393 protein-coding genes, 8 tRNA genes, 1 other RNA gene and 1 pseudogene are annotated in these 399,281 nt (G+C 37.2%); 213 read left to right on the top strand and 190 right to left on the bottom strand.

Features of this window, described 5'->3' with window-relative positions; genetic code table 11:
• Positions 1-1,021: 1,021 nt before the first annotated feature.
• The 4 genes from LW137_RS07220 to LW137_RS01995 all read right to left on the bottom strand — a co-directional run bounded on the left by LW137_RS07220 (position 1,022) and on the right by LW137_RS01995 (position 4,138).
• Positions 1,022-2,551, bottom strand: a complete 1,530-nt coding sequence (locus tag LW137_RS07220) for a BspA family leucine-rich repeat surface protein (RefSeq protein WP_346344781.1) — start codon at positions 2,549-2,551, stop codon at positions 1,022-1,024.
• A gap of 12 nt (positions 2,552-2,563) precedes the next feature.
• Positions 2,564-2,956 carry a DUF285 domain-containing protein gene (locus LW137_RS02005; protein WP_233032748.1) on the bottom strand — a complete coding sequence of 131 codons (393 nt, stop codon included), beginning with the start codon at positions 2,954-2,956 and terminating at the stop codon, positions 2,564-2,566.
• 16 nt (positions 2,957-2,972) lie between these two features.
• Entirely contained in the window at positions 2,973-3,416 is a 444-nt protein-coding gene (locus LW137_RS02000) for a hypothetical protein (RefSeq protein WP_233032747.1), read from the bottom strand.
• A gap of 320 nt (positions 3,417-3,736) precedes the next feature.
• Positions 3,737-4,138 carry a BspA family leucine-rich repeat surface protein gene (locus LW137_RS01995; protein ID WP_233032746.1) on the bottom strand — a complete coding sequence of 134 codons (402 nt, stop codon included), beginning with the start codon at positions 4,136-4,138 and terminating at the stop codon, positions 3,737-3,739.
• A gap of 589 nt (positions 4,139-4,727) precedes the next feature.
• Between LW137_RS01995 and LW137_RS01990 the strand changes: the two genes are divergently transcribed.
• On the top strand, positions 4,728-4,892 hold the full coding sequence (locus LW137_RS01990; RefSeq protein ID WP_233032745.1) for a hypothetical protein: 165 nt from the start codon (positions 4,728-4,730) through the stop codon (positions 4,890-4,892).
• A 67-nt stretch (positions 4,893-4,959) separates the two neighbouring features.
• Here the strand turns inward: LW137_RS01990 and LW137_RS01985 are convergent, their stop codons facing one another.
• Positions 4,960-6,021 (bottom strand): hypothetical protein, encoded by a 1,062-nt coding sequence (locus tag LW137_RS01985; RefSeq protein WP_233032744.1) that lies wholly within the window; start codon positions 6,019-6,021, stop codon positions 4,960-4,962.
• Positions 6,022-6,068: 47 nt separating this feature from the next.
• On the bottom strand, positions 6,069-7,295 hold the full coding sequence (locus tag LW137_RS01980; protein ID WP_233032743.1) for a DNA recombination protein RmuC: 1,227 nt from the start codon (positions 7,293-7,295) through the stop codon (positions 6,069-6,071).
• Positions 7,296-7,499: 204 nt separating this feature from the next.
• Here LW137_RS01980 and ppsA point away from each other — a divergent pair, with 204 nt between their 5' ends.
• The 6 genes from ppsA to LW137_RS01950 all read left to right on the top strand — a co-directional run bounded on the left by ppsA (position 7,500) and on the right by LW137_RS01950 (position 13,543).
• The gene (gene ppsA / locus LW137_RS01975; RefSeq protein WP_233032742.1) at positions 7,500-9,917 is read left to right on the top strand and encodes a pyruvate, water dikinase; all 2,418 of its coding nucleotides are present in this window, start codon (positions 7,500-7,502) and stop codon (positions 9,915-9,917) included.
• 11 nt (positions 9,918-9,928) lie between these two features.
• Entirely contained in the window at positions 9,929-10,948 is a 1,020-nt protein-coding gene (locus tag LW137_RS01970; RefSeq protein ID WP_233032741.1) for an aspartate-semialdehyde dehydrogenase, read from the top strand.
• Complete coding sequence (locus LW137_RS01965) at positions 10,945-11,460, top strand: YqhA family protein (RefSeq protein WP_233032740.1); 516 nt, start codon at positions 10,945-10,947, stop codon at positions 11,458-11,460. Before LW137_RS01970 ends, LW137_RS01965 begins: the two co-directional genes overlap by 4 nt.
• An 11-nt stretch (positions 11,461-11,471) precedes the next feature.
• Positions 11,472-12,494: a uroporphyrinogen decarboxylase gene (gene hemE / locus LW137_RS01960; protein ID WP_233032739.1), complete on the top strand. Its 1,023-nt coding sequence runs from the start codon at positions 11,472-11,474 to the stop codon at positions 12,492-12,494.
• Entirely contained in the window at positions 12,494-13,417 is a 924-nt protein-coding gene (locus LW137_RS01955) for a radical SAM protein (protein WP_233032738.1), read from the top strand. The genes hemE and LW137_RS01955 overlap by 1 nt, the downstream gene beginning before the upstream one ends.
• Before the next feature lie 51 nt (positions 13,418-13,468).
• A tRNA-Asn gene (locus LW137_RS01950) sits at positions 13,469-13,543 on the top strand.
• A 48-nt stretch (positions 13,544-13,591) separates the two neighbouring features.
• Here the strand turns inward: LW137_RS01950 and LW137_RS01945 are convergent.
• From LW137_RS01945 to LW137_RS01915, 7 genes are read right to left on the bottom strand one after another with little or no spacing between them, the layout of a single operon-like run.
• Positions 13,592-14,995, bottom strand: coding sequence for an aldehyde dehydrogenase family protein (locus tag LW137_RS01945; RefSeq protein ID WP_233032737.1), 1,404 nt, complete (start codon positions 14,993-14,995; stop codon positions 13,592-13,594).
• Complete coding sequence (locus LW137_RS01940; protein ID WP_233032736.1) at positions 14,989-15,855, bottom strand: polyprenyl synthetase family protein; 867 nt, start codon at positions 15,853-15,855, stop codon at positions 14,989-14,991. The genes LW137_RS01945 and LW137_RS01940 overlap by 7 nt, the downstream gene beginning before the upstream one ends.
• Positions 15,815-16,888, bottom strand: a complete 1,074-nt coding sequence (locus LW137_RS01935; RefSeq protein WP_233032735.1) for a DUF7488 domain-containing protein — start codon at positions 16,886-16,888, stop codon at positions 15,815-15,817. The genes LW137_RS01940 and LW137_RS01935 overlap by 41 nt, the downstream gene beginning before the upstream one ends.
• Before the next feature lie 38 nt (positions 16,889-16,926).
• Entirely contained in the window at positions 16,927-17,232 is a 306-nt protein-coding gene (locus LW137_RS01930) for a YbaB/EbfC family nucleoid-associated protein (protein WP_233032766.1), read from the bottom strand.
• A gap of 19 nt (positions 17,233-17,251) precedes the next feature.
• Positions 17,252-18,556, bottom strand: coding sequence for a UDP-N-acetylmuramoyl-L-alanyl-D-glutamate--2,6-diaminopimelate ligase (locus tag LW137_RS01925; protein WP_233032734.1), 1,305 nt, complete (start codon positions 18,554-18,556; stop codon positions 17,252-17,254).
• Complete coding sequence (locus tag LW137_RS01920) at positions 18,553-19,113, bottom strand: hypothetical protein (protein WP_233032733.1); 561 nt, start codon at positions 19,111-19,113, stop codon at positions 18,553-18,555. Before LW137_RS01920 ends, LW137_RS01925 begins: the two co-directional genes overlap by 4 nt.
• Position 19,114: 1 nt before the next feature.
• Positions 19,115-19,363: a NifU family protein gene (locus LW137_RS01915; protein WP_233032732.1), complete on the bottom strand. Its 249-nt coding sequence runs from the start codon at positions 19,361-19,363 to the stop codon at positions 19,115-19,117.
• Positions 19,364-19,493: 130 nt separating this feature from the next.
• On the opposite strand from LW137_RS01915, the gene LW137_RS01910 reads away from it, so the two are divergent.
• Positions 19,494-21,056 (top strand): inorganic phosphate transporter, encoded by a 1,563-nt coding sequence (locus tag LW137_RS01910; RefSeq protein WP_233032731.1) that lies wholly within the window; start codon positions 19,494-19,496, stop codon positions 21,054-21,056.
• Positions 21,057-21,126: 70 nt separating this feature from the next.
• On the top strand, positions 21,127-22,455 hold the full coding sequence (locus tag LW137_RS01905; protein WP_233032730.1) for a hemolysin family protein: 1,329 nt from the start codon (positions 21,127-21,129) through the stop codon (positions 22,453-22,455).
• A gap of 7 nt (positions 22,456-22,462) precedes the next feature.
• Here the strand turns inward: LW137_RS01905 and LW137_RS01900 are convergent, their stop codons facing one another.
• Positions 22,463-22,786 carry a c-type cytochrome gene (locus tag LW137_RS01900; RefSeq protein ID WP_233032729.1) on the bottom strand — a complete coding sequence of 108 codons (324 nt, stop codon included), beginning with the start codon at positions 22,784-22,786 and terminating at the stop codon, positions 22,463-22,465.
• Between the two features lie 63 nt (positions 22,787-22,849).
• Here LW137_RS01900 and folD point away from each other — a divergent pair, with 63 nt between their 5' ends.
• The 14 genes from folD to glnA all read left to right on the top strand — a co-directional run bounded on the left by folD (position 22,850) and on the right by glnA (position 35,581).
• Entirely contained in the window at positions 22,850-23,704 is an 855-nt protein-coding gene (gene folD / locus LW137_RS01895) for a bifunctional methylenetetrahydrofolate dehydrogenase/methenyltetrahydrofolate cyclohydrolase FolD (protein ID WP_233032728.1), read from the top strand.
• Positions 23,701-24,678 carry a signal peptidase I gene (gene lepB, locus LW137_RS01890; protein ID WP_233032727.1) on the top strand — a complete coding sequence of 326 codons (978 nt, stop codon included), beginning with the start codon at positions 23,701-23,703 and terminating at the stop codon, positions 24,676-24,678. Before folD ends, lepB begins: the two co-directional genes overlap by 4 nt.
• Positions 24,665-25,315 (top strand): zinc metalloprotease, encoded by a 651-nt coding sequence (locus tag LW137_RS01885; protein ID WP_233032726.1) that lies wholly within the window; start codon positions 24,665-24,667, stop codon positions 25,313-25,315. Before lepB ends, LW137_RS01885 begins: the two co-directional genes overlap by 14 nt.
• Positions 25,316-25,325: 10 nt before the next feature.
• Positions 25,326-25,772 (top strand): ribose 5-phosphate isomerase B, encoded by a 447-nt coding sequence (gene rpiB, locus LW137_RS01880; protein ID WP_233032725.1) that lies wholly within the window; start codon positions 25,326-25,328, stop codon positions 25,770-25,772.
• Positions 25,773-26,114, top strand: a complete 342-nt coding sequence (locus LW137_RS01875) for a hypothetical protein (protein ID WP_233032724.1) — start codon at positions 25,773-25,775, stop codon at positions 26,112-26,114.
• A gap of 11 nt (positions 26,115-26,125) precedes the next feature.
• Positions 26,126-26,653: an adenine phosphoribosyltransferase gene (locus tag LW137_RS01870; RefSeq protein WP_233032723.1), complete on the top strand. Its 528-nt coding sequence runs from the start codon at positions 26,126-26,128 to the stop codon at positions 26,651-26,653.
• A 10-nt stretch (positions 26,654-26,663) separates the two neighbouring features.
• On the top strand, positions 26,664-27,248 hold the full coding sequence (locus LW137_RS01865; protein ID WP_233032722.1) for a DedA family protein: 585 nt from the start codon (positions 26,664-26,666) through the stop codon (positions 27,246-27,248).
• The gene (locus LW137_RS01860) at positions 27,248-28,633 is read left to right on the top strand and encodes a leucyl aminopeptidase (RefSeq protein WP_233032721.1); all 1,386 of its coding nucleotides are present in this window, start codon (positions 27,248-27,250) and stop codon (positions 28,631-28,633) included. The genes LW137_RS01865 and LW137_RS01860 overlap by 1 nt, the downstream gene beginning before the upstream one ends.
• The gene (gene ychF, locus LW137_RS01855; protein ID WP_233032720.1) at positions 28,633-29,733 is read left to right on the top strand and encodes a redox-regulated ATPase YchF; all 1,101 of its coding nucleotides are present in this window, start codon (positions 28,633-28,635) and stop codon (positions 29,731-29,733) included. The genes LW137_RS01860 and ychF overlap by 1 nt, the downstream gene beginning before the upstream one ends.
• 88 nt (positions 29,734-29,821) lie before the next feature.
• Complete coding sequence (locus LW137_RS01850; protein WP_233032719.1) at positions 29,822-30,556, top strand: radical SAM/SPASM domain-containing protein; 735 nt, start codon at positions 29,822-29,824, stop codon at positions 30,554-30,556.
• Between the two features lie 58 nt (positions 30,557-30,614).
• On the top strand, positions 30,615-31,715 hold the full coding sequence (locus LW137_RS01845; protein ID WP_233032718.1) for a hypothetical protein: 1,101 nt from the start codon (positions 30,615-30,617) through the stop codon (positions 31,713-31,715).
• A gap of 66 nt (positions 31,716-31,781) precedes the next feature.
• Positions 31,782-32,975 carry an outer membrane family protein gene (locus LW137_RS01840; protein WP_233032717.1) on the top strand — a complete coding sequence of 398 codons (1,194 nt, stop codon included), beginning with the start codon at positions 31,782-31,784 and terminating at the stop codon, positions 32,973-32,975.
• Positions 32,976-33,012: 37 nt separating this feature from the next.
• Complete coding sequence (locus LW137_RS01835) at positions 33,013-34,107, top strand: DegT/DnrJ/EryC1/StrS family aminotransferase (protein WP_233032716.1); 1,095 nt, start codon at positions 33,013-33,015, stop codon at positions 34,105-34,107.
• 46 nt (positions 34,108-34,153) lie between these two features.
• Positions 34,154-35,581, top strand: coding sequence for a type I glutamate--ammonia ligase (glnA, locus tag LW137_RS01830; protein WP_233032715.1), 1,428 nt, complete (start codon positions 34,154-34,156; stop codon positions 35,579-35,581).
• Here glnA and LW137_RS01825 read toward each other — a convergent pair.
• Genes LW137_RS01825 through flhA form a run of 4 tightly spaced genes read right to left on the bottom strand, consistent with a single transcriptional unit; the run spans position 35,571 to position 40,238 of the window.
• Positions 35,571-36,755, bottom strand: coding sequence for a cation:proton antiporter (locus LW137_RS01825; protein WP_233032714.1), 1,185 nt, complete (start codon positions 36,753-36,755; stop codon positions 35,571-35,573). The genes glnA and LW137_RS01825 overlap by 11 nt on opposite strands.
• Positions 36,752-36,988: a hypothetical protein gene (locus LW137_RS01820; protein ID WP_233032713.1), complete on the bottom strand. Its 237-nt coding sequence runs from the start codon at positions 36,986-36,988 to the stop codon at positions 36,752-36,754. Before LW137_RS01820 ends, LW137_RS01825 begins: the two co-directional genes overlap by 4 nt.
• Positions 36,981-38,039, bottom strand: coding sequence for a DHH family phosphoesterase (locus LW137_RS01815; RefSeq protein WP_233032712.1), 1,059 nt, complete (start codon positions 38,037-38,039; stop codon positions 36,981-36,983). The genes LW137_RS01820 and LW137_RS01815 overlap by 8 nt, the downstream gene beginning before the upstream one ends.
• A gap of 9 nt (positions 38,040-38,048) precedes the next feature.
• Complete coding sequence (gene flhA / locus LW137_RS01810) at positions 38,049-40,238, bottom strand: flagellar biosynthesis protein FlhA (RefSeq protein ID WP_233032765.1); 2,190 nt, start codon at positions 40,236-40,238, stop codon at positions 38,049-38,051.
• 144 nt (positions 40,239-40,382) lie between these two features.
• Between flhA and rpsO the strand changes: the two genes are divergently transcribed.
• Complete coding sequence (rpsO, locus tag LW137_RS01805) at positions 40,383-40,655, top strand: 30S ribosomal protein S15 (RefSeq protein WP_233032711.1); 273 nt, start codon at positions 40,383-40,385, stop codon at positions 40,653-40,655.
• A 56-nt stretch (positions 40,656-40,711) separates the two neighbouring features.
• On the opposite strand, the gene accA is transcribed toward rpsO, so the two are convergent.
• The 5 genes from accA to rpsU form a co-directional block, all read right to left on the bottom strand.
• The gene (gene accA / locus LW137_RS01800; RefSeq protein ID WP_233032710.1) at positions 40,712-41,641 is read right to left on the bottom strand and encodes an acetyl-CoA carboxylase carboxyl transferase subunit alpha; all 930 of its coding nucleotides are present in this window, start codon (positions 41,639-41,641) and stop codon (positions 40,712-40,714) included.
• A gap of 3 nt (positions 41,642-41,644) precedes the next feature.
• Positions 41,645-42,883, bottom strand: coding sequence for a beta-ketoacyl-ACP synthase II (locus tag LW137_RS01795; RefSeq protein WP_233032709.1), 1,239 nt, complete (start codon positions 42,881-42,883; stop codon positions 41,645-41,647).
• A 42-nt stretch (positions 42,884-42,925) separates the two neighbouring features.
• Positions 42,926-43,156 carry an acyl carrier protein gene (gene acpP / locus LW137_RS01790; RefSeq protein ID WP_233032708.1) on the bottom strand — a complete coding sequence of 77 codons (231 nt, stop codon included), beginning with the start codon at positions 43,154-43,156 and terminating at the stop codon, positions 42,926-42,928.
• Positions 43,157-43,258: 102 nt separating this feature from the next.
• Positions 43,259-44,002 carry a 3-oxoacyl-ACP reductase FabG gene (gene fabG, locus LW137_RS01785; protein WP_233032707.1) on the bottom strand — a complete coding sequence of 248 codons (744 nt, stop codon included), beginning with the start codon at positions 44,000-44,002 and terminating at the stop codon, positions 43,259-43,261.
• A 120-nt stretch (positions 44,003-44,122) separates the two neighbouring features.
• The gene (gene rpsU, locus LW137_RS01780; RefSeq protein ID WP_027327403.1) at positions 44,123-44,335 is read right to left on the bottom strand and encodes a 30S ribosomal protein S21; all 213 of its coding nucleotides are present in this window, start codon (positions 44,333-44,335) and stop codon (positions 44,123-44,125) included.
• A gap of 214 nt (positions 44,336-44,549) precedes the next feature.
• On the opposite strand from rpsU, the gene LW137_RS01775 reads away from it, so the two are divergent.
• Together LW137_RS01775 and LW137_RS01770 are read left to right on the top strand one after the other, a co-directional pair.
• A tRNA-Arg gene (locus LW137_RS01775) sits at positions 44,550-44,626 on the top strand.
• 217 nt (positions 44,627-44,843) lie between these two features.
• Positions 44,844-45,329, top strand: coding sequence for a phosphatase PAP2 family protein (locus LW137_RS01770; protein WP_233032706.1), 486 nt, complete (start codon positions 44,844-44,846; stop codon positions 45,327-45,329).
• A 68-nt stretch (positions 45,330-45,397) separates the two neighbouring features.
• Here the strand turns inward: LW137_RS01770 and dcd are convergent, their stop codons facing one another.
• Positions 45,398-45,955, bottom strand: a complete 558-nt coding sequence (gene dcd, locus LW137_RS01765; protein WP_233032705.1) for a dCTP deaminase — start codon at positions 45,953-45,955, stop codon at positions 45,398-45,400.
• 150 nt (positions 45,956-46,105) lie between these two features.
• On the opposite strand from dcd, the gene accB reads away from it, so the two are divergent.
• The 5 genes from accB to LW137_RS01740 are packed head-to-tail and all read left to right on the top strand — an operon-like array spanning position 46,106 to position 50,004.
• Positions 46,106-46,552 (top strand): acetyl-CoA carboxylase biotin carboxyl carrier protein, encoded by a 447-nt coding sequence (accB, locus tag LW137_RS01760; RefSeq protein ID WP_233032704.1) that lies wholly within the window; start codon positions 46,106-46,108, stop codon positions 46,550-46,552.
• Positions 46,552-47,904 carry an acetyl-CoA carboxylase biotin carboxylase subunit gene (locus tag LW137_RS01755; RefSeq protein WP_233032703.1) on the top strand — a complete coding sequence of 451 codons (1,353 nt, stop codon included), beginning with the start codon at positions 46,552-46,554 and terminating at the stop codon, positions 47,902-47,904. The genes accB and LW137_RS01755 overlap by 1 nt, the downstream gene beginning before the upstream one ends.
• Entirely contained in the window at positions 47,901-48,458 is a 558-nt protein-coding gene (locus LW137_RS01750; protein WP_233032702.1) for a hypothetical protein, read from the top strand. Before LW137_RS01755 ends, LW137_RS01750 begins: the two co-directional genes overlap by 4 nt.
• The gene (pseC, locus tag LW137_RS01745) at positions 48,455-49,555 is read left to right on the top strand and encodes a UDP-4-amino-4,6-dideoxy-N-acetyl-beta-L-altrosamine transaminase (protein ID WP_233032701.1); all 1,101 of its coding nucleotides are present in this window, start codon (positions 48,455-48,457) and stop codon (positions 49,553-49,555) included. Before LW137_RS01750 ends, pseC begins: the two co-directional genes overlap by 4 nt.
• A 44-nt stretch (positions 49,556-49,599) precedes the next feature.
• A complete protein-coding gene (locus LW137_RS01740; RefSeq protein ID WP_233032767.1) occupies positions 49,600-50,004 on the top strand; it encodes an HP1233 family protein in 405 nt (134 codons plus the stop codon).
• On the opposite strand, the gene LW137_RS01735 is transcribed toward LW137_RS01740, so the two are convergent.
• The 4 genes from LW137_RS01735 to LW137_RS01720 all read right to left on the bottom strand — a co-directional run bounded on the left by LW137_RS01735 (position 50,001) and on the right by LW137_RS01720 (position 55,872).
• Positions 50,001-50,570: an anthranilate synthase component II gene (locus LW137_RS01735; RefSeq protein WP_233032700.1), complete on the bottom strand. Its 570-nt coding sequence runs from the start codon at positions 50,568-50,570 to the stop codon at positions 50,001-50,003. The two genes, LW137_RS01740 and LW137_RS01735, sit on opposite strands and share 4 nt — an antisense overlap.
• Complete coding sequence (locus LW137_RS01730; RefSeq protein WP_233032699.1) at positions 50,567-51,949, bottom strand: 3-deoxy-7-phosphoheptulonate synthase class II; 1,383 nt, start codon at positions 51,947-51,949, stop codon at positions 50,567-50,569. The genes LW137_RS01735 and LW137_RS01730 overlap by 4 nt, the downstream gene beginning before the upstream one ends.
• Positions 51,888-52,307: an acyl-CoA thioesterase gene (locus LW137_RS01725; RefSeq protein WP_233032698.1), complete on the bottom strand. Its 420-nt coding sequence runs from the start codon at positions 52,305-52,307 to the stop codon at positions 51,888-51,890. Before LW137_RS01725 ends, LW137_RS01730 begins: the two co-directional genes overlap by 62 nt.
• A 103-nt stretch (positions 52,308-52,410) precedes the next feature.
• Complete coding sequence (locus LW137_RS01720) at positions 52,411-55,872, bottom strand: MFS transporter (protein WP_233032697.1); 3,462 nt, start codon at positions 55,870-55,872, stop codon at positions 52,411-52,413.
• 157 nt (positions 55,873-56,029) lie between these two features.
• Here LW137_RS01720 and LW137_RS01715 point away from each other — a divergent pair, with 157 nt between their 5' ends.
• Positions 56,030-56,506 carry a DUF2147 domain-containing protein gene (locus LW137_RS01715; protein WP_233032696.1) on the top strand — a complete coding sequence of 159 codons (477 nt, stop codon included), beginning with the start codon at positions 56,030-56,032 and terminating at the stop codon, positions 56,504-56,506.
• 32 nt (positions 56,507-56,538) lie between these two features.
• Here LW137_RS01715 and LW137_RS01710 read toward each other — a convergent pair whose 3' ends face one another.
• Positions 56,539-57,039 (bottom strand): peptidylprolyl isomerase, encoded by a 501-nt coding sequence (locus LW137_RS01710; RefSeq protein ID WP_233032695.1) that lies wholly within the window; start codon positions 57,037-57,039, stop codon positions 56,539-56,541.
• Between the two features lie 109 nt (positions 57,040-57,148).
• Between LW137_RS01710 and LW137_RS01705 the strand changes: the two genes are divergently transcribed.
• The gene (locus LW137_RS01705; protein WP_233032694.1) at positions 57,149-58,120 is read left to right on the top strand and encodes a hypothetical protein; all 972 of its coding nucleotides are present in this window, start codon (positions 57,149-57,151) and stop codon (positions 58,118-58,120) included.
• 13 nt (positions 58,121-58,133) lie between these two features.
• Here LW137_RS01705 and LW137_RS01700 read toward each other — a convergent pair whose 3' ends face one another.
• The 5 genes from LW137_RS01700 to gap are packed head-to-tail and all read right to left on the bottom strand — an operon-like array spanning position 58,134 to position 63,402.
• Positions 58,134-58,853, bottom strand: coding sequence for a TerC family protein (locus LW137_RS01700; RefSeq protein ID WP_233032693.1), 720 nt, complete (start codon positions 58,851-58,853; stop codon positions 58,134-58,136).
• Positions 58,854-58,904: 51 nt separating this feature from the next.
• Entirely contained in the window at positions 58,905-59,849 is a 945-nt protein-coding gene (gene corA / locus LW137_RS01695; protein WP_233032692.1) for a magnesium/cobalt transporter CorA, read from the bottom strand.
• Positions 59,850-59,857: 8 nt separating this feature from the next.
• Positions 59,858-61,072 (bottom strand): phosphoglycerate kinase, encoded by a 1,215-nt coding sequence (locus LW137_RS01690; protein WP_233032691.1) that lies wholly within the window; start codon positions 61,070-61,072, stop codon positions 59,858-59,860.
• Between the two features lie 51 nt (positions 61,073-61,123).
• Entirely contained in the window at positions 61,124-62,404 is a 1,281-nt protein-coding gene (locus tag LW137_RS01685; RefSeq protein ID WP_233032690.1) for a glucose-6-phosphate isomerase, read from the bottom strand.
• Between the two features lie 8 nt (positions 62,405-62,412).
• The gene (gene gap / locus LW137_RS01680; protein WP_233032689.1) at positions 62,413-63,402 is read right to left on the bottom strand and encodes a type I glyceraldehyde-3-phosphate dehydrogenase; all 990 of its coding nucleotides are present in this window, start codon (positions 63,400-63,402) and stop codon (positions 62,413-62,415) included.
• 209 nt (positions 63,403-63,611) lie between these two features.
• Between gap and LW137_RS01675 the strand changes: the two genes are divergently transcribed.
• The 17 genes from LW137_RS01675 to LW137_RS01595 all read left to right on the top strand — a co-directional run bounded on the left by LW137_RS01675 (position 63,612) and on the right by LW137_RS01595 (position 82,424).
• On the top strand, positions 63,612-63,896 hold the full coding sequence (locus LW137_RS01675; RefSeq protein ID WP_233032688.1) for an HU family DNA-binding protein: 285 nt from the start codon (positions 63,612-63,614) through the stop codon (positions 63,894-63,896).
• A 26-nt stretch (positions 63,897-63,922) separates the two neighbouring features.
• Positions 63,923-63,999: transfer RNA gene (locus LW137_RS01670), tRNA-Arg, on the top strand.
• Between the two features lie 241 nt (positions 64,000-64,240).
• The gene (locus LW137_RS01665; protein WP_233032687.1) at positions 64,241-65,065 is read left to right on the top strand and encodes a fumarate reductase cytochrome b subunit; all 825 of its coding nucleotides are present in this window, start codon (positions 64,241-64,243) and stop codon (positions 65,063-65,065) included.
• Positions 65,065-67,044, top strand: coding sequence for a fumarate reductase flavoprotein subunit (locus LW137_RS01660; protein WP_233032686.1), 1,980 nt, complete (start codon positions 65,065-65,067; stop codon positions 67,042-67,044). The genes LW137_RS01665 and LW137_RS01660 overlap by 1 nt, the downstream gene beginning before the upstream one ends.
• On the top strand, positions 67,041-67,769 hold the full coding sequence (locus LW137_RS01655; protein WP_233032685.1) for a fumarate reductase iron-sulfur subunit: 729 nt from the start codon (positions 67,041-67,043) through the stop codon (positions 67,767-67,769). The genes LW137_RS01660 and LW137_RS01655 overlap by 4 nt, the downstream gene beginning before the upstream one ends.
• Positions 67,770-67,859: 90 nt before the next feature.
• Positions 67,860-68,444: a restriction endonuclease subunit S gene (locus tag LW137_RS01650; RefSeq protein WP_233032684.1), complete on the top strand. Its 585-nt coding sequence runs from the start codon at positions 67,860-67,862 to the stop codon at positions 68,442-68,444.
• A 2-nt stretch (positions 68,445-68,446) separates the two neighbouring features.
• Complete coding sequence (locus LW137_RS01645) at positions 68,447-69,937, top strand: type I restriction-modification system subunit M (RefSeq protein ID WP_233032683.1); 1,491 nt, start codon at positions 68,447-68,449, stop codon at positions 69,935-69,937.
• A 100-nt stretch (positions 69,938-70,037) separates the two neighbouring features.
• A complete protein-coding gene (locus tag LW137_RS01640) occupies positions 70,038-70,943 on the top strand; it encodes an Abi family protein (protein ID WP_233032682.1) in 906 nt (301 codons plus the stop codon).
• A 70-nt stretch (positions 70,944-71,013) separates the two neighbouring features.
• Positions 71,014-72,234, top strand: coding sequence for a restriction endonuclease subunit S (locus LW137_RS01635; protein ID WP_233032681.1), 1,221 nt, complete (start codon positions 71,014-71,016; stop codon positions 72,232-72,234).
• Positions 72,225-74,054: an AAA family ATPase gene (locus LW137_RS01630; protein WP_233032680.1), complete on the top strand. Its 1,830-nt coding sequence runs from the start codon at positions 72,225-72,227 to the stop codon at positions 74,052-74,054. Before LW137_RS01635 ends, LW137_RS01630 begins: the two co-directional genes overlap by 10 nt.
• Positions 74,051-77,077, top strand: coding sequence for a type I restriction endonuclease subunit R (locus LW137_RS01625; RefSeq protein ID WP_233032679.1), 3,027 nt, complete (start codon positions 74,051-74,053; stop codon positions 77,075-77,077). Before LW137_RS01630 ends, LW137_RS01625 begins: the two co-directional genes overlap by 4 nt.
• Complete coding sequence (locus LW137_RS01620; RefSeq protein WP_233032678.1) at positions 77,067-77,726, top strand: M48 family metallopeptidase; 660 nt, start codon at positions 77,067-77,069, stop codon at positions 77,724-77,726. Before LW137_RS01625 ends, LW137_RS01620 begins: the two co-directional genes overlap by 11 nt.
• Before the next feature lie 44 nt (positions 77,727-77,770).
• Positions 77,771-78,739, top strand: a complete 969-nt coding sequence (locus LW137_RS01615; protein WP_233032677.1) for a YeeE/YedE family protein — start codon at positions 77,771-77,773, stop codon at positions 78,737-78,739.
• Positions 78,736-80,112, top strand: coding sequence for a rhodanese-like domain-containing protein (locus tag LW137_RS01610; RefSeq protein WP_233032676.1), 1,377 nt, complete (start codon positions 78,736-78,738; stop codon positions 80,110-80,112). The genes LW137_RS01615 and LW137_RS01610 overlap by 4 nt, the downstream gene beginning before the upstream one ends.
• Positions 80,100-80,648, top strand: coding sequence for a uracil-DNA glycosylase family protein (locus LW137_RS01605; protein ID WP_233032675.1), 549 nt, complete (start codon positions 80,100-80,102; stop codon positions 80,646-80,648). Before LW137_RS01610 ends, LW137_RS01605 begins: the two co-directional genes overlap by 13 nt.
• 26 nt (positions 80,649-80,674) lie before the next feature.
• Positions 80,675-82,153 carry a DUF2779 domain-containing protein gene (locus tag LW137_RS01600; protein ID WP_233032674.1) on the top strand — a complete coding sequence of 493 codons (1,479 nt, stop codon included), beginning with the start codon at positions 80,675-80,677 and terminating at the stop codon, positions 82,151-82,153.
• Positions 82,146-82,424, top strand: a complete 279-nt coding sequence (locus LW137_RS01595) for a hypothetical protein (protein WP_233032673.1) — start codon at positions 82,146-82,148, stop codon at positions 82,422-82,424. The genes LW137_RS01600 and LW137_RS01595 overlap by 8 nt, the downstream gene beginning before the upstream one ends.
• On the opposite strand, the gene LW137_RS01590 is transcribed toward LW137_RS01595, so the two are convergent.
• From LW137_RS01590 to recR, 4 genes are all read right to left on the bottom strand, one after another.
• Positions 82,421-82,864 carry a YqaA family protein gene (locus LW137_RS01590; RefSeq protein ID WP_233032672.1) on the bottom strand — a complete coding sequence of 148 codons (444 nt, stop codon included), beginning with the start codon at positions 82,862-82,864 and terminating at the stop codon, positions 82,421-82,423. The genes LW137_RS01595 and LW137_RS01590 overlap by 4 nt on opposite strands.
• A 2-nt stretch (positions 82,865-82,866) precedes the next feature.
• Positions 82,867-83,889 carry an alanine racemase gene (locus LW137_RS01585; RefSeq protein ID WP_233032671.1) on the bottom strand — a complete coding sequence of 341 codons (1,023 nt, stop codon included), beginning with the start codon at positions 83,887-83,889 and terminating at the stop codon, positions 82,867-82,869.
• 59 nt (positions 83,890-83,948) lie between these two features.
• On the bottom strand, positions 83,949-84,239 hold the full coding sequence (locus LW137_RS01580; protein WP_233032670.1) for a c-type cytochrome: 291 nt from the start codon (positions 84,237-84,239) through the stop codon (positions 83,949-83,951).
• A 64-nt stretch (positions 84,240-84,303) separates the two neighbouring features.
• The gene (gene recR / locus LW137_RS01575; RefSeq protein WP_233032669.1) at positions 84,304-84,879 is read right to left on the bottom strand and encodes a recombination mediator RecR; all 576 of its coding nucleotides are present in this window, start codon (positions 84,877-84,879) and stop codon (positions 84,304-84,306) included.
• A gap of 123 nt (positions 84,880-85,002) precedes the next feature.
• Between recR and dnaJ the strand changes: the two genes are divergently transcribed.
• Both dnaJ and LW137_RS01565 read left to right on the top strand, forming a co-directional pair.
• Positions 85,003-86,118, top strand: coding sequence for a molecular chaperone DnaJ (gene dnaJ / locus LW137_RS01570; protein ID WP_233032668.1), 1,116 nt, complete (start codon positions 85,003-85,005; stop codon positions 86,116-86,118).
• 112 nt (positions 86,119-86,230) lie between these two features.
• A complete protein-coding gene (locus LW137_RS01565) occupies positions 86,231-86,680 on the top strand; it encodes a tetratricopeptide repeat protein (protein ID WP_233032667.1) in 450 nt (149 codons plus the stop codon).
• Here LW137_RS01565 and dxr read toward each other — a convergent pair.
• Together dxr and LW137_RS01555 are read right to left on the bottom strand one after the other, a co-directional pair.
• Complete coding sequence (gene dxr / locus LW137_RS01560; RefSeq protein ID WP_233032764.1) at positions 86,670-87,770, bottom strand: 1-deoxy-D-xylulose-5-phosphate reductoisomerase; 1,101 nt, start codon at positions 87,768-87,770, stop codon at positions 86,670-86,672. The genes LW137_RS01565 and dxr overlap by 11 nt on opposite strands.
• Positions 87,771-87,778: 8 nt before the next feature.
• Positions 87,779-88,609, bottom strand: coding sequence for a phosphatidate cytidylyltransferase (locus tag LW137_RS01555; protein ID WP_233032666.1), 831 nt, complete (start codon positions 88,607-88,609; stop codon positions 87,779-87,781).
• A gap of 130 nt (positions 88,610-88,739) precedes the next feature.
• Between LW137_RS01555 and mnmG the strand changes: the two genes are divergently transcribed.
• Positions 88,740-90,659, top strand: coding sequence for a tRNA uridine-5-carboxymethylaminomethyl(34) synthesis enzyme MnmG (gene mnmG / locus LW137_RS01550; protein WP_233032665.1), 1,920 nt, complete (start codon positions 88,740-88,742; stop codon positions 90,657-90,659).
• 1 nt (position 90,660) lies between these two features.
• Here the strand turns inward: mnmG and LW137_RS01545 are convergent, their stop codons facing one another.
• Positions 90,661-90,969 carry a hypothetical protein gene (locus LW137_RS01545; RefSeq protein ID WP_233032664.1) on the bottom strand — a complete coding sequence of 103 codons (309 nt, stop codon included), beginning with the start codon at positions 90,967-90,969 and terminating at the stop codon, positions 90,661-90,663.
• Positions 90,970-91,066: 97 nt separating this feature from the next.
• On the opposite strand from LW137_RS01545, the gene LW137_RS01540 reads away from it, so the two are divergent.
• Entirely contained in the window at positions 91,067-91,447 is a 381-nt protein-coding gene (locus LW137_RS01540) for a diacylglycerol kinase (protein WP_233032663.1), read from the top strand.
• A gap of 15 nt (positions 91,448-91,462) precedes the next feature.
• Here LW137_RS01540 and pstB read toward each other — a convergent pair whose 3' ends face one another.
• The 4 genes from pstB to LW137_RS01520 are packed head-to-tail and all read right to left on the bottom strand — an operon-like array spanning position 91,463 to position 95,188.
• Positions 91,463-92,203 carry a phosphate ABC transporter ATP-binding protein PstB gene (pstB, locus tag LW137_RS01535; protein WP_233032662.1) on the bottom strand — a complete coding sequence of 247 codons (741 nt, stop codon included), beginning with the start codon at positions 92,201-92,203 and terminating at the stop codon, positions 91,463-91,465.
• Positions 92,197-93,291 (bottom strand): phosphate ABC transporter permease PstA, encoded by a 1,095-nt coding sequence (gene pstA / locus LW137_RS01530; protein ID WP_233032661.1) that lies wholly within the window; start codon positions 93,289-93,291, stop codon positions 92,197-92,199. The genes pstB and pstA overlap by 7 nt, the downstream gene beginning before the upstream one ends.
• Positions 93,288-94,199 (bottom strand): phosphate ABC transporter permease subunit PstC, encoded by a 912-nt coding sequence (pstC, locus tag LW137_RS01525; protein WP_233032660.1) that lies wholly within the window; start codon positions 94,197-94,199, stop codon positions 93,288-93,290. Before pstC ends, pstA begins: the two co-directional genes overlap by 4 nt.
• The gene (locus tag LW137_RS01520) at positions 94,196-95,188 is read right to left on the bottom strand and encodes a substrate-binding domain-containing protein (RefSeq protein WP_233032659.1); all 993 of its coding nucleotides are present in this window, start codon (positions 95,186-95,188) and stop codon (positions 94,196-94,198) included. The genes pstC and LW137_RS01520 overlap by 4 nt, the downstream gene beginning before the upstream one ends.
• A 97-nt stretch (positions 95,189-95,285) precedes the next feature.
• Here LW137_RS01520 and LW137_RS01515 point away from each other — a divergent pair, with 97 nt between their 5' ends.
• Both LW137_RS01515 and LW137_RS01510 read left to right on the top strand, forming a co-directional pair.
• Complete coding sequence (locus tag LW137_RS01515) at positions 95,286-95,942, top strand: response regulator transcription factor (RefSeq protein ID WP_428845612.1); 657 nt, start codon at positions 95,286-95,288, stop codon at positions 95,940-95,942.
• Positions 95,936-97,183 (top strand): sensor histidine kinase, encoded by a 1,248-nt coding sequence (locus LW137_RS01510; RefSeq protein WP_233032658.1) that lies wholly within the window; start codon positions 95,936-95,938, stop codon positions 97,181-97,183. The genes LW137_RS01515 and LW137_RS01510 overlap by 7 nt, the downstream gene beginning before the upstream one ends.
• On the opposite strand, the gene radA is transcribed toward LW137_RS01510, so the two are convergent.
• Genes radA through LW137_RS01495 form a run of 3 tightly spaced genes read right to left on the bottom strand, consistent with a single transcriptional unit; the run spans position 97,184 to position 99,943 of the window.
• Positions 97,184-98,524 carry a DNA repair protein RadA gene (radA, locus tag LW137_RS01505; RefSeq protein WP_233032657.1) on the bottom strand — a complete coding sequence of 447 codons (1,341 nt, stop codon included), beginning with the start codon at positions 98,522-98,524 and terminating at the stop codon, positions 97,184-97,186.
• Positions 98,517-99,398: a signal recognition particle-docking protein FtsY gene (gene ftsY, locus LW137_RS01500; protein WP_233032656.1), complete on the bottom strand. Its 882-nt coding sequence runs from the start codon at positions 99,396-99,398 to the stop codon at positions 98,517-98,519. Before ftsY ends, radA begins: the two co-directional genes overlap by 8 nt.
• Entirely contained in the window at positions 99,398-99,943 is a 546-nt protein-coding gene (locus LW137_RS01495; protein WP_233032655.1) for a hypothetical protein, read from the bottom strand. The genes ftsY and LW137_RS01495 overlap by 1 nt, the downstream gene beginning before the upstream one ends.
• A gap of 30 nt (positions 99,944-99,973) precedes the next feature.
• Between LW137_RS01495 and LW137_RS01490 the strand changes: the two genes are divergently transcribed.
• A complete protein-coding gene (locus tag LW137_RS01490; protein WP_233032654.1) occupies positions 99,974-100,597 on the top strand; it encodes a 5-formyltetrahydrofolate cyclo-ligase in 624 nt (207 codons plus the stop codon).
• Positions 100,527-101,990, top strand: a complete 1,464-nt coding sequence (gene rny / locus LW137_RS01485) for a ribonuclease Y (protein ID WP_233032653.1) — start codon at positions 100,527-100,529, stop codon at positions 101,988-101,990. Before LW137_RS01490 ends, rny begins: the two co-directional genes overlap by 71 nt.
• Here the strand turns inward: rny and LW137_RS01480 are convergent.
• Genes LW137_RS01480 through LW137_RS01465 form a run of 4 tightly spaced genes read right to left on the bottom strand, consistent with a single transcriptional unit; the run spans position 101,987 to position 107,110 of the window.
• A complete protein-coding gene (locus LW137_RS01480) occupies positions 101,987-102,442 on the bottom strand; it encodes a tRNA (cytidine(34)-2'-O)-methyltransferase (protein WP_233032652.1) in 456 nt (151 codons plus the stop codon). The genes rny and LW137_RS01480 overlap by 4 nt on opposite strands.
• 30 nt (positions 102,443-102,472) lie before the next feature.
• Positions 102,473-104,674 carry an endonuclease MutS2 gene (locus tag LW137_RS01475; protein WP_233032651.1) on the bottom strand — a complete coding sequence of 734 codons (2,202 nt, stop codon included), beginning with the start codon at positions 104,672-104,674 and terminating at the stop codon, positions 102,473-102,475.
• On the bottom strand, positions 104,667-105,974 hold the full coding sequence (murC, locus tag LW137_RS01470) for a UDP-N-acetylmuramate--L-alanine ligase (RefSeq protein ID WP_233032650.1): 1,308 nt from the start codon (positions 105,972-105,974) through the stop codon (positions 104,667-104,669). The genes LW137_RS01475 and murC overlap by 8 nt, the downstream gene beginning before the upstream one ends.
• Complete coding sequence (locus LW137_RS01465; RefSeq protein ID WP_233032649.1) at positions 105,971-107,110, bottom strand: succinyldiaminopimelate transaminase; 1,140 nt, start codon at positions 107,108-107,110, stop codon at positions 105,971-105,973. The genes murC and LW137_RS01465 overlap by 4 nt, the downstream gene beginning before the upstream one ends.
• Before the next feature lie 104 nt (positions 107,111-107,214).
• Here LW137_RS01465 and LW137_RS01460 point away from each other — a divergent pair.
• From LW137_RS01460 to LW137_RS01380, 17 genes are all read left to right on the top strand, one after another.
• Positions 107,215-107,289, top strand: a tRNA-Gly gene (locus tag LW137_RS01460).
• Between the two features lie 69 nt (positions 107,290-107,358).
• Positions 107,359-107,445: transfer RNA gene (locus LW137_RS01455), tRNA-Leu, on the top strand.
• Positions 107,446-107,453: 8 nt separating this feature from the next.
• Positions 107,454-107,528 (top strand) — tRNA-Cys (locus LW137_RS01450).
• A 26-nt stretch (positions 107,529-107,554) separates the two neighbouring features.
• Positions 107,555-107,642: transfer RNA gene (locus LW137_RS01445), tRNA-Ser, on the top strand.
• A 144-nt stretch (positions 107,643-107,786) separates the two neighbouring features.
• Positions 107,787-109,328: a flagellin B gene (locus tag LW137_RS01440; RefSeq protein WP_233032648.1), complete on the top strand. Its 1,542-nt coding sequence runs from the start codon at positions 107,787-107,789 to the stop codon at positions 109,326-109,328.
• Between the two features lie 57 nt (positions 109,329-109,385).
• The gene (locus LW137_RS01435; RefSeq protein ID WP_233032762.1) at positions 109,386-111,281 is read left to right on the top strand and encodes a motility associated factor glycosyltransferase family protein; all 1,896 of its coding nucleotides are present in this window, start codon (positions 109,386-109,388) and stop codon (positions 111,279-111,281) included.
• Positions 111,269-112,021: a TSUP family transporter gene (locus tag LW137_RS01430; RefSeq protein WP_233032647.1), complete on the top strand. Its 753-nt coding sequence runs from the start codon at positions 111,269-111,271 to the stop codon at positions 112,019-112,021. Before LW137_RS01435 ends, LW137_RS01430 begins: the two co-directional genes overlap by 13 nt.
• Before the next feature lie 65 nt (positions 112,022-112,086).
• The gene (modA, locus tag LW137_RS01425) at positions 112,087-112,815 is read left to right on the top strand and encodes a molybdate ABC transporter substrate-binding protein (RefSeq protein WP_233032646.1); all 729 of its coding nucleotides are present in this window, start codon (positions 112,087-112,089) and stop codon (positions 112,813-112,815) included.
• Positions 112,808-113,188: a TOBE domain-containing protein gene (locus LW137_RS01420; RefSeq protein ID WP_233032645.1), complete on the top strand. Its 381-nt coding sequence runs from the start codon at positions 112,808-112,810 to the stop codon at positions 113,186-113,188. The genes modA and LW137_RS01420 overlap by 8 nt, the downstream gene beginning before the upstream one ends.
• Before the next feature lie 19 nt (positions 113,189-113,207).
• Positions 113,208-113,858, top strand: coding sequence for a molybdate ABC transporter permease subunit (gene modB, locus LW137_RS01415; RefSeq protein WP_233032761.1), 651 nt, complete (start codon positions 113,208-113,210; stop codon positions 113,856-113,858).
• Positions 113,855-114,706, top strand: coding sequence for an ABC transporter ATP-binding protein (locus LW137_RS01410; RefSeq protein ID WP_233032644.1), 852 nt, complete (start codon positions 113,855-113,857; stop codon positions 114,704-114,706). The genes modB and LW137_RS01410 overlap by 4 nt, the downstream gene beginning before the upstream one ends.
• Positions 114,707-115,213: 507 nt before the next feature.
• Entirely contained in the window at positions 115,214-115,996 is a 783-nt protein-coding gene (gene rpsB / locus LW137_RS01405) for a 30S ribosomal protein S2 (RefSeq protein ID WP_233032643.1), read from the top strand.
• A complete protein-coding gene (gene tsf, locus LW137_RS01400) occupies positions 115,996-117,057 on the top strand; it encodes a translation elongation factor Ts (RefSeq protein ID WP_233032642.1) in 1,062 nt (353 codons plus the stop codon). Before rpsB ends, tsf begins: the two co-directional genes overlap by 1 nt.
• Positions 117,057-117,701, top strand: coding sequence for an ABC transporter ATP-binding protein (locus LW137_RS01395; protein ID WP_233032641.1), 645 nt, complete (start codon positions 117,057-117,059; stop codon positions 117,699-117,701). Before tsf ends, LW137_RS01395 begins: the two co-directional genes overlap by 1 nt.
• Positions 117,702-117,715: 14 nt before the next feature.
• A complete protein-coding gene (hemL, locus tag LW137_RS01390; RefSeq protein WP_233032640.1) occupies positions 117,716-119,005 on the top strand; it encodes a glutamate-1-semialdehyde 2,1-aminomutase in 1,290 nt (429 codons plus the stop codon).
• Positions 118,998-119,300, top strand: coding sequence for an AtpZ/AtpI family protein (locus tag LW137_RS01385; protein ID WP_233032639.1), 303 nt, complete (start codon positions 118,998-119,000; stop codon positions 119,298-119,300). The genes hemL and LW137_RS01385 overlap by 8 nt, the downstream gene beginning before the upstream one ends.
• Positions 119,248-119,673 (top strand): hypothetical protein, encoded by a 426-nt coding sequence (locus LW137_RS01380; protein ID WP_233032638.1) that lies wholly within the window; start codon positions 119,248-119,250, stop codon positions 119,671-119,673. Before LW137_RS01385 ends, LW137_RS01380 begins: the two co-directional genes overlap by 53 nt.
• Positions 119,674-119,688: 15 nt before the next feature.
• Here the strand turns inward: LW137_RS01380 and LW137_RS01375 are convergent, their stop codons facing one another.
• Together LW137_RS01375 and LW137_RS01370 are read right to left on the bottom strand one after the other, a co-directional pair.
• On the bottom strand, positions 119,689-120,330 hold the full coding sequence (locus LW137_RS01375) for a DUF305 domain-containing protein (RefSeq protein ID WP_233032637.1): 642 nt from the start codon (positions 120,328-120,330) through the stop codon (positions 119,689-119,691).
• Between the two features lie 270 nt (positions 120,331-120,600).
• A tRNA-Ser gene (locus LW137_RS01370) sits at positions 120,601-120,688 on the bottom strand.
• An 87-nt stretch (positions 120,689-120,775) separates the two neighbouring features.
• Here LW137_RS01370 and LW137_RS01365 point away from each other — a divergent pair.
• The 3 genes from LW137_RS01365 to LW137_RS01355 all read left to right on the top strand — a co-directional run bounded on the left by LW137_RS01365 (position 120,776) and on the right by LW137_RS01355 (position 124,644).
• Entirely contained in the window at positions 120,776-121,765 is a 990-nt protein-coding gene (locus LW137_RS01365) for an adenosine deaminase (protein ID WP_233032636.1), read from the top strand.
• 262 nt (positions 121,766-122,027) lie between these two features.
• A complete protein-coding gene (locus tag LW137_RS01360; protein WP_233032635.1) occupies positions 122,028-123,269 on the top strand; it encodes an aromatic amino acid transport family protein in 1,242 nt (413 codons plus the stop codon).
• Between the two features lie 10 nt (positions 123,270-123,279).
• Positions 123,280-124,644: an L-serine ammonia-lyase gene (locus LW137_RS01355; RefSeq protein WP_233032634.1), complete on the top strand. Its 1,365-nt coding sequence runs from the start codon at positions 123,280-123,282 to the stop codon at positions 124,642-124,644.
• A gap of 184 nt (positions 124,645-124,828) precedes the next feature.
• Here the strand turns inward: LW137_RS01355 and LW137_RS01350 are convergent, their stop codons facing one another.
• Complete coding sequence (locus LW137_RS01350) at positions 124,829-127,513, bottom strand: autotransporter outer membrane beta-barrel domain-containing protein (protein ID WP_233032633.1); 2,685 nt, start codon at positions 127,511-127,513, stop codon at positions 124,829-124,831.
• Positions 127,514-127,636: 123 nt separating this feature from the next.
• Here LW137_RS01350 and LW137_RS01345 point away from each other — a divergent pair, with 123 nt between their 5' ends.
• Positions 127,637-128,080: a copper resistance protein CopD gene (locus LW137_RS01345; protein ID WP_233032632.1), complete on the top strand. Its 444-nt coding sequence runs from the start codon at positions 127,637-127,639 to the stop codon at positions 128,078-128,080.
• Between the two features lie 38 nt (positions 128,081-128,118).
• On the opposite strand, the gene carA is transcribed toward LW137_RS01345, so the two are convergent.
• From carA to LW137_RS01325, 4 genes are all read right to left on the bottom strand, one after another.
• Complete coding sequence (gene carA, locus LW137_RS01340; RefSeq protein ID WP_233032631.1) at positions 128,119-129,237, bottom strand: glutamine-hydrolyzing carbamoyl-phosphate synthase small subunit; 1,119 nt, start codon at positions 129,235-129,237, stop codon at positions 128,119-128,121.
• Positions 129,234-129,785 carry a DUF507 family protein gene (locus tag LW137_RS01335; RefSeq protein WP_233032630.1) on the bottom strand — a complete coding sequence of 184 codons (552 nt, stop codon included), beginning with the start codon at positions 129,783-129,785 and terminating at the stop codon, positions 129,234-129,236. The genes carA and LW137_RS01335 overlap by 4 nt, the downstream gene beginning before the upstream one ends.
• A 70-nt stretch (positions 129,786-129,855) precedes the next feature.
• Positions 129,856-131,883 (bottom strand): penicillin-binding protein 1A, encoded by a 2,028-nt coding sequence (locus LW137_RS01330; protein WP_233032629.1) that lies wholly within the window; start codon positions 131,881-131,883, stop codon positions 129,856-129,858.
• A 14-nt stretch (positions 131,884-131,897) separates the two neighbouring features.
• Positions 131,898-132,992, bottom strand: coding sequence for an aminotransferase class I/II-fold pyridoxal phosphate-dependent enzyme (locus tag LW137_RS01325; RefSeq protein ID WP_233032628.1), 1,095 nt, complete (start codon positions 132,990-132,992; stop codon positions 131,898-131,900).
• 95 nt (positions 132,993-133,087) lie between these two features.
• On the opposite strand from LW137_RS01325, the gene fur reads away from it, so the two are divergent.
• Positions 133,088-133,534: a ferric iron uptake transcriptional regulator gene (gene fur, locus LW137_RS01320; RefSeq protein WP_233032627.1), complete on the top strand. Its 447-nt coding sequence runs from the start codon at positions 133,088-133,090 to the stop codon at positions 133,532-133,534.
• On the opposite strand, the gene pseI is transcribed toward fur, so the two are convergent.
• The 4 genes from pseI to flgH form a co-directional block, all read right to left on the bottom strand.
• The gene (gene pseI / locus LW137_RS01315; RefSeq protein WP_233032626.1) at positions 133,515-134,531 is read right to left on the bottom strand and encodes a pseudaminic acid synthase; all 1,017 of its coding nucleotides are present in this window, start codon (positions 134,529-134,531) and stop codon (positions 133,515-133,517) included. The two genes, fur and pseI, sit on opposite strands and share 20 nt — an antisense overlap.
• Positions 134,532-134,629: 98 nt before the next feature.
• Positions 134,630-135,895: a GNAT family N-acetyltransferase gene (locus LW137_RS01310; protein WP_233032625.1), complete on the bottom strand. Its 1,266-nt coding sequence runs from the start codon at positions 135,893-135,895 to the stop codon at positions 134,630-134,632.
• On the bottom strand, positions 135,885-136,583 hold the full coding sequence (gene pseF / locus LW137_RS01305) for a pseudaminic acid cytidylyltransferase (protein WP_233032624.1): 699 nt from the start codon (positions 136,581-136,583) through the stop codon (positions 135,885-135,887). Before pseF ends, LW137_RS01310 begins: the two co-directional genes overlap by 11 nt.
• Positions 136,571-137,260 carry a flagellar basal body L-ring protein FlgH gene (flgH, locus tag LW137_RS01300; RefSeq protein WP_233032760.1) on the bottom strand — a complete coding sequence of 230 codons (690 nt, stop codon included), beginning with the start codon at positions 137,258-137,260 and terminating at the stop codon, positions 136,571-136,573. Before flgH ends, pseF begins: the two co-directional genes overlap by 13 nt.
• 77 nt (positions 137,261-137,337) lie before the next feature.
• Between flgH and LW137_RS01295 the strand changes: the two genes are divergently transcribed.
• The 6 genes from LW137_RS01295 to LW137_RS01270 all read left to right on the top strand — a co-directional run bounded on the left by LW137_RS01295 (position 137,338) and on the right by LW137_RS01270 (position 147,798).
• Complete coding sequence (locus LW137_RS01295; protein WP_233032623.1) at positions 137,338-137,781, top strand: GatB/YqeY domain-containing protein; 444 nt, start codon at positions 137,338-137,340, stop codon at positions 137,779-137,781.
• Positions 137,782-137,791: 10 nt separating this feature from the next.
• Entirely contained in the window at positions 137,792-139,282 is a 1,491-nt protein-coding gene (locus LW137_RS01290; protein WP_233032622.1) for an OmpP1/FadL family transporter, read from the top strand.
• A gap of 426 nt (positions 139,283-139,708) precedes the next feature.
• Complete coding sequence (locus LW137_RS01285; protein WP_233032621.1) at positions 139,709-143,089, top strand: helicase-related protein; 3,381 nt, start codon at positions 139,709-139,711, stop codon at positions 143,087-143,089.
• Between the two features lie 3 nt (positions 143,090-143,092).
• The gene (locus tag LW137_RS01280; protein WP_233032620.1) at positions 143,093-145,627 is read left to right on the top strand and encodes an Eco57I restriction-modification methylase domain-containing protein; all 2,535 of its coding nucleotides are present in this window, start codon (positions 143,093-143,095) and stop codon (positions 145,625-145,627) included.
• Positions 145,628-145,846: 219 nt separating this feature from the next.
• Positions 145,847-146,530 (top strand): TaqI-like C-terminal specificity domain-containing protein, encoded by a 684-nt coding sequence (locus LW137_RS01275; RefSeq protein ID WP_233032619.1) that lies wholly within the window; start codon positions 145,847-145,849, stop codon positions 146,528-146,530.
• A 2-nt stretch (positions 146,531-146,532) separates the two neighbouring features.
• A complete protein-coding gene (locus tag LW137_RS01270; RefSeq protein WP_233032618.1) occupies positions 146,533-147,798 on the top strand; it encodes a pentapeptide repeat-containing protein in 1,266 nt (421 codons plus the stop codon).
• A gap of 285 nt (positions 147,799-148,083) precedes the next feature.
• Here LW137_RS01270 and prfA read toward each other — a convergent pair whose 3' ends face one another.
• Together prfA and rpsT are read right to left on the bottom strand one after the other, a co-directional pair.
• Positions 148,084-149,157 carry a peptide chain release factor 1 gene (gene prfA / locus LW137_RS01265; protein WP_233032759.1) on the bottom strand — a complete coding sequence of 358 codons (1,074 nt, stop codon included), beginning with the start codon at positions 149,155-149,157 and terminating at the stop codon, positions 148,084-148,086.
• A gap of 68 nt (positions 149,158-149,225) precedes the next feature.
• The gene (gene rpsT / locus LW137_RS01260) at positions 149,226-149,501 is read right to left on the bottom strand and encodes a 30S ribosomal protein S20 (protein WP_233032617.1); all 276 of its coding nucleotides are present in this window, start codon (positions 149,499-149,501) and stop codon (positions 149,226-149,228) included.
• 102 nt (positions 149,502-149,603) lie between these two features.
• On the opposite strand from rpsT, the gene glmM reads away from it, so the two are divergent.
• The 13 genes from glmM to LW137_RS07215 all read left to right on the top strand — a co-directional run bounded on the left by glmM (position 149,604) and on the right by LW137_RS07215 (position 160,517).
• Complete coding sequence (gene glmM, locus LW137_RS01255; protein ID WP_233032616.1) at positions 149,604-150,947, top strand: phosphoglucosamine mutase; 1,344 nt, start codon at positions 149,604-149,606, stop codon at positions 150,945-150,947.
• Between the two features lie 39 nt (positions 150,948-150,986).
• The gene (gene lspA / locus LW137_RS01250) at positions 150,987-151,493 is read left to right on the top strand and encodes a signal peptidase II (protein ID WP_233032615.1); all 507 of its coding nucleotides are present in this window, start codon (positions 150,987-150,989) and stop codon (positions 151,491-151,493) included.
• Between the two features lie 34 nt (positions 151,494-151,527).
• Complete coding sequence (gene thrS, locus LW137_RS01245; protein ID WP_233032614.1) at positions 151,528-153,339, top strand: threonine--tRNA ligase; 1,812 nt, start codon at positions 151,528-151,530, stop codon at positions 153,337-153,339.
• Positions 153,336-153,851, top strand: coding sequence for a translation initiation factor IF-3 (infC, locus tag LW137_RS01240; protein ID WP_233032613.1), 516 nt, complete (start codon positions 153,336-153,338; stop codon positions 153,849-153,851). Before thrS ends, infC begins: the two co-directional genes overlap by 4 nt.
• Positions 153,852-153,872: 21 nt before the next feature.
• Positions 153,873-154,067, top strand: a complete 195-nt coding sequence (rpmI, locus tag LW137_RS01235; RefSeq protein WP_233032612.1) for a 50S ribosomal protein L35 — start codon at positions 153,873-153,875, stop codon at positions 154,065-154,067.
• Positions 154,068-154,141: 74 nt separating this feature from the next.
• Positions 154,142-154,495: a 50S ribosomal protein L20 gene (rplT, locus tag LW137_RS01230; protein WP_233032611.1), complete on the top strand. Its 354-nt coding sequence runs from the start codon at positions 154,142-154,144 to the stop codon at positions 154,493-154,495.
• 108 nt (positions 154,496-154,603) lie between these two features.
• Positions 154,604-155,083 carry an META domain-containing protein gene (locus tag LW137_RS01225; RefSeq protein WP_233032610.1) on the top strand — a complete coding sequence of 160 codons (480 nt, stop codon included), beginning with the start codon at positions 154,604-154,606 and terminating at the stop codon, positions 155,081-155,083.
• Between the two features lie 27 nt (positions 155,084-155,110).
• Positions 155,111-155,689 (top strand): YigZ family protein, encoded by a 579-nt coding sequence (locus tag LW137_RS01220; RefSeq protein ID WP_233032609.1) that lies wholly within the window; start codon positions 155,111-155,113, stop codon positions 155,687-155,689.
• A 52-nt stretch (positions 155,690-155,741) separates the two neighbouring features.
• Positions 155,742-156,194 (top strand): protoporphyrinogen oxidase HemJ, encoded by a 453-nt coding sequence (gene hemJ, locus LW137_RS01215; RefSeq protein WP_233032608.1) that lies wholly within the window; start codon positions 155,742-155,744, stop codon positions 156,192-156,194.
• A gap of 1 nt (position 156,195) precedes the next feature.
• Positions 156,196-157,593, top strand: a complete 1,398-nt coding sequence (gene argH, locus LW137_RS01210; protein ID WP_233032607.1) for an argininosuccinate lyase — start codon at positions 156,196-156,198, stop codon at positions 157,591-157,593.
• Positions 157,586-158,284: a bifunctional demethylmenaquinone methyltransferase/2-methoxy-6-polyprenyl-1,4-benzoquinol methylase UbiE gene (gene ubiE / locus LW137_RS01205; protein WP_233032606.1), complete on the top strand. Its 699-nt coding sequence runs from the start codon at positions 157,586-157,588 to the stop codon at positions 158,282-158,284. Before argH ends, ubiE begins: the two co-directional genes overlap by 8 nt.
• The gene (locus LW137_RS01200; RefSeq protein WP_233032605.1) at positions 158,284-158,895 is read left to right on the top strand and encodes an outer membrane beta-barrel protein; all 612 of its coding nucleotides are present in this window, start codon (positions 158,284-158,286) and stop codon (positions 158,893-158,895) included. The genes ubiE and LW137_RS01200 overlap by 1 nt, the downstream gene beginning before the upstream one ends.
• Positions 158,896-158,957: 62 nt before the next feature.
• Positions 158,958-160,517: an AAA domain-containing protein gene (locus LW137_RS07215; protein ID WP_233032604.1), complete on the top strand. Its 1,560-nt coding sequence runs from the start codon at positions 158,958-158,960 to the stop codon at positions 160,515-160,517.
• A 22-nt stretch (positions 160,518-160,539) separates the two neighbouring features.
• Here the strand turns inward: LW137_RS07215 and ffs are convergent.
• Positions 160,540-160,637, bottom strand: an RNA gene (gene ffs / locus LW137_RS01190) — signal recognition particle sRNA small type.
• Positions 160,638-160,748: 111 nt separating this feature from the next.
• Here ffs and carB point away from each other — a divergent pair.
• The 15 genes from carB to LW137_RS01115 all read left to right on the top strand — a co-directional run bounded on the left by carB (position 160,749) and on the right by LW137_RS01115 (position 177,944).
• On the top strand, positions 160,749-164,021 hold the full coding sequence (carB, locus tag LW137_RS01185; protein ID WP_233032603.1) for a carbamoyl-phosphate synthase large subunit: 3,273 nt from the start codon (positions 160,749-160,751) through the stop codon (positions 164,019-164,021).
• The gene (locus LW137_RS01180) at positions 164,018-164,449 is read left to right on the top strand and encodes a Sua5 YciO YrdC YwlC family protein (protein WP_233032602.1); all 432 of its coding nucleotides are present in this window, start codon (positions 164,018-164,020) and stop codon (positions 164,447-164,449) included. Before carB ends, LW137_RS01180 begins: the two co-directional genes overlap by 4 nt.
• Entirely contained in the window at positions 164,449-164,697 is a 249-nt protein-coding gene (locus LW137_RS01175) for an RNA-binding S4 domain-containing protein (protein ID WP_233032601.1), read from the top strand. The genes LW137_RS01180 and LW137_RS01175 overlap by 1 nt, the downstream gene beginning before the upstream one ends.
• 14 nt (positions 164,698-164,711) lie before the next feature.
• Positions 164,712-165,518 (top strand): diaminopimelate epimerase, encoded by an 807-nt coding sequence (gene dapF, locus LW137_RS01170; protein ID WP_233032600.1) that lies wholly within the window; start codon positions 164,712-164,714, stop codon positions 165,516-165,518.
• On the top strand, positions 165,515-168,325 hold the full coding sequence (gene uvrA, locus LW137_RS01165) for an excinuclease ABC subunit UvrA (protein WP_233032599.1): 2,811 nt from the start codon (positions 165,515-165,517) through the stop codon (positions 168,323-168,325). The genes dapF and uvrA overlap by 4 nt, the downstream gene beginning before the upstream one ends.
• Entirely contained in the window at positions 168,322-168,930 is a 609-nt protein-coding gene (locus LW137_RS01160; protein WP_233032598.1) for a tetratricopeptide repeat protein, read from the top strand. Before uvrA ends, LW137_RS01160 begins: the two co-directional genes overlap by 4 nt.
• A 111-nt stretch (positions 168,931-169,041) precedes the next feature.
• Entirely contained in the window at positions 169,042-170,010 is a 969-nt protein-coding gene (locus LW137_RS01155; protein WP_233032597.1) for a catalase family peroxidase, read from the top strand.
• Between the two features lie 75 nt (positions 170,011-170,085).
• Positions 170,086-171,876, top strand: a complete 1,791-nt coding sequence (lepA, locus tag LW137_RS01150; protein WP_233032596.1) for a translation elongation factor 4 — start codon at positions 170,086-170,088, stop codon at positions 171,874-171,876.
• A gap of 263 nt (positions 171,877-172,139) precedes the next feature.
• A complete protein-coding gene (locus LW137_RS01145; RefSeq protein ID WP_233032595.1) occupies positions 172,140-172,295 on the top strand; it encodes a hypothetical protein in 156 nt (51 codons plus the stop codon).
• Positions 172,292-172,567 carry a CiaD-like domain-containing protein gene (locus tag LW137_RS01140; protein WP_233032594.1) on the top strand — a complete coding sequence of 92 codons (276 nt, stop codon included), beginning with the start codon at positions 172,292-172,294 and terminating at the stop codon, positions 172,565-172,567. The genes LW137_RS01145 and LW137_RS01140 overlap by 4 nt, the downstream gene beginning before the upstream one ends.
• A 230-nt stretch (positions 172,568-172,797) precedes the next feature.
• Positions 172,798-173,487, top strand: a complete 690-nt coding sequence (locus LW137_RS01135) for a response regulator transcription factor (RefSeq protein ID WP_233032593.1) — start codon at positions 172,798-172,800, stop codon at positions 173,485-173,487.
• A complete protein-coding gene (locus tag LW137_RS01130) occupies positions 173,487-174,764 on the top strand; it encodes an ArsS family sensor histidine kinase (RefSeq protein ID WP_233032592.1) in 1,278 nt (425 codons plus the stop codon). Before LW137_RS01135 ends, LW137_RS01130 begins: the two co-directional genes overlap by 1 nt.
• The gene (gene hemB, locus LW137_RS01125) at positions 174,761-175,720 is read left to right on the top strand and encodes a porphobilinogen synthase (RefSeq protein ID WP_233032591.1); all 960 of its coding nucleotides are present in this window, start codon (positions 174,761-174,763) and stop codon (positions 175,718-175,720) included. The genes LW137_RS01130 and hemB overlap by 4 nt, the downstream gene beginning before the upstream one ends.
• Before the next feature lie 112 nt (positions 175,721-175,832).
• The gene (locus tag LW137_RS01120) at positions 175,833-176,750 is read left to right on the top strand and encodes a bifunctional enoyl-CoA hydratase/phosphate acetyltransferase (protein ID WP_233032590.1); all 918 of its coding nucleotides are present in this window, start codon (positions 175,833-175,835) and stop codon (positions 176,748-176,750) included.
• A 15-nt stretch (positions 176,751-176,765) separates the two neighbouring features.
• The gene (locus LW137_RS01115) at positions 176,766-177,944 is read left to right on the top strand and encodes an acetate/propionate family kinase (RefSeq protein WP_233032589.1); all 1,179 of its coding nucleotides are present in this window, start codon (positions 176,766-176,768) and stop codon (positions 177,942-177,944) included.
• A 56-nt stretch (positions 177,945-178,000) separates the two neighbouring features.
• Here the strand turns inward: LW137_RS01115 and LW137_RS01110 are convergent, their stop codons facing one another.
• The 6 genes from LW137_RS01110 to LW137_RS01090 form a co-directional block, all read right to left on the bottom strand.
• Positions 178,001-179,173 carry a glutathionylspermidine synthase family protein gene (locus tag LW137_RS01110; RefSeq protein ID WP_233032588.1) on the bottom strand — a complete coding sequence of 391 codons (1,173 nt, stop codon included), beginning with the start codon at positions 179,171-179,173 and terminating at the stop codon, positions 178,001-178,003.
• A gap of 2 nt (positions 179,174-179,175) precedes the next feature.
• Positions 179,176-179,793: a UPF0323 family lipoprotein gene (locus tag LW137_RS01105; protein WP_233032587.1), complete on the bottom strand. Its 618-nt coding sequence runs from the start codon at positions 179,791-179,793 to the stop codon at positions 179,176-179,178.
• A 99-nt stretch (positions 179,794-179,892) separates the two neighbouring features.
• Positions 179,893-181,053 carry a hypothetical protein gene (locus LW137_RS01100; protein WP_233032586.1) on the bottom strand — a complete coding sequence of 387 codons (1,161 nt, stop codon included), beginning with the start codon at positions 181,051-181,053 and terminating at the stop codon, positions 179,893-179,895.
• Between the two features lie 9 nt (positions 181,054-181,062).
• Positions 181,063-182,070, bottom strand: a complete 1,008-nt coding sequence (locus LW137_RS01095; RefSeq protein WP_346344784.1) for an MBOAT family O-acyltransferase — start codon at positions 182,068-182,070, stop codon at positions 181,063-181,065.
• A 3-nt stretch (positions 182,071-182,073) separates the two neighbouring features.
• Positions 182,074-182,565, bottom strand: coding sequence for an MBOAT family O-acyltransferase (locus LW137_RS07210; RefSeq protein WP_346344780.1), 492 nt, complete (start codon positions 182,563-182,565; stop codon positions 182,074-182,076).
• 11 nt (positions 182,566-182,576) lie between these two features.
• Positions 182,577-183,836, bottom strand: a complete 1,260-nt coding sequence (locus LW137_RS01090) for a nucleotide sugar dehydrogenase (protein WP_233032585.1) — start codon at positions 183,834-183,836, stop codon at positions 182,577-182,579.
• A gap of 113 nt (positions 183,837-183,949) precedes the next feature.
• On the opposite strand from LW137_RS01090, the gene LW137_RS01085 reads away from it, so the two are divergent.
• Positions 183,950-184,480: a hypothetical protein gene (locus LW137_RS01085; RefSeq protein WP_233032584.1), complete on the top strand. Its 531-nt coding sequence runs from the start codon at positions 183,950-183,952 to the stop codon at positions 184,478-184,480.
• The gene (locus LW137_RS01080) at positions 184,413-185,543 is read left to right on the top strand and encodes a sulfatase-like hydrolase/transferase (RefSeq protein WP_233032583.1); all 1,131 of its coding nucleotides are present in this window, start codon (positions 184,413-184,415) and stop codon (positions 185,541-185,543) included. Before LW137_RS01085 ends, LW137_RS01080 begins: the two co-directional genes overlap by 68 nt.
• Here LW137_RS01080 and LW137_RS01075 read toward each other — a convergent pair.
• The 39 genes and pseudogenes from LW137_RS01075 to LW137_RS00885 form a co-directional block, all read right to left on the bottom strand.
• A complete protein-coding gene (locus LW137_RS01075; protein WP_233032582.1) occupies positions 185,527-186,735 on the bottom strand; it encodes a glycosyltransferase in 1,209 nt (402 codons plus the stop codon). The two genes, LW137_RS01080 and LW137_RS01075, sit on opposite strands and share 17 nt — an antisense overlap.
• Positions 186,675-187,691 (bottom strand): glycosyltransferase family 2 protein, encoded by a 1,017-nt coding sequence (locus tag LW137_RS01070; RefSeq protein WP_233032581.1) that lies wholly within the window; start codon positions 187,689-187,691, stop codon positions 186,675-186,677. Before LW137_RS01070 ends, LW137_RS01075 begins: the two co-directional genes overlap by 61 nt.
• Before the next feature lie 63 nt (positions 187,692-187,754).
• The gene (locus LW137_RS01065) at positions 187,755-188,597 is read right to left on the bottom strand and encodes a glycosyltransferase (protein WP_233032580.1); all 843 of its coding nucleotides are present in this window, start codon (positions 188,595-188,597) and stop codon (positions 187,755-187,757) included.
• Entirely contained in the window at positions 188,590-189,915 is a 1,326-nt protein-coding gene (locus tag LW137_RS01060) for a UDP-glucose dehydrogenase family protein (RefSeq protein WP_233032579.1), read from the bottom strand. Before LW137_RS01060 ends, LW137_RS01065 begins: the two co-directional genes overlap by 8 nt.
• A gap of 42 nt (positions 189,916-189,957) precedes the next feature.
• On the bottom strand, positions 189,958-190,965 hold the full coding sequence (gene rfbB, locus LW137_RS01055) for a dTDP-glucose 4,6-dehydratase (RefSeq protein ID WP_233032578.1): 1,008 nt from the start codon (positions 190,963-190,965) through the stop codon (positions 189,958-189,960).
• Complete coding sequence (rfbA, locus tag LW137_RS01050; protein ID WP_233032577.1) at positions 190,962-191,837, bottom strand: glucose-1-phosphate thymidylyltransferase RfbA; 876 nt, start codon at positions 191,835-191,837, stop codon at positions 190,962-190,964. Before rfbA ends, rfbB begins: the two co-directional genes overlap by 4 nt.
• Entirely contained in the window at positions 191,834-192,922 is a 1,089-nt protein-coding gene (locus LW137_RS01045) for a DegT/DnrJ/EryC1/StrS family aminotransferase (protein ID WP_233032576.1), read from the bottom strand. Before LW137_RS01045 ends, rfbA begins: the two co-directional genes overlap by 4 nt.
• Positions 192,915-193,286 carry a sugar 3,4-ketoisomerase gene (locus LW137_RS01040; protein ID WP_233032575.1) on the bottom strand — a complete coding sequence of 124 codons (372 nt, stop codon included), beginning with the start codon at positions 193,284-193,286 and terminating at the stop codon, positions 192,915-192,917. Before LW137_RS01040 ends, LW137_RS01045 begins: the two co-directional genes overlap by 8 nt.
• Before the next feature lie 7 nt (positions 193,287-193,293).
• Complete coding sequence (locus tag LW137_RS01035) at positions 193,294-194,208, bottom strand: hypothetical protein (protein WP_233032574.1); 915 nt, start codon at positions 194,206-194,208, stop codon at positions 193,294-193,296.
• An 82-nt stretch (positions 194,209-194,290) separates the two neighbouring features.
• Complete coding sequence (locus LW137_RS01030) at positions 194,291-195,127, bottom strand: methyltransferase, TIGR04325 family (RefSeq protein WP_233032573.1); 837 nt, start codon at positions 195,125-195,127, stop codon at positions 194,291-194,293.
• On the bottom strand, positions 195,124-196,032 hold the full coding sequence (locus LW137_RS01025) for a glycosyltransferase (protein WP_233032572.1): 909 nt from the start codon (positions 196,030-196,032) through the stop codon (positions 195,124-195,126). Before LW137_RS01025 ends, LW137_RS01030 begins: the two co-directional genes overlap by 4 nt.
• On the bottom strand, positions 196,029-197,429 hold the full coding sequence (locus LW137_RS01020; protein WP_233032571.1) for a hypothetical protein: 1,401 nt from the start codon (positions 197,427-197,429) through the stop codon (positions 196,029-196,031). The genes LW137_RS01025 and LW137_RS01020 overlap by 4 nt, the downstream gene beginning before the upstream one ends.
• Positions 197,426-198,205, bottom strand: coding sequence for an oxidoreductase (locus LW137_RS01015; protein ID WP_233032570.1), 780 nt, complete (start codon positions 198,203-198,205; stop codon positions 197,426-197,428). The genes LW137_RS01020 and LW137_RS01015 overlap by 4 nt, the downstream gene beginning before the upstream one ends.
• Positions 198,206-198,315: 110 nt before the next feature.
• On the bottom strand, positions 198,316-198,903 hold the full coding sequence (locus LW137_RS01010) for a GNAT family N-acetyltransferase (protein WP_233032569.1): 588 nt from the start codon (positions 198,901-198,903) through the stop codon (positions 198,316-198,318).
• Positions 198,903-199,589, bottom strand: coding sequence for a hypothetical protein (locus LW137_RS01005; protein ID WP_233032568.1), 687 nt, complete (start codon positions 199,587-199,589; stop codon positions 198,903-198,905). Before LW137_RS01005 ends, LW137_RS01010 begins: the two co-directional genes overlap by 1 nt.
• Positions 199,589-199,978: a hypothetical protein gene (locus LW137_RS01000; RefSeq protein ID WP_233032567.1), complete on the bottom strand. Its 390-nt coding sequence runs from the start codon at positions 199,976-199,978 to the stop codon at positions 199,589-199,591. The genes LW137_RS01005 and LW137_RS01000 overlap by 1 nt, the downstream gene beginning before the upstream one ends.
• On the bottom strand, positions 199,978-201,294 hold the full coding sequence (locus LW137_RS00995; RefSeq protein WP_233032566.1) for a glutamate-1-semialdehyde 2,1-aminomutase: 1,317 nt from the start codon (positions 201,292-201,294) through the stop codon (positions 199,978-199,980). Before LW137_RS00995 ends, LW137_RS01000 begins: the two co-directional genes overlap by 1 nt.
• A gap of 2 nt (positions 201,295-201,296) precedes the next feature.
• Positions 201,297-202,352, bottom strand: coding sequence for a nucleotidyltransferase family protein (locus LW137_RS00990; RefSeq protein WP_233032565.1), 1,056 nt, complete (start codon positions 202,350-202,352; stop codon positions 201,297-201,299).
• Positions 202,349-203,002, bottom strand: coding sequence for a glycosyltransferase family protein (locus tag LW137_RS00985; RefSeq protein WP_233032564.1), 654 nt, complete (start codon positions 203,000-203,002; stop codon positions 202,349-202,351). The genes LW137_RS00990 and LW137_RS00985 overlap by 4 nt, the downstream gene beginning before the upstream one ends.
• Positions 202,999-203,880 carry a Gfo/Idh/MocA family oxidoreductase gene (locus LW137_RS00980; RefSeq protein WP_233032563.1) on the bottom strand — a complete coding sequence of 294 codons (882 nt, stop codon included), beginning with the start codon at positions 203,878-203,880 and terminating at the stop codon, positions 202,999-203,001. The genes LW137_RS00985 and LW137_RS00980 overlap by 4 nt, the downstream gene beginning before the upstream one ends.
• A complete protein-coding gene (locus LW137_RS00975) occupies positions 203,877-204,560 on the bottom strand; it encodes a PIG-L deacetylase family protein (protein WP_233032562.1) in 684 nt (227 codons plus the stop codon). Before LW137_RS00975 ends, LW137_RS00980 begins: the two co-directional genes overlap by 4 nt.
• Positions 204,553-205,608, bottom strand: coding sequence for an N-acetylneuraminate synthase family protein (locus LW137_RS00970; protein WP_233032561.1), 1,056 nt, complete (start codon positions 205,606-205,608; stop codon positions 204,553-204,555). Before LW137_RS00970 ends, LW137_RS00975 begins: the two co-directional genes overlap by 8 nt.
• Positions 205,599-206,477: a hypothetical protein gene (locus tag LW137_RS00965; RefSeq protein ID WP_233032560.1), complete on the bottom strand. Its 879-nt coding sequence runs from the start codon at positions 206,475-206,477 to the stop codon at positions 205,599-205,601. Before LW137_RS00965 ends, LW137_RS00970 begins: the two co-directional genes overlap by 10 nt.
• Positions 206,478-206,512: 35 nt before the next feature.
• A complete protein-coding gene (locus tag LW137_RS00960) occupies positions 206,513-207,160 on the bottom strand; it encodes an HAD family hydrolase (RefSeq protein WP_233032559.1) in 648 nt (215 codons plus the stop codon).
• Positions 207,161-207,167: 7 nt separating this feature from the next.
• Positions 207,168-208,205, bottom strand: a complete 1,038-nt coding sequence (locus LW137_RS00955; protein ID WP_233032558.1) for an ATP-grasp domain-containing protein — start codon at positions 208,203-208,205, stop codon at positions 207,168-207,170.
• A 26-nt stretch (positions 208,206-208,231) separates the two neighbouring features.
• The gene (locus tag LW137_RS00950; protein ID WP_233032557.1) at positions 208,232-208,939 is read right to left on the bottom strand and encodes a GNAT family N-acetyltransferase; all 708 of its coding nucleotides are present in this window, start codon (positions 208,937-208,939) and stop codon (positions 208,232-208,234) included.
• Positions 208,923-209,825 (bottom strand): methionyl-tRNA formyltransferase, encoded by a 903-nt coding sequence (locus LW137_RS07205; protein WP_233032556.1) that lies wholly within the window; start codon positions 209,823-209,825, stop codon positions 208,923-208,925. The genes LW137_RS00950 and LW137_RS07205 overlap by 17 nt, the downstream gene beginning before the upstream one ends.
• Positions 209,826-209,852: 27 nt before the next feature.
• Positions 209,853-210,467, bottom strand: a complete 615-nt coding sequence (locus tag LW137_RS00940; RefSeq protein ID WP_233032555.1) for an acyltransferase — start codon at positions 210,465-210,467, stop codon at positions 209,853-209,855.
• The gene (locus tag LW137_RS00935) at positions 210,464-211,132 is read right to left on the bottom strand and encodes an acyltransferase (RefSeq protein ID WP_233032554.1); all 669 of its coding nucleotides are present in this window, start codon (positions 211,130-211,132) and stop codon (positions 210,464-210,466) included. The genes LW137_RS00940 and LW137_RS00935 overlap by 4 nt, the downstream gene beginning before the upstream one ends.
• The gene (locus tag LW137_RS00930; protein ID WP_233032553.1) at positions 211,119-212,705 is read right to left on the bottom strand and encodes an HAD-IIIC family phosphatase; all 1,587 of its coding nucleotides are present in this window, start codon (positions 212,703-212,705) and stop codon (positions 211,119-211,121) included. The genes LW137_RS00935 and LW137_RS00930 overlap by 14 nt, the downstream gene beginning before the upstream one ends.
• A pseudogene (locus LW137_RS00925) lies at positions 212,698-213,112 on the bottom strand (VOC family protein). Before LW137_RS00925 ends, LW137_RS00930 begins: the two are co-directional and overlap by 8 nt.
• Positions 213,096-213,326: an acyl carrier protein gene (locus LW137_RS00920; protein WP_233032552.1), complete on the bottom strand. Its 231-nt coding sequence runs from the start codon at positions 213,324-213,326 to the stop codon at positions 213,096-213,098. Before LW137_RS00920 ends, LW137_RS00925 begins: the two are co-directional and overlap by 17 nt.
• Before the next feature lie 61 nt (positions 213,327-213,387).
• Positions 213,388-213,705 carry an SDR family oxidoreductase gene (locus tag LW137_RS00915; protein ID WP_233032551.1) on the bottom strand — a complete coding sequence of 106 codons (318 nt, stop codon included), beginning with the start codon at positions 213,703-213,705 and terminating at the stop codon, positions 213,388-213,390.
• A gap of 84 nt (positions 213,706-213,789) precedes the next feature.
• The gene (locus LW137_RS00910) at positions 213,790-215,136 is read right to left on the bottom strand and encodes an ANL family adenylate-forming protein (RefSeq protein ID WP_233032550.1); all 1,347 of its coding nucleotides are present in this window, start codon (positions 215,134-215,136) and stop codon (positions 213,790-213,792) included.
• Positions 215,129-215,857, bottom strand: a complete 729-nt coding sequence (locus tag LW137_RS00905) for an SDR family NAD(P)-dependent oxidoreductase (RefSeq protein ID WP_233032549.1) — start codon at positions 215,855-215,857, stop codon at positions 215,129-215,131. Before LW137_RS00905 ends, LW137_RS00910 begins: the two co-directional genes overlap by 8 nt.
• A gap of 4 nt (positions 215,858-215,861) precedes the next feature.
• Positions 215,862-216,152, bottom strand: coding sequence for a hypothetical protein (locus LW137_RS00900; RefSeq protein ID WP_233032548.1), 291 nt, complete (start codon positions 216,150-216,152; stop codon positions 215,862-215,864).
• Between the two features lie 8 nt (positions 216,153-216,160).
• Positions 216,161-217,348: a LegC family aminotransferase gene (locus LW137_RS00895; protein WP_233032547.1), complete on the bottom strand. Its 1,188-nt coding sequence runs from the start codon at positions 217,346-217,348 to the stop codon at positions 216,161-216,163.
• Entirely contained in the window at positions 217,345-217,932 is a 588-nt protein-coding gene (locus tag LW137_RS00890) for a TylF/MycF family methyltransferase (protein WP_233032546.1), read from the bottom strand. Before LW137_RS00890 ends, LW137_RS00895 begins: the two co-directional genes overlap by 4 nt.
• A gap of 166 nt (positions 217,933-218,098) precedes the next feature.
• A complete protein-coding gene (locus LW137_RS00885; protein WP_233032545.1) occupies positions 218,099-219,112 on the bottom strand; it encodes an NAD-dependent 4,6-dehydratase LegB in 1,014 nt (337 codons plus the stop codon).
• 77 nt (positions 219,113-219,189) lie between these two features.
• On the opposite strand from LW137_RS00885, the gene LW137_RS00880 reads away from it, so the two are divergent.
• The 6 genes from LW137_RS00880 (at position 219,190) to LW137_RS00855 (ending at position 223,855) form a co-directional block, all read left to right on the top strand.
• A complete protein-coding gene (locus tag LW137_RS00880; protein WP_233032544.1) occupies positions 219,190-219,474 on the top strand; it encodes a glycosyltransferase family 2 protein in 285 nt (94 codons plus the stop codon).
• Positions 219,475-219,590: 116 nt separating this feature from the next.
• Positions 219,591-220,301 carry a hypothetical protein gene (locus tag LW137_RS00875; protein WP_233032543.1) on the top strand — a complete coding sequence of 237 codons (711 nt, stop codon included), beginning with the start codon at positions 219,591-219,593 and terminating at the stop codon, positions 220,299-220,301.
• Between the two features lie 179 nt (positions 220,302-220,480).
• Complete coding sequence (locus LW137_RS00870; RefSeq protein WP_233032542.1) at positions 220,481-221,209, top strand: hypothetical protein; 729 nt, start codon at positions 220,481-220,483, stop codon at positions 221,207-221,209.
• A 126-nt stretch (positions 221,210-221,335) separates the two neighbouring features.
• Entirely contained in the window at positions 221,336-222,313 is a 978-nt protein-coding gene (locus tag LW137_RS00865; protein WP_233032541.1) for a cytidylyltransferase domain-containing protein, read from the top strand.
• A 5-nt stretch (positions 222,314-222,318) separates the two neighbouring features.
• Positions 222,319-223,020, top strand: a complete 702-nt coding sequence (locus LW137_RS00860; protein ID WP_233032540.1) for an acylneuraminate cytidylyltransferase family protein — start codon at positions 222,319-222,321, stop codon at positions 223,018-223,020.
• Positions 222,971-223,855, top strand: coding sequence for a beta/alpha barrel domain-containing protein (locus LW137_RS00855; protein WP_233032539.1), 885 nt, complete (start codon positions 222,971-222,973; stop codon positions 223,853-223,855). The genes LW137_RS00860 and LW137_RS00855 overlap by 50 nt, the downstream gene beginning before the upstream one ends.
• Positions 223,856-223,884: 29 nt before the next feature.
• On the opposite strand, the gene LW137_RS00850 is transcribed toward LW137_RS00855, so the two are convergent.
• Complete coding sequence (locus tag LW137_RS00850) at positions 223,885-226,449, bottom strand: ATP-dependent Clp protease ATP-binding subunit (protein WP_233032538.1); 2,565 nt, start codon at positions 226,447-226,449, stop codon at positions 223,885-223,887.
• Positions 226,450-226,663: 214 nt separating this feature from the next.
• On the opposite strand from LW137_RS00850, the gene LW137_RS00845 reads away from it, so the two are divergent.
• The 14 genes from LW137_RS00845 to LW137_RS00780 are packed head-to-tail and all read left to right on the top strand — an operon-like array spanning position 226,664 to position 241,627.
• A complete protein-coding gene (locus tag LW137_RS00845) occupies positions 226,664-227,791 on the top strand; it encodes a glycosyltransferase family 2 protein (RefSeq protein WP_233032537.1) in 1,128 nt (375 codons plus the stop codon).
• 53 nt (positions 227,792-227,844) lie between these two features.
• Positions 227,845-229,191, top strand: coding sequence for a S41 family peptidase (locus LW137_RS00840; RefSeq protein WP_428845610.1), 1,347 nt, complete (start codon positions 227,845-227,847; stop codon positions 229,189-229,191).
• A 14-nt stretch (positions 229,192-229,205) separates the two neighbouring features.
• A complete protein-coding gene (locus LW137_RS00835; protein ID WP_233032536.1) occupies positions 229,206-230,297 on the top strand; it encodes an SH3 domain-containing protein in 1,092 nt (363 codons plus the stop codon).
• A complete protein-coding gene (locus LW137_RS00830) occupies positions 230,284-230,985 on the top strand; it encodes a lysophospholipid acyltransferase family protein (RefSeq protein ID WP_233032535.1) in 702 nt (233 codons plus the stop codon). Before LW137_RS00835 ends, LW137_RS00830 begins: the two co-directional genes overlap by 14 nt.
• Positions 230,985-232,925 carry a ribosomal protection-like ABC-F family protein gene (abc-f, locus tag LW137_RS00825; protein ID WP_233032534.1) on the top strand — a complete coding sequence of 647 codons (1,941 nt, stop codon included), beginning with the start codon at positions 230,985-230,987 and terminating at the stop codon, positions 232,923-232,925. Before LW137_RS00830 ends, abc-f begins: the two co-directional genes overlap by 1 nt.
• A 47-nt stretch (positions 232,926-232,972) precedes the next feature.
• Entirely contained in the window at positions 232,973-234,052 is a 1,080-nt protein-coding gene (locus tag LW137_RS00820; protein WP_233032533.1) for a prohibitin family protein, read from the top strand.
• A gap of 3 nt (positions 234,053-234,055) precedes the next feature.
• On the top strand, positions 234,056-234,604 hold the full coding sequence (locus LW137_RS00815) for a DUF2393 family protein (RefSeq protein ID WP_233032532.1): 549 nt from the start codon (positions 234,056-234,058) through the stop codon (positions 234,602-234,604).
• A complete protein-coding gene (locus LW137_RS00810) occupies positions 234,605-235,297 on the top strand; it encodes a YaaA family protein (protein WP_233032531.1) in 693 nt (230 codons plus the stop codon).
• Between the two features lie 53 nt (positions 235,298-235,350).
• Positions 235,351-237,069, top strand: coding sequence for a pyruvate carboxylase subunit B (locus tag LW137_RS00805; RefSeq protein ID WP_233032530.1), 1,719 nt, complete (start codon positions 235,351-235,353; stop codon positions 237,067-237,069).
• Positions 237,066-238,100 carry a D-alanine--D-alanine ligase gene (locus LW137_RS00800; RefSeq protein ID WP_233032529.1) on the top strand — a complete coding sequence of 345 codons (1,035 nt, stop codon included), beginning with the start codon at positions 237,066-237,068 and terminating at the stop codon, positions 238,098-238,100. Before LW137_RS00805 ends, LW137_RS00800 begins: the two co-directional genes overlap by 4 nt.
• A 2-nt stretch (positions 238,101-238,102) precedes the next feature.
• On the top strand, positions 238,103-238,825 hold the full coding sequence (locus LW137_RS00795; RefSeq protein WP_233032528.1) for an alpha/beta fold hydrolase: 723 nt from the start codon (positions 238,103-238,105) through the stop codon (positions 238,823-238,825).
• On the top strand, positions 238,818-240,272 hold the full coding sequence (locus LW137_RS00790; RefSeq protein ID WP_233032527.1) for a Mur ligase family protein: 1,455 nt from the start codon (positions 238,818-238,820) through the stop codon (positions 240,270-240,272). The genes LW137_RS00795 and LW137_RS00790 overlap by 8 nt, the downstream gene beginning before the upstream one ends.
• A gap of 10 nt (positions 240,273-240,282) precedes the next feature.
• A complete protein-coding gene (locus LW137_RS00785; RefSeq protein ID WP_233032526.1) occupies positions 240,283-240,774 on the top strand; it encodes an HIT family protein in 492 nt (163 codons plus the stop codon).
• Between the two features lie 10 nt (positions 240,775-240,784).
• On the top strand, positions 240,785-241,627 hold the full coding sequence (locus tag LW137_RS00780; protein ID WP_233032525.1) for an ankyrin repeat domain-containing protein: 843 nt from the start codon (positions 240,785-240,787) through the stop codon (positions 241,625-241,627).
• On the opposite strand, the gene xseA is transcribed toward LW137_RS00780, so the two are convergent.
• Entirely contained in the window at positions 241,613-242,851 is a 1,239-nt protein-coding gene (gene xseA, locus LW137_RS00775; protein ID WP_233032524.1) for an exodeoxyribonuclease VII large subunit, read from the bottom strand. The two genes, LW137_RS00780 and xseA, sit on opposite strands and share 15 nt — an antisense overlap.
• Before the next feature lie 93 nt (positions 242,852-242,944).
• Here xseA and LW137_RS00770 point away from each other — a divergent pair, with 93 nt between their 5' ends.
• The 8 genes from LW137_RS00770 to LW137_RS00735 are packed head-to-tail and all read left to right on the top strand — an operon-like array spanning position 242,945 to position 255,461.
• Positions 242,945-245,875 carry a restriction endonuclease gene (locus LW137_RS00770; RefSeq protein WP_233032523.1) on the top strand — a complete coding sequence of 977 codons (2,931 nt, stop codon included), beginning with the start codon at positions 242,945-242,947 and terminating at the stop codon, positions 245,873-245,875.
• Positions 245,872-247,722, top strand: coding sequence for a site-specific DNA-methyltransferase (locus tag LW137_RS00765; RefSeq protein ID WP_233032522.1), 1,851 nt, complete (start codon positions 245,872-245,874; stop codon positions 247,720-247,722). Before LW137_RS00770 ends, LW137_RS00765 begins: the two co-directional genes overlap by 4 nt.
• Positions 247,709-248,887 (top strand): three-Cys-motif partner protein TcmP, encoded by a 1,179-nt coding sequence (tcmP, locus tag LW137_RS00760; protein ID WP_233032521.1) that lies wholly within the window; start codon positions 247,709-247,711, stop codon positions 248,885-248,887. Before LW137_RS00765 ends, tcmP begins: the two co-directional genes overlap by 14 nt.
• On the top strand, positions 248,868-249,614 hold the full coding sequence (locus LW137_RS00755; RefSeq protein WP_233032520.1) for a phage Gp37/Gp68 family protein: 747 nt from the start codon (positions 248,868-248,870) through the stop codon (positions 249,612-249,614). The genes tcmP and LW137_RS00755 overlap by 20 nt, the downstream gene beginning before the upstream one ends.
• Positions 249,614-250,507, top strand: a complete 894-nt coding sequence (locus LW137_RS00750; RefSeq protein ID WP_233032519.1) for a biotin synthase — start codon at positions 249,614-249,616, stop codon at positions 250,505-250,507. The genes LW137_RS00755 and LW137_RS00750 overlap by 1 nt, the downstream gene beginning before the upstream one ends.
• A 34-nt stretch (positions 250,508-250,541) precedes the next feature.
• Entirely contained in the window at positions 250,542-251,333 is a 792-nt protein-coding gene (locus LW137_RS00745; protein WP_233032518.1) for a YihY family inner membrane protein, read from the top strand.
• 52 nt (positions 251,334-251,385) lie between these two features.
• Positions 251,386-253,284, top strand: coding sequence for a transketolase (gene tkt / locus LW137_RS00740; protein ID WP_233032517.1), 1,899 nt, complete (start codon positions 251,386-251,388; stop codon positions 253,282-253,284).
• Complete coding sequence (locus LW137_RS00735) at positions 253,281-255,461, top strand: PD-(D/E)XK nuclease family protein (protein ID WP_233032516.1); 2,181 nt, start codon at positions 253,281-253,283, stop codon at positions 255,459-255,461. Before tkt ends, LW137_RS00735 begins: the two co-directional genes overlap by 4 nt.
• Positions 255,462-255,474: 13 nt before the next feature.
• Here the strand turns inward: LW137_RS00735 and LW137_RS00730 are convergent, their stop codons facing one another.
• Together LW137_RS00730 and ribE are read right to left on the bottom strand one after the other, a co-directional pair.
• Entirely contained in the window at positions 255,475-255,738 is a 264-nt protein-coding gene (locus LW137_RS00730; RefSeq protein ID WP_233032515.1) for an EscU/YscU/HrcU family type III secretion system export apparatus switch protein, read from the bottom strand.
• Positions 255,735-256,346 (bottom strand): riboflavin synthase, encoded by a 612-nt coding sequence (gene ribE / locus LW137_RS00725; RefSeq protein WP_233032514.1) that lies wholly within the window; start codon positions 256,344-256,346, stop codon positions 255,735-255,737. Before ribE ends, LW137_RS00730 begins: the two co-directional genes overlap by 4 nt.
• A 78-nt stretch (positions 256,347-256,424) precedes the next feature.
• On the opposite strand from ribE, the gene LW137_RS00720 reads away from it, so the two are divergent.
• The 14 genes from LW137_RS00720 to LW137_RS00655 are packed head-to-tail and all read left to right on the top strand — an operon-like array spanning position 256,425 to position 267,591.
• A complete protein-coding gene (locus tag LW137_RS00720) occupies positions 256,425-257,186 on the top strand; it encodes a TatD family hydrolase (RefSeq protein WP_233032513.1) in 762 nt (253 codons plus the stop codon).
• Positions 257,187-257,231: 45 nt separating this feature from the next.
• The gene (locus tag LW137_RS00715; protein WP_233032512.1) at positions 257,232-258,353 is read left to right on the top strand and encodes a lytic transglycosylase domain-containing protein; all 1,122 of its coding nucleotides are present in this window, start codon (positions 257,232-257,234) and stop codon (positions 258,351-258,353) included.
• Positions 258,350-259,255, top strand: coding sequence for a septal ring lytic transglycosylase RlpA family protein (locus tag LW137_RS00710; protein ID WP_233032511.1), 906 nt, complete (start codon positions 258,350-258,352; stop codon positions 259,253-259,255). Before LW137_RS00715 ends, LW137_RS00710 begins: the two co-directional genes overlap by 4 nt.
• On the top strand, positions 259,252-259,746 hold the full coding sequence (locus LW137_RS00705; protein ID WP_233032510.1) for a KdsC family phosphatase: 495 nt from the start codon (positions 259,252-259,254) through the stop codon (positions 259,744-259,746). Before LW137_RS00710 ends, LW137_RS00705 begins: the two co-directional genes overlap by 4 nt.
• Positions 259,730-260,293 (top strand): hypothetical protein, encoded by a 564-nt coding sequence (locus LW137_RS00700; protein WP_233032509.1) that lies wholly within the window; start codon positions 259,730-259,732, stop codon positions 260,291-260,293. The genes LW137_RS00705 and LW137_RS00700 overlap by 17 nt, the downstream gene beginning before the upstream one ends.
• A complete protein-coding gene (gene lptA, locus LW137_RS00695) occupies positions 260,275-260,748 on the top strand; it encodes a lipopolysaccharide transport periplasmic protein LptA (RefSeq protein WP_233032508.1) in 474 nt (157 codons plus the stop codon). The genes LW137_RS00700 and lptA overlap by 19 nt, the downstream gene beginning before the upstream one ends.
• Positions 260,745-261,353, top strand: a complete 609-nt coding sequence (gene yihA, locus LW137_RS00690; RefSeq protein WP_233032507.1) for a ribosome biogenesis GTP-binding protein YihA/YsxC — start codon at positions 260,745-260,747, stop codon at positions 261,351-261,353. Before lptA ends, yihA begins: the two co-directional genes overlap by 4 nt.
• Before the next feature lie 28 nt (positions 261,354-261,381).
• Positions 261,382-261,798 carry an N-acetyltransferase gene (locus tag LW137_RS00685; RefSeq protein WP_233032758.1) on the top strand — a complete coding sequence of 139 codons (417 nt, stop codon included), beginning with the start codon at positions 261,382-261,384 and terminating at the stop codon, positions 261,796-261,798.
• A complete protein-coding gene (locus LW137_RS00680; RefSeq protein WP_233032506.1) occupies positions 261,765-262,226 on the top strand; it encodes a hypothetical protein in 462 nt (153 codons plus the stop codon). The genes LW137_RS00685 and LW137_RS00680 overlap by 34 nt, the downstream gene beginning before the upstream one ends.
• Before the next feature lie 31 nt (positions 262,227-262,257).
• Positions 262,258-264,003, top strand: a complete 1,746-nt coding sequence (gene mrdA, locus LW137_RS00675) for a penicillin-binding protein 2 (RefSeq protein ID WP_346344779.1) — start codon at positions 262,258-262,260, stop codon at positions 264,001-264,003.
• Positions 264,003-265,001 (top strand): UDP-N-acetylglucosamine 4,6-dehydratase (inverting), encoded by a 999-nt coding sequence (gene pseB / locus LW137_RS00670; protein ID WP_233032504.1) that lies wholly within the window; start codon positions 264,003-264,005, stop codon positions 264,999-265,001. Before mrdA ends, pseB begins: the two co-directional genes overlap by 1 nt.
• The gene (gene coaBC, locus LW137_RS00665; protein WP_233032503.1) at positions 264,998-266,173 is read left to right on the top strand and encodes a bifunctional phosphopantothenoylcysteine decarboxylase/phosphopantothenate--cysteine ligase CoaBC; all 1,176 of its coding nucleotides are present in this window, start codon (positions 264,998-265,000) and stop codon (positions 266,171-266,173) included. The genes pseB and coaBC overlap by 4 nt, the downstream gene beginning before the upstream one ends.
• A complete protein-coding gene (locus tag LW137_RS00660; protein ID WP_233032502.1) occupies positions 266,170-266,889 on the top strand; it encodes a hypothetical protein in 720 nt (239 codons plus the stop codon). Before coaBC ends, LW137_RS00660 begins: the two co-directional genes overlap by 4 nt.
• Before the next feature lie 9 nt (positions 266,890-266,898).
• On the top strand, positions 266,899-267,591 hold the full coding sequence (locus LW137_RS00655; protein WP_283092218.1) for a di-trans,poly-cis-decaprenylcistransferase: 693 nt from the start codon (positions 266,899-266,901) through the stop codon (positions 267,589-267,591).
• 4 nt (positions 267,592-267,595) lie between these two features.
• Here LW137_RS00655 and LW137_RS00650 read toward each other — a convergent pair whose 3' ends face one another.
• From LW137_RS00650 to ccoG, 9 genes are read right to left on the bottom strand one after another with little or no spacing between them, the layout of a single operon-like run.
• Positions 267,596-269,290: an ABC transporter ATP-binding protein/permease gene (locus LW137_RS00650; RefSeq protein ID WP_233032501.1), complete on the bottom strand. Its 1,695-nt coding sequence runs from the start codon at positions 269,288-269,290 to the stop codon at positions 267,596-267,598.
• A complete protein-coding gene (locus LW137_RS00645; RefSeq protein WP_233032500.1) occupies positions 269,287-269,856 on the bottom strand; it encodes an acyltransferase in 570 nt (189 codons plus the stop codon). Before LW137_RS00645 ends, LW137_RS00650 begins: the two co-directional genes overlap by 4 nt.
• The gene (locus tag LW137_RS00640; protein WP_233032499.1) at positions 269,834-270,802 is read right to left on the bottom strand and encodes a Gfo/Idh/MocA family oxidoreductase; all 969 of its coding nucleotides are present in this window, start codon (positions 270,800-270,802) and stop codon (positions 269,834-269,836) included. Before LW137_RS00640 ends, LW137_RS00645 begins: the two co-directional genes overlap by 23 nt.
• Positions 270,803-270,812: 10 nt before the next feature.
• Positions 270,813-271,853: a GDP-L-fucose synthase family protein gene (locus LW137_RS00635; RefSeq protein WP_233032498.1), complete on the bottom strand. Its 1,041-nt coding sequence runs from the start codon at positions 271,851-271,853 to the stop codon at positions 270,813-270,815.
• A 10-nt stretch (positions 271,854-271,863) separates the two neighbouring features.
• Positions 271,864-272,976: a GDP-mannose 4,6-dehydratase gene (gene gmd / locus LW137_RS00630; protein ID WP_233032497.1), complete on the bottom strand. Its 1,113-nt coding sequence runs from the start codon at positions 272,974-272,976 to the stop codon at positions 271,864-271,866.
• Complete coding sequence (locus LW137_RS00625; RefSeq protein ID WP_233032496.1) at positions 272,973-273,821, bottom strand: DNA ligase; 849 nt, start codon at positions 273,819-273,821, stop codon at positions 272,973-272,975. Before LW137_RS00625 ends, gmd begins: the two co-directional genes overlap by 4 nt.
• The gene (locus tag LW137_RS00620; protein WP_233032495.1) at positions 273,802-275,193 is read right to left on the bottom strand and encodes a mannose-1-phosphate guanylyltransferase/mannose-6-phosphate isomerase; all 1,392 of its coding nucleotides are present in this window, start codon (positions 275,191-275,193) and stop codon (positions 273,802-273,804) included. The genes LW137_RS00625 and LW137_RS00620 overlap by 20 nt, the downstream gene beginning before the upstream one ends.
• 2 nt (positions 275,194-275,195) lie before the next feature.
• Positions 275,196-275,903: an FkbM family methyltransferase gene (locus LW137_RS00615; protein WP_233032494.1), complete on the bottom strand. Its 708-nt coding sequence runs from the start codon at positions 275,901-275,903 to the stop codon at positions 275,196-275,198.
• Positions 275,903-277,237 carry a cytochrome c oxidase accessory protein CcoG gene (gene ccoG / locus LW137_RS00610; protein WP_233032493.1) on the bottom strand — a complete coding sequence of 445 codons (1,335 nt, stop codon included), beginning with the start codon at positions 277,235-277,237 and terminating at the stop codon, positions 275,903-275,905. Before ccoG ends, LW137_RS00615 begins: the two co-directional genes overlap by 1 nt.
• Positions 277,238-277,302: 65 nt before the next feature.
• Between ccoG and LW137_RS00605 the strand changes: the two genes are divergently transcribed.
• Both LW137_RS00605 and LW137_RS00600 read left to right on the top strand, forming a co-directional pair.
• Positions 277,303-278,364: an autotransporter outer membrane beta-barrel domain-containing protein gene (locus LW137_RS00605; RefSeq protein ID WP_233032492.1), complete on the top strand. Its 1,062-nt coding sequence runs from the start codon at positions 277,303-277,305 to the stop codon at positions 278,362-278,364.
• Positions 278,361-279,332 carry a hypothetical protein gene (locus tag LW137_RS00600; protein ID WP_233032491.1) on the top strand — a complete coding sequence of 324 codons (972 nt, stop codon included), beginning with the start codon at positions 278,361-278,363 and terminating at the stop codon, positions 279,330-279,332. The genes LW137_RS00605 and LW137_RS00600 overlap by 4 nt, the downstream gene beginning before the upstream one ends.
• 39 nt (positions 279,333-279,371) lie before the next feature.
• Here the strand turns inward: LW137_RS00600 and LW137_RS00595 are convergent, their stop codons facing one another.
• Positions 279,372-281,123, bottom strand: coding sequence for a sodium:solute symporter family transporter (locus tag LW137_RS00595; protein WP_233032490.1), 1,752 nt, complete (start codon positions 281,121-281,123; stop codon positions 279,372-279,374).
• Between the two features lie 233 nt (positions 281,124-281,356).
• Here LW137_RS00595 and LW137_RS00590 point away from each other — a divergent pair, with 233 nt between their 5' ends.
• From LW137_RS00590 to traF, 3 genes are all read left to right on the top strand, one after another.
• Positions 281,357-282,967, top strand: coding sequence for an ABC-F family ATP-binding cassette domain-containing protein (locus LW137_RS00590; RefSeq protein WP_233032489.1), 1,611 nt, complete (start codon positions 281,357-281,359; stop codon positions 282,965-282,967).
• A 93-nt stretch (positions 282,968-283,060) separates the two neighbouring features.
• On the top strand, positions 283,061-284,374 hold the full coding sequence (locus LW137_RS00585) for an aminotransferase class V-fold PLP-dependent enzyme (RefSeq protein WP_233032488.1): 1,314 nt from the start codon (positions 283,061-283,063) through the stop codon (positions 284,372-284,374).
• On the top strand, positions 284,367-285,509 hold the full coding sequence (gene traF, locus LW137_RS07200; RefSeq protein WP_233032487.1) for a conjugal transfer protein TraF: 1,143 nt from the start codon (positions 284,367-284,369) through the stop codon (positions 285,507-285,509). The genes LW137_RS00585 and traF overlap by 8 nt, the downstream gene beginning before the upstream one ends.
• Here traF and LW137_RS00575 read toward each other — a convergent pair.
• A complete protein-coding gene (locus LW137_RS00575) occupies positions 285,506-286,393 on the bottom strand; it encodes an aspartate carbamoyltransferase catalytic subunit (RefSeq protein WP_233032486.1) in 888 nt (295 codons plus the stop codon). The two genes, traF and LW137_RS00575, sit on opposite strands and share 4 nt — an antisense overlap.
• 82 nt (positions 286,394-286,475) lie before the next feature.
• On the opposite strand from LW137_RS00575, the gene LW137_RS00570 reads away from it, so the two are divergent.
• The 3 genes from LW137_RS00570 to LW137_RS00560 are packed head-to-tail and all read left to right on the top strand — an operon-like array spanning position 286,476 to position 288,458.
• On the top strand, positions 286,476-286,961 hold the full coding sequence (locus LW137_RS00570; protein ID WP_233032485.1) for a hypothetical protein: 486 nt from the start codon (positions 286,476-286,478) through the stop codon (positions 286,959-286,961).
• Positions 286,958-287,662, top strand: a complete 705-nt coding sequence (gene tlyA / locus LW137_RS00565; protein ID WP_233032484.1) for a 23S rRNA (cytidine-2'-O)-methyltransferase TlyA — start codon at positions 286,958-286,960, stop codon at positions 287,660-287,662. The genes LW137_RS00570 and tlyA overlap by 4 nt, the downstream gene beginning before the upstream one ends.
• Positions 287,631-288,458, top strand: coding sequence for a bifunctional riboflavin kinase/FAD synthetase (locus tag LW137_RS00560; RefSeq protein WP_233032483.1), 828 nt, complete (start codon positions 287,631-287,633; stop codon positions 288,456-288,458). The genes tlyA and LW137_RS00560 overlap by 32 nt, the downstream gene beginning before the upstream one ends.
• On the opposite strand, the gene LW137_RS00555 is transcribed toward LW137_RS00560, so the two are convergent.
• The 3 genes from LW137_RS00555 to tsaD form a co-directional block, all read right to left on the bottom strand.
• The gene (locus LW137_RS00555) at positions 288,447-289,613 is read right to left on the bottom strand and encodes a pyridoxal phosphate-dependent aminotransferase (RefSeq protein ID WP_233032482.1); all 1,167 of its coding nucleotides are present in this window, start codon (positions 289,611-289,613) and stop codon (positions 288,447-288,449) included. The two genes, LW137_RS00560 and LW137_RS00555, sit on opposite strands and share 12 nt — an antisense overlap.
• An 81-nt stretch (positions 289,614-289,694) precedes the next feature.
• On the bottom strand, positions 289,695-292,661 hold the full coding sequence (locus LW137_RS00550) for a S8 family serine peptidase (RefSeq protein WP_233032481.1): 2,967 nt from the start codon (positions 292,659-292,661) through the stop codon (positions 289,695-289,697).
• Between the two features lie 61 nt (positions 292,662-292,722).
• Entirely contained in the window at positions 292,723-293,733 is a 1,011-nt protein-coding gene (gene tsaD, locus LW137_RS00545) for a tRNA (adenosine(37)-N6)-threonylcarbamoyltransferase complex transferase subunit TsaD (protein WP_233032480.1), read from the bottom strand.
• 74 nt (positions 293,734-293,807) lie between these two features.
• Between tsaD and LW137_RS00540 the strand changes: the two genes are divergently transcribed.
• From LW137_RS00540 to LW137_RS00510, 7 genes are all read left to right on the top strand, one after another.
• Complete coding sequence (locus tag LW137_RS00540) at positions 293,808-294,824, top strand: agmatine deiminase family protein (protein ID WP_233032479.1); 1,017 nt, start codon at positions 293,808-293,810, stop codon at positions 294,822-294,824.
• Positions 294,800-295,432 (top strand): dephospho-CoA kinase, encoded by a 633-nt coding sequence (gene coaE, locus LW137_RS00535; RefSeq protein ID WP_233032478.1) that lies wholly within the window; start codon positions 294,800-294,802, stop codon positions 295,430-295,432. Before LW137_RS00540 ends, coaE begins: the two co-directional genes overlap by 25 nt.
• A gap of 126 nt (positions 295,433-295,558) precedes the next feature.
• Entirely contained in the window at positions 295,559-296,881 is a 1,323-nt protein-coding gene (locus LW137_RS00530) for an NCS2 family permease (protein ID WP_428845611.1), read from the top strand.
• Positions 296,882-296,884: 3 nt separating this feature from the next.
• Complete coding sequence (fliQ, locus tag LW137_RS00525; protein WP_233032477.1) at positions 296,885-297,151, top strand: flagellar biosynthesis protein FliQ; 267 nt, start codon at positions 296,885-296,887, stop codon at positions 297,149-297,151.
• Positions 297,151-297,927 carry a UDP-N-acetylmuramate dehydrogenase gene (locus LW137_RS00520; RefSeq protein ID WP_233032755.1) on the top strand — a complete coding sequence of 259 codons (777 nt, stop codon included), beginning with the start codon at positions 297,151-297,153 and terminating at the stop codon, positions 297,925-297,927. The genes fliQ and LW137_RS00520 overlap by 1 nt, the downstream gene beginning before the upstream one ends.
• A gap of 92 nt (positions 297,928-298,019) precedes the next feature.
• Complete coding sequence (locus tag LW137_RS00515; RefSeq protein ID WP_233032476.1) at positions 298,020-299,459, top strand: catalase; 1,440 nt, start codon at positions 298,020-298,022, stop codon at positions 299,457-299,459.
• Complete coding sequence (locus tag LW137_RS00510; RefSeq protein ID WP_233032475.1) at positions 299,449-299,946, top strand: ankyrin repeat domain-containing protein; 498 nt, start codon at positions 299,449-299,451, stop codon at positions 299,944-299,946. Before LW137_RS00515 ends, LW137_RS00510 begins: the two co-directional genes overlap by 11 nt.
• Here the strand turns inward: LW137_RS00510 and LW137_RS00505 are convergent.
• From LW137_RS00505 to ispG, 5 genes are read right to left on the bottom strand one after another with little or no spacing between them, the layout of a single operon-like run.
• Positions 299,941-300,966 carry a glycosyltransferase family 9 protein gene (locus tag LW137_RS00505; protein WP_233032474.1) on the bottom strand — a complete coding sequence of 342 codons (1,026 nt, stop codon included), beginning with the start codon at positions 300,964-300,966 and terminating at the stop codon, positions 299,941-299,943. The genes LW137_RS00510 and LW137_RS00505 overlap by 6 nt on opposite strands.
• Complete coding sequence (locus LW137_RS00500) at positions 300,959-301,657, bottom strand: DUF4276 family protein (RefSeq protein ID WP_233032473.1); 699 nt, start codon at positions 301,655-301,657, stop codon at positions 300,959-300,961. Before LW137_RS00500 ends, LW137_RS00505 begins: the two co-directional genes overlap by 8 nt.
• The gene (locus LW137_RS00495; RefSeq protein WP_233032472.1) at positions 301,657-302,736 is read right to left on the bottom strand and encodes an AAA family ATPase; all 1,080 of its coding nucleotides are present in this window, start codon (positions 302,734-302,736) and stop codon (positions 301,657-301,659) included. The genes LW137_RS00500 and LW137_RS00495 overlap by 1 nt, the downstream gene beginning before the upstream one ends.
• A gap of 1 nt (position 302,737) precedes the next feature.
• Positions 302,738-303,985, bottom strand: coding sequence for a glutamate-5-semialdehyde dehydrogenase (locus tag LW137_RS00490; protein WP_233032471.1), 1,248 nt, complete (start codon positions 303,983-303,985; stop codon positions 302,738-302,740).
• The gene (gene ispG / locus LW137_RS00485) at positions 303,986-305,050 is read right to left on the bottom strand and encodes a flavodoxin-dependent (E)-4-hydroxy-3-methylbut-2-enyl-diphosphate synthase (protein ID WP_233032754.1); all 1,065 of its coding nucleotides are present in this window, start codon (positions 305,048-305,050) and stop codon (positions 303,986-303,988) included. It abuts the gene before it with no gap.
• A 122-nt stretch (positions 305,051-305,172) separates the two neighbouring features.
• Between ispG and lpxB the strand changes: the two genes are divergently transcribed.
• From lpxB to efp, 20 genes are all read left to right on the top strand, one after another.
• Entirely contained in the window at positions 305,173-306,210 is a 1,038-nt protein-coding gene (gene lpxB / locus LW137_RS00480) for a lipid-A-disaccharide synthase (protein ID WP_233032470.1), read from the top strand.
• Between the two features lie 49 nt (positions 306,211-306,259).
• Complete coding sequence (gene greA, locus LW137_RS00475) at positions 306,260-306,751, top strand: transcription elongation factor GreA (RefSeq protein ID WP_233032469.1); 492 nt, start codon at positions 306,260-306,262, stop codon at positions 306,749-306,751.
• A gap of 3 nt (positions 306,752-306,754) precedes the next feature.
• On the top strand, positions 306,755-307,183 hold the full coding sequence (gene dut, locus LW137_RS00470; RefSeq protein WP_233032468.1) for a dUTP diphosphatase: 429 nt from the start codon (positions 306,755-306,757) through the stop codon (positions 307,181-307,183).
• Between the two features lie 14 nt (positions 307,184-307,197).
• The gene (locus tag LW137_RS00465; RefSeq protein ID WP_233032467.1) at positions 307,198-307,782 is read left to right on the top strand and encodes a hypothetical protein; all 585 of its coding nucleotides are present in this window, start codon (positions 307,198-307,200) and stop codon (positions 307,780-307,782) included.
• Positions 307,766-308,767, top strand: a complete 1,002-nt coding sequence (locus LW137_RS00460) for a hypothetical protein (protein ID WP_233032466.1) — start codon at positions 307,766-307,768, stop codon at positions 308,765-308,767. The genes LW137_RS00465 and LW137_RS00460 overlap by 17 nt, the downstream gene beginning before the upstream one ends.
• 6 nt (positions 308,768-308,773) lie before the next feature.
• A complete protein-coding gene (locus tag LW137_RS00455; protein WP_283092214.1) occupies positions 308,774-309,406 on the top strand; it encodes a type III pantothenate kinase in 633 nt (210 codons plus the stop codon).
• On the top strand, positions 309,403-309,708 hold the full coding sequence (locus tag LW137_RS00450) for a hypothetical protein (RefSeq protein WP_233032464.1): 306 nt from the start codon (positions 309,403-309,405) through the stop codon (positions 309,706-309,708). The genes LW137_RS00455 and LW137_RS00450 overlap by 4 nt, the downstream gene beginning before the upstream one ends.
• A 2-nt stretch (positions 309,709-309,710) precedes the next feature.
• The gene (locus tag LW137_RS00445) at positions 309,711-310,358 is read left to right on the top strand and encodes a sulfite exporter TauE/SafE family protein (protein WP_233032463.1); all 648 of its coding nucleotides are present in this window, start codon (positions 309,711-309,713) and stop codon (positions 310,356-310,358) included.
• 33 nt (positions 310,359-310,391) lie between these two features.
• Complete coding sequence (locus LW137_RS00440; protein ID WP_233032462.1) at positions 310,392-310,919, top strand: D-glycero-alpha-D-manno-heptose-1,7-bisphosphate 7-phosphatase; 528 nt, start codon at positions 310,392-310,394, stop codon at positions 310,917-310,919.
• A 4-nt stretch (positions 310,920-310,923) separates the two neighbouring features.
• Positions 310,924-311,928 carry an ADP-glyceromanno-heptose 6-epimerase gene (rfaD, locus tag LW137_RS00435; protein ID WP_233032461.1) on the top strand — a complete coding sequence of 335 codons (1,005 nt, stop codon included), beginning with the start codon at positions 310,924-310,926 and terminating at the stop codon, positions 311,926-311,928.
• On the top strand, positions 311,919-313,325 hold the full coding sequence (rfaE1, locus tag LW137_RS00430) for a D-glycero-beta-D-manno-heptose-7-phosphate kinase (RefSeq protein ID WP_346344778.1): 1,407 nt from the start codon (positions 311,919-311,921) through the stop codon (positions 313,323-313,325). Before rfaD ends, rfaE1 begins: the two co-directional genes overlap by 10 nt.
• Positions 313,309-313,875, top strand: coding sequence for a D-sedoheptulose 7-phosphate isomerase (gmhA, locus tag LW137_RS00425; RefSeq protein WP_233032460.1), 567 nt, complete (start codon positions 313,309-313,311; stop codon positions 313,873-313,875). Before rfaE1 ends, gmhA begins: the two co-directional genes overlap by 17 nt.
• Positions 313,875-315,071 carry an HD domain-containing protein gene (locus LW137_RS00420; RefSeq protein ID WP_233032459.1) on the top strand — a complete coding sequence of 399 codons (1,197 nt, stop codon included), beginning with the start codon at positions 313,875-313,877 and terminating at the stop codon, positions 315,069-315,071. The genes gmhA and LW137_RS00420 overlap by 1 nt, the downstream gene beginning before the upstream one ends.
• Before the next feature lie 12 nt (positions 315,072-315,083).
• Complete coding sequence (locus LW137_RS00415; protein ID WP_233032458.1) at positions 315,084-316,118, top strand: lipid A deacylase LpxR family protein; 1,035 nt, start codon at positions 315,084-315,086, stop codon at positions 316,116-316,118.
• Positions 316,119-317,087 carry a lipid A deacylase LpxR family protein gene (locus LW137_RS00410; protein ID WP_233032457.1) on the top strand — a complete coding sequence of 323 codons (969 nt, stop codon included), beginning with the start codon at positions 316,119-316,121 and terminating at the stop codon, positions 317,085-317,087.
• Positions 317,088-317,121: 34 nt separating this feature from the next.
• Complete coding sequence (locus LW137_RS00405; protein WP_233032456.1) at positions 317,122-317,334, top strand: alkylphosphonate utilization protein; 213 nt, start codon at positions 317,122-317,124, stop codon at positions 317,332-317,334.
• Between the two features lie 11 nt (positions 317,335-317,345).
• The gene (locus LW137_RS00400) at positions 317,346-317,999 is read left to right on the top strand and encodes a uroporphyrinogen-III synthase (RefSeq protein ID WP_233032455.1); all 654 of its coding nucleotides are present in this window, start codon (positions 317,346-317,348) and stop codon (positions 317,997-317,999) included.
• Between the two features lie 95 nt (positions 318,000-318,094).
• Positions 318,095-318,937, top strand: a complete 843-nt coding sequence (locus tag LW137_RS00395) for a peptidylprolyl isomerase (RefSeq protein WP_233032454.1) — start codon at positions 318,095-318,097, stop codon at positions 318,935-318,937.
• Between the two features lie 20 nt (positions 318,938-318,957).
• On the top strand, positions 318,958-319,881 hold the full coding sequence (locus LW137_RS00390) for a class II fructose-bisphosphate aldolase (protein ID WP_233032453.1): 924 nt from the start codon (positions 318,958-318,960) through the stop codon (positions 319,879-319,881).
• 9 nt (positions 319,882-319,890) lie between these two features.
• Positions 319,891-320,454 carry an elongation factor P gene (gene efp, locus LW137_RS00385; protein ID WP_233032452.1) on the top strand — a complete coding sequence of 188 codons (564 nt, stop codon included), beginning with the start codon at positions 319,891-319,893 and terminating at the stop codon, positions 320,452-320,454.
• Between the two features lie 746 nt (positions 320,455-321,200).
• Here efp and folE read toward each other — a convergent pair.
• Both folE and truD read right to left on the bottom strand, forming a co-directional pair.
• The gene (folE, locus tag LW137_RS00380; RefSeq protein ID WP_233032451.1) at positions 321,201-321,749 is read right to left on the bottom strand and encodes a GTP cyclohydrolase I FolE; all 549 of its coding nucleotides are present in this window, start codon (positions 321,747-321,749) and stop codon (positions 321,201-321,203) included.
• A complete protein-coding gene (gene truD / locus LW137_RS00375) occupies positions 321,742-322,863 on the bottom strand; it encodes a tRNA pseudouridine(13) synthase TruD (RefSeq protein WP_233032450.1) in 1,122 nt (373 codons plus the stop codon). Before truD ends, folE begins: the two co-directional genes overlap by 8 nt.
• A gap of 106 nt (positions 322,864-322,969) precedes the next feature.
• On the opposite strand from truD, the gene LW137_RS00370 reads away from it, so the two are divergent.
• Positions 322,970-323,596: a superoxide dismutase gene (locus LW137_RS00370; protein ID WP_233032449.1), complete on the top strand. Its 627-nt coding sequence runs from the start codon at positions 322,970-322,972 to the stop codon at positions 323,594-323,596.
• A gap of 115 nt (positions 323,597-323,711) precedes the next feature.
• Here LW137_RS00370 and LW137_RS00365 read toward each other — a convergent pair whose 3' ends face one another.
• From LW137_RS00365 to LW137_RS00340, 6 genes are read right to left on the bottom strand one after another with little or no spacing between them, the layout of a single operon-like run.
• Positions 323,712-324,725 carry a L,D-transpeptidase Cds6 family protein gene (locus LW137_RS00365; RefSeq protein WP_233032448.1) on the bottom strand — a complete coding sequence of 338 codons (1,014 nt, stop codon included), beginning with the start codon at positions 324,723-324,725 and terminating at the stop codon, positions 323,712-323,714.
• Positions 324,726-324,755: 30 nt separating this feature from the next.
• Entirely contained in the window at positions 324,756-325,655 is a 900-nt protein-coding gene (era, locus tag LW137_RS00360) for a GTPase Era (RefSeq protein ID WP_233032447.1), read from the bottom strand.
• On the bottom strand, positions 325,652-326,989 hold the full coding sequence (hslU, locus tag LW137_RS00355) for an ATP-dependent protease ATPase subunit HslU (protein WP_233032446.1): 1,338 nt from the start codon (positions 326,987-326,989) through the stop codon (positions 325,652-325,654). Before hslU ends, era begins: the two co-directional genes overlap by 4 nt.
• Complete coding sequence (gene hslV, locus LW137_RS00350; RefSeq protein WP_233032445.1) at positions 326,989-327,534, bottom strand: ATP-dependent protease subunit HslV; 546 nt, start codon at positions 327,532-327,534, stop codon at positions 326,989-326,991. The genes hslU and hslV overlap by 1 nt, the downstream gene beginning before the upstream one ends.
• 5 nt (positions 327,535-327,539) lie before the next feature.
• The gene (gene rplI / locus LW137_RS00345; RefSeq protein WP_233032444.1) at positions 327,540-327,986 is read right to left on the bottom strand and encodes a 50S ribosomal protein L9; all 447 of its coding nucleotides are present in this window, start codon (positions 327,984-327,986) and stop codon (positions 327,540-327,542) included.
• Between the two features lie 42 nt (positions 327,987-328,028).
• Positions 328,029-328,595 carry a hypothetical protein gene (locus tag LW137_RS00340; RefSeq protein ID WP_233032443.1) on the bottom strand — a complete coding sequence of 189 codons (567 nt, stop codon included), beginning with the start codon at positions 328,593-328,595 and terminating at the stop codon, positions 328,029-328,031.
• A gap of 92 nt (positions 328,596-328,687) precedes the next feature.
• Between LW137_RS00340 and LW137_RS00335 the strand changes: the two genes are divergently transcribed.
• From LW137_RS00335 to moaC, 3 genes are read left to right on the top strand one after another with little or no spacing between them, the layout of a single operon-like run.
• The gene (locus LW137_RS00335) at positions 328,688-329,134 is read left to right on the top strand and encodes a molybdopterin synthase catalytic subunit (RefSeq protein WP_233032442.1); all 447 of its coding nucleotides are present in this window, start codon (positions 328,688-328,690) and stop codon (positions 329,132-329,134) included.
• A gap of 21 nt (positions 329,135-329,155) precedes the next feature.
• Positions 329,156-329,683, top strand: a complete 528-nt coding sequence (gene mog, locus LW137_RS00330) for a molybdopterin adenylyltransferase (RefSeq protein WP_233032441.1) — start codon at positions 329,156-329,158, stop codon at positions 329,681-329,683.
• Positions 329,684-329,701: 18 nt separating this feature from the next.
• Positions 329,702-330,181 (top strand): cyclic pyranopterin monophosphate synthase MoaC, encoded by a 480-nt coding sequence (moaC, locus tag LW137_RS00325; RefSeq protein WP_233032440.1) that lies wholly within the window; start codon positions 329,702-329,704, stop codon positions 330,179-330,181.
• Between the two features lie 18 nt (positions 330,182-330,199).
• On the opposite strand, the gene LW137_RS00320 is transcribed toward moaC, so the two are convergent.
• The gene (locus tag LW137_RS00320; RefSeq protein WP_233032439.1) at positions 330,200-331,276 is read right to left on the bottom strand and encodes a tyrosine-type recombinase/integrase; all 1,077 of its coding nucleotides are present in this window, start codon (positions 331,274-331,276) and stop codon (positions 330,200-330,202) included.
• Positions 331,277-331,336: 60 nt separating this feature from the next.
• On the opposite strand from LW137_RS00320, the gene LW137_RS00315 reads away from it, so the two are divergent.
• The 3 genes from LW137_RS00315 (at position 331,337) to LW137_RS00305 (ending at position 333,269) form a co-directional block, all read left to right on the top strand.
• Positions 331,337-331,891: a class I SAM-dependent methyltransferase gene (locus LW137_RS00315; protein WP_233032438.1), complete on the top strand. Its 555-nt coding sequence runs from the start codon at positions 331,337-331,339 to the stop codon at positions 331,889-331,891.
• Between the two features lie 387 nt (positions 331,892-332,278).
• The gene (locus LW137_RS00310; RefSeq protein WP_233032437.1) at positions 332,279-332,494 is read left to right on the top strand and encodes a hypothetical protein; all 216 of its coding nucleotides are present in this window, start codon (positions 332,279-332,281) and stop codon (positions 332,492-332,494) included.
• Positions 332,442-333,269 carry a rolling circle replication-associated protein gene (locus LW137_RS00305; protein ID WP_233032436.1) on the top strand — a complete coding sequence of 276 codons (828 nt, stop codon included), beginning with the start codon at positions 332,442-332,444 and terminating at the stop codon, positions 333,267-333,269. The genes LW137_RS00310 and LW137_RS00305 overlap by 53 nt, the downstream gene beginning before the upstream one ends.
• 205 nt (positions 333,270-333,474) lie before the next feature.
• Here the strand turns inward: LW137_RS00305 and LW137_RS00300 are convergent, their stop codons facing one another.
• From LW137_RS00300 to LW137_RS00285, 4 genes are read right to left on the bottom strand one after another with little or no spacing between them, the layout of a single operon-like run.
• A complete protein-coding gene (locus LW137_RS00300) occupies positions 333,475-333,702 on the bottom strand; it encodes a MoaD/ThiS family protein (protein WP_233032435.1) in 228 nt (75 codons plus the stop codon).
• Positions 333,703-333,714: 12 nt separating this feature from the next.
• Complete coding sequence (locus LW137_RS00295; protein ID WP_233032434.1) at positions 333,715-334,959, bottom strand: molybdopterin molybdotransferase MoeA; 1,245 nt, start codon at positions 334,957-334,959, stop codon at positions 333,715-333,717.
• Positions 334,960-334,977: 18 nt separating this feature from the next.
• A complete protein-coding gene (gene ribA, locus LW137_RS00290; RefSeq protein WP_233032433.1) occupies positions 334,978-335,571 on the bottom strand; it encodes a GTP cyclohydrolase II in 594 nt (197 codons plus the stop codon).
• A 36-nt stretch (positions 335,572-335,607) separates the two neighbouring features.
• The gene (locus tag LW137_RS00285; RefSeq protein ID WP_233032432.1) at positions 335,608-336,186 is read right to left on the bottom strand and encodes a DUF3943 domain-containing protein; all 579 of its coding nucleotides are present in this window, start codon (positions 336,184-336,186) and stop codon (positions 335,608-335,610) included.
• 241 nt (positions 336,187-336,427) lie between these two features.
• Between LW137_RS00285 and LW137_RS00280 the strand changes: the two genes are divergently transcribed.
• On the top strand, positions 336,428-337,546 hold the full coding sequence (locus LW137_RS00280; RefSeq protein ID WP_233032431.1) for a hypothetical protein: 1,119 nt from the start codon (positions 336,428-336,430) through the stop codon (positions 337,544-337,546).
• Here the strand turns inward: LW137_RS00280 and LW137_RS00275 are convergent.
• The 5 genes from LW137_RS00275 to LW137_RS00255 all read right to left on the bottom strand — a co-directional run bounded on the left by LW137_RS00275 (position 337,538) and on the right by LW137_RS00255 (position 342,573).
• A complete protein-coding gene (locus LW137_RS00275; protein ID WP_233032430.1) occupies positions 337,538-338,320 on the bottom strand; it encodes a TerB family tellurite resistance protein in 783 nt (260 codons plus the stop codon). The genes LW137_RS00280 and LW137_RS00275 overlap by 9 nt on opposite strands.
• Entirely contained in the window at positions 338,320-338,589 is a 270-nt protein-coding gene (locus tag LW137_RS00270; RefSeq protein WP_233032429.1) for a coiled-coil domain-containing protein, read from the bottom strand. Before LW137_RS00270 ends, LW137_RS00275 begins: the two co-directional genes overlap by 1 nt.
• A 1-nt stretch (position 338,590) precedes the next feature.
• Complete coding sequence (locus tag LW137_RS00265) at positions 338,591-339,043, bottom strand: hypothetical protein (RefSeq protein ID WP_233032428.1); 453 nt, start codon at positions 339,041-339,043, stop codon at positions 338,591-338,593.
• Positions 339,044-339,048: 5 nt separating this feature from the next.
• Positions 339,049-340,800 (bottom strand): M3 family oligoendopeptidase, encoded by a 1,752-nt coding sequence (locus LW137_RS00260; protein ID WP_233032427.1) that lies wholly within the window; start codon positions 340,798-340,800, stop codon positions 339,049-339,051.
• Positions 340,801-340,869: 69 nt separating this feature from the next.
• A complete protein-coding gene (locus tag LW137_RS00255; protein ID WP_233032426.1) occupies positions 340,870-342,573 on the bottom strand; it encodes a cation:proton antiporter in 1,704 nt (567 codons plus the stop codon).
• 92 nt (positions 342,574-342,665) lie between these two features.
• On the opposite strand from LW137_RS00255, the gene LW137_RS00250 reads away from it, so the two are divergent.
• From LW137_RS00250 to murI, 4 genes are all read left to right on the top strand, one after another.
• Positions 342,666-344,189 carry a sensor histidine kinase gene (locus LW137_RS00250; protein ID WP_233032425.1) on the top strand — a complete coding sequence of 508 codons (1,524 nt, stop codon included), beginning with the start codon at positions 342,666-342,668 and terminating at the stop codon, positions 344,187-344,189.
• Positions 344,190-344,209: 20 nt separating this feature from the next.
• Positions 344,210-344,860: a response regulator gene (locus LW137_RS00245; protein WP_233032424.1), complete on the top strand. Its 651-nt coding sequence runs from the start codon at positions 344,210-344,212 to the stop codon at positions 344,858-344,860.
• A 115-nt stretch (positions 344,861-344,975) separates the two neighbouring features.
• Positions 344,976-346,280: a transcription termination factor Rho gene (gene rho / locus LW137_RS00240; protein ID WP_233032423.1), complete on the top strand. Its 1,305-nt coding sequence runs from the start codon at positions 344,976-344,978 to the stop codon at positions 346,278-346,280.
• Positions 346,280-347,032 (top strand): glutamate racemase, encoded by a 753-nt coding sequence (gene murI / locus LW137_RS00235; protein ID WP_233032422.1) that lies wholly within the window; start codon positions 346,280-346,282, stop codon positions 347,030-347,032. Before rho ends, murI begins: the two co-directional genes overlap by 1 nt.
• A 25-nt stretch (positions 347,033-347,057) precedes the next feature.
• On the opposite strand, the gene LW137_RS00230 is transcribed toward murI, so the two are convergent.
• Positions 347,058-347,456 (bottom strand): tetratricopeptide repeat protein, encoded by a 399-nt coding sequence (locus LW137_RS00230; protein WP_233032421.1) that lies wholly within the window; start codon positions 347,454-347,456, stop codon positions 347,058-347,060.
• A 311-nt stretch (positions 347,457-347,767) separates the two neighbouring features.
• Between LW137_RS00230 and LW137_RS00225 the strand changes: the two genes are divergently transcribed.
• Both LW137_RS00225 and LW137_RS00220 read left to right on the top strand, forming a co-directional pair.
• Positions 347,768-348,898: a hypothetical protein gene (locus LW137_RS00225; RefSeq protein ID WP_233032420.1), complete on the top strand. Its 1,131-nt coding sequence runs from the start codon at positions 347,768-347,770 to the stop codon at positions 348,896-348,898.
• A gap of 68 nt (positions 348,899-348,966) precedes the next feature.
• Entirely contained in the window at positions 348,967-351,633 is a 2,667-nt protein-coding gene (locus LW137_RS00220; protein WP_233032419.1) for an Eco57I restriction-modification methylase domain-containing protein, read from the top strand.
• Here LW137_RS00220 and LW137_RS00215 read toward each other — a convergent pair.
• The 11 genes from LW137_RS00215 to LW137_RS00165 form a co-directional block, all read right to left on the bottom strand.
• On the bottom strand, positions 351,623-353,347 hold the full coding sequence (locus tag LW137_RS00215) for a DUF262 domain-containing protein (RefSeq protein ID WP_233032418.1): 1,725 nt from the start codon (positions 353,345-353,347) through the stop codon (positions 351,623-351,625). The genes LW137_RS00220 and LW137_RS00215 overlap by 11 nt on opposite strands.
• 102 nt (positions 353,348-353,449) lie before the next feature.
• On the bottom strand, positions 353,450-353,740 hold the full coding sequence (locus tag LW137_RS00210; protein WP_233032417.1) for a thiamine-binding protein: 291 nt from the start codon (positions 353,738-353,740) through the stop codon (positions 353,450-353,452).
• A 10-nt stretch (positions 353,741-353,750) separates the two neighbouring features.
• Positions 353,751-354,686: a hydroxymethylbilane synthase gene (gene hemC / locus LW137_RS00205; protein WP_233032416.1), complete on the bottom strand. Its 936-nt coding sequence runs from the start codon at positions 354,684-354,686 to the stop codon at positions 353,751-353,753.
• Entirely contained in the window at positions 354,661-355,107 is a 447-nt protein-coding gene (locus tag LW137_RS00200) for an FxsA family protein (protein ID WP_233032415.1), read from the bottom strand. The genes hemC and LW137_RS00200 overlap by 26 nt, the downstream gene beginning before the upstream one ends.
• A gap of 1 nt (position 355,108) precedes the next feature.
• Positions 355,109-356,782, bottom strand: a complete 1,674-nt coding sequence (locus tag LW137_RS00195) for a proline--tRNA ligase (RefSeq protein ID WP_233032414.1) — start codon at positions 356,780-356,782, stop codon at positions 355,109-355,111.
• Position 356,783: 1 nt separating this feature from the next.
• A complete protein-coding gene (gene hemA / locus LW137_RS00190) occupies positions 356,784-358,082 on the bottom strand; it encodes a glutamyl-tRNA reductase (protein ID WP_233032413.1) in 1,299 nt (432 codons plus the stop codon).
• Positions 358,082-358,975, bottom strand: a complete 894-nt coding sequence (locus LW137_RS00185) for a polyprenyl synthetase family protein (RefSeq protein ID WP_233032412.1) — start codon at positions 358,973-358,975, stop codon at positions 358,082-358,084. The genes hemA and LW137_RS00185 overlap by 1 nt, the downstream gene beginning before the upstream one ends.
• 10 nt (positions 358,976-358,985) lie before the next feature.
• Positions 358,986-359,348 carry a hypothetical protein gene (locus LW137_RS00180; protein WP_233032411.1) on the bottom strand — a complete coding sequence of 121 codons (363 nt, stop codon included), beginning with the start codon at positions 359,346-359,348 and terminating at the stop codon, positions 358,986-358,988.
• 16 nt (positions 359,349-359,364) lie between these two features.
• The gene (locus LW137_RS00175) at positions 359,365-359,589 is read right to left on the bottom strand and encodes a DUF2018 family protein (protein WP_233032410.1); all 225 of its coding nucleotides are present in this window, start codon (positions 359,587-359,589) and stop codon (positions 359,365-359,367) included.
• A gap of 10 nt (positions 359,590-359,599) precedes the next feature.
• Complete coding sequence (locus tag LW137_RS00170; protein ID WP_233032409.1) at positions 359,600-363,871, bottom strand: autotransporter outer membrane beta-barrel domain-containing protein; 4,272 nt, start codon at positions 363,869-363,871, stop codon at positions 359,600-359,602.
• A gap of 14 nt (positions 363,872-363,885) precedes the next feature.
• The gene (locus LW137_RS00165) at positions 363,886-365,337 is read right to left on the bottom strand and encodes a replicative DNA helicase (protein WP_233032408.1); all 1,452 of its coding nucleotides are present in this window, start codon (positions 365,335-365,337) and stop codon (positions 363,886-363,888) included.
• 153 nt (positions 365,338-365,490) lie between these two features.
• On the opposite strand from LW137_RS00165, the gene pyrC reads away from it, so the two are divergent.
• Positions 365,491-366,507 (top strand): dihydroorotase, encoded by a 1,017-nt coding sequence (gene pyrC / locus LW137_RS00160; protein ID WP_283092212.1) that lies wholly within the window; start codon positions 365,491-365,493, stop codon positions 366,505-366,507.
• Here the strand turns inward: pyrC and LW137_RS00155 are convergent, their stop codons facing one another.
• The 24 genes from LW137_RS00155 to fliF all read right to left on the bottom strand — a co-directional run bounded on the left by LW137_RS00155 (position 366,508) and on the right by fliF (position 390,888).
• Complete coding sequence (locus LW137_RS00155; RefSeq protein WP_233032407.1) at positions 366,508-366,843, bottom strand: hydrogenase maturation nickel metallochaperone HypA/HybF; 336 nt, start codon at positions 366,841-366,843, stop codon at positions 366,508-366,510.
• Positions 366,844-367,842, bottom strand: coding sequence for a hydrogenase expression/formation protein HypE (gene hypE / locus LW137_RS00150; RefSeq protein WP_233032406.1), 999 nt, complete (start codon positions 367,840-367,842; stop codon positions 366,844-366,846).
• 9 nt (positions 367,843-367,851) lie between these two features.
• Positions 367,852-368,970 carry a hydrogenase formation protein HypD gene (hypD, locus tag LW137_RS00145; protein WP_233032751.1) on the bottom strand — a complete coding sequence of 373 codons (1,119 nt, stop codon included), beginning with the start codon at positions 368,968-368,970 and terminating at the stop codon, positions 367,852-367,854.
• A complete protein-coding gene (locus tag LW137_RS00140) occupies positions 368,957-369,205 on the bottom strand; it encodes a HypC/HybG/HupF family hydrogenase formation chaperone (protein WP_233032405.1) in 249 nt (82 codons plus the stop codon). The genes hypD and LW137_RS00140 overlap by 14 nt, the downstream gene beginning before the upstream one ends.
• Positions 369,205-369,873 carry a hydrogenase nickel incorporation protein HypB gene (gene hypB / locus LW137_RS00135; protein ID WP_233032404.1) on the bottom strand — a complete coding sequence of 223 codons (669 nt, stop codon included), beginning with the start codon at positions 369,871-369,873 and terminating at the stop codon, positions 369,205-369,207. Before hypB ends, LW137_RS00140 begins: the two co-directional genes overlap by 1 nt.
• Positions 369,863-372,067, bottom strand: coding sequence for a carbamoyltransferase HypF (hypF, locus tag LW137_RS00130; RefSeq protein ID WP_233032403.1), 2,205 nt, complete (start codon positions 372,065-372,067; stop codon positions 369,863-369,865). The genes hypB and hypF overlap by 11 nt, the downstream gene beginning before the upstream one ends.
• Complete coding sequence (locus LW137_RS00125; RefSeq protein WP_233032402.1) at positions 372,064-373,512, bottom strand: hypothetical protein; 1,449 nt, start codon at positions 373,510-373,512, stop codon at positions 372,064-372,066. Before LW137_RS00125 ends, hypF begins: the two co-directional genes overlap by 4 nt.
• A 76-nt stretch (positions 373,513-373,588) precedes the next feature.
• Positions 373,589-374,149: a HyaD/HybD family hydrogenase maturation endopeptidase gene (locus LW137_RS00120; RefSeq protein ID WP_233032401.1), complete on the bottom strand. Its 561-nt coding sequence runs from the start codon at positions 374,147-374,149 to the stop codon at positions 373,589-373,591.
• On the bottom strand, positions 374,146-374,775 hold the full coding sequence (gene cybH / locus LW137_RS00115; RefSeq protein WP_233032400.1) for a Ni/Fe-hydrogenase, b-type cytochrome subunit: 630 nt from the start codon (positions 374,773-374,775) through the stop codon (positions 374,146-374,148). Before cybH ends, LW137_RS00120 begins: the two co-directional genes overlap by 4 nt.
• A gap of 10 nt (positions 374,776-374,785) precedes the next feature.
• Positions 374,786-376,510 carry a nickel-dependent hydrogenase large subunit gene (locus tag LW137_RS00110; RefSeq protein WP_233032399.1) on the bottom strand — a complete coding sequence of 575 codons (1,725 nt, stop codon included), beginning with the start codon at positions 376,508-376,510 and terminating at the stop codon, positions 374,786-374,788.
• Positions 376,511-376,512: 2 nt separating this feature from the next.
• Complete coding sequence (locus tag LW137_RS00105) at positions 376,513-377,664, bottom strand: hydrogenase small subunit (RefSeq protein ID WP_233032398.1); 1,152 nt, start codon at positions 377,662-377,664, stop codon at positions 376,513-376,515.
• A 123-nt stretch (positions 377,665-377,787) separates the two neighbouring features.
• Positions 377,788-379,401: a phosphoenolpyruvate--protein phosphotransferase gene (gene ptsP, locus LW137_RS00100; RefSeq protein ID WP_233032397.1), complete on the bottom strand. Its 1,614-nt coding sequence runs from the start codon at positions 379,399-379,401 to the stop codon at positions 377,788-377,790.
• Positions 379,402-379,411: 10 nt separating this feature from the next.
• Positions 379,412-379,669 (bottom strand): HPr family phosphocarrier protein, encoded by a 258-nt coding sequence (locus tag LW137_RS00095; protein ID WP_233032396.1) that lies wholly within the window; start codon positions 379,667-379,669, stop codon positions 379,412-379,414.
• Positions 379,656-381,554 (bottom strand): PTS fructose transporter subunit IIABC, encoded by a 1,899-nt coding sequence (locus LW137_RS00090; RefSeq protein ID WP_233032395.1) that lies wholly within the window; start codon positions 381,552-381,554, stop codon positions 379,656-379,658. The genes LW137_RS00095 and LW137_RS00090 overlap by 14 nt, the downstream gene beginning before the upstream one ends.
• Positions 381,551-382,462, bottom strand: coding sequence for a 1-phosphofructokinase (gene pfkB / locus LW137_RS00085; protein WP_233032394.1), 912 nt, complete (start codon positions 382,460-382,462; stop codon positions 381,551-381,553). Before pfkB ends, LW137_RS00090 begins: the two co-directional genes overlap by 4 nt.
• A 46-nt stretch (positions 382,463-382,508) precedes the next feature.
• Positions 382,509-382,691, bottom strand: a complete 183-nt coding sequence (locus tag LW137_RS00080; protein ID WP_233032393.1) for a DUF5408 family protein — start codon at positions 382,689-382,691, stop codon at positions 382,509-382,511.
• On the bottom strand, positions 382,681-383,445 hold the full coding sequence (locus LW137_RS00075; protein ID WP_233032392.1) for a metal ABC transporter solute-binding protein, Zn/Mn family: 765 nt from the start codon (positions 383,443-383,445) through the stop codon (positions 382,681-382,683). Before LW137_RS00075 ends, LW137_RS00080 begins: the two co-directional genes overlap by 11 nt.
• Positions 383,442-384,755, bottom strand: a complete 1,314-nt coding sequence (locus LW137_RS00070) for a C40 family peptidase (protein WP_233032391.1) — start codon at positions 384,753-384,755, stop codon at positions 383,442-383,444. The genes LW137_RS00075 and LW137_RS00070 overlap by 4 nt, the downstream gene beginning before the upstream one ends.
• Positions 384,739-385,080 carry an arsenate reductase family protein gene (locus LW137_RS00065; RefSeq protein ID WP_233032390.1) on the bottom strand — a complete coding sequence of 114 codons (342 nt, stop codon included), beginning with the start codon at positions 385,078-385,080 and terminating at the stop codon, positions 384,739-384,741. Before LW137_RS00065 ends, LW137_RS00070 begins: the two co-directional genes overlap by 17 nt.
• Positions 385,058-385,507, bottom strand: coding sequence for a low molecular weight protein-tyrosine-phosphatase (locus LW137_RS00060; RefSeq protein WP_233032389.1), 450 nt, complete (start codon positions 385,505-385,507; stop codon positions 385,058-385,060). The genes LW137_RS00065 and LW137_RS00060 overlap by 23 nt, the downstream gene beginning before the upstream one ends.
• Complete coding sequence (gene dxs, locus LW137_RS00055) at positions 385,504-387,342, bottom strand: 1-deoxy-D-xylulose-5-phosphate synthase (protein WP_233032388.1); 1,839 nt, start codon at positions 387,340-387,342, stop codon at positions 385,504-385,506. The genes LW137_RS00060 and dxs overlap by 4 nt, the downstream gene beginning before the upstream one ends.
• Positions 387,342-388,145: a FliH/SctL family protein gene (locus LW137_RS00050; protein ID WP_233032387.1), complete on the bottom strand. Its 804-nt coding sequence runs from the start codon at positions 388,143-388,145 to the stop codon at positions 387,342-387,344. The genes dxs and LW137_RS00050 overlap by 1 nt, the downstream gene beginning before the upstream one ends.
• Positions 388,129-389,160, bottom strand: coding sequence for a flagellar motor switch protein FliG (gene fliG, locus LW137_RS00045; RefSeq protein ID WP_233032386.1), 1,032 nt, complete (start codon positions 389,158-389,160; stop codon positions 388,129-388,131). Before fliG ends, LW137_RS00050 begins: the two co-directional genes overlap by 17 nt.
• 3 nt (positions 389,161-389,163) lie before the next feature.
• Positions 389,164-390,888 carry a flagellar basal-body MS-ring/collar protein FliF gene (gene fliF / locus LW137_RS00040; protein WP_233032385.1) on the bottom strand — a complete coding sequence of 575 codons (1,725 nt, stop codon included), beginning with the start codon at positions 390,886-390,888 and terminating at the stop codon, positions 389,164-389,166.
• Positions 390,889-391,012: 124 nt separating this feature from the next.
• On the opposite strand from fliF, the gene LW137_RS00035 reads away from it, so the two are divergent.
• Positions 391,013-392,395, top strand: a complete 1,383-nt coding sequence (locus LW137_RS00035) for a phosphomannomutase/phosphoglucomutase (RefSeq protein ID WP_233032384.1) — start codon at positions 391,013-391,015, stop codon at positions 392,393-392,395.
• A gap of 147 nt (positions 392,396-392,542) precedes the next feature.
• On the opposite strand, the gene LW137_RS00030 is transcribed toward LW137_RS00035, so the two are convergent.
• Together LW137_RS00030 and hisS are read right to left on the bottom strand one after the other, a co-directional pair.
• A complete protein-coding gene (locus LW137_RS00030) occupies positions 392,543-393,277 on the bottom strand; it encodes an NYN domain-containing protein (RefSeq protein ID WP_233032383.1) in 735 nt (244 codons plus the stop codon).
• Positions 393,278-393,279: 2 nt separating this feature from the next.
• The gene (hisS, locus tag LW137_RS00025; protein WP_233032750.1) at positions 393,280-394,590 is read right to left on the bottom strand and encodes a histidine--tRNA ligase; all 1,311 of its coding nucleotides are present in this window, start codon (positions 394,588-394,590) and stop codon (positions 393,280-393,282) included.
• A gap of 92 nt (positions 394,591-394,682) precedes the next feature.
• Between hisS and waaF the strand changes: the two genes are divergently transcribed.
• The 4 genes from waaF to LW137_RS00005 form a co-directional block, all read left to right on the top strand.
• On the top strand, positions 394,683-395,687 hold the full coding sequence (gene waaF, locus LW137_RS00020) for a lipopolysaccharide heptosyltransferase II (RefSeq protein ID WP_233032382.1): 1,005 nt from the start codon (positions 394,683-394,685) through the stop codon (positions 395,685-395,687).
• An 89-nt stretch (positions 395,688-395,776) separates the two neighbouring features.
• Positions 395,777-396,574, top strand: a complete 798-nt coding sequence (locus LW137_RS00015) for a ferritin-like domain-containing protein (RefSeq protein WP_233032381.1) — start codon at positions 395,777-395,779, stop codon at positions 396,572-396,574.
• Between the two features lie 47 nt (positions 396,575-396,621).
• Positions 396,622-397,134: a NanQ anomerase/TabA/YiaL family protein gene (locus tag LW137_RS00010; RefSeq protein WP_233032380.1), complete on the top strand. Its 513-nt coding sequence runs from the start codon at positions 396,622-396,624 to the stop codon at positions 397,132-397,134.
• Positions 397,135-397,526: 392 nt separating this feature from the next.
• On the top strand, positions 397,527-399,281 hold a 1,755-nt coding region (locus LW137_RS00005; RefSeq protein ID WP_233032379.1), incomplete at its 3' end, for a hypothetical protein.

Raw genomic sequence — 399,281 nt, 5'->3', positions numbered from 1 at the left:
AATCCATCATTCCACAACCACAACATCCCAATCGCTAAAACAAAGATTCCAAATAGTTTCATTGTCTTCCTTACTTTTTATTCCCAACTCACCTTTTCTTGAGAAAAAGTTTTATCAGCGAATAATATAATTCCTTGCAAAAAATTGATTTTTGGTAGTTAATATATAGAGCCAAAAACTCTAAAAATAACTTGAAAAAGTCTATCTATGTATTAAAACCATTTGTCCTAAAAATCAAATCAAAAGTTATCAAATAAGGATAGTGTTGTCCCTGAGAATTGATATTTTTAGATGATCAAATCGATAACAATAATAACCAAGTGATGAAAAAATATCAAAATATAGATAAGCTTTAGAAGGATTTAAAAGGTGGGCGCCAATCTGCCCTTGAATATAATATATTTGATCATAAAATCTTTGAGATCGATATGATAAAAGCTTCATAGCAATGGTTGGAGATTGGAACAAGAAAAATCTCCTATAAATTTTAATTATAAACCCTATATGGAATTTCAAAAGATCTAGGACGCTTAGAATCAATTAAGACGTCCTAGACTTAAAAGATTTCAAAACCTATGCTCCAAAGGTATTCAAATCTAAGATCTAGAAAGCTTTCTTGGCAATGTTAGAGTGTCATAGGGTGTCGTTTGGCGGAGATTTTTATGAGAGGGAATTAAAGAGGCATTTTCTACAAAAGGGCTCTCAAAGTTCTCGCTACATTTGAAGCCATCGTATAAGCTACTTGAATATTTTTCAAATGCAGAAAATCAAATATGATCCTTATTTTCATCTTGCTTGATATGGGGATGTAGCTTTATGAACAAATCAAACATTTGCAATCTTGATTGTGTCGATCTGATAGGGATTGATATTCTCATCTTTGGCAAGGCTTGGGAGTTGTGTCTTGTTTTTGAAAATATTTTTTATGTTTCCCTATTCTGTTTCTTGAGGGGTATCTGCAATCTTGTCATGCCAATTTTGTCAAGCTTGATATTTTAAAAGCAAGGAGCGATGGAGGCTCTCATTTTTGTCCTTTGATTTGAAATTGTTTGTTTTTGTTATTTTCTAGCGGGCTTCTTGTGAAAATATCCTGCCATTTTTCAAGGTTTGGGGTTTTCCGAGAGCTGAGGTCTTGATCAAAAAATACTGCGCGAAAAAACATAAAGCTCATATCTTTGACATTGCTTACATCCCAAGTGCTTAAATCTTGATCAAATGAGACTGCACCATAAAACATTTCTCGCATATTTTTGACATTACTCACATCCCATTCTCTAATAGATTGATTGAAGATTCGATTTTCAAAAAACATTCCCTCCATATTTTCCACATTGCTTACATCCCAAGATTCAATTCCTGCAAAATTTTCTCTAAATGAAGCATTATTTTTGCATTTTTGCATGTTTGCTTTGCAAAAGAGAAAGCTCATGTCTGTAATTTTGCTGACATCGATTTCGTAAAATTTGATTTGTGGATTGTTAAGAAGCGCTATAAGTTCGGCTTTGTTATTGGGGAGATACTTTGTTTTTTGGGTAGGTTTTTCCTTTTCTTTGAGAGCTTGGATTTTTTCTTGAGTATTAAACATTTTGTAGGTATAGATTTTAGAATCTAGCTTCCAATCAATCAAATCTAAGTCTAGGTTTTTCGCATCATAAAACATCAGGCTCATGTTTTTGACCTTGGCGATATCCCAAGAATTCAAAGTTTGATTAAAGGATTTCGCATCATAAAACATTCCTTGCATATTCTCCACATTGCTCACATCCCATTTGTTTAAGGGTTGATTAAATGTAAGAGCTTTGGCAAACATCCCATTCATTTTCTTGACTTTCCCTACATTCCAAGAGTTTAGAGGTTGATTGAAAGATGCAGCTTCTTTAAACATCCAGCTCATTGTCTCCACATTTGAAACATCCCAATTGGAGAGATCGATCTCGCCAGGATTATTGCGAAGAGAAAAGCTGAAGTAAAAATTGGTATAGCAATCAGCAAATATCCAACTCATATTTTTGACATTGCTTACATCCCATTTTTCAATCCCCTTAAGAGAATGTGAAGTTCCCTGAAACATTCCTCGCATATTTTTGACATTACTCACATCCCAGGTTTCAAGTCCTTGGAGATTTTTGTATTCTTTTGCTCCATAAGTAGGAGGAGTAATTTTGTCCAAACCTATCACGTTTGCAAAATCCGATGGAATGGGAACTTCACAAAAGAGATAGCTCATGTCTTTGATTGCACTAACGTCAATTTGTTCAAGTGGTTTAAGGTTTTTGATGAGATCTTGAAGCTCCTCTTTTGTTTTGGGCTTAACTCTGCTAAAAGGATTTTTTGTCCTCCACGAAGCAAGGTTTTGCTTGAATGAAGTTGCTTGCTTAAACATATTTTTTCGATTTTTAACTGATTTTACATCCCAAGAATTTAAAGGCTGATTGAAAGAGGTAGCATTGAAAAACATTAGATTCATATCTTTAACCTTAGCAACATTCCACTTGTCTAAAGGCTGATTGAAAGAGGTGGCATTTTGAAACATTCCTTGCATGCTTTCCACATTACTCACATCTCAAGAATTTAAAGGCTGATTGAAAGAGGTAGCATTGAAAAACATTAGATTCATATCTTTAACCTTAGCAACATTCCACTTGTCTAAAGGCTGATTGAAGGAGGTAACATTTTGAAACATTCCTTCCATATTCTCCACATTGCTCACATCCCAAGATTCAATTCCACTAAAATTCTTCCTATTCTTAGCTGAATTTTGGCACTTCCATTCTGAATTGCAAAATAATTCGCTCATATCTGTAATTTTGCTGACATCAATTTCATCGAGCTTGATCTTTTCATTTTTGAGAAGCTCTAAAAGCTCATTTTTGTCTTTAGGGAAGTATTGATGCTCTGCAAAAAGCATAAAAAATAAGAGGGGAAAAAGGACAAAGATTAGGTTTTGTTTTTTCATTTTTTTCTCCTTTAGTTTAGTAGCCATAGACTGCATCAAGAATGCGAAACTCTGCACGCATTCTCCCAAAGTCATGAGCAGTTTGCTCATCCACTCCCAAAATCTCTTTGTAGTATTCTTGATCCGCAATCACCATATCTTCATAAGCTTGCTTCAAGTCAGAATTTTGGAGGATGATAGGGTAAATCCAGTCAAAATAAACGCGGATAGTATCCCCACTAATGCTGAAACTCACATAGGTTCGTCCATCGATAAATCCATCATCACAAAACAAATCAAGCCATTCGTGATTAGAATGGAAGTTTGCAAAAAACTCTCTAGGATGAATATCTAGTGGCCAAAACATATTTTTTGCCCCCATTTTTCCGTGGTTATGTAAGTCAGCACCATATCCTCGTAAGCCATGTAATTTATAGGAGTTGGGAAGGGTTAATATATGGAGATGAGAGGCCTTGGTCACAAAATAATCTTTTTGTGCTGTCTTTGTATTGTAATTTTCAATGGATTTTGGGGGAAGGATTCCCCAAAGGTCTCTATGTGCAAAAATTCTCGTAAACAAATATGAAGCATCGTTGCTAGAGAAGTCTTGCCGAATAAACTCATCGCCCTTTTGACTTGTTTCTCCTTCATATTTGTCTTGCGCATATTCTTTGAGGGTAGTAAGAATTTCGGGGGAGTTTGGGTTTTTGAAAAATAGGAGATAGGCTAGATAAACTTTTGCATCAGCTCTTAGGTTGTAGATTTTGGATTTTGAGATCGCAAGATTAAAGTATTGCTCTGCTACTTTTTTGTCAAGACCAATCCATTTGATTGCTTCAAAAAATCCATAATATCCGTATGAAAATCCTTCTTTTTTGGGGCTTTATCTCCCCAAGTATTGAGAGATTGAGAAAATGAGGAGGCCTCAAAAAACATATATCGATTTTCCTTGAGATGTGTGGGCCTCCAATTTTGCAATGGCTGATTGAATGCACTTGCCCCAAAAAACATCCCATTCATATTCTCTACTTTTTCTACATTCCAAGAATCTAGAGGTTGATTAAAGGTAGTTGCTTTTGCAAACATTGCGTGCATATTTTCCACATTTGAAACATCCCAAGATTCAATGCCGTTAAAATCTTTTCTCTCTTTGGCTGAGTTTTCGCATTTTTCCCAATCCGCTTGACAAAATAAATAGCTCAATCTTTGATATTGCTGACGTCAATCTCGTTGAGTTTAATGCTCTCATTAGACACAAGAGCAATTAGCTTATCTTTATCTTTAGGGAAATGCTTAAATTCCGCTAGGAGAGGCAATGCTCCTAGAGTGAGGGAGAGTAGAGGGAGCAGGAGTTTGGTTTTTATGAGATTCCTTTTTTGAATGGTTTTTTGAGTTTAGGCATTGTTGCTTCCTTTTAGTGTTTAAATCTCTTTTTATCTTACTCTAATGGATTGTCTCACATGACTTTGTTTAATTCCCTCATATTATCTTAGCTTCACTATTTTTTATATACTCAAATCTTAATTGAAAGGCTTTATGCTATAGAAGATTTATGTCATATTTTCCACAGCTTACATCCCAAGTTTCAATCCTACTAAAATCTTTTCTTGCATGTGCTGAATTTTGACTAGATCAGAAAAAGAAAGCTCATATCTTTGATGATAGAAACATTAATTTTTTTGAATTTGATTCTTTTGTTTGAGAGGAGTTTGATAAGCTCTTAGTATGCTTGGAGGTAATACCTGTCTTGTTTTATTGGGAGATTTGTGTGAAATCAAAGTGAGATAAGTTTTTGGCTTTAATTTCAAGTGTAAAATCTCAAACAATTTTATTAATCGCTCCACCAGATATTCAAGAGCTTGCTCAGCGATATCAGATCAAAAACCAAAAACTTATTGAAAAAATCAAGCAAATGATGCAAGCTATCCTTAGGGATTCAACTCAAAAATCTCAATAGCATTTAAGTGTGAAAAGGGGGGATGATCAAGAAGTTTTGTATTTTGAAGTAATTGCTTCCCGATTTTTCAGAATCGGAAAGCAAGTTCAGCATTAATTCCTTTAGTATCTGGACTTCCAACATACTCAATCGCAACCCCCAAATCTCGTGCAAACATAAATTGTAATCCCGCTAAGAAATTGACAGGAAATTTTTCAATCTCAACAGAATACCCTGATACAAGTCCTCCTGTAGATTGGCTCAAATCTTTTCCTTTTGTTGCGCCAAAAAGCTCGATGCGTTGCACTCCTACATGAGCGGTGATGATTCCATGATAGCTATAGCCAATGCGTGGAGCTAGATACATAAAGGGTTTTTGCACAAAGCCTGTGACATTATTGGCATGATCATCAAGCTGAACATATCCTCCTGAGATCATAAAAGAGGCAAAAAACCCCTTATATCCAATAGCAAGATTTGTCCCAGCCATCACAAGCCATCCATCAAGAGAGTTTTGAATGGGCGCTATGGGAACGGTCATATTATTTTTGGTAGCATTTCCCCCCATAGGTTTAAGGAAAAGATTAAGAAGTCCTTGTTGTACTTTATTTGCATCTTTTGCAAAAGGAATAGTTGCGCTTCCCACTGTTGTTTTTTGCTCCATATGTAGATAGGCTCCTGAGACAAAAATCTGCATAAAAGGAAAGAGAAACATATCGGCCTTGATTCCAATTGCTGAGGTTGTTGTCTCAACCCTTCCTTCAGAGAGTTTCCATTCTTGTTCATTTGGACTAAAAAGTGTTCCGATTCCTGGTATTTTGGAGAGCGTCGGACCAGTTTGAGCATTGAACTTCTTAACGCTATAGTTTTCATTTACATGGCTTCCTATGAATGAAATGCCTATAGGATTGGGGAGAGTTCCTGGTTGGATACTTAGTAAAGTTTGCAAAAAAGGAAGATGATGGGCTGTTTTTGGAATCGGGCGATCCATGAGAAATTTGCTTTCTTCAACTGGGACAGTTTCCCTTGGAACAGCTATTTTCTTTTCTTTGTCTTTGATTATCTCAATTAAGCTTTTTTTGTCTTGCTCAATCTTGTCGATAGCAAAAGCATTAAGACTTAAAATCGTTAACAAAAGATATTTTTTCATTTTTGAATCCTTACTTAGGTATTTTCCAAGCGTTAATTTTATCTAACTTAACTCATTTTAAGTTGCTTCTCAGGGGATTTTTTGCTTTTTGCTCCCAGCTCTTGGAGTTTCTCAAACCTTGAGGAGAGATTGCCCTGACCACTAATAAGCTTATTGTTTAAAAGGTCTTTGGTTTGGTTGAGGCGTTCAATGATTTTTTGTAGATTTTCAAAATCTTGCAAAACTCCCAAGAACTTGTCATAAAACTTTCCAATCTCTTCAAAGGCTTTTTGAGCATTTTCATTGCGTTTGATGTCAATCCAAGTAATATGAATTGTTTTAAGAGCCATAAAAAGTGTGTGTGGGGTGGTTAGATAGATTTTTTTATTGTAGGCATATTGATAGAGAAAGGGATCAGATTCTAAGGCTAAATCAAGAAGATTTTGATAGGGAATAAAAAGCAAAACAAAATCATAAGTGTTGGAATCAAATTCTTTGTAAGGTTTTTTAGAGAGCTCATCGATGCGGTTTTTGAGATTGGAAGCAAGTTGAGCACATAGAAGAGGGGTGTTGTTTTGCAGATCAAAATCACTTGGAAGAGAAAATTTAGAATCAATAATGATATTTTTGTTTTTCTCAAGATAAATAATGGCATCAGGGATGTAGCGTGAGCCATCAATCCTGAGATTTTCTTGAAGTTTATATTGCTCTCCTTCTATTAAACCACTATTTTGCAGAAGTGTTTTGAGTTGGATTTCTCCAAAGTTTCCTCTGATTTTTTTATCTCCTTTTAGGATTTGGGTGAGTTTTTCGGCATTATTTTCTACGCTTTGTGTGTATTCAAACATATATTTAAGGCTTGTTTGGATTCTTTCTTCGTTTTTGACTAAGCGCTCTGAATATCCCTTGACTTGTTCTTTGAGTGGAGAAAAGATCTCATCTAAAAGTTTTTTAGAATCTTCGTTGATGAGATTTTTGTTTTGGACAAGAAGCGTTTCTGTATGAAGCTTGATTTGGGAATTAAATCTTTGTTCAAGAGAAGAGAGGTTGAGTGCATATTTCTCCTCTAATTTTTGCAAATTGTGATTGTAATCATTTTTGAGCTGTTCTTTTTGGAGGGCGAAGTCCTGCTTGGCTTCCAAAAGAGCTTGTGTTTTTTGTGAAAGCTCAAGTGAGAGGAGATTGATTTTCTCTTGAAGAGCTTGAAGGGATTGGAGGTGTTTTTGTTTTTTCCATAGTAAAAGAAAGATAATGCTTGATAAAAAGATCATGCTTATAATCAAAATAAGATTCATTGGTTTCTCTCCTAGGGTTTAGATTTTCAATTATGATGGGCTTGGAGTTTGAGATTATAGAATTAATTTTTGCTTTAAAACTTGGGGCTTATAAAAATAATGAAGTGAAATTATCGCAGAGCAAAAGTTTTTAATGATAGATTTTCTAGATTAAGTATTGTATGATTTTGAATTTTAACTCTAAGCCAAAAAATGGGAGAAAAAATGCGATACATCAAGTTTTTCAAAGAGCTCAATAATAAAGATGTTCCAATTGTTGGGGGAAAAAATGCAAGTATTGGAGAAATGTTTCAAGAGTTGCTTCCTGTGGGGATTAAGGTCCCCAATGGTTTTGCAATTACAAGTGAGGCGTATTGGTATTTGCTAGATAGTGCGGGGATTAGAGAAAAGATTGTTGCATTGCTTGATGGTGTGGATCCAGCAGAAATTGATGTGTTGAAGGTGCGAGCTAAAGAAATTAGAGACTTGATTTTTACAACACCATTGCCTTTGGATTTGAGAGATGAGATCTTGGAGGCATATGCAATTCTCTCAAAGGAATATGGAATGAATGAGGCTGATGTTGCTGTTCGAAGCTCAGCGACGGCTGAAGATTTGCCTGATGCCTCTTTTGCAGGACAACAAGATACCTATTTGAGTGTAAAGGGTCAAAGCGAATTAATTCATTATGTTAAGTCCTGTTTTGCTTCACTTTTTACAGACCGTGCAATTAGTTATCGTGCCTCAAGAGGGTTTGACCATTTTAAGGTTGCTTTGAGTGTAGGTGTGCAGAAAATGGTAAGGGCTGATAAGGGGAGTGCAGGGGTGATGTTTTCTATTGATACAGAGACTGGGTTTAAGGATGCGGTATTGATTACCTCAAGTTGGGGGTTGGGTGAGAATGTTGTCGGGGGAACTGTGAATCCTGATGAATTCTATGTCTTTAAGCCCACCCTTTTAGAGGGAAAGCGTCCAATTATCAAACGACAGCTTGGACATAAGCATCAAAAGATGGTTTATGCTCCCAAAGGAAGTAGTCATCCTACTAAAAATATTCCCACTACAGAGAAAGAATATCATTCCTTCTCTATTGATGATGAGGATATTTTAAAGCTTGCAAGATATGCTGTTTTGATTGAGGAGCACTATAGTAAAGAGGCTGGAGAGTATCGCCCAATGGATATGGAGTGGGCAAAAGATGGCGAGAGCGGAGAGATCTTTATTGTTCAAGCACGTCCTGAAACTGTTCAATCACAAGTGATGAAAAAAGGAGGAGGGCAAAAGCTTGAAAAATATCGCTTCAAGAATCCTGTGCCTAAATCCGAAGTGATTCTTAAAGGTATTGCCATTGGTGGAAAGATTGGAAGTGGTAAGGTGAGAATTATTAATGACATAGAGCATATGGGGTCTTTTAAGGAAGGTGAAATCCTTGTAACAGATAACACAGATCCTGATTGGGAGCCTGCAATGAAAAAAGCTGCAGCTGTGATTACCAATCGTGGAGGAAGGACTTGTCATGCTGCAATTGTTGCAAGAGAAATTGGGGTGCCAACGATTGTGGGAGCATTGGGCGCTACAGAGAGGCTTTATAATGGAATGGAAGTAACAATCTCTTGTGCCGAGGGAGAAGAGGGATATATTTATAATGGGATTCATCCTTATGAGGTGGATGTGATTGAGCTTGCACATTTTGATCAGCCTAAAACAAAAATTTATCTTAATATCGGGAATCCAGAGAAGGCTTTTGACTTTTCGCGATTTCCAAACAATGGCGTTGGTTTAGCAAGAATGGAAATGATTATCCTTAATCAAATCAAAGCTCATCCATTGGCACTTGTAGATATGCAAAACCAAAAAGAGGTCCGATGTGCTGATGAGATCAAAAAACTTATCAGTGGCTATGATAGTCCAAAAGATTTCTTTATCCAAAAAATTGCAGAAGGAATGGGAATGATTGCTGCAGCCTTCTATCCCAATCCTGTTATTGTGCGCACTAGTGATTTTAAATCTAATGAATACCGCGGAATGCTCAATGGAGAAGAATACGAGCCCAAAGAAGAAAATCCGATGCTTGGTTATAGAGGAGCAAGTCGATATTATTCTGAGGAGTATAGAAGTGCTTTTGAGTGGGAATGTCAGGCATTGGCTATGGTGCGTGATGAAATGGGACTAACAAATCTCAAAGTAATGATTCCTTTCTTAAGAACTCCAGAAGAGGGAAAAAGAGTTTTGGAAATTATGCGTCGCAATGGCTTGGAACAAGGAAAGGATGGGCTAGAGGTCTATGTCATGTGCGAGTTGCCTGTCAATGTAATTTTGGCAGATGAATTTTTGAATCTATTTGATGGATTTTCTATCGGATCAAATGATTTGACCCAATTAACTTTAGGAGTGGATCGTGATGGTGAGCTTGTAAGTCATATTTTTGATGAGCGAAATCCAGCTATGTTTGAAATGTTTAGACGTGCGATTGAGGCTTGTAAGAAGCGTGGTAAATATTGTGGAATTTGTGGTCAAGCTCCAAGTGATTATCCTGAAGTTGCTGAATTTTTAGTCAAAGAAGGAATCACTTCAATTTCTCTCAATCCAGATTCTGTTTTGGATACTTGGGAGAGAGTTCTTAAGCTTGAAAAAACACTTTAAGGAAAATAGGGATGAAGAAATATAATGTCGCTGTTGTTGGTGCAAGTGGAGCAGTGGGTGAAGAGATCTTTAGGGTACTTGAAGAGGAAGATTTTCCTATTGCAAACCTTGTTCCTCTAGCAAGTGCAAAGAGTGCAGGAAATATGGTAGAGGCCTTTGGAGATGAGTGGAAAATTCTGGAATTGACACATAATATTTTTAAAAAAGAAAAAATAGAGATTGCCTTTTTTTCAGCTGGAGGAAGTGTGAGCGCAGAATTTGCTCCTAGTGCTGTTGAAGCTGGAGCGTTGGTGGTTGATAATACAAGCCATTTTCGTATGCAAGAAGGGATTCCATTGGTTGTGCCTGAAGTGAATCCGCAAAAAATTAAACAGGGTTCAGGGATTATTGCTAACCCAAATTGCTCAACAATCCAAATGGTGCAAGTTTTGGCTCCATTGCATCAAGAGTTTGGAATCAAACGCGTAGATGTTAGCACCTATCAGGCTGTAAGTGGAGCAGGCAAAAAGGGGATGGAAGAGCTCATTATGCAGATGCAAAAATTCTTTGCTTTTGAATTAGAAGATTCTGAAGTGAATGCTTTCCCTCATAGAATCGCACTTAATCTAATCCCTCAAATTGATATTTTTATGGATAATAATTACACAAAAGAAGAGATGAAGATGATTAATGAAACGCACAAGATTATGGAAGAAGATTTTCCAATTAGTGCAACTTGTGTGCGTGTGCCAGTGCTTCGTAGCCATAGCGAATCTATTAGTATTCATTTTAATAAAAAAGTTGAGGCAAAAAGAGCAAGGGAGGTTTTGGAAAAGGCAGAAAATATTATTGTGCTTGATGAATTGGAAAATCACATTTACCCTATGCCCTCTATCGCTACAGATACCAATCAAACCTATGTTGGGCGTATTAGAAGAGATCTTTATGATGAATGTGTATTGCATTTGTGGTGTGTGGCTGATCAATTGCGTGTAGGAGCAGCGACAAATGCAGTTCGCATTGCTCAAAAGTGGATTGAGGGAAAGATATGAAATTTTTTCATTCTATTTTTGCTCGTATCTTGTGGAACTCTCGGTTGTTTATCATTTTTGCTGTTGTTTTATCAATGGTGGGATCTATTTTACTTTTCTTGGTTGCAAGTATTGATATTGTGAAGGCTGTCGGAGCAACTTATCAATATTATGTGGGGGAATTGGGCGGAGATATAGATATTCACAATATTCTTTTAAATGCCATTATTATGGCTATTGATTTGTATTTGATTGCCGTTGTGTTGCTTATTTTTGCTTTTGGGTTGTATGAACTATTTATTGCAAAAATTGAGATAAAAGATGAGCATAGCTCAAAAGTTCTTGAGATACATACTCTTGATCAGCTAAAAGATAAGCTTGCAAAAGTGATTGTGATGGCCTTAATTGTGGCTTTTTTCTCAAAAGTCCTTAATATGGGAATGAAAGATTCTTTAGATATGTTGTATTTTGCAATTTCAATTCTAGGTCTTTCTCTTGGACTTTATTTTCTGCATAAGGATTCAAAGCATTAAAGGAGGAAGAAATGATCTTTATTGATGCAGCTTTTAGAAAAGAAACACCCTATACTCCTATTTGGATGATGCGTCAAGCTGGACGATACCTTGATGAATATAAAGAGGTTAGAGCAAAAGCTGGGAGCTTCTTGGATTTATGTCAGAATGTTGAGCTTGCCACAGAAGTTACTCTTCAGCCTGTTGATATTTTGGATGTGGATGCAGCAATTTTGTTTAGTGATATTTTGGTTGTTCCTTATGAGATGGGATTGGGATTGGAATTCTTATCTGGAGAGGGCCCCAAATTTAAAGACACTATTTGCAATGAAAGTGATCTTTTGAAGCTCAAATGCGGAGCTTCAAATCGCTTAGAATATGTTTATGATAGTATTTCTTTAATACGCTCAAAACTTGCAAAAGACAAGGCTTTGATTGGTTTTTGTGGTTCACCATGGACTTTGGCGACTTATATGATTGAGGGTGAGGGGAGCAAGACTTATACTCAGAGTAAAAAAATGCTTTATACTCATCCAAAGCTTTTGCATACCCTTTTGCAAAAAATTACACAAGAATTAAAGGCCTATCTTGTTTCTCAGATTAAGGCAGGAGCAAATGCTGTGATGATTTTTGATTCTTGGGCAAGTGCCTTAGAGCTTCAAAAATATTTAGAGTTTAGCTGGAATTATATGAAAGAGATTGCTAGAGAGCTTAAGCAGCAATATCCACATATTCCTATCTTACTTTTTCCAAAAGGTGTAGGGGCTTATTTGGACTATATTGATGGAGAATTTGATGTGTTTGGGGTTGATTGGGGTACACCCATAGAGCTTGCAAAGCAAAAACTTGGATCAAAATATGTTTTACAGGGGAATCTTGAGCCTGCAAGATTGTATAACTATGAAGAGATGAAAAGTGGGGTGGATCAAATTTTGGCAGTTATGGGAAATCAAGCGGGCCATATTTTCAATTTGGGGCATGGAATGATTCCAGATCTTCCGCGAGAAAATGCGATTGCTTTGGTGCAAATGGTGAGAGAAAAAACAAAACGCTAATGCAAAAGATTGTTTTTGGTCCAATTTTTTCTCGTCGATTTGGACTTTCTTTGGGGGTTGATTTATCTCCAGCTTTAAAACAGTGTAATTTCGATTGTTTGTATTGTGAGCTTGGAAGAGCAAAAACAAGTCAAAAAATGCAAGAAATTGTTTCGCTAGAAGATGTGCTTTATGAAATTCAACAGGGATTAAAGCAGCATCCCCAAATTGATGTATTGAGCATTACGGCAAATGGAGAGCCAACACTTTATCCTTTTTTACTCGAACTTTCTTGTGCGCTCGGAGAACTTGTAGGGAATCAATGCAAAACATTGATTTTGAGTAATGGTTCGCGTTTTGGAGACCAAAAAGTCAAAGAGGCATTAAAGCATTTTGATATTGTTAAATTTTCTCTTGATTGTGTGAGTGAAAAGTGTTTTAAGAAGTTGGATCGTCCGCACAAGAATCTTTTTATAGATGAAGTATTGCTGGGGATTGAAGAATTTGCAAAAGAATTTGATGGGGAATTGGTTGCTGAAGTTTTGGTCCTTAAGGATATTAATGATTCTCTAGAAGAGATGATGAAAATTGCAGAGTTTTTGAGAAAGATTGGTGTTTCAAGGGTAGATTTAGGAAGCGTTGATCGTCCACCTGCTTATAAGGTCGAAGGTGTTGATCAAAGTGTTTTGGAACAATTGTGTGGGGCTTTTAATGGGTTATATGTCAGTATCCCTCAAAGAAAGGAAGTGCATTCTCTTCCTGTAAAAAAACTTAAACATAAAGAAGAGCTATTAGAAATCTTAGCAAGACGCCCTATAGCCGAAAATGAATTGCCAATGCTTTTTTCTAAGGAGAGTTTTGTATATATTGAGGAATTGTTACATGAGGAAAGAATTTCTATTAAAACAGTTGCAAATATGAAATTTTTTGCTCTAAAGTCTTGACAAAATATCTAAAAAAGTCTAAAATCCCACTTTCTTTTTGAGTTAATTTATTCCGGATTAGCTCAGCGGTAGAGTAGGCGGCTGTTAACCGCTTGGTCGTAGGTTCGAATCCTACATCCGGAGCCATTCAATTCTTGAAAAATTCCCCTATTTTTTAATTTTTATTCATAAAAATCAGAGCTTTAAATATCTTGTTAAGAAATATAGCCATTTCAATTTTGATATACCTAAAAAGTGTGTATATGGACGATATCGCAAGGGTAACTCCCATTTTGGAGATTTGTAGATTGATTTTTTATGACAAAAAGTCTCAATGCTGTATTTTCCATGATAACTTCCAATTCCACTATTCCCAACTCCTCCAAAGGGTAGATGAGGATTTGTAATATGCATAATGCAATCATTGATGCATCCTCCCCCAAAAGATAGAGAAGAGAGTATCTGATCTTGTATTGGCTTATTTTGACTAAAGAGATAGAGTGCAAGAGGTTTTTCAAAAGCGAGTATAAATTGGATACATTGTTGGATTTCTTCATAGGTAAAAATAGGTAAAATCGGAGCAAAAATCTCTTCTTGCATCAAGGGAAGCTGAAGGGCTTGTGTATGAGATAGAGATCCAAAATCAATTAGAGTAGGTTCAATTTTTTGGTTTTTATTTTGACCTCCATAAACTTTTCCTAAAGAATGGGGGGATTCTAAAAATTTGATGGCTCGCTGAAAATGCGTTGGAGAAATAATGGTACCAATTGTTTCAAGCGGAGTTGCAGAGAAGGCTCTATTGATTTCTTCTTGAATCAGTTTGAGAAATTTGTCTTTAATGGAACAATGAATCAGTATAAAATCTGGGGCTACACAAGTTTGTCCAGCATTGAAAAACTTCCCCCATACAATTCTTCTTGCACTTAATGCTAAATCTGCACTTTTATCAATAATGCAAGGATTTTTCCCACCCAGTTCAAGAGTGTAGGGAATAAGATTTGGAGCACAAGCAGAAGCAATGATTTTGCCTACCTGTGTGCTTCCTGTAAAAAAGACATAATCAGGCTTTTCTTGTAAAAGTTGTTGTGTGATTTCCCCATCTCCACATACAACACAGACAAAGGATGGATCAAAGATTTCTTGGATGATTTTTGTAATGATTGCTTGCGTATGGGGTGCGTATTCTGAGGGCTTTAAAATAACACAATTTCCAGCAGCAATTGCTCCAATAAGGGGAGAAAGACAAAGAGAAAAGGGATAATTCCATGGAGAAATAATCAATACTACACCATATGGATCATAATAAATCTGACTTTTTCCCATAAAATGTGTGAAGGGCGTCTTAACTGTTTGAGGCTTTGTATAATGTGCAAGTATTTTGAGGGTATGGTTGAGTTCTTGTAAAACTCGCATAATCTCACTCATATATCCCTCTGTGGGATCTTTCCCTAAATCTTTATGTAGGGCATCTAAAATTTCTTGTTCGTATTTGTAAATTGCAGATTGGAGATTTAAGAGTGCTTTTTTTCTGTATTGAGTGCTTGTGCCTAGATTTTGAAGAAAAAATTTTTTTTGAGAAGCAACAAGCTCTTTTACCATTGCAGATATTCTTCTAAGAGTGTATTTAGATTGATTTGAAATTGTGTGTGTTGAATGCATTGGATGCATCGATGGATATGTTCAAGATAAACTGCAAGCTCATCTTTTGCACCCTGAATCCCTAAAAGATTAACATAGTTGTTTTTGTGAATATCTTGTCCTATAGGTTTCCCAGCTTTTTCTTGCGATGAGGTTGTATCAATCAAATCATCGCGAATCTGAAAAAAGATCCCTAGCAAGATTCCAAGATCCCAAAGGGAACCAAGCTTTTGCTTTGAGAGATTGGCGATAATTCCACCCATTTTGAGGCTTGAGGCAATTAGTTTGGCTGTTTTGAGGGTGTGAATATTTTGAAGTTGGTTGAGATTAAGAAGTTGATCTTCAAAATAGCAATCTAATGCCTCTCCAATAATCATTTGACATGTACCCAAAGCAAGGGTAGAGATGAGTGAAATTTGGGTCGTGGGCTCTAGTGGAGATTGTGTAATCAGATCAAATGCATAGCTATTGAGAAAATCTCCACTTAAAATTGCTGTGACTTCATTGTATTTTGTATGAAGGGTGGGGTGTCCTCTTCGTAGTGATGCATTATCGATGCTGGGTAGGTCATCGTGAATAAGAGAAAATGTATGGATGGCCTCCATTGCAAGTGCTGGAAAAAAAGCTTTAGAGATATGTTCTGGAGAGAAAGCATCTACGACACAAAATATAAGGGCAGGACGGAATCTCTTTCCGCCATTTTTCATCATTTCCCAAACCGCCTCTTGAAAATGTGGATGAAAACTTTGAGCTTGAGGAGTGTGAGATTGGAGAAAGGATTCAAAATCCAAAAGGATTGTATCGAGCTTTGATGTAATCATTTTGTATTCCATTGATGAGATTAATTGTAAATTGAAAGCCATCACGAGAAATCAGTACTTCAAGTTTCCCAAGACTTACCGCTTGTGTTAAAATCTCTCTTAATCGCGCTTGGACATCTTTGGGGTTTTGTTTGGTGTAACTAAAAATCCTTTCCCCATTAATCCATAAGATAATATCTCCCTTGAGTAGGCCTTGCTGAAGGTTATATTTTGCTGGATCAGTAGAGATGACTTTTAGTTCATTGTCAAGTTTGATGCCAATGCGATCAAAAAAGATATCAGGGAGAAGAAAACCACCATATCGGGGTTGAACAACAACATCAAAAGTGAGCGTTTCTGTTTTTTTCTTATTGATGCGTTTAATGGTTACTTGAGCAATAGAGTCTTTTTTGAGATTGGAAACAAACCATTCAAATTCATTGTAGTCTTTAATAGGTTTTTGATTGATAGAGAGAATTTCATCATCTTTAAGAAATGGGACATTGGGAAAGAAGGGATCAACATATTGAACCTTAAGTGTTTTGTTTTTAGAATCTGTGGGATAGATTCTGATGCCAAGATCTCCATAATAAGGAGTATCTTGCTCTAAAAAACGACTTAGATATTTATGATCAATAAATTGATCTTTTTGAGTGCCCAACCCATAGATTTGATAACAGATATTTGAGATAACGCCATTGCGTGGAACTTCTCCGCTAAAGCGAGCATAATCAAGAAAACCCTGTTGGGATTGAAGGATGATTCCCTTTTGGATTGTTTTGGAGCTAATGCTTGCCATATTGAGAGTTTGTGCTTTGGAATCAATGGGCATTAATACATAGCTAGGTTTATCTTTTATGGGAAGATTGAGAATATAAAGCCCGATAAAGGGATCAGCTTTGAGAATTTGCTGATTTTTGGGAGGAGTTGGAAAAAAGGCAACAAAAAATTTTTGTTTTTCATGTTCGATTAGAACAGCGCGTGTCTGCTCAACAGGAACAGAGGCATCGCGATAATATTTTTGACAAAAGCTAAAATCATAAGAAAAGCTCAAGCATATACAGAGTGCAAAAAAAGCAAGAAAACGCATTGTCAGGATTGTCCGAAGAGATTGAGCCCTCCTAGCATATTAAGAGCTTCATTTTTTTTGTCTTGATTGATATTGTGATAAGCGTCATTAATAGCGCTAATGAGGAGAATTTGAAGCGATTCTTTGTCTTCAAGAAGAGAAGAATCAATATTGAGATCTATCATTTCTCCAGAACCATTCATGCTAACACTAACCAATCCACCTCCACTTTTGCTTGTGTAAATTTTATTTTTGTTTTTTTCTTCAAGTTCTTTGGCTTTTTCCTGAAAATTTCCTAGCATTTCTGTGAGTTTGTTAGGGTCAAACATATTTGTCATTAAATTCCTTTTATTGTGAAATATTAAGGGATTTTAGCACAGAGCGAATAACTTCCCTGTCATCAAAAGGAATGTATTGGTCCTGAATAATTTGGTAGGGTTCATCTCCTTTTCCTAAAACAAAGAGTATTTCATCATCCTGAAGATGAGTGATAGCGTGCTGAATGCTTGCAAATCTATCAGGGTTGAAAGAGATGATTTTTTGGTGATTTTGAATTCCTGATGCAATTTCTTGAATAATGCATTCTGGGTTTTCGCTGCGTGGATTGTCGCTTGTAAGGTAGATTTTTGAAGCATATTTTTCTGCTATGGCTCCCATCTTAGGTCTTTTTTCTTTATCTCTATCCCCTCCTGCACCAAACACAACAACAATTTTTTGATTTTGAAAATTTTCTAAGATTTTTTCCATTCCATCGTGAGTGTGGGCAAAATCAACAACAATAAGAGGTGAAGAAGAAACAATTTCCATTCTTCCCTCAACCCCTTGAAAGTTTGCCAAAGACATACAAATTTCTTGAAGAGAAAGAGGAGTGGTTTGCACAAGCGAGGAAATACAAGCAAGGGCATTATACAAGTTGTGCAAACCGCACATTTGGAGTTTGAGATGGGCTTGATGACTTGGAGAATGGATTTGGGCAGAAATAAAAGGGAAACTTATGATGTTTGTAGCTTTAAAGTCTGCTGGGCAATGCAGGCCGTATGTTATGGCTTTTTGAATGTGAGCGTTCTTTTCATCAGCATTGATTACTTCAGGACAGCTATGGTCAAAAAAGCTATTTTTGACACGAATGTATTCTTCATGTGTTTTGTGAAAATCAAGATGATCGCTTGTGATGTTGGTGAGGATTTTGCAAGCAAATTGCAAGGATGCAATGCGATTTTGGACGATTGCGTGAGAGGAAACCTCCATGACAAAAAAATCACATTCTTTTGCTTCTTCAAGAAGTGTATAGAGTTCCAAAACGGTAGGTGTCGTCAGCCCCTTTGGTCGCTTTTGCACTCCATTGATAAAAAATCCTCTTGTACCAAGAAGGGCGACTTTGTGGTGATTTTGTTTGAGTGTATGAGCAATCAATGCAGCTGTAGTTGTTTTGCCATTTGTACCTGTGATACCGATAATGTGTTTGGGAAGAGAAAAATAATCTTTGAGCTGATCTTCTTTGATGCTTTGAATGTGTGAAACATCTTGATGAAAGCGTTCATTGAGCGTTGTTTTGACAAAAAGACATTGTGGATCTTTTAGCGCATCAGATGAATGATCGCTTAGGGAGTAAAACTGGCGATTATGAGCAAAAATAGTTTTTTGAATTTTCATTTGAGATGCTTGATTGCTTTTTGTAAAATTTGATTAAGATTAAGATCAAAGCCCATTGTTTCACTGATATTTTCTGCATATTGCATTGAAAGATCAGCATATCCTCTATCTATGAGAAAATTCAGAAATTCATACACTTCTTCTTTGTGGGAAAAAATGATTTTTGTGCTTAGAGAAAAATCTTCAAAGGCTTCCTTGAAGTTTGGTTTTGTAAAAACAAATTTTTTGAAATCCTCATAGGAAATACAGGAAAAAGATTCTGCATTTTGCAATAAAGATTGGGAGAAGTTTTCAGAATCTTTGCTTTCTTTGCTATCCATAGAATCGATAATGTGAATAACTTTCTGCTGTGCTGTTTGAGAAGATTCTTCAGAAAGTAGAGCATAATAAAATTCCAATAATCCCAATGCTTTTTGTGGATCAAATTGGGCGATATCACACAATAAGATTCCCATTTTTGCTTCAAGATTTAAAGGATCTGCTTCTAGTTCTTGGGCAAAAAGAGAAAATGCTTTTTGATACTCTTCTTTTGAGAGAAAGTCAAAAGCATGTTGCATTTTAGTCTTCTTCAACTTTAACCACCTGAATGTCTGGATGAATATCAATTTGTAATTGTCGCTGGATTCGATTCTTTAGAGTTACTGTGCTACTTGGGCATCCCTTGCATGCCCCCTCAAGTTTAATATATACACATCCTTTTTCAATTTTGATCAATTTAAGATCTCCTCGATCTTTGATTAAAAAAGGGCGCACTTTTTCTAGGCTAATTTCAACAGGTTTTTGTAGTTCAGAATCTGAAAAAATCAATTTTATTTTCCCTTAATCATGGATTATTTTTTAGGCAAGCACTATATACATCATTGGTAAAAAAGTCAAATGTTTTTCAATAAAATCGGTATGATTTTGTCTCTTAAATTTCTGCACAAGGGAGTTTTTAGTGGATATTAGAGACTATAAAAAGCTAGATAAAGCAAGTCAATCTATTCAAAAAGATAGTGTTAGAGTTGGCATTGTGATGCTTTTTGTAATTTTTACTGGATTATATGCTTTTGGTTTGTCCAATATCTCCAACCCTACAATGCTTGCATTTGCAGCAATTATTGGTGGATATATGGCGATGAATATCGGAGCAAATGATGTGGCCAACAATGTTGGTCCAGCCGTTGGCTCAAAAGCAATGACGCTTTTGAGTGCGATTTTGATTGCTGGGATTTGTGAGGCAATGGGGGCAATTATTGCTGGGGGAGATGTTGTGGATACGATTAAATCAGGAATCATTAACAAAGATGCAATTGCTGATTCTCATATTTTTCTTCTTTTGATGTTTTCGGCTCTGCTTTCTGGTGCTTTATGGTTGAATTTAGCCACTTTTGTGGGGGCTCCTGTTTCAACCACACATTCTTTGGTTGGTGGAATTTTGGGTGCTGGTGTTGCTGCAAGTGGTTTTAGTGTTGTCAATTGGGGAGTTTTAAAAAATATTGCTTTAAGTTGGATTATTTCTCCGGTGATGGGAGGAGTCATTGCTGTTGTTTTCCTGATGGTGATTAAAAAAACAATCTTGTATAAAACCAAAAAAAGAGAAGCAGCAAAAAAAGTCGTGCCAATTTTGATTGCATTGATGACTTTTTCCTTTTCATTGTATTTAATCACTAAGGGTCTGAAGAAGATTTTGCCTATGGGAATAGGGGTGGCTGTTTTGATTAGTGTAGTTTTGGCTTTCGTGGGGTATCTGCTTGTGCGTCCTTGGGTGGCTAAAAAATCTCAAGAAATTGATCAAACAAAAGAAGCGATCAATGATCTTTTTACAATCCCTTTGATTTTTGCTGCTGCATTATTGAGTTTTGCACATGGTGCCAATGATGTTGCCAATGCAATTGGCCCACTTGCTGCAATCAATCAGGTGCTATCAAGTGGGGCTGGAGTAGCGGGCAAGGCTTCTGTTCCGCTTTGGATTATGATTGTTGGGGCCTTTGGAATCTCGCTTGGGTTGATGTTATATGGGCCTAAATTGATTAAAACTGTGGGGAATGAAATCACGGATTTGGATAAAAAAAGGGCGTTTTGTGTGGCAATGAGTGCGGCTATTACAGTGCTTGTGGCTTCCCAATTGGGTCTTCCTGTAAGCTCGACACATATTGCAATTGGAGGAATTTTTGGGGTGGGATTTCTAAGAGAATATCTTGAGAAAAAACAAATGCAAGCACAAGAATTAATCTTGCAAGCACATAGAGGAAAAGACCAAAAAGAGGTTGAAGAGTTCTTGCATAAATATAATCTTGCAAGCATGAAGCGTAAGGGCCTAATGCTTAGTGCTCTTAAGAGGCGTGAAATTCAGATTTTAGATAAAAAAGAAACCAAAAAGCTTAAAAAAGCATATAAAAATGAGCTCGTCAAAAGAGGAGCATTTAAAAAAATTATTGCTTCATGGCTTATTACAGTTCCTGCATCTGCCTTTGTTGGAGCGGGGATTTATTATTTATTGATTTGGCTGGGTTTGTAGAATTTTAATTCCAAAAAAGGATAAAATCCCTTGACTTAATAAAGAAATATAAACACAAGGAGTTATTATTTTGGATCCTTACCAGTCGGTGTTGATGGTTATTTTGGCATTGGTTCTTGTTCTTTTAAATGGTTTTTTTGTACTCTCTGAGTTTGCGATTGTTAAGGTGCGTCGATCTAAGCTTGAGGAGCTTGTAAAAAATGGTAGTGGGGGTTCAGCCAAATTGGCTCTAAAAATTTCTAACTCTCTTGATAGTTATCTTAGTGCAACTCAGCTTGGTATCACTCTTTCCTCTTTGGCATTAGGTTGGATTGGTGAGCCTGCGATTGCCACTCTTTTTAACTCCTTGTTTATTGTATTTGTGGGGGAGGAGAATTTGATTTTGGCTCATACTTTCAGTTTTGTTGTGGCATTTACTTTGATTACCTTGCTTCATGTAGTTTTAGGAGAGCTTGTTCCTAAATCAATTGCGATTGCCAAGGCTGAACATATGGCATTGTTTATTGCGCGACCATTGCATTATTTTTGGATTTTGCTTTATCCTTTTATTCGGCTTTTTGAAATGCTTTCGGGTTTTGTTTTGTCGCTTATTGGTGTGCGTCCAGCCACGGAACATGAAATTGCGCATTCTGATGAGGAACTTAAAATTATTGTGGGGGAGAGTTTAAAGGGGGGATTTATTGATTCTGTTGAGGGGGAGATTATCAAAAATGCAGTGGATTTTTCCGACACAGTGGCTAAAGAAATTATGACACCAAGAAAAGACATGATTTGTCTTGATGCAGATGAGAGCTATGAAGAGAATTTAAAGGTTGTTATGGAGACTAATCATACGCGTTATCCTTATTATAAAGAGAGCAAAGATAATATTTTGGGAATGATTCATATTCGTGATTTATTGCAAGATACGCTCAAGGAGACACATGATCTGAGCTTACTTGTGAGACAGCCATTGATTGTCCCTGAAAATACTTCAATTTCAGAGATTTTGAAAAAGATGAATAAAGAACAGATCCATACTGCTCTTGTTGTGGATGAATATGGTGGGACATCAGGACTTCTAACGATGGAAGATATTATCGAAGAAATTGTTGGGGAAATTAGCGATGAGTACGATTGTAAGAATGAGGAGATTGTCCAGATTGATGAAAAGACTTATAGAGTCAATGGAATGCTTGGACTTGAAGAGATTGAAGAGAAAATAGGGGTTAAGTTAAGTGATGAATATGAGCATGTGACTTTAGGTGGTTATGTGTTTAATTTGCTAGGAAGCTTACCTGTTGTGGGTGAAGCAATTGAAGATGAAATGTGTCTATATGAAGTCTTGGAAGTAGATGGTGCTCGGATTAAAGAATTGAAAGTCACCAAAAAAGAACAACAAAGTCAAGAAGAAGATTGATTTGCAATCATTGACTTTGTAAGAAATTAAAAATAGCTTGAATTTCTTTATCTGTGAGATAATATTTGGGCATTAGCCCTTCGCTTGCATTGACTTTTTCTATAAAGGTTTGCAAAGAGAGATGATTGATTTGAGGAGCGATAAGTTTTTTATCTTTCCCCCTTGATTTGTAGGTGGCAATGAGTATTCCTTCACCTTTGGCGCCATGGCACTTTTGACAACTGATGCCCCGAGGATTTTCATAAAGTTTTCTTCCATATTCTAATTCGTCAATAAAATCTTCTCTTCCCCATGCAAAAACAAGAAAGAGCAAAAATATTTGCTTTTTCATACAATGCCTCAAGTGTAATTTATCTATAATTATATGAAAAAATCCAAATTTAAGGACGATTGCGTGAAGCTTTTAGATGGAAAGACTTTGGGAAGTACTATAGAAGAACAAATTAAGCAAGAAATAAGAGAATTGAATCAAAATTTTATTTATCCCACATTGGCAGTGATTTTGGTAGGAAATGATGCCCCAAGTGCTTCTTATGTCAAGATGAAGTCTAAAGCATGTGAGCGCGTAGGAATCAACTCTTTAATTTTTGGAATGCCTGAAAATACTAGTGAAGAGTTTCTGCTTCAAAAGATCGAGGAGCTCAATAAGGATTTGAAGGTTCATGGTATTTTGGTGCAACTTCCACTGCCTCAACATATCAATACGCAAAAAATTTTAGAAACAATTGATCCTCAAAAAGATGTTGATGGATTTCATCCGCTAAATATGGGGAAGTTAATGGTGGGGCTTGATGGATTTATACCGGCAACCCCATTGGGTGTGATGCAACTCTTAGAGGCATATCATTTGAGCGTGAGAGGCAAGAACTGCGTTGTGATTGGTGCAAGCAATATTGTAGGAAAACCTCTAGCTTCTTTGTTGCTTAATGCTGGCGCAACAGTGAGTGTATGTCATATTTTGACAAAAGATGTGAGCTTATTTACAAAAGAGGCAGATTTTGTTTTTGTTGCTGTGGGTAAGATAGGGCTATTGACAGCAGAAATGATTAAAGAGGGTGCAGTTATTGTGGATATTGGTATTAATCGCACAAATGAAGGAGCGATTGTGGGAGATGTGGAATTTGATTTTGTTGCTCCTAAGTGCAGTTTCATTACTCCTGTTCCTGGAGGAGTGGGCCCAATGACAATTGCGACACTGCTTCAAAATACACTTAAAAGTGCCCGAAACTTTGCAAAGGATATGAAATGAAATTTCTTTCTAAGCTCTATCGCTTTTCCTCATCTTGGACAGGAACGATCATCATTGTTGCTTTTGTGATTTTTTTTGTTGCTCAAGCCTTTGTGATTCCGACAAGATCAATGGTTGGAACGCTTTATGAGGGAGATATGCTTTTTGTTAAAAAGTTCTCTTATGGGATTCCTATTCCAAGAATTCCTTGGATTGAGATACCTGTTTTTCCTGATTTGAAGGGGAATGGGCATTTATTTGAAGGCAAAAGACCACAAAGGGGGGAGGTTGTTGTGTTTATTCCTCCTCATGAAGAAAAAACATATTATGTAAAGAGAAATTTTGCCATAGGCGGAGATGAGGTCATTTGGAGTCAGGAAGGCTTCTTTTTGCGCCCCAAAGAGGGGGATGAGGGGATTAAGAAATTTTTCCCAGAAGCAAAAATTCAGGAATTTTTTGGGAAAAAGTTTGTAAAAAATCCATATGCACAGAATCACTTAGGGATTGCTTATCGTGCAAATAATGCAAGATTCCAAGAAGCTGTTAATGCTTTAAGTTTTGATGGGGAAAAATGGGCAATACTTGGGGCATGTCAAAATGAAAAAACAAAAGAAATTTATGAGTGTAAGCAAGATTTTTCTATGATCCCTATCAAAAAGGATGGCAGGGCGATTGATGCTTATACTCTTTATAATCAAGGCGATGTTGTGTTTTATAAAAAAATCGCTCAAGATGAGTTTTTTATGATTGGAGACAATCGCGACAATAGTCTTGATTCTCGATATTGGGGAAGTGTGCCATATGCACAAATTATTGGAACACCTTGGCTTGTATATTTTTCAATTAATCTTAACAATTCCCAAGAAGCTCAGGAGTATGCTAGAAAGCTTGGAAAAGATGAGGGGTGGTGGAAATATACAGTTCGATGGAATCGTGTTTTTAGAACAACAGAAGGTTTGGAAGAGGATTTGAGGAGAGGAAATGCTAACCAGTAGTTTTGACTTGCAGGGCATTATTTTCTCTTATCTTGCCCTATTGGTAACGATTATTGGATGTGAGTTGAGTTTGAGTTATTTGACAAAAAGTTATGCCCTAGATTGTATTGAAGCTAACGATTTGGTGAATTCTGAGGGGAGAGTGACTTTTAATCCTCTGCGCTATTTTGATTTGTTTGGAACAATCATCTTCCCTCTCATTATGCTGTTATTGCAATCTCCTATTTTGTTTGGCTGGTCTAAAACTTTATGGCTAAATATGCAAAAGGTTGTAAATCGACATGGTATCAATCTCGCAATTCTTCTTGCTTCAAGCGGGGTGTTTTTTCACTTTTTTATTGCTTTTTTGGCAAGTTGTTTGATTACTTGGAATCCTCTTGTGCAGTTAGAAGGTTTTTGGCAAACACTTGTGCTTTTCAATGTGTTTTTTGTGGTCATTAAGCTATGTCCAATTTTGCCATATGATGGATTGAAAATTTTGAGTTATATTGGCCTAAAATTTGGAACAGATGCGTTGATGAGATTTTATTGGATGCTTATTCCTTATGGAATGATTATTTTGATTATTTTGATTCTAACGCCATTGAAGGGGATGCTTTTGGTGCCTGCAAATTTAATGTTGAATTTTTTGTTATAAAGGATGTGAGATGATCAAGTATTTTTTGGCCACAGACCATGCAGGCATTAGGGTTAGAGATTTTATTCTTTCTTATTTTGAAAAGCAAAATTTAGAAATTGTTGATTTTTCTCCCAAAAGCGAGGAGAGAGTTGATTATCCTGATTATGCTAAAAAGGTTTGCATAGAGGTTTTAAAAAGCGAGTTTCATCGTGGAATTTTGGTGTGTGGAAGTGGGATTGGGATGAGTATTGCTGCCAATCGTTTCTCTGGCATTAGGGCTGGACTTTGCACTGATGCCTATATGGCAAAGATGACAAGAGCACATAATGATGCCAATGTGTTGTGCTTGGGAGAAAGAGTGAGTGGTTTGGGCGAAATTGAGTCGATTTTGGAAGCTTTTATACAAACACAATTTGAGGGTGATCGACATTTGATGAGGATTAAAAAAATTGAGGAACTGATAAAGGAGCTTTAAATGTGGGGATTATTTGGTCAATGGTTCTTGGTTACAAGCTTTATTATTTTTGTATTGTATATGGGAATCCGGACTTTCTATTATCGTTCTGTAGCTCAAAGAGAAGAGAAAAATTCTGCCAAGATGAAATTAACACTTCAGGATGCAGAAATCTTAATACGCAAACATCAGGTTCAACTTCAGAGAGCTTTGGGAGATATTGAGATTCTTACACAAGAACTAACTGCATTAAAGGGCGATATTAGAAGTTTGAAGCAAAAAAATTCTCAGTACAAAATTGAGGCAGATCGCTACAAGACGCGTATTAAAGAGCTTGAACAAAAGATTGAAGCACTTTTATAGAGGAAGAGAAGATGAGAAATGAGTTATTGAGCAATATTCGTTGTGTTCAAGATTATCCAAAAGAGGGTGTATTGTTTCGGGATATAACAACACTGTTGCATGAAGGAAAGGTTTTTAGAGATTTGATTAACTATCTCAAAGAGCGATATGAAAATGAGCAGATTGACTTTGTTGTGGGGTTAGAATCAAGAGGATTTATGCTGAGCGCTCCTTTGGCCTATGCGTTAGGAGCGGGGTTTGTTCCTATTCGCAAAAAAGGTAAGCTTCCCTATGCAAAAGTAAGTAAAACTTATACTTTGGAATATGGGGAAGATGCAATTGAGATCCATTTAGATGCGTTTAAGAAGAAAGAGGGGGCTAGAGTAGTGTTGGTAGATGACTTGATTGCTACAGGAGGAACGGCTTGGGCTGGGGTTGAGCTTATTGAGGAAATTGGAGGGAAATGTATAGAAGCTTGTTTTCTTTTAGATTTGGTAGATTTTGGTGGATCATCAAAGCTAAAAACAAAGACAAAGGTGCATAGTATTTTGGAGCTTTAAAGGAGAGAAAATGGGTCTTGAAGAGTGGATTGTAGAGCTTTGGAATACGCATGCGGGGACTTGGGGGTATTTGATTTTATTTTGTTGGAGTGTTTTGGAGGGGGAGCTGGGACTGATCTTTGCGGGACTTGCGACACATGATGGTCATATGAATCTTTTTTTGGCGATTTTTGTTGCTGGACTTGGGGGATTTGTCGGAGATCAGATTTATTTTTATATTGGGCGATTAAATAAGAAAAACTTAAGAAATGTTTTGTCCTCACAAAGACGAAAATTTGCCCTTGCTCATATTTTGTTGAAAAAATATGGCTGGCCTATTATTTTTATCCAGCGTTATATGTATGGGATGAGAACGATTATCCCTATGAGTATAGGTCTAACCCGTTATAGTGCTTTAAAGTTTGCAATTATTAATCTTTTGAGCGCGTGGGTATGGGCTGCCATTACAATTGTATTTGTATGGTATTTTGGAGAAGTAATTTGGGAGATTGTGGGGTGGTTGAAATCTCATCCTTATCTTTTGATTCCGCTTGCGATTGTCTTAGGAGGGGGAATCTTGTATTATTTTCAATATAAAACAAAAAGGAGGTCATAATGTTGGAAGTAAAAATTACTGATATGAAAGCAGAGTGTGAAGTTTTTTTTATTGCATCTGTTGAAGAAGCAAAAGACAAAGAACTCTTACAAGAGATGAATTTTAAAGATGCGTTGTTTGTGCAAGCTTCTAAGGCACTGTATATCAAAATTGATTCTCAAGAAAAAGATGTCTTACGAGAAGCTGCTTCAAAAGCTATAAAAGCGATCAAAAAACTCCCCTATCGCAGTGCAAAAGTGCATTTGTGTGGAGGGAAAGAAGAGGTTCAGGCGATACTTATGGGACTGTATTGCGGAGATTATGCTTTTGAGCAATATAAAACCCAAAAAGAAGAAAAAGTTTTAAGAGAAATTTATATTGATTGTCAGTGTGAAAAGATTGAAGATATTGTTTATGAATGTGAGATTATTGCTTCATCTGTATGCTTTGTGCGTGATTTGGTTAATACTGCTCCAAATGAGGCGACACCAGAATTTTTGGCAGAAGTTGCACAAAAAGAGGCACAGCGATTAAAGATTGAGTGCAAAATTTTTGATGTAGAAATGATGAAAAAAGAAAAGATGCATTCTCTTTTGGCTGTAGCACGCGCTTCTAGTCAAGAGCCAAGATTGATCCATTTGACTTATAAGCCACAAAATGCAAAAGCCAAAGTTGTGTTTGTAGGAAAAGGTTTGACTTATGATAGCGGTGGGTTAAGTTTGAAGCCTTCAGATTATATGGTGACAATGAAGGCTGATAAATCTGGAGGTTGTGCTGTAATAGGGATTATCTCCGCTATTGCTCAGCTTGGACTTCCTTTGGAGGTGCATGGAGTTATTGGGGCTGTTGAGAATATGATTGGAGGAAATGCTTATAAGCCTGATGATATTCTTCACTCAAGAGAGGGTAAAAGTATTGAAGTGAGAAATACTGATGCAGAAGGAAGACTTGTTCTTGCGGACTGCTTGAGCTATGCACAAGATTTAAATCCTGATTATTTGATTGATTTGGCAACCTTAACTGGTGCTTGCGTTGTGGGGCTTGGAGAATATACCTATGCAATTATGGGCTTTAATGAAAAATTGAAAGATCAATTTGAAAAGAGTGCAGTGCAAAGCGGGGAGCTTGTCGCGCAATTGCCTTTTAATACTCATCTTAAAAAACTCATTGATTCTAAGATTGCTGATGTGTGCAATGTATCTTCATCTCGTTATGGTGGAGCTATTACTGCAGGATTGTTCTTAGCAGAATTTGTCCGCAAAGAATATCAACATAAATGGTTGCATCTTGATATTGCTGGTCCGGCATATATTGAGAAAGAATGGGATATTAACCCTTATGGTGCAAGCGGAATTGGCGTGAGAGGTTGTGTAGAATTTGCAAAATTTTTGAGTGAGGAAAAATAATGGGGTTGTCAATCGGAATTGTTGGTCTTCCCAATGTGGGAAAATCAACGACCTTTAACGCATTAAGTCAAACTCAAAATGCACAAGCTGCTAACTATCCCTTTTGTACAATTGAGCCTAATAAGGCTATTGTGCCTGTTCCCGATGAAAGACTAAAAGAGCTTGCAAAAATTGTCAATCCTGAGCGGATTCAACATTCTGTTGTTGAGTTTGTAGATATAGCTGGTTTGGTGAGAGGAGCAAGTAAGGGAGAGGGGCTTGGGAATCAGTTTCTTGGAAATATTAAAGAGACAGATGTGATTTTGCATATTGTGCGATGTTTTGAAGATGAAAATGTTACTCATGTTGAGGGAGGCGTGGATCCCATAAGAGATGTGGAGATTATCGAGCTTGAGTTATTGTTGGCTGACTTGCAAACGCTTCAAAAGCGTATCGAAAAGCTTGAGCGTCAAAGTAGGGCAGATAAACATGCAAAAGAAGTGCTTGAAATAGCCTTAAAACTTCACAATCATCTTCAGGAAGGGAAAAGTGTAAGGACTTTTGAGAATCGAGAGGATGAAAGATTTTTTGAGCTAGATAAGGAATTGCGTTTTTTAACCAATAAAGAGGTTATTTTTGGGGCAAATGTAGGTGAAGAGGATTTGATTGAAGATAATTCTTATGTTTTAGCTCTCAAAGAATTTGCTCAAAAAAGTGGGTGTGAGGTGATTAAGCTCTGTTCAAAACTTGAAGAAGAAATGGTGGGGATGAGCGATGAGGAGCGACAAGAGTTTCTTTCATCGTTGGGATGCGAAATGAGCGGTTTGGAGCAGATTATCAAAAAAGGATTTGAAAAGCTGGGATTGATTAATTATTTTACCGCAGGGGTAAAGGAGGTGCGATCTTGGACAATCAAAAAAGGAGATAGTGCTCCTGTGGCTGCGGGTGTAATTCATAAGGATTTTGAAAAAGGCTTTATTCGAGCAGAAACGATTGCTTATGATGATTTTGTTCGATATGGTGGAGAAACCAAAGCCAAAGAAGCTGGAGCAATGCGAGTGGAGGGAAAAGAGTATATTGTCCAAGATGGAGATGTGATGCATTTTAGATTCAATGTCTAGATATTTTAAAAAAGCTTATATTGAGATCAGTGATATTTGTGGATTGAAATGTAGCTTCTGTCCTTCCATTAAGGGTAGAAGAGGGAAGATGGATCTTGGGGTATTTGAAAAAATTTGCCTCCAACTTCAAGGGAAGTGCGATGTGATTGATTTGCATCTTTTGGGTGATCCTTTAAAGAATCAAGATTTATTTGATTATTTGAGGATTGCATCTGCCTTTAATCATCGCGTTGAAATCGTAACAAGTGGGTATTATCTTAAGAAATGGGACTTTAAAAAACTTTTATCACCTCCTATTAGACAATTTAATATTTCTTTGAGTGCTTTTGGCGATATCAATAATCCCAAATCAAGTGAGTATCTTCATCATTGCTTGGAATTTGCGACATTTCACCAAGAACGCAATATGACTTGCTTTGTCAATCTAAGAATGCACAAAAGTCGTCTTAATGAAGAAATAGCTCGGTTTTTTTGCCATGCCTTTAATGTGAAGTATCAATTTGAGCGTGATAGGATCAAGCTTGGCGAGTATTTATTCTTGACATTGAGCAAGGATTTTGAATGGATTGATTCTGCAAACTTTCACTTCAAGAAAGAAAAGTTTTGTTATGGATTAAGTGCTCAGATTGGATTTTTGGCAGATGGGCGAGTTGTGCCATGTTGTATTGATTGTGATGGAAAAATTGAGCTTGGTAATATCAAAAAACAAAGCTTGGAGGAAATTCTTTCTTCTTCTTTGTCGCAACAGATTCTTTTGGGATTTCAAAAAGGAGAGGCGTATCATATAGAGTGTCAGAGATGCACTTATCCTGCCCAAAAATAAAATGGACTATTTTTTGCTTGTATGTCAAAAGGATTAGAATTTATTGCTAAGGATTGCAGTGCGTCAGAGGATTTTTCTCTTATTGTTATTATGTTCTTCCTTTTTGCTTTCTTCAGAGATTGCTCTTGCATTTCAGCAAGGAAAAGCAAAAGGACATGTGGGGACTTTTGCTCATATTGACTTTGTCGGTGATTCGACTTTTTTTGATCTTAGTTCTTCCTTTTCATATCAAACTGCAAGTTTTTATGGTTATAAATTCTTCGTATCTGCTTGGTTTAATCCTCCAATTTATGAAGTGAATCGCGGATTTAAGGACCATAAATCTTGGTTTGAGATTACCGAGCTTGGAATTAATTTTTTTAATTCAAGATTAAATTTTGGTTTTGATGCAGGTCGATTTGCATATAAGGCAGATTGGGTATATAACTATGTTCAAGGAGTGAGCTTTTTTCATACTTATTCTCCGCTGATTAGTTATAGCATCACTTGGATCAATCAAAGTGCGTGGGTTAATTACTATAAGATGACAAATTTTAGGGAAGCTGATAATTGGTTTGGAGGGGTGCTTGCTGATGCTGTCTTTAAGATTCCCAATACAAATGTGGAAATCAATCCTTATATTTATAGTGTTGCAAATATGTTTTGGGCTCCAGCAGTTGGAGCAAAAGCGACTTTTGAATTTTTGAGATGGAATTCAGATTTGATTTGGCAGGGAAAACTATTGTCTTATATTGCCTATCACAATAAAGATTATAGGGGAAGTGGAATTCTCTTCTGGTCGGATTTAATCTATAAGGATCGGTTGAGGGATTATGATGTAGGAGGGGGGATAATGGTTACTGATCGTAATGGTGTGAAAGATTTAGCTGTGTTTGGCCAAAATACTGAGTTTGATAATATTGATGGAATGCTTGAGGGGGGATCAACAAGTCTATATGCATTTAGTAAATTTCACTTTAAATATGATATTTCTCTCAAGGTAGCAACAAGACTAACATTTGTAGGGGGTAATAATCTCTTTGGATTGGAAACAAAATTGGGATATTTTCCGATTAAAAAGCTTGAGTTGGGAACAGATTTTTTGATGCTTTCTGGGTATCAAACTCAAAACAAGGAGGATAATTACACATTGCGCATGTTTTTGCAATATCATTTTTAAAGTTTTTTATTTTTGACGATTTAAGTGAAGATAAAAATAAATTCATCTACAAATAAAGGAGAGACGATGAAGAAAAGTTTTTTTGGTTCTTTAGTGTTGATGGGATTGGCAATTTCAAATGCAAGTGCTGTAGATTTCAGTACTTTTGGCCATGTTGGAACAGCATATAGTTTTGGAACAAATCAAAGCATTGATGGTCAAAAGCCATGGTTTGGTGGATTTACAGGGCGCGTTGGTTTTGAGCTTGGAATGGGGCCAGTAAGTGTTGGTCTTGGTGTTGCAGGAGCTCTTCCATATGGAATCAAGCCTGATGGGAATTATAGAAATCATATTCAACATGGAGTATTTACAGACCCTAGAGATGTCAAATGGTATAACTGGCTAAGCGATGCTTATTTGCGAGTTGATACAAGAATCTTTTCAATTGTAGGTGGGCGCTATGATTTAACGAAATTTTTCTCAGGCAAAGATGGAAAGGCTCACACGGGGGTAGATTGGATTTCTGGACAAAATGAAGGGGTAAGCTTTAAACTTGATACGAGATATTTTGCATGGTGGGGAATTTATTCATTTGAAACAATGGATTTTGGAGCCAAAACACCTAATCGCTTGGGTAGTGATTTGATGGGATTCCATCAATATGAAAAGAGCGGACATTTGATTTCAACAGGATTTGATATCAATATTAAAGAAATGATCTATATCGATCCTTTTGTGACCTATAACATTGATCAAAAGTATTTGCAAGCTGGTGGAAAGGTTCAAGCAGAATTTGGAAAAGGAGCCTTTAAATCCAAAACAACTTTAAGAGGAATGTATCAACATAGAGATTATCACAACTCTAATACATTTTTAGGTTGGGGAGATCAGGAGTTTTTGATTTCTAATCTCTTTAAGTTTGGTGGGGGAGGATACTATGTGGGCAAAGAAGATGGAATCATGTACTTCAGTGACAACACACGCTTCTATGGAAAAACCTTTGGCGGAGGAATTAATTACTTTGCTGGAGGCAGTGGGGTTTGGTATGTGTTTGCAGGAATTGAACATAAGTTTTTTAATTTTGATTTTATTTATGCTGATGGAGATTACAAAGAAATTTCAGCTATTGCTCAAGTTAATCTTTTCAAAAATCAATGGGTTGACTTGGGTGTTGGTGGGGGATGGATTAGATCAAGTTCGTATTATGGACAGAAAGAGGATGGAAGCTATCATATCGGAACGCAAGATCGCGGTGTCGCTTTTGTAAAACTTTCATTCTAATTGTATTCTCCCCTTGGGGGGAGGGAAGAGGGGAATTATGAAAATCGAATTTGTCAATCTTTCAAGACAATATCAAGCTTATCATCAATATATTGATCTACAAATCCAAAAAACATTAACTCAATCTTCTTTTATTATGGGTGAGCAAGTTAAGGCTCTAGAAAAAGAACTTCAAGTCTATACAAAATCTCCCTATGTAGTTGCCTGTTCGAGCGGGACAGATGCCTTGCTTTTGTCGCTAATGACCTTGGGAGTACAAAAAGGGGATGAGGTAATCACAACACCCTTTAGTTTCTTTGCAAGTAGCGAGGTGATCGCTTTCCTTGGGGCCAGGCCTGTTTTTGTGGATATTGATGAAAAAACTTACAACATTGATCCTCTTTTGATTGAAGAGAAGATTACTCCACGCACAAAGGCGATTTTACCCGTAAGTTTATTTGGACAAGTGTGTGATATGGATGAAATTAATGCTTTAGCGCTTTCTTATGGCTTAAGTGTGATTGAGGATGCTTCACAAAGTTTTGGTGCGCTTTATAAGCAGAGGAAATCTTGTTCTTTAAGTGAATTGGCTACAACAAGTTTTTTCCCTAGCAAACCTTTGGGATGTTATGGAGATGGAGGAGCTGTCTTTTGTCAAAAAGAAGAACACGCTCAAAAAATTTCCTCTCTTATTAAGCATGGACAAACAAAACGTTATGAACATCGCTACATTGGGCTTAATGCAAGACTTGATACGATTCAAGCTGGAGTTTTGCTAGCAAAGCTTCCTTTTTTGGATGATGAATTAAAGAGGAGACAAGAAATTGCCCAATATTATTCTCAGAATCTCAAAAATTGTGTTGTGCCTATGGTTTCTCAGGATAGAGAGAGTGTATTTGCGCAGTATTCAATCCGAGTTCAAAATCGAGATCAATTAATTTCTAAACTTCAAGAGTTGGGTATCCCCACAGCTGTGCATTATCCAATTCCCTTGCATCTACAAGAGGCATTTTCGTATTTGGGTTATAGGCTTGGTGATTTTCCTGTAAGTGAGAGAGTTTCTAAAGAGATCTTATCTTTGCCAATGAGTGCATTCTTGTTGCAAGAAGAGCAAGAATATATTATTGATCATTTTAATTTTTTAAACTCTTAAAGAGAGATAGTAAAATATTAAATATCTTAAAAAAGAGGATTGTGTTATGGACAAAAAGAAAAGAGTTTCTGATTTCTTTGAATTCTGCAAGGAAAATGAAGTTGAGTTTGTCGATTTTAGATTCACAGATATTAAGGGAACTTGGCATCATGTGAGTTTTTCTATTTCTGCTGTTGATGCTGAGGCTTTCGATAAGGGAATTGCATTTGATGCAAGTTCTTTGCCAAAGTGGCAGCCTATCAACAAATCAGATATGATTCTAATTCCTGATCCTGTGCGTTATTTTATTGATCCTTTTTGTGCAGATGTGACTGTTGTGGTTTTTTGTGATGTGTGGGATATTTATAAAAATCAACCCTATGAAAAATGCCCAAGAAGCATTGTCAAAAGAGCAATGCAATACTTGCAAGAGAGTGGAATAGGGGATCAAGCTTATTTTGGTCCAGAAAATGAGTTTTTTGTCTTTGATAGCATTAAGATTCGCGATCAAATCAATGCTCAAGCTTATGAAATTGATACGCAAGAGGGAGAATGGAATCGGGATCGTGAATTTGAAGGGGTTAATATGGGACATCGCCCTGGGACAAAAGGGGGATATTTTCCTGTTCCACCTATTGATAGTATGGTGGATATTCGTGCTGAAATGGTTAAGGTTCTTAATCAGGTGGGAATTGAAACATTTGTTGTGCATCATGAAGTGGGACAGGCTCAGGGCGAAATAGGGATTAAATTTGGCGATATGCTTGAGGCTGCAGATAATGTACAAAAGCTCAAATATGTTGTGAAGATGGTTGCTCACCTTAATGGAAAAACCGCTACTTTTATGCCTAAGCCCCTTTATGGTGATAATGGGAGTGGGATGCATACACATATCAGTATTTGGAAAGATGGCCAAAATCTTTTTGCTGGAGATAAATATCAGGGGTTGAGTGCGATAGCACTATCTTTTTTAGGCGGTGTTTTGCATCATGCAAGAAGCGTTGCAGCCTTTACAAATGCTTCAACAAATTCATATAAGCGTTTGATTCCAGGCTTTGAGGCTCCATCAATTTTGGCATATTCTGCACAAAATCGTAGCGCTAGTATCAGAATCCCTTTTTCTCATGGAGATAAAGCCAAGCGTCTTGAGTTTAGATTCCCAGATAGTTCAAGCAATCCCTATCTTGCATTTTCTGCACTTTTGATGGCCGGACTTGATGGTATTCAAAACAATATTCAAGCTGGTGAGCCAATGGATATTGATTTATTTGAGCTAACTCTTGATGAGATAAGAGAAAAGGGAATCAAACAGCTTCCCCATACGCTAAGAAGTGCAGTAGAAGAGATGCTTGCTGATAGGGAATATCTCAAGGTGGGGGATGTGTTTAGCGAAGAGTTTATCCAAACTTATAAAGCTTATAAATTTGAAGCTGAGATTTGGCCTTGGGAAGCACGTCCTCACCCATTTGAATTTATTAGCACTTTTAGTTGTTAGAGGTGGGGGAGGGGGTGGATTTTGTTTTCCAAAATGTCAGAATGATTTTGATCATAATCATAAACACAATTCCCTCAATCATTGCACCCACTATAAAAGAATAATATCCCTGCATTGTGATGATTTTGAGCTGTAGTGCAAGTGTTGCAGCAGCAATTAGGAAAGTCAAAGGCATCGCATCGCTTAGAGCATATAAAATCGTGTTTTTGGGAGTTTGAAGAAAACTCCTAAAGGTTACAAAAGAGCTAATGAGACGAATACTGAGCATTCCTACAATAATCATAAGGGCATTTTTCAAAATCTGATCATCAGAAAAAAGACTTCTTAAATCAAGAGTGGTTCCAACATGAACAAAGAAAAAAGGAATAAAAAATCCAAACCCAATATGATTAAGCTTTTGATGAAGTTTGTGATGGGTGCTAAAGAATGTGGCTAAAATCATTCCGGCAATAAATGCTCCAAGTGCGACTTCAAGCCCCAAAAATACAACAATTGCAACAAAAAGAAAGAAAAGCATCGCCCCAAAGCGTAGATCTTGGTTGTTAGAATCATTATGTGGAGCAATGAGTGTTTTGAGCGATGGGAACCACCAAAAAAGAATTTTAAAGCCTTGAAAAATAAATGCAATAACAAGCAAAAAAGAGAGCAAAACGCCAAAAGTTTTGAGGAGTTCAATGCTCATCCCGTGATTATAGAGTCCATTGATTGTAACAAGTGCACAAATGCTTAAAAGTTCACCAATCACTCCAACTTTGAGGGCAAGATTGAGCCAAATATGATTTTTCCCATACTCTTTGATGAGCGCCATAATCATCCCAACTCCCATAATGGGAAATGTTGCAATATAAATAAGAGGAAGCTTTTGCGTTAGAACGATTAGGACAGAAAGAGTGTAAAGAATCAGAAAATAAAGGAAGATTTTTTGAAGCATCCCTTCTTGTTTGAGCTGAATGAAGGACTTAAGATTGACTTCTGTTCCGCACAAAAACATTAAAATCAAAAATCCTGTTTCTGCTACGCTATGAGCGGCTTCATTTTTTTCAAAGATTCCTAGATAAGTTGCTAGGGCTCCAAGAAGCATTTCAACAACAACGATGGGGAATCTAGAGAGATTACTTAAAAAGGGAGCAATGGCAATGAGCCCCACAATGACAGCAAGAGAAGTAATGGTCATTGTTTGTCCATAAAATGTTGAGGGTATTTTTTCTGAAGTGTGTGAATGAGTTTGATCATCTGTTCTTGATTGTAAGGAAGATTTTCATCGACGCAATCTAATTCATCCATATAGAGTTCAATTAGAGTTTGAATTTTATCTTTTTTTGCCCTAGCAAAATATAGGGCAACTCCAAGCATATCTATCACCTCAAGAGCTAATTCGCTGATTTCTAACTCTTTTTCTTTATGCATCTCTTCCTCCTTGTTCTAAGATTTGGTCAATTTGTTCTTTAATGTGGGGATAAAAGAAACTTTCTTTAAACCCATCAATCTTCCCTCCTGAGGCATTCTTATGTCCGCCTCCACCAAAAAGTTTAGAGGCCATAAGACTTACATCAATCCCATTGTTTGCTCTTAAGCTCACATTTCCTCGCATATTGACATCAAGAAAAAAGGAAAAATCTGGATTTTGAATCAAGAATTGATTGCCCACAACACTTACATTACCTAGGGTGTAGGTCAAGATTCCTTTATATCCTTGATAAAGGATGCTCATAGAATCTTTTTTTTGTTCTAAAAGTTTTACGATATAGCAAGAGAAGATATTATCCATTGTTTGGATGTCAGGGTTACCTCCAAAGGCTAATTTTTTTAATCTAAACAAATCATTATCAAATTGAACTTCGGCATTTTGCCTATAAAGATAATGCTTGATTTGATCGAGCATAAAAAACTTAATTCCTCGATTCTCTTCTTCAAACATCACACGATTGGGATCTTTGAGAGAAGCGATCATCCCCATAGCAACTTTACCAAATTCAAATTGATACCCATCATTTTTCCAAATATCAACAGAATTAACCATATTTGAAAAATCTTCAAGCCATTGAGAGAGTGATGGGTCAAGAAGAGGGTAGTGTTGGATGAGTGTGTTAAATGTGATCTTGCATGCACTGCGTGAGGTATCTAAAAAATACCAATGGAATTTTTCTGCACTTTCGCTCCCGCTAATGTGGTGATCCAAAAGCATTAGTGTGATTTTGAAGCCTTGCATTTTGAGTTCAGTGATTTGGTCTTGGAGAAATCCTGATTCGCTTAAAGAAAGATTGAGGTCTGTGATCAAAAAAAGAATATTTTTTTGTTTGTCCTGTGTTTTGATTGCTCCAAGAATTTCTTCAAGACGCACAGAGATCTCTTTGCCATAATTGGCGTTGAAAAAATCAATATCTGAAAAAAAATGCTTTGCAATAAATTGTGCTCCATATCCATCTAGATCAATATGTGAGAGATGAAAAACTTTCATTAGCGATCCTTAAAAGTTGATTTCAATTGGTTTGTCAAGAATTTCAAAATTGACATTTGGGTCAAGTTCAGTATGGCTTAAAACAACAATTTCAATTTTAAACTGCTCCATTTTGTCATAAAGCGGTCTTCTAAGCTTGCTATCAACCAGAAAAATGACAGGAGAGATTCCGTTTTGCATCACCTTAATCATTGATTCCTCAATAGCTTCTTTTAGTTTTTGTGTTTCATTGATTGTAAGAAGAAGCATTGGAGCGGAGCCTTGATCTTTGATTTTGCTAATGAGTGCAGCTTCTGTTTCATTGCTAAAAATAAGGAGTTTTAGATTGCCATCATCAGATTTAAAGAGATTACTAATACTGCGACTTAGGCGAGATCTAACTTGTTCGACAAGAATGGAGACATTGTTTTGCACAGCATTTGCAAGATCAGTGATTGTCTCAAGAATGGTAAGCATATCGCGGATAGGGATCTTTTCTTTAAGAAGTTCTTGTAGGACTTGGCGAATTGTCCCTGTTGGAATCTTGTTGGCCTCTTCAATAATTGCAGGATAATGATCATTAAGACGCGCAAGGAGTTTTTTGACTTCGTCTTTAGTGATAAACTCTGGAGCATATTGCTTAATGAGTTCTGAGATATGTGTGGAGATAACTGTCGAGGGATCAATGATGGTGTAGCCCTGAATAATGGCTTCTTCTTTGTCTTTTGCTTCAATCCATAGGGCATCCATTCCAAATGCAGGCTCTTTTGTTGGAATCCCTTCAATAGGTGTTCCAACATAGCCTGTATCCATTGCAAGAAAATGATCTGGCATTACCTCGCCCTCACCAATCTTAACGCCTTTAAGAAGGAATTCATAATGTGTTGGAGCCAATTGAAGATTGTCTTTGATTCTAATTTTTGGCACCAAAAATCCAAAATCCCCTGCAATTTTTTTGCGAATCCCGCGAATGCGCTCAATCAAATCCCCATTTTGCTTGATATCGGCAAGCTTGATGAGTTGATAGCCCAAATAGAGTTCTAAAACTTCCACCTTTAGGACATCATTAATGATAACTTCTTCTTCTTTTTCAATTTCTTCCTCTGTTTTTTGGGGTTTTGGGGGAGCTATATGTGAAGCAAAATCTTGGGGATTTTTTGTTTCATTGATTTGATCGGTTTTGTTGAAAAAATGTTTCAGTGAGCTAAAAATACTTTTTTTCTCACCTTCTCCCATAAGGTAGGCGATTCCAAAAAAAACGAAGCTAATAAAAAAGAGAGATAGCTTTGGGAATCCTGGAATTAATGCTCCAAGGAAGAGAATGGCGCCAAGGAGAGTAACAATTTTTTGGTTATTAATGAGTTGTGTGACAAGATCTTTTGCAAAAATCTCTCCCTCAGTTTGCGTTGTTCGTGTGATGATGATACCTGTAGCTGTTGAGATAATGAGGGCAGGAATTTGCCCTACAAGACCATCCCCAATGGTTAGGATCGTAAAAGTTGATGCACTCTCAGAAACGCTCATTCCATGTTGAAAAACTCCAATCAAAAAACCACCCACAATATTAACAAGGGTAATGATAATTCCTGCGATTGCATCTCCCTTGACAAATTTGCTTGCTCCATCCATTGCGCCATAAAAATCTGCTTCTTGTGCTAAAACTTCTCTACGTTTTTTTGCTTCTTGTTCATTGATAAGTCCTGCATTCATATCTGCATCAATTGCCATTTGTTTTCCAGGCATTGCATCAAGTGTAAATCTTGCCCGCACTTCTGTGACGCGCGTTGAACCATTGGTGACGACCATCAAATTGACAAGCACCAAGATACAAAAGATAATGATTCCTATCACATAGTTGCCACCCACAACAAAGTTTCCAAATGCTGTAATGATACTACTAACAGATTCTGCACCATTGTGCCCCTCGCTTAGAATCATTCTAGTTGTAGCAACATTGAGGGCTAGGCGATAGAGAGTTACAATCAATAAAAGAGTGGGGAAGGCCGAGAAATCTGTGGGCTTTTGAATATAAAGGCCAATGAGGATAATTAAGATTGATAAAGCCATTGAGATGCTTAGCATAAAATCCAAAATACCACTAGGGAGTGGAACGATAATAATAGTTAAGATTGCGATGACAAAAAATACAACGCTGAGATCTTTTGAGGCCAAAATACGCCCAAGGCCTTGTTGCAAATTATTTTGAAGCTTTTTAAAAATCTCTGTGTTGCCCGAAGCCAAAACATCCTCTTTTTGATTGATTTTTCCTCTAAAGGAGGGAATTTTACATTCTTTTTGAGGCCTTTATTGTAAAATTATCTCTTCTCATAATAGTTTGAGAAAATACCAATCTAGGAGGTCAAAATGGCTCAAGATATGGCGAAAAAGAAAGAAATTATTTCTAAATTTGCTAGAGATTCAAAAGATACAGGATCAACAGAGGTGCAAGTTGCGCTTTTAAGTGATCGTATTGCAAATCTAACTGAGCATTTGAAAGTTAATCCAAAAGATCATTCAAGTCGTTTGGGACTTTTGAAACTTGTAGGACAACGAAGAGGTTTGCTTAAGTATCTTAAAAGAACACAATATGATCGCTATGCAAAGCTTATTGCTGAGCTAGGAATCAAAGATCGATAGTTCTTAAAAGATTAAAATGGGGGAAGGGGGAGAGCAAGAGTATAAGAGAGATGATCTTATGCTTTAAAATCCCCATAGTTCATAAGTTTTTCATATCTTTTTGAGAGAAAGTCTCCCTCTTTTTTGATTGTTTCAAGAGAGTGAAGAAAATATTCTTTGATTGATTTGGCTGCAGTAACCTTATCTCGATGTGCTCCAGATAGAGGCTCTTCAATAATATCATCAATCAATTTGTAGTCCTTAAGATCTTGTGCTGTGATCTTCATCGCTTTCATTGCTGATTCTATTTTGCTTGGATCGTTCCACAAGATAGCCGAACAGCCTTCTGGAGAAATGACACTAAAAACAGAGTAGCTCATCATTGCAAGTTTGTCGGCAACAGCAATTGCAAGAGCCCCTCCGCTTCCACCCTCACCAATAATAATTGAAACAGTGGGGACTTTTAAATTTGCAAATTCTTGTAAGTTTTTAGCAATAGCTTCACTTTGCCCCCTTTCTTCAGCGCCAATTCCTGGATATGCTCCAGCGGTATCAACAAGCATCAAAATAGGAATATTAAATTTTTCTGCCATTTTTGCAGCTCTTAGAGCTTTTCTATATCCTTCTGGATTTGGCATCCCAAAGTTTCTTTCTAATTTATTTTTTGTTCCTCTTCCTTTTTCCTCTCCAATAATTAATGCTTTTTGCCCATCAATATAGCCCAAAAAACACACGATTGCCTTATCATCTCTAAAATGTCTATCCCCATGTATCTCGCATTTCTGATCCAAGATGAGATTGATATAATCCATCGCATATGGACGATCAGGGTGCCGAGCAAGTTGCATTTTTTGGTATTCGCTCATTTGAGAATAGACTTTTTGTGTTTCTTTCTGCAAAGATGCCTCTAAAATTTCTTGGGCATGGAAATCACCTTTGATTTTGGCAGATTCAATTTCATCTTGAATTGATTTAAGTTTTTCTTCAAAATCGAGATAAATAGCCATGAGTTATATCTTTTTGAAGATAATGACACCGTTGGTGCCACCAAACCCAAATGAATTGCTCATTACAGCATTGAGTTTTGCTTCTCGTGCATGATTTGGAACATAGTCTAGATCGCAATTTTCATCTTGAATTTCTTGATTGATTGTGGGTGGAACAACTCCTTCTTCCATTGCCATGATTGCAATTACTGCCTCAATCGCTCCGGCTGCCCCTAAGCAATGTCCAATCTGTCCTTTTGTTGAGCTAACCATAGGTACTTTTTCTTTGCCTCCAAAAACATTTTTGAGAGCCAATGTTTCATAAAAGTCATTGTAGTAAGTGCTTGTCCCATGAGCATTGACATAATCAATCTGTGTATTAGCCATTTTGAGAGCTGATTTCATCGCACGATAAGCACCTTCACCATTAGGGGCAGGAGTAGTGATGTGATTAGCATCTCCACTTTCACCAAATCCAACAACTTCAGCATAAATTTTTGCCCCTCGTTTTTTTGCGCTTTCGTATTCTTCTAAAATTAGAGCACCAGCCCCTTCTCCCATAACAAAACCATTGCGCTCTTTGTCAAATGGGCGACTGGCTTTTTGTGGGTGATCATTGCGATCACTGAGGGCTTTCATTGCTGCAAATCCTCCAATTCCAACGGGACAAATAGAAGATTCTGACCCGATGACAAGCATCTGATCAGCTCCTCCGGTCATAATGGTTTTTGTTGCTTCGCTAATAGCATGAGTTCCGGCTGCGCAAGCTGTTACGCTTGCAAGATTTGGACCTTTGAGACTAAATTCAATGGAAGTGAAACCACCAAGCATATTAACAAGAGCAGAAGGAATGAAAAAAGGAGAAATGCGTTTGGGACCTTTTTCGTGACAGGTAATTGAGTTTGTTTCAATATTTGCCAATCCTCCAATTCCTGCAGCAGAGCTAACTCCAAAACTTTCCGAGATTGATTCGGGACATTTTCCTTCATTGTCAAGCAAACCACTATCTAACATTGCTTCTTTTGAAGCCTTAAGAGCAATTTGAATAAAACGTGCTGCTTTTTTGACTTCCTTTGGTTCCATAACTTCTTCTGGATTAAAATCAAGAATTTCTCCGGCAATTTGAACTGGAAAAAGACTTGCATCAAAAGAGGAAATTCTTTTAATCCCACATTTTCCTTCAATAATGGATTTAAAAGAACTTTTTTTATCTAGTCCTAAAGAGTTAATCATACCAAGACCAGTGACAACAACACGACGCATTTTTTTGCTCCTTTAATTGTTTTCCCTCATAAAAGAGGGATTTTATTTTTTTTCTTCAATATAAGTTACAACATCACCAACTGTTGTCATTTTTTCTGCCACTTCATCAGGAATTTCAATTCCTAATTTTTCTTCTAATGCCATGACAAGCTCAACAACATCTAGTGAGTCAGCGTTCAAATCATCAACAAACTTTGATTCAAGCTTAACTTCATCAGCGCTTACACCAAGTTGTTCTACTACAATTGCTTTTACATCATCAAAAGTTGCCATTTTGCACTCCTTAAATTGCATTATTTAATGTTTTTAATCTCAACGATAGGATCAAAGCGGTGATTCTAACAAAAAATATTTATGTTTGATGTGAGTTTTGTATCACATGTATAGCCCGCCATTGACTTTCAACGTTTCTCCTGTAATATAAGAAGCTCCATCGCTAAGCAAAAAAGCAACAGATTCTGCGATTTCTCGAGGGTTTCCTAATCGCCCAAGAGGAATGCTTTGTAAATAATAATCCTTAACCTCGGGCTTAAGGTGTTCTGTCATTTCTGTTTGAATAAAGCCTGGAGTGACAGAGTTGAAGCGCACATTGCGACTTGCCCCTTCATATGCAAAGGATTTTGTCATTGCAATCATTCCTCCTTTGCTTGCTGCATAATTAGTTTGTCCAGCATTTCCTCGCTCTCCAATAATTGAAGCGATATTGACAACAGATCCTTTGCGTTGCTTACTCATAATTTTGAGAGCTTCTCTACACCCAATGAAGCAAGACTTTAAATTGGCATCAAGAACAGATGTGAAATCTTCCATTTTCATACGCAATGCTAATTTGTCATTAGTGATACCTGCATTATTAACAAGGTAGGCAAGCTCTCCATCGCTTTCTACGATAGTTGAAATTGCCTGTATAAATGCCTCTTCATCGGAAGCATCAAAGCCAATTACAGCTGCTTTCCCGCCCAAAGATTGGATTTCATTTTGTAGGGCATCAGCAAGTTCAGGTTTTGAGCGATAATTGATCCATACTTTTAATCCATACTCTGCTAGAGTTTTAGCGATTTCTGCTCCAATGCCACGACTTGAACCAGTGATTAGTACATTTTTTCCACTAAATTTCATAAAAAATCCTTAAGTTTTTAAAAATAAAGTCAGGATTCTACAAAAGAATAAAAAACCTAATGAAATAATAAAATGAAGCTTATTGAAGAAGATTTCTCCCTCCAATAAAAGAGGGAAGAATTAGAGTCGAGACTCGTAGCGTCGTAGCATATAAAGACGCTTGAGCATCTTTTTCTTTGCATTAATCTTTTGCTTTTTGCGCTTCTCAGTATTAGATTCAAAAAATCTTCTTGCTCTGCACTCTGTTACAACAAGATTGCGATCAGTTTGTTTTTTGAATTTTCTGTAGCCTTCATCAAAAGATTCGCTTTCACGCATTTTAATGCCTGGCATAAAATCACCACCAATCTTAAATGAAATCTTCTCTAAAGTCTTTGGTTCTTTTGATTGAATTGATCCTAACCTCTTATATATAGTTTTGGATACCAAATATCTACAAAAGAAAGCCCAAGAAATAGAGGATCAAATTTTAATTTATTTTTTGGATTTTTTTCTCAATAAAGTGTATTTCTACTGTATAATTTCGCCCCTCAAGACTTTTAAATATGTGTCCATAGCTCAGCTGAATAGAGCAACAGGTTGCGGTCCTGTAGGTCGGGGGTTTGAATCCCTCTGGGCATACCATAAATATAATTTCTCTCCTTTTAAAAAATTCCTTTTAAACTTTGAGCTTAGTTGGGTTTTTGCGATTAAAATTGTTTTAAGTTTAGTTTGTAAGAGTTTTAGAATGAAAAAGATATGTTGTTTGGTTCTATTTTCTTGTTTGTTTTTTGTTCAGAATATAAAAGCGGAAACTCAGGCGCATCGGATTATAGAGCGCACTGGGGATATATTTCAGTTTTTGCCCTTAGCTGCGGCAATTTATGCTCTTTCGATTAAGGATTATGAGGGAATCAAGGAGCTTGCAATTGGCTTTGGATCTACTATGGGAGCGGTGCTTATTTCCAAGCAGGTTCTGCATGCTATAAGCAAAAGAGATTCAAACCTTGTTCAATTTGCCAAAAGGCCCAATGGTTCAAATTTTCAAGGGTTTCCTTCGGGACATACTGCTTCAGCCTTTAGTGCTGTAGGGTTTTTGCAAAAACGCTATGGCTGGAAGCTAGCTCTTCCTGCAGCTATTTTGGCGAGTTTTGTTGGTTATTCAAGAATTCTGGCTCAAAAGCATACACCTTTTCAGGTTGTGGCTGGAGCGATGTTGGGCTTTAGTGTAAGTTATTTGGTCTCTTCAAAGTATATTGATCCCTCTAAACACACTATCTCTTTTGATTCGACAGATGATATTAGAGGAAGAGCAAAATATGCTGTGCGTTATTCTTATTTTTTCTAGATTTTGATTCGGATTGATCCTTCTATTCCTTTTTGCTTTGGAAGGGGATAAGAATAGGAAAGCCAAGGCTATAGAATCCTTGGGAGAGTGATTCCTTGTTGTCCTTGATATTTTCCAGATTTATCCTTATAGCTTGTTTGGCATATCTCATCACCTTGCAAAAAGAGCACTTGAGCGATCCCTTCATTTGCATAGATTTTGGCAGGAAGGGGTGTGGTATTGCTGATTTCGATTGTGATATGTCCTTCAAATTCGGGCTCAAATGGAGTGACATTTACAATGATTCCACAACGAGCATAAGTGCTTTTCCCCAAGCATATCGCCAAGACATCTCGTGGCATTTTGAAATATTCTATTGTTGAGGCAAGGGCAAAAGAATTGGGCGGAACAATACATATTTCTCCTTTGTGTTCCACAACATTTGCACAATCAAAATTCTTGGGATCAACAACCGTTGCATTAATATTTGTAAAAATTTTAAATTCGTCGCTGATGCGAATATCATAGCCATAACTGCTAAGTCCATAACTTACAACACCTCGCCCAATTTGTTTTTCGCAAAAGGGGGATATCATTGCATGCTTTAGACTCATTTCCCGAATCCAGTTATCTGATTTAAGACCCATTTCTTATCCTTAAAATGAAGAATTTTAAAATTTTGTTTTATGTTATGATAGCAAACTTGCTTATAAATACAGAGTTGAAGGCTCACTTGATGGGGATTTCCTATCATAATTAGATGAATAAATGTTTATTTTAAATATTAAGGATTGATAATGAATCTTAAAGAAATAGAAAAATTAATTGAGCTTTTTTCGCAAAAAGAAATGTCTAAGATTTCTCTTAAGGATGGAGAATTTGAACTTTGTCTCGAAAAAACGACATCTTCTTATGTTTCTCAGAACTTGCCTCAAGCGACTCCACAAGTTGTGGTTGCTCAGCCTACTCAAGTTGAAGTTCAGCAAGCTCCAAGTGTAGAAAGTGGATTGTTTATCGAATCTCCTATGGTAGGGACTTTTTATCGATGTCCATCTCCCAATGCTTCTCCCTATGTAAATGTTGGAGATAAAATTAAAAAAGGTCAGGTGATTGGGATTGTTGAGGCGATGAAAATTATGAATGAGATCGAAGCAGAGTTTGATTGCAAAATTGTAGAAATTGTTGCCAATGATGCACAGCCTGTTGAGTTTGGATCAAAACTTATTAAAGTAGAAAAGATTTAATGCATATGAAGAAGATACAAAGAGTTTTGATTGCCAATCGTGGTGAGATTGCTCTTAGAGCAATTCGCACGATTCAGGAAATGGGAAAAGAAGCTGTAGCGATTTATTCTACAGCAGATAAAGATGCACATTATTTAGATGTTGCAGATGCAAAGATTTGCATTGGAAAGGAAAAATCAAGTGAAAGTTATCTGAATATTCCTGCAATTATTAGTGCTGCAGAGCTTTTTGAAGCCGATGCAATTTTTCCAGGATATGGCTTTTTGAGTGAAAATCAACATTTTGTTGAAATTTGTAAACATCATAATATTGAGTTTATCGGACCAAGTTCTGAAGTTATGGTGTTGATGAGTGACAAATCAAAAGCTAAAGATGTTATGAAACAGGCAGGAGTTCCTGTGATTATGGGAAGTGATGGGGCACTAAAAGATTTGGATGAAGCGCGACAGGTTGCTTCTGAGATTGGATATCCTGTGATTATTAAAGCTGCTGCAGGCGGTGGTGGAAGGGGGATGAGAGTTGTGATGTCTGAAGATCAACTCACTAATTCGTATTTGGCTGCAGAAAGTGAAGCTTTGAGTGCATTTGGTGATGGAACCATTTATATGGAAAAATTTATCAATAAGCCTAAGCATATTGAAGTTCAAATTTTGGCAGATAAGCACGGAAATGTTGTTCATATTGGCGAGCGTGATTGTTCTGCACAAAGAAGACAGCAGAAATTAATCGAAGAATCTCCGGCTGTTGTTCTCTCGCCTCAAGTGCGAGAAAAACTTCTTCAAACTGCGGTGCAAGCAGCAAAATTTATAGGATATGTGGGGGCTGGAACTTTTGAGTTCTTGCTTGATTCAAACCATCAAGATTTTTATTTTATGGAAATGAATACACGCTTGCAAGTTGAGCACACTGTAAGTGAAATGGTGAGTGGGCTTGATTTGATTGAGTGGATGATACGTATTGCTGAGGGAGAAAAGCTTCCCTCTCAAGAAGAAATTACTTTTAAGGGTCACTCAATTGAATGCAGAATTACAGCTGAAGATCCAAAGACGTTCTTGCCCTGTCCAGGAAAAATTACACAATGGATTGCACCTGGGGGATCACATGTAAGATTGGATAGCCATGCATATTGTAACTATACTGTGCCTATGCATTATGATTCTATGATTGGCAAGCTGGTTGTGTGGGGAAGGACGCGACAGGAGGCTATCATCCGAATGAGAAGAGCTCTTAAAGAGTTCAAGATTAATGGGATTAAAACAACGATTCCTTTTCATATTGCAATGATGGAAAATCAAGATTTCAAACAATCGCGTATTTATACAAAATACCTTGAAGAGGAGTTTTGTAAATGAAAATTGAGTCTTATCAGACTCATATTTTAGGGACAGTCCCCCCTGCAGGGTCTTTTGATGTCAAAAAAACAAAATCAAAAGATAAAGAGAGGGATAGGTTACAAAATACGGCTTTTGTTGAGCTCAAAAAAGCAAATCAACAGATTGCCAAACTACAAGCTCTTGGCGTATCATTTGATCAAATCCAAAAAGAGCTTGGAGAGTTAGAAAGTCTTGATCATCAAGCTCAGTATCAAAATACTCAGCAAAATCTCATTGCTAAGATTAAAAATCTGCAAGCAAAGCTCTCTCCGTTATTGAATGAGGCGAAACATTTTAAGATCAGGGAATCAAATCAAATTTCATCAAATCAAGTTAGCAATATGAGGAATGGGGTAGAAAAAATCCAAGTTCAAATTAAGAATTTGCTTAAAAAAACAGAGCAAGAGATAGAAGATTTTTTTCATACTCAGCAAGAGGTTGGATTTGATGAGAAAAAGCTTAAGCATCCAAACTTCAAAAATGCCCACAATGCTGAACGTCTAAGTTCATCTTTCCGCGATTTGATCGCATGAATCCTTATAGTAGACAATCAATTAATCAAGATGATATTCAAGCCGTCATAGAGGCTTTGCAATCTGATTTGATTACTCAGGGGAAGCAAGTTGAGGCTTTTGAGCAAGAGCTTGCACAATATTTGGGTGTGAAATATGCCCTTGTTTTTAATTCTGCAACTTCTGCATTGTTCAGTGTTTATCGAGCAATAGGAGTGCAGGATTGTGAAGTGATTACAACGCCATTGAGTTTTGTTGCAACTTCTAATATGCTTCTTGAAAATGGTGCAAGACCTGTGTTTTGTGATATTAAAATAGATGGCAATATTGATGAAAAAAAGATTCCATCACTAATCACTTCCAAAACAAAAGCCATTGTGAGTGTGGATTATGCAGGCAAAAGTGTCGAGGTTGAAGAGATCCAAAGGATTGCTAAAGATTATGGAGTAATGTTTATTTCTGATAGTTCTCATAGTATGGGTGGAGAGTATAGGGGGAAAAAGATTGGGAATTTGGCTGATGCGAGTGTGTTTAGCTTCCATGCCTTAAAACCTATTACTACTGGCGAAGGGGGAGCTCTTGCAACAAATTGTGAGGAGATATATCAAAAAGCAAGGCTTGTACGCTCTCATGGAGTGATTAAAAAAGCATTGTGGAATAGTGATGTTCTACAAAGCGGTTTTAATTTTAGAATGAATGATTTTTCGGCATCTCTTGGAAGATCTCAACTTAAGCGCCTTGATCTATTTATCGCTCAAAGAGAGAAGATTGCACAATATTATGATCAGATTTTTGCCAATCATCCTTGCTTTGATATTCTTTTGATTCCTTCGCATATAAAAAGTTCTCGCCATCTTTATCCTATTTTCTTGAAGCAAAAGTATTGGTGTGCCAAAGAAAGTATTTTTTCCTTGATGCAAAAAAGTGGTCTAGGTGTCCAAGTGCATTATAAACCCATTCATCTTTTGAGTTTATATCGCCCTTTTGTACAGTCTCCTCTTTATAATACTGAGCGTTTTTATAATGCTGAGATTTCTATTCCTTGTCATCAGATGATGTCAATGGAAGATGCACAAAAAACAGCAGAGGTGATTTTGGAGATTTTTTCTAAAATTTAGGAATCTTTTTTGCTTTTCTTCTGCAAAGAAGAAAAGGAGAAAAGATGCAGATTCAAACTTCATATCAACCATTTTCTCACAATACGCAGACACTTCAATCCCAATACTTGAAAGATGCCAATATTGGCGATCCAAATCAAATAAAAGAAGATAGGGCATCAAGAGAACAAGAGCAAAATTCCATCCCTCCATTGGGGGAAATCCAGCGTCAGACTTATGGTCTTTCTATTTTAGAAAGAATGAGTGATGATGAATATCGTGCATTTTTAAGGGCGACTGCGGAAATGACTGAGAGTGAAAAGATTTTTGCAGCTCAATCGCTTTATCGCCTCAATAAGGTCTATCAAAGTCAGCTTGAAAAACACCACAACCCATATCAAACAACTCAAGGGGATTTTCTCACAGCATTTCACAATGCTTATCAAGAGGCCTTAATGCACAAAGCTTAAGGAAGAGAATCGAAAGAAATTTCTAAGAAATTTTTTAAAAGCTGTTCTCCGCCTTGAGAGAGGATGGATTCTGGATGAAATTGAACGCCAAAGGTAGGATAGAGCTTATGTTTTAAGCCCATAATCACACCATCTTCGCTCCATGCAATCGCCTCTAGAGTATCAGGCAGGGTTTGAGCAATCAGCGAGTGATAACGCATCACTTCTAAATTTTGAGACAAATGGTAAAAAAGAGGATTTGGTTTAAATGTGATTTTTGAAGTTTTTCCATGGACTGGCTCTTTCCCTCTTGTGACTTTTCCGCCAAAGGCTTGGGCGATACTTTGGTGTCCAAGACAGACTCCAAGAATAGGTTTTTGTTGATAGAAACGCAAAATAATTTCTTGGTTAATGGGCGTATCTTTTGGATGTTTAGGGCCAGGAGAGAGGAGTAGATGGGTGGATTGCTCAAGAGTGTTAAAATCAACATTTTCTGGGAAAAAAACTTTAATTTCAACTTGTAACTTTTCTAAAAGATAGATAAGGTTATAGGTAAAAGAATCGTGATTGTCGATAAGAGTAATCATATAAAAACCTCAAATTGATCAGCAAGCCAAAAAGCAAGATCTAGAGATTGGGTAGCATTGAGTCTTGGATCACATTGGGTGATATAGTTTTTTTGCAACCCTTCTTGAGTAATGCTTCCGCCGATGCATTCTGTAACATCTTCTCCCGTCATTTCAAGATGCACTCCTCCTGCATAAACACCAAATTCTCGCGTAATGCTAAAAAAGTGAGCCAATTCATTGATGATGCTTGAAAATTGGCGTGTTTTGATTCCATTTTTTGTCATTGTATTGCCATGCATTGGATCACTCATCCAGATGACTTCTTTTTTGTGTTGTTGGATTGACTGAATAAGAGGAGGAAGGCGAGTTTGTATCCCTTCCTCTCCCATACGGATAATCAGCGCAATTTCGCCTTTTTGATTGGAAGGATTAAGTAGATCTAAGGCTTTTAGAAGTTCATTTATAGGTGTGCGAGTGCTTACTTTGAGTCCTTTTGGGTTTTGAATCCCTCTAATGAATTCAAGATGAGCTGGAGAGCTTAGTGTGCGCTCTCCAATCCAAAGAAAATGAGCTGAGCAATCATAAAACTGCTGACTTAGGCTGTCTGTGCGACACAGAGCTTCTTCATAATGCAGAAGTAAGGCTTCGTGACTGGTGAAAAATTCGCAGAAATTACTCATGGTTTCTAGATTGATTCCACAGCTTTGTGCAAAACAAAGAGCTTGTGAGATTTGGTTGGCTAGGGTTTTATAGCGTTGAGCAAGGGGGTGGGATTGTGCAAAATCAAGAATATATTGAGCAAAGAGGTGAAAATCTGCCATTCCTCCTTTGGAGAAGGCGCGCAAGAGATTGAGTGTTGCGGTAGATTGATGATAGGCTTGAAGCATTCTTTGAGGATCATGCTTGCGACCAGATGGATTAAAATCAAGGGAGTTGATCATATCTCCTCGAAATATAGGAAGCTTAATGCCTTCTTTCTCCTCAAAATCCTGACTTCTTGGTTTGGCAAATTGTCCAGCAATGCGTCCAAGCTTGATGATTTCTTTTTGGCTAGAGAATCCTAAGATGATGCTCATTTGCAATATTAATTTATAAAAATCTCTAATGGAATCTGCGCTAAAGCGTGAAAAACTTTCTGCACAGTCTCCGCCTTGCAAGATAAATGCTTCACCTAGGGCGACTTTTTGAAGTTTGGTTTTTAAAAGATCTACTTCTTTTGCAAAGATTAAAGGAGGGTAGGAGGAGAGTTTTTGCTCAACTCTTTGCAGATCTTCTTGGTCTTCATAAGATGGAGCTTGCTTGATGAGATGATTTCTCCAGCTCGATGGGGACCAATTATCCAAATCGTTTTTCTCTTCTTTCTTTGGCTTCTTGGAATCGGCGTTTTTGTTCTTCATTTTGAGGGACAAAAGGAGGAATTTGAACTTTTTGCTTTTTCTCATTAAGCGCAATCATTGTGAAGTATGCGCTATTGCAGTGGATTCTTTTTTGGGTTTTGAGGTCCTCGTATTCTGTGCGGATTCCCACTTCACAACTTGTATTTCCTGTAAAATTAATCGAAGCATAAAAATGCATCAAAGAGCCTATAGGAATAGGATGCCTAAAAAGAACTTGATCAACAGCAAGGGTGACAACGCCAACTCCACAATAGCGTGTTGCGCAAGCATAAGCAACTTGATCAAGAAGCTTGAGAATTTCCCCGCCATGAACTACTCCACTGAAGTTTGCCATATTGGGAGAGGCGAGAATGGACATTGTTAAAAGATGTTTATTGTTTTCCATATTGAGCCTTAAAAATGGGTTGTGGGATTATATCGACAAGGGAGCAATACGAGTTAATAAAATTTCAAGCTCAATTTTATTTGGCAAGAGATTTTGCCAGATCTTTTGCTCCCTTTAGATCAACTTTCCCTGATCCCAAAAGCGGGATGGATTGAACTAAAAAATAATGTTTTGGCTTGGCGATTGCTGGAAGAGATGAGCGTTTGATCATCTCAGCAAGAAGAGAGTGCATCTCTTTTGGATCTGACTGCAAATCAGCAGGCATTTGAGTAAGCAAAACAATCATCTCCCCCTTTTTACTATCTTCCAGAGCCACAGCAACACATTTGCATCCTTTGAGTTTTTCATCTTTTTCAATCATTGTTGTGATTTCTTCTTCAATTGCGCCAAGACTTACCATCTCTCCTCCAATTTTGGCAAATCGTGAATAGCGATCAATGATATAAAGGAATCCATCCTCATCTAAATAACCCTTATCCCCTGTTTTATACCATCGCATTCCATCTATTTCTGCGATCACTTCTTGTGTTTTTGCAAGATTGTTGAGATAACCAACCATCACTTGATGTCCACCTACAAGCACAAGGCCCTCATGGCGGTGAGGAAGCTCTTCCATGCTTTCAGGATCGACGATTTTGAGCGTTGTTCCAGGGAGGGGCATCCCTACACTTCCTACTTTATTGGCTTTGTGAATCTCTTCATTTTCAGCATCAAATTTGCAAGGAAGATTGACGCTTACAACAGGTGTTGTTTCTGTAGCTCCATAACCCTCTAAAATAACTTTTTGAAATTTATTCTCAAATGCATTGCGTGTTTCACTTTTGAGTTTTTCTGCACCTGAAACAACGATTCTTAAACTCTCAAACATCAATCGTTCGACTTTGGGGTGTCGTGCATAGATTCCTAAAAATGTTGAGGTTCCGCACATAATTGTAGCTTGGTATTTTGCGACTGTTTGAGCAATCCCAAAAGCATCTGTTGGGTCAGCATATGTAATGCTTTGGATTCCAGAAAGCAGAGGAAGAAAGGTCGTGGCTGTCAAGCCAAAAGCGTGAAATGGTGGAAGAGAGGAGAGAATTGCATCATTATCTTGCACGCATAGGACATCTGAGATTTGGGCGATATTGCTCATAATGTTTTGGTGATTTAGCATAACTCCTTTGGGAATCCCTTCGCTCCCACTACTAAAGAGGATGCAAGCAACCTCTTGTGTGTTTTCTTCTGGAGAGAAAAATCTCTTTAGAAGCCTGCTTGGGAATAAGAAAGCCATAAGAAGATATCTGATGAGTTTAGATTTTTGTGCTTTGAATTCTTTGACTAAATCTTCCATATAAAGCATCTCAACTCCACTAAATTCAAGTGTGATTCCCTTATCTTTGAGTTTATCAAGAAAGGTTTGGGAGGTAAGGATGCGTTTAATTCCTGCTGATTGGATAGCGAGGTTGAGTGCATTTGAGCCAGATGTAAAATTGAGATTGACAGAAATCTTGGAAGCTAGAAGAATAGAGAGATTGCAGAGTGATGAAGCAAAAGAGGCGGGAAGTAAAATCCCAATGCATTCTTTAGATGGGGCAAATTCACCTTGCGGATTTGCTATTGAGGTTTTTCTAAGCATTTGTGAAAGTAATAATGACAAAGCCAAGACTTTTCCAAAACTAAATTTCCCACTTATGGGATCAATGATGCTTGTTTGAAATAAATGAGTTTTAGCAATATCAATCCAAGTCCTTCCCAATGTTTGCATTGTCTGACATTGGCTTTTCCAAGCGACAAATGAAAGATCAAAGATGGCATTTTTTACTTTCTCTTTGGGAGTTTGTGGAGGCATAGTTTCTCCAAAGGCAATTGTGATATTGCGTTTATCGAGAAGGGAATGATTGCGGGCTTTGAAATTCTCATTGGAACGAGAAAAGCTTGTTCCCCATAACCCTCTGATATAGAAAGGAACGATGAGGGAATTTTCATTGAGTGCGTGTGAAAAGTCTTTTTTAAATTCATTGAGATGCCCATGTGTTGAAACTGCACCCTCTGGGAAAAAGCAGATGATTTGATTTTGAGAAAGGAGGGTATTCATTTGAAGAATGAGATCATGAGAAGATGAATGGGGGATGATTCCAAAACGATTAAGAAAGAGCTTAATATACCATTTGGAGTGGATATTGTGTTCAATAGCAAAATATACTCTTTGTGGGATTGCCATTTGAACAATTGCCCAGTCAATGAAGGACATATGATTTCCTACAAGTAAAACCCCTTGATTTTGGGGGATGTTTTCAAATCCCTCAACAATCAAACGATAGCGCTGATTGAAAGCAAATGTAAGTAAAAAACGCACAAGGATAAAGGGTTGCTTAGAAATGCAATAAAGCGATCCAATGAGTGCACCCCAAAAGCCAACCATAAAAATGAGTGATGCATCAAAAGCAAGATAAATAAAGAAAAGCGTAATCAATGAAGCGAGCATCATTCCTATTGCTTGAGCGAGTTGATAGTGTGCAAGAGTTTGTTCTAAATGAGAAGATTCTCTAAAAATGGAAGCTAAACAGGGAATCAGAATAAGCATTCCACTAAGTCCAAGCAAAAAAGCTAAGAAAAGTGAAGTAATTAGAGAGGGTGAAAGGGAAAAAAATCCAAAACAAAAAGTGATGCCCAAAAAACCAAAGGGAAGGAGGCCAAGTTCTAGATAATTTTTAGAGAGCAAATAGGTGAATAATGCTCCAGTGATTGCTCCTCCGCTTAAGCAAATAATTGCCAAGGGGAGCAATTGTATTTCTTGAGTTTGTGTGTAGTAGGGAAAGGCGATGAAACAAAGTTGAGCCAAAAACCAAAATAGGGTGCTTGATGCAATCAATGGAAAAAGTCTAGGATGAGACAAGAAGCTTTTTAAAAGAATGGAGATTGAAGGAAATGATGAGTTAGAGTTTGAAATACTATCTTGTGGAAGTCTGTAGCTTAGAATGATTTCAAAACATGAAAAGAGAACAAATAAAATGCCTGCAAATTTGGAGGAAATGAGAGCTTCAGATAAAGAATATGATTCAAAGATGAAAATCTTAAAAAGCACACCAAAAAGAAGAAGTCCAAATAGCGCAGAAGCGATTGTTGTCAGTTGTATGATGGAATGTGTGCGTGTAAAATCTTTGGAGGAGTAGAGTGTTTTGAGATAGGCAATTTTACTAGGAAAAAAGAGAGCATTTTGGCAAGCAAGTAAAATGCTAAATATAAAAGCAGGCCAAAAAGCACCTAGGCTATAGCAAAGTGCAAGAATAAGAGATAGGGCTAGGGAAGTCCAAGCAGAGAATTGGATCATTTTGTTTTTGCTGTATGTTTCAGCCAAAAATGCCGAAGGATAGAAGCAAAAAAAGATCGGAAGAAGAAAGATAAGACCCTCAAGAATGCTTAAGAAAAATTTTTGATTCCCCTCAAGAGCTTGAAAAATTGTATTTAGAATAATAATTTTGTGTCCAAAAAAAATAAAAGTTTCAATAAAAAGAATTGCTAAAAAAGTTCTAAAAGCTTTGTTTTGAAAATAATGCATTCTTTTCCTTTGTCTGCAAAATAAATCAAAATTGTAACAAAAACTTATTTTCCGAGATAGTTTTGAAGTAATACCACTTTGCTGCATTTCATTACACTCTTATGTCAAAATCCTTGGTTCTTTTACTTGTGAAGGAAACAATCAAAAGGAGATAAAAATGTTAAAAAAATTTTTCTTTTTTATTTTAATGTGTGTTGGAATATATGCTCAAACTTTGGAGGGTTACTATCTAACGCATCCAAATGAAAGAGGGGTGCAAGCTGTGGTTGAGATCTTTCAGAAGGATCAAAAATATTTTGCTTATGGTTTTGCAAATACAGATGGAAGTGCAAGCAAGGATCAAAACAATCCAGATGAGAAACTGCGTGGTAGAGATATGAATGGAGTTATTTTTGTCTGGAATCTTGTCAAAGATAAAAATGAATGGAGTGGAGGAAAAATTTATAACTATGCCAATGGAAAAACTTATGATGCAAGTGCATGGTTTGATAAAAATGGGGATCTTGTTGTTAAGGCATCTGTATGGGGATTTGGAAAAAAACTGATTTGGAAAAAAATAACTCAAGAAGAGGCAGAAAAGTATTTTTCGACAAAACCTTCTCTTCAAACAGTTTTACAAACGCTCCCTCAATAAAAGCTAGCTAGCTCTTATGAGAGCTAGGTTATTTAGGATAGAGGATTTGTTTCAAAAATCTCAATATCCTCGATTAAATCTCCTTGCTTGAGGCTATCTAGAATCTTAAGACTTTCTTCATCAATGATTTGTCCAAAGACAGTGTGTGCCCCATCTAGATGAGGTTGTGGAGCAAAACAAATAAAAAATTGACTTCCTCCTGTATCTTTTCCTGCATGAGCCATAGATAATGCACCTTTGATATGCTTATGTGGATTATTTTGTGTTTCACATTTGATTGCATATCCTGGACCGCCACAACCATTTCCTATAGGACATCCACCTTGAGCGACAAATCCAGGAATAACGCGATGAAAACTTAACCCTTTGTAAAAACCATCTTTAGAGAGTGTGGAGAAATTGGTCACAGCTTGAGGAGCGTGTTCGCCAAAAAGTTCAAAAACCATGTCGCCTTTGGAGGTGTGGATGATGGCGTATTTTGTTTTTTGAATTTCTTCTGGCGTGATTTCATAGATTTTAATTTCTTTTGACATTTTTTTCCTTTTTCTTGTGGTAATTTTACATAGAGTTTTATTCTATCGATATTTCAAGCCTCTAGGGATGACAATGCGAATTTTTTTCTTTTATCTGGGACTTTGTATAATGGTCTTTGCTTCGGAAAATGAGATTCCTGATAAATATCCTCAAAAGCACTTTAATCTCAGTCCTAAACAACAAAAAATACTCCAAGAATCAATGCAACAAGTTGATGCTGAAAAACAAAAAGAGCAAAAAAAGAGCATCATCAAAGGCTCTACAGCTCTGGAAAATAAGCAATCACGACATCAAAAAGCCAAACAAGATACCGCACAATCAATGGATGTAGAGAATCCTTATGTGGGACTTACAGAGCAGACCACAGAAGCTCAGGAGAAAAAAGCACAGATTAGTTTTAAAAAGCAATGGATTTATGGCACAGCAGTGATCACAACCACTTTTTTGGATGGAAGCATTAAACGCAGTTATGGTGTTTTGCTCCGTGATGGGATGTTTGTCACATCTGCTAATATGGTATATGATAAAAATGTTTATGCAAGATCTAGTTATGCGATGATGCAAGATGATTCTTCTCTACCCTTTATTTGTGTGGCTAAGCTTTCAATCAAAGCACTTGATTTGCAGAAGGGATTGGCGATTTTGGAAACTTTAAACTACACTGATATGTATTGCAATGAGCGCCCAAAAAGCTTTTATCATGACAGAATTTATTCTAGCCATTGGGTTGATGTATTTAAACATCCCACTCAGAGCAATCCTGCGGTTGTATATGCTCCTTATATCACTCCACTCAACTCATTTGCAACAGAAAAAAATATCTTGCAAGAAAATCTAAAGCAAGTAGCACAAAAAGAAAGCAATGATTTTGAGGGCTATAAATATGCTTATGGTAAGGGATTTTATACTCACGATGGAAAGCTTTTGGGAATTGTTGGTGCGAGCAATGACAATGTTCCAAAACTCATTAGAGTGAAAGAGATTTCAGATTTTTTATGTGAGCTAAAGGAAAGAAAGATACTTAAAAACCCCTATTTGCAAGAGGCTTGCGCTCCTTCTAATGTAGAGGAATTGAAGTAGGAGGAGACTCTCCTTAAGAGGAGAGCTTAGAATTTTTGCGAATATAAATATTGAGAAGTTCAACTGCCAAAGAAAAGCCCATCGCAAAATAAACATAGGCTTTTGGCACCTCAATATCAAATCCGCTTAGAATGAGGACGATTCCAACCATAAATAAAAACGCAAGAGCAAGAGTTTTGATACTTGGATGAGTATCTACAAATTGAGCGATTGCTTTACTTGCAAAAAGCATTACGCCAACTGCAATAATAATGGCAATAATCATGATTTCTAAATCTTGCGCCATTCCCACTGCGGTGATGACAGAATCAAGGGAAAAAACAATATCTAAAATTGCAATTTGCACAAGTGTTGTCATAAACCCCTTGCTGGGTTTAGAATCTTGGTTTTCGTGATGGGGTTGCGTTTGCTCATAGATTTCTGTTGCACTTTTATAAAGAAGAAAGGCACCTCCAAGAATCAAAATAAGATCTCTCCCAGAAATCTCAATATTAAGCAGAGAAAAAAGAGGTTCTGTGAGTTTCATAATCCAAAAAAGTGAAGCCAAGAGGGCGATGCGAGAAAACATTGCCAAGGAGAGTCCAAAAATCCTTGCACGATCTCTTTGGTGTTGGGGTAGCTTATTGACAAGAATGGCAATAAAAATAATATTATCAATCCCTAAAACGATTTCTAAGGCTGTAAGGGTGATGAGGGTTAGCCAAGCTTCTGGTGAAAAAATCCATTCAAACATTGGATTTGCTCCTTTTGCAAAAATCAAAAGGGCGTATTCTATAATAAAAAGTTAGTGTAGCCATCCCTTTTTCTTGAAATACAGGATAGGGAATAATGTGGAGAGAATCATTAAAAAAATCGCAAGGGGATATCCAAACTCCCAATCAAGCTCAGGCATGACTTTGAAATTCATCCCATAAATTGTTCCAATCAAAGTAGGGGGCATCATCGCAACAGTTACAACGGTAAATAGCTTGATGATTTTGTTTTGTTCGATATTGATTTGGTTAGTGAGAAGCCCTTGGACATTATCAAGAGCGTTCATGCTTGTGTTGGCAAATTCGATGAGAGAATTGATGTCCTTAAGAATAATGACAAGATTTTTTTTGATCTCTGAAGAAGGGCGAATGCTTTTGAGCATCGCAGCAACAGACCTTCGCTTATCAAATAAAGAATCTCTAACGGTCATATTGAATTCTTGCAGTCTTGAAAGTTGATGCAAAACTTCATCATCCATTTCTTTATCAAAGATTTTTTTACGCAATGCTCTAGTGGAGCGTGCAAAGCCTTCTAGCATATCTGCATCTCTTTCAACGCGAATCTCTAAGATTTTGCTAAACAAATCAAAGCCGTCATTAAACATTTGAGGGTTGGCTAGCATAATGCGTTGCACATCATCAAAGACTCTCAAATCAGAGTATCTTACGGTAAATAAGATATCCTCATGCAAAATAAAAGTAATACTTTGGTTGTCAAAGCGCTTTTCATCCCTTAGAGGAATTAGGAAGTAGGTGTTAATTGTGATGGATTGAGAATCTTCCCAATATCTTGCACTCTCTTCAATTTCTTCTCGTTCTTCTTGTGTTGGAATCTCGATGTTGTAAATTTGCGCGATTTGACTAATCTCTTCAGTTGTAGGACGGAAAAGATCAATCCATAAAATACTATTGTGTTTTTTGTCATGAACATCTTGTTTGAGAATCGTAGATTGATTTGCTTTGATAAAGATGTCCATGCTTTCTCCTAATCTCTTTTGTCCAATACTTCAAAGGCTGGCAACACTTTTCCTTCTAGGAGTTCTAAGGAGGCTCCTCCACCTGTTGAGATAAAGCTCATATTGTCACGCTCTCCTGCCCTCTCAACTGCATCAGCTGTATCTCCACCACCTATCAAACTAAAAGCATAGGTATCAGAAATACTATGAGCAATGTTGAATGTGCCTCTTGAGAATTGAGAAATCTCATAAACTCCTAGAGGCCCATTCCAAACGATTGTCTGACTATCGCGAATGACTTGATTGAAAAGTTTTGTACTAGCAGGGCCAATATCAACAGCCATAAAATTCTCTGGGATGTCTTGTGCTGGAGTGATTTTGATTTCTTGGTGCGATTTAAGATCATCGGTTGAGACAACATCTACAGGAAGATAGACTTTTACCCCTTTTTCTTTCGCTTTTTGAAGGATTTTTCCTGCTTCTTGCACCAATTCACTCTCCACAAGAGATTTTTGCATATTAAACCCTTGGGCTTGTAAAAAGGTGTTACTCATAGCTCCACCAATAATAATCTTATCAACTAAGTCAAGAATGTTATTAAGGAGAGCAAGTTTAGAGCTAACTTTGCTTCCTCCTACGATAAGCAAGACGGGTTTGAGAGGATTGGTAAAGGCTTTTGCAAAAGAGTCAATTTCTTTTTTGAGAAGAAATCCAGCAACTTTATGAGGGACAAATTGGGCGATTCCATATGTGCTTGCATGTGCCCTGTGGCTTGTTCCAAAAGCATCATTGACATAAACATCACAAAGGCTTGCGAGTTCTTGAGCCAATTTTGGATCATTTTTCTCTTCTCCGGCATTAAAGCGAATATTTTCAAGCAGAATAATATGCCCATCTTTAAGAGTGGCTTGTATGCTTTTTGCAGTATCGATATCATCTGCAAAAACAACAGGTTTGCCCAAAAGTCTTTCGACTCTTTTTAATACATGTTTAAGGGAAAAGTCAGAATCTTTTCCTTTTGGACGACCAAGATGACTGACTAGTATGATGCTTTTTGCCTGACGGTCTATGCAGTAGTTAATTGTGGGGAGTGCTTCTCGTATCCGTGTGTCATCAGAGATATTGAATTCGTGATCCATTGGAACATTGAAATCGACCCGAATTAGAACTTTTTTGTCTTTAATATCGATATCTCTCACACTTTTTGCTTGTTGCATTAGTTCGATTCCAGCAACTTCTAACATCGCTATCTCCTTGTAACTTTAGGGTTTGGGTATTGTATCAAATCTTTGCTTCTAATGGTTTTTGGATTGGGATTCAAACATTTCCTTTAGGCGGATTTTTCCAAACTCAACTCCTGGCTGATTATAGGTATTGATATCTAAAACTTTTCCTACACAAGAGGTGAGGAGTTCAAAATAAATAATCAAAATCCCAACACTTTCCTCGCATAGATAATCTATGCGGATTTGATCTGTAGGAATTCCTTCATTTTGAATAGTTTGCATAGTCGCAATTTGTTGATAGTTGATGAGTTTGGCAAAAGAAGTGCGATTGACAAAGTTAGTGGATTCTAAAAATTCCATATCAATATCAGGGATTGTGGGCTCTGAATAGTTTTTGCGATTGATGTTTAAAAAGGTGACAGTTTTGTCCATGCTTCCTTGTGTGATGAGTTGGAGAAAAGAATGCTGGTCAATGCTTCCAATCAATGAGATTGGAGTGAGCCCGACTTTTTTCCCATAAGTGTCGATTTTCCCCAAGCTCTCAGCCCAAAGTTGGACATACCAAGCATTGAAATCTTTAAAAGAACTCGAATAAGAAAACAAGACATTTGTGTGATAGCGATCGCGACTTTTGGCTAGAAAAATTGCCTTTTTGATGAGATGATCTTCTTTGCGATGAAGAAAACTCATCATAAAATCTTTTGCTCCTTTTAAGATGAGGGAAGTATCATAACCCAAAATCATTAGAGGTAAGATTCCAACAGAACTCAAGACAGAAAAGCGTCCCCCTACATTTTTGGCGATATTAAGACAATGAATTTCGTGTTTTGATGCCCATTGGTGAAGGGGAGAGTATTCGTCGGTAATGACTGCTAAGTGTTTCTTGTGTTCTAAGAGTTGAAAACGATCTAAGACATATTTTGCCAATGAGCTTGTTTCAATAGTTGTTCCGGATTTAGAAACAATCAAGAAAAGAGAATTTTCTCTCTCAACATTTTGAAGTGTTTGGCAGATTTCAATTGGATCTGTATGTTCTAAAAATTTAAGTTTAATTTTTTTGCGACAAGGAAGGTGGCAGAGCATTGTATCAATAGCTTTTGTGCCAAGAGAGCTTCCACCTACCCCTATAATAATGAGATTTTTGATCTGGGAAAGAAAGTCTTGATGTTTTACAATATAGTCTTGAGAATCAATGATTGCCTTATCTTCAAAGGGAAGATTGTAGTATCCGCTTTTCCCTGCAATCTTTTCTTTGATAATCGCTTCATAGACATTATCTAGAGCTTCCTTGCTAGGATGAGGGATCGACTTTGAACCTGTGTGTTCAAAAAAACTTTCAAAAGCAACCATTGTCAAACCTAGTGCGTAAGCGCAAATACACTCATATCAACAAGTCTATGGCAATACCCCATTTCATTGTCATACCATGCCAAAATCTTAGCGTGAGTGCTTGTCGTCATAACGGTTTTATCAGCTACGATGATGGAGCTAAAAGTAGTGCCAATAAAATCACTTGAGACTCTTTTTTCCAAATCAACATCTAAGATCCCGCACATACTTTCTTGTTTTGCTTGCAAAAAGGTTTCATTGATTTCTTGTGCTGTTGTTTCTTTTGCAAGGTTGATGCTGAGATCCACCAAGCTTACATCTGGAGTTGGGACGCGAATAGCAAATCCATTGAGTTTTCCTTGTAAATGAGGGAGGACCAAACCAATTGCTTTTGCAGCTCCTGTGCTAGTAGGAATCATATTGAGTGCAGCAGCCCTTGCACGACGCAAGTCTTTATGCTTGACATCAAGAAGATTTTGATCATTTGTGTAGCTATGGATTGTGGTCATCAAACCATCAATGATTCCAAATTTTTCATCCAATACTTTGACAATAGGCGCTAAACAATTTGTTGTGCATGATGCATTTGAGATGATTGATTCTCCTTTATAGTCTAGATGATTGACACCATAGACAAAAGTAGGGGTTTGATCTGCTGGGGCAGAGATGATGACTTTTTGGATATCGTGATGAAGATGCGCTAGAGATTTTTCATAAGAGTTAAAAGCCCCTGTGCATTCAATTACTCCTTGGATTCCATATTTTTCAAATCCAATTTCTTGAGGGTTTCTTGAGCTTAAAATCTTGATATTTTTTGAATGTCCCATTGCAATCGTATGATCATCAACTTTTTCAACTTCAAAATAGCGATGCACAGAATCGTAGCGAAGGAGATGAATGAGTGTGTCGATATCTGTTGTTGTATTGATTGCTCCTAGTTCAATATCTTCTCTTGTAGAGATGATTCTGGCTGTGCAAAGTCCAATTCTTCCACTTCCATTGATTCCTACTTTTACCATTTGTATGACACTCCTTAAAAAATGTTGTTTGAAATCTAATCAAGTCTTGAGATTTTTAAAAAAATAATTTTAATTAAAAAAATCATCAAAAAGTGATTCCAAAAGCGTATTTTTGGACTTTTTGACTAATTAAACAAAAAAATATTTGCTAGAATAGCTCAATCTTTGGTTCCTGCAAAGATTATTTACACAAAATGCGGAGGTTCACGATGAACAAATCAGAATTTGTAGAGTTAGTAAAAGAAGTTGGTGAGTTTGAAACCAAAAAAGATGCTGAAAAAGCGATCAATGCGTTTGTAGCTGGTATCGAAGCGGCACTTGTTAAAAAAGAGAGCATTGAGCTTGTTGGTTTTGGAAAATTTGAAGCTGTAATGCAAAAAGGAAAAGAAGGAAAAGTTCCTGGAAGTAGCAAAACTTATAAGACAGCAGATAAATTTGTTCCAAAATTTAAGCCAGGAAAAAGTCTCAAAGATAGCGTAGCAAACGCTAAGTAATCAAGGAAACACAAAATAGGGGGGATGTCCTCATAGCTCAGCAGGATAGAGCATATGATTCCTAATCATAAGGTCGGGAGTTCGAACCTCTCTGGGGACACCATTTCATCTTTCGTATTCTTGTATCAATCGATTCTTTAAATTTTTTTAAATCTTCTTCCGAATTTCTATTGTGTAGTTACAGTGTATGACAAACAACGAGCAACTGATTACTAATCGTTACACTTCTTTTGTCTTATAGGTTTTTTTACTTTATTTCTTTTTCATTATCGAGCTTTTTTGGGAATGATTATCTCGTAGGCTAAAACAGGTCTCACGCAAAGGATTTTCAAAAAGGAGAGAAGATGTCTTTTGAACAAAAGATTTTGGAAAGTTACGCAGATGTAACAAGTGAACGAAAAAAGAGTCGTTTGCCTGCGCGACTTGATTGGTGGCAGAGTGCTACTGGATTGTTTTTGGGACTTTTTATGATTGCCCATATGTTTTTTGTGTCAAGTATTTTGATTAGTCCTAAGTTGTTTGATTGGATGATTGGAGTGGCAGAACTTGATTTTGTTTTTGGGCATCGTCAGCCAATCGTCACATCAATTATTGTTTTTATCGTATTAGTTGCTTTTGTGGTGCATGCATTTTTGGCATTGAGGAAATTCCCAATCAATTACAAGCAGTTTCTTAAAATGCGAACACATAAGAATCTTATGAAACACACAGATACAACCTATTGGTGGATACAGGCCATGACAGGGTTTGTTTTATTTTTCTTAGGAAGCGCACATTTGTTTGTCATTATGCTTTCTCCCAATAGTCCTGATGCGCTCAATGGGATTGGGTCTGTCGCATCTTCATTGCGTTTTGTTGAGCAGCACTTTTGGATTCTTTATCTCTTTTTGTTGATCGCTGTAGAGCTTCATGGAAGCATTGGGCTTTATCGCTTGGCAGTTAAATGGGGATGGTTTGATAAATGGGGAAAAACTCCAGAGGCGACAAGAAAGGTATTGCAAAAAGTCAAAACTGCAATGACTGTCTTTTTCTTGGTTCTTGGCTTTACAACATTTGGAGCTTATATCAAATACGGAATCCAAATTTCAAATTCAGAAGAAAGAATTCAAAGAATCAATCCTCACGAAGTGATTGATGAGTTAAATGCGGTAATTGTGGAGGTTGAGTAATGAAGATTGTTTATTCTGATGCATTGATTGTGGGTGGAGGATTGGCAGGTTTGAGGTCAGCGATTGGGTGTCGTCAATTAGGGCTTAGGACGATTGTTTTGAGCTTGATTCCTGTTAAAAGATCCCATTCGGCTGCGGCACAAGGAGGGATGCAAGCAAGTTTGGGAAATGCAACAAAGGCAAGAGGGGATAATGAAGATGTTCATTTTATGGATACAGTCAAAGGAAGTGATTGGGGATGTGATCAAAAAGTAGCAAGAATGTTTGCAGCAACCGCTCCCAAAGCGATTCGTGAGCTTGCTGCTTGGGGTGTGCCTTGGAATCGAGTTAAAGCCGGTGATCGCACCGCAATCATCAAGGGACAAAAAGAAACATTCAAAGAAGAAAAAGAAGCTCATGGACTTATCAATGCGCGTGATTTTGGTGGGACTAAAAAATGGAGGGCTTGCTTTACAGGTGATGCAACTGGACATTCTATGCTTTATGCTGTGGCAAATGAGGCGATCAAACTTGGAACAGAGATTTTGGATCGCAAAGAAATGATTGCAGTGATTCATCATGAGGGGAAATGCCACGGAGTAGTCGCAAGAGATTTAGTCAATGGGGAATTGATCGCTTATGTCGCCAAAGGAACTCTTGTCGCTACAGGTGGATATGGGCGTATTTATAAGAATACGACTAATGCTGTGATCTGTGATGGTGTGGCAGCAGGTGCTGTGCTTGAGACGGGGATTGCGCGTCTTGGAAATATGGAAGCTGTGCAATTTCACCCTACGCCAATTGTGCCAAGTGGGATTTTGCTCACTGAGGGATGCAGGGGAGATGGAGGGCTTTTGAGAGATGTAGATGGCCATGCATTTATGGCAGATTATGAGCCAGAAAAAAGGGACTTGGCAAGTCGAGATGTCGTCAGTCGAAGAATGCTAGAGCATATCAAAGCAGGAAAAGGGATCAAATCTCCTTATGGAGATCATTTGTGGCTTGATATTTCAATATTGGGAGCAGAGCATATTCACAAAAATCTTCGTGATGTTTGGGAGATCGCTTATTGCTTTAATGGAATCGATTTGACACAAAAGGGTGTTTATGCTCCAGTGCGTCCAATGCAACACTATAGTATGGGCGGGATTCGCACCAATCACAAAGGGGAAACTGCACTTAAGGGGCTTTTCTCCGCAGGTGAAGCAGCTTGTTGGGATATGCATGGATTCAATCGTCTTGGGGGAAATTCTGTGGCTGAAGCGGTTGTTGCGGGAATGGTTGTGGGAGATTATTTTGCAGAGCATTGTAAGAACTCTCAGGCAGAGATTTCAACAGAAGTGATTCAAAGTTTCTTGGATCGAGAGCAAGCAAAGCTTGAAGCTATTATTGCAAGAGATCAGGGAGAAAACCCCTTCAAACTCAAAGCACAAATGCAGGAGCTTGTGGAGGAATATATCGGGATTTTTAGGACAGAAGAGGGGCTTCAAAAGGCAGTTGATGGACTTGAGGAGCTTTGCAAGAGATCTAAAAACGTCGCGATTCGCTATAAAGAACTGAGTGCAAATCCTGAGCTTGAAGAAGCCTATCGGGTTCAAAAAATGATAAAAATCGCTCTTTGTGTAGCTAAGGGGGCTTTGGAGAGACGCGAAAGTCGTGGAGCTCATAGTCGTGAAGACTATCCAAAGCGAGATGATGTGAATTGGCTCAAAAGAACGCTTGCATATTGGAAAAATGAAAACGATACGATGCCGACATTGGAGTATGAGGATCTAGATATTATGGAGATGGAGATCGCTCCTGCATATCGTGGCTATGGACCACAAGGAATGATTATTGAAAATGAAAAATCAGCTATTCGAGCCAAAGAAATCGAGGAGATGACAGAAAAGCTTAAGGCTGAGGGCAAAAATCGTTGGGAGATTCAAGATGCGTTGATGCCATTTGAGCTACAAGAACGCTACAAAGCAAGAATTGAAAGAATTGGAGAGCCATTATGAGTAATCGAATCTTAACTTTTAAAATTTTCAAATACAATCCGCAAAGCGCGATTTCAAAACCTCATTTTGCTGAATATCAGATTGAGGAATTGGATTCTATGACGGTGTTTATCGCACTCAATCAGATCAGAGCTGAGCTTGATCAGGCTTTGAGCTTTGATTTTGTGTGTCGAGCAGGAATCTGTGGGAGCTGTGGAATGATGATCAATGGTCGCCCACGCCTTGCGTGCCGCACATTGACAAAAGAATTTGAGAGTGGGATCATTACTTTGATGCCACTTCCAGCGTTTAAGCTCATCAAAGATCTGTCTGTGGATACGGGGACTTGGTTTGAGGGAATGACAAAGAGGGTAGAAAGCTGGATACACAATAATCACAACAAAAATGTTGATTTGACGAAGTTTGAAGAAAGGATTGAGCCTGAAGTCGCTGAAGAGGTGTTTGAGCTTGATCGTTGCATTGAGTGTGGATGCTGTGTGGCAAGCTGTGGGACGAAGGTGATGAGAGATGACTTCATCGCTCCTGCAGGACTTAATCGTGTCGCACGATTCTATATCGATCCTCACGATGATCGAAGTGATGATGATTGGTTTGAATTGATTGGTGATGATAATGGAATCTTTGGCTGTATGTCGCTTCTTGCTTGTCAAGATGTCTGCCCCAAAGAACTTCCCCTCCAAACCAAAATCGCTTACTTGCGTCGCAAAATGGTGCAGTGTAAATAAACTTTATTGATTATCTGCATTACTCAATCGTAATGCAGATAAAAAATGATGACTTGTGTTAAAATACTTCAAAAACACACAAGGAATCTCTTGCGGACTCTTAAAGATATAGCACATATTCAAGTAGGACTAACACTTTCAAGGACAAGAGCAACTCTTACTAATCTAGAAAAATATCCCTACAGAAGCGTTTCTATCAATGCCTTTTGCGAAAATGGAATCACAATGCTTCAAGGATATGAAAACTCTTATCTTGCGTCAGAGCAGATCTCTAGCGAGCATTTAACGCAAGAGGGAGATGTCCTTGTGAGATTGAGAGATCCAATCAGATCGATTCATATCTCCAAAGCCGAGGAGGGTTTGTTGATCTCATCTTTGATTGCAGTGATTCGCCCAAATCCAAAGATTGTTTTGGGAAAATTTCTAGCTTTTTATCTCAACTCATCATTGCCTCAGGCTTTTTTCCAATCCAAAATCAAAGGCACTGCCATTGCGACGATCAAACTCTCCGATCTGAAAGATCTCAAAATCCCTCTCCCCTCTATAGAGAGACAAAAGACTATGATTGAGTGGATGCAAGAAAGTCAGAAGCAGATCTCTCTATTTGGCCAACTTATCGAGCAAAAACAGCAATTTCAACACCAAATCTTCAAATCATTATTATCAAAGGAGTGAAAATGTCAGTATCAAAAGAATCAATCAATGCAATCGTATGGAAAGCCTGCGATGGATTCCGTGGGAGTATGGATAGCTCCAAATACAAAGACTACATCCTTAGTATGCTTTTTGTCAAATACCTTTCAGATTTTTATAAAGAAAAATTACAAATCTTGCGCGATAAATACAATGGAGATGAAGAAAGGATCAAGCGAAGCTTGGCTAGAGAAAAATTCGTGCTTGATGAGAGTTGCACCTTTGAGTATTTGCTCCAAAACAAAGAGGCCAACAATCTAGGAGAGATCATCAACAAAGCTCTAGCCAAAATCGAAGAGGACAATCCTAGCAAGCTTGATGGAATCTTTCGCAATGTAGATTTCAATGACAAAAATCTCTTAGGAGAGGTCAAGGAAAGAAATGCGATCTTGAGAAATCTGCTTGAGGTTTTTGATGATGAAGATTTAGATCTCTCTCCTAGCAAAATTTCCCAAAGAGATGTGATCGGTGATGCTTATGAGTTTCTGATCTCAGAGTTTGCAAGCGATGCGGGCAAAAAAGGAGGAGAGTTTTTTACTCCTAGTGAGGTTTCTGCTCTTTTGGCTAAGCTTGTCAGTGCAAAAGAGGGAGATCGGATCTATGATCCAACTTGCGGATCAGGCTCTTTGCTGATCAAGGTGAGCAAAGAGGTGGGAAGTGAAAACTTCGCTATCTATGGACAAGAGAAAAACTCTCAAACCCATTCACTCTGCCGGATGAATATGTATCTGCACGAGATCAATGACGCCCAAATCGAGTGGGGTGATACGATCAGGAATCCTCTGCAAATCCAAAACGATGCACTAATGAAGTTTGATGTGATCGTGGCAAATCCTCCATTTTCGCTTGATCAATGGGGAGTTGAAGAAGCCAAAGATGACAGATGGAAGAGATTTGCAAGCTATCCACTTCCTCCTAAGAGCAATGGAGATTATGCTTTTATCTTGCATATGATTCACTCCCTTGCTCCTTATGGAAGAATGGGCGTTGTCTTGCCTCATGGTGTGTTATTTCGCGGAAGTAATGAGGGCAAGATCCGTAAGCAAATCATCGATGAAAACCTCCTTGATGCAGTGATCGGACTCCCTGCCAATCTTTTCTATGGCACTTCTATCCCTGCATGTATTTTGATTTTCAAAAAAGACAGGGAGGATCAAGATATTCTCTTCATTGATGCAAGCAAAGAGTTTCAAAAAGGCAAACGCCAAAACAAGCTCACAGAGGACAATATCAATAAGATTTTTACGACCTATCATCAGCGTCAAGAGATTGAGAAATACTCTCATATCGCGACCATTAAAGAGATCCAAGAAAATGATTGCAACCTCAATATCCCTCGCTATGTAGATACCTATGAAGAGGAGGAGGAAGTAGATATCCCCTCCACACTAGAGAAGATCAATCACCTCAATGAAGAAATCGCCAAAACGCAGAAAAAAATGGATGCCTATCTCAAAGAATTGGGGCTAGCGTGAAAGAGCTTTTCTCCATTTTAAGAAAATATTTAGGTTTGTTGAGATACTATTTCACCAACAGACCTCTCGGGTGCTTGGCACTGACTGAGGGGTGCTTCTTATGAACTACAAGGACTTTAAAGACTATCCCGAACTGATACAAATCCTCAAAGATAGAGGACTAATCATTGCAGATGAGAATCAAGCAATCAAATTCCTAAAAAAAGTTCATTACTATCGCCTGAGTGCTTATTTTGTTCCATTTCAGCATCCAAAGCATTCTCATCAGAAAGATATTTTCAAAGAAAAAATAACATTTGAAGACATTCAAAATTTATATTGTTTTGATTGTGAACTAAAGCAGTTGATCTTTTCTTGTTTGGAAGATCTTGAAATGATTTTGAGGGCTCAAATTTCTCACATTCATGCACAAAAATATAGTCCCTTTGGGTATATCGAGAATTCTCATTCGCTCAAAAGAGAACTAAGGATCAAAAATGTTTTTCTTTTTTATGAATTTATCTCTCAGACTCAGAAAGAAAAACAGCGTGCAAGCGAGGATTTTGTCAGACATATCAAGGACAAATACAAAATCGATGATCTTCCATTGTGGGCTTTGGTGGAGATTCTTTCTTTTGGTGCTTTATCAAAGTTTTTTAAATTGATGCAACTTAATGAGCAACTCAAGCTTTTGGAGTTTTTTGGAGTGCAAAGCATAAGAGTGGGAGTGTTTGAAAATTGGCTTGAAGTTCTTGCTTATGTGAGAAATATTTGTGCCCATCATGGGAGATTGTGGAATAAAAATTTGGTGAAAAAATTTAAGCTTGATTCAAATTATGATTTTTTAGATCAATCTGTGCCGACTGATAAAGTTTTCTTCGCCCTCAATGTCCTAGCTGAGATTCTCAAAGACTCCTCGATCAAAGCAGGATTTCAAGCCCTATTAGCCAAATATCCCACAATCCCTACAAAATCTATGGGGATTCCCCAATCTTGGGAATCCCTAAGCCCTTGGAGTAACCTATGAGTAGCAATCAGATTCAAAACATCAAAGAGGTATGTGCATTTTTTATGCAAACCACTCAACTATTTCCAAAATGGAAAGGGTTGCCCAAAGCATTGGAGTGGTTGTTTGCAAAATGGAGAAGACCACTGACAAAGGAGAGCAAATGACGCTTCCAAAAGGCTATAAACGCACAGAGATTGGAATCTTGCCTAGTGATTGGGAGGTAGTGAGATTGGGGGAGGTGTGCGAGATAAAAAAAAGGAAATTTGATCCTAAAAAAAATGAAACAATCCCTTGTGTTGAACTAGAACATATTTCTCAAGATACGGGAATGCTTTTGGGTTTTGTTGATTCTGGTGAGCAATTAAGTATCAAAAATTCTTTTTCTAAGGGTGATGTTTTGTATGGAAAACTAAGACCCTATTTAAGAAAATTTTGGAGAGCGTCTTTTAATGGAGTTTGTTCTTCGGAAATTTGGGTGCTTGAGGGAAAAAAAGTTTCCAATGCTTTTTTGTTTTTTCTAGTGCAGACAGCTAGATTCTCTCAAATTGCTAATGCAACTTGTGGGACAAAAATGCCTAGAGCAGATTGGAAATTGATGCAGGATCAGAATTTTGCCATTCCACCCCTTGCAGAGCAAGAAAAGATTGCTAGAGTATTAAGCACTTGGGACACTCAAATCCAAAATTTAGAATCTCTTATTGCAGAAAAACAAACCCTCAAAAAAGGGCTTTGCCAAATCCTACTTTCAGCCAAAACACGCCTTGCAGGCTTTGATGAACCTTGGCGGGTAGTGAGATTGGGGGATGTGGCAGAGATTTATCAACCACAAACGATTAAACAAACAGATTTTTCTACTGAGGGATATTTGGTTTATGGAGCGAATGGGATTATTGGTAAATACCATTTATTCAATCACGAAAAAGAACAAATCGCAATCGCTTGTCGTGGAAATACTTGCGGTTCGGTGCATTTGACAAAACCATATTCGTGGATTACAGGTAATGCGATGGTGATTAATCTTGATGATTCTAAGAGACTGAATAAGGTATATGCATATCAAAGGCTTTCTATGGATAACTTTGACTATCTTATTACAGGGTCTGGACAACCTCAAATTACAAGTGATATTAAAAATCATAAGATACCTATCCCCTCCATTGCAGAGCAAGAAAAGATTGCAGAGATTCTAAGCGAAGCAGACAATGAAATCACACTTTTGGAACAAAAACTAGAATCTCTCAAATCCCAAAAAAAAGGACTAATGCAAAAATTACTTAATGGAAAGGTTAGGACAACACAATGTATTTAAAGTTTATTGGAATCAAAAATATTGGAGCGATTGAAGAGCTAAAAATAGAGCCTAGTTTCACAGATGAGGGAAATCCCAAACCTATTGTAATCGTAGGAGAAAATGGAACAGGGAAAACAATCTTACTCTCAAGTATTATGGATAGTTTTTATGAGATTGGAAGTCATATTTTTGACAATATTGCAAAAAGAGAAAATGTAGGGAAACATTTATATAAGATAAAGGGTGTTTCTAATCTTCGAACAGGAACATCTGGGGGTTTTGCACTAATCCAATACCATAGTTTTTTGCTTCAAGATAAACTCGAATATATAGATATTATCAATACTGCCAAAGAAGAAATTTTGGAGATGAAGAATGATTTTAGTGTTTTTCCACTATCCGATTCTAAGGAAACTGGATATCGTACATCATTAACGGATAATTATGAATACCCTTTGTTGACTCCAGAAAAAAGAAAACAACTTCAGAAGGAATGGTATCAACAGGCTCATTATTATCAACCTGCCTATCGCTATGAAGAACCATTTTGGAAAAATCCTGCATTCTTTGAGCGTTTTGAAGATTTTAAAAAATCTAATGACGATCATTATTATAAAGATATAGAAGAGCTTACATCTTTAGATAAAAATCGATCTTTTATTATGGATGTTGTTTTGGATCACGAACTTACGCAAAATAAACAAGGAAATAGGGATGAGGCAATATGGAATGGAATCAATTCGATTCTGAGAGAGATCAAAGGGGATTCTGAAGTGCGTTTTGGAATAGGGAGTCGAACATCTGGTGTAAGAGTAGGAATCGCACGAGAAAATTCAGAGGGCAAAAGCGAATCTTATCTTCCTAATATTAGTTATCTTTCTTTGGGTGAGAGTATTTTGCTTAATTTTTTTATCAATATTTTAAGGCATACAGACCAATCAAATGAGCACCCTACAGATGCAAGAGGAATTGTCGTTATAGATGAGGTGGATACACATTTGCATAGCAATCTTCAAAGTAAGGTTTTGCCAAGTTTGATTAAAATTTTCCCAAAGATTCAGTTTATTCTTACCACTCATTCTCCTCTTTTTGTTTTGGGAATGAAAAAAGAATTTGGAGATGAGGGATTCGATTTAATTGAAATGCCAACAGGTGTAAAAATCACAGCAGAAAGATTTAGAGAATTTGAGAAAGCTTATAGCGTCTTGACGAAAACCAAAAAGTTTGAAGATGATCTAAAAGAAAAAATAAAAATCATGTCAAAGCCCAAAGTATTTGTAGAAGGGAAAACTGATGTGCAATACATAAAAAGAGCTCTTAAGCTTTACGGTAAAGAATCTTTGCTCCAAGATTTAGATATTGAGCAAATAGGGCATGAGGACAAAAACGGCGCAAAGAATTCAAATGATCAAGCACTGAAGGGTGCAAAGATGTTTTTGGAATCTAATCCTGAATTTTTGTCTCAAAAAGTTTTAATTCTCCATGATCCTGAAACTGAAAAAGTTAATTGTGGGAGTTTTGGGAAAGATGGAAAACTGTATGTTTCGCAGATGAAATTCCATAAGGAAAATCCTGTAGAAAAAGGAATTGAAAATCTTTTCCCGTTAAAATTGATAGAGAAATGTTATAAAGATCAGGATAGGAACACGGAGCGTTTTTTGTCACGCACGATAAGAGATGATGAGGCTCCAAAATGGAAGATAAAAGATAAACAGAAGATGTGTAATCAGGTTTGTAAAATAGGCACAAAAGAAGATTTTAAAAATTTTAAAGTGATTGTTGAGATTTTGGAAGAGTTTTTGCAAGACACAGATTCTAAAAACGGAGAATTCAAATGATCCCCTCAACCTCCGAATACTCCACTATCCAAAAACCCCTAGTAGATTTTCTTAAGAAAATGGGCTATACCTACATCTCTCCCCAAGAGATACAAGAGAGGAGAGCAAGCACAAGCGAAGTCATCCTCAAAGACATCCTAGGCACTCATCTAAGCAAAGCCACCTTTACTCACAAAGCTCAGAGCTATGCGTTTTCTCCTGAGGGGATAGCTAGAGCGATGAGAGAGTTAGAATCCCCCTCAAGCGAGGGCTTGCTTAAAAGCAATGAAAAGATGACTGCTAAGCTCCTCTATGGCGTAGAAGTTCCCCAATCCCTTCAAGATGGCAGTAGCAAAAACTTCACTCTCCCGCTCATTGACTTTGCCAACCCTTATGCCAATGATTTCAGCTTCACAGAAGAGTTTGAAGTCCTAAGGGTGCAAGAGGGAGAGAAAGAGAAGCATAGACGCCCTGATATCGTGGTGTTTGTCAATGGCATTCCTCTAGTAGTGATTGAGCTCAAAAAGTCAGGTGTGAAGATAGAAGAGGGGATTTCTCAAATGATTCGCAACCAAAAGGAGGGCGAGATCCCCTATTTCTTCCGTTTCATTCAGCTCACGATCGCAGGGAACAATCAAGATGCCAAATACGGCACAGTGGGCACACAAAAGAAGCATTATGCTAGATGGGTAGAAGAGGATGAGGACTATCTCCCTCCATTTTTTGGAGAGAGCGATCCTCACGCGATACAAAAGCTAGTCTATTCGCTTTTGAGCAAAGAGCGATTGCTAGAGATGATAAGCTCTTTTATCGTGTTTGAAAAATCCACCAAAAAAGTCGCACGCCATCAACAATACTTTGCGATCAAAAACACTCTAAAAAGAGTACAAAGCCACAGCGAGGGAGAAAGAGCAGGGGGGCTGATATGGCACACGCAAGGCAGTGGCAAGTCCCTCACGATGAGTCTTTTAGCCACAGAGCTCAAGCGACATATCCCAAGAGCCAAAATCATCATCGTCACCGATAGAAAAGACTTGGATATGCAGATTCACAAAGTCTTTGGCAATGTAGGCATACGCGTTTCACAGGCTAGAAGTTCAGCTCATCTAGGAGAGCTTCTAAGCTCTGGGGTGAGCGTGATCACTACTTTGGTGCATAAGTTTGAATCTCTAAGAGGGAAGATTATAAAGAGTGATAGAGATATTTTTGTGCTTGTAGATGAGGCTCACCGCACCCAAAGCGGAGAGCTTCATCGATGTATGAAAGAGGTTTTTCCAAGTGGTTGTTATATCGGATTTACAGGCACACCTTTGCTTTCTAGAGAAAAGGGATCATTGCAGAAGTTTGGAGGGTTTATCCACAAATACACTATAGAGCAAGCACTCAAAGATGAAGCAGTTTTGCCACTATATTATGAGGGACGGATTGTAGAGCAGTTTGTCAATAATGAAGAGGGGCTAAATAAGAGGTTTGAAATCCTCTCAAGAGACCTAAGCGATGAGCAAAAAGCCGATCTCAAAGCCAAATTCACCCAATTCCGTCAAATCGCTCCAAACCTTGAGCGGTTGGAGTGGGTAGCGTGGGATATTTTCAATCATTACAAGAATGTTCGCCCCTTCAAAGCTATGCTTGCGACAAGCTCCAAATATGAGGCTATCAAATATCATCAAATCTTTGAAAGCAAAGATTGGCTAAGAAGTGCTTTTGTCATCTCTGCTCCTGATATGCGAGAGGGATATGAAGATGTTGATGAGGGCAATCAAGATGAAGTAAGAAAAGCTTGGGAAGGGTTGATGAAGAAATACTCAAGCGAAGAGGCTTATATGCAATACATTCAAGATGAGTTTGTCAATGGTGATGAGATAGAGCTTCTTATCGTTGTAGATAAGCTTCTTACAGGGTTTGATGCGCCAAATGTGGCGTGCTTGTATATAGACAAACCCCTCAAAGAGCATAATCTCCTTCAAGCGATCGCACGAGCCAATCGCCTCTTTGAGGGCAAGGATTATGGATTGATCGTGGATTATCGAGGATTGCTTGAAGATTTGAGTGAGGCACTCAATAGCTATGAGGTTTTGGCAGGATATGAGGAGGGAGATATCGCTCAAGCAGTCATAAGTCTTCAAAAGCAGTCTTTGGAAGTCAAAGAGAAGTATCAAGCATTGAGAGAGTTTTTTTCTGGGCTTGGAGATGATATAGAGGAGTATGAGGTATTTTTAGAGGATAGGAGCAAGAGGGAGGAGTTTTATTCGCTTCTTTTGGAGTTTTCCAAGAGCCTAAAGCTCCTCTTCTCTGGAGAGGGGTATCAAAAAGACTTGACTCCTAAAGAGATTGATTCTTTCAAAAAAGCTTTGAAATTTTATGTAGAGCTCAAACGCAATGTTCAGATTCGCTATCACGAAAAGGTCGATTTCAAATCCTATGAAAAACAAATGCAAGAGTTGATCGATCGCTATATTGGAGCCAATGAAGCTGAGGTTTTGGTAGAGCTTGTAGGGGTCTTTGATGAGAGATTTTTGAAAGATGAGGGGCAGATAGGCACAGATAATGCAAGGGCAGATAGGATACTGAGTGCTACAAGCCAAGTCATCACCCAAGAAAGAGAGAAAAACCCCTTTTTCTATGATGAGCTAAGCAAGAGAATCCAAAAAGTGCTTGAGGACTATAGGCAGGGCAGAATCGATGAGGCACAAAAGCTCATTGATGCTAAGCAAATCTATGAAGAACTCAAAGGATATAGTAGAAATGATGAGCAAAGCTATCCAAAAGCCTTGGTGAAGCTAGCCCAAAAGGCTTTTTATGATAATCTCAAATCAAAATTTGAAGATGAAGAAAAGCTAGTTGAGTTTATTCTTGAGCTTGATTTGGTGTTTGTCCAAAAATCTCAAAAACCTGATTGGGAGCACAATATAGAGGTGATTAAACAAATTGAACAAAAAATTGATGATCTATTGTATGAATATCATATTTCTATCCCATCTCAAGAGATTGAGGAATTTATCATTTATGTGCGAGAAATAGGGCAAAAGAACTATGCAAGCTAAGATCATCTATAAAGACATCAAGCACTTTATCCTCAAAGTCAAACCTTCCCTTGAAGTAACTTTGAGCGTGCCAAGGTGTGCGAGCACTCAAGAGATCGATCATATTTTGCAAAAACGCAAGAAATGGATTGAAAATGCACTGCAGAGATTCCAAGCACTTCAGCCCAAAGCCCCTCAAGAGTTTGTTAGTGGAGAAGATTTTGAATATCTAGGCAAACGCTATCGTCTCAAGGTGATTCCAAGCACGCAAGAAGAGGTAAGGATCAATGGCGGATTTGTCGAGCTTTTGACAAAAAAAGAGCATGATTTTTTGCACAAACAGAGGCTGATCAAGCGATGGTATCAAGACAGGGCCAAAGAGTGCTTTGGTGCATTGCTAGATTTTTATGCGACTCTTTTGGGGTTTGAAGTGAAGACTTTGAGAATCAGGACGATGACGACAAGATGGGGGAGTTGCAATCCTAAAAGAGCCTCAATCAATCTCAATCTTGAGCTTATCAAAAAGGACAAAAGAGGGATTGAGTATGTTGTCTTGCACGAATTAGCACATCTGAAATACCCCTATCACAATCAAGATTTTTATCGTTTTGTATCTTTGTATATGCCTGATTGGAAAGAGAGAAAAAGGCAATTTCTTGAAAGGATTTAGATTGATGAGCTTGTGTTAAGATTTGCAAAAACTAAAGGAAAAGAGTGATTATCAGTGGTTTGTTGGTGGGGATGATTTTTGGGGCGTTGGTGCAATGGGGGCAGTTTTGTTTTGTTTCGGGATTTCGTGATGCGGTTTGGAAAAGGAATCCAAGTTTTCTTTTTGCACTCTTTTTGGCTATCACGATTCAGTCTTTGGGGATTTTTACTCTTCAATCTTTGGAGATATTGAAAATCCCCTCAACCCCACTTCCTTTGCTTGCTACGCTTTTGGGGGGATTGGTTTTTGGTGTGGGGATGGGTGTTGCAGGATTGTGTGTCAATGGAGGCTGGTTTCGATTTGGTGAGGGTGCGATTGCTGGCTTGGTGATGCTTTTTGCCTTTGTGGTGACTCTGAGTTGTGCTCAAAGTGGGCTTTTGAAACCCTATCTTTCTTCACTGCTTGAAGATCCTCTGCCTGTAGATAATCTTTATCTCACTCTTCATCTCTCACCTTGGTGGTTTGTAGGGGGTATGGTGTGTTTGAGTTTTGTGCTTTTTCTTGCTTCTTGGAAATATAAGGCTAGCGATCAGAGATTATGGATTAGTGCATTTTTCCTTGGGATTTTGGGGATTGTTGCGTGGGTGTTGAGTTCAGCGAGTGGGCGTGATTATGGTTTTGGGGTTTCTGTGCCAAGCGTGCATGCGTTTTTGTATCTTCTAACAGGTCAGCAACGCTATGTGAATTGGGGGAGTTGCTTTGTGGTGGGGATTGTGATAGGAGCTTTTTGTATGGCAAAGTTCAGGGGTGAGTTTAGATGGAAAGTGCTAGATGGGAGAGCATTGCTTAGAGCACTTGGAGGGGGAGTTTTGATGGGTGTTGGAGCATATTGGGCTGGGGGTTGCACGGCGACAAATGCTCTTGTAGCGACGGCATATTTTTCTTCTCAAGGTTGGATTGCGATGTTTGCGATGATAGTCGGATGTGCATTGGCATCAAGATTTTTTAAGAATCAAACTTGTGAGCTAAGATGATCAAAAAGATTTGTTTTGTCCTATTTGTGGGCATTTGGTTTGTAGGGTGCTTAGAAACTAATCAGATTCAAAGACTAGATACTCAAGAGTTTCTTGAAGCCTTAAATCATCCTCAAACTCTGCTTATTGATACGCGTGAGGATAGTTTTTATAATGGATTTAAAGAAAAGGGAGCAAAGCGTGGAGGTCATATCAAGGGAGCGATTCAATTTAGTGCCTCTTGGCTAGATTATCTAGATATCCGATACCTAGAAAGTTTTGCCACCCAAAAAGGAATCGCAAAAGATAAGAAATTGATTTTTTATGATAGTGATTTGGATCATTTGGAGCGTGTGAGCGCAGAGTTTGCATCTAGGGGGTATCAAGTAGCCATCTATCCTCATTGGATGGAATATGTCAATGCAACTTATCCTTTGGAATCATTTCCTTATTATGTTTATAGTGTTTCGCCTTGGTGGGTCAATGAGGTGCTTAAGGGGAAGAATCCTGAGGGGTATAGTGGGGGAGAGGCAATGATTTTTGAAGTATCTTGGGGAGAGCTCAAAGAAGCCAAAGACTATCGCCAGCATATTGCAGGGGCTTATCATTTCAATACAGATTGGATTGAGAGTGCTCCGCTTTGGAATCTCCTTGATCTTCAAGTCATAAGAAAAAATCTTCTCAAACAGGGCATTACAAGCACGAAAAATATTATTCTTTATTCCAATAACCAACTTGCTGCTTATCGTGTATTTTTTGCCCTCAAATGGGCAGGTGTTAAAAATGTCTATGTGATGAATGGCAATCTTGAGACTTGGATGGATGCGGGATTTGGAGTGGAGGCAATACCTCGCTATCCAAAGGCTGAGAATGATTTTGGAGATCAAAGTCTTGAGAGGGAGGAATTTGTCTTGTGGATGCCCCAAGATGTCATCAAAGCGCAAAAAGAGGGTTTGAAGCTTGTGAGTACGCGTGCGTGGGATGAGTATATTGGGAAAGTGAGTGGCTATAGTTATATTCCGCGTGCAGGAGAGCCTGTAGGGGCAATTTGGGGATTTGGAGGAAGTGATTCGACAAATATGGCAGATTATTATGATCCTGATGGGACACTTCGAAATCCGCTTGAGATCTTTGCTTTGTGGCAATCCCAAGGAATTGGTCCAGATGATGAAGTGGCGTTTTATTGTGGGACTGGATGGAGGGCAGGAGTGGCGTGGTTTTTGACGCAAATGGCAGGATGGAAGCATGCAAAGGTTTATGATGGTGGGTGGAATGCGTGGCAGATGGATCATTCTCTGCCTGTGCAGATTGGAGCACCTAAGGGGGCTCAAAAGCCTAGTTCTAAAAATGATTATGGGAAGGTTTTCAAAAAGGGGGCTTCGTGCAAGGAGTAGAAAAAGGAGTATTGCAATGCTTCAAGCATCCTTTTGCGATGATCAAAGAGCATTATTTGAATCGGGCTTGTGCATATCGATTTTTGCTTTTGGGGAGTTTTCCCTCTCAAGCTTCTAGAAAAAATGGATTTTTCTATGGCAATCCAAAAAATGCATTTTGGAGGTTGCTGGGAGAGGTTTTTGATCAAGATCTATCGCTTTTGCAGACTGTAGAAGAAAAGATTGGTTGGCTTGATAGTCAAAAAATTGCGCTTTATGATTTGGTTGAGAGCTATGAGGGAGATGGGTGGTATTCAACTGATCAAGCTTTGTTTAAGCAAGGGAAAAATCATCAATACTCACAAAAATTCATCCAATCTTTGCTGGAGAAAAATCCTCAAATAAAAATCTGTGCGACTTCTAGAAAGGTTCAAGATTTGCTTTGGCGTTATTTTGGATTGAAGGCAGAGTATTTGCCTAGTCCAAGCCCTATCAATCAAACATTTGCCGGTCAAAAAAGATTGCAAGAGTGGAAAAAGATTCTAAAAAATAGTTGATCTCAATCTCAATAAAAGGAAAAATTTTGCTTTCTAAATCACTGTGTATAAGAGGGATTAATTGCCCCAAATCTTTGTGGCTCAAGAAATATCACCCCGAGGTATTGCAAGAGTGTGATCAGCAAGCAATGCAAGTTTTTCAAACAGGTGATGAGGTAGGAAAGCTTGCTCGCTCTCTTATCCCAAATGGGCGTGAGATTGCGGCTGAGGGAGAAGATTTTCAAACAAAGATTCTGCAAACTCAAGAGTGGATCAATCAAGGTGAGGAAGTGATCTATGAGGCTACCTTTGCCTATAAAGATGTGCTTGTGATGGTGGATATCTTACGCATTCAAGATGGGAAGCTCTATCTTTATGAGGTGAAAAGCTCTTCGCGCATCAAAGATGTGTATCTAGATGATATTGCAATCCAGTGCTATGTTTTAAGAGGACTTGGGTATGAGCTAGATGAGGCATATATTATTTATCTTGATACTTCTTATGTATATCAAGAGAGTTTGGATATTTCTAGGCTTTTTAAAATCACAAATGTGATGCCAACGATCAAAACAAGACTAGATCACATTGGAGAATTGATCAAGAAGTTTAAGCTTATGCTTTCTTTTCCCCAAGAGCCAAAGATTGAGATTGGAGAGCAGTGTTTCTCTCCATATGTATGTGATGGGTATGAATATTGTTGGAAAACCCAAAGACAGATTCCAGACTATAGTGTATTTGATATTGCATATTTGAAAATGTCTGAGAAATTTAGACTTTATCATCAAGGGATTGTGAAAATTGAGGAGATCAAAGATCTTAGTCCTTTTAGCTGGAAGCAAAAGATTCAAATTGAGTGCGAAAGGACACAAAAGCCACAAATTGATCTTTGTGCTATTAGAGAGTTTTTAAATAGCTTGCGCTATCCAATTTTTCATCTTGATTTTGAAACATTTCAGCAAGCTATTCCTCAATGGGAGGGAATCTCTCCATATGAACAGATTCCCTTTCAGTATTCTTTGCATATTGATTATGGAGATGGGCGATTTGAGCATTTGGAATTTTTGGCACAAGAAGGCAAAGATCCACGCTATGAATTGGCTCAAAACTTATGTGAGATGATTCCAAGTGGTGCGATGGTGATGGCATATAATAAATCTTTTGAGATGCAAGTGATTGAGAAACTTGCACGGAGATTTGGGGATTTGAGTGAAAGGCTTTGGGGGATTTATTTTAATATGGTGGATTTGATGAAACCTTTTGCACAAAAGGCTTATTATGATCCCAAAATGTTGGGAAGCCATAGTATCAAAAAGGTTCTTCCTGCTCTAGTGCCAGAGATGCAGGAGGCTTATCATCAGCTTGATTTGATTCATCACGGAGGGGAGGCAATGGAAATCTTCCCTAAGTTGCATTTAATGGATTGCAAAACAAAAGAGCGGTATCGTCTAGCACTTTTGGAATACTGCAAATTGGATACTTTGGCGATGGTGAAGATATTGGAAAAACTAAGGCAGATTAGTGATTGAAGCATCTAGATTCTTGCCCTATGTTTTGTGCCAATTAGAGAGGATAAAAGTAGGGCAGGGGATTGTGATTTGGCCTTTAAAGAAGGATCGAGAAGTGAGGGTTTATAAATTATCCAATCAGATTTTTACCGTGGAAGAAGATGGGTTTGAGCGCTGTGTTTTTGAGAATCTTGATCAAAAAGAGCTAAAAAAAGTTTTGAAACTGATGCAAAAAAGAGAATTCCCAAGATCTCATCAGCTATGGGTGAAGATCGTGCAAGAAAAGCTTTAAAGAAACCATTTTGAAGCTTCTTGTACTCCAAAGATGATCACTGCATAGCGCAAGGTTTTTCCAAGTGCGATAAGAAAGATTGCTTTATAAATATTGTATTTTGCAAGTCCCAAAGCAAGTGTAAAAATATCTCCCAAAAAAGGCAAAAATGAAAAGAAAGCTAAGATGCTTCCATATTGTGCGCTTTTTTGGCGAAAATATCGCACACGAGCAGAGTTATGCTTGGACATTTTTTGCAATAGCTTTGTGATTCCAAAATATCCAAGTGCATAAGTTGTGATGCTTCCTAATACATTTCCTAGACTTGCGATGAAGAGAATGAGCCACAAATTATATTTGAGTGCCACAAAGGTTGCGACGACAAGTTCTGAAGGGATTGGAAGAATTGTGCTAGAAGCAAAAGTAGAGAGGAAAAGTCCCAAAAGTCCGTATTTTTCCATATCTATACTAACTCTCTAGGGATAAATGGTGAAAGCTTGACAAGAATCTCATAAGGTGTTGTGTCAAACTTTTCAGCCCACGGCCATGCATTTTTGAATACGCAAATTTCTTTTTGATTGCTCAAGCAAGAAAAGCAATCCATAGACATTCTGGGGAGGATTTTTTCTCCATTAGCACAAGTGATTTGTTGATGGTGTTCATTGATGCGGAAGAGCCCATCTCCATATCCCAAATCATAAGTGCTGATTATCTCCTTGCTAGGCATAATCCCAGCTCCACTATACCCCAATCTCTCTCCTGCTTCTAGGATGCGTGATGAAATTTGATGGGCCCAAAGTGAAGCGATTGGCTTGAGATCTTTTGCGATAGGAATTGATGTGCAAAGGTATCCATAGGCAGCTATGCCTACCCTTACTAAATCTTCATCGATTTTGTCCTGTCTAAGTGCTCCTGATGAGCTTAAAAAATGGAATCTTGGCAAAGGAAAACCTAGGGTTTTTGAGAGATGAGTGATGTGCTCTTTGATCTCTTGAGATTTTTGATGTTGCTGTTGCATTTTTTCTCCACCATCATCGCCATAGCCATTATGAGAAAAGACGCCAAAAAGAGATAGGTTGTTTTTTAAAATCAGCTCAATTGCCTCTTGGACTTGATTGGGTTCGAGACCATTGCGATTCATTCCTGTGTTGAATTTGAGCTCAATCTTGCGTTGAGCAGAAAAGGATCGCAGAGATTCTAAGGAATGGATTGTTTGGCAGATATTTAGGGGTGATTGCGGGGAGATATTGCCATATAGGGCTGTGATATGTTCAAAATCATTGTGGATTTGTAAGGCCTCTTGTTCATTTTTGACAAACACATTCTTGATTCCATATTCTTTTGCAAGTTTTGCAATTTCTTTGATTCCATGTCCATAGGCATTGTCTTTGAGAACAAGAGCCAATTTGTCTTTTGAGCCTATATGCGAAGAAATGAGATCAAGATTATGCTTAAAAAATGAAGAATGAATTAAGAGTTTGGCCATCAGATAAAAATCCTTGCAAGATATTTTAAATATGGTGGAAGATCCACCATAGTGTTTGCTTATTTTAAAGTCGCAATGTATTCTGCCAATGTATTAATATCTGCATCGCTGAGATTTTTTGCTTGGCTATACATCATATTTGCTTTTGGGCTTTTAATTGTTTGGTTTTTGTATCCTTGGAGAAACTTGACAACTTCATCTTTTGATAAACCAGCAAGAGGCTGAGGAGCAATACCAACTTTTTTCCCATCTTTTCCATGACAAGCAACACATTTGTTGAAAAGTGCAGGAGCTTGCGCAAACATCATTGAAGAAAGACCAAGAACACAAATAGCAATGATTTTTTTCATTTTGATTCTCCTAAGAAATAATTTTTGTCTTTTGTAAAGACAAACTAAGATTTTATCTTTTTTCTTAAACTTTTATTCTTCCTTTGAATGCACTGCTCAAAGAAAGGTGATCAATGTGCTCCAAACCAATTCCTGTGGGCACACCTTGGGCAATTTTGCTAAATCTGAGATTGAGTGGTTTGAGACGATCTTCGATAAACAAAATTAACGCATCATTAGCAAGAGAGGGAGAGAATCCAAAAATAACCTCTTTGATTTTGTGGTGGGTAACAAGAGAGATCAAATGATCAAAATCAACAGATTCTAAAGATTCTAAGACAAAATACTTTCCATTGAAAAAATCAATATTTTCAATGATTGAGATGTCTCTTGGATGAGCCACGATGCAAAGCTCCCCATTGTTGCGTTCTTCTTCTTGGCAGATTTGACATTCATTTTCTTCACTTAGCCCCCCACACCACTTACATTTACAAATTTTTTGATTGGCATTTTGAATACTCTGTGCGATTTTATTTCCAAGGGCTTTGTTTTCTACACAGATTGCATAAGCCATTTTTTCTGCACTTTTTTTTCCTATCGAGGGGAGCTTTTCTAAGGCTTCTACAAGAGTATAAAAAGATTCTAAATTTCTGATTTTCATGGGAGGAATTCTATCATTTTAAAAACTCTCAAAATACCTTGAAATCTATAGATAAATGAGGAGTTTGAGATAAAATTCCATTTAATCATTCATTATTAAATCAAATAGTTCAAAGGCAATGTTTTGGAAGATTTTAACTACTATGAAATTCTTGAAATATCTCAAACTTGTTCTCAAGAAGAGATTAAAAAAGCATTTAGAAAAAAAGCAATGCAATATCATCCTGATCGCAATCCAGACAACCCAGAAGCAGAAGAAATATTTAAAAAAATCAATGAAGCATATGAGGTGCTAAGTGATGAGCAAAAGCGATCGATTTATGATCGCTATGGCAAAGCTGGACTTCAAGGCGGAGCAGGAGGGGGAGGCTTTGGAGGATTTGGCGATATCTTTGGCGATATCTTTGGAGAGTTCTTTGGGGGAGGATCAGGGAGACAAAAGAAAAAGAGTGATTTGAAATACTCTCTTGATTTTGCATTGGAATTGAATCTTGAATTTAAGGAAGCAATTTTTGGATGCAAGAAAGAGTTTGAAAGCGCTTATAAAATTGCTTGCAAAGATTGTGGAGGCAATGGTGCCAAAAAGAAATCTACCTGCCCTCAGTGTCATGGTCATGGAGAGCTTAGGATTCAGCAAGGATTTATGACTTTTGCCCAAACTTGTCCGCATTGTCAAGGAAGTGGAGAGGTGATTGTCGAAAAATGTTCAACTTGTGGGGGGAAAGGATATGAGAACAAAAAAGAAAAAATCGAAATCAAGATTCCAGAGGGGGTAGATAATGGGAATCAAATGCGTGTGAGTGGCAAGGGAAATGCTGATAAAAATGGGAATCGTGGGGATCTCTATGTGCGTTTGAATGTCAAAGAGGATGATCATTTTGTGCGAGATGGAGAAAATTTGTATGTGGAAGTCCCTGTCTTTTTTACCTCCATCGTGCTTGGAACAAAGGTCACAATCCCTTCTCCTCACAAAGAACTTGAGCTAGTCATCCCAGCAAACTCTAAAGATGGAGCACAATTTATCTTTGAGGGTAATGGTGTGAAGAGCTTGAGGGGGAATTATTATGGAGATCTCATCGCACAAATTAAGATTGTTTATCCTAAAAAACTAACCAAAGAACAAAAAGAGCTATTGGAAAAACTCCATAAAAGTTTTGGAGAACATAGCGAACCACATAAAAGCGTGCTAGAGCAAGCATGCGAAAAAGTCAAAAAATGGTTTGGAGAGCTAGGGAAGTAGGGGCCCTATAAATCAATGTATTCTATTTAAAGGGGTGAGGTGAAAAAAGGTCATTTTGGTTTGCATTCTGGCATTTTTGGCTTTTGGAGGGGAGGATTCTGAGGGGGAGAAGTTGTTTAAAGAGGCGGAAAAGGCTTATGAAAAAAGTGATTTCCAAAAGGTTTTAAAGCTTTCCAAAAAAGCCTGTAAGCTTAATCATGGGGGCGGTTGTGTTATGTTGGGCTGGATGTATGCTTTTGGATGGGTTGTTGAGCAAGATTCTATAAAAGCAGTTCAATTGAGTCAAAAAGCTTGCGATTTGGATTCTGGGACAGGTTGCTATGCCCTAGGAGCTATGTATCATCATGGGCAAGGAGACAGAAAAGATATTTTTAAAGCAGTAGAGCTTTATCAAAAGGCTTGTGATTTAAATCATGCCTTGAGTTGTGTCAATTTAGGTATAGCGTATGCCAATGCCACAGGCGTAAGAAAGGATTTAGATAAGGCTTTGGAGCTATTTGGCAAAGCTTGTGATTTAAAAAGTAAGTTGGGGTGCAAAAATTATGCAAAACTTAAGAAGTGAGCAATAAAATCTCTTGAGTATATTTTCTGACTTCTCTATCAAGTTCTAAAACCTCCATAAGACTTTGGGGTTTGGGTATGTTGGAGAAGTGATCCATACATTTAAATATAGCTTTAGTAATTTTTCCAAATAAATATCTCTCTTCTAAAAATCCCTCCACTGCCACTTCATTGCTGGCATTGAGAATGATTCCAAGATGGGGATTGGCAAGAAGAGTATCTTTGAGCTCCCATAAAGGATAGCGTCTAGGGTCAATCCGCTCTAATTTCAATGAAGCAAAGTCCTCAAATCCCAAGGGTTTGATAAGAGAATCTTGGGAAGCTAGATTGGGGTTGAGTGCATAAGAGATGGCAAGTTTCATATCTGGATGGGCTAAATGCATCCCCATACTTCCATCTTTGTATCCAACAATTCCGTGGATAATGGAGCTACGCTCAATCAAGGCATCAACCTCTTGAATGCCAAAGAGCCAATATGCCTCCAAAATTTCCAAAAGTTTATTGACCATACTTGCTGAATCGATAGTGATCTTTTTGCCCATGTTCCAATTGGGATGTTTGAGAGCATTTTGGGCATTTTGGTTGGGGATAGATTCTATAGGCGTATCGCGGAATGCCCCTCCGCTTGCGGTGATGATGAGTTTTTCAAGAGGGTGATTTTGGAGTAAATGCCAAAGGCTAAAATGCTCGCTATCTACAGGGATGAGCTTGCTTGTATCAATCAGCCATCCTCCACACACTAAACTTTCTTTGTTGGCTAGAGCGACTTTTTTGCCCAAAGCAATAGAGTGAAGTGTAGGCTCAAGTCCAATAAAACCTACAAGAGCATTAAGCACTAAAGAAGAGCTTGAGAGTGAAATTGCTTCTAAGATTCCCTGATTGCCAAAGAGCACCTTGGCTCCATTGGCTTGGAGTTTGTGTGCATCGTTTTGATCGGCTATAACGACAATTTTGGGTTTGAAAGTCGCGATTTGTTGATTGAGTAGAGCAAGGTTTTTGCCAGCAACGAGCGTTTCGACTTGGATGTGAAAGGCTTGAGCGATTTCTAAGGCATTACACCCAATAGAGCCTGTGCTACCTAAGAGAATCAAGACTTCCCCTAAAGTTGTTGCCACATAGGAAGAAAGCCAAGGAGATAATACATCGTGATAGCACCAAAGAGTATCCCATCAAAGCGATCCAAGATACCACCATGTCCAGGTAGTATTTTTCCACTATCTTTCATCCCCACTTCTCTTTTGAGGTAGCTTTCAAATAGATCTCCAAACACACAAGAGATTGAGACAAAAATTGAAATCAAAAGAGAGGGGATAAATCCTCCACTTGGGCCAATTCCTGCAATGCTTCCAATCACAATCCCTAGTGCAACACCAATTCCTGCTCCTTCAAGTGTTTTGTTGGGAGATGTGGGACTAAAAGGAATGCGTCCAAAGGCTTTCCCTCCAAAATATGCACCAGTATCTACAACACTTGCGATGAGAACAAGCCAAATAAGGCAAGAAATCCCAAATCCCCCCATTTTGGCATAGAGGGCATAGAGGGCAAGAAATGGGAGTGTAGGATAAATAAAGGGGAGGATTTTTTTGGGAGAAATGGAGCGTTTGTAAGCCAAGATACTTGCCACAATCAATGCAATAAAAACTCCTGAAAGAATAGGAGAAGAGTTGAAAAAGGCTAAAACCCAAGAAGCAATCGCCCCTCCATAAAGCCAAAGGTTGGGTTTGACTTCAAATAGACTGAGCGCTTCTTTGAAGCCCAAGAGGAAGCACACTCCTAGAGTGCACCAAATGATGAGTGCATGATCGATAAATAAAACAAGTGCCAATAATGCAATCAGGATGCCTGCAGTAATGTAGCGTTTGTTTGGAGATTCTTTGATCTGAGGATTTTGTGTTGTTTGTTCGCTTTGTTTTTCTTCTTTCTCTTCCATAGTTTCTGTCCTTATTTCTTTAATTATTGTTAAGATCAAAGTTCTCGCAAAGAATCGTTATTATAGACAAAAAACCTTTTTCTTATCCTTTGATATAATCCCAAGCTCATTTTATTTGCTAAGGTTTTCTATGGAATTTGATGTTTTGGTGGTTGGTGGAGGACATGCAGGGATTGAAGCAAGTGTGGCAAGTGCCAAAATGGGGGCTAAAACACATTTGCTGACAATTTTGGTAGAAAACATAGGGCTTGCAAGTTGCAATCCAGCTATTGGAGGTTTAGGAAAGGGGCATTTGACAAAAGAAGTTGATGCGCTTGGAGGGGTAATGGGGATGATTACAGATGCCTGCGGGATTCAATATCGCACACTCAATGCCTCCAAGGGTCCTGCTGTGCGTGGAACAAGAGCACAGATTGATATGGATGCTTATCGAATCTATGCACGAAATTTAGTGCTTGATACACCCAATCTTAGTGTTTCTCAAGAAATGGCAGAGTCATTGATTGTAGATTCTGAGGATTCCCAAAAAGTGATTGGAATCAAAACAAATATCGGAAAAACTTATTTTGCTAAAAAGATCATTCTCACAACAGGAACCTTTTTGCGGGGGTTAATTCATATTGGAGAGGTGATGAGTGAGAATGGACGCGTAGGAGAGAGTGCAAGTCGGAATCTATCTCAAAGCCTTATTGATTTGGGTCTTGAAGTGGGGAGATTGAAGACAGGGACTTGTGCAAGGATTGATGGAAGAAGTATTGATTTTTCTGAACTTGAGATTCATCATGGCGATGATCCTGCCCCACATTTTAGTTATCGCACAGATTCTCAAACCTTTAAACCCATCCAATATCCTTGCTATGTGACTTATACAAATGAAAAAACACATGAAATCATTCGATCAAATTTCCATCGTGCTCCTATGTTTATCGGACAGATTCAAGGGATTGGTCCAAGGTATTGTCCTAGCATTGAAGATAAGGTCAACCGTTTTGCAGACAAAGAGCGTCATCAGCTTTTTTTAGAACCTCAAACAAAGGATGAGAGTGAATATTATATTAATGGCTTGACAAGCTCACTTCCTTTTGATGTGCAAGAGGAAATGATCCATTCAATCAAGGGTCTAGAAAATGCACGCATTACGCGATATGGCTATGCGATAGAGTATGATTTCGTGCAACCCACAGAACTTCATCACACCCTTGAGTGCAAGAAGGTTAAAAATCTTTATCTAGCTGGTCAGATCAATGGAACAACAGGTTATGAAGAGGCTGCAGCTCAGGGAATTATGGCAGGTATCAATGCAGTCTTGGCTCTCAAAAAAGAAAAAGATGAGCGTTTTGTGGATCGATTTGGTGATCTTGAAGAGTTGGTCTTGCGTCGTGATGAGGGGTATATTGGTGTTTTGATTGATGATTTGGTAAGCAAGGGGACCAAAGAGCCTTATCGTGTTTTTACTTCAAGGGCAGAGTATCGCTTGCTTTTAAGAGAAGATAATGCAATCTTTAGGCTTGGTGAGTATGCCTATCAGCTTGGTTTGATGGAGGAAGATCAATATTTGAAGCTCAAACAAGATCAGGAAGATATGCAACGCGGTATGGAATATTTGACAACGCATCCTATGACACCTTCTAAAGAGAATCTTGCCTTTTTAGAGTCTTTGGGAGAAGAGGGGATTGGGGATAAGAGCGAGGCGTTTTTGATTGTGGGGAGAGATAGCTTTGATAATGGCAAATTAAGACGCTTTAATGCAATGTTTGGAAATATGAGCGATCGAGCATTGGAACAAATCAGAATCCAATCTAAATATTTTCACTATATAGAAAAGCAAAAAGAAAGCATTGCCAAAATGGATGAGATACTCAAGGTAAAAATCCCGCAAGATTTTGTTTATGAAGGGATTAGTGGGTTGAGTTTAGAAGTGGTTGAGAAGCTTCAAAAACATCGTCCAAGCAATCTTTTTCAAGCTTCGCAAATTAGTGGGATTACTCCAGCAAGCATTGATATCTTGCATCTTTATATTCATCTAAGAAGCAAAAAAGCTTCTGAATGACTTATTTTGAAAAATATTTGTCATAAAGCTCTTTTGCTTCTTTTTTCCCTTTGCTGATTTCATCTTTAAGGTAGAGCTCATAGATTTCCTTGCTTTCTTTTGAAAGGGTTTGAATCATCTCTTTCAGATAAGCTTCGTGGAAATCATGACTTTGTTTTTTGAGCATTTCAACTTCTTCTTTGAGATTTTTCTCATACAATTCTTTTGCAGTTTGGATTGATTTTTCATAAAGATTTTCTGCTTTTTCTGCTTCTTGAGCTTGCAAGAAAGAAAGAAAAAAGCATAAACATAGAGGGAAATAAATTTTCATCATACATTCCTTGGAGAAATTCAAAGAGTGTATTTTAAAATGACTTGGAAAATCAAAAAAGTATTTTGTAAATCATTTATTTTAGCAAGGAGAGGGAATGCGCAATGAAAAAAAGGGAAAAAGTGGAATTTGTAGAATCAAAAATGCTTTTTTTTATTCTCTAAGTGGAATTAGATCAGCTTGGCAAGATGAAGAAGCATTTAGACAGATTCTGATTTTGGCGATTTTGGGGGTAGGGTGCGCTAGTGTGATGGCGAGGGATTGGATAGAGTGGAGTATTTTGATATTGCCTTGTTTTTTGGCCTTAATGGCTGAGCTTATAAATTCTGCGATTGAAAACGCGATTGATTTTACAAGTCTTGAGATTCATCCATTGGCTAAAAAGGCCAAGGATATGGGAAGTGCGATTCAGTTTGTTGCTTGTGTTTTGTGGGTTTTGATTTGGGGGGGATATATTGGACAGAGATTCTTGGGATAAATCCCAAGATGAGATTTATCCAAAAACACCATTAAGATATGCTTGCGTTCTTTCTTCTTTGGGAGATTCAAAAAATTCTTGACTTTTCCCCATTTCAACCAATTCACCAAGATGAAAAAAGGCAACCTTATCAGCTATTCTTTTGGCCTGTTGCATATTGTGCGTGACCATAATCATTGTGAGATCTTGACTGAGTTCTTTAAGAAGCTCTTCAATCACGCCAGAAGAGATAGGATCAAGGGCAGATGTGGGTTCATCAAGCAATAGAAGTTTGGGCTTGATTGCTAATGCTCTAGCAATACAGAGGCGTTGTTGTTGTCCTCCTGAAAGGGCTAAGGCATTGGTTTTGAGCTTGTCTTTGACTTCATTGAGTAATCCAACCTTACAAAGTGAGTCTAGGACTAATTGTTCCTCTTCGTCCTTATTTTTGATCATTCCATGAAGTCTTGGAGCATAAGCAATATTTTCATAAATGCTTTTGACAAAAACATTGGGTTGTTGAAAGACCATTCCCACCATTTTTCTTAGTTTAACGACATCTTGATAAGCGACATCTTGCCCTTTGACTTCTACAAGTCCTTGGATATGAGCAATCTTGTCATTCATACGATTGAAGCATCTAAGAAATGTTGATTTTCCACAGCCAGAAGCTCCAATAAGTGCTGTTATTTTGTTTTTTTTGATGTTCATATTGATATTAAAAAGTGCTTGTTTTTTTCCATAAAATAAATTAAGATTGACAACTCTTGCTACCATGATTGTTTTCCTTGAAAATATTTTCTTAAATAAATTGCGCTTAGATTAAGTAAGACTAGAAGCCCCAATAGCACCAAAATACCTGCAGCAGCACGTTCTAAGAATGCCTTTTCGGGCATACTTGCCCAATTATAGATTAAGGCAGGAAGAACTGTTGTGGGTTGAGTAAGCGAGGTTGATACATCAGGGATAAATGCAATCATTCCAATCAGCATCAAAGGTGCTGTTTCTCCAATGGCTTGGGCGAGTGCTAAAATAGATCCTGTCAAAATTGTAGGCATTGCCATAGGGAGGGAAATGCCTTTGATAACTTGCCATTTGCTCATCCCAAGTGCATATCCTGCTTTTTTGAGGTGGATATCTACGCTTTTAAGAGCGGATTGACTTGCAACAATAATGATAGGCAAACTCATAATTGCTAGAGTTAATCCTCCCACAAGGGCTGAAGATCTAGGCATACCAAAGAAATTGATAAAAAGCCCAAGTCCCAAAAGTCCAAAAATAATACTTGGAATCCCAGCAAGATTATTGATGCAAACTTCAATGATTCGCGTCAGCCAATTTTGAGGGGCAAATTCTTCTAAATAAATTGCTGTTGCAATACTGATTGGAACAGCGACTACCATACACACTAAAATCACCAAAAGGGTCCCAATTGCTCCTGCTAAAACTCCTGATTGCTCTGGAGAGGTTTTAGAATCTCCATTAAAAAAGAAATTGAGATTCAATCGTGTTTCAATCCTTTTTTCTTGTTTGAGAGTGTCAATTAGAGATCTTTGAGAATCTTTTAGGCGTGAGAATTTTTGTTTGACATATTGATCTACTTCAGAATTTGCCAAAAACCACGCATTTTCTTTGATGCCTCCTTGGAGACGAATCTTTCTTTGCTCACTTCTTGAGAGGAGAGAGGTGATTTTGGAATCTGAGGAGGGTGTCATATAAATATAGGTTTGATTAAATGCAGGAAATCCCATATAAGCAATGCTTCCTAAAAACACAACCAAGAAAGCAAGATTGAGATAAAGTCCCATCTTGCAAAAAAGTTTGAAGTGTTTGGAAGACTTTTTTCTTTTTTTGAGTAGCTTCATAGATTTTTTCCTTTGTGAAATTGATGGATGAGATAGACGCTGATCATATTAATCACTAGGGTGATGATAAATAATGCCAACCCAAGCGAAAAAGCGCTAAGTGCAAGTGAGCTATCAAATGCCTGATCTCCTTGGAGCGCTTGGACAATATGCACAGTCACTGTTGTCATATCTTCCAAAAAATTCAAACTAAGATTTGGGCGTAGGGATGCAGCCATGATAACAATCATTGTTTCCCCCAAAGCACGAGATAGTCCAAGTAAGCATGAAGCGATGATTCCAGGCATTGCCTCAGGTAAGATCACAGCAAAGACTACTTCTTTTTTTGTCATTCCTAGGGCATAAGCTCCATTCACTCTCTTTGCACTCACTGATTCAATGCAATCTTGAGAGAGAGATGCCACAATTGGGACAATCATCACCCCCATAATGAAACCCGCACCTAGCGCACTTTCATAGCTTGCAGAAATATTAAAAATCTCAAAAAACCCAACAATAAGCGGAGCGATGACAATGACAGCAAAAAAACCAAAGACAACGGTTGGAATCCCTGCAATGACTTCTAAAATGGGTTTAAAAAGATTTTTAGATTTTTTCCCAGCAAAAACACCTAGGTAGATTGCACACATAACACCAACAGGGATTGCAGTTAGCATCGCAATCAGAGAGATATAAAATGTTCCCCAAAACAAGCTAACTGCTCCAAAAATCCCATGTCCCGTGCTTCCATCAGCCTTGAGAAATGCTCCATCTGCTGCCCATTGAGAAGAAAACAAAAATGTAAAGAGGCTTTCTTTTTGGAAAAATTTGATTGCTTCAATCAAAATTGTAAGCATAATGGCAAGACTGACAACAATGCTAATCAAAGCACATAAAAATAATGTGCTTTTGATAAATCTTTCTTTCATTTGGAGACTTTGCCTTCTTTGACTAGATCAAGAGTGAGGATGGAAGGATTTTGCAATCTTTTTTGAACTTCTTGCAAGAGTTCTTGGTTGAGTGGGACAAGACCAATTTTTGAGAGCTCTCCATCACTTGATGCCAAATCATTATTCATAAAGATTCTTGCAAACTCTAAAGATTCTTTGTTTTTTAAATTGATATAAATAAAGAGCGATCGTGCAAGTTCATATGTTCCATTGGCGATGTTTTCTTCATTGGCTTGAATAGAATCAATACTTAGAGCATCAATCTTATCTTGATTGTTTGCCAAAAATCCATATCCAAAAAGTCCTAAAGCTTCTTTATCTGCACTGAGTTTTGTCACGATAAGATTGTCGTTTTCTCCACTTGGAATATAAGCACTATCTTGTCGAATGCTCTTGTATTTCCCCGCTTGCGATCCATATTCTTTGAATGTTTTAGATACCTCTCCAAGAATAAGTTCTTCAATCGTATCTCTTGTCCCAGAACTTGAGGGTGGTCCATAAATGGTGATTTTTCGATTGGGAAGTGAGGGGTGGATTTGATTCCAATGTGTGTAGGGATTGGCGATGAGTTTCCCATCTTGTGGGATTTCTTTGGCAAGAGCAAGGAAGAGTTGCTCAAGAGTGAGATTGATAGGTGCATTGATTTTGTTTTGAGCTAGCACAATTCCATCATAGCCAATCATAATCCCCATAATATCTGTCACTCCATTTTTGAGACAATTTTGAAACTCACTTTCTTTGATTGTTCTTGAGGCATTGGCAATATCTGTTTTTCCTTCACAGAAAATCTTAAATCCTCCCCCTGTCCCTACGCTCTCTACAATAGGTGTTCTTGTGTTTTTGATTGCTGAATACTCTTCTGCGACAAAAGCACTAAATGGATAAACCGTAGAAGATCCCGCGATTTTGAGTTCTGATGCATTGATCAATAAAGCACTTAATCCAAGGATGGCAAGACTTTTTTTCATTGAATTTCTCCTTAAATGACAAAGTAGGAGCGGAAATGTAGAAAGATTTGGAAACTTTTTGGAAACATTTGTGAGTAGAAAGGGGTTTTGGTATAGTTTGCAAATGCTAAATGTCGTTTTGATTGAAGATGAAAAAGATTTGAATGAGTTGATTTGCTTGCATTTGATGCAGGAGGGAATCTCTGTGCAAAGTTTTTTGGATATGCCAGATTTGGAAGAGGTATTGCATGAGGGGAGGGTTGATGCTTTAATCGTTGATCGAAATTTGCCCAGTGGGGATAGCATCAAATCCATTCAAAAACTCAGAAAGCTTGGCTATGAAGAATCAGTTATTTTTCTAACAGCAAAAGCAAGACAAGAGGAGGTGTTTGAGGGATTTGAAAAGGGGTGTGATGATTATATTTGCAAGCCTTTTGAGATGAAGGAATTGATCTTGCGTCTTAAGGCTATGATGCGACGGAAGCTAAAAAATCGTTTGCAATATGGGGAGTGCGTCTTGCTTTTGGGAGAGAGGGAGTGTTTTTATGAGGGGAAGAGTGTGTCTGTGAGTGGATTGGAGTTTGAACTTTTGAGATGTTTTTTTGAAAACAAAAATGAAACCCTTAGTCGTCAATTTTTGAGTGAGAGCGTGTGGAAAAATGACACAACAAGCGATAAAACAATCAATATAGCTATCACAAGATTGAAACAAAAATTTCCATTTTTGAAAGAAAAAATCCTTCCTATTCGTGGTTTGGGGTATCGCTTGTGTTGAGTTTTAGGGGAGTTTTTATCGGTATATTTTGTGCTTTGTTTGTTTTGTTTGCAGGAGTGAGCTATCAGTGGAATGTGCAAAGCAATACCAAGCAAGCAATCCTTGATTCTCAAACAAGGATCCAACATGCTCTTTTTGCTCTAAAAAGCATTGACCCTAAAGAAATAAACCAAGACAATCTCCAATCTTTGAGTGAGGGATTGGGTGTGGAACTTTTGGTTGTAAAAAAAGATAGATATATTTCATCATCCCCACAATCAATACAAAAGCAAAATTTCAAAGAAAGCTCTTCCCCTATTTATGAAGATGGGATGGTTTATCAAGTGCTTTATTTGAGGGATAAGATGCTTGTTTTGTATATGCTTCCTCAAATTAGGGTGGATGGTTTAAATCTTGTTATTTTTTGTGTCTTTATGTTGTGTGTAATTTGTATTTGTTGGTTGTTCTATGTGAGTTTCAAGGAGCAATTTGAGCAAATTCTCTCACCCACTCAAAAAGGAAAAGCAAAATCGCTTTTATCCTTAAGATTTGGGGAAATGCAAGTGTTTTCAGAGCAACTTCAGAAGCTAGAAAAGATTCTTGCTCGACGAGATCAAAAAACATTGAAACAAACTCAAAAGATCAAACTCAAGAACGAACAACTCTCAAATCTTTTGAGTGCCATTTCTCACGAACTTAAAAATCCTTTGAGCATTATTCAGCTCTCTCTTGATGGGCTAGAAAACCCAAAGATTGAGCAAAAAGATCTTTTTTATCAAAAAATACGCCATCAAGTTGTTCGTCTCAATCAATTAACACATAAGCTCAATTTTGTTTTCAATCTAGATATAAAGCAAGTTCAATTTGAAGAATTTGATTTGTTTGAGGTTGTGCAAGGGATTATCCAAGCTCAAGATAATCATCGAATCAAACTTTTGGGAGAAACAACTTTTGTAAGAGGGGATGTGTTTTTGATCGAACAAGTAGTGATCAATCTCATTTCTAATGCCTTGAAATATAGTCAAGATGAAATCTTGATTGAGATTAAAGATGGAAAATTTAAAATTACAGATTATGGCATTGGGATCACCCAAGAGCAAATTAAAAAAGTGACAAAGAAATTTTATAAAGCCAATCCAGAGAGTGAAAATTCCTTTGGTTTGGGACTTTTTATCGTTAAAAAGATTTTGACTCTTCATCAAAGTCGTTTGAAAATCAAATCTAAGCCCAACGAGGAAACTAGCTTTGCTTTTAGGCTCTAATCACATCCAATCAAGGAGTTTTGTTACTTCTTGAATCTCATAGCATTTGATAGGGGCGGGATTGCTAGGCTTTTGAGCGATGATTGCTTTGGTAAATCCATAGTTTGCAAGCTCTCTTAGGCGGATATCCAAATTGCCCGATTCTCTAATATCGCCAATCAATGTCACTTCTCCGATAAAAGCTGTTTGAGGATTGAGGGGGCGATTTTTAAAGCTTGAGACAATGCTTGCAATCAAAGCAAGATCAGCCCCAGTTTCATTGATTTTGATTCCCCCTGAGATATTGACAAAAACATCATAGCGATTAAGTGGAAGATCAAGTTTTTTTTCTAAAAGTGCCAAAAGCATATTGAGACGATTGAGGTCAAATCCTGTTGCTAAGCGTTTGGGCATCCCAAAAGAATTTTCACTCACAAGTGCTTGAACTTCTATGACTAGAGCTCTTGATCCCTCAAGAATGACTGTTGTCGCACTCCCTGCCATTTGCTTTTTGGATTGAAAAAAGAGCTTGGAGACTTCTTTGGCACTGACTAAGCCATTTTCTTTCATCTCAAAGATTCCTACCTCACTTGTTGTGCCAAAGCGATTTTTAAACCCTCTAAGGAATCTGATTTCTCGACTTGGATCTCCCTCAAAATAAAGCACACTATCAACCATATGTTCAAGCACTCTAGGACCAGCAATCGAGCCTTCTTTGGTGATATGGCCAATAATAAAGATCGCGATATTGTAATCTTTGGCAACCCTAAGAAGAGAAAAGGTACTTTCTCTCACTTGAGAAACAGACCCAGGTGCTGAGGTGATGCTTTCTGAAAAGAGTGTTTGAATAGAATCAATAATGCACACTTCATAGTCTTTGGAATGTTCTAAAATGCTTGAGAGATTGATCTCATTGAGAAGATAGAGATTGGGATGAATGCAATGAAGGCGTTCTGCGCGCATTTTGATTTGTCCTGCACTCTCTTCCCCGCTGATATATAGCACACGCTTTCCTTGTTGGGCTAGGTTGTATGAAACTTTGAGCAAAAGCGTAGATTTTCCCACCCCCGGACTTCCACCAATCAAATAAAGTCCGCCCTCAACGATCCCTCCCCCAAGTACCAAATCAAGCTCACTTTCTCCTGAGCTAAATTTGCTAAATTCTTCATGATTGACTTGTGTGATGGGGATGGCTTTGGATGGAGTTGGATTTGGAGATGAGTTTGCTTTGAGATAAGCGATTTGTTCGCTTTTAAGCTCAACAAGACTTTCCCATTCTTGACAATTGGGACATTTTCCAAGCCATTTAGGGCTTTGGAATCCACAATGCTGACATTCAAACAATGTGTGCTTTTTAGCCAAAAATCGCCTCTAAAATCGATTGAATATATTCTTCTTCATTAAATGGAAGAAGATTGTCTTCTTTTTCGCCAGTGCCGATGTAGGCAATAGGGAGTTTGAGCTCATAAATCATACTCAAGATCGCTCCTCCTTTGCTTGTGCTATCAAGCTTGGTGACAATGATTCCATCAACATTTAAGATTTCATTGAAAATCTTAGCTTGAGTGATTGCTGAGCTTCCTTGCGTCCCATCAAGGATAAGCAGTTTGTGAAAGGGTTTTTCATCTAAGGCTTTGGAGCAAACTTTGGAGATTTTGATGAGTTCATTTTTGAGATTGGTTTGATTATGTAATCTTCCTGCAGTATCGATAATGATTTGATCTGCTCCCCTTGCAAGTCCAGCTTTAATGCTATCAAATGCTATCGAGCTTGGATCATGACCAATTTGAGAGCTGATCACTTCAATCCCTAGCTTCTCTCCCCAAAGCTTGAGCTGTTCAATTGCTGCAGCGCGGAATGTATCTCCTGCACCTAAGATGACTTTTTTCCCTTGCTTTTTAGCTAAATGAGCAAGCTTGGCAATTGTTGTTGTTTTTCCTGCGCCATTTACGCCAATAATAAGCATTACCTCAGGTTTATCTTGAAGGGGGGTGTATTGCAATTTATCATAATAGCTCTCAGCGCGGAAGAATCTCCACAATGCCACCTCAAGTTCGTTTTTGCTCACTTCTTGAGGGAGATTTTTGAGCATCATTTCGATCAAGTCATAGGAAATATCGCTTTCAATGAGAGCATTTTCTAGTTCATTTTGAGAGATAAGTTTCTTTTTTGTGCCGATGGCCTGAGAGATTCCATCGGTTGTTTTTTTAAGAATCGATTTGAGGCTTTGAAACATTATTTTTCTCCATTTTGATTTAGGATTTGATTGATATCAAACTCCACCATTTCTTCTGGAACAAGCCCCTCATATTCTTGAACAAGTCGCAATTTCTCATCATAGAGCACCAAAAGATTGGTATCTGTTTGGCGATCAAAATTTTCTAAGAAATTCTTTTTGTCTGTCGCAAAATAAAAATCAAAGTCTAAATCATAGGTTTGATTAAGAATTGTTGCTTCATCTTTATAGAGATTGAGATTGGAATCATTGGCAATAAGGATAGGAATAAAATCAATTTGATTTTGATATGTGTCACGGATGCGTTTAATGTGCTCAATTCCCTCAAAGCAAGTGTTGCACATTGGCTGAACGAAATAGAACAAAATAGGCTTGCTTTGATTTAAAATCTCAAGGCGATTTTTGATTTTTGTAATATTGAGTGTTTTGCCCGAGATGCTTTGGAATCTGTATTCTGGATAGAGCTTTTTGGCAAAGCTTCCTTGATTGCATCCTATAAGAAAAATAAGTATCCACAAAAATGAAAGTAAAGTTATTTTTTTCATAACTGTGATTATAAAGATTTAGGAGAAAACTTGAAAGAAAAAGTAAGAGTTTTGGCAAAAAAAATTCTCAACAAGAGATCAAATCAAGTCAATATTTATATGCACGATAAAATGATTCAGCACTTTTTGCTTGATTGGATTAAGAAGAGGAGATTTAAAAATATTTTGTTGTTTTATCCTATGAGGCATGAAGTGGATTTGATTTGTTTGATGCATCAATTGCGACAAAAGAAACTCAATGTATTTGTGCCTTGCATCAAAGGGAAGACGATGTTTGTTCAGCGCTTGCGTTTTCCTCTTAAGCGTGGACAATATAATATTTTAGAATCCGGAAGTTCTTCTTGTTATGAAGGAGAGATTGATCTTGCTGTTGTGCCAATTTTGGCATTTGATTCGGATTTAAGGAGGATTGGTTTTGGTCAAGGATATTATGACCATTTTTTTGCCAGATTGCTTGCTAAACCCTATATAATTTTTTTGTCAAGGTATCCGGTTTTTTCGAAAAAACCGGTGACAAACTTTAGAGATATTCGGGCTGATATGGTTTTATTCTCAAAAGTATTTTTAAGATTAGGAAAACACAATGCAAATAGTCGAAGTAAGCCTTATATTTTTGATTTTAATCGTAATGATTGGGCTTTATCTGATTTTTAGAAAATCTTTATATCAAAAATCACTTTTTAGGAGTGATTTGTCCCAAGTGGGGCTAAAAGAGAAAGAATTAGAATTGCGATATCAGCAAAAAATACAGGATTTGGAGCTTTTAGAAAAAAAACTTCAAAAACAAGCCAAAAAACTCCAAAAACATCAAGAAGAGAATCAAAATATTCAAAAGAGACTTTTAGAGCAAGAGAAGTGTTATACGCATCTTGTAGAGCAAAATCATCAAGAAAGAGAAAGGCTAAAGGAGCTTTTTGGAAATTATCTTGGAATGAATGAAAATGAAGTCAAAAAAGAACTTTTAAGGCTTTATGAAGAGGATTTGATCGCGCATAAGGGGAAAATGATCCGCTATCACGAAAATGAGCTTAAAAATGAGTTGAAAAAACGAGCCAATTTTATGATTGCTCAAGCGACAACGCGCTATTCTGGAGAATTTGCACAAGAGAGGTTGATCAATGTCGTGACCCTCCCTAGTGATGAGCTTAAGGGGAGGATTATCGGAAAAGATGGACGCAATATTAAAACATTTGAAATGATTACAGGTGTAGATGTCATTATTGATGATACTCCTTTGACGATTGTCCTAAGTAGCTTCAATCTCTATCGTCGTGCGATTGCAACAAAAGTCCTTGAAGAATTGATTGAGGATGGACGTATACAGCCTTTGAGAATTGAGGAGATTTTCAAGCGAGTGAGCGAAGAGATGGAGGAGAGTTTGTTGCAAGATGGGGAAGAGGTCGTGTTGGATCTTGGTTTGGGATATATGCATCCAGAGCTTAAAAAAATGATTGGGCGATTAAAATATCGAGCAAGTTTTGGTCAAAACACCTTGGGGCATTCTTTGGAGGTTGCTAATCTTGCTGGTGTGATTGCTGAGGAGCTAGGAGGAGATGCTAGATTGGCCAAACGAGCTGGAATCTTGCATGATGTTGGAAAAGCTATGACACAAGATTTTGGTGGGAATCATGTAGAGTTGGGTTATGAGCTTTGCTTGAAATATCAGGAAGACCCTGTTGTGCTTAATGCGATTAGGGCTCATCACGATTATGAGGAACCAAGAAGCATAGAAGCTGCTGCAGTTTGCTGTGCAGATACGCTTTCTGCAGCAAGGCCTGGGGCTAGACGAGAGGCTTTGGAGAGTTTTTTAAAAAGAGCCGTTGAGCTTGAAGCGATTGCTATGAAAAAGCGTGGAGTGAAGCAAGCATATGTGATCAATGCGGGCAAGGAGATTCGTGTGATTGTGGATGCTTTGGTAGTTGATGATGCAGAGTGTGCGGTATTGGCCAAAGAGATTGCCAAAGAAATTGAAGAGGGATTCCAATATCCTGGGGAAATTAAAGTGCATATGATTCGAGAAAGTCGCGTGATTGAGATTGCCCACTAAAGGGGCCAGTTTTGTCTAATTGCCTCATATAAAACAGCCCCTACACATGTGGCTAGATTGATACTGCGTATTGTTTCTTTCATGGGGAGTTTTAGAGCTTGGTTTGAATAAGTTTGTAGGATGTGAGGGTCTAATCCAGCATCTTCTCGTCCAAAGTATAAAAAGCACTCTTTGGAAAAAGAGGCATCAAAATAATTTTTGTCTGCTTTTGTTGAAAGAAAGAAATGCTGAGAATTGACTGGAAAAGCTTCCCAAAATGCATCTAGGTTTTTCCATTCATAAACTTCAAGATCTTTCCAATAATCCATTCCTGCGCGTTTGAGTTCTTTTTGTGAGATTTGAAATCCTAGAGGATGGATGAGGTGGAGTTTGGCCCATCCTGCAACGCAAAGCCTCCCAATATTTCCCGTATTTTGAGGAATGCGTGGCTCAACTAGAACAATATTAAACATTTTGATTCCTTCATTGATTGATTTAAAACACTAAAGCCATATAAGTTTTGCTCCAAACCCTCCCATTTGAGGTGGAGCATCTTCAAAGCGAATGACTTTTGGATGAGCGAGCAAGAATTCTTTGATTGCTCTTGAGAGAATCCCTGAGCCAATTCCATGATAGATCAAAACTTCATCATATCCTGCTAAAAGGCAATCTGAAAGGAATTTGTCAGTTTTTTCAAGGGCTTCTTCTACACGCAGGCCATGAAGGTCAAGCGTGATTCCTGTTGAATTTTTGGGAGCATTGATTTTGGGCTGATTGGGTTGGGCTTTTGGTTTTGTTGTTGGAGTGAGATCTTGAGGCTTAACCTTGAGTTTCATTCCATTGTCACATTCAATCAAGAAAAGCTCCCCACTTCTACCCACAATTACACCTCTTTGATGGAGATATTTCACCATTTGCCCAATGCTCAAGGATTGAGGTTTGGCTTTTGAGGTTTTATCATTGTGAGATTTGAGGACTTGATGGGCTTTGTTCATATTTTGGTGGATTTGAGAGAGATTTTTGGCCTCTGATTTGAGAATCTTGAGCGCTTCATCATAGGTTTGTTGAAGTTTCTGTTTGGTTTGCTGGACTTCTTTTTGGTTGTGTTTGATTTGATCTTGAAGTTCTTCTTGCATCCTTTGGGTTTTTTGGATTTCTTTAGAAAGCTGTTGGTTTTTTTGATGCAATTCAAGCTCTAAAAGTGTAGATTTTTCAATAAGGATATTGAGTTTTTCTTTGTCATCCCCATAATGCTCTTTGGCTTTTTGGATGAGACTTGGAGGGATGTGATAGCGCATCGCTGTTTCAAATGCATAACTTTTTCCAATACTTCCTTGCAAGAAGCCAAAAGTAGGGGTTTGATTTTTCTCATCAAAGAGTGCGGCATAGAGTTCAACTTTAGGGTGAGAGGCCATTAGTGAGGCAAGTCTTTTGTGGTGGGTTGTGATGATGATTTTGTTATTTTTAAGAAGAAGGTGTTCAAGAATGGTTTTATATAAACTTGAGGCTTCATCAGAATCTGTGCCTAGCTCAATTTCATCGATAGCCAAAAGCATTGAATCAGAATTGAGGATTTTTGAGATTTCAAGCATTCTGCCTGCAAATGTCGAAATATCATTTTTGCTATTTTGAGGATCAGAAATAATGGCTTGAATATGTTTAAAATAGCCAATTTTTGATTTTTGGGCATTGATTTTTTGAGGGATGAGGTATTTACTAAGAAATGCGCAACTTAGGATGGATTTGAGGAGCATTGTTTTTCCTCCAGCATTCACCCCTGTGATCATTAAAAGGTTGCGTTGGAAGCGGATGTTGAGCAATTGAGGATTTTTGAGGGCTGGATGAGCATAATCGCTCAAAATCAAGTCTTGGGTTTGGGAGCGAAAGAGGAATTGTAAATTTTTAGATTTGGCGAAATTGCTTCGTGCTTGAAGATGGTCAAGAGTGTCAAAACTTGCGTTGATAAATTTTAGAAAGGAAAGATGCTTTTGAAAGCTTTGACTAATGGTTTTACAAATCTGAAACAAAAGATCTTCAATGGCATCTTGGATTTGAGATTCTCTTTCTTTGAGCTTGACGATGCTTTCAGGACAGAGATAGAAAAATCCATTTTGAGATCTTGAAATAATCATTCCTTTAATCACATGATTAAAACCAGACTTCAATAAAAGGCATTCATTTCCATTGAGATAGTGAATTTGTCGATCAACAAGATAGGAGGAAAGTTTTTCGAGCGAAAAGAGATGTGAAAATTGATAAGAAATCTCTTTTTTGTTTCGAGAAAGATTATATTTGAGCCCATCAAGTTCTGCAAATGTTCCTTCTTTGATTTGCCCCTCTTCATCAAAATATGATGAAATCTCAAGCAATGCAGGAGGAATGATGATTTTTTCAAGCCAAGTCTTGAAAGCTCCATCTTTGGGGATAAGGCTTGATTTCTGAATCATCGAAAAGTAGGCAATGATTTTTGCAAAAGATGCAATTTCGTCTAATTTAAGCGTCCCAAATTTTTGCAAAAGCATAAGTGGGTGATCAAGATTTGCAAGAGAAGGAAGAGGGGGGAGACTGAAATTTTCTAGTTCTTGAAGGATTGTGATATAAAAATTTTCATCTCCTTGTAGACTGATTTCTTTGGGTCGGGCAAAGAAATCTTTAAAAGAAGCGATAAATTCAGAGAGATCAAGTTTTTGAATCAAATCAGTCACATTTTTCCCTTAATTGTTCTGTAATGTCTCCAGCTCCAAATCCAATAATCACACCTTCATTGATACTTTCAAAAATTTGATCTTGTTGGTGTAGATAGATTTCTCCAGATTTTTGGGTGATATGTGTGGCAAAGGTGGGATTGTATTGAGCAAAGAGAGATGCAAAATCAATTTCTTGGTGTTTTTCTCCTGCTTTCCAAACAGGTAAGATGATGAGGCGATCACAGCCTCTAAAACATTCGATAAAAGCTTGTTGGTTATCCAAAAAGCGTGAATATTTATGTGGTTGCCAAATGCAGGTGATGGGAGAGGGGGATTTGAGTGAATTGTAAGTTTGCAGGGCTTGAAGGGTAGCTCTGATTTCTGTGGGGTGGTGAGCATAATCATCAATAATAATTGCCTGAGCTTTGCTTATGATATCAAAGCGTTTTTTGATCCCTCTAAAATTTTTAAGATTATTGCGAATCTGATCCAGTGGAAGCTCATCTAAACTTGCCAAAATTGCCAAAGAGGCATTTAAAGCGGTATGATTCCCAAGTCCCCAAACTTCAAATTCTCCCAAATTTTTGAGATTAAAGCGTGTGAAAGGCTCTCCTTCTTTGAGAAAGAATGAGAGATTTTGGATATCTGTTTGTGGGTATAGGCGAATTGCATCAATTGCAAGAGAGCCTAAGAATGGGTCATCCATATTGATAACACGCTTTTGTGCTTGAAGCAAAAAACTCTCATATGCTCCATAAAACTCATCAAGGTTGTGATGATAGTTTTCCATATGTTCGGGTTCTGCATTGGTGACGATTGCACAATAGGGGTTGGAGTTTAAAAAACTTTTATCTGATTCGTCTGCTTCAAAAACAAGATTTTGATTTTTTGTTTGTCTTACATTAGAGCCAAATTCCTTACTCTCAGCTCCAATAATAGCCCCAAAGTGAGGCAATATACTGCTAAGCATTGCGCTAGTTGTGCTTTTCCCATGTGCTCCACAAACACTAAAAACGCGATGATCTCTAAGGATTTGTTTGAGCGCTTCTTTGCGTGAGAGGATGGGAATATTTTGTTTTTGTGCCTCTTGGATTTCAATGTTATCAGAGCGAATGATAGCTGAGTGGATGATCAAATCCTGATGATTGATTGAGGATTGGTGGTGAGGGATACAAATAGGAATCCCTTCTTTTTGAAGTTGTTTGACTATTTTGTTGGGTGCAACATCTGATCCGCTAATGCTGTGTCCTTGAGATTTGAGATAGCGTGCAAGTCCAGAAATTCCAATTCCCCCAATCCCAATACAATGTATCTTCATTCTTCCTCCTTAAAAGTTTTAAGAGCGTATTTGATTTTTTGCAATGCTTTGGCAATCGTATGTGTTTGGTAAACAAGCGCCAATCGCACAAAACCTTCACCAGCCTGATTGCGACCTAGAAACCTTCCAGGTAAAACCTTGATTCCATATTCTTTAAAGAGTTTTTGTGTGAATTTAAGATCATCTTTGACTGCGAGCCAAACATAAAAAGTAAAGGGCGAGATAGAACAGTCTTGAAAGATTTCTTGAGCGATTTGGAGGTTTTGTGCATAAATTAATCGCGTTTGCTCGCTTGAGAGATTCCAAGCTACTTTTGCAGCTTCTTGTAGTGGGAGCGGGATAGCACAACCAATATAAGTGCGATAGAGGTTGTAGGGCTTTAGAATATTGGAATCTCCAGCAATGAAGCCACTTCGCAATCCAGGAGCAGATGATCTTTTTGAAATTGAGTTTAATGCAAGGATATTTTTAAATTCTTTATTTCCAATCTGCATACAGGCCTCTAAAATGCTTGGCGGAGGGAGATCTTGATAAATTTCACTATAGCATTCATCGCTTAGAATCACAAAATTATATTCCAAGGCAAGTTCAACCCATTGACTGAGTTCTTGAAGTGCGAGAGTGCTTCCTGTTGGATTGTTGGGCGAATTAAGAATGACAAGATTGACTTTTTGAAGTTGTTGGGGGGTAAGAGAGGGCTTGAAATGATTTTCTTGGTTTAAATCCATAAGGATAATATCTGCTTTTGCTCCGATTGCTCCCCCTTCATATACTTGATAAAAAGGATTAGGATAGGCGATGACTGGATGAGGAAGATTGCTCAAAAAAAAGTGAGGAAAATTAAATAAAACTTCCCTTGTTCCAAAAGTAGGGATAATTTGGGTTTGGTTGAGAGAAACTCCAAAGCGTTTTTCAAGGAAATGGAGTTGTGCTTCTTTGAGTTGTGCTTCTCCTGAAGATTTTGGATACTTTCTAAGTAAGCTTGCGTGATCTATGAGAGCCTGCTGGATAGCTATGGGTGTCTCAAATTGGGGCTCTCCTATTGTGAGATCAATAATATTGTGACTAGGAGGTTCAATCCCTTCTAATAAAAGGGAAAGTTTCTGAAAAGGATAGGTTTGAAAGGAATCTAGCACCGCTTTTCCTTAATAATAAGGGATAAAAGCTGTAATTTTAATCAAAAGTTTTAAAAACTATCTTGATTTTTTTAATTTTCCCTGTTAGAATTGCACTTTTTATTGCGGGAATAGCTCAGTGGTAGAGCACAACCTTGCCAAGGTTGGGGCCGCGAGTTCGATCCTCGTTTCCCGCTCCATGTTTTTATTGTGTGTTTTAAAAATAACTCTTAAATAATATCTAGGTAATTTTTTGAGTTTTGCTCGAGGCCCGGGTGGTGGAATGGTAGACACAAGGGACTTAAAATCCCTCGAACATTGTGTTCGTGCCGGTTCAAGTCCGGCCTCGGGCACCAAAAAATATGGCGACATAGCCAAGTGGTAAGGCATGGGCCTGCAAAGCCTTGATTCCTCGGTTCAAATCCGAGTGTCGCCTCCAACTGATGATTTCTCTAATTTGCTTTTCGGGAGATGGCTGAGTGGTCGAAAGCGGCGGTCTTGAAAACCGTTGAGGGTCACACCTCCGGGGGTTCGAATCCCTCTCTCCCGGCCATAATCTCCCCTTTTATATAATTTTTTCTTTTGAAATATTCTTTTCAGATTTAGTCCCCCTAAAATCCTTTTTATGTCGCAGTAAATAAAATTGGAACATATATTGCTAAGTGATTGCTTGTAATTTTTTTGTAAGGATACAAGCATGAGTTTTAGGATAAATACAAATATTTCTGCATTGAATGCTCATAGTATTGGCGTTCAAAACAATCGAGCAATTAGCAGTTCTTTGGAAAAGCTAAGTTCGGGTTTGAGAATCAATAAAGCTGCCGATGATGCTTCAGGTATGGCAATTGCTGATAGTTTGAGATCACAAAGCGAATCTTTGGGGCAGGCAGTTAAGAATGCTAATGATGCGATTGGGATGATCCAAGTGGCTGATAAGGCAATGGATGAGCAAATCAAGATTTTAGATACCATCAAAACAAAAGCGATCCAAGCCGCTCAAGATGGGCAAACAACAGAAACAAGAAAATCACTCCAAGCTGATATTACAAGATTGCTTGAAGAGCTTGATAATATCGCAAACACAACAAGTTTCAATGGTCAGCAGATGCTCTCTGGTGCATTTACAAACAAAGAATTCCAAATTGGAGCTTTCTCTAACACAACTGTTAAGGCAAGTATTGGTGCAACTAATTCCAATAAGATCGGACATGTTCGTATGGAAACCGCATCTTTTGATGGAATTGGAATGAAAGCAAGTGCTGGAGCAAAGAATCTAACTGAAGTTGCTTTGAACTTTAAAGGCGTTAATGGAACAGAAGAATATGAAATTGAGGCCGTTAAGATCTCAAACTCTGCAGGGACAGGAATTGGGGTTTTGAGTGAAGCGATCAATCGCTATTCGGATAAATTGGGCGTTAGAGCAAGTTGGAATGTTGTTGCTACAGGTGGAACTCCTGTTCAATCTGGAACAGTAAGAGGGCTAACAATCAATGGAGTAGAGATTGGGACTGTTGATGTGGCAAGAAATGATTCTGATGGGCGATTGATTAATGCAATCAATGCAGTTAAAGATTCAACAGGAGTTGAAGCATATACAGATATTACAGGAAGAATCAATGTCAAGAGCTTAGATGGAAGGGCTATTTCTATCCAAGCTGTTAGTGCGACAGGATCTGTCTTTGGTGGTGGCAATTTTGCAGGAATTTCGGGAGCCACACACGCAATTGTTGGACGACTTACTCTCACTCGAACCAACGCAAGAGATATCGTCGTGAGCGGAACAAATTTTAGCCATATTGGATTCCATTCTGCTCAAGGGGTCGCAGAAGCAACGATTGCTTTGAGATCTTTGCTTGGAAGTTTTGATGCCAATGTCGCCTCAGCCTCTGGAGCAAACGCAAATCTTGCGCAAGCTAATATGAATGCTCAAGGATTAAGCGCTGGTGTGACAAGCCTTGAGGGTGCGATGATTGTAATGGATATGGCAGAATCAGCAAGAATTCAGCTTGATAAGATTAGAGCAGATATGGGTTCTGTCCAAAACCAACTTACTTCTACAATCAATAATATTTCTGTTACACAGGTGAATGTAAAAGCTGCAGAATCTCAAATTAGAGATGTAGACTTTGCCGCAGAATCTGCGACATTCTCAAAACATAATATTTTGGCTCAAAGTGGAAGTTTTGCAATGGCTCAAGCCAATGCAGTGCAACAAAATGTTTTAAGACTCTTGCAATAGCTTAAAATAGGGGGTGTAAATGGGGTGGGATCATAGATGATTGAAGGGTCAAAGGATATGAATAATTTTTTTGAATCTAATCTTGCTTCTCTTGCAGTTAAAAATCCAAATCTAGCTTTCAAGCTCCAAAACATCACACCTAACCAAAAATATGAAGTGTTTATTGGTGAAGATATTGCTAATTATAATATTGTTGATAAAAATGAAAATGTCGCAATATTTAGCACTCAGCCTTTGCAAGAAACGATGAAAAGATTTGATACGCTCAAAGAGAGCTTATATCATCCTTATTTATATTGTTATGGGATGGGAAATGGGGTGCTTCATAAGCTACTTTTGGATCAAGAGATTCGTAAGCGGATTGTGGTGATTGAGCCAGAGCTTGAAATTTTGTTCATTGCACTGCATTTTATTGATTTCTCTCAAGAAATCTTAAGCGGAAAACTTGTTTTGCGTGAAGATCTTGATGATCAGGGTATTGCTTCTTTATTTGAAGAAGATAAACACTCTAAGTTTTATGTCAAAACCTATATGCTTGAGATTTTCAATCCCTATTATGAGCGATATAGGGAAAAATTTTTGAGAATCAACCAAAGCTTTATTCGAGCAATTGAGCACTTGGTTGTAGCTGTGGGCAATGATGCTAAAGATGCAATTATTGGGATCAAACATCATATTGCCAACCTCCCTCAAACAATCCAAACTCCAACTCTAGTAGATTTGGTTTTAAATCTTAAAAATCGCGATACTGCCATCATTGTCTCAACAGGTCCTAGCTTGCACAAACAACTTCCTCTTTTGAAGCAGATCGCACCTTATGCGACATTATTTTGCATTGATGCATCATTCCCTATTCTTTATCAAAATGGAATTAAGCCCGATATTGTCCTTTCTTTGGAGCGAGTGGAAGCAACAGCAAAGTTTTATGAAGAAACACCAAAAGAGGCGTTTGAGGGAGTGATTTTTGCGATTACTTCGATTGTGCATCCAAGATTGCGAAGGGCAATTGAGGAAAATGGAGGGTTGATTCAATACAGCTATCGTCCATTTGGCTACACCACTTATTTTGGGATTCATGAGTATGGTTATTTGGGGATTGGAATGAGTGCTGCAAATATGGCTTATGAATTGATTGTGCATGCGAGGTTTAAACGATGCGTGATTATTGGCCAAGATCTTGCTTTTGGAGATGATGGAAGCTCTCATTCTAAAGGAGCAGTTTATGGAAGTGATGAGATACAAAAAGGATCCAAGCGTGCTGGACAAAGTGTATATCTGACACGCTATGGGGGGGAGGGAGAGGTTGAGAGTACTCAAGTGTGGAAGATGTTTTTAAATTTCTATGAAAGAGATATTGCAAATACTCCCTATCCTTTGGAGGTGATCAATTCAACAGAGGGGGGAGCAAGGATAAAAGGGACTCTTGAGCTTCCTTTCTCTGAAGTCTTGCAACGCATACCAAGAGAGGAAAAACAACCTATTGCTTTGGATTTTCCCACAGAAGAGGTGAGGCAAAACAATCTAAAGATCATTGAAGAAAAATGTCGCCTTTGGCTCAAAGAAGGGAAGAAAAAACAAAAGAGAATCGAAAAAGTTTTTTTAAAAGTGGCGCATTTCTGCGAAGAACTTGAAACGCTAAATGAAGAAAAAAGACTTGAAATGATTGATTATCAGAAGTTAGATTCTTTGAGTAAAGAGATCGAAAAAATCAAACTCTTCTTTAAAGAGCCCTTGTTTGGATCTTTGTTTGTTGATGCATTACAGTCTTATATTTTTCATCAAGAACTTGATATTGCAAGGGTTTTGGTTAAAACTACAGATGATGAAATGCAAAGGCGCGCTAAGCAAATTGAACTTATTTTCTTGCATAAATATTGGCTTTTTTCTCTTGCTGGAGGGATTGCTAATGTTCTTGAAGCTGTGAAATTGGCCCAAAAAGAATGGAAGCTATAGGATTTGAGACTTTTGTGTTTCTTTTTGGAATCGCTTTTTGTGCGGGAGCGATTGATGTGATTGCAGGAGGAGGAGGGTTATTGACAATCCCTGCATTGATGCTTGCAGGGATCTCTCCTCTTCAGGCTTTGGCAACAAATAAAGTCCAAAGTATGTTTTCTCCTCTTTATGCTACTTACTTCTTTTTTAAAAAAGGAATGTTTGATTTTAGATCTTTGTGGATTGCGCTTTTGTTTTCTGTGTGTGGTGCCTGTTTTGGAGTGATGAATGTTGGAGTGATTGATCAAGTCAAGCTTGAGAAGATGATTGCGATTGTTTTGGGGGGAGTGGCTTTGTTTTGTCTGATTTCTCCTCAATTTCCAAAGAATGATACAAAGCCCAAAGTGAGATGGTTGGGTTTACCCTTTTTTGTGTGTTTTTTGGGATTTTATGATGGATTTTTGGGTGCAGGGGCAGGAATTTTTTTGACTCTTATGTTTGTGATCTTGTTTGGAATGGGGGCTATAAAAGCTGTCGCTCATGCAAAACTTTTTAATCTTGCTTCTAATTTTGCCTCTTTCTGTGTTTTTGCCTTGAGTGGATGGGTGATTTGGAAAATTGGTGTAGTGATGGCTATTGGGACGATTCTTGGATCTTTGGTAGGATCAAGGCTTGTGTATTTGCATGCTGAGAAGATTATTAAGCCCATTGTGATTCTTGTTGCTTTGGGAATGTGCGTGAAGATTTTGTATTTGAAATGAGAATGAGTAAGGATTGGTGGGTATGCTAGAATGCGTTATATATTTTTTTATATAAGGAAGTGATGATGAAGATTTGGTTGGGATTATTTTTGGCATTGTCTTGTGTGTTTTCTGGGGAATTAAAGATTGTGGCTGCTGCAAATTTAAAGGGAGTGATGGAGACGATAAAAACTGAGTTTTTAAAAGATTTTCCAAATGAAGAGATTGAGATCACTTATCTCTCATCAGGAAAGGCTTATGCTCAAATTAAAAATGGATTAGAAGTAGATCTTTTCTTTTCTGCAGATTTGCAAAAAGCTCAAAAACTCTTCAAAGAGGGGTTGGGGCTACTTGAACCAAGAATCTATGCGCTTGGAAAGCTTGTCGTTTGCAGTGCAAAAGACATCAATCTCTCTACAGATTCTGTTTTTTTATCTCCAAATGTGAAGCATATCTCTATTGCCAATCCCAAGTTAGCTCCCTATGGAGAGGCTGGCGAAGCATTTTTGAAACAAAAAAAACTTTATGACAAAGTCAAAGATAAACTTGTAATAGGTGATTCTATAGGACAAGCTTTTTTGCATGTCAAAAGTGGATCAGCAGAGATTGGTTTAAATGCTCTATCTTTAGTGATTTTTGATTCGACGATGAGTTATAGGATTTTGGATGAAAAAGCATATCCACCTATTCAGCAAGCAATGATTATTTTGAAACGCACAAAAAATGAAGCTTTGGCGCGATCTTTTGCTCGGTTTGTGATGAGTGATGAGGGTCAGAAGATTTTTGAATCTTTTGGATATGGTCGCAATGAATAAAATCAAGTGTGAGATTTTCAAGCAAGATTCTCAAGATGGGATGAGCTTTATTCAGCTTGATTGCGGATCGGAGCGTTTGGGAGTGATGAGTTTGGATGAGGGGTGGAAAGTAGGAGAGATAGTGTGGGCGAATTTTAAAGAAAGTGATGTGATGATTGCTCTTGATTCTCGCATTAGTGCTCGCAATAAATTTTATTCTCCTATCCTTTCAATTGTGCATAATTCTATTTTGGCGCGTGTTGTCTTTGGTTTTCAGTCTTATCAAATTTCTTCTTTGATTTCTTATGAGGCGACCAAAGAACTTGGATTGAAAGAGGGGATGGAATGTTTTTGGTTTGTCAAATCCAATGAGATTTTGCTTTTGAGGGGGTAGGGGAGTGTTTCTTGAAACAATGCTTTTAACTTTTAAGCTTGCTCTTTTGACAACATGCATTTTGCTTCCTATTGGAATCTTTTTGGGGTTTTTTCTTTATTGTTCTCAAAAAACTTGGAAAATTTTCATAGAAGTGCTGATTTGGCTACCCTTAGTTCTTCCTCCCACAGTTTTGGGGTTTTACTTATTGATGCTTTTTTCTCCCAATGGAGGGATTGGAAGTTTTTTGCTTCAAAATTTTAATCTGAAATTAGTCTTTAGCTTTGAGGGGGTATTGATCGCAAGTGTAATTTTTGGCCTACCCTTTATGGTCAATCCGATCAAAAGTGGCTTGCAATCTCTTCCAGATCAGCTTAAAGAAGCAAGTTTTGTGCTTGGAATGGGGAGGATTGAGACGCTCTTTAAGGTCCTTCTTCCAAATATTAAGCCCTCTTTATTGCTTGCTTGTATGGGGAGCTTTGTCCATGCGATTGGAGAATTTGGTGTTGTGATGATGATAGGAGGCAATATTCAAGGGCAGACGCGATTGGCAAGTATCGCACTTTATGATGAAGTAGAGGCACTGAATTATTCTTTGGCGCATCAATATGCTTTGAGTTTGTTTCTTGTTTGTTTTGGGATTTTGTTTTTGATTTTGTGGATCAATAAAAAATATTTGGGGGAGAGATGATTACATTTGATTTTGGAAAAAAACTCAAAGGGGCTCAAGGGGAGTTTGAGCTTCATTTTAAAGGAGAGATTTCAAATCAAGAGTGTATTGGAATCTTTGGAGCAAGTGGGGCGGGGAAAAGCACTATTTTGCGCATTTTTGCTGGACTTGAGAAACCTGATTGGGGGGAGCTATGTGTCGATGGAGAAAAGTGGAATGCTTTTAATGTATTTCTTCCTCCACAAAAACGCGAGGTGGGGGTTGTTTTTCAAAATTATGCACTTTTTCCTCACCTAAATGTTGGAGAAAATGTAGGGTTTGGAAAGGGGGTAAAAAAAGAAGAAGTGAGAAAGCTTTTAGAAATGATGGAGCTTGATCAAATCGCTCAGCATCCAATCCATAAACTTTCTGGTGGTCAAGCTCAGCGTGTGGCAATCGCAAGAGCCCTAGCGCGCCAGCCAAAGATTCTGCTTCTTGATGAGCCATTGAGCGCGTTGGATTATAAAATCAAAAATAAATTGATTGATGAGTTGAATTCTTTGCAAAAAGAGCTAGGGTTTGTGATGATTTTGGTGAGTCATCAAATTTCTGAAATTTATCGTCTTAGCAATCGAATCTTTGAACTTGATGCAGGGAATATCGTAGGGATCAAAACACCTAAGGAAAATTTTGAGGGTGCAAATGTCGCTTTGAATGTTGAGGTTTTGAGTATTGAGTTTTTGGGGATTTGTGCTCAGATTAAGGTTCTGCTCAATCAAAGGGTGTTTAGCTTTGTTTGTCATCCTAAGGAATTAGAGGGGATTTGTATAGGGGATCATATTGAGATTATGTTGAAGTCCTTCTCTCCCCTCATTATTGGCAAGGTGTAAGGTAATAGGATTTTGTTTTCATTTTGCAAGACAAGTCTATATATGTTTGTTTATTTAAGTTTGCGATGAGAGTATATTACGGATACATTTCAAAATCTAAGTTAAGAGTTGCTTTGATTTTATTAATAAGGTTTTTCTTATTAGTTTCTTTATTTAATTAATGATTATTAAGTAAAGATATGAAAAATTTGGATATGAATAATTTTATTGATTTTATTTTTTTGTTTTTTGGTCCAAGAAGATTATTTTTTAAACTCGGTTTGTCGATTAAGATATTGGTTTAATATCGATTGGCTTTGATTTTAAAATAAAACCTAAGCTATCCACAGAGATCCTTGTTTTTAGGGAAAACTTTGGATAAAATCCACGCTTCCTTATTTTGTTTGATTTGCCAACAACAAATCAAAGCAATACACACACGCTAATTCTTCAAAAGGTTGTCTTGGTTATTTGCTAAGACTAATGAGCGTGGAGGAAAAACCAAAATACATTTTAAGGAGAAGCCTTATGGTTACAATGAAAGATTTATTGGAGTGCGGTGTACATTTTGGTCACCAAACAAGACGATGGAATCCAAAGATGAAGCGTTTTATCTTTGGTGTGAGAAAAAATATTCACATCATTGACTTGCAAAAGACAATTCGATATTTCCGCTATACATACAATATCGTTCGTGATGCAGCAGCTGAGGGGAAAACGATTATGTTTGTTGGGACAAAAAAACAAGCAAGTGAGACACTCAAGGAATATGCAGAAAGCGTTGGTGTTCCTTATGTTAATTATCGCTGGCTTGGAGGAATGCTTACAAACTTTAGTACCATCAAGCGTTCTGTAAGAAAGCTTGAAGTGATTGAAGAGATGGAAGCAAGCGGTCAAATCGATCTTTTGACAAAAAAAGAAAAATTGATGCTTACAAGAAAAAAAGAAAAGCTCAATAAATATCTTGGTGGTGTGCGTCATATGAAAAAAGCCCCTGATATGATTTTTGTGATTGATGCAGTGAAAGAAAAGATTGCTGTTGCTGAAGCTAGACGTCTTGGGATTCCTGTTGTTGCTCCTATTGATACAAACTGCGATCCAGATTTGATTGACTATCCAATCCCAGGAAATGATGATGCGATCCGTTCGATTCAATTGTTCTGCAAAGAAATGGCAGAGGCGATCACTGAAGGACGTGCAATGAATGGACAAGAAGGAGAGATCCAAGAGGTAGCTCCAGCAAGTGAAGAAGAAAAACAAGAAGTGATTGATGAAGTCACTGCTGAACTTGAAAAGCAAGGAGAAGAGTAATGGAAATCAGTGCTCAACTTGTTAAACAGCTTCGAGAGATGACAGATGCGGGGATGATGGATTGCAAAAAAGCCCTTGTTGAGGTTGGTGGAGATATTGAAAAGGCTGTAGAGTTTTTAAGAGAAAAGGGATTGAGTAAGGCTGCAAAAAAAGCTGATCGCGTTGCTGCAGAGGGAGCAATTTCTGTAAAAGTTGCAAGTGATTTCAAAAATGCTGTTATGTTGGAAATCAATAGCGAAACAGACTTTGTGGCAAAAAATGATGGCTTTGTGTCTCTTGTAGAAAAAAGTACAGAGTTAGTGCAATCTCACAAAATTCAAAGTGTAGAAGAGCTCAATACTGCTAGTGTAGATGGTGAAACTTTTGATGCTTATCTCAAAGGACAAATTGCTAAGATTGGTGAAAATATTGTTGTAAGACGCGTTGCAAATGTCACAGTAGATGGAAATAATATCGTCAATGGTTATGTGCATTCTAATGGGCGAGTGGGCGTGATCATTGCAATGAGTTTTAAAAATCAGAGCAATTCTCAAAAAATTGTAGAGCTTGCAAGAAATTTGTGTATGCATGCAGCAGCAATGAAGCCTCAATATTTGAGCTATAAACAAATTGATGCAGATTTTATTGCTAAAGAAAAAGTTGCCCTGATTGCTGAACTTGAAAAAGAAAATGAAGAATTAAAAAGACTAGGAAAACCTCTTCATAAGATTCCAACTTATGTGAGCCAAAGTGAGCTTACTTCAGAAGTTCTAGCTCAAGCAGAAGAAAATCTCAAGGCTGATTTGAAAGCTCAAGGGAAGCCTGAGGCAATTTGGGATAAGATCCTTCCAGGACAAATGGAGCGTTTTATTGCCGATAATACTTTGATTGACCAAAGAATGACGCTTTTGGGTCAGTTTTATGTGATGGATGATAAAAAAACAATCGCTCAAGTTTTAGAATCAATGAGTAAAGAGCTTGGTGATGAAATCCAAATCACAGAATATATTCGTTTTGAATTAGGCGAGGGGATTGAAAAAGAAGTTGTAGATTTTGCTCAGGAAGTTATGGCGCAACTCTAATGCAACTTCTTAAAGCCACAGGACTTGCTCACTCTTTTGATTATCCTTTATATGAGGAGGTGAGTTTGGAATGTGGGATGGGGGAATCTATCGCAATTTTGGGGGTGAGTGGGAGTGGAAAATCAACCATTCTCAATCATCTCTCTACACTTCTTCCTCCTCAAAAAGGTCAAGTTGACTTGGTGGGAAAGCAAGATATTTATTCTTTAGAATCTGATGAATTGCTTGCATTACGCCGCTTGAAAGTCGGAATTATTTTTCAAGCTCATTATCTCTTTAGGGGATTTAGTGCGAAGGAAAATTTATTGATCGCATCTTTTTTGGCAAATCAACCAATAGATGAGGGTTTATTGGAGCAATTAGGGATTGCTCATACGCTCAAACAATCAGTTGGCGAGTTGAGTGGAGGACAACAACAAAGACTTTCTATTGCTAGAATTTTGTGTAAAAAACCTCAAATGATTTTTGCTGATGAACCTACAGGAAATTTGGATCGAGAAACAGCAAATCAAGTTATGAAGATTATTTTAGATTTTTTACAAGAATATCGTGCTGGATTGGTGCTTGCAACTCATGATGAAAAAATCGCTTCTCTTTGCACTAAAATTTTTCTTTTGGAAAATCAAAGGCTTAGATTAATCTAAAACAAGGAGAGAGGATGGATATTTTGCACAGTGTGAATGATTTTAATGAAGCAAAACAAGTGATTGTAGGTGGAGTAAATTCCCCTGTAAGGGCGTTTGGAAATGTAGGAGGGACGCCAAGATTTATCGCAAGAGGAGAGGGGAGCTATCTATATGATGTAGATGGGAATCGGTATCTTGATTTTGTCCAAAGCTGGGGGCCTTTGATTTTTGGACATGTTGATCCTCAAATCAAGCAAGCGAGCATTGAAGCTATTTGCAATGGAATGAGTTTTGGTGCACCTACAGAGCTTGAAACAACCTTGGCTAAAGAAATTATTGCACTTTATGATGGGGTGGAAAAGATTAGATTGGTTAGCAGTGGAACAGAAGCGACAATGAGTGCTATTCGCTTAGCTAGAGCCTATAGTGGAAAGGATGATATTATTAAATTTGATGGATGTTATCACGGACATAGTGATAGCTTGCTTGTTAGTGCGGGAAGTGGATGCGCAACCTTTGGAAGTCCTAGCTCACCTGGAGTGCCTGAAGATTTTTCTAAGCACACTCTTGTTGCTCGCTACAATGATATCTCTTCGCTTAGAAGTTGTTTTGAGAGTGGGAGCGTGGGGTGTGTGATCATTGAACCTATTGCGGGAAATATGGGACTTGTTCCTGCGGATATTGGTTTTATTAAAGCTTTAAGAGAGATGTGTGATGAATTTGGGGCAGTTTTGATTTTTGATGAAGTAATGAGTGGCTTTCGAGCCTCTCTAAGGGGAGCACAAAGCTATTATGATGTGATTCCAGATATGGTAACTTTTGGAAAGGTGATTGGTGGAGGAATGCCATTGGCCGCCTTTGGTGGGAAAGATGAGATTATGAAACTTTTATCTCCTGTTGGGAGTGTGTATCAAGCAGGCACTTTGAGCGGGAATCCTGTAGCTGTCAGTGCGGGCTTGATGTCAGTTTGTAAACTCAAGCAAGATCAAGATCTTTATAAGAGGTTAGAAAACCTTGCTTTGATGTTGATGAATGGCTTTAGGTTGGAAGCCCAAAAATACGGAATCGCAATGCAAACTTGCGTCCGAGGAAGTATGTTTGGTTACTTTTTTAGTCCAATTGAGGTGAAAAACTTTGATGATGCCAAAGCGAGCGATACGAAAATATTTGCAAAATTTCACCAAAAAATGCTTGCCAAAGGTGTATATCTTGCTCCTTCTGCTTTTGAGGCGGGCTTTGTTTGTGCGACAATGAATGAAGAGGAGATTGAGTGGGCGATTGCAAAATGTGGAGAGGCATTGGAGGAAATTGTTTATGAGTGAAGAAAATAAAAATCAAAATCCAGTCACGCAAGAACCCAAATATGGAAAGGTTGTTTCAGCTATCGATGGCCTTTCCTTGGGGCTTTCTATGGTACTTGCTGTGCTAATAGGTGTGGGAATTGGAATAGGACTTAAAAAACTAACGGGTTGGGGTTGGATTTTGTGGCTTGGTGTTTTTTGGGGAGTATGTGCGGCTTGTTATAATGTATATCTTGCCTACAAAAAACAACAAAAAGCAATGGATGAACTTCAAAAAGATCCAAAATACAGAGAATATGAAAAAAGCGATTCTTAGCTTGACTATTGTTGGGGGAATTTTGGCATTTTGGCTTCGTGGGTTGGCTGGGGGGATAAGCTATGGAGCTGGTTTGGTTAGTTTTGTTGGTGTTTTTCTAGGCTTGTATGTTGCGATGAAGGACAAAGTGATTCGCTCCCAAATGACAGAAAGTGCTCAAGAGGTAGAGGAGGCGCATCAAGAAATGACTTTTGTGCAGAAATTTTCGATGGGCTTGGGGATTTCTTTTTCATTTTTAAGAATCCTAAGTTATATCGGGCTAATTGCTCTTTTGATTGTTTTGCTTGAGTGGAAGATTCTTGATATTTATACTTATTTTATAGGGATTTTTTTGGGGCTTTTTGTTGTTGTCTTGTTGATGATACGGCATTAATCCCCCCCCCCACTTTTATTGTTTGAGGAGGGTTTTAAATTCTTGGATTTCTTTTTCTTGGGCGGAGATAATCTCTTTTGCAAATCGAATGACTTCTTGATTTTGGGTGTGTTCTAGCACTTGTTTTGAAGCATCAATTGCACCCTGATGATGAGCAATCATTGCAAGCATATAATCTTTTTCAATATTTTCAGAAGGGTGGGCTTGATGCATTGCCTGCATCATTTTGTGCATATCCGCTTTGGCTTGTAGGGCAAATTTCTGATAATTTTGGCTTTCTTTGCGGTCAATCTTTTTGAGAAGCTCTTGGAATTGTTCAATTTCTTGCTTTTGGCTTGAAATAATTTCTTTGGCGATTTTAATCAATTGTGGATTTTGTGCATACTTTAAGAACGCTTCAGAAGAAAGAATAGCTCCTTGATGATGGGGAATCATATTGCTTAAAAAATCCACTTCAATGTTTTTACTTTCAATCCATGGAGAACACATCATTGGAGCGTGCATTAAAGAATTGACTTCTTCGCTTGGAGTTTTGGCTTGTTTTTGTATTGCTTGGAAATCACAATTTGCATTTTGTGAATGATGGTTTGTGTGAGGGGTTGCATTTAGAAAAGTTGCAAGAGTTACTGAGGTAAATATAAAAGGTTTGATTTGCATTTTTTCTCCTTAAATAAAAATAAAGTCGGAAGTCTATGATTTGGAAATAAATAAACTTCAAATCAAAAAAGTGATTGATTGCATATTGATTGAATGGTTTTGAGATGATTTAAGTTTGCATTTTTTGAAAGCATAGATTGGAAAAATATTGATATTGAGATGAATTTGGCAGACAATGAGAGCAGGAACAAAGAATTTGATTGAATTTAAAAATCATCGTTGAAGAAATATTTTTGAATCAATGATATTTGCAGATAGGGAAAAAAGATCTGGCAGACAGGAAGGGATTCGAACCCTCGAAGGCTTGCACCTTACACGCGTTCCAGGCGTGCTCCTTCAACCACTCGGACACCTGTCTAAAAAGCTTAAAATTCTAGCATAAGCTTAAGGGTCTTCTACCAATTCTTTGTATAATCCAAAAATTTTTATCTATTGAGGTTGTAAGATGAAACAGTTTATTGAGACTCTTCCAAAAATTGAGCTTCATTTGCATATTGAAGGAACACTTGAGCCTGAAATGATGCTTCATTTAAGTCAGAAAAATCAGATTCCAATTCCTTACCAAAATCTCGAGGAAATCAAAAGAGCATATCGTTTTCAAAATCTTCAATCTTTCCTTGATGTATATTATGCAGGTGCCTCTGTGCTTTGTGAACAAGAAGATTTTTTTGATTTGACTTGGGCTTATATGCTTCAATGCAAGGAAAATCATGTCATACATTCAGAAATCTTTTTTGACCCTCAGACACATATCATGCGAGGTATTCCAATCTCTAGGGTTGTTGGGGGAATAACTCAAGCTTTAAAAAAGGCAAAAGAAGAATTAGGAATCTCTAGTGTTTTGATTGCGTGTATTTTGAGGCATTTGACGCAAGAGGAGGGAATCAAGGCTTTAGAAGAGCTTATTCCTTACAAAAAAGACATTGTTGCTATTGGACTTGATAGCTCAGAGATAGGAAATCCTCCAAGTAAATTTAGGGAACTTTTTGCGCGTGCAAAGGAGGAGGGATTTTTACTTGTCGCACATGCTGGAGAAGAGGCTGATTATACATATATTCAAGAGGCCCTTGAGTTGGGCGCATCTCGCATTGATCATGGAGTTCAGTGTGATAAGAGTGAAGAGCTTGTAGAGTTTTTAAAAATACATCGCATACCTTTGACAATGTGTCCATTATCTAATTATGCACTAAAAGTAACTCCAGACCTTACAAAACATAATCTTTTGGAACTTTTGAGAAAGGGGCTTTGTGTGACGATTAACTCAGATGATCCTGCATACTTTGGAGGATATATGAATACAAATTTTGAAGCAGTCTATGAGGCTTTGCACCCAACCAAAGAGGAAATGAGGCAGTTTAGTCTCAATGCATTAGAAGCAAGTTTTTTATCATACGAAGAAAAAGAAGAGCTCAAAAGAAAGTTTTTTGAAGCTTAAAAAATGCTTTTAAATTTTTAGAATAACACTTTATTAATCTTAAATAAAACTTAAATAAAGTGATTTTAAACTTTTATTGATATATAACCTAGGATAGTTTGCGTATTTTCTCGATATAAGCTTTTATTTTTATTCTTTTTGGGTAAAAAATTAAATTGAACTGATTTAAGAAATATTAAAAAATTCTCTTTCTCTAGGTTTTTGTATTAGAATCAACTTTTATGTGCTTTGGTAACATAAAATGCCCATAAAAGGAGTTTTTATGCAAAAAAAATTAAGTTGGACAACTTTTGACACACGTTGGATGCTGTCTTTGTTTGGAACTGCTGTGGGAGCAGGAATTTTGTTTTTGCCAATTCGTGCAGGGACTGGAGGGTTTTGGCCTATTGTTTTGATGGCTTTGCTTGTTTTTCCAATGACTTGGCTTAGCCATAGGGGTCTTAGTCGTTTTGTTTGCGCCTCAACTGCTGCAGATAAAGATATCACACATGCGGCAGAAGAACATTTTGGTCGCGGAACAAGTTTGCTGATTACAATTTTGTATTTTTTTGCTATTTATCCTATTTGCCTTGCTTATGGTGTGGGCATTACAAATACTTTTGATAGTTTTTTTGTCAATCAGTTGGGGATGGAGCCTTTTAATCGTTTAGTTTTGGCAGTTGTTTTGGTGAGTGCGATGATGTTTGTGATGACCTTAAGTGAGGAGCTAATCACAAAGGCTTGTAATGCGTTGGTATATCCACTTTGCCTTGTTCTTCTTGCTTTTTCTGTTTATTTGATTCCAAGTTGGAAATTTGAGTTGCTTTCAGAGGTTCCAAGTGCAAAAGATTTCCTAAGTGTTGTATGGCTGACTCTGCCGGTGCTTGTTTTTTCTTTTAATCATTCTCCAGCAATCTCAACATTTTCTGTTGCAATGAGAAGAGAATATGGAGATTTGGCACCTTATAAGGCTTCTCAAGTCTTATTTAGAACTTCAGGAATGTTGCTCTTTTTTGTTATGTTTTTTGTTGTGAGTTGTATTTTGTGTCTAGATTCTCAAGATTTTCAGGCTGCAAGAGAAGCAAATATCCCAATTCTTTCATATTTTGCCAATAAGTTAGACAATCCAATTATTTCTTATGGCGCTCCCTTGGTTGCATTTTTGGCAATTTTGAGTTCATTTTTTGGACATTATTTTGGAGCAAGAGAGGGGTTAAATGGAATTATTCGTAAGGCTATTAAAATAGGTGGAAATGAAAATCCTAACCTTAAAGCAATCAATATTTTTACAACTTGCTTTATGTATGTTACGATGATTGTTGTTGCTTATCTCAATCCAAGTATTTTGGGATTTATTGAAGATTTAGGTGGTCCAATTATTGCAACGATTCTGTTTTTGATGCCTGTTTATGCTATTTATCGTGTCAAAGCAATGGAGAAATGGAAAAATCCTGCTCTTGATGCATTTGTATTGATCACGGGGCTTTTGGCAATCTCTAGCATCGTTGCTAAATTTTTTCTTTAAAGAGTGAAGAATGGGGAGCAATTTAAGTATTTTTAAAATCGGAGTAGGGCCATCTAGTTCTCATACTGTTGGCCCTATGCTTGCAGGAAATCTATTTTGTGAATTGATCCATCCTCAGCTTGAAGTGATTGAGCGTGTTAAGATTGAGTTATATGGGTCTTTATCATTGACGGGCAAGGGGCATTTGACAGATTTGGCTTGCATTCTTGGTCTAAATGGAATAAAAGCTCAGGAACTCACACCTTCGCTAAAAGAGGAAGTGTTAAATTTTGCGATGCAGGAGCATAAAATCAAACTTGCCTCATCTAAAGAGATCTCATTTTTTTATGAGGAAGATGTTGTTTTTTATAAAGACTTCCTTCCCCTTCATGAAAATGGAATGCGTTTGAGTGCTTATAGCAAAGATGGAAAGCTTATTTGTCAGCAAGTATATTATTCAATTGGCGGAGGCTTTATTGCCACAGAAGAGGAGCTTCAGGCTCCAGCCAAAAAAGAAAATGTTTCAACACTTCAAATTGATTTTTCAAGTGCAAAAGATTTGTTAGAGCTTTGTGAAAAGTATCAAAAGAGTGTGGCAGAGATTTCTATGGAATTTGAAAAGCAATTTCATACCCAAGAGGATATTGAGGCTTATTGTCTTGAAATATGGAAGGCAATGCAGGAATCTTATCGCAATGGTTGTGAGCCTACATCTAGTGTTTTACCTGGATCTTTGAAGTTAAAGCGTCGTGCACCAGAATTATTTAAAAAGCATACAAGCACAACTTCTGATCCTCTTGCATTAGTGGATAGTGTTTCTCTGTATGCTATTGCAATTGCTGAGGAGAATGGTGCGGGTGGGAAGGTCGTCACTGCACCAACAAATGGTGCTTGTGCGGTTGTCCCTGCGGTTTTGCTCTATTTGGAAGAACAGCTTAAAGAACGCTTTAATTCCAAAGTTGTTATTGATTTTTTATTGACAGCTATGGCAATTGGATCACTTTATAAAAAGAATGCCTCCATTAGTGGTGCAGAGGCTGGATGTCAAGCTGAGATTGGATCTGCAAGTTCAATGGCTGCTGGAGCGATGGCAATGATTATGGGAGCAACTCCAGCTCAAGTATGTTCTGCTGCAGAGATTGCGATGGAGCATCATTTGGGACTCACTTGCGATCCTGTTGCTGGACTTGTTCAGATTCCTTGTATTGAGCGCAATGCATTTGGAGCAATTAAAGCAATTAGTGCAGCAAGAATGGCAATGAGCAGGGAGAGTGATCCAAAGGTTGGATTAGATGAAGTGATTCTCACCATGTATCAGACTGGAAAAGATATGGATCTTAAATATAAAGAAACCTCTCTTGGAGGACTTGCAAAAACTTTTGGAAGTGTTTGTTGATGCGGGAATGTTTTTAGAATCAAAACAGAAAATCCAATTAGTGCGGTGTTTGGGGGTCAATCTATCTTGAGATAGAGAATAACCAAAAGCCTTTTGGATTTTATTGATGGGGGTGCTTATCAAGATGCTTCAAAAAACTTTTTTTTGCTCTCAATCATCTTTGAGTTTATGATCAAGTTGAGTTTTAATGCCTAAAACGATCTCCATAGATAATAAGTGGCGAGACTGGTTGGGAAATTGGGAGCTTGCTTTGTCGCTTAGCTAGAGGGATTCGCATCCCTGCATTGAGATTGAAAACAGGAGCAATGCGTCCTAGAAAGATAGAGCTTGTTTCAAAATAAAAGCGTATGCCTGAGGATAATAAAATATTCCCCCCAATGCCTAATTTGAGATTGAAAATATCATCTTGTTGAAACATTGCTTGGTTTGTGGGTGTTTGGAGATAGAGAGGATTTCCAGCATTGAAAGTGTATTGAGCTCCAAGGGTGAGAAATAAATCGCCCATAAATCGTTCTTGATTAAATCGTCTTCCAAAATCAAAAGAAAGGCCTGTTTGAACGGGGATAGCGTATTTGTAATGGATATTGATTGGAAAAGAATCTGAGTGTTGAATTTTGAGTGCTTGATTTCCAAGAATTGTGCCTACAATGAGATTGAGTTGAGGTTTGAGATAATAAAAGCTGTGATCGAAGTCTGGCGTTGGAATAGGAAGGCGAAATTTATATCCTAGCTCAAATGAACCTAAGAATGCTTGAGAAGAAAATTGGATGGATGAAGTATAAAAATCTTCTGCATTTAGCGCATAGCTATGATTGGCTAAAGCATACTTGAATAAGATATCTGTATAGATTCCATTATCAAATAGCGTGCTGCCATAAATTGAGATTCCATAGGCGATGCTATCTCCCCTAAAACGATGATTGAGCGAGAGGTCTTGTAAGGGGGTGATATTGAAAGATGCACCAAGGAAGCTCTTCCCGCCATTATGATAGATTCCATAATCTGCGCCTAGGGTGATATCTGTATACATACTCAGAGAATTTTCTGCAAGAACGGTTTCTTTGGCGTGTAGAAGTGAATAGTTTGCTTTGAAATAGGGGCCAACAATGTTATTAAAATTTCTTAGATCACCAAGTCGTTGATGGAGCGTTGTGGTTTGGGAAAGAAAGGTTTTATAAGGAATGGAAAAAATAGCATTAAGAGTTTTTGTCGCTCTTGAGGGGGTGGGCTCTGTGATTTTTCCAATCACCCATTCAAAACCTGTGGTATTGCCTTGATCATCTTTGATTTCTTCTCTTTCTAGTGGGGTTGTGTAGTCATAGATTCCAATTGATGCTGAAGAGCCTATAAAATCTCCTTGAAGATTGGGAGTAAGCTGTTTGGCGACAACAATTCTATGTCCGCTAAGATCCTCTTTTAGAAGATTCTCATCTAGGTTTTGAGAATCCCAATAGATTTGGATGAAATGTTTTCCTTCAAGATTTTGAGTAATGATTTGATCTGTGGCGATTGTATTGCCTTGATTGTCTTTGCTCCAAAGTCCTGTATTGAGGATTCCATAGAGTTTGAAAATCCCTCCATCTCCAGAGATGAGTTTGGAAGTAAGGGTAATGCGATTGTTTTCATTGATGCGTTGAAGATTGCGAGGAGTATGTTCAAAGTCTGAGAAACGTAGATCTATATTGCCACCATGACCTGATGGAGTAAGTGGGGGATAAGGTGGTAGGGGGTCTGGCTTTGGCTGATCGGGAAAGATTGGGCCTCTTTGATCTGGTAGAAGAACATTAAAAAAGATTTCATCAGCAAAGGCGCTGTTATTGGTAATCCAAGTCCCTTGATTGTGAAGGGCAATTCGCACATTATCTTTGTCTCCTCTACCTTGTGAATTTTGAGAATAGGCTAGATTGGCATAAAGAGAAGCATTTGAGATATCTAGATCAAGTAATGCATATTGTGTGCGATCAAAAGTCGCATGAAGAAAGGACTTAGATCGGTTATTGAGTAAGAGGGTGAAGCGCTGTGGAGCAGGGTTGGTGCTTTGCAGAAAGGTGAGGTTAAATTTTGTTTGTGCTTGATTTGAAACTCTCATAATATTTTGAGAGAAATAAATGGGAGAATCTCCAATGTCAAAATGTCCCTCAAAGATTGAATTGGGTGTGAGAAAGTTGAGTTGCAGTCTTTGTCCTGCTGAAATAATATCTCCATAAATTTGGACATCAAAATTTTTTTGATAAGTATTGACTGTGGTGGATACTCCATAATGCTCAATCACAACTTTGCGGTTTCCTGTAATTTTTGGATCTGTAAAAGTGCCTTCTTGTTCTCTTAGATCAACAAAGAATCTTCCATCAAACTCAAGAGTTCCTTGAGTGCCAGAGTAAAAAATTGAACGCACCTTTCCTTTTGGTGCAATGGAAAGTGTGACATTTTGATCAACTGTGAGTGTGCCTTTTTCAAGATTGAATAAGCGATTGATGGGGATGGGCGCTTCAGGAGTGATCGCGATATCTAAAGAACAAGCCCCTTCATTTTGCTGTGAGTTTTTGCAAATAAAAGCATTAAGAACTGCTGGTAAATCAGGCTTTCTCCAATAAATAGGCGTATATCCCTCTTTTGAGGCTTCTCTTATGGTGAGATTGATTTTTAGGTTGGCATCTTTTGAGGTCAAATCCCCATCAAAATATTGTTCATTGACCATTGGGCTTGAGGATGTAATAAGATTTAGAGTGCTATGCTCTTCAAGTTGTATGTCTCCAACCTGTGCTCCACCTGGCTTTGTTGTTTGCGTAATCCCTAAGCTACTCCATGAATTTCCCTCAAGACAAAAAAGAGCTTGCACAGCAAAAGAAAGTAAAGATATATACCTCAATCTCATCCTTAAAAAGTTCTCATTGGAAGTGTATCACTTTGTAGTCTTTGATTGTAGGTTTTTAAAATCTTAAATCATTTTGAAGTGTATGATTGATTTTATTTTTTGATTAAGGAGTAAGAATTGGAAGTTATTTATCCTTTTGCTTTGGTGGTTCATTTATTTTGTGCAATTTTGTTTGTGGGGTATTTGCTTGTAGAAGCAATTTTCTTGACCCCTTTGTTTAGGCAGATTCCCTCTCAGTGGAGTCAGAGGATCAAGGAAATCTTAGGAAGAATTGAGACAAGAGTGATGCCCCCAAGCTTTTTGGTTTTGATTTTGAGTGGCGGTATGATGGTTTCTCAATATTTGGGTGGGGAAAATGGATATTTTCAGAATCTAGGGCAAATTTTATTGGGGATTAAGATGATTTTGGCATTTTGTATTTTGTGTCTAGTTGTGTTCTCTTTATCGATGTTTTTTATTTTTAAAAAACCCAATCCCTTAAGACGCTATATGCACCCGATTGTTTTATGTCTTGCTTTGGTGATTATCTTGCTTGCAAAATTAATGTTTTGGGTTGGATAAAGAGGTGAGGGAGGGGGATCCCTTATAAAAGAAAGTTTTTAGAGCATTTGAGCAAACCGCTGAAATAATTCTGTGCTATCTTTGGGTCCTGGGCTTGCTTCTGGATGATATTGGACTGAAAAAATGGGAGAATCTTTATATCGCACTCCTTCAATTGTTCCATCAAAAAGATTGCGATGTGTGACTTCTGCAACTTGTAAAATTTCTTCAGTGACAGAATAGTTATGATTTTGAGCTGTGATCTCGACTTTTCCATTGATGAGATTTTTTACAGGATGATTTCCTCCATGGTGTCCAAATTTTAGCTTTTGAGTGGGGAAGCCGTGAGCAATTGAGAGAAGTTGATGTCCTAAACAGATTCCAAAAATGGGGATTTTTGCTTGAATGAGTTTTTGTATCTCTTTGACTTCGTTTTTCAAAATCATTGGATCACCAGGTCCATTAGAAAGAAAAACTCCATGAATCTTTTGATCTTGAAAGAGAGTAATAATCTCTTGTGCATCAAATGAGTGAGGCTTAACAATGACATTCAGTCCCGCTTGAGCAAGCTCATTGAGAATATTATCCTTAGCTCCAAAGTCAATCGCAACCACTGTTTTGTTTGTGCATGGAGTTTGAAAATCCATTTGTGAGAAGCAGAAAGTTCCTTTAGTGTGGATTTGTTCTTTTTGTATTGATACTTGTTGAATGTAATTGATTTCTTCGATCCTTAAAGATTCTTGGAGTTTTGCTTGAAGGGATTTGGGATCTGAAATTTCTGTTGAGACAATAGCCATCATTGAACCCTCATCTCGAATCATTGATGTGATGCCTCTTGTGTCAAGATTGCAGATCCCCATAATTTTGTGTTGCTTTAGAAAATTTGAGAGATTTTCTTGAGCGCGGAAATTGGAAGGAAAATTTTGGTATTGACGCACAAAAATTCCCTTGCAGTGAGGGAGTTCTCGTTCATTGTCTTTTGAATTTGTTCCAACAATTCCAATTTCTGGCATTGTGAAAGTAACAAATTGTCCAGCATAGCTTGGATCAGTGATAATTTCTTGATATCCACTCATTGAAGTATTAAAAACAACTTCCCCAATCTCTGTCCCATCAGCGCCAAAACTTTGTGCCTCTAGCAAAAATCCATTTTCAAAATAAATATAGGCTTTTTTCATAGATAACCTTTTTTCTTCAATTCTTCTTCATAAAGTTTGTTGAAAATCAACTCATATTCATCACTTCCTGCAACAAGTTTGCGTTTATAGTTTTTGAGTTTTTCAAGAACGACTTCTTCTGTTTCATCATAGAGTTTGACATATGAATCAATTGCTTTAAAAATCAGATTTTTGATGGCATTATCAGATAGAGAATAAGAAATCAATTTGCTTTCTGTGAGTGCATTGAGGATTTGATGTGCTAAATTGCTATAGCGATCGTCCCAATTGAGAGGAAAATCATTGTCTTGAGCAACTTGTTTTTTGATCATCCAAAACAACTGACGCTCATCTGCTCTCATAAATTCGATTTCTTCCAGATTTTCTTCAAGCAATATGCGCACTTTTTCATCTAGGGCGATCTCTGTTTTGATATCAGCTTCTAATGTATCAAAAATCGTTTTTTGCAAGCGTTCAATCGAAGCTTTTTCTTCAATGAAAGTGGAATTAAAAAGATCAAAAGCGATTTTGTTTGCTACATAGGGAGCATGTTGTAATTTTATTTTCATTGATCAACCTTTTTTAGGGAGTATTCTAACTTTTTTTTACCTCAAACTCAATAACCCCCTTTTTGATTTTTTAAAAAATAGGTTTTTGTTGAATGGATTCAAGTTTATTTGAGTTGGAGGGGTTGGATATTTTTGTGTAATAAAAAATCTCCCCACCAATACTTTTTTTATAAACACCTTTTGGAATATCAAAATCTCTTTTGAGGCCAGGTTCAAGTTTAAGGAGATTTTTGAAAAAGTAGGCAAAGGCTGGAGGTCCAACAATTCCGCCAGATTCATATTTTCCAATTGGAGAATTGTCATCTCGCCCATACCAAACAATCACTTGAATATCAGGAGAGAATCCGCAAAACCATGCATCAACATTTTCATTGGTTGTACCTGTTTTCCCTGCCAGATCGATCCCTTTTACTTTTGCTCTTTTTCCTGTTCCTTTTGCAACTGCCTCTTCAAGAATGTTGGAAACAAGAAAAGATTGTTCTTTGGATGTGATGTATTCTTCTTGTGTTGTGAAAGTTGTAATTTTCCCAAAGCGATCTTGAACAGAATCAATAAGATAAGGTGTAATCATCGTGCCCTGATTGGAAAAAATCGAGTATTCTTTTGCTGCATCAAGTGGGCTTAGACTCAAGCTCCCAAGCACGATTGACATATCTTTGGGAATATGGTTGAAGCCTAGTTTTTCTATATTGTCATAAATTCTTTCAAACCCAATTGATTCAACTAGATTGATTGTGGCTAGATTGAGGGAATTTGTAAGAGCACTTTTGAGTGTGACAACTCCATTAAAGCTTCTTGAATAGTTTCTTGGTCTCCAATACTCGCCCTCACTGACTTCTTCTGTGATTTGAATATCTTGTTCGTTTTGTTTTTTAGATTGTTGGTCAAAGGTTTTATTGAAACTTCGAGCGATATCTGGGACTTGACTTGCTGGAGAGTATCCATTATCAAATGCAACTTGATAGATAAAGGGTTTGATTGCACTGCCAAATTGACGCTTGGCTTGTGTTGCACGATTGAAAGCGCTCTTATTGTGATCTATTCCGCCTATGAGTGCCAAGATTTTCCCTGTGCGATTTTCTGTAACAACCATTGCACCATTGAGTGTTGTATCTTGCACCTCTTCTTTGGGTGTATTTTTTTCTGTTTTGCGTTTTCTAGATTGAATGCGATCAATGATTCTTTCATATCCTACAACCAATGCATCTTGAGCAATGCGCTGATAGTCTAAATCGATGTTTAATTTGATTGAATATCCACCTCCTTTAAGATTGGGAAGATAAGAAAGCTGTCTGAGTGCCTCATCAATTACATAGGGCGCTTTATTTTGTGTGAGGCTTTGAGAATAGACTTCGGGTACTTCAGCAATACTTGCAAGATATTCTCTCTCAGAAATCCAACCTAGTGTTTTCATTCTCTCAAGAATATTGTTTGCACGAGAGAGGGAAAATTCAAGGTTGCGTGTCGGATCATAGAAGCTTGGGGCACGAGGAAGACCTACAATCATCGCAATTTCTTTGAGCGTCAATTCTTGCAAGGGTTTTTTGAAGTAACCTTGTGCTGCTGCTTTTACTCCATAATATCCATGTCCAAAGAATGTTTCATTTAGATAGCGTTCTAGAATCTGCTCTTTGGTTAGAGCGCGTTCGACTTGGAATGATAGGATTGCTTCTTTGAGCTTACGTGTTAGTGTTTTGTCCCGATTGAGTGCGATATTTTTAACAAGTTGTTGAGTAAGGGTGCTTCCTCCTTCTAAATATTTTCCTGCAAGAACATTTTTGATCATTGCTCTTGAGATTGCATCAAAATTGATTCCACCGTGTTCAAAAAAAAGAGTATCTTCCACTGCAAGGAGGGCTTCAATCATTCTGGGAGGGATTTCATCAAAGTTTGCATAAAATCGCAATTCTTTGTCAAACACATTTGCAACCAATCGCCCCTTGTGATCAAAAAATTGTGTTGCAAGTTCAGGTTGATAATGGATGATTTTTTCTAAGCTTTCTTGCAGTTGAAAATATAATCTAACAAGAAGGGCAGAGAAGATAAGGGTAGCCACGATCAGACACATTAAAAGAGGTTTTTTGATTTTTGCAAACATTGTAGATATCCAGATTAAAGCATTTTTTGGAGTATTTTACATAATTTTTGAGTTTGCATTAATGGGTTTTTTAAATTAAGGCTAATGCGTAATCTTGGCGTTTTTGAGGTGGGTTTTCTAATGGATCCAACAAGGAAATCGTTGCATTTGAGTTCTTCTGCGATTTGAATCATTCTTGCTTGATTTGTAAAAGGGAAGATTGCAATTTGGGATTCTAAAGGGATGGGAAAGAGAGAAGAAAGTGCCTGTCTTTGTTCTTTGAGTTTGGAATGAAGCGTATGAGTGTGGGCTTGAATAAATAAAAGATTTTCGTGTGCTAAGGCAATATCAAAAAGACTTGGAGCCGTTGTATAAATCGAACTTTTGGCTTTGGAAAATAAAAAATCAATAATGCTTTTTTGTCCCAAAACATAGGCTCCATAGCTTCCATAAGCTTTGCTTAGAGTCCCCATTTTGATGTAGTTGGGCAAAATAGGGAGTTGATAGTGATCAAAATAGCCTTTGAGATTTTTTCCAATCACTCCTCCGCTGTGAGCCTCATCGACGATTAAGAGTGCGTTATATTCTTGAGCAATATGAGCAAAATCAACTTTTGCAATATCCCCATCCATGGAATAAACTCCTTCAATGGCAATCAGAATCCTCCCCTTTGTTTGATAGGCTTTGATTTTTTGAAGCAAATCAGATGGGTTGTTGTGAGCAAAGAAGATCGCTTGCTTTCCTAATAGTTTGGCTGGATATTGTCCACTTGCATGATATAGCTCATCAATAAAAATTAAATCATTTTTGCGCACTAGAGTGTCAAAGAGTGCAAGGTTGGCTAGAAAACCGCTGCCAAAAAGTGTGCAGGATTGAAACCCAAAAAACTCAATCAAAAAATCCTCAAAATTTTTATGAATCCAATCATATCCATTGATGGCCATTGAAGATGTTGGAGCGTGGCGAGGGGAGTTTTGTAATCTAATGAATGCGCGATGGAGAAGCTCTTTTTGATGTGCTAGACCTAGATAATCATTGGATGCATAATCCAAAAGATGAGGAGGATGAATCACCTTCTCTCTTAAAAGCTGAGATTTTTTTAAAACCGTTAATTCTTTAGAATATGGCATTATCTCCCTTTTGTGTTGGTATTGCGTTATTTCTCATTATAGTGAGTTATTTGATAAAATCAATCCTTTGTTTTATTTTGTGGAAAGGAGAGGACGTGGAAAGACTTGAGACGCTTGAGGCAATTCTTGAGAGATTGAGAAAAAGCATTAAAGAAAGTAGAATGAAAAATTCCAAACAGCGAGAAGAGGTTTTGGCAGTTTTGTATAAAAGTGGAACCCATCTTAGTCCTGAAGAAATTGCCCAGCAAATTAAGCTTACAGACAAAAGCGCTTCCCTTTCCTCAGTTTATCGTCTTTTATCATTTTTGGAGCAAGAGGGGTTTATCACTGTGCTGAAAACCAATCATGGGGGAAAGCGTTATGAAATAGCATCAAAGCTCCATCATGACCATATTATTTGCCTTGAGTGTGGTGAGATTATCGAATTTGTTGATGAGGAAATTGAGCGACTTCAGCTTGAAGTTGCCCAAAAAATAGGAGCAAAACTCATTAGCCATGATATGCGATTGTTTGTCAAATGTGTTAAGTGTTTGGCAAAGTAAAATCTTCCAATTGGAGAGGATCTCCAAAATCCAAATCCCTTGTTGCTTGTTTTCCAATTACGCTTTGGAGATATTGTGGGTGGATTCCAATATTGGGCCGTTTGATTGTTAGATGATCGGGTGTAAAGATCTCTCCTTTGTAGATTGGCTTTTGAACAAAAATACTGCGAGAAAAGATCCGCTTAGAATCAGTAGGAGAGTTTTGATAATGTGCATCACCCAAAGATTCCCAAGCAAGATGCACTTGTTTAATCATTTCTTTAAATTCGTGTGTATCGAGGCTAAAGGCACTATCTGCTCCACCAAGAAAGCGATCAAGAATAAAATGTTTTTCAATCACACTTGCCCCTAGGCTTGTTGCGATCACAGGAAGCAAAAAGCCAGCACTATGATCAGAAAGTCCAAATTTCACTCCCCATTTTTTTGCAAAATTTGGCATAGCCAAAAGATTTGCATCTTGAAATTTTGCAGGGTAGGCTGATGTGCATTTAAGTAGTGTGATATCGTTATTTCCTGCTTGTTTGCATACATCTATAGCTTGAGTGATTTCCTCATCTGTGGCAATTCCGCTTGAGAGGATGATTGGTTTTTTTGTGCGTGCTACTTGGGAAATGAGATCTAGATCTGTCATTTCAAAGCTTGCGATTTTATACATTGGACATTGAAGTGATTCTAAAAGTTGAAGAGCTTTTGAGCTAAAGGGGGAGCTAAAAATGGTGATTCTAAGATTGCGAGCATATTGAAATAACTCTTCATGCCATTCAAATGGGGTATGAGCTTGCATATAAAGATCATGAAGATAAAGGCCATCCCAAAGCCCGCCTTTGATTTTGAAATGTTCTTTGTGAGATTTAAGAGTGAGGCAATCAGGAGTATAGGTCTGTATTTTGACCGCATGAGCACCTATTTCTTTGGCTTTTTTGATATGTGCTTTGGCAAGTTCTAGATCTTGGTTGTGGTTGGCGCTAAGCTCAGCAACGATCATTGGGGCATTCATTTTAAACTCCAGATGTTTGGATTGAAAATAGTAAGAAAATTATCCGCATTTTGTCTCTTTTTTACAAGATTTAAGCAATAAAGGGGCAAATTTTGCACTCAAGGATTTTTAATCTCTTTTTGCATTGTGAAATGATTTTGATTTTCTTGAGTGATTTGAAAATGATGCTTTTGATAAAAATTGATTGCTTTTTGATTGGATTTGAGAACCTGCAGTGTGAGGGTATTGATCTCGAGTTTTTGCGCGATTTTGGTTAAAAAAAACAGAATCTGATTTCCAAAACCTTTTGCTTTTTTGTCTCTGTAGAGACTTAGGGTTGCTTGAGCTGTAGAGGTTAGGCAGAGTGATCCTACTCCTGCGATATGCCTTCCTCTAAAAAAAGCAAAATACATGTCACTAGGCTGAAGAGAATCAATAAAACGCAGATGCTCTTTGAGCGAGATGAGATGAGGATAGAAGCTTGCTTCCCTGATTTCTTGTTGGTTTCTGAGTTTTAAGACTTGTTTTTTTTCAAACCTTGTTAGCAAAGTGAAGGGCTTGATATTGTGTGGAAGTTGGAGCGAGCGATAAAGCAATGTTTGTGCGAGTTTGGGGAGCTTTGCCCCAAAAGAGATGTGGAGAGGTTGGGTGGTTTTGAGTATTTGGCCAAGCTTTGAGGAGAGGTGAGAGAAGGGATTAAAGAGGACGGGAATCTTGTTTTTGTAGGCATTGAGCTGAGGCTTTTGGTTGGGGGCGATGCATATGGCGATGATTTTTTTGTTGCGAGCGATGGCTTCATTGAGGCTTCCTCCACCCGCTGTGATGATGTATTCACTGCGATCAATGAGCGCACAAATTTCTTTGGAAGAAAGGTTGGCATATGTGGCTTTTGGAAAATATGGATTGATGATAATGGGATCAAAAAAAGAGGGGAGGGAATCTAAAATGGATTGAATAAGAGAGGATTGATCACTTCCTCCTGGAGTAATAAGGATTTGATTGGGGGTTTGTTGAGTAGAAAGAGAAGTTTGAAAAATAGGATTTAAAATCACATAGTCTTTGCCAGAGTATTTGCTTGATGATAAGAGGGTGGGGCTCAAGATAAGGGCCTTTTTGGGATAATGAATGCGATGAAAATCATCTAAGCAAAGCATCGCTTTAGAGAGCTTGGATAATTGGTAATAGAACTTTGATTCCATTAAATAGCTATCAATGATGACTAAATCATAAGCTTGGGTTGGAATCTGAGAGGGGAGATGATGAAAGGTAATGTGAAAATGGAGCATTGGAAAGGTTTGCTGAAAGATTTGGATGAGATTTTCGCATCGTTTTAGATGGCCTAGTCCATATTGCTTCCCCCATTCGCAAAACACATCAATTTTCATACAATAACTTGTATTTGAGTTTGGCAAGCTCAAAATCTTGGAGAGTATCAATATCTTGAACTTGCAGATTTGAGAGGATGAGAGGGTGGCTTTTGGGAGAAAAGATGGGAATCTTGTGCCTAAAAGTATCAGTAAGTCCAAAATAAAATTGTCCAGCATCATGATAGAGTGAAGGCAAATCTTGAGAGCGTGTGTTTTGATATTGAGGGTAGAGCATTTGTAATGTTTGGTTTTCAAAGCCAAAGCTTCTAAAAGGTGTAAAAGAAAATTCTGTTGCTGAAAAAACATAGGAGGGGGATTGGTCGCATAAAATCTGATAGGCTTGATGTAGTGTTTGAGGAGATAAAAGCGGAGCAGTAGGATAGAGACAGCATAATGGCACAGAATCTCCAAGATCACAGCGTTCAATCGCATCAAGCACGACTTCCAAAGTTGGCGTAAAATCATCACTTAATGATGCATCTCTCAAAAAGGGGACTTCCGCTCCATATTCTTGGGCAATAGAGGCGATAGTCGGGCAATCTGTTGATGCGATAATGCGAGAAAAAAGATTGGATTTGCGTGCGGTGAGAATGCTATAAGCAATGAGAGGCTTGCCTAGGAAGTCTTTGATATTTTTGTGTGGGATGCGCTTGCTCCCCCCTCTTGCTGGGATAAGCGCAATCGCTTGGGGATCTAGAAGGGCCATTGATCTTCAATCGCTTCTGTGGTGGGTTTTTGTCGTGTTGTATTGCTTATAGCTCCTATGCTTTTGTATTCAATCTTTGCATCTGCAATGAATTTGGATTGGATCGTGTTTTCGCGTGAAATATCATAAGGGCGAATCACTCCACTTAATCGCATCACTTGCTTTTCTCCATCTACAAGGATTTCTTTGTTGCCATAGATGAAATAATTTCCATTTTCAAGGACTTTAACAATCCTTGCAGTGATCGTCATTTTTGTGGCTTGAGAGCGGTTTTGATTCCCTCCGCCTTGGAAGTTTGAGGTGTTATTACTTTTTTGGAGTGAAAAATTTGCTTGATTGTTGAGATAGTCTGTAGCTTCTTTTTGGGATGCATCATCTCCATTATAGGTGATAGTAGGTGGAGTGACATTTCCTCCTGAGCTTCCATTGTAGGTTTTGTTTGTATTAAAAGAAGATTCTGAGCTTTCATCGATGATGATTGTGATGAGATCATCAGGTTTCATCGCTCGACGATCGGCAAAAAGAGGACGATCTCCTTGTCCAAAAAGACTGCCTGCTTTATTAAATTCTGGAATAAATTCTTTTTCGGGCATATTTTCTACATAATCTGGGGGATTGAAATCAATTTGTGGATCCACTGCCTTAAGAAGACTAAAAAACAATAGGCTAAAATACATTTTTTTCACTACGCAATCCTTTACTTTATGAGTGAATTTTGTTGTGAAAAAGCAAAAACAATTCCAAAGGGGAACAAATGAGTCAGATTAAAACAAAGATGATGCAAGATTTGAAAGAATCGATGAAGAGTGGAGATACTTTTAGGCGTGATACATTGAGAATGCTCAATGCTTCTTTTAAACAGGTTGAGGTTGATGAACGCATAGAGCTTGATGATGCAAGAGTGGTGCAGATCCTAAAAACTGCACTCAAGCAGAGAGAAGACGCATTGCAATCTTATCTTCAAGCTCAAAGAGAGGATTTGATCCAAAAAGAAAGGGGGGAAATTGATATAATCCTTGCTTATCTTCCAAGGCAACTTAGTGATGAAGAGCTAGAAAAGAAAGTGCAAGAACTTATCCAACAGACTTGCGCTGAGGGACTAAAGGACCTTGGAAAAGTGATGAGTGCAAGCAAAGCCTTATCTGATGTAGCAAGTGGAAAAAGAATCAGTGAAATGGCAAAGAAACTTCTAAAATAAGGAGAAGAAAATGAAAAAACCAGCCTTAGTTGTGCTTTCTGGAGCTTGTTTTGTGCTTGGATCTGGATTTAAGCTCAATGAACATAGTTTGAACTCAATTGCCTTGAGTTCAGCTTATGTGGCTGGTGCAAATGGTGCTGATAGCGCATTGTATAACCCTGCAAATATGGGAATGGGAAAATTTTCCAATAAACATGAAATTGAGATTTCTACAACTTGGCTTCATGTCCCACGCTTTGATTTTACGACGGATTTTACAAAGATCAAAAATGAGATTGGGAGAGATCAAGGGGTGCAAACAGTGTGTACTCCTGAAAATTGGTTGGGAAATATTACTTGCGCGATCGCTTCATCTCAACTTCCTAATATCGCTCCAAGTGCCTCTAAGGCTGATGGAAGTGCAAATGCAACGCATTTTGTCTATCCTGAAATTTTTTATAAATCTCCTAGCTTTTATGGGTTTAATGTGGGATTGTCTGTAACGGCTCCTTCTGGGATGACGATTGATTGGGATGGAGAGGGGGGAAAGTTTCTTGATTCTAGTTTTATTGCAATGATTGAGGCAAACCCTGTATTGTCTTTTAAGATCGCTAATTGGCTTTCGATTGCCGGAGGGGGAAGGGTGATCTATGGGATGGGGAAATTCCAAAACTCACTTTATGTCCCCTATCAAGCCTCAATGTTTCAAAATATCGCTGGAGGTAAAATTACCATCACAAGCAAGGGAACAACAGCTGTAGATCAAATCTCTGATACTCAAGGTTGGGGTTATGGATGGAATGTCGCAATGACGCTCAAGCCATTTTATGCTTGGAATCAGGGCTTTACTATCTCTGCTACTTATCGATCTCCTGTTCATATTGATCTTGAAGGAAAGCTGAGTGCAAAAGCAAGGACTGGCACAGAAGAAAACCCCTTGATCACAGCAGATATGGATGCTGATCTTACTCTCTCCACAGATATTCCTCCTATTTTGCAGGTGGGTATATCTCAGCAGTTGGGGAGTTTTTTGGTGGAATTTGTGTATGAGCGAAATTTTTGGAGTTATGGTGATAAGTTTGAATTCAATTACAAAAATCAAAAATTTAGCAATATTTCTGGAAGTCAAGCTCACCAAATCGGATCTACAGAGGCTGAGAGGGTGGCTTATATAGAGAAGATGATGGGTGGAGCTGATTATGATGCTGTCGCAATCGGAAGAGGGTGGAAAGATACCAACTCTTATCGTTTGGGTGTGACATATGGGGTAGGACAAAAATTCCGAGCGATGGCTTCGATTGCTTATGATGAGACGCCTGTCCCAAGTGATGCGTTTGGAATCCCTGATGCTGATGGTTATATGGTAGGCGTTGGGGCACGCTATTCGATGTTTAATGATTCTTTAGATGTAGGTGCGGCTTATTCGATGACTTTTAAAGACAATAGAAAATCTCCCATTCAATCCAAAGATGGTTGGGGAAAACTCCAACTTGTCAATGTCTCTATGGCTTGCCGATTCTGAAATTTATCGGTTTTTCTTATAGGGTTGCTTGATTAAATTTGCAACATAACCCTATAATCGAGCTTTTAAAAATTATAGAGATTCTTTTTTGTGTATTTTTGTATTTTGTATCGACTACTAAATTTTAGGATCGGAAAAATGACTTTTGCAGAGACCAAAAGAGATTTCAATCTCTCGATAACATTTTAGTTCATAGTTGCAGATATGGAAATATGTATTTTTAAACTCTTCTAGAGGAAGCTCACAGATTTTTCCACTTCTTTTTGTGAATCAATGAGCAAAATTCTCTGCATTGTAGAGGTGTTGCACAGAAACGCAAAGTCTTAAATTGAAAGCCATTTTCTATCCTTATCTTAGTTTTGATTTATCAGATGTTCTTTGATAAAATTAAGCCTTTTTCTTCTCAGCTTTATCCAAAGGTTCATTATGTCAAATACTCGTCCGATTCCACATAAAATTACAAATTCTAAATTTATCAATAACACAGATATCAAGCTTAAAGATAAGCTTTTTCAGATCATTAATAATTCTGCACAAAATATAAGTTATCTTGATTTTCTCATTGGCTATTTTCAAATTAGTGGATTTAAGCATCTCAATGACATTATCAAGAATAAACTTGATCAGATTGAAGAGATAAGAATTCTTGTAGGGATTAACCTAGATCCTATTATCGCTGAGCTTGTAGATAAAAACATTGATTTTACGACAGCAAAAAAAGAGAGGTTTATTAAACAATTTGCCAAAGAGCAAGTCGATCAGCTTAATCATGATAAAAATTATTCACAAGACACGGATCTCTCTATTTATCAGCTCCTTGAAGCTATAAAGAGCGAGAAGATAAAAATGCGTATCATTCGTGAAAAAGGAGTTCATGCAAAATTCTATGTAATGAGTTGTAAGCCCCAACTTGTCACAAAAGCTAATGGGGAGCAGAACTATGATTATCAAGGCTCTGTTATTGTCGGAAGCTCTAATCTTAGCCATAATGGACTTGTTAAGCACTATGAATTTAATGCAGAATTAAGAGATAGTCAAGATATAGAAACTGCTCTTTATGAATTCAATCAACTATGGGAAAAGAGTGTTGAGGTTTCATTGGGTGATATAGAAGTAATTGAGCAAGAGTCTTATCTCTCTACGCTCTCTCCACAAGAGCTTTATTATAAAATGCTTATAGAATATTTTGGGATGGATAGAATTGAAAGGGATAAGGGTATTGAATCTCTCTTTCCTGAGGGTTACAAAGCCTTGGAATATCAAATTTATGCCATTAAGGATGGCTTAAATAAGCTAGAAAAATATAATGGCTTTTTCCTCTCTGATGTTGTGGGATTAGGAAAAACTCTTATCGCTACAATTATTGCCCAGAAACTTGAAGTCAGTGGAAGGCTTGGGGGGAAAATCCTTGTTACTTGTCCCCCTGCACTTAAAGCAAGCTGGGAAGACCATTTTGATAAAGTAGGTATCAATCGCCACACAACAATAAAAACCCACGATATGCTCCACGAAATCACAGATCCACAAAACTATGGAATGGTGATAATTGATGAATCGCATCGGTTTAAGTCCAAAGCATCCCAACGCTATGAGCAGCTTTACCGAATATGTAAAGAAGAAACAAAATATATAAAAAAAGTAATTCTCCTATCTGCCACACCTCAAAACAACTCACCTCAAGACCTAGCAAATCAAATCTATTTTTTCACTGACCCAAGAAACTCACGCATAGGAAAACTCCGCAACTTGGAGGAGTTTTTCAAAAAGATTCAAAAAGAGTATAAGACCATAAAAGACAAGCTTAAAGAACTGAGCGAAAAAAAAGACACAGCAACAAACAAGAAGCAAAAAGAAGAGCTCAAAGAGCAATTGCGTGAAATTTCCAATAGAATGAGAGATGAAGTGCTTAAATACATTATGATACGACGCACTCGAAACGATGTAAAAGCGCTTTATAAAGACGATTTAGACTCTCAAGGTATTGCTTTTCCCGATACTCCTGCTCCAACGCCACTTGAATACGAACTAAAAGACAAGGTGAGGGACTTAACAGAGGAAACACTCAAGCTTCTCAAGATTGAACCTAACACAATCGGAAAATATGGTTATTACCGCTATTTGATTTATCCAAACCTCACTCCTGAAGGACAAGAAGCCTATCAAGAGCGAATGGGGACAAAAAAGAATGGGGAATTTTATGAGCAAACCGCAGAGAGATTGACAGGGCTTATGAAATCCCTAATGTTTAAACGTTTCGAATCAAGTATTTATTCATTTAAACAAACTCTTAAACGACAAATTGCTTCACTTGAAAAACTCATCGGAATGATGGAAATCAAAAAAATCTTCATCCCTATGAAAAATCTTAGTAATCTTGATGCTTACTATGAAGCACTCGAAAGCGATAATGAATACGGAATAGATGAGGAATTTTATGAGCAATACAAAGATAAGCTCATGAATCTTGCATATTCTGATTTTGAGCCTGATTATCTTGACAAGCTCAAAAGCGACTTGACTGTCTTAAGGATTTTGTTAGAGAAGTGGGAAGAAATTAATGAAGATTCCAAGCTTGAGAAATTAGTAGAGCAAGTCAAAATCCAACTAAAGAGAAAAATTCAAGGAGATACCCCTAAGGTCATTATTTTTACAGAAGCCCAAACAACAGCTCACTATCTCAAAAATCAGCTAAGAGAGCTTTTACCACAATATGGATTATTGCAGGTTGATTCTGATAATCGCAAAGACTATCAAGACAAAATCAAAGAAAACTTTGATGCCAATCTTTCTCAAGAGCAATGGAAGCACGATATTCAAATCCTTATCTCCACTGACACCCTCTCTGAGGGTGTTAATATGCACAGAGCTGATACCCTCATCAACTACGATGCACCTTGGAATGCCACAATCCTAATGCAAAGAGCAGGAAGAATTAATCGTGTAGGAACACAACATAATAGTATCTTTGTCTATAACTTCCAACCAAGCAATATTGGGGAAGAAACGCTTAAATTTGGAAAACAAGTCTATCAAAAACTCCAAAGCTTCCATTTCACACTTGGAGAAGATAATGCAGTCTATACTCCTGAAGAAGAAGCAGGAACTCAGGGCCTCTACCAATCAAGCAAAAACAAAGGAGAAGAGATTGATCCTGAAGTAGAGTTCTTGGCAGATATTCTTGAGCTTTATAGGAATAATCCAAAAGAATTCCATCGTATCAAATCTCTACCAAATAAGGTTAGGAGCTCAATGATTGGAGAGAATGAGAGCTTTTTTTATTTCAAGCAAAGTGTGCAAGAAATTCATCCAAATCGCACGCTGGAGTTTTTGGGAGAATATTTTTATCAAGTCTATACACAAGGATGCGCTCGGAAAGTAGAAAGGGTTGATTTCTGTCAAATGGCTCAACATCTTAAGGCTCATCTTGCGAGCACTCCAATGCCACTCTCAAAAGACTTGCATTATACTGATGCAGATTTAGTCTGGAGAGTTCACGACGAAGAAGTCAAAAATCCACAAAGGAATACAAATCACTTAGACAAAAAAGAGGTAAATGAGGCAAAGTTTTATATTCAACACAATGTATTGCTCACTTTAGAAGAAAAAAATTGTTTAATCCAAGCTCTTGAGAGAGGTGTGTATATTGATAGCTCAATAAGGAAGCAAATCATTGCAGGAAAGATTGATTTGAATGAGCTTGCAAATGAACTCAAAGAAAAAATGAGGATTGAGAATAGTAAGTCCAAAGTTACAATCCGATATGCCAAACCTTCACTACAACTTAGCTACACAACAAAAAAAGGATAGATAATGGATATTGCAACAGAGATTTCAAGCTTCATAACAAAAGAATTTGACATACAAAGATATAAGGACTTTATTTTGTATATTTTTTTAAAAGGAGAGGAAATTGAGTTTTTGACAGAGGATTTTGAAGAGCCTGAAGAAAAATTTACCTATATCAAAAAAGAATATTGCCTACTTCCTGAACCGCTAAACTTGGGGAACTTTCAAAAACTTCAATTTTATGTCTTCGAAGTAGATTCTGTTAATGCCAAGATTGGACTCTACAAAGAACTCAAAAAAAGACTTGAAACTATTGATTCCAGTGCGGTCTTAGCTTGTTTTTACGAAAAAGGCAATCCTACTTTTAGACTTTCTCTTATTACTCGCTCACTCAATGAGCAAGGAAAAATCGACTATAGCAATCCTAAACGCCAAAGCTTCACTCTGGGAAAAAATGAAACAACCAACACAGCAAAACAAAACTTTCAAAAACTCTATATAAATTGGCAATCCTCTTCTACACAAGCTACCTTAAGTGAAGCCTTTTCGGTTGAGCCTGTTACAAAAGCATTTTTTGAGGGATATAAAAAACTCTATGATGAAAAGTTCGCACTTCTCTCAAGTAATCAAGCCATTATCAATATCTTCACAAAAGTATTTCCCCAAGAAGACCCTCAAAAAGTCATTTCTGCTTTTGTCAAAAAGCTTTTAGGACGAATTGTATTTCTCTACTTTATTCAAAAGAAAGGTTGGTTAGGTGTCCCAAAAGATGGAAAATGGGGAGAGGGAGATAAAAAATTCCTCATAAATCTTTTTGATAACCACAATGATGATTTCTATGAGAAAGCCTTAGCACCTCTATTTTTTGAAAGCCTCAATAAAGACAGAAGAGAGGATGAGGACTACTCGCCCACTTTTGATTGCAGGATCCCATTTCTTAATGGTGGGCTTTTTGAAGAAAATGGCATTGATCGAGATGAAATGCTTTGCGAACTGCTAGATAAGGAGTTTTTTGCTGATATTTTTGAGCTCTTTGAACTCTACAATTTCACAATCGATGAATCTACTCCTAGCAAAATCGAAGTGGGCATTGACCCTGAAATGCTTGGAAAAGTCTTTGAAAACCTAATTGACTATAACAAAGAAACTGGAGCATTCTATACTCGCAGAGGAATTGTGCATTTTATGTGCAAAAACTCACTTGTTCTCAAACTCACTCAAGTCTTTGGTGAAGAAAATCAAGAACATATAGAAAATCTTATCTATAACCAAGAGAGTGACAATGACTTTGCTAGAAAAAAAGGAAGTAAAGTCCTTAGTACTCTAGAAACTCTAAAAATCCTAGACCCAGCCATTGGCTCAGGAGCTTTCCCTATGGGATTACTTAGTGAAATTCTCTCTATCCATACCACACTCAACGAAGCTCTTGATGATTCAAAACTTGCAGAGACAAAAAGAAAAATCATCGAAAACAATATCTATGGAATTGACATCGACTCAGATGCGATCGAGATAGCCAAACTCCGCTTTTGGCTCTCAATTGCAGTCGATGAGGAAGAGCCACGACCTCTGCCAAATCTTGACTTCAAATTTATGCAAGGCAATAGTTTGCTAGAAACTCTTGAGGGATTTGAGCTACTTCCCAAAGACTTACTACTTACAGGCTCGGCTCCTATTGATTCTCTCTTTAGTAAAAAAGAGCTAGGACTGCAAGAGGACTTGCTAGATTATGGAAATAAACAAGACTCAGCCTTTATCTCAATCAAAGACAATATCCACACCTTTTTCAAAACCACAGACCCAAACAAAAAACAGAAGCTCAAAGAGAGTATTCGCAATGAGATTGCCAAAATCCTAGAAGAGCAAATAGAAAATGGGGAAAACAAGCTTGGCAGGATAGAAAAAGACATCGCGGAAATCAAGGCTCACGGAGGCAAAGAAAGCAAAAAAATCAAAGACCTTGAAAAACAATACGACAAACTTTTTACTCAACTTAACAATGCCTATAAATTCCAAGAAAGCTTCATCAATGGAGGTTTTCGCACAGATTTGCTCTTCCTCTATAAGCTCTTTTTTGGAGAAGTATTTCAAGAGGGTGGATTTGACATTGTCATTGGAAATCCCCCTTATATTAGACAAGAAGATATTTTTCTCAAAGATCAAATAAGGATAGAATTTGGTGCTTTCTTTAATGGCACTGCCGATATTTTTACCTACTTTTTTGCCAAAGGGATTCAAGTCCTCAAACCCAGTGGAATTCTCTCTTTCATTGCCAGTAATAAATGGACTAGAGCAGGGTATGGCACACCTCTAAGGAAACTTATCCTCTCCAATACTATTTCAAGCTATATTGATTTCAATGGTGTCAAAGCTTTTGAAAACGCCACAGTAGATACCTCTATTGCCACTCTTATCAAGACTCCTTCTATTGAGGATTGGATTTTCCCTACTTTTGCTCTCCAACAAAACCAAAATCCTCAAGCAGTCCTAGATAACGAAAAAATGATTTTCTCTTTCCTTTCTCGCAACTCTATCTCTATGGTAAAATCTTATCTCTAAGAAGATTGTTTTGTTTTTGGGGATACAAAGCTCCTTGCTCTCAAAAAGAAAATTGAGTCTATCGGCACACCGCTCAAAGAGTGGGATATCTCTATCAATTATGGAATCAAAACAGGCTGCAACGAAGCCTTTATCATCACCGCTGAAAAAAGAGAAGAGATTCTAAACAGCTGCAAGACCAAAGAAGAAAAACAAGCCACAGAAAAGATCATCAAGAAAATGCTAAGAGGGCGGGACATCAAACGCTACTCTTATGAGTGGGCGGATTTGTGGATTATCACCATTGAATTTGGAGCTCATCAATATTTGCAAGAAAAACATCCTAGTATCTATTCCCATTTATTGCAATATCAAGATAGGCTCAAAGCAAGGGGACAATGCACCAATAAACCTGCCACAGATAAGAAGCCCTATTTGGGACAGCATCATTGGCTTGAGCTAGACAACAATCCAACAAGGGGATATTTTTCAAACTTTGAGAAAGAAAAGATTGTTTATAGTGAAATTGTGAGGGAGCCTCAATTCTTTTTAGATACGGAGTGCTTTTTTGCTGAAGCTACTGCTTTTGTAATGACGGGAAAAAATCTTAAATATCTTATAGGTTTCCTTAATAATTCTTTTGTTGCTTTTATGTTTAAAACATTTTATGCGGGAGGGGGACTAGGGGAAAGTGGCTATCGATATAAAAAAGCATTTTTGGAGAAACTTCCAATTCCTAAAATCACAGAATCAAACCAATCCACAGCAGAGCAAATCATCGCTTTAGTGGAGGAAATTCTAAAAGTAAAAGATCAAAATCCCAAAGCCAACACTTCAGTCCAAGAGAGCAAAATCGATGAGCTTGTCTATCAGCTTTACGCCCTCACCTCCGAAGAAGTCGCTATTATTGAAAGCAGGGAGTAAGGGTGAATTTAAAAGGGTTGTCACTCCAAGAACAAGATGAAGCGATTGAGGAAATAGCCTCTTCTCTCAATATTCCAAAAAAATATATTCACTATGATTTTACGGACACCCCCTACTTTGTCATACAAGATAGAAATTATCAAGGAAACAATAGGCTTGAAGATGAGGATAGGCTTTATATAGAAGATTTTGATTTTAAGCTTCTGAAAAAATATACCCTCTTCTTTATTGAATGTGATATCTATGTTTACTTTTGCCCAACTTGTATCGATGTTGATACCCCTCATGCCTTTCGTTTTGATGGATGCGTTTTTTACGATTCGATTGTATTTGATTATTTATATCTTTCTATTCAATCTTTTATTGCTAGACATTGCCATTTTTTGGGAGATGTGGATATTTGTTTTCCATTTGAAAATGATTCTTGTTTTGAGTATTGTTATTTTGAGGGATGGGTCAATTTTACTAATGCTATCTTTAAAAAAGATATTAGTTTCTATGGCTCGACATTCAACCGATGTCCTAACTTTTCGAAAACACGCTTTGGAGGAAATATTAATATTATCAACACTAATCTTGATTTTGATTTTTTTCAAACAGAAGAAGTTATTGTAAGTAAATGGATGGAAGACAGCATTGATCTCGATATAAAAACACATCTTTCTTTTGTTGCTAATGATTTTCGCGATAGTTTTAGAATCTTTAAAAACACTCTCTCTAAAGAAGGTAATCTCCTTGATGCTTCAAATTATCATCGAGTAGAACTCTATTGCAAAGAAATCGAGTTAGATTCCAAAAACCCTCCAATCCTCTCTAGAGAATGGATCGATAGATGGCAACTTTTTTTCTATCGCCATACTTCAGACCATCACACCGATTTGCTCAAAATCATCTCTTGGGTGATTATTGCGATTGGGATTTTTGGATTTGGATTTTTTATTGTGAAATACTATCAAGATGTATCTATTCTCTCATACCTGTCTCCCTATGGTGTAGCGTTAAGCTTGGCAGGAATGGTATGTCTTGGAATATTTTGGGTTATGGGTTATATCAAAAAACTTTTTTTATTTGCAGGAGTTGGACTTATCTCCACTCTGTGGATTGCTTGTTATAAGCCCACTCTTATCTTTGGGGCAATAAATCTCATTGACAAAACCTCTCGCTCAGGATTGGAAAACTTCATCCTAGTTCTCTATACTCTTGTGATGATTCTCTTGCTCTTCTCCCTCCAAAAAACCGCACGCAAAAACTCTATCGTGCCAAGCTAGAAAATATATGATGAAATGTTTGGATAAAACTGACCCTGATAGGCTTTAGCATTTTTAAGAAATCAAATGTTGGCAAAGGGATTGTAGAGTTTTTGCTTTAGAGGGTCTTTTTTGATGTGAGGGGGAGGGGTTATTTGTATCAATTTTTTCTAGGTACTCTTTTGAAGAATTTCCAAATCATTTTTTGCTTTTGATATAGCTCTTAAGGATCTAGCTTGATTGATCTTTATTGCGATCAATAGTATCGCTGTATCAACCAATAGCAATATATTAGGAGAGCTCTATCTACTCTCCACTCCCTCCCATTGCTTCGCTTTGGGCGTGCGCGATAAGAGGATTGATGACTTGATCAAGATTTCCGCCAAGCATCACTTCTTCTAGGCTATAGAGTGTGAGGTTGATTCTGTGGTCTGTTAAGCGATTTTGTGGGTAATTATATGTGCGAATTCTTTCGCTTCGATCCCCGCTCCCTACTTGATTTTTTCTAGCTTCGGCATTTTGGCTTTGTTGGGCTTCTAATTCTGCTTCATAGATTCTAGCTTTGAGGATTTTCATCGCTTTGTCTTTGTTTTTGTGCTGGGATTTTTCATCTTGCATTGAGACGCTGATCCCTGTAGGGATATGCGTGATCCTAACTGCAGAATCTGTGGTATTGACACATTGCCCTCCATGCCCTCCAGCACGAAATACTTCTATTTTGAGATCATTTGGATTGATGACAACCTCGACATCATCTACTTCAGGCATAATCGCCACAGTCACCGCAGAGGTATGCACACGCCCTTGAGATTCTGTTTCTGGCACTCTTTGCACGCGATGTGTTCCGCCCTCATATTTGAGTTTGGAATAAGCTCCATTTCCCTTGATGAGGGCGATCACTTCTTTGTATCCCCCTACATTGTTTTCACTTGAGCTGATGATTTCGACTTTCCATTTTTGTAAATCTGCATAGCGACAATAAGCCTTGAATAAGTCCCCCACAAAGATTCCTGCCTCATCTCCTCCAGTCCCTGCACGGATTTCAAGGTAGATATTCTTGCTATCATTTGGGTCTTTGGGGATCAAAAGAAGCTTGATTTCTTCTTCTAGTCTTTTTTTCTGTTCTTCAAGGGTTTTAAGCTCCTCTTTTGCAAGCTCGCCTAGTTCTTTATCTTCCAAAAGGAGTTTATTCTCCTCGATATTTTGAAGTGTTTGGATGTAGGATTTTGCACTCTGAACAATATCGCTTATATCACTTTGCTCTTTGCTAAGGGTCGTAAGGGATTTGATATCGTTGATAATTTCTGGAGTTGTGAGTAGGTGTGTGATTTCTTCATAGCGTGCAATAATGGGTTTGAGTTTTTCTACAAGCATTGTAATACCTTAGAGATGAAAAAATAGAGTTGGAGTTTGTGTGTCGGGATATAATCCCAACAATTTAAATGAAATTAGGCTGCTTGAAGAGCAAACTTTTTTACATAAGCGTTGAGTCGGCTTACTTTTCTTGATGCTGTATTCTTTTTCAAGATCCCTTTGCTGACAAATTTGTGAAGCTCTCTGTTTGCAATCTTTAAGCTCTCTTGTGCTTTATTAAGATCCTTTGCACTTACTGCTTCTCTTACAGCTCGAATGATATTTTTCATTCGAGTGCGGTAATAGCGGTTTCTTTCTGTTCTTTTGATTGTTTGTCTGATTCTTTTTTCTGCGGATTTGTGATTTGCCATTTTAAGCTTAGTCCTTTTTCTATGAAATTTTAAGGCAAAATTACGCCTTAGATAATTTGTCAAATAAACTTGCGATTATACTTCAAAATTTTGGAGAAAAGGATGAAAATTTTTGGTACAGATGGCGTAAGAGGAAAGGCTGGAGTTGAGATTACCGCTATTAAAGTTTTGCGTTTAGGGATCGCTGCTGGGATTTTTTTCAGAAAACATTCTATTACAAATAAAATTTTAGTCGGGAAGGATACAAGGCGTAGTGGATATATGATCGAGAATGCCTTAGTGTCGGCTTTGACTTCTGTTGGATATGATGTGATACAGGTAGGACCTATGCCAACTCCAGCGATTGCGTTTTTGACTGAAGATATGCGTTGTGATGGGGGGATCATGATCAGTGCAAGTCACAATCCTTATGAGGATAATGGCATTAAATTTTTTGATCGCTTTGGATTTAAGCTTGATCGCGATGCGGAGAAAGAAATCGAGGAGATTCTATTAGATGGGGAGAGATTAGAAAAAGAGTTTAAAAGCGGGAAAGAAATAGGAAGCTCAAAGAGGATTGATGATGTGTTGGGGCGATATATTGTGCACATCAAAAACTCTTTCCCAAAAGATTTGAATTTGCAGGGTGTGAGAATCGCTCTTGATGTGAGTAATGGGGCTTCATATAAAGTTGCGCCGATGATCTTTCAAGAGCTTGGGGCAGAAGTGATTGTGATCCATGATGAGCCAAATGGTTTTAATATCAATGAAAAATGTGGAGCTTTGTATCCCCAAGAGCTTGCTAATGCGGTCAAGGAATATCGTGCGGATGTGGGATTTGCTTTTGATGGAGATGCTGATCGTTTGGTGGTTGTGGATGAGAAGGGAAATGTTGTTGATGGAGATAAGATTTTGGGAGCTTTGGCCCTCTATCAGAAAGAAAATGATTTCCTCTCTTCATCAAAAATCATTGCAACATCAATGAGTAATCTTGCGCTTGAAGAATTTTTGAAATCCAAAGGGTTAGAGCTTGTTCGAAGCGATGTGGGCGATAAATATGTGTTAGAAGAGATGCAAAAGCACAATGCAAACTTTGGGGGAGAGCAAAGTGGGCATATTATTTTTTCTTCTTTTGCTAAAACTGGTGATGGAATCACAAGTGCTCTTCAAGTGATGGCGATGATCAAAAGATCCTATAAGCCAGCCTCTCAAGTTTTATCACCATTTTCTTTATACCCAAGTCAGCTGACCAATCTCAATGTAGCTTCAAAAAAGGATTTGATGACTCTTGAGGGATATCATAAATTGCTTCAAGAGATCGAGAGTGAGGGGATGCGTCATCTCATCCGATACTCTGGGACAGAAAATAAGCTTCGCATCTTGCTAGAGGGGAAGGATCAAGAAAAGATTCTAAAAAAAATGCAAGTTTTGGTTGAATTTTTTGAGAATGCTTTGGGCGCAGTTTAGAATCGATTTTGTTTTTAAAAATCAAGAGAGGAATTTGTTTTGAAAGAAGATTTTTCTTTGTGTCCATGTAGAGTTTGGGAAAATATCAAGCTCCATCCTATTAGAGTGTTGCTGTATCTCTTGCTAGGAGGAATTGTTTTTTGGCTTGATCAAGAGATTAAAAATCTCATTATAGATGGGTTTAGGTATGAAGGAAGCGTGATCTCTATTGTGTATGTCCTCAATGATGGCGTTGCGTTTTCGATGTTTTCTTTTTTGGGAGAATCTCTTAAGTGGATTCAGTTATTCTTAGTGATTGCCGTAGCATATTGCGTTTTGGTTTCTAAAGATTTTTTAAGAATCTTTTTTGCTTTTTCTTTGATCGTGGGGTCAGGGGCTTCAAATCTTTATGATCGCTTTGTGATGGGAGGTGTGGTCGATTATATTTATTGGCATTATAAATTTAAATTTGCGATTTTTAATTTTGCAGATGTTTTGATTAATATAGGGGCTATAACCCTTATTATTTATTTTCTTAGACAAAAAAATGAGTCGCGTAGTGTATAATCACGGCTTTTTATAAAAATGAGAGAGGTTATCTTTGTCTGAAGTTATAGGTATTAAAACAAAAGAGGGGGTTTTTGATCTTTGTACATCTAAAGAACTTGGGATTGTCGGAGATGAGATTCTTTTTGACAATTCTTTTGAATCTCTATCGATTATCCGCCATTCTTGTGCTCATTTGATGGCTCAAGCAATCAAATCTCTTTATCCTAGTGCGAAATTTTTTGTTGGCCCTGTTGTAGATGAAGGGTTTTATTATGATTTTGAAGTAGAGGAAAAAATCTCAGAGGAAGATTTGGCAAAAATTGAAGCAAAAATGAAAGAGCTTGCTAAATCTGGCTTTGAAATCACAAAGGTGACTTTGCCACGCGAAGAAGTGATTGCTAAATTTAAAGATGATGATTTGAAAATGGCTGTGATTTCTCGAATCGATTCTCCTAATCTCAGTATCTATTCTCAAGGAGATTTTGAGGATTTGTGTCGTGGTCCGCATTTGCCCAATACTAAATTTCTTCATTCTTTTAAGCTGACAAAGATTGCTGGAGCATATTTGGGAGGGGATGAAAAAGCAAAAATGCTTACCCGAATTTATGGGATCGCTTTTGCTGATAAAGAATCTCTGAAACAATATCTTTTTCAACTTGAAGAAGCAAAAAAAAGAGATCATCGCAAGCTTGGTGTTGAGCTTGGTTTGTTCACTTTTGATGAAAGTGTTGGTGCAGGACTTCCAATTTGGCTACCAAAAGGAGCGCGATTAAGACGCACGCTTGAGGGATTGCTAACTAGGGCACATATCATTAGGTATTATGAGCCTGTAAGGGGACCAGAACTTCTAAAAAGCGATCTTTGGAAAGTCAGTGGACACTACGCAAACTATGGTGAAAATATGTACTTCACACAAATTGATGAAGTTGAATATGGAATGAAGCCGATGAATTGTGTAGGACATATCAAAGTGTATCAAAGCTCAATTCGTTCTTATCGTGAGCTTCCACTAAGATTTTATGAATATGGGGTGGTGCATCGCCATGAAAAAAGTGGTGTTTTGCATGGATTGCTTCGTGTGAGAGAATTTACTCAAGATGATGCACATATTTTTTGTAAGCCAGATCAAATCCGGTCAGAAGTTGTCTCAATTGTCAAATTTGCTCAAAAAATTATGGATGCATTTGGTTTTAGCTATGAGATGGAAATTTCAACAAGGCCAGAAAAATCAATCGGGGATGAAAAAATTTGGGATATTTCTACAGAGGCTTTAAAGGATGCATTGAATCTATGTGGTATTCAATACGGAATTGATGAGGGTGGAGGTGCATTTTATGGACCTAAGATTGATATCAAGATTACAGATGCGATTGGAAGAAAGTGGCAATGTGGAACCATTCAGATTGATATGAACTTGCCTGAGAGATTTGAGTTGAGTTATATTGATGAGGATAATGCTTCTAAGCGACCTGTGATGATACATCGTGCTATCCTTGGATCTTTTGAGCGATTTATAGCGATTTTGATTGAGCACTTTGGAGGAGAATTGCCTTTCTTTGTATCTCCAACTCAAGTGATTTTAATTCCTATCTCTCAAGCACAAAATGCTTATGCTGAAGAGTTGCGAGATAAGATGTTGCATCTTGGGGCATATGCTGAAATTTTAAACAAAAACGAAACTCTTAGTAAGCGTGTTAGAACAGCAGAAAAACAACGCGTTCCGATGATTATTGTTCTTGGAGAAAAGGAATTGGAAAGTAAAGTGCTTCCTATTCGTGATCGCAGGGAAAAATCACAATATGAATTAAGCGAAGGAGAATTTTTAAAAATGATTGAAACTAAAATGAAAGAGGTTAGCTTTTGAGCAAAGAAGAAGTTTTATTGAATGAAAACATTCGTTTGAAAGAAGTGCGATGTATTGGTGAGGATGGAGAACAGTATGGGATTATTAGTTCAAGAGAGGCGCTTGAGCTTGCCGTGCAACATGATTTAGATCTTGTTTTGATTTCACCCAATGCCAATCCTCCGGTTTGTAAAATTATGGATTATGGCAAATACAAGTATCAAGCAGAAAAGAAGCAAAAAGAGGCAAGAAAGAAACAAAAACAAATTGAGATTAAAGAAATTAAATTATCTGTCCAAATTGCACAAAATGATATTAGCTATAAAGTGAAGCACGCAAGGGAATTTCTTGAAAATGGCAAGCATGTTAAGTTTCGCGTTTTTTTAAAACAAAGGGAGGTTGGGATTCCTGGAGTTGGCTTAGACTTGCTTGCAAAAGTTCAAGAAATGCTTGAAGATATCGCTGTGGCTGAAAAAGAAGCAAAACTTGAGGGGCGATATGTTAATATTCTATTTGTTCCTAAAAAGAAATAATCTTACGAAAGGAGAGTTGCAATGCCAAAGATGAAAACAAATCGTGGCGCGCTTAAGCGTTTTAAAGTTAAGAAAAACTCAATTAAACGTGGCAGTGCTTTCAAAAGTCATATTTTGACCAAGAAAGATCACAAAAGAAAAGCTAATTTAAATGCGCCTAAATATGTCCATGATGCAAATATGGATTCTGTTAAAAAAATGTTATGTATGGCTTAAATAAAGCATAGTTCCCCCTAATTTTAGGGAAAGTTTGATGAAAGATCACACCTTGAAAAGGTAAAGGAGAAAAAATGAGAGTAAAAACAGGAGTAGTTCGAAGAAGACGCCATAAAAAGATTTTAAAACTTGCTAGAGGTTTTTATAGCGGTCGGAGAAAGCACTTTAGAAAAGCAAAAGAACAACTTGAAAGAAGTATGTATTATGCTTTTCGAGATAGAAAACAAAAGAAGAGAGATTTTAGAAGTCTTTGGATTGTAAGAATTAATGCTGCATGCAGAATGCATGAGATTAGTTATTCTAAGTTTATGCATGGATTAAAGCTTGCAAATATTGAACTTGATCGCAAAGTTTTGGCTGATATGGCTATGAATGATATAGGTGCATTTTCAAAAATTGTTGAAAGTGCAAAAAAGGCTCTTTTGTAATTTGCGTCACATATTTGGGGGGTGATGGGGGAGGGGGTTAGATTTAATTAAAACTTTCAAGATATATTTTCATATCAAAATTACAAATTTAAGTTTAAAGAGGTTTGCATGAGAATATTTTGTTCTGTGTTTTATATGGCAATGATTGCAATATTACTGAATGGGTGTTTTTTTGCAAACATCTTTGATTTTGGTCCAAAAATTGATTTGGGTAAAAACAAGTGGAAAATTAGCTCTTTTGTTTTGGGAGATGTAAAATATGAACCAAAAGGTTATGAAGAAATTCCTAATATGCGTTTTGACACAAAAGAGCTGAAGCTTTATGGTAACACAGGATGCAATGCTTTTTTTGCAACCTATACTTGGCTTAATGATCAAAAAATTGAAATGAGAAACTCTGGCTTAACAAGAAAAATGTGTGCCTCTGAAGATGCGATGAAGTTTGAACAAAAGCTGATGGAAGAGTTTGATGGTGATTTTGAAGTGACGGAAGAAAAAGATGATTTGATCCTCAAAAGAGAAGATTTGCAGATTACTTTGACTCCTTTAGATGAAAATGAGGCTCAAACACAAAAAACTTCACAATAAGGCAGAGGATTTTCTCTGAGAGTTGCGATGCAAACCGTTTCTTGTATCCATGAGGGATTTTTTGAAAATAAGGGGTCAAAATTTTTTTCTTTCTTGTTTCCCTTCTCTGAATTTGATTCTTTGCTATCACAATTGAGGGAAAAACACCCAAAAGCAGTACATTTTGTTTATGCAACACGAATGAAGGAGTTGCAAGTTATAGAATCATTTAGCGATGATGGAGAGCCACGAGGAAGTTCTGGTGTCCCAACACTAAATGTTTTAAGAGGAGAGGGGTTGGTAAATATTGGATTAATTACTGTGAGATATTTTGGTGGAACTCTTCTTGGTGTGGGAGGGCTTGTGAGGGCCTATACTCAGTCAGCACAATCTGCAATTTTAGCTGCAAAGAATCAAAACGACTTAATAAAATATGAGGAAACTCTTCCTTATAAAATGCAGATACCTTATTCACTTTTTAGTCAGGTTCTTTATCAGATTGAGCAGTTAAGGATTGAAATTTTAGATAAATGTTTTCAAGCAGAAGTGATTGAAATCTCTCTCAGATCAACAGAAGAAAAGAAAAATGAATTGCATAAAATCTGCAGCGCAAAGTTTGGCTTTTGAGAAAACTTGTTAAAATAGAAAGTTGAGATTACTTGGATCCAAGGAGAAAATAATGGAAGCATATCAGTGGTTAAAAGTTTTACATATTTTGGCATTTACTTCATGGATGGCAATGCTTTTTTATATCCCGCGTTTATTTGTCTATCATGCTGAACATATTCAAAATTCCGGATTTAATGAGGTTGTCAAGATTCAGGAAAACAAGCTTTATTATTTCATTGGATGGCCAGCAATGCTAGCGACACTAATTAGTGGATCTGGATTGATTGTTGTGATGGGTGGCGGAGAGTATTTGAAAAGTTCGGCTTGGATACACATTAAGTTTGTGCTTATCTTGATGTTGATTGCTTATCATTTTCTTTGTGGGTTTTTTATGAAGCAATTTGCTCAAGGGAAATGCAAGTTGAGTGGAAAGTTTTTTAGAGTCTTTAATGAAATACCAACGCTTGTTTTGATTGGTATTGTGTATTTGGTCGTTTTTCAACCTGCATTTTGGGTGAAGTGAGATGGCGAAACTTTGGGCAGGGCGCTTTAGTCAAGATTCAAGCCAACTTTTAGATGAATTTAATGCATCAATTTTTTTTGATCAAAAGTTATGGAGACAAGATATCCAAGGTTCCAAAGCTCATTCTGAGATGTTGTATGAAATTGGGATCTTAAGTTTAGAGGAGAAAAATCAGATTCATCAGGGCTTGGATGCTATCGCTCAAGAAATTGCTGAGGGGAAATTTAAATTTAAGCTTAGTGATGAGGATATTCATATGGCAATTGAGGGGGCCTTGATTGAACGCATAGGTGAAGCTGGGAAAAAACTTCACACAGCAAGAAGTCGTAACGATCAAGTGGCGGTAGATTTTAGAATGTTTGTCTTGCAGAGCAATCAAGCAGTTATTCAGAAACTTTGTGCTCTGATTGATACACTGCTTAAAATCGCTTCAAATCATACAGATACATTGATGCCAGGAATGACGCATTTGCAACATGCACAACCGATTAATTTTGCTTTTCACCTTGTGGCTTGGTGTTGTGCGTTTAAGCGCGATGTAGAAAGACTGCAAGCAAGCTATCAGAGAAATAATTTTTCCCCTTTAGGGTCAGGAGCCTTGGCTGGCGTGCCATATGCGACAAATCGAGAAAGCGTAGCACAAAAGCTAGGCTTTTTTTCTCCAACGCTCAATGCAATGGATTCGGTAAGTGATCGAGATTTTGCTCTTGATATGCTTTATGAGATCGCGATGATTATGATGCATATCTCAAGGGTAGCTGAGGAATTGGTGCTTTGGAGTAGCTATGAATTTGGCTTTGTGAGTTTTTCTGATGAGTTTTCTACAGGAAGTTCGATTATGCCACAGAAAAAAAATCCAGATGTCGCAGAGCTTTTGCGTGGAAAAAGTGGGAGGGCTTATGGGAATCTAATTGGCTTGCTAACTGTTATGAAGGGTCTGCCATTGGCCTACAATAAAGATACACAAGAAGATAAGGAAGGGGTATTTGATAGCATTCAAACAGCTTTGACTTGTCTTGAGATTTTAAATGCTTCATTGCAAGATCTAAAGATTCATACAGATAGAATGCAAAAGATGGTTTTGGTGGGGCACATTAGCGCAACAGATTTGGCTGACTTTTTGGTTAAAGAATGTGGTATTCCCTTTAGGGAGGCGCACCATATTACTGGAGAAGTTGTTGCATTTGCTGAAAAAGAAGGCAAAGACATTTCACAACTAAAAGAAGAAGAAATCTTAAGCATTGACCATCGCATTAAGCGAGGTGTTTTGAAAGCATTGGACTTAAAAAGTTCAATGAATGCAAGGGATTCTCTAGGAGGGACTTCAACTCACCAAACCCTCCATCAGATTTACACCCTCCAAGAATGGTTAAAGAATATGGAAAACACACATGGATAAGCAAAAAAAAATTGTTGAAATGTTTGATGTGATTGCTCCAAGTTATGATTTGGCAAATCGTGTTTTGAGTTTTGGCATTGATATTGGCTGGAGAAAAGAGGGGTGCAAGAGAACTCTTGAGCGAATTGGAAAGAATCAGGGCTTAAAAGTTTTAGATGTAGCTTGCGGGACTGGGGATATGATCGCACATTGGCAAACACAGCTTCAATGCTCTGAGTTTATAGGAATTGATCCTTCCAAAGGCATGCTTGAAATCGCTCAAAAGAAAATACAAAACTGCACTTTTATTGAGGCTCAGGCTCAAAATCTTCCTTTGGAAGATGAGAGTATGGATATCATATCGATTGCTTATGGTTTACGCAATGTGTGTGAGTATCCATTGGCGCTAAAAGAGTTTTATCGTGTTTTAAAAAAAGGCGGAGTGCTTTTGATTTTGGAATTTATGCACAATCCCAACCCTTCATTTTTTGATTCTCTTGGATTGTTTTATACGCAGAAAGTTCTTCCACTTTTGGGTGGATGGATTTCAAAAAATAAACAAGCTTATGCATATTTACCTGATTCAATCAAGGATTTTGCGAGTGTTGATGAGTTGAGGGGACAATTGGAGAATATTGGGTTTTCACATATTTTTTCAAAAAGCTATCATGCAAAAATTTCTTCGATTTTTGTAGCATCTAAGGAGAAGTAATGCGTTTTGTTGGGATTTTTTTATTAATGATGACGGGGGTGTTTGGTGCAAGTCTAAAATATTTTGCTGGAGCGGGTTTAAATTTTTCTTCTCCTACGCTCAATGTAGAGGCAAGAGGGAGTAATGGGCAAAAGCAGGAATTGACTTTGAATTCTAAATCCTATGTTGCAACTTTGAGTGGTGGGGTTCAGCAGTATTGGGATCGAGATGAGTATGTAGGCGGAAGGGCAATGGGGGAATTTGGAATTGGTGGTGCGAATGTAGATGGAGGGATTGCTGGAGTGTTTTCAATCTCTGGAGCTCTTGATCTGCTTGTGGATTTTTGGAAGCAAGATTTTTTTGATCTTGGAATCTTTGGAGGTTTTGAGTATGGGATGACATTTTTGGTCTCTAATACTCGAGTAAATGGATATGCGATCAAGAGTGAAACCTATAGTGCTTATTGGAGGATTGGAGGATCTGTAACTTTTGAAAAAATCCATCGAATTGATTTGACTTATAAAGCTCCTATTTCTCCTCTAGCACTGCCTACAGAAGTTCTTGCTCAAGAAACACGCCATCAGGTTTATTCTGGAGGGCAATTTTGTTTGGGTTATAAGTTGCTATTTTGATTGATACCCTCATACATTCAGCGCAAATTTATTATGATTTTTTAGAGCAACATGGGCTAGGGGTGGAAAAAATCAGAATCAAATCATTTCAGTTTGAAAATCAAAGACTCTATATTTTTTTGGGGCAAAAGCTATATAGCACAGATTCTTTATTATTGCGTTGCAATGGGAGAGATTTTTATATTAGTGATGAAGATGAAATTGTTTTGCTTTCTTATGATGAGCAAAAGCAGATCTTGCTTTTGGAATTTCTGATCCCTACAACCAATTTTCAAGATTTTGAACTTCTGAGTGATTTGAAATTTTTGATTATGAATGTGAAAAACTTTTTTTCTTCATTTGAAATTGCTCTTCCCTCTGAAATGCCTATAAAGATTGATGATGATGAGATTCCCTCTGAGCGCTTGAGTGAAAATCAAATCCAAGCCCTAAGGATGATTTTTTCTTCACCTTTGAGTTATGTTTGGGGGGCTCCTGGAAGCGGAAAAACTCAAAGGGTTTTGTTTGAAGCACTTTTATTGCTCATCAAAAAAAATAAAAAAGTAGCCCTAGTTGCACCCACAAACAATGCACTTGAGTTGGCGCTAAAGACAATTATCAAAAAGGCAGATGATTTGGGGATGGAGCGCCATTTGTTTTTGCGTTTGGGTGTGCCTAGCGCTGAATTTTTGGCTCTTTATCCTGAGTGTTGCGATTCGAGTGTGTTGGATAAAAAGCAAGTTTCGCTTTTTTCTTATAGCAATCCCAAAGAAAGAATGGATCAGGCATGTGTAATTGCAATGACTTTAGATGGTTTTATCAAGCGTTATGGGGCGATGAAAATCAAATTTGATCATCTCTTTTTAGATGAGTGTGGTTTTGCTCCTTTGGCAAAGGTTTGTGCATTGTGTGCAAATACTTCTCCACTTAGTATGCTTGGAGATCATAAGCAATTAATGCCTGTGTGTGAAATGCCATCAAAAGAGCTTGAGCAAGAGCCAAAAGCCAAGCTTTGGAATCTCTCCGCGCTCTATTTGGAATCATTCTTTGGCTTAAAAGAAGAAGTTTTTTTGCAAAAGCAACTTTCATTGAAATACACCAAAACTATTAGCTTAAAGCGAACCTACCGTTATGGGGATAATCTTGCACAAATTTTGGATCGTTTTGTTTATAAGAATGGACTTCGAGGAAAGGAGGGGGAGAGCGAAGTGTATTTTGTCGATTGTGCTCGATTTCAGGGGATTGGACTGAGAGGGGAGTTTGATGTGGGACATACAAATGCAAAGGAGATTGAGGCTATTAAAACTCTTTTTCCTCTTTTGGATCATGATTATGCTGTGATTACTCCCTTTGTCAAACAGCGACAGGCTTTGATTAGTAATGGCTTAAACTATGAGCGTGTTTTTACGATTCATCGATCTCAAGGGCAAGAGTTTAATGATGTTGTATTTTCACCTGTTAAGCTTCATTACCACTTAAGTGATTCTAATAATCCCTTGGCTCTTCAAGCTCTTAATGTCGCTATTTCAAGAGTTAAGAAAAGATTGATTGTAGTATGTGATGTACAATTTTGGAGAAAGCATCCTCATCAGTTTTTGACTCAAATTTTAAATATCGCAAAAGAATGGAAAATTGTGAGGTAGGGTTTGAGGCTATCAAAGAAGCCCTTTTGCAGATACCTAAGGCACACAAAAAGTAAAAGTGCTCTGCTGTATTCCTACCCTGAAGCGTTGCTTTTACCTTTCATTGCATAGGTCTGCAAAAGGAAATGCAATATTACAAAAAATCACTTCAAAAATCTATAAAAGCCTTTAATTTTTAAGTTTAAGTCTTGTAGAATCTCAAAATTGATTCTAAATATAAAGTGAGAAAAAATGCCAAAACGAGAAGATATTCAGAATATTTTATTGATCGGATCAGGACCAATTATTATTGGGCAGGCTTGTGAATTTGATTATTCTGGAACTCAAGCGGCTAAGGTATTGAAGAGCTTGGGTTATAAGGTTGTGCTTGTCAATTCTAATCCCGCTACGATTATGACAGATCCAGAATTTGCAGATCGCACTTATATTGAACCTATTAGTGAAGAAGTGTTGGCAGATATTATCCAAAAGGAAAAGATTGATGCGATTTTGCCAACAATGGGGGGACAAACAGCACTTAATATTGCAATGAGTATGGAAGAAAAGGGGATGCTCAAAGGAGTGAAGTTTTTGGGTGCAAATCCTCAGGCGATCAAAAAGGGAGAGGATCGTCAAGCATTTAAAGAAGCGATGATAAAAATTGGAATGGATTTGCCCAAGTCTTGCTATGCATACAATGAAGAAGAAGCACTTAATGCTGCTAAAGAAATCGGTTTTCCTTTAATTATTCGTGCAAGCTTCACTCTTGCTGGTGGAGGAAGTGGGGTGGCTTATAATATTGATGAATTTAAAGTTTTGGCAAAAAATGGATTAGATGCTTCACCAATTAATGAAATTTTGATTGAAGAATCTCTTTTGGGGTGGAAAGAATACGAAATGGAGGTTATTAGGGATTCTGCGGATAACTGCATTATTGTTTGTTCGATTGAGAATCTTGATCCTATGGGAGTGCATACTGGAGATAGCATCACTATCGCTCCAGCCTTAACTTTGACAGATAAAGAATATCAACGCATGAGAGATGCTTCATTTGCGATTTTGAGAGAAATAGGTGTTGATACAGGAGGAAGCAATGTGCAATTTGCGATCAATCCTCAAACGGGTCGAATGATTGTGATTGAAATGAATCCACGTGTTTCGCGTTCCTCAGCTCTTGCTTCTAAAGCGACAGGCTATCCTATTGCAAAAGTTGCCACTCTTTTAGCAGTTGGATTTACGCTTGATGAGATTACAAACGATATTACAGGTACAACTGCAAGCTTTGAGCCAAGTATTGATTATATTGTGACAAAGATTCCAAGATTTACTTTTGAAAAATTTCCCACAGCAGATTCGACACTTACGACAAGCATGAAGAGCATTGGTGAAGTCATGGCAATTGGTGGGACTTTTGCTGAGAGTTTGCAAAAAGCGCTTTGTTCTCTTGAAACAGGACTTTGTGGGTTTAATTCTGTAAGCTCAGATAAAGAGAGGATTCGGCATGAGATTCGTCGTCCCAATGAATTTCGATTGCTCTATATTGCTGATGGATTCCGTCAGGGGTTGAGTATCGATGAAATTTATGCTCTAAGCAAAATTGATCCATGGTTTTTAAGACAGATTCAGACTATTGTTGATTTTGAAAGCAAAATCACAATGGCAATTTTGCAAGAGGAAAGTGTAATGAGGGAGGCAAAATCTCTTGGTTTTTCTGATGTGATGATTGCACAAATCTTGCAAAAAAATGAAGGGATTGAAATCAATCAAGGGGAGATTTATCAAGCACGCTGTGCTATGGGAGTGAAGCAAGAGTATATGCAAGTTGATACTTGTGCTGCAGAATTTACATCACTTACTCCTTATTTTTACTCATCTATTGGGAATTTCTCTAAGATTTCTCACGACTCTTCTTCTCAAGAAAAACAAGATCAACCAAAAGTGATGATTATTGGTGGTGGTCCCAATCGTATTGGGCAGGGGATTGAATTTGATTATTGCTGTGTGCATGCCTCTTATGCACTCAAAGATATGGGAGTTTCAAGTGTGATGTATAACTGCAATCCAGAAACAGTTAGCACTGATTATGATACAAGCGATGTGCTTTATTTTGAGCCTATTGATTTTGAGCATGTGCGGTCTGTGATTGAACGTGAGAAGCCAAGTGGCATCATTGTGCACTTTGGAGGACAAACTCCCCTTAAACTTGCAAAAGATTTAACAAGAATTGGTGCAAAAATCATTGGAACGAGTGCAAAAGTCATTGATGTTGCAGAAGATCGGGAGAAGTTTGCGGAGTTTGTTGAGCAAAATAATCTAAAGCAACCTCAAAATGGAATCGCATTCAATAAAGAAGAAGCGCACAGTATCGCAAGCAAGATAGGTTTCCCAGTTTTAGTGCGCCCAAGCTATGTGCTTGGTGGAAGAGCTATGAGGATTGTATATAGTGATGAGGAATTAAAAGCCTATATGGAGGAGGCAGTTAGAGTGAGTGAGAGCTCTCCAGTGCTTGTGGATAAATTCCTTGATCGTGCGATTGAGCTAGATGTTGATGCAATCAGTGATGGGGTAGATGTATATATTGGTGGGATTATGCAACATATCGAAGAGGCGGGTATCCACTCAGGAGATAGTGCTTCTTCTCTTCCTCCCTCAACACTTGATTTGCAAATGATTGAGGAGATCCAAAAACTCACACAAAAAATTGCCCTCAATCTTGGCGTGATTGGGTTGATGAATGTGCAATATGCGATTTATCAAGATGAGATTTATTTAATTGAGGTTAATCCTCGTGCAAGTCGAACAGTCCCCTTTGTCAGCAAGGCCACAGGGATGCCATTGGCCAAAATCGCAACCCGTGTAATGTGGCAGGGCAATCTTCAAGAAGCGCTTAAATTTTATGATCATTTTGATATTGTGGTATGCAAAAACGGAATCTATCAGCATAAGGATTTAAAACATATCGCCATCAAAGAATCGGTATTTCCTTTCAATAAATTGAGTGGGGCAGATGTTTCTCTTGGGCCAGAGATGAAAAGCACAGGAGAAGTAATGGGAGTGAGTGAAAATTTTGGTGTTAGCTTTGCAAAAAGTCAGATTGCTGCTAAAAATACGCTTCCTATAAGTGGAAAGATTTTTATTTCTTTGCAAGAGCTTGACAAACCATTTGCCTCTTCTTTGGCTAGAGAATTCATTGGGCTTGGATTTAGTGTATGTGCAACAGGTGGAACACATCAAGCGATTACTCAAGATGGTGTAGAGTGCGAACTTGTTTTGAAAGTAAGTGAGGGACGTCCAAATATTCAAGATGCGCTTGCTAATCACGAGGTAGCAATGGTGATTAATAGTAGTGATGAGCGAAGTAATAAAATGGATACAAAGCTTCTTAGAGAGCAAGTCTTGAAATCCTTCGTGCCTTATTTTACAACCATTCAAGAAGCGAAATCTGCTTGCAGTGCAATTCGTGCAATCAGTACTCAAAGCCCTTATAAAGCAAAAGCAATTCAAGACTTTTTGAAAAATAAATGACGCCTCTTTTTTTGGCACAAAGCGATACAACTGTTGGATTTTTGTGCCAAGATTCCCAAAAAATCAATCAAACAAAACAAAGGGGAAATCAAAAAGTTCTAATTGAGGTTGATTCTCTTGAGAGACTGCAAACTTTTGTCCGTGTTCCACAAAAATATAAAAATCAAGTCCGTCGATCCAAAAAAACAACCTTTATTTATCCCAATGGTCAGGCACTGCGAGTTGTACACAATGAGGAGCATCTTGAGTTTTTATCATCCTTTGGTTGGTTTTATTCTTCAAGTGCCAATATGACACAAAAGGCCTATGATGATGCTTTTGCTCAGAGTGTTGCTGATGTTGTTGTATGGGATAAAAGAGGATTGTTTGAAGGAAAAGCTTCTAAAATCATTAAAATCAATACAAAAAATCAAAAAAGGATTCGCTAATGCGATTAGATAAATTTCTAAATAGCACCAATATTCTTAAGCGTCGCAGTATCGCACAGGATATGTGTGATCATGGTGTTGTGTTGCTCAATGGGAAGCCTTCAAAAAGTGCAAAAGAGGTAAAAGTGGGAGATGAAATTACACTTGTTTATCTTGAGTATGAGGAGAAATATAGGGTTTTAGATCTTCCCAAAACCAAAACAATCCCCAAATCACAAAGTCATTTATATGTTTTTAAAGAGCAATAAAGTCAAGGAGTGATATGCAAAAAATAATATTTGAAAAATACAGTGCAAGTGGCAATGACTTCTTAATCACTCATTGTGGGTTTACAAATGATGTTGATGATGCACTTTGTGATCATTTTGATCTTTCATTTCTTGCTAGGCTTTTATGTCATCGATTTGAGGGGATTGGAGCAGATGGATTGGTTGTTGTGTCTCCTCATGAGCAATATGATTATCAATGGAAATTTTATAATAGCGATGGATCTGAAGCCTCAATGTGTGGCAATGCAAGTCGTTGCGTAGGGTTGTATTCGTTTTTGCACTCTTTTGCTCCTAGAGTGCATCATTTTCTAAGTGGTGCGGGGAAGATAGGGATTGAAATCCTTAATCAAACTTATCCTTATCGTGTTAAGAGTGTATTGGGTGAATATAAGTATTTGGGGAGTTTTGGAGAGTGGAATCTATTTGATACAGGCGTGCCTCATTTGGTCAAACTTACTTCAAAGGAAGAGTATGAGAATTTGAGTTTGGAAGATATGAGGGTGTTACGAAAGCAATATGATGCAAATGTCAATATCGCATTTTGTGAAAATGAAACTTTTGTTATTAAAACTTATGAGCGGGGAGTAGAGGGAATCACTCTTGCTTGCGGGACAGGGATGGCCTCACTTGTTGCCCTCTTGCATTATTTTCATGGGCAAGATCAGGATTTTTTGATGATTCCACCATCTAAAGAAGTGCTGAAGTTTTATATTGAGGGGAAAGTGATTTCTTTTGAGGGGGAAGTGAAGAAAATTGCAGAGTGTGAAGTGAATTTGAATGATTTTGGAGTTGAGATATGAAAGAAACAATTAAGATTTTTGGAGCTAAAGAAAATAATTTAAAAAACATTCAATTAGAGATTCCAAAAAATAAACTCGTCGTTTTTACTGGATTGAGCGGAAGTGGGAAAAGCACTCTTGCCTTTGATACCTTATATGCAGAAGGACAAAGACGCTATATTGAATCCCTTTCAAGTTATGCTAGGCAGTTTTTAGACAAGGTAGGCAAGCCCAATGTGGATAAGATTGAGGGGCTTACGCCCGCGATTGCTATTGATCAGAAAACGACATCCAAAAACCCACGCTCAACAGTTGGAACTATTACAGAGATTTATGATTATTTGCGACTTTTGTATGCAAGGATAGGGAATCAACACTGCCATTTGTGTGGAAAGCCCATTTCGCATATGACACAAACAGATATTATTTCTCAAGTGTTGGATTTACCCAAAGATTCAAAACTGATTATTTTTGCTCCTTTGATCAAGGATAAAAAAGGAACTTTTGCAGATAAGCTTGAGGCTTTGAGGCAAAAAGGAATTATCCGTGCCTTTATTGATGGGGTCATTGTGCGCCTTGATGAGGAGATTTCTCTAAGCAAAACCAAAAAACATACAATTAAAGCTGTAATTGATCGTGTTGTTTTAAATGAAGAAAATCATACGCGAATTGCCCAAGGTGTGGAAAAGGCTCTTAGGGAATCTTTTGGAGAGGTGGAAATAGAGATTCAAGGGGATGAGGGGGCAAAGAATCTGCATTTTTCTGAGCATTTTGCTTGCTTTGATTGTAAGGTAAGTTTTGAGCCTCTTGAGCCACTTGCTTTTTCGTTTAATTCTCCCAAGGGAGCGTGTGAGGATTGTGGGGGACTTGGGATGAAATATAGTCTAGATCTCAAAAAGATTCTTAATCGTTCAATGCCTTTAGGGGAGGGCGGGATCAAATTTATTTTTGGCTTTAATCGCAGTTATTACAGCCATTTGTTTGAGGCATTTTGTGCAAAACAAAAAATTAAGCTTTCTCAAACCTTTGATGAACTCTCTAAGAGTCAACAAGATGCTCTTTTGTATGGAAACTCTCAAGAAGTGGAATTTCAATGGAGGGGAAGCGCTCTTTCGCGTCCTTGGAATGGAATCTTAAAAATTGCCTATGATATGCTCAAAGATGAAAAAGATTTGGCAGATTTTATGAGTGAAAAATCTTGCCCTTCTTGTCATGGTTATCGCCTCAAACCTCAATCTCTTAGTGTGCAAGTTGCAGGAAAGAGAATCTCAGAAGTCTTGAGTATGCCCTTGCAGGAGTGTTATGAGTTTTTTGTCAATGAAGATCATTTTGCCTATCTTTCATCTCAAGAGACAATGATTGCTACTCCGATTTTAAAAGAAATTCGCGAGAGATTATTCTTTCTTTATGATGTGGGGCTTGGGTATTTGACATTGGGGAGAGATGCACGCACAATTAGCGGGGGAGAAAGCCAGAGGATTCGGATTGCTTCACAAATTGGAAGTGGTTTGACAGGGGTGATGTATGTCCTTGATGAGCCAAGTATTGGATTGCACGAAAGAGATACTCTGAAACTCATCCGCACCTTGAGGAATCTGCAAGAAAAAGGAAACACGGTTATTGTTGTAGAGCATGATAAAGAGACGATTTTGCAAGCAGATTTTGTTGTAGATATTGGACCAGGGGCGGGGGTTAATGGTGGAGAGGTGGTATTTGCAGGAAGTGTTGAGGAACTTTTGAAGCAAAACACTCTCACTGCTAAATATCTCAATGGCAAAAAACAGATTGCTTATCCGCATCAGCGTAAGCAAGAAAAATTCTTAGAAATTTGTGGTGTTAATATCAATAATATTAAAGATTTAAGTGTCCAAATTCCTCTTTCTAATTTTGTGTGTGTAACAGGAGTTAGTGGAAGCGGGAAGAGTTCATTGATCTTGCAAACGCTCCTTCCTGTGGCGCAAGAATTGCTCAATCATAGCAAGAAGATTCAAAAGTGTGATGGAGTAAGTATTAAAGGCTTGGAGCATTTAGATAAGGTCATTTATCTTGATCAAAGCCCTATTGGTCGAACTCCTCGAAGTAATCCCGCGACTTATACAGGGGTTATGGATGATATTAGAGCGCTTTTTGCTGAAGTCAAAGAGGCAAAGGTGAGGGGCTATAATGTTGGGCGCTTCAGCTTTAATGTTAAGGGTGGAAGATGCGAGAAATGTCAAGGGGAGGGAGAGATCAAGATTGAGATGCACTTTTTGCCTGATGTAATGGTGAAATGTGATAGTTGTCAAGGGACGCGTTACAATGCACAAACTCTAGAGATTCGATATAGGGATAAATCAATCGCGCAGGTATTAGATATGAGTGTAGATGATGCGTTGGTATTTTTCTCAAAAGTCCCAAAAATTGCTCAAAAACTTCAAACTCTTCAAGATGTGGGACTTGGATATATCACTTTGGGGCAAAATGCAACGACTTTAAGTGGAGGGGAAGCTCAACGTATCAAGCTTGCCAAAGAGCTAAGTCGCAAAGATACGGGTAAAACACTTTATATTCTAGATGAGCCAACAACTGGACTTCATTTTGCAGATGTAGATCGTTTGACAAAAGTTTTGCATCATCTTGTGTCTTTGGGGAATTCTGCAGTTGTGATTGAACACAACTTGGATATGATCAAAAATGCTGATTATATTATTGATATTGGTCCTGAGGGGGGAGATAAGGGAGGGAAGGTGTTGGATTGTGGAAGTGTTGAGCATATCGCAAAAAATGCTTCTAAGAGTGGAAGTTATACGGGTCAATTTTTGGCCAAAGAAATAGGTCTTGTAAAATGAAAAAAGTATATAAGCTATGGTTTTTATTGATGGCGTTTGCAATCGCTTTAGAATCTGCCAATCCTTACTTGCCAAGCAATAAAAATTCAGAATTTGCCAAAAATAATCCCTATCTTGAAAAGAAAAAGAAAAAATCCCATATTACAAGCACACATGGAAAACCTGTCCCCAAATATCAGCTTCTTCCTCCTATCACTGCCAAGACTCCTCCACCACCTACACCCAAAAAACCACGCAAGATTATTGATGAGGATGGAAATATTGTGGAAGAGAAGATTGAGCCGCCAAAGCCATTGACTCCTCAGGAGCTTGAGCTTAAAGATGCTCAATTGCGATGTTATGCTGAAGATGGAGCGTGGTGTTGGAAGGTGGGAATGTATTTTTTTGAAGGAAAAGTTGTCAAGCAGGACTATGAAAGTGCTTTTGATGCTTTTGAAGCGGGGTGTTTGAAAAAAAATGGAGGAGCTTGCTATAGCATGGGATATATGTATGAATTTGGGAGGGGAGATGTTCCATATGATTCTAAAAAGGCTCTTGATTTATATTTGAAATCTTGTAACTATGGATATAACCTTGGATGTGAGGCTTATAGGAGATTGCGATAATTTTATATTTGTGTCATTGATGAAGTAAAAGCCTAGAAGACGAACTCTGTTGTCTGAAGATATATTTTTAATAGGTAATTTTTTATCCTTTAGTTTTTTAAAGGAGACAAAATGAAAAAAAGTTTAAGGATTGCTATCGTAGCTTTTTTGTGCGCAGTAGGCTTAGGATATGCAAATGAAGTCTATGACGCACAACGGATTGCAGAAATTTTCAAACAACTCAATGGCGATCCTCAAAAACCCAAGCAAAAGGTTAATCATGCTAAGGGATTTTGTGCAAGTGGGAGTTTTATCCCAGAGAAAAATATTGCTTCTTTAGTTGATGTGCCGATGCTTGTAGAGGGAGAGCTATCCGCAGAGCTTCGCTACTCTCTTGGTGGGGCGATGATGAGTGATAAAAGCAAAACAAGAGGACTTGCGCTTAAATTGCAGGGCAAAGATGAAGTTTGGACAATGGTGATGCTTGGAACAGAGATCAATTTTGCTCGCACTCCAGAGGAATTTGGTCAGTTTTTTGAGATGAGATTGCCTGTCAATGGAAAAGTGGATCAAGAAAAAATCAAGCGCTTGATGCAAGAAGTTGATTCTTATCGTAAGTTTGCAGAATATACAGCGATGATGGGGGTTACGCCAAGTGTTGCTCATACGGCTTATTTTAGTATCCACACTTTTTATTTCAAAGATAAAGAAAGTGGAAAAATGATTCCAGCACGATGGAAGTTTGTGCCTACTGAAGGGGTGAAGTATTTCTCAGAAGAGGAACTCAAAAAAGTTAAAAATGCATTTTTAGAAGAAGATTTTAAGGTGAGGATTAAAAAAGCTCCTATCGTTTATCAAATGTATCTTGTGTATGCCAATGAGGGGGATTCTGTGAATGATACGACAGCTTTATGGAGTGGGAAGCATCGCGAAGTGCTTGTTGGAACTTTGAGGGTTGATGGATATCAAGAAAAGCAATGTGATGGGGCGGTGTATTTCCCCTCAGAACTTCCACAAGGTGTAGGTGCTCCACAAGATCCTTTGTTTGATCTTAGAAATGAGACTTATGGGATCACTTTTGGTTTTCGTCAAGATAATTAAAATAGGGGGAGGGGGAGGATAAAAGCTTTTTAAGTATTGTAAAATTTCCCTTATTTTTTATAGGGATTTTTGATCATGCAAAATATTAGAAATTTTTCAATTATTGCTCACATTGATCATGGCAAAAGCACTTTAGCAGATCGATTGATTCAGGAATGTGGGGCAATTAGCGATCGTGAAATGACCTCTCAAGTAATGGATACGATGGATATTGAGAAAGAGCGGGGGATCACTATCAAAGCGCAATCTGTGAGGTTGAACTACACCTTTCAAGGAGAGCAATATATCCTCAATTTGATTGATACTCCAGGGCATGTTGATTTTAGCTATGAGGTGAGTCGTAGTCTTAGTAGTTGTGAGGGTGCATTGCTTGTGGTGGATAGTACACAGGGAGTAGAGGCTCAAACGATTGCGAATGTCTATATTGCACTAGAAAACAATCTTGAAATTTTGCCAGTTCTTAATAAGATTGACTTGCCTGCAAGCGATCCTCAAAGTGTCAAAGATGATATTGAAAATACAATTGGACTTGATTGCTCTGAAGCCTTGGAGGTGAGTGCAAAAAGTGGAATTGGAATCCAATCTCTTCTTGAGGCAATTGTTCAAAAAATCCCAGCACCTAGCGGTAATCCTCAAGCTCCGACAAAAGCATTGATTTATGATTCGTGGTTTGATAATTATCTGGGTGCTTTATCGCTTGTTAGGGTGATTGATGGAAGTATTGAAGTGGGGCAAAAAATCACAATGATGAATACCCAAAAAACACATGAAGTTTTAAGTCTTATGTATCCTCATCCAATCCAACAAAAAAAGACACCTAAGCTTTCTTGTGGAGAAATTGGGATTGTTTCTTTGGGATTAAAAAGTTTGACTGATATTGCTGTGGGGGATACTATGACAGATGCAGAAAATCCCACAGCAGAAGCCATAGAGGGATTTATGCCAGCCAAGCCTTTTGTGTTTGCAGGAATCTATCCGATCCAGACTGATAAGTTTGAAGAACTGCGTGATGCACTCAATAAACTCAAGCTTAATGATTCTGCTCTTTCTTATGAGCCTGAAACTTCTGTGGCCTTGGGATTTGGGTTTCGTGTAGGGTTTTTGGGGCTTTTACATATGGAGGTGGTCAAGGAGCGTCTTGAGAGAGAGTTTGATCTAGACTTGATTGCAACAGCTCCAACTGTAGTATATGAGGTTCATTTGACCAATGGAGAGATTGTGCGAGTGCAAAATCCAAGTGAGCTCCCTCCAGAGCAAAGAATCGCATCGATTCAAGAGCCTTATGTGAGAGCTTCTATCATTACACCCACTGAATATCTTGGTAATGTCATTACGCTTTTAAACAATCGTCGAGGCGTGCAAGAAAAGATGGAATATCTCAATGAAAGTCGAGTAATGCTTGTATATGCATTGCCAAGTAATGAGATTGTGATGGATTTTTATGACAAGCTCAAATCTAGCACAAAGGGGTATGCAAGTTTTGATTATGAACCAATTGAATATCGAGAAGGTGATTTGGTCAAGCTTGATGTGCGTGTGGCGGGGGAAGTGGTAGATGCACTTTCAATTATTGTTGATCGTAGTAAATCTTATCAAAAGGGAAGGGCACTTGTAGAATCAATGAAAGAACTCATCCCGCGTCAGTTGTTTGAAGTGGCAATTCAGGCGAGTGTAGGAAATAAAATCATTGCAAGAGAAACAGTGAAATCTATGGGAAAAAATGTAACTGCTAAGTGCTATGGAGGAGATATTACGCGAAAAAGAAAGCTTCTTGAAAAACAAAAAGAGGGGAAAAAGAGAATGAAAGCAATTGGAAAAGTTGAGCTTCCTCAGGAGGCATTTTTGAGCGTGCTTAAGATTGATTAGGGGGATTGGGTTTTGCAAAGTGATTGAGTGTATTTGAGATTTTATTTGATTGCTTAAAATCAAGCCAAAAGCTTAAAAGAGGTCATTTTGTGCTTCTCTTGGTTGTTGTAATGCAAGAGAATTTTAGATATTTGTGATGGGGGGAGGGGTGGTTTGATTGGGAATTAAGGTAGGGTGAAGCCTTGGTTTATTGTTATTTGTGTGTTTGAGACGTTAAGGCTTTTGATACAATCATGTATCTTATCTATTTGGGGACTTTAAAAATGCAAAAGATTCAGAAGATTCAAAATTTTTTTAAACGCTTTAGAGAATTTAAAAATCACGAAAAAAGAGAGGAATATCGTGAGATTCAAGGATTGTTTATTTATGGAAACAATGAAGAAGCAATTCAAAAACTTGAAAGGTGGTTACTAAAATGAGCGGAGAATTGCGCGATGTTGTTTTGGAGGCTTTATCTCAGATTGATTTAGGAAGTGAAGTTCAAGAAAAAACAGTGAGCGATCGTGATATGTTATCAGCATCGCTTATTGATGAAAAAGAGTTTCTCAGTATGCAGCGTGAAAAGTTGATTTTGCTTTTTGAGGGGTTGCTTTCTCCAGAAGTTGTGGATTTGGAGAAAAAACTGGAGCTAACTTTGCGATATTTGCAATTTCAACTCAGTGAAATTGATAAAAGATTAAGTGAAATTTAACTAAGTAAATATAAATTTTACATTTTTTGCTATAATGAAATCATGTCTTTGCTTAAGATATAACTTTTGAAAAGACAGACGATTCTAAGTTACAAAATTCTCTCCTAATTATTTTGTATTCCTTTGTGTTGATGCTAGGGGTTAGCCTCTAGCACTCTTTCTTTGGTTTATTTAAATTTTATTTTTTTGGTTATGATTTGCAGGTTTTATAAACTTACAAAGGGTTGGAAATGCTTGAAATTTTAATGATTGAAGATGATGTTGAATTGGCGGAACTTTTGACAGAATATCTCAAAAAACACGATATGAATGTGACAAGTTACGATGAGCCATATACAGGGATGAGTGCAGTAAATGCAAAAAAATTTGATTTGCTTTTGCTTGATTTGACATTGCCTAATCTTGATGGATTGGAAGTGTGTCAAAAGATTGTAAAGCAAAAAGATATTCCTATTATTATTTCCTCGGCACGCAATGATATTAATGATAAAACAAAAGCCTTGGAATTTGGTGCAGATGATTATATCCCCAAGCCTTATGATCCTCAAGAGCTTGTAGCGCGAATTCATGCTGTGTTGAGAAGATATAGTGCAAAAGCTCAAGAAAGTTCGCAACGCAGTGTTGTTAAAGAAGTTTTTGAAGTGCGACCAGAGGGAAGAGATATTTTCTTTAAAGGCAAGAAGCTTGATTTGACTAAGGCAGAATATGAGATCTTAGCACTTCTTTTGAGTAAGATAGGGCAAGTTTTTTCAAGAGAAACAATCGCAATTGAGACCAAATCAATTAGTCCTGAAAGTTCTAATAAAAGTATTGATGTTATCATCGGTCGCTTGCGAGCAAAAATTGAGCAAAACCCTAAGGCACCGGAGTATATTATTTCTGTAAGAGGCGTAGGATATAAACTTGAGATCAATCAATAATGTTTCGTAAGTTTTTACTAAACAGTTCGATTTTTTTTAAAATCTCTGCGTTATTTATCTTTGCACTTTTGAGTTTTTTGGGATTTTCTTTTTATTTCATTCGAGACCAAATTGAGCAAGAGAATCTAAGGGAGGATTTGCGTTATCGCTATTTTCTTAGAACTCTTGCTCCGATTGTTCGAGATAGTCAAGATTTAAATGTTGTTTTACAATATCTAAATGAGTTTGGTTTTGTGCCCACAACAGATCCAAGGATCAAAAATCAATTAATCAATACCAATAAGCTCCCCCCAATTGTGCAGGGTTTTTTTGCAAAAACTTTAAAAGTAGAGAATCGAATCTATATTTTGCTTGAAACACCCAATGAGCCTTTGTTGTTTAACTATGTATCAAAAACATCTTTTGCAAATTTTTATTTTGTCATTTTTGTTGCTGTAGCTCTTCTTGTTTTGATGTTTGTAATAATTTTCCGATCTCTTGTTCCTCTTAGGTGGTTGCATTCTAGTATTAAGCAGTTTGCCAAGGGGGATTTAAATATCTCTTGTCGCTTAGAACAAAAGGATGAGATAGGAGAATTGGCTCAAGAATTTGATAATGCCGTAGCAAAGATTAGGGCTCTTAATGAATCAAGAATGCTTTTTTTGAGATCGATTATGCATGAGCTCAATACGCCTATCACGAAAGGGAGACTTATCTCAGCAATGCTAGAAGAGGGTGTAGCTAAGGAGAGATTGACTTCTGTGTTTAAGCGTTTTGAGGTTTTGATTAAAGAATTTGCAAAGCTTGAGCAGATGAATGCTAAGGCTTATAAAATGAAAAAGAAAGAGTTCTTGCTTGAAGAAGTTGTTGCTGAAGCCAAATCAATGCTCTTGATTGATAATGATGATCAGATTGTGATGCAAACTCAGGGAGATTTAATCAAGGCTGATTTTGAGTTGTTTGCATTGGCTTTAAAAAATTTATTTGATAATGCGATTAAATATGGTATAGATAAAAAAGTTTATGTCAAATCCGTGCAACAAGATCTTTGGATTTCTAATCAAGGCAATCCTCTAAAGGCCGATTTTGCTGAATATCTCAAGCCCTATTTTAAAGAAAATAATTCTCAAGGATTTGGATTAGGGCTTTATATCATCAAAAGTGTCCTTGAGACGCAAAAATTTGGAATTGAGTATATCTATCAAGATGGTTTTAATTGTTTTATTATTTCAGATTGTATCGTAGAGAACTTCTGTCAGATTCAAGAGAAAAAACCCAAGATAAGGAAACGACCATGAGATTTAGACGCCTTAGAATGAATGCAAATATTCGTAGTTTGATAAGGGAGACGGATTTAAAGATCACAGATTTTATTTATCCTCTTTTTGTGATTGATTCCCCAAATGTAAAAAATCCCATTCCATCGATGCCTGATGTATATCAACTAAGTCTTGAGTATTTACTTGAAGAGTGTCAGGAGTTGGATAAGCTAGGGGTTTATCATATTTTGCTTTTTGGAATCCCAGCCTTTAAAGATGCCTTTGGGAGTTCTGCTTTGGGAGAAGAGAGTATTGTGGCAAGAGCGATTAGGGAAATTAAAAAGCATTTTCCTCAAATGTGTATTAGTGTGGATCTGTGTTTTTGCGAATATACAAATCATGGGCATTGCGGAATCTTGCAAGGTGAGAGTGTGGATAATGATGCAACTCTTGAAATCTTGGGCAAGCAAGCGCTTGATTTGGCAAAGGCTGGAGCGGATATGATCGCACCAAGTGGGATGATGGATCATACTGTGCTTCACTTAAGGAAAGTGCTTGATGGTGCAGGCTTTATTCATCTTCCAATTATGAGCTATTCAACTAAATTTGCAAGTGCGTATTATGGCCCCTTTCGTGATGTGGCACAATCTACCCCAAGCTTTGGAGATCGCAAGACTTATCAAGAAGATTATGCAAATCGTAGAGAGGCTATTAGAGAGAGTCTAAATGATGAAAAAGAGGGGGCAGATATTTTGATGGTCAAACCTGCTTTGGCTTATTTGGATATTGTTCGAGACATTAGAGAATCTACACTCTTGCCTCTTGCACTTTATAATGTAAGTGGGGAATATAGCATGCTAAAACTTGCAGGTCAAGCAGGTGTTGTGGATTATGAAAAGGTAATGATGGAAACAATGATGAGCTTTAAGCGAGCAGGGGCTGATATTATTATTAGCTATCACACTAAAGAAGTTGCTAAGCTTCTTAGGGCGTAACTTTCGGTAAAAAAGCAAAAAAGAGCAAGCCAAAACTTATAAGGGATTAATAGTTTTAGAATCTTCTAGGCGTATAATTTAAAATTAACTTTTTGATGAAGAAGGAGAAAAAATGCAGCAGTTGCAAGGTAGGGAATATGGTGTTTTTGATGATGTGTTGAAAAAGGCAAAAGCAAAAGGACGCATTAGAGTTGCTGTTGCTCAGCCTACTGATGAGACGAGTTTGAGTGGTGTGATTGATTCTTATCAAGAGGGATTGATTGATCCGATTTTGGTGGGAGATGAGCAAAAGATCAAGAAAGTGGCTTCAGAACTTGGATTTGATGTTTCATCTTTTGAAATTGTTAATGCTATCAATGACCTTGAAGCTGCAACAAAAACAGCAGAGTTTGCAACAAAAGGAGAAGTCAAGGCTCTTATGAAAGGGAATCTCCATACAAATGATATTATGGGTGCTGTTGTCAAAAGAGACGCTGGATTGAGGACAGAAAGAAGTATTACTCATGCATTTATTATGGATATCCCAGCTTACCATAAAGCGCTTTTTATCGCTGATGCAGCTATTAATATTGCCCCTAATGTTGATGTAAAGATGAGTATTATCCAAAACACGGTGGATTTGGCACATAAACTTGGAATCAGTCTTCCAAAAGTGGGGATTTTGAGTGCTGTTGAGATGCCTTATGAAAAGATTCCTAGCTCAATGGAAGCACATGAGCTTACAGAGCGATCAAAAACAGAGGTTAAGGATGCGCTTGTGTATGGTCCATTGGCCTTTGATAATGCGATTTCTGCACTTTCTGCAAAGATTAAAAAGATTGATTCTGAAGTATGTGGAGATCCTGATATTTTAATTGCTCCTCAAATTGAATCGGGCAATATTTTGTTTAAGGCCCTAGTGTATCTTGCATATGCTAAGGTTGCTGGAGTTGTGCTTGGGGCAAAAGTTCCTGTGATCTTAACTTCACGAGCAGATAATGCAGAAGCAAGAGTGGCAAGTTCGGCATTGGCTGTATTGGCTAGCCAATAAGATAGGAGGAAATAGATGAAAGAGATTATTTTAGTTATCAATGCGGGCAGCTCAAGTCTGAAGTTTAAGATTTTTGATCTTGATCATATGGTTATTGCATCAGGCCAAGTGGAAGGGATTGATTTAGCGCCAAGTTTTAAAGCAAAGGATACAAAAGGAGAGGTGATTGCAGAGCATCAATGGAGTGAAGCAGAGGCTCATAATCATGCTTTGGTTTTGGGGTATTTGATCGATTGGATTACAGAGACTTTTAAAGAATATACGCTAAAAGCTTGCGGACATCGTGTCGTCCATGGCGGGACAATTTTTAGCTCTTCTGTTTTGATCAATGAGAAGGTGATCGCAGATATTGAAAGCTTGATTCCGCTAGCTCCATTACATCAACCTCACAATTTGCGTGTGATTAAATTGATGCGAGAAAAATATCCTACACTTCCTCAAGTTGCTGTGTTTGATACAGCATTTCATCAAACAATGCAGGGAAATGCAACAATGTATGCTATTCCTTATGAGCTTTATAAGCAAGGCGTAAGACGCTATGGAATGCATGGAACTTCTTATGCCTATATTGCAGAAAAGCTCAAGGAAAGTTATCCTCAGATTGCACATAAGAAAGTCGTGATTGCTCATATTGGATCTGGTGCTTCACTTTGTGCGATTGAAAATGGCAAATCTGTGATGACAACTATGGGATTTACAGCTCTTGATGGTGTTTCAATGGGAACAAGGCCTGGAAGTATAGATCCTGGAATTTTGCTTTATTTGATGGAAAATAAGGGTTATGGAGTAGATGAAATTAGAGATTTTATCTACTATAAATGTGGAGCGGGCGGACTTTCTGAATTGAGTTCAAACTTCTATACTCTTGAATGTAACTATGAAACTCACGAGGGAGCTAAGCGGGCTTTTGATTTTATGACTTTTAGAACAGCTGAAGAGATTGCAAGATTGAGCGTTAGTCTTGGAGGAATTGATGCGCTTGTCTTTACTGCTGGGGTTGGAGAAAATTCTGCTCACTTTAGAGAAGAGGTGTGCAAACAGCTTGCCCACCTTGGAATCCAAATTGATCAAGATAAAAACAAAAAACGAGGTGAGGAAAAGATCCATTCAAGCAATAGCTCTATTGAGGTGTATGCAATTCCAACAAATGAGGAATTGATGATTATGCTTGATACCAAAAAACTTGCAAAGTAAACAAGAAGGGGGTGGCGAGAATCTAAACCTTTAAAGAGAAATTCTCTCCTTAAAGGTTAAATAAGCTTATGACTGACAAATTTTGAGTAATTATCAATAATCTTCCCGCCCTTTCGGAATCCCAAAGCACAACTTTCATAAGCATAAAAAACATTAGGCTGATAAAAATGTCCATCATGAGAGTTGAGTTCATAGAATTCTTGATAGATTGGTTTGTGGTTGGCGTAGATTCCTTTATTTCCTTCGATGAGTTTTAGTGAAGAGTCCAGAATCTCGATATTGGCACCCTCGCGTCCAAAGGCAGTTTTTTTGACTTGCTTTTTGTTGTGTAAAGGATCATAAGAGGTTTCAAGCAAAAGTGGATGATTGGGAAAGAGATCCCAAAGGATTTTGAGCATTCTTTTGCTTTGAAAAAGTAGGGTGTAGGCAGGATTAAGAAAGATTGTGTTTTTGTTGGCCATCATTTCTTTGATAAGGTTTGCCATTTCTGGTTCATCAATAGCAATATTTTCCCAAGGAATGAGCTTAAACCAAAATTCATAGTTTTCCTCATCGTAAAATAAGCCATCTTGAGCAGAAAGAACTGCTTCATCGACATAACAAAATTGTGTATTGAAACCATAAGAAGATGCGATTTCTTGTAAAAATCGCACGGTACGTTCTTCTTCACCGCTTCCTCTAATGCTTGAGAATAAAATCTTCCATCCCTCATAAACAGAATCAAAACCCGAAACATCTTCACCTAAGGTAATCATTCTTTGGAAATTTTCTCCAAGAGATTCAAAAAGATTATTAAACTGAAGGTTTTCATCCATCCCATTGGCTTTCAATACAGCCCACTGAATCACTGCACTTTCATAAAGCATTGTAGGTGTATCAGCATTGAATTCCAAAAGCTTAATGGGTTTTCCATCAAGTCCTCCGGCCAAATCAAAGCGCCCATAAAGATGCCAATGCACTTCTTCTTCCCAGCTTTGTTTGATGGGATCAATGAGGATTTGTGGAATATCAAGCTCAAAAAATAGATCATTTTTAATCACATATTCTCCAGCCTCACAATACATCTCATAAAGTTCATTGCCCGCTTCGTAGAATTGATCCGCCTCTTCTTGTGTGACTTCGATAATTTCATTGCTGATATAGGCTGTATTATCTGGATCTGTATGCCATTGGCAACCCATATTTTCCAAAATATCTGCACTGAGTTGAGTGCCTTGTATGATTTTCATCTTTAACCTCCATAGCTTGAAGAATTTGAAGAACTAGAGCCAAAAAACCCGCTTTTCCCGCTATTTGTTCCTCTTGTATTTGATGGAGCATTGGAAGATCGTGCAGAGTTGAAGCTATTTTGACTGCGCTCATAGGCTTGCGGAGATTTGTAGTTTCTCATCTGATTTTGTTGAAAGTTGGGATTATTGAAGAGTTTATTGCCAATATAGCTTCCAAGAATCGCTCCAGCTGCACTTGCAAGTAGAGCACCTCCAAGCCCCATTCCCAAACTACTTCCAGAGCTTGTTAGCTCACTAGTTCCATTATTGATTTTTGCTTCCTCTTCTTTGATGAGTTTATCAATCTCTTCTTGCGTTAGGATTCTCTCATTTCCGTTTTGATCGCGTACAATGACTCGTGTATGATCGCTAGGGTATTCTTCAGCGACTTTATATTTCCCATCACTTTGCTCTTCTAGGATAACAAACGCTCCTTTTTTGCTTTGCTGGAGTGATTGGACTGTGTTTTGGGTATCTTGGTTTGATGAGGTATTGTTGCAACCGCTTAGTGCTACAAGGGCCAAAGCACTAAACCCGCCAATCATGGCGTAATTTGAAATTTTTTTGAAATGTTTGTTCATGATGATCCTTGAAATAGTTGAGATGAAAAATTTTAACATTAAATATCAACTAAACACAGGTTGAGTAAGTTTGAAAATTTTTGATTTTGATTGTTAAAATTATCTTTTGCATCCCAATTCAAGAAAATCAACTTCATTCCATCCGTCAATATTATCTGAATAAACATATCCGGCTCTAGTTTGGAGAGTTGTTTTGATTACAGAAAGATTTAAAAAGGATCTGAGATCAGATGAGGATCTAGCTATTGCATTGAGAATCTTTGAATAAGCAATGTCACCCCCATGGAATCCATCATAAAACTCACAGTCCGATAATTTAATTTTATTTGGATTTAAAAAATTAAAAATTTTATTATCTCTTGCAAATGAGGCAAAATCGTTGATGTATTGATATCGATTGAGATCATCGTGTATTAGAATATTATAAATAGTTGGTGCAAAAGGTGTGGTAAGAACAATAAAATGAAACTGATTTTGTTTTAAAAATTCCATGATATGTTCAAATAGTTTAATTCGCTTTGGATCAAGTTTTTCTCCATAATAGAAAGGAAAAATTTCATTTTTGATTCTGTATTTGCTATCCAAAAATTGACGATCGTTGGCAGGGGCAATGCCACTGAGGGTTGAGAAATATAAATAAGAACCATCGCTTAAACTACCATCAGATTTGATGATTGCTCTAAAACCAAGACTGTCAAGTGTTGTATAAGGATTATGAGTTGTCAAATTAGAAGAGAGAAGGTGTTTGAACAACTCAGGATGTTGAGAAAATATTTTGACTGAATTGAAGATTTTTGATGGAGATATTTCTTTACCTTGGAGTGATTGATAGGTCGCATTTGAAGTATTTGGAATTTTTTTATTAAACCACCATGGATCAACTCCCAAAATCATCGGCTTAGGTCGATAAAGCTTAAGAATCTTTGTGATGAATTGTTGCATTTCTTCTAGAGAATTACTGGCATTTGCTGCTGCAACAAAAGAGCGAGAAAAGAACTTTTGTCGAAATTGTCCAACTCGAGATGAACCAATAGCAATAATTTCTGGTTTCACTTGTTTTATTAAAGCTAGGCGATAGGCAAAATAATTTTCATTTAGAGCAGATCCATAGATAGAATTGTGGCGAATTTGATGTTGAACAATTTCTTCATAGGAGTTATGTTCAAAGTATTTGCTTAAAACCTGTGTAAGCCCGACTGTAAAAAGAATTCCAATTGATAAAAATAGAAAATATATAAGCACAAAAGTTTTGGATTTCATAATAATTTCCTAAAAATTAAAGTATAAAAATTGAGATGTTTTGTCGATATAAAGAAAGGCAAAAAAACTCAAAACAGTTGTCCAGATAAGTTTTGGCAGTGATGGTTTGAAAGAACTTGTCATTCTTGATGAGTTGGAGAAAAATAAGACAATCAGAAATGAAAGTGGCAGATAGAGAATTTCAAATTTTGTAATTCCTGTAATCATAAATGTTTGACCAAAATTTAAGTTGATATCTGTGAGGAGTTTTTGGATAAATGTCGGCAAAACAATCCCATTAAATCCCATCATGCTTTTAAGGATATCAAGTGCTCCACTTACATTTTCACTTCTGAAAAATACCCAAGAAGCATTGATGAAGTTGAAAGTCAAGATCCAACAAATCACTATATAGAATCGATTCTTGATCTCTTTGATATCAAAGAGCGTCTCTAAAGTGTAGCAATAGATTCTGTGGATGACCATAGCACTTGCATGTAAGATTCCCCAGATGATAAATCCCCATCCAGCTCCATGCCATATCCCACTCAACATAAAGACGACAAAGAGATTGAAAAGCTCTCTTGGAAATCCCTTTTTGTTGCCACCTAGCGGGATATAAAGATATTCTGTAAGAAACCTCCCTAGCGTCATATGCCATCTTTTCCAAAAATCCTTGATATTGCTTGCTTTGTATGGAGAGTTGAAGTTGATTGGCAAGATGATTCCAAAGAAAAGAGCGATCCCAATCGCCATATCACAATACCCACTGAAGTCAAAATAAAGCTGAAAGGTGTAGGATAAGGAGGTAAGCCAAGATTCGATTAGATTGAGATGGATTCCATTTTGAGCAGCTCCAAATCCCTTGTTGGCATAGATAGCAAATTGATCTGCTATGACGACCTTTTTGAATAATCCAATAGAGAAGACAAATAATCCTTTAGCAAATTTTTCCCAGTCGATGAGCTCTTTGCTCTTTGCTGGGAGTGAAGCAAATTGGGGCATCATCTCTTTGTGATGGACGATTGGCCCAGCAATGAGCTAAGGGAAAAAGGTGACAAAAAGTGAATAATCCAATAAATCGATCTTTTTGTCCTCTTGTGATTTGTAAGTATCTACAAGAAATGCAATTTGCTGAAAGGTAAAAAAACTGATTGCTAAGGGAAGAGCAAGAGAGGGGAGAGGGATTTGCGAATCAAAGACAAAGTTAATATCTTCAAGTAAAAAATCAGTGTATTTAAAAAAAACCAATAAACCTAGATTGAAAGCAATCCCACCAATCAGCCAAAATCTTTTATGCCCCCCCCCCTCTAGAGTTAGACTAACTAGCTTTTGAGCAAAAAGAAAGTTGATTGCTAGACTAGAGAGCAGGATGGGCACATAGGAGGGATTCCAATATCCATAGAAAAATAAGCTTCCAGCAACCAAAAAAATCTTAGATAGGCGAAAATATGCTTGATGTTTAAGGATATAGTAGCCCACTAACATACAGGGCAAAAATGCAAAGATAAAGATGTGGGAATTAAATAGCATAAAGGGATTCCTTATAGCCTAGCGTGGGAGGATTTTAACATACCCTTAAGATCATAAATCACGCTATTTTGATGTAAAAATGGAGTGAAATCCATAGGGGTAAATGCATCATGAGCTACAGCTCCAAGGAGTGCATCAAAGCTTATGCGTGGAAGTTCTTCTAGGGTGTGAAAAAGAGTGAGATTGTGCTTGCTTTGCACTTCATCTTTATCTGCCAAGGGATCAAGTAGAGTGACTTTACAACCAAACTCTTGGAGTTCCTGTGCGACTTCAAAGATTTTAGAGTTGCGGATGTCGTTGCAATTTTCTTTAAATGTCGCACCAAGGATAAGAATCCTGGCATCAAAGAGGGGAATGTGAGCTTGACTGATAAGTTTGATGAGTTTATGAGCGATAAAGTGAGGCATAGCATCATTGACAAGGCGTCCAGCAGAAATCACTCGCGTGTGGATTCCTAGCTCTTGGGCTTTGTGTGTGAGATAGTAAGGATCGACACTGATACAATGCCCTCCCACAAGCCCAGGAGAGAAAGGCAAAAAGTTCCACTTCGTGCTAGCAGCTTTGAGTACTTCATGGGTGGGGATTTTTAATGCATCACAAAGGATCGCGACCTCATTGACAAAGGCGATATTAAGATCTCTCTGGGCATTTTCGATGGCTTTTGCCATTTCGGCTATTTCGATAGATGGAGCAAGATAGGTGCCTGCGGTGATGATAGATGAGTAGAGGGTATCGATTTCTTGAGCACTTTCTTGCGTGCTTCCGCTTGTGATTTTTTGAATCTGTGTGAGTTTGTGTGCGTGGTCGTTTGGGCTGACGCGTTCAGGAGAGTATCCGACAAAAAAATCAATATTAAACTTTAGATGAGAATATTGCTCAAGAATGGGTATGCAATCAAGTCGCGTGCATGTGGGGTAAGTAGTAGATTCGTAAATGACAATATCCCCTTGCTTTAAGAGAGGAGCGATTGATTTTGAGGCATTTTGGAGATAAGAGATATCGGGATTTTTGAATTGATCTAGAGGAGTGGGGACGGTGATGATATAAATCTGAGCATCTTTAAGATTCTCTAAATCGCTATGAAAGCTCAAATGATGTGAATCTTTAAAGTCTTGTTCTATGATTTGGTGAGTTTTATCAATATGAGATTGGAGTTCTAAGATCCGTCTGTGATCAATATCAAATCCTAAGGTAGGGTAGTGTTTTCCAAATTCGATAGCTAAGGGGAGTCCAACATATCCTAGTCCGATAATCGCAATAGTTTTGGCCATTTGATTTCCAGTATATCAAAGAATAAAATTTGGAGTATATCAAAATGAAAGTTTTTCTATTGAGAATTTATGCTTTTAGATAAGATGCTTTTAATGCTTTAAGTGGAGGGAAGATGTTTTTGAATAAAACTCATTTGTATTTTGTGATTGCTTGTAGCTGTATCGTAGCATTTGTATTTTGGGAGCATCCAAGTATTGTTTCAAAATGGACCCATACAAACGCCCAAGGATTTTCTTTGGCAAAATCCTTGGTGCTTGTTGGTGCAGAAGTTTTATTGGTTCTGAGCTTGTTTTTGGCATCAAGATCTTATAGCATTTTTAAATATTTATATCTGTTTCTTGTTGTGCTGTCTGCATTGATTTTTGATGTTTTTTATTTCGCATCTGGAAAGGTGATTGAATTTCAAGACTTTGTGTTATTGATTTCAAATTTAGCAAACACAAAAGATGCAGTTGTGATGTATGGGAGTTGGATTGGGTGGGCGAGTTTGAGAGGGTTTGTATTGATCTCTGGATTTGTGTTGATGCCCCCCCCCCCTAAGGATTCACCTCAAAAGAAATACACTGCTCTCATTTTTGATAGGAGTTGCTTTAGTTTGCTTAGTCTGTGCAACTTGTGTTTTTCGACAAGGAGGAGCGACTAATAAGCTTCCATCCCCGATTTCTCTGTATGGTCTTTTTCTTGCCTATGGAATCGATCGGGTTGAAAATCCCTATTCTTATCGCTATGAACTCACAAAGGAGATTCAAATTTCTCATGCCCAATATCAACACATTGTCTTGGTAATTGATGAAAGCATACGATTTGATTATTCACCTTTTTTGAGATTGAAACATTTAGGTCAGTGGAGCGTGATGGATTTTGGAAAAGCAACATCGTATGCCAATAGTTCTGCAGTCAGCAATATTATGCTGCGAAAAGGCGTAAGATATGAGAGTATCGTAGAGGATTTTTATCACAATGCGTTGATTTGGGATTATGCAAAGAAGGCGGGATATAAAACTTATTTATATGATGCACAAGGAGGGGGAAGAGGACATGATTATTTTGATTATGTTGAAGAAAAAATGATTGATAATAATTTAAGTAGAGTCGCAATAGAAAGTGATCGTGAGATTATTTCTTCTCTTCAATATCTTAAGACCAAGCAAAAAACTTTTACGATCATTATCAAAAAAGGTGCTCATTTTCCATACAATGCATTTTTAAGTCATTATCAGTTTCCTTTAAAGTTTTTTGTGGGATATTCTGCTCAAACCCCACAAAGAGTTAAATATCTCAAATCTGTTCTTTATCAAAGTGATCGATTTTGTAGTGAGCTTTTAAAGTTTCAAACACAAGAATCAACGCTAATCATCTATACTTCAGATCATGGGCAAAACCTTGAAGATGTCGCGGGTTTGACACATGGAAGCACACAAAATCCCTATAGTGGAGAAGGACTTGTTCCTCTTGTAGTACTTAGTAATGTTCAAAACATGCCAATTAGCAAGCATCTTCAAAATAATTTCAATCGATCTTCGCATTTTAATATTTTCCCCACAATTCTTGAGGCGATGGGATATGCTCCAAAAAAATTGGGCTATCTCGGATATAGCGGATCTTTGTATGGGGATATCAAAGAGGTGGGAGGATTCTTTTATGGGATACCATTTGGCTATTTTGGAAGGGAACCAAATTTTAAAAAGATCAATGCGGATTTTTAAGGATTTTGATTGCTTCAATCAGTTCTCCTATTCCTTTGTCCCAAAGCATACGAGCAATGAGTAGGAAATTGGGCTCATCTTGAGGATAATCTTGGGGCGAAAAGAAATCTGTATCAATCCCTTCACTATCTAAGATTTTGGCTTTTGAGCTATCTAGAATTTTGTGGTTGATAAAAGTCTCTTTGTCATCAGAGTTTAAAAACCACACTTCAAGAGTTTTTAAAAATGCACCACGATAGAGTAGGCAAACAAGATATTTAAGAAGTTTCTTTTTAAATCCTCCATCGATAAAAACATAGCCTAGTCCAGTAATGACTGCAATGTTTGGAATCTTGAGGAGGTTGCAAGCTATTGAACCATAAATTGCGGGTTTGATTGTGTAGTTGAAAACTAAAATAGGTCTAATTGATCGGATCATTTTTCTTAGTTTGTAAGCCAAAAGAAGATCTTCTAAGGGATTGAGACCTTTGGGATTGATTGAAATAGGGTGATGGAAAAATCCTTTGTCTTTGAGGAGTTGAGTTGTTGAATCGATAGGAGAAATGATGTGAATCACAAAGCCTTGTTTTTGGAGTGATTGGAGGATAGGTAGGCGAAAGTTATACATTCCAAAACTTGTATTGCTAATAAAGATGAGGTTTTTTTGAGTGGAGTTTGAATATGGAGATAGGACTTGTTGATAGTGTTGGATTGTGTGAGAAATCTCAAAACGAGTTTTTGCATATTTTCGCCCTTGGCGCCCCATTTCTTTTTTTTGCTCATTGGAAAGAGAGAGGAAATATTCAATTGCTTTAGCAAGAGAGAGTGGATTTTTGGGAGGGATAAGGATTCCATTGTCTCCGACTTTAAAGTGTTCCATTTCTCTTGGATTGCAAATACATTCTCTACAACCGCTGACATCTGTGGTGATGATGGGTTTTTCCATGCTCATTGCTTCTAAAAGAGAGCGTGGAATCCCTTCTTTGTAGCTAGGAAGGATAATGCATGAATGTTTGGCAATAAAATCTCTGACGCAATCTGTCTCTCCTAGGTAGGTGATCCATTTTTCCTCTTCCCAATGGTGGATTTGTTTGAGTGAGATACTGCTAGGATTGCTATTGTCACATTTCCCCAAAAGATTGAAAGAGGCTTTCATAGTTTGACTTTTCCAAATGTTGCAAGATATAAGGTGATTCTGGCGATAGTTTGCCATCTAAAAAAATATCTCAAAGACAAAAGGGTGGATGTTAAATAAATGGAAGCAATAAAATAGTGCGGAGGTTTGAAATCTGTATTGATTGATTGCAACATAAAAAATACTTCTTGAAGTTCGTGTTGTGAGTAGTGTCTTGCATTGAGTATAGATGCCGAGATAGCTTTGTTTTTATATCTTGAGATTAAGTTTTGCTGGCTGGGATAAGGAACTTTGAGTTTTTCTATGCTTTTAAAGAGTGTAAGAAAATCTTTTTGTCTTTTATAAAAAGCTTCTGAAGTGATTGTTCTTGTGATTGATAGAGGATTATCACAGTAAAAATAAAATTGTTTTTCGATTTTGCAATATGCTTGAATTTCAAAACTCAGAGCTAATAGAATCAATCCATCTTCTAGGGTGTTAAGTGGGGATGGAACAAAATCAAGTTTGTTGTAAGCATTTTTGATAATATTTGTTCTAATCGCTTTACCCCAAATGGATTCAAAGGAATTTCCAAGAATAAGTTTTTCTTGAAAAAAGGGGGTAGTAAGGATCTTTAAGGATTTGCAAAAGTTGAATTTGCTTTTGAGATTATTGAGCAGGTTATGAGAAGTAAAATGCAATAAATCAATTTGCAAATGTTTTTGCAAAATTTGATAGAGGTTTTCACAAGTTTTTATGTCAATAAAATCATCAGAATCAACAAAGAGAGTATAGATTCCTGATGCGACTTTAATGCCATTGAATCGTGTGTGAAAAAGACCTAAATTGTGTGGATTGTGAATGATTTTGATTCTTGTGTCTTTTTTGGCATAGTTTTGGGCGATCTGTATAGCATTGTCTGTCCCACAATCATCTACGATAATAATTTCAATTTCTTGAAAGGTTTGATTGATACAGCTTTCTAAGCATCTTGCGATGTATTTTTCTGTATTGTAAACAGGGATAATGATAGAGAAAAAGGGGTTTTCTGTCATTTGTATGCTCGTGATTTTTTTGAGAAATTATACATAAAGATTATCTGAGTATGGGATCAAGGGCTATTTTTGAAGAGCGATGAGTTTTTTGACAAACCAATGCGGGAATTGTGTTTTGATGATTTTCTTCATTGAGGCGATTAAAAAATATGGATATACAGAAAGAGGATTTTTTGAAAATCTCTGTGCGATATGCAAAGACTCTTTAGTGCGTAATAGTCCTTGAATATCGCTTGAACCTCCACAATGAAATATAGAGCAAATCAGATCGATTTTATGAAAAAGAAACTTTTTGTCAAAGAGTTGATAAAACAGAAGATAATCACTTGCAAGTTTGTAATCTGAAGTGTTATAGGGGAATTGTTTGTGGATTGAAGTTTTGAAAAATGTGGATTGATGGATAAGGTTAAGCCCAAATTTTTTAAGACTGATATGAAGGTCAGTCGGAGCTTTTTTAATGGCCCAAAAATCTTGATATTGAACTTTTGTATCCCCATAGATTACATCATATTGCGAAATATCTTCTCTTGCGATTTTTTCTAAAACTTCAGGACTATAAAAATAATCTCCGCTATTCATAAAGTTGATCCAATCTTGTGAGGCAAGTTGGATGCCTTTATTCATCGCATCATAGATTCCACAATCTTTCTCACTAAGAAATTTGAAAGTCAGGGTAGGGTAGTGTAAGTGAGTGGCTTGGATATAGATTCGCTCATCATCTATCTCTTGCAGGGTGATGTGTGTATGCTCTTGGAGATATTGATAGATCTTTTCACTTGTGCCATCTGTGCTTTTTCCATCAATGAGGATATATTCAATTTCGTGAAAGCTTTGTGAAACAACAGAATTGATAGTTTTAAGAATATGAGAATGATCGTTATAAACAATTGTTGCGATGCTAAACATGAGGTTTTCCTATGCAGATATATTGGATTCCTAATTGCTCTAGTGGATGGTGGGTGTAGATATTACGCCCATCAAAAATGATTTTGTGTTTGAGTAGTGAGCCAATGAGCGAAAAATCTGGGGAGCGGAATTCTTTCCACTCTGTCAAAACAAGCAAAGCATCACAATCTTCCAAGGTTTGATACTTTTCATCACAATAAGTTAGATTTTCAAAATTTTTCAAATAAAACTTTGCATTTTCCATTGCTTTTGGATCATAGACTTGAAATCTCGCACCTTTTTGTGTGAGTGCTTGGATGATACTTAGAGATGGGGCTTCTCGCATATCATCTGTCTCTGGCTTGAAGCTCAAACCCCAGATAGCAAAGGTTTTGTGATGCAAATCTTCACCAAACACTTGCAAAACCTTTTCTGCCAAAAGAAGCTTTTGAGATTGGTTGATTGCATCTGTTGCTTGAAGCATGGGGGTTTGCACTCCAAAATTTTGGGCTATTTTTTGCAGTGCTCGCACATCTTTGGGGAAGCAACTCCCCCCATAGCCAATGCCTGGATAAATAAACTCATAACCAATGCGTGGATCTGATCCAATCCCTATCCTTACAGCATTGATATCTGCTCCCACCGCCTCACAAATGCGACTCATTTCATTGATGAAGCTGATTTTTGTCGCAAGCATTGCATTGGCTGCGTATTTTGTCATTTCAGCTGATGGGATATCCATCGTGATGATTCTGTCTTTTTTGAGTGTGAAGGGAAAGTAAAGTTCTTGCAAAATTTTTGTTGCTTTGGGGGAATCTGAGCCAATGATAATGCGATCAGGGCTCATAAAGTCTTTGATCGCAACTCCCTCTTTGAGAAATTCTGGATTGCTGACCACATCAAAATCGATTTTCAATCCTCTTCTTTCAAGCTCTTCTTGAATGCTTTGGCGCACAAGAGTGGCTGTGCCAATGGGGACAGTGGATTTATCAACGATTACACAATATGAGCAAATGTGTTTCCCGATCTCTTTGGCAGCCTCAAGGACATAAGAGAGGTCTGCACTGCCATCTTCTCCCATTGGAGTGCCAACAGCGATGAAGATCACCTGAGCATTGTGATAGGCCCTATGTAGATCTGATGTAAAAAAGAGAGTTTTATCAAGATTGTTTTTTACAAGCTCTTCAAGTCCTTGTTCATAGATTGGAATCTGTGCTTTGGAGAGCATCGCAATCTTGTTTTGATCAATGTCAAAACAAGTGACTTCATTGCCCATTTGTGCAAAACAAGCCCCACTGACAAGACCTACATAACCAGATCCCACGATTGTAAGTTTCATAAAAAGCCTTCGAGAATTAAAATTAAGAAATACTTTAAACGACTAGGTTTTGTATTTTAGCAGATACCATTCTATTGTCTGTCTAATTCCCCTTAAAAAGTCATATTGTGGCTTCCAACCTAGAGAAGTTTGAAGTTTTGTAGAATCAATTGCATATCGGCGATCATGTCCTGCACGATCTTGAACATAAGTGATCTGATCTTTATAGCTCCCTTGCGATTTGGGGCAAAGATCATCTAAAATCGAACAAACAATATGTGCTATTTGGATATTGGTGTATTCATTGTTTCCACCTATGTTGTAAGTCTCTCCATATTGTTTTGAGTGAAAAACAAGATCTATTCCTCTGCAATGATCCTCTACATGAAGCCAATCGCGGATATTAAGTCCATCTCCATAGATTGGAATCGCTTCTCCTAGTAGGGATTTTTTGATAATTGTAGGAATGAGCTTTTCGCTATGTTGTCTAGGTCCATAGTTATTGGAGCAATTTGTAATCAATGTTTTGAGACCATAGGTATGGTGATAGCTTCTGACAAGCATATCACTTGAAGCTTTTGAGGCAGAATAGGGCGAATTGGGTGCATAAGGGGTTTGCTCTGTAAATAATCCATTTTCTCCAAGAGAGCCATATACCTCATCAGTACTAATATGATGAAAAATGCCATAGGGAACCTTGTAGGTAAAGGGTTTTTCTAGCCAATGATGATAAGCAACATCTAGGAGAGTAAAAGTGCCTTCAATATTTGTTTTGATGAAGATATTGGGTGAATGAATAGAGTTGTCGACATGAGATTCTGCGGCAAAGTGAATGACAGAATCGATATCGTTTGTTTCAAAGATTTGATGCAATAGCGCTTTGTCACAAATATCCCCTTGAATGAAAGTGTGATTGGGGTGATTGATAAAATCTTGCATATTTTCTGTTTTTCCTGCATACGTCAGTAAATCAAGATTGTAGAGCTTGTAATGAGGGTATTTTTGAAGAAAATAAGAAATAAAATTACTTCCAATAAAACCTGCTCCCCCTGTAATAAGTATATTTTTCATTGTTGAGCTATCCTTAGAAGGTATTGACCATATTGATTTTTTTGCATTTCTTGTGCGAGTTTTAGGAGCTGAGATTTGTGGATATAGCCCATTTTGTAGGCGATTTCTTCAAGGCAGGCGATTTTTAGACCTTGGCGTTTTTCAATGATTTCTATGAAATTGCTTGCTTCTAGTAAATTTTCATGTGTTCCTGTATCTAGCCAAGCATATCCTCTTCCCAAGAGCTCGATTTTGAGTCGATTTTCTTGGAGATAAAGCTGATTGATTGAAGTGATCTCAAGCTCTCCGCGCTCAGAGGGAGTGATTTGAGTAGATTTATAAATCACATCATTAGGATAGAAATAAAGGCCAATCACAGCATAATTGCTTTTGGGATGAGCGGGTTTCTCCTCGATAGAAATGACTTTTTGTAAAGAATCAAATTCGACGACCCCATAATCTTGAGGGTTATTGACATAATAACCAAAGGCAACACTCTCTTGATGTTTTGAAACATGAGAAACGCTATTTTGGAGAGTTTTGATGAGCCCCTCTCCATAAATTAAGTTATCGCCCAAAATAAGACATACATCACTGTCCCCAATAAAGTCTTTTCCAATGATAAAGGCCTCAGCAAGGCCATTTGGTAATTCTTGAATGGCATATTGAATCTGTATCCCAAGATGCTCTCCATGACCAAAAAGATCTTCAAATCTCTGTATGTCTTTTGGAGTAGAGATAATGAGGATTTCTTGAATTCCTGCAAGGAGAAGGATAGATAGCGGATAATAAATCATGGGCTTATCATAAATAGGCAAAAGCTGTTTGACTACACCTTTTGTGATGGGGTAAAGACGCGTTCCGCTTCCTCCGGCTAAAATAATTCCTTTCATGCATTCCACCTATTGAGCTTATCAATAACTCTCAGAATATCTTCTTCTGTATGAAAAAATGAAATTGGAAGACTGAGGGTTGTTTGATGAATTTCCTCACTGATGGGGTATTCTCCACTTAGAAATTTATGCATCGATTCTTGTTTGTGAGGGGGGATGGGGTAGTGAATCTCTGTTTGGATTCCTTCTTGCAAGAGATATTGTCGGAGCTGATCTCTTTTGGGATGGCGGATGTTAAAAATATGATAGACATCAAAGTGGTCTTTGTGGATATGGGGCAGGATATATTTTTCTCTTGAAAGTCCTTGCAGATAGAGGGAGGCAAGTTTTCTTTTGTGAGATGTGATTTGATCTAGGATGTGGAGTTTTTTTCTTAAAAATACAGCTTGCAACTCATCAAGTCTTGAGTTGTAGCCCAAATATTGATTGATGTATTTTTGATGGGAACCATAGTTTCGCAAGGCTCTAAGTTTTTTGGCCAAAGCATCATCATTTGTTGTGATAGCTCCTCCATCTCCTAGCGCACCAAGATTTTTTGTTGGATAGAAGCTAAAGCAACCAATTCCAAAATTTCCAACTTGGTGATTTTTGTATTTTGCACCATGTGCTTGAGCACAATCTTCAATCAAAGCAAGATGATATTGGTTACAAAGCTTTTGAATCTGATCCATTTGACAGGCTTTTCCATAGAGATGCACAACAAGAATTGCTTTTGTGTGTGGGGTGATTTTCTCTTCAATTTTATGTGGATCAATATTGTATGTCGCAAGATTGGGTTCGACTAAGATAGGTTTCATCCCTGCTTTTATGATTGCCATAATAGTGGCAATGTAGGTATTGGAAGGGACGAGAATTTCTGATCCTTTTTCAAATTCTAGGGCATCAATGGATAAAATCATTGCATCAAGGCCAGATGCCACTCCGATACAGTGTTTGCTTCCAACACTTTGTGCAAACTCTTCTTCAAATTTTTTGACTTCATCTCCCAAAATAAACCACCCTTTTTGCAAAAAGTCTTCAAAGCCCTGTATATATTCTGCAAAAAGTTTTTGATTGCTCTTGTGGAGATTTTCGTATTCAATCATTGGAATGTGGCTCCTCATAAATATAATCATTGGGATCATAGGTTTCTGAAGCTAAAACCAATAGGGTCGCATTGGGAGAAAAGTCTTGCATCAAATGCCACTCATGGGGTTCAAGCAAGAGACACTCATTTGGGTTTTGAAGTGTAAAAGTGGATTTTTCTCCATAAGAGTTAATGAGAATCTTGCATGATCCTCCAAGACAGATCATTGCTAGTTTTGTCTTGTGATGAGCATGTCCTCCACGATTTGAGGAGACATTATAAATATAAAAGACCCTTTTGATTTCAAAGGGAAGAATTTTTTCGATCACGCTTAGTGAGCCTCTAGAATCAGTGATTGTTTGTATATGAATTAGTTGTGCCATAAAAGCCTCAGAAATCTATATTTTGAAAAACATTATAGCTTTTTTTGATTTTTCTCTTGATGAACCTTAGGGGCGTTTTCCAAGTGATGGGGGGGATAGATCGAGCATCAAAATTTTGATTGGGAAATCTTTCTCTTAAGGAAAGTAGGTGCCGAATATAGGGAGTGTAGATTGTCTTTATAATCGTTTGAGGAAGTGTATAGGGACCAAGATCAACTTTATCTTCCCCGATAAATTTAAGGTGGTGAAAATGATAGAAAATGGGTGCAATATCTACAAATTGTTGAATATTCCAAGGAGCTAGCCCGCCACCTAAATTCTCTAAAATATGCACGCCCCTAAAGCGTTTTGGCCAATCATCAAGATATTTTTGATCTCCAAATTTTCCATCTTCAAATCGCGCAAAACACCATTGGATACATTGATGTCTCCACCAATGTAGGGCTTCCATTCCATTTTTGTCAGCACAAAAAGTCATAAACTGCACGCAGTAGATTCCGCTTGTTTTTTCTTGGTTGTAGCATGGAGTGTAGCGATGAGAGGTGATAAGGATAGATTTATCTTGCATCTCATTAACTAGGATAGAAGGATCAGAAAAAAAATACAAATCAGCATCAAGATAAGTGCAGTGAGGAAGAGAAAAAGTCTCAATGCAATAGAGGATGACAGAAGGGGTGCAGGTCCAGCAATACTCTCCTCTTGTGCGTGTGGGTTTGATGGCAAGAAGTTCTTGATCTTGGAAATCCTGCATGGAGATAATTGTCGTGCAGGGATGGGAGATGGAGGTTAGAACTTGATAAGCGATTTCATCAAAAGCCACAATATAGAGATGAAAATTTTGAGAGTGCTGCGTGAGACTCTCAAGCATTGCAAGTCCTCTCGTCAGGTAATTAGAATCAAAGAGTGTGCAATAATAATGCATTATTCTTTCCTTGCAAAGTAAAAAGGATTGAGGAAAATAGATAGCAATGAGGGGCGGAACTGCTCTTTTTTATAGATTTGCTTTAGTCTTTTGAACATGTTTTCTCCTTGTAGAGTGAAAAGCCTAGAAAATCAATTTGATTTGTTGAGGTATCGCAATAGCTATAAAACTCATCAAGAAGTTGATAACCAGCACTTGTTAGGCTTGCGAGCAATTCTTGCTTGGAAAAAAGGTGGCAAGGGTATTGGGCTGAGTAAATTGTCGAGGGAACTTTTTGGATTGTGATCTGATGTGTATTGTTGGTGGAAAATGAGGTCCGATCGATAAGAATTGCATCAAATTCAAAAGATTTAATGAGAGAATCGAGAGTTTGATATGGCATCTCAAGATATTGTAAGACACCTGAGAGGAACAGAAATTTTGTGCTCTTTGGAGGGAGTTTGTTTTGTAACTCTTGAATGTCTTGATGGAAAAATAATTGTTGATTTTCAAAGAGTGTTTTTCCTGCTTGAATGATTTTTTCTTGCTCAAGGATGTGCCAAGTGAAGTGAGGCAATAATGAGAGAAATTTTTTGTTTTGAAAGTATAAACTTCCTAGGCTTCCTCCAAAATCTATTATGGAGAGATTTTGGGAGCGAAATTTCATCGCCAATGCAAAGAGACTATTTAAAAGAGGGTAGGGATAGGTCACTTGGTCTAAGATAATGCTATCGCGCTCACATTTTGTAGGATCATTCTGAGTGATTTGGACTGCTTTAATGAGCTGATTGAGATAAATATCGGGATCATATCCACTACATTGTGTTTGAGCCTCTTGAAAGGTGGGGTAATTGCCTACCCAGCGAATGTCTTGCTTGAGGTAGCGTTTGGTGAGTTTGAATATAAGCGGGGGACATAAAGACTTGATGAGATTTTTCATCTAAAGATTCCGAAAATTTTTCTTTTGATTTTTGAAAAAATACAGGTGTGATTTTTGAGATATTTGGATAGCAAGTGTTTGGCCATCGGATTTTCTTCGGGCAGAATCTTATTGCAAGAGGTTTTAATGTCATTTTTAGTTCCAAAAAAACTTGATGATTTTTCGTTCTTAAAATGTGTGCCATCATAACCAATATTTTCTACAAGAGAGTATTTAGGGTAAAGGCACAACATATTTGCCAAAAAGGCAGAAGCATACCAGCGGATTGCCCAAGAATGATTTTTGCCCTTGATTTGATCTTTGAGCATTTTGAGATAGGGATAGGAGCCATTGATATCAAAATCTTTTTGAAGGTTTTTGCTTGTGATTTGTGCTAGTAATTTCTGTCCGTCTTTTTCGAAGTGTTCCCAAGCTCTTTTCCAAGTGGCCCAAGTCCAGCAATCCGCACCTTTGATAAAAAACACATCTTCATGCATCTCTTGAGGATAATGAATGGGAAAGTTGAAAGCACTAATGCAAGCAACCTGTTGGTCATCCTTGTAAAGCTCAAGATAGGTATTCATAAACTCAAGAAAGCAAGGAGAGACAAGCAAATCATCCTCAAGCACAATAATTTTTTCATATTGATTGATGATTGTTGTGACACCATCAATGATAGAATCTGCCAATCCCCAATTTGTTTCTCGCTCGATGATTGTGATATTTTTAAAGCCCTGAATGGTGTGAATATAATCACGCACCTCCTGCACACTTTGTGCTGTCGCTTCATCTTTGTGCCCATCAGAATAGATGAAAAGTTCGCTTTCTTTTGCAGGGGGATTTTCTAGTAGTGCATCTATGACTTGCCGAGTGTGATTGGGGCGATTGTAGACAAACAAAACAATGGGAGCTAGAGCGGGTTTCAAAGAGTCTCTCCTGTGGGCTTGATGGTTTTGGAATGATCTTCAATCGTCTTAAAGAGATTGCGATAGAAATTAGAATCTCTAGGATCAGCAAGGTATGAGTTGATTTTATCGATATTGATTTTTTGGTCTTTCAACGGAAAGTCTTGGATTTTTTGAATCACTTCTTTGAGGTCTTCATATGATTGGACATGCAAGGTGTGCTCTAGGTGAGCATACACAGTCGGAAGAGGATTAAAGAGAATGGCAGGAACATTATAAAATGCAGATTCTAGACTGATTGTTCCTCCTAGAGTAGCTACAGCTTGTGCATTTTGCATAAGATCTTTTGAAGAGATATCTAAAGATACCATCGTGACATTTTCTAGCTTCATAATTTCGCGATAAAAATTTGTATTTTTAAAAAAAGCGAGATTGTTGATAAAGTAGTGCATGATCTCATTGTTGAGAATAAATTGATGTGGGTGTTCTTTGACATAGAGCTTCCAGCCCTTTGGAAGAGCTTTTGAAAGCATTTTGATGATAGTGATTTGTGACTCCAAAAGAGTTTTTCCAATGATGGCAGCTTCAGGCTCAAAATGAACGCTGTAGTAAATATATTTTTCTTGTAAATTTGGATGAATTGAGTGCTTTTGATAGAATCTTTTGAGTTGCTTGTATTTCCAGAAGTAATAGAGTTTGTCCCAATACGAATAAGTAATACCAAGGCGGTCTTGCTGAAAGTTGAGCTTTGAAAGACAAACACAGAATTGAGACAGCATCTCTCCCCCACATTTTGATACCAAATCCTTGATGAGTCGCTTGAGATTTTTTTTCTCAGGAGTGATAGAAGTTTCGAGTTTGTAAAAGATGATTTCTTCTGCCTTTGCACAAGTCGTGCTAGGAGTATAGGGAATACATGAGAATTGTTGTGGGGAGTTGTGATTTAATAAGGCGATGGCGTGATAGTGATAGCCCTCCATGGAATAGCAAGGAATGCCTAAAAATGTGCAGAGTGAAAAGGGAATATGGTGATTGGGGGAAGTAAGATTTGCTTCCGCAGAAATCATGAGATCAATTTGGTTATTTCTAAAGATTTCAATAAAAAAAGAAAGATGCTGATGGTAGATATCTTTTGCCAGAGGGTTATCAAGCATGATGCGATGTAGCATTGTTTCAATATCAATTTGTGCATATTTCATTTTTGCAATGATTTGATAATCAATACTTTCGACATGCTGAATATCAAGTAATCGCTCATAGTCGATAACGTGCCCAATGCGTTCATTATATTCTTTGCATAGGGAAGTGACTTTTTCATGCATTTCGCAGACTAAAACAACAAGATGGTGAGTTGTATGCTTGAGGATATACTCAAGCATATTTCCATCACGATCTAGAAGGATAATGTTTTTTTTCACAGACCCCATCCATCATCTACAACTAAAATTTGTCCATTGACACATAAACTCATATCGCTCAAAAGATAGAGTAGGGTTCCATTGAGATCTTCGGGGTCCATCATGCCTTTGCTAGTGCAACATTGGCGATATTTTTTTAAAAAACTTTGTGGCTGAGGAGAGGTTTTATTGTAAATTCCTCCAGGAGCGATTGCATTGACTCTAATGCCTGTATTGGCAAGATATTTTGCCATCCATTTTGTCATATGATTGATGCCTGACTTGATGATGGAGTAATCAACGACGCTATCCATATCTGTCCCTTCATAATTTTCAAATTTTGGTGCATAAACTCCCATAATAGAAGACATTGAGATGATATTTCCAAATCCTTGATTCTTGAAATAAAGTGCAAATTGCTGGCTTGTAAGCACATATCCTCCAAGCTGAAGTTTTAGATTCTCGCAAAAATCATCAAAATCAAAATTATAAAAATTATTTTTCCCCCAAGAAGCGGTTCTAGGATATGCATTATTGACAAGAGCATCAATTCTACCAAATTGATCGTGTATCTTTTGAATCGCTTGAGCAATGCTTGATTGTGAGATAATATCCATTTTGACAAATAGGCTATTTTCTCCTGAAGGATCGATTTGAGATCGTATCTTTTGACCAAGCTCTTGGGCAATATCAGCGATGATGACTTTTCCTCCATTTTCAACTATTACTTTAGAAATGGACTGTCCGATTAGACCTGCTCCCCCAGTGATAACAACTACTTTATCTTGTAAAAGCATCTTTTCTCCTTATTTAAGATGTAAAAATCGAATCATAATAGCTTTCGTGGCTTGCAAAAAAGTCTTGCAATTCTTTATGAATTGGCTTTTTGGGAAGTTTTTTGATACGCTCAAGCATATTTTTTTGGGAGTCCCATATACCCCCCCCTAGATGCAATGATCTTTTGATAATCAGACAAGTGGGCAGTGATCCTGATTGTATCAGCTTTTTCAATTCCTTTGATAAAGGAATTTTTGAAGATCCCTTCCAAGCGGTAGCCAATCAAACTCATGCGGTGAGACCAAGGAATGAGTTTGATGTGTTGTCCAGCTTCTATACGCTCCATTCCAAGCTTGACAAAAGCATGTTCGGTGATGCGTGCAACAGCTTCTAAAGCTTCCAGAGGATTTTTTCTAAAGAAGCTTCCTATTACGACACCAAGACCAGCCGATCTTGTTTTGTAATTGATATCCATAAGACTTGTTGATCCGATTGCTTCATGCTCTTTGTTGGTGATAATGAAGAGCAGTCTTTCTTCTATCGCTTGCTTGAAGAAAGCAATTTGTTTTTCTTTGGTGTTGGGAAAAACTCCATGCTCTAAGAACTGAGTTGTATGAGGGTGATTGAACCATTTGTACCAATCAGACTTTTCAGCAAATTCTAAAGTGGGAATGCATAGATCAATTGTTTCGCCTTCGATAAAAACATCTAATTTCATCATTTAATCTCCGAATAAAAGTTTTGAATCTCTTCTTTGAGATGGTTGTGATTGAAATATTTGATCCCTCGCATGAGGGGGACAGCTTGCCCTCCCATCCCACGTTTAAAGTGTGCAATGTTGATTTGTTTTTGATCGCAATAGTCTAAAAATCCTTGTATTTCTAAAAAATTTGCAGGCTGACTGAGACAGATCGTTGTGTAGCCCATTTGAGAGAAGTGCAAAAAGGCATGATAGAGAATAATATGATAGATGGGAATTTTGCTTCCTTCATATTTTGGAAGGTCAGACCCGCTATGATAAAAAACGCTTGAATTGTTATGAAAAAAATAACAACAACCAATTGGTTCGGCTTGATATCTAAGAACAAAAAGAGATGTAAAACCTTCTAGTAAAAAATCGTATTGGATCTCAAAACTCTCATCACTACGAGTTTTTCGCCTAGAACATAGATGGTGGTATTCTACATATGTTTGGTGCATCTCATAAGATGGATTGTTTGCATCATAGATTTCTACTTTAAAATCTGGATTTTTTAAAAAGGAATTAATAAGTGGCTTATAACTTTTGCGAAGTTGTCTCCAGAGTTCTTCTTGTGAGGTTTTTAAAAAAACAACATTATCTATCGAGGAGCAGTTTATATAGCCGTATTTTTGCAAAATAGTTAAATCTTTACATGAAATCATTAGTCCCCCCCCCCTTCATACTTTAGATGTTGTTGTGCATCTAGATAACACTTGATGTATTGACATGAGTATTGTTTGGCAATCTCATCTAAGAGATGAAAGGCCAAAGCTTCTGCTTTTGGGGTCAGCGTAATTGGAATTGGAAGAAAGTGACCATTGTTAGAAATTGTATTGCCTTTTGGTGTCGTATAAATGGGGCAATAGCAAATTCCTATACATTTTCCATTTTCAAGAATAACAAAGCTCTTATCAAGCAAGGGTTTAGCAATCAGCTGATAATAATGAATGGTATTGAGATGATAGATTGTAGATAAATGAAAGGTTTTGAAAAATTCATCATAAAGAGCACAGAATCTTGCTTCATTTTCGTTGCGAAAAATAACTTCCATTAGTTGTATTTCCTAAAAACGGGTTTTGTTTCATTGCCGACTAGAAGCTCTTTTGTATTTCCTTTTTCAATTGCTTGGGCAATGACTTTGAGAGATTTTTCAAATCCCTCAATGGTTTGAGAGATCTCTGAATCACGATGAGAATAAGAAGGGATAATGACTTGCAGAAGGACTCCTGATTTGATCATTTCCTGCATAAAGAGCGTTCTTAAAAAAGGATCTTGTTCGCCAAGAGTGTTTGTAAAAGAAAAATACGGACGACAATCAATTCCTTCAGCTTTTGTAAAGTCTGAGATGCCAAGTTCTCTAGCGATTTGGTTGTAAGCCTCTTTGATCGTTTTGCCTGTTTGCCAAATGTGTTTTGTGATCGCATAGTCATCTTGTAAGAGAAGTTGAAGAGTTTTTTGAGCAGCGCGAAGATGGTGAGTTTCTCCGCCATAAGTTGTAGAGAGCAAGAAAACTCTTTCATAAGGATGATCAATCCCTCCTCGCTCCATAATTTCCTTTTTGCCTGTAAGAGCAGAGATGGAAAAACCATTTGCCATTGCTTTTCCAAAGCTTGCCAAATCTGGAGTGACACCATAGAGATATTGCGCACCTTTTGGATGGAATCTAAAGCCAGAAACAACTTCATCAAAGATGAGTACGATTCCATATTGTGTGCATATTTCTCGCACTTTTTGCAAAAAATTATCTTGAGGTTCACAAGTCGCTGCAGGCTCCAAAATCACGCAAGCAACATTATTTTGATGGTAGTTGATTTTTTCAATAAGGCTTTGAGGATCATTGTAGCCAAAGGAGTCGGTAAGAACTTGTACGCTTTTGGGAATTCCGGCATTGACTGCAGTATTTCCCATAAACCAATCATCAATGCTGAAGAACGCATGATCTTTGCAACGCAGAATAACTTCTTTTCCAGTATAGGCTCGTGCAAGTTTGACAGCAGCACTTGTCGCATTTGATCCATTTTTGGCAAATTTCACCATTTCTGCGCAAGGGATTGTGTTTGCTAGAAGTTCTGCTACTTCTGCTTCAATAAAACTTGGTCTAATAAAATTGCATCCATTTTGCAGTTCTTGTTGAACCACTTCAACAACAGGAGGGAAAGCGTGCCCCAGAAGAACTGAACCAAGTCCCATTCCCCAATCTACAAATTCATTTCCATCAATATCCCAAACCCTTGCGCCTAATCCTTTTTGGATTGCAAATGGGCTGAGAGCAGGGAATTGATCATCGCCCTTACTGTATGTGTGGCCTCCGCCAGGAATTAAGTTTTTTGCCTTGATGCGCCATTGATTTGATTTTTCAAAATTCATATTCACTCCTTATTGAGATTTATTTTATCTCTAGCTCGATAAAAATCTTCCAGATTTCCAATGTCAATCCATTCATTGATTATAAATGTCCCTACCTTGAGATTCTTTGAGATTGCTTTGGTGATTAGGGTGGGCATATCTAGATGTTCATTTTGATTGATTAAATCAAGTGTGGAGGGGCTGATAATGTAGACTCCGCAGTTAATATAGTGTGTATAGGTTGGTTTTTCTTTAATGGTGATTGGTGTCTTTAAATGATCTTCAATTACACCAAATGGCACTGTATAAGAATAGGGAAAAATACAAACTGTAATATCGTTTTGAGAAGTTGTGTGTGTAGTAAGTAGCTGTTTGTAGTCTATATCTGCCAAGATATCGCCATTGATGACAAAAAATGGCTCGGTAAGATAGCTTTCTGCAAACTTGATGCTTCCACATGTGCCAAGTTGTTTTTCTTCTTCTAGATAGTTTATTTTGACGCCAAATTTCTTCCCATCTTTAAAATATTCTTTGATCACCTCTGCTTTATAATTGACGCTAATAAAGAAACTAGAAAATCCTTTATTTTGAAATCCTTCGATGATCTCTTGCAAAATAGGTTTTGCACCAATTTTAAGCATTGGCTTGGGGGTTTCGTTGGTTAGGGGTCTTAGTCGAGTGCCAAGACCACCAGCCATAATGATCACTTTGTTGGGATAATTATAGATTTCATGATTTGCTTTAAAGCGTAAAAGTTTATTGTCTTGATTTACGATTGGAATAAATGGGAATCTTTTCCAAGTTTGATAAGTTTGCAAATCTACTTCTTGTCCTTCGATAATTTTTCTTGGGGCAGGATTCATGATTTGGGTAATTGGAGTTTGGGGCGAGAGGTGATTTTGCAATGCGGATCGACGAATATCGACATCCATAATAGAGCCAAGTAGTTTTTGATCTTCATCAATAACATATAGAACAACCCGATTGGTGCCATCTAAATCATTTTTTTCTAGATGAAGAATGGCTTCTTGTAATGTTGTATGTTGTGAGAGTGTAATTTGATGAAATAAATCTTTCATAATAAGTCTTTCCAAGAAAAGGTGTTGTTTGGCTGAGATTGAATAATGTCTTTTAGCAGTAGATAGTCTTTTGGATAATCCAATGTCCATCTAATATGGGAATAATCAATGTCGTTACAGTAATGCTTGATGCGAAAATTCTCAGGATGAGTGTAGATATAATAGGTGACATGTTCTAGTTCTTCTTGTGTTTTGGCGTTTAAAAAAGCATTCTGAAGTGTTGCAAAAGTCATGATTTCTGTATCCATTCCATCCGGAAAAGTGCGCTTAACGCCATTGCTTGTATAATCTGCTTGAGATTGTAGATGAAGATGAATCACTGCATCTATGATATTTGCATCAATAATTGGACAATCTCCCGTAAGGCGGACAATATGTGTTGCGTTATATTTTTTTGCACATTGATAATATCGATCTAAGACATTATTTAGACTGCCTCGAAAGCATTCAATATGACATTGTTTTGCGATTTCTTCAATCATATCGTCTTCGGGATTGGTAGAAGTAGCAATAACAAGCTGATCGATTTTTTGAGATTGCAAAATGCGTGAGATTTCATAGGCAAGCATTGGTTGTCCATTAGCATCCATAGCCACTTTGCCAGGTAATCTTGAGGAGCTCATACGTGCTTGCAATATTGCTAAGATCATGCATTCATTCCTTTTTGAAGAATTTTCATTTGTTTTAGTGTGTGAAGGTTTGTGGGGATATCTGTTTTTCCTTCTATCATTTGAACAAAGTAAGTCAGCATACGCTTAAAGGAAGAAAATGCATTGAGACAATTGGCTTTGTAGTAATTTTCTTCAGAGAAAAATTCAAGCTGAAGCATTGGATATTGCATAAAGCCAAGACAATCAATTTGAATAAGAAAACCTTCTTTGGTATTGATGTAGAAACTTTCGTGACTACAAATATTTTTTGTGATTTGTGTTGGAGAAAACTTTAAGACTCCAGATATCCCATCAAGAAGATGGATTCCGTATGTCTCCCAGTTTTTGGGTGTGATTCCGCGAATGAGTTTTATTTTTCCAAAATGTTGGATTTTTGCTCTCAAATCATCAAGCTCTGTTGCAAAATGAAGAGATGAAAAGCTCATGAGCTTGCCTGATTGTATAAAATTTTCAAAATAATTGCACTCCACATCATTTAGTGAAAGCGGCTTGTCAATAAAGACAAATTTATCGGCTTGAAGAAAGGTTTTGGCAATAGGATAGTGGGATCTCCAATCATCTCTTGCAATAATGACAGCATCAACTTTATCAAGCATTTCTTCATAATTTTTGCATAAATTGGGAACGTTTGAGGCTTGGGAAATTTTAATTATCTCTTGAGGATCTTGTGACCATACATGGGTAATTCTAGCATTTGGAATTCCGAAATTTTCTTTGGGTTCATTTTCTAGGTAGTTATATATATTGATCCAACCACTTTCCTTCATTGCTGTTTGATTGTAACCATTAAAAATAGCAGAAAATGAATATGGGTGACCATTTCCTTCACTTGTGCCAATGATTCCTATTTTGATCATAATTTTTCCTTAAGTAGCATAAATGCTTCTGCATATGTTGGCGATTTGATTCCTCCCATCGTGCTTCCACGATAAAGTGCCAATGCTCTAATATTTTCTACTGAGCGAGGGAAGGGGGGAGGAGCGATTTCACTTTTGTAGATTTGCATAATTTGACATTTTTGATCGATAAAGTCCGTGATATCAACAAAGACATTGGGGATAAAGCTTTTGTGCGGAAGGCTTGGAGCAAATTCTGTTTCGCTCAGGGTTTCCATCATGAGAACTTTTTGGATGCTTGGATATCGAAAAGATTTTGTGCAAGAAAATACGGCCTCAAAGATTGCACGATGATCGCTATGAACATCATCGCAAAAGGGTAGATAAAGAATATTGGGCTGAATGCTTTGAAAGATTTGAGAAAATTTTGTCACCAAGGTGCTTTTAGTATATTCATCCACCTTCATTGTTTTGAGACCTAACCGATGAGTAGAGGTGAAATTATAGGAGTTGATAACCTGTGTAATTTCCTTTTCTCTAATCAAAACAGATTCTTTGGAGAAACCTTCTTCTTCAAAGATATCTGTGCAAAAAATGCAATGAACATGATCTCCTTGTGCGATATGTTTGAGTAGCGTTCCTCCTGCTCCTAGTGTCTCATCATCTGGATGAGTGGAGATGACAATAACCTGCTTAGACAAAATAATCCCAAAGAAGAGTTGTGTCTTCGCTAATATCTTGTCGAGCTTTTCTTCCGATTAGCCACTTTGCTTCTACTGGGGTGATGCCTGTGCCTGGACGTCTATAGACAATATCCTGATCAGTGATAATTTCACCCTCTTTGATATCTCTTGCCGATGTGGCACTTTTTCTAAATTTTTCTCGTTTTTCAAGCTCATCTTGAGAGACTACCTTGTATCTATTGCCAAGACATTCAAAGATATTTTTCCCTTCTTTGCAAATAATTTCCAAATCTTTTGGATCAGCTGAAACTTTGTGGTCCCATCCTTCCATATTTTTATCAAGAGTAAAGTGCTTTTCGATAATCTTGGCTCCCTTGGCGATTGCTGCAAGAGAGATAGAATATCCTAGAGTGTGGTCAGAATAGCCAATTTCGCAATCATAGATAGACTGTAGGGTATTGATAAAGTTTAGATTAACAATTTCATTGCGTGGTGGATAAATGGATACGCAATGCAACAATGCGAAGTTTTTGTAATTTGCTTCCCTAAAAAGAGAATAAGCTAAATCAATTTCTTCTAAGGAGGCCATACCTGTAGAAATTATAATAGGTTTTTGGGATTGAATTGCTGCTTGAATTGTGCTGGGATTATTTAGATCATTTGAAGCAATTTTTAAAAAATCGCTATCCAACGAAGAAACAACTTCTACGCCATAAGCATCTTCTGCTGTGCATCCAAAATCAATATTAATTTTCTTGCAATAATCTCTTAAAAGTTGAAATTCTTCTTTGGTGTTGGAGAAAGCTCTAATTTGATCTCGAATATTATGGAGATTTAAACCTTTGCTTTCCCATTTGTCTACATTTTCAAGTTTAACAATTCCTTTATCAAGTTCATCTAAATATTTATTTGTACACAATTTTTCGTCAAAGAATTGAAATTTTACAGCATTGGCTCCACAGCGTTTGGCTTGATTGATCATCTCTATTGCCAAATCTATGTCTCCATTATGATTGCATCCTATTTCTGCTATAATATAGGGTTCTTTTAATGAGGTTAAATCCATTGAGCAATCTCCTTAAGCATTTTGATATTTTCCCACCAACAAAATTTTGATGTGCAAAAGTTTGTATTTATAATTCTAATATATTTTCTTTTGTTTTCTTTGGAAGATAAAAAAGTCTGTAACTTTAAGGTTTGAATAAAAAGTCTTCTGTAGATAGGGCTTATTTTTTGAAAATGTTGATAATGTTTAATTTTCACAGCAATACCCAATTCAAGCCTCTTTTCATCAAGTGCTCCGTCGAATCCGATAAATGATTCTGTGTGCTGCCGATAAAGGTTGTAAGTGTCTTGTATTTGTATGCCAGATAAATTATTAATGAGCATCCAAGAAGCTAAAAACCAGTCTGGGGCTAGAATACTGTTTGGAATGTAAAAATTTGAAAAAAATGGATGATTAATTTTTAGCGCAATATTGCCAAAGCCAATAAAATTTTTATGCAAGAGGGGCGATAGGGTATCGAGCAACTTGGGAGCATTAATTTGGTAATAAAAATGTTGATTGGAAAGTTTAAATAAATTCGCATCCGCAGGAAAAAAACTATTGAAAGCAAAGTGGTGTGTATGAATTTGTTGCAATGTTTTTTCTACACGATTAATGCCTGAAATTTCATCAAAGTCCGAAAAGATTAATAGATCATAGGATAATTTATGGGCCTTATTGATAAGAAATTGTCGTATCTGTGTTGGGGATAAGAAAGCTTTTTCTTGATGAAAAAAGAAGACTTTTTTTTGTTTAAGGTTTTTATAATCTTGTATTTTTGTTTCTATGGTTTTTAAATTTATACAATCAAGAAAAAGCAAGAGATCAAAGTTTTGTTCTGTTTGGTTATTGAGATTATTTAAATAATCTTCGAGAAAAATTTCATGCATTAAACAGTTGTAGATTGATGTAGCCCACAGGACTTTCATATTTTTTCCAATTCCCAAAAGGTTTCAATGGATTTATTGTTTTGAAATTGAGGTTCTAAAAATTGTGCATATCCCCTTTTGAGCCAGATTGGTGTGATTCCAACTTGATGAGCGCCTTTGATATCAGTGAGTGGATTATCTCCGATCATATAGCAGTGTTGTGGGGAGAGATTTAAAAAATCTAGAGCTCTTAAGAAAGCTTTGGGATGAGGCTTTTCATATTCGATTCCAAATTCTCTTGCATAGCAGACTAAATCACTCGGAATATTGAGATTTAGAATTTTATTTTTTTGTGCTTGAATTGGACCATTTGTCAAAATAACAAAAGGGATATTGAGAGTTTTGAGTCTATGCAAGAAATCTTGAGCGTCTGGATATAAAGAAAGATTGCATTGAATTGAGGAATAAATCAAAAAAAGCTGATCGTGATACTCTGAAGAATAGCCAAGGGGAGAAGCTTCTAAAAAGGTTTTGAAAATATCCTTGGACTTAATTCTAACTTCATCTGATAGGACTTTTTTGCAGATTGCGTGAAAAATCTGATTTTCTAAATTGTGACTATTCCAAAAATCCAAAAAAACATAATAGAGATATTGATTTTCATCATAAAGCGTATTGTCAAGATCTAGGATATAAGCTCTCATTGTATTTTTAAAGCCACAGGAAAGAAAAATATCTTAAGAAGCGAGATTTAGAAGGAAGGCCGCTTTTGTTGATTTTGACTTCTTCTCCCAAGAGAAGCTTGATAGCAAGATAGGGAAAATTAAATCCCAAATCGGTGTCAATCGAACTACTTGCACCAAGTCTAGGATTGAGATCAAATAGTACTAATCTGCCATCTTGTGTATATGCTAGTTCCATATTGTTGGCATAAGTTAAGTTGAAGATTTCAATGACTTTGGAACATAAATGCTCTAACTCTTCATTGTACGAAACGACTCCACGATAAGTTTGCGAAGCACTTCCCCATTCTCTAATGTGTTCGAGTGTTAGAAGATTTTCTCCATTGTGGCATAGGGAATAAGCACTAACAAATGGAGGGGTGAGATATTCCATGACAATCAGTTCTTCAAAGGTTTTTTGTTGCTTCAAGATATTTTCAATTGTCGCAATATCAACTTCATTTTCTGGTTTTTTGTGAAAAAAATGATCAAAGTTGAACTGATTTCCTATGATATAAACTCCTCTTCCACCTCTTCCAAAACGAGGCTTAATCACAATCTTATTTTTTGGGAAATCCAAAAAGTCTAGAGCTTGATAAAAATCATCAAGTGTTTTGATGATTTGAAATTTGGGGGCATGTTGTGGAAGATGTTTTTGGAGAGAATGATAAACTGCACCCTTATCATAAGCAGAGATCAAATGGTGATAATCGCCCACAAGAATAGGAATCTTAATCTGATCTTTGTATTTTGCTAGCACTAGATTGTCTTCATTGCCACAAGGAATAATAATATCGATATGATATTTCTCTATGTAGTTTTTAATAAAGTCTACAAACCCCCTCTCATCTTCCGCGCTATTGGGAGAGACATCAAAACAGTTAACCATGGTTCTACATACGGCCCATTCAAAGGCATCGATTCCATGAAGCTCTACTTCTCGTTCTCCATTATTTTTAAGGGCATAAATAAGATCCGGACTCGTAAGGCCACCAACTGTCGTAATTAGGATTGTGAGCTTATTCATTTGTGTAATCCTCCTTTGATTTGAGTTTAGAGTGAAAAAATATTGTTGTAATAGTCACGGTGAGAATTAAAAAAGTCTTGTAAGAGAATATGAAAAGGGGTTTTTGGAAGTAATTTTGCTCTTTGAAGCATTTTTTTGTGTTGATCCCACAATGATCCTCCTCTCTTTGAAATGATTAGATTGTAGTCTTCTCTATGGCATACAGTATGAATTCTGTCATCAATCTCGCTCCAATCATTTTTAATAAAATCCTTTCGAAAGATGCCCTCTAGTCTATATCCAAGTAGAGATAGAAGATGCGAAAAGCGAATATGACCAATATGATGAATAGCGAATATTCTTTCTAATTCCAAGGTATTAAAAGCATAATCCATGGTATGTGCAATTGCCTCTAGGGTTTGTAGGGGGGGGGTATTATCTTTTTTTGCTTCTCCTCTAATAAAACCTATTATTGCTGTTTTTTTGGAGGCATTAATATCTTGTAGTATTGTTGTTCCTATAATTGAGGTTTTATCATCATAAAAGAAGGTAATATTTTGAGTGTTTTTAAAATATTCTAATTGATCATCTAGGGTATTTCGTTTTATTCCGGATTCTAAAAATTTTGTTATTTTGCTATTGTTCCACCATTCAAAGGTTTGATTGGTTTGTATAAACTTTTCAGATGGGATATATAGGTCGACTAATTCGCCCTCTAGAAATCTCTTCATATTGTATTTATAAATTTGTCTCATTTTTTAACCTATCGCCAATTTTAATTTTCCCATCAAATAAATAATCTGTAATTCTGATGGTATTGTCTAAAGTTTTAACAATTATATCATTCTTATGAACTCCCACCACTACTCCAGGTGTAGAAATATAGTTTGGTGCATTGGGAATAAGTTGGCTTTTGAAAATTGTTATTGGTTTTTGGTCAATATAGCTTTTTGCTCCTAAGTTTGGGGTATTGAGCGATCTAATAAAATTAAAAATGTTTCTTGAGTTTTGATTCCAGTCAATTAGCTCATCCCCGAGAATTCTCATCGGGCAATAGAAGCCTCTCTCATGGTCTTGTGGAGTGGGGAAAACTTGATGATTGTAAAAAAGAATCAAAGCTTCATGTAGGACAGTGGCACATTCTATGTGAGCTTTTTTTAGAAGAGTTGAATAGTCATCTTGCTCTGATATTGGATAAGTGCGTTGCAGAATAATGTCTCCTGTATCAATTCCCTCATCTATATAATGAACGGTGATCCCAAATTCTTTTTCATCGTTGATGAGGACCCAATTTAAGATATTTCTTCCCCGATAGGAGGGAAGCTTCCCTGCGTGGCAATTGATGGTCTTGAGTTTAGGAAGAGATATGAGAGGTTCTTTGAAAATTTGATTAAAACTCATAGAGACAAAAATTTCGCTTTGATAGTGATTGATTTTTTTAATAAATTCTTCTGAATTAATGTCCTTTGATTTAATGTATGGGATACTAAATCTTTGAGCAAAATCAAAAAGAGTGTGATCTTGAGTGTCAAATCGTGGGACAATAAAGGCAAATTCAAATCGTGGATCATTTTTTATTTTTAGAAATGCATAATGTGACCAAATTCCATCTGCAAAATATCCGATTTTGATTTTACGCACATAATCCCCCTAGTAAAAGTGTTAAATCTAGTTTATCCCCCCCCCCATTGTCTCTTTTATAGAAGATAAAAATTCTTTTTCAAGTTTAAGTAGATCTTTTTTTCTTTCCTTGATTCTTTTTGCTGGAATTCCAAAATAGACTCCCCAAGGTTTTGTTTTTCGAACGATGAGACTCATTGCTCCTATTGAGCTTCCTTCGCTTAAAAAGGCGTTGGGGAGAATTGTTGAGCCACATCCAACAATGCAATGCTTTTCAATGATAATTTGTTTTTTTGTAATGTTTTTGTATTGATTGGGTATGCAGGGATTAGTAAGGGTTTCTCCACTATAATCATCGCTTATAGCAAGGACCTTAACATGACTACTCATCCCGCAAAAATCTCCAATAGTAACTCCAGAATCTCCACCGGTGATGGATGAAAAGGCTCCGATGTGCACAAAATTCCCAATTTTAATCTTTCCACTTAAAATTACAAAGTCATCAATTCTGACATTGTTCCCAATAGAAATTTTTGAAGCACCATAGATTCTAGCTAACCTTGAGAGTAGGACATTTTTCCCTACAGAAGCAAATCCTATTTTTTGAAGTTCTTCATATGAATAAAATCCTTCATTGTATTGGGATTGCATGAGGTGATTCATGATGCAATCCTTTTGATGTCAGTTATTGTTTGGTATTGTTTATCCCCCCCCCCCATTGTCTCTTTTATGGAAGATAGAAATTCCTTTTCAAGTTTTAGGACTTGATTTTGATCGATAAGAGATAATTTTCTTGCCGGATTCCCAAGATAATAACCCCACTCTTCAAATTTTTTTCCAAGATTGACACTCATTGGGCCAAGACTTGATCCAGTTGGGAAATAACTCTCTGGAAGAGCTAGGCTATGGCTTCCAAAGTTATTGAATCTTTCCAAGACGACTTGAGCATCTCTGAGTTTTCTAAAGTTAGCGGGTATGCATGAGCCAGCAAGGTATCCTTCAAAAAAATTATCGCTTACAGCAAAAATTTTGCAATAAGAGCTCATGTTGCAAAAATCTCCGACAATAACTCCAGAATTTCCACCAGTTATAGATGAAAAGGCTCCGATGTGCACAAAATTCCCAATTTCAATCTTTCCGCTTAAGATTACAAAGTCATCAATTCTGACATTGTTTCCAAGGGAAATTTTTGAAGCGCCATAGATTTTGGCGAGTCTTGAGAGTAGAACGTTTTTCCCTATAGATGCAAATCCTATTTGTTGAAGCTCTTTGTGGGAATAAAATCCCTCATTGTATTGGGACTGCATAAAAGAATCAAAATCTTTCATTTTTCTCCTCCTTGATATTTAAACCATCAGTATTGACTATTTCATCGATAGTAGTATATATATTTTGGCTGGCACTGTGTTGAGGAAGTTTTTGCAGAAAATCCAAAAAGGGCGAATTTCTTTCTCCTTTTTTGAAGTAGATATCTGTAGTCGGTGAGAGAATTCCTAGCTTCTCTTTAAGAAGAGAAATAGCTTTGAAAAGCATGATTTCTTCGAGTTTTCTTCCTAGTGCTCTGCAGCTAATACAAAGATCGCGCAATGCGAGTTGATGCTTGATCTTTTCGCCTATAAAGATTGCAATAATTCCACTATCACTTAGCTTGTCACTCATTGCAATAGTAGCAATTGAAAGATGTGGATTTCTAAACCATTCCTCAACTTGATTTAGCGTAGGGCGAGTATAACCGGAGATGAATTGATTGGTTTTATTAAGAAGTTCTGTGATGCGTTGAATGTTGTTAAGATTGTCGATAGAGAAAATAAGTGAAATTTGCAAATTTTGAAAGTATTCTTTTTGAGAGAGATTGCTGAGTTGTTGTCTTAATTGATTTGCTTGAATGTCTGCTGAACGCAGTATATCTTCATTGGTAATTGCTTTTTTGTGCATTTGAGGAAAGAGCTCTAGTGTTTCTAGCACTTTTGTTGGAGAAATGGCAAGAATTGTTTTGATATTAAGGGATTTGACAGATTCAATTTCTGCGATATTGTCATCAATAAAGAGGAGAGAATCAAGTCCAAAATTGAAAAATTGTGCAATCTTTTGAATATTTTGACTTTTTGGATTCCAGTTGACTTCTTTTGTATCGAAATCTTTCCATTGGAGTGGAAAATCTTTACGTTTATGAAACATTTCTTGAACATGCTGCTCTTCATTTTTTGAGGCAAGAGCCAATAAAAAGCCTTTGTTTTTATAATCTAAGATTTTTTCTTGTAGTTTTTTATGTTCTTGAGTTAAAACAAGATTATCAATCCCATCTTCGCCAAGTATTCCACTATAAAGAGTATTGTCCAAATCAAGAACAATTGCTTTGAGTGAAGGAAGAAGCAATGAGGGGATTTCTCTAAGTCCTAAAAATTGTGCAATTTTGATACAAGCCTTATTCCCAAGTCTTGTGCCAGTAATGCTTGACTTTTTGTCATCTAAATCTTCTTGTTGAATAAATGAAGAGAGAAAAAGAACATTATCTTCTTGCAAATGAGAAAGATTAAATCGGCAGTGGATATCCATAAAAATAGGAAGAATTGGGGATGTGGTAAGTGTTTTGAGATACTTGATTTGTTTTGATATGTGTTCTAAGGGATTGTTTTTGTAGCGAGAAAGATCAACCCAGATGATTTCTAGATGACTTTTTTGGAGATTATCAAAGCTCAAAGAATCATCATATGGTCCAATTTGAAATTTAGCGATTAAACCACTTTGGGATAAAAATGCATTGATGATGCTTCCAACAGGCTCAAATGCATGATTACGATGAATATTGATAGTAATGGATTTATGAATTAATTCATCGCAGGTATTTTGAAAATGAAGCAAATCCGAGCGTTTTAGATTTTTTGAATAAAGATCAATCATACGTTTCTACCAACTCAATCAGAAGATAATTTTTCATCATTATAAAACAGAGTCTTTTGAAGTAGTTTGCTTTCATGATTGGTTTCACTATCACCCCCCCCCCCTAGAGGAATATCTCGCATTTTGAGTTTTTCCAAATCACCTTCAAGGTTTGAGCTTTGGTAAGCGATATGATACATTTTTGTTTTTTGTTTAAGGTATTGCGTTAGAGGACCATCAGGATCAAGATTCTCCAATAATTCAAGGCGATATTGATCTTTTGTGATAAAAGTTCCGCGCACTTTCTGATCTTCATCGATGAAACTATCTTCTATTTTAAAACCAAGTTTTAAAAAAATAGGAAGCTCTTTTTCAATGCTTTGCGTGGCGCAACCAATATGATGGATGGGATTATTGAGCGTTAACAAGTTGAGAAACTTTAGAAATGATAGCTTCTTGTGAGATTAAGAGAGGTAGATCATCCTCAGAAAAAAGAATATTAAACTCTTCCTCTAAGCTCATAATGATGTCAATGTGAGCAATAGATGACCATTCTGGAGTATTGTGCATCGAAATTGAGGTGGAGTGATCGACTTTTATTTGAAGAATATCACCAAGGATTCTATAAACTTTTTGTTCCATTTTTGAGGGTCCTTACTTTTTAGATTAAATTTTAGCATAGTTATGTTGTTGCATTTGAGTTTCATAGGCTTGCACCTCCATTTATGATGATATTTTGTCCAGTTATCCAACTTGAATCTAGAGAAAGGAGAAAGCAGATAAGTGGAGTTATTTGTTTTGGCATTCCTATCCCTAAGGGATATTCTTGGGAGATTTGTTGAATGTATTGTTCATCATAAACTTTGCTCCATTCTTGTATCATCTCTGTCATTATGAATTTAAAAGAAGCTTTGTTGATTCCATATGGTAGATGTATAATTTCTAATGCTGTAGTTTTATGATTTTGTTGAGCACTTTTTATTGTTGAATGTTGTATGTCATGGAGTGTATCGCGAAGCAATCGTGTGTGAAACGATAAGATAAACGATCTTTGATGCGATGCAGGTGTAAATTGCTTAGATGTAAGAGTTTTTAAATAAGGCTTTCATTTGTTTTCTTCTTTGATTGTTTGGCGAGTTTTTTTAAATCTTTCGCTGAAAGAAAGCGAAGTAACAGGAGTTACTTTAGAAGGAATCTTGTATCTTTCAATTTTGTCTTTGCAAAAAGAGCGAATGATTTTTTTTATGTCATTTTGATTGATTTTTTCTTTATCTATGATGACATCACATGAAACACTTTGTCCTGTAATGGGATTACTCTCTCCATAAACCAAGCAATCCATTACACCATCGATTTGCAGGATAATTCCTTCGATTTCTTGAGGTAAAACCTTTTCTCCGCCTACATTGATAAGCTCTTTGGATCTTCCAATGATTCGAATGTATTCTTCGCCATTAATGAGTTTTGTTTCTACTAAATCACCCGTTTTAAAATATCCATCTTCAAAGCTTTCCATACTAGCGTTGAGATATCCAAGAACTTGAGTTGGCGATTTGATCCATAATTCGTTGTTGACGACTTTGTATTGCACAGATGGATCAGAGATTTTCATAAAGAGTGAACCTGATTTTTCGCTAGAAGTTTGCATGATCCCCGTTTCGCTTGTTCCAAAGGTTTGCAAAAATTTGGTTTTTGGAAAAGCTTCTTGGAGTCTTGAAAGAAGAGATTGGGGCATAGATTCTGTTCCATAAGTAATCATTTTGAGTGATGAAAGATCATGTGTGAGATGAACTTTATTGAGCAATATTAGATTTAAAAATGTTGGTGATGTTGGGAGGATGGTGACTTGATATTGTTCAATTAAATGGGCAATGTGATGCACATCTTTTCTGTTTTGGGGGATGATCGCTGTTTGTCCAGTTGAAAGAATATTAAGGAGGGTGTTAATCCCGCCAATGTGATCAAACATAAGAAAAAGAAGCATATTGAGTTGTTTTGGTTTTTTGTTATTAAACCTAGATATTAATTCATCAAGATTATGGATCATTGCTTTAGGTTTGCCTGTGCTTCCGCTACTAAAAAGAATAAGGCCTGAGTGTTCTCCTAGTGAAAAATTATCTTTTTGTTTGGCGTTGATAGGCGTAGGGGAATAATTGTTCTCTTTAGAAAAAATAAAGTTTGCTGAACATTCGGATTGCTTTTGTTGTAGTTCCTGATCAGAAATAATAGGGATAATTGTGTGCTTGTGTGTCATTAGAGCAATAAAAATTGCAATACTATCAAGACTATAATCATCATGTATGACGACGCGACTATGTGGCGGAAGAATCTTTGTTTGCAAGGAATAAAAAGAGACTTTTTCTAAAAGTTGTTCGTAAGAATAGGTCTGATTATTGCAGATTAGGGCATTTTGTTTGCCAAAAGCTTGAAGTTTTTGAAGCAAATTAGCCATTGACACCTCCAAGATAAATAATTTGCCCACTAACAAAATCGCTTCGCTCATCAATAAAAAACTTAATTACATTGAGGCAATCTTGAAAGGTTCCAAACCTCTTGATAGCTTGTCGTTGTAGTAGAGCATCAATTTTATGTTTTGGAACATTCTTAATAAGATCTGTTGGGATTGGTGTTGGACCAATTGCATTGACAGTGATTCCAAACTCAGATAGTTCAAAACTTGCGACTTGCGTTAAATTGGCAATCGCGGATTTTGAACTTGCATAGATCGCTTCCCCTTCAAGTCTTAGAGGCACAGCAACTGTTGAGAAATTTACAATGCGGAAGTGAGGGATTTCCCCTTGTTTTTTGAGTATTCGTGCAGATTGACTCATGATTTTTCCAACTTCCCGTATAAAAAGAAATGTTCCAAAAACATTTGTTGAAAAAACATTCTTCATGGTTTGATAGGGAGTAAGTAGGATATGGTTCATTGAGGCGATTCCTGCATTATTGAGCAAAATATCAATCCTTCCAAATTGCTTTTTGATTGTTTTGACCATATTGATAACTTGCTCTTCGTTATTGACATCAAGCTCAAAATGATGATAGCTTGAGTGATCGATACTGCTTTTTCCTCTTGAGCAACCACAGACAATGTGTCCTTCTTTCAGGAAATATAAAGCGAGCTCTTTTCCAATGCCTTTTCGTGTGCCAGTGATAATAAAGACTTTCATTTGATTATTTTTGAATCAAATTTTGAATGTATTGAGTAAGAGAGGAAACATTTTTGAAAGGAGAGTTTTGTGAGCTCATTGCTTTCTCATCGGCCAAAGTGATATTTTCTCCAAGTTCTTCTTCAACCATTTCTTCAATATCTGCAATAAAGCTCACTAAAGATAGGGAATCTAAAGCGCCATCTACACCATAGATTTTTGTTTCTTCATTTGGATTTGTAAGTGCATCATTTTCGAGCTCTTCAGCAAGATTTTGAAGGGCTTTATAGATAATATTTTGAATTTGTGAATGCATATTTTTCCTTATTTGATTGATATTGAAGAATTGTATCCTAGATTGACTCCACTTGGAAGATTGACAATGCGATCTTGCAAAAAGAGTGAGTTTGCAAGATTGTCATGTTGGCAGTGACTGTATGCAGGATTTTGATGATTGAGCTTCCAAATGGGGCGTGTCATGATCCCTTGAGCGTTGCTTTGTTCCAAGAAAGCATTTCTTTCTTCTAGATTTTTGAGCTTGATTGCATTGAGCCAAAAGTTTGGTTTGGTGCCATCGCGTGCAGATATAAAATCGATCCCATGAGTTAGGCAAAATTCCTCATAAGCTTTGGCGATCTTAGACTTATTGGCAAGAAATTTGGGGAGTTGTTCGAGTTGGGCTAGGGCGAGTGAAGCATTGAGATTGGGTAGGCGATAATTGAAGCCCAGTTCATCGTGATAATATTCGTAGGGATGGGGAATCTTGGCTGTTGTGGTGATGTGTTTTAGCTTCTGGGCAAGTTTTTGATTATCTGTGAGGATAATACCTCCGCCTCCGCATGTGATTGTTTTGTTGCCATTGAAGCTAAAAGCACTAGCTAGCCCTTTAAGTCCAGTATGGATTGCTTGATCTTTTTGGATGTAATAGCTTCCTAGACTCTCTGCACTATCTTCGATAAGAGTGATATGCCACTCTTTGCAAATTCGTGAGATTTCTTCGATTTTTGCTGGGTGTCCAAAAGTGTGCATTGGGACACATGCCTTGATGATTTTGCGTGTATGTTTGTTGATCGTATGGTTTTCTTCTTTTTGTCCATGTAGATGTAGAAACTTTTCAAGGGCACTTGGTGAAAGAGAAAGAGAATCTAAATCGACATCGACATAAATGGGTTTTGCACCAGTGTAGGCAATCGCATTGCTTGTGGCAATAAAGGTCAGCGATTGTGTGATGACTTCGCATTCTTGATTGGTGCCTATTGCGTGCAGGATTGCGTGCAATGCGCTTGTGCCATTGCTTGTGGCGATAGCATATTGACTTCCGCAAAATCTTGCCATTTCTTCTTCAAAGCGATTGACAAACTTTCCAACGCTTGATACAAAGCCACTATCAATGCACTCTAGAAGATATTTTTTCTCATTTCCTAGAAATTTAGGTTCATGAAGAGGGATGGTCTCAGCTTTTGTTTTTCCATAAAGTGAGCGAATAAAGTCAAAAAGAGGAGAAAGAGTCATTCAATCACCATATAAGAAATATTACTTGCAAATTCAAATCTCTGAATTTTGCAGTTATTGAAATTTTTAAAATATTCAAGAGTAGCTATTGTTTCTCCTGGCCAATTTTCATCATTTAATTCATCAAAAGCAATAATTCCTCCTTTAATGACTCTTGGAGCTAAATATTCTAATGCAACCTTTGTGGGTTCATATAAATCAAAATCAAGATATAGAAGTGAGATAATTGTGTGTGGATTATTTGTTATATATTCAGGAATTGTGAGGCATGCATCCCCCTTGATTAATTGAATTTTTTTGTATTGGGGCAATAGAATGTCTCGATTAAATTCTTCTATACAGTCCTGAAGTTCATCTTCGATCTTTGCAAAACTTTGGAAACCACCTACTTTTAACTCTTGATGTATTATGGATTTTTGGTCATTTTCATTTAAATGCGGAAAGCCTTCAAAGGTATCAAAGCCAATTACTTTTCTGTCATTTCCTAAAATATCAAATCCTGCACAAAGCTTGGCAAAAGCCATGATGCCTCCACCCCAGTGAACGCCGCATTCAATGATGGAGCCTTTTGTGTTTTTTATCATTTTAAAAAGTTCATACCTTGCGATAAATCTTGCAAGATATTTGCGTGGAACATACTTTTCAAAATTCTTGAGTTTAATCTCTGTTGAATAGTTGTATTTGTTGATTAATTCGCTCATATTGACTCCTCTATTTTTGGGTATTTGAGTTGAGATTTTACACTGATCTTTAGACATTGTAGATTTCACTTTTGTATTTAGAGAGGTTGTTGGGATCACTGAACCACTTGATGGTTTCTTGAAGTCCTTGATAGATATTGTATTTTGGAGTGAAATTTGTCAGTCTCTTGATCTTGGTGTTGTCGCACCATAGGCGGAAAACTTCGCTATTTTGGGGGCGAATTCTTTGGGAATCTGTGATGAATTCCACTTTGCTTTGCATAAGATCTTTGATGATATTGAGTGTATCGGCGATGCTGATTTCAAAATTTGAGCCGATATTGATCGTTTCTCCGATTGTTTGATCGCTTTGAGCGATAGCAATAAAGCCCTCACAGGTATCTTTGACAAAGTTGAAATCTCGCGTAGGGGAGAGATCGCCAAGTTTGATTTGCTGAGCACCATTGGCGATTTGAGTGATAATTGTCGGAATCACTGCTCTTGCACTTTGGCGAGGTCCATATGTGTTGAATGGTCGTGCGATGCTTAGAGGGAGAGAGAAAGAGTTGTGAAAACTCATAGCAATACAGTCCGATCCGATTTTGCTTGCACTGTATGGACTTTGTGGCTGTAGAGGGTGAAGCTCATCGATTGGGACATATTGTGCTGTGCCATAAACTTCACTTGTGCTTGTGTGGATGAAGCGTTTGACTTGGTTTTGGATTGAGGCTTGACAGAGGTTGAGGGTGCCTTTGATGTTTGTATCGATATAGCTTTCTGGAGCGATGTAAGAGTAGGGGATCGCAATAAGAGCTGCAAGATGGAAAACGATATCGATTTCTTTTGTGATTGTTTTGCAAAAGTGAGAATCTCGAATATCTCCACTCACCACTTCAATATTAGAAAGGCAAGAAATATCTTCAAGCCATCCCCAATAATTGAAAGAATTGTATAAGCTCAAAGCCCTTATCTTTGCTTTATAAAAGACCGAATTTGGATCTTGTGTATAGTGATAAAGAGTTTCAACTAAATGTGACCCTATAAAGCCATCAGCCCCAGTGACCAAAATGGATTTGTATTGCATGGATATCCCTTAGATATTGAAGTTTAAGATATATTTTTACACAAGATTTTATCAAAATATTGAAAGTGAGGATATAGATGCACTCTAATCCAGTTGTTGCGATTATTGTTCCAATTTATAATGTAGAGAAATATCTTCAAGAATGCCTTGATTCTGTGATTGGGCAGACATATAGGGATTTGCAAATCATTTTAATTGATGATGCAAGCACAGACAATAGCTTTGAAATTGCATATGCTTATTTCAAGCAGGATACAAGAATGACTTTGATAAAAAACAAACAAAATCAAGGAGTAGGGGCATCAAGAAATCTAGCCCTTGATTATCTTGCGATGCAGAATGTGGGGGGGGGGGGGAGATAGAGATCTTTGAGCATTCTAGGTGCAAAGAAGTCCAATATATTCACTTTCTTGATGGTGATGATTGGTTGGATCTAGAGTGTATTGAGAGATGTATACAGAGTACATTTGGAAAGCGTATGGATATAGTTTGGCATGGATACAAGATTTTTTATGAAAAAAATCATAAGATTTCTTTATGTGCTGGAATAGAGGATATTCCCAAACAAGAGTTCTACTGTGGGTATGAATTTCTTGAGTTTCTCGCCTTGAATAAGATGAATGGGATTTTGATTTTTCTTTATTTGCTTGATTTTTCTTTTCTCTTAAAGCATCAATTTAGATTTCAAAAACATATTTTGGGCGAAGATAGTTTATTTGGATATCAAATGCTTGCTCTTGCTCAAAGAATAGTTTATGTATCTCATCCTCTTGTGTATTATAGGATTCGATTCGGATCTCTTTCAAGATACGAGCTTCAGGAAAGTAGTCAAAACTTCTCTTCAAAAGAGTGCGAAGAATTTTTGTATGATTTTTCTTATTCAAGATCAGTGTTTGTTCTTGAAATGATTGATTTTCTAAGGAGAAAAGAAAAAGAACTACACCCAATGAGTGTCTATTGGATTGAGCAACAAATTAAATATAGGTCAATTGGTGCATTTTGGATGTGTAAGATCAAAAAAGATCAGAAAAAAGGAAGAAAACTGTGTGAGGAAATTTGGAAATATAAAAAATATTGTAAAGAGGTAGAGATTTCTTCAAAAATTGCCTTTTTCTTTCCAAAAATCTATTTTGTATTAAAGAGGGCTAAAGAGATGATTAGAGATAGAATTTGTTTTATGTATACTTAGCTTTAAAATTTGAAGTATAAGGTCCAAACACAGGAGAGCAAATGTTGAAGCAAACTTTAAAATCAATTTTCCGTTCAATGGGGATTTATAGGAGATATAACCAGCATACATTTTTAACGGAGTATTATTTTTTTGGCAAAAAATGTTTTAATCTTTTTGATAAAAGAGCTCTTCCAATAATGCTTGAGAGTCAAAATAATCAGCTACTAAATCAGATTTATACACTACAGAATATTCTTCTTGATTTGCATCAAAAGAGTTTTGGACAATATGGAGGAAGCCTTAAGGGGAGAGAAGTGGTATTGATGGCTGCAGGACCAACTTTAAGGGAATATACTGAAAGTAAATATATTTCTAATGCGATTCATATCGGAGTTAATAAGGTCGTGACTTATTATCCTGATTTGGATTTTTATTTTATGGGAGATTGGACTGCTGTTCAGAATTATGGAATTCAAAAGGATATTATATCTTCAAGGGCAAAAAAGTTTTTTGGAATGGGGAACTTGAGTGATGAGTATGGAACGACAAGTTTTGCAACACCTCTAGATTTTGTTCAGATAAATAATGCTTCAATGTATCTTTCTATGCATTATGCTAGCCATCAAACTATACAGCCAGATATTTCTAGACATCCTTTGTTTGGATATGGTTCTATTATTATCCCAGCTTTTCATTTCTCTCTTTATTGTCAACCAAAACGAATTTATCTTGTTGGTTGTGATTGTTCAAGCGGAGGGCATTTCGATGATCGTAAAACTTGGGTTTTGGAAGATTTGGCAACAAAGAGATTGCAAGAAGAATGGAGAAGAATGGCTTTGTTTGCAAAATATTATTATCCTGAAGTCGAAATTGTTTCGATCAATCCCGTAGGCTTAAAGGGATTGTTTAAAGAGATGGAGCTATAATGTCTTTCCAAAAAGAATATTTAAAGAATATTAAAAACCAAGAGAGGGGAGGGGAAAGAGATTGCCAGTGTTTTGTAATTGTGATCAAATGTATTTAGAATGCCATATATTTACTAAGGAGAAGATTTGTTAAAAGTTGTAATACCCTTAAAAACAAACTCAACTCGTTTACATGATAAAAATTTGAGAAATTTTTTTAATCATAAGAGTCTTTTTGATATTAAAGCTGAGCAGTTATTGAAAGTTTTTTCGCCAAAAGATATATATGTTTCATCCGAAGATGAAATAAGGGTTCCAAAAATAGTAGAGGGCTATGGTTTTAATTTTTTACATAGGGAGTATGAGTTAACATTAAGCAGTGCGAAAGAAACTGAAATTGTAAAGGGAATTGTAGAGAAAATTGAAGATAAAAATGCAGATATTATGTGGGTTCAGGTAACGCAACCTCTTTTTGATGAATTTTCTGAAATGGTAAAGGTGTATCAAAATCTCTCTGAAAACTTTGACAGTATTGTTGCAGTTAAACGAATTACGCATCATATTATTGATGAGCGAGGAAATCCTGTTAATTTTAATTTCGGATATTGGCATAAAATTAGTCAAGAGTTACCTATTTTTTTTGAGGTCTTATGGTCTGCTTTTATTATGAAAAGGCGAATGTTGGATTGTGCTTGGTATCAGATTGGACGAAATCCTTATTTATATCAGAGTAATTCATATTTTGTTGATATCAATGATGAAAAAGAATTTGAAGTTGCATCAATTTTATATTCGTATTATAAAAAATTAAAAGATTCGGGGGGGGGGGGGATTAATTTTTGTCTATTTTTAAATAAGATATTCTTTGCATTAAAAGTCTTAGAATGCGTCCTGTTAAATATTAATATAAACATTAAGAAACGAAATGTTCTAAAAAATCTAGATAGCTACTTAGATTGTTGCAACAAAAAACAGTCTTACATCATTGCTTTTCTTCAAAATTTTAATAAAGACAATCAATCTTTAATGAATGTGGATTTTAAATTTAAAGTAAAAAATATTTTGATTAATTTTATGGAATTAAAAAAATATTTAAAAGTAAACATTAAATATATTGTTAGGTGATAAAGATGCAAAGAGTAATAGCGGTTATAGCTGCACGTCAGGGGTCTCAAAGATTAAAAAATAAAAATATTCTACCATTTGATCAAAGTAACTTATTGATACATAAAATAAGACAACTCAAAAAGGTAAGAGAAATTGAAAGAGTAGTTGTTTCTAGTGATAGCTCTTTAATGTTAGATATGGCAGAAAAAGAGGGTGCAGAAGTGCAAAAAAGACCTTTAGAATATGCAGATGAGAGAAGCCGCACATTTGGTGAGGTTGTATCTTGGATTGTGAAAGATTTGAATGCAGATCATATTGTATGGGCGCCCTGTGTTGCTCCATTGTGTGATGAGTATGTTTTTCAACAAGCTTTAAAGGCTTATTATGAACATGTTATCTTTTCAAAATATTACGATTCATTGGTAACGGTTAAGGTTATCAGAGATTATATTTGGGATAGAAAGAAGCCTTTGAATTATAGTTTAGATCGGCATGTTCCATCCCAACAATTACCTTATTGGGTTTCTGTGGTTAATGGATGTTTTATTTCCTCAAAACAACAAATTCTAAAGAATAGTTTTTGTTATGGTGAGATGCCATATTTTTTGGAAATTGATAAGTTCTCAGCAATAGATATTGATGATGAGTTTGATTTGGAGTATGCTCGATTTGTATATGAAAGAAGAAGGGTTGAGAAAATTTCAAGGGAGAGAACAGATGATTAATGGTATTAAAATCTTTGATTGCACTTTAAGGGAAGCTGGGTATCAAACTGGTTGGTTTTTTGATGAAGATTTTTGTCGAGACTATTATGCATTTGCTGCAAAAAATAAAATTGATTATCTAGAGTTGGGTTTTTTTCATGATGTCGAAGCTGATCCTGGGAGAGGAGACTTAAGATATTGTGGTTTAAGAAATGAAAGGTTGAAAGAAATTTTTATGGAAAGCAAAAAGATATGGAGTGGAAAAACCAAACTTTCTGCTATGCGTGATATACAAAGACCATTGACCACAATTCCTAGACAAGAAGAAAGCGTTGTGGATGCAATTAGGATTCTTACTAGGTCAATAGAGACTGATCTAACTATTTTGGAACAACATATTAAAGAAATACAAGAGCTTGGTTATGAGGTTTTTATTAATTTTACAAGTTCCGGATCTAATACGATAGAGCAAAATATAAAGTTTGCACAATTTGCACAATCATTGGGAGTTCGTGTTATTTATTTTGCGGATACTGAAAGTATTTTTACAGATAGTTATGTTGAAAATACATTGAAGCTTTGTCAAGGATTAAATAATGTAAATGTGGGAATGCATTTACATAATAAAAATGGAAAAGTAGAGGAGTTGTTAGATGTAGCATTGAATAATCACTGTAGATATATCGATGTGACTTTAATGGGCTTAGGAGGAAAATGGCATGATGGAAATTTGCCTTTAGAGTATTTTTTTGCAAAGAATTTGCACAATCCTGGCTATGAACAAACAAAACTCAAAACTCAGCTTATTCAAAATCTTATTAAATATCATAAATATTCAGCGGCTATACTTTCGTGAAGCACAATGATTGAATGGGGGGGGGGGAGTTAAAATACCTCCACTTCCCCATTTTTTTTGAAAACTACCTCAGAGCCTTCTTTAACTTTTTCTTCCAAGATCAATTCAGCTAAGCGATCTTCTATCATCTCATATAGTGCTCTTTTGAGTGGACGCGCTCCATAGACAGGATCAAATCCTGCTTGTGCGATCTCTTCTTTGGTTTCTTGAGAAAGACTGATTTTGATGCCTTTTTCTTGGGCTTTGAGCCTGATCTGCTCAAACATGATATCTACAATCTGCACGATTCCTTGAAGATCAAGGGGGTTAAAGATCACGATTTCATCAAGTCGATTCAAGAATTCGGGCTTGAAATATCCTCTGAGTGCATCTTGAATTGCTTTGGATCTTTCGTTTTTGTCTTTGATTTCTAGAATTTTGTCACTCCCAATATTGCTTGTGAGAATGATAATTGTGTTGGTGAAATCTATTGTCACGCCTTTATTGTCTGTCAATCTTCCATCATCTAGCACTTGAAGCAAAAGATTGAAAACATCAGGATGGGCTTTTTCGATCTCATCAAAAAGCACAACGCTATAGGGTTTGCGTCTTACAGCCTCTGTTAATTGACCTCCTTCTTCATAGCCCACATATCCAGGAGGAGCCCCGACCAAGCGAGAGACAGCATGTTTTTCCATATATTCACTCATGTCGATTCGGATAAGATTTTTCTCACTATCAAAGAGAAATTTTGCAAGCGATTTGGCACTTTGAGTTTTCCCTACACCTGTGCTTCCAAGGAAGAGAAAGCTTCCTATTGGGCGATTAGATTCGCTCAATCCTGCTTTGTTGCGTTTAATCACCCTTGCGATCGCTTTGATTGCCTCCTCTTGACCTACCACACTTTTGCTAAGCTCAGATTCTACGGCCAAAATTTTTGCTTTTTCGCTTTGAAGCATTTTTTGGACTGGTATTCCACTCCACCTGCTCACAATTCCTGCAATGATTTCTTCTGTAACAGCATTTTTCAAAAGAGTCCCATTTTTTTGCATTTCTTGCCATTTTTGATCAAGTTCTTTGATTTTTGCTTCATTTTGGGGAATCTTGCTGTATTCGATTTCAGCGACTTTTCCAAGATCTCCATTGCGTTTGAGAATCTCTGCTTCACGCTTGAGTTCATCAATTTGAGTTTTAAGAGAAGCGATGTCTTTGAAGACCTTTTTTTCATTTTCAAATTGACTTTCTAGCATACTTTTTTGTTCTGTGGCGTTGCTCAACTCTTTGTCTATTTCTTGGATTCTTGCAAGATTGCTTTCTTTTTCTTCCATTTTGAGCGCTTGTTTTTCAACCTCTAAAGCTACGATCGTTCGTTTGATGCGACTAAGTTCGTGAGGTTCAGATTCGATTTGCATTTTTAGTTCGGCAGCGCCCTCATCAATCAGATCAATCGCCTTATCAGGCAAAAAGCGATTGGCGATATAACGATTGGAGAGTTTAGCTGCAGCAACAAGAGCAGAATCTGTGATGCTGACATTGTGGTGAGATTCTAGTTTTTCTTTGATCCCTCTAAGAATTTGCAATGCTTCATTGACACTTGGTTCGCTGACATCGATAGGTTGGAATCGACGCACGAGCGCAGCATCTTTTTCAAAGTATTTGCGATATTCCTTTAGGGTGGTTGCCCCAATCGTGTGAAGCTCTCCGCGAGCAAGAGCAGGCTTAAGGATATTTGCAGCATCCATACTGCCCTCACTTGCACCAGCTCCGACGATCGTGTGAATCTCATCGATAAATAAAATGATATTGCCTGAGTTTTTGACCTCATCGATGATATTTTTAAGTCGCTCTTCAAATTCCCCGCGATATTTAGCTCCAGCGATGAGGGCACTCATATCAAGAGCAATAAGTTTTTTGTGTTGCAGGCTTGTTGGAACTTCATGGCGAACGATTTTTTGAGCTAATCCCTCCACAAGTGCAGTTTTTCCAACTCCTGGCTCGCCTAAAAGAATAGGGTTGTTTTTGGTTTTGCGAATCAGAATCTGCATCATTCTCTGGATTTCTTCATCTCTTCCGATGATGGGATCTAGAAGGTTTTCACTTGCTTTTTGGGTGAGATCAATCCCGTATTTTTGGAGAAGCTCCATAGTTTCTTCAGCATTCTGATTTTGTATTTTTGTCCCTCCGCGTATATCTTTGAGAGCTTTTTTAATTGAGTTAAGGTCAAGATATTTTTCAAAGATTGGTTTGATTTTTTCATGATTGAGGGAAGAGAGGATGAAAGTATCTGTGGAGAGAAATTGATCTCCGTTTTTGGTCGCCTCTCCAAGTGCAAGCTCTAGCTGAGTAAGTAAATCCTGACTGAGGTGGAGATTATTTTTTTGGACACTTGAGGATTTTGGAAGTGTATTGACTGCACTTTTTAGTTCTAGCTCTAGGGCAGTTTTATCAAAATCTAGTTTGTTGAAGACTTGATTAAGGATGGATTGGGTATTGGTGCAAAGCGCCCAATATGTATGCAAAATAGAAATTTCTTGATTTTGAGAATGGAGGGCAAGAGAAGCCGCAGAGTTAAGTGTCTCTTGAAGTTGGTTTGTCATCTTTTCTAGAATATTCATATTATCTCCTTTATCACTTTATATCTCTAAATGCTAAAAAATACAAAGTTTAATAACAAATCAATTATATAAATTTAGTCATTTACTATAAAGTTTTTTATGTTTATTTTTATAAAAGTTGATGAATTTCATGTTTTGGATAGAGAGAATTTGTAGATAAGGGGAATCTGCAATAAAATTTCAATAGATATTTTTAATAATGTAAGGAAAATTTTTGAAAGAAATTAATTTTGGAATCATTATCCCTATTTATAATGTAAAAGAATACCTTCAAGAATGCCTAGATTCTGTGATTTGTCAAACCTATAAGCATATGCAAATTGTTTTGGTTGATGATGGAAGTTTTGATGGAAGCTCTGAAATTGCTTATCAATATTTTCAGAAAGACTCAAGAGTGACCTTAATACAAAAGCCAAATGGAGGATTGAGTCAAGCAAGAAATGTCGGTATGGACTATTTAATGTCCTCAATACCCAAAGATTGCAAAGTCTATGCTCATTCTGATCCGTTTGTCCCTGACTATATTCATTTTTTGGATAGCGATGATTATCTTGAGCCTCATTGCATTGAAAAATGTGTTGATTTTTTGAGTGCCCATCAGGGGATTGATTGCCTTTGGCATGATTATTATCTGTTTTTTCAAGAAAAGGCAGAGTATAGCTATTTGAGTTATTTTCCTTTTAAAAAAGAAGCTCCAAGCATTCTTTTGGTTGAAGAAATGTTTCAGAGTATGACAACACAGCATCTAAATTTCGCTTGGCATGGAGTGATTAGGTCAGGACTTTTGAAAAATTTGCGTTTTGTTGAGGGGATTGAGTATGAGGATGTGGCATTTGCTTTTATGCTTTTTTCACGCTCTGTAAAAATTGGCATTTTGCATGAACAGTTATTGTGCTATAGAATCAGAAAAGGATCTATTACAAATCCTCATAAGGTTTCTTATCCTTCATATATGAAAGATTTAGAGGGGAAGTTCCTTTCTTTTTGGGATGCCAAGTTTTATAATCTTTTCTATTCTGATTGCATTAATATTTTAAGAGCACATCAAGATTTGCAAGAGCAAAAGCTTGAAGAGGGGCTTGAATTGGAGCTCAAAAGACGGTTAAGATGGAGAGTTTTTCATTTTTTGATTCCCTATTTTTATAAAATTAAAAAGAACAATGACCCAAGGCATTGTCTTGAGCTTTATCATCAAATTAGGCAGTATGGTTATGTGCCAATACTTCCTCCTATTTTTTACATAATCAAGTCTTTTCTTATAGTTAGAAGCCGAAGAATAGGGGTTTTTGTAAAATGCCTGATTTATAAACTTTTCTCCCTTAGGAGATTGGGCATAAAGTGATAAAATCTCCCTGCAATAACACTGAATAAGATATTTAGAGGAAGGATAGCGTTGTGAAAAATCGAAAAATTGCATCTTTGATTAAAGTTTTTGTTGTGATATCTCTTATTTTTGGCATGGCTTTAGCAGTGACTAATACACAACAAGACAAACAAGAGAAAAAAGAAAATGCTCAAAATCGTCTTGAGCCCTACAAAAAACTCCGCAAGGTGATCAATTTAGTTGAAAATAATTATGTTGATGAAGTAGAAATCAATGAAATTGTGGATAAGGCCATTGAGGGGCTTTTGGCAAATCTTGATGCTCATTCAGCATATTTAAGTGAAAAAAAATTTAAAGATCTTAAAGCGCAAACCGATGGAGAATTTGGAGGAATTGGGATCACGCTTGGCATGAAAGATGGAGCTTTGACCGTGATTGCTCCTCTTGATGATTCTCCAGCAGATAAGGCAGGAATGAAAGCTGGAGATGTGATTTTAAAAATCAATGACAAAAGTACGCTCAATATGGGGATTGATGATGCAGTTAATCTTATGAGGGGGAAAAAGGGCACTCCATTGCAACTTACGATTTATCGCAAAGGAGAGGCAAAGCCTTTGGTTTTTGATTTGAAGAGAGATATGATTAAGGTTGATTCTGTTTTTGGTCGCAAAATCGATGGGACAGATTACTATTATATCCGCGTAAGCTCATTTGATAAAAATGTCTCTAGTGCGGTTAAAAGTTTGCTTGAAAAGGCTGGAAAAGTCAAAGGAATTATTTTGGATTTACGTAACAATCCTGGAGGGTTACTCAATCAAGCTGTTGAGCTTTCTGAACTATTTATCAAAAAAGGTGTAGTAGTATCTCAAAAGGGGCGCTCCAAAGAGGATAATATCGCCTTTAGTGTCAATGGTAAGGCTCCTTTTTCTTCGATTCCCATGGTTGTTTTGATCAATGGAGGAAGTGCTAGTGCCAGTGAAATTGTGGCAGGAGCGATGCAAGATCACAAAAGAGCTGTGCTTGTTGGAGAACAGAGCTTTGGCAAGGGAAGTGTGCAGGTGGTGATTCCCTTAGGGAAAACAGATGGACTAAAGCTTACAACAGCCAAATATTATCTCCCAAGCGGAAGAACAATTCAAGCTGTGGGAATCAAGCCAGATATTGAAGCTTTTTATGGAGATGTGCCTCAGGGAAACAAGAATGGATTTGAGATCAAAGAAGCTGATCTTCGTAAGCATTTGGAGGGAGAACTTGAGAAGATAGATGACCCCAAAGACAAAAAAACCAAAGAAGTGAAAAAAAATAAAACCAAGGAAAAAACAATCACCCAAGAAATGGTTATGAAGGACAATCAACTCAAAGTTGGAATTGATGTTTTGAAGGCGTGGGGCGTTGTGCAGAAAGAACAAAAACAATAACAAAGTTAGAATTGATGAAAAGAATATGTTGTTTATTGATATGGGTGCTTTCATTGTTGGGGGCACAAAATTCAAAGATTGCTTATTTGCGTTTATTGACCCCCTTAGATTCTGAGCGAGAGTTTTATGTCGGTCAGAAGATTGAACTCAAATATAGTCTTTTGCTTTTTTCTGGCGCTTCCTTAATGGATGTTGAGTTTATTGCAGATGAAAATAAAAAGCTTGCAGAAGGAGTGGAGCTACTCAATCCCCATTCAAGTTGGATAAAAAAAGAGGATGAAAGTTATGAGAATACTTTTGTCTATAAAATCAAATCCGCAAATTTTGCTCTTCCAACACTAAAAGTTGTTGCAATTTCTCAAGATGGAAGCTATACAGATAGCGATGAAGTGCTAGGGAAAAAATATGAGGCAATTGTTTTGGACGGGGAAGAGTATTGTGGGGTTTTGAGCGATGAGCTACGAGTTTTGAGTGCAAAGTCTAAAAAATATGATGAGTGGAATAATATTGTTATCTTTGAGTTGAGATCTAAGGGAGGAAATTTGGAAGATTTTAAGCTCAAAGCAATTGATAAGCAAGGATTTAATGAAGAGCTTACTCAAAAAAATGGAGAGAGTAGTGGGTTGTATTATGCGGTCATCTCCTCTCATCTTAAAGAAATCAAATTTACTTTTTTTAATCTCCAAACTTTGCGTTATGAAGAGAAGATTGTTCCAATTGTCTTGCAAGATGATCGCGTAAGCACACAAAGTGATTTGGAACCTAAGAATAATTTCTTAATCTTAAGTAATGTCGTGTTGGTTGCGTTGGTCGTTCTTCTTTGGGTATTAGCATTTTATCTAAGAAGGCAAAAACGGCTTTCTAGATTTTTGTTTGTTTTGGGAATTGTGCTTTTTGGGATATGGCTTTATGAAATTTTCAATACAAAAGAAGTTGTATTAAAACCCAATGCGCAAATTACCATTTTGCCGACCAAAAATTCTACTCCGATGCAAAATATAACATTTCCAGTGCGTGTAGAAGTCATTGGTCGACATGGAGAGTTTTATAAGATCAAGTTTGAAGATTCTAAGATTGGATGGGTGAGAGAAAATGAGTGTCAGTAAAATTAAAGGTCTTATTGCAACATTGAGTATTGCAATTGGTTTGGCCATTATTATGTTTTTTATGAAATTTTCAGAAAAGAAGAATAATTCTCGTTTTGCACGCACATGGTGCAGGATCTTTTTTCCTTTTAATCGATTTGAGCTTGAAATTTTTGGAGCCTTTGATGAAGAAGCAGATTTATTGATGCTCAATCACCAATCTGCTGTTGATATTATTTTTTTAGAGGGATTGCATCCAAGAAATTTGTGCTGGATTGCAAAAAAGCAACTTGGAGAGATTCCATTTTATGGTTATGCACTTAAGGGGCCCAAGATGATTTTGATCGATAGGGAAGATCGGGCAAGCTTGATTTATATTTTCAAAGAAGCAAAAACAGCCTTAAGTCAAGGTAGGCCTCTTGTGATTTTTCCAGAAGGGACACGATGTAAGGATGAAAGCCAATTTTTGCCCTTTAAGAATGGAGCAAAGATGATTGCTGAAAAGCTTAAACTTAGAGTTCAGCCCATTGTTCTTGTCAATTCAAGTCGCATTTATAATAGTTCTCCTATGGAAAGTAGAGGGAGCAAAGCGCGTATTGTGGCGCTCAAATCCTTTATCCCTTCAGAGGTTGGAGAAGATTGGTATGAAAGACTGGAAGTGCAGATGCAAGAGGTTTATCACAAGCATTTCAACGAGCTCAATCACTAATGGCGTTGCTTTCTCTTCAAGAGGCTTCTAAGGCCTTTGATTTAAAGGTTATTTTATCTTGTGTTTCATTGTCGATTCGTGAAGGTGAGCGCATCGCGATTGTGGGTAAAAACGGAGGAGGAAAATCCACTCTTTTGAAAATTATTTTGGGGGATTGCGATTTAGATGAAGGTGAGAGAATCTTCCAAAATGATTTGAAAATTTCTTATTTGCCACAAATTCCTTCTTTTGATCCAAATCTTAGCGTGAAGGAAGCAATAGAAAATAGTTTAAGCGATCTTAAGTCTTCTCATCAGCGTCTAAATGAGGTTAATCATTTGTTACAAGATTCTCCAAAAGATCAAAGCTTGTTGAGAGAATATGAGACATTAAGCTTATTGATGGATCGATTAAATGCTTGGGATTTAGAATCTAAAGTTGAAGAAGTGATTGATGCTTTTTCTTTGCATGCTTTTAAAGATCGCAGGATTGGCTCATTAAGCGGAGGAGAACAAAAGCGTGTTGCACTTTCTCAGATCCTTTTTCAGCAATGTGATATTTTGCTTCTTGATGAGCCAACAAATCATCTTGATGTGGAGATGGTTGAATTTTTAGAGCAAAAATTGCTTTCACTCAAAACTACTCTTGTTTTGATAAGCCATGATCGCTACTTTATTGAGAATCTAGCAACGCGTGTGCTTGAGATTGAGAATGGAAAACTGACAAGTTTTGAGGGTGGATATATGAGCTATTTGTCGCAAAAAGAAGAGATGTTGCGCGCATTGAGTAAGGAGCATGAAGTCCTTCTAAAGCTTCTTAAAAATGAAGAGGAGTGGCTAAGAAGAGGGGTCAAAGCGAGGTTGAAACGCAATGAAGGGCGCAAAAAGAGACTTTTTGAGATGCGAGAAAAAGCCAAGGCCAATCCATCTGTCATACATAAAATGAAGCTAGAACTCCAAAGAGAGCAAAAATCTTTCAATCAAACAGAGGGGAAAAATAATAAAAAGATGCTTTTTGAGGCTCATCAAATTTCTCAAAAGATAGGAGATAAGGTCCTTTTTGAAAATCTGAGTTTTAGAATTTTACAAAGAGATAAGATTGCTATTGTTGGCAGAAATGGAGGCGGGAAAAGCAGTCTTTTAAAAGTGTTGTTGGGTATAGAACCTCTTCAGAGTGGTGAGCTTAAAAGAGGTGAAGTGAGAATAGGGTATTTTGATCAACATCGCACAAGTTTAGATGAGGATAAGAATATCTTGGAAACCTTTTGTCCATTTGGGGGAGATCGGGTAGATGTGAGGGGAAAGAATATGCATGTTTTTGGTTATCTGAAGAATTTTCTTTTCCCTAAAGAGTTTTTGAATCAAAAAATTGCAAACCTAAGCGGAGGAGAAAAAAATCGCCTTGCTCTTGCCCTTCTTTTTACTAAAGAATATGATTGTTTGATTTTAGATGAACCTACAAATGATTTGGATATCGCAACGATCAATATCTTAGAAGAAAATTTGGCTTTGTTTGATGGATGTGTTTTGCTAGTCAGCCATGATCGTTATTTTGTAGATAAGATCACAGATCGTTTGTTTGTTTTTGAGGGGAATGGCAGGGTTGTAGAGCGATATGGAAGCTATAGTGAATATTTAGAAGACAAAAAAGAGCTAATGCACTATGATAAATATCAAAAAGAGCTTGAAGAACAAGAGCGCAAGCAAGTAAAGCAACAAGAGGAGAAAAAGCCTACAAAGCTAAGCTATAAGGATCAAAGAGCCTTGGAAATTTTACCTAGTGAGATTGAAAAACTTGAGGAGAAAATTAAGGCTTTGGAAAATGAACTTAGTGATCCAGAAATGTATGAAAAGCGAGGAATTTCTACGATTGCCAAAGAGCTGGAAGAACTCAAAGAGATCTATGAAAAAAAGATGCAGGAATATTTTGAAGTGCTTGAAAAAAGCGAGGCATTAAAGTGAGATTAGATAGAATTACCCATCTTATTACAACTAAGTGAGGAGTTAGAATGCCCATTGATCTCAATGAACATTTAAAGAAAAAAAATATGAATCGAGAAGAACCTTCTCAAGAGCCACGCAGAAAAGAAACTCCCTCAAAAACACCCAATTTTGATTTTGGTGGAAAGAAACTGGGCTTTTTGATTGTAGGAGCTGTGATTGTGTTGCTTTTGATTGTGGCGCGACCATTTGTAGTGATTAATTCTGGTGAAGTAGGGATTAAGGTCACAGCAGGAAAGTATGATAACACTCCGCTTCAGCCTGGGTTTCATTTCTTCGTGCCGATTTTGCAAAATGTGATTGTGGTGGATACGCGCGTAAGGATTATTAACTTTTCTCGGACGGAGGATATGGGGGTAATGGGGAAAAACCAAGGAATCTTCCGTAATGATGCAATTTCTGTGATGGATGCAAGGGGACTTTCTGTAAGCATTGAGCTCACAGTGCAGTATTCTCTAAACCCAGAAAAAGTTCCCCAAACGATTGCGACCTATGGACTTTCATGGGAACAAAAAATCATCAATCCTGTAGTGCGTGATGTTGTGCGAAGTGTTGTGGGAAGATATCCAGCAGAAGAACTTCCTATCAAGAGAAATGAGATTGCTCAGCTTATTAGCACCAATATTGCTGATGAGATTTCAAAACTTGCCAATTCTCCTGTAAGACTTGATTCGATTCAATTAAGAGAGATTGTTCTACCCAACAATATCAAAGAACAAATTGAAAAAGTCCAAATTGCTCGTCAAGAATCAGAGCGTGTAAAATATGAGGTTGAGAAGGCTAAGCAAGAGGCCGAAAAAGTTGCAGCTCTTGCTCGTGGTGAGGCAGAGGCCAATCGTGTCAAAGCTCAAGGGGTGGCTGATGCAATTTTGATTGAAGCAAATGCCCAAAGTAAGGCTAATAAGACAATAGCAGATAGCCTAACGCCAAGACTCTTAGAATTGCGTCAAATTGAGATGCAAGGGAAATTCAATGAAGCGCTTAAGGTCAATAGAGATGCTCAAATTTTCTTAACTCCTGGTGGGGCTGTTCCTAATATTTGGCTAGATTCTAAAAACAAGCAACACTCTTCAAGTATTTCAAGGTAGGCAATGGGGAGTTTAAATCATTGGGTGCATAGCGCAAAAGAGGTGATTGTAGATACCTTCTCTCTTTTGAGCTATTTTGACCTTTTGGTTTTTGGGGGTTGTTTTCTTGTTTTTGTCTTATTTTATTTTTTGAGTTGTATTTTTAGTCGAGTGCGTTTTTTTATCCCGCAAATTTTAAGTATTCTGGCTTATATGGTTTTGCTGGCAACGCCTGTGATTGTTTTTTGGATCAATCAAAATATTTTTTATAAAAATAGGGTGGAGTACATAATGGCAAAACGCCTAGAATATAGCCCCACCTTTTATGTCGATGCCAAAATTTATAATCAGGGAAAGCTAAAAATAGGGCATTGTTATTTTGTGCTAGATGTTTTGCGCTCTTCCAATACTCTCAAAAATCAAATGCTTAATATGCTTTTGCCTTATAAAAGATATAAATATAAAATTTCTCAAGGGATTCAGGTAGGGGAATCTGTTACATTTCAAAAGACGATCAATCAATTTCCGTATCAAACATATCAAATGAAAATCAATTGCTATGGTGGGAAATAGATGAAGATTTTATTCTCCCCAAGTGAAGGAAAGGTTTATACCTCTTCTCAATCTCCTCTTGCAAATAGGGTGAAGATAATCCATCAAGCATATTTAGATTTTGTGCAAAATGCTGAAGTTGGGGAGCTTCAAAAAATCTGGGGTCTAAAAAAGCTAGAAGAGATTCAAAAAGTCAGACAACAATCAATGCATTATGGTGTTTTACCTGCTATTGAGTGTTATAGTGGAGTGGCTTATGAAGCATTGGGGTTTTCATCACTAGATTGTGAGGCAAGAAAAGTTATTTTGGATTCTGTTGTGATCTTTAGCAATCTTTTTGGGCCAATCAGTGCAAAAGAGAATCTTCCATTTTATAAACTCAAGCAGGGTGAGGGGTTTGCTCATTTCAAAACAAAAACGCTTTATCAGGAGTTGGAAAAAGAATTGGATGAGATGCTTCAGGGTGAATGCATTATTGATTTGAGGGCAGAGTTTTATCAGAAGCTTTATGTTCCAAAGTCGCATTACTTTACTTTTGAATTTTTGAAAAACGGAAAAAGAGTCAGTCATTATGCAAAATATTATCGAGGGGTGGCTTTGAGAGAGATTGCTAAAAATGGTGGGATTTATAAGATAGAAGAGCATCTAGAGGGGTTACATTTTTTGGGAAGTGAAGATAAGATGAATTGCACAAAGCTTGTTTTTGCGATTTGAAAACCAAGCTTTGATAAAATTGAAACCTTGTAAAGTTGGCAAAGGGATCAATCATGAAAAAAATTAGAATTACTGAAAATTCACTCAGAGATGGGATTCAATCTCTTCTTGCAACACGAGTTAAAACTCAAGATATGCTTGAAGTGGCAAAAATTTTTGAAGAAATTGGATTTCATAGTGTGGAAGTTTGGGGTGGAGCGACTTATGATGCTTGTTTGAGATATTTGGGAGAGGATCCTTTTGAGCGTCTCTTTGCATTTAAGGAAATCTTTAAAACAACGCCAATTCAGATGCTTTTAAGAGGACAGAATCTTGTAGGATATCGTCATTATGCCGATGATGTTGTGAGGGAGTTTGTGCGTTTGAGCAGTGAGGGGGGAGTAGATATTTTTAGGATTTTTGATGCGCTTAATGATGCAAAAAATCTAAAAACAAGTATTGAAGCTGTTCTTAAATGTGGAAAGCATGCTCAAGGTGCGATTTGTTATACTACCTCTCCAGTGCATCATCGTTCATTTTTTGTGAGTTATGCCAAAGAACTTTTGGCTATGGGGTGTCAAAGTTTGGCGATTAAGGATATGGCAGGATTGCTTAAGCCATTTGAGGGATATGAGTTAATCAAAGCGATCAAAGAAGAAACTGGAGCAGAGATTGCATTGCATGTGCATAGCACGACAGGTTTTGCCTTTGGTACGCATCTTAAGGCGCTTGAGGCGGGTGTGGATATACTTGACTTGAGCAATAGTGCATTAAGTGGAGGAACTTCTCATCCAAGCACTCAAGCAATGGTAGCTACATTGCAAGGAAGTCAATGGGACTGCGGGCTAGAATTAGAACCTATGGAGAGGGCTTCTAGAATCTTAAAAGAGGTAAGAAATCACTACGCACAATTTGAATCAAGTTTCAATCAAATTGACACAGAGATTTTGAGCACCCAAATCCCAGGTGGAATGATTTCTAATCTTGCCAATCAACTCAGAGAGCAAAACGCATTGGATAAAATGGCGCAAGTTGCACAAGAGATTATTGAGGTAAGAAAAGATTTTGGATATATTCCTCTTGTAACGCCTACAAGTCAGATTGTCGGAACTCAAGCGGTTTTGAATGTCTTGCAAAATGAACGCTATAAAACTCTCACAACAGAATCCAAAAATCTTATTGCAGGTGTTTATGGCCACACTCCAGCTCCTATTGTCCAAGAGTTGGTTGAACGAGTAGGGCAAATCAAAACAGAGCTTGCTCCAGAGATGCCCAAAGCCAAGGAAGAATCAAAAGACTTTGCTCAAAGAGAAAGTGATGTTATCTCTTATGCACTTTTTGGAGAGATTGCAAGGAAATTCTTTGAAACAAAAGATACTCAAATCAAAACAGAAGAATTAGCTCAAAAATTGGGACATTTATTTGAGTTGCATAGTGGTGGAGAGAGATATAAGATTGAAATTTTAGAGATTGAGCATAATAGTGTGCGCTTGAAGGTTGATGGAGAGGAAAAAGATGTTGCTATTACTATTTTAGATGAAGGCTTGAAAGAAGAAGAGATTTTGAATGAAAATGCGATTTATGCGCCAATGGGTGGAATTTGCACGAAGATTTTTGTTCAGGTGGATCAAGAGATTAAGACAGGAGAGGTTTTAGGAATTATTGAGGCGATGAAAATGGAAAATGAGATTCTCTCTCCAAGGGATGGAAAAATAGAGAAAATATGCGTATCACAAGGCGAAAATGTCGGTTCAAAAAAGATTTTATTTTTATTTAAAGAGGAAGGAAAATGAAAATTAGTTTGATATTTGGAGGGAAGAGCTATGAGCATGAAATCAGCATTGTTAGTGCGATTTCTCTTGCCAAGGTTTTAGATGTAGAGCATTTTATTTTTTTGGATTATGCTCATCAGTTTTTTTTGATTCCAAAAGATAAGATGAAATCTAGCACCTTTAGTTCTGGTGTATATAAACAATGCAAAAAGCTAACCCCAACAAATGGAGATTTTTTGCTTTCTAGTTTGTGGGGTGAAAAGAAACTTGGAGTGCAAAGGGTTTTGAGTGTCGTGCATGGAGGAGATGGAGAGGATGGATTACTCTCTTCTTTGCTTGAGTTTTTTAAGATTCCATTTATTGCTCCACGCAAAGAAGCTTGTGTTTTGAGTTATGATAAAGAATTGACCAAAATCTATGCCCAAGCAAGAGGGGTGAAGGTCTTGCCTTATGAGGTTTTTTCTCTTCAAAATCCGCCAAGCGATTTAAGTCATTATCCTGCTATTCTTAAGCCTTCGCGTTTGGGTAGCTCAATTGGTGTAAATGTTGTGAAATCTCAAAGTGATCTTACATATAGCTTAGATTGTGCCTTTGAGTATGATTCAAAGGTGCTTGTTGAGCCTTTTAAAGAAGGGGTGAAAGAATATAATCTTGCAGGATATAAAAATCACGAGGGAGAGATGGTATTTTCAATCGTTGAAGAGCCACAAAAAAAAGATTTTCTCAATTTTGAAGATAAATATTTGGATTTTTCACGCACAGAGCGTGTTTTGAAAGCAGAAATTTCAAAAGAACTTGAAAATGCATTGCAAGAAAATTTTGTGAAGCTTTATGAGAATTGTTTTGAAGGGGCACTGATTCGTTGCGATTTCTTTGTCATTGATGGTGAGGTTTATTTGAATGAGATTAATCCTATCCCAGGATCAATGGCTAATTATTTGTTTGAGGATTTTGCATATGCCCTATCCAATATCTCTTTGCCCGCCATAAGGGATGTGAGTGGGAGCTATGCCTATATTCACAAGATTCAAAGGGCAAAAGGAAAGGCATAAGATTGGCAAAAAAATTTTTAACTATTGATGGGCAACATTTTGAAATTGCTTATGAAATTTTAAATCCAAATCAGCCTCAAAGCATTGTTTTCTTGCATGGATGGGGAAGCAATAAAGAAATTATGAAGCAAGCTTTTGGGCGTTATTTTGCTGATTTTACTCATCTTTATATCGATCTTCCTGGATTTGGACAAAGTCAAAATACTTATATCTTAGATACTCAAAAGTATGCAGATATGATGCGGATTTTTTTAGATTCCCTAGGTATTCAAGATGCAATGATTGTAGGACATAGCTTTGGGGGGAAGATTGCAACATTGCTTGCCCCTAAGGAACTTGTGCTTTTAAGTTCTGCAGGTATTATTTGCCCCAAAAGCCTTAAAGTCAAAATCAAAATTTTTATTGCAAAAACACTAAGGCGTCTTGGTCTATCTTCTAGAGCTTTACGCTCTAGCGATGCTGATGGCCTAAATGAAGCAATGTATCAAACTTTTAAAAATGTGGTAGATGAGGACTTTACATCTGTGTTTTCTACCTCTTCTTCTAGGACTTATATTTTTTGGGGCAATCAGGATCGTGCTACACCCTTAAAAAGTGGGCAGATCATGCATCGCTTGATTTCAAATAGCGCTTTTAAGAGTTTTGATGGAGATCATTATTTCTTCTTGCATTATGGAGGGGAAATCCAACAGCAAATTTTAGAATGGAGAGATAGGCTTGAATAATATTTGGATGCAGATTTTGGACTTTGTTTTTTTGTTTGTATTGGCTTATTATCTTATGAACAATCTTCAATGGTATCACTATAGCCTTAAGCGTGTTTTATTTAAGCATCATAAAGTGCATTGGCATTTCTTTTATTTTGTTTTCCCTATTGTTGCCTATGCCTTAAGTCAGTATTTTGATCAAGCTCAAGTGTTTTATCTTGTATTCTGTTTGATCTATTTGCCTCTTTTTATTTATTGGATTTTAAAACTTGATAAACCTCTTAAATGGACAGGAAGGGTATGGAGATTTTTTGGAATCTTTGCTTTGTTTGCGTGTGTTGATTGTGTTTTGAAGATAGTTTATGGGGATTTAAAATTTTCTTTTGTTTTGATTTTTGTTTTTGCAATTCTTTTTTCTAATCTTTTTGAGTTTTTTCTTCTGAAGTGCTATAAGAAAATGGCTCAAGAAAAACTTGCCTCTATGACGCAACTTAAGATTATTTTGATTACGGCAAGTTATGGAAAAACAAGCATTAAAAATTATCTTTTTCAGATTCTTAAAGCTCGATTTTCTGTTTATGCAACTCCAAGGAGTGTTAATACGCTCAAAGGAATCATTGCAGACATCAATACCAATCTAAACCCCCAAAGTGATTTTTATATCGTTGAGGCTGGAGCAAGACAGAGGGGAGATATTGCCGAAATTGCAGAATTTCTCAATCCTCAATATGTTGTAATTGGAAAGATTGGCCCACAACACTTGGAATACTTTAAAACTCTAGATAATATCGTTCAGACAAAGTTTGAGGCTTTGCGATCAAACCGCTTGCGCTATGCAATCATTGAATCTAGCAATCCACTCCCTCAAGAGCTTCCCAAGGGTGCCTTTCAAGCAGAGGCTAAGCTTTTGAATATCCAAGCAACACTGGGTGGAACTACATTTGAAATGTTATTAAAGGGAGAGCGTCATTATTTTGAGACACAAGTTTTGGGGAGTTTTAATGCATATAATATTGCCCTTTGTGTTGAAATGGCAAGCCAAATAGGAATGAATTTTCTTGAGATTACAAATCGTGTCAAACGACTGCAGGGGGTTGAGCATCGATTGAATAAAAGCGAAGTGGGAGGAAAAATCATTTTAGATGATAGTTTCAATGGAAATCTTGAGGGCATGAAAGAAGCGATTCGGATTGCTTCTGGTCATCAGGGGCGCAAGGTGATTGTTACACCTGGTGTAATTGAGAGCACGGATGAGGCAAATTGTGAGCTTGCAAGAGAGATTGATCAAGTTTTTGATCTTGTGATTATCACGGGAGAGCTGAATGCCAAAACTTTGTCTCAAGAAATTCAACGAGCAAAAAAGATACTTTTAAAAGATAAAAGCGCGATGGAGAATACACTCAAAGCTTCCCTAAAAGAGGGGGATTTGGTGCTTTTTGCTAATGATGCTCCAAGCTATATCTAAGGAGTGAGAAATGGAAATCCTATATGCCCCAACAAGAGGTGAATATCTCAAGAATGGAGCTAGAGAGCAATGTGTTTTTTGTGCGATTTCACAAGATGCTCAAAATGATGAAAAGCATTATGTGTTTTATCGTGATGAGATTTGCTTTGGAGTGATGAATCTGTATCCATACTCTCCTGGGCATTTGATGTTTATCCCTCATCTTCATTTAGATTCTCCGCATTTATTGGAAGAAGCGCAATGGAATCATCTTTCAAAATTGGTGCGACAATCTTGTGAGATGCTATATGCATTTGGTGCTCGCGGGATCAATACGGGGATCAATATCAAAAGTGCAGGTGGAGCAGGTATCCCCGAGCATCTTCATTGGCATCTTGTGCCAAGATTTGAGCGTGATACGAATTTTATGACTACAATAGCCCAAACAAGAATCTATGGGTGTCAATTTGATGAAATTTTTACAAAGATTCAAGATTTATCTAAAGTGTTCTTGAAATCATAAGGAGGAAGAGATGAGACGCATTGTGTTTTTGTGTTGTGTGACATTGGGACTATTGATGGCAAATCGCTGGGATGCTTATTTGTTCAGCGATGACTATACGACTGTAAGACAGGGAATCAAGCTAGGAGGAGATCTCAATTCACGCTGGAGGGGAATGACTCCTCTTTATAATGCCTGTCGTAGTGGATGGGGAGATATTGTGGAGCTTATGATTAGCCGTGGTGCTGATATCAATGCAAAGAGTTATGGAGAAACAGCATTGTTAAAAGTTACAGGAAGAAAGGTCAATGATGTGACATTGGCCAAGATTCTTCTTGGTAATGGCGCAAAGGTCAATGTGCAAGATTCTCAAGGCAATACTCCTTTGTATCATGCGATTATGAATAAAAATGGCAAGATGATTAAGCTTTTGCTTGATAATGGTGCAGATATGTATATCAAAAATAAAAGAGGGGATAGTCCTGCAAGATTTATTCTTTCCAAAAAGTCAATGCCCTCTGTGAGTTTTGAAAAAGAAGATTTGATGCTATCGGCTCAATCTTTTTTGCTTGGGCGTAGTGCAGTCACAATCGGTGTTGTCAATAAAACTGCTCAATTTATGAAAGTTTCTCAAATTGCAGTTTATTTTAATGGAAAGCTTGTAGGGGAGTTGCAAGTCAATCAAAATATTGCTCCAAGGGCGACAGTGCCAAATGTTGGAGTGATTAAGCTTCCTACAAGCATCTATCAGAGTTTCAAAATTAGTGAAGAGGGACGCTCTGATGTGAAATATGGGTTGGCTATCGAATATAGCTTAGATGGATCTTCAAAAAGCTTTGAAGATTCTAAAAATGTCGAATTAGTCCTTTGGTAGTCTTTGGGCCTTGATGGTGATTTTTGGGCTTGTAAGCTCAAAAATCTCTTCTTCTTGTATTTCTTCCAAATTAAACACTTTTCCATTTTTTGTAATTTGAGCATAGCCATTTTTGCATTTTTGTGATGGGTTGTGTAGAGCAAGAGAGTGCTGGAGAGAATCAAGCGTTTTTTCAAAATGCTGGAAGAGTTGAAAAGAGTGAAATTGTGAGATGAGCATATGGGATTCTTGTGTTTTGTTTTTTAAGATAGTCTGGATTTTGAGCTGAAGCATTTGTTTGATTTGATGGCATTCTTTTTCTTGAAGTTGGATTTTATAAGAATGGTTGGCAAATTTATATTGATCTTGAAGGGATGAGAGAAGAAGGGATTTGTGCCCCAAAATTTTCCTAAAAGCTTGGCTAAATTTTTCTCTTAATTCTTCAAGGGCATAGAGCCATTGCACTTGATCTGGGAGTAAAAGCTCCATAGCTCCACTTGGAGTTGGAGCTCGACAATCCGCTACAAAATCGCTAATAAGCACATCGCTTTCATGCCCAATAGCAGAAATAATGGGGGTTTTGGCATGATAAATGGCATCTGCCACCATTTCTTCATTGAATGCCCAAAGATCTTCTTGGCTTCCCCCTCCACGAGCCAATACAATACAATCAATGCCCTCTAGAGAATCGGCCAAGGCGATATTTTGAGCGATAGAGAGTTTTGCTCCTTCTCCTTGCACTAGAGTGTTGATGATGATAAATTCTGTCAATCTCCAGCGTTTGTTTGCAATTTTGAGCATATCTTGCAAGGCTGCTCCTGTAGCAGAAGTAATGAGTGCAACTTTTTTGGGAAAAGGGGGGAGGGGTTTTTTGTTTTGAAAATAGCCTTGAGAGTGGAGTTTTTGCTTGAGATTTTCATAGGCAAGTGCGAGATTTCCGATTTTTGAGGAAAGGATTTGCTTGCAGAGAATTTGATAATTCCCCCTTGGAGGATAGACACTAAGTCCTCCTATCACTTCGACATGAAGGCCTTCTTTGAGCTCAAGTTTGAGGTGTTGGGCATTGCCCCTAAAGAGGACGCAAGCAATAGAGCTTTGAGAATCTTTGAGACTAAAATAAATGTGACCACTTGAATGGATAGTGAGATTGCTGATCTCACCCTCAACAAATACGGACAAAAAGGTTTCTTCCAAGATGGATTTGATTTGTGCATTGAGCTCAAAAACACTAAGAGGCTTTTGCATAATGATCCTTGAGATATAGATAATTTTAAAAAATGCAAATATATCAAGATAACAAAAGATACAATGCGATTTAATTTTCAAGTAGGATCTTCAATGATTTTTGAAACGCAACAATATCAGCAAGATTGTATTAATAATATCATTGCACTTCTAAAAAACTTTGACTTTGATACGCATAGCGTTCAAAGTTTACAGGAGTGTTTTAAGGCTTTTTATACGCAAAACCCTCAGCCTATCCAAACTCTTGGTGAGAGAAAAAATATTGATGTTTTGATGGAAACAGGGACGGGCAAAACTTTTACCTATCTCAATACGATTTTTGAACTCCACAAGCATTATTTTCAAAACAAATTTATTATTTTTGTCCCGCGTAAGGCCATTGCCGAATCTGTTAAGCAAAATATTAATCTTACAAAAGAGTATTTTTATACTCAATATTCCAAGCATCTCAAAGCTTATTATTATAATGATGAGAAATCCTTGAGTCAAATCATCAATGGCTATATCAAAAATGAAGATGAGCTCTCTGTATTGATTCTCACGAATAGTTCAATTGATAAAGGGGGCGAGGAGAAAAAAGGCAAGCCAAATCTTTTGCGACGTCAAAATGAAAAACTTTTTAACAATAAGACAATATTGGACAATATTATTGATCTTAAACCTATTTGCTTTATCGATGAGCCTCATTTGCTTAAAGGTGAGGAGTTTGATAAGGTATTTCAAAGTTTTCAAACGCTTTATTTTCGCTTTGGTGCAACATTCCCCACAGAAGAACCCCACAATCTAAGCAATCTTGTTTATTGTCTTGATAGTATTAGTGCTTTTAGAGAATACCTTGTCAAACAAATCAATGTTCATACTCTCTATGAAAATACACTCACTCCTAAACTTATTTCAAGCCACCCCAAAGAAAAATATGCGACCTTTTCTTATGTGCTTGAGAATATTGCGCGCAAGGCAAGTGTATTTTTTGGGGAGGATATTGGAGAGAAATTGCATTATCCACAATGGAAGGGTAAAGAAATCCTAAGAGGCAAAGCAAATTCTATCATTCTAAGTAATAGTGAAGAAGTCCATAAACTCTCTACTTCTTATGAGCTAGATGATTCTCAACTATCAAATCTCATTGCCAAAGCTATAGATTTGCATTTTGAAAAAGAAGAAAAACTTTTTAAAAAAGGAATAAAAGCACTTTGTTTGTTCTTTATCCCTCATATTGATGATTTTAGAGGAGAAATTCCAAGAATTAAAACTATCTTTGAAAAACTCTATATTCAAAAACGAGAACAAATTCTTGCAAACCCCAACCTCTCAGAAGACTACAAATCCTATCTAGCCCAAGACTTCAACGACAAAGGAGAACTCTGCGTAGCAGAAGGATATTTTAGTGGAGATAAAGGGACAAAAGATGATAAAGAAGCTGAAGGAGTAAAACTTATTCTAGAAGAAAAAGAAAAGCTTCTATCTATCAAAACCCCTCTAAAATTCATTTTTAGCGTTTGGGCTTTGCAAGAAGGATGGGATAACCCCAATATTTTTACTCTTGTTAAACTTGCAAGCTCTGCCACTTCTACAAGTCGTCATCAGCAAATTGGAAGAGGGCTGAGATTAGCTGTCAATCAAGAGGGAAAACGAATCACCTACACTTATTGCAATGGAGATGACAATCTCTTCTATGATATCAATGCACTTGATGTACTTATCAGCGGTGAAGAAGGATTGTTCATCGAAGAGCTACAAAAGGAGATTGAAGATACAAGCTTTGTTTTCAATCACAAAACCCTCCACAAAAACATTCTTTGCTCTCAACTTTATTTCACCCCCGATGAAGCCGAAGACTTTATCTATCATCTAAGAAAAAGAAGCAAGGCAATTGAGGCAACCACAAGAGAATTTTATAAGTGCATAAAACCAATCCACGAAATCCTTAGAGATGAAAAAGAAGACTTTTTAGAAATTCTAAGAGAGGAAAGCTATTTAAGAGCCCTAGATTTCTTTAAACCCTCCTCCAACAAACGCAACCAAACCAATGATGCCAATAGAAAAAAGCTCACAGCAGGGATAAAAAAAGAACTTGCAGAAGAATTTTTTACTCTATGGAAAAGTATCAATCAAAAAGCACAAATCATCTACAAAGATATTCAAACTAAGGAGCTTATGGATAATATCAGTAGGGCTTTCAATTCCCTCTCTATTCTCCCAGAAACTACCATCCTTATTTCCAAGACTTATAATTCCCAAACCAGTAAAATCGAAAATACTAAAGAAGAAGTGCTATCTACCAAGCTTTACACAGATAAGTCATTGTTGATGAATAACTTCATTGAGTTTGCTAAGAGCGAGAAACTCCCTCTTAGCTTTTTGCTTCAAGTCTATCAAGTCCTTGATAAAAACAAATTCTTTATAAACCCTAAGCAATCTTTCCAAGAACTCAAAACCATCATCCAAGATGAAATCCACTCCAGCATTATTCAAAGTATCTCTTATGATTTCATTCAAACTCAAATTAGCAGTGAAGATTTGCTCTATGATTTACAAGGTAAGCCAAAAGAGAGTATCCTTTGTGAAAAGCTAGGACGTCATATTGATGAAAAGAGTGAGCCACAAGAGCACTATCTCTATGATAAGGTCGTTTATGATAGTCAAATTGAGCTTACGGCCATCACCCAAGATCCTAAACATATCAACGACCTCACAATTCAAGTCTATGCCAAACTCCCCAAATTCTCTATCCCTACGCCTTACAAAAACTATGAGCCAGACTTTGCCTACCTCATCAACACTCAAGATAATCAAAAAATTTTCCTTGTTTGTGAAACAAAAGGCTATGAAAGCGAGAGGGATATCCCACCCACAGAACAAAAAAAGATCGACTATGCAAAGAAGTTTTTCCAAAAACTTCAAGAGCATTTGGGTGAGAGTGTGAAGATCTGCTTCAAAACACGCATCAATAGACAAGATCTTATAAATTTGCTTCAAAATATCACAATCCAAGGAGAACAAATGAAAGGAGAGAATAAATGATCGATAAAAAAGAAGCCCAAAAAAAAGGACTAAATATCATCGATAGCACGAAAGAAAATAATCCCTTGAAATCCATACTAGAAAAACACTTCCCTGACACTCTCAGCGAGGGGCAAGTCAATCTCAAAGCTCTTGCTATGCTTTTGGGACTTGATTCTCACTCCAACACTCAAGGCTATGAGCTCACTTTCACAGGCAAAGGCTTAGCCAATACTCTCTACACCACACCAGTAGAATATGAGCTAAGCGAAGAAGTAGAGAGAAGCAAAGAAAGAGAATCTACAGAGAACTCAATCATCATCGGTGATAATCTTGATGTGCTAAAAATCCTCAAATCTGCCTACTATGAAAAGATCAAAATGATCTATATCGACCCACCCTATAACACCAAAAACGAAAATTTCATCTATCCCGATGATTTTAGAAAAGACTACAAAAAAATCTTGCGTGAAGTGGGATTACTTGAGATTGATGAAGAAGGCAATGAAATAGAGAGCAAAACACTTCAGACTTTTAGAAATATCACGGGTTCAAGAAGTCATAGTGGATGGCTTAGCTTTATGCTCCCACGCCTCAAACTTGCTAGGGATTTGCTCCGTGAGGATGGAGTAATATTTGTCTCTATTGATGAGAACGAACAAGCCAATCTTAAGATTCTGTGTGATGAGATTTTTGGAGAAGAGAATTTTGTAGCACAAGTTGCCTGGCAAAACCTTGATACAATCAAAAACGATTCTAAATATTTTTCAACAAATCACGAAAATATTTTAGTGTATGCAAAAAACATTCTTCTAGTAGAAATCCATGGAATCAAAAAAACAGAAAAGCAAAGAGCATACTATAAGAACTATGATAGTGACGATCGAGGAGATTATTTATTGACACCACTCCACGCGAAAAGTGGAACTGAAAAATCAATCTATCAATACACATTTGGCAATGGGCAAATTTGGACTCCACCAAGTGGAACTTATCCCAGATATTCAAAAGAGCATCTCAAAGAATTAGAAAATGACAATAGAATTTTTCTAGATCCTGAAGGCAAAAAAGCTCCGCAAAGAAAAACTTTTTGGAGTGAAACAGGTGATCGAATGCCCCCAGTATCATTTTGGAAATATGAAGATTTCGGAAGTACTCGTCAATCAAATCAAGAATTGTCCAACATATTAACCAAAGGGATTTTTCAAAATCCAAAACCTGTAAAATTAGTTTATAAAATCTTAGAAATGGTCTCAAAACAGGATGACATTATCCTTGACTTCTTTGCAGGGAGTGGGACAACAGCACAAGCAGTAATGGAGCTCAATGCAGAAGATGGAGGGAATCGTAAATTTATCCTAGTCCAACTTCCCGAAGAGATCAAAGAAGATAAAAACAAAACAGCCTATAATTTTGTGAGAAACAAGCTAGGTAGAAGTGAACCAAAGATTAGCGACATTACGATTGAGAGAGTAAATCGTGCAGGAGATAAGCTAAGGGATGAAAGTGGTGAGGAATTTAGCGTAGATATAGGCTATCATGTGTATTCTCTAAGAGAAAAAGCAAAGCTAAGTGATAAGGGAAGTATCATCCCCCATAGTGCCAACATCACTCCTTCTGATATTGCTAGGAATCTTGCACTCTTTGCAGGCAAGCCTTTACATATCCCACTAGAAGAGCTTGTCAAAGATAAGCTTTTTGCATGTGAAGATATCCTCTGTGTGGTGGGGATTGATAAAGAAGTAGAATTAAAGATTTTAGAAGATAAAAACAAAGCTATTTTCATCGATGGCTATGGCACTTACACTTTGGAATCCTTCCTCAACCTCAACATCCCCAGTGATGAGCGTGTAAATGTCGTGTATTGATGATAAAAAATACAAAAGCAAAAAAGAAGCAACACAAAAAAATGTATTGCATCATTCAAAGGCAAAGCTTGATTTTTATAAGAATTATCTAAGGCTTTATCTAAAAATCCTTTCTCAAACACAATATTGCGATGAGATTATTATATTTGATGTTTGCTGTGGTATGGGGATTTATGACAATGGAGAAAAGGGGAGTGCTATTCTCTCTTATGACATTGCTTATAAATTAGTAGAAGAAAAAGATAAGCAGATTAGTTTTTATTTTAATGATAAACAACAAAAGAATATTGACAGAATAAAAACCTATATAGACAAAAAAGAGAAAAACCAAAAAATCAAGGTTAATTATTATTCAATAGATTATGTAGAGATGTTTGAAGAGATACTTCAAATACTAAAAACAAAACAAAATCGATACAAGACTATGATTTTTATTGACCCTTATGGATATAAGAATATCAACAAAAATGTTATAGATAGACTTATGGAAGGAAATAAAAATGAAATAGTATTATTTTTACCAATCGCTCAAATGTATCGTTTCTCAAAAGCAAAGGAAAAGACTTCAGAAGATGATAGGTTGTTGTGTGAATCTTTGGAAGATTTCCTTTGTAGCTTCTTTTCAAACAAAGAACACCCCATCAGATCGGGAGAGTGTAAAAATCAAATTGAATTTATCACACACATCAAAGAAGCAATGAGAGATGAAAATACTTATAGCTGTAGCTACCACATTGAAGCCGAAAAGAAACAGTATTATGCATTATTTTATCTCACAAAACATATTTATGGACTTGAGAAAGCTGTGGAAATCAAATGGAAATTAGACAAGGATTTGGGACAAGGGTATAACAAGGAAAACCGAAATCTTTTTTTTGATTTAGAGATTGAGGAAAAAAAGGAACAATTTTTTTCAAACTTTAAAAAAAATCTGTCTGAGTTCCTCAAGACCTATCGGAACAATAATGACATTTTTAAATTTTCTCTTACGCAAGAAGTTAAACTCTCTGAATGTGGAAAAATTCTGCAAGAATGGTATGAAGAAGGAAGATTAGATTTTATCTCTGATAAACGCAAGAAAAAAACAACCTTTTATCTAGGTTACAACTATTATAAAGAAGGACAGATTCTCTACAAGGTTCGCTATGAAGAAAACAAAAATTGAATGGACTGAAAGCGTTTGGAATCCCACAATTGGATGCAACAAAGTAAGCAATGGTTGTAAGAATTGCTATGCCGAAGTAATGGCAAAACGCTTGCAAGCGATGGGAAATCCTGACTATAAAAATGGTTTTGCTTTCACGATGCTTCCGCATCGACTAGATGAACCAAAAAAGAATAAAAAGCCAACTTTGTATTTTGTTAATTCTATGAGTGATTTATTTCATGAAAAAATGGATATTGCTTTTTTAGATCAAGTGATGCAGGTCATTACAGATACCCCTCAACATCAATACCAAATTCTCACCAAACGCCCAAAAAGAATGAGAGAATATTTTCTCTCTCATCCTATCCCTCAAAATGCTTGGCTTGGAACAACAGTAGAATCAAGCAAGGTAAAACATAGAATCAAAGAAATTACAGATTTACCTGCAAAAGTCAAATGGCTTTCTTGTGAACCACTTCTTGATGATTTGGGGAATTTGGATTTAGATGGGATTGATTGGGTAATTGTAGGGGGAGAGAGCGGAAACAATGCAAGAGCAATGCAAGAGCAATGGGTTTTAAATATCCAAAAACAATGTCAAGATCAAAAAGTCGCTTTCTTCTTCAAACAATGGGGGGCTTATGGAAGTGATGGAAAAAGAAGAAGCAAGAAAGAAAATGGATCTTTGTTTCAAGGCAAGGAAATGAAAGAATATCCTAAAGATTTTAAGAGGAGAGGTTTGTGATGAAAAAAGAAGTTTTTTTGTGTTCAATTAGCAATGTCAGTAGTGGAGGGTGCAGTGAGGATTGTGCTTATTGCACGCAAAGTGCACATTATGAGACGAATGTTCAGCGCTATAAATATAAAAATCCTCAAGATGTGATTGCTGAGGCAAGAGAGCTCAAAAAGTATGGAATGGTGGGGTTTTGTCTTGTTACCTCTGGAAGGGGCTTAGATTCTAAAAAATGTGAATATGTCGCCTCTTTGGCCCAAGCGATCAAAAAAGAGATTGAAGATATTCATCTAATAGCTTGCTGTGGGAGAGCAGATGAAGAATCTTTGAAGCATATCAAGGCTCATGGAATCGATACTTATAATCACAATCTTGAAAGTGCGCAGAGTTTTTTTAGCTCTATCTGCACGACGCATACTTGGGAAGAGCGGTTTGAGACTTGTGAAAATGCTCTTAGGGCAGGGCTTGGACTTTGTAGCGGGGGGATTTTTGGGCTTGGAGAAGAATGGAAGCATCGAATCGAGCTTTTGAAAGCTTTGCGTTCTCTTTCTCCGCATTCTGTGCCGATCAATTTTTTCATCCCTCATCCCGCACTACCTCTTAAGCGTGAAGTTTTATCCAAAGAAGAAGCACTTGAGTGTATTGTATTGACCAAGGAATATCTTCCCAATTCACGCTTAATGATTGCAGGAGGAAGGGAGCGTGTTTTTGGTTTGGATCAAAAAAAGATGTTTGATTATGGAATCAATGCAATTGTTTTGGGAAATTATCTTACAACGCTTGGAGAAACACCACAAAAAGATTTAGAAATGTTAGAAAAGTATGATTTGCAAATTATGGATATCAAAAAGAGTTTAGCGCTTTTGTCTCATCAGGGACTTGGCATTGCCAAAGAATGTAGGTAAATCATATGAGACAAAGTAGCAACAGGCCTCATCAATGTTAAAACGCTTATATTGTAAAGCCAAGGCTCTTTATAGTTTTTTGACCCATGAGGATGAGCTCTTTGTCTATGCTGCATCACTGAGTTTTTATACTGTTTTTGCTTTTATTCCTTTGCTTTTGATTGTGCTGTCAATTCTCTTACTTTTGCCCAATTTTCAAAATACTTTTTTAGAAATCAAAGACTTTGTGCTCTCAAATGTTCTTCCCACTCATTCAGAGATTGTTGCTCGCTTTTTAGATCCGCTTTTGATTCAAAGCTCCAAAATGGGAATCTTGGGATTTATTTATATTCTTTTTACCTCAATTCTCTTTTTCCGAAACTATGAATATATCACTTCCAAAGTCTTTGGTAGTTCTCCTCGGACTTTTTTTGATTCTTTAAGTTTGTATTGGATGATTGTGTCTCTGTTCCCTCTGCTTTTTGGTGTTTTGTTTTATTTTGTTTTTCAATTTAGAAAGATTTGGGAATCTTATATCTTTCTTCCCTACCTATTGCAACTAGCCCCGATTATGGTGGGATGGATGATGTTTTTATTTCTTTTTAAAATTTCAGCCAATAAAAAACTCAATCCTCAAGCTTTGTTTTTTGCAACTTTTTTGACATCTTTGGGTTGGAATATTGCTAAATGGAGTTTTGTTTATTATGTGGCACACAATCGATCTTATGAAACAATTTATGGATCTGTGTCGTTTGTTTTGTTTGGAATGCTTTGGATTTATGTTTCGTGGTTGATTGTTTTGTTTGGAATGCGAGTTTGCGAAGGAATTCATCGCAAGAAAAGTTGAGTTTTCCAAAGAGACAATGTAGAATCCAAATCCTAGAAAACAAGGAGAAAAAATGCAAAAAGAGATAATGTCAAATACGCTTAAAATTTTATGCGCAGATATGGTGCAGAAGGCAAATAGCGGTCATCCAGGTGCTCCTATGGGATTATCAGATATTGCCGTTGTGCTTTCACATCATCTTCATCTTAACCCTCAAGATTCTTCGTGGCTCAATCGTGATCGACTTGTGTTTAGTGGGGGACACTGTTCAGCGTTAGTGTATAGCTTGCTTCATTTATGGGGATTTGATGTGAGTCTTGAGGATCTTAAGCAGTTTAGACAATTGGGCAGCAAAACCCCAGGGCATCCAGAGTTTGGGCATACGCATGGGGTTGAGATTACAACAGGTCCATTGGGGCAGGGTGTGGCAAATGCAGTGGGCTTTGCAATGGCTAGCAAATATGCACAAAGAATCTTGGGAGAAAATGTCATTTCTCATTTTGTATATTGTTTGTGTGGGGATGGGGATTTGGAAGAGGGGATTAGCTATGAGGCTTGCTCTCTTGCAGGCCATCATCAGCTTTCAAATTTAATTTTGATTTATGATAGTAATAAAATCACAATTGAGGGCGGGACTGAGATTGCTTTGAGTGAAAACATCGCTAGGCGTTTTGAAGCTCAAGGATTTGATGTTTTTGAGTGTGATGGGCATAATTTTGATTCGATTGATTTGGCAATCAAAAGCGCCAAAGAGAGTTGCAAGCCTGCTTTGATTATCGCACATACAGTCATTGGGAAAAATGCAGTGGGAGTAGAGGGAAGTCATAAAACTCATGGAGCACCCTTAGGTGCAGAAGTTGTGGCTGCTTCTAAAGAATTTATGGGCTTTGAGAAAGATCAAGCTTTTGTGATTGCTCAAGAAGTCAAAAGTGCATTTGAAGCAAGCATTGCCAAGGGAATGAGTGAATGTGAAAAGTGGAAAAAATCTCTTAGCCAAGAGGTTCAAAGCAAGATTGCAGAGTTGCAAAATCCAGATTTTTCTCAAGTGCAATATCCTGCATTTAAGCAAGGAGATAAAGTTGCCACACGCGTAAGCAATGGAGAGATCCTTAATGCAATTGCAAGAAGTTATTCTGGACTGGTTGGCGGAAGTGCAGATTTGGGGCCTTCAAACAATACGCTTTTAAAAAATGAAGGAGATTTCCCTAAGGGAAGAAATTTACACTTTGGTGTTAGAGAGCATGCAATGGGTGCCATCTGCAATGGAATAGCAAATTATGGACTTTTCTTGCCTTATTGTGCGACATTTTTTGTTTTTAGTGATTATATGGCTCCAAGTGTAAGGGTTGCTTCTATTATGAAAACACAGGTGATGTATGTTTGGACGCATGATAGTATCGGTGTGGGAGAAGATGGGGCAACACATCAGCCAATCGAGCAACTCTCTCATTTTAGAGCAATGCCCAATCTTTTGGTATTTCGTCCTGCTGATGCAAATGAAAATATTGCTTGCATGCAGGTTGCCTTAGAGATGAAAGCTCCAAGTGCTTTTGTGCTAAGTCGGCAAAATCTTGAAGTTTTATCACCTGTTTCTAAAGATCAAGTGCAAAAGGGAGCTTATGTGATTTTGGAATCTGAAAATCCTGATGTTATTCTCTTGGCTACAGGTTCAGAGGTAAATCTAGCACTCAAGGGAGCTGAAATGCTAAAAAATCAGGGAAAATCTGTGAGAGTGGTTAGTATGCCGTGTATGGAATTGTTTTCTCAGCAAGATCAAGCATATCAAGACTCGATTCTTAGTAATCGCAATAAAACGATCGCAATTGAAGCTTCAAGGGGAATGGAGTGGTATCGATACGCAAAGGTTGTGATTGGAATGGATAGCTTTGGGGCTTCGGGCAAGGGTGATGATCTTTTTGTATTTTTTAAGATTAGTGTTGAAGAGATCGTGAAAAAGGCTCAAGAGATTTGAAGCGAGAAACTTTATATGTCTTTTCAAGTTCTAGAGCTCTAGAAAATTTTGCTTTTCAACAAGAGGGGGGATTTGTCCCTCCAAGTTTGACACTTGAGGGATTTTTTTCACAATGTATCTTGAGTGCCAATGGAAGTAGAGCTTCAATGGTTGTGCAAAAATTTCTTTTGATGCAGGTCTTAAGAAATTTTGATTTTGAAAGCAGGGAGAGGGCATTTTTGTTTTTTGAATCCAATTTCTTGGGTTTTTTAGAAACTTCTCCTTTTTTGCTTGCGTTGTTTAAAGAAATGTTTGCTAGCAAGGTGGAATTAGGACAAATCAAGCAGAGTGATATTTATGGAGAATATGAAGATCATTTGGGTGTGATTGAGCGGATCTATCACTCTTATCAAGAGAAACTGCGCGATTGTGGTTTATATGATTTTCCTAGAGAATATGAGATTTTTTGGGATTACTTAAAATGTTTTAATGAAATCAGGCTTTTTGTTGATGGATTTTTGTCGCATTTTGAGTGGGATGTTTTGCTTCAAATTGCACAAAAGATTCCCATTGTCTTGCAGGTTAATATTGACACTTTTAATCTTTCTCATTTTGCTTTTATTGATTCTGATTTTCTTCCTCATCATTCCTATTTGATTGCTCTTGCAGATCAAAAGATATTGGAAGTATCTCCCCATCCTCTTTCTACAAGTATTTCTCTCACCTCTTGTCAGACGCGCATTGATGAGTGCAGTGTTGTGATTGACAAGATTCAGCAGTGGCTCAAAGAGGGGGTAGATCCCCAAAAGATTGCTGTTGTTCTGCCTAAAGAGGATTTTGCAGAGTTTTTGCAGGCGTGTGATGAGGGAAAAAATTTTAACTATGCAATGGGAAAAGACTTAGATGGTGGGATATTTGAAAAAATTGAAAAACTTTTTACAGATGAGCATCAGACGATACTAGAGATTTTTGGATACATCAAGCAAACCATTAAAGAGTCTTATTTGACACATCGCACGCAAATGAAGCTATTGGAGATTTTGGCAACATTTGAGCACAATCTTGCATTTTTGGAAGGTTTGGAGAAGAGGGAAATTTTGCAACTTTTCCTTTCAGAAGCAAAAGAGATCAAAGAAGATGATCGTCATGGTGGAAAAGTAAGAGTAATGGGGATGTTGGAAACAAGGGGGGTGGAATTTGAAAAAGTTTTAATCGTAGATTTTAATCAAGATAATATTCCCTTGCTTTCATATCAAGATATGTTTTTGAATACTCAAGTGCGTCAGAATGTTGGAATGCCAACAATCAAAGATAAGCAAAATCTTCAAAAGCATTATTATTTAGAATTGTTTAAGCATTCAAAAGAAGTTGAAATTGTGTTTCTAGAAAATAAGCTCTCTCCATTTTTGCAAGAAATCGGTTTGGAATACAAGATCCATCACAACCATCGCACACTCTTTCCTCAAGCAAAAGAAATCAACTATCTAGAAGATGAAATTAAGGCAAAAATAGATCGTGATTTTATTTTTTCAAGCTCAAGTTTAAAAATTTTTCAAGAATGCAAAAGGAAATTTTATTTTCAATATCTTATGAAGCTTAAGTCAGAAGAGCAAAGCGATGCGATGAGTATAGGGCGTGAGATTCATTATCTGTTGTATGAGACCTATAAAGAAGCACAAGATTTAAGAGAAGTAAAATCTATTTTTGAACGAAAAATATTTGATGCGCAAGAAAAAGCTGATCGTGCAAAAATAAAAATGCAACTAGCTCTCATTGCAAGGCAAATGCAAAAATTTTGGAAATATGAGTTGCAAAACTTGCCCGATGAGATTTTGTTTTTAGAGCATCAATTTAATTTTGAGTGGAGGGGAAATTGTTTTGGTGGGAGAATTGATCGTGTAGATCAAAAGGATTGCATAATTCGTGTGATTGATTATAAGCTCTCAGATAGACAGAAAAAAGATCATCTGCAAGGCACTCTTTATTTTCTTTATTTGCAAAATTTATTTTCTCATTTAGATATTGAAGTTCATCTTTCTTATTTGCAGAGTGGAGAAATGTTTAAAATTGATGTGAAGCGTGGAGAAGATGAGCTTGAGAGTTTGATGGAGGAAATTAGGAAGGAAGAAAAGTTTGAGAAAGTGACTTCCTATTCCCTTTGTAGAGCGTGTCCTTATAAGATTCTTTGCAATCGATAAATATAAGTGCTAATTATTGGCTCAATTGAGCATTTTCTTCGCATCTTTTGAGCCATATAAATACTTCAACCAAAGCCATATAGAGCTCTTGGGGAATCTCTTCATTGGCTTGCAGATGAATAATTGAATCAACCAATTCTTTATTTTGAAAAAGAGGAACATTCCATTCTTTGGCTTTGGCAATGATTTTTTGAGCAATCTCTCCCTTTCCGCTAGCTATGACTTTTGGAGCACGATCTTGGTAGGCCTTGTAGGCAAGGGCAACAGCTTTTTTCATGAGTAGCTCAAAACAGCCATATCAAATTCCTCCCATTTGCTCACTTTGTGTCGTTTCAAAATATGCGCCACACTTCGCACGAGCATATCTGTCTCAATATTAACTCTTCTGCCTATTTGATAGCTCCCAAAAAGAGTATTTTGAAGAGTGTGGGGGATGAGTGTGAGATGCAAAAGATGATCATAACAATCAGAGATAGTGAGGCTGATTCCATCAATAGCAACAGAGCCCTTAGGAATCAAAAGATGAGCGATATTAGAGGGGATTTGGATTAAAAAATCACTTTGATTGTGATGGTGTGTGATGTTGATAATTTCTCCAATTCCATCAATATGGCCCTGAACAAAATGCCCATCAAAGCGATCTTTGATCTGCAGTGCTGGTTCGATATGTGCTCTGTCTTTTAGATTTTCACAAGCGACATTTGCCTGTGTGTGTTGAGTGAGCTCTAAGATAAATCCATCGCTTTTGTTTTCAATGACAGTGAGACACATTCCATTGACTGCGATACTGTCTCCAATTGAAGGTTTAAGTGTACTTTGGATATAGAGTTTGTCATTTTTGAATTGTTTGATAGGTGCGATTTCTCGAACAAGACCGCTAAACATTCTCTTCCTTTGGCGTGGTTTTTAACTGTAAAATATTACAGTTAAATTGATGAAAGCTTTGTGAGATTGGGAGAAAAAATGGTTGATACACATTGTCATCTAGATAGCGAAGTATTTGCAACAGATTTGGATTTGGTTTTAAGTGAAGCGCAGGCAGTTGGTGTTGATCATTTTATTATTCCAGGTGCGGATCCTCAAGATGGCTCTAGAGCAATTGAGCTTGCACAGCGATACCAAAATGTATTTTTTGCAAGTGGGGTGCATCCTTATCATTTGGATACTTTTGATTTAGATAGTCTTTTTGCAAATCAGAATCATCCAAAATGTGTAGCAATTGGGGAGTGTGGATTGGATTATTTTAGGCTTCCAATTGAGGGTATAGAGGAATACAAAAAAAGACAAAGAGAATGCTTTGTGATGCAAATTGAGCTTGCTATTAAAGTCGATAAGCCTTTGATTTTGCATGTAAGGGAAGCAAGTGCTGAAGTTTTTGAGATTCTTAAGCAATATCCAAATGCAAGAGGAGTATTTCACTGCTTTAATGCAGATAAGATTTTGCTTGAATTAAGCGATCGTTTTTATTATGGAATCGGGGGTGTTTTAACTTTTAAAAATGCAAAAAGATTGGTGGAAGTTTTGCCTTTAATTCCTCAAGATAGGATTTTATTAGAAACAGATGCACCTTATCTTACTCCTCATCCTTTTAGAGGTGAAAGAAATGAGCCTAAATACATTCCTTTGATTGTGTCAAAAATGTCTGAGATATTAGGGATTCCTGTAGAAAAAATACAAAAACTTTGCAATCAAAATACACAGGAACTCTTTAATTTATTTTTGTAGAATGGCAGATTTTGTTTTGAAGTGATTTGCTTATTAGGATTTGATTTGAAAAAATTTTTGATCTCTTTTGGAACGACGACTTTATTGACTTTTGGTGCGATTGATTATGAGGGAAAGGTGGATTTTAAGATGCCTCAGGTCCGCTCAAGTGGAGGAATTTTGCATTCTTTTGATTTGGATGTTAGTTTTCTTCCAGCCCTCAACCAAGCCAATATGACTTATGAAAGAAGCGTTCAGGCTAGATGGGAATATTTTGTTGAACGCTTTGATCAAGGCTATGAAATTATTCCTACTTTGCGCCTTATGATGGTGGAGGCAGAGATTCCTCAAGAGTTTTTGTTTCTAGCTATGGCAGAGTCTGAATTTTCAATGCGTGCTTATAGTCCCAAAAAGGCAAGTGGCATTTGGCAATTAATGCCAAAAACAGCTCGAGAATTGGGGCTTAAAATCAATGAATATATTGATGAAAGGCGCGATCCTATCAAAAGCACAAAAGCTGCGATTCGTTATCTCAAATATCTTAAAAGTGCTACAGGAGAGTGGTATCTAGCAGCGATGGCCTATAATTGTGGAATCGGAAGGCTTCAAAAGGCAATCAAAAAAGCAGGGACAAAAGACATACAAACACTCATTGATCCAGATATGGCTTATCTTCCTAAAGAGACGCGACACTATATTCGTATGATACTGGGGATGAGCTTAGCTTTTAATAATGCTGATGTTTTAAAAAATGAAAATCGAGAGTATTTTCTCAATCGAGGAGCGACAAGCACAATCATTGGAGTGGAAGTAGATGCAGGAACACCTTTGTTTGAGGTGGCAAAGTCAATTGATTTATCCTTAGATGAATTAAAAAAATATAACAAACACTTTAAATATAATTTTTTACCTCCCGGTAAGGGAAAATATACTGTTTATGTTCCATACAACAAACTCTCAGCTTTTAAACAAAACTTTCAACCTGTCAAAAATCAAAATGCAATGTATGTTCTCCATCGTGTCAAAAAAGGTGAGACGCTCTATAGTATTGCCAAAAAATATAAAACAAGTATTGCTGAACTTCAAAATGTCAATGAGGTGAAAAGTAGCCATCTTTCAATCAAGCAATCTTTGATTATTCCAATCCTAAAAGAGCAATATAACAAGAGAGTTGCACAAAAACAATGAATCTATTTTATTTTTTGATTGTCTTTGTTGTGCTTGCAGGGTGTTCGAGTAACAGTGCTTATCGTGGAGGAATAGGGGCATTTAGTGATTATGAGGATTTGCATTTGTATCGTAAGGGCACTCCTTTAGATCCTGAGTATGGGGTGGAAGATGGAAGAGTTTCATCGATTTTGGGCAGTGTTGATGTAAGGGGGATGAGGGAATCAAAAGCCATTCAGAGAGCTACGATGCGTCCTTATAAAATTGATGGCAAATGGTACTATCCTCAAAGAGTTAGTTTGGGGGAACGATTTGATGGGATTGCGAGCTGGTATGGTCCAGATTTTCATGCCAAAAAAACATCTAATGGAGAAATCTACAATATGCATGCCCATACTGCAGCAAGTAAGATTCTCCCAATGAATACTGTTGTGCGGGTACATAATAAAGAGAATGGAAAAACAACAATTGTAAGAATCAATGATCGAGGTCCATTTGTTGAGGGAAGAATTATTGATCTTTCTAATGCTGCTGCGCGTGAAATTGATATGGTGAAAAAGGGAACTGCGCGAGTGATGATTGAAGTGATTGGATTTAAGGGGGTAATTGGGAGCGGGATGAGCAAACCTCAAGAAATGACTGGAGATCTTCAAAAAGAATTTAAGGTTGGACAAACTCAAGAGAGTGTAGAGGGAGGAATATTTGCTTTGCAAGTGGGAGCCTTTAGAAGAAAAGAGGGTGCAGAAGAGCTTAAGCAAAAATTTGATCAATTGAAAAATTACCAAACCATCATTCAAACTCAAGAACTTGATGATGGCAGTATTTATCGTGTCATGATTCAGGGATTTAGAAGTGAAGATGAGGCAAATGACTTTTTGACACGACACCCCAATATCAAAGGAAGAGTGATTATTAGAGAATGATACGATTGTTATTATTAGATGTAGATGGAACATTGACAGATGGAAGAGTTTATTATTTAGATTCTGGAGAAGAAATCAAAGCTTTTCATATCAAAGATGGACTTGCTTTGAGGGTGTGGAAGCAAATGGGAAGGAAAAGCGCAATCATTACAGGTAGGACTTCATCTATTGTGGAACGCAGGGCAAAAGAGTTGGGGATTGATTTTGTTTTTATGGGGGTAAAGCAAAAAGGAGAAATTGTTCAACGCTTACAAGAAGAGCTTCAATGCAGTAAAGATGAAATTGCAAGCATTGGGGATGACTTAAATGATTTATCGATGTTTGCACAAAGCGGAATGAGTTTTTGTCCTAGTGATGGAGCAAGACAAATCTTGGATAAGGTGGATTGTGTCCTAGATTCAAAGGGGGGAAATGGGGCGGTAAGAGAGATGATTGAGATAATTTTAAAAAGAGAAAATCTAGAGGATCAATGGTTTGAATTCTTTTGCTAGGGTGTATGCTTTTTTTCTTGGAATTTTATTTTTTTCCATTGTTTTTATTTTATTCCCTCCGGAGGGGAAGCAAGAGCGACAAAGAAATAATGAAGAAGTCGCTACGCTTGAAGTCAATGACTTTACCCTCTTTAGTGTTGCAAATAATCTACCAGAAGCCAAAGTGATTGGAAAAAAGGGATTGCAGTTTGAGGATCGTGAAGAATTTTGGGACTTTTCTTTGACAAATTATAATCCTGAGATTGGCGGACTCAAGTCTCTGAAAGCACGTGAAAATGAAGAGACATTTTATGTTTTTCATGGAATTAAAAAAAATGACCGCTATTTATTTGATGGAGGGATAAAATATTCCAATCTTGATGGTGTAGAATTTGAGGCGCAAAAAGGGGTTTTTTATCTTAAAAATAGAATTTTCCAAACAGAAGGAGAATTTTGGATGAAAACACAGGAGGGGGAGTTTGCCGGAAATGATTTGTTTTATGATGCAAAGAAGCAAATAATGAGAGCTAATCTTCCTAGAGGAAAAATATGGTTCGAGGAGCAATAATTTTTATATGCCTCACTGTTTTGGGTGTTGCAGAAACGGTTGAAGTCAGTGCAAATCATATTATGTCTGATCAATTAAAGGGACAGACGATTATGCGTGGAAATGTTGTGATTGAAAAACAGGGAGATATCTTATATGCAAATGAAGTGATTGTCAAAACAGATCACAATAAAAAACCTTCTAACTACCAAGCTAAGGGAAATGTGAGATTTCGTGTAAAGACAAATGATGGTCGTATTATGCAAGGCAATGCAAATCAGATTATTTATGATGCCATTCAAGAAGAATACCGCTTGATAGGGAAAGCATATGTGCAAGAACAAGGCAAAAAAAATTCAATCAAAGGGGAAGTTATTGTTCTTAATCGCAGAAGCGGATCTGCAAGTGTTGAGGGAGATAAGAAAAAGCCGGCAAAAATTATTTTTACACTTGAGCAAAATAAGGATCAATCATGATAAAAGATGCGAGTTTTTTGACTTCAGCTTCGCATTTTTCGCAGTGCCCAGAACCTCAGAGCGTTGAAATTGCTTGTTTGGGAAGAAGCAATGTGGGAAAATCAAGTTTTATTAATTGGTTTTTAAGAAAGCAGGGACTTGCCAAAAGCTCTTCCACTCCAGGAAAGACAAGATTGATTAATTTTTATCAAGCTTCTTTTTGTGGAGATGAGGCGCCTATTATGTTTAGAATCATTGATTTGCCTGGTTTTGGATATGCAAAAGTTTCAAAAGAGCAAAAAAGAATTTGGGAGAAAAATCTTCTTGAGTTTTTGGAAAAACGTAGGAGTATTAAGTTGTTTTTGCATCTAATCGATTCGCGTCATCCAAACCTTCCGATTGATCAAGAAGTTCAGCAATTTTTAAAGACATTATGCAAGGGAGATCAAAAATTTTTAAAGCTTTATACAAAAGCTGATAAGCTCAAGAATCAAGAAAAAATGGCTTTTATTGCAAAAAAAGAAAATCTAATTTCAACATTTGCCAATGAAAGTAAAATAACACCCTTAAATTTTTTGCAAGAGCAAATTATCAAAATAGCACTAGGACAGAAAAGTGAAATATGAAAAACCCAAATTAAAAGATGTACAGCAAATGCTTGCATTAGTTGAGCCAGAAGTTCAAAAAGGTAATATTCTTCCTAGAAGTGAAGAAGAAATGGCCAATACAATTAGATCTTATGTTGTTGCTAGAGATGGTGAGCGTATTGTCGGATTTTGCGCACTTTATATTTATACTCAAGAACTTGCCGAAGTGCGTAGCTTGATTGTCGATGAGCAATATCATAATAGAGGCATTGGAAAGGAGCTTGTAAGGCATATTGAACAAGAGGGGAGGGCATTGGGCATACAAACTCTTCTTGTTTTGACTTACAAAGAGCATTTTTTCCAAAAATTAGGTTTTTATACAATCCAAAAGAGTGAGATTCCCAATCACAAAATATGGACAGATTGCATTAAATGCAAGCATTTTCCGCAATGCAACGAAGTGGCACTTTTAAAATCTTTATAAAACTCCTTGCTTTTGGATGTTTTGTTGTCTATATCGCTTTGACGAATATCTATGCCATTTTGCCTCCTTTGTTAGGTCTTTTGTTTTTGGCCTTTTGTTTTTATCTTAAGAGGGGGGAATATGCACAATTTTTATTGGTTTTATTGTGCTTGTTTTGGATAGAGTTTGAAAAGAATTTGGGTTTTAGTGGATTGTTTTTTTATTTTTTATTGTCTTATCTTTTGTTTTATTTGCCAATGTTGCATTTTTTCTCTCATGTAATTTGGATCAAGATTTTTTGTGTTTTTATGATCTATCTTGGGTTTGGTATTTTGTATTTTTTATTTTTATCCTCAGAAGCAATTGACTGGAAAGAGCTTTTGGGGTTGTTGAGTGGATATATTTTGATTGAAGGGTTATTGGTTTGGTTGTATGAGCTTAAGGATTAAAATTTTTATTTGTGCATGTATAGGAATTTGTTTGATTTTGATTCTAAGAATGTATTTTTTAAGTATCAAGTCAAATGTTTATTTTGAAAAAATTGCACAACGCAATACCGAAAAAAATGAGATACTTGCACCAACTCGTGGGCAAATTTTTGATCGCAATGGAGAGCTTTTAGCAACCAATGAGTTAGGTTTTTCTGTCGCGATTAATCCATTTTTGCGCACAGAAAAGACACTTCAAAAGGCACTTGAGTTTTTGGTTTCTTATTTTCCCAAAACAACTCTTAATGAGCTTCAAAAGGAGTATGAAGCTGGGTATTCTCCTTATAATCATTCTCCAATTGTTGTAATTCCTTTTGTCCCCTATGAGGAGATGCAAAAAATTTATTCTCGTCTTATTCAAAACCCAAACATTGTCATCTCCCCTGGCATTAAGCGTTTATATCCCCAAAAGATGCTTGCTTCACATATTATTGGATATGTTGGATCTGCCAATGCAGATGATGTGCAAAAAAATCTAGTTGCAAAATACACAAAGATTGTGGGAAGGCTAGGATTAGAGGAGAAATACAATCATTTCTTGCAAGGTGAATTGGGGAGTAAAAAAACAAAGGTTAATGCATTTAATAAAGAAGTTGATCTTTTGTTGGAAGAACCTGTCAAAAATGGAGAAGATTTGACTACAAGTTTAGATGTAAGGATTCAAAAAATCTTAGATCAACAATTTGTGGGAAAAAATGGATCAGCTATTGTGATGGATGTTCATAATGGAGAAATTTTAGCCGCAGGTAGTTATCCAGAATATGATCTCAACGACTTTGTGGGGGGGATTCCGCATAAAAAGTGGAAAGCTCTTATTGATGATCCCCATAAGCCCCTTTTGAATAAGTTCTCTGCTAGTGCTTATCCTCCAGGATCGGTTGTTAAGATGGGGATTGCTCTTAGTTTTTTAGAGCATGCAGGAATTGATGAGAAAACATTGATTGATACGCCAGCTTATGTTGAGTTGGGGGGCAGAAAGTTTCGGGATTGGAAGATTGGCGGACATGGGAAATCTGATATGATCAAAGCAATCAAGGAGAGTGTGGATGTTTATTTTTATCTCCTTTCTCAAAAAGTAGGTGTTGAAAATATTGCTCAATCACTAAAAAAGATGGGGTTTGGAGAAAAAACAGGGATTGATCTTCTTGGTGAAAAAAGTGGGATTATGCCTACACCTGAGTGGAAAATGCGTCAATATGGCGAGCAATGGTTTGTGGGAGATACGATCAATATTTCTATTGGTCAAGGTGCTTTTTTGGCAACGCCTATTCAGATTGCTCGATATACAGCTCTTTTGGCTAGTGGAATGCTTCCAGTTCCACATTTTTTGACCCAAAAGGGTGGAGAAAAAGTTATCTATCAAACTCAAAATGTTCTTACCCCAATTCAGAAGCAGAAACTTCCAGCAATTGCACTTGGAATGTATCAAGTTTGCAATTCCCCAGGAGGGACAGCATATCGCTATACAAAAGATGCTAAGGTGAAGTTTGCTTGCAAAACAGGAACTGCTCAAGTTGTGGGAATTCCTCAAGAAATCAAAAAGAGAATCAAAGAGGAAGATATGGGCTATTTTCACCGATCGCATGGTTGGATTACAGCCTTTGTTCCTTATAGAAATCCAAAGTATGCAATTACTATTTTTGTTGAACATGGGGGTGGAAGTGGAGCAGCAAGTCCAATTTTGGTTAATATTGTCAATCAAATGTTTGATATGGGATATTTTAAGGAAGTGAAGTGATGTTTGATGGAAAAACGATTCTAATTACAGGGGGGACTGGGAGTTTTGGAAAGGCTTTTGTCTCACAAGTTCTCCAAAACTATAACCCCAAAAAAATTATCATTTATAGCCGAGATGAACTTAAGCAATATGAGATGGAAAAAGAGCTCAATGATCGAAAGAGGATGCGATTTTTCATAGGTGATGTGCGAGATGCGAATCGATTAAAAACTGCAATGGAGGGAGTGGATATTTGTATTCATGCAGCTGCGCTTAAGCATGTTCCTATTGCAGAATACAATCCTATTGAATGCATTAAGACAAATATTAATGGTGCAATCAATGTGATTGATAGTGCTTTGGTTTGTGGAGTGGAATATGTGCTTGCTTTGAGCACAGATAAGGCTGCAAGTCCTATTAATCTTTATGGGGCCACAAAGTTGTGCTCGGATAAATTGTTTGTAAGTGCAAATAATATACGCGGAAAGAAGAAGAGCAAATTTTGTGTTGTGCGTTATGGTAATGTTGTTGGCTCAAGAGGGAGTGTTGTGCCATTTTTTAGGCAGTTGATCTCTGAGGGTGCTAAATCTCTACCAATTACAGATGAGAGAATGAGTAGATTTTGGATTACACTCCAAGAGGGTGTTGAGTTTGTGATCCAAAGCCTTAAAAGAATGCATGGAGGTGAGATTTTTATCCCCAAGATTCCGAGTATGAAAATTGCTGATTTGGCTTATGCTCTTGCACCAAATTTACCCATAAAGATTATTGGTATCCGCCCTGGAGAGAAACTTCATGAGGTAATGATTTCAAAAGATGATTCACATTTGACAATTGAGTTTGAAAAGTTTTTTATTTTAGAGCCAAGTATTAGCTTTCAAACCCCGATTGATTACACGCAGACACGTTTAGGCGAAAAGGGTGTAAGGGTAGAGAGTGGCTTTGAATATAGTAGTGATACTAACTCTCAATGGCTAAGTCCTGAGGGATTGCTTGAGATGATTGGAGTGGAGCAGTGATCAAGGGGAAAAACTTCTTGCTTTGTGTGAGTGGGGGGATTGCAGTTTATAAATCTCTTGAGCTTGTTCGGTTTTTGAAAAAAAGAGGAGCAAATGTCAAAGTTACTATGAGCCCCAATGCTTTGAAATTTGTGTCTACTTTGAGCTTTGAGGCATTAAGTGAGAATCCTGTTTTGGTAGAGGGAAGTGAAGATTGGGGGAGGGGAATGACACATATTGCTTATGCAACTTGGGCAGATGTGTGTATTTTGGCTCCAGCGACGATTAACTCTCTGACAAAATTTGCTTATGGGATGGCTGATAATGTGATGCTTAGCACAATGCTTGCTTGTTCTGCGCCAATGATTTTAGCTCCTGCTGCCAATACACAGATGTATTGTTCTCCGCAGGCTCAAGAGGCCATCAAAAAGCTTGAAGAAAGAGGATGTAAGATTGTTAAACCTAGAGAGGATTTGCTAGCTTGTGGAGTGTTTGGCATAGGCGCACTTAGTGAGATTGAAGAAATTGCGTTTGCAGCAATCAAAGAAGTGTGTCAAGAAAAATTTTGGAATAAAAAAAAGGTTATTGTAAGTGGGGGAGGAAGTCGTGAGGGAATTGATGAGGTGAGATGTATCACAAATTATTCTAGTGGTTTGCAAGCAAGCTATTTTGCTTTGGCTTTATTTCTGCTAGGGGCTGATGTGGTCTTTGTGAGTTCATCTAAGCCTATTTTTCTGCCAAAGGAGATTGTTTATCAAAGCGTTGAGAGTACGCAAGAATTTTATGAGGCAATTTGTTTGCACTCAAAGGGGGCTGAGTATTATTTTGGTATTGCAGCCTTAAGTGATTTTGTTCCTAAAGATAAAAGAGCTGGAAAGATTAAAAAAACAGAGGGGTTAGAGGTCGAGTTTGTAGAGAATATAGATATCCTTAAATCTTTAAAAGGAATCAAAAAAATAGGATTTAAGGCAGAGAAAGATATCTCTCAAGCAAGGTTCTATGCACAAAATATGCTAAAAGAAAAAGGGTGTGAGTTTGTGTGCTTAAATATTTTAGGAGAGGAAAATCATTTTGGCTCATCACAAAATGCAATCTCACTCATTGGTCAAGAGGGGATTTATGAATTTGAAATGAGCGATAAATTTGATCTTGCTTTGATGGTTTTAAGAAAAATTGCTCAAATTTCTTCATGATTGATAAGCTTTTACAGATTCAAAAATTTAATCTTCTTTCTTCTAAAAAACTCAATCACTTCAATGCAACCTTGCCTATTTTGATTGAGGTTCTTAAAAAAACAAAAACCAATCACTATCTTTTAATGGTGGGAAATAAAACCCTTGAAACAAAAAGCCTCAAAACACTTGAAGTGGGAGGGAAGTATTTTGCTCTTATGAAGCCTTTGAGTACAGGGGGGATTATGCTAACTTCACTTAAATCTGAGCCAAAGATTCCTAAAGCCCCTTTTGGGTTTGACTTTGAGGAATTTAAAAAGAACTTTTTGGATATCTCCAAAATTGATCAATTGCAAGAATATGCTTTAGATAAAATTTCACAGGCACAAAATAAAGAAGATTTTTTGAGTTGGGGATTTTTTCTACTTGGAATACAAAGAAAGATTTTGAGTTTTTGGATCGATCAAGATTCCAAGAAAACTTTTTGTCAAATCAAGATGCAAAAAAGAGAATTGGTTTTTTATGCGTTATTTCCTCATCTTGGAGAGTTGAATGGAAGACTTTATCAAAATCAGGGAATTACTCTTGAGCTATGCGTAGGCTATGAAAGTGTTGCATCTTTTTTGCAGGAGCATCAAAAGTTGCTTGAGGGTATTGATCGTTTAGATATACGCATAGACCAGAGGATCTCTCCCTTGTTTTTGCCTTCAGAGCAATTGTTGGATTTGAAGATTTAAGGAGCTATTTTGCAGAAATTAAAGCATTTGGCAATTATTATGGATGGCAATGGGAGGTGGGCTCAAAGTCGAGGTGAAAAAAGGGTAGAGGGGCATAAAGTTGGTGTCAATGTTGTTAGAGAAATTACGACTTGGTGTGCTCAAAATGCCGTGACGACACTGACTCTCTATGCATTCTCAACTGAGAATTGGAAGCGTCCAAAATATGAAGTTGATTTTTTGATGAAAATGCTTAAAAATTATCTTGATAGAGAGTTAGAGACTTATCAGAAAAACAATATTCGATTTTTTGCTATTGGTGATCTTGATGTGTTTTCTTCTCCTTTGAAGGAAAAGATTTTGGAAGTGCAGGAAAAAACAAGTTCAAATACAGCACTCAATCAAGTTTTGGCTCTAAATTATGGGGCAAGAAATGAAATTAGCCGTGCGATTTTAAAGAATAAACAAAAGATATTAGAACTCAATCAATCTTTGGAGATTGAGCGATTAATCGAGAGTTCTCTTGATACCCAAGAATTTTCAGATGTGGATTTGTTGATACGCACAGGAGGAGAGCAACGTTTGTCAAACTTTTTGCTTTGGCAATGTTCTTATGCAGAATTGTTTTTTACCCCTACATTATGGCCTGATTTTGGCGTATCAGAGCTTGAAGCAATTATTCAAGATTTTTATACGCGTCATCGTAGATTTGGAGGCTTATAAGAGACTAGATGGGGCGAATGGTGATTTTTCTATCACATCGCTCTATTGTGCTTAAACGATGAGCGATGACAAGAAGAGTCTTGTCTTTGCTGAGCTCATAAATTTCATCCATGATTTGAGCTTCTGTTTCGTTATCTAGGGCACTTGTTGCTTCATCTAAGACTAAGATTTCAGGATTGTCATAGATTGCTCTTGCAATTCCGATGCGTTGTTTTTGTCCTCCACTGAGCTTGATTCCACCATCTCCTACTTTTGTATCAATTCCTTCGTGTGCTTCAAGAAAATCATAAATCTTTGCAATTTTGCAGGCTTTGATAATGCGCTCTTGATCAAAATCTGATCCAAAGGCAATGTTTTCTCCAACACTCCCATCAAAAAGGTAGATACTTTGTGGGATATAGCCAAATTTCTTTCTCCAAGACTTAATGTTATCTTGCGTTAGCTTGACCTCATCGATAAAAATCTCACCATGTGTAGGGGTATAAAATCCAGAAATAATATCTACAAGCGTGCTTTTTCCTGCTCCACTTGGTCCAACAAAGGCTACTTTTTCACCTTTTTGAATTGTTAGGTTGAGATTGGAGATAATGTTTTTTTGTTCTAAATAAGCAAAAGAAATATTTTTTAGGCAAATGGTTTGTGTGAAGGCAATAGGCTCTTTTCCTTCAGCATTTGGAATATCTTTGAGTTCATCATAAACAACCTCAAGAGATTTGCGATAGAACTTCATTAAATTGAGATTATCAAGGATTTTATTGACTGAGGGCAATACTTTATAAAGGGCAAGTGCGTACATGGAGATAATGGGCAAAACTGCACTGGCATCTTCATAGCGATAAAGAATATAGGCGACACATGCAATCAAGATGCAAAATCCAATTGTCTCCAATAGGTTTTTTGGCATTCCCATCAGGGTTTGAGAGATGATTTCGACTTTTGCACGATTGTAGCCTTGATTTAAAAAGGCATTTTCGAGTTCTTGTTGAGAATCTTTGATTTTGATGAGTTTGAAGTTTCCAAGAGTGCTTGAGAGGAGCTTAAGAAAGCCTCCTTCAATAGCGACTTTTTGCTCTCCTTTTTTGCTTAGAGTTTTAGAGATTGTTTTGGTGATTAATAAAACCTTGCTGATAAGCAAAACAGTGAGCACAAGAGTCATTTTCCAGCTAATGATTAGCAAGATGCTGTATAAAAAGGCAATGGTGAAAAATTCAGAATAAAGCAAGAGAAAAGATCGGATATAAGATGAGGTATGAAGGGTATCATTGAGTATATTGCGTCTTAAAAGGTCGGAATTTTTATTGACAAAATCAGCATAGTTCAATCGCAGAAGTTTTTGAAAAGCACGGAAAGCCAAATCGTGGTATTTGCGAAAAGCAAAGAGATTGATTGTGTAGTTATAAAATACATTATAGATTGAACGAAAGAGATAAAACACAATCAAAGCTCCACTAAAGACAAACATAAAAGTTTGAGTGTTTGAGAAATTAAAGAAGTGATAAACCATTGAGCCATACGGGTTGTTAAGAAGCATGGAGGGATTAGAGGCAAAAGTGATAAAGGGCATAATGATTCCCACACCAATGGTTTCTATAATCGAAAGCAAAACAGTCATAAAAACCAATAAAATCAGTGTGATTTTATCCTTGCGTGTTGTTAAGAATCTAAGTCGAGCAAAATCACTGATTTGTTGTTTTTTCATTCTCTAATCTCCTTGATCTCTCCATCAATTTCCATATAGAGTGTTTGATCATAGCTATCTTGAGCTTTTCCTTCCAAAAAGATCATTTTCTTTCCAGCCTTATCGACCCAACCCACTTGTTTGGCTGGATTTCCAACCATCAATGCAAAAGGCTTGACATCTTTGGTCACAACACTTCCTGCTCCAATGAGTGCATATTCTCCAATCTTGATTCCACATAAAATTGTTGCATTGGCTCCAATTGAGCACCCCTTTTGAAGAAGTGTAGATTTAAATTCATGTTTGCGTTCAATAAAGCTTCTTGGATTGATAACATTTGTAAAAACAACACTTGGTCCAATAAAGACATCATCTTCGCAAGTCACACCTTCATAAATGCTGACATTATTTTGTATCTTGACTTGATTGCCAATTCTAACCCGCGGCCCGATGGAGCAGTTTTGCCCAATAACGCAATTACATCCAATGTATGAAGATTCTAAGATGTGGCAAAAATGCCAGATTTTACTCTTTGAGCCGATTTGACAGTCTTTGTCGATAATGCTACTTGGATGAATAAAGGGCATTGTTTTCTTTCAAAAAGGGATGTAACATATCGCCACAAATAGGTTCTAAAAAGCGAATCTTATAGGTAAGATCAATTGAAGCTTTTGCCTCAATAGCTCTAAAACCTTGACCTTGCATAATATTCTTATAGCTTTCTGTATGAAGGTCTGTAAATCCATCACTAAACTCAAATTCATTTTCATCAATTTGGAGAGAGCGAAAGGTGGGTTTATTGTTTGCAATAGCAATTGGAGGAAGAGTTTGGGAATCAACACTTAAAAACCACTTGACACGCGCATGCTGGAGCTCCAAAAATCCAGCTTTAGTTTGGGGGGTGGAATGATGAACTTGGACTTCTTTATATTCTCCAAAAATCCATTGCAACATATCAAAGAAATGGATTCCAATATTGCTTGCAATCCCTCCACTTTTGCTTTCATCACCTTTCCAGCTAATAAAATACCACTTTCCTCTGCTTGTAATATAAGTCAGAGTAAGATCAAAGATTTTGTTTGGATTTTTGGCAAGCTCAGATTGCACCTTTTCTTTGAGGGCAATGATTTTTGGATGTAGGCGTAATTGTAAAATAGTGTAAATATGCCTTTGATGCTCTCTTTCAAGCTCTAAAAGTGCATCAAGATTCCAAGGAGTGAGCACGAGGGGTTTTTCACAGATAGCATGAGCCCCATTTCTTAGGGCTAGACGCATATGTGCATCGTGCAAGTAATTGGGAGAGCAGATGCTAAGATAATGTATCCCCGATTTTTCTCTTTTGAGTTTTTCAATATGGCGATCAAAGCGTTCAAATTCTGTAAAAAAGTGTGCTTGTGGAAAGTAGCTATCAATGATTCCGACACTGTCGTGGATATCAAGAGCACATACTACTTCTCCCCCGCATTCTTTGATGGCTTTGAGGTGACGAGGTGCGACAAATCCCCCAACTCCAGTGATTGCAAATCGTTTCATTTTTTCTCCTTTAGATTCTTTTGTGAGAATGAGTGAGATAGTGTTGATAAACTTGGATTATTCCTTCTTTGAGTGAAATGCTTGGTTTCCATCCAAGCGCACGAATCTTGGAAGAATCAAGAAGTTTTTGCATTGTTCCATCAGGCTTGCTTTGATCAAACGCAATTTTTCCTTTAAACCCTATGATTTCTTTGATCAAGTAGGCTAGATCTTTGATTGAGATATCTTCTCCATAGCCAATATTGAGATGTGTATTTTTGATTTGTGTTTGTTCTTTGATAAGGTCTGAAAAATTGATATTTTGCATAATGTGAATGCAGGCTTTTGCCATATCTTGTGAGTGCAAGAATTCTCTTCGTGGCTTGCCACTTCCCCAAATCTCAACTTTGTCTTGAAAGATTCCATATTGGGCCAATTGCTTTGGATCTCCAAAATCTTTCCAAATCTCTTCTTCTTGATTTTGCTGAAGAAGTTTGGCAAGATGGAATTTGCGTAAAAGAGCGGGCAAAACATGGGATCCTTGAAGCTCAAATTGATCATTCTCACCGTAAAGATTGGTAGGCATCACAGAAAGAAAATTGGTGTGATATTGGAGATTGAAAGATTCGCACATTTTTAGGCCTGCAATTTTGGCAATCGCATAAGGCTCATTTGTGTATTCCAATTCACTTGTTAAAAGAGCATCTTCGCGTATAGGTTGAGGAGAATGTTTGGGGTAAATACAGCTAGAGCCCAAAAAAAGAAGTTTTTTGACATTGGCTTGAAATGCGTGAAAAAGAATCGCATTTTGCATCATAAGATTTTCATAAATAAAATCAGCTCTATAGGTATTGTTAGCCAAGATACCGCCCACCTTTGCTGCACAAAAAAAGACATAATCAATTTTTTCGGATTTAAAAAACTCTCCCACCTTTGCAAAATCACATAAATCTAGATCTGATCTGTGGCGTGTGATGATTTGGTTGTAGCCTTGTTTTTGAAGCTCTTGCAGGATTGCCGAACCTACAAGCCCTCGATGTCCAGCGACAAAAATTTTTGAATCTTTTTGCATCTTTGTCTCTTTATTCAAAATATCTCATGATTTTGTGCCCACCTTGCTTGAGATATTGATCTTTTTGCATAAGCTCCAAATCAGATTTCATCATATCCTCAACAATCATTTGAAGATTATATTCTGGAGACCATCCTAGCTCTCTTTTGGCTTTGCTTGGATCCCCAAGAAGGAAATCAACTTCTGTTGGGCGGAAATATTTGGGAGAAACAGCGACGACCTCTTTTCCAATAGGAAGCTGGAAACGAGGATTGAGACAAGAAGCGATATATCCCTTTTCTTCCAATCCTAATCCTTTAAACGCAACCTCAATACCCAAATATGCAAAAGCCATCTTGACAAAATCTCTTACTTCTGTGCTAATGCCTGTTGCAATACAAAAATCTTGAGGTTGCTCTTGTTGCAAAATCAGCCACATTGCTTTGACATAATCTTTGGCATGCCCCCAATCACGCTTGGCTGAAAGATTTCCTAGGTAGAGTTTGTCTTGTAGGCCTAGTGCGATCTTGCTTACAGCGCGTGTAATTTTTCGTGTGACAAAGGTTTCTCCACGAATAGGGCTTTCGTGATTGAAAAGGATTCCATTGCAGGCAAAGAGATTGTAAGCTTCGCGATAATTGACTGTAATCCAGTAAGAATAGAGTTTTGCACAAGCATAAGGAGATCGTGGATAAAAAGGGGTTTTTTCATTTTGTGGAGTTTCTTGGACAAGACCATAAAGTTCACTTGTTGAAGCCTGATAGATTTTTGTTTTTTTCTCCAATCCTAAGATTCTAATGGCTTCTAAAAGTCTGAGAGTTCCTATTCCATCGGCATTGGCGACATATTCTGGCTCTTCAAAGCTCACAGCAACATGACTCATTGCAGCAAGATTGTAGATCTCATCAGGTTGCACTTCTTGAATGATGCGGATGAGGTTGGTGCTATCTGTAAGATCCCCGTGATGAAGATAAAACCGCACATCGCCCTCGTGAGGATCTTGATAGAGATGATCGATCCTGTCTGTATTGAAAAGTGAGCTTCTGCGCTTGATTCCATGTACTTCATAGCCCTTTTTGAGCAAAAATTCTGCAAGATATGCTCCATCTTGTCCTGTAATCCCAGTAATAAGGGCTTTTTTCATGGTTTTTCCTTTAGGTTGATGTCAGTTCGAATCCTCAAGAAGGTTGGAAATCTTGGATTGCCTTTTTGAGTTAGTCCAAAAAATTTGTAAGTGATGATTGTACCAATTGGAGGAGGATCTTTGCGGAACTTTTCATCCATTCCGCTACCAATCTTGATGATTTTTTCATTGTCTTGACATAGAAAAGATCCCATCATTTCTTGTAATTTCCCATTTCCTTTGATGTATTGAATGATTTTGCATTCTCGATCTTGATAGGATTTGAGCTTCATTGAATCTTTTTTGCGTCCTGTGTAATAAGGTGTTGTTTTATTGCGCACAACAATCCCTTCTCCTCCAAGTTTTGTAATTTCTTGAAGTGTTTGTTGAAGCTCTTTCAGGCTTGTAACTTGGGTTTGCGGAATGATGCGAATAAAAGGAGAGGAGTGCAATGAAAGATAATCTTGCAAAACTTGAAGTCGTTCCAGAAGCCCTCCTGTTTGATGGGGTACTTCAAAAATATAAAACTTAAGTTCTCTCCATCGCGATGAGTCTTGCTTACTTTGAGTGATTGAGAGGATTTTTTCAAACTCTCCCCTTTTGCTCCAGAGCTCCCCATCAATAGGGAAGGGTGGAAAATTTTGGATAAAAAAGATTGGAGGATTGAGTTTTTTGCCACTGCGACTATAAAGTGCTTGCCCATCCCAATAAGCTCGCACGCCATCAAGTTTTTCACTCCAAAGATAGTTTTGAGGATTTTCTTCAATCAGGCGTGGATTAAAATGATCTAGAAGCAGGATTTCTTTTGCCCAGCAAAAACTGAAGCAAAAGATGAGAAAAAATGATTTAAGCACGATGGTAATCATCCTCAAGCCTTATGATGTCATCTTCACCGACATATTCACCTACTTGTACTTCAATCATTACTAAATCAAGCTTTCCATTGTTGCTTAATCGATGAGGAGAACCCATAGGGATATAAGTTGATTCATTGCTTTGGAGAAAGAGCTCTTGATCTCCAATCTGAACGCAGGCAGACCCACTGATGACGATCCAATGCTCATTGCGATGAAAGTGCTTTTGAAGACTTAGGCGTTTTTGGGGTTTGACGATGATTTTTTTGATTTTGTAGTTTTGTCCTTCTTCTAAAACTTCATAGCTTCCCCAAGGACGATGAACGAGGGGGTGAAAGTCTAGAAGTTTGTCTCCCTCAAGTTTTTGGACGATTTCTTTGACTTCTTGCGTGCGTCCTTTTTGTGCAATCAGAAGAGAATCTTTTGTATCAATCACAACTAAAGATTCTATGCCGATCAGAGAAATGGGCTTGCGCGAGAGGATGAAGTTATCTTTAGAATCTTTAAAGAGGTGAGATGAGTTTGATGAATGATTTGTGTGATTTTGAATTTCTGTATCTTGAAATTCTTCTGCCAAACTATCAAAGCTTCCCACATCATTCCATCCAAAGTCTCCTTGGACCATACAAATTTTTTGTGTTTTTTCCATAAGAGCATAGTCAATGCTGATTTTTTGGATCTTATCCATTCCTTTGAGCCAAATAAAATTATGCTCCTTTTGTGAGTGAAAGAGAGCTGTTTGGCACTGATTTAAAAGATCGGGAATATGTGTTTGACATTCTTTCAGGAAGTCTTTGGCCATAAAGCAAAACATCCCACTATTCCAAAAATACCCTCCATGCTCTAAAAATTCTTTTGCTTTGAGGGTGTTGGGTTTTTCACAAAATTCTAAAACTCGATGATCTTTGGCGTGAATGTAGCCATATCCTGTATGTGCAGAAGTGGGCAAGATCCCAAAGGTAACGATATTCCCAAGTTGGGCAAACTCTTTTGCTTTTTGAATGCTTTGAAGAAAAGAGTGAGAATCTTTAATGAGGTGATCGCTTGGAAGGATGAGAATAAGGTCAGATTCATTACAAGTTAAAGCACTTAAAATGATTGCAGCAGCACTATCCCTTGGAGAATCTTCAAGTAAAAAAGATGAAATGGGGATATTGATTTGCTGACTTTGTTCTTGAGCTAAAAAATAGTGCTGTGTATTGGTGATGAGATTGATCTCGCCTTCTTCGTGTAATTCTTCCAAAAGGAGCTTGGATCGCTTGAGCGTTTTTTGAAAGAGTGTTTCATCTGGAAAGAGTGGGGCAAATTGTTTGGGAAGGGACTTTCTGGAGATGGGCCAAAGTCGTGTGCCTGACCCTCCACATAAAATAAAAATTTTAAGCATTGCTATTCCTTTTGATCCGCAAAGAAAAGTGTATTAAAAGTTTTTGCAAAAAGTTTGTAATGATGGGAGGAAAGATAAAGATATAAGGGAGAGGTGAGAATCTTTTCATAATCCCCCCCCCCTAGAGCTTCTACAAGCAAATATTTTGGACGATAGGTATCCCAATCATTAGATTGCAAAACTTCAAGATCTAGACCTTCTACATCAATGCTCATAAAATCAATTTTTTGTCCTTGGGGGAGATATTGCTGAAGGATCTCTGCAAGAGAGGTGATTTGCATCGAATAGGTTTTAAGGAGTTTGAAGTGGGGATTTTTTTGCACCTTTGCTGCAATATTGGGATTGAAAGTATTGAGGGCTGGCTCATTAAAAGAAAAATATTCAAGCGTTTCTCCACTTTTTCCAACAGGGATTTCAAGATTGGTATCCCTAGGTCTAAAACGCTTAAAAAGCTTCATAGAATTGGGCATTGCATCGATATTGATCCCTTTCCATCCGCGTTTATAAAATAAAAAAGTATTTGAAAATCTAAAGGGGTGGTGTGCGCCAATATCGACATAAAAGCCATCTTTTTGTTGTTCAAAGATTCTGCGAAGGAGTAAATCTTCTCCCTCTTGAGAGTAGGATTTGGTCGCATAAAGAGCAAAAAGATTTTTGCAATGGATATAAGAACTTTTGAGAAAAGGGATTTTTTTGAGAATGTGTTTCATTATTTTTCCTTTGGATAGATAAAGACATTTGATTTTTGGATAGAGAGCGATGGATCTTGTTGGCTAGAAATTTGGATTGTGATAGGAATGGATTGATCTTTGGATGCCAAAAGAGATTTCCCTGCGTATTTCAAAATGAGCACAAAGCGTCTTTTTTGATGAGCGTTTATGGTGATTCCCTGCTGAGGACGCAAGATTTGAATCTCTGGATGATTGATTGAGATTTGAAGGGTTTGTTTCACGGGAGTTAGATTCTCAACTAGCAGTGTATATTCATTTGTGATGCTTTGATTGGAGTGGATGGTGTAGAGAGATCCTGATCGTGTGATGTTTAATAAAAGATCATCTTTCTTCTCTCCCATAAAAAAAGCCATCAAAATAGCTAATGTCAAAATGAGGCTATAGCCGATTGTCTTGGCACGCCAATAGCGAATCTTTGATTTGTGATTGATGGCATTAGAACTGCTCCATTGAACCAAGCTTGGCTTATTGAATTTTCCCATCACTGAGGTGCAGGCATCAACGCATTCTAAGCAATTAATGCACTCAAGCTGCATTCCTGCACGGATATCAATATGAGTAGGGCAGACTCTGACGCATTTTTGACATTCAATGCATTCTGCATCGCTATCACGCTTTTTGAGAGGTGTGGGGATCTTTTCTTTTTGTGTATCAAAAATCGCTCCACCACGCTTTTCATCATAAATCACGCTTCGCGTATCATCATCAAAAAGCACGCTTTGCACTCTGCTATAAGGACAAACATAAATACAAAAATTTTCTTTCAAAACAACAATATCAAATGTGAAAAAGCTACCAATTCCAATCCAGAAGCCAAGCAAAACAAGGTGATTGGCAGGATCTAATAAATAGCTAAAAAAATCATAAGGTGGAACAAAATAAAAAAGCAAAACAGCGCTTGCGCTAAAGCAAAAAAGAGTGATTAAAAAAATAGAGAGGCATTTTTTGATCTTGGCTTGAAGGGTGGAGAGATCTTGAGGAAGTTGTTTGTTTGTTATTTTGTTGAGTTTGAGAATCTTCCCTTCAATAAGATCGCGAAAGATCACGCGAAAAATCGTTTGGGGGCATCCCCATCCACACCAAAAACGCCCCAAGAGTGTGGTGATAAAAAAGATTCCAACAAAAAGAATGATGAGTAAAAATGGCATCACATAAAGTTCTTGTGTGCTGAAAACAGAACCAAAAAGGTGGAGCTCTTTATGATCAAAAGAAAGAAGAAAGATTTGATTTTGATTGATTTGGATGAAAGGAAGCAAGCTGACAATGACTGTAATTCCGATGTAAGCCAAATAGCGTTTAAGACGATATTGCATAAAAGCTCCTTGGAATAAATATACTTGGATAGAATTATATATTAGCTTTAAGGGATTGATGAGAATTGAGAAAAAGAGTTTTAAGCCTTATTTGTGTTTGTGGTTTTTTGCAGGCGGAGATGCCTTATGCATCTATCCAAAGTCTCGCATCTATTTTTTATTCTCATTTTGATTCTTTTAAGATTCATTCAAGACCTTTGTTTGCTCGCAGTGGAGAATTGAGGGTAAATACACTCAATAATGGCGTTTGGGTCAATGAAGAATTTGGATTTTTGGGGCATCGTGAAGTAGGTGATGCACTTAAAACAAAGGATTTTTATAATAATCTTAGCTTGGGTGTAGATACCTCAGTGGAGCTACCTAAGGCAAGTTTGTATCTTGGGGGGATGGTTGATATAGTTGCTGGAACCTCTAGCTCTTTTTTGTATCAGGGGAGCAGGGGAAATTATGCCCTAGGTGCATATTTGACATATTTTCACACCTCTCAATTTTTTGTAGATGTGCATATGAAATATTTTTATGCAACTCAAAATGTTATTTTTCAAAATTCATCTTTAAGTGATTCAGTATATGGTGGTGGAAATAGTAATTTTTATCTGGGAGTTAATATTGGTCAGAGACTAAGCACTTCTTTTTCTCCTTTTTTGCCAACTTTTTATTTTCTAGAGCCTAGTGTGAGCTTTGAGACTGGGTATTTGCCTGCAGAAAAAGCAACGCTTAGGGATGGAATCAGTGGAGAGATGGAGGGGTTTGCTCCACTTGGGGTAAAAGCATCTCTTGCCTTTGGAAGAGAGTGGAATGAAGAGTTTAGAGGAAGTATTAAAGGAGGGGTAGCACTTGAATATGACCATCAAATCAATGGAAAGATTATTTTGAGCGATGGAGGGATTTCAGATCCTATCAAGCTAGATAAACGGAATGATTTTAGAGTAGGGTTTTTTGTTGAGGCGGATTTTATTCTCAACCCTCATTTTAGATTTTTTTTCCGATCCAATAGCACATTTTCTGGCAAAATCAATACTCTTTATGCTATGAATTTGGGGATGCGTTTTAGTTTTGGAAAAGTTTCTCAGCACAAACTGCATTCCCAAGAAAATATCGATTGGTATCAAGAGAGATTGCAGTGAAAAAAGTCATTACCTTAGGATTGTTTGGTATTACCTCATTGTTTTCTCAAACGCTTTTTAATACCCATGCCAAAGTTTTTTCTTATGAACAGAATCTTCAGCGAAAACATATTGATCAAATGCGTTTTGATTCTGATTATGCGTGGAGGGGATGGGGGTTTTTAAATCTTGGAGTGAGAAATAATTTTATTGGAGAGACAGAAAGCGCGATTGATGCACTTCCTCAGATTGGTTTTGATCGATCTTATCCACTATCTAATGGCGAATTGCTTATGGGGGTTGATTTAAATGGAGGAGGTGGTAGACTTGCTGGTGGAGAAAATGTGGCAAGTTTTGCTGGATATGGATTGGGGGGTTATATGCTTTATCGCACACAATCAGAGTGTTATTTGTCTCTTTCTTTTAAGATGGCACAAATTTTCCAAAATATTTATAACCAGTGGATTTATAACACAATGTGGCTTTTTGATCTAGGTGTAGGGAAAAGATTTAATTTTGAATGGGGGTATTTTATTGAAACCAATATGCATTTTGGAATGGGGGTCATTTCTGATTCTCATCTAAAATTTATGCAAGATGGTGAGAGGATCAAGCTAGATTCTCAAAGTAATCTTCCTTTCAATTTTTTGGGTGTTTTTTCTATTGGTAAGCAAATTGGAAAGCATCAAGTCAAAACAAGTATTTCGCCAAAACTTGATATTTATGCCAAAGGAAAAATCTTTGAAGAAACAGCGCGAGCTTTACGGATTGATAAACCAAAAGCGCACTTTGATCTTTTGCTCTCGATTACTTATGATATGAAGATTAGGGATAATGCCCACTTTTTTACATATGCTGATTTTCATTCTCTTCAATTTGAAATGATGATGGGAGCAGGGATTAGGGTGGAGTTTGGAGAAAACAAATATACCCCCTTGAAGTATCCAAAAATTAAACTCAATAAGCTAAAAAAGACCTATCTCAAGTGACAACTTCTAAGCCTTTTATATCACCCCCCCCCCTCTTTTTTAGTTTGATTTGCAATAAGAAAGCATTGTTTCAAATGCCTTTTTGCTTCCCTCTCTTACAGGTTGAAGTAGGCTGACAAAGACAATCAAAATACTTGCGATCATAAATCCAGGAACAATCTCATAAATTGGGAAATAAGAAAAAAGAAAATTTTTATAAATCACAACGCCACAGGCTCCGCCAACCATACCAGCAATCGCTCCAGCCCTTGTCATTCTTGACCAAAAAAGAGAGAACAAAATCACGCTTCCAAAGCTTGCTCCAAAACCAGCCCACGCATAAGAAACAATCGATAAAACACTTGAGTTTTTATCAATTGAAAGCATAAAGGCGATCAAAGAGACAGCTAAGACAGAAAGACGACTAATAAGCATAATCAAAGATTGAGGTGCTTCTTTGTTGAAGATTTTATAATAAAAATCTTGAGCGACTGTTGAACTAGAGACTAGAAGCTGTGAGCTTGCTGTGCTCATAATAGCAGCCAAAAGGGCACTTAGCAGAATCCCTGCAATCCATGGATTAAAAAGAGTTTGACTCATCACAATAAAAACCTTTTCGGGATCTTGAAGAGTGAGCGAAAACTCATTGACATATGCAATGGCAAAAAGTCCAATACTGCAAGCTGAAATTAGACTCACACTCATCCAGCCAATCCCAATTTTTGTCGCAAAGGGAATCTCTTTGATCGATCGAATAGACATAAAGCGAACCAAAATATGGGGTTGCCCAAAATACCCCAACCCCCATGCAAGAGCAGAAATAAGGCCTATCCATGATAGATGGCTTGAAAAATCTAGTCTATTGGGAGCTGCGATGGGGGATTGTTGGATTTGCTCTAGTACTTGAATGATGTTTTTTATAGCCTCAGAAGATGGGGCACTTAAGGCTTTTTGTTGATATTCTTCAAGAGAGGTTGCTAGGGTGAGTGCAGGGATTCCATTAAGAGTTGTATCTTTTGTTTGTTGAAGGGAATGGATAAATGGCGTGAGTTTGGGAAGAGATTCTTGAGGAGAGGATTGCAGGAGATGAATGATTTGGGGGATTTGCTTTTGCTCTTCTAAGAGCATGATTTTGGCTTGATCAGATTTTTGGATATATGTTTTTATTTTAGAGATTCCTCCTAGTGTGTTAAGCATCACAAGACTTAAGACAATTAGTGCACTCATCATCAAAATCCCCTGAATCATATCAGTCCAGCATACTGCTTTATAACCTCCCAAAAAGGTATAAGCGACGATAATGATTGTTCCAATTGTGAGGGCATACTCATATTGCAACCCAAAAGTTGCCTCAAATAGTTTGGCCCCTCCTACAAGCCCACTAGAAATATAAAGAGTAAAAAAAACAAGAATGACAATCGCACTAAGTAATCTCAAGATGCGTGTATCATCACTAAATCGCGTTTCAAAATAATCAGGAATTGTGATGCAATCTCCAACTGTGCTTGTGTAGATTCTAAGTCGCTTAGCAACAAAAAGCCAATTAATCGTCGCTCCGATTGTAAGGCCAATCGCGACATAAAACTCACTCAATCCACTAAGATATAAAGCCCCAGGAAGCCCTAATAAAAGCCAAGCGCTCATATCAGAAGCCCCAGCAGAGAGAGCAGAAACGACAGGGCCTACCGATCGACCTCCCAAAAAATAATCTTGAGCTGTTTTGTTTTGTTTGAAGAAATAGATTCCAATCCCAATCATAAACACAGAATATCCTATAAAGCTGATTAGAATGGGAAGATAGATTGTCATCATTGTCTCCTTAAGCGATCTTTGATTGTCTAAATTTGATATTGATAAACAGAAGATGTAATGAAATAATAAGATAATTCAAGGCTTCTATGCATAAAGGGTTGTTTTTCTGAGTTGTTTTGATTTGAAAAATTCAGAATTGATTAGATGGGAAAAGATCTGCATTTTGCACTCATCAAATAGAAGTTTGAAATAATATAATTTTGACTTAAGAAACTATGATTAAGGGTTCAGTAATGTTACAAACGATCAATTTGACGATGCGATATGCGACAAAAAAACTTTTTGAAAATGTGAATCTTAAACTTGATAGCGGGAAGCGTTATGGGTTGATTGGGGCAAATGGTGCAGGGAAATCAACTCTTCTTAAGATTTTGAGTGGAGAGTATGAAGCAAGCAGTGGTGAAGTGGTCATCAATCCCAATGCGAAGCTAGGTGTTTTGGGACAGAATCAATATGCTTTTGAGGATTTGAGTCTTAAAGATGCTGTTTTGATTGGGAATAAGCGTCTTTATGATGCAGTAAAAGAAAAAGAAAAGCTTTATATGGAGGCTGATTTAAGCGATGAGAAAGTCAATGAACGCTTAGGTGAGCTTGAGATGATCTGTGCTGAAGAGGATCCGATGTATGAATATGATGTCGTGATTGAAAAGATTTTGCAAGATTTAGGTTTCCCAATAAGCCAACAAGATGAGCTGATGAGCACTCTTACTGGGGGAGATAAATTTAAGATCTTGCTTGCCCAAGTCCTTTTCCCAAAGCCAGATATCCTTTTTTTAGATGAGCCTACCAACAACCTTGATTTGCACTCGATTGCATGGCTTGAAGAGAATCTCAAACGCCACGAGGGCACGATGGTAGTCATTTCTCACGATCGACACTTTCTCAATGAAGTATGCACGCATATTTTAGATGTGGATTTTGGGACTGTAAGGGAGTTTAGTGGGAATTATGATGATTGGTATATTGCTTCTACGCTTATTGCCAAGCAACAAGAAGCAGAGCGCAATAAAAAGCTCAAAGAAAAAGAAGAGTTGGAAAACTTTATCGCACGATTTAGTGCCAATGCAAGTAAGGCCAAACAAGCAACATCGCGTCAAAAACAACTTGAAAAGCTTGATATTCAAGCTTTGGCGGTTAGCTCAAGGCGTGATCCAAGTATTGTCTTTAAACCCAAAAGAACGATTGGAAATGAGGCTTTGGAATGTGAGGGAATCTCTCATGCATATGGTGATAAAAAGGTTTTGTGCGATGTGAGTCTGAAAATCTTGCCTGGGGATAAAATCGCCTTGATTGGTGCCAATGGGGTAGGAAAAAGCACACTTTGCAAGATTCTTGTAGAAGAGCTTAAGCCTATGAGTGGAAATGTGAAGTGGGGGGCAACAACCCAAAGGGGTTATTTTCCTCAAAATGTGAGTGAGGAAATCAAGGGCGAAGAAACGCTTTATGAATGGTTAAGAAGCTTTGATAAAAAAGCAGATAGCAATGAAATACGCACTAATTTGGGGCGTATGCTTTTTAGTGGGGAAGAGCAAGAAAAGAGTGTGAATGCTTTGAGCGGGGGCGAAAAACATCGTATGGTATTAAGCAAGCTTATGTTAGAGGGTGGAAATTTTTTGGTGCTTGATGAGCCGACAAATCATCTTGATCTAGAAAGTATTATTGCCTTAGGAGAGGCACTTTATAAATTCAATGGAAATGTGATCTGTGTCAGCCATGACCGAGAGTTGATTGATGCATATGCTAATAGAATCATTGAACTCAAATTTGGAGAAAATGGTGCGGAAGTGATTGACTTTCGTGGGAGTTATGAAGAGTATTTAGAAAATCAGCAGAAGAAAAAATAGAGATTGTGATATTTTCAAAAAAGAGGGTGGAGTAGTTTTGGATATATGAGAAAAATCCATAGTAGAATTTGAGTGTGAAAATCGGAGAAAACATTGAAAAAACTAAATTTATTTGCACCCCTTTTGGATAAAGAGAAGGATCCAATCCTTCAATGTCGAGAATCTATAATTCTTTCTAAAAAAGCACGCTATTTTGATTTTACGGCCTCAGGACTTGCGATGTCTTTAGTTCAAAAGCGTTTGCAAAAATTCCTACCTTTTTATGCCAATACGCATTCTAATAGTGCAGCTCATTCGATCTTGACAACAGAAGTTTATGATGAAGCAAAATGCAAGATTAGAGAGTGCTTAGGATTGGGAGATGATTTTGCATTGATTAATGTGGGAAGTGGATCGACTGGAGCAATTAAGATGTTTCAAGAAATAATGGGGATTTATATTCCTCCAAAAACAAAGCAGATTCTAGCTCCCTATCTTGATCATCTTGCGTTGCCATCTGTGTTTGTGGGATCTTATGAGCATCACTCCAATGAGATTAGCTATCGCGAAGGCTTGTGTCATCTGACAAGAATCCCGCTCAATGCTGAGGGTTTGATTGACCTTGAGATTTTAAAAGACAAGCTAGAACGAACCTCCAATCAAGTGATTGGCTCTTTTAATATCTCCTCAAATGTCACAGGGATCATCTCTCCATATGAGGAAATCTCTCAAATATTGAGGCAAAAAAAAGGAGCGATTGTCGCTTTTGATATGGCAGCTAGCTCTCCTTATATGAATATCCCAAGCACTCTTTTTGATGCCTGCTTTCTCTCACCTCATAAGCTTTTGGGAGGTGTTGGTGGAAGTGGGTTGCTTGGGATTAAGAAAAATCTTATTGATACAAGTTTGGCACCTACATTCTCTGGTGGGGGAACGATTAGAAACTCTAGTAAGCTCAAACATGAGTTTTTGGACGATATTGAGCAAAGACAAGAATCAGGAACTCCTGCAATCTTACAACTTCTCACATCTGCTCTTGCTTATCAGCTTCGTAATGAGGTGGGATTGGATTTGATTCACACTAGAGAAAGAGTGCTGACTAAAACACTTATTTCTGAGCTTCAAAATATCCCTGCATCAATTGTTTATGGGAATCTTGAGGCAGATCGTTTGGGTGTGGTTTCATTTAATATTGGAGGAATCTCTCCTTATGATTTGGCCTTGGAGCTAAGCTATCAGTATGGGATACAAACTCGAGCGGGATGCTCGTGTGCTGGCCCTTATGGATGTGATCTTTTTGGATATGATGATGAGCTCAAACAAAAGCCCTTATGGCTCAGAGCAAGCGTGCATTGGAGTCATAGCCTTGAAGATCTTGAATATTTCATCGAATCTTTAAAGAAAGCGATCAAAAAACTTCGTGCTTAAGCGGTTTGTTTTATTTCAAGGGGTTTGTTTGTCTTTGTGGGGGATGGGATTTACTGCGATGGGAAATGTTTCTACCTCTCTTGGGGGTGCGGGAGTTGCCCTAAGAAATTCAGCATGGGGGCTTTATTATAATCCTGCTTTGCTTGCAAGTGATCCTAGGAGTAAATTTTCTTTTAGTGCGGGGCTTTGGCTTTCCAAAAGCGATATCAATGCTTTGCTTGAAATTCCTCTTGATGCAAGCCCCCAAGAAATTTCAGAAATCTTTGCCTCACTTAAAAATCCGCGCATTGGTTTGCAAACTCAAATGGGAGTTGTTGCTCAAATTGGAGGGTTTTATCGCAAACAAACCACTGCATCCCCTGATGAATATGGCCGATTGATTAGCAAAACGATTGAAAAGCAGATGAGTGCTTTTGCAATAGGAGCTTTTGCATCATCTAAGACAGATATTGGCTTAAGCGATTCTGGAGGGAAGCAATATGATGCCCATAGTTTTGGGATTGCGCTTATGGAGATACCTATAGGCTATGCTTATAAGCTTGAAACTTCATTTGGGGATTTTAATTTTGGACTTGCTTTGAAATATATGCGTGCTGTGTTTGATGGTTCTTCGTATCAGGGGGATGTGCATGGAGGTATTGCAATTCAAATTCCTAATTTTTTAAATATGAGTCCTGCACAAAATTTTGGAATCGATTTGGGATTTTTGTATTCGATTGCTGATGTGCATATTGGATTGAGTGCTAAAAATATCAATCTCCCCACCTTCAAAACAGCTCATCGATCTTTGAGATTGGATCCTTCTTTGAGAATGGGGGTTTCTTATGAGTTTTTAAAGCACTATGTCGTCACTTTTGATGCAGATTTGTTGCCTCAATCATTCTCAAACTCTATCCTTAAAAGTCATCAGATTGCCTTTGGAATTATGGGAGATTATAGTTTTGTAGATTTCCGTGTTGGAGTGGGAATTGATGCATTGAATTTTGGAGATTCAAAAGTTGCATTAGGTTTTAATCTCTATGGAATCTTGGATATTGTGGGGGAAATGGGATTTAATTTTGCAAAAACAGGTGGATCTGAAATGGCATTGCCAACCAATTTTGGGATCAAAATTGGAAGCACATTTTCATTTTAATCTATAGGGCAACCTTGATGGATGAAGAAATCCATAACCGCCATCCGCACAAATACCCCATTTTGGACTTGCTCTAAAACCTTGCTTCTTGGATCATCAAGAACTTCATCAGAAATATCGATATTGCGATGAACTGGTCCAGGATGAAGAATGATCAAATCTCTGTCTTTAATTTGATTTTTTGTGATGCAAAAGTCTTGTGCGTAATCTTGCAAACTTCCATAGGTTTGAAGAGAGTGCCGTTCTGTTTGAGTTCTAAGGCTAATGAGGGCATCACATGTTTGAATCGCTTCACAAAGATGATGTGTATAGGGAAGGGGACTTGAGGGCAAAAAATGTGGAGGAGCGACAAGAAGGATTTCTGCCCCAAAGCGTGGAAGAAGAGAAATGTTACTATTAGCAACGCGTGAGTTTTTGATATCTCCAACAATGGCGATCTTTTTTCCCTCAAGCGATCCAAAGTGTTCTAAAAGTGTCATAAGATCTAAGAGTGCTTGAGTGGGGTGAGAATGTGCACCATCTCCTCCATTGATAATCGGACAGGAAACTTTGGGAGTAAGAAAATACCCAGCTCCTGCTTTGCTGTGGCGGATTACAATCGCGTGAGGATTCATAGCATTGAGATTAGCCGCTGTATCTCGCAGTGTTTCTCCTTTGGAAGTGGAGCTTCTAGAGATATCAAGTCTAATAACTTCTCCACCCAAGTTTTTTATAGCCATCTCGAAGCTACTAAGTGTGCGCGTAGAGTTCTCAAAAAAAGTTGTGATTACTTTTTTGTCTTGCAGTGTTTTGCTGATTTGCCCCTTTTTGTATTGTTTGGCTTTTTGGAGAATATGTAGGATTTCAGTATTGCTTAAATCGTTGATATGGATAAGATGACGCATAAAAACTCCTTTTAAGTTAAAAGTGATTCTAGCAGGCTTCAGAAATTTAGGCTATGTTAAAATACAACTTTTGAGGTGATTTGTGAAGCATTGTGTTGGAATCTTTTTTATTTTTTTTCTTATGGGGTGCAGTAATTTAAGCAATCCAAGATTTTCTGAAGGATTTTATGAGGAAAAACGCCTGCAGTTGACAAGAAAAGCGGATTTGATTGAGAATGGAAGAGCTTTGCTTGTAGCCTTTGTAACCTATTTGAGTGATTTGGAGAGTGGAAAATATCCCAAAAATGAAGTTTTTCTTATAGAGGTTGCTTTTGAAAGCGACAAAATTAAGCCAAAAGATATAAGCTTTTCTCTTTTGGGAAAAAAGCCCTTGAGTGTCAAAAAACTTTCCCCAAAAGAAGAACAAGCACTTAGGGTTTTTCGACATAGCCCTTGGAATCAGGTTTTTCTTGTTTCTTTTGATGCGGTATCCCCTGTGGATATTACCAATGTTGTTTTAAAGATGCATATACGCAAAACTCAGGAATTGGTTTTTGATTATAGTTATGTTGTGGAAAATGTGCTGTGAGGCTTGATCGTTATTTGTATGAAAAGAAGATAGCCCAAAGTCGACAGAAAGCTCAAGAGCTTATTGCAAGTGGTCGAGTTTGGATTGAGGGCAAGCAGATTTTGAAAAGTTCGTTTGATGTTGGTATGGAAGCCTGCATTGAGCTTAGGGATGGTAGGCAATGGGTTGCAAGATCTGGAGACAAACTTTGGGGATTTTTGCAATCACAGCAGATTAATGTAGAAGGAAAATGTGCTTTAGATATTGGATCAAGTACTGGAGGATTTAGTGAGGTTTTGTTGAATCTGGGGATTGCTTCTGTTGTATGTGTAGATGTGGGAAGCCATCAATTGCACCCAACAATTAGAGCAAACCCTAGAGTAACAATCTTTGAAAATCAAGATATTCGTGATTTTGTTCATCAGCCTTTTGACCTTGTTGTGTGTGATGTGAGCTTTATCTCTCTTGATTTGATTTTGCATAAAGTCTATGAGCTGACACATAAAGAGTGCATTTTGTTATTCAAACCCCAGTATGAAGTTGGGAAGATGGCCAAGAGAAACAAAAGAGGTGTGATTGTGGATCAAGAGCATATCAAAACAAGATTAGATGAGTTTTTAAACTTTGCTCATAAGATCGGATTTGCGATTGAGTGTGTTCAAAAAAGTGTTCTTAAAGGAAAAAATGGAAATGAAGAGTATTTCATCTATCTCTCCAAGTGAGATAACAAGTCTTTGTATAGGGAAATTTGATGGAGTGCATATTGCCCATCAAATGCTTTTAAAGCAAAATGACAGAAATGGGGGAGTTTTGAAGATTGTGATGGATGTTCCGCCATTTTTGACTCCTTGCCAAGAAGACTATATTTCTTGTCCTATTTTTCGGATAGATCTTAAAGAGATCAAAGAGATGGGGGCAAGTGATTTTTCTCTTTTTTTAAAACAGAGATTCCCAAAGCTTGCAAAGATTATTGTGGGATATGATTTTCGGTTTGGGAAAAATCGTTCTTATGGAATTGATGATTTGAGAGCATTTTTTGAAGTCTGTGTTGTGGATGAAGTGAAAGTAGGAGGTGTTTCTGTGCATAAGCAAAAGATCATCTCGCATCTTTTAGCTGGAGAGATATTAGAAGCAAATGCTATGCTTGGCAGGCGATATGAAATCAAGGGCCATATTATTAGAGGGCAGGGAATTGGGAGTAAAGAATGTGTGCCCACTCTTAATCTTGAAGTGCGAGATTATGCCCTGCCCAAAAGTGGAGTTTATGCGACTTTGAGTGAGGTGGATGGCGTTGTTTATAAGAGTGTAAGCTTTTTGGGTCATCGTTTGAGTAGCGATGGTCAATATGCGATTGAAACACATTTGCTGGATGCTTGCATTGTGCCTAAAGTGCAAGAAGTCAGAATCTCTTTTGTTGATTTTATAAGAGAGAATAAACGCTTTGAGGCACTTGAGTTGCTTAAAGAGCAAATTCAGCGAGATATTGAACAATCTCGCTTGCTTTTATCAAGATTCTAAAAAGTCTTTTATTTTTTCAATTCCTTTTTGTAAGTTTTCTATAGAGGTGGCAAAGCTCATCCGCACATATCCTTCTGCTCCAAATGCAATCCCAGGCACAAGAGCAACGCCTTGTTCTTCAAGCAGAGCTTGAGAGAACTTCATACTATCCCCTTGGAATCTTGATGCGTGGTTAATGTTGATAAAGAGATAAAAAGCCCCATCTGGACAATTAAGAGATAAGGATGGAATAGAGGAGCAAAGTTTGTAGGCAAGATCACGTCTTTTGAGGAATTCTTCTTTCATCGCTTGAATTTCTTCTTCTAAAGAAAGAGCGACAATGGAGGCAATCTGAGTAAAGGAGTTGATATTGCTTGTGCTATTGCCTTGAAGATTGTCAATACAAGAAAGCAATGTAGAATCTTTGCACGCCAAATAGCCCATTCTCCATCCAGTCATTGCCGTAGATTTGCTAAGTCCATTGATGGTGATTGTGCGTTCTAAAAGATCGCTAGAAAGCGAGGCAAGAGAGATGAAATGATTGCTATAAGTTAGTTTTTCATAAATTTCATCGCTAATGACCCAAATATCACTCCCTTCAAGAACTTTTCCTAAGGCTTGAAATTCTTCTTGTGTATAGAGCGATCCTGTGGGATTGCTAGGGGAGTTGAGGATCAAAAGCTTAGTGCGAGGGGTGATTGAAGCTTTGAGTTGTTGAGGAGTGATTTTGAAATTTTGATCTTGAGTGGTAGGAATAAAAACGGGAGTGGCTTGACAAAACTTGGCAATCTCAGGATAGCTCACCCAATAAGGTGCGGGGATAATGACCTCATCATGGGGATTGAGAATTGCACACATTGCATTAAACAAAGAGTGTTTGGCTCCATTGCTGATGATGATCTCTTTGGGAGAATATGAGAGTTGATTCTCTCTTAGAAGTTTTTGAGCTACAGCTTCTCTGAGCTCTGCAATTCCACTGACTGCAGTGTATTTGCTAAAGCCATTTTCAATCGCCTCAATGGCTTTGTTTTTGATAGGAGTGGGGGTGTCAAAATCAGGCTCTCCTGTGGAGAAATTAATAATCTCCTTCCCACTTTTGGCAAGACTTTGGGCTAAAGCACTAATAGCTAATGTATTAGATGGAGATAGAGCAAGGGCTCTTTGGGAGTATTGCATAGGATAATCCTTTGGGTGATTTTGTTTTGGATTTTATCGAAACTCGAAGTATTGAGAAATGCCTTGTGGGGAATTATGATGTCAAAATCTCATTCCTAGTCCCAACTCTCCATTGGCACTCCAAAAGTTTTTTGCTAAATCCGTATTGATTTTCAAAGAGGTGATGAATTGATGAAAAGTATATGAAAAACTTGCTCCCACTTTATATAAATCAGGCTGAAAACTATAGCGTTGTTGTAATGCAAGTTGAGGAAAGTCTTGAAAATAAGCTTGGTTTTTGAGGTGATTTCCTATGAGATGTCGCGTATAAAATCCAAAGATTCCAAACCTCAATGTGCGATTTTGATAACCAAGTTCTAGTCCCATCACAGCATCTAAGAGATTGAAATGAGCTTGCAAATAGGATTTGTTGAATGTTTGATTGCTTTTTGATTCTTCCCAATCTTTTTGATAAAGATAAAAATCTTGTAAAAAAACCATAGGGGAGATAAAAAATGAATCAAATGTATAGCTCTTTCCAACTCCTAAATGAGCTGATAATAAGAGATGATGATAATTTCCTTTTTTGTTATCTAAAAAAAGAATGCGATGTTGAAAGGTGTTGTAAATAAAGCCTGTTGTTATGCCTCCAAAGAGTTCAATGTGATTAAAATCATAACTTATGCTTGCTCCTCCAGAAATCATTTGTGAGTTGATTGTTGAGGGTTGATCTTGTGTATAAAGATTTGAAAAATGTCCAAAGGCAGAGAGCGTGAGTTTAGGAGAGAGTTTTGTTTTGCCTTGAGCAAGAAGAGAAGTGATATAAGATGAGTATTGCAAATCTTTGACATAGGAAAAGGCTGGAGTCAAATTCCACTGAGCTTCTTTGGAAGATTCTAAAAGAAGGGCAATGTTGCTAAGGGAAAAGCGAGCCTGTGTGCTTAAAATTTCTTTTGTGTTTTTAAGATACAAGTTTCCATCTAAGCCCTTTAGAGATTCTGCATATTGAGAATAGGGAGCAGTATCAATATGGGCAAAATAATTCTTATAAGATTGTGCTAGATTTGCATTTTGAACAATATCACGCAAGATTTGATCTAGGTTGCTCTCAATATCTTTGAGTGCATAAGCGTCCGATTTTCTTTGAATAAGGATATGTGAGGGGTCTTTAAGAATGAAATGGATAGATTGAGAGAGATTGGATTGGACAGAGATATTAGAAAAGTGTTTGATTTGTGTTTCTAGATTCGTTTCCAAGAGGATCGGGATAAGGTCACCTTCTGCATAGAAGCGATTTTTAAGGGGAGTATAGAGTAGAGATCCCCCATTGATTGTGTAATGCTTTGCTTTGAGTTTAGAGTGATCTGATGAGTGTATATTGTCTTTATCAATTGTTCCAAAGTGGATTTGGAGCGTTGCTTGTGGATTTTGTGTATAGCCTCCATCTATGCTCAGAGTGTCAAAGTCGTGATTGCCTGGACTTAAGATTCCATAATTGAAGATATCTTTTTTGATCGTCCCATTACCTTGCAGTGTGCCTTGTTTTTCAATATAAACTGGACCATATAAGATTCCTCCACTTAAATCAGATTTTTTATTGAGTGCAATTGTCCCTTCTTGTATTAGTGTTGCTCCCCGATAATGATTTTCTCCTGTAAGCTCTAGTGTTCCTTGACCTTGTTTGACTAACCCTACATTAAAATCTCTATTTGCTTGAGGAAGAGCGTTGAGCGCGTTTGGATGATGGTATTTTGAGTCCCATTTTCTTTGATCGATATTGTTAGAAAAAGTCGCACTATATCCTTGTGTATCAAAACTATAAAGAAGAGCCTGATCTCCTGTGGGGAGCGTATAAATATCTTCTTGATTTAATCGATTTGCATCTAAAAGTGCAATACCCTTTAGGGCATTTTCAATATCCAAAATCCCCTGTCCAAAGACCTCTTCTTTTGTGAGATTTTGAATGAGATTTGCAGTTCCCTCAAGAGGGCTTAGAAGGGCCTGATTGATCTCGTCGAAAGAATAGCCAGCATTGAGCAAATCATTTCTTGCTTGATTTATAGATGGAAGTGCTCCAGAGTGATTGATGTAGATAATTGTATATTTGGGGATCTTTTTGAGATATGTTTTTTTAAGAACAACTTGAGGGGAAATATAGTCTTTGTTTGCTGTGCTTAGAAGAATATCTGCAATTTGAGCGCCATTAAGAAAGGGAAATTTTTCCAAAATAAGAGCAGAAGCTCCACTCACCATAGGGGAAGAAAATGATGTTCCATCGCTCTTTCCGATTTCTCCTCCAACTTTTGCAACAGAGACATTGACACCAGGAGCTGAAAGTGCAAAGAGAGAGATTCCTTTAAATCCATTGCTAAACTCCGCCAAAGCTTTGCTTTGTAAAACGAGTTGCCCATTTTTATCTTTGCTAATGTATTTAGAATCAATTGCTCCAATTGCTAGCCACGCTCGAAGACTTTCATCATAGCGCGGAAGGGTCGCAGTGATAGATCCTGAGCTCATTGCACTATTGCCTGTACTAAATACGCTTAAAACTTTTTTCTCACGCGATAGTCTTGCAAGATCTTTGACATAAGGAAGTCTTTGAATGGTTTGCATAATTAGTCGAGGTTGATCTAGATTTTGATTTTGAATCAGAGTCCCATCAATTTCTTGAAGTCTCAAAACGGGATAGATTGGATATCCCCAACTATTATTAATGACTTTGATTTCTTTGTTTTGAAAATAGTTATAGGCTTCATATCCTTCATAGGGAAGGCCAAAAAATTTAGCATTGAAAGCTATTCCAAAGGGCTGATTCCCCATCTTTCCACCTACTGCGACACTTGCAACTTGAGTGCCATGTCTTAGATCAAGAGATGGCAATACTTGGATAAATTGGTTGCGAAGAAGAGGATGCTGGATATCAAATCCAGTATCAATAATCCCAATAGAAATATTTTTTCCAGTTATTCCTTGTTGCCAAGCACCTTTGACATTGATAAGTTCAAAATCTTCAAGGGCAAAAAGAAAGCTAGAAAGGGTGAGTGCAGGAAGCAAAAAAGAGGTTTTCATAAAAGTTTCCAGATGAGTAATTTTTTTGATTATATCTTTTTTTGAAAGAATGAAGAGGTTTTTAAAACTGAGTGTTGCGTGGGGAAATTTCAAGATTATAAAGGTCGCTGAAGTTTTCCTTTTTATATTCTTCGATTCCCACACGCCCAATCATGGCCGCATTATCTGAGCAGAATTCAAGAGGAGAGAGCAAAAGAGAAGTGTTGAACTTTTTGCATAAAGCTTGGAGTTTTTCTCTTAGATGAAGATTGGCACTTGCTCCGCCAACAATTGCAAAATGTCTGATTCCTTCCCCTTTATCGTGTTTAAATTGAAAATAGAGTTTGCATTTTTGCACAATATGTTCACAAGCACTTTTTTGAAACGCATAGGCAAGAGCATTAGCATCTAGATTTTCTCCTTGTTTTTCAATCTCTAGACGCACTGCATTTTTAAGTCCAGAGAAACTAAAAGCAAGTTCCTTGCTGTGCTGAAGAGGGATGGGAAGATGATAAAGTTCTTTTAAACATTGCTGTGCTAAATCTTGAATGATAGGACCCCCAGGATATCCAAAGCCTAGCATTTTCGCAGTCTTATCAAAACTTTCTCCAAAGCTGTCATCTTTGCTTTGGGCAACGATACAGATCTCTTCTTTCGTTGCTTCTAAAATCATCGTATGTCCTCCCGAAACAAGCAAGACGCTTAAGGGAAAAATACTTTTTTTTTGATTGATAAAAAGTGAATAAATATGACCTTTGAGATGATTGATGCTTAAAAGAGGGATATGAAGACTAATAGCTAGAGTTTTGGCCATCATTAGTCCCTCAATCAATGTCACGCTTAGGCCTGGCTCTGTTGTAACAGCAATTGCCTTGATAGGTGAAAAATCCCCATGAAGAAAGTTTTTTAGATTTTCTAAAATGAGAGGGAGTTTTTGTGCGTGCAAGCGCGAAGCGAGCTCTGGGACAATTCCTCCATAGGCACTATGAGCATCATCTTGGGAGATTTTTTGATGAAAAAGGAGCTTGCAATCTTTGATTGAAGTCAAGGCAAGAGAGCTATCATCGCAACTGCTTTCAATGCTCAGAATCAACACATATCCTTTGAAAGAAAATTTGTAAAATTCTATCAAAAAGTATTTGGTGACATAAGCAAAGGAGAGTGTAGATGAAGCGTATGCGAGCAGAGTGGGAGAAACAAAGAGCGATTTTGATGGCATTTCCTCATGCAAAGAGTGATTGGAATCTATCTTTAAAGGAAGCAAGAGAAAATTTTTTAGAGATTATTGAGACAATTTTAGGATTTGAAGATGTGGTGGTATGTGTTGATCCTAGTGATTTGGAAGGAATGGAAATTTTAAAGAGCTTTTTTTCGCATCAAATATTAGAGAAAAAATTAAGAATCTACTCTATTCCTTGTAACGACACTTGGGCTAGGGATTTTGGAGCCATCAATTTAGAAGAGGGGAATCAAAATGTCTTGCTTGATTTTATGTTTAATGGTTGGGGACTTAAATTTGCAAGCAATTGGGATAATCAAATCAATCAAACTCTACACATAAAGGGAGAATTTGGAAATGATGAACTAAGGAAAGTAGGGATGATTTTGGAGGGTGGAAGTCTTGAGAGTGATGGAGGAGGGGTGATTTTGACAAATACACAATGCCTTTTAGAAGGCAATCGCAATGCATGGTTATCTAAAGAAGAAATTGAGGCGCAACTAATGCAGAAATTGGGGGCTAAAAAAATTCTTTGGCTCAATCACGGTTATCTTGCAGGCGATGATACAGATAGTCATATCGATACTCTAGCAAGATTTATTTCTCCAACACAAATTGCCTATGTGGGTTGTGAAGATCAAAATGATGAGCATTATGAAGAGCTTTTAAAGATGGAGGAAGAACTTAAGGCTCTTAGAAATTTGAATGGAGATCCCTATGAGTTGATTAAGCTCCCTTTTGTTTCAGCTATTTTTGAAGAGGGTGAGAGGCTTCCTGCAACTTATGCAAATTTTTTATTTGTCAATGGCGGACTCTTGGTGCCAACTTATGGAGATAAAAATGATTCTTTGGCCTTGGAGATTTTACAGAATGCCTTACCTCACCTAAAAGTGATTGGAATCTCTTGTAAAACACTCATCAAGCAACATGGGAGCTTACATTGCATCACAATGCAACTCTATTAGAAAATCAAGTGATTGATTTTTCTCTTTTGAAATATGCCTATGCAATCAGTGGGGGGATTGGGAGCGGGAAAAGCACGACTTGTTTGATTTTGCAATCGTTGGGATATAAGGTTATTGATGCAGATAAGATTGCTCATCAAGTTTTGGAAGAAAAAACTCAAGAGCTAGTGAGAGAATTTGGTGAGATTATTTTAGAGGATGGCAAACTTTCAAGACAAAAGCTGGGGAAAATTGTTTTTGGCGATGCAGAAAAACTCAAAAGGCTTAATCAGATTCTTTCTAAAGCGATTCAGGAAAAGCTCTATCAGACTTGCATGGAGAAAGAAAAAGGTCAAAAAATTTATTTTGTAGAATTGGCATTGCTGTTTGAGCAAAGGGAGATTTATAGCTTTGCACATACTTTGCTTGTAGCTTGTTCTAGAGAAAAGCAGATTTGGCGCGTAATGCAAAGAAATCGCTTAACAAAAGAAGAAGTTGAGTTACGAATCCAAGCCCAAATGCCCTTGGAAGAAAAAATCAAAATGGCAGACCATATCATATGGAATGAAGAAGGAGAGCAGGAGCTCAAAGAAGAAATTTTGAGATTGCTAAATCTTCTCAAGCAATAACTCTTTTTCTATGGATCTGGACACAGGAGTGTGGGGAAAACGATAAAGGGGATTTGCTTAGGAGTCTTGGAGACTTTTGAGTAAAATTTGATTTTTTGGAAGCCTTATTTGCATAAAGGAGTTATTTTGAGCTTTTTGGATCGTTATTTTGGTATCACTCAAAGTGGTAGTAATGTAAAAACGGAGTTGATTGCAGGCTTTACAACTTTTATTGCCATGCTTTATATTGTTCCTGTTAGTTCATCAATTCTTTCTGATTCGGGAATGCCAAAGGGGGCATTGATCACAGCAGTTACATTAGCCACAGTTGTAGCAACTTTGCTTAGTGGGATTTGGGCTAAGGTCCCTGTAGCAATGAGTGTTGGCATGGGATTAAATGCTTATTTTTCTTATGGAATGGTTCAGGGGATGGGACTTTCTTGGGAAAAAGCTTTAGGCATTGTATTTCTTTCTGGAATCATTTTTTTGCTTGTATCGCTGACCAAAATTCGCACGTGGTTAATCAATAGCATTCCTCGCGGTTTAAGATTCGCGCTTGCTGGAGGATTGGGGGCCTTTATCTGTGCTATTGGTCTAAAATCACTAGGGATTATTGCAATTTCTCCTATCGGCTTACCTGAACTTGGAAGTCTCAATACTCCTCAAGCTTGGATTGGGATTTTGGGTGTGGGGATGATTTTGTGGATGAGTGTTAAAAAAATTCATGCCTCTTTTATTCTTGGAATCCTGTGCTGCTCTCTTATTGCATGGTTTTTTGGGCTTGCTCCATTGCCTCAAGAAGTGTTTTCAATGCCTGATTCAATTGCCCCTATTGCATTGAAGTTTGATGTTGTTGGGGTTTTGACTCTTGCATTGATTCCGACAATTGTTTCTCTTCTTGTGCTTGATTTGTTTGATTCTCTTGGGACATTAGCTGGAGTGGGAGCTAAGATTGGATTGTTCCAAAACAAAGACAATCAAGGCGATAAGCTTTTGGAAAAAACACTTGAGGCTGATGCTGCTGCGACTGTCATTGGTGCAAGTCTTGGGGTGAGTACGACAACGAGCTTTTTAGAAAGTGCAAGTGGTGTGAGTGCTGGTGGACGAACAGGATTGACTTCAATATTTTGTGCTTTATTTTTTGCTTTAAGTTTATTTTTGTTTCCCATTTTTGCTTCTATTCCTTCTTTTGCAATTTATCCAACGCTGATTGTTGTGGGTGCGATGATGTTTTTGGAAGTCAAAAATATTGATTTTTCAGATCTCCCTATTGGAATTTCCGCATTTTTTGCTATTGTCCTGATGCCTTTGACTTATTCGATTGCCAATGGTTTGGCAGGAGGATTTTTGGTTTATATCCTTTCTTGCCTAGCATTAAAACAATATCAAAGAATCAATTTGGGAGTTATTGTGCTTGGAATCTTAAGTATTTTGCCTATTATTGTGCATGGAGTATTTTTAAAGGGTTAATTTATGGAAGCAAAATTAATGGCTTTGGCGATTGAAACCTACAAGATTACCTTAATGATTTCATTGCCTATGCTTTTGGCAGGGTTGATTGTAGGGCTTTTGGTGAGTATTTTTCAAGCAACAACCCAAATTAATGAAATGACTTTGACTTTTGTGCCCAAAATCTTGGCTGTTATTGTTGTTTTGATTCTGACTTTACCTTGGATGTTGCATGTTGTGCTTGACTATACTAAGAGCATTTTTGATTTAATCCCTAGTTTTCCTTTTTAATTATGCAAAAAGTGATTGATTTTTCAAAACATACAAGCTTAAAGATTGGTGGGGAGCATTGCGTTCGCATTCTTGAAGAAGTTGGCAAAGATTTTGATGAGAGATTGATAGGAGGGGGAAATAATATTTTGCTTTCTCCAGACGCCAAGTCATTGTGTATGCTTGGAAAGCAATTTGATTATATTAAAGATCAAGGTGATTGGATTGAAATTGGGGGTGCTACAAGTAGTGGGAAAATTTATAGCTTTTTTAAGAAAAATAATTTATGGGGAGTGGAATTTCTGCGAGGACTTCCAGGAAAACTTGGTGGACTTGTCAGAATGAATGCGGGTATGAAGAGCTATGAGATGAAAGATGCTTTATCTAGTGTATATGTTGATGGTGTATGGAAGAGTATCGATCAATTTGATTTTAAATATCGTCAAAGCGGAATAGATGGAGTGATCTATGGAGCAAGGTTTAAAAAAATCACGGGTTTTAGATATGAGCTTATAGAGAGCTTTGAAAATATGCGTCAAACACATCCACATTTGCCAAGTTGTGGGAGTTGCTTTAAAAACCCTCATGGGGATTATGCGGGAAGGCTTTTGGAGAGTGTAGGACTTAAGGGTTACTCTTTGGGGGGAGTAGGGTTTAGTCAAAGTCATGCAAATTTTTTGGTCAATTTGGGAAATGGAAAGTTTGATGAGGCAATGAAACTTATCTCTTTGGCTCAAAAGCGCGTATGGGAAGAGCACGGAATCTTTTTGGAGTGCGAAGTTATCATTTTGAAATAAGAAGAATGATTTAAAAATAACATTTTGTTTATTTTAATTTGCTTTGATAATACAATCATTATTAAATGATAATTATTATCAAAGGGAAAAAAATGAAAAAACTCACAAATGATTTTGGAAATATTGTTGCTGACAATCAAAATTCACTGACTGCTGGTCCCCAAGGTCCACTTTTAATTCAAGATTATATTTTATTGGAAAAATTGGCTCATCAAAATAGGGAAAGAATTCCTGAAAGAACTGTCCATGCAAAAGGTAGCGGTGCATATGGTGAGCTTAGAATTACTGCAGACATTTCAAAATACACCAAAGCAAAAGTTTTACAAAAAGGGGAAGTTACACCTCTTTTTTTGCGGTTTTCTACTGTTGCTGGAGAAATAGGGGCTGCTGATGCGGAAAGAGATTTGAGAGGCTTTGCGATCAAGTTTTATACAAAAGAGGGCAATTGGGATATTGTAGGAAACAACACCCCTGTTTTCTTTGTGCGAGACCCTTATAAGTTTCCTGATTTTATCCACACTCAAAAGCGTGATCCAAAGACAAATTTAAGAAGTGCGAATGCGGCATGGGATTTTTGGACATTGTGTCCAGAGAGTTTACATCAAGTAATGATTTTAATGAGTGATCGTGGAATTCCTGCAAGTTATCGCCATATGCATGGATTTGGAAGTCATACTTATAGCTTGATCAATAACGAAAATCAAAGATTCTGGGTGAAGTTTCATTTTAAAACTCAACAAGGTATTAAAAATCTTACAAATGCTCAAGCAGAATCTTTGATTGCCAAAGATAGAGAAAGTCATCAAAGAGATTTGTATGAAAGTATTCAAAAAGGAGAGTTCCCAAAATGGACTTTCCAAATTCAGATTCTTGCTGAAGATGAGGCGGAAAAACTGGGATTTAACCCATTTGATTTGACAAAAGTTTGGCCACATCATCTTGTTCCATTGATTGAGATAGGGGAAATTATTCTTAATAAAAATGTAGAAAACTATTTTAATGAAGTAGAACAGTCGGCATTTAGTCCAAGCAATATTGTTCCTGGGATTAGCTTTAGTCCAGACAAAATGTTGCAAGCAAGGATTTTTAGCTATCCTGATGCACATCGATATAGAATCGGAACAAATTATCACCTCTTGCCAATTAATCGTGCTAAATCTGAAGTTAATACCTACAATGTGGCTGGCAGTATGAATTTTGATACTTATCGTAATGCCCAAGCATATTATGAACCTAATAGCTATAGCGATTCTCCAAAAGAGCACAAAGAATATTTGGAACCGGATTTAAAAATTGGAGAAAAAGCTCAGCGCTACGCTCCTTTAGATGAAGACTATTATTCTCAGCCAAAAGCATTGTTTGATCTTATGAATGCTCAGCAAAAAGATCAGTTGTTTGAAAATGTAGCAGCCTCTATGGATGGAGTAGATTCTATAGTCATTCAAAGGGCTCTCCATCACTTTGAAAAGATTTCTCCTTGTTATGCTGATGGGGTAAAAAAAGCACTTGAGAGACTAAAGCATGCAGATTGATCTTACTCCAGATGAAGAAAAAAGATTTCATGAGCTTTGTTTGATGGCATTTGATTATGCGAGAAAAGATGAAGATCAGAATCTGAAAATTATGCTTGATGCAGGTTTAAATGTTGATCTTAAAACTCACAAAGGCGATACTCTCTTGATGCTAGCTAGCTATCACAATTCATTAAGGAGTGCTAGATTATTGTTAGAAAGAGGCGCCTGCGTGGATTGTCCTAATCATCGAGGACAAACTCCTCTTGCAGGAGTTTGCTTTAAGGGTTATTTTGAGATGGCAAAACTTCTCATTTCTTATGGAGCTAATATTGATCAAAATAATGGCATGGGGATGACACCCTATGCTTTTGCTGTGATGTTTGGACATGAAGAATTGGCAAAATTCTTATATTCTCATTCTCATCCAAGCTTGCTTAAAGAAAAAGCCTTAAAGATTCTTTTGGGTTTAAAAAGGATATTTGTAGCTAGCAAAAAAGGATTATAGATACGGAATAGAAGGAAGAATGGATTTTAAAAGTGCCATTGTTTGATCAAGAATCTCTTCCTCTTCTTTTGGAGTAATCTGATCCTTGGGACTTTTGATAAAAACATAGCGCTTATCTTTTGTTTCCCATTGAGGAATGTGCGTTTTGGGATAAAGTCCAATTGTGGGAATGGATAGGTTTGAAGCAAGATGAATAATTCCTGTGCTTGGGGAAATAACGCAAGTAGTGTGAAAGATAAGCTCAGCAAGATTTAAAATATCCTCATCATTTTCAAAAATGATAAGCGAATGGAGTTTTGTGTGTTGTTGAAAATGCTTCAATGCCTCATCAAATTCTTGTGTGACTTTGGAATATGTAACTATAAGCGGAATACAAGATGGAAGAGTGGAAACATAATGGGCAAGTTTTAAATATGCTTCTATGGAAAGATTATGTGAAGAAGTGATGGCAAAGGGGTTGATAAGGATAAGATGATCTCCTTCTTTCACGCTTTTTTGAAGAAAATTTGAGATTTTGTTTTGATGTGTGATTGAAGTGCAGATTTTGGCTTGAGATAAAACGATTTTTGAAATATGTGAATCAAAAAGCTTTGGATTGATAAGACGCACAAGAAATAGTGGCTTCTCTCGCATTGAGGCATTGCGATATCTGAGAAATGAAAAAATGGAAGGAGTTTTGCATTTTTTAGAAAGTAGGGCCGGAATTTTTGTGGGAGTTAAGATTTTGAGAACATTGCTTTGAAGCAAGGGAGTGAGGTAAATCTTGGTGCATTTGGGCAATATAATATAGTCGAGATTGCAAGAATTGATGAGATCAAGATGAGATCGAATGTCATTTTGGATGTCATATACTTCATCGACAAAATCACAGTGAGCTAAGAGATTTTTAAATAATGCATTGCCAAAGACAAATAACTCACAATGATAAATCATCTTGAGTGCATACAGAGATTCAAAAGTGAGGATATTGTCCCCAAGTCCATGAAAATATATAAAGCCGATTTTGAGTGTTTTAGTCATATTTGAATTCCGAAAGATTTGAGATTGTTTGACAAAGTTTTTGAAAATGTTTGCATTTTGATCGTATGTTTTCTATTCCAATCGACTTGGCGATCTTTGCACCATGAAAAACTTTTTTGTAATTCAAAATTGATTCTAAGCGATGAGATGGGCTAGTTTCTTTGGAGTTATTGATTAGTTCTGGATTTTCAAACTCTTTGGTGATTGCCTGAAGAGCTTCTTTGAGTTTGATATTGTCGATCCACTCCGCATCTCCTAAAACAATTTTGTCAATATCGCTAAATAGTAGGCTTTCAAACTCGTGGGGTTGTATATGTGGAAAGAATCGTTTGGTGTATGTCAAGTCCTCTTCCAAGCTTTGAGAAATATCCCCCAGAAAGGCTTCTTCTAGATGAGTGATTTTTGCATATAGATCGTTTTTACTTTGAGCTTCATTAAAGGAGGGAAAATCATTGTTTAAAGCATAGTAATCAAAAAATGTAGTCACAAATGCTGTTTTATCTTCCCTTAGTTTGCTTAAAATAAAGTTTTTTACTCTTTCATAGGTAAGTCCACCACCCTTATGTCCTTTGGAGGTGGAAATCAGTAATGGGGTAAGATAAAGAAAGAGTGGATGGAAAAATGGAGCCAATGCATCTTTGACAAATTTTTCCTCTGTTTGACCCTCGCAGACGATAAATATTCTTGTCACTATGGTCGTCCTCCGATAAGATTGCTTTTCCAAATTTCACCCAGAGAATAATCTTCTAGCCAAATTTGTAGCTCTGCATTATTTAATCTTCTAAAAATGGAAGATTGATCTTGGTTTCTATCGACAACAATGATATTTTCAGGTTCAAAGAGATTGATAAGTTCGACAGATTGTGAGGAGATGATGAGTTGTTTTTTTTGTGAGGCTCGTTTGATGATTTCACTGAGAAGATTGATTGCATAAGGATGCAGTCCAAGCTCTGGTTCATCAATAATGATTGTTTCTGGCATAAGTTCAAAAGGTTGAAGCAAAAGCGTTGCAAGGCAGATAAAACGCAAGGTTCCATCAGAGAGCATATGTGCTTTGAAAGGTGTGTCTGGATCAGATTGTTCAAACCACTCTAGTTGAATAACTTCAGAATCCCTAAAAACAAATCCTCCAAAGAATGGAGCAACAGATTGGATTGCTTCTATGATTTGGTTGTAATGGCTTTGATAATCATTGTATAGACGCTTAAGATAAGCACAGAGATTTTGAGCATCAGATTTCAAAACCAAATCATCAATGCTGGAGCATGTTGCTTTAATTGGTGAAGTCTCTCCCGTATCGTGAAAATGATAGAGTTTCCATTCTTTGATTCCCTTTTGACAATAGTGTGCAACTAGAGTGGATGAAGAAAGATTTTGAGCATCTCGCAGATTGCTTTCAAATATAGAATCGCCGATGGGATATGAATGTTTGTAACCTGGCGGACAATAATGTAGAGACTCATGTTTTATGAGTAGCTGATTTTCTTGTGTAGGAATGAGTGTGATATCATAAGCATTTTCTCCAAAAACAAATTCCAAATAGATTTCCTGCGTTTGTTTGCGTCCAAAATGAAGAAAGCTATCCATTCCCTTATCTGCGACATGAGCTTGAAGTTGGCGATTGTGAATGAGATTAAGAAACTTAAAGATGGAAATAAAATTACTTTTTCCCACACCATTTGCTCCAATAAGAATATTGAGATGACCAAGTGGGAAATTTTCTAGTGACTTGATAGATTTATACCCTTGAATTGTGATTTGATTTAGCATATCAGTTCCTTGTTTGCCAAGAGCCATAGATCTTGTATTTGTAGGTTGTTAGCCCCTCAAGTCCTACAGGACCTCTAGCGTGGAGTTTGTTAGTAGAGATTCCAATTTCAGCCCCAAAGCCAAACTCCCCTCCATCACTAAAGCGAGTTGAAGCATTGACATAGACACACGCTGCATCAATACTATCAAGAAATGTTTCAGCACTTTCTTTTGATTGAGTGACAATCGCTTCTGAATGCTTAGAGCCATAAGTATTGATATGCAAAATTGCTTCTTCTAGGCTTGAAACAATTGCAATATTTAAAACATTATCCCCATATTCTGTATAAAAATCTTCTTCTGTAAGTAATTCAAGAGGAATTTTGAGAATCTCTTGTATTTTTTGATCAGCTTTAAGTATTGTGTTTTTTTGCACAAAGGCTTGATGGAGTGGAGGCAAGATTGTTGGAGCAATGTCGCGATGAATAAGAAGTGTTTCGATGGAGTTGCATGTAGAGGGGCGTTGGGTTTTGGCATTGATTGCGATTTGAATACTTTTTTCAATCGGTGCATCTTTGTGAATATAAAGATGGCACACTCCCTTGTCGTGTTTGAGGATGGGGATTGTTGCGTGTTGAGTGACAAATTTAATCAATCCCTCTCCTCCTCTAGGAATCAACAAATCAATCCATTGATCTTGCTTAATCATTTGCAAGACGCCCTCATGCGTATCATCTACCAACATGCTAATGCATTCTTTGGGAAGCTGATGAGAGAGTAGAACTTCTTGCAGGATTTCTAAAATGGCTTGATTGGAGTTTTTTGCCTCCTTTCCTCCCTTTAGAACGCACGCATTTCCACTTTTGAAGCAAAGGCAAGCACTATCACTTGTCACATTTGGACGCGATTCATAAATGATCCCAATCACGCCAATTGGGACGCTGACTTTATGAATTTCTAAGCCATTGTCTTTCTTCCAATTTGCAAGTTTTTGGTTAAGCGGATCGGGCAGTAGGGCGATTTGTTCGATGCTGTATGCCATTGAATGAATTTTTTTTTCATCAAGCTTTAATCTCTCAAGCATAGCGTAGCTTAAAGAGTTTTTTGCATTTTGAAGATCCAAAAGATTGGCTTGAAGAATTTTAGAGCTTTGCTCTTGAATGGCGCAAGACATCTGGAGCAGAATCTGCACTTTGAGTGAATGGGGAATTTTTTCTAAGATTTTTTGTGCTTGATGAGTCTTTTGAAGTTGAGTTTGTAGATTTTGCATTTATTCTTGTCTTTGCTTGGCCATTGCTTCAACTTCAGCAACAAAGGCATCTAAAATTTGATCCTCTTTGAGCTTGCAAAGAATTTTTCCTTCTTTGATAATAAGTCCATCACGATGCCCAAAAGCTATAGCAAGATCTGCATGTTTTGCTTCCCCCAACGCATTCACTGCACATCCCATTACACTAATTTGAAGAGGAGTTTTAATGTGTGCAATACGCTTCTGCACTTCTTTAACAGCACTCACCAAATCAGCTTCAATTCTTCCACAGGTTGGGCAAGAGATGATTGTGATTCCTTCTTTGAGACGACCACTATATCGCAAGATATTACGCGCAACATTAACCTCTTCTTCAAGTTCTCCTGTGATTGAGACGCGCATTGTATCCCCAATGCCCTCAAGCAAAAGATTTCCAAGTGCCATAGCACTTTTGATCATTGAATGCTCCAAAGTCCCAGCTTCTGTTACACCTAGATGAAAAGGATAGGGGAGGTCTTTTTGGGCAAGCAGACGATAGGCTTCAATTGTTCTTATAACATCGCTTGCTTTAAGCGAAATTTTCATTTCTTCAAATCCAAAATCTTCCAAAAGTTTAATGTTATATAGTGCAGATTCCACCATTCCTTTGGGAGTTGCTCCATATTTTTCATCAAATTGTTTTTCAAGACTTCCAGCATTGACGCCAATACGTATAGGAATCTTTCTTTCTTGACAGGCTTGCACAACTGCTTTGATGCGTTCTTTGCTTCCAATATTTCCAGGATTGATCCGAATCGCATCAACGCTTTCTGCAGCAATCAATGCAAGCTTATAGCGAAAATGAATATCAGCAACCAAAGGGAGAGGAGAAAGAGATTTAAGCTCTTTTAGGGCTTGTGCATCTTTTTCATCACTTACTGCAACGCGCACAATTTGACATCCAGCAAGTGCCAAACGATTGATTTGATCAATCGTAGAGTGAATATCGCAAGTTTTGCTGAAAGTCATACTTTGGATTGCGATTGGATGATCTCCCCCAATAGGAACATTGCCAACATGGATTGTTTTTGTTTTGCGTCGATTCATTGCTTTGCTACCACTACTTTCTAGAATCAAATCTTTTTTGCTCGATTCTAACATATCACACGATAAGATTTTAAATTCGAGATTTTAAAATTAGCCATACATAAAGAATTTAAGGAAATAAAGTGAGAATTTTGGTTAGTGCCTTAGAAGCAAGCTCAAACTTACATTTATCTGAACTAAGAAAACATCTTTGTGGAGTTGAATGGATAGGGATTTATGAGTTTGAAGATTCTCAAGGACTTTATACTCCAAAAGACTTTTCTGTGATGGGGTTTTATGATGTGCTTAAAAAAATCTTTTTTTTCAAGAGGGTAATGAAAGAAATGCTTATTCTTGCAGAAAAGGCAGATCAAGTGCTTTTGCTTGATTCTTCAAGTTTTCATATCCCTCTTGCCAAGGCGATTAAAAAGCGTTTTCCAAATAAAAAAATCTCATATTATATTTTGCCTCAAGTATGGGCATGGAAGCCTTGGCGCATTGAAACCCTCAAGTGCTATTTTGATTATTTATATGGAATTTTACCTTTTGAGATTTCTTTATATGAGGGTAGGGCAACTTATATTGGACATCCATTGTTAGATGAAATTATCAAACAAAAGCAAAATTTATCTAGGGATGGAAGTATTGTGTTTATGCCTGGAAGCAGAAGAGGAGAGATAAAACGCATCTTTCCTATTTTTTGTGAGCTCTTAAAGTATTTTAAAAACGAAAAATGTGTTCTTGTTATCCCTTCTTTTTATGCTCAAAGTAATTTGGAGGAAATTTATGGGGAAGAAATACATCGCTTTGAAATATGTTTTGATGCTCAAGAAGCTTTATATGAATCAAAATTTGCCTTTATTTGTAGTGGAACAGCAACCCTTCAGGCTGCACTTATCGGAACACCATTTGTACTTTGCTATAAAGCCAAAAAAATTGATGAGTGGATTGTGCGAAGTTTGATACGATTATCCCATATTGGACTTGCCAATATCTTATCTCTTAAAAGCGGGGGAGGAGAAATGCATCCTGAGCTTATACAAAAAGATTGCAATGCCAAGCAGCTCTTTTGGGCTTACCAAAATATGGATTTTGAACAATTCTTTTTAAAATCTCAAGAATTAAAAAAATATCTTCAATTTGGAAGCAGTGAAAATCTCGCACGGGCATTAATGAAATAGTTTTTTGATATGATTAGAGTTTTTATCCCCTAGAATTAAGGTTTTATTAATGAACAAAGAACCAATGACTCATTATGGTTATGAGCTTTTATGCGAAGAGTTAAAACAACTCAAAGAAGTTGAGCGTCCAAATATTGTTAAAGAGATCGATATTGCTCGTTCATACGGAGATTTGAAAGAAAATGCCGAATATCATGCGGCAAAAGATAAGCAATTATTTATCGAGGCAAGAATTGCAGAATTGGGTGAAATGCTTGCCAATGCTCAAGTGATCGATCCTAGCACATTGCCACATTCTAAAGTGAGTTTTGGAAGCACGGTTAAGATCTTAAATCTTGAGACAGACAAAGAAGTGGTTTATACAATAGTGGGAGGGATTGAGAGTGATCCTGCTCAAGGATTAATATCGTTTGGGTCCCCTATTGCTAGGAGTTTGTTAGGAAAAGAGGAGGGAGATGAAGTGACAATTCGTCTTCCAAGTGGAGAAAGTGATTTTGAAATTTTAGAGGTGGGGTATAAACCCATCGAATTTAGGAAATAATCAATGCAAATCAAAATTAAAAAACTTCATCCAAATGCAACAATACCTCGATACCAAACTCAAGGATCTGCTGGGTTTGATTTGCATAGTATTGAAGATATTTGTCTTGGAGCTGGAGAGCGTATTTTGGTTAAGACAGGGCTTGCATTTGAGATTCCTGATGGATTTGAAATGCAGATACGCCCAAGAAGCGGGTTGGCACTTAAATTAGGTATTAGTGTTTTAAATTCGCCAGGGACAATAGATAGTGACTATCGAGGGGAAGTTGGAATTATCTTAATTAATCATTCTAAAGATGATTTTAAAATCTCTTGTGGTGAGCGAATTGCCCAAGGTGTCATAACGCAAATTTTCCAAGCCGACTTCTTGCTCAGTGATGATCTTTCTTCTACAGAAAGAGGCGAGGGTGGGTTTGGAAGTAGTGGAATTTAAAAAGGATAAGAGCAATGAGTTTAAAAGAAGATTTTAGGCAAGCAAAAGAAGAATTAAGCAATGATGAAAAAATGCTTGAGAGTGCGTTCAAAATTGAAGCATTTGTTAAAAAAAATAAAAAAATATTATTAGGACTATTGGCTCTAGGGGCGATCTGTTTTGGAGGATATCAACTTAAAACATATTTAGATGAAAGGCGTGCTTTAAAAATTACAAAGATTTTTTCTGAAATCCAACAAAATGGGCAAAGCGAAGAGTTGATGCAAAAACTCAAAAAAGAAGGAGGAGAGCTTTATGAGTTTATGCAACTCTCTCGCGCAATTGAGGAGGGAAATCAAGAATTATTAGAACAAATGCAACACGCATCAAATCCTTTTGTTTCTAAATATGCTTGCTATGAGCTTGCTTCACTGACTCAAACTTTTGATTCACAAAAGGATTATGGAGCTTTTAAGGATTTGGTTCTTTTACAAGAGGGCTACTTAATGATTTCTAAAAAAGATTTTCAAAAAGCATCAAAATTCCTCAATGAAGTCGCACTTACCTCAGAATTTAAAGATTGGGCTTTAAGGATCGGACATTATGGAATCGCTCATTAGATTTATCTTGATGCTTGGAATAGGGGGTTTTTTATTTTGGGGATGTGCATCAAAAGAATATTTTAAGCCCTTGGAAGTTGCAGGCAAAAAAAAGATGAGTGGGGATCTACCTTCAAAAATGATTGATACCTCAAAGTATGGAGCAACCCTTAAGGACAAAAAAGTCCTAACGCAAGAAGGTCTAGATTTTACATTAAAAAAAGATGAAGAGTTTCTGACACAAACCCAAGGTTTTTATCTTGTCACAAAACATTGCAATACGCTTTTAATTTATGCAAATGACAAGAGTTTGAAGTCTTCTTTAGAGATTCCATCATGCCCAGTTAGTGCAACAATCAAGGGGAATCAAGTTGCACTCATAGGAAATGATAATACAGCATATGTCTATGATTTTTTAACTCAAAAAGAGTTATTTATCAAGAAATCCAATGCCGCTTTAGCTGTAAATTCCCTTTTGCAAGCCCCTATTTTTTTTGAAAATTATATTTTTTTCCCAACTTTAGATGGAAGTGTAGTTGTCGTCAATGGAAAAACTTTTGAAGTTGAAAAGAGTATGATTGTCGATTCTGCACCTTTTTTCAATAATGTGATTTTTTTGCATGTTGATAAAAATTTAGTTTTGGCTTCTACAGCTAAGCGAATCTTGAGCGTTTATGGAGGGAACACCTTTATGCTTGAAGAAGAGGTTCGCGATATTCAAGTTCAAAACAATAAAATCTATATCTCAACTCTTGATGGGCAAATTAAAGAGCTAGATTTCACACTCAAGACCTTAAGAAGTCTTAAATTTCAATTTGCATCCATTCCTGTTTTAAGTTTTTCGGGAAATAAAATTTATGCCATTGAAGATGGATCAGGTTTTTTAATCGAAATTGATCTTTCTAGCTTTACTCCAGAGATTTATAAACTCAGCATTTCTCGTGGAAAAAATGTTTTCTTGCAAAAAAATAGAATTTATTACGAAGACCAGTACTTGGAGTTTTGAGCTGTGATGTTTTGTGATATTGGAAATACATATTTTCATTTTTATCACAAGGGTTGTATGTGGAAAGAGAAACCAAAAAATCTCTCAAAAAAAGAGGGGGAGATTTTTTACATTAGCGTTAATCCTGAGTATGAAAAAAAGTTGCTTACACTTCATTCTTCTTGTATTGATTTAGCTCCGTTTTTTACTCTTGATACGGGATATATTGGGCTTGGTATTGATAGGATTGCAGTATGTGAAGCAATACAGGAGGGCGTGATTGTTGATGCTGGAAGTGCAATTACGATTGATGTGATGCAGGGAGGAATGCACCTAGGTGGTTATATTCTCCCAGGAATTGCAAGCTTCATTGAGATGTATGGCAAAATTTCTCCTGCTTTAAAAGTTATGCCTGATTTATCTGTAGAGTTTGATTTATTGCCTCAAAACACAAAAGAAGCTCTAGGTTATGGAATCTTAAAAAGTATTATTGGAATGATTAAAGAGGTTTCTGGAGGTAAAAAAATTTATTTTTGTGGGGGGGATGGGAAATTTTTTTCTAAATTTTTTGACGATTCTGTTTATGATGATACCTTGATCTTTAAGGGAATGCAAAAAGCATATGAAAATTATCAATGTGCATACGGGAAAAATAGATGAGATTTATTGTTTTTCTTTTGCTTGTTTCTTTCTCATTGCTTTTTGGAAATTGGGTCATGTTTGCAGATTCTAAAGACACCTATCTTTATAATACCCAAACAGGAGAGATTTATATCAGATACCGCAAAAAGGGTAAAAACTATGAAGATGTTTTTGTCAAAATGCCAAGAGGAATGACTCCTCAAGAAATCAAAAATCCCGCTCATTTGGACCCAAAAAGTGACGAATCTCTCACTGATGCCAAGCTTAAAAGTTTAAAAAAATCTCAAGAAATGATGAATGAAGCCCTAAAAGAGTTTTAGCTGTGGAATATTGGGCAATTTTCAATATCGCTTTTTTTGCCTCTCTTTCTCATTGCATAGGAATGTGTGGGGGTATTGTATTTGCTTTGAATGCCAAACTTCGTCAATTAAAAATCAATATCGTTCTTGCCAATCTTTTATATAACTTTGGACGCTTGAGTGCCTATGGAATGATTGGTATTTTATGTGGAGGAATGGGAGTTATTTTTGAGTTTTCGGCGCAAGCTAAAAGTCTATTCCAGCTCTTTATAGGTATGGCTGTCTCTATTATGGCACTACTTATGTGGATTGCCCCCAAGATTTTAAGTATTCTTGAGCCATCAACACATCAAAACCGCTTATTAAAAGCAATGTTTGCGGTGCTTTATCGCAATCTAAACTATCGCAATATTTTTTTTATTGGTTTGGCAAATGGTTTTTTACCTTGTGGGATTGTCTATTATTTTGCTCTTATTGCTCTTTCTAGCGGAGGAGCCTTGGAAGGGATGACTGTCATGATAGTTTTTGGACTTTGCACGATGATTCCTATGTGTCTTGCAGGGATGCTTTCTGCAATTTTGCTGTATCGCTCTTGGCTATATCGTTTGAGTTTATTTTTAATGCTTCTTTTTGGGCTATACACAATTTTCAAGGCTCTAAAAGGGTTATAATTCTGTTTGCTATTAGTTTTGGAGGGTTGTTCAATGAAAAAAAGAGCAGTTTTCTTCGATCGCGACGGCGTTATTAATATTGACCACGGTTATGTCTATGATCCAAAAGATTTTGAATTTACTTCAGGAATCTTTGAGTTACTTTCATTTTTTAAGTCAAAAGATTATCTTTTAATTGTTGTGACAAATCAGTCTGGTATTGCTAGAGGCTACTATTCTATTGAAGATTTTTTAAAACTTATGGAATTTATGCAAAATACCATCAAAGAGAAATTGGGATTTGCTTTTGATAAAATTTACTTCTGTCCTCATTTAAGTGGATGCAAATGTCGAAAGCCAGAGATTGGAATGTTTAAAGATGCTTGCATGGATTTTCAAATCGATTTGGCAAATAGTATCATGATAGGAGATAAAGAGACAGATATGCAAGCAGCTCAAAATGCAGGAATAGGAAAAAAATATTTTTTGACACTAAAGAGACCAACCAATCTTGAACATATTGAACAGCTCAAATGGGCTGTTAGTCTTGCTCAAATCAAAATTTTTGAAGGAGGAGAATAAAAGAATGTATATCTCACAGAGTCTAGAAGGAAAAAAGATATTGATTACTGGGGGAGCAGGCTTTATAGGGAGTACCCTTGCATTTTATTTTCAGACATATCATCCCAAGGCGCAAGTTGTAGTTGTAGATAAATTTCGATCAGGTGAGGTATTTCCGAGCGGCAATCTAACTTCCTTGGGGCACTTTAAAAATTTATTAGGCTTTAAGGGGAGGGTAGTTTGTGCAGATATCAATGATGCGGATGCTATGCATAAACTTTTTGAAGAAAAATTTGATTATGTCTTTCATCAAGCAGCCATTTCTGATACGACAGTGATGAATCAAGAGCTTGTTATGAGAACCAATCACGATTCTTTTATAGAAATTTTAAAGCTTACTTTGCAAAAAGGCGGGAAGATGATCTATGCCTCAAGTGCAGGAACTTATGGAAATTCTCCAGCACCCAATATGATTGGCTATGGAGAATCTCCTGAAAATGTTTATGGATTCTCTAAGCTTTGCATGGATGAAAGCATCAGAAGCATAATCGCTCAAAATCAAGATGCACATATTGTGGGGTTAAGATTTTTTAATGTTTATGGAGAAAGGGAATTTTATAAGGGAAAAACTGCTTCAATGATTTTGCAACTTGGGCTTCAAGCGATGCATCACAAAAAAGTGCGTCTCTTTAAGTATGGTGAGCAAAAAAGAGATTTTGTGTATATTCAAGATGTTGTGCAAGCCAATGTTAAAGCTATGGAGGCCAAAAAAAGTGGGATCTATAATGTTGGCAGTGGAGAAGCAAGATGCTTTAATGATATTGTCGGAAGATTAAAACATCATTTGGGCGATTTTGATGTTGAGTATATAGACAATCCTTATACCTTTTATCAAAATCACACAGAAGCAGATATTTCACTATCAAAAGAATTTTTGGATTATCAGCCACGATTCTCTTTAGAACAAGGGATTGATTTATATATAGATGAGATCAAAACAATTTATGCAAGGGAGCAGAAGTGTCTTTAAAAACTCCAAAAATTTTAGTAGTGGGAGATTTAATGCTTGATCATTATGTGATTGGCTCTTGTTCTAGAATCTCTCCAGAAGCTCCTGTTCAGGTTATAGAAGCACAAAGTGAGGAAAATCGTCTAGGAGGGGCGTGTAATGTTGCGCACAATCTTGCTTCTTTGGGAGCTCATGTAGAGCTATGTGGAGTGATAGGGGAGGATCATAATGGCCAAAAGCTATTATCTCTTTCTCAAACAAAGAAAATAGGTACAGATTTGGTTATAGCTTCTTCTTCTCGACCTACAACACAAAAAAGTCGGATTTTGGTTTCTAATCAGCAAATTTTGCGCATTGACTATGAAGAAAAAAAAGAATTAGATGAAGAAATACTTGAGAGGATATTCTCTTGTATTGCAAACAAGATAGAAACATTTGATGCTTTGATTTTATCTGATTATGGAAAGGGTGTTTTAACCCATGCAATGACACAAAAACTGATTGAGCTTGCCTGTAAAAATAAAATATGGGTTTTGTGCGATCCAAAAGGAAGTGATTATTCTAAATACAAAGGAGCGACTTTATTAACACCTAATAAAAAAGAAGCATTTGAGGCTACAGGAATTGAGATTAGAGATCATGTGACACTCTCCAAAGCCCTTACAAAATTAAAAGAAGAGTGTGATTTGACATATTCAATCATTACTTTAAGCGAGGATGGGATTGGACTTTTGGATCAACATATGGAGGTTATCCCAACACAGGCTCAAGAAGTCTATGATGTCACTGGGGCTGGAGATACTGTTATTGCTTCTCTTGCATATGCACTCTCTTGTGGTAAGTCTATTCAAGATGCATGTGCATTTGCCAACATTGTCGCAGCAATCGTAGTGGCTAAAGTGGGGAGTGCTGTAGCTACTCAGGAGGAAATTAAGTCTTTTCAAAAACGTCAGACTTCTTCTGTGAGTTCAAAAATCATCACTCTAGATCAGCTTCCTAACTCAGACAATATTGTCTTTACTAATGGGTGTTTTGATATTTTACACAAAGGACATGTGCAATATCTCCAAGAGGCAAAAACCTTGGGGGATCTGCTTATTGTTGGACTTAATTCAGATTCTTCTGTGAGGAGTATCAAGGGAGAAGATCGACCCATTAATAGCCAAGATGATCGTGCCTATCTTCTAGCCTCTTTAGAATGTGTAGATTATGTTATCTTGTTTGATGAACCTACGCCATATCACTTAATACAGGCAATCTCTCCTAAAGTCTTAGTCAAGGGAGCAGATTATCAAGGAAAAGAAATAGTAGGCAGTGAGTTTGCAGAAGAAGTACGATTGCTAGATTTTGTAGAAGGAAAGAGCACAACCAAGATTATTCAAAAAATCAAAGGAGATCAAAATGAAACTAAAAATTAAACAAGAATTTCAAGAGCACATTCAAACTACTCAAAAATCTCTTGAAGAATTGCAGTCTTTAATTTGTGAAGTTTCTAATCTTTTGATTAATACGCTAAAACAAAAGAAAAAAATCCTTATTTGTGGAAATGGTGGAAGTGCTGCTGATGCCCAGCATTTTAGTGCAGAATTAACAGGCAGATACAAACTTGAGCGAAGAGGGCTTCCTGCGATTGCACTCAGTACAGATACATCAGCCCTCACAGCTATTGGCAATGATTATGGATTTGATTTTGTATTTTCTCGTCAAGTTGAGGCATTAGCAGAGGAGGGGGATGTTGTCTTTGGAATTTCTACAAGTGGAAACTCTCTTAATGTGATCAATGCACTAAAAACAGGAAAAGAATTGGGGTGCCAATGTATTGGTTTAAGTGGTAAGGGGGGAGGAAAAATGAATGAAGTATGTGATATGCACCTTGTGATTCCCTCTTGTGATACCCCAAGAATCCAAGAGATGCATATTTTGATTATCCATCTTTTGTGTCAAGCGATTGATGAGGCTTTTGTGTGATGCAAACCCCTCGTATCACTTCAGATTTTCTTCGTAAAATATTTATTTCTGCCTCCATTAGACGCTGGAATGATCAAGCGTGTCCTGTGGAATTTGTAGAGCTTGATAAACAGGCTCATAAAATGCTGATTGCTTATTTTTTGGCTTCTTATGAAGAACATACAAGAAATATTCAAATTGACTGGGAAAAATTGATTCTGTATTTTTGTTTTGAATTTTTTGAAAGAATGGTGCTTACAGATATCAAACCCCCCGTATTTCACAAGCTTCAAAAGCATCACCGCAATGAATTGGCTGATTTTGTTGTACAGGAATTGCATTTGGAGCTTGCTCCATTTGGAATGCTAGAGGATTTAGAATCTTATTTAAAATCTCCCCCTAAGTGTATTGAAACAGAGATTCTTAGAGCCTCCCATTTTTATGCCTCAAAATGGGAGTTTGATATTATTTATCATTTCAATCCATATATGTATGATGTTGAAAATATCAAAAAGATTATCGATCAAGAAGTGGAGCAATTTTATCATCTTACAGGAATTGCCCATATTACGCTTTATAAAAAATCTCAAGAATTGATCGCTATGTTTGGACAACTCAGATTTCAAAAGCGCTGGAGTCAAACTCCAAGAGTTCCAGAGACAAGTGTTTTGGGACATACTTTAGTTGTTGCAATTTTGGGATACTTTTTGAGCCTTGATCTAAATGTGTGTAAGCAAATGCGAATCAATCATTTTTTGTGCGGACTTTTTCATGATTTACCAGAGATTCTTACACGCGATATCATTTCCCCCATCAAAAGAAGCGTTAAGGGCCTTGATGGGCAGATTAAACGCATTGAAGAAGAAGCAGTTAAAGAAAAGATTCTTTCTTTTGTGCCATCCAATATCGCTGAAGACATTTTGTATTTTACGCAACAAGAATTTAGCAATCGCTACAAAGTTGAGCATTTAGTCTACCAAGCAGAAAGCGCAGAGGACTTGATCAAGTTTCACAATCGAGATGAGGACAATCCTGTTTGTGGAGAATTTATGAAATTTTGCGATCGTCTTAGTGCTTTTTTGGAGGCTAGGATTTCTATTGGGCATGGAATTTCAAGTAAAGATCTTGTGGAGGGATCCCAAGGGATTTATGATGCATGCAAGCATCAAGAGCTAAATGGTTTGGATTTGGGGGCACTTGTACGAAATTTCATTTAGGAAAATATCAATTTGTCACACTATAAAAACAAAAAACAAATTAAATTGATTGGCTATTTGCTAACTGCAATGAGTCTATGCGATGCTATTTCTGCAGAAACCAAAGAGGATCTACAACATCTTCAAAATAAAAAAACTTTGATCCCCCTCTACCAAAAGCACTTTTTTTCTATTATTACTCAAAATGATTCTTATTTTAATGTCAAGATTGATCGTTATTACACCGCAGGACATGGGATCCTTTATAGCTCTCCAGAGGGAAAATATGGAATCCTTGACAAAATAGGCTTTTTAAAAGGAAACACTTCTTGGAGTTTTGTGATCAACCAAAGCATCTATACTCCAAAAGATCGACATGATCCAAATCCTCCAAAGGGAAGTCATCCATATGCAGGATATTTAAACATTGGTTTTTTGTGGCATCATCGCAATGAAAATGCTCTAGAAAATCTTGGAATCCGGATTGGAATCACTGGATGGCCATCTTTTGCAAAAGAAGTGCAAACTTTTGTGCATAATCTTTTTGGAACTGTTATTTTGCCTGGATGGGGAACACAGATTGAGATTGAGCCTATTATCAATCTCCATTACGATTGGACTTATCGAGTATTACTTGCAGAATTTGGAGTTTTTTCCTTAGATCTTTTGCCCTATATTGATACCGCTTTAGGAAATGCAAATATCTACATTAAAGGCGGAGCAATTTTTCGAATCGGACATCATCTTTCAAGCACTTTTTTGCCTCAAGGAATTGCTGGAGAAAATGGAGGGTCTAATACCGGAAGAGTTTATGCAGATGGTCTTGGATATTACCTTTTTTTGGGAAGTTATGGTGGATATGTCGCAAGGAAAATGTTTATCGAGGGGAATTCCTTTTCTTTCAAAAGAGCAGAGATTCTTCCTTGGGTTGGGGGATTGGTTGGGGGCCTAGCAATTGTTTCTGGCAATATGTCTTTCTCTTATGAATTTTTTTATATCAGCAAAGAATTTAGGGAGCAAGATCGAGCTCATGGTGTTGGTAGTTTGGTTTTTTCTTGGAGTTTTTAAATGAATAAAAGGCTTTTTGGATTTTTTTTCAGTTTGGGGATATTGCTTCAAGCTCAACCATATGAGAAACATTTTCTATCTTTTATTACACAAAATGATGCTTATGTAGATTCAATGATCGATAGATATTATACAGCTGGACATAGTCTCACCTATGCTTCAAAAGAAGGTGATTATGGATGGCTTAATACTTTTGGCTTTATTTCGGGAGAAACCTCTTTTAGTCTTCAGCTTTCTCAAAGCATCTATGCACCAAAAAATAAATTTGACCTATATCCTCCCTTAGATGATCATCCATATGCAGGTTTTTTAAGCTTTATTTTTGGGATCCATCACAGACAAGAGAACATGCTAGAAGGGCTTGGCATACGTATTGGTATTGCTGGAAAGATGGCGATGGGGAAACAAGCTCAAGATGCAATCCATACTGCTTTGGATGTAGGACTACTTTCGGGCTGGATGACACAAATCCAAAATGAATGGATTGTCAATCTCTATTATGAATGGAGTTATAAACATTTTCTATATCAAAGCACTTATTTTGACATAGAGGTATCACCAACCATAGAGCTTGCATTTGGCAATGCAAATATCTATGGAAAGCTCACAACCTTTTTACGTTTGGGTTACAATCTTAAAACAACCTTCTTGCCTCAAGGAGTGATTGGAGAAAATGGGGGATTGCAAAATGGGCGTGTATATGGTGATGGAATTGGTTTTTTTGGCTTCTTTGGATTAGGTGGATCGTATGTAGCAAGAAAAATGGCCATTGAGGGGAATTTATTTAGCCACGATCCTTATCCAAGAAATGCGATTCTTAATCACTGGGTGGGACATATGATTGGGGGGATCAGTTTTGTTTCAGGAAATTTATCTCTAAGTTATATGGCCGTTTGCACGACAAGAGAATTTAGACAACAAGAGAATCTTCACGCTATTGGAAGCATTTGGCTTGCCTATAGTTTTTGATAAAATTTAAAAAATACATCAAAAAGGAATAAGGATGAATGTCAAAGATTGCAATGGAAATATATTAAAAGCTGGAGACAATGTTCAAGTCATCAAAGATTTAAAGGTTAAGGGTTCTTCATTGACGCTAAAAAGAGGGGCTATTGTCAAAAATATTCGTCTAACAGAAAAAGAGGATGAAATCGAGGGCAAAGTAGATAAATCTGGAATAATTGTTCTTAAGACTTGCTTCTTAAAAAAAGCATAGAGTGCAAATTGATGCAGAATGAAATTATTGTCGTAGGATATCAGGCTTATAATTTCATTCCTAGTCTTGTTGTTGGTGAGATTGAAATGATTGAGTTTTATTTAGATCTCACCGAAATTGATTGTCTGATTTTTACCTCAAAAAATGCAATTAGATCTCTAGAAAAAAGTGCAACAAAATATCCTAGTATGGAAATTTGGAAGACAATTCCAAGTTATGTTATTGGTGAAATGAGTGCAAAAACACTCCAAGAGTTTGGTGGGCGGGTTGAGTATATTTCAACAAGCTCTCATGCTCAAGATTTTTGCAAAGAGATTGCTGGCTTTCTTGCGAAAAAAAAATGCCTTTATCTACGAGGAGAAGAGATTGCATCTAGTCTTGATCAGACACTTCTCAAACATGGAATACTTCTCCAATCTCAGATTGTCTATAAGAATCGATGTGCAGAAGTCCTAGATGCTCAACCTCCCCCAAATGGATCCTATCTGATTTTTACAGCACCTAGTGCCTATAGATTTTTTTCAAGTCTTTTTGCTTGGAACTCAACTTATACAGCCATTGCCTTGGGCAAAACAACATTTTCTGCTTTTGATCAACGCATCAATAAGATTCTTTCCCCATTTCAAAATATTCAAAAAACAATCGCTTTCCTCAAAAGTCAATAGAGATACAACCCAAGAAAAAGCTTTTCATAGTAAAATAAGTAAATCAATGCGTTTTATTGCATTTAGATGATTTTCTTGAAAAGGATTTAAGCATGATGAGGAAGTTTTTAGTAAGTTCTGTTGTGGCAGGAATGCTTTGTGTCACATTGGCGAATGCAGAGGTGTATGCAACCGTTGATGGACAAAAGGTGACAGAAAAAGATATGGAATTTTTCAAACAAGTTATTCCAGGTTTTGATTTTGATAAGCTTTCCAAACAAGACAAAGAGATGGCGATCAATCAACTTATCGAAAGAAAATTGGCGCTCCTTGCTGCAAAAAAAGACAAAATTGACAACACCAAAGAATACAAAGAAGCGCTTAATATGATTCGCAACAATCTTGCAATTGACTTGTGGGTTAAACAACAACAACAAAAATTCGCTTCTGAAGTAAAGATTGGAAAAGAGGATGCAAAAAAATTCTACGATTCCAATAAGAATCTTTTTATTGAACAACAAGCACAAGCAAGAATGATTGTTGTAAAAACTGAAAAAGAAGCTCAAGATATTATTAATGATCTCAAAAAGAAAAAAGGTGATGCTCTTTTAAAAGCATTTATTGAAATGGCCAATAAGAAGTCAATTGATCCGGGTGTTCAAAAAAGTCAAAATGGTGGAGATTTGGGAACAGTAAATAGAAATCAAATGCTTCCACAATTTACTGAGGCTGTTTTTGGATTAAAACCCGGAAGCATTACAACCGAACCAATTCAAACTGAAGCAGGTTATCACATTATCTATCTTCAAGACAAAACTGAGCCAAAAACAATTAGTTTCGATCAGGCACAAACAGTGATTGAAAACAACTTAAAGAATCAAAAGGTTGGAGAAATGCTTCAACAAGAAATGGCGGAAATGAGAAAAAAAGCCAAAGTTAAAGTTGAGCCTATCAAATAAATCTAACAAAGGATTTATAAATGTTGATTTCTGCTAGCGAAATTCTAGTAAAAGCTCACAAAGAGAGTTATGGGGTAGGTGCTTTTAATTTTGTTAATTTTGAAATACTTAAAAGTATTTTTGAATCTGCACATGAAGCATCTTCACCTCTAATAGTCCAAGCAAGCGAAGGGGCTATTAAATATATGGGGATTGATATGGTGGTGGGGATGACCAAACTTTTTGCACAGAAGTATCCGCATATTCCAGTAGCCCTACATCTTGATCATGGAACAAGCTTTGAAAGCTGCAAAAATGCAATTGAAGCAGGTTTTACTTCTGTTATGATTGATGCATCTCATCACTCATTTGAGGAAAATCTAGAAATCACCAAAAGAGTTGTTGATTTTGCACATTCGCATGGTGTAAGCGTTGAAGCAGAGCTAGGAAGATTGATGGGGATTGAAGACAATATCTCTGTAGATGAAAAAGATGCCTGTCTTGTCAATCCCTTGGAAGCTGAAGTTTTTGTCAAAGAAAGCAAAGTGGATTTTTTAGCGCCAGCAATTGGCACTAGTCATGGGGCTTTTAAATTTAAGGGTGAACCTAAACTTGACTTTGAGCGTTTACTTGAAGTTAAGAGATTGACAAATATTCCTCTAGTTCTTCATGGAGCAAGTGCAATTCCTCAATCTGTAAGAGAATCGTTTCTGCAAAGTGGAGGAGATCTTAAGGGAAGCAAAGGTGTTCCATTTGAATTTCTAAAAGAGGCTGTTAGAGGGGGGATCAATAAAATCAATACAGATACAGATTTGCGTATTGCATTTATGGCTGAAGTAAGAAAAGTTGCCAATGAAAATAATTCGGAATTTGATTTAAGAAAATTTTTCACTCCAGCAATGTCTGCTGTCAAATCTGTAATTATAGATCGCATGAAACTTCTTGGAAGTGCAAATAAAATTTAAAGGAAAAAAATGGCAATTGGTATGAGTGAATTAAAAAAAGGATTAAAAATTGAAATTGATGGGATTCCCTATCGCATCACCGAATATCAACATGTTAAACCAGGAAAAGGTGCAGCGTTTGTGCGAGCAAAGATTAAATCTTTTCTTGATGGAAAGGTTATTGAGAAGACCTTTCACGCTGGAGATAAGTGCGATGAGCCCAATTTGCAAGAAAAAAGCATGCAGTTTCTTTATCACGATGGAGAAAGCTATCAGTTTATGGATACAGAAACTTATGAGCAAATTGCACTCAGCGACAATCAGGTTGGAGATGTTGCAAAATGGATGATTGATGGAATGAGTGTGCAAATTTTATTTCATAACAACAAAGCCATCTCTGTTGATGTTCCACAGATTGTAGAATTGCAAATTACTGAAACTGCCCCAAATTTTAAGGGCGACACTTCAAGTGGAGGTAAAAAACCAGCTACTCTTGAAAGTGGGGCTGTAGTTCAGATTCCTTTTCATGTCCTTGAGGGTGAAGTCATTCGTGTCAATACTGAAACAGGTGAATATGTTGAGAAGGTGAAATAGCATTTAAAATATTTGCTCCAAAACGTGCTGTGCTTAGCTTTCTATTTTAGATGTTTCTTTATTGAAATATAATATGCCATGGATCAATGTTGAACTGATTACAGATTGGCTAGGTTTCTGCTAGTTTCCCACTAGGGCTACGAGCTACAAAATTCATCAACAATCAGGTAATTTAGGTCCAAATCTCATACCCTCCCCCATAAAGAAGGGGGGATTGGTAACAATAATAGAAACTTCTTTTAGGAAACACTTAATTTGTAAGAAAGTTATTTAAAACACTCTTTTGGGTCTCTTTAAAGAGACCCAATAAAATATTCTGAAATTTAATAATAACTTCTAATAAATCACGAAAATGACTAAATTATTTTTGAACAAAGTCATGATAAAAATAACAAACTTTAATTGCAGAAAAGTATTCCATCCAAGGGTTTATAGGCAATGTATACAGAAGTTTTTTCATAAGTATATATCCTTTTAGTGTTTTAAGTGTTAGATATATAATAGGCATGTTTTGTAAACTATGAAACAGGATTTTTAAAAACTTAAAAGAAAAAATAAAATAATTAGAATTTATTATCAATTTTTATAAATTATTAGTAGAGATTTATCAAAAATTAAATGATAATCTCGTTTATTCTTTGATTGAGGATCTCAAAAGGTAAAATAAACATTACCTAAATAATAAGGTTGCAAAACACTGTTACATCTTTTTGTTTAGAATCTCTGGTTATTACAATGAAGCTTTATTAATCCTTTTTTAAATGTTCCAAAAATTCTGCTCTAGTTTTAGAATCTTCTTTAAAAACTCCACGAACTGCACTTGTAAGAAGCGTAGAGTTCTTTTTCTCTCTACCTCGCATACTGATACATAAATGCGTTGCCTTACACACAAGCATTGCACCCTTTGGATTGAGTTCCTCCATAATTGATTCAATAATTTGGTATGTAAGATTTTCTTGTGTTTGCAGGCGTCTTGCAAAAACTTCAACAAGCTTTGCAAAATCGCCAATCCCTGCAATCTTTTCTCTTGGGATATAGCCAATGCTAATGTGACCAAAAAAAGGAAGCAAGTGATGCTCACAAAGTGAAAAAAAATCAATATCTCGAACAATAATCATTTCATTGTAGGGAATCTCGCAAAAAGTAGAAAGAAAAATACTTTTAGGATCTTGATGGTATCCACTCAAAAGTTCAAAATAAGAATCTCTAAGTCTTTGTGGAGTATTTTTAAGTCCCTCTCTTTGGGGATTTTCTCCAATTTCTTGACATAAAAAATAAAAAAAATCTTCAAACATCACTTTCTCCACTTAATTCTTGATTTGCTAAAGTTTCAAGCAAAATTGTTGCATAGGATCCCTTGGGGAGCTCAAAAGAAAGTTCCAAATGTGCTTTTTCTTGAATGTAGCGATACTGCAATCTTTGTGGGAAAACCCAAGCAAAACGATAACTTCCCGCTTCTTGAATTTTGGAATCTAAAAAATCTTCTTGAAATTTAAGTGCAAGTTTAGAAGGATATGTAATCTTTTGTCCATCTAAAATCCCGCAAGGAACAATATTATGCAGATAAAACCTCTGACTCTCTTCTTGCGTGATCTTGTCTAAAAAAAATAGTTTTCCAAAAGGATAATGATGCAGTGCATCGCCATCTAAGATTTTAAAAAAAGTTTTTTGCCCCTGAAGATTCTCTATTTCATCAAGAGTTAGTTCAATTTTTAAGCTTTTTTTAATCCCCCTAAATGCTTCTTGCTTTGAAAAATTTTTCAAAATTGAGCAAAGCTTGATTCTGTGACTTAGCCATTGATTAAAAAGATAGCTCTGGTAGCTAGAGATGAGAAAATCAGACAAGCTTCGATCACGCAACTTTTTCTCTCCATGTGCAATCTTTTTCCCCTTAAGATAGTTGTCTCCAAATTTTCCAAAACGCTGATAGCCAAAGTAATTGGGCATCCCTTCTGTGGAAATTTTTTCCAATATGCTATATATTTTCTCTAGATCCTGTGGAAGAACTTTTTTTAAACGGATAAAAAAAGAATTTCCCTTAAGATGGCCGATTTTGATTTTATTGTTATGTCGATGAATAGAAAGGATTTTAAGATTCTTTTGGCTTAAAATATTTTGAGATTCTTTTAATTTTGAATAGAGAGAGTAGGGAATAGAAATAAATTGTGTCGTTAGAGCATTTTTGTCTTTCAAACCAGCATAACCAATCTCTTTATGTCTACATCCAAGAACATCGCACAAAATCTGAATCATTTCCGGAGTGCTTAATCCCTTTTTCCGAATCTGTAAAACAAGATGCTCTCCATGATTACTCCACTCATAGAGAGGAATCTCTTTTACAATAAAATCTCTAGCTGACTGAACAAAATGAAAATTAATTGGAGTCAAAGAATAGGGATAGATTCGCATTCTAGAAACCTTAAAAAATATTTGCAAAATTATAACAAAAGCAAATTTTTGTCGCTTATAATACATTCTCGCCTTTGAGCGTGAAGAATAAAAAAGGAGAAGTAAAATGTTTCAATTGAGAAATTTACCTTTCGCACAAGAAGAAATTGCAGATTTTTTGAGTGCAAAAACTTTCGAATATCATTATGGAAAACATCATCAAACTTATGTCAATAATCTCAACAATCTTATTGCTGGAAGTGAATTTGAAAATGCAAATTTACTCGAAATTATTCTCAAATCAAATGGGGGAATTTTCAATAATGCAGCACAAGTTTTTAACCATGATTTCTTTTGGGATTGCATTTCGCCAAAAGCAACTCCAATGAGCTCTGAACTCAAAAATGCAATTGAAAAAGACTTTAATAGCATTGAAGCATTTAAAGAGGAATTTATCAATAAAGCGACAACTCTTTTTGGAGCTGGGTGGTGCTGGCTTGCTTTAAATGGAGAAAAATTAGAAATTCTACAAACAAGCAATGCGCAAGTTCCAATGACTGAAGGCAAGATTCCATTGCTTGTAGTGGATGTTTGGGAACATGCATACTATATTGATTATAAAAATGCAAGACCAAATTACTTGACAAAATTTTGGGATTTTGCAAATTGGGAATTTGTATCCAAAATATATCTTGAAGCTAAAACAAAAGGCATGGATGCAATCAAAAACTATACCCTTTCTTTACACTCTTAGAAATTTCAAAAAAAAAGGGGGGGGGGCAGAGGTTTTTTAGAAAATGTTTTTATACATTTATAATTACAGGGAAGCAACGCAAAGATTTGTGACATATATTAATATATGTCAATTTTTATTCTTCAAGCAATATTGACATACTACCATCCTCAAGCAAGATGACATAAAGCTCTTTTTTGCCACTAGAGCGATAAGAAACCTTTTGTTTTTTATCTAAAGCCAAATACTCCTGATTAAAAGTGATTCTAAAAAGCCTTTTTCCCTCATCATTAGGGTAGGGGGTAATGTCAATTGAAGAGATTTTGATTTGTTTATTTTCATTCTTGGCAAAAATACGACTTTTGTATTTTTTATAATTTGCATAATTTGTGCCATTTGATTTTTTAAAGCTAGAATCATAAAAAGCAATATAATTATCAAAATCCCCTTTTTCCCAAGTATCTTTCCATAAGTAAAGTTGTGCCAAAAGATTTGCAACTTCATCTTTTGTTGGTGGGATATAGCTTCCCTCATAGGTGATAAGGATCGTATTGTCAAACTTAATCCTTTTGTCATAAATTTTAATATCTTCATTTTCAATTGCAATACAACCTTTTGTATTGAGCTCATCACGATTACCATTTAATGGCATTCCATGTATCCAGATTCCATACCCCGTTTTTCTCAATGATTTATCATAAGCATTTGGATAAGAAGTTACAAAAGCCATTGCTCCATAGTATTGATCAAGTTTTGTAAGCTTATTTTGTAGATCATAAACTCCAATAGGAGTCGTCAAATCTCCACTGACTTTTTTGTTTCCTTTGCCCGAACCAACAAGCGCACTGCTAACTCCTATTTCTTCAAGCTCCCCTTTAGAAAAACGAAAAAGCGAAAGGTTGGGGATACTCTTATTAGAAACAAAGATATATTCCTTATTTTCATAGTATCCATAAGTTATATCCTGATCACGCAAAACACTCAGCCAATAATCCTTGTTTAAAAGCAGAGTTTGAATCTTACTTTCTACTTCTTTGAGTTCGGTTTTGCGATAGCTATCAATAATATCAATCAAAGCTTGATGAGAAATATCCTCTGCTTGAAGATTTAACACAACAAGAGAGGAGGCAATAAGTGCTAATTTTTTCAATTCTTTACTCCAGTTGATTTGGCTTTGAATTTAGAAGTCAAAATCGTATCCAATTTTTTTAAGCCCCTCTTTAGTTTTGCTCCAATTTTTTTGCGCAAAGACATTAAGCTTTAGAAAAATCTTCTTTTTTTCAATCATTTCAATTTTTTCTCGTGCATTTTTTCCAATGCGCTTGATGGTTGAAGCATTTTTGCCAATAATCATGGCTTTTTGACTTTCTTTTTCAACAATAATTTTTGCAAACACTCGGTTAATGTGTGCTTCTTCTGCAAATCGTTCGATCACCACATCACTTTCATAAGGGATTTCATCGCTTAATTTCTCAAACAAGCTTTCTCGGATAATTTCCTTATAAATCTCACGCATATTGCTTGTTGTCATAATCTCTTCATCATAAAGAAAAGGAGAATAGGGTAGATGCCGAATAATTTCTTCCAATAATGGAGAAAAATCAAAATATTCTTTGCACTCTATTGGAATAAGTGCTAAGAATTTATCTTGAAACTTTTGATACTCAGAAATTTTCTCCAAAACTTCTTGTTTGGAAACCTTGTCACACTGGCTGAGTAAAAGAATATGGGGTTTATTGTTGCATAGTGCAAGAAATTCCTTGTAATATTTTAAGTCATCATAAACAGGGGAAAGAAAAAGATTAAGATCACAATCCCCCATTGCCTTAAGAGCTTCTTGAAGCATAAATTGATTAAGAAGTTTTTCTTGTTTATGTATTCCTGGAGTATCCACAAAAATAATTTGGGCTTTCTCTTGATTGGCACACTGATGTGTGATAATAAAATTCATTCTCTTGCGTGTAGCATTGGCCTTATGTGAGACAAGTGCTAGGTTTTCTCCACAAAGAAAGTTCAAAAATGTTGATTTTCCTGCATTTGGACGACCCAATACTGCAACAAAACCGGATCTTGAACTCATAAGATATACCTTGCCAAATCAACATTCTCAACTAGGTGGGCAAGTTTTTCACGAACCAAATCTGCAGTCACTGTGATTGTTTCCCCTTTGTGATCGTGTGCATTGAAGCTAATCTCTTCAAGCACTTTTTCAATCGTCGTATGCAACCGTCGCGCTCCAATATCTTCTGTTTTTTGGTTGGCATAAATAGAGAGTTTTGCAAGTTCTAAGATAGCTTCATCTTCAAAAACAAGCTTCACGCCTTCTATTTCCAAGAGTGCTTGATATTGCTTTAGGATTGAATTTTTGGTTTTTGTCAGAATCTGAAACATTGCTTCTTGCGTTAGGTTTGAGAGCTCAACCCTTAGTGGAAATCTTCCTTGCAATTCTGGAATCAAATCACTTGGCTTACTAAAATGAAAGGCTCCTGCAGCAATAAAAAGAATATGATCTGTTTTAATTTGTCCTAATTTTGTTTGAACATTACTTCCTTCAACGATAGGAAGAAGATCTCTTTGAACTCCTTCTTTGCTGGGATCACTTCTAGAAGAATCTTTATTGCTTAAAGCAATTTTATCAATTTCATCAATAAAAACAATTCCTCCATTTTCCGCTCTTTTGAGCGCCTCTATCTTGATTGCCTCTTGATCAAGGCTATTTTCTAAAGCCTCAGAGTGCAAAAGCTCTTTGGCTTCTTTAATCGTAACTTCTTTTTTAACACTCTGATTGGGGGCAATAATCTTAACAATTGATTCTTGGGCCTTTGAAAGTTCTGGTGGAAGCCCAAAATCAGAGAAATCACTTTTTTTGTTGATTTCAATTTCAATTTTCAAATGATCCATATCGCCATTTTTAACTTTTTGCTTCATACCTATAAAACTATTTTCATAGTCATTTTTCTTCTCCTCAGTGGCTCCACTTGGAAGAGGGGGGAGGAGTTTTTTGGTGATCTTTGTAATGATATAGTCTTCTATTTGCTCCAAGTTTTCTTCCTGAAACTCCTTTTGAACAAGTGCATATGATGTATTGACCAAATCTCTAATCATTGATTCAACATCGCGTCCAACAAAACCCACTTCAGTATATTTACTTGCCTCAACCTTAATAAAAGGTAATTTGAGCATTTTTGCCATACGTCTTGCAATTTCTGTTTTTCCAACCCCAGTAGAACCAATCATTAGAATGTTTTTGGGTGTAATTTCTTCTTGCAATTCTTTTGAAAGGAGAAAGCGTCTATAACGATTTCGCAGAGCAATCGCAATTGTTTTTTTTGCCTCCTTTTGCCCAATGATATACTCATCAAGATATTCCACAATTTGAGGGGGTGTTAGTGCTTGAAATTCATTTTCTTGCATTAATTTAGCTCCAAAATTTTGATATTTGTATTTGTATAGATACAAAGCTCTCCGGCAATTTGAAGAGATTGTTGCACGAGTTCTTTGGGATGAAGATTGCAAAAGCGATCAAGGGCACGAGCAGAACTCAAAGCATAATTGCCACCACTTCCAATTGCTGCAATCCTTCCATCTTCAGGTTCGACAACATCTCCCGTTCCGCTAAGAATATAAATTTTTTCTTTATTAAGCACAATCATCATTGCCTCTAGTCTGCGCAAATATTTATCTTTACGCCATTCTTTACTAAACTCAATAATACTCTTTAATAAATCTCCCTTTTTCCCCTCTAAGATTCTTTCAAACATATCAAAAAGCTGGAAAGCATCGGCTGTGCTCCCTGCAAATCCACTCAAAACCTCTCCATTATAAAGTGTGCGAATCTTTGTAGCATTGCCCTTGAGAACACAATTGCCAAAAGTAACTTGTCCATCTCCCCCAATAACTGCATACCTCTTGCCTTCATATTCTCCACAATACCCTAAAATAGTTGTTGCCTCAAACATTATCCTTATTCGCCTTTCACAGTAAGAGTAAAATGAGCATGGATTCCATGCCCAAGATTAGAAGAGATTTTATACTCCCCTACATGCTTGATTGGAGAATCAATCTCTATGTGTTTTTTATCGACTTCTAAGCGATGATTTTCTTGCAATGCTAAAGCGATTTCTTCTTTTGTAATTGCCCCAAAAAGTGCTCCTGTTTCTCCGCATTTTTTATGGATAACCAAATTGATTTTCTCCAATTCTTTTGCCAGAGCCTCTCTTTGGGCTTGCTCTAAAGCTAGCTTTTCTTCTTTGTTGCGTTGCTCTGCCTTATAGCGATTGATGACCTCATTTGTAGCAAGCTTTGCCTTGCCTTTTGCAATAAGAAAATTTTGTCCATATCCATCTTTGACTTCAACCACATCCCCACTTTTTCCTAGAGATTTAATATCTTCAAGTAATAAAACCTTCATCTTTGATCCTTGCTTTTATAAACAAATAAAAATTTTATCAAACTATTCTTGAGATTGCTCATTTTGCGATGATGTTTCTTGTGAATCTATTTCAGAAATAAAATTTTTCAACGCCGCTAAGATCGAGCTTTTAAGCGCCTTTTCTTCATCATCTTTGGAGATTGTTTCATCTTCACCAATTCCCAACACTTTATTTTCTTCTGTTGAGATTTTAGATTCTCCAAAATCTCTCCTGATCACTTCTTGATTGTTGAGCGTTAAAACAACCCTTGTTTGAAGCGTATGATTGGATTTACTTTTGAAGGTTTCTTTTGATTTGGTATTCTCCATTTTAATCTCATAGGCTGCATTGAGGGTATAAGCTCCTTGTTGGGGTTTTTTCAAAAGATGTATGCATCCAGTGTTTTGCATAACTTCTTCTAAGAGATTCCTAAACTCTCCTTCTGATATTGTGCCTTGATTATTTCTTTGAAATACGCCTTGGAGATATATCTCTGCAACAGGAGATTGGCATATTGAATTTTGAGTAAAAACAAGCTCTCGTTGAGCACAACCTACCAAAAGAAGCCCACTTACAATTCCCAAAGAAATAACTTTTGCTCTTTTCATTTGTTTTCCTTTTTGTAGCTAGAAAGTTTTGTTGAACAATTAGCATTATATAATTCTGTTTTATTTTTAGCCCAAATTATTATGAGGAAAATATGCTAGAACTTTATAAAAATGCTCTACCTACACAGCAAATTTATCTACAGTGGGAAGAGCTTGCCAAAAAAAACAATTTTGGAGCTTTCTGTATTTTTTGCGGAATTGTCCGCGATGAAAATCAAATCAATGGCCTCAGCTTTGATATATATGAACCCCTTTTGAAGGAGTGGTTTTCACAATGGGAAAAAATCGCCCAACAACAAAATATGATTGTATGTATGGCTCATTCGGTGGGTGATGTATTGCTTGGGGAAAGCTCTTATATGAGCGCGATCCTCTCCTCTAATCGAAAAAATGCCCTAGAACTATATGCGGAATTTGTTGAGGATTTCAAACGCAATGCTCCCATTTGGAAATATGATCTAATAGGCCAAAAAAGAATTTATGCACAAAATCGTAGTTATGCCCTAAGAGGAAGTGGCATATTGGCAGATAAATCTTAAAATCTACAGCAAAGGAAAAAAATGACAAAAATTGGTATTGTTACTGCAAGCGATCGCGCAAGCGCTGGAATTTATGAGGATCTTTCAGGAAAGGCAATCATTGAGGTTTTAGGAGAGTTTATCGCTTCAGAATGGGAATATATATATGAAGTGATTCCAGACACTCAAGAAGAGATTGAAAAAACACTCATCAAAATGTGCGATACGCATCAATGCGATTTGGTAGTCACCACTGGAGGAACAGGTCCTGCACCAAGAGATGTTACACCAGAGGCAACAGAATCGGTGTGCGAAAAGATGATGCCAGGGTTTGGAGAACTGATGCGAAGTGTCAGTCTTAAATATGTCCCAACAGCTATTCTTTCAAGACAAACCGCGGGCATTAGAGGAAAAAGCTTGATTGTCAATCTTCCTGGGAAGCCTAAGAGCATTAGAGAATGCCTAGAAGCCGTTTTTCCAGCAATCCCTTATTGTGTTGATTTGATTGGAGGAAGCTATATTGAAGGAAATGCAGAGAAAATTCAAGTTTTCCGTCCCAAATCTTCATAAAACTCAAGGAAAGACAAAATGGAAGAAAAAAAACTAACACATCTCAATCAAAACAATCATCCTACGATGGTAGATGTCGGATCCAAAGAAATCACTCAGCGCACTGCAATTGCTCAAGGAAGCATTTATATGAGCAAAGAGGCATACCAAATGACAGTTGAGCAGAAAACAAAAAAAGGCCCAGTGATTCAAACTGCAATTATTGCTGGAATCATGGGGGCCAAAAAAACAAGCGATCTTATCCCGATGTGCCACCCTATCTCAATCAATTCTGTCAATCTTGAAGCTAAATATAATCAAGAAGAATGCGCAATTACTCTCATTGCTACATTGAAATGCGATGGAAAAACAGGGATCGAAATGGAAGCATTGACAAGCGTTTCAATCGGACTTTTGACGATCTATGATATGCTCAAAGCAGTTGATAAAGGAATGAAAATCAGCGATATCTCATTAAGATACAAAAGTGGGGGAAAGAGTGGGGAATACCAAGCTTGACTTTGGGAGAAGAGGGTGTTATTTCCCCATTTCATCCATAATACTTGCAGCTTGAATCAAACGGTTTGTATCAAAATGTGTATAGATTCTGCTTGTATTAAGATCTGCGTGTCCCAATGCCTCTTGCACAAGCACTAAATCCTGACTTTTTTGATAGAGCAGGGTAGCAAAACTATGGCGTAGCATATGTGCACCCATCTTTTCTTTATAAATTCCGCCATAGCTAAGAATCTGATCAACGACTTTATAAATATAAGCTTGAGAGAGACTTTCTCCTTTTTGATTGCAAAACAACAATTCGCTCTTGATTCCCAACTCCTTTTTTTGCTTAATCCATTGCATCAGTAGGGATTCAATATGTTGTCGCTTAATCATCACAACACGCATTTTGTCCCCCTTTCCTCGAATTTGTAAAAGATAGACTTCTTTTTGTGGGAAAATATCCTTCATTCTCAAATTTAAAGCTTCACTTACACGAATGCCCGTATAGATAATAAGCTTTAAAATCAAACGGTTACGAATAGCGATTTTCTGAGATTGAGGATATTCATCAATTGATCTGAGGAAAATATCAATCTCTGTTTCATTCATATAAGCAGGGAGTTTTTGTCCGCTTCTTCCCCGAATCCCTCCAATATTTTTTAATTCAATGTTGAAGATATGAGCTTTCCCATCCTCTGTCCTATTATGCTTATCAAGATAAGCAAAAAAACCAATCATTGCAACACGATAATTTTTTTTTGTTGCTGAGCTGAGTCCGCTTCCTTGAATCGTAAGAAAATCGATCAAAAGTTCCTCGTGTATTTGCTCAAGACGCTCAAAAGACATTGCAACCAAATAAGGATACAGCTTCAAAAGAGGATTGGCATATGTAGCAATTCCAATAAGTCCATTCTTTCTTGCTTCCTTACACAGAATCTCAAGTTCGTTAAGAGAAGAGGGGAGGGCTTGAAATTTAGCGATAATGAGAGAAATTGCATCGCGATTTTGAACATTTTTACTTGAAAGCGTTGTGAGTTTATATCTCAAAAAACGCGTAAGCCAAAACAAAAGACTATCTGCAAAATTTGCCTTGCAATTTAGTAGTTGAGACATAAAAATCCTTATAATGTCATCTAAAAAATAAATTTTATATTATTGTAAGGACAATATGGAATGTTGTGGCATTTTTTAAGAAATCCTCGAAAAACAGGAGCAATTTGTTCAAGTTCCAAAAGTTTGGCTCAAGCAATGATTAAAGAAGTAGGGATTGAAAAGGCAAAAAATATCGCTGAAATCGGAGCGGGATTAGGTGTTTTTACACAAGAAATCTTAAAAGTCAAGCAAGATCAGAGTAGATTTTTTGTGTTTGAGATCAACAAATATTTTGTTCAAGAATTGCAAAAAAAATTTCCAGAAATTTCCCTATATCACTGTGGAGCAGAGAATATGCTTCAAATTTTATCAGACGAAAATGTTGATGCCTTAGATGTTGTTATTTCGGGATTACCTTGGAGTATTTTTTCAAATAAAGAACAAGATGTGCTACTTGAAGAAATTTATCAATCTCTAAAGCATGGGGGGATTTTTTCAACATTTGCCTATATTTTCCCTACGCCTCAGGCCAGAAGCTTCAAAAAGAAACTGTTTAAGAAATTTTCTTCTGTAAAAATCTCAAAAATCATTTGGAAAAATCTTCCTCCAGCATATGTGTATTATTGTCAGAAGTAATTTCTTTTGAAAGCCAATCTATGCTTTCCTCTTGACTTCCAAAAGCCCGATCCATAAATCCCGCATAAAACCAATTTTAAAAGGTTTTTAAAACCAAGCACCGCGACTAAAATCTACTAGCACTTCTTGAGTCTTTGGATTTCACGAGGGTTTTCACGAGTGCTTGCTCTTCAATCTTCTTTTTACACCCAAAATAACTCGACATTGATTTTATGCATATCTAATTTGAATTAATTCCCAGTTTGAATTAATTCCCAGAAAAATCTCAAAAATTTATTTTAGTTATGAAAACAATAATTTTCAAACCAAGCGGATAATAAGCCCCTTAGGCAAGTTCATTGACAATTTGTTGTTAAAAAAAGTTTTCATAACTAAAGGAGTTTTCAAATGAAGCATTTTAATGAGAACAATGACCCCGCAAAATATAGAGCGGGTTTAGTTGTTTTTTTAGTTTATCTAATTTTTCTTGCTTGCCTGATTGCATTTGCTAGTTGCACTATGTATATCAAATCAAAGCACGGTGAAATGTTTATTACAAAGGAGGTAGATGATGGCTTACTACAAATCGACCAAGCTAAGGTGGAAAAAGTGGAAAACCAATAGGATGCAAATCTCCCTTTTTTGTCAAGGACGCTCAGGTGCTGGTTGGTTGCGGTCGGTGCTTGTTTTGTCGCATAAAGAAACGCAACAAATGGACCGCTCGCTTAATCTTAGAAAATGCTTGCCATTTTCTTCTAGTATATTTGTTACTCTGACTTATTCCAATGAGTTTCTCCCCTCCCCTCCCTCTGTATCTAAGCGTGAGTTGCAATTATTTCTTAAGCGTCTTAGAAAGGCTTTAGGAGATAAGAAAATCCGCTATTACGCTTGCGGTGAGTATGGAGATACTTTCTTGCGTCCCCATTATCATTTGATTATTTTCGGAATGGGGAATACTTCTGAAGAGGTTAAGTTAATTGAAAAAATTTGGAATAAAGGACTAATTTATGTGCGAAATGTTTTAGGAATTCAAAATCCGACAGCAGGAGATAAAAAACTTATTGAACTTTCTAATGCTGTTTCTAATGAGAAAGGATATAATTTAGTCCCCCACCCTGACGGAAAATCTTTTGAGTTTGGCTTTTCTCCTGAAAGTATTGCTGGGCAATCTGTTTCAGAAGGGCTTACTGGTTTAGTTTTTGGCAATTGGCATCTTGCCAAAGAGGGCTATTTTAATATGGCTACGCGAAAAAAGATAGAAAGAGAAGCTATCAAAGCTGGTATTCTGAAAAAGGGTCAAACCTTTAACTGGGAATGGTCGCCTTATAGTTACAAACTTATTCCTGAAAAAAAGGGTTGGTTATATAAAAAGTTAGAAAAAATCTTAGGAGGTGAATAATGTTTTTTTTGTTTTTGCTTGTTTTGCTTATTCTTTTTTGGGCTTTTTTATATGTTTCTGTTCGAATTATTAAAAAAGCTTGGAAAAAATAAGCAATGGAAGCTTTGATTATTTTGATTTTAATTATTTGGTTTGTTTGGCCTTTTATCTTCCCTTTTTGGAAAAGATAGAATAAAAAAATTGAATCCCCTCCCCCCACTTTTATTTATCCTCCACAAACTGGGGGAAGCAAAACAACATGATCTCCATCTTGAAAAGAATAATCAAGATTCTCCACAATCACATTATTGATCGCCACTGCGCTAAGCTTGAGCCATTCTTGAAGCTTGATGTCTTTTTGCAACTCGTTTTTAAGCTCTTCAAGCGTTGATAGTTCAAAGCTCTGAGCTTCAAGGCCAATTGGGCCCAAAAATTCCACTTTGATTTTTGCCATTTTTAACTCCTTCTAGAAATATAGCAAGTGTGAAAGCAAAATGATATCCACCTCTTCTCCAGCCTGAAGATCGCTACCATTTTCTTTCAAATAGATTAAGGCACTAGAATTACAAAAATTATTGATCACAGAGCTTTGCAGGGTTTTTTTATTCCAGAAGCCAACCTCATATCTTCCTTCATTGAGTTTAAGATCGCAGATTCTCAATTCAGCTCTTTGATCTGCTCGCACGATATCTTCAATCAGCCGAGCTTTAAAGCTTGGGATCAAAGCATCAAACGAGACTTTCAACATTTTTGTAAATACAATACGCACAAAAAGCATAAAAGTCACAGCACAAGAGTTTGGAAATCCTGGAAGACCAAAGACATAGGTGCGATCTTTATAGATTCCAAAGCCAACAGGCTTTCCAGGCTTCATTCTCACACCCTTAAAGCACATATCGCACTCCTCCTGAAGAACTTCTTGCACATAGTCAAAATCTCCTTTGCTAGCACCCCCCGTTGTGATCAAAATATCACAACTCCTTAGTGCTCCCAATACTTGTTTGCGAATTTCCTCCTTGCAATCCTGCATCAAAGGAAACAGATGCACCTCTGCTCCCCATATTTGTGCTATAGCCTTAAGAAGGTGATTATTGACACTTCTGATTGCATTATCTCTTTTCTCTTCCCCTATTTCCATAATCTCATCCCCTCCACTTAAAATAGCAAGCTTTGGACGAATAAAAACAGGAACAAAGACATAATTAAGTTCTGCCAAAAGCCCAATTTCAAAGGGAGTGATCTTCATCCCCTTTTTCAGTAAAACTTCACCTTTTTTATAATTTTCTCCAATTTGGCGTATCCATTGATTTGGAGAAGGAATAGGAGAGTTTGGAAGTATTTTCAATCTCCCCTCTTCTTCTTGCGTATGCTCAACCAAAATCAGCATATCACATCCTTCTGGCATTTTGGATCCCGTAAAGGTCTTGATGCATTCTCCTTGATTGCATTGAGGGATTTCTAGCTCTCCAGCCTTATTGACTCCAGAAATTTTTAATCCTTGAGTTTGAAAAAGCGATAAATCTTTAGAAGAAAAAGCATATCCATCCATTGCTGAGGTGCAGTGCATAGGCATATTTTCAGAAGCGACAATATCTTGAGCTAGCACTCTATTAAGGGAATCGCTTAAAAAAACCTTTTCACTCCCTATTTCTGGAATTTCTAGACTCCTTAAAAGCTCAAGACTTTCTTCAAAACTAATATTTTGTTTCATATTCTTCCTTTTTGAGGATTATGGAAGCAAATGCCCCATCTTATTTTTTTTGATCTGAAGATACTCTTGATTGTGACAATTTTGAGGTGCAAAAATTTCTTCTCGCTCAACTCTTGCAAAAGATTCTAAAAATTGAATTTTAGATGGATTATTTGTCAGCAGAATAATCTCAGAAAGACCAAAATGCTTAAAAATTTCTCCCACAATGCGATAATCTCGCGCATCCCTTGGCAGACCCAAAGCCTCATTGGCCTCAACCGTGTCCAACCCCTGATCTTGCAAGGCATATGCATTGATTTTATTGAAAAGTCCGATCCCTCTACCCTCTTGGCGAAGATATAAAATCATCCCTCCTCTTTGCTGAATCAATTTGAGTGCAATCTCAAGCTCTCCTCCGCAATCACACTTCAAAGAATGCAATACATCACCCGTCAAACATTCAGAATGGATTCTCACAAGTGGTTTTTTAGGGAGTTCTAAAGAGCTAATAACAAGATGCTCCAGTTCGCAATCACGCCCATGAATATTTTGTGTCCACTCCCTAAAAGCCGTAAGTTTAAAATGGCCATAAGGTGTAGGCAAATTGGCAGTGTTTGAAACTTCAACTTTCATATTATTTATCCTTCTTTTATTTTTTGAGGTGGAATTCTACCAACGATAAGTGGCTACAAAGGTAATACCATCTTTTTTGGGGAGATAAAAACTCTGAAAGTCTTGTGTATTTTTGATCCCCATTGCCTTCCCCAATTTGAGATCTTGAATAACAAAACCAATAGGATCCATCAAAAAAAGCATCAAACCGCCCAAAAATTTTGATCCAAACAATTCAGAATTATTGTTTTGGATATAGTTGATTCCCAAATAAAAGAGTTCTCCAAAAAGAGATCCAAGAGCGGGAGTTACAACTAAATCTTGCCAACTTGGTGTTTCTGCAAACGCTTCGATTCCATATTCCCAGAAAAAGGTGGAGCATAAAAAACTATAAAAGGTAGAAAATCCCCAATTAAACCCTGCTCTACGCGTTTGAAGATAATAAACCGCACCCCAATAAGGATGCGTGATCCAATTGAGCCACCACTCATCTTTATCTACAACAGGCCCACTCTTCACTTTGCGCAGATAATTTGTCCCAAGATTCTTAATATCTTCTTTATCCCATTTTGTGACAGATTCTGGCATCAAAAACAAAATCCCTGCCCCAGCAAGCGATCCTGTGATTGTTAGCATCGCGCTTGTCCCTAAATATGCCCATTTAGAATTTGGGATATAAGCTGGGATTCTTAAAGAATCTAAGGATTGGGGATACAGATCTTTTGATAAACAAATCAGACAAATAAAAAGTAAAAATATCTTTTTCAAATGTAAGAAAGCCTTAAAATAGAGTATCATCTTGTCACAATGTGAGAGAGAAATAAAAGCTAAATTATAGTCCAAAACCATCTAATAAAGATCATATAAGGAAATACACTTGCGAAAAACTTATTTTTTCCTCTCTTGCTTACTAGTTCAAAAGCTTGTTGCTCAGACTCAACTTGAAAGCCAAGAAGAGATATTAAACAAACCCAAAAAAGAAATCTCTTTTATCTATGATGCTGACTTTGAATTTTTGTTTGACAATCTTGAATATTCCGATCCATTTTGGGATACAAGAACTCTTATTGCAGCAAAATTATCCCCAGAGATCGGTATAAGTTTTTTTGGACAAAAACTGAAATTTGGAGGATTTTTTACCCTCAAAATGGGTGAGCAATACCCTAAGCAATGGGGGCTTACACTTTCTTATAATTTTGAGGCAAAAGATTTTTCTGGATATTTTGGGATTTTTTCCAAAAAACGCAGAATCGGCCAATATCCTCTAATGTTTTTTCGACAAGATTATGAGTTTTTGCATCCTCTCATCAATGGAGTCATGCTGCAGTATGATTCTAAATCCAACTATCCTTTTAATCTCCAAGCAGAATTTATTTTTGATTGGTATGGAGGAGATCTTTCAAAAAGAATTGATGAGTTTTTGATACAAGGCTTTTTAAAGCAAAGTTTTTTAGAGCAAAAGATATATTGGGGGGGGGGACTTCTTCTTTATCATACAAAAAATGATGAATTTCTCAATCTTGATGGTCATCATTTTGATACTTATCTCCTTGATCGATTCTATTACTATGCATTTATTGGGAGCGATCTCTCTTCTCTTGTGCCAGAAATGAAAACGCTTTCTTTTGAGCTAGGATCACTTTCTTCCCTTGAAAGAAAACGTAGACATAGCAGTGGGAATGATCCATTCTCTCACCAAGTGGGCTGGCAATTTGAGAGCAAAGTCGCCTACAAAGGATTTGGAATCGACAACAAACTTTATTGGGGAGATTCTCAATATAAATACTTCCATCAATATGGAGAAGAGTTTTATGCAGGATTGCCTTTTTATCAAAGCTCTCTTTATAACAGAACAGAGTTTTATTATGAATATCAAAATCGTTATTTGAAAGCTAGAGCAAGCTTTGTGTTACATGCGACACAAAAGAAAGTAGCCAATCAACAAATGATTTCTCTTGTTATTGATACGGCTAAATTATTTTCTTTGTTATTCTGATTTGGGTTGCTGTGTCTTTAGGATTTCATAAGCCTGATGTATTTTTCTTAATTGAAGCAATTGATCTCTTCCATTTAGCGCACGAGTTTCTTCATCGCCAATGGGATTTTGCTTGGTTTGAGCAATGAGATCAAGATATCTTTGATGCAATTCCTCCTTCTTTGCATCTCCAAAGAGTTCTTGTGCCTCTTGAAGAGAGACTTCAACAAAGTTGGCCTTAGCAAAATCAGTATATAAATCATTAAAATCTTTATTATCCAATTCAAGCAAAGCACCCACATCAATGATCGCCTCTTTTGTGGCTTCATTCAGAATGCCATCTGCATACCCCAAAACAAAACAAAACTCCACAACTTTCAATTTTTTTCTATATTCCCCCTTAGTCAATTCACAAAAATCACGAGTGAGCTTCTGGATATCTTTATTGTCCGCATAAAAAATATCTTCTAATGTCCTTTTTACTTCATCAAAAGATCCTAACTTCTCTAACTCTCTTGCCATATCTTCAAGCATAGAGCTTGCCACCTCTTTTTCAAGCACACAAATTTCTCCATCGGCATTGGCAACATAGCCTAAGATTCCGGCAAGTAGCCCAAACTCATTGGAGTAAATTTTTTCTTCAAGACTTATAGGTTCAGGAATGGCAAGTTGAAATGCCTCTTCTTGTTTCATAAAACGTTTTTGGTTGTTTTCATTCCCTAGATACTCTCTAAGTGTTATATATAAATAATATAAAACCCCCAAAGCACCCAATATGATGATCATCTCAAACATTACAATCTCTCCTTTTTTCTAAAATCTTTATAGGTAATATTTTTTTCTTTTGAAAACTGCTCGCTGACCTCTTGGTTTTTTTTAATATTCTCCTTAAGCTTTTCGATGTATTGATCTCGAATTGCAGATTGATGAGTTTTAGAAGGTCTAACAAATAAAGCAAAACAAACAATAAAAAAGAAAATGACGCTTATCCCCTCTTGATGAGTAATGGCATACCATCCTGCAGAAATACATAGAGCAAAAAGAAGCTTAAAAAATGCTTTCATTTTAGCCCTTTAGAAGATTGGGATTTTTTGAAAGAATGGCATGCATCGAATCTTCTTGTTTTTTGTCTTCTTTGGTTTCAAAGGGATTGACAAAAATAGGAATAGGATATGAAGAATCTTCATCCTGAGCAAGTATCTGAATGACACTTGCATAGGGAATCTTAAGGATTGTTCCTATATCCTCTCCTTCTTTTAAAATTAAACCCGCTTCAAACACAAAAAAATCATCAAAAACTTCTAATGATTCAAAGCTATAGCCAGAAAGGATAAAAATCGCAACCTTCCCAATTTTTTCTTTTATCTCATCAATCAAGGGAGGATCAAAACAAACAAGAGAGGTATCACAAGCAATAGAAAAGTGCAACCCTTCATTCTTGAGTTGTGTAATAAATTCTTTTGCATGCAAAGCAAACAACTTTTGAAATTTTGGATTTTGTGCCATATATTTAAACATTTTTTCTATCCCTTCAAGCTTGTCTTAAGTGCTAAAAATTCTTCCAATAAACGCTCGATTTGCCTAATTCCAACAAGCCAAAAATCCTCACTCTCAACATCAAAGCCGAATTTAGCAATCAAATCTTTGGGAGACTGATTTCCTCCAGAACTTAAAAAGTGAATATATTGCTTGATAAATATCTCTTCTTCTCCCTTTTCTTGAGATTGTTTATATAGGCCATAAAGAGCTAAAACAAGGAGTTGCCCATAGCTATAAGCATAGCAATAAAAAGGAGAGTGAATGAAATGAGGGATATAACTCCACCAATAATCATATTTTTTGGTGAGCTTCACGCTTTTGCCAAACATTTTCTGATTCTCTTCTCTCCAGATGAGATTAAAATCCTGAGTTTTTAGCTCATTGGGATTATCATGGATTCGGCGCTCAAAGCAAGTCATAACAATCTGCCTAAATAAGGTAGAAAAAATATCTTCCAATTTTCCAGCATAAAGTCCCAAAAGCTCTTCTTGAGGTATTTTTTCTTTGAGGTGATCAAACAAAAGCATCTCAGCAAAAACTGATGCTGTTTCTGCGGTTGTGAGGGGTGTGTCCATATTGAGATAGCCCTGTGATTTGCTCAATTCTTGATGGATCATATGTCCAAACTCATGGGCGATTGTAAAAATATCGCGACGCCCTTGCGTATAATTCAATAAAACATAGGGATGAGCACTAGGAATACACCCGTGACTAAAGGCCCCTCCCCTTTTTCTCTCTCTAGGATGAGAATCTACCCAGCCTTCTTGGAGTGCTTTTTGGGTGATCTCAAAAAACAAAGGAGAAAATGCACGAAAAGATTCTAAGACCATATTTAGAGCATCTTGATAGGGTATTTTTTCATCTTTTGGCGAAAGGATAGGAGCATAGCGATCATAGTCTTTTAATTCTTTAAGCCCCAAAAGATCCTTTTTGGCAAAATAATATTTTTCAACCAAACCATAATGCCTCTGAGTAACCTTCACCAAAGAATCGACGCTTTTTTGTGTCGCGCAATTATCCAAATGTCTAAAACTTTCTGGTTTTTCATATCCACGCAATTTCACATTGATTGCCAAATCTTTACGGATCATATTGAGAACATAAGTAAGAAAATGCGAAGACTTCTTGAGTTTTTTTGTGAAAATTTTGTGTGCTTTTTTGCGCTCATTGCGATCAGAGGAGTGAAGATAGGCAAGCATCTCTTCCTCTCCCACCTTTTTTTGCTTCTTACCATCTTGGATTTTAAATTTCATTTGCGAAAAATACTCATCAAAGAATCTTGCAAAAGCTCCTGCACCCACGGGAGAAAGCTCTAGGATAATTTTTTCTTGATCCAAGCCAAGCTGATGGGGTTTTTCTTTTGTAAGATTGGAAAGAAAATGCGCATATTGCGGAAGCTCCTTTTGGTGCTGTTGCCACACTTTTTCATCTAAGGCACAATATTCCAATTCAAAAAACAAAACAAAATTTCGTATCTGATTACAAAGCATCTCATACTTTGCATACACATCGCCCAAGGCGCAATCTTGAGCAAAAAGCAGGAAAACATATGTTTGGATTCCTCCAAGTTGCTCAAGTATCTCTTCATACTCCTTAAGGGCTTGAGCAAAATTTTCTTGAAGCTTTCCTTGATATGTTGTCTGAAAAATCTGTGCTCTTTTTGTGAGTTCTTGCGTTTTCTGTTCTAGCTCTTTAGTGCCACTAAAGAGACTATTAAGATTCCAATGATGTTGCATTTTCTTCCTTCAAGATTGATTTAAAACTTAGGATTTTATACAAAATCCTCTAATGCCTTTCTTAATCTTTTAAGACAAAGAGGGGGTTTTTAGTGCTGCACTGCTCAAAATCCTTGCAATCTCTCGTTTTTCATTAATAATCAAAGGAAGATTTAAGTCTCTCAACTCTTCCTCCTCCTCTTCTGTTGCAACCTTTGCAACAATCTTGCAATGAGGAAACTTAGCAAGGATACTCTCGCAAATATGTTGAATCCTGCTTGTATGATCAAGGGCAATGATTACAGCCAAAGCTTGAGAAAGATTTAGCTTATCTAAAATACTTGTTTGGGCAATATTTCCAAACACAACATAATCTCCCTTTTTATTCCCCTCCTCTACTCTTGATAAATTGTAATCAATAGCAATATAAGGGATTTGAGCTTCTTTGAGGTATCGAACAGTTTCTTGACCAAAAGTCCCATATCCACAAACCACCACATGTTGCGCAAGCTGATCTTTCATATCTTGTATGTAGCCTATATCACAACTTTCTTGTTTGGTATTTATCTGAGGCAAAAAGAGCTCTGCAATTTTTCTTAAATTTTTAAGAATAAAGGGGGTTGCAATCATAGAGAGAATCACCATAAGCGTTAAGGATTGATTCATCTCTTGTGTTGAAAAGCCAGATTCTAAAATCCCACTAGAAATCAATAATTGTAAAAATGGGCTGTCTTGATTGATTTGCAAAAGCTGATTTTGCTGAGCCATTAAGAAAATTGCAAATGAAAATTCCCCAATTTGGCACAATGCAAGGGCTGTTTTTAGGGACACTTTTGCACTTTTTCTAAAAAGTTTCAAAATAGTAAAAATAATCCCCACCTTCAAACACATAACAAGGATTAAAAATACCCCAATCAAAAAAAAGTTTTGCATCAAAAACTCTAAATTGACTTGCATTCCAACTGTAACAAAAAAGAGTCCCAAGAAAATATCGCGAAAATGGGTGAGATCAGCTTCAACTTGGTATTTGTATTTTGAACTAGAAATCACCATTCCTGCAATAAATGCCCCCAAAGAATGAGAAAACTCAAAATATTCGCTTAAAAGCGCTGCACCCAAAACGATAAACAAAACTGTGCCCACAAAAATCTCATCCATATGCGTATCTGCTGCAAACTTTAAAATTCTTGTCGCGACAAATTTACCTGGAACAAAAAGAATAAAAAGAACAACAATTGCAGAAATCATCGTCTTAATCAAAAGAGGGACAAAATGCGCATCTTGATTGCTAAAAATTGCCACCATAAGCAAAATAGGAATCACTGCAATATCTTGCATGATAAGGATTCCTAAAGAGCTTCTTCCATATCCTGTACCAATCACTCTACTCTCTTCAAAACTTTTCAAAACAATTGCTGTAGAAGAGAGGGAAAATGCACACGCGATAATGATGGAAGTAATCACTTCAGAACCAAAAACATAATGTGAGATTAAGAAAAAAACAGTCATGGTAAGTATGACTTGCAATCCCCCAAAAATCAAAACTTCTTGTTTCATTGATTTAATGCGGGGGAAATTAAATTCAAGACCAATCATAAACATCAAAAAAACAATTCCAAATTCAGCGATACCATTTAAAGCTCCCGCATCAGAAAGTGCCCTTAAATCAAAGGCATAGACAATGATCACACCAGTGACGATATAACCAATAATCACAGGAATATCAATCCTCTTAAAAAGAATATTAATCACAACAGCAATCCCTAAAGCCAATACTCCGACTGTAAATCCCATATAAAAAACTCCAAGACATACTTAAAAGAATCAAATTTGATTTTTGAAATAATTTTACTTTAATATATGGTTTTATTAAGATAGGAGTGTGTATGCGTTTTGATCATCTTGTATTCTCCAAAATTTCTTCGCTTAAAAGTAGAATTCTTGGAACCTCCCTTCATCGAAAAACTAAGATCTTGCTGGCCAATATTGCAATTGGATTATTTCTCATTATTAGCACAACATTTTTTGCACTTTTTGGTCTAAAGTATGACTACGATTCTAGCTTTATGCACCAAGAACGCAAGCTTAAACAACTCATTGTGATTCAAAATATTTATTCTTCTGTTTTAGCTCAACTTCTTAAGCAAGAATCTGTTTTAGATGAAGTTGAGAAACTTAAAGGGGCTTGGAAAACATTCACTCTCATCCACGAAGAAGATAATTATGGGACTAGATTCAAAGAAATTTATGCCGAAATCTTTTTAAGCTATTCTACACAGCTTAAAAGACTAGAACTTTATGAAAACCAAATTACAAATATCATCAATCAAAAGTTTTTTTCTCCTACAAAACTCAACACTCAAGAGATTCAAAATATAGGACTTTCTCTCAACTCTCTTTTACATGAAACCATACAACTTAGACTTGAAGTTTTGAATCTGAAAAAAAAGATCACCAATTCTCTTTTTAACACCACAATGATTCTGATTAGTTTTTTGATCATCGGAATTGTTTTGACAACTTTGTTTTTTTCACAAATCATCATTGCTTCAATCAAAGACCTGCACAACTCCCTTGAAAGCATCGTTTTCCAAAAAACAAAAGAGCTACGCCAACTCAATAATGACCTGCAAGAAAAAATTAAACAAGAGCTTAAAGAATCGCGTCAAAAGGATCACATTATGTATCAACAAGCAAGACTTGCCTCTATTGGAGAAATGATACAAAATATTGCACATCAATGGAGACAGCCCCTCAACTCCCTTATGTTGATTATCCAAAGCTTCAAGCTCAAATCTGATCATCAAAAACTTTCTCAAGATTTCATCGATTCTCAAACACAAATGGCTTTGCGAATCGCTAAAAATATGTCCAATACAATTGAAAATTTTAGGAATTTTTTCCAACCTCATAGTGCTCGCGAATCTTTTAGTATCCAAAAAAGCATTGAAGATTCTCTTAGTATTCTTCAGGCCAATCTCAAAAATAGCAATATTAAAGTTGAGGTATTTGGGGAGCAACAAATCTTTCTTTTTGGCTATGAAAACGCCTTTACTCAGGTGATCCTCAATCTTGTCAATAACGCAAAAGATGCAATTTTGGCAGAAGAAATTTCTGGAGGAATGATTGAAATCTCTATTGAAAAATTGACAAATGAAAATATACAAATCAAAGTCCAAGATAATGCTGGAGGAATCAAAGTCAAAGAAATTGAGAAGATCTTTGAGCCCTACTTTACGACAAAACACAAATCCGTAGGAACAGGTGTCGGCCTCTATATGGTTAAACAAATTATTGAAAAACAACTTGGTGGGAAAATTATTGTCCAAAATCTAGAATGGGTGAGTAAAATAACACACAAAAAGTATAAGGGTGCGTCATTTGAGATTACTTTACCTCTCAATCTTTGAGGTGCTTTTAGGAGGAATTAATGATTTTGGAACGATTGAAGGAGATGAATTTATTGTATGTCGAAGATGATGAAGACACTCTGCAAGCTAGCAAAATTATTTTAGAAGATTATGTTAAAACGCTTTTTATTGCAAGAGATGGACAAGAAGCACTAGAAATTTTTGAGAAACAAAAAATCGATCTCATTCTGACAGACATCCTGATGCCAAAACTTAATGGGATTGAAATGATTAAAGTCATACGCCAAAAACACCCCAATCTTCCCATTATCATCACGACAGCGCACACTGAAACTCAATATTTGCTTGATGCTATCCATTTAAAAGTTGATCGATATATACTCAAACCCATTGTTTTGGAAGATTTATTTGGAGCATTTGAAAAAGTTATTCTTCCTTCTCTTCAAGCACAAACAATTCAAGATCAAAAACTACTCATCAATGCAATTTCAACTTTTGTAGGTGGGAAAAAGATTGAGATCATTCGTTATCTTTTGCAAAATATTGATGAAGATTTTATTTTTCATGGATCTTATGAAAGTATTATGGAAACCCTAAATGTCAGCAAACCAACAGTTGTTAAAACCTTTAAACAACTGATAGAAACTGGGCTAGTAACAAAAATCAGAAATAAAATCTATCGTCTCCATCCAGACATCACTTCTTCTTAATACAGACTAGTATTGACTTGTGATAAGAAAATGACTAAAATAGCACTCTTATCACAAAACCACATTTAGCGGAGCATTTCTTCACGCATTTACTTTAAAAACTAAAAGGCATTTTATGAGTCAAAAAGAAAATAAAAATACAAGAACTCACACCCCTGTAGATGGTTATAAAATCGAAGAATTACGATCCAAAACAGTTGCAGATCTTACTGAGATTGCTGTGCGTATGGGTGTTGAGAATCCTCAAGAATATCGCCGACAAGATTTGATTTTTGAAATCCTCAAAAAACAGGTCAATCAAGGTGGATACATTCTTTTTACAGGGATTTTAGAACTCAGCTCAGAGGGATATGGTTTTTTAAGAGGAATTGATGCAAATTTTAGCGATACTCAAAACGATACTTATGTATCCCAGAGTCAAATTCGTCGTTTTGCACTTCGAACAGGAGATATCGTCACGGGACAAGTTCGCCCCCCCAAAGATCAAGAGCGATATTATGCACTTCTCAAAATTGAAGCGATCAACTATCTTTCTTTAGAAGAAATCAAAAATCGCCCGCTTTTTGATAACCTCACTCCTCTCTTTCCCCTAGAACAACTCAAACTCGAATACAATCCCACAAAAGTCACAGGAAGAATGCTTGATCTTTTTAGCCCAATTGGTAAAGGTCAAAGAGCTCTGATCGTTGCCCCTCCGCGAACAGGAAAAACTGAGCTGATGAAAGAGCTAGCTCACGGGATCTCTTATAATCATCCCGAAGTAGAGCTGATGGTTTTACTTGTCGATGAGCGACCAGAAGAGGTGACGGATATGGAGCGAAGTATCAAAGGGCAAGTTTTTAGCTCCACCTTTGATCTCCCCTCAAGCAATCATATTCGCGTCGCAGAACTTGTGATCGAAAGAGCCAAGAGAATGGTGGAAATGGGGCAAGATGTGGTGATTTTGCTTGATTCTATTACGCGTCTTGCGCGTGCTTACAATGGCGCAACCCCTTCAAGTGGAAAGGTCTTGAGTGGTGGAGTTGATGCAAATGCATTACACAAGCCAAAAAGATTTTTTGGAGCAGCGAGAAATATCGAGCAAGGCGGAAGTCTGACAATCATCGCAACAGCCCTGATTGAAACAGGATCGCGTATGGATGAAGTCATCTTTGAAGAATTCAAAGGAACAGGAAATAGTGAAATCGTTCTAGCACGCTCAATCGCAGATCGCCGAATCTATCCAGCATTTGATATCCTCAAATCTGGGACAAGAAAAGATGATCTTCTTTTGGGCAAAGAAAAGCTGACAAAAGTTTGGATGCTAAGAAATGTCATGCAACAAATGGATGATGTGGAAGCCCTAAGCTTCATCTATGCAAAAATGCAAAAAACAAAAGACAATGATGAGTTTTTGAATCTGATGAATGAAAAAGACTGATGCGTGCAGGAGTATTTGATAGCGGTATAGGGGGAATAAGTGTTTTAAAATCCCTCCTTGATTCCAAGGTCTTTTCAGAGATTATTTATTATGGCGATACAGCAAGAGTCCCCTATGGAGGGAAAGATAAGGACACCATCATCAAATACTCTCTTGAAGCAATTGAGTTTTTTGCTCCTCATTGTATCGATATACTCATTGTTGCTTGCAATACGGTGAGTGCATATGCCCTAGAAGAAATGAGGAAAAAGGCTCCCTATCCAATCATTGGGGTGATCGAATCAGGAGTCTTAGCTCTTCAAAACACACTCCACAACAAACAAGATCCAATCCTTATCATCGCCACTCAAGCGACAATCCACTCCAAAGCCTATCTCCTATCTCTAAAAAAATTGGGGTATGAAAATATTGCTTCAATTGCCACCCCTTTGCTTGTGCCTTTTGTTGAGGAAGGAATCTTAGAAGGCGAATTTTTGCAACAATGCTTGCATCACTATTTCAAAGATCTTCACACTCACCCCAAAGCAATCATCCTAGGATGCACGCACTATCCCTTCATCGCTAAAGAGATTAAAAAATACTTTAAAGAAGAAGTCTTGCTTATCCATTCAGGTGAAGCGATTGTAGAATATTTACAAAGCAAAGGAATCTATGACACCCACCCTTGCACACAAGTGCAGTTTTTCTCTTCAGAAGATAGTGAAAAGCTAAAGAAAAAGGGAGAGGAACTACTTAAGCGACTTTCAATTTAAATCCCAAAGAAATATATCAACAAAACTATCGAACCTTAGATAGCTCCCGATAATCCTCACAACCAGCCCTAACCCCTAGCTGACACGCCTTTTTGTATAGCCCCAAAGCAGTGTCAAGATTTTTTTTAACACCTCTTCCATTTTCATACATTGCTCCAAGGGCACCACACCCTCTCCCCTCTCCCCCATCACAAGCGATAGTGAAAAATTTCACAGCCATCAAAGAATCTTGCTCAACACCTTCTGCATTTTCATACATCAATCCAATACTAAGGCATGAAACCATATCTCCATTCTGACAAGAGAGTTTAAAAATCTCAAAGGCTTTCTTATAATTGCCTTTTTGATATATCCTAGATCCTTCTTCAAAATCCATTCCAATTCCACATAAAGCAACCCAAATCAACAACAAAACTTTTTTCATATCTTTTCCTAAATTCACAAAGAGTTTTATCACAAAATAAAACTCTTTTATTGCATTTTTGTGATTCAAAATTCATAGTTAAACATAGCACTTTATATCTTTGCTTGATTTTTATTTTCTCAAATCCCTTGCAGATTCTTCCTACTTTCTTACTAGATCTGTGCTGCTCAATATCTTGAGTTTAACTTCCATAATTTTTTATCATAAAAACAATTTTTAAGACTTGAGTTTATGTCTCCACAGAATTATCCAAGCTCTGTTTTATAGTAAGATTCTTGAAGTTTTTATCATCGATCAAACAAGGCTTTTAAATGCAAGATTTTTACTTTCTCACCAATAATCTCTTCACTTCCTACACATTGCAAGAAGAATTTCCCAAACTCTATGATTTCAAGCAGGATCTCACCCCCATTTTCTCACAGATCCAAGCCCTTTATGATGAAGCAAAGTTTGATTCTCAAAACGAACATCAATTTGAAGATGATTTTATCTCTAAGGTTTTAGAAATCCTAGGTTGGCACACAATCCGCCAAGAAGAGAAAATCATTCAAGGCAAGCTTGAAAAGCCCGACTTCCTCCTCTTTTCCTCCAAGGAAACCAAAAAATCCTATGAAAAGATTCCCAAATCCTCGCGCCCCTCCAGTAACTCTTTCATCAATGTAATTTTAGAATCCAAAGCCTATAATGTCGCCATTGACAACAAAAAAGTCAAAGACAACCCTCACTTCCAAATCCTCCGCTATCTAAGCAATCTCAAGCTTGACTTTGGATTCCTTACCAATGGAAGACTTTGGAGATTTTATGACAACTCAAAACTCTCTAGTCAAAAAATCTTTTATGAAATCAATCTTGAAGCGATCATCCAAAAGAACGACATCCAAGCCTTTAGATATTTTTATTTCATTTTCAATGCTCAAAACTTCATCGCCACTGCAAAGATCCAAGAGCCTATTCAAACTCTTTTTGCCCAAAACACCACAGCCAAAACCAAAATCGAAGATGATCTCAAATCTCTCATTTATGGAATCAATGGCAAAGATTCTATCTTTGAAAAAATCGGATCTTGCATCTATACCAAAAACCCCACACTTTCGTTAGATGAGGTGTATCAAAACTCTATTTATTTCATCTTCCGCCTTTTATTCATCGCTTATTTTGAAGATAAATTCTCTCCTCTTTTGCAAAAGCACTCCTACTACAATGACCATATCTCTATCCAAAATCTCCTCACCATCGCACAAAACAACCCCGACAAACACGATGCCCTTGTCAAACTCAATTGGATTTTTTCCATCTTTGATAAGGGAGAGCCAAACTATGATATGCCCATCTTCAATGGAGGATTATTTGATACCACCCGCTCCAAAGCTCTCAATACTCCCAAGCTCTTCAGCAATCAAGATCTTTATGAAATCCTGCAAATCTCTTTTTCATCACACTAGAGGGCAAGGAATACAGAAGGGACTATAAAACCCTCTCTATCACTCACTTAGGGACAATTTATGAAGGATTGCTCTCTTATTTCTTTGAAGTTGCACAAGAAGACACCTATTATCTTCTCTATTCTGAGGGCAGAAGCAAAAGTATAGAGGGCTACTTTGATCCCTATGATTACGCGCTTCTAAGCAAAAAGCACAAAATCACCAAATGCACTTTCTACCCCAAAGGGGAAATTTATCTCAAAAACACAAGCAACTCCAGAAAAAGCACCGCAAGCTTCTACACTCCCACATCACTCACTTCCTATCTTGCCACCCACGCTCTAAAAATCACAGATCAAAACATTTTGGATTACAAGATCTTGGACAATGCCTGTGGAAGCGGACATTTTCTCATCCAAGCACTCAACACCATCACAGAACACATCATCAACCACTTTGAAGACTTCCCAAGCTTCAAAGCCCTCTATGAAAAGGAGGCTCAATCCATCAAAGATAATACTTCTGCTTACATCACAGATTATGAAGTCGATGAGGGCGACATCATCAAGCGCCTTTTGCTCAAAAGGATGATTTATGGAATCGACCTCAATCCTTTCAGTGTCGAGCTCACCAAACTCTCTCTTTGGATTGATAGCTTTATCTTTGGCACACCCCTAAGTTTTATCGAGCATCACATCAAATGCGGAAATGCTCTGGTAGGCTCAAGCATCAAAGATTTCCAATCTTTCTATGAGGGTCAAACTTCTCAAAACCTCTTTTTCTATGATTTTATGGAGAACTTCAACTCCCTCACAGAAGTTTTCTCTATCCTCAACTCTCTCAAAGATACCACAGAAGAGGAGATCAAAGAGAGCAAAGCCCTCTATTCTCAAGAAATCTCCCCCAAACTCTCCACCCTCTCTCTAGCCCTTGATTTCCTCACTGCCCAAAGCTTTTTTACCCTAGAAGATAGAGCGAGATTCCAAGGCAAAGAGCTAGATTTCATCCAAGCCATCCTCACGCCCAATGAAGAGTTTCACAACCTCAAACCCATCATCGAATCTCTAAGCAAAAAATACAGATTCTTTCATTATGAAATCGCTTTCCCAGAAGTTTTTTCAGGCGAGAAAAAGGGCTTTGACTGCATCATTGGAAATCCACCGTGGGATAAAACAAAGCTAAGTGATGATGACTTTTTTCCTCAGTTTGTGAGTGATTATCGCACCAAAAAAGCAAGTGAGAAAAAATCTCTCAAACTTGATCTCCTAGATAAACCCTATATCGCGCAACTTTACGAAGAGAGCAAAGCTCATATCGAATCACTCAACACCTATTACAAAGCCCACTATCCCCTCAATCGTGGCAGTGGAGATGGTAATCTTTTCAGATTCTTTGTCGAGCGTAATCTCTCTTTGCTCTCTCCCCACTCTTCCCTCAACTATGTCCTTCCAAGTGCACTGATGTATGAAGAGGGAAGCCTAGCCCTAAGGATGCACATCCTCAAAGAAAAAACACTCACATATTTTTATAGCTTTGAAAATCGTGAGGGAATCTTCCCTGATGTTGATTCGAGATATAAATTTGCCTTGATGCAAATCCTCTCTTGCCCTCCACCCCCAAATCATGCGATCCAAACGATGTCCTATCTCACACAAGCAGATTCTCTCTATACCCAAGAGCCCATCACCCTCACTCTCCAAGAGATCTCTACCCTCTCTCCCTCTCATCTTGCACTGCCTGAGGTGCGGGATAAAATGATGCTTGATATTCTTCTCAAACTCTACTCTTCTTTTAAGCCCCTTTCTCTGCAATGGTTAGATTTTAGAAATGAGCTACATATGACAAATGACAAAGATCTCTTTATCGAATCTGGCCAAAAAGGACTTTTCCCCCTCTATGAGGGCAAGATGATCCACCAAAATGACGCAGAGTTCGCTCCTCCGACCTACTTTCTCAATCCCCAAGATTTTGATGAGCGACTAAGTAGCAAAGAGCTTTATCGTCTCAAGCAAGATATAGGAATGAGTGAAAAAGACTTTGTGGATTTTTGCTCTAAATATTCACTTAAGTCTAGAGATTTGATCGTATATGAGAGAGATTTTATTCGTTTGGGATATAGAAAAATTGCAAGAGATACGGATGAACGCACAGCGATTTTTTCATTGATACCTTGTAATGTAGGGTGCGGAGAAAATATGTGGCAACATATTCCCAAATATTATAAGGTTTCTGAAAATGGCATTGAAGTTCAGGGAGTAGAGATAGAGAAAGTGCTTTTTGCCTTAGGAATATTCAACTCCATTGTTGTGGATTTTGTGGTGCGAAGTATAGTGCAAATTAATGTGAGCAAAACTTATTTGGAGCGTGTTCCGCTCCCTCAACCCACAGCAGAGGAAATCCGCTCAAACCCCCTCTACACCACTATCACTCGCAATTCTTTAGCACTCCAACGCTACAATGACAAAAGTGGATATTTCAAAGCCCTAGATTCTCTCTTTGGCTCAAAAGAATGGGTACAGATTGGAAAACACCAAGGAAGCTATGGCTTAGGCGGAGAGCCCCTTTCTATCCCCAAAACTGAGAAATCCTACCTCACCCTCAAAGCCACCAATGACATCCTCATCGCCAAACTCTATGGACTAGAACAAGAAGAGTTTTGCACGATTCTTTCAACATTCAAAGTCCTAGCCAACAAACAACCCCACTACATCGAACTACTCAAAGTGATGTGGAAAAGCGTGGGAATTAAAAGCTAAGTTTCCATATTTGTTTTGCATGTTTTGCGTAAATTTCTTGGTTTTTTCTAATATTTTGAGGATTCCATTCCTTATATTTATCATTGATGGTGATTTGCGAGGTTATTGCAAATGGAGATTTTGCAAAAGCTCCACATTTTGTGGGATAATCTTTTTGTCCAAGATCTTTATTAACTTTTCGATCAAGCAGGACAAAATTCCCCAATCTTGATACGAAATGCTCATGCTCTTCAAAAGAAAAATATTGCTCCCAATATTCCGTCATTGTTTTAGGAAGGATGTGTTCAACACTAATATTTTCGCCAGTTATTTTGTTTTTTGTATTTGCAAATTGACACTCAAGTTTTTCGAGAATATAATAAATTAGTTTTGGATTTGAATTAAAATTAATACTGCGCGAGCTAAACTCTTTTTCGAAAGTTTCATCATCAATATAAAGCTTTTTGAGATTTTCAAAAACCTCTCTTGCTGTTGAGATTTCTTCATTTGTGATTTTTATTGAGCATTTATTAAAAGCTTTTTCCATATCCTTAGTTTGACGCTTTCCAATTACGACATACCTAAAAACAATGACGGAACAAATTTCTAATATTCGGACAAATTCACGTGGTTTTTTAGGAAAAATTTTATCGTACGCCGACATCAACAAGGGAATATGCTGTTGCATTTTGAAAAGCTTTAATTCTTCAAGCCTTTTTTTGATTTTAAGAAATTCTCCAGATTCTTTCCAAAGATCATCTTCTGAATCTCTCAAGGCTCTATAGATAATGCAAAATCTTTTTAGATTTTGAACAAAGTTATAAGCCTCGGATCCATTTTTGATTTGTCTACTAATGGTTTTGAAGAGCTGAGATTCTGTAATAAAATCCTGACGAGAATTGATGTAATATCTCAAGAATCGAGGCATATCTTGATTTTTAATTCGTTCGGTGATATCTCTCCAAACTGTTTGCATAATTTTAACGCTTTCGCTATCACTTAATGAAAAAAGGTAATTTTTAAGTAAATCTGTTGCTGTGAGCTCTACTCCTCTGGCATTAAGTGTTTCAAATAATGTGTAAGCATTTAATTCATCTTCAACGGCAATTTGTATAAAACAGATCTTCTCTAAAATCATTTCAATATACGCAACAATCTTCTCAGCATTTTTTTCAATTTTATTTTGAATGAAATATTCCATTAATTTTTCTTTAAAAAAGACTAGAGATTTGTATATAAGCTGATTGCTGGATGAACTTTTCGTTCTTACCTCACTTGGCAAATTTTCAAGATTAATGACATATTGATAAAAAAAAGAATTATTGTGATCATTGAGTTGAAGCCTTGGTTTTTTGACAAGTGTTGAAGCACTTTGTTTGCACACATATGTTTCAAGAGCCCTAATTCTTTGTAGATTTTTCTCCTTATCAATGTTCTGAGAAATCAAATCTTTAAGAATTGAAATTACAGAGACAATAAGTATGCTCAATGTTGTGATTCTTTGCTGTCCATCAATAACAACCATTTCTTTGCCATCATTAGAAAATTGCAACACTATTGTCCCCATGTAATGCAAATTATCATCAGTGAGCCTATAAATATCTTCAAGAAGATCTTCCCATTGATCTGTATTCCATGAATAATCTCTTTGATATTGAGGAACGCTATAGGATTTTCCATTACTTAAAAGTTCAAACAATTTAACATTTTTTGTTTCTAGATAATTTTTTGACATTTTTTAAACCTCAACAACTTATCATTCTTTGTGTGATTATAGCTAGTGATAAGGAGAGTCGCAAAATAATGAAAATAATAAAATGATTTCATACTTACAAATTTACACCTCTTCCAACACCCTCTCTACTCTTCCCCCAAGCATCTTTTCTCTTTCAGGATAGCAGTCAAACTTGGCGATTGCATAATATCGCCTGCAATCCATGCAAGAGTTGGCGATCTCAATTGCTCTCAAAGCTTCCTGCATATCCTTTGCCTCCACCACGCTCCCCATAGCATTGAGATGGGCTTTGATTCCACTTTGTTCCCATGCCCTCAAAACCTTTGCTACCTCTTCTCTTTTACTGATTTCTCCATGGATACTAAAAATACTAAGCTCTAATAAAACCGCCATTTTTTCCTCCTTAGATAAAAGCCATTTTTTCCGCTCTTTGGAGCAATTCTTTTGCTCCACGATCAATCATCCTTTGAGCCAAACTTTGCGCGATTTGCAAATGATTCTCAATCTCTCCTTCCATCTCTTCACTCAGCACCTCACTCCCATCGGGTAAGCCGACTTTTGCTATGAGGCTAAGCTTTTGGTGTGTATTTAGACTTGCATGCACCCCAATTGGCACTTGACATCCACCCTCCAAACACCTCACAAACTCTCTCTCACTTTCACAAAAGATCCGCGTTTCTTCATCATTAAGCCCACTCAAAATCTCCCAAAATTCACTATCACTCCTGCACTCAATCCCCAATGCCCCCTGCCCCATTGCTGGGATCATTTCTTGGATCTCCAAAGGCTTGGCATATTTTAGCTCCCCCTCAATCCCTAGCCTTTTGATTCCTGCAAGTGCCAAAATAATCGCATCAAAATCTCCATCTTTTAGTCTCTGAAGACGCGTTTGGACATTTCCCCTCAAGCTTTGCGTATCTAGATCTGGACGAATCATCTTGATCTGCATCGTCCGTCTTAGCGAAGTCGTCCCAACCCTTGCTCCCAAGGGAAGCTTTTCAAGATTTGGATACTTCTCACTGACAAAGCAATCCCTCACATCCGCCCGCCTAGTAATAGCGACCAAAGACAATCCCTCTGGAAACTCCACAGGCACATCTTTGAGGCTATGCACAGCAAGATCGATCTCCCCACTCAAAAGTAATTCCTCAAGCTCTTTGGTAAAAAGCCCCTTGCCTCCGATTTTTGCCAAAGGAGTATCAAGGATCTTATCTCCCTTTGTTTTGACGATCTTGATTTCCACTTCAAGATCACATTCATCTCGCAATCTTTGAGCGATATGATTGGCTTGCCAAAGAGCCAACAAGCTCCCCCTACTTCCAATGATGATCTTTTTCATCTTCGATCCTTTCGTGAGTTTCAACCACTTCCACATCAATCACTTCTTCTCTGTCATATGTTCTACTTCTTTTTGAGAATCTCACCTTCTGCAAAAATGAGACAAAAACAGAATCCAAAATTCCAAAGCAGAGCAAAAGCCCCAAGCAATCACTCAAGATTCCAGGAAGGATCAACAAAATCGCTCCAAAAACTTTTGTCAAATTTGAAGCCAAGATTTCTTGAGGATCTCTTGCACCTCTCAAAAACTCCACAATAGACTCATTGCTTGCTGAAAATGTCGTCAAAAGCAAAAATACACCCAAAATTCCGCTCAAAATGATTTCTGCAACCAACGCCAAAAAACCAAAACTCTCACTAAAAGCGATCAACCCTCCAAGTTCAACAAAAAACAAGATTCCAAAAACAAGCAAAAATCTCATTTTAATTCCTTAAAAATTCTTCAATCATTATGCTTTGTTTTGATAAGTCTAATCTTTGGATCCTTTCGATCTTTCCGTGCTCAAGCTCTTTCCCTACCAAGAAAGCCTCAGGGATCCCCAAAAGCTCAAAATCACTCATTTTCACTCCAAAACGCTCTGAGCGATCATCAAAAAGCACCCTTTTTCCCTCTAAAAGCATTTTTTGATAGAGTTTTTCCCCAGCTTCCTTTTGAGCCTCATCTTTCATATTTGAAACAATAATCACGGATTCAAATGGGGATAAAACACGATTCCAAATTATCCCTCTATCATCATGGTTTTGCTCGATAAAAGCAGAAAGGATTCTTGACACACCAATTCCATAGCATCCCATAATGAAGGGTTGAGCCTTTCCATTCTGATCCAAAAATGTCGCACCCATAGGCTGAGAATACTTGGTCCCAAGCTTGAAAATATGGCCAATTTCTATTCCTCTTTGGTATTGCAACGCACACCCACAATGCCTGCATCCATCACCCTCTCTGACAAGTGCCAAATCCACTTGCTCACCCTCTAAAAATGTCTTGATACAATGAAAATCTACCTCATTTGCTCCTGTAAGATATTTCTCTCCTTTTTGCAATGCAAGATCATAAAACACATAATCCGCACCTGCTCCAAGTCCTACAAACCCAAGAGAAAACCCTTGCATTTCCTCTTGGCTCAACTCATAAAGCTCCAAAACGCTCTCATCTTTCTTTATAAGTGCGTTCAATGCCTTGGTTTCTTCAAGTTGATCATCTCCCAAGATAAAAAAGAGAGCTTGCTTATTCCCCTGTGTCGTCCTTACCCCCTTGATGATACATTTCAAAATCATTTCTGGAGCTATTTTAAGCTCTTTTGCAAGCACTTCAATTTGTTTCATGGAGGGGGTGTGAATCTTTTTTTCTTCTGCTTGAAGTGTTTGGAGTTGTCGATTTTGACGCACTCCTGCTTCAATATTGCTAGCATATCCACAAGAAGGACAAATAATCAGCGTATCCTCTCCACATTCACTTAAAAGCATAAATTCCTTACTTCCACTTCCGCCAATTGCTCCACTATCAGCCTCTACAACAGCATAACGGATACCAAGCTCATCAAAGATATTTCGATAAGTCTGCTCCATCAAATCAAACTCTCTATCAAGATCTTCTACACTAGAATGAAAGCTATAGGCATCTTTCATAACAAATTCTCTTCCTCGGATCAACCCAAATCTTGGACGCACTTCATCGCGGAACTTTAAGTGAATCTGATAAAGATTGAGAGGGAGTTGCTTATAGCTTTTAATCACCCCCTTGATGCACTCCACAATCCCCTCTTCATATGTTGGGCCCAAAACAAAATCTTGATCTTTTCTATCTTTAAATCTCAAAAGCTCTTTACCATACTTTTCATACCGACCAGACTTTTGCCAAAATGAAGCAGGAGTTACAAACCCCAAAGTCAGCTCTTGTGCCCCTGATTGATTCATATGTTTTTGAATCACATTTTTAATATTTTCAATCACCCTATGCCCCAAAGGCAAAAGGTTATAAATCCCCGCTCCTACTTGCTGAATATATCCTCCACGCAAAAGATATTGATGACTCTTTAGTTCAGCATCTTTCGGGGTTTCTTTCATTGTGTAAATAAAGCTTTGACTCATTTTCATATCATTTTCCTTCTTCATCGTATTTGAGATGTTTTTCGCATTTATAAGGATTATTAAAAACCTCTTTTCCTCTCAAATCAAAAAGTTTCTGTATATTCTCGACAATAAAATCGCTTTCGGGATTTTCCTTGATTGTTTTGATATAGGTCGTTGGATGATGCAAAAATTTATTGAAGGCATTATGCATAATCCTCATCACCTTCTCTTCTTCTGCAGAATCCAAAAAACCTTTTTTGATCGCCCTTGATACTTCATCAATGCAACATTGCTTTGCTTTTTCTCTAAAGGCCTTAATCAAAGGCTCAACATCAAGGCTTGCGAGCCATTGCCTAAAAAGCTTCACTTGTTGGCAAATCATTCCCCTTGCTTTTTGCAGCTCTTCTTCTCTTTTGTTTTTATTTTCTACCACAACCTCTTGCAAGTCATCAATCACAAATAATGCAATATTTTCTTCTTCTAGAGGTTGAATATCTCTAGGCAGGGCCAAGTCAAACCAGATTCTCTGAAAAGAGCAGGTTTTAATCATATCTTTTGTGATGATTGCATGAGGCGCACCCGTGGCACAAAAAAGATAAGGATGGGAATTGATGATTTCTGTAAGATTTGCAAAAGAGGCAATATCGATGCGATCATCATTTAATTCTTGCTTGATTGCACAGGCATGATCAAGAGTCCTACTCAGCAAAAGCACTTCAAATCCATGGCTTAAAAGATACTTAACACACAAGATTCCAATCTCCCCTGTTCCCACAACAACAACTTTTTTCTTTTGTGGGTTAAGATTTAAAAAATGTGCAATTGCTACAGAGGCGACAGAGGTGGGGCTTTTTGAGATCTGTGTTTGCGAACGAATCAAGGCCGCGCATTTAAAAGCAAAATGCATCGCCCTTGTAAGTTCTTTTTTGCAAAATCCAAACTCATAAGAAGTCTTGTAGGCATTTTTAAGCTGTCCAGTGATTTGCGTTTCTCCCAAGACCAAACTATCCAAGCTACTTGCAACACTGAAAATATGATCCAATGCCTCATCTTCAAAAAGTAATTGCACCCCTGATTGGAGTTGCGACAATGAAATATCTCGATAAGAAGCAATCCATTCAACTATAGATTTAACATCTTTAGAATTGACAACAAGCAATAGCTCAAAACGATTGCAAGTGCTCAATAAGATACACTCTTGAATAAATGAAAATGAAGAAAAAAGTTTTGTATAGAATTGTTTTAATTCACTTTGAGGAAAAGCGATGCGCTCTCTGATAGAAATATCAAGGTGCTTATGAGAAAAACTAATCACACAATACATTAAAAGCTCCTCTGAATCATTGCATCAATCATCTCTTTCAATGCGGGATTATATGGATTTTTGATCTTTACAAGAGAATCTTTAGCAATCCCTATAGCTAACTGCTGACTTTTTTCAATGCAGGAATATTTCTCCAAATGATCTTTTATCCATTTTTTCTCATCTTGATTTAATTCCTTTCCGCACAAGCCTTGAAGCCTCTCTCTTCCCTCATGATCCAATGCTTCAAACAAAAAAAGATAGGGAAGTGTTGTTTTTCCCTCCTTGAAATCATTCATGGCAGGTTTTCCAAGCACTTCTTGAGGCTGAGTAATATCCAAAATATCATCAATAATTTGAAACGCAATCCCCAAGCATTTACCATAATGAAAATAATCTTTTGCATCAAGTCCAGCTAATATGGCAGCGCATTCTGCACTAGAGGCAATTAAAGATGCGGTTTTTTCTTCAATCATTAAGCAATATTTTTCTTTTGAAGGATTAAAGCTTTGAGCAAGAAAAACATCATAGATTTCTCCACTTGAAAGCCTGCACACGGCATTAGAGAGGCTTTGGGCAATCAAGGAATCAAAAAAAGTCAGATGATAAAAAGCTTTTGCATAAAGTGCATCTCCCAACATAACAGCACTTTTGCTACCATAACTTGCATTTATTGATTTTTGCCCTCGACGAATCATGCTTTCATCGATTACATCATCGTGCAACAAAGAAGCAAGCTGTATCAATTCAATAATGGCACAAAGCTCTATGCTTTGCTGATTTTTTCCCGCAATAGCCAAAACCATCGAACTACGCAACATCTTTCCATGTGAAATTTGTGAAAACATCTGTTCTAAAAAGGGGTTTTGGAAATCTTTGATGAGTTTTTGCATCACCTCTATGATCTCTGACATATTTCTTCCTTTATTGCACAAAAACATCTCCATAAACTGCAATTTTAAAAGTTACGCTTTGAGTTTTCTCATCATACTTCTCAAAAAATACAGTCACATAGGGTGAAACAATCCCCCTTTTGCCTTCCTTGCTTAGATTGATTCTGAATGCATTTTTTTTATAATCATCAAACAGAATCATTTGATGATTAAAAGAGTCATATTTTGCCAAAAAAACCAATCCCCCATCGACAAAAAGCGTCCAATGAAAGGCAAGTTCTCTTACATCATTTGCACCTACCAAGAGCTTCATTTTGTGTTCTTGGTTGCGCTTGAGAGAAATCTCTTGCTCGCTACTCCAATCAACTTCCCCCCAACACAAAATAACACTCAAAAAAATGCAAAAAAATTTATTCATTTTGACTAAGAATGTTACCCATAGATTGAATGGCTAAATCCTGTTTCATCTGTTTAAGATTTTCTAGATTGATCTCTTCTCCCTCTTTTTCTAATTCCGCTTTTGCAATTTCCTCCAAAAGTCTTTCTAATTCATCTGCAACAACAGAAGGATTGGCATGAAAGATAATTTCCTTCCATTTTAAAATAGGATCTCCTTCAAATAGCTCATCAAACATCTAAGCTCTCCTAAAACTTATATTTAAATCCCGCACTAATACTGATATTGTGCTCCTCTTTATCCAATCCAGCTTTATATCCAGCACTGAGATTCATAGAAAAATCTGGACTGATATACCCTTCTCCTCCAGCATAAATAGAGAATAATCCTTTTGCCTGCCCTTGCGAAGAATACTGGAGTTTGTTTGTCGCACCAGAAAAATAAACAACCCCTTCATTTTTATTCATCAGATTGTATTCAAAGCTTGGAAGAAGATAAAGAAATGAATAAGCAGACACATATTGTCTAATCTCAGCTCCAAGATTAAAGATCATTCCCCCCCTCAATTGCCCCTCATAAACAAGCGGAGAATCTGCAACACCATTTAATGTGGGAATATTTACGCCATAGATACTATAAGTCCCTTGAGGTTTAATAAAAAGACCCTTGATTGTTGGAATCTTGAAGATATATCCATATCTCAAGCTAAAATCAAATGCATTAGACTTAAAATCTAACTTTTGCTCAAGTGAAGAGCGATTATTTTGAATTGATGCACTATTGATTGATTGAACATATCCCAATGTCAGATCAACCTCTGATCCTCCATAATAAAGGCGTGTATAAATACTTACATCAATATTGTGGGCATTATTTTTAAGCGCAGAACTCTTAAAGTCAGAATAGCCATAAGCCATATAAACTCCAAGCAACACATTGGCAATCGGCATATATTCATATCCTGCACTCATCCCATAAAGCGCTGAAGTGTTGATACTTTCTTTTGTTGTAGAAGAAATTGCTGAAGCCCAAAAATTATGCTTATATGAAAAAGGATCTATGTCTTGAGGAGTATAAGAAGGCAAAGCAGGGTTTTCTACATCACTTTGTATATCTTGTTGAGCTTGCGCATAGCGATTTTTGCTCAAATTTTGGATATATCTTGCCAACTCAATCTCAGCAACATAAGGATTAGAAAAACGCATCATTCGATTTTGCACAGCAATCTCTCGTACAATTTGCATTTTTTGAAAATCTTCCATTAGGGGTTTTTCAATATCAACCACTGCTTGCATTGCTTGTTTGATCGAATCCGCCATTTGAATGAGGCTTGGTGTATCATATGAACCCATATTTTTTAAAATTTCAAGTTCCAAAGAATTCTTGGATTCCAAAGCATTATTAAGAACTTCCATTGCTCTAGAATCACTTGAAGTAATAGCATGGATCATATCTTGGGTCTTATTGGATGATATTTGCCCATCTGATCCTGCAAGAATGTCAAGATACTGATCAATAACTCCAGTTGGACTGCTATTACTTTGGATTTGAGAAACTGCACTGCTTCTTACAACAGAAAAACCGACTTTTGTTGTATCTACATATGCAACACCATTAAGGAAAATTCCGACCTTATTTTCATTTCCTTCATAAGCACCTGTTCCGTTAAGAAAATTTTCAATCTCCGTTTTCAGATATTCTTGTTGTTTGGCATAAGTTAATGTACTCTCATCACCTTCTTTTGCTTGGGCTCTAGGGCGCTGAGAAGAGTCACTACCATCACTAGGATCAATAATAAGATTTCCTACACGGTATCGAATCTGATCTTGACTCTCAAGCAAAACATAAACACGATCTAAAGAAAGTGAATAAAAATTTGTATGTTTTATAGCAATAAGTGGATTAACCGTATTTTCACTGCCTTGATGATTGGTCATATCAAAAATAATTTTTCCACTAGCCTTAATCGACCCCACACCAAATTGATCTGCATCAAAAATGACTGAACCATTGTTGTTAAAATCTCCTCCAATCTTCAACACAACACTAGATTGAAGCAAGAGATTGGCATGATTATCAAAGCTGAAAGTCCCCTGTGTTTTGCTTGCATCATCAGGATAATAAATCGCATTTTCACCGCGAACTTTCATTGTCGGCAAATCTGATGCAAAATTTGCAACTTTTCCTTGATATTCTCCATTGACAAAAGCGCCTTGTTCATTTGCAACTAAGATTGAAACATTTCCCCCAAGTTCTAAGTTTCTCTTATTGGTAAAAGTTCCTCCACCTCCAATAACCCCGCCATCTTTTTCCCAGCGAGAGAGTTTTGTAAGATCTAATGTAGTATCAACCAATCTAAGATTATAAGAATCTACCCCAGCATGCTGACTTTCGATGCGAAGTGTCCCACCTGTTACACTTACACGATCTCTACCCGATTCGGGCTTCTCTTTTCCCAAAACAATCCTACTTGCAGGATCTTGGCTATTTGATCTTAAAATCAATTCTCCCTCATAGGTTACATTCTTTTTATCATCGCCCTCCCCCTCTTCCACAGTTTTAGAGCGAATAGAAATATCTTGCGAAGAGATGATCAGATCGCCACCTGATGCAATCGTATTGCTTGATCCTCTCACATCAATGCTTCCCTTTTTGCCTAAAGAATTTGAAATCTCTAGATTTCTTGAAGTTTGATCTTGAAGAGAAGTCATTGTTGTGAGATTTCCAAAGCCATCAAAAATCAGGCTTCCTTGATTATCTAAAGTATTTTTTTGTCCAAGCAGAAAAAGTCCAGATGGATTAAGTGTCTTGGTCTCTTCTTGATCCTCTGGTGGCCAAACAGGATGCTCAGAAGAGCTAGATGAAGTCTGACGCATCGAGTTAGAAATCAAAATCGTCCCTGTATTTTTTAGGCTCGATTCCATTTGCGTCGTTCCTTTATAGGTCTCACCCAAAACAAAAGCCCCGCCCGTAGCTTCAATCTTTCCTTGATTTTCAAGAGAAATATTCCTCTCTCCTACAGAGAGCCAAAGCACAGAATCTTGTGAAAGAGCGAAGCTTGAATCTTTATGCAGTGCGATACCATCATAGGCTTGAATCTTAGCATTGGCATTTTCTCCTAGACTAATTTTCCCTTGCAATAAAACCTTACCTGCTCCTTCGCTCAATGCAACCGTTTCTTTTTTTGGTTCCTGAGTTTCCCTCAACTGAGCTTGGACATCAAGATTTAGGATTTTATTTCCCTTTTCTTGATCTTGGATTGTGATATTTGAAAGCGTGATCGCATAAGGATCTTCATCATCAAAAATCTTTGCAGAATCTGAGGGCTTATTGTTGATTGCAGTGATTTTGACTTCGGAATTTTTCCCGACATTGATCTGCCCGCCACTTGTTTGGATAAATTGAGCCTTTGTTACCTCTGTCCAACCCGTAGGTTTTGTCCCAGAACTAGAAGAAGATTGCTTGTATTTAATATCTGCAGAAATTTCAGCAATCGATCCAATATCACTGGGAAGTTGTGAGATTTCTACGATTTTAATCCCATCAATTTCACGCTCTCTTGTTTCTAAAGATTTTGCATTTAAGCCCACATCAATTCTTCCACTTAATTCTATCTTTGGGGCTTTGAGTGAAAGGTTGGTTTGCTTGACACGATCCTCTTGAGCAACACTTTGATTGCCTAACGAATCTTGTGTGATTTTTTTCATTTCCTGAGGAGAAATGCTGATTGTTGATGAAATTTTAAGAGAGTTTCCTGCAGTGAGATTCATTTTGGCTTGATTGGCAATAGAGGTGTATCCCTCCCAAGAAATATTGCCCTTAAGATTTGCTTCAAAAAGAGATTCTGGCCTCTCTTGCGTGCGTTCATTGCCATTGTTTGTCACAAGATTAAGACTAGCCTTCATCGTAAGAGTTGCATAATCTTTTTGCGAATCAATCTTTAAAGAAGAGTTGAGATAACCATAAGAAGCAGTGTCTTTAGAAATCCCTCCCGCATTAACATTGATCGTTCCTTGAAGGGTGGTTTGCGTGAAATTTTCAATCGCCAAATTTGCACCGCTTAAGATATTGATATTTCCCCCTCCACCCAAAACAAATTCTCGAAAGCCTTGAGAGGAATCATTGTCAATTTTAAGTAATGATGAGACAAGCTTTTTTTGATCTGCATCTTCTTTGGTCGGAGCTTTGATTGAACTTGCTCCAGTGGGGGCGTTTGTGAAAGAAAAAGTTTTAAGTGTCAAGATTCCATAATTATTCTGATCAGATTTAAAGGTAGCTGTCACATTGGGAAGCAATCCCTTCTCTACTTCTTTTTTGGGCGAAGGAAAAACGCTATTTAGAATAAAGCTCCCATCGCTTTGATTCCATAAATAATCTTTATCATTTTGCAACCCTAAAGAAAAATCAGGTTTTTTATAAGATCCAGAATTGCTCGTAAAATCCACCTGATATTCTTTCTCTGCATTTGCTCCCAAAACAAGTGTTGATGCAATACAAGAAATCAAAATTTTTCTTCTCATCAATATTCCCTCTCTTATTGGATAACTGGCATATCAGGAGCACTCATATCCACATATTCTTGACTAGTCTCATAACGCGTTTTATAATCCCTTTCCTCTTCAAGAGAAGGCTCCTCAAAACGGATAAACTTCTTATTAAACTGAATTTTAACAGTTTTTACCTCACCATTTCTATTTTTGGCGACAATAATCTCAGCTGGTTCAATTTCTCTTTCTACAAATTGCGACTTGTATTCCTGATTTTCTTTCCTAGCTTTTTCTTCTTTGGCTTTTTCTTCTCTTTTGCGATACACATCATCGCGATAAAGAAACAAAATAATATCCGCATCTTGCTCAATCGCACCCGATTCTCTCAAATCAGAAAGTTGCGGGCGTTTATCATCACGACTTTCCAGCATTCGATTAAGCTGACTAAGTGCGATAATGGGGATTTCCAATTCACGCGCAAGGATTTTTAATCCTCTTGAAATTTCACTGATCTCTTCTTGTCGTTTTGCTTCCCCTCCTCCCTTTTTGCTTCCACTCATAAGTTGCAGATAATCCACAATACACACGCCAAGATCAGGTTGCTTGCTTTTGAGCTTACGCATTTTGCTTCGCAATTGTGTAATGCTAACAAATGAGTTATCATCAATATACAAAGGAAGTTTGGCAGTATGATCTGAAGTCTGACTAAGATTACTCCACTCTTCTGAACTCAAATCCCCCACTCTTAGACGCTGAAGCGGGATGGATGTGCTAGAAGAAAGCATTCTTAACATCAAATGCTCAGCCTGCATTTCAAGACTAAAAAATGCTACACCCTTACCTGAGACAAGAAACTTTTGCACCATATTAAGCACAAATGTCGTTTTCCCCATTGATGGACGCGCCCCAATGATGATCAACTCTCCAGGATTAAAACCTGTTGTGATACGATTAAGCTCAGCAAAACCTGTATTAAGTCCGATTAAGAGATTATTTCCTCTTGCCTTGATATCTTGAATCAAACTCAAAGTGCTTTGGACAATTTCTTCAGATTGTCTAAAATCTTTCAACTCTCCATGAGAAGAAAGCTCATAAAGTTCTCTCTCCGCTTCTTCTAATACTTCTTGAGCATCTTTATTTTGATCTTGTGATGATTGAGCAATATTATTGGCCATCGCATAAAGAGAGCGCTTAAGAGAAGCATTTCTAATCTCTTGAAGATAAAACTCAAGATTCACCAATGGTGCAAGAGCCAATATAGAAAGAAATTCTTCTTCATTGAAAATTTTATTTTGAGATAAGAGGGGGAGGAGCAGATCAGGATCAATAGGCTTTTGTGCCTCATGCTGTTTTTGCATTGCCTCAAAAATCATCTTCAAAAAAGGATCATGAAAATCCTTTGTTTGCAACACAGAAGAGACATCTTCAAAAGTATCAGGATTAAAAAAAATTGTTGCCAAAACCGAGCGTTCAATATTGTGAAGCCCTAAATTCTCCATTTCACCACCTAATTCCAGATAAACTCAAAATTTAAAATTCTAGACAAAAAAAGATAATGCTTTTTTAAGGTGATTGAAATATTGATTGTTTTCCTTTAAAATAATACTTTTTAGTTTAATAAAGATTAGAAATTAAAAAGATTGGAGAATCTTATGGGAGATATCATTACGATTAAAAACCCTCTTGATATGCATTTGCATCTACGAGAAGGAGAAATTTTAGAAGCTGTGTTTCCTTACACTTATGAGCGTTTTATAGGGGGAGTTGTGATGCCCAATCTCTCCATTCCAATCAGTAACACTCAGCTTGCATTGGATTACCAACATACACTCAAAACACTCAATCCTTCTTTTTTGCCACTAATCGCTCTATACCTAACCGATACCCTCACTCAAGCAGAACTACACAAAGCCCATCATCATGGACTCAAAATTTTAAAGCTTTACCCAAAGGGAGCAACGACTAATTCCCAAAATGGAGTAAGCGAGATCTTAAACCCACACACATTGGAATTATTAGAAGAAGCACAAAAACTTGAGATGATTCTAAGTATTCACGCAGAAAGCAATGGCTATAGCCTAGATCGCGAGTATGAATTTTTACCCATCATCGAAGAGCTTGCAAGCAGTTTTCCAAAACTCAAAATCATCATCGAGCATCTCAGCGATCATCGCAGTATTGAAGTGTTAGAAAAGCACGCCAATCTCTTTGCTACGCTTACTTTGCACCACATAACTCTCTCTTTAGATGATATGCTTGGAGGAGGATTGAAACCTCACTTATTTTGTAAGCCTATCCTTAAAACTCCAAAGGATCGAGATACACTCCTCTCTCTTGCCCTCCAAGCTCATCCTAAGATCAGCTTTGGATCTGATAGTGCCCCCCACCTAGAAAGCAAAAAATTATCTCCTTCAGGAAGTGCAGGAATTTTTTCTGCACCTATGCTTTTAGAGCAACTCTGCGAACTTTTTGAAAAACACAATGCTTTGGAAAATTTACAAGCTTTTGTTAGTGATAATGCAATCAAAAACTATAATCTTGATATTAAGTCTGAAAAAACTATTACTCTGCAAAAGAAATCACAAAGCATTCCTTTAGAAATTTCTCTCCAACAAGATCGCATTATTCCACTTAATGCGGGGATGTCTTGCAACTGGAAAATCATTTAATCATTCCATTTCAAGACTCAATAGCACAAACTCTTCCCCATCGATAGCTTTAACATTTTGTCCTTGACATAAAGGACAGATCAAAGTCTGATTCTCGCTCTCTATCTCACAATCTAGGCAATAAATCTTTAGAGCTTGTATCACATACTCAATCTCTGCATTTTCCAACACACTCCCCTCTCTAAAAGTCTCCAAGGCACGCTGAAAGAGAGAAAGTTCTATTCCGCTAAAAAGTCCCGCTTTGATTTTTGCACTCATCACTTTTGTGCATTGATTTTCTTTGACATATCCCTCACAAAGTTCTAAAAAAGATTGAACGACAGAATATTCATGCATCTAACATATCCTTGGCAAAATCTCTCCACTAGGCATATCTAAAAAGCGTCTTGTGCCATATCCACTATCCAAAATCACTCTTTGCTTATATTCTCCACCAACCTCACCAATGATTTGAGCCTCCTTTCCCAAAGGATGAGAATGCAAAATCTCAAGAGCCCTTAATGCATCACTTTTGGGAAGCGCAAGCACAAAAGTCCCCTCATTGGCTAAGGCATATGCCTCTAGTCCTAAAAACTCACAGATTCCCTGCACTTCATCAGAAATAGGAACTTGCTTTTCATCAATGCAAATACAAGTCTGAGATGACCTCGCCCATTCATTCAAAACTGCGGCTAACCCACCTCTTGTCGCATCTCTTAATGCTCTTAAGGTCAAATTTGATTGAAATAAAGTCTGCACAAGTGGAAAAAGAGAAGCACAATCAGAATATAAATGGCTCACCAAATCAATCCCCTCTCGCTGAGAAAAAATACTTGCTCCATGCTTCCCAATAGAGTTTGACACAATAATCACATCTCCATGTTGAAGAGATTGTGGATTTAATCCCTCATAAATAACCTCTCCAATGCCTGCAGTATTGATATAGATTCCATCAGCATGACCTCTTCCCACAACTTTTGTATCTCCAGTCACAATCAAAACCCCATTCTTTCTGCATTCTTCAGCCATAGATTGAGCAATTTTTTCTAATTGTTTTAATTCAAATCCCTCCTCAATAATAAAAGAAGCACTCAAGTATTTAGGACGCGCCCCCATCATAGTCAAATCATTACAAGTCCCACAGATACTCAATTTTCCAATATCTCCTCCAGCAAAAAAAAGTGGGGAAATCGTATAAGAATCTGTACTGAAAGCCATTTTTGACAAGGAGGGTAAAATCGCAGAATCATTGCCCTGTATCAAAATCTGATTTTCAAAATGTTTAAAAAATACACGCTGGATCAATGCATTATTTTCGCTTGCTCCATTGCCACAAGCCAATGTAACCCTCTCCATCTCTTCTCCTTAAAGCAAATTTCCATATCTAAAATAAGCATTACAAACACCCTCACTGCTCACCATGCAACTTCCAATGGGTGAAGTAGGCTTGCAAACTATCCCAAAAAGCTTACAGCTAAGGGGTTTTGCAACACCGCTAATAATTTGAGGGCAAATACACCCCTTTGGCTCTTTGACTACCTCATAAGGCAAGTCATAAACCCTCTCGGCATCATATTGTGCAAATTTCTCCTTTAAACGCAAGGCAGAATAAGGAATCTCTCCAATTCCACGCCACATAAAACTTTCACGCAATTCAAAATAATGCTCAATCTTTTCTTGAGCAAGCAAGTTCCCCTCAAAACTTACTGATCTTTTGTATTGATTTTCAAGCCTTGCTTCGCGATGCTTTACTTGTTGCACAATCATCCAAAGCCCCTCCAAAAGATCAACAGGCTCAAAACCTGCTACGACTGTGGGAATGCGATATTTGCTCACAAAGGGTTCATAAATCTTGCTACCCGCAATTACAGACACATGAGAAGGAGCAATAAAAGCATCAATATGCACATCTTGATTTTGCAAAATCGCTTCCATTGGAGGAGGGACCAAAACATGATTGATATGAAACAAAATATTTTTAATCCCCTCTCTCTCGACCCGCTCAAGGAGTGCCGCGCTCATTGGTGTTGTCGTCTCAAAGCCAATTGCAAAATAGATCACGGTTTTATTGGGATTTTCTTTGGCAATTTTCAGCAAATCAAGAGGAGAATAAACAAATCTCACATCTGCTCCCTTAGATCTTGCATCAGAGAGAGAACCTTTAGAGCTTGGGATTCTGATCATGTCCCCCAAAGTTGCCAAAATCACATTCTCTTCTTGGGCGAGCAAAACAGCGTGATTGATTCTGTTTTTTGGCATGATGCACACAGGACATCCAGGACCATGGATAAATTCAAACACCTCTTCTATAAGCTGATTGATTCCATATTTCATAATGCTATGGGTATGTCCTCCACACACCTCCATAACTCGAATCTTGCATTTAAGATCCTTTGCCTCCTGCTTGATTTTCTCACTCCATGCAAGAATACTTTTAGGATCCCTAAAACCTTGATACAACTGTTTAAGTTCAAGCATCTTCATCTTCCCTTTGAATTGCTTCAACCATTTGTTGATAGAGCTCTAAAGATTCTTGTGCATGTTCTTTTGAGATTTTATTCATCACATATCCAATATGGATTAAAACATAATCCCCAATCTCAATTTTTTCTTTAAAAATATCAAGGCTAGCTTCTCTTTGAGTACCCATTGTATCTACAATGCAAGTGTTATTTTTTTCATCAATTGAAACAACTTGAGATGGGATAGATAAACACATTATTTTTTCCTCCTTCTTGCGCAAATCCAAGAGCTTAAAGCCTCAATCCCCTCCCCGCTCTTGCTTGAGATTTGTAAAATCTCAACATGTGGATTGAGTTTTTTAGCGCGTTGCAAGACAAGCTCAGGATCAAAATCAAAATGCTCAATCAAATCACATTTACTCACCAAAATCAAATCTGCATTTTTAAACATCACTGGGTATTTTTCAACCTTATCATCACCCTCAGTTACAGACAAAAGAACAATATTGTAATGTGTGCCTACATCATAACTTGCAGGACACACGAGATTCCCAATATTCTCAATCACACAAACTTCAATTTCCTCAAATGAAAGCTTTTGCATAGCTTCACTGATCATAAAAGCATCAAGATGGCAAGCACTCCCTGTTTGAATCTGCACTGCCTCAATCCCCCTTTTTCGCAATTTATTGGCATCATTTTCTGTCTCCAAATCCCCCTCAATCACATTAAAACGAAATGATTTTTTTAAAGCAAGTTGCTCTAAAATCGTTGTTTTCCCACTTCCTGGGGAACTCATAAAATTAAGCCCCAAAATTCCATGAGCATCAAAAAACTCACGCACCCTTATTGCTTCTTTATCGTTTTTACTCAAAACCTTCTCAACAAGCTCAATCTTTTTTGTTAGATGTGGATTATCCTGCATTGCGTCTCCTTTGTAATAAAAAATAAAGTTGGCCGATGGCAATTCCATTGTCATTTGGAGGGATCTTCTCCCCAATATAGCATTTTTGATGATTTTCTCTCATCCTTTTTAAGACTTTTGCACTCAAGATTCTGTTGCAAAATACTCCTCCACAAAGCACCACTTCATAAGAATCCTTTTGGGCAATTTGCACAATAAGTTCAACTAGGGTATTGAGGAATTTTGTAGCTATGATAGATGGATCAAGATTGCAATACGCATCATCAAAGATGCTTTGAAAATCCAAACAAATCTCACCTGATTGAACACAAAAGGGATAAAACTCACTAACCTCTTCACAATACAAACTTTCAATCCACTCTCCGCTCTCCCCCTCATATTCTTGCGCTTCCAAACCACACACCCAAGCAATCGCATCAAAAATCCTCCCAACGCTTGAAGTCTGGGGGGAATTGATTTTTCTTTGTTTCATCAAATCTAGTGTTTGAATCTCTTGAAGAGTTTTACCTCGTCGGATAAAAAACTCTTCTTTTTTTTCCATCATAATCTCATTATCTAAAAGCGCAAAGAAGTTCCTCCAAATCTCTTTGATCGCCCTTTCTCCTCCTAAAAGAGGGAAATATTTAAAATGCAAAAGTCTCTCATAAGAAATAGGATCGACAAGCATCACCTCTCCTCCCCAAATTGCTCCATCCTCCCCATATCCCGTCCCATCAAAACAAAAGCTCAAAACTCGAGAACTCAATTGATGTTCAAAACAAACACTTAGCGCATGAGCATAATGGTGTTGGATCTGCAGGGGAGCTGAACTCATTTCATAAGCCAACTTTGTGCTCTCATATTGTGGATGCAGATCGCAAATTATTTCTTTAAAATCCAATTGATACATTTCTTGCATTTTATAAATACTCTGTTTAAAACGCTCAAAGACCTCAAGCTGATTAAGATCTCCAATGTAAGGAGAGACAACGATCAAATCTTCAAATGCAAAAGCAAAGCTAGATTTTTGATTTGCCCCCATTGCGAGCATTGGATAAGGCACTTTTTCTGAGAGAGAAAAGCTTGTGGGTGCATAACCCCTTGCATTTCTTATCACTATTGTATCTTGAGTGCTAACAACCTGCACAATACTATCTTCAATAGGCTGGATAATCGCTCTTTGATGCCAAAGAACAAAAGGAGTCAATCGATATGCTTCTCTGGCTTGATATACAATAGGACTTCCCTTAAAATTAGCTGATGTTGCTATCAAAGGCATCTCTAAAAACTCAAATAAGAGTCTATGGATCGGAGTATAGGCAAGCATAATGCCCAAGCGATCCCTAGAGACATTTTTGAGAGTTTTTTTTGATTCTAAAAGAACAATTGGAGCTTCTTTGGAAGTTAAAAGTTTTTCTTCTTGAGCTGAAATTTTGGCATACTGTCTAGCTTGTCTGATATCTTTGCACATCAAAGCTAGGGGCTTTTTGGGACGAGATTTAAGCGCTCTTATCTTCATAACTGCCTGCTCTTGTGTTGCATCACAAATAAGATGAAATCCCCCATTTGATTGAATGCAAACTACCTCTCCTTTTAAAATTTTTTCTGCAACCTCTCTAAAAAGCTGAACATAATCTCTTCTCTCCTCTTCCATCCAAAAAATTTTAGGACTACATTTTGGACATGATATGGGCTGAGCATGAAAAAATCGACTCTGTGCATCTTGATATTCTTCAAAACACTCCTGACACATTTCAAATGATTGCATACTCGTTCTTTCTCTATCATAGGGAAATGCCTGTATGACACTAAATCTTGGACCACATTGCGTGCAATTAATCAGCGGATAAAAATAACGCCTATGGCCTTGATCTAAGATTTCATCTTGACACTGCTTGCAAAAAGCAAAATCTGGAATTGGCGGGATAGATACATTTAAATCAAGCTGACTAGAGAGAATTTCAAAGTTTTTCATCTCTTTGCAGGAATCAATTCGTGTTTGTATCGTTTGAATCGATGCAATAGAAGGAAGTTTTTTTTGAAGAGTGGAGAGAAAATAAAGTTTTTTCTCCCCCTGCAATACGATTTCAACACCTTTTCCATTATTTTGCACATATCCCCTAAGTCCCAAAGAAATAGCGATATTTTTAACAAGTGGGCGAAATCCTATCCCCTGAATGCGTCCTTGAAGAAAAAGTATCAAAGTTTCTTTCATGGATACAAAAGCGGAAAAGTTATATTCCGATAAATTGGAGTTTGGCGGTTATTTCTATAAAAAAAATCACCTATCATTTTAGAAGAAAATAAATCTCCACTTAAGCTAATCCCTTCAATTTCAATCAATTGACGAAGGCTTAAGTAAAGTTTAGAAGGAAAAAGAGAGAAACTTTCAATATATCCTAAAGCAATTACCCCATCCTCTACACCAGCGAGTTTAAAGCTCATTCCGCTACGAATACACTTAACAAGTTGAAATTTCTGACCAATAAGAGAATCTTGCACAAAAGAATAATCAATCGCTACCCCTCTTTGCGTAAGATGAAGATTGGCAAGATCAAGGGGATTTTCCTTGAGCCCCAACACGTTTCTTGCAATCTCCCAAACCCCCATAATTCCTTGTGGAAATCCCTTAAAGGAGACATTAGATTGGCATAGATTGGGAAAAATATGCCGATAATTTTCCATCAATTTTTCTCCACTTTCTCCATCTTGCGCTATCCAATCAAAAAGTGTCCACAAATCTTTTGGAAGATCAAATGACATCACTTCATTAAACCACTGAGTTTGAGTATTATAAAGACAGATTCGATCTTCTCCCTTTGAAGAAAAATAGAAATTTAAAATGTTTTGATTTTGAATTTGATTTTCTTCCAAAATGGAAGATAAAAAAGCTTTATCTCTTTTTGAATATTGCACAAACTTTTCTTTCAATGCCCTAGAAGGAGAAGGGTTCTTTAAAATCATCACACGATGGTCATTCTCCAAAACTAGTATTTTTAGAGGAGTCTGTACAACAGGAGCTAACTCAAAACGAAAAGAAGCGTTTTGTGCACCATAAAGAAACTGGATTCCATGATTTTTGAGTGTCCAAAAAAGTTTAAGAAGTTGCAAATCATGAGCAAGAGATACATAGAGATCAAAGGCTTGAACCTGCGATGCAAAATCTTGACTTGCTCTTGTTTTGACAATCGGTTTTTCATAGCTCATTAGAGCCTCTAATTCTTTTGATGTCAAATTGCATTTTGTAAGTATATGATCCAGCTCTATGCAAAATAAGCGTGGGCTAGGTTGCACAGAGAGAATATGACTTCCACTCTCTGTAATGACCTCTACATTAGACCCCTCAAGCAAAAGAGATGCAATCTCTTTGATATCTTTTGTTAGGGGTGGGATTTTTTTTTGACAAACTTCACATATTTCCCCCTCAGAAGTCTTTAAACATGAAGGACAATAAGAAAAAGTTAAAAATGGTTCAAATTCTTTTTTTATAGGCAGGCTAGGTCCTTCAAGAATTTTTGAATCAATATCTGTTACAAAAAGACTTTGGGGTATCAAGCAAGAAAGTTTTTGCACCAATTGTTCAAGTTCAGCAGATGCAACACCTTCGCAATCTATCCAAAGATGCAGCACATCATCTTGTTCAAAAAGAGCATACTTCATTATTTCTTTTTTAAGAATCTGATTTAACAAAAATGCAAGTTTAGAATGAAAACCTCCCCAAAGAGAAAATTTGAGCTCAAAAATCATTTTGCTTCATATCCCTCTTAAAAGAGATTTGAGAAATAGCCCTAATCTCAACTTTTGAATCGCTTAAAATCTGACACTCTGGATCAATTTCTAAAAGATATCTACACAGAATCTCTTCCATAAGTGCTACAGCTCCAACCACTTCATCAGAAAGAGCAAAGGTAGGATCGCTTCCAATACGTTTAGGAATAACGCCCATAATCTTAATTGATGGTATATCGCCTTGTGTTCTCATCATTTCCAAAGTTTGCAAGGTCTCAACTTCGTGAGCACTACCCTGCCAACTAATCGTCATTGGCATATCCGCATAATCAAAGAAAAACACATCCCCATAATCCCCTCCTTCATTTTCAATACAATCAATCAAAATTACTCGATCAAACTCCACAATAAGAGGAATCAATTGATGGGCTAAAGTTCCCCCATCAATAATGACAATCTGATGTTTGCTTAGAAATTGATATTTTTCATCAATATAATGAGCAAAGTGTGCCCCAACCCCCTCATCTCCAAACAGAATGTTTCCAATCCCTAAAATTAAAATCTTCAAGCATGGGCCTTTGTATAGCTTTTTTTATACAAGTGCTTAAAAGAAGCCATATAAATATGGATAGGTAAAAAGATCAAGAAAACCCAAGTCAAAAGATGGTGAATCCATCGCACATTGGAAATCCCTCCCAATAAAGCCTCAAATGGTCTCAAAAGAGGATATAAGAAGCCTAGCATTCCATTATGATAAAGATGAACTGCAAGAATCAATCCTGTAAAGATAATCCCATAGAGTGCAATATAAATTCCCAGATAAGTGACAAATTGCAAAGGATTATAAAGCCCATAATCTTTCAACTTTCCATTTAAAGATAGATAAAACCAAATTCTTGAAACCCACTGTTTCAAACTCCAAACATTCGAAAAAGACATTCTTTCGATACTAGAGCTTTTTGAGAAAAAGAATAAATAGGTTTTGATTAATGTCGCACTAAAAAGCAGCATTCCAAATGCAATATGCCAAAATCTTAGTTTGGCTTGTAAAAAATTCACAGGAGCACTCAAATCTGCATCAGGCATGATGAAAGGCTGTGCGATATAAAAACCCGTCACAACCAAAACAACCATACAAATAAATCTTGCCCAATGTGTTACCCAAAAAGATAGACTTGGTTCATAATGATGCATCCAACACCTCCTAACCAAGATATTTTGGATCAATCTTATATTCGCCAAGTTTATTGCCTTTTGTATCCATAACATGAACAGCACAAGCAATGCAAGGATCATAACTATGAATCTCACGAATAATTTCAAGAGGCTTTGTGATATCTTCGATTTTCATTCCGATTAGATTTGCCTCATAAGGCCCCTTTTTTCCTTGAGAATCTTCTGGACCAGCATTCCATGTCGAAGGAACGACGCATTGATAATTTTCAACTTTACCATCCTTGATCCTAATCCAATGGCTGAGCATCCCTCTTGGAACTTCTCCAATATATCGACCCCTATATTCTTTTTTCTCATCAATTGGACATGGAGTATAAGTGCTCTCATCATTTTTAAGATTTTCAATAAGGGCATTAAATGTCTCCATCCCATAATCTACGATCAACTTTGTTTGGAGCATACGACCAGCGGTTCTTCCAAGAGTTGTAAAGAGTGCCTTTACCGGAAGCCCTGAGGCTTGCAAGAACTCATCAACAACTCTTTTGATTCTCTCATTTCCTTGAGCATAACCCACAAGCATACAAGCAAGTGGTCCCACCTCAAAAGGCTTGGAATCATAACGGGGAGATTTGATCCAACTATATTTACCTTTTTCATTAATCGCAGGAATTGCGACATTTTTCCCCTCGCCATCAATTGTCATCTTTTCTACAAATCCAGTGTAGTTTGGCTCAGTCTCTCCATCGTAAGGATGCAAGGGCTTGTTTTCCTGATACCACGAATGTGTGCATTCTTCCATAATCAGATTTTCATCAATTTTAAATGCTTGAGATAGATCTTTATTGAGGATATAGCCGGCATTGAAAAGATTTTCTTGTGCATTAAGAGCAATTCCATCTCCTGACATAAAGTTTGGGACACTGACCTCTTGAACAACACTAGGTTCATTGGCGTACATTTTCCCAGCCATTAAAACATCAGGATAATATGCACAATCCACAAAAGCCTTTACATTTTCAAAGCGCGTTTTCCACTCTGCTAACCTACTTGGATCGAGCAAATCCCTCACACAAGTCACCCCACCAACAACAAAACTTTGAGGATGAGGTTGCTTTCCTCCCAAAATAGCCATAAGCTTTGCAGCATCTCTTTGAACTTCAATCGCTCTCAAATAATGGGAAAGAGCGATTAGGTTTTGCTCTGGAGAAAGTTTATAAGTTTTATTTCCCCAATATCCATTAGCAAAAATCCCTAATTGCCCACCATCAACCATTTTCTGAACTTTTTCTTGCACTGCTTTTAATTCTGCCTCTCCCGTAGCATAAGGAGTTTTACAATACTTAAAAGACTCTTGTTCGGCTTTTTTAGGATCAGCTTTAAGTGCAGAAATCACATCCACCCAATCAAGTCCATGCAAAAGATAAAAATGCACAATATGGTCATGCAAAAATAATGCTTGAGCGATCATGGATCTCACATACTTTGCATTCAAGGGAAGATTGACCTTAATAGCATCTTCTACAGCTTCAATTCCTGCACGATAATGCGATGAAGTACATACTCCACAAATTCTTTGCACAATAAGACCCACATCTTTAGGATCCCTTCCTTTGACAATAACCTCTAGACCCCTCCAAAGAGTAGAGGAGGAAAAAGCATTTGTAATGACATTATTTTCATCTACTTCTACTTCAATTCTCAAGTGCCCCTCAATTCTTGTAATAGGGTCGATTACGATTCTCTTATTTGCCATTTTTACTCTCCTTTAGACTCTTTGATTTTCATAATTGTTGCATGAGCAGCAATCCCAATAGCTGTCGCTGTCAAAACTGCAAGCCCTACCTTATCTGCAGTCCAATCAGCTCCCATTCCACCAAACACACTTTGAAAACTTCTATCAGCAAGAGGTTTCTCATATGGAGCCATCGTATCCCAAAAGTTAGGCTCGCTACAACCAATACAACCATGTCCAGCTTGAATTGGCCAAGAAACGCCACTATTAAATTTGCTCACAGAGCAATTATTGAATGTATATGGTCCTTTGCATCCTACCTTGTAAAGACAATATCCCTTTTTTGCTCCCTCATCTCCAAAGTTTTCCACAAACTCGCCAGCATCAAATCGTCCTCTTCTTTCACAAAGATCATGAATCCTTGTCCCATACGCCCAAGTTGGACGACTATAAGCATCAAGTGCAGGTAAATTTCCAAATAAAACATAATACATGAGCGTCCCCACAATATTTCGCTCGCTAGGAGGACATCCTGGGACATTGATAATGCTTCGATTTGAAACAGAACTCAATGGTTTTGCATTAGTTGGGTTAGGATAAGCTGCTTGCACTCCCCCAAAGCTAGAACAAGTTCCAATTGCAAACACGGCAGCACTTTTTGAAATTGCATCTTTTGCCAATTCCTTTCCAGTTTGTGCATGTGCTCCGATAGTTAAAAATCTTCCTTCATCTCCAAAAGGCACCCCTCCCTCCACCATTAAAATATAGCGACCCTTGTATTTTTCCATAGCATTTTGTAGCGAAAGTTCGGCTTGCCATCCTGAAGGAGCCATCAAGGTTTCGTGATACTCTAAAGAAATATAATCAAAAATCAAACTATCAATGCTTGGAAATTCACTTCTTGTAAGGCTCTCACTGCAACCTGTACATTCAGCCAGATTTAACCAAATCACGGGAAGTCGATCACTAAGCTCTGCAGCTTTTGCAATCAATGGTGTATAAGCTGGGGAAAGTGCCAACATTGTTGCAATTCCTCCAGCCCACTTCATAAAATCCCTTCTTGATATCCCCTTTTCTTGAAGCATTTGTGCAATAGAATGCTCCTCTTTAAATGAGGGCATTTTTTCCAATTCTTCTAAGCGTTTTTCTATCCGCTCCCTCTCTTTTATTTGCATGTTTCCTCCTTTGTCAGATTCTGTGTTCTCTGAATCTTTAAAGATTGTAAGGGAAAAACAAGCAAAATAAAATTTTTCTTACTTTTTAAATCAAGATTCTTATCTTTATGTGTATTTTAGTAACTAAGGCAATTGAGTGATGATTTGACGCGCAAACAAAATAGCATGCGGGGAAATAGAAAGCTCATCAATTCCACTTTCGATCAAAAACTTAATAGCTCTTTCCTCTTGCGCTAACTCACCACAAATTCCAACCCAACACCCATATTGATGTCCAATTTGAATAGTTTGCTGAATCATTTTTAATATTGCAGGGTGATATGGATCACTAAAGCGAGACAATCTTGGATTTTGTCGATCAATTGCAAGAGTGTATTGAGTCAAATCATTTGTTCCTATACTAAAAAAATCAACCTCTTTAGCCAAATCATCTGCAATCAAAACAGAGGCTGGAGTTTCGATCATAACTCCAATTTCAAGATTTTTATCCCATGCAATACCTTCTGCATCAAGACCATCACCCACCTCTTTTAAAATTTGCTTAACTTCTAAAATCTCCCAAAGTGAGATAATCATTGGAAACATAAGCGCTAGTTTTCCGTATGCACTTGCACGCAAAAGAGCACGAAGCTGGGTTTTAAAAATCTCTTTTTGATCTAAACAAATCCTAATCCCACGATATCCAAGGGCTGGATTTTCCTCTTGTTCTAATTCAAAATAATCAATCTGCTTATCTGCGCCAATATCAAGAGTTCGCACAATAACGCGTTGATCTTGCATCATCATCACCGCATACTTATAAAACTCAAATTGCTCTTCTTCTGTTGGAAAGGTCTCTTTTTGAAGATACAAAAACTCACTCCTTAAAAGCCCAATCCCTTCAGCATCATTTTCTTTTGCATCAGCAATATCTTCTAGATTCCCCGCATTGGCATAAAGCATAATTTTTCGTCCAGATTGCGTTGCACTCAGGCAACCCCTCAAAGCCTGCAAGCTTTCCTTATGAGATTTTTGAGCTTCAAGAAGCTCTTCGCATTTTTGCAAAACTTCAAGAGTTGGATCAACAATCAATTCCCCCCTCATAGCATCAAGAATAGCTGTTTTTTGGTGCATTTCCTCCTTGACCTGTATTCCTATCAATGCAGGGATTCCCATCGTTTTAGCCAAAATAGCCGTATGAGAGTTCAAAGATCCCTCAAGAGTTACAAATCCCAATAAGTTTTCTCTTTTCATCTGCAATGTTTGGCTGGGCGTCAGATCTCTTGCTAGTACAATACTAGGATTTTGGATCTCACACTCTTGGCTTCCGCTCAAGATACGCACTAAACGCGAGCAAATATCAACAATATCAGTACTTCTAGCCTGCATATATTCATCTTCCATCGCAGAAAAAATAGAAGAAAAATATTCTTGAGCTTGTCTAATTGCAAATAGGGCTCCCTCCCCTTGATTGATTTTTTCTTGAATAAAATCCAAGAAATCCAAATCCTCAAGCATCATTTGATGTGCCTCAAAGATAAATGCTTGCTCTTCCCCTACCTGCTCAAAAGCCTTTTGTTTTAAATCCTTAATTTCCAGCAAAGCTTTTTGATGAGATTTCCAGAAAGCATCCATTTCATCCTGAGCGGATCGCATCAAAGGGCGTTTTTCTTCCTCTTGATAAGTCTCATCTTGCACAAAAAAGATTCTTCCAATCGCGATGCCCTTAGAGGCAATCTGTCCCTGATAAGTTTTCATCTCCCCCCTTTTAAAAATGTTCTTTTAAAAATTCTTGCAATTCACAATATGCCCGATCTTCATCTTCTCCTTGAAGTAAAAAAGTGAGTTCTTCCCCCTCTTTTGCTCCCAAACTCATCACTCCCAAAATACGCTTTGCATCCACCTGCTTTTCTCCTTTGGACAAAAGAATATTTGATTTAAACTCACTTGCCTTTTTTACTAGAGCCCCAGCTGGACGAGCATGGATTCCTTGCGGATCTTTAATAATATGTTTAATTTCTTTCATTTTCTCTTACTCCTTTTTTTAAGATTCCCAAAAGCAATGCTCCCACAATTGTCCCAATCATCAAAGAAAGTAAATAATAAAAAACGCTCCCCACAACAGGAAAGACAAAAATTCCTCCATGGGGTGCCATTAGTGTGCAATTAAAATACATTGAAAGTCCTCCGGCAATTCCTGCCCCTACCATACAAGATCCCAAGACTCTAAGAGGATCGCTTGCTGCAAAAGGAATCGCTCCTTCGGTAATGAAAGAAAGTCCCATCACAAAATTTGCCAAACCTCCACTTCTCTCTTGCTGAGTAAATTTATGCTTAAAAAGCACTGTTGCCAACGCAATCGCAAGAGGAGGAACCATTCCCCCCACCATCACTGCAGCCATAATATCATAATTCTCTGATGCAATGCTTGCAACACCAAATACATATGCAGCCTTATTGATTGGACCGCCAAGATCTGTCGCCATCATTGCCCCAAGCAAGATTCCAAGTGCGATCTTCCACTCTCCGCTCATTGAGCTCAAACCTTGGTTTAAAGAGGTATTAAGATATCCAACGGGTGGCTCAACAACAAAAATCATCAAAAGCGAGATTCCTAGTAATCCAAACACGGGATAGAGCAAAATAGGCTTAATTCCATCAAGACTAGATGGGAGTTTAGAAAACACTTGTTTTAAACCTAAAACCAAATACCCCGCCAAAAATCCAGCCAAAATCGCACCCAAAAATCCACTTCCACCATCCTTAGCAATCGCTCCACCTACAAATCCTACCAATAATGCTGGGCGATCAGCAATACTTAGAGCAATGAAACCAGACAGCAAAGGAAGCATAAAACCAAAAGCCAATCCTCCAACTTGCATAAAGAATTTTGCCAATTCTGTATTTTTCCCAAATGCACTCTTAACGCCATCGCTTGCATTAGCCATATCCACATAATATCCATCAATCAAAAAAGCCAATGCAATGAGGATCCCTCCTCCCACGACAAAAGGAAGCATATGAGAAACACCATTCATCAAATGCTTATACAAATCATGTAGCCATGATGATGATTTGAAAGAAGAGAGGTTTAAATTTTCCTGTTTTGACCCTTGATAAATCTCTCCTTCCCCATCTTTTGCTTTTTGAAGCAAAACTTTAGGCTTTGAGATTCCATCAGCGACTTTTGCAAAGATAACCTTCTTGCCAGAAAATCGCTCAAGGGGGACTTGTGTATCTGCTGCGATAATCACACATTCGCAAGCCTCTATTTCTTCCTGAGTTAAAGCATTTTTAACACCACTTGAACCTCGTGTCTCAACTTTCAAAGAGATTTGCATTTCTTGAGCCATATCACTCAAAGCTTGTGCTGCCATATAAGTATGTGCAATTCCTGTCGGACAAGCTGTAACGGCCAAAATTTGAGGAGTTTCTATGCTCTGATGCTTTTGTTCTTGAGGTTGAACTTTTTGCAAGAGTGTAAAAAATTCCTCTTTGGATTGCACCTGCTGAAGAGATTCAACAAAACAAGAATCCATCAAAAGCATAGAAAGCTCACTCAACACCTCTAAATGCGTGTTGTTCTCTCCCTCAGGAGCTGCAATTAGAAATAATAGATTAACCTTTTGACCATCCAAAGAATCAAACTCAACTCCTTGTGGAATCTTCATAAAAACAATTCCGGCCTCTTTTACAGCCTTTGTCTTTGCATGCGGAATAGCTATCCCCTCACCAATTCCAGTACTTCCTTCCAATTCTCGATTCAAAACTGCTTGGAGATATTCTTGTTGATTAATAAGTTTTCCGCTTTTTTGCATCAAAAGAGTCGCCATTTCGATGGCCTCTTGCTTGTTTTGTGGTGTTGCATCTAACAAAACAGCGGATTGTGCAATCAAATCTGCAATATTCATTGGTTCTCCTTAAGAATTTTAAAAATCTTTTCAACATCTTCTAGCTTTGCAAATCCATCGCTAAAAGCACTTGCGCTCCCGCAAGAAACAGCATATAAAAAAGCTTCTTTTTCACTCATCCCTCTCTCAATCCCAGCAATCATTCCAGCCACCATACTATCTCCTGCTCCTACAGAATTTTTTACCTTCCCACAAGGAGCAGAAATATGCAAAGCTTCGTGATTGGTTGCAAAAATCGCACCCTCTCCAGCCAAAGAGATAATCGTATTTTGGGCACCCATATGGCATAGATCAATCGCACATTGTTTTAATTCTTCCAAACTAGGATTTTGAAGAGAAAAAAACTCTTCCACCTCTGATCGGTTAGGCTTAATCAAGTATGGACGAAACGGAAGAGTTTTTTGCAACGCCTCACCAGAACAATCTATAATCATTTTTAAATTTCGCTTCTCATAGCGTTGCATCACAAACGCATAAATCCCTTGATCTACACCGATAGGCAAACTGCCAGACATCACCAAAATATCTCCATCACTCAAACAATCAAGCTGGGCAAACAATTTTTCTAAATCTTTTTGTTCAATCTTTGGCCCACTTGCATTAATTTCACTTTCTTGAGTTGATGAAAGCTTAACATTAATGCGCGAATGACCATGATCTAGAAAAATAAAATCTCCAATAACTCCCAATTCTCTCAAGCTTCGATCAATCTCAGCCCCACTAAAACCAGCCAAAAATCCAAGCAGTGTGCTTTCATAGCCAAGATTTTTAAGCATTAAAGAGACATTAATTCCTTTACCTGCAGGCAATAAGTATGCCTCATTTGATCTATTGGTTTGACCCAACTTAAAATCGCAAACTTTGAGAATATAATCCAAAGAAGGGTTAAGCGTTAAAGTAAAAATCAATACAAGACCTTTATTTTAAATCAAAACTGCTATTGTATAAAAACTTTTATTTTGTCGCTTTTAAAGCTTCTATTTTTTGGTCAAGAAGATGGATTTTTTGATCCATTTTTGCCGTAGCATCAATTTGTGTGAGCAATACAGAAATCAGAATCAGTCCCAAAATCAAGAGGATAAAAAGACTTAAAATTGAAATTTTGACAGCGCGTTTTGCAACCTTTTCACTTTCCATTTTTTTCTCCAGCAATAAATTGAATAAAATCACGAATCATTCCATCCCAATCTTCCCTAAAAGGATCGATTTCAACCAAGTGTTTAGGGGAAATTTGATATTTGGAAACAATGAGTTTTTTAGGATCAAAAGGGGTGATCAAACAAAAAATCCCTTTTCTTTGTTTGATATCCTCCAAAAGCATATATTCTAATCCCAATTCCACAGAAAGCTTTTGCCACACTTTCTGATAATCCACCACGGGCTTTTTGTGATTGGAAGCCATTAATTCTTTTTGAATCTGTAGATAAATTTCATCTAGTTCTTGCAAAAAAAGCTCAAGATTTTTCTTGTAGTATTGCGCATTCTTCAAATCAATCACACGCAATTGATATGCAATCTCTTGAGCGATCCTTTTTGCTCCCTCAAAACTCAACCAATCATAACACACAGGACTCCCACAATCCCCAAAATCAACTTTCAAAATTCGCAATGAAGGATGTGATCGCTCAAAACGAGGAAGCCACTTTTTTTCATAAGGAATCCCAGCCATCACCAAAAGCTTAAGGTTTTTAATCTGTTTGACTTGATCAAAGTTGATTTCATAAAATTTAGGATTTCGTTGAGAAGGGACAATCTTAATGATCTCAACAGAATCCCCTCCAATTTTTTTTACAAAAAATGCATAAGGAGATAGACTAACTCCTACTTTAATTTTAAATTCATCTGCTCCTACCCACAAACACAGAAAGCAGAATAAAAAAAAATTTTTCAAGGAATCTGACCCTTAAGATAAGGAAGAAGTTGATTCATAATACGCACACGATCTCCAAGGCTTGGACTTCCAAACAAAATCCCATTGTATTCTTCTGCAGGCGTTAGTGTTGTAATCACTACTCCACCAAGCTTATGCTCTTTTTTCTCCCACAAATTACTGCTTTGCACACTCCACCCACTATGAGCAACCATCGCCCTACCCTCTTGATCCTTTCCGATATAGAGCATAATATGGCCCTTAAGCCAAAGGATAGTGGCAAAAGGAATAGCATTTTGCAAAATCATAGATTCTTTTTGAGGGAGCTTGAGAGAATCAAGGCCAATCTGATGGTTACCATATTGGGCTTGTGCATATGAATTCCTTGGAAGATAAAGCCCAAAATTTCCAAAAATATCTCTAATAAAAGCCGAACAATCTCGACTTTCATACATTCCACCCCAACCATATTTTTGCCCCACCAAAAGATTGATGTAATAAGCAACTGCTTTTTGCGAAAAAGCTTGCGGGAAAGAATGAAAATCTGAAAGATCTGCCGTAGTTTTTGAGATTTTAAGATTCCCTGATGATGTTCTTTGAAAAAGCAACATTTGTTTTTTATCATCAAGCATAAAGAGCTTACCCACACGCATCTGAGTTAAATATCTTCCCTCTTTGTCTTTGATGGATTGCGTATCATTATTGGGCATAACAAAAGTTTTAATATTGAGCAATTCTTTTGCTTGTGTTTTTGAAACAAGCGCAAGATCTGCAACCTCTACCCATCCATAAACAAAATTAGTTTGAATATGCGCATATCTTCCGCTCACATCATAATGCGTAATCAAAACAGGCGTTCCATAAAAAATCAAAGAATTTTGCCAACGATCAAAGGGATAGCCATTGGGCTTAGAGAATCTCGGCCTCATCGTTGGGACTGCACGCACATTAGTATCTTTGATCACTAATGCCATTTGTGAAGCACTAGGATATTTTTTAATCTGCATATTTTGCAAAATACCCTGTGTATATTCAAGTGTATTTGCCTCCAAATTTTCTCCATATCCTGGATACTTTTGAAGCGAGCCTTGTATCCAAAATACCTCTTGGGTATTGGGATTGGCAACCATCCCTGAGAATGGAGCAAAAAACTCTTTAAGGTAAGTGTTCTTTAATTCCTGCAATATTTCAGGAGTTTGAAACTCTTCCATTTCTTGAGCGTATATCATTGCATCTTGAGGTCTTTTGAGATCTTCAAGTGATGAGGTTTGATTTTCTCCACATCCCCAAAACAATAAGGTCAAACACAAGATACTAAGAAAGCTTCTCATACTCTTCCCTGCTAAATCCAAACAAAAGCTGATGATTTTCACACTCAAGCACAGGCCTTTTGATCAAAGTCGGATAGGCATGCATATACTCAATTTTTTCTTCCAAAGAAAGATCTTTATCTTTCAATTGAAGTTTTTTATAAGTCGTTCCTCTTGAGTTAAGCACCTGATTGATTCCAGCTTTTTCAACCCATTGCGCGATCACTTTTTTCTCTGGAGGAGTTTTTTTATAATCAATAAACTCATATGAAATATGATTTAAATCTAAAAACTCTAATGCCTTTTTAACTGTTCCACAATTTTTAATACCCCAAATCTTTATCATCTAATTCCTTTATCAAAACCTGAAGACAACTTTCAATCATAGAAAAGATCTTCTCAAATCCTTCCAATCCAACATAATAATAGGGATCAGGAATATCCAAACCATTAAACCCAAAATCTCCTAGTTTTTTGATTTTCTTTTCTTCAAAACCCATTTTGAGCAAATCTTTTTGATTATTTGAATCAAGAGCAATAATCAAATCAAAACTATCATCTTCTGGATATCTCACTGGACGACTTTTAATATGAGAGAGGGAAATATTATGCTTTTGAGCAACCCAACGACTCCCTTTACAGGGAAGACTCCCGCGATGATAGCCACTTGTTCCTGCCGAATCAAAGAAATGTCTTTTACTCATAGATTCTGCAATCCCTTGAGCCAATGGAGAACGACAGATATTCCCCAAACAAACAAACAAAACTTTCATGCAATTCTTTCTTGTATCACTTGTGCAATCTGAGAAGGAAGAAGTCCCAGCATTTCCTCAACTCTTTCTGTTCTCCCATGAGGAACAAACATATCCTTCACTTCAAAACTTGTTATCACCTTGCAAATTCCCTGACTTGAGAGCATTTCCAAAATAGCACTTCCCACTCCCCCCTTTTCATAAGTATCGCTCAACACAAAAATATGTCGATGTTCTTGAATAAGAGGAGTTAAACCCTCTTGATCTAGGGGTTTGCAAAATCGCAAATCAACCAAAGACGCATCTATCCCCTCTTTCAGCAAAATCTCTCTAACAAAGTGAGCTCTACCCACTCCATTCCCATATCCTATCAACAAAATATTTTTAGCATCTGAAAGATGCAAAAGCTCCATCTTCCCCATTTCAAACTCTTCTTCAGAATAAATTGCTTCTTGCAACATAAATCTTCCTCTTGGAAACCTCAAAGCACAAGGAGCATTCTCAATCTTGGAAGCAAAATATAGAGCTTTTTGAAGACTTGCATTATCTCTAGGTGCAAAAAGCACCATATTTGGGATTGAGCGTAAATATGCAACATCAAGCAAACCCTGATGCGTTTCCCCATCTTCCCCTACAATTCCTGCTCGATCCAAAATAAAACGCACAGGAAGAGATAAGATTCCCACATCATGGACGATCTCATCATAAGCACGTTGCAAAAATGTGGAATAAATCGCAACAAAAGGTTTAAATCCCATTTTAGCCATTGCTGCCATTGAAGTAACACCGTGAGCCTCAGCGATTGCCACATCCCAAAAGCGATGCGGATAAGTCTCCATTAAAAGATCCATTCCTGTTCCACTTGGCATCGCAGCAGTAATTCCAACAATTTTTTCATCTTTTTCTGCCATTTGCAAAAGTGTTTGAGAGAAGACTTTTGTTGGTGCGATATTGCCTGAAGTGCTCAAGCTCTCACCACTATGCAAATCAAATGGCGTCACCCCATGCCATTTTTCATGTCTCCCTTCTGCATTCTTATAACCCTTTCCCTTGATCGTTTGGGCATGAATAATGACTGGAGCCTTCATTTCTTTAGCTCTTTTGAGTGTAAAAATAATCTCCTCTAAGTTATGCCCATCAATGGGACCGATATAATTCAATCCAAGTTCTTCAAAAATAATACCCGGTGAAATCAACTTAAAAGATTCTTCAAACTTACGTGCCATATATGTCGCACTTTGGGGCATTCTACTCAAAATCTTTTTCATTCCCCCCTTTAGATTTTGACAAAAAGGACTTGCAATCATCTGCGATAGATAGCGACTAATGGCGCCAATAGGCTTACTGATACTCATTTCATTATCATTTAAAACAATAATCATTGGATACTTTCTCTCACCCAATTCATTAAGCGCTTCATAGACAAGTCCCGCACTCATTGCCCCATCACCAATCAATGCGATAGGAATCTGATCGCTTTGCTGAAGCGAAAATGCTTTTGCACATCCAAGAGCTAAAGATATTGAAGTTGAGCTATGACCAGCAATAAAAAAATCACATTCAGATTCTTTGGGATGAGGGAAGCCACTCATTCCTCCAAATTGACGCAAATTTTCAAACTCTTCCCATCGTCCAGTTAAAAGTTTATGTGCATAGGCCTGATGCCCTACATCAAAAATAAATGGATCTTTTTTGCAATCAAATACATGATGCATCGCTACAATCAAATCTAACGCCCCCAAAGATGGGCTTAAATGCCCACCCTTTTGGGATACAACCTCTAAAATGCGATTGCGTAATTGTGAGGCGATCTCTTCAAGCTTAGAGGGATCTTTAATCTCTTCTTCAAAAAGCATCACTCATAATCCCCTATATCCAAAATACTACGCTTAAGATTTTTATATCTTGCAGAAATGCTTCCATCAAAATGCCCATCTGCACTTGAGACAATCACCCCACCACGACCTACTAAAAGATCTGATTCTATCTTTAGATTTTTCATTGATGATAATTTTTCTTCCAAATATGCACAATCAAGGGGATGAGCCTTTAAAATAATATGTGCACTTTTTTCTAATGGCTTAAGCAACTCCTCTGCGATCAAAAAAGCAATCTTTGAACTCTCTTGAGTAACCTCTTTTAAAATAACTTCTTTAGCCAAATCCAAGGCTATAACACTCAAATCATCACGGATTTTTTGAACTTGCTCTTGAAATAAAAGAGCGTTTTTTTCAAGCTGATCAATAGCAAGAATCATCTTTTCTTTTTGAGAATCTATCTCAGCCTGAAGCTCCTCTTTTGCCTTATTTTCTCCTTCGAGTTTTCCTTGCTGATAAGAAGCTGATTTGATTTCATCAAGCATTGCTGGATCAATTTGATTTTGCTTTTGTAAAAATTCTTGCAAAAACTCTAGTTTTTGAAAAATTTTTTGATTTTCTTCAAGTGTTTTATTGAGCTGTTCTTGTAGATTTTCGAGCCCTTCGACTTTTTGATGCTCAGGATGAGAGGGAGTATAGATTCCACTTTCTTCCATAGAAGGGGCGATTTCTGCCTCAAGCTTTTTATCAATACTTCTAAATTCATATTTTTTAATCACATGTTTTGTGTGATCTTTTTCTGTAATAAAGTTATTTCCTTCAATACTATTCAACAAACTCATCTCCATCACCTATTTGAATTAACCCCTGCTCAGCTAATGCTTGAACCACTTCTGCAATCTTTCTTTGTGCAGCTTCTACATCTTTGAGTTTCACAGCTCCCAAAAACTGCATTTCTTCCAAAAATTGCTCAGCAGCTCTTTGAGACATATTGGAAGTGAATTTTTCTTTCAACTCATCTGTTGCTGTTTTCAAAGCCAAGCTCAACTCTTTTTTATCTACAACCTTAAGAATCTCTCTGATTGCTGTATTATCAAGCCCCAAAATATCATTGAAAGTAAACATCATTTCTTTGATCATACTAGCTAGACCTTTATCGACTTTTTCGATGTGCTCAATTGTGGTTACAGCAGCCTTTTGTCCCAGCTTATTAAATACTTCAGCCACAGTCCTTGGACCACCCACCTCAATCTTATAACTCGTCAATGCATCAAGACGATTTTCTAGTACTGTTGAAACTCTCTTAACGATGCTGGGTGAGATATCCCCAAGATTTGCCATTCTGATTGCAATCTCAGCCTTTACATCATCAGAAAAATAAGAGAGTGTTTGAGCAGCGCTTGCTGGATCCATATGTGCCAAAATCAAAGCCACGGTTTGAGGATGCTCATTGATGATAAAGTTGGCAAGCTGTTGGGGTTTGACTTTTGTGAGATAGCCAAAGTTCTGTGAAGTCTGCATTGTCTTGCTGAGCTTATCAATGATCTTTTTGGCTTCATCATGTCCTAGTGCCTTAGTCAATATCTCTTTTGCATAATCAAATCCGCCTGTGCTGATATATTGATTGGATTGCAAAATAGCAAAAAACTCTTCCAAAACTGCAGCACCAATCGCACGATCTGCACCATTCATAAGAGCAATATGCTTTGTAACCTCTGTCACCGCATCAGTATCAAGATAATGCAAAATATCACTTGTGATATCCTCTCCCATCTGTAGCAATAAAATTGCGATCTTTTCAGACATTGAGAGATCATCAAATTCCGCTTTTTGTCTTGGTGTCAAATTTACCGCCATACTTTATCCTTCATAATCTCTTTTTGGATTTTCTTCCAAGCCCAACTCATCAATGATCAACTTTTGAAACAAGGCAGCAACTTCTTGAGGCTTTTCAGAGATCATATCGCGCATACGCTCCACCAAAACATCATACTTAATATCTTCTTCATTAAATAATCCATCTCCGGATAATTGCTCCTCCACTCTTTTTCGCATTTCGCTGAGTTTAGAATCTCCCTCCTTAACCTCTTCTCCTTGAAGCATTGATTCTAAAAGCTCATCGTCATCTTGCTTATCTGCAAGCATCTTTTCTGCAAAAGGAGCGATAATTTTTCTATAAAAGACATAGGCAATCAAAAGCACGATAAGGTATTTCAAAACTGGAATAAAAGGATCTGCATATTTTTTGACTTCTTGCATCACCAAATCCCACTTATCTCGTGGCTTAAAGCTTTGTGTCGCTCCATTGAGCTCAAAATTGCTCACACTGATTTCATCTCCTCTTCCACGATCAAAACCAACTGCTTGTCTTGCTAGGGCGTTGATCTTTTCCATACTCTCTGGAGAAAGTGGAATATACTTCAATCGCTCAACTCCATTTTCTTCAGTTTTTTCATAACTACCATCAACGACAACAGCCACACTTAAACGCTTCAAAACACCAAATTCACCCTTAATCTCACTGACAGTTTTTCCAACCTCATAATTAGTCGTATTTGTAGATTTTTCATACTTCTCTCCCCCTTGATTATTAAGCCCCTGAACTGGACCGATATTGCTCACAACACCTGGGACCCCCCCTACTTCTTTGGGTCTAAGCCCCTCCCTCTTTTCTTCCAAACTCTGCTCGCTTCGGACGACATTGTTGGGATCAAAGCTTTCTTGCGTACTTTTGGTTTGTCTAAAATCAAATTCAGCTGTGACTTTTGCCACAACACGATCTCCTCCCCCTACAATAGGAGATAGGATATTGACAATTTTGTCTTCTAGGGTTTTTTCATAATTTGTCTTATAACGCATTTGCATTGCGATGATTTTGGAAAGCTCTCTAGAATTATGCTCTTCAGAGTTTTCTCCCAAGATTTCGCCATTTTCATTGACGATTTTAACATTTTCTGGAGTGAGCTTTGAGATGGCCGCAGAAACAAGATTTTTAATCCCCATCACTTGAGAGGGAGAAAGAACCATATTTTCTCGAATCTTTACAACAACAGAAGCTGTGGGAGGCGTGTCTTTACTAACAAATACCGATTCTTTTGGCATTGCAATATGCACGCTTGCATTTTCGATTGGCACAAGTGTTTCAATCGTGCGCGAAAGCTCTCCCTCTGTAGCTCTTAAAAATTTGATTTTTTGATCAAAATCTGTAGCACCAAAATCTTTAGTGTCAAAGATCTCAAATCCAACCTTTGAACTTTTAGGAATTCCTTTGCTTGCTAAAGCGATTCGTTGCTCATACACTTGAGCTTTGGGGACCAAAATAGTGTCTTCATTGGATAGCTCATAAGGAATTTTATTTTGTTGTAAATGCTGGACAATCAAAGCACTATCGCTTGGATCAACTCCCTCAAATAAAACAGCATATCCTCCCTTTCCACCTCTTTGATTATTTGCAGAAAACACAACCAAATAAGCAATAAAAGCGATGATAGCTAACGCGATACCCAAAATAACAAATTTTTGTTTTTTGTTAATTTTGTTATTATAAATCTCTCCAATTTGCCTTAAGACTGCCCCTATGTCCAATGTTTCAACCTTAAATTTTTTTAAAAATACTCGCTATTTTAGCCAAAAAACTTTATCCTCCCCACTTCAAAAATTTTATAAAATTGTAGTTTTTAGCTTTTAAATTTTAAGGAGAAATCCAACGATGAGCAAAGACCATATTTTTCGAGAATACGATATTCGAGGTATTTTTCTAACTGATCTTGACAAATCAACCGTTGTGTCCATCGCCTATGAAATCGGAAGATTACTTAAGGATCAGGGCGAAGATTCAATCTGCATTGGCTATGATGCTAGAACACACTCTATCACGCTTTTTGAATGGCTTTCTCTGGGCTTAGGAGCCAATCAGATTCAAATCTATGATTTGGGATTGATTCCAACACCTGTTGCTTATTTTGCAACCTTTGATACTAGCCTGCAAACACGCAACTCGATTATGATCACAGGATCTCATAATCCCAAAGAATACAATGGCTTTAAAATCACTCTTTTTGGAAAACCCTTTTATGGAAAAGAGATTCAAAAACTCAAAAAATCTTTGATTCCCTTTGAAAATCTTCCCTTGATGCAAACTGCAACGATTCAAAAAACAACAATCTTGCAATCCTATATCGATTTTCTTACTCAGCATTTTCAGTCTCTCAAAAATTTTCCTCACAAAATCGCCATTGATTGTGGGAATGGCGTCGCAGGAATAGGCATCATCCCTGTTTTAGAGAATCTTAATATCGATTTTGTCGCGCTCTATGAAAAACCCGATGGAGAGTTTCCCAACCATCACCCAGATCCAAGCGAAGAAAAAAATCTTGCCGACCTCAAACAACTTATGAAAAATCAAAATATCCCTATCGCTCTAGCCTTTGATGGAGATGCAGACAGAATCGCTCTCCTCACAAGCCATCATTCCTACAAAGGCGATGAGCTTGCAATCTTGTTTGCTAGACAAATCGCTAGAGAAATCGCACCTCAAACCCCTATTATCATCGGAGAGGTGAAATGCTCTCAAGTTATGTATGATGAATGCAATAAGCTAGGGAAATCCGTGATGTATAAAACAGGTCATAGCAACCTCAAAGTCAAGCTCAAAGAGCTCAACGCCTCTCTAGCTGCAGAAATGAGCGGGCATATCTTTTTCAATGATCGCTATTATGGTTATGATGATGCAATTTATGCTGGATTGAGAGCTTTAGAGCTCTTTTTGCATAGCAGTGTGCAGGCAGTTGAAGAGGAAATCTTTTCTCTCCCTCAGCTTTTTTCTACAGCAGAAGAAAAAATCCCCACACAAGAAGAGAAAAAATTTGCAGTGATTGAAGAGTTGATTTGCAAACTCAATCACCCTCCCAAAGACTTCCCCCCCATCCTTGATCTTATCACTATCGATGGAGTGCGTATCATTTTTGAAGAAGGGTGGGGACTTGTGCGCGCAAGCAATACAACGCCTGTTCTTGTCACACGCTTTGAAGCCAAATCAAAAGAAAAACTCCAAGAATACAAAGAGCAGATCCTTACGCTCCTTAATACATAAGAATCCTCAAGAACTAAGCAAAACGCAAATACAAAAATTTGTGTTTTGCCATCTTTATAAAAATCAATTAAGCAAAGCTTAACCAACACTTTTACTTTGGAAACTTAAAAAAGCAGTGCCTTAAGATTTTTGGCACTCTATAAAGAGCTATTTTGCTCTTCTAGAGTAATAATGACGCTTTTTGGGGGTGTATTCTACAAACATCACCTTATTGTCCCTTCCCCCATAAGTAACCTCAAAATGTTCATCCAACGCTCGAAACACCTCCCCCCAAGTCTCTCTTCCATAACTTGATGCACTTTTATAATAATGATCCTTTAGCCAAATCCCCACACGCGAAACCATTGACTTGCCATCTTCACCCATTGTAGATTCTGTAGCTTGTCTCAAAAGATTAATGAGATAGCGATTTGAAGAAAGATCCTCTTCTTTATCTCTTCCCACTTCTTCAAAACTTGTAAAAGCATTTCTTAGAGATTCTCGACTTTTGGCCTCACCAAAGCCAATCGAAACAATCCCTCGGGTGCGTATCTCTTGAGCTAATGGGGCAAAATCACTATCGCTTGTAACCAATGCTATACAATCCATACGTTCAGAAAAAAGCGTATTCATCACATCAATAGCGATTTTTATATCACTTGAGTTTGTTTTGATTCCATTTCCTGTGATGAGATGCACAGGCTCAATAGAATATTTAGAGAGCCATTCATCCCAACCCCTCAAATCATTCTTTCTCCAATCACCATAAGCTTTTTTGATACAAATCTCACCAAACCCCTCAAGTCTCTCCATCACCTCAGAAATCAAACGATGACTAATATTCTCACTATCAATAAACAAAGCAACTTTTTTACCTCGCTCTTCTCGCATCTTTTGTGACATTTCTACTCCTTACAATACTCAAGCACTTCTTGCAAACCAAGCTGACTATACTGCTCTCCACTTTGCATATTCTTCAAACTCACCTTTTGTTCCCTTGCCTCATCTTCTCCAACAATCACGACATATTCAAACCCCTTAGAATCTGCATAAGAGAAGATTTTTCCTAGCTTAATGCAATCAGGATAGACCTCACACCCAACACCTTCTTTTCGCAATTGCTGTGCAAAGGCCTGCACAAAGGGCATTTGCTCTTTCTGCATTGCAAGAGCAAGAATCTTGGCTTTTGTCTTTTTGGCTTGCATTTTTCCCAACTCCTCAAGACCAGCCAACAATCGATCAAGCCCTACACTTGCCCCTACCCCACTCAAATCCTCTTTGCTAAAAGTTTTTGTCAAGTGATCATATCTTCCGCCAGAACACACACTTCCCAAATTTGGAAGATCCATCAAAATCGTCTCATAAATGATTCCTGTGTAGTATCCAAGTCCTCGTGCAATAGAAAAATTAAACACCCAAGAATCTTTAGGAAGATCCAAAGCTTTTAAGATCCCAGCAAGCTCTTCTAGCTCAGAAATTGCTCCCAAAAGTGTCGTATTGTATTCTTTCAAAAATGCGATGGATTGAAAAAACTCATCAACCCCTCCATTTTGCCTAATCCCCACAAGCTTTAGCAATTCCTTAGCACAATCTTGAGAAAATCCAAGAGTTTCAATCAACTCTTTTTCCACTCCATCTTTTCCGATTTTGTCAAGCTTATCGATAATTCTCAAGGCTCCATTTATTTCTTTGATTCCAAGAAATTCGCAAATCCCATTCAAAATCCCTCGATGATTGATTGAGATTTGAAATCTCCCCACCTCCAAAGCCTGCATAATCGAAGCGATCATTTGCAAGATCTCACTATCGCTTGCGATACTCTTACTTCCAATAAAATCAAAATCACATTGTGTAAATTCCCTATATCTCCCCCTCTGAGCCCTCTCACCTCGAAACACATTGCCAATCGCATAACGCTTGAAAGGCATAGGAAGAGTATGGCGATGTTGGGAGACAAATCTTGCTAGCGGGACAGTTAGATCAAATCTCAATGCCACATCTCTCCCACCATGATCTTTAAAGGCATAGAGCTCCTTTTGTATTTCATCGCTTCCTTGTTTGATCAAAACATCAGCATACTCTAGATGGGGAGTCTCAATAGGGACAAATCCAAATCCCTCAAAAACAGTCACAATCTTTCTTAGCAACTCACTCTTAGCAATCGCCTCTTGAGGCAGTCGATCTTTAAAACCACTCAATGTCCTTGCCTGAATCAACATTTCATCATCTCCAAATCAAAATAAACCGCAATTTTACATAAGCTATAAAGTAAAATGACGCCCTTAATCACAAAACAACAAGGAAAGATTTGAAAATTTTACTAAGGCTTCCAACTTGGCTAGGAGATGCCGTGATGGCAACCCCTACGATTGAGACACTTCGATCTCATTATCCCCAAGCATCCTTTACATTTGTAGGGTCTCCTGCAAGCATTGGGATCTTTGATCGTCCATCACAAGATCACCTGATCATCGATCAAACCAAACAGTCCAAAAATCGCCTTTGGGCGACCTATAAACTAGCCCAAGAGATTGGCAAACACGATATCGCCATCACTTTTCAAAACAATCTTCCCTCTGCTCTTCTTTTGTTTTGGACTAAAAGCACGCAAAGGATTGGCTATGCCAAAAATCTTCGCTCCTTTTTGCTCACACATGCACTGACACCCCAACCCAAACTCCATCAAGTCAATCGCTATCTCCATCTCCTAACACCTCTATCTATCCCCATCCCCCCTCACCCCAAACTTCATCTCAAATGTCACCCACACCCCAAGAGTCAAAAAATACGCATCGGAATCAATGCAGGAGCAAAATATGGGAGTGCGAAGAGATGGTGTGAAGCATACTTCATCGAAGTGATTGCCTATCTTTTGCAAAAAGATTATGAAGTGATTCTCTATGGTGGAAAAGATGAAATACAAGCCAATCAACGCATCACAAGCGCTATCTCTTCTCTAGCCCCCACACATCAACTCATCGACCTCACAGCCAAAACAAGCATCCCTACCCTCATCGACAGCATCGCTTCACTTGATTTATTCTTGACAAATGATAGCGGACCGATGCATATCGCCTCAAGTCTTGGAATCCCCCTTATAGCGATCTTTGGACCCACTGACTACAAAGAAACATCACCGTATAATACAGATTCTCCACAACTCATCCTAAGCAAGCATCTCTCATGCTCGCCTTGCATGAAAAGAGAATGTCCTCTCAAACATCACCAATGCATGAAACTCATCACACCCGATGAAGTCATCAACAGGATAGAAAAACTATTGGATTCTAGGGAATCAAAAGATGAATTTTAGCAGTCTAATATATGAAGTGATTATTTTTGGGCTTATCGCTCTTATTTTACTCTATTATCGCTCTAAGTTAAAAGACTAAAGGAAAGCCAATGCAAGAAAACTTTTTTGCCCTTCTTGAAGAGATTTTACACACCCCACAAATCTCTAAGCGTTTTGCACTCTTTGAATCTCTCCTATCTTCCCTCTCCTCCCTTTGCCTTGATCATACTTACACTATCCGCCATATTGGCTCTCCTATCTATCAAGGAATCTGCAAAATCGTCCATCCCACCAAAATTTCACGCCCCAAAATACTCAAAAATGATACTGCAATGGCCTCTTTCCTCCACTCTATCGCTCATATCGAATACTCTGCGATCGATTTAGCCCTTGATGCAAGCTATCGCTTTAGGAATCTTCCCATGGAGTTTTATCTCAACTGGATTGAGGTCGCCAAAGAAGAAATCCAACACTTTCAGATGCTTCGATCATTATTGCAACGCATAGGATTTGATTATGGGGATTTTGAAGTGCATAGCAATCTTTTTGATGCGATGAAAGCCACTCCAATCTTTGCTGATCGGATGGCTTTGGTGCATCGAGGGTTAGAGGCAGGGGGATTGGATGCCAATCCTTTCGTCGTCCAAAAGGTTTCCAAATCTTCTCATCATCTACGCGATGAGATTCTTCAAGTGCTTCAAGTGATTTTAAAAGATGAAATCTCTCATGTAAGCAAAGGGGATAAATGGTGGAAATTTTCCAATGATTCGCGAAGCTTTGAAGAGATCTTGCGACATTATTCCTACACCCCTCCCAAAATCCTCAATACCCAAGCAAGACTTCAATGTGGCTTTTCTCCTGATGAGCTATCTTCCTTGCAAAACTTTCATCTTCCCCATTCAATCTAGACAAAAGCCTGCTAAAATCTCTCCCAATACATCACTAAGGATCTAAAATGGCAATTTTTGGAAAAATCGATGACCTCTCCCCACTCTTTAGCAAAACAGAAGAACTCGAATATCTCTATCTTCAGATCTGCTCTCTTTTTAAGCCAGAGTTTTTATCTCGTATCCAAACCCTCAATGAAGGAGAAAATTTTGAAACTCCTCTAGAATATGGAATGTTTTTCATCACACATTGTTACAAACTAAAACCCGAAGAAAATGGCTTTTTTGAATCTCATCAAAAATACATCGACTTTCAAGTCGTCCTTGAAGGCTTTGAACGCTATCTGATCGGGGACAAAGGATCTTTCACGCTCCAAACAGCTTATGATCCTATCAAAGACTTGGAGATCCACACACCCATTCAGCCACTCAGTCATCTGATCCTAAAGGCAAAAGAAATGTGTATCCTTTTCCCTCAAGATGTCCATGGGGTGGGAATCGGGACAGAAAAAGAGATCGGACAAAGTGTCAAAAAGGCGATCTTCAAAGTCCCTCTAAGCCTCATCAAACACCGCTTATAAAGAGATTTTTAATCTCTTCTCTCTCTATCTACTATAATTTATTTCAAAATTTTTAATCTCTAATGAAATCTTCTCTAATCTAATATTTTTTCTAAAAAGAAGAAATTTATTTTTTAACTTTTATTATCTTTTTTATAAACATTTATATTTCATTAAAGTTCTCTAATGTTTTTCTTTGGTTTCCTTGAGTTTTTGGCTACAAATATCTCTGTCAATCTTCTCTAGATCCTCTCTAGAGATTCTCAAATGACACAAAAATTCAAGGAGATACAAATGAAAGCTTTTAAGAAAACATACAGGGGGGGGGGACAAAAGGTTGGTATAAACCACTCATCGCTTCTACTCTAGCACTCACTCTAAGCAATGTCGCTCTTGCAGAACAATGGTGGAATGTGGGGAATGCAAGTCAAAGTGGCGCTTCACAAGATAGTTATTTTGAAAATAGTGGACTCACCTACAAGGGCGGTGCCGATGGGACACAAGAAGATAAATTCGGAACAATCATTTCAACAACAAACAATTCTTATGGAATTGTTTTTAATACAGAGAATGGCAGTCAAGCTACGATGAAGGGGGATTTAGTTTTTTCTGCATATAATAATAATGGGGCTGATAGAGGAAGCATCTATGGTATTCGCATCAATACCAAAGGCAACACTCTTGTAAAATCCAATGGAAAAACAATCAAAATCCAATTCCAAGGACTTGCACCCTCTTCTGGAAATCCCAATGCCAAAAGCTATGTGATGAATAACAATGGAGGAGAATTCACTCTTGGAGAAGGGATCTATATCCTTACAGGGACAGAAGATAAAGGATCAAATGATCGCGTCGCTATTCTCAATAACCAATGGAGCTCTAAAGTCAATGATAAAGACAACTATAGAAATTCCAACAACTACCTTTTTGAAAATGGTTCGAGCACGATATTTTCCAAACTCTCTGATGCAAGCAAAGATAATGCAGGCATTCTCACTTCTGGAGCAAGTGTACATACCAACTTTGAACTCACTGGAGGTAGTCAAGTCACATTCAAAGAAATCAACACTTCAAATCCTTCATCGAGCAATAATAATAAACAATCTTATGGAATCTACTCTAATGCCGAGGGGAATTTCAATCTCAAGCTCAATGAAGGTTCTACTCTGACTTTTGAAAAAATCATTGGAGAATCTTATGCTCTAGGGATCTTGCAGGATTCTGATGCATGGAATTCAAAGCATATCCTCAAAGATTCAACCCTTCATTTCAAACATATTGAATCTAATAAAAGCGGAGCAGAAGGATTAACTAATCGAGGACAATACACTCTCTATGATCTTTCAAACTCTACCATTCAATTTGATCTCCTTAAATCTGGAAATGGAGCAGTAAAGGGAATTACAACTGGATCTAAAGATGGAACTTTTTATAATCTTTCTAATAATTCTCGTCTTATCTTTAATAAGATTGAGGGGAATAGAACAAATCCTAATGGCTATGAAACAGCTGTTGCAATGTATTTTAATAAAAATGCGAATTTCAATCTTGATTCCTCTTCTTACATTCTTTTCAAAGAAATCACTTCTAATGACTGGATGAGCATCATTTCACTAGAAAATCAAGCCAATGTGACGTTTAATGGAGGAAAAATCCTCTTTGATCAAATCACAAGCACTTCAGAACGGTCATCGATTGAATTAGTTTCTTTAAAGACTGGAACTATCACTTTGGATAATCATGCTCAAATCCTCTTTGGAAAAACTTCTATTGAAAATGATCAGAATACAAATGGAAATGTGCGTGGAATTGTCTATAGTGGAACCATCTCAGGAAATGGATCGATTATCTTTACAGATAAAATGGCTTATACCTCTCTTGCTTATGATAATTCTAACCATACCCAAAACTTCTTCAATGGAGCCAAGATCTATGCAGACAGTGTAAATCTTACCCTCTTAAGAGCAGGAGCAAATGCTACTCTCAATGTCAATCTTAACAATGTCTTCTATGGAGGGACACTCGAAGAGGGAGCAAAACTAGCCGTGACAGAAGGAAATAGAAATCTCAACCTCACCATGGGAAATGGAGCTAAACTTGTCTTAAACTCAAGAGATGTGAAAAGCGCTCAAGTGGATCTAGGTGTGATTGACAATCTCAAAGGGTTG

The organism is Helicobacter kayseriensis (genome assembly GCF_021300655.1).
Taxonomy (GTDB): Bacteria; Campylobacterota; Campylobacteria; order Campylobacterales; family Helicobacteraceae; genus Helicobacter_G; species Helicobacter_G kayseriensis.
Note: the sequence above shows the minus strand (reverse complement) of the source record. Positions and strands in the feature narration are given on the sequence as shown.

What these genes read in the sequence shown, in the direction of transcription:
- greA (WP_233032469.1), top strand. Translation starts at nt 306,260, where the DNA reads ATGAACAAAGAACCAATGACTCATTATGGTTATGAGCTTTTATGCGAA.
- LW137_RS01585 (WP_233032671.1), bottom strand. Translation starts at nt 83,889, where the DNA reads ATGGCCAAACTCTTAATTCATTCTTCATTTTTTAAGCATAATCTTGAT.
- LW137_RS01865 (WP_233032722.1), top strand. Translation starts at nt 26,664, where the DNA reads ATGGGTCTTGAAGAGTGGATTGTAGAGCTTTGGAATACGCATGCGGGG.
- pstA (WP_233032661.1), bottom strand. Translation starts at nt 93,291, where the DNA reads ATGAAGCTACTCAAAAAAAGAAAAAAGTCTTCCAAACACTTCAAACTT.
- LW137_RS01040 (WP_233032575.1), bottom strand. Translation starts at nt 193,286, where the DNA reads ATGGCACAACTAATTCATATACAAACAATCACTGATTCTAGAGGCTCA.
- LW137_RS00060 (WP_233032389.1), bottom strand. Translation starts at nt 385,507, where the DNA reads ATGAAAGTTTTGTTTGTTTGTTTGGGGAATATCTGTCGTTCTCCATTG.
- LW137_RS01620 (WP_233032678.1), top strand. Translation starts at nt 77,067, where the DNA reads ATGCAAGCTAAGATCATCTATAAAGACATCAAGCACTTTATCCTCAAA.
- LW137_RS01435 (WP_233032762.1), top strand. Translation starts at nt 109,386, where the DNA reads ATGAATAATTTTTTTGAATCTAATCTTGCTTCTCTTGCAGTTAAAAAT.
- LW137_RS00770 (WP_233032523.1), top strand. Translation starts at nt 242,945, where the DNA reads ATGATTTTTGAAACGCAACAATATCAGCAAGATTGTATTAATAATATC.
- dut (WP_233032468.1), top strand. Translation starts at nt 306,755, where the DNA reads ATGCAAATCAAAATTAAAAAACTTCATCCAAATGCAACAATACCTCGA.
- LW137_RS01010 (WP_233032569.1), bottom strand. Translation starts at nt 198,903, where the DNA reads ATGAAATTAGATGTTTTTATCGAAGGCGAAACAATTGATCTATGCATT.
- carA (WP_233032631.1), bottom strand. Translation starts at nt 129,237, where the DNA reads ATGAAAAAAGCCTATATTTATTTTGAAAATGGATTTTTGCTAGAGGCA.
- LW137_RS01545 (WP_233032664.1), bottom strand. Translation starts at nt 90,969, where the DNA reads ATGAAAATTTATTTCCCTCTATGTTTATGCTTTTTTCTTTCTTTCTTG.
- LW137_RS00515 (WP_233032476.1), top strand. Translation starts at nt 298,020, where the DNA reads ATGAAAAAACTCACAAATGATTTTGGAAATATTGTTGCTGACAATCAA.
- LW137_RS01280 (WP_233032620.1), top strand. Translation starts at nt 143,093, where the DNA reads ATGGATATTGCAACAGAGATTTCAAGCTTCATAACAAAAGAATTTGAC.
- LW137_RS01825 (WP_233032714.1), bottom strand. Translation starts at nt 36,755, where the DNA reads ATGACCATTACTTCTCTTGCTGTCATTGTGGGGCTCATTGCCATTGCT.
- LW137_RS00960 (WP_233032559.1), bottom strand. Translation starts at nt 207,160, where the DNA reads ATGAGAGCTTATATCCTAGATCTTGACAATACGCTTTATGATGAAAAT.
- LW137_RS01290 (WP_233032622.1), top strand. Translation starts at nt 137,792, where the DNA reads ATGAAAAAACCAGCCTTAGTTGTGCTTTCTGGAGCTTGTTTTGTGCTT.
- LW137_RS01685 (WP_233032690.1), bottom strand. Translation starts at nt 62,404, where the DNA reads ATGGTTGCTTTTGAAAGTTTTTTTGAACACACAGGTTCAAAGTCGATC.
- LW137_RS00965 (WP_233032560.1), bottom strand. Translation starts at nt 206,477, where the DNA reads ATGCATGAAATTTTTCTCGAAGATTATTTAAATAATCTCAATAACCAA.
- pseI (WP_233032626.1), bottom strand. Translation starts at nt 134,531, where the DNA reads ATGAATGCCCCAATGATCGTTGCTGAGCTTAGCGCCAACCACAACCAA.
- LW137_RS00370 (WP_233032449.1), top strand. Translation starts at nt 322,970, where the DNA reads ATGTTTCAATTGAGAAATTTACCTTTCGCACAAGAAGAAATTGCAGAT.
- LW137_RS01075 (WP_233032582.1), bottom strand. Translation starts at nt 186,735, where the DNA reads ATGGCAAACTATCGCCAGAATCACCTTATATCTTGCAACATTTGGAAA.
- LW137_RS00820 (WP_233032533.1), top strand. Translation starts at nt 232,973, where the DNA reads ATGCCCATTGATCTCAATGAACATTTAAAGAAAAAAAATATGAATCGA.
- LW137_RS01140 (WP_233032594.1), top strand. Translation starts at nt 172,292, where the DNA reads ATGAGCGGAGAATTGCGCGATGTTGTTTTGGAGGCTTTATCTCAGATT.
- LW137_RS01000 (WP_233032567.1), bottom strand. Translation starts at nt 199,978, where the DNA reads ATGGAAGTTATTTTTCGCAACGAAAATGAAGCAAGATTCTGTGCTCTT.
- LW137_RS00310 (WP_233032437.1), top strand. Translation starts at nt 332,279, where the DNA reads ATGAAGCATTTTAATGAGAACAATGACCCCGCAAAATATAGAGCGGGT.
- LW137_RS01540 (WP_233032663.1), top strand. Translation starts at nt 91,067, where the DNA reads ATGCGCAATGAAAAAAAGGGAAAAAGTGGAATTTGTAGAATCAAAAAT.
- LW137_RS01310 (WP_233032625.1), bottom strand. Translation starts at nt 135,895, where the DNA reads ATGAAAATTGATGTGTTTTGCGAATGGGGGAAGCAATATGGACTAGGC.
- LW137_RS00625 (WP_233032496.1), bottom strand. Translation starts at nt 273,821, where the DNA reads ATGATTACCATCGTGCTTAAATCATTTTTTCTCATCTTTTGCTTCAGT.
- LW137_RS00340 (WP_233032443.1), bottom strand. Translation starts at nt 328,595, where the DNA reads ATGAAAAGAGCAAAAGTTATTTCTTTGGGAATTGTAAGTGGGCTTCTT.
- mnmG (WP_233032665.1), top strand. Translation starts at nt 88,740, where the DNA reads ATGGAATTTGATGTTTTGGTGGTTGGTGGAGGACATGCAGGGATTGAA.
- LW137_RS00590 (WP_233032489.1), top strand. Translation starts at nt 281,357, where the DNA reads ATGTTACAAACGATCAATTTGACGATGCGATATGCGACAAAAAAACTT.
- lptA (WP_233032508.1), top strand. Translation starts at nt 260,275, where the DNA reads ATGGTTCGAGGAGCAATAATTTTTATATGCCTCACTGTTTTGGGTGTT.
- LW137_RS00575 (WP_233032486.1), bottom strand. Translation starts at nt 286,393, where the DNA reads ATGCGTCATCTTATCCATATCAACGATTTAAGCAATACTGAAATCCTA.
- LW137_RS01120 (WP_233032590.1), top strand. Translation starts at nt 175,833, where the DNA reads ATGCAGCAGTTGCAAGGTAGGGAATATGGTGTTTTTGATGATGTGTTG.
- LW137_RS01730 (WP_233032699.1), bottom strand. Translation starts at nt 51,949, where the DNA reads ATGAAGAACAAAAACGCCGATTCCAAGAAGCCAAAGAAAGAAGAGAAA.
- LW137_RS00635 (WP_233032498.1), bottom strand. Translation starts at nt 271,853, where the DNA reads ATGCAAAAAGATTCAAAAATTTTTGTCGCTGGACATCGAGGGCTTGTA.
- LW137_RS01070 (WP_233032581.1), bottom strand. Translation starts at nt 187,691, where the DNA reads ATGACAGAAAACCCCTTTTTCTCTATCATTATCCCTGTTTACAATACA.
- hemA (WP_233032413.1), bottom strand. Translation starts at nt 358,082, where the DNA reads ATGTATTGTGTGATTAGTTTTTCTCATAAGCACCTTGATATTTCTATC.
- LW137_RS01365 (WP_233032636.1), top strand. Translation starts at nt 120,776, where the DNA reads ATGAAACAGTTTATTGAGACTCTTCCAAAAATTGAGCTTCATTTGCAT.
- LW137_RS01580 (WP_233032670.1), bottom strand. Translation starts at nt 84,239, where the DNA reads ATGAAAAAAATCATTGCTATTTGTGTTCTTGGTCTTTCTTCAATGATG.
- LW137_RS00125 (WP_233032402.1), bottom strand. Translation starts at nt 373,512, where the DNA reads ATGAAGTATGCTCTTTTTGAACAAGATGATGTGCTGCATCTTTGGATA.
- LW137_RS00985 (WP_233032564.1), bottom strand. Translation starts at nt 203,002, where the DNA reads ATGATCTTAGCAATATTGCAAGCACGTATGAGCTCCTCAAGATTACCT.
- LW137_RS00450 (WP_233032464.1), top strand. Translation starts at nt 309,403, where the DNA reads ATGAGATTTATTGTTTTTCTTTTGCTTGTTTCTTTCTCATTGCTTTTT.
- LW137_RS01285 (WP_233032621.1), top strand. Translation starts at nt 139,709, where the DNA reads ATGTCAAATACTCGTCCGATTCCACATAAAATTACAAATTCTAAATTT.
- LW137_RS00010 (WP_233032380.1), top strand. Translation starts at nt 396,622, where the DNA reads ATGGCAATTTTTGGAAAAATCGATGACCTCTCCCCACTCTTTAGCAAA.
- LW137_RS01635 (WP_233032681.1), top strand. Translation starts at nt 71,014, where the DNA reads ATGGAAAGGGTTGCCCAAAGCATTGGAGTGGTTGTTTGCAAAATGGAG.
- LW137_RS01980 (WP_233032743.1), bottom strand. Translation starts at nt 7,295, where the DNA reads ATGAATCTTATTTTGATTATAAGCATGATCTTTTTATCAAGCATTATC.
- LW137_RS01710 (WP_233032695.1), bottom strand. Translation starts at nt 57,039, where the DNA reads ATGTCAAAAGAAATTAAAATCTATGAAATCACGCCAGAAGAAATTCAA.
- LW137_RS00800 (WP_233032529.1), top strand. Translation starts at nt 237,066, where the DNA reads ATGAAAATTAGTTTGATATTTGGAGGGAAGAGCTATGAGCATGAAATC.
- LW137_RS00285 (WP_233032432.1), bottom strand. Translation starts at nt 336,186, where the DNA reads ATGCTAACAATCACAGGATCGCTTGCTGGGGCAGGGATTTTGTTTTTG.
- LW137_RS00035 (WP_233032384.1), top strand. Translation starts at nt 391,013, where the DNA reads ATGAGCAAAGACCATATTTTTCGAGAATACGATATTCGAGGTATTTTT.
- LW137_RS01520 (WP_233032659.1), bottom strand. Translation starts at nt 95,188, where the DNA reads ATGAAAAAAAGTCTTGCCATCCTTGGATTAAGTGCTTTATTGATCAAT.
- LW137_RS01705 (WP_233032694.1), top strand. Translation starts at nt 57,149, where the DNA reads ATGGTCTTTGCTTCGGAAAATGAGATTCCTGATAAATATCCTCAAAAG.
- LW137_RS01735 (WP_233032700.1), bottom strand. Translation starts at nt 50,570, where the DNA reads ATGATTACTCTTATCGACAATCACGATTCTTTTACCTATAACCTTATC.
- dapF (WP_233032600.1), top strand. Translation starts at nt 164,712, where the DNA reads ATGCAAAAAATAATATTTGAAAAATACAGTGCAAGTGGCAATGACTTC.
- LW137_RS00335 (WP_233032442.1), top strand. Translation starts at nt 328,688, where the DNA reads ATGCTAGAACTTTATAAAAATGCTCTACCTACACAGCAAATTTATCTA.
- LW137_RS00410 (WP_233032457.1), top strand. Translation starts at nt 316,119, where the DNA reads ATGAATAAAAGGCTTTTTGGATTTTTTTTCAGTTTGGGGATATTGCTT.
- LW137_RS00830 (WP_233032535.1), top strand. Translation starts at nt 230,284, where the DNA reads ATGAGTGTCAGTAAAATTAAAGGTCTTATTGCAACATTGAGTATTGCA.
- LW137_RS00505 (WP_233032474.1), bottom strand. Translation starts at nt 300,966, where the DNA reads ATGACTAAAACACTCAAAATCGGCTTTATATATTTTCATGGACTTGGG.
- LW137_RS00620 (WP_233032495.1), bottom strand. Translation starts at nt 275,193, where the DNA reads ATGCTTAAAATTTTTATTTTATGTGGAGGGTCAGGCACACGACTTTGG.
- LW137_RS00810 (WP_233032531.1), top strand. Translation starts at nt 234,605, where the DNA reads ATGAAGATTTTATTCTCCCCAAGTGAAGGAAAGGTTTATACCTCTTCT.
- LW137_RS00510 (WP_233032475.1), top strand. Translation starts at nt 299,449, where the DNA reads ATGCAGATTGATCTTACTCCAGATGAAGAAAAAAGATTTCATGAGCTT.
- LW137_RS00260 (WP_233032427.1), bottom strand. Translation starts at nt 340,800, where the DNA reads ATGCAACATCATTGGAATCTTAATAGTCTCTTTAGTGGCACTAAAGAG.
- LW137_RS00550 (WP_233032481.1), bottom strand. Translation starts at nt 292,661, where the DNA reads ATGAAAACCTCTTTTTTGCTTCCTGCACTCACCCTTTCTAGCTTTCTT.
- LW137_RS00030 (WP_233032383.1), bottom strand. Translation starts at nt 393,277, where the DNA reads ATGTCACAAAAGATGCGAGAAGAGCGAGGTAAAAAAGTTGCTTTGTTT.
- LW137_RS01495 (WP_233032655.1), bottom strand. Translation starts at nt 99,943, where the DNA reads ATGAAAAAAATAACTTTACTTTCATTTTTGTGGATACTTATTTTTCTT.
- LW137_RS00540 (WP_233032479.1), top strand. Translation starts at nt 293,808, where the DNA reads ATGAAGCGTATGCGAGCAGAGTGGGAGAAACAAAGAGCGATTTTGATG.
- LW137_RS01555 (WP_233032666.1), bottom strand. Translation starts at nt 88,609, where the DNA reads ATGGAAGAGAAAGAAGAAAAACAAAGCGAACAAACAACACAAAATCCT.
- LW137_RS01115 (WP_233032589.1), top strand. Translation starts at nt 176,766, where the DNA reads ATGAAAGAGATTATTTTAGTTATCAATGCGGGCAGCTCAAGTCTGAAG.
- LW137_RS01360 (WP_233032635.1), top strand. Translation starts at nt 122,028, where the DNA reads ATGCAAAAAAAATTAAGTTGGACAACTTTTGACACACGTTGGATGCTG.
- LW137_RS01440 (WP_233032648.1), top strand. Translation starts at nt 107,787, where the DNA reads ATGAGTTTTAGGATAAATACAAATATTTCTGCATTGAATGCTCATAGT.
- yihA (WP_233032507.1), top strand. Translation starts at nt 260,745, where the DNA reads ATGATAAAAGATGCGAGTTTTTTGACTTCAGCTTCGCATTTTTCGCAG.
- carB (WP_233032603.1), top strand. Translation starts at nt 160,749, where the DNA reads ATGCCAAAACGAGAAGATATTCAGAATATTTTATTGATCGGATCAGGA.
- acpP (WP_233032708.1), bottom strand. Translation starts at nt 43,156, where the DNA reads ATGGCAACTTTTGATGATGTAAAAGCAATTGTAGTAGAACAACTTGGT.
- LW137_RS01925 (WP_233032734.1), bottom strand. Translation starts at nt 18,556, where the DNA reads ATGAAAATTCAAAAAACTATTTTTGCTCATAATCGCCAGTTTTACTCC.
- LW137_RS01335 (WP_233032630.1), bottom strand. Translation starts at nt 129,785, where the DNA reads ATGAAAATAAAATTACAACATGCTCCCTATGTAGCAAACAAAATCGCT.
- ptsP (WP_233032397.1), bottom strand. Translation starts at nt 379,401, where the DNA reads ATGAAAACTTATCAGGGACAGATTGCCTCTAAGGGCATCGCGATTGGA.
- hemE (WP_233032739.1), top strand. Translation starts at nt 11,472, where the DNA reads ATGATCTTTATTGATGCAGCTTTTAGAAAAGAAACACCCTATACTCCT.
- LW137_RS01860 (WP_233032721.1), top strand. Translation starts at nt 27,248, where the DNA reads ATGTTGGAAGTAAAAATTACTGATATGAAAGCAGAGTGTGAAGTTTTT.
- LW137_RS00215 (WP_233032418.1), bottom strand. Translation starts at nt 353,347, where the DNA reads ATGTCAAAAAATTATCTAGAAACAAAAAATGTTAAATTGTTTGAACTT.
- LW137_RS00720 (WP_233032513.1), top strand. Translation starts at nt 256,425, where the DNA reads ATGGTTGATACACATTGTCATCTAGATAGCGAAGTATTTGCAACAGAT.
- LW137_RS00455 (WP_283092214.1), top strand. Translation starts at nt 308,774, where the DNA reads ATGTTTTGTGATATTGGAAATACATATTTTCATTTTTATCACAAGGGT.
- LW137_RS00785 (WP_233032526.1), top strand. Translation starts at nt 240,283, where the DNA reads ATGGAAATCCTATATGCCCCAACAAGAGGTGAATATCTCAAGAATGGA.
- LW137_RS01835 (WP_233032716.1), top strand. Translation starts at nt 33,013, where the DNA reads ATGAAAATCGAATTTGTCAATCTTTCAAGACAATATCAAGCTTATCAT.
- LW137_RS00875 (WP_233032543.1), top strand. Translation starts at nt 219,591, where the DNA reads ATGGATATAGTTTGGCATGGATACAAGATTTTTTATGAAAAAAATCAT.
- LW137_RS00495 (WP_233032472.1), bottom strand. Translation starts at nt 302,736, where the DNA reads ATGCTAAATCAAATCACAATTCAAGGGTATAAATCTATCAAGTCACTA.
- hypD (WP_233032751.1), bottom strand. Translation starts at nt 368,970, where the DNA reads ATGAAGATGCTTGAACTTAAACAGTTGTATCAAGGTTTTAGGGATCCT.
- recR (WP_233032669.1), bottom strand. Translation starts at nt 84,879, where the DNA reads ATGAAAATCAGAAATTTAGAATCTTTTTATACTCTTGTAGAAGCCTTA.
- LW137_RS01970 (WP_233032741.1), top strand. Translation starts at nt 9,929, where the DNA reads ATGAAGAAATATAATGTCGCTGTTGTTGGTGCAAGTGGAGCAGTGGGT.
- rpsU (WP_027327403.1), bottom strand. Translation starts at nt 44,335, where the DNA reads ATGCCAGGCATTAAAATGCGTGAAAGCGAATCTTTTGATGAAGGCTAC.
- LW137_RS01720 (WP_233032697.1), bottom strand. Translation starts at nt 55,872, where the DNA reads ATGCATTATTTTCAAAACAAAGCTTTTAGAACTTTTTTAGCAATTCTT.
- LW137_RS01840 (WP_233032717.1), top strand. Translation starts at nt 31,782, where the DNA reads ATGAAGAAAAGTTTTTTTGGTTCTTTAGTGTTGATGGGATTGGCAATT.
- LW137_RS01385 (WP_233032639.1), top strand. Translation starts at nt 118,998, where the DNA reads ATGAGTGAAGAAAATAAAAATCAAAATCCAGTCACGCAAGAACCCAAA.
- fabG (WP_233032707.1), bottom strand. Translation starts at nt 44,002, where the DNA reads ATGAAATTTAGTGGAAAAAATGTACTAATCACTGGTTCAAGTCGTGGC.
- LW137_RS00305 (WP_233032436.1), top strand. Translation starts at nt 332,442, where the DNA reads ATGGCTTACTACAAATCGACCAAGCTAAGGTGGAAAAAGTGGAAAACC.
- LW137_RS01035 (WP_233032574.1), bottom strand. Translation starts at nt 194,208, where the DNA reads ATGCATTATTATTGCACACTCTTTGATTCTAATTACCTGACGAGAGGA.
- ccoG (WP_233032493.1), bottom strand. Translation starts at nt 277,237, where the DNA reads ATGCAATATCGTCTTAAACGCTATTTGGCTTACATCGGAATTACAGTC.
- hypE (WP_233032406.1), bottom strand. Translation starts at nt 367,842, where the DNA reads ATGGAGAGGGTTACATTGGCTTGTGGCAATGGAGCAAGCGAAAATAAT.
- LW137_RS02005 (WP_233032748.1), bottom strand. Translation starts at nt 2,956, where the DNA reads ATGAAAAAACAAAACCTAATCTTTGTCCTTTTTCCCCTCTTATTTTTT.
- LW137_RS01630 (WP_233032680.1), top strand. Translation starts at nt 72,225, where the DNA reads ATGTATTTAAAGTTTATTGGAATCAAAAATATTGGAGCGATTGAAGAG.
- LW137_RS01275 (WP_233032619.1), top strand. Translation starts at nt 145,847, where the DNA reads ATGCTAAGAGGGCGGGACATCAAACGCTACTCTTATGAGTGGGCGGAT.
- LW137_RS00780 (WP_233032525.1), top strand. Translation starts at nt 240,785, where the DNA reads ATGAGACGCATTGTGTTTTTGTGTTGTGTGACATTGGGACTATTGATG.
- LW137_RS01930 (WP_233032766.1), bottom strand. Translation starts at nt 17,232, where the DNA reads ATGTTTGACCCTAACAAACTCACAGAAATGCTAGGAAATTTTCAGGAA.
- LW137_RS00050 (WP_233032387.1), bottom strand. Translation starts at nt 388,145, where the DNA reads ATGAGTTTGTTGAATAGTATTGAAGGAAATAACTTTATTACAGAAAAA.
- pseF (WP_233032624.1), bottom strand. Translation starts at nt 136,583, where the DNA reads ATGGCCCTTCTAGATCCCCAAGCGATTGCGCTTATCCCAGCAAGAGGG.
- LW137_RS00850 (WP_233032538.1), bottom strand. Translation starts at nt 226,449, where the DNA reads ATGAATATTCTAGAAAAGATGACAAACCAACTTCAAGAGACACTTAAC.
- folE (WP_233032451.1), bottom strand. Translation starts at nt 321,749, where the DNA reads ATGTTTGAAGATTTTTTTTATTTTTTATGTCAAGAAATTGGAGAAAAT.
- hslV (WP_233032445.1), bottom strand. Translation starts at nt 327,534, where the DNA reads ATGTTTGAGGCAACAACTATTTTAGGGTATTGTGGAGAATATGAAGGC.
- rfaD (WP_233032461.1), top strand. Translation starts at nt 310,924, where the DNA reads ATGTATATCTCACAGAGTCTAGAAGGAAAAAAGATATTGATTACTGGG.
- ftsY (WP_233032656.1), bottom strand. Translation starts at nt 99,398, where the DNA reads ATGTTTCAAAGCCTCAAATCGATTCTTAAAAAAACAACCGATGGAATC.
- pyrC (WP_283092212.1), top strand. Translation starts at nt 365,491, where the DNA reads ATGGGAGATATCATTACGATTAAAAACCCTCTTGATATGCATTTGCAT.
- LW137_RS00090 (WP_233032395.1), bottom strand. Translation starts at nt 381,554, where the DNA reads ATGAATATTGCAGATTTGATTGCACAATCCGCTGTTTTGTTAGATGCA.
- LW137_RS00930 (WP_233032553.1), bottom strand. Translation starts at nt 212,705, where the DNA reads ATGATTGATCTTTATTCAAAAAATCTAAAACGCTCGGATTTGCTTCAT.
- LW137_RS00490 (WP_233032471.1), bottom strand. Translation starts at nt 303,985, where the DNA reads ATGCAAAATCTACAAACTCAACTTCAAAAGACTCATCAAGCACAAAAA.
- LW137_RS01395 (WP_233032641.1), top strand. Translation starts at nt 117,057, where the DNA reads ATGCAACTTCTTAAAGCCACAGGACTTGCTCACTCTTTTGATTATCCT.
- LW137_RS01225 (WP_233032610.1), top strand. Translation starts at nt 154,604, where the DNA reads ATGAGAATATTTTGTTCTGTGTTTTATATGGCAATGATTGCAATATTA.
- LW137_RS00615 (WP_233032494.1), bottom strand. Translation starts at nt 275,903, where the DNA reads ATGAAACACATTCTCAAAAAAATCCCTTTTCTCAAAAGTTCTTATATC.
- LW137_RS00920 (WP_233032552.1), bottom strand. Translation starts at nt 213,326, where the DNA reads ATGGAACAAAAAGTTTATAGAATCCTTGGTGATATTCTTCAAATAAAA.
- LW137_RS00855 (WP_233032539.1), top strand. Translation starts at nt 222,971, where the DNA reads ATGAAAGAAGAAGGGTTGAGAAAATTTCAAGGGAGAGAACAGATGATT.
- LW137_RS00895 (WP_233032547.1), bottom strand. Translation starts at nt 217,348, where the DNA reads ATGACTCTTTCTCCTCTTTTTGACTTTATTCGCTCACTTTATGGAAAA.
- rny (WP_233032653.1), top strand. Translation starts at nt 100,527, where the DNA reads ATGCAAATAGTCGAAGTAAGCCTTATATTTTTGATTTTAATCGTAATG.
- LW137_RS01375 (WP_233032637.1), bottom strand. Translation starts at nt 120,330, where the DNA reads ATGCAAATCAAACCTTTTATATTTACCTCAGTAACTCTTGCAACTTTT.
- LW137_RS00980 (WP_233032563.1), bottom strand. Translation starts at nt 203,880, where the DNA reads ATGATCAAAATAGGAATCATTGGCACAAGTGAAGGAAATGGTCACCCA.
- LW137_RS01015 (WP_233032570.1), bottom strand. Translation starts at nt 198,205, where the DNA reads ATGCTTTTACAAGATAAAGTAGTTGTTATCACTGGGGGAGCAGGTCTA.
- pseB (WP_233032504.1), top strand. Translation starts at nt 264,003, where the DNA reads ATGTTTGATGGAAAAACGATTCTAATTACAGGGGGGACTGGGAGTTTT.
- LW137_RS01610 (WP_233032676.1), top strand. Translation starts at nt 78,736, where the DNA reads ATGATCAAAAAGATTTGTTTTGTCCTATTTGTGGGCATTTGGTTTGTA.
- LW137_RS01160 (WP_233032598.1), top strand. Translation starts at nt 168,322, where the DNA reads ATGAAAAAAGTATATAAGCTATGGTTTTTATTGATGGCGTTTGCAATC.
- LW137_RS01700 (WP_233032693.1), bottom strand. Translation starts at nt 58,853, where the DNA reads ATGTTTGAATGGATTTTTTCACCAGAAGCTTGGCTAACCCTCATCACC.
- dcd (WP_233032705.1), bottom strand. Translation starts at nt 45,955, where the DNA reads ATGGGTCTTAAATCAGATAACTGGATTCGGGAAATGAGTCTAAAGCAT.
- efp (WP_233032452.1), top strand. Translation starts at nt 319,891, where the DNA reads ATGGCAATTGGTATGAGTGAATTAAAAAAAGGATTAAAAATTGAAATT.
- LW137_RS00175 (WP_233032410.1), bottom strand. Translation starts at nt 359,589, where the DNA reads ATGTTTGATGAGCTATTTGAAGGAGATCCTATTTTAAAATGGAAGGAA.
- LW137_RS00440 (WP_233032462.1), top strand. Translation starts at nt 310,392, where the DNA reads ATGAAAAAAAGAGCAGTTTTCTTCGATCGCGACGGCGTTATTAATATT.
- LW137_RS00750 (WP_233032519.1), top strand. Translation starts at nt 249,614, where the DNA reads ATGAAAAAAGAAGTTTTTTTGTGTTCAATTAGCAATGTCAGTAGTGGA.
- LW137_RS01945 (WP_233032737.1), bottom strand. Translation starts at nt 14,995, where the DNA reads ATGGTAAAAGAGCTTGTTGCTTCTCAAAAAAAATTTTTTCTTCAAAAT.
- modA (WP_233032646.1), top strand. Translation starts at nt 112,087, where the DNA reads ATGAAGATTTGGTTGGGATTATTTTTGGCATTGTCTTGTGTGTTTTCT.
- flgH (WP_233032760.1), bottom strand. Translation starts at nt 137,260, where the DNA reads ATGTATTTTAGCCTATTGTTTTTTAGTCTTCTTAAGGCAGTGGATCCA.
- LW137_RS00860 (WP_233032540.1), top strand. Translation starts at nt 222,319, where the DNA reads ATGCAAAGAGTAATAGCGGTTATAGCTGCACGTCAGGGGTCTCAAAGA.
- LW137_RS00995 (WP_233032566.1), bottom strand. Translation starts at nt 201,294, where the DNA reads ATGAATTTTGAAAAATCAAATCAATGGCGCATCAAGGCAAAAAACTTA.
- LW137_RS01795 (WP_233032709.1), bottom strand. Translation starts at nt 42,883, where the DNA reads ATGCGTCGTGTTGTTGTCACTGGTCTTGGTATGATTAACTCTTTAGGA.
- LW137_RS00880 (WP_233032544.1), top strand. Translation starts at nt 219,190, where the DNA reads ATGCACTCTAATCCAGTTGTTGCGATTATTGTTCCAATTTATAATGTA.
- LW137_RS01355 (WP_233032634.1), top strand. Translation starts at nt 123,280, where the DNA reads ATGGGGAGCAATTTAAGTATTTTTAAAATCGGAGTAGGGCCATCTAGT.
- LW137_RS00405 (WP_233032456.1), top strand. Translation starts at nt 317,122, where the DNA reads ATGAATGTCAAAGATTGCAATGGAAATATATTAAAAGCTGGAGACAAT.
- LW137_RS00660 (WP_233032502.1), top strand. Translation starts at nt 266,170, where the DNA reads ATGATTGATAAGCTTTTACAGATTCAAAAATTTAATCTTCTTTCTTCT.
- LW137_RS00110 (WP_233032399.1), bottom strand. Translation starts at nt 376,510, where the DNA reads ATGGCAAATAAGAGAATCGTAATCGACCCTATTACAAGAATTGAGGGG.
- argH (WP_233032607.1), top strand. Translation starts at nt 156,196, where the DNA reads ATGGCGAAACTTTGGGCAGGGCGCTTTAGTCAAGATTCAAGCCAACTT.
- LW137_RS01065 (WP_233032580.1), bottom strand. Translation starts at nt 188,597, where the DNA reads ATGTTTAGCATCGCAACAATTGTTTATAACGATCATTCTCATATTCTT.
- LW137_RS00955 (WP_233032558.1), bottom strand. Translation starts at nt 208,205, where the DNA reads ATGAATAAGCTCACAATCCTAATTACGACAGTTGGTGGCCTTACGAGT.
- LW137_RS00710 (WP_233032511.1), top strand. Translation starts at nt 258,350, where the DNA reads ATGAATCTATTTTATTTTTTGATTGTCTTTGTTGTGCTTGCAGGGTGT.
- LW137_RS01330 (WP_233032629.1), bottom strand. Translation starts at nt 131,883, where the DNA reads ATGTTTGCAAAAATCAAAAAACCTCTTTTAATGTGTCTGATCGTGGCT.
- LW137_RS00685 (WP_233032758.1), top strand. Translation starts at nt 261,382, where the DNA reads ATGCTTGCATTAGTTGAGCCAGAAGTTCAAAAAGGTAATATTCTTCCT.
- fliQ (WP_233032477.1), top strand. Translation starts at nt 296,885, where the DNA reads ATGGAAGCAAAATTAATGGCTTTGGCGATTGAAACCTACAAGATTACC.
- LW137_RS00900 (WP_233032548.1), bottom strand. Translation starts at nt 216,152, where the DNA reads ATGCATTCACAAATTCAAAATATTATCTATAAAGCCCTTCAAAATCTT.
- LW137_RS00140 (WP_233032405.1), bottom strand. Translation starts at nt 369,205, where the DNA reads ATGTGTTTATCTATCCCATCTCAAGTTGTTTCAATTGATGAAAAAAAT.
- LW137_RS01005 (WP_233032568.1), bottom strand. Translation starts at nt 199,589, where the DNA reads ATGATTTCATGTAAAGATTTAACTATTTTGCAAAAATACGGCTATATA.
- LW137_RS00320 (WP_233032439.1), bottom strand. Translation starts at nt 331,276, where the DNA reads ATGTCTCAACTACTAAATTGCAAGGCAAATTTTGCAGATAGTCTTTTG.
- LW137_RS01145 (WP_233032595.1), top strand. Translation starts at nt 172,140, where the DNA reads ATGCAAAAGATTCAGAAGATTCAAAATTTTTTTAAACGCTTTAGAGAA.
- LW137_RS01060 (WP_233032579.1), bottom strand. Translation starts at nt 189,915, where the DNA reads ATGAAACTTACAATCGTGGGATCTGGTTATGTAGGTCTTGTCAGTGGG.
- LW137_RS00755 (WP_233032520.1), top strand. Translation starts at nt 248,868, where the DNA reads ATGAAGAAAACAAAAATTGAATGGACTGAAAGCGTTTGGAATCCCACA.
- lepA (WP_233032596.1), top strand. Translation starts at nt 170,086, where the DNA reads ATGCAAAATATTAGAAATTTTTCAATTATTGCTCACATTGATCATGGC.
- mog (WP_233032441.1), top strand. Translation starts at nt 329,156, where the DNA reads ATGACAAAAATTGGTATTGTTACTGCAAGCGATCGCGCAAGCGCTGGA.
- LW137_RS00185 (WP_233032412.1), bottom strand. Translation starts at nt 358,975, where the DNA reads ATGTCAGAGATCATAGAGGTGATGCAAAAACTCATCAAAGATTTCCAA.
- LW137_RS00015 (WP_233032381.1), top strand. Translation starts at nt 395,777, where the DNA reads ATGCAAGAAAACTTTTTTGCCCTTCTTGAAGAGATTTTACACACCCCA.
- LW137_RS00745 (WP_233032518.1), top strand. Translation starts at nt 250,542, where the DNA reads ATGTTAAAACGCTTATATTGTAAAGCCAAGGCTCTTTATAGTTTTTTG.
- LW137_RS01820 (WP_233032713.1), bottom strand. Translation starts at nt 36,988, where the DNA reads ATGCATAAAGAAAAAGAGTTAGAAATCAGCGAATTAGCTCTTGAGGTG.
- LW137_RS01750 (WP_233032702.1), top strand. Translation starts at nt 47,901, where the DNA reads ATGAAAATTGAGTCTTATCAGACTCATATTTTAGGGACAGTCCCCCCT.
- hemL (WP_233032640.1), top strand. Translation starts at nt 117,716, where the DNA reads ATGGATATTTTGCACAGTGTGAATGATTTTAATGAAGCAAAACAAGTG.
- LW137_RS01885 (WP_233032726.1), top strand. Translation starts at nt 24,665, where the DNA reads ATGCTAACCAGTAGTTTTGACTTGCAGGGCATTATTTTCTCTTATCTT.
- ychF (WP_233032720.1), top strand. Translation starts at nt 28,633, where the DNA reads ATGGGGTTGTCAATCGGAATTGTTGGTCTTCCCAATGTGGGAAAATCA.
- LW137_RS00155 (WP_233032407.1), bottom strand. Translation starts at nt 366,843, where the DNA reads ATGCATGAATATTCTGTCGTTCAATCTTTTTTAGAACTTTGTGAGGGA.
- accB (WP_233032704.1), top strand. Translation starts at nt 46,106, where the DNA reads ATGAATCTTAAAGAAATAGAAAAATTAATTGAGCTTTTTTCGCAAAAA.
- LW137_RS00200 (WP_233032415.1), bottom strand. Translation starts at nt 355,107, where the DNA reads ATGAGATTTTTGCTTGTTTTTGGAATCTTGTTTTTTGTTGAACTTGGA.
- LW137_RS01590 (WP_233032672.1), bottom strand. Translation starts at nt 82,864, where the DNA reads ATGGAAAAATACGGACTTTTGGGACTTTTCCTCTCTACTTTTGCTTCT.
- LW137_RS01085 (WP_233032584.1), top strand. Translation starts at nt 183,950, where the DNA reads ATGTTTTTGAATAAAACTCATTTGTATTTTGTGATTGCTTGTAGCTGT.
- LW137_RS00640 (WP_233032499.1), bottom strand. Translation starts at nt 270,802, where the DNA reads ATGAAACGATTTGCAATCACTGGAGTTGGGGGATTTGTCGCACCTCGT.
- LW137_RS01200 (WP_233032605.1), top strand. Translation starts at nt 158,284, where the DNA reads ATGCGTTTTGTTGGGATTTTTTTATTAATGATGACGGGGGTGTTTGGT.
- fliG (WP_233032386.1), bottom strand. Translation starts at nt 389,160, where the DNA reads ATGGCGGTAAATTTGACACCAAGACAAAAAGCGGAATTTGATGATCTC.
- LW137_RS01110 (WP_233032588.1), bottom strand. Translation starts at nt 179,173, where the DNA reads ATGAAAATCATACAAGGCACTCAACTCAGTGCAGATATTTTGGAAAAT.
- pseC (WP_233032701.1), top strand. Translation starts at nt 48,455, where the DNA reads ATGAATCCTTATAGTAGACAATCAATTAATCAAGATGATATTCAAGCC.
- LW137_RS00295 (WP_233032434.1), bottom strand. Translation starts at nt 334,959, where the DNA reads ATGAAACAAAATATTAGTTTTGAAGAAAGTCTTGAGCTTTTAAGGAGT.
- LW137_RS01420 (WP_233032645.1), top strand. Translation starts at nt 112,808, where the DNA reads ATGAATAAAATCAAGTGTGAGATTTTCAAGCAAGATTCTCAAGATGGG.
- LW137_RS00170 (WP_233032409.1), bottom strand. Translation starts at nt 363,871, where the DNA reads ATGAGAAGAAAAATTTTGATTTCTTGTATTGCATCAACACTTGTTTTG.
- modB (WP_233032761.1), top strand. Translation starts at nt 113,208, where the DNA reads ATGCTTTTAACTTTTAAGCTTGCTCTTTTGACAACATGCATTTTGCTT.
- LW137_RS01045 (WP_233032576.1), bottom strand. Translation starts at nt 192,922, where the DNA reads ATGATTGAATACGAAAATCTCCACAAGAGCAATCAAAAACTTTTTGCA.
- LW137_RS00255 (WP_233032426.1), bottom strand. Translation starts at nt 342,573, where the DNA reads ATGGGATTTACAGTCGGAGTATTGGCTTTAGGGATTGCTGTTGTGATT.
- LW137_RS00395 (WP_233032454.1), top strand. Translation starts at nt 318,095, where the DNA reads ATGAGGAAGTTTTTAGTAAGTTCTGTTGTGGCAGGAATGCTTTGTGTC.
- LW137_RS00990 (WP_233032565.1), bottom strand. Translation starts at nt 202,352, where the DNA reads ATGAAAGATTTATTTCATCAAATTACACTCTCACAACATACAACATTA.
- hemC (WP_233032416.1), bottom strand. Translation starts at nt 354,686, where the DNA reads ATGAAAAAGATCATCATTGGAAGTAGGGGGAGCTTGTTGGCTCTTTGG.
- rpsT (WP_233032617.1), bottom strand. Translation starts at nt 149,501, where the DNA reads ATGGCAAATCACAAATCCGCAGAAAAAAGAATCAGACAAACAATCAAA.
- LW137_RS01850 (WP_233032719.1), top strand. Translation starts at nt 29,822, where the DNA reads ATGGATCTTGGGGTATTTGAAAAAATTTGCCTCCAACTTCAAGGGAAG.
- truD (WP_233032450.1), bottom strand. Translation starts at nt 322,863, where the DNA reads ATGCGAATCTATCCCTATTCTTTGACTCCAATTAATTTTCATTTTGTT.
- LW137_RS00165 (WP_233032408.1), bottom strand. Translation starts at nt 365,337, where the DNA reads ATGGAGAATTTAGGGCTTCACAATATTGAACGCTCGGTTTTGGCAACA.
- rpsB (WP_233032643.1), top strand. Translation starts at nt 115,214, where the DNA reads ATGGTTACAATGAAAGATTTATTGGAGTGCGGTGTACATTTTGGTCAC.
- hslU (WP_233032446.1), bottom strand. Translation starts at nt 326,989, where the DNA reads ATGCAAGAAAATGAATTTCAAGCACTAACACCCCCTCAAATTGTGGAA.
- LW137_RS00250 (WP_233032425.1), top strand. Translation starts at nt 342,666, where the DNA reads ATGCGTTTTGATCATCTTGTATTCTCCAAAATTTCTTCGCTTAAAAGT.
- rpiB (WP_233032725.1), top strand. Translation starts at nt 25,326, where the DNA reads ATGATCAAGTATTTTTTGGCCACAGACCATGCAGGCATTAGGGTTAGA.
- rpsO (WP_233032711.1), top strand. Translation starts at nt 40,383, where the DNA reads ATGGCTCAAGATATGGCGAAAAAGAAAGAAATTATTTCTAAATTTGCT.
- rfbB (WP_233032578.1), bottom strand. Translation starts at nt 190,965, where the DNA reads ATGAAAAATATACTTATTACAGGGGGAGCAGGTTTTATTGGAAGTAAT.
- cybH (WP_233032400.1), bottom strand. Translation starts at nt 374,775, where the DNA reads ATGCATCATTATGAACCAAGTCTATCTTTTTGGGTAACACATTGGGCA.
- LW137_RS01870 (WP_233032723.1), top strand. Translation starts at nt 26,126, where the DNA reads ATGAGAAATGAGTTATTGAGCAATATTCGTTGTGTTCAAGATTATCCA.
- moaC (WP_233032440.1), top strand. Translation starts at nt 329,702, where the DNA reads ATGGAAGAAAAAAAACTAACACATCTCAATCAAAACAATCATCCTACG.
- LW137_RS00950 (WP_233032557.1), bottom strand. Translation starts at nt 208,939, where the DNA reads ATGAGACAAATTTATAAATACAATATGAAGAGATTTCTAGAGGGCGAA.
- dxs (WP_233032388.1), bottom strand. Translation starts at nt 387,342, where the DNA reads ATGCTTTTTGAAGAAGAGATTAAAGATCCCTCTAAGCTTGAAGAGATC.
- LW137_RS01900 (WP_233032729.1), bottom strand. Translation starts at nt 22,786, where the DNA reads ATGAAAAAGCAAATATTTTTGCTCTTTCTTGTTTTTGCATGGGGAAGA.
- LW137_RS01640 (WP_233032682.1), top strand. Translation starts at nt 70,038, where the DNA reads ATGAACTACAAGGACTTTAAAGACTATCCCGAACTGATACAAATCCTC.
- LW137_RS00420 (WP_233032459.1), top strand. Translation starts at nt 313,875, where the DNA reads ATGCAAACCCCTCGTATCACTTCAGATTTTCTTCGTAAAATATTTATT.
- LW137_RS00390 (WP_233032453.1), top strand. Translation starts at nt 318,958, where the DNA reads ATGTTGATTTCTGCTAGCGAAATTCTAGTAAAAGCTCACAAAGAGAGT.
- uvrA (WP_233032599.1), top strand. Translation starts at nt 165,515, where the DNA reads ATGAAAGAAACAATTAAGATTTTTGGAGCTAAAGAAAATAATTTAAAA.
- LW137_RS01675 (WP_233032688.1), top strand. Translation starts at nt 63,612, where the DNA reads ATGAACAAATCAGAATTTGTAGAGTTAGTAAAAGAAGTTGGTGAGTTT.
- hemJ (WP_233032608.1), top strand. Translation starts at nt 155,742, where the DNA reads ATGGAAGCATATCAGTGGTTAAAAGTTTTACATATTTTGGCATTTACT.
- LW137_RS01645 (WP_233032683.1), top strand. Translation starts at nt 68,447, where the DNA reads ATGTCAGTATCAAAAGAATCAATCAATGCAATCGTATGGAAAGCCTGC.
- LW137_RS01965 (WP_233032740.1), top strand. Translation starts at nt 10,945, where the DNA reads ATGAAATTTTTTCATTCTATTTTTGCTCGTATCTTGTGGAACTCTCGG.
- LW137_RS00935 (WP_233032554.1), bottom strand. Translation starts at nt 211,132, where the DNA reads ATGAAAGATTTTGATTCTTTTATGCAGTCCCAATACAATGAGGGATTT.
- ribE (WP_233032514.1), bottom strand. Translation starts at nt 256,346, where the DNA reads ATGTTTAGCGGTCTTGTTCGAGAAATCGCACCTATCAAACAATTCAAA.
- LW137_RS00910 (WP_233032550.1), bottom strand. Translation starts at nt 215,136, where the DNA reads ATGGCTAATTTGCTTCAAAAACTTCAAGCTTTTGGCAAACAAAATGCC.
- tsf (WP_233032642.1), top strand. Translation starts at nt 115,996, where the DNA reads ATGGAAATCAGTGCTCAACTTGTTAAACAGCTTCGAGAGATGACAGAT.
- LW137_RS01655 (WP_233032685.1), top strand. Translation starts at nt 67,041, where the DNA reads ATGAGTAATCGAATCTTAACTTTTAAAATTTTCAAATACAATCCGCAA.
- pstB (WP_233032662.1), bottom strand. Translation starts at nt 92,203, where the DNA reads ATGGTAGCAAGAGTTGTCAATCTTAATTTATTTTATGGAAAAAAACAA.
- accA (WP_233032710.1), bottom strand. Translation starts at nt 41,641, where the DNA reads ATGGCTATTTATCTCGATTTTGAAGAAAAACTTAAATCAATTCAAGAT.
- lepB (WP_233032727.1), top strand. Translation starts at nt 23,701, where the DNA reads ATGAAATTTCTTTCTAAGCTCTATCGCTTTTCCTCATCTTGGACAGGA.
- glnA (WP_233032715.1), top strand. Translation starts at nt 34,154, where the DNA reads ATGGACAAAAAGAAAAGAGTTTCTGATTTCTTTGAATTCTGCAAGGAA.
- LW137_RS01180 (WP_233032602.1), top strand. Translation starts at nt 164,018, where the DNA reads ATGACGCCTCTTTTTTTGGCACAAAGCGATACAACTGTTGGATTTTTG.
- LW137_RS01985 (WP_233032744.1), bottom strand. Translation starts at nt 6,021, where the DNA reads ATGAAAAAATATCTTTTGTTAACGATTTTAAGTCTTAATGCTTTTGCT.
- LW137_RS01380 (WP_233032638.1), top strand. Translation starts at nt 119,248, where the DNA reads ATGAACTTCAAAAAGATCCAAAATACAGAGAATATGAAAAAAGCGATT.
- LW137_RS00650 (WP_233032501.1), bottom strand. Translation starts at nt 269,290, where the DNA reads ATGAAAAAACAACAAATCAGTGATTTTGCTCGACTTAGATTCTTAACA.
- ppsA (WP_233032742.1), top strand. Translation starts at nt 7,500, where the DNA reads ATGCGATACATCAAGTTTTTCAAAGAGCTCAATAATAAAGATGTTCCA.
- LW137_RS00560 (WP_233032483.1), top strand. Translation starts at nt 287,631, where the DNA reads ATGAAGAGTATTTCATCTATCTCTCCAAGTGAGATAACAAGTCTTTGT.
- LW137_RS01295 (WP_233032623.1), top strand. Translation starts at nt 137,338, where the DNA reads ATGAGTCAGATTAAAACAAAGATGATGCAAGATTTGAAAGAATCGATG.
- LW137_RS01690 (WP_233032691.1), bottom strand. Translation starts at nt 61,072, where the DNA reads ATGTTAGAAGTTGCTGGAATCGAACTAATGCAACAAGCAAAAAGTGTG.
- LW137_RS00245 (WP_233032424.1), top strand. Translation starts at nt 344,210, where the DNA reads ATGATTTTGGAACGATTGAAGGAGATGAATTTATTGTATGTCGAAGAT.
- LW137_RS00870 (WP_233032542.1), top strand. Translation starts at nt 220,481, where the DNA reads ATGCTTGAGAGTCAAAATAATCAGCTACTAAATCAGATTTATACACTA.
- tkt (WP_233032517.1), top strand. Translation starts at nt 251,386, where the DNA reads ATGCAAAAAGAGATAATGTCAAATACGCTTAAAATTTTATGCGCAGAT.
- LW137_RS00265 (WP_233032428.1), bottom strand. Translation starts at nt 339,043, where the DNA reads ATGTTTAAATATATGGCACAAAATCCAAAATTTCAAAAGTTGTTTGCT.
- LW137_RS01410 (WP_233032644.1), top strand. Translation starts at nt 113,855, where the DNA reads ATGATTACATTTGATTTTGGAAAAAAACTCAAAGGGGCTCAAGGGGAG.
- LW137_RS00400 (WP_233032455.1), top strand. Translation starts at nt 317,346, where the DNA reads ATGCAGAATGAAATTATTGTCGTAGGATATCAGGCTTATAATTTCATT.
- LW137_RS00225 (WP_233032420.1), top strand. Translation starts at nt 347,768, where the DNA reads ATGCAAGATTTTTACTTTCTCACCAATAATCTCTTCACTTCCTACACA.
- LW137_RS01940 (WP_233032736.1), bottom strand. Translation starts at nt 15,855, where the DNA reads ATGATTACATCAAAGCTCGATACAATCCTTTTGGATTTTGAATCCTTT.
- LW137_RS01105 (WP_233032587.1), bottom strand. Translation starts at nt 179,793, where the DNA reads ATGAACAAACATTTCAAAAAAATTTCAAATTACGCCATGATTGGCGGG.
- pstC (WP_233032660.1), bottom strand. Translation starts at nt 94,199, where the DNA reads ATGAAAGAAAGATTTATCAAAAGCACATTATTTTTATGTGCTTTGATT.
- hypB (WP_233032404.1), bottom strand. Translation starts at nt 369,873, where the DNA reads ATGCAGGATAATCCACATCTAACAAAAAAGATTGAGCTTGTTGAGAAG.
- glmM (WP_233032616.1), top strand. Translation starts at nt 149,604, where the DNA reads ATGAAAATTTTTGGTACAGATGGCGTAAGAGGAAAGGCTGGAGTTGAG.
- LW137_RS00555 (WP_233032482.1), bottom strand. Translation starts at nt 289,613, where the DNA reads ATGCAATACTCCCAAAGAGCCCTTGCTCTATCTCCATCTAATACATTA.
- LW137_RS00890 (WP_233032546.1), bottom strand. Translation starts at nt 217,932, where the DNA reads ATGATAAAAAACACAAAAGGCTCCATCATTGAATGCGGCGTTCACTGG.
- LW137_RS00105 (WP_233032398.1), bottom strand. Translation starts at nt 377,664, where the DNA reads ATGCAAATAAAAGAGAGGGAGCGGATAGAAAAACGCTTAGAAGAATTG.
- LW137_RS01430 (WP_233032647.1), top strand. Translation starts at nt 111,269, where the DNA reads ATGGAAGCTATAGGATTTGAGACTTTTGTGTTTCTTTTTGGAATCGCT.
- ribA (WP_233032433.1), bottom strand. Translation starts at nt 335,571, where the DNA reads ATGAAAGTTGAAGTTTCAAACACTGCCAATTTGCCTACACCTTATGGC.
- LW137_RS01130 (WP_233032592.1), top strand. Translation starts at nt 173,487, where the DNA reads ATGTTTCGTAAGTTTTTACTAAACAGTTCGATTTTTTTTAAAATCTCT.
- LW137_RS01815 (WP_233032712.1), bottom strand. Translation starts at nt 38,039, where the DNA reads ATGAAAGTTTTTCATCTCTCACATATTGATCTAGATGGATATGGAGCA.
- rpmI (WP_233032612.1), top strand. Translation starts at nt 153,873, where the DNA reads ATGCCAAAGATGAAAACAAATCGTGGCGCGCTTAAGCGTTTTAAAGTT.
- LW137_RS01100 (WP_233032586.1), bottom strand. Translation starts at nt 181,053, where the DNA reads ATGAAATCCAAAACTTTTGTGCTTATATATTTTCTATTTTTATCAATT.
- LW137_RS00315 (WP_233032438.1), top strand. Translation starts at nt 331,337, where the DNA reads ATGTTGTGGCATTTTTTAAGAAATCCTCGAAAAACAGGAGCAATTTGT.
- era (WP_233032447.1), bottom strand. Translation starts at nt 325,655, where the DNA reads ATGAGTTCAAGATCCGGTTTTGTTGCAGTATTGGGTCGTCCAAATGCA.
- LW137_RS00730 (WP_233032515.1), bottom strand. Translation starts at nt 255,738, where the DNA reads ATGAAAAAAGCTGTTGCCCTTGCCTACAAGGCCTACCAAGATCGTGCT.
- LW137_RS00905 (WP_233032549.1), bottom strand. Translation starts at nt 215,857, where the DNA reads ATGAAAGTCTTTATTATCACTGGCACACGAAAAGGCATTGGAAAAGAG.
- ubiE (WP_233032606.1), top strand. Translation starts at nt 157,586, where the DNA reads ATGGATAAGCAAAAAAAAATTGTTGAAATGTTTGATGTGATTGCTCCA.
- LW137_RS00805 (WP_233032530.1), top strand. Translation starts at nt 235,351, where the DNA reads ATGAAAAAAATTAGAATTACTGAAAATTCACTCAGAGATGGGATTCAA.
- LW137_RS00070 (WP_233032391.1), bottom strand. Translation starts at nt 384,755, where the DNA reads ATGAGAAGCTTTCTTAGTATCTTGTGTTTGACCTTATTGTTTTGGGGA.
- LW137_RS00815 (WP_233032532.1), top strand. Translation starts at nt 234,056, where the DNA reads ATGGGGAGTTTAAATCATTGGGTGCATAGCGCAAAAGAGGTGATTGTA.
- hemB (WP_233032591.1), top strand. Translation starts at nt 174,761, where the DNA reads ATGAGATTTAGACGCCTTAGAATGAATGCAAATATTCGTAGTTTGATA.
- LW137_RS01325 (WP_233032628.1), bottom strand. Translation starts at nt 132,992, where the DNA reads ATGCCATATTCTAAAGAATTAACGGTTTTAAAAAAATCTCAGCTTTTA.
- LW137_RS07210 (WP_346344780.1), bottom strand. Translation starts at nt 182,565, where the DNA reads ATGCTATTTAATTCCCACATCTTTATCTTTGCATTTTTGCCCTGTATG.
- LW137_RS01660 (WP_233032686.1), top strand. Translation starts at nt 65,065, where the DNA reads ATGAAGATTGTTTATTCTGATGCATTGATTGTGGGTGGAGGATTGGCA.
- corA (WP_233032692.1), bottom strand. Translation starts at nt 59,849, where the DNA reads ATGGACATCTTTATCAAAGCAAATCAATCTACGATTCTCAAACAAGAT.
- LW137_RS01920 (WP_233032733.1), bottom strand. Translation starts at nt 19,113, where the DNA reads ATGCAACATGCTTTTGACTTTCTCTCAAAAGAAGAGTATCAAAAAGCA.
- LW137_RS00595 (WP_233032490.1), bottom strand. Translation starts at nt 281,123, where the DNA reads ATGATGACAATCTATCTTCCCATTCTAATCAGCTTTATAGGATATTCT.
- LW137_RS00065 (WP_233032390.1), bottom strand. Translation starts at nt 385,080, where the DNA reads ATGATAAAGATTTGGGGTATTAAAAATTGTGGAACAGTTAAAAAGGCA.
- LW137_RS00465 (WP_233032467.1), top strand. Translation starts at nt 307,198, where the DNA reads ATGAGTTTAAAAGAAGATTTTAGGCAAGCAAAAGAAGAATTAAGCAAT.
- LW137_RS00645 (WP_233032500.1), bottom strand. Translation starts at nt 269,856, where the DNA reads ATGCCCTTTATTCATCCAAGTAGCATTATCGACAAAGACTGTCAAATC.
- LW137_RS00885 (WP_233032545.1), bottom strand. Translation starts at nt 219,112, where the DNA reads ATGCAATACAAATCCATTTTGGTCACTGGGGCTGATGGCTTTATAGGG.
- LW137_RS00270 (WP_233032429.1), bottom strand. Translation starts at nt 338,589, where the DNA reads ATGAAAGCATTTTTTAAGCTTCTTTTTGCTCTATGTATTTCTGCAGGA.
- murC (WP_233032650.1), bottom strand. Translation starts at nt 105,974, where the DNA reads ATGAAGATACATTGTATTGGGATTGGGGGAATTGGAATTTCTGGACTT.
- LW137_RS01740 (WP_233032767.1), top strand. Translation starts at nt 49,600, where the DNA reads ATGCAGATTCAAACTTCATATCAACCATTTTCTCACAATACGCAGACA.
- rfbA (WP_233032577.1), bottom strand. Translation starts at nt 191,837, where the DNA reads ATGAAAGGAATTATTTTAGCCGGAGGAAGCGGAACGCGTCTTTACCCC.
- gmd (WP_233032497.1), bottom strand. Translation starts at nt 272,976, where the DNA reads ATGAAAAAAGCCCTTATTACTGGGATTACAGGACAAGATGGAGCATAT.
- LW137_RS00835 (WP_233032536.1), top strand. Translation starts at nt 229,206, where the DNA reads ATGAAAAGAATATGTTGTTTATTGATATGGGTGCTTTCATTGTTGGGG.
- LW137_RS01135 (WP_233032593.1), top strand. Translation starts at nt 172,798, where the DNA reads ATGCTTGAAATTTTAATGATTGAAGATGATGTTGAATTGGCGGAACTT.
- LW137_RS00195 (WP_233032414.1), bottom strand. Translation starts at nt 356,782, where the DNA reads ATGAAAATGAGTCAAAGCTTTATTTACACAATGAAAGAAACCCCGAAA.
- LW137_RS00940 (WP_233032555.1), bottom strand. Translation starts at nt 210,467, where the DNA reads ATGAATCACCTCATGCAATCCCAATACAATGAAGGATTTTATTCATAT.
- rplI (WP_233032444.1), bottom strand. Translation starts at nt 327,986, where the DNA reads ATGAAGGTTTTATTACTTGAAGATATTAAATCTCTAGGAAAAAGTGGG.
- LW137_RS01955 (WP_233032738.1), top strand. Translation starts at nt 12,494, where the DNA reads ATGCAAAAGATTGTTTTTGGTCCAATTTTTTCTCGTCGATTTGGACTT.
- hypF (WP_233032403.1), bottom strand. Translation starts at nt 372,067, where the DNA reads ATGAAAGAAACTTTGATACTTTTTCTTCAAGGACGCATTCAGGGGATA.
- xseA (WP_233032524.1), bottom strand. Translation starts at nt 242,851, where the DNA reads ATGCAAAAGCCTCTTAGTGTTTTTGAGCTCAATGCACAAATCAAATCC.
- LW137_RS00230 (WP_233032421.1), bottom strand. Translation starts at nt 347,456, where the DNA reads ATGAAAAAAGTTTTGTTGTTGATTTGGGTTGCTTTATGTGGAATTGGA.
- LW137_RS01725 (WP_233032698.1), bottom strand. Translation starts at nt 52,307, where the DNA reads ATGTCCATTCTCGCCTCTCCCAATATGGCAAACTTCAGTGGAGTAGTT.
- LW137_RS00095 (WP_233032396.1), bottom strand. Translation starts at nt 379,669, where the DNA reads ATGAAAGAAATTAAACATATTATTAAAGATCCGCAAGGAATCCATGCT.
- LW137_RS00300 (WP_233032435.1), bottom strand. Translation starts at nt 333,702, where the DNA reads ATGGCAAAAATCAAAGTGGAATTTTTGGGCCCAATTGGCCTTGAAGCT.
- LW137_RS00765 (WP_233032522.1), top strand. Translation starts at nt 245,872, where the DNA reads ATGATCGATAAAAAAGAAGCCCAAAAAAAAGGACTAAATATCATCGAT.
- LW137_RS01175 (WP_233032601.1), top strand. Translation starts at nt 164,449, where the DNA reads ATGCGATTAGATAAATTTCTAAATAGCACCAATATTCTTAAGCGTCGC.
- gap (WP_233032689.1), bottom strand. Translation starts at nt 63,402, where the DNA reads ATGGTAAAAGTAGGAATCAATGGAAGTGGAAGAATTGGACTTTGCACA.
- LW137_RS01155 (WP_233032597.1), top strand. Translation starts at nt 169,042, where the DNA reads ATGAAAAAAAGTTTAAGGATTGCTATCGTAGCTTTTTTGTGCGCAGTA.
- LW137_RS01030 (WP_233032573.1), bottom strand. Translation starts at nt 195,127, where the DNA reads ATGAAAAATCTCATCAAGTCTTTATGTCCCCCGCTTATATTCAAACTC.
- murI (WP_233032422.1), top strand. Translation starts at nt 346,280, where the DNA reads ATGCGTGCAGGAGTATTTGATAGCGGTATAGGGGGAATAAGTGTTTTA.
- LW137_RS00080 (WP_233032393.1), bottom strand. Translation starts at nt 382,691, where the DNA reads ATGGAAAGTGAAAAGGTTGCAAAACGCGCTGTCAAAATTTCAATTTTA.
- LW137_RS00705 (WP_233032510.1), top strand. Translation starts at nt 259,252, where the DNA reads ATGATACGATTGTTATTATTAGATGTAGATGGAACATTGACAGATGGA.
- LW137_RS01220 (WP_233032609.1), top strand. Translation starts at nt 155,111, where the DNA reads ATGCAAACCGTTTCTTGTATCCATGAGGGATTTTTTGAAAATAAGGGG.
- rho (WP_233032423.1), top strand. Translation starts at nt 344,976, where the DNA reads ATGAGTCAAAAAGAAAATAAAAATACAAGAACTCACACCCCTGTAGAT.
- LW137_RS00275 (WP_233032430.1), bottom strand. Translation starts at nt 338,320, where the DNA reads ATGTTTGAGATGATCATCATATTGGGTGCTTTGGGGGTTTTATATTAT.
- LW137_RS00460 (WP_233032466.1), top strand. Translation starts at nt 307,766, where the DNA reads ATGGAATCGCTCATTAGATTTATCTTGATGCTTGGAATAGGGGGTTTT.
- LW137_RS01625 (WP_233032679.1), top strand. Translation starts at nt 74,051, where the DNA reads ATGATCCCCTCAACCTCCGAATACTCCACTATCCAAAAACCCCTAGTA.
- tcmP (WP_233032521.1), top strand. Translation starts at nt 247,709, where the DNA reads ATGTCGTGTATTGATGATAAAAAATACAAAAGCAAAAAAGAAGCAACA.
- LW137_RS01875 (WP_233032724.1), top strand. Translation starts at nt 25,773, where the DNA reads ATGTGGGGATTATTTGGTCAATGGTTCTTGGTTACAAGCTTTATTATT.
- gmhA (WP_233032460.1), top strand. Translation starts at nt 313,309, where the DNA reads ATGAAACTAAAAATTAAACAAGAATTTCAAGAGCACATTCAAACTACT.
- abc-f (WP_233032534.1), top strand. Translation starts at nt 230,985, where the DNA reads ATGGCGTTGCTTTCTCTTCAAGAGGCTTCTAAGGCCTTTGATTTAAAG.
- rplT (WP_233032611.1), top strand. Translation starts at nt 154,142, where the DNA reads ATGAGAGTAAAAACAGGAGTAGTTCGAAGAAGACGCCATAAAAAGATT.
- LW137_RS00680 (WP_233032506.1), top strand. Translation starts at nt 261,765, where the DNA reads ATGCAACGAAGTGGCACTTTTAAAATCTTTATAAAACTCCTTGCTTTT.
- LW137_RS01090 (WP_233032585.1), bottom strand. Translation starts at nt 183,836, where the DNA reads ATGGCCAAAACTATTGCGATTATCGGACTAGGATATGTTGGACTCCCC.
- LW137_RS01715 (WP_233032696.1), top strand. Translation starts at nt 56,030, where the DNA reads ATGTTAAAAAAATTTTTCTTTTTTATTTTAATGTGTGTTGGAATATAT.
- LW137_RS01755 (WP_233032703.1), top strand. Translation starts at nt 46,552, where the DNA reads ATGCATATGAAGAAGATACAAAGAGTTTTGATTGCCAATCGTGGTGAG.
- LW137_RS01480 (WP_233032652.1), bottom strand. Translation starts at nt 102,442, where the DNA reads ATGTTTAATATTGTTCTAGTTGAGCCACGCATTCCTCAAAATACGGGA.
- LW137_RS00210 (WP_233032417.1), bottom strand. Translation starts at nt 353,740, where the DNA reads ATGGCGGTTTTATTAGAGCTTAGTATTTTTAGTATCCATGGAGAAATC.
- LW137_RS00970 (WP_233032561.1), bottom strand. Translation starts at nt 205,608, where the DNA reads ATGGATTTAACCTCATTAAAAGAACCCTATATTATAGCAGAAATAGGA.
- LW137_RS01665 (WP_233032687.1), top strand. Translation starts at nt 64,241, where the DNA reads ATGTCTTTTGAACAAAAGATTTTGGAAAGTTACGCAGATGTAACAAGT.
- ispG (WP_233032754.1), bottom strand. Translation starts at nt 305,050, where the DNA reads ATGAATCGACGCAAAACAAAAACAATCCATGTTGGCAATGTTCCTATT.